This window comes from Streptomyces pactum (assembly GCF_002005225.1).
GTDB classification, from domain to species: domain Bacteria; phylum Actinomycetota; class Actinomycetes; order Streptomycetales; family Streptomycetaceae; genus Streptomyces; species Streptomyces pactum_A.
In genome coordinates this window covers 7,667,858-8,129,230 of sequence record NZ_CP019724.1, presented here as the reverse complement: position 1 = coordinate 8,129,230, position 461,373 = coordinate 7,667,858, and the positions used below count along the sequence as shown (strand labels likewise).

The 461,373-nt window shown below is 73.2% G+C and carries 313 protein-coding genes, 1 tRNA gene and 14 pseudogenes (1 of these 328 running past the window's edge); 183 read left to right on the top strand and 145 right to left on the bottom strand.

The genetic code is table 11. The features are described 5' to 3' along the window. The first annotated feature begins 84 nt into the window (after positions 1-84). From B1H29_RS35230 to B1H29_RS35205, 6 genes and pseudogenes are all read left to right on the top strand, one after another. Positions 85-942 carry a glycerophosphodiester phosphodiesterase gene (locus tag B1H29_RS35230; protein WP_244209058.1) on the top strand — a complete coding sequence of 286 codons (858 nt, stop codon included), beginning with the start codon at positions 85-87 and terminating at the stop codon, positions 940-942. Between the two features lie 131 nt (positions 943-1,073). Further along, positions 1,074-2,378, top strand: coding sequence for an ATP-grasp domain-containing protein (locus B1H29_RS35225; RefSeq protein ID WP_055422397.1), 1,305 nt, complete (start codon positions 1,074-1,076; stop codon positions 2,376-2,378). Between the two features lie 12 nt (positions 2,379-2,390). Continuing rightward, entirely contained in the window at positions 2,391-4,436 is a 2,046-nt protein-coding gene (locus B1H29_RS35220) for a CocE/NonD family hydrolase (protein ID WP_055422396.1), read from the top strand. A 162-nt stretch (positions 4,437-4,598) separates the two neighbouring features. Further along, positions 4,599-5,105 (top strand): nucleotide triphosphate diphosphatase NUDT15, encoded by a 507-nt coding sequence (locus B1H29_RS35215; RefSeq protein WP_055422395.1) that lies wholly within the window; start codon positions 4,599-4,601, stop codon positions 5,103-5,105. A gap of 223 nt (positions 5,106-5,328) precedes the next feature. Beyond that, positions 5,329-5,574: pseudogene (locus tag B1H29_RS39685) on the top strand (RNA polymerase subunit sigma-24); the annotation flags it as partial. 140 nt (positions 5,575-5,714) lie between these two features. Next, positions 5,715-6,911 carry a glycoside hydrolase family 64 protein gene (locus B1H29_RS35205; RefSeq protein ID WP_055422394.1) on the top strand — a complete coding sequence of 399 codons (1,197 nt, stop codon included), beginning with the start codon at positions 5,715-5,717 and terminating at the stop codon, positions 6,909-6,911. 98 nt (positions 6,912-7,009) lie between these two features. On the opposite strand, the gene B1H29_RS35200 is transcribed toward B1H29_RS35205, so the two are convergent. The 4 genes from B1H29_RS35200 to B1H29_RS35185 form a co-directional block, all read right to left on the bottom strand. After that, positions 7,010-8,449 (bottom strand): GH1 family beta-glucosidase, encoded by a 1,440-nt coding sequence (locus tag B1H29_RS35200; RefSeq protein ID WP_055422393.1) that lies wholly within the window; start codon positions 8,447-8,449, stop codon positions 7,010-7,012. 120 nt (positions 8,450-8,569) lie between these two features. Then, positions 8,570-9,493 (bottom strand): carbohydrate ABC transporter permease, encoded by a 924-nt coding sequence (locus B1H29_RS35195; protein ID WP_055422392.1) that lies wholly within the window; start codon positions 9,491-9,493, stop codon positions 8,570-8,572. A gap of 12 nt (positions 9,494-9,505) precedes the next feature. Then, on the bottom strand, positions 9,506-10,501 hold the full coding sequence (locus B1H29_RS35190) for a carbohydrate ABC transporter permease (protein WP_055422391.1): 996 nt from the start codon (positions 10,499-10,501) through the stop codon (positions 9,506-9,508). Positions 10,502-10,592: 91 nt separating this feature from the next. Further along, positions 10,593-11,900 carry an ABC transporter substrate-binding protein gene (locus B1H29_RS35185; RefSeq protein WP_055422390.1) on the bottom strand — a complete coding sequence of 436 codons (1,308 nt, stop codon included), beginning with the start codon at positions 11,898-11,900 and terminating at the stop codon, positions 10,593-10,595. Positions 11,901-12,215: 315 nt separating this feature from the next. On the opposite strand from B1H29_RS35185, the gene B1H29_RS35180 reads away from it, so the two are divergent. Continuing rightward, positions 12,216-13,229 carry a LacI family DNA-binding transcriptional regulator gene (locus B1H29_RS35180; protein WP_055422389.1) on the top strand — a complete coding sequence of 338 codons (1,014 nt, stop codon included), beginning with the start codon at positions 12,216-12,218 and terminating at the stop codon, positions 13,227-13,229. 285 nt (positions 13,230-13,514) lie between these two features. Here B1H29_RS35180 and B1H29_RS35175 read toward each other — a convergent pair whose 3' ends face one another. The 3 genes from B1H29_RS35175 to B1H29_RS35165 all read right to left on the bottom strand — a co-directional run bounded on the left by B1H29_RS35175 (position 13,515) and on the right by B1H29_RS35165 (position 17,310). Beyond that, positions 13,515-15,074 (bottom strand): GMC family oxidoreductase, encoded by a 1,560-nt coding sequence (locus B1H29_RS35175; RefSeq protein WP_055422388.1) that lies wholly within the window; start codon positions 15,072-15,074, stop codon positions 13,515-13,517. A 29-nt stretch (positions 15,075-15,103) separates the two neighbouring features. Then, complete coding sequence (locus B1H29_RS35170) at positions 15,104-16,570, bottom strand: aldehyde dehydrogenase family protein (RefSeq protein ID WP_055422387.1); 1,467 nt, start codon at positions 16,568-16,570, stop codon at positions 15,104-15,106. Positions 16,571-16,821: 251 nt separating this feature from the next. Then, positions 16,822-17,310, bottom strand: coding sequence for a DUF6083 domain-containing protein (locus B1H29_RS35165; protein ID WP_055422386.1), 489 nt, complete (start codon positions 17,308-17,310; stop codon positions 16,822-16,824). Positions 17,311-17,566: 256 nt separating this feature from the next. Between B1H29_RS35165 and B1H29_RS38305 the strand changes: the two genes are divergently transcribed. Continuing rightward, positions 17,567-17,716 (top strand): hypothetical protein, encoded by a 150-nt coding sequence (locus B1H29_RS38305; protein ID WP_159027876.1) that lies wholly within the window; start codon positions 17,567-17,569, stop codon positions 17,714-17,716. Positions 17,717-17,788: 72 nt separating this feature from the next. Next, positions 17,789-18,349: a GNAT family N-acetyltransferase gene (locus tag B1H29_RS35160; RefSeq protein WP_055422385.1), complete on the top strand. Its 561-nt coding sequence runs from the start codon at positions 17,789-17,791 to the stop codon at positions 18,347-18,349. Positions 18,350-18,361: 12 nt separating this feature from the next. Here the strand turns inward: B1H29_RS35160 and B1H29_RS35155 are convergent, their stop codons facing one another. From B1H29_RS35155 to B1H29_RS35135, 5 genes are all read right to left on the bottom strand, one after another. After that, positions 18,362-19,132: a class I SAM-dependent methyltransferase gene (locus tag B1H29_RS35155; protein ID WP_055422384.1), complete on the bottom strand. Its 771-nt coding sequence runs from the start codon at positions 19,130-19,132 to the stop codon at positions 18,362-18,364. 92 nt (positions 19,133-19,224) lie between these two features. Beyond that, on the bottom strand, positions 19,225-20,415 hold the full coding sequence (locus tag B1H29_RS35150; protein ID WP_055422383.1) for an aminotransferase class V-fold PLP-dependent enzyme: 1,191 nt from the start codon (positions 20,413-20,415) through the stop codon (positions 19,225-19,227). Then, positions 20,412-21,749, bottom strand: a complete 1,338-nt coding sequence (locus B1H29_RS35145; RefSeq protein WP_055422382.1) for a pyridoxal-phosphate dependent enzyme — start codon at positions 21,747-21,749, stop codon at positions 20,412-20,414. Before B1H29_RS35145 ends, B1H29_RS35150 begins: the two co-directional genes overlap by 4 nt. Beyond that, positions 21,746-23,239 carry a Y4yA family PLP-dependent enzyme gene (locus B1H29_RS35140; RefSeq protein WP_055422381.1) on the bottom strand — a complete coding sequence of 498 codons (1,494 nt, stop codon included), beginning with the start codon at positions 23,237-23,239 and terminating at the stop codon, positions 21,746-21,748. The genes B1H29_RS35145 and B1H29_RS35140 overlap by 4 nt, the downstream gene beginning before the upstream one ends. A 216-nt stretch (positions 23,240-23,455) precedes the next feature. Beyond that, positions 23,456-23,914: a nuclear transport factor 2 family protein gene (locus B1H29_RS35135; RefSeq protein WP_055422380.1), complete on the bottom strand. Its 459-nt coding sequence runs from the start codon at positions 23,912-23,914 to the stop codon at positions 23,456-23,458. 397 nt (positions 23,915-24,311) lie between these two features. Here B1H29_RS35135 and B1H29_RS35125 point away from each other — a divergent pair, with 397 nt between their 5' ends. The 3 genes from B1H29_RS35125 (at position 24,312) to B1H29_RS35115 (ending at position 26,084) form a co-directional block, all read left to right on the top strand. Continuing rightward, a complete protein-coding gene (locus B1H29_RS35125; protein ID WP_079160641.1) occupies positions 24,312-24,515 on the top strand; it encodes a hypothetical protein in 204 nt (67 codons plus the stop codon). A gap of 230 nt (positions 24,516-24,745) precedes the next feature. Beyond that, positions 24,746-25,612, top strand: coding sequence for a glycerophosphodiester phosphodiesterase (locus tag B1H29_RS35120; RefSeq protein ID WP_079160640.1), 867 nt, complete (start codon positions 24,746-24,748; stop codon positions 25,610-25,612). Between the two features lie 127 nt (positions 25,613-25,739). Further along, positions 25,740-26,084 carry a hypothetical protein gene (locus tag B1H29_RS35115; protein ID WP_079160927.1) on the top strand — a complete coding sequence of 115 codons (345 nt, stop codon included), beginning with the start codon at positions 25,740-25,742 and terminating at the stop codon, positions 26,082-26,084. Between the two features lie 37 nt (positions 26,085-26,121). Here B1H29_RS35115 and B1H29_RS35110 read toward each other — a convergent pair whose 3' ends face one another. The 6 genes from B1H29_RS35110 to B1H29_RS35085 are packed head-to-tail and all read right to left on the bottom strand — an operon-like array spanning position 26,122 to position 32,324. Then, positions 26,122-26,844, bottom strand: coding sequence for a sulfite exporter TauE/SafE family protein (locus B1H29_RS35110; protein WP_234393113.1), 723 nt, complete (start codon positions 26,842-26,844; stop codon positions 26,122-26,124). Next, positions 26,835-27,887, bottom strand: a complete 1,053-nt coding sequence (locus B1H29_RS35105; protein WP_079160639.1) for an ABC transporter ATP-binding protein — start codon at positions 27,885-27,887, stop codon at positions 26,835-26,837. Before B1H29_RS35105 ends, B1H29_RS35110 begins: the two co-directional genes overlap by 10 nt. Further along, complete coding sequence (locus B1H29_RS35100) at positions 27,880-28,887, bottom strand: ABC transporter ATP-binding protein (protein ID WP_055420121.1); 1,008 nt, start codon at positions 28,885-28,887, stop codon at positions 27,880-27,882. Before B1H29_RS35100 ends, B1H29_RS35105 begins: the two co-directional genes overlap by 8 nt. After that, complete coding sequence (locus tag B1H29_RS35095; RefSeq protein WP_055420122.1) at positions 28,884-29,849, bottom strand: ABC transporter permease; 966 nt, start codon at positions 29,847-29,849, stop codon at positions 28,884-28,886. The genes B1H29_RS35100 and B1H29_RS35095 overlap by 4 nt, the downstream gene beginning before the upstream one ends. A 14-nt stretch (positions 29,850-29,863) precedes the next feature. Continuing rightward, positions 29,864-30,793, bottom strand: coding sequence for an ABC transporter permease (locus tag B1H29_RS35090; RefSeq protein WP_055420123.1), 930 nt, complete (start codon positions 30,791-30,793; stop codon positions 29,864-29,866). A 1-nt stretch (position 30,794) separates the two neighbouring features. After that, positions 30,795-32,324, bottom strand: coding sequence for an ABC transporter substrate-binding protein (locus tag B1H29_RS35085; protein WP_055420124.1), 1,530 nt, complete (start codon positions 32,322-32,324; stop codon positions 30,795-30,797). 308 nt (positions 32,325-32,632) lie between these two features. Between B1H29_RS35085 and B1H29_RS35080 the strand changes: the two genes are divergently transcribed. The 4 genes from B1H29_RS35080 (at position 32,633) to B1H29_RS35065 (ending at position 36,919) form a co-directional block, all read left to right on the top strand. Beyond that, complete coding sequence (locus tag B1H29_RS35080) at positions 32,633-33,613, top strand: 2-hydroxyacid dehydrogenase (protein ID WP_055420125.1); 981 nt, start codon at positions 32,633-32,635, stop codon at positions 33,611-33,613. A gap of 64 nt (positions 33,614-33,677) precedes the next feature. Continuing rightward, complete coding sequence (locus B1H29_RS35075) at positions 33,678-34,961, top strand: glucarate dehydratase family protein (RefSeq protein ID WP_234393114.1); 1,284 nt, start codon at positions 33,678-33,680, stop codon at positions 34,959-34,961. Positions 34,962-34,977: 16 nt separating this feature from the next. Continuing rightward, positions 34,978-36,000 (top strand): 2-hydroxyacid dehydrogenase, encoded by a 1,023-nt coding sequence (locus B1H29_RS35070; RefSeq protein ID WP_234393144.1) that lies wholly within the window; start codon positions 34,978-34,980, stop codon positions 35,998-36,000. A gap of 10 nt (positions 36,001-36,010) precedes the next feature. After that, on the top strand, positions 36,011-36,919 hold the full coding sequence (locus B1H29_RS35065) for a 5-dehydro-4-deoxyglucarate dehydratase (protein WP_055420127.1): 909 nt from the start codon (positions 36,011-36,013) through the stop codon (positions 36,917-36,919). Here B1H29_RS35065 and B1H29_RS35060 read toward each other — a convergent pair. After that, positions 36,916-37,227 carry a formylglycine-generating enzyme family protein gene (locus tag B1H29_RS35060; RefSeq protein WP_409350929.1) on the bottom strand — a complete coding sequence of 104 codons (312 nt, stop codon included), beginning with the start codon at positions 37,225-37,227 and terminating at the stop codon, positions 36,916-36,918. The genes B1H29_RS35065 and B1H29_RS35060 overlap by 4 nt on opposite strands. 43 nt (positions 37,228-37,270) lie before the next feature. Between B1H29_RS35060 and B1H29_RS39680 the strand changes: the two are divergent. Next, positions 37,271-37,482, top strand: a pseudogene (locus B1H29_RS39680) (family 43 glycosylhydrolase); the annotation flags it as partial. A gap of 102 nt (positions 37,483-37,584) precedes the next feature. Here the strand turns inward: B1H29_RS39680 and B1H29_RS35055 are convergent. After that, complete coding sequence (locus B1H29_RS35055; RefSeq protein ID WP_055420128.1) at positions 37,585-38,709, bottom strand: Ku protein; 1,125 nt, start codon at positions 38,707-38,709, stop codon at positions 37,585-37,587. Positions 38,710-38,895: 186 nt separating this feature from the next. Between B1H29_RS35055 and B1H29_RS35050 the strand changes: the two genes are divergently transcribed. The 3 genes from B1H29_RS35050 to B1H29_RS35040 all read left to right on the top strand — a co-directional run bounded on the left by B1H29_RS35050 (position 38,896) and on the right by B1H29_RS35040 (position 42,249). Beyond that, entirely contained in the window at positions 38,896-41,031 is a 2,136-nt protein-coding gene (locus B1H29_RS35050; protein WP_055420129.1) for a SpoIIE family protein phosphatase, read from the top strand. 41 nt (positions 41,032-41,072) lie between these two features. Beyond that, positions 41,073-41,744, top strand: coding sequence for a CBS domain-containing protein (locus B1H29_RS35045; protein WP_055420130.1), 672 nt, complete (start codon positions 41,073-41,075; stop codon positions 41,742-41,744). 175 nt (positions 41,745-41,919) lie between these two features. Beyond that, complete coding sequence (locus B1H29_RS35040; protein WP_055420131.1) at positions 41,920-42,249, top strand: hypothetical protein; 330 nt, start codon at positions 41,920-41,922, stop codon at positions 42,247-42,249. Positions 42,250-42,291: 42 nt separating this feature from the next. Here B1H29_RS35040 and B1H29_RS35035 read toward each other — a convergent pair whose 3' ends face one another. Continuing rightward, complete coding sequence (locus B1H29_RS35035) at positions 42,292-43,239, bottom strand: LysR substrate-binding domain-containing protein (RefSeq protein ID WP_055420132.1); 948 nt, start codon at positions 43,237-43,239, stop codon at positions 42,292-42,294. Positions 43,240-43,334: 95 nt separating this feature from the next. Here B1H29_RS35035 and B1H29_RS35030 point away from each other — a divergent pair, with 95 nt between their 5' ends. Continuing rightward, entirely contained in the window at positions 43,335-44,648 is a 1,314-nt protein-coding gene (locus B1H29_RS35030; protein ID WP_055420133.1) for an aspartate aminotransferase family protein, read from the top strand. A 197-nt stretch (positions 44,649-44,845) separates the two neighbouring features. Here the strand turns inward: B1H29_RS35030 and B1H29_RS35025 are convergent, their stop codons facing one another. The 4 genes from B1H29_RS35025 to B1H29_RS35010 all read right to left on the bottom strand — a co-directional run bounded on the left by B1H29_RS35025 (position 44,846) and on the right by B1H29_RS35010 (position 50,379). After that, positions 44,846-45,691 (bottom strand): NAD(P)H-binding protein, encoded by an 846-nt coding sequence (locus B1H29_RS35025; protein WP_055420134.1) that lies wholly within the window; start codon positions 45,689-45,691, stop codon positions 44,846-44,848. Positions 45,692-45,928: 237 nt separating this feature from the next. After that, a complete protein-coding gene (locus tag B1H29_RS35020; protein WP_055420135.1) occupies positions 45,929-48,148 on the bottom strand; it encodes an MMPL family transporter in 2,220 nt (739 codons plus the stop codon). Between the two features lie 420 nt (positions 48,149-48,568). Beyond that, entirely contained in the window at positions 48,569-49,669 is a 1,101-nt protein-coding gene (locus tag B1H29_RS35015) for a winged helix DNA-binding domain-containing protein (RefSeq protein ID WP_055420136.1), read from the bottom strand. A gap of 296 nt (positions 49,670-49,965) precedes the next feature. After that, positions 49,966-50,379, bottom strand: a complete 414-nt coding sequence (locus B1H29_RS35010; RefSeq protein ID WP_055420137.1) for a VOC family protein — start codon at positions 50,377-50,379, stop codon at positions 49,966-49,968. A gap of 138 nt (positions 50,380-50,517) precedes the next feature. On the opposite strand from B1H29_RS35010, the gene B1H29_RS35005 reads away from it, so the two are divergent. Continuing rightward, complete coding sequence (locus B1H29_RS35005; RefSeq protein ID WP_055420867.1) at positions 50,518-51,546, top strand: helix-turn-helix transcriptional regulator; 1,029 nt, start codon at positions 50,518-50,520, stop codon at positions 51,544-51,546. A gap of 76 nt (positions 51,547-51,622) precedes the next feature. Here B1H29_RS35005 and B1H29_RS35000 read toward each other — a convergent pair. Continuing rightward, positions 51,623-51,697: transfer RNA gene (locus B1H29_RS35000), tRNA-Leu, on the bottom strand. A 43-nt stretch (positions 51,698-51,740) separates the two neighbouring features. Beyond that, a complete protein-coding gene (locus B1H29_RS34995; RefSeq protein ID WP_055420868.1) occupies positions 51,741-52,949 on the bottom strand; it encodes a Cmx/CmrA family chloramphenicol efflux MFS transporter in 1,209 nt (402 codons plus the stop codon). 149 nt (positions 52,950-53,098) lie between these two features. On the opposite strand from B1H29_RS34995, the gene ligA reads away from it, so the two are divergent. The 5 genes from ligA (at position 53,099) to B1H29_RS34970 (ending at position 59,462) form a co-directional block, all read left to right on the top strand. Beyond that, positions 53,099-55,255 (top strand): NAD-dependent DNA ligase LigA, encoded by a 2,157-nt coding sequence (gene ligA, locus B1H29_RS34990; protein WP_055420138.1) that lies wholly within the window; start codon positions 53,099-53,101, stop codon positions 55,253-55,255. A 206-nt stretch (positions 55,256-55,461) separates the two neighbouring features. Next, on the top strand, positions 55,462-56,814 hold the full coding sequence (locus B1H29_RS34985; protein ID WP_055420139.1) for an enolase C-terminal domain-like protein: 1,353 nt from the start codon (positions 55,462-55,464) through the stop codon (positions 56,812-56,814). Then, the gene (locus B1H29_RS34980) at positions 56,811-57,566 is read left to right on the top strand and encodes an SDR family NAD(P)-dependent oxidoreductase (protein WP_055420140.1); all 756 of its coding nucleotides are present in this window, start codon (positions 56,811-56,813) and stop codon (positions 57,564-57,566) included. Before B1H29_RS34985 ends, B1H29_RS34980 begins: the two co-directional genes overlap by 4 nt. A gap of 40 nt (positions 57,567-57,606) precedes the next feature. After that, positions 57,607-58,599, top strand: a complete 993-nt coding sequence (locus B1H29_RS34975) for an aldo/keto reductase (protein ID WP_055420869.1) — start codon at positions 57,607-57,609, stop codon at positions 58,597-58,599. Further along, the gene (locus B1H29_RS34970; protein WP_055420141.1) at positions 58,596-59,462 is read left to right on the top strand and encodes an amidohydrolase family protein; all 867 of its coding nucleotides are present in this window, start codon (positions 58,596-58,598) and stop codon (positions 59,460-59,462) included. Before B1H29_RS34975 ends, B1H29_RS34970 begins: the two co-directional genes overlap by 4 nt. Before the next feature lie 11 nt (positions 59,463-59,473). Here B1H29_RS34970 and B1H29_RS34965 read toward each other — a convergent pair whose 3' ends face one another. After that, complete coding sequence (locus B1H29_RS34965; RefSeq protein WP_055420142.1) at positions 59,474-60,184, bottom strand: GntR family transcriptional regulator; 711 nt, start codon at positions 60,182-60,184, stop codon at positions 59,474-59,476. Between the two features lie 41 nt (positions 60,185-60,225). Then, positions 60,226-60,867, bottom strand: a complete 642-nt coding sequence (locus B1H29_RS34960; protein ID WP_055420143.1) for a CatB-related O-acetyltransferase — start codon at positions 60,865-60,867, stop codon at positions 60,226-60,228. Between the two features lie 120 nt (positions 60,868-60,987). Between B1H29_RS34960 and B1H29_RS34955 the strand changes: the two genes are divergently transcribed. Genes B1H29_RS34955 through B1H29_RS34945 form a run of 3 tightly spaced genes read left to right on the top strand, consistent with a single transcriptional unit; the run spans position 60,988 to position 63,382 of the window. Continuing rightward, complete coding sequence (locus B1H29_RS34955; RefSeq protein ID WP_055420144.1) at positions 60,988-62,196, top strand: MFS transporter; 1,209 nt, start codon at positions 60,988-60,990, stop codon at positions 62,194-62,196. Positions 62,197-62,232: 36 nt separating this feature from the next. Beyond that, positions 62,233-62,814: a sugar O-acetyltransferase gene (locus B1H29_RS34950; protein ID WP_055420145.1), complete on the top strand. Its 582-nt coding sequence runs from the start codon at positions 62,233-62,235 to the stop codon at positions 62,812-62,814. Positions 62,815-62,824: 10 nt separating this feature from the next. Next, entirely contained in the window at positions 62,825-63,382 is a 558-nt protein-coding gene (locus B1H29_RS34945; RefSeq protein ID WP_055420146.1) for a TetR/AcrR family transcriptional regulator, read from the top strand. 51 nt (positions 63,383-63,433) lie between these two features. On the opposite strand, the gene B1H29_RS34940 is transcribed toward B1H29_RS34945, so the two are convergent. After that, the gene (locus tag B1H29_RS34940) at positions 63,434-63,652 is read right to left on the bottom strand and encodes a hypothetical protein (RefSeq protein WP_055420147.1); all 219 of its coding nucleotides are present in this window, start codon (positions 63,650-63,652) and stop codon (positions 63,434-63,436) included. 141 nt (positions 63,653-63,793) lie between these two features. Then, positions 63,794-65,695, bottom strand: coding sequence for a molecular chaperone HtpG (gene htpG, locus B1H29_RS34935; RefSeq protein WP_055420148.1), 1,902 nt, complete (start codon positions 65,693-65,695; stop codon positions 63,794-63,796). 522 nt (positions 65,696-66,217) lie between these two features. On the opposite strand from htpG, the pseudogene B1H29_RS34930 reads away from it, so the two are divergent. The 6 genes and pseudogenes from B1H29_RS34930 to B1H29_RS34905 form a co-directional block, all read left to right on the top strand. Further along, positions 66,218-66,382 (top strand): annotated as a pseudogene (locus tag B1H29_RS34930) (SGNH/GDSL hydrolase family protein); the annotation flags it as partial. A gap of 26 nt (positions 66,383-66,408) precedes the next feature. Further along, complete coding sequence (locus B1H29_RS34925; RefSeq protein WP_055420149.1) at positions 66,409-67,365, top strand: GlxA family transcriptional regulator; 957 nt, start codon at positions 66,409-66,411, stop codon at positions 67,363-67,365. A gap of 121 nt (positions 67,366-67,486) precedes the next feature. Beyond that, a complete protein-coding gene (gene gap / locus B1H29_RS34920) occupies positions 67,487-68,485 on the top strand; it encodes a type I glyceraldehyde-3-phosphate dehydrogenase (RefSeq protein WP_055420150.1) in 999 nt (332 codons plus the stop codon). A gap of 49 nt (positions 68,486-68,534) precedes the next feature. Further along, positions 68,535-69,032 (top strand): peptidylprolyl isomerase, encoded by a 498-nt coding sequence (locus tag B1H29_RS34915; protein ID WP_055420151.1) that lies wholly within the window; start codon positions 68,535-68,537, stop codon positions 69,030-69,032. A gap of 148 nt (positions 69,033-69,180) precedes the next feature. Further along, the gene (locus tag B1H29_RS34910; RefSeq protein ID WP_055420152.1) at positions 69,181-70,659 is read left to right on the top strand and encodes a glutamate-cysteine ligase family protein; all 1,479 of its coding nucleotides are present in this window, start codon (positions 69,181-69,183) and stop codon (positions 70,657-70,659) included. A gap of 52 nt (positions 70,660-70,711) precedes the next feature. Beyond that, positions 70,712-71,545, top strand: a complete 834-nt coding sequence (locus tag B1H29_RS34905) for a class II glutamine amidotransferase (protein ID WP_055420153.1) — start codon at positions 70,712-70,714, stop codon at positions 71,543-71,545. Here B1H29_RS34905 and B1H29_RS34900 read toward each other — a convergent pair. After that, positions 71,526-72,170 (bottom strand): hypothetical protein, encoded by a 645-nt coding sequence (locus tag B1H29_RS34900; protein WP_055420154.1) that lies wholly within the window; start codon positions 72,168-72,170, stop codon positions 71,526-71,528. The genes B1H29_RS34905 and B1H29_RS34900 overlap by 20 nt on opposite strands. A 131-nt stretch (positions 72,171-72,301) precedes the next feature. Between B1H29_RS34900 and B1H29_RS34895 the strand changes: the two genes are divergently transcribed. The 4 genes from B1H29_RS34895 (at position 72,302) to B1H29_RS34880 (ending at position 75,522) form a co-directional block, all read left to right on the top strand. Beyond that, positions 72,302-72,739, top strand: coding sequence for an Hsp20/alpha crystallin family protein (locus tag B1H29_RS34895; protein ID WP_055420155.1), 438 nt, complete (start codon positions 72,302-72,304; stop codon positions 72,737-72,739). A 133-nt stretch (positions 72,740-72,872) separates the two neighbouring features. After that, positions 72,873-73,301 carry a DUF2267 domain-containing protein gene (locus B1H29_RS34890; RefSeq protein ID WP_055420156.1) on the top strand — a complete coding sequence of 143 codons (429 nt, stop codon included), beginning with the start codon at positions 72,873-72,875 and terminating at the stop codon, positions 73,299-73,301. Positions 73,302-73,371: 70 nt separating this feature from the next. After that, a complete protein-coding gene (locus B1H29_RS34885; RefSeq protein WP_055420157.1) occupies positions 73,372-73,812 on the top strand; it encodes a DUF2267 domain-containing protein in 441 nt (146 codons plus the stop codon). A 771-nt stretch (positions 73,813-74,583) separates the two neighbouring features. Next, positions 74,584-75,522, top strand: coding sequence for a TauD/TfdA dioxygenase family protein (locus tag B1H29_RS34880; protein WP_055420158.1), 939 nt, complete (start codon positions 74,584-74,586; stop codon positions 75,520-75,522). A gap of 67 nt (positions 75,523-75,589) precedes the next feature. Here the strand turns inward: B1H29_RS34880 and B1H29_RS34875 are convergent, their stop codons facing one another. The 5 genes from B1H29_RS34875 to B1H29_RS34855 form a co-directional block, all read right to left on the bottom strand. After that, positions 75,590-76,369: an aminotransferase class IV gene (locus B1H29_RS34875; RefSeq protein WP_055420159.1), complete on the bottom strand. Its 780-nt coding sequence runs from the start codon at positions 76,367-76,369 to the stop codon at positions 75,590-75,592. Continuing rightward, positions 76,366-77,058, bottom strand: a complete 693-nt coding sequence (locus B1H29_RS34870; RefSeq protein WP_107095337.1) for a PAS and helix-turn-helix domain-containing protein — start codon at positions 77,056-77,058, stop codon at positions 76,366-76,368. Before B1H29_RS34870 ends, B1H29_RS34875 begins: the two co-directional genes overlap by 4 nt. A gap of 445 nt (positions 77,059-77,503) precedes the next feature. After that, positions 77,504-80,335 carry an ATP-binding protein gene (locus B1H29_RS34865; RefSeq protein ID WP_055420160.1) on the bottom strand — a complete coding sequence of 944 codons (2,832 nt, stop codon included), beginning with the start codon at positions 80,333-80,335 and terminating at the stop codon, positions 77,504-77,506. 4 nt (positions 80,336-80,339) lie between these two features. Further along, positions 80,340-83,120 (bottom strand): AAA family ATPase, encoded by a 2,781-nt coding sequence (locus B1H29_RS34860; protein ID WP_055420161.1) that lies wholly within the window; start codon positions 83,118-83,120, stop codon positions 80,340-80,342. A gap of 86 nt (positions 83,121-83,206) precedes the next feature. Continuing rightward, positions 83,207-86,113: an ATP-binding protein gene (locus tag B1H29_RS34855; protein ID WP_055420162.1), complete on the bottom strand. Its 2,907-nt coding sequence runs from the start codon at positions 86,111-86,113 to the stop codon at positions 83,207-83,209. Positions 86,114-86,434: 321 nt separating this feature from the next. On the opposite strand from B1H29_RS34855, the gene B1H29_RS34850 reads away from it, so the two are divergent. The 9 genes from B1H29_RS34850 (at position 86,435) to B1H29_RS34810 (ending at position 101,735) form a co-directional block, all read left to right on the top strand. Continuing rightward, entirely contained in the window at positions 86,435-87,811 is a 1,377-nt protein-coding gene (locus tag B1H29_RS34850; RefSeq protein ID WP_055420163.1) for a glycosyltransferase, read from the top strand. 69 nt (positions 87,812-87,880) lie between these two features. Next, entirely contained in the window at positions 87,881-89,023 is a 1,143-nt protein-coding gene (locus B1H29_RS34845) for a DegT/DnrJ/EryC1/StrS family aminotransferase (RefSeq protein ID WP_234393115.1), read from the top strand. Beyond that, positions 89,020-90,201 (top strand): cytochrome P450, encoded by a 1,182-nt coding sequence (locus tag B1H29_RS34840; protein ID WP_055420164.1) that lies wholly within the window; start codon positions 89,020-89,022, stop codon positions 90,199-90,201. Before B1H29_RS34845 ends, B1H29_RS34840 begins: the two co-directional genes overlap by 4 nt. Before the next feature lie 163 nt (positions 90,202-90,364). Then, positions 90,365-90,559 carry a ferredoxin gene (locus B1H29_RS34835; protein ID WP_055420165.1) on the top strand — a complete coding sequence of 65 codons (195 nt, stop codon included), beginning with the start codon at positions 90,365-90,367 and terminating at the stop codon, positions 90,557-90,559. Between the two features lie 251 nt (positions 90,560-90,810). Beyond that, entirely contained in the window at positions 90,811-91,581 is a 771-nt protein-coding gene (locus B1H29_RS34830) for a thioesterase II family protein (protein WP_055420871.1), read from the top strand. A 130-nt stretch (positions 91,582-91,711) separates the two neighbouring features. Further along, the gene (pabB, locus tag B1H29_RS34825) at positions 91,712-93,904 is read left to right on the top strand and encodes an aminodeoxychorismate synthase component I (RefSeq protein WP_055420166.1); all 2,193 of its coding nucleotides are present in this window, start codon (positions 91,712-91,714) and stop codon (positions 93,902-93,904) included. A 320-nt stretch (positions 93,905-94,224) separates the two neighbouring features. After that, on the top strand, positions 94,225-99,624 hold the full coding sequence (locus B1H29_RS34820; protein WP_055420167.1) for a type I polyketide synthase: 5,400 nt from the start codon (positions 94,225-94,227) through the stop codon (positions 99,622-99,624). A 133-nt stretch (positions 99,625-99,757) separates the two neighbouring features. Next, positions 99,758-100,867, top strand: a complete 1,110-nt coding sequence (locus B1H29_RS34815; RefSeq protein WP_079160632.1) for an ATP-binding cassette domain-containing protein — start codon at positions 99,758-99,760, stop codon at positions 100,865-100,867. A 31-nt stretch (positions 100,868-100,898) separates the two neighbouring features. Then, positions 100,899-101,735 carry an ABC transporter permease gene (locus B1H29_RS34810; RefSeq protein WP_055420168.1) on the top strand — a complete coding sequence of 279 codons (837 nt, stop codon included), beginning with the start codon at positions 100,899-100,901 and terminating at the stop codon, positions 101,733-101,735. 737 nt (positions 101,736-102,472) lie between these two features. On the opposite strand, the gene B1H29_RS34805 is transcribed toward B1H29_RS34810, so the two are convergent. From B1H29_RS34805 to B1H29_RS34730, 10 genes are all read right to left on the bottom strand, one after another. Continuing rightward, entirely contained in the window at positions 102,473-134,764 is a 32,292-nt protein-coding gene (locus B1H29_RS34805; RefSeq protein ID WP_079160631.1) for a type I polyketide synthase, read from the bottom strand. A 58-nt stretch (positions 134,765-134,822) separates the two neighbouring features. Beyond that, complete coding sequence (locus tag B1H29_RS39675) at positions 134,823-152,102, bottom strand: SDR family NAD(P)-dependent oxidoreductase (protein ID WP_432280071.1); 17,280 nt, start codon at positions 152,100-152,102, stop codon at positions 134,823-134,825. A gap of 337 nt (positions 152,103-152,439) precedes the next feature. Next, the gene (locus B1H29_RS34765) at positions 152,440-157,317 is read right to left on the bottom strand and encodes a type I polyketide synthase (protein WP_055420169.1); all 4,878 of its coding nucleotides are present in this window, start codon (positions 157,315-157,317) and stop codon (positions 152,440-152,442) included. A gap of 38 nt (positions 157,318-157,355) precedes the next feature. After that, positions 157,356-180,752 (bottom strand): type I polyketide synthase, encoded by a 23,397-nt coding sequence (locus B1H29_RS34760; RefSeq protein WP_079160630.1) that lies wholly within the window; start codon positions 180,750-180,752, stop codon positions 157,356-157,358. A 10-nt stretch (positions 180,753-180,762) separates the two neighbouring features. Further along, positions 180,763-210,393 carry a type I polyketide synthase gene (locus tag B1H29_RS38925; RefSeq protein WP_055420171.1) on the bottom strand — a complete coding sequence of 9,877 codons (29,631 nt, stop codon included), beginning with the start codon at positions 210,391-210,393 and terminating at the stop codon, positions 180,763-180,765. Positions 210,394-210,813: 420 nt separating this feature from the next. Continuing rightward, positions 210,814-211,851: a GDP-mannose 4,6-dehydratase gene (locus tag B1H29_RS34750; protein WP_055420172.1), complete on the bottom strand. Its 1,038-nt coding sequence runs from the start codon at positions 211,849-211,851 to the stop codon at positions 210,814-210,816. A gap of 328 nt (positions 211,852-212,179) precedes the next feature. After that, positions 212,180-214,012 carry a glycoside hydrolase family 2 protein gene (locus B1H29_RS34745; protein ID WP_055420173.1) on the bottom strand — a complete coding sequence of 611 codons (1,833 nt, stop codon included), beginning with the start codon at positions 214,010-214,012 and terminating at the stop codon, positions 212,180-212,182. Between the two features lie 70 nt (positions 214,013-214,082). Further along, positions 214,083-214,982 (bottom strand): carbohydrate ABC transporter permease, encoded by a 900-nt coding sequence (locus tag B1H29_RS34740; RefSeq protein WP_055420174.1) that lies wholly within the window; start codon positions 214,980-214,982, stop codon positions 214,083-214,085. 2 nt (positions 214,983-214,984) lie between these two features. Continuing rightward, positions 214,985-215,935, bottom strand: coding sequence for a carbohydrate ABC transporter permease (locus tag B1H29_RS34735; protein ID WP_055420175.1), 951 nt, complete (start codon positions 215,933-215,935; stop codon positions 214,985-214,987). Positions 215,936-215,958: 23 nt separating this feature from the next. Then, positions 215,959-217,332, bottom strand: a complete 1,374-nt coding sequence (locus tag B1H29_RS34730; RefSeq protein ID WP_055420176.1) for an extracellular solute-binding protein — start codon at positions 217,330-217,332, stop codon at positions 215,959-215,961. A gap of 144 nt (positions 217,333-217,476) precedes the next feature. On the opposite strand from B1H29_RS34730, the gene B1H29_RS34725 reads away from it, so the two are divergent. Further along, positions 217,477-218,532, top strand: a complete 1,056-nt coding sequence (locus tag B1H29_RS34725) for a LacI family DNA-binding transcriptional regulator (protein WP_055420177.1) — start codon at positions 217,477-217,479, stop codon at positions 218,530-218,532. Between the two features lie 20 nt (positions 218,533-218,552). Here the strand turns inward: B1H29_RS34725 and B1H29_RS37775 are convergent. Next, a pseudogene (locus tag B1H29_RS37775) lies at positions 218,553-218,723 on the bottom strand (hydrolase); the annotation flags it as partial. Between the two features lie 166 nt (positions 218,724-218,889). Between B1H29_RS37775 and B1H29_RS34720 the strand changes: the two are divergent. The 5 genes from B1H29_RS34720 (at position 218,890) to B1H29_RS34695 (ending at position 223,914) form a co-directional block, all read left to right on the top strand. Beyond that, on the top strand, positions 218,890-220,377 hold the full coding sequence (locus B1H29_RS34720; RefSeq protein WP_055420178.1) for an NCS1 family nucleobase:cation symporter-1: 1,488 nt from the start codon (positions 218,890-218,892) through the stop codon (positions 220,375-220,377). Between the two features lie 47 nt (positions 220,378-220,424). Further along, positions 220,425-221,150, top strand: coding sequence for an aspartate/glutamate racemase family protein (locus B1H29_RS34715; protein WP_055420179.1), 726 nt, complete (start codon positions 220,425-220,427; stop codon positions 221,148-221,150). Positions 221,151-221,315: 165 nt separating this feature from the next. Further along, entirely contained in the window at positions 221,316-221,978 is a 663-nt protein-coding gene (locus B1H29_RS34710) for a GntR family transcriptional regulator (protein ID WP_055420180.1), read from the top strand. 317 nt (positions 221,979-222,295) lie between these two features. Further along, positions 222,296-222,646 (top strand): YciI family protein, encoded by a 351-nt coding sequence (locus B1H29_RS34700; RefSeq protein WP_055420181.1) that lies wholly within the window; start codon positions 222,296-222,298, stop codon positions 222,644-222,646. A 5-nt stretch (positions 222,647-222,651) separates the two neighbouring features. After that, positions 222,652-223,914, top strand: coding sequence for an RNA polymerase sigma factor (locus B1H29_RS34695; RefSeq protein ID WP_055420182.1), 1,263 nt, complete (start codon positions 222,652-222,654; stop codon positions 223,912-223,914). A 74-nt stretch (positions 223,915-223,988) separates the two neighbouring features. Here B1H29_RS34695 and B1H29_RS34690 read toward each other — a convergent pair whose 3' ends face one another. Beyond that, positions 223,989-224,918: a GNAT family N-acetyltransferase gene (locus tag B1H29_RS34690; RefSeq protein ID WP_055420183.1), complete on the bottom strand. Its 930-nt coding sequence runs from the start codon at positions 224,916-224,918 to the stop codon at positions 223,989-223,991. Between the two features lie 173 nt (positions 224,919-225,091). Here B1H29_RS34690 and B1H29_RS34685 point away from each other — a divergent pair, with 173 nt between their 5' ends. Then, on the top strand, positions 225,092-225,532 hold the full coding sequence (locus tag B1H29_RS34685; protein WP_055420184.1) for a hypothetical protein: 441 nt from the start codon (positions 225,092-225,094) through the stop codon (positions 225,530-225,532). 75 nt (positions 225,533-225,607) lie between these two features. On the opposite strand, the gene B1H29_RS34680 is transcribed toward B1H29_RS34685, so the two are convergent. Further along, complete coding sequence (locus tag B1H29_RS34680) at positions 225,608-226,489, bottom strand: SDR family oxidoreductase (RefSeq protein WP_055420873.1); 882 nt, start codon at positions 226,487-226,489, stop codon at positions 225,608-225,610. A gap of 406 nt (positions 226,490-226,895) precedes the next feature. Further along, positions 226,896-227,303 (bottom strand): RidA family protein, encoded by a 408-nt coding sequence (locus tag B1H29_RS34675; protein WP_055420185.1) that lies wholly within the window; start codon positions 227,301-227,303, stop codon positions 226,896-226,898. Between the two features lie 103 nt (positions 227,304-227,406). On the opposite strand from B1H29_RS34675, the gene B1H29_RS34670 reads away from it, so the two are divergent. Beyond that, positions 227,407-227,787, top strand: a complete 381-nt coding sequence (locus tag B1H29_RS34670; RefSeq protein ID WP_055420186.1) for a winged helix-turn-helix transcriptional regulator — start codon at positions 227,407-227,409, stop codon at positions 227,785-227,787. A 15-nt stretch (positions 227,788-227,802) separates the two neighbouring features. On the opposite strand, the gene B1H29_RS34665 is transcribed toward B1H29_RS34670, so the two are convergent. Further along, entirely contained in the window at positions 227,803-228,279 is a 477-nt protein-coding gene (locus B1H29_RS34665; protein WP_234393120.1) for a GtrA family protein, read from the bottom strand. 199 nt (positions 228,280-228,478) lie between these two features. Here B1H29_RS34665 and B1H29_RS34660 point away from each other — a divergent pair, with 199 nt between their 5' ends. Then, complete coding sequence (locus B1H29_RS34660) at positions 228,479-229,054, top strand: tellurite resistance TerB family protein (RefSeq protein ID WP_055420187.1); 576 nt, start codon at positions 228,479-228,481, stop codon at positions 229,052-229,054. A gap of 152 nt (positions 229,055-229,206) precedes the next feature. Next, entirely contained in the window at positions 229,207-230,112 is a 906-nt protein-coding gene (locus tag B1H29_RS34655) for an aminoglycoside phosphotransferase family protein (protein ID WP_055420188.1), read from the top strand. Between the two features lie 19 nt (positions 230,113-230,131). On the opposite strand, the gene B1H29_RS34650 is transcribed toward B1H29_RS34655, so the two are convergent. The 6 genes from B1H29_RS34650 to paaA form a co-directional block, all read right to left on the bottom strand. Next, positions 230,132-231,592: an alpha/beta hydrolase family protein gene (locus tag B1H29_RS34650; protein ID WP_055420189.1), complete on the bottom strand. Its 1,461-nt coding sequence runs from the start codon at positions 231,590-231,592 to the stop codon at positions 230,132-230,134. A 137-nt stretch (positions 231,593-231,729) separates the two neighbouring features. Then, positions 231,730-232,854, bottom strand: coding sequence for a 1,2-phenylacetyl-CoA epoxidase subunit PaaE (gene paaE, locus B1H29_RS34640; RefSeq protein ID WP_055420190.1), 1,125 nt, complete (start codon positions 232,852-232,854; stop codon positions 231,730-231,732). Continuing rightward, a complete protein-coding gene (paaD, locus tag B1H29_RS34635; protein WP_055420191.1) occupies positions 232,854-233,360 on the bottom strand; it encodes a 1,2-phenylacetyl-CoA epoxidase subunit PaaD in 507 nt (168 codons plus the stop codon). Before paaD ends, paaE begins: the two co-directional genes overlap by 1 nt. Further along, entirely contained in the window at positions 233,354-234,181 is an 828-nt protein-coding gene (gene paaC, locus B1H29_RS34630) for a 1,2-phenylacetyl-CoA epoxidase subunit PaaC (RefSeq protein ID WP_055420192.1), read from the bottom strand. Before paaC ends, paaD begins: the two co-directional genes overlap by 7 nt. A gap of 9 nt (positions 234,182-234,190) precedes the next feature. Continuing rightward, positions 234,191-234,484 carry a 1,2-phenylacetyl-CoA epoxidase subunit PaaB gene (gene paaB, locus B1H29_RS34625; protein ID WP_055420193.1) on the bottom strand — a complete coding sequence of 98 codons (294 nt, stop codon included), beginning with the start codon at positions 234,482-234,484 and terminating at the stop codon, positions 234,191-234,193. Next, positions 234,481-235,458 carry a 1,2-phenylacetyl-CoA epoxidase subunit PaaA gene (gene paaA / locus B1H29_RS34620; RefSeq protein ID WP_055420194.1) on the bottom strand — a complete coding sequence of 326 codons (978 nt, stop codon included), beginning with the start codon at positions 235,456-235,458 and terminating at the stop codon, positions 234,481-234,483. The genes paaB and paaA overlap by 4 nt, the downstream gene beginning before the upstream one ends. A gap of 228 nt (positions 235,459-235,686) precedes the next feature. On the opposite strand from paaA, the gene paaI reads away from it, so the two are divergent. The 3 genes from paaI (at position 235,687) to B1H29_RS34605 (ending at position 238,875) form a co-directional block, all read left to right on the top strand. Continuing rightward, positions 235,687-236,100 (top strand): hydroxyphenylacetyl-CoA thioesterase PaaI, encoded by a 414-nt coding sequence (gene paaI / locus B1H29_RS34615; RefSeq protein ID WP_199832423.1) that lies wholly within the window; start codon positions 235,687-235,689, stop codon positions 236,098-236,100. Next, positions 236,097-237,443: a phenylacetate--CoA ligase PaaK gene (gene paaK / locus B1H29_RS34610; RefSeq protein WP_055420195.1), complete on the top strand. Its 1,347-nt coding sequence runs from the start codon at positions 236,097-236,099 to the stop codon at positions 237,441-237,443. The genes paaI and paaK overlap by 4 nt, the downstream gene beginning before the upstream one ends. A gap of 133 nt (positions 237,444-237,576) precedes the next feature. After that, on the top strand, positions 237,577-238,875 hold the full coding sequence (locus tag B1H29_RS34605) for a flavin-containing monooxygenase (protein WP_055420196.1): 1,299 nt from the start codon (positions 237,577-237,579) through the stop codon (positions 238,873-238,875). A gap of 99 nt (positions 238,876-238,974) precedes the next feature. On the opposite strand, the gene B1H29_RS34600 is transcribed toward B1H29_RS34605, so the two are convergent. The 6 genes from B1H29_RS34600 to B1H29_RS34575 form a co-directional block, all read right to left on the bottom strand. Then, positions 238,975-240,087 carry a tryptophan dimethylallyltransferase family protein gene (locus tag B1H29_RS34600; protein WP_055420876.1) on the bottom strand — a complete coding sequence of 371 codons (1,113 nt, stop codon included), beginning with the start codon at positions 240,085-240,087 and terminating at the stop codon, positions 238,975-238,977. Between the two features lie 222 nt (positions 240,088-240,309). Continuing rightward, positions 240,310-241,659: a cytochrome P450 gene (locus B1H29_RS34595; protein WP_055420197.1), complete on the bottom strand. Its 1,350-nt coding sequence runs from the start codon at positions 241,657-241,659 to the stop codon at positions 240,310-240,312. Positions 241,660-241,674: 15 nt separating this feature from the next. Beyond that, positions 241,675-242,268 carry a GTP-binding protein gene (locus B1H29_RS34590; RefSeq protein WP_055420198.1) on the bottom strand — a complete coding sequence of 198 codons (594 nt, stop codon included), beginning with the start codon at positions 242,266-242,268 and terminating at the stop codon, positions 241,675-241,677. Continuing rightward, the gene (locus B1H29_RS34585; protein WP_055420199.1) at positions 242,243-242,620 is read right to left on the bottom strand and encodes a DUF742 domain-containing protein; all 378 of its coding nucleotides are present in this window, start codon (positions 242,618-242,620) and stop codon (positions 242,243-242,245) included. The genes B1H29_RS34590 and B1H29_RS34585 overlap by 26 nt, the downstream gene beginning before the upstream one ends. Continuing rightward, positions 242,617-243,018, bottom strand: a complete 402-nt coding sequence (locus B1H29_RS34580; RefSeq protein WP_053126708.1) for a roadblock/LC7 domain-containing protein — start codon at positions 243,016-243,018, stop codon at positions 242,617-242,619. Before B1H29_RS34580 ends, B1H29_RS34585 begins: the two co-directional genes overlap by 4 nt. Beyond that, positions 243,015-244,187 carry an ATP-binding protein gene (locus B1H29_RS34575; RefSeq protein ID WP_055420200.1) on the bottom strand — a complete coding sequence of 391 codons (1,173 nt, stop codon included), beginning with the start codon at positions 244,185-244,187 and terminating at the stop codon, positions 243,015-243,017. The genes B1H29_RS34580 and B1H29_RS34575 overlap by 4 nt, the downstream gene beginning before the upstream one ends. A 337-nt stretch (positions 244,188-244,524) precedes the next feature. Here B1H29_RS34575 and B1H29_RS34570 point away from each other — a divergent pair, with 337 nt between their 5' ends. From B1H29_RS34570 to B1H29_RS34550, 5 genes are all read left to right on the top strand, one after another. Next, positions 244,525-245,277, top strand: a complete 753-nt coding sequence (locus B1H29_RS34570) for a sulfite exporter TauE/SafE family protein (RefSeq protein ID WP_199832424.1) — start codon at positions 244,525-244,527, stop codon at positions 245,275-245,277. Between the two features lie 144 nt (positions 245,278-245,421). After that, positions 245,422-246,147, top strand: a complete 726-nt coding sequence (locus B1H29_RS34565) for a S1 family peptidase (protein ID WP_055420202.1) — start codon at positions 245,422-245,424, stop codon at positions 246,145-246,147. 246 nt (positions 246,148-246,393) lie between these two features. After that, entirely contained in the window at positions 246,394-247,230 is an 837-nt protein-coding gene (locus tag B1H29_RS34560) for an ABC transporter ATP-binding protein (protein WP_055420203.1), read from the top strand. Positions 247,231-247,369: 139 nt separating this feature from the next. Continuing rightward, positions 247,370-247,777: a hypothetical protein gene (locus B1H29_RS34555; RefSeq protein ID WP_234393121.1), complete on the top strand. Its 408-nt coding sequence runs from the start codon at positions 247,370-247,372 to the stop codon at positions 247,775-247,777. Between the two features lie 295 nt (positions 247,778-248,072). Then, on the top strand, positions 248,073-249,038 hold the full coding sequence (locus B1H29_RS34550; protein WP_055420205.1) for a YihY/virulence factor BrkB family protein: 966 nt from the start codon (positions 248,073-248,075) through the stop codon (positions 249,036-249,038). Between the two features lie 50 nt (positions 249,039-249,088). On the opposite strand, the gene B1H29_RS34545 is transcribed toward B1H29_RS34550, so the two are convergent. Continuing rightward, complete coding sequence (locus B1H29_RS34545) at positions 249,089-249,964, bottom strand: oxygenase MpaB family protein (protein ID WP_055420206.1); 876 nt, start codon at positions 249,962-249,964, stop codon at positions 249,089-249,091. A gap of 79 nt (positions 249,965-250,043) precedes the next feature. Further along, positions 250,044-250,409 carry a transglycosylase family protein gene (locus tag B1H29_RS34540; RefSeq protein WP_055420207.1) on the bottom strand — a complete coding sequence of 122 codons (366 nt, stop codon included), beginning with the start codon at positions 250,407-250,409 and terminating at the stop codon, positions 250,044-250,046. Positions 250,410-250,823: 414 nt separating this feature from the next. On the opposite strand from B1H29_RS34540, the pseudogene B1H29_RS39665 reads away from it, so the two are divergent. After that, positions 250,824-250,997: pseudogene (locus B1H29_RS39665) on the top strand (DUF5949 family protein); the annotation flags it as partial. Positions 250,998-251,168: 171 nt separating this feature from the next. On the opposite strand, the gene B1H29_RS34530 reads toward B1H29_RS39665, so the two are convergent. Together B1H29_RS34530 and B1H29_RS34525 are read right to left on the bottom strand one after the other, a co-directional pair. Next, the gene (locus B1H29_RS34530; RefSeq protein WP_055420208.1) at positions 251,169-251,705 is read right to left on the bottom strand and encodes an isochorismatase family cysteine hydrolase; all 537 of its coding nucleotides are present in this window, start codon (positions 251,703-251,705) and stop codon (positions 251,169-251,171) included. A gap of 77 nt (positions 251,706-251,782) precedes the next feature. Then, positions 251,783-252,601 (bottom strand): restriction endonuclease, encoded by an 819-nt coding sequence (locus tag B1H29_RS34525; protein WP_055420877.1) that lies wholly within the window; start codon positions 252,599-252,601, stop codon positions 251,783-251,785. 142 nt (positions 252,602-252,743) lie between these two features. Here B1H29_RS34525 and B1H29_RS34520 point away from each other — a divergent pair, with 142 nt between their 5' ends. Both B1H29_RS34520 and B1H29_RS34515 read left to right on the top strand, forming a co-directional pair. Next, positions 252,744-253,814, top strand: a complete 1,071-nt coding sequence (locus B1H29_RS34520) for a right-handed parallel beta-helix repeat-containing protein (protein WP_055420209.1) — start codon at positions 252,744-252,746, stop codon at positions 253,812-253,814. Between the two features lie 49 nt (positions 253,815-253,863). Beyond that, entirely contained in the window at positions 253,864-254,892 is a 1,029-nt protein-coding gene (locus B1H29_RS34515) for a methyltransferase (protein WP_055420210.1), read from the top strand. A gap of 86 nt (positions 254,893-254,978) precedes the next feature. Here B1H29_RS34515 and B1H29_RS34510 read toward each other — a convergent pair whose 3' ends face one another. The 3 genes from B1H29_RS34510 to B1H29_RS34500 form a co-directional block, all read right to left on the bottom strand. Further along, on the bottom strand, positions 254,979-256,136 hold the full coding sequence (locus B1H29_RS34510) for a SchA/CurD-like domain-containing protein (protein WP_055420211.1): 1,158 nt from the start codon (positions 256,134-256,136) through the stop codon (positions 254,979-254,981). Between the two features lie 149 nt (positions 256,137-256,285). Continuing rightward, positions 256,286-257,002: a class F sortase gene (locus B1H29_RS34505; RefSeq protein ID WP_055420212.1), complete on the bottom strand. Its 717-nt coding sequence runs from the start codon at positions 257,000-257,002 to the stop codon at positions 256,286-256,288. 107 nt (positions 257,003-257,109) lie between these two features. Beyond that, entirely contained in the window at positions 257,110-257,538 is a 429-nt protein-coding gene (locus tag B1H29_RS34500; protein WP_055420213.1) for a hypothetical protein, read from the bottom strand. A gap of 288 nt (positions 257,539-257,826) precedes the next feature. On the opposite strand from B1H29_RS34500, the pseudogene B1H29_RS34495 reads away from it, so the two are divergent. Further along, positions 257,827-258,701: pseudogene (locus tag B1H29_RS34495) on the top strand (MMPL family transporter); the annotation flags it as partial. Positions 258,702-259,337: 636 nt separating this feature from the next. Here B1H29_RS34495 and B1H29_RS34485 read toward each other — a convergent pair. After that, positions 259,338-260,165: an alpha/beta fold hydrolase gene (locus B1H29_RS34485; RefSeq protein ID WP_055420214.1), complete on the bottom strand. Its 828-nt coding sequence runs from the start codon at positions 260,163-260,165 to the stop codon at positions 259,338-259,340. A gap of 181 nt (positions 260,166-260,346) precedes the next feature. Beyond that, positions 260,347-262,227, bottom strand: coding sequence for a SpoIIE family protein phosphatase (locus B1H29_RS34480; RefSeq protein ID WP_167392575.1), 1,881 nt, complete (start codon positions 262,225-262,227; stop codon positions 260,347-260,349). Positions 262,228-262,356: 129 nt separating this feature from the next. Here B1H29_RS34480 and B1H29_RS34475 point away from each other — a divergent pair, with 129 nt between their 5' ends. Beyond that, positions 262,357-263,055, top strand: a complete 699-nt coding sequence (locus tag B1H29_RS34475; protein ID WP_055420879.1) for a LolA family protein — start codon at positions 262,357-262,359, stop codon at positions 263,053-263,055. Positions 263,056-263,256: 201 nt separating this feature from the next. Here B1H29_RS34475 and B1H29_RS34470 read toward each other — a convergent pair whose 3' ends face one another. Continuing rightward, positions 263,257-263,697 (bottom strand): ATP-binding protein, encoded by a 441-nt coding sequence (locus B1H29_RS34470; RefSeq protein WP_055420215.1) that lies wholly within the window; start codon positions 263,695-263,697, stop codon positions 263,257-263,259. 418 nt (positions 263,698-264,115) lie between these two features. Between B1H29_RS34470 and B1H29_RS34460 the strand changes: the two genes are divergently transcribed. Next, positions 264,116-265,084, top strand: coding sequence for a LysR family transcriptional regulator (locus tag B1H29_RS34460; RefSeq protein WP_055420216.1), 969 nt, complete (start codon positions 264,116-264,118; stop codon positions 265,082-265,084). Positions 265,085-265,216: 132 nt separating this feature from the next. Here B1H29_RS34460 and pgm read toward each other — a convergent pair whose 3' ends face one another. From pgm to B1H29_RS34445, 3 genes are all read right to left on the bottom strand, one after another. Next, positions 265,217-266,857: a phosphoglucomutase (alpha-D-glucose-1,6-bisphosphate-dependent) gene (gene pgm, locus B1H29_RS34455; RefSeq protein WP_055420217.1), complete on the bottom strand. Its 1,641-nt coding sequence runs from the start codon at positions 266,855-266,857 to the stop codon at positions 265,217-265,219. A gap of 260 nt (positions 266,858-267,117) precedes the next feature. Further along, the gene (locus tag B1H29_RS34450) at positions 267,118-267,546 is read right to left on the bottom strand and encodes a hypothetical protein (RefSeq protein ID WP_199832405.1); all 429 of its coding nucleotides are present in this window, start codon (positions 267,544-267,546) and stop codon (positions 267,118-267,120) included. Between the two features lie 175 nt (positions 267,547-267,721). Next, positions 267,722-268,462 (bottom strand): peptidase E, encoded by a 741-nt coding sequence (locus tag B1H29_RS34445; RefSeq protein ID WP_055420219.1) that lies wholly within the window; start codon positions 268,460-268,462, stop codon positions 267,722-267,724. A 135-nt stretch (positions 268,463-268,597) separates the two neighbouring features. On the opposite strand from B1H29_RS34445, the gene B1H29_RS34440 reads away from it, so the two are divergent. Beyond that, a complete protein-coding gene (locus B1H29_RS34440; protein WP_107095340.1) occupies positions 268,598-269,413 on the top strand; it encodes an SAM-dependent methyltransferase in 816 nt (271 codons plus the stop codon). 3 nt (positions 269,414-269,416) lie between these two features. Here B1H29_RS34440 and B1H29_RS34435 read toward each other — a convergent pair whose 3' ends face one another. Beyond that, positions 269,417-270,355 carry a LysR family transcriptional regulator gene (locus B1H29_RS34435; protein ID WP_055420220.1) on the bottom strand — a complete coding sequence of 313 codons (939 nt, stop codon included), beginning with the start codon at positions 270,353-270,355 and terminating at the stop codon, positions 269,417-269,419. 94 nt (positions 270,356-270,449) lie between these two features. On the opposite strand from B1H29_RS34435, the gene mdlC reads away from it, so the two are divergent. The 3 genes from mdlC to B1H29_RS34420 all read left to right on the top strand — a co-directional run bounded on the left by mdlC (position 270,450) and on the right by B1H29_RS34420 (position 274,847). Further along, positions 270,450-272,075 carry a benzoylformate decarboxylase gene (gene mdlC, locus B1H29_RS34430; RefSeq protein ID WP_055420221.1) on the top strand — a complete coding sequence of 542 codons (1,626 nt, stop codon included), beginning with the start codon at positions 270,450-270,452 and terminating at the stop codon, positions 272,073-272,075. After that, entirely contained in the window at positions 272,072-273,526 is a 1,455-nt protein-coding gene (locus B1H29_RS34425; protein WP_055420222.1) for a benzaldehyde dehydrogenase, read from the top strand. Before mdlC ends, B1H29_RS34425 begins: the two co-directional genes overlap by 4 nt. Positions 273,527-273,593: 67 nt before the next feature. Then, complete coding sequence (locus B1H29_RS34420) at positions 273,594-274,847, top strand: MFS transporter (RefSeq protein WP_055420223.1); 1,254 nt, start codon at positions 273,594-273,596, stop codon at positions 274,845-274,847. Between the two features lie 97 nt (positions 274,848-274,944). Here the strand turns inward: B1H29_RS34420 and B1H29_RS34415 are convergent, their stop codons facing one another. Continuing rightward, positions 274,945-275,664 carry a PepSY domain-containing protein gene (locus B1H29_RS34415; protein ID WP_234393122.1) on the bottom strand — a complete coding sequence of 240 codons (720 nt, stop codon included), beginning with the start codon at positions 275,662-275,664 and terminating at the stop codon, positions 274,945-274,947. A gap of 109 nt (positions 275,665-275,773) precedes the next feature. Continuing rightward, the gene (locus tag B1H29_RS34410) at positions 275,774-276,712 is read right to left on the bottom strand and encodes a LysR family transcriptional regulator (RefSeq protein ID WP_055420225.1); all 939 of its coding nucleotides are present in this window, start codon (positions 276,710-276,712) and stop codon (positions 275,774-275,776) included. A 217-nt stretch (positions 276,713-276,929) separates the two neighbouring features. Here B1H29_RS34410 and snpA point away from each other — a divergent pair, with 217 nt between their 5' ends. Together snpA and B1H29_RS34400 are read left to right on the top strand one after the other, a co-directional pair. Next, positions 276,930-277,613, top strand: coding sequence for a snapalysin (gene snpA / locus B1H29_RS34405; RefSeq protein WP_055420226.1), 684 nt, complete (start codon positions 276,930-276,932; stop codon positions 277,611-277,613). Between the two features lie 137 nt (positions 277,614-277,750). After that, positions 277,751-278,011 carry a hypothetical protein gene (locus B1H29_RS34400; RefSeq protein WP_055420227.1) on the top strand — a complete coding sequence of 87 codons (261 nt, stop codon included), beginning with the start codon at positions 277,751-277,753 and terminating at the stop codon, positions 278,009-278,011. A gap of 11 nt (positions 278,012-278,022) precedes the next feature. Here the strand turns inward: B1H29_RS34400 and B1H29_RS34395 are convergent, their stop codons facing one another. After that, a complete protein-coding gene (locus B1H29_RS34395) occupies positions 278,023-278,706 on the bottom strand; it encodes an adenosylcobinamide amidohydrolase (RefSeq protein ID WP_055420228.1) in 684 nt (227 codons plus the stop codon). Positions 278,707-278,884: 178 nt separating this feature from the next. Between B1H29_RS34395 and B1H29_RS34390 the strand changes: the two genes are divergently transcribed. Continuing rightward, entirely contained in the window at positions 278,885-279,235 is a 351-nt protein-coding gene (locus tag B1H29_RS34390; protein ID WP_055420229.1) for a hypothetical protein, read from the top strand. A gap of 53 nt (positions 279,236-279,288) precedes the next feature. On the opposite strand, the gene B1H29_RS34385 is transcribed toward B1H29_RS34390, so the two are convergent. Continuing rightward, positions 279,289-280,485 (bottom strand): globin domain-containing protein, encoded by a 1,197-nt coding sequence (locus B1H29_RS34385; protein ID WP_055420230.1) that lies wholly within the window; start codon positions 280,483-280,485, stop codon positions 279,289-279,291. 147 nt (positions 280,486-280,632) lie between these two features. Then, positions 280,633-281,079, bottom strand: coding sequence for a nitric oxide-sensing transcriptional repressor NsrR (gene nsrR, locus B1H29_RS34380; protein ID WP_055420231.1), 447 nt, complete (start codon positions 281,077-281,079; stop codon positions 280,633-280,635). 102 nt (positions 281,080-281,181) lie between these two features. Here nsrR and B1H29_RS34375 point away from each other — a divergent pair, with 102 nt between their 5' ends. After that, positions 281,182-281,613 (top strand): hypothetical protein, encoded by a 432-nt coding sequence (locus B1H29_RS34375; protein WP_055420232.1) that lies wholly within the window; start codon positions 281,182-281,184, stop codon positions 281,611-281,613. Positions 281,614-281,629: 16 nt separating this feature from the next. Here the strand turns inward: B1H29_RS34375 and B1H29_RS34370 are convergent, their stop codons facing one another. Together B1H29_RS34370 and B1H29_RS34365 are read right to left on the bottom strand one after the other, a co-directional pair. Then, a complete protein-coding gene (locus tag B1H29_RS34370; protein ID WP_055420233.1) occupies positions 281,630-282,313 on the bottom strand; it encodes an ABC transporter ATP-binding protein in 684 nt (227 codons plus the stop codon). Further along, entirely contained in the window at positions 282,310-283,398 is a 1,089-nt protein-coding gene (locus tag B1H29_RS34365) for an ABC transporter permease (RefSeq protein ID WP_055420234.1), read from the bottom strand. The genes B1H29_RS34370 and B1H29_RS34365 overlap by 4 nt, the downstream gene beginning before the upstream one ends. Before the next feature lie 195 nt (positions 283,399-283,593). On the opposite strand from B1H29_RS34365, the pseudogene B1H29_RS34360 reads away from it, so the two are divergent. The 6 genes and pseudogenes from B1H29_RS34360 (at position 283,594) to B1H29_RS34335 (ending at position 288,556) form a co-directional block, all read left to right on the top strand. Then, positions 283,594-284,822 (top strand): annotated as a pseudogene (locus B1H29_RS34360) (sensor histidine kinase). Then, on the top strand, positions 284,819-285,463 hold the full coding sequence (locus B1H29_RS34355) for a response regulator (protein ID WP_055420235.1): 645 nt from the start codon (positions 284,819-284,821) through the stop codon (positions 285,461-285,463). The pseudogene B1H29_RS34360 and the gene B1H29_RS34355 overlap by 4 nt, the downstream one beginning before the upstream one ends. Positions 285,464-285,632: 169 nt before the next feature. Next, complete coding sequence (locus B1H29_RS34350; protein ID WP_055420236.1) at positions 285,633-286,325, top strand: GAF and ANTAR domain-containing protein; 693 nt, start codon at positions 285,633-285,635, stop codon at positions 286,323-286,325. 78 nt (positions 286,326-286,403) lie between these two features. Beyond that, the gene (locus B1H29_RS34345; RefSeq protein ID WP_055420237.1) at positions 286,404-287,717 is read left to right on the top strand and encodes a cation:proton antiporter; all 1,314 of its coding nucleotides are present in this window, start codon (positions 286,404-286,406) and stop codon (positions 287,715-287,717) included. Positions 287,718-287,800: 83 nt separating this feature from the next. Next, positions 287,801-288,109, top strand: a pseudogene (locus B1H29_RS39660) (hypothetical protein); the annotation flags it as partial. Between the two features lie 36 nt (positions 288,110-288,145). After that, a complete protein-coding gene (locus B1H29_RS34335) occupies positions 288,146-288,556 on the top strand; it encodes a hypothetical protein (RefSeq protein ID WP_055420238.1) in 411 nt (136 codons plus the stop codon). A gap of 54 nt (positions 288,557-288,610) precedes the next feature. Here B1H29_RS34335 and B1H29_RS34330 read toward each other — a convergent pair whose 3' ends face one another. Continuing rightward, positions 288,611-289,765 carry an enolase C-terminal domain-like protein gene (locus B1H29_RS34330; protein ID WP_055420239.1) on the bottom strand — a complete coding sequence of 385 codons (1,155 nt, stop codon included), beginning with the start codon at positions 289,763-289,765 and terminating at the stop codon, positions 288,611-288,613. A 31-nt stretch (positions 289,766-289,796) separates the two neighbouring features. Further along, positions 289,797-290,858 (bottom strand): glucose 1-dehydrogenase, encoded by a 1,062-nt coding sequence (locus tag B1H29_RS34325; RefSeq protein WP_055420881.1) that lies wholly within the window; start codon positions 290,856-290,858, stop codon positions 289,797-289,799. Between the two features lie 252 nt (positions 290,859-291,110). On the opposite strand from B1H29_RS34325, the gene B1H29_RS34315 reads away from it, so the two are divergent. Both B1H29_RS34315 and B1H29_RS34310 read left to right on the top strand, forming a co-directional pair. Further along, a complete protein-coding gene (locus B1H29_RS34315; RefSeq protein WP_055420240.1) occupies positions 291,111-291,908 on the top strand; it encodes a ribonuclease BN in 798 nt (265 codons plus the stop codon). A gap of 69 nt (positions 291,909-291,977) precedes the next feature. After that, positions 291,978-292,613 carry a PepSY domain-containing protein gene (locus B1H29_RS34310; protein WP_055420241.1) on the top strand — a complete coding sequence of 212 codons (636 nt, stop codon included), beginning with the start codon at positions 291,978-291,980 and terminating at the stop codon, positions 292,611-292,613. Between the two features lie 240 nt (positions 292,614-292,853). Here B1H29_RS34310 and B1H29_RS34300 read toward each other — a convergent pair whose 3' ends face one another. After that, positions 292,854-293,978: an SDR family oxidoreductase gene (locus tag B1H29_RS34300; protein WP_055420242.1), complete on the bottom strand. Its 1,125-nt coding sequence runs from the start codon at positions 293,976-293,978 to the stop codon at positions 292,854-292,856. Further along, complete coding sequence (locus tag B1H29_RS34295; protein WP_055420243.1) at positions 293,975-295,777, bottom strand: thiamine pyrophosphate-requiring protein; 1,803 nt, start codon at positions 295,775-295,777, stop codon at positions 293,975-293,977. The genes B1H29_RS34300 and B1H29_RS34295 overlap by 4 nt, the downstream gene beginning before the upstream one ends. Positions 295,778-296,020: 243 nt before the next feature. Here B1H29_RS34295 and B1H29_RS34290 point away from each other — a divergent pair, with 243 nt between their 5' ends. Then, positions 296,021-296,839: a sigma-70 family RNA polymerase sigma factor gene (locus tag B1H29_RS34290; protein ID WP_079160622.1), complete on the top strand. Its 819-nt coding sequence runs from the start codon at positions 296,021-296,023 to the stop codon at positions 296,837-296,839. Between the two features lie 305 nt (positions 296,840-297,144). Here B1H29_RS34290 and B1H29_RS34285 read toward each other — a convergent pair whose 3' ends face one another. Then, the gene (locus B1H29_RS34285; RefSeq protein WP_055420883.1) at positions 297,145-298,131 is read right to left on the bottom strand and encodes a LacI family DNA-binding transcriptional regulator; all 987 of its coding nucleotides are present in this window, start codon (positions 298,129-298,131) and stop codon (positions 297,145-297,147) included. 281 nt (positions 298,132-298,412) lie between these two features. On the opposite strand from B1H29_RS34285, the gene B1H29_RS34280 reads away from it, so the two are divergent. The 7 genes from B1H29_RS34280 to B1H29_RS34250 all read left to right on the top strand — a co-directional run bounded on the left by B1H29_RS34280 (position 298,413) and on the right by B1H29_RS34250 (position 307,696). After that, positions 298,413-299,339, top strand: coding sequence for a carbohydrate ABC transporter permease (locus B1H29_RS34280; RefSeq protein ID WP_055420244.1), 927 nt, complete (start codon positions 298,413-298,415; stop codon positions 299,337-299,339). Between the two features lie 7 nt (positions 299,340-299,346). After that, entirely contained in the window at positions 299,347-300,297 is a 951-nt protein-coding gene (locus B1H29_RS34275; protein WP_055420245.1) for a carbohydrate ABC transporter permease, read from the top strand. A gap of 75 nt (positions 300,298-300,372) precedes the next feature. Beyond that, positions 300,373-301,716, top strand: a complete 1,344-nt coding sequence (locus tag B1H29_RS34270) for an ABC transporter substrate-binding protein (RefSeq protein WP_055420246.1) — start codon at positions 300,373-300,375, stop codon at positions 301,714-301,716. Between the two features lie 94 nt (positions 301,717-301,810). After that, positions 301,811-303,856, top strand: a complete 2,046-nt coding sequence (locus B1H29_RS34265; protein WP_055420247.1) for a beta-galactosidase — start codon at positions 301,811-301,813, stop codon at positions 303,854-303,856. Positions 303,857-304,001: 145 nt separating this feature from the next. Then, entirely contained in the window at positions 304,002-306,050 is a 2,049-nt protein-coding gene (locus tag B1H29_RS34260; RefSeq protein ID WP_055420248.1) for an RICIN domain-containing protein, read from the top strand. A 97-nt stretch (positions 306,051-306,147) separates the two neighbouring features. Continuing rightward, complete coding sequence (locus B1H29_RS34255; RefSeq protein WP_055420249.1) at positions 306,148-306,789, top strand: sugar O-acetyltransferase; 642 nt, start codon at positions 306,148-306,150, stop codon at positions 306,787-306,789. Positions 306,790-306,904: 115 nt separating this feature from the next. Beyond that, positions 306,905-307,696 carry an SAM-dependent methyltransferase gene (locus tag B1H29_RS34250; protein ID WP_055420250.1) on the top strand — a complete coding sequence of 264 codons (792 nt, stop codon included), beginning with the start codon at positions 306,905-306,907 and terminating at the stop codon, positions 307,694-307,696. Between the two features lie 17 nt (positions 307,697-307,713). On the opposite strand, the gene B1H29_RS34245 is transcribed toward B1H29_RS34250, so the two are convergent. Further along, positions 307,714-307,899 (bottom strand): hypothetical protein, encoded by a 186-nt coding sequence (locus B1H29_RS34245; protein ID WP_055420251.1) that lies wholly within the window; start codon positions 307,897-307,899, stop codon positions 307,714-307,716. 163 nt (positions 307,900-308,062) lie between these two features. Between B1H29_RS34245 and B1H29_RS34240 the strand changes: the two genes are divergently transcribed. The 6 genes from B1H29_RS34240 to B1H29_RS34215 all read left to right on the top strand — a co-directional run bounded on the left by B1H29_RS34240 (position 308,063) and on the right by B1H29_RS34215 (position 315,812). Continuing rightward, complete coding sequence (locus tag B1H29_RS34240) at positions 308,063-309,244, top strand: spore photoproduct lyase family protein (protein ID WP_055420252.1); 1,182 nt, start codon at positions 308,063-308,065, stop codon at positions 309,242-309,244. Between the two features lie 133 nt (positions 309,245-309,377). Next, positions 309,378-309,941 (top strand): MSMEG_1061 family FMN-dependent PPOX-type flavoprotein, encoded by a 564-nt coding sequence (locus tag B1H29_RS34235; protein ID WP_055420253.1) that lies wholly within the window; start codon positions 309,378-309,380, stop codon positions 309,939-309,941. Between the two features lie 102 nt (positions 309,942-310,043). Next, positions 310,044-310,904, top strand: coding sequence for an ABC transporter ATP-binding protein (locus tag B1H29_RS34230; protein ID WP_055420254.1), 861 nt, complete (start codon positions 310,044-310,046; stop codon positions 310,902-310,904). After that, a complete protein-coding gene (locus B1H29_RS34225; protein ID WP_055420255.1) occupies positions 310,901-311,884 on the top strand; it encodes an ABC transporter substrate-binding protein in 984 nt (327 codons plus the stop codon). Before B1H29_RS34230 ends, B1H29_RS34225 begins: the two co-directional genes overlap by 4 nt. 7 nt (positions 311,885-311,891) lie before the next feature. Continuing rightward, positions 311,892-313,961, top strand: coding sequence for an iron ABC transporter permease (locus tag B1H29_RS34220; RefSeq protein WP_055420256.1), 2,070 nt, complete (start codon positions 311,892-311,894; stop codon positions 313,959-313,961). Positions 313,962-314,477: 516 nt separating this feature from the next. Continuing rightward, positions 314,478-315,812, top strand: a complete 1,335-nt coding sequence (locus B1H29_RS34215) for a lipase family protein (protein WP_055420257.1) — start codon at positions 314,478-314,480, stop codon at positions 315,810-315,812. A 175-nt stretch (positions 315,813-315,987) separates the two neighbouring features. On the opposite strand, the gene B1H29_RS34210 is transcribed toward B1H29_RS34215, so the two are convergent. Further along, positions 315,988-316,953, bottom strand: coding sequence for a DMT family transporter (locus B1H29_RS34210; RefSeq protein ID WP_055420884.1), 966 nt, complete (start codon positions 316,951-316,953; stop codon positions 315,988-315,990). 215 nt (positions 316,954-317,168) lie between these two features. Here B1H29_RS34210 and B1H29_RS34205 point away from each other — a divergent pair, with 215 nt between their 5' ends. After that, the gene (locus tag B1H29_RS34205; RefSeq protein ID WP_055420258.1) at positions 317,169-317,918 is read left to right on the top strand and encodes a hypothetical protein; all 750 of its coding nucleotides are present in this window, start codon (positions 317,169-317,171) and stop codon (positions 317,916-317,918) included. A gap of 2 nt (positions 317,919-317,920) precedes the next feature. Here B1H29_RS34205 and B1H29_RS34200 read toward each other — a convergent pair whose 3' ends face one another. Genes B1H29_RS34200 through crtI form a run of 4 tightly spaced genes read right to left on the bottom strand, consistent with a single transcriptional unit; the run spans position 317,921 to position 321,967 of the window. Then, complete coding sequence (locus B1H29_RS34200) at positions 317,921-318,412, bottom strand: MSMEG_6728 family protein (protein WP_055420259.1); 492 nt, start codon at positions 318,410-318,412, stop codon at positions 317,921-317,923. A gap of 14 nt (positions 318,413-318,426) precedes the next feature. Then, positions 318,427-319,449 carry a DUF5914 domain-containing protein gene (locus B1H29_RS34195; protein ID WP_055420260.1) on the bottom strand — a complete coding sequence of 341 codons (1,023 nt, stop codon included), beginning with the start codon at positions 319,447-319,449 and terminating at the stop codon, positions 318,427-318,429. Further along, positions 319,446-320,453, bottom strand: coding sequence for a phytoene/squalene synthase family protein (locus tag B1H29_RS34190; RefSeq protein ID WP_079160620.1), 1,008 nt, complete (start codon positions 320,451-320,453; stop codon positions 319,446-319,448). Before B1H29_RS34190 ends, B1H29_RS34195 begins: the two co-directional genes overlap by 4 nt. Beyond that, on the bottom strand, positions 320,450-321,967 hold the full coding sequence (gene crtI / locus B1H29_RS34185; protein WP_055420261.1) for a phytoene desaturase family protein: 1,518 nt from the start codon (positions 321,965-321,967) through the stop codon (positions 320,450-320,452). The genes B1H29_RS34190 and crtI overlap by 4 nt, the downstream gene beginning before the upstream one ends. Positions 321,968-322,366: 399 nt before the next feature. Between crtI and B1H29_RS34180 the strand changes: the two genes are divergently transcribed. The 3 genes and pseudogenes from B1H29_RS34180 to B1H29_RS34170 all read left to right on the top strand — a co-directional run bounded on the left by B1H29_RS34180 (position 322,367) and on the right by B1H29_RS34170 (position 326,160). Then, complete coding sequence (locus B1H29_RS34180) at positions 322,367-323,569, top strand: lycopene cyclase family protein (RefSeq protein WP_055420262.1); 1,203 nt, start codon at positions 322,367-322,369, stop codon at positions 323,567-323,569. Positions 323,570-323,710: 141 nt separating this feature from the next. Continuing rightward, positions 323,711-324,442: pseudogene (locus B1H29_RS34175) on the top strand (methyltransferase domain-containing protein); the annotation flags it as partial. A 164-nt stretch (positions 324,443-324,606) separates the two neighbouring features. After that, on the top strand, positions 324,607-326,160 hold the full coding sequence (locus tag B1H29_RS34170) for an NAD(P)/FAD-dependent oxidoreductase (protein ID WP_079160618.1): 1,554 nt from the start codon (positions 324,607-324,609) through the stop codon (positions 326,158-326,160). 227 nt (positions 326,161-326,387) lie between these two features. Here the strand turns inward: B1H29_RS34170 and B1H29_RS34165 are convergent, their stop codons facing one another. From B1H29_RS34165 to B1H29_RS34155, 3 genes are all read right to left on the bottom strand, one after another. Then, on the bottom strand, positions 326,388-327,278 hold the full coding sequence (locus tag B1H29_RS34165) for an SDR family oxidoreductase (RefSeq protein ID WP_055420263.1): 891 nt from the start codon (positions 327,276-327,278) through the stop codon (positions 326,388-326,390). Between the two features lie 61 nt (positions 327,279-327,339). Beyond that, positions 327,340-328,959: a phytoene desaturase family protein gene (locus B1H29_RS34160; protein ID WP_055420264.1), complete on the bottom strand. Its 1,620-nt coding sequence runs from the start codon at positions 328,957-328,959 to the stop codon at positions 327,340-327,342. Then, entirely contained in the window at positions 328,952-329,458 is a 507-nt protein-coding gene (locus tag B1H29_RS34155) for an SRPBCC family protein (protein ID WP_055420265.1), read from the bottom strand. The genes B1H29_RS34160 and B1H29_RS34155 overlap by 8 nt, the downstream gene beginning before the upstream one ends. A gap of 696 nt (positions 329,459-330,154) precedes the next feature. Here B1H29_RS34155 and B1H29_RS34150 point away from each other — a divergent pair. Next, a complete protein-coding gene (locus tag B1H29_RS34150; protein ID WP_055420266.1) occupies positions 330,155-331,324 on the top strand; it encodes a S1 family peptidase in 1,170 nt (389 codons plus the stop codon). Positions 331,325-331,514: 190 nt separating this feature from the next. Here the strand turns inward: B1H29_RS34150 and B1H29_RS34145 are convergent, their stop codons facing one another. From B1H29_RS34145 to B1H29_RS34120, 4 genes are all read right to left on the bottom strand, one after another. Beyond that, positions 331,515-331,958, bottom strand: a complete 444-nt coding sequence (locus B1H29_RS34145; RefSeq protein WP_055420267.1) for a hypothetical protein — start codon at positions 331,956-331,958, stop codon at positions 331,515-331,517. An 804-nt stretch (positions 331,959-332,762) separates the two neighbouring features. Beyond that, a complete protein-coding gene (locus tag B1H29_RS34135; protein WP_055420268.1) occupies positions 332,763-333,806 on the bottom strand; it encodes a polyprenyl synthetase family protein in 1,044 nt (347 codons plus the stop codon). 1,047 nt (positions 333,807-334,853) lie between these two features. Continuing rightward, positions 334,854-335,471, bottom strand: coding sequence for a hypothetical protein (locus B1H29_RS34125; protein WP_055420270.1), 618 nt, complete (start codon positions 335,469-335,471; stop codon positions 334,854-334,856). A 90-nt stretch (positions 335,472-335,561) separates the two neighbouring features. Beyond that, complete coding sequence (locus B1H29_RS34120; protein ID WP_055420271.1) at positions 335,562-335,975, bottom strand: SRPBCC family protein; 414 nt, start codon at positions 335,973-335,975, stop codon at positions 335,562-335,564. A gap of 169 nt (positions 335,976-336,144) precedes the next feature. On the opposite strand from B1H29_RS34120, the gene B1H29_RS34115 reads away from it, so the two are divergent. Next, positions 336,145-337,329, top strand: a complete 1,185-nt coding sequence (locus tag B1H29_RS34115; protein ID WP_055420272.1) for a PP2C family protein-serine/threonine phosphatase — start codon at positions 336,145-336,147, stop codon at positions 337,327-337,329. Between the two features lie 24 nt (positions 337,330-337,353). Here the strand turns inward: B1H29_RS34115 and B1H29_RS34110 are convergent, their stop codons facing one another. Next, complete coding sequence (locus tag B1H29_RS34110; RefSeq protein ID WP_055420273.1) at positions 337,354-337,671, bottom strand: hypothetical protein; 318 nt, start codon at positions 337,669-337,671, stop codon at positions 337,354-337,356. A 145-nt stretch (positions 337,672-337,816) separates the two neighbouring features. On the opposite strand from B1H29_RS34110, the gene B1H29_RS34105 reads away from it, so the two are divergent. Genes B1H29_RS34105 through B1H29_RS34095 form a run of 3 tightly spaced genes read left to right on the top strand, consistent with a single transcriptional unit; the run spans position 337,817 to position 339,539 of the window. Continuing rightward, the gene (locus tag B1H29_RS34105) at positions 337,817-338,527 is read left to right on the top strand and encodes a nucleotidyltransferase family protein (RefSeq protein WP_055420274.1); all 711 of its coding nucleotides are present in this window, start codon (positions 337,817-337,819) and stop codon (positions 338,525-338,527) included. Further along, on the top strand, positions 338,524-338,814 hold the full coding sequence (locus B1H29_RS34100) for a BON domain-containing protein (protein ID WP_055420275.1): 291 nt from the start codon (positions 338,524-338,526) through the stop codon (positions 338,812-338,814). Before B1H29_RS34105 ends, B1H29_RS34100 begins: the two co-directional genes overlap by 4 nt. Continuing rightward, positions 338,814-339,539, top strand: a complete 726-nt coding sequence (locus tag B1H29_RS34095; RefSeq protein WP_055420276.1) for a metallophosphoesterase family protein — start codon at positions 338,814-338,816, stop codon at positions 339,537-339,539. Before B1H29_RS34100 ends, B1H29_RS34095 begins: the two co-directional genes overlap by 1 nt. Before the next feature lie 13 nt (positions 339,540-339,552). Here B1H29_RS34095 and B1H29_RS34090 read toward each other — a convergent pair whose 3' ends face one another. Then, a complete protein-coding gene (locus B1H29_RS34090; RefSeq protein ID WP_055420277.1) occupies positions 339,553-340,191 on the bottom strand; it encodes a GNAT family N-acetyltransferase in 639 nt (212 codons plus the stop codon). 110 nt (positions 340,192-340,301) lie between these two features. On the opposite strand from B1H29_RS34090, the gene B1H29_RS34085 reads away from it, so the two are divergent. The 4 genes from B1H29_RS34085 (at position 340,302) to B1H29_RS34070 (ending at position 344,615) form a co-directional block, all read left to right on the top strand. After that, a complete protein-coding gene (locus B1H29_RS34085) occupies positions 340,302-342,791 on the top strand; it encodes a molybdopterin-dependent oxidoreductase (RefSeq protein ID WP_055420278.1) in 2,490 nt (829 codons plus the stop codon). Further along, entirely contained in the window at positions 342,788-343,279 is a 492-nt protein-coding gene (locus tag B1H29_RS34080) for a hypothetical protein (RefSeq protein WP_055420279.1), read from the top strand. The genes B1H29_RS34085 and B1H29_RS34080 overlap by 4 nt, the downstream gene beginning before the upstream one ends. A gap of 151 nt (positions 343,280-343,430) precedes the next feature. Beyond that, the gene (locus B1H29_RS34075; protein ID WP_055420280.1) at positions 343,431-343,964 is read left to right on the top strand and encodes a DoxX family membrane protein; all 534 of its coding nucleotides are present in this window, start codon (positions 343,431-343,433) and stop codon (positions 343,962-343,964) included. Positions 343,965-344,051: 87 nt separating this feature from the next. Next, positions 344,052-344,615 carry a hemerythrin domain-containing protein gene (locus B1H29_RS34070; RefSeq protein ID WP_055420281.1) on the top strand — a complete coding sequence of 188 codons (564 nt, stop codon included), beginning with the start codon at positions 344,052-344,054 and terminating at the stop codon, positions 344,613-344,615. Between the two features lie 217 nt (positions 344,616-344,832). Here the strand turns inward: B1H29_RS34070 and B1H29_RS34065 are convergent, their stop codons facing one another. Beyond that, on the bottom strand, positions 344,833-345,843 hold the full coding sequence (locus B1H29_RS34065; protein ID WP_055420282.1) for an NAD-dependent epimerase/dehydratase family protein: 1,011 nt from the start codon (positions 345,841-345,843) through the stop codon (positions 344,833-344,835). Positions 345,844-346,250: 407 nt separating this feature from the next. Between B1H29_RS34065 and B1H29_RS34060 the strand changes: the two genes are divergently transcribed. Then, positions 346,251-347,591 (top strand): MFS transporter, encoded by a 1,341-nt coding sequence (locus B1H29_RS34060; protein ID WP_055420283.1) that lies wholly within the window; start codon positions 346,251-346,253, stop codon positions 347,589-347,591. A 46-nt stretch (positions 347,592-347,637) separates the two neighbouring features. On the opposite strand, the gene B1H29_RS34055 is transcribed toward B1H29_RS34060, so the two are convergent. From B1H29_RS34055 to B1H29_RS34045, 3 genes are all read right to left on the bottom strand, one after another. Beyond that, on the bottom strand, positions 347,638-348,177 hold the full coding sequence (locus B1H29_RS34055) for a hypothetical protein (RefSeq protein ID WP_055420284.1): 540 nt from the start codon (positions 348,175-348,177) through the stop codon (positions 347,638-347,640). A gap of 483 nt (positions 348,178-348,660) precedes the next feature. Then, a complete protein-coding gene (locus B1H29_RS34050) occupies positions 348,661-349,425 on the bottom strand; it encodes a maleylpyruvate isomerase family mycothiol-dependent enzyme (protein WP_055420285.1) in 765 nt (254 codons plus the stop codon). A 70-nt stretch (positions 349,426-349,495) separates the two neighbouring features. Next, positions 349,496-349,819 carry a hypothetical protein gene (locus tag B1H29_RS34045; protein ID WP_055420286.1) on the bottom strand — a complete coding sequence of 108 codons (324 nt, stop codon included), beginning with the start codon at positions 349,817-349,819 and terminating at the stop codon, positions 349,496-349,498. Between the two features lie 92 nt (positions 349,820-349,911). On the opposite strand from B1H29_RS34045, the gene B1H29_RS34040 reads away from it, so the two are divergent. After that, the gene (locus B1H29_RS34040; RefSeq protein WP_409350923.1) at positions 349,912-350,781 is read left to right on the top strand and encodes a fructosamine kinase family protein; all 870 of its coding nucleotides are present in this window, start codon (positions 349,912-349,914) and stop codon (positions 350,779-350,781) included. Positions 350,782-350,784: 3 nt separating this feature from the next. Here B1H29_RS34040 and B1H29_RS34035 read toward each other — a convergent pair whose 3' ends face one another. Together B1H29_RS34035 and B1H29_RS34030 are read right to left on the bottom strand one after the other, a co-directional pair. After that, the gene (locus B1H29_RS34035) at positions 350,785-352,443 is read right to left on the bottom strand and encodes a catalase (protein WP_055420288.1); all 1,659 of its coding nucleotides are present in this window, start codon (positions 352,441-352,443) and stop codon (positions 350,785-350,787) included. A 212-nt stretch (positions 352,444-352,655) separates the two neighbouring features. After that, complete coding sequence (locus tag B1H29_RS34030; protein WP_055420289.1) at positions 352,656-352,892, bottom strand: hypothetical protein; 237 nt, start codon at positions 352,890-352,892, stop codon at positions 352,656-352,658. A gap of 160 nt (positions 352,893-353,052) precedes the next feature. On the opposite strand from B1H29_RS34030, the gene B1H29_RS34025 reads away from it, so the two are divergent. The 4 genes and pseudogenes from B1H29_RS34025 to B1H29_RS34010 form a co-directional block, all read left to right on the top strand. Continuing rightward, entirely contained in the window at positions 353,053-353,712 is a 660-nt protein-coding gene (locus B1H29_RS34025) for a TetR/AcrR family transcriptional regulator (RefSeq protein ID WP_055420886.1), read from the top strand. A 10-nt stretch (positions 353,713-353,722) separates the two neighbouring features. Then, the gene (locus B1H29_RS34020) at positions 353,723-353,887 is read left to right on the top strand and encodes a hypothetical protein (RefSeq protein WP_409350924.1); all 165 of its coding nucleotides are present in this window, start codon (positions 353,723-353,725) and stop codon (positions 353,885-353,887) included. Positions 353,888-353,941: 54 nt separating this feature from the next. Then, complete coding sequence (locus B1H29_RS34015) at positions 353,942-354,982, top strand: NAD(P)-dependent alcohol dehydrogenase (protein ID WP_055420290.1); 1,041 nt, start codon at positions 353,942-353,944, stop codon at positions 354,980-354,982. Positions 354,983-355,009: 27 nt separating this feature from the next. Then, positions 355,010-355,201, top strand: a pseudogene (locus B1H29_RS34010) (cytochrome P450); the annotation flags it as partial. A gap of 145 nt (positions 355,202-355,346) precedes the next feature. Here B1H29_RS34010 and B1H29_RS34005 read toward each other — a convergent pair. Beyond that, complete coding sequence (locus B1H29_RS34005) at positions 355,347-356,876, bottom strand: helix-turn-helix domain-containing protein (protein WP_055420292.1); 1,530 nt, start codon at positions 356,874-356,876, stop codon at positions 355,347-355,349. Between the two features lie 169 nt (positions 356,877-357,045). On the opposite strand from B1H29_RS34005, the gene B1H29_RS34000 reads away from it, so the two are divergent. The 3 genes from B1H29_RS34000 (at position 357,046) to B1H29_RS38695 (ending at position 358,829) form a co-directional block, all read left to right on the top strand. Then, positions 357,046-357,666, top strand: a complete 621-nt coding sequence (locus tag B1H29_RS34000) for an L-threonylcarbamoyladenylate synthase (protein ID WP_055420293.1) — start codon at positions 357,046-357,048, stop codon at positions 357,664-357,666. 117 nt (positions 357,667-357,783) lie between these two features. Then, a complete protein-coding gene (locus tag B1H29_RS33995) occupies positions 357,784-358,539 on the top strand; it encodes a dienelactone hydrolase family protein (RefSeq protein WP_055420294.1) in 756 nt (251 codons plus the stop codon). A 125-nt stretch (positions 358,540-358,664) separates the two neighbouring features. After that, on the top strand, positions 358,665-358,829 hold the full coding sequence (locus tag B1H29_RS38695) for a hypothetical protein (RefSeq protein WP_167392574.1): 165 nt from the start codon (positions 358,665-358,667) through the stop codon (positions 358,827-358,829). A gap of 4 nt (positions 358,830-358,833) precedes the next feature. Here the strand turns inward: B1H29_RS38695 and B1H29_RS33990 are convergent, their stop codons facing one another. Beyond that, positions 358,834-359,841, bottom strand: coding sequence for a TauD/TfdA dioxygenase family protein (locus B1H29_RS33990; RefSeq protein WP_234393124.1), 1,008 nt, complete (start codon positions 359,839-359,841; stop codon positions 358,834-358,836). 168 nt (positions 359,842-360,009) lie between these two features. Between B1H29_RS33990 and B1H29_RS33985 the strand changes: the two genes are divergently transcribed. The 5 genes from B1H29_RS33985 to B1H29_RS33965 all read left to right on the top strand — a co-directional run bounded on the left by B1H29_RS33985 (position 360,010) and on the right by B1H29_RS33965 (position 371,712). Then, positions 360,010-360,840, top strand: a complete 831-nt coding sequence (locus B1H29_RS33985; protein WP_055420295.1) for an aldo/keto reductase — start codon at positions 360,010-360,012, stop codon at positions 360,838-360,840. A 312-nt stretch (positions 360,841-361,152) separates the two neighbouring features. Continuing rightward, entirely contained in the window at positions 361,153-362,619 is a 1,467-nt protein-coding gene (locus tag B1H29_RS33980) for an effector-associated domain 2-containing protein (protein WP_159027875.1), read from the top strand. A 59-nt stretch (positions 362,620-362,678) separates the two neighbouring features. Then, complete coding sequence (locus tag B1H29_RS33975; protein WP_055420297.1) at positions 362,679-363,686, top strand: AAA family ATPase; 1,008 nt, start codon at positions 362,679-362,681, stop codon at positions 363,684-363,686. Next, positions 363,686-366,733, top strand: coding sequence for an SAV_2336 N-terminal domain-related protein (locus B1H29_RS33970; protein WP_055420298.1), 3,048 nt, complete (start codon positions 363,686-363,688; stop codon positions 366,731-366,733). Before B1H29_RS33975 ends, B1H29_RS33970 begins: the two co-directional genes overlap by 1 nt. Beyond that, positions 366,730-371,712, top strand: coding sequence for an AAA family ATPase (locus B1H29_RS33965; RefSeq protein ID WP_159027874.1), 4,983 nt, complete (start codon positions 366,730-366,732; stop codon positions 371,710-371,712). Before B1H29_RS33970 ends, B1H29_RS33965 begins: the two co-directional genes overlap by 4 nt. Before the next feature lie 91 nt (positions 371,713-371,803). Here the strand turns inward: B1H29_RS33965 and B1H29_RS33960 are convergent, their stop codons facing one another. Together B1H29_RS33960 and B1H29_RS38300 are read right to left on the bottom strand one after the other, a co-directional pair. Then, positions 371,804-372,619, bottom strand: a complete 816-nt coding sequence (locus B1H29_RS33960) for a hypothetical protein (RefSeq protein WP_055420300.1) — start codon at positions 372,617-372,619, stop codon at positions 371,804-371,806. A 216-nt stretch (positions 372,620-372,835) separates the two neighbouring features. Then, complete coding sequence (locus B1H29_RS38300; protein ID WP_159027873.1) at positions 372,836-373,321, bottom strand: hypothetical protein; 486 nt, start codon at positions 373,319-373,321, stop codon at positions 372,836-372,838. Between the two features lie 765 nt (positions 373,322-374,086). On the opposite strand from B1H29_RS38300, the gene B1H29_RS33955 reads away from it, so the two are divergent. Next, the gene (locus B1H29_RS33955) at positions 374,087-375,292 is read left to right on the top strand and encodes a DUF4241 domain-containing protein (RefSeq protein ID WP_055420301.1); all 1,206 of its coding nucleotides are present in this window, start codon (positions 374,087-374,089) and stop codon (positions 375,290-375,292) included. A gap of 188 nt (positions 375,293-375,480) precedes the next feature. Here B1H29_RS33955 and B1H29_RS33950 read toward each other — a convergent pair whose 3' ends face one another. The 4 genes and pseudogenes from B1H29_RS33950 to B1H29_RS33935 all read right to left on the bottom strand — a co-directional run. Then, complete coding sequence (locus B1H29_RS33950; protein WP_055420302.1) at positions 375,481-377,832, bottom strand: SpoIIE family protein phosphatase; 2,352 nt, start codon at positions 377,830-377,832, stop codon at positions 375,481-375,483. Between the two features lie 60 nt (positions 377,833-377,892). Then, the gene (locus B1H29_RS33945) at positions 377,893-378,360 is read right to left on the bottom strand and encodes a peroxiredoxin (protein WP_055420303.1); all 468 of its coding nucleotides are present in this window, start codon (positions 378,358-378,360) and stop codon (positions 377,893-377,895) included. Continuing rightward, positions 378,357-378,737, bottom strand: coding sequence for a DoxX family protein (locus B1H29_RS33940; protein ID WP_055420304.1), 381 nt, complete (start codon positions 378,735-378,737; stop codon positions 378,357-378,359). The genes B1H29_RS33945 and B1H29_RS33940 overlap by 4 nt, the downstream gene beginning before the upstream one ends. Positions 378,738-378,801: 64 nt before the next feature. Further along, positions 378,802-378,999: pseudogene (locus B1H29_RS33935) on the bottom strand (helix-turn-helix domain-containing protein); the annotation flags it as partial. 51 nt (positions 379,000-379,050) lie between these two features. On the opposite strand from B1H29_RS33935, the gene B1H29_RS33930 reads away from it, so the two are divergent. Next, the gene (locus B1H29_RS33930) at positions 379,051-380,331 is read left to right on the top strand and encodes a tyrosine-type recombinase/integrase (protein ID WP_055420305.1); all 1,281 of its coding nucleotides are present in this window, start codon (positions 379,051-379,053) and stop codon (positions 380,329-380,331) included. Positions 380,332-380,345: 14 nt separating this feature from the next. After that, positions 380,346-382,349 (top strand): annotated as a pseudogene (locus tag B1H29_RS40085) (tyrosine-type recombinase/integrase); the annotation flags it as partial. 519 nt (positions 382,350-382,868) lie between these two features. On the opposite strand, the gene B1H29_RS33920 reads toward B1H29_RS40085, so the two are convergent. Both B1H29_RS33920 and B1H29_RS33915 read right to left on the bottom strand, forming a co-directional pair. Then, complete coding sequence (locus B1H29_RS33920; protein ID WP_079160613.1) at positions 382,869-383,498, bottom strand: class I SAM-dependent methyltransferase; 630 nt, start codon at positions 383,496-383,498, stop codon at positions 382,869-382,871. A gap of 121 nt (positions 383,499-383,619) precedes the next feature. Next, positions 383,620-384,185: pseudogene (locus B1H29_RS33915) on the bottom strand (AraC family ligand binding domain-containing protein); the annotation flags it as partial. A 68-nt stretch (positions 384,186-384,253) separates the two neighbouring features. On the opposite strand from B1H29_RS33915, the gene B1H29_RS39960 reads away from it, so the two are divergent. The 4 genes from B1H29_RS39960 to hemC all read left to right on the top strand — a co-directional run bounded on the left by B1H29_RS39960 (position 384,254) and on the right by hemC (position 387,713). Next, positions 384,254-384,607 carry a hypothetical protein gene (locus B1H29_RS39960; RefSeq protein WP_267891963.1) on the top strand — a complete coding sequence of 118 codons (354 nt, stop codon included), beginning with the start codon at positions 384,254-384,256 and terminating at the stop codon, positions 384,605-384,607. Positions 384,608-384,805: 198 nt separating this feature from the next. Continuing rightward, positions 384,806-385,786, top strand: a complete 981-nt coding sequence (locus B1H29_RS33905) for an ATP-dependent DNA ligase (RefSeq protein WP_055420307.1) — start codon at positions 384,806-384,808, stop codon at positions 385,784-385,786. A 145-nt stretch (positions 385,787-385,931) separates the two neighbouring features. Then, positions 385,932-386,708, top strand: a complete 777-nt coding sequence (locus B1H29_RS33900; protein ID WP_055420308.1) for an NPP1 family protein — start codon at positions 385,932-385,934, stop codon at positions 386,706-386,708. A 69-nt stretch (positions 386,709-386,777) separates the two neighbouring features. After that, a complete protein-coding gene (gene hemC, locus B1H29_RS33895) occupies positions 386,778-387,713 on the top strand; it encodes a hydroxymethylbilane synthase (RefSeq protein WP_055420309.1) in 936 nt (311 codons plus the stop codon). 18 nt (positions 387,714-387,731) lie between these two features. Here the strand turns inward: hemC and B1H29_RS33890 are convergent, their stop codons facing one another. Then, on the bottom strand, positions 387,732-388,256 hold the full coding sequence (locus B1H29_RS33890; protein ID WP_055420310.1) for a hypothetical protein: 525 nt from the start codon (positions 388,254-388,256) through the stop codon (positions 387,732-387,734). A 301-nt stretch (positions 388,257-388,557) separates the two neighbouring features. On the opposite strand from B1H29_RS33890, the gene B1H29_RS33885 reads away from it, so the two are divergent. Next, complete coding sequence (locus B1H29_RS33885; protein WP_055420888.1) at positions 388,558-389,349, top strand: SigB/SigF/SigG family RNA polymerase sigma factor; 792 nt, start codon at positions 388,558-388,560, stop codon at positions 389,347-389,349. A gap of 20 nt (positions 389,350-389,369) precedes the next feature. Here B1H29_RS33885 and B1H29_RS33880 read toward each other — a convergent pair whose 3' ends face one another. Further along, positions 389,370-389,705: an ANTAR domain-containing protein gene (locus B1H29_RS33880; RefSeq protein ID WP_107095343.1), complete on the bottom strand. Its 336-nt coding sequence runs from the start codon at positions 389,703-389,705 to the stop codon at positions 389,370-389,372. 227 nt (positions 389,706-389,932) lie between these two features. On the opposite strand from B1H29_RS33880, the gene B1H29_RS33875 reads away from it, so the two are divergent. Continuing rightward, the gene (locus B1H29_RS33875) at positions 389,933-390,736 is read left to right on the top strand and encodes a VOC family protein (RefSeq protein ID WP_055420312.1); all 804 of its coding nucleotides are present in this window, start codon (positions 389,933-389,935) and stop codon (positions 390,734-390,736) included. Between the two features lie 13 nt (positions 390,737-390,749). Here the strand turns inward: B1H29_RS33875 and glgX are convergent, their stop codons facing one another. Continuing rightward, positions 390,750-392,897: a glycogen debranching protein GlgX gene (gene glgX, locus B1H29_RS33870; RefSeq protein WP_055420313.1), complete on the bottom strand. Its 2,148-nt coding sequence runs from the start codon at positions 392,895-392,897 to the stop codon at positions 390,750-390,752. Further along, on the bottom strand, positions 392,894-393,409 hold the full coding sequence (locus B1H29_RS33865) for a hypothetical protein (protein WP_055420314.1): 516 nt from the start codon (positions 393,407-393,409) through the stop codon (positions 392,894-392,896). The genes glgX and B1H29_RS33865 overlap by 4 nt, the downstream gene beginning before the upstream one ends. Positions 393,410-393,649: 240 nt before the next feature. On the opposite strand from B1H29_RS33865, the gene B1H29_RS33860 reads away from it, so the two are divergent. The 6 genes from B1H29_RS33860 to B1H29_RS33835 all read left to right on the top strand — a co-directional run bounded on the left by B1H29_RS33860 (position 393,650) and on the right by B1H29_RS33835 (position 402,528). Further along, positions 393,650-393,922, top strand: coding sequence for a DUF5133 domain-containing protein (locus tag B1H29_RS33860; RefSeq protein ID WP_055420315.1), 273 nt, complete (start codon positions 393,650-393,652; stop codon positions 393,920-393,922). 52 nt (positions 393,923-393,974) lie between these two features. Further along, positions 393,975-395,975, top strand: a complete 2,001-nt coding sequence (locus tag B1H29_RS33855; protein WP_079160612.1) for an alpha-1,4-glucan--maltose-1-phosphate maltosyltransferase — start codon at positions 393,975-393,977, stop codon at positions 395,973-395,975. Next, positions 395,972-397,708 carry a maltose alpha-D-glucosyltransferase gene (gene treS, locus B1H29_RS33850; RefSeq protein WP_055420316.1) on the top strand — a complete coding sequence of 579 codons (1,737 nt, stop codon included), beginning with the start codon at positions 395,972-395,974 and terminating at the stop codon, positions 397,706-397,708. The genes B1H29_RS33855 and treS overlap by 4 nt, the downstream gene beginning before the upstream one ends. Before the next feature lie 28 nt (positions 397,709-397,736). Then, positions 397,737-399,098: a maltokinase N-terminal cap-like domain-containing protein gene (locus B1H29_RS33845; protein ID WP_055420317.1), complete on the top strand. Its 1,362-nt coding sequence runs from the start codon at positions 397,737-397,739 to the stop codon at positions 399,096-399,098. A 3-nt stretch (positions 399,099-399,101) separates the two neighbouring features. Continuing rightward, positions 399,102-401,324, top strand: coding sequence for a 1,4-alpha-glucan branching enzyme (glgB, locus tag B1H29_RS33840; RefSeq protein ID WP_055420318.1), 2,223 nt, complete (start codon positions 399,102-399,104; stop codon positions 401,322-401,324). Positions 401,325-401,436: 112 nt separating this feature from the next. Then, positions 401,437-402,528, top strand: coding sequence for a glutamate--cysteine ligase 2 (locus tag B1H29_RS33835; protein ID WP_055420319.1), 1,092 nt, complete (start codon positions 401,437-401,439; stop codon positions 402,526-402,528). A gap of 33 nt (positions 402,529-402,561) precedes the next feature. Here B1H29_RS33835 and B1H29_RS33830 read toward each other — a convergent pair whose 3' ends face one another. Beyond that, a complete protein-coding gene (locus tag B1H29_RS33830) occupies positions 402,562-402,795 on the bottom strand; it encodes a DUF6480 family protein (RefSeq protein WP_055420891.1) in 234 nt (77 codons plus the stop codon). Between the two features lie 154 nt (positions 402,796-402,949). Between B1H29_RS33830 and B1H29_RS33825 the strand changes: the two genes are divergently transcribed. Continuing rightward, on the top strand, positions 402,950-404,857 hold the full coding sequence (locus B1H29_RS33825) for an AMP-dependent synthetase/ligase (protein ID WP_055420320.1): 1,908 nt from the start codon (positions 402,950-402,952) through the stop codon (positions 404,855-404,857). Positions 404,858-405,192: 335 nt separating this feature from the next. Further along, on the top strand, positions 405,193-405,627 hold the full coding sequence (locus B1H29_RS33820) for an ATP-binding protein (RefSeq protein ID WP_055420321.1): 435 nt from the start codon (positions 405,193-405,195) through the stop codon (positions 405,625-405,627). Between the two features lie 9 nt (positions 405,628-405,636). Here the strand turns inward: B1H29_RS33820 and B1H29_RS33815 are convergent, their stop codons facing one another. Further along, positions 405,637-406,089: an ATP-binding protein gene (locus B1H29_RS33815; RefSeq protein WP_055420892.1), complete on the bottom strand. Its 453-nt coding sequence runs from the start codon at positions 406,087-406,089 to the stop codon at positions 405,637-405,639. Positions 406,090-406,135: 46 nt separating this feature from the next. Continuing rightward, positions 406,136-406,501: a PRC-barrel domain-containing protein gene (locus B1H29_RS33810; RefSeq protein WP_079160611.1), complete on the bottom strand. Its 366-nt coding sequence runs from the start codon at positions 406,499-406,501 to the stop codon at positions 406,136-406,138. A gap of 401 nt (positions 406,502-406,902) precedes the next feature. On the opposite strand from B1H29_RS33810, the gene B1H29_RS33805 reads away from it, so the two are divergent. The 11 genes from B1H29_RS33805 to B1H29_RS33760 all read left to right on the top strand — a co-directional run bounded on the left by B1H29_RS33805 (position 406,903) and on the right by B1H29_RS33760 (position 422,864). After that, positions 406,903-410,898, top strand: a complete 3,996-nt coding sequence (locus B1H29_RS33805) for a HAMP domain-containing protein (RefSeq protein WP_079160610.1) — start codon at positions 406,903-406,905, stop codon at positions 410,896-410,898. Between the two features lie 97 nt (positions 410,899-410,995). Beyond that, positions 410,996-413,503 (top strand): SpoIIE family protein phosphatase, encoded by a 2,508-nt coding sequence (locus B1H29_RS33800; RefSeq protein ID WP_055420324.1) that lies wholly within the window; start codon positions 410,996-410,998, stop codon positions 413,501-413,503. Between the two features lie 118 nt (positions 413,504-413,621). Next, positions 413,622-414,014: an STAS domain-containing protein gene (locus tag B1H29_RS33795; protein ID WP_055420325.1), complete on the top strand. Its 393-nt coding sequence runs from the start codon at positions 413,622-413,624 to the stop codon at positions 414,012-414,014. Between the two features lie 157 nt (positions 414,015-414,171). After that, positions 414,172-415,068 carry an STAS domain-containing protein gene (locus B1H29_RS33790; protein WP_055420893.1) on the top strand — a complete coding sequence of 299 codons (897 nt, stop codon included), beginning with the start codon at positions 414,172-414,174 and terminating at the stop codon, positions 415,066-415,068. Further along, positions 415,065-415,508: an STAS domain-containing protein gene (locus B1H29_RS33785; RefSeq protein WP_055420326.1), complete on the top strand. Its 444-nt coding sequence runs from the start codon at positions 415,065-415,067 to the stop codon at positions 415,506-415,508. Before B1H29_RS33790 ends, B1H29_RS33785 begins: the two co-directional genes overlap by 4 nt. Continuing rightward, positions 415,508-415,948, top strand: coding sequence for an anti-sigma regulatory factor (locus B1H29_RS33780; RefSeq protein ID WP_055420327.1), 441 nt, complete (start codon positions 415,508-415,510; stop codon positions 415,946-415,948). The genes B1H29_RS33785 and B1H29_RS33780 overlap by 1 nt, the downstream gene beginning before the upstream one ends. Next, positions 415,948-417,012 carry an ATP-binding SpoIIE family protein phosphatase gene (locus tag B1H29_RS33775; protein WP_055420328.1) on the top strand — a complete coding sequence of 355 codons (1,065 nt, stop codon included), beginning with the start codon at positions 415,948-415,950 and terminating at the stop codon, positions 417,010-417,012. The genes B1H29_RS33780 and B1H29_RS33775 overlap by 1 nt, the downstream gene beginning before the upstream one ends. Beyond that, positions 417,009-417,158, top strand: a complete 150-nt coding sequence (locus B1H29_RS38295; RefSeq protein WP_159027872.1) for a hypothetical protein — start codon at positions 417,009-417,011, stop codon at positions 417,156-417,158. Before B1H29_RS33775 ends, B1H29_RS38295 begins: the two co-directional genes overlap by 4 nt. Further along, positions 417,155-418,888, top strand: coding sequence for a PP2C family protein-serine/threonine phosphatase (locus B1H29_RS33770; protein WP_055420329.1), 1,734 nt, complete (start codon positions 417,155-417,157; stop codon positions 418,886-418,888). The genes B1H29_RS38295 and B1H29_RS33770 overlap by 4 nt, the downstream gene beginning before the upstream one ends. A gap of 240 nt (positions 418,889-419,128) precedes the next feature. Further along, positions 419,129-420,505, top strand: coding sequence for an NAD(P)/FAD-dependent oxidoreductase (locus tag B1H29_RS33765; RefSeq protein WP_055420330.1), 1,377 nt, complete (start codon positions 419,129-419,131; stop codon positions 420,503-420,505). 109 nt (positions 420,506-420,614) lie between these two features. Further along, positions 420,615-422,864, top strand: a complete 2,250-nt coding sequence (locus tag B1H29_RS33760) for an FUSC family protein (protein WP_055420331.1) — start codon at positions 420,615-420,617, stop codon at positions 422,862-422,864. A gap of 19 nt (positions 422,865-422,883) precedes the next feature. Here the strand turns inward: B1H29_RS33760 and B1H29_RS33755 are convergent, their stop codons facing one another. The 5 genes from B1H29_RS33755 to B1H29_RS33735 form a co-directional block, all read right to left on the bottom strand. Beyond that, positions 422,884-423,318, bottom strand: a complete 435-nt coding sequence (locus tag B1H29_RS33755; protein WP_055420332.1) for a hypothetical protein — start codon at positions 423,316-423,318, stop codon at positions 422,884-422,886. A 28-nt stretch (positions 423,319-423,346) separates the two neighbouring features. Next, entirely contained in the window at positions 423,347-424,180 is an 834-nt protein-coding gene (locus tag B1H29_RS33750; RefSeq protein WP_055420333.1) for a DUF1206 domain-containing protein, read from the bottom strand. A gap of 183 nt (positions 424,181-424,363) precedes the next feature. Next, positions 424,364-424,621, bottom strand: a complete 258-nt coding sequence (locus tag B1H29_RS33745) for a DUF5133 domain-containing protein (protein WP_055420334.1) — start codon at positions 424,619-424,621, stop codon at positions 424,364-424,366. Between the two features lie 29 nt (positions 424,622-424,650). After that, a complete protein-coding gene (locus B1H29_RS33740; RefSeq protein WP_055420335.1) occupies positions 424,651-425,517 on the bottom strand; it encodes a SigB/SigF/SigG family RNA polymerase sigma factor in 867 nt (288 codons plus the stop codon). A gap of 177 nt (positions 425,518-425,694) precedes the next feature. Further along, positions 425,695-426,141, bottom strand: coding sequence for an ATP-binding protein (locus B1H29_RS33735; protein WP_055420336.1), 447 nt, complete (start codon positions 426,139-426,141; stop codon positions 425,695-425,697). Between the two features lie 167 nt (positions 426,142-426,308). Here B1H29_RS33735 and B1H29_RS33730 point away from each other — a divergent pair, with 167 nt between their 5' ends. After that, a complete protein-coding gene (locus tag B1H29_RS33730) occupies positions 426,309-426,524 on the top strand; it encodes a hypothetical protein (protein WP_055420337.1) in 216 nt (71 codons plus the stop codon). 592 nt (positions 426,525-427,116) lie between these two features. Then, positions 427,117-427,572, top strand: a complete 456-nt coding sequence (locus tag B1H29_RS33720; RefSeq protein ID WP_055420338.1) for a cyclic nucleotide-binding domain-containing protein — start codon at positions 427,117-427,119, stop codon at positions 427,570-427,572. 7 nt (positions 427,573-427,579) lie between these two features. Here B1H29_RS33720 and B1H29_RS39645 read toward each other — a convergent pair. Beyond that, positions 427,580-428,268, bottom strand: a pseudogene (locus B1H29_RS39645) (MFS transporter); the annotation flags it as partial. 110 nt (positions 428,269-428,378) lie between these two features. Beyond that, positions 428,379-428,993, bottom strand: coding sequence for a LysE/ArgO family amino acid transporter (locus B1H29_RS33710; protein ID WP_055420339.1), 615 nt, complete (start codon positions 428,991-428,993; stop codon positions 428,379-428,381). A gap of 159 nt (positions 428,994-429,152) precedes the next feature. Here B1H29_RS33710 and B1H29_RS33705 point away from each other — a divergent pair, with 159 nt between their 5' ends. The 3 genes from B1H29_RS33705 to B1H29_RS33695 all read left to right on the top strand — a co-directional run bounded on the left by B1H29_RS33705 (position 429,153) and on the right by B1H29_RS33695 (position 431,039). After that, complete coding sequence (locus B1H29_RS33705) at positions 429,153-430,058, top strand: LysR family transcriptional regulator ArgP (protein WP_055420340.1); 906 nt, start codon at positions 429,153-429,155, stop codon at positions 430,056-430,058. 115 nt (positions 430,059-430,173) lie between these two features. Then, positions 430,174-430,425 carry a WhiB family transcriptional regulator gene (locus tag B1H29_RS33700; RefSeq protein ID WP_055420341.1) on the top strand — a complete coding sequence of 84 codons (252 nt, stop codon included), beginning with the start codon at positions 430,174-430,176 and terminating at the stop codon, positions 430,423-430,425. 260 nt (positions 430,426-430,685) lie between these two features. Next, entirely contained in the window at positions 430,686-431,039 is a 354-nt protein-coding gene (locus B1H29_RS33695) for a DUF488 domain-containing protein (RefSeq protein WP_055420342.1), read from the top strand. A 43-nt stretch (positions 431,040-431,082) separates the two neighbouring features. Here B1H29_RS33695 and B1H29_RS33690 read toward each other — a convergent pair whose 3' ends face one another. Next, positions 431,083-432,756 (bottom strand): FAD-binding dehydrogenase, encoded by a 1,674-nt coding sequence (locus tag B1H29_RS33690; RefSeq protein WP_055420343.1) that lies wholly within the window; start codon positions 432,754-432,756, stop codon positions 431,083-431,085. 86 nt (positions 432,757-432,842) lie between these two features. Beyond that, positions 432,843-433,469: a TetR/AcrR family transcriptional regulator gene (locus B1H29_RS33685; RefSeq protein ID WP_055420344.1), complete on the bottom strand. Its 627-nt coding sequence runs from the start codon at positions 433,467-433,469 to the stop codon at positions 432,843-432,845. Between the two features lie 106 nt (positions 433,470-433,575). On the opposite strand from B1H29_RS33685, the gene B1H29_RS33680 reads away from it, so the two are divergent. Both B1H29_RS33680 and B1H29_RS33675 read left to right on the top strand, forming a co-directional pair. Further along, on the top strand, positions 433,576-434,205 hold the full coding sequence (locus B1H29_RS33680; protein ID WP_055420345.1) for an alpha-ketoglutarate-dependent dioxygenase AlkB: 630 nt from the start codon (positions 433,576-433,578) through the stop codon (positions 434,203-434,205). A 155-nt stretch (positions 434,206-434,360) separates the two neighbouring features. Next, positions 434,361-435,593 carry a DUF4032 domain-containing protein gene (locus tag B1H29_RS33675; RefSeq protein WP_055420346.1) on the top strand — a complete coding sequence of 411 codons (1,233 nt, stop codon included), beginning with the start codon at positions 434,361-434,363 and terminating at the stop codon, positions 435,591-435,593. 28 nt (positions 435,594-435,621) lie between these two features. Here B1H29_RS33675 and B1H29_RS33670 read toward each other — a convergent pair whose 3' ends face one another. Continuing rightward, positions 435,622-436,497, bottom strand: coding sequence for a universal stress protein (locus B1H29_RS33670; protein ID WP_055420347.1), 876 nt, complete (start codon positions 436,495-436,497; stop codon positions 435,622-435,624). A gap of 377 nt (positions 436,498-436,874) precedes the next feature. Here B1H29_RS33670 and B1H29_RS33665 point away from each other — a divergent pair, with 377 nt between their 5' ends. The 10 genes from B1H29_RS33665 to B1H29_RS33620 all read left to right on the top strand — a co-directional run bounded on the left by B1H29_RS33665 (position 436,875) and on the right by B1H29_RS33620 (position 450,697). Continuing rightward, positions 436,875-438,551, top strand: a complete 1,677-nt coding sequence (locus B1H29_RS33665) for an FAD-dependent oxidoreductase (RefSeq protein WP_055420348.1) — start codon at positions 436,875-436,877, stop codon at positions 438,549-438,551. Continuing rightward, positions 438,548-440,005 (top strand): ATP-binding protein, encoded by a 1,458-nt coding sequence (locus B1H29_RS33660; protein WP_055420349.1) that lies wholly within the window; start codon positions 438,548-438,550, stop codon positions 440,003-440,005. Before B1H29_RS33665 ends, B1H29_RS33660 begins: the two co-directional genes overlap by 4 nt. Then, complete coding sequence (locus tag B1H29_RS33655) at positions 440,002-440,373, top strand: UBP-type zinc finger domain-containing protein (RefSeq protein WP_055420350.1); 372 nt, start codon at positions 440,002-440,004, stop codon at positions 440,371-440,373. Before B1H29_RS33660 ends, B1H29_RS33655 begins: the two co-directional genes overlap by 4 nt. 507 nt (positions 440,374-440,880) lie before the next feature. Further along, a complete protein-coding gene (locus tag B1H29_RS33650; protein WP_079160607.1) occupies positions 440,881-443,853 on the top strand; it encodes a helix-turn-helix transcriptional regulator in 2,973 nt (990 codons plus the stop codon). Between the two features lie 172 nt (positions 443,854-444,025). After that, positions 444,026-445,363 carry a CAP domain-containing protein gene (locus B1H29_RS33645; protein WP_055420351.1) on the top strand — a complete coding sequence of 446 codons (1,338 nt, stop codon included), beginning with the start codon at positions 444,026-444,028 and terminating at the stop codon, positions 445,361-445,363. Between the two features lie 58 nt (positions 445,364-445,421). Then, a complete protein-coding gene (locus tag B1H29_RS33640; protein ID WP_055420352.1) occupies positions 445,422-446,099 on the top strand; it encodes an AIM24 family protein in 678 nt (225 codons plus the stop codon). A gap of 100 nt (positions 446,100-446,199) precedes the next feature. Next, positions 446,200-447,159 (top strand): threonine/serine dehydratase, encoded by a 960-nt coding sequence (locus B1H29_RS33635; RefSeq protein ID WP_055420353.1) that lies wholly within the window; start codon positions 446,200-446,202, stop codon positions 447,157-447,159. 300 nt (positions 447,160-447,459) lie between these two features. Next, positions 447,460-449,139 (top strand): serine/threonine protein kinase, encoded by a 1,680-nt coding sequence (locus tag B1H29_RS33630; protein ID WP_079160606.1) that lies wholly within the window; start codon positions 447,460-447,462, stop codon positions 449,137-449,139. Positions 449,140-449,186: 47 nt separating this feature from the next. After that, positions 449,187-450,164 carry an LLM class F420-dependent oxidoreductase gene (locus B1H29_RS33625; protein WP_055420355.1) on the top strand — a complete coding sequence of 326 codons (978 nt, stop codon included), beginning with the start codon at positions 449,187-449,189 and terminating at the stop codon, positions 450,162-450,164. A 107-nt stretch (positions 450,165-450,271) separates the two neighbouring features. Beyond that, positions 450,272-450,697 (top strand): SsgA family sporulation/cell division regulator, encoded by a 426-nt coding sequence (locus B1H29_RS33620; protein ID WP_055420356.1) that lies wholly within the window; start codon positions 450,272-450,274, stop codon positions 450,695-450,697. An 8-nt stretch (positions 450,698-450,705) separates the two neighbouring features. Here the strand turns inward: B1H29_RS33620 and B1H29_RS33615 are convergent, their stop codons facing one another. Beyond that, complete coding sequence (locus tag B1H29_RS33615; RefSeq protein ID WP_055420357.1) at positions 450,706-451,200, bottom strand: DUF6328 family protein; 495 nt, start codon at positions 451,198-451,200, stop codon at positions 450,706-450,708. Positions 451,201-451,361: 161 nt separating this feature from the next. On the opposite strand from B1H29_RS33615, the gene B1H29_RS33610 reads away from it, so the two are divergent. After that, a complete protein-coding gene (locus tag B1H29_RS33610) occupies positions 451,362-451,709 on the top strand; it encodes a hypothetical protein (protein ID WP_055420358.1) in 348 nt (115 codons plus the stop codon). A gap of 16 nt (positions 451,710-451,725) precedes the next feature. Here B1H29_RS33610 and B1H29_RS33605 read toward each other — a convergent pair whose 3' ends face one another. The 4 genes from B1H29_RS33605 to B1H29_RS33590 form a co-directional block, all read right to left on the bottom strand. Further along, on the bottom strand, positions 451,726-452,709 hold the full coding sequence (locus B1H29_RS33605) for an aldo/keto reductase (protein ID WP_055420359.1): 984 nt from the start codon (positions 452,707-452,709) through the stop codon (positions 451,726-451,728). A gap of 191 nt (positions 452,710-452,900) precedes the next feature. Further along, the gene (locus B1H29_RS33600; RefSeq protein ID WP_055420360.1) at positions 452,901-453,602 is read right to left on the bottom strand and encodes a ribonuclease H family protein; all 702 of its coding nucleotides are present in this window, start codon (positions 453,600-453,602) and stop codon (positions 452,901-452,903) included. Positions 453,603-453,633: 31 nt separating this feature from the next. Beyond that, positions 453,634-454,431, bottom strand: a complete 798-nt coding sequence (locus B1H29_RS33595) for a VOC family protein (protein ID WP_055420361.1) — start codon at positions 454,429-454,431, stop codon at positions 453,634-453,636. Positions 454,432-454,544: 113 nt separating this feature from the next. Then, positions 454,545-455,027, bottom strand: coding sequence for a VOC family protein (locus tag B1H29_RS33590; protein ID WP_055420895.1), 483 nt, complete (start codon positions 455,025-455,027; stop codon positions 454,545-454,547). Positions 455,028-455,148: 121 nt separating this feature from the next. Here B1H29_RS33590 and B1H29_RS33585 point away from each other — a divergent pair, with 121 nt between their 5' ends. From B1H29_RS33585 to B1H29_RS33575, 3 genes are all read left to right on the top strand, one after another. After that, on the top strand, positions 455,149-456,354 hold the full coding sequence (locus B1H29_RS33585; protein WP_055420362.1) for an epoxide hydrolase family protein: 1,206 nt from the start codon (positions 455,149-455,151) through the stop codon (positions 456,352-456,354). 130 nt (positions 456,355-456,484) lie between these two features. After that, a complete protein-coding gene (locus B1H29_RS33580) occupies positions 456,485-457,138 on the top strand; it encodes an ATP-dependent Clp protease proteolytic subunit (RefSeq protein ID WP_055420363.1) in 654 nt (217 codons plus the stop codon). A gap of 1 nt (position 457,139) precedes the next feature. Next, on the top strand, positions 457,140-457,742 hold the full coding sequence (locus tag B1H29_RS33575) for a ClpP family protease (protein ID WP_055420364.1): 603 nt from the start codon (positions 457,140-457,142) through the stop codon (positions 457,740-457,742). A 51-nt stretch (positions 457,743-457,793) separates the two neighbouring features. On the opposite strand, the gene B1H29_RS33570 is transcribed toward B1H29_RS33575, so the two are convergent. Further along, entirely contained in the window at positions 457,794-458,237 is a 444-nt protein-coding gene (locus B1H29_RS33570; RefSeq protein WP_055420365.1) for a helix-turn-helix domain-containing protein, read from the bottom strand. A 255-nt stretch (positions 458,238-458,492) separates the two neighbouring features. On the opposite strand from B1H29_RS33570, the gene B1H29_RS33565 reads away from it, so the two are divergent. Next, positions 458,493-459,380 carry an RNA polymerase sigma factor SigF gene (locus B1H29_RS33565; RefSeq protein ID WP_055420366.1) on the top strand — a complete coding sequence of 296 codons (888 nt, stop codon included), beginning with the start codon at positions 458,493-458,495 and terminating at the stop codon, positions 459,378-459,380. A gap of 61 nt (positions 459,381-459,441) precedes the next feature. Here B1H29_RS33565 and B1H29_RS33560 read toward each other — a convergent pair whose 3' ends face one another. Continuing rightward, complete coding sequence (locus B1H29_RS33560; protein ID WP_055420367.1) at positions 459,442-459,897, bottom strand: ATP-binding protein; 456 nt, start codon at positions 459,895-459,897, stop codon at positions 459,442-459,444. A gap of 145 nt (positions 459,898-460,042) precedes the next feature. On the opposite strand from B1H29_RS33560, the gene B1H29_RS33555 reads away from it, so the two are divergent. From B1H29_RS33555 to B1H29_RS33545, 3 genes are all read left to right on the top strand, one after another. Further along, complete coding sequence (locus B1H29_RS33555; protein WP_055420368.1) at positions 460,043-460,630, top strand: PRC-barrel domain-containing protein; 588 nt, start codon at positions 460,043-460,045, stop codon at positions 460,628-460,630. After that, the gene (locus B1H29_RS33550) at positions 460,627-461,046 is read left to right on the top strand and encodes a PRC-barrel domain-containing protein (RefSeq protein WP_055420369.1); all 420 of its coding nucleotides are present in this window, start codon (positions 460,627-460,629) and stop codon (positions 461,044-461,046) included. Before B1H29_RS33555 ends, B1H29_RS33550 begins: the two co-directional genes overlap by 4 nt. A 252-nt stretch (positions 461,047-461,298) precedes the next feature. Beyond that, a protein-coding gene (locus B1H29_RS33545; protein ID WP_199832407.1) for a streptophobe family protein crosses the window boundary here: on the top strand, positions 461,299-461,373 show its 5' end (the start). It continues 1,209 nt past the right edge of the window; only the first 75 of its 1,284 coding nucleotides appear in the window; it begins with the start codon at positions 461,299-461,301; its stop codon lies beyond the right edge, outside the window.

Genomic DNA, 461,373 nt, shown 5'->3' with positions numbered 1-461,373 from the left:
CACGGTCCTCGGGCAGCCGATTCACCGAACCACTCCGCCGGTTGATCGACCGACTCGAGAGGCTGGGATGCCGCAGTGAAACAGGTGGACAACAGACGCGTCGGTATCGTCGTGGCGGTGCTGAGCGGTCTGGCTCTGACGGCGGCGACGTCGACGGCCGCGCACGCCGACGACCACACCGACACCCGACCGGACGTCATCGCACACCGCGGCTCCTCCGGCATGGCACCCGAGAACACCGCGGCCGCCATCGACCTCGCCATCGACCAACACGCCGACTTCGTCGAGATCGACGTCCAACGCACCAAAGACGGCACACTCGTCAACTTCCACGACTGCACCATGGAACGCACCACCAACATCGAAGAGATCTACCCCGACCGCCCCCGCTACCGCGTCTCCGACTTCACCTGGACCGAACTACGCCGACTCGACGCCGGCTCCTGGTTCCACCCCGACCACACCGGCGAACGGCTCATCACCGTCGACCACGTCATCTCCCGCATCGACCACACCCGCACCGGACTCCTCGCCGAAATCAGCCCCTGCGGCCACTACACCGACATCGCCACCGACCTCGCCGAAAACCTCCGGAACAAACCCCGCTACCTCCGCCGCGCACTCGCCCGCGAACAACTCGCCGTCCAGTCCTTCCAGACCGACGACGCCCGCCAATTCCACACCCACCTCCCCCACATCCCCATCGGCCTCCTCGACGCCGACCGCCCCACCGACACCGAACTCACCGAACTCAGCACCTGGGCCGACCAGGTCAACCCCCAGCACACCGTCACCGACCAAGCCCTCGTCGACCGCATCCACCAACTCGGCATGGACACCAACGTCTGGACCGTCAACGAACCCGGCACCATGCGCGAGATGGCCGCCCTCGGCGTCGACGGCATCATCACCGACTACCCCCAGTCCCTCACCCAGCCCTGACACCGGCCAGGACCGTTCCGTCCCGTCTCCTCCCTCCTCGTCCCGAGATCGACTCCGCGCGTGACCCACGCCGGGGGTTGCCCCGGCCACTCAGGGGTACCCCGTCGATCTTGGAAGGAGAAAGGAGAGTCGTGTCTGACGAGAATGTCAAGAACGTCTTCGTGGTCGGTCTCGACGAGGCCAATCTTCCGACACTCAGGGCCGTGCCGGGCGCCGACTCGCTGCGCTTCCACGGTCTTCTGACGGTCGAGGAGCTCCAGGACGGGGAGGTCTCGCTGCCGTCGGTGATCGAGAAGGCGCAGCGGGTACTGGACGACTTCGACGGAAGCATCGACGCGATCGTCGGCTACTGGGACTTCCCGGTCAGCACGCTGGTGCCGATCCTGGGAGCACGCTACGGCACTCGTACCACGAGCCTGGAGTCGGTGGTCAAGTGCGAGCACAAGTACTGGAGCAGGCTCGAGCAGCAGAAGGTGACGGACCGGCACCCGCGCTTCGGCCGGGTCGACCTGGAGGCCGATCCACCGCGCCCTCCGGACGACGTACGGTTCCCGATGTGGCTCAAACCGGCGTTGTCCTACTCCTCGGAGCTCGCCTTCGGTGTCGATGACGAGGAGGAGTTCGGTGCCGCCGTCGCCGAGATACGCAAGGGCATCTCACGCATCGGCCGCCCGTTCGAGCACATCCTCGACCAGGTCGACCTGCCGCCGGACATGGACGGTGTCGGCGGCCGGGTGTGTCTGGCCGAGGAGTCGCTGTCGGGCGTCCAGGTCGCCGTGGAGGGCTACGTCCACAAGGGCGAAGTGACCGTCTACGGGACGCTGGACTCCATCGACTACCCCGGTTCACCGTGCTTCCTGCGCCACCAGTACCCGTCCATGCTGCCCCCGCAGGTCATCGACCGGCTGCACGCTGTCACCGAGCGGGTGATGCGCCGCATCGGCTTCGACTCCGCGACGTTCAGCGTCGAGTACTTCTACGATCCGGGAAGCCAGGACATCAGCCTGCTGGAGATCAACCCGCGCCACTCGCAGTCGCACGCCGAACTGTTCGAGTACGTGGACGGCGTGCCCAACCACCACTGCATGCTCGCCCTCGCCCTCGGTGAGGACCCGCGCATGCCGCACCGGCAGGGCCCGTACGCGATGGCGGCGAAGTGGTACTACCGGTGGTTCACGGACGGGGTCGTGCGCCACGTGCCGTCCCCCGAGGAGGTCGCCCGTATCGAGCGCGAGATCCCGGGCGTGCGGATCGAAGTCCTGCCCGAGCGGGGACAGCGGTTGTCCGACCTGTCCCAGCAGGACAGTTACAGCTACGAACTCGCACACATCTTCACCGGCGGCGACGACGAAGAGGACATGCGCAGGAAGTACGACCAGTGCGTCGCGGCCCTGGGCCTCACCTTCGACGAGCCCCCGGAAGAAACGCGAGGATAAGGAGCGCCGACCATGCGTCACGTGACCCATCTGCCCTGCACGACGAAGGAAGAGGAGCACGTAGTCATTCCCATGTCCGACGGCGTCCGCCTGTCGGCACGGGTCTGGCGCCCCGACTCTTCGGACCACGAGCCCGTGCCCGCGGTGCTGGAGTACATCCCCTACCGCAAGCGGGACCTCACCGCCGAACGGGACTCCGTCCACCACCCCTACATCGCCGGGCACGGTTACGCCTGTGTCCGCGTCGACCTGCGCGGCACCGGCGAGTCGGAGGGGGTGCTGCGGGACGAGTACCTGGAGGTGGAGCAGCGGGATGCCGAGGAGGTGCTGGCCTGGCTCGCCGAGCAGCCCTGGTGCGACGGCACCACGGGGATGATGGGCCTGTCCTGGGGGGCGTTCGCGGCGCTCCAGGTGGCGGCCAGGCGGCCGCCGAGCCTGAAGGCCGTCGTCATCGCGTCGTTCACCGACGACCGGCACGCGGACGACATGCACTACATGGGCGGAGCCATGCTCTCGGACAACCTGGCCGAGGCGGGCACCATGTTCGCCTACGCCACCTGTCCGCCCGATCCCGCCGTGGTCGGCGACCGCTGGCGCGACATGTGGCTCGAGCGCCTGGAGCACTCCCAGCCCTGGGTCCTGGAATGGCTGCGCCACCAGCGGCGGGACGACTACTGGCGGCACGCCTCGGTCGCCGAGAACTACCAGGACGTACAGTGCCCGGTCCTGGCGTCCAGCGGTTGGGCGGACGGCTACTCCAACGCCGTGACGCGGCTGCTCGCCCACCTGGACGTGCCCCGGAAGGGGCTCATCGGCCCCTGGTCGCACAAGTTCCCCCACCTCGGGGAGCCCGGTCCCGCCATCGGCTATCTCCAGGAGGTCGTGCGCTGGTGGGACCACTGGCTCAAGGGCGTCGACAACGGAGTCATGGACGGCCCGATGCTGCGGACGTGGATGCAGGACAGCGTGCCGCCGTCCACGTCGTACGAGGAACGGCCCGGGCGCTGGGTGGCGGAACCGTGCTGGCCCTCTCCTCACGTCCGTCCGACCACGCACGCGCTCACCCGGCACCGGATCGTCCCTCCCGGCGAGCCGCGGGAGAGGACGGCGGGGAGCGACGACGGCGACCCGCTGACCGTGCGGTCACCGCTGTCCGTCGGCCAGTTCGCGGGGAAGTGGGCCTCCTACAACGCGCCGCCCGACCTGCCCTACGACCAGCGTGAGGAGGACGGCGGCTCGCTCGTCTTCGAGACCGAACCGCTCACCGAGCGGCTGGAGATCCTCGGATCGCCGACCGTCGACCTCGACCTGTCGGCCGACGAGCCGGTCGCCATGGTGGCCGCGCGGCTGTCGGACGTCAGCCCCGACGGAGCCGCCACCCGGGTCACCTACGGCTTGCTCAACCTGACCCGCCGGGACAGTGCGGAGCGGCCCGAACCGCTGGAGCCCGGCCGTCGCTACCGCGCCACCGTCCAGCTCAACGGAGTGGCGCAGAGCTTTCCGCCCGGGCACCGTATCCGTCTCTCCCTGTCCACGTCGTACTGGCCGCTGGCCTGGCCACCGCCCGAACCGGCGACGCTCAGCGTCCACGGCGGTTCCAGCACGCTCACCCTTCCGGTCCGTCCCCCGGAGCAGGCCGACGACACGCAGGCCGCGCCGTTCGGCGAACCGGAGGGCACCCCGCCCATCGCCACGACCACGCTGACTCCTCCGGAGGAACGCTGGGACGTGAAACGCGACCTGGTCGGCTACCACGCCAAGCTGGACACCGTGAAGGACCGGGGCACGGTCCGCTTCGAGGCGATCGGCCTCGACGTCGGCCGCCGCGCCCACGAACGCTACGCCTCCGTCGCCGACGACTTCACCTCCGTCAGCGGTGAGTCCACCTGGACCATGACCTTCCGGCGCGACGACTGGGACGTACGCGTGGTCACCCACACGCGTCTCACCTGCGACGAGGACAGCTTCTTCGTCGACGCCACCCTGGACGGCTACGAGGGCGGCCGGCGAGTGTTCTCCCGCACCTGGAACGAGTCGGTGCCACGTGATCTGCTCTAGGCGGTCGACGCAGCGGGTGTGGCCTCGTCGTGCGTGAACTCCCGGCGGCGGGCGGCGGGTGACGGCGCGGAAGGGGCTTCGGCCGTGGCTGCGACCGTCTGAGGCCGGCCGGGCCCCGGCCCGCGTTGGCTTCCTCCGGCCTCTGCGGTGTGAAATGGGCGGGTGAACTCTCGCACGCCCGGCGCCGAGCGCCCCGAACGCGCCCGCCCCGCCTCCCACAGCCTCACCGGTGTCGGCCTCGCCGTCCTCGATCCCGCCGGACGGGTGCTGCTCGGCCTCGGCCATGACGGCCGCTGGGAACTTCCGGGTGGCAAAGTCGACGCCGGGGAGGATTTCGAGACGGCCGCCGCCCGTGAGCTCTCGGAGGAGACCGGGCTCTCGGTGCCCGCGGCGGACATCCGGGTACTGGCGGTTCTCGTCGACGGCCTCAACGGGCTGACCCGGGTGACGGCCGCGGCCGTCACCCGGGTCGCGACGGGCACGCCACGGGCCACCGAGCCGGACAAGATCGTGTGCTGGGAGTGGTTCACCCGCCAGGCGGTCCCCGTGCCGCTCTTCCCGCCGTCCGCCTCGGTCCTGGACTGTCTGTGGCCGGAAGCGGTACGGCGGGGATCCGCCGAGGTGCGTCACTACGGCGTCCTCGGCGACGCGTCCGCCCGGCACCCGTGAGCCGGCGTCCGGCCCCGACCGTCGTGAGCGGCCTCGGGAGCCGGGGCGGGTGCGCGGCGTCGCGGCAGATCTCGTACGTGACGGGACGGCGCCCATGAGCCAGTGCACCGACCCGGCAGCCCGGGGGCCGGCGGCCGGCGCACTCCGAGCCTCCGGACACCGCGGATCTCCCGGAAACCGGGCCGGGAAGTATTCGCCGGCGATGCCGAGAACCCGTGATCGGCGGCTCAACCGCGCGGTGGCCGTGGGAGGAGGCGAACGGGCCGCGCGCCGGCCTGGCGGCGCTCGCGGAGCTGGACGACTCGCTGCCCCGCCACACCGCGGCGGCGGCGTACTGCACGAGCGGGCCGGCGACCCGTCCACCGCGGCACGGCTCTGCGCCGAGGCGGCCCGCAAGGCGTCCAACCTCGCCGAAAGCGACCACCCGACGCGCCGGGCCGCACGGCTCAACTCCGAACCGAGCCGCTGACGGAGCGCGCACGCGCGGTCACCACCCGATTTCCCCGCTCCTGCCTTATTGACATGAACGCGTCCCGGCGCAACTCTGAGAGCGCTCTCAGAATCGGTACGGACCAATTCCCTCCCCCCACACCCGCACGGAGGTGGAGAGTGCTCTCAAGCCTCAAACACCGTCTGCTCGCCGTGGCCACGGCCGCGGGCCTGGCCGGCGCCCTGGTCACATTCGGCGCGTCACCCCCCGCGGACGCCGCCGTGCCCGCCACCATCCCACTGAAGATCACCAACAACTCCAGCCGCGGCGAACCGGTCCACATCTACAACCTGGGCACCTCGCTGACGACGGGTCAACAGGGCTGGGCCGACGCGAACGGCACCTTCCACGCCTGGCCCGCCGGTGGCAATCCCCCGACCCCCGCACCGGACGCGTCCATCCCCGGACCGGCCGCCGGACAGACCAAGACGATCCGCATCCCCAAGCTGTCGGGACGCATCTACTTCTCGTACGGCCCAAAGCTCGACTTCCGGCTGACCACGGGCGGCCTGGTGCAGCCGGCCGTGCAGAACCCGAGCGACCCCAACCGCGACATCCTGTTCAACTGGTCCGAGTACACGCTCAACGACTCCGGGCTGTGGCTGAACAGTACGCAGGTCGACATGTTCTCCGCGCCCTACACGGTCGGCGTGCAGCGCGCCGACGGCAGCGTGAGCAGCGCCGGGCGGCTCAAGGCGGGCGGCTACAAGGCGGTGTTCAGCGCGCTGCGGGCGCAGCCCGGCTGGGGCGGGCTGATCCAGACCCGGCCCGACGGCACCGTCCTGCGGGCGCTGTCGCCGCTGTACGGGCTGGAGACCGGGGCGCTGTCGGCTTCGGTCATGGACGGCTACATCAACCGGGTGTGGCAGAAGTACACGTCGGCCACCCTCACCGTCACCCCGTTCGCGGACCGGCCGGGTACCAAGTACTTCGGACGCGTCTCCGGCGGTGTCATGAACTTCACCGACGGCTCCGGTGCGGTCGTCACGAGTTTCCACAAGCCCGACGCCTCCAGCGTCTTCGGCTGCCACAAGCTCCTGGACGCCCCCAACGACCAGGTGCGCGGACCGATCTCGCGCACGCTGTGCGCCGGCTTCAACCGCTCGACGCTGCTGAGCAACCCCCACCAGCCCGACACCTCGGCGGCCGGCTTCTACCAGGACTCCGTGACCAACCACTACGCCCGGATCATCCACGACCGGATGGCCGACGGCAAGGCGTACGCCTTCGCCTTCGACGACGTCGGTCACCACGAGTCGCTGGTGCACGACGGCAACCCGGCGCAGGCACGGCTCACGCTCGACCCGCTGAACTGACCCGGTGACCGCGCCCGCCCCCGCCCCGCGTCGACGCGGGGCGGGGGCGGAACCACGGGTGCGGCGCCGCGCGGGGCGGCTGTGGCGCACCGGCCGGGTCAGGCGCCGGGCAGTACGCCGGTGCGGGCGACCTCGGAGTACCAGCGGGCGCTGGCCTTGGGGATGCGGGTGCCGGTCGGGTAGTCCACGTAGACGGCACCGAAGCGCCTGCCGTAGCCGTGGGCCCACTCGAAGTTGTCCAGCAACGACCACAGGAAGTAGCCGCGTACGTCCGCGCCGTCCACGATGGCCCGGTGCACGGCGGCCAGGTGGTCGCGTACGTAGGCGATGCGGGCGGGGTCGTTGACCTGTCCCTCGGGGTCGGCGTAGTCGTCGAACGCCGCCCCGTTCTCGGTGATGACCAGGGGCAGCCTCGGGAAGTCGGACGCCAGCCGGCTCAGCAGGTCGTACAGGCCGGTGGGGTCGACGGCCCAGCCCATGGCGGTGATGTCGCCGGGCGGCTGGTGGAAGGCGACCCGGTCGGCTCCCGGCCAGGGGCTGTGGGTGCTCCTGCCGTGTCCGTCGGAGGTGTGGGTGCCGCTGCCGTCGGCCTCGGAGACGAGGGTGGGCGTGTAGTAGTTGACGCCCAGGAAGTCCAAGGGCTGGTGGATCTGCCGCAGGTCGCCGTCCCGCACGAAGGACCAGTCGGTCAGCGCCGCGGTGTCCTTGAACAGGTCCTCGGGGTAGGCGCCTTGCAGCATCGGGCCGGTGAAGACCCGGTTGGCGAGCGCGTCGATCCGGCGGACCGCGTCGGCGTCGGCGTCGCTGCCGGTGAGCGGGCGGACGTGGTGGATGTTGAGGGTGACCGAGCACTGGGCGGCGGCGGGGAGGCGGTCGCGCAGCGCCTGGACGGCCAGGCCGTGGCCCAGGTTGAGGTGGTGGGCGGCGCGCAGCGCGGCGACCGGGTCGGTGCGGCCGGGGGCGTGCACGCCGGAGCCGTAGCCGAGGAAGGCGCTGCACCAGGGCTCGTTGAGCGTCGTCCAGGTCTTCACCCGGTCGCCGAGGGCGTCGGCGGCGAGGGCCGCGTACTCGGCGAACCGCTCGGCCGTGGCCCGCTCGGGCCAGCCCCCGGCGTCCTCCAGCTCCTGCGGCAGGTCCCAGTGGTAGAGGGTGGCGACGGGCTGGATGCCCTTGTCCAGCAGGTCGTCGACGAGGCGCCGGTAGAAGTCCAGGCCCTTCTGGACGGCGGGGCCGCGGCCGGTCGGCTGGACACGGGGCCAGGCGAGGGAGAAACGGTAGGCGTCCAGGCCGAGTTCGGCCATGAGCGCGACGTCCTCGCGCCAGCGGTGGTAGTGGTCGGTGGCGATGTCACCGGTGTCGCCGTTGCGGACCCGGCCGGGGGTACGGGCGTAGGTGTCCCAGATGGACGGCGTACGGCCGTCCTCCGCGGCGGCCCCCTCGATCTGGTACGAGGCGGTCGCGGAGCCCCAGAGGAAGCCCTTGGGGAAGGTACGGGCGGCGTCCGGGGCGGACGCGGTCTGCTGTGCTGCGGTGACCACGTAAGTCCTTTCGTGGAGGGGGTGTTCGCGAGCGCGCGGATGCCGGAAGGGTGCGCGCGTGCCGGCTGGGGAGGAGGTGGTGCTGCCCGGCGGCTCGGTGCCGGGCCGCCGTGTGGCGGGTCAGCCCTTCACGGCGCCCGCCATGATGCCGCTGACGATCTGCCGGCCGAAGACGATGAACATCAGCAGCAGCGGCAGCGTGCCGAGCAGCGCGCCCGCCATGATCAGCGACTGGTCGCGTACATAGCCGGCGCTGAGCTGGGTGAGCGCGACGGGGACCGTCGGGTTGGTCATGTCGAGCACCACGAAGGGCCAGAAGAAGTCGTTCCAGGCGTGCACGAAGGTGATCATGAACAGGACGGCCATCGCGGGCCGTGCGACGGGCAGCACGATGCTCCAGAAGATCCGCAGCGAGTGTGCCCCGTCCACGCGTCCGGCCTCGACGAGCTCGTCCGGCAGCGCCTCCGCCAGGTACTGCCGCATGAAGAAGACCCCGACCGCGCTCACCAGCGTGGGGAAGATGACGGCGGGCAACTGCTGTGACCAGCCCAGCTCGGACATCATCATGAACAGCGGGACGACGGCGAGCTGCGGCGGCACCATCATGGTGCCGATCACCAGCATGAGCAGGACGTTGCGCCCCTTGAACCGCAGCTTGGCGAAGGCGAATCCGGCGAGCGTCGCGAACATCACCGTGGACAGGGCGATCACCCCGGCCACGATGAGGCTGTTCATCATGGCCTTGCCCATCGCCGCCTCGTCCCAGGCCCGGGCGAGGTTGCTGAACAGGTTCGGGCCGGGCAGGAACGGCGGCGGGGTCTGGCTGACCCGGGTGTTGTCCGTGGAGGCGGCCACCATCGTCCAGTACAGCGGGAAGATCGACAGCACCGCCATGACGGCGAGCAGGACGTAGGCGAGCGGGCCGGCGTGGTGCTGTCGGCCGGCGCGCTGGCGCAGCAGCCGGCGGCCGCCGCGGCCGGCCGGCTTCTCGGCGGGGGTCCGGGCCGGGGCGTCCGTCCGGGCCGGGAGGCTTTGAGTGGTCATGGCGACTCCAGGTCAGGACGAACGGGAACGCAGGCGCTTGATCAGGCGCTGCGCCACGAAGACGAGGACGAGCAGCATGAACATCGCCCAGGCGACGGTCGCCGAGCGGCCCATCTGGTAGTTCTTCCAGCCCTCCTCGTACAGCAGCAGGCCCAGCGTCTGGTACTGGTTGTCCGCGCCGCCGGTGATGCCGTTGGGTCCCTGGCCGAAGATCAGCGGCTCACCGAAGAGCTGGGTGGCGCCGATCGTGGAGAGCACGATCGTGAAGACGATGGTGGAGCGGATGCCGGGGACGGTGACGTGGGTGAACTGCTTCCACCGGGAGGCGCCGTCGATCGCCGCCGCCTCGTACCGCTCGGCGGGGACGGCCTGCATGGCGGCGAGGTAGAGCAGCGCGTTGTAGCCGGTCCAGCGCCAGATGACGATGGTGGAGATCGCGACCTGGGCGGGCCACTTGTCGGCCTCCCAGTTCACCGGGTCGACGCCGACCGAGCCGAGCGCCCAGTTGATCATGCCGAAGTCGCGTTCGAAGATCATGGTGAACACGAGGGCGGCGGCGGCCACCGAGGTGGCGTAGGGGACCAGCGAGGCGACCCGGAAGAACAGCGAGGCACGCATCCGGTAGTTGAGCAGGTGGGCCAGCCCGAGCGCCATCATGAGCTGCGGCACCGTGGAGATGACGCCGATCGTGATCGTGTTCCGCAGCGCGTTCCAGAACCGGGAGTCGCCCCAGAGTTCGACGTAGTTGTCGAACGCCACCCATTCCATGACGTCGAGGGTGGCCAGTTCCACGTCGTGCAGGGAGATCCACGAGGTGTAGACGAGGGGGTAGAAACTGAAGGCGGCGAAGACGACGAAGAACGGCGCGACGAACGCGTAGGGGGCGCCCTTGACGTCCAGTCGGTGCAGCAGTGCGCCACGCCGCCGGGTGGTGCGCTCGCCGCCCGTCCGAGGGGACGGACCGGGAGGCTCGTCCCCGGCCAGGGCCTTGGTGGTGGAGGTGGCCACCGGACTTCCTTCCTGAAAGCGGATGTGTGAGCCGGGCCCCGGGCCCGCCGGCGGGGAGCCGGCGGGCCCGGTCGGCCGCAGGGGCGGTGGGTCAGCCGACCGCCTTCTCGATGCGCTCCGTGGTGGTCTTCCACGCCTCGTCCCGCGAGGTGCCCTGCTCGACCAGGGCCAGCCCCTGGGAGAAGGTGTCCTTGATCGTGCCGTCCTTGCGGCCCAGCACCTGCTTGTCCGGGATCTCCTGGGCGGCGGCACCGAAGATCCGGCCGATCGGCGCGTCGCTGAAGTACTCCGACTTGGCGTTCTTCACGTCGTCGCTCTCCAGCGCCTGGAGCGAGGACGGGATGTTGCCGATCTCCTTGAAGATGTGCGCCTGCTGCTCCGGCGCGGTCAGCCAGGCGACGAGCTTCTTCGCCTCCTCCTTCACCGGGCTCTGCTCGATCACACCGAGGAAGGACCCGCCCCAGTTGGCGCCCTTGGGCGCCTTGGCGACGTCCCACTTGCCCTTGTTCGCCTCACCGGCCTTCTCGCTGATGTGGCTGAGCATCCACGCCGGGCACACGGCGGTGGCGAACGTACCGTTGGCCAGACCGGGGTCCCAACCGGGCTGGAACTGGCGGAGCTTGGCCGACAGCCCCTCCTCCCCGGCGTCGGCGGCGAGGTTCCACGCCTCCTTGACGGCCGGGTTCTTGTCGTAGATCAGCTCGCCCTTTTCGTCGTAGTACTGCTCGGGGTAGCCGTAGACCATGGCGTTGAACAGGCCGCTGGCCGCGTCCATGTACGCCACGTCGTCGCCCTTGAAGCCCTTCTTGAAGGTGCGGCCGACCTCGACGTACTTCTTCCAGTCGCCCTCCCAGAGCTTGGCGACCTCCTCGCGGTCGCTGGGCAGGCCGGCCTTCTCGAAGTAGTCCTTGCGGTAGCAGACGGCCATCGGGCCGATGTCGGTGCCCAGACCCAGCACCTTGCCGTCCTCGGTGCTGATCTGGGACTCCTTCCACGGCAGGAAGTGGTCGGTGCCCGACATCCCGGAGAAGTCCGCGAACTTGTCCGCCTGGGTCTCGGTGATCTCCTTGGCCCGGCCGATCTCGATGCCCTGGATGTCCTTCAGGCCCTTGCCCGCGGCGAGCCTGGTCTGCAGCGCGGTGTAGTACGTCTGCTCGTCACCGGCTATCTCGGCCTTGATGTCGACATCGGGGTTCTCCTTCTCGTACTGCTCGAGAAGGCCGGTCTCCTTGATGCCCATGACGCCGTACAGGCCCATCGTGATGGTGGTCTTGCCGTCCTTCTTGCCACCACCGGTGACCGAGTCGTCGCTGCTGCCGCAGCCCACGACGAGTGCCAGCGCGCCGGCGGCCGCGACCGCCGCCACCGCTCTTGTGCGCAACGAACCGAGACTGCTCATGGATCTCCTCCTAGCGATGGCGCTGACAGATCGGCGTGACGAGCTCTGCGATGACCACAGCGACGACTACAGCGGCTCTTACGGGAAGTGGGAACGTGCCCACTTTTTGGTGGGCACGTTCCCACCGGCGCATCGAAGACTCGTTGGATCGGGCGGATCTGTCAATAACTTGAAAGCAACTTGTGGACCTCTTCCCCGGGGCCGGTGTCGGTTTCCCGGACCTCGGGGGTGCGCTGCCGACTGCGGCGTCTGCAAGAATTGCGCAGGTCACCTCCGCGGCAGGCACCGCCGCCGCGGCCGCCGAGGGGGGAGTGCATGACCGGCCACCGCCGTCCCACGATCAAAACGGTCGCCGCCCGCGCCGGCGTGGGCCGCACCACGGTCTCCCGCGTCGTCAACGGTTCGGAACTGGTCAGTGCCGACGCACGCGCCAGGGTCCTCGCCGCGATAAAGGAGCTCAACTACGTTCCCAACTCGGTCGCCCGCGGTCTGGTGACCAACCGCACCGACGCCGTGGCCCTGGTGATCCCGGAATCGGAGAGCCGGCTCGGTTCGGAACCCTTCTTCGCCGCGCTGATCCGGGGCGTCAGCGGGGCTCTCGCCGAGAACCGGACGCAGTTGCAGCTCATGCTCGTCCGCGACCAGGCCGAACGGGACCAGTTGACCGAGTCGGTGGCGACCCGCCGCGTGGACGGCGTCCTTCTGGTCTCCGTGCACGCCGAGGACCGGCTGCCGGGCATGCTGGAGGAGATGGGCCTGCCCACCGTGCTGGCCGGCCGCCGCGACGCCGGCGAGCGGCTGAGCTACGTCGACTCCGACAACGCCGGCGGGGCCAGTGCGGCGGTCCGGCACCTGCTGGACCGGGGCAGGAGGCGGATCGCCACGATCACCGGCCCCCTGGACATGGACGTCGGCCGCAGCCGGCTCGCCGGCTGGCGCGCCGCGCACGAGGAGGCGGGGGTGCTTGCGAGCGAACCGCTGGTCGAGGCGGGCGACTTCACCGAGGACGGCGGGCGCCGCGCCATGCGTTTGCTTCTTGAACGCGCCCCGGATCTGGATGCCGTCTTCGCCGCCTCCGACCTCATGGCGGTCGGCGCCCTGGCGGAACTGCGCCGGCAGGAACGACGGGTTCCCGGTGACGTCGCCGTCGTGGGATTCGAAGATTCCGTCCTGGCCCGCCACACCGACCCGCCGCTGACGACGGTGCGTCAGCCGGTGGAGGAACTGGGCCGGACCATGGCCCGCATCCTCACCGACATCACGCGGCACGGTGCGTCCCGGCAGCAAATGACCCTGCCGACCGAGCTGGTGGTGCGCGAATCGTCCTGACACACGACCAGGACCGGTGCTGCTGCTGTCCTCATCACCGCCGACCTGCCTGCAGCGATACATACGTGCTGTCACGCGACCGGGCAGGATGTGTTGACGATCGCGAAGATCCCGTAGGCGATTGCTCCGGCGTTCACCAGCGGGCCCCACAGGGCCAGCCGGAATCACCGCTCGGCTTCCCTCCATCGGGGCAGGCTCGCCAAGCGGCCAGGACGACCATCTGGACGCGGCGTGGACGCCCGGGGTCGCGAGAGACACCCTCTTGGTGAGGACGTCCGTCGCCGCCTACGCTTCCATGGCCGGTGGCCGCGGGGCAGGCCGGGCGGTGATGAGGTCCACCGCGCGTTCGGCGGCGAGCAGCACGGTGACCATCGGGTTGACGGTCGGCATGGTGGGGAAGACGGACGCGTCCACGATCCGCAGCCCGTCGTGTCCGCGCAGCCGCAACTGGGGATCGAGCACCGCCATCGGATCGTCCTCGGCGCCCATCCGGCAGGTTCCGGCCGGGTGGTAGACGGTGTGTGCGGCGCGGCGTCCGTACTCGGACAGGTCGGCGTCCGAGTGTACGTCCGGGCCCGGCGCCACCTCGCGCAGCAGCCAGTCGCTGAGCGGGGCGGTCGACGCCACCTCGCGGGCGATCCGCAGCCCGTCGACGATCGCGCGCTCGTCGTACCCGTCCGGGTCGGTGAAGTAGCGAAAGTCCAGGGCGGGTTTGACGTCCGGGTCGGCGCTGCGCAGCCACATGCGGCCGACGGAGCGGGCGCGCGGCACGTTCGGTGTCATGCAGACGCCGTGCTCGGGGACGGGGTAGCCCAGCCGTTCGGTGTTGGCGGTGAACGGCACCTGGTAGAAGTGGAACATCAGGTCCGGGCGCGGACCGCCCGCCGGATCGCGGCGCAGGAAGAGGCCGGCGTCGGAGTCCATGGCGGAGTTGGGCGGCAGCGGTTCACGGGTCTCCCACACCATCACCGACTCGGGGTGGTCCAGCAGGTTCTCCCCCACCCCGGGCAGGTCCGCGCGGACCTCGATGCCCAGGTCACGCAGCCGGTCGGCCGGGCCGATGCCGGAGAGCATGAGCAGCCGGGGGGTGTCGATCGCCCCGGCGCACAGGAGTACCTCGGCGTCCGCCTCCAGTGTCGAGAGGGAGCCGTCGGGGTTGCGGACCTGGGCGCGGGTGAAGCGGCCTTCGCCGTCGGGCAGCAGCCGGTACGCCCAGGTCTCCAGACGCAGCGTCAGGTTCGGGCGGTCCAGTACGGGGTGCAGATAGGCGACGGAGGCGGAGGAGCGGGTGTTGGTCTCCGGGTCGTAGGCGAGGGAGAAGAAGCCGGCGCCGTCGGTGAAGGGGCGGGCGTTGAAGTCCTCGACGCGCTGTACGCCGAGCCGGGTGGTGGCCGCCGTGACGAAGTCCTCGGCGATCGCGTTGCGGTCGGCGGCGCCGACGGGCACGATCGTGTTCTGCAGCCGTGTCCGGTACGGCAGGATCGTCTCCGGTTCCCAGCCTGCGCAGCCGCGTTCCACCCACTCGTCGAGATCCTGCGGGAACGGCAGGAAGCTGATCAGCGTGTTGTGCGAGGAGCAGCCGCCGAGCACGCGGGCGCGGGAGTGCAGGATGTGCGAGTTGCCGCGCGGCTGTTCCTCGGTGGTGTAGCCGTAGTCGAACTCGGAGCCGAGCAGATTGATCCAGTTGCGCAGTCGCAGGATCCGTTCGTCGCCGACATCGCTCGGCCCGCCCTCCACCACGCACACGCGGCAGGCCGGGTCCTCGCTCAGCCGCGCGGCCAGTACGCAGCCGGCCGTGCCGCCACCGATGATCACGTAGTCGTAGGTCGTCGTCTCGTCGTCCATGGCGTCGCCTTCTCTCTCGCCCTGCCCGCTCAGCCCTTGAACCAGCCGGACGGAGCCGGCCTGAGGTTCTGGTAGATGTGCTTTGCCTCCTGGTACTCGCGCAGGCCGGTGGGCCCGAGTTCGCGGCCGAAGCCGGAGCGGCCGAAGCCGCCCCACTCGGCCTGCGGCACGTAGGGGTGGAAGTCGTTGATCCAGACCGTGCCGTGCCGCAGCCGTCCCGCGACCCGCTGGGCGCGGCTCGCGTCGTTCGTCCACACGCCACCGGCCAGGCCGTAGCGGGTGTCGTTGGCCAGTTCGACGGCCTCCTCCTCGGTGCGGAAGCGTTCCACGGTGACGACCGGGCCGAAGACCTCCTCCTGCACGATGCGCATGGAACGGTCGCAGTCCGCGTAGACGGTGGGCAGCAGGAAGAAGCCGCGGGACAGGTCGGGGTCGTCCGGGCGGCGGCCGCCGCAGACCAGGCGGGCGCCCTCGTCGCGGGCGATGTCCAGATAGGCTTCGACCTTCGCCCGGTGTTCCGCCGAGCTGAGCGGCCCGCTCTCGGTGGTCGGTTCGAGCCCGCTGCCGAGCCGGACGGCCTGCGCACGGGTGGCCAGCCGCTCGACGAACCGGTCGTGCAGACCGTCCTCCACGAGCAGCCGCGAGCCGGCCGAGCAGACCTGCCCCGAGTGCAGGAACGAAGCCTCCAGGGCGTGGTCGACGGCGGCGTCGAAGTCGCAGTCGGCGAAGACCACGTTCGGGTTCTTGCCGCCCAGCTCGAGGGCGATGTTCTTCACGCCGGGCGCGCACGCCTCCATGATCCGGCGTCCGGTGGCCAGGCCCCCGGTGAAGGAGACCAGGTCCACCTCGGGGTGGGAGGACATCGCCGCTCCCACGGTGCCGCCGGGACCGAGGACCAGGTTGGCGACCCCGGGCGGCGCTCCCGCCTCGGCGATCAGCCGGATCATGTGGATCGTGGACAGCGGTGTCGTCTCACTGGGCTTGAGCACGAAGGTGTTGCCCGCCGCCAGGGCCGGGGCCACCTTCCAGGAGGCCTGCAGCAGGGGGTAGTTCCACGGTGCGATGAGGGCGCAGACGCCGATGGGGTGGTAGGTGACCCGGCTGAGCACGTCGGGGCCCACGTCCACCACCCGGCCGCCGTCCTTGTCGGCGATCTCGGCGAAGTAGCGGAACGCGTTGGAGACGTCCTCGACGTCGATGCGCGCCTCGGCGAGCGTCTTGCCGGTGTCGAGGGTTTCGACGCGGGCGATCTCCTCCTGGTCGCGCAGGAGGAACCGCGACACCCTGAGCAGCACGTCGGCCCGCTCGCGGGTGGGTGCCGACGACCAGTCGCCCCGGTCGAAGGCCCGCCGGGCGGCTCGTGCGGCCAGGTCGACATCTGCCTCACCGGCGTCGTCCACCTGTTGGACGACGGACGCGTCGAAGGGGTTGACCACGTCCCGCCGCGCGCCGCCCACGGCACCCGTCCACTCGCCGTCGATGAAGAGTTCCGGCATCGCAGGCTCCCTCGCTCGTACCTGTCCGGTGCCGACGCGGCCCACGGCGCGGCACACCTGGCACCAACATCGACCGAGGACCCCGCGCCGGTCATGCGGACGCACCGGCCGAGCGAGGGTTGGGCGGGGATGTGACCTGGTTGGGCTAGCTGGTGCGTCGGCGCAGAGGCTCATCGGCACGGGACGCCGGCGCGGCGAGGGTGGTGCGCCTCCTTTGGGTGTGGGTCCCCCGGCCGGTGACGATCCCGCTGTCAGCCCACGTCGGGCAGTGCCGCCGGGAAGCCGTCCTCGTCCGTCCGCCGTCGCGCCCGGCGCGCGTTCTCCTCGCGCACCGCGTCCAGCCACCGCCACGGCTTGATCTCGTCCAGAGTCAGGCCGGGGCAGGCGAGTTGGTGAGGGATGTGGCACGTGGTGCCGGGCGGCGGTTCGCTCAGACCGCTGTTCCAGGCGTGCCCGCCGGAGTCGACGTGCCAGCGGTGACCGCCCGGGACGAGGTGAGCGGGAACGGTGAGCAGTGGCTCGAGCAGGACGTGCTGACCGGTGTAGGTGGGCCGGCGTTCACCGGCCAGGCCACAGTGCGGGCAGATCGGCCGGGCCGGCGGTTCGGGGCCGGTGGCGCCGTCGCGGGCGGCTTGTCCCCGGTCGACGCTCTCCCAGGGCCGTGGGGCGTCGTCGGGCGGCTGCCGGTGGCTGTCGGGGCCGGGTACCGGGAACAGGTTCGGTTCATGTGTATCCCCCATGGATGCGAGCGTGCGGCGGAGAACGGGAGTGGGACAGGGCGCAGAACGGGTGCAACGGGAGCATGCGGGCGGATCGTACGGGCGCGAGCCTCGGCGCAGCCGTGGTCCGCCGGGCCGGCCCGGAATATTTCCCGCGTTTCACGTGAAACCGGCCAGTACGTCACCGGCCGTACGGTCTGCGGACGGCACACGGCGGCGCCGAGCCGGACAGGCGCCGGAACGCACGAGTGACGACCTGGTCGCAGAGGTGTTCTCGATGCCGTACTCCGCTCCGCACCTGTTCGGCGCGCGCCGCTGCGCCTTCGAGAGGTACCTGCGTCGGCTGCTCCTGGCGACCTCGCAGTGCGCCCGGTTCTCCGCACGTCAACCGGGCACCGGGATCTTCGTCCGGCCTTCCCCGCGCTGAGCGAAACGCCCGGCCGCGACGGCAGCCGATCGGCGCCCGGTGATCCTCCGCCGTACTGGCAGACTGACGGACGTGACTGCTCACGAGACAGCGCGCGCACCGGCGTTCGCACAGATCGCCCGCACCCAGGACGCCACTCCGGCCGTACGGCGGGATCTCAGGGACTGCTGGACGGCGGTCATCGAGGCCGGAGGCGCGGTCGTCCCCATGGGCTGCCCGCTGCCGCCCGAGTCCTCGCCCAACGTCGAACCGGCCCTGGACGAGATCATCCGGGGGCTCTCTCCGCAGCGCAGCCGGATCCTCCTGGCCGGCGTCGACGGCGCGCTCGCGGGCTGGGTACTCCTGCGCCGCGAGCCGCACCCTCTGGGCGTGCACTGCGGAACGGTGAACCACCTGCAGACCCACGTCCGTTTCCGCGGCACCGGCGTCGGTGCCGCGCTGATGCGCCGCCTGCCGGAGATCGCCCGCGGCGAGATGGGCCTGGAGAGACTGCGGCTCACCGCGCGGGCCGGTCTGGGTCTCGAGGACTTCTACCGCAGGGCCGGGTGGACCGAGATCGGCCGATGGCCGGGTGCGCTGCGCCTGGCGCCCGGTGACGACCGCGACGAGATCCTGATGAGCCTCACCCTGTGAACCGGTCCCGGATCAGCCGCCCTTGACCGCCACCAGCACGACGCTGTCGCCGAACTGCCAGACCGGCGCGACATGGCGGAAGCCCGCCCGGCGCAGCAACTCCGCGTGGCGGTCCGCCGCCAGGTCCTCGCCGGTCCCGCCCCCGCCATGGGCCGCGTGGCGCTGGGCCCGCTCGGCGAGCAGGTCGGCCAGCTCGGGGTCCCGGGCCGCGGCGGTCCACCACTCCCGCCAGTCCTCGTGGGCGTGGCCGCCCGTCCGCTCGGCGCGGCGGCGGCCCACGTACGCGGTGATGTCCGAGCAGGGCGCCTCGGCGGGCGGGAAGTGGTCGCCGTTGACGAGTACGCCCCCGGGGCGCAGCAGCGCGGCGAGGCGGCGGTAGGTGTCCAGCAGTACCGGCTCGGGCAGGTAGTGCAGAGCCGTCGTCGAGACGGCGGCGTCCAGGGGGCGTTCCAGCCCGAGGGCGTCGGTCCAGCCGTCGGCGCCGATCACGGTGTCGACGTAGCGGGCGGCGTCGGCGTGGTGGGTCCGTCCCAGTTCCAGCAGCAGGGGATCCATGTCGGCGGCGACGATCTCCGCGTGCGGCAGCCGGTCGGCGAGCCTGGCCGCCAGGGAGCCGGGGCCGCAGCCCAGGTCGAGCAGGAGCGGCCGGCCACGGCCGGCCGTGGCGTACTCGACGACATCCGTGACAACCGTGAACCGCTCCTCGCGGTCCACTGCGTAGCGCTGCTGCTGTCGCTCCCAGCGCTCCACCCACTCCCTGGCCACCGCCATGCTGATGCCCATCTGGTCGCGCCACCTCTTCCGTTCCTCACCCGTCGTGGACGCGTCCGAATCTACAGGTGGAAACGGTTATCACTTGCCATTTCTCTCGTCCTTCACGCCAATGACGTCAGTACGGTGAGCAGTCGGTCGATTTCCTCCACCGTGTTGTAGACGTGCAGGCTCACGCGCACCGATCCGTCCTTCGCGCCCACGCCGGCCTGGCACAGGCTGTCGCCCCGCACCATGAAGCCGTGGCTGTAGAGGATGAACCCGAGGTCGTCGGACGGGATGTCACAGTGGCGGAAGGTGACGATGCCGTGGCGGCGCTGGGCCGCGGGAAGCGCGGAGTCGGCGGCCAGACTGGTGGGGCAGCCGAGGATCTCGTACGCGTCGAGGTGCCTCAGCCGGTCGGTCAGCCGGGTCGTGAGGCCGGCCGTCCAGCCGGCGATCCGGTCGGGACCGGCCGCGTCGAGCCAGTCGAGTGCGGCGCGCAGCGACACGATGCCGACCGTGTTGGGGGTGCCCTGCCACCCGGCCGGCCGGAAGGCGGGGCCTCGCGCGTTGCGCGCCCAGACCGCTCCCGTACCCGGCAGGGCCATCGCCTTGTGCCCCGAGAAGACCACGAAGTCGACGTCGAGTGCGGGATCGTCCAGGGCTACGGGCAGATGACCGACGCTCTGGGCCGCGTCCAGGCAGATCGGCACGTCCGGGCCGACCGCCGCGCGGATGCGGTGCACGTTCATGTCGCCGCCGTAGACGTGGTGCACGTGCGTGGCGGCCACGAAGCGGGTCCGCGGGCCGACGAGGTCGCCCAGGGCGCGGTGGTCGTAGTCGCCGGAGACCGTCTGGTAGGGCAGGGCGCGCAGGTGTACGTGGACACCGCGGGCGGCCAGCAGTCGCTGCGCTTCGAGCCAGGGGTCCAGATTGGCCCGGTGGTCGGCGTACGGCACGAGGATCTCGTCGCCGTCGGTGAGGTGGGGCACGAGCCAGTCGCGGGCGACGGTGCGCAGGCCCTCGGTGGTGCCGCTGGTGAAGTGGACGACGGAGCGCTCCGGTTCCGGATCGCCGAGGAACTCCTTGACCCGCTCCCGGGTCGTCTCCACCAGCTCCGTGGTCAGGTTGGCCCAGGGGTAGGTGCCGCGGCCCGCGTTGGCGTTCGACGTCGTGAGGTAGGTCTGGACGGCCTCCAGTACGGCCCTCGGCTTCTGGGACGTCGCCGCGCTGTCGAGGTAGGCCGACTCCGGATGTGCGGTGACGATGGGGAACTGCTCCCTCAGTTCCCGCTGCCAGAGCGCCGCGCTCATTCGCGCACCAGCGGTGCGCCCGCGTCCCGCCACGCGACGATGCCGCCGGCCAGGCTGCGCACGTCGGGGTGTCCCCTGCGCGTCAGCAGGGCGGCGTAGCGCAGTGACCTCTCGCCGACGGGACAGGCCAGCAGCACGGGCGTCCGCTTGCTGAAGGGGAGACCGCCCCGGACGAGTTCCTCGAACAGCTCGTCGACGATGTTGACCGAGCCCTCGATGTGCAGGGCGGCATAGGCGTGCGGGCTGCGCAGGTCGACGACGAGCGGGCGGGGATCGCCCTCAGTGATCCAGTGGCGGGCCTCGTTCACGGCCGCGGACCGGCCCCCTGCCCGCACCTCGTCGTCGGTGAGTGTCGCGAGGGTGGGCCCGCGGCTCGCCCGGCCCAGCAGCTCGGGGCGGCGGTCGCGCACATAGCTCAGATAGCTCTCCGCCCGGTCGCACACGATGAACACCGCGCTCTCGCGACGCCCCGATCCCTCCAACGCCGCGTCGGCGTCCCGCAGATGCCGCACCGCTCCTTGGTAGGCGGCGCCTCCGGTCGGTCCCGTCAGCAGTCCGCAGCGGCGGATGAGGGTGAGCATCCCGTCGATGGCCTCGCCCGAGGTGACGGACTCGACGGTGTCGTACGTCGCCGGATCGAACAGGCCGACCTGATGGACCTCGTCGATGGTACGGATGCCGGGGATGAAGTCCGACTTGTGGGCGACCAGGCCGAGCACCCGCACCTCCGGGTCGTGTTCGCGCAGCACCCTGGCGACGCCGGTCGACGAACCGGCCGTGCCCACGCAGGCGACGAACCAGTCCGGTGCCCGCCCGTCGAGATCCTTCACTATCTCGGGTCCGGTGCCCTCCGCGTGCGCCTCGACGTTGCGCGGGTTGAAGTACTGGTCGGTGTGCAGGTACGTGCTTCCCGGCTCCGTGAGTGCCTGGTGGAAGTGGGTCAGCGGGTCGTCCGTGTCGGTCGGGTCGAGGCACTCGCTCCGTCCCGGCAGCTCCTCGATCTCGGCGCCGAGGAGCAGCAGCAGTTCCTTGATCTCCGGTACCCGCATCCGGTTGGTGACGCTCTTGAACCTCAGGCCGTGCAGGCCGGCCAGCAGGGCGAGGGCCTTGGCCGTGTTCCCGCTGGAGAGCTCCACGACCGTCCCGCCCCCCTCGGCGGCGCCCTCCAGGTGGGGGCGCGCCATGTGCCAGGCGGGCCGGTCCTTGACGGAGCCGAACGGGTTGAGCATCTCCAGCTTCGCGTAGAGGTCGATGTTGCGCAGCCCGTGCACGGCGGGGTCGATGCGCACCAGCGGTGTGTTGCCGATGGCCTCCGTGATGCTGTCGTACCTCATGCGGGCGTTCCCCCCGGGTGTGTGATCGGCCAGTAGTCCTCGTCCGGGCACCAGCGCCAGGAGCCGCCCTCCCTCTCCACCGCCACCGTCCGCGCGAGGGGCTGCCGTTGCGCGTGGTGGGCGTGGAAGTCCATCGCGTACCCGGCGGTGTTGACGAAGGCCAGCAGGTCGCCGGCGCGTGGCAGCCTGGGGAGGAACACCAGGCGGCGGGTGATCAGATCGGCCTCCAGGCACAGATTGCCGACGAGGTGGACTCCGACCGGCCCCTCGTCGTCCTTCCCGGGTTCGCCGCGCGGCAGCAGTACGGGGTCCATGAGGACTCCGTGCTCCTCCAGGCTCACGTCCCCGGCGTTCATCCCGAGGCGCACCAGGTAGGGGGTCGCGTCCTCGCCCGTGCCCCGCACCTCCAGCACCCGGGCCAGCGACAGTCCGCACTGGTCGACCAGGGAACGGCCGGGTTCGATGTGGAGGTCGTGGAGGTGCTCCAGGAGAAGGGTGCCCGGCCCCCTGCCCAGCACCGGCGCGGGCAGTGACAGGAGCTCGTCGAGGTAGCCGGGGCCGGCGTTGGGGCGGTGGCCGGGGTACAGCGCGACGGACCCGCGCACCGTGCCGCCCTCGTTGCGCAGCCCGTAGCCGTGACCGCGCCAGGTCAGGGGCGGGCGGCCGCCGAGCACCGCCTCGCTGAGCGCGGTCGTCCAGCGCTGCCACTCCTCGCCGTCGGCGATGTAGCCGACGCCGAATCCGCCGCCTATGTCGACGGCACGCGGCGCCAGCCCCCGGGCCCGGCACTTGTCCATGAGCAGCACGCACTGCTCCAGGGCCCGGCCCTTCTCCTCGAGGCCGGTGGTGTCCAAGTGGTAGGAGAGGCCGGTCAGTTCGACGGCGTCCGCGTGCCGTTCCACGGCAGCCAGGAGCTCCTCCACGTCCCGTACCGGGGTGCCGAAGCGGCTGCGGCGTGACAGCATCCGGGTGCCCGCTCCCCCGTGGTCGGCGCACTCGAACCCGGACAGTCGCAGCAGTACCCCGACCCGGCCGAGGCCGTACTCGCGCACCAGGCCGGCGAGTTGTTCCAGTTCCCGGAGCGAGTCCAGGTTCACCGTCGCGCCCACGCGTGCCGCCAGCCACAGGAACTCCGGGTCCTTGGGACCGGTGGCCATGACACGGTCCCCGGTGAAGCCGCAGCCCAGGGCGTGCCGCAGCTCTTCCAGTGAGGCGACGTCGACACCGACGGCGGCCGGTTCCGCGGCCGCCAGCCGCCGCACCAGGCTGCTGGACCGGTTCGCCTTGTGCGCGAAGTACACCCGCCCCGCGAGGTGGTGGCGGCGGTAGACGGCACGGAAGCGTTCGACGTTCGCGGCGACGGTCTCGGGGAGCAGCACGTTGAGCGGGGAGCCGAGCGCGTCGGCGAGCGAGTGCAGGAATGGCGCGGCCCCCAGCAGTGAGGCGAGCGGCTGGTCCACCCGCGGCCTCAGGTATAAGGGCACATCCACGAAAGACCCCTCCCGGTGTCGGCCGACCGTCGTTGCGACGACCGTTCGGGAGTAGTCGTTTCCAGGTACACACGCCGCTAAGCCTCGTGGCGCGGCCGGGGACCGTGGGGGCCGACTCCGCCGTCGCCGGCCGGCTCGGCGCCCGCCCGGTTCGGGTCGGCCCGCTTCAGGGGCGCGGTGCCCCCGTGATCGGTCCGGTGAGTGCCTCGTGCGCTCTCACGGGGTGCAGGCCTCGGCTATGGACAGGCTGTTCTCGTAGAGGTGGTGGCGGGTGATCCGGCCGTCCCCGACGGTGAGGCGGAGGGCGAACGGGCCCTCGAAGGACTTTCCCGTCGCCCGTACGGTCCCCGAAAGGTGTCCCATCAGGACGGCGTCGGTGCCGTCGACGAGGAAGGTGTCGAGGGAGGCACGCGCGTCCTCGGGCACGGTGTGCTCCATCAGCTCCGTGAACTGTGCGGCGCACTCCTCGGCCGTGGACCGCGACCGGATCCACGGAACGGCGGGGTTGTCGGCGAGCAGCCAGTCCACTTCGTCGGCGAAGAGGCCGACGAGCCGGCCGGTGTCCCCGGCGATGCGCGCGGCAAGGAACTCCTGCACCACGGCCCGGGTGTCCTCGGCGACCGAACTCGGTGTGCCGGCGGACCTCGTGGTGGTGACGGCGGTCTGGACGGACATGCTGTTCTCCTCACGGCTGCGGCCGGCTCCCGGCGGGGGTTCCCGTCGACGCACTCGATCCTGCCGGTGGAAGGGAGAGCGGTCGATTACCCCGGGGGTAAGTCCCGGGGGAAGGCGGAGCGTCATCGGCTCTCTCCCCTCCCGCAGAAGCGGTCCAGCACGTCGGTCGCGCCGAGCGGGAGCCCGATACCGCCGGCCGCGCGCAAGGGGCCGACTCGCGCGGAGCGCGGCCGGCTCGGGCGCCCGAACCGGGCCACCGCTTCGAAAGCCGCGAACGTCACCGCGTGGACGGCGGGCAGGTCCGCGGCGAGGGGTACGGGCCCGCCCCGGCAGCCCGACTGGGCCAGTCGGCTGACGGCGGGCGTTGCTCCGCGGGCCGTCATTCGTTAAGGCGGACATGATCAAGAAGCTTGCCTGTGCCTCCGTCATGGCCACCGCTCTCCTGGCGGCCGCTCCCGCCGCCGAGGCGGCTCCCGCGCCCGGCCCGTCCGCCGGTGTCCCCGGTGGGCCTCTCCTGAACGGTCTCCTCGCAACGCTGGAAGGCGGCCACCCGGCCACGTCCCCGCCGTCGCTGCTGCCTGCGGGCATCCTCGGAAGGTGACGGACGTCGCCGCTCCGGATCGCCGTCGGCGCTGATCGGCGCCTCCTCTCGCGTCCCCCCCGTCCGAGCGCAGGGACGGGCGCGATGCGCGTAATCGCCCCTTCGGCCTCGGATCATCCGGTTCACCGTTCCGGTCCACCGGCTGATCCCGGAGCCGCCAGGCCGCGGCAGGTTTCCCGTAACCACCGTCCGACAGCCTCCAGGGAGTCATTCGATCGCGGGAGGCTGTAGTGAAGCACACGAGCAACAGGCGCGTCGGTGTCGTCGTGGCGGTGCTGAGCGGTCTGGCTCTGACGGCGGCGACGTCGACGGCCGCGCACGCCGACGACCACACCGACACCCGACCGGACGTCATCGCACACCGCGGCTCCTCCGGCATGGCACCCGAGAACACCGCGGCCGCCATCGACCTCGCCATCGACCAACACGCCGACTTCGTCGAGATCGACGTCCAACGCACCAAAGACGGCACACTCGTCAACTTCCACGACTGCACCATGGAACGCACCACCAACATCGAAGAGATCTACCCCGGCCGCCCCCGCTACCGCGTCTCCGACTTCACCTGGACCGAACTACGCCGACTCGACGCCGGCTCCTGGTTCCACCCCGACCACACCGGCGAACGGCTCATCACCGTCGACCACGTCATCTCCCGCATCGACCACACCCGCACCGGACTCCTCGCCGAAATCAGCCCCTGCGGCCACTACACCGACATCGCCACCGACCTCGCCGAAAACCTCCGGAACAAACCCCGCTACCTCCGCCGCGCACTCGCCCGCGAACAACTCGCCGTCCAGTCCTTCCAGACCGACGACGCCCGCCAATTCCACACCCACCTCCCCCACATCCCCATCGGCCTCCTCGACGCCGACCGCCCCACCGACACCGAACTCACCGAACTCAGCACCTGGGCCGACCAGGTCAACCCCCAGCACACCGTCACCGACCAAGCCCTCGTCGACCGCATCCACCAACTCGGCATGGACACCAACGTCTGGACCGTCAACGAACCCGGCACCATGCGCGAGATGGCCGCCCTCGGCGTCGACGGCATCATCACCGACTACCCCCAGTCCCTCACCCAGCCCTGACCCGGGCGCCCGGCAGTCACCGCGTTGACACCCACCGCCATCGGGCGTTGACTACCAGTACGGCGCAGCGCCAGGCCGCTCCGGGGACCCCGGTGATCCACGCAACCCAGGAAAGCGGCATTCGATGATGTACGACCAGACGCGCGCGCAGCAGCCGTCGGACCAGCCCTCGCGCCGCCCCGAGCACCGCTCCGCGGCGCCGGACGCGCTCCTGTCCTCGGACGAGCGGGAGGCGGTCCTCCTGCGCCTCCGCCAGGCCATCAACACGTTCGCCGACACTCCGCGTCAAGCGCTGGAAGAGGCGGAGGGCGCCTTCGACGACGCGACCGCCCACCTCGTGAACGCCCTCGCGGAACGACGCCGGGCCCTGCACGAGAGCTGGCAGGACGGGGACCCCGGCCCGCAGGCCGAAGAACTCCGGATCGCGCTGCGGCAGTACCGGGAGCTCACCCAGCGGCTGCTGCGCACCTGAAGCCTGTCGTTCGGCTCAGGGTGGCTGAGGGGGACGGTCAGACGAACTGCCGCACCACCAGTGCCACGGCACCCGCGACCGCGAGTGCCGTGGCGGCCGTGCGTGTCCGTCGTACGTCCAGCCGGCGGGACAGCGGCCCGGCGAGCAGCACCCCGGCCACGGCGGCGGGCACGAGCGGTGCGGTGCCCCGCAGCGCGTATGCGCCGACCGTGCCGGTCACCGCCAGCGCGGCGAGGCTCATCAGCGACCCGGCGAGGAAGAACGCGCTCGTCGTGGCGCGCAGCTCCGGTCCGTCCAGCCGCTGCCACACCATCGCCATGGGCGGGCCTCCGATGGACGTCGCCGTGCCCATCAGGCCCGAGACCATCCCGGCCAGGACCACCGCGGAGCGCCGCTGCCGCGGTACGAAGCCGGCCGCGCTCACGGTGACGCCGGTCAGGACCACCCCGGCGATGAGGAGCGCGAGGTACCGGGCGGGGAGGGCCACCACCAGCAGGGCGCCCGCCGACACGCCCGGCACCCGGCCGGCGAGTGCCCATGCGCAGCCGCGCAGATCGGCCCGGCCGTGTTCGCGTGCCAGGACGGTCGCCGTCACCCCGGTGGCGAGCAGCAGGACCACCGCGGGGGCGAGGGCCGGGTCCACGAGGGAGAAGACCGGTGCGGCGAGCATGCCCAGGCCGAAGCCGATGGAGACCTGGAGCAGCGCGCCGACGGCGACCGTGCCCGAGAGCAGGACGAACTCCGGGCCGGTCACGTCCACGCCGTCGCCGCGTCCAGGGGAAAGTGGCACAGGGCGGTGTGCGGCTCGGCCCCGCCCGGCGTGTCCCGCCCGACGACCGGTGGCGCCTCGCTCGCGCACCGGTCCTCGGCATGCCGGCACCGGGTGCGGAAGCGGCACCCCGAGGGGATGTCGAAAGGAGAGGGGATCTCCCCCTGGAGCCGGATCTCCTCCCGGTGGTCGCCGCGGCCGGTGTCCAGAACGGGAGCGGCCGACATCAGCGCCGCCGTGTAGGGGTGCCGGGGGCGTTCGAAGACGTCCTCCGTGGCGCCGTGTTCGACGACCTTGCCCAGGTACATCACCGTCACCAGGTCGGAGATGTAGCGGACCACGGACAGGTCGTGGGAGATGAACACGTAGGTGACGCCGAGGCGCGTACGCAGGTCCGAGAGGACGTTGAGTACCTGCGCCTGGACCGACAGGTCGAGGGCGGACACGGGTTCGTCGCACACGATGAGGTCGGGGTCCAGGGCCAGCGCGCGGGCGATGCCGATGCGCTGGCGCTGCCCGCCGGAGAACTCGTTGGGGTAGCGGTGGGCGTCGCTCGCCCGCAGACCGACCAGGTCCAGCAGTTCGCGGATCCGCTTCTCCCGCGCCTTGGCGCCCGGCACCACGTCCCGGTGGGTGCGCCAGGGTTCGCCGATCAGGTCGGCGGCCGACATGCGCGCGTTGAGCGAGGCGAAGGGGTCCTGGAAGACCATCTGCACGCGTCGGCGCCAGGCCAGCAGTTCCCTGCCGCGCAGGGCGAAGGGGTCGGTTCCGTCGAACCGCACGGTGCCCGCGTCCGGACGCTCCAGGCCCAGTAGCACGCGGGCCAGGGTGGACTTGCCGCAGCCCGACTCGCCGACGAGCCCGAGGGTCTGGCCGCGGCCGACCCGTACGTCCACCCCGTCCAGTGCGGTGAGCCGGCGCCGGCCGCCGCCGAAGGTCTTGGTGACCCCCCGGACCTCCAGCAGCGGAGCGTGTTCCCGGGGGCCGTCCGCTCGGGGCCCGGGGGTGGCGGCGGTGGCGCGGGACTCAGACACGGGCGAGCTCCTCGGAGAAGTGGCAGGCGGCCGAACGGCCGTCGCCCGACGTACGCAGGGCCGGCCGTTCCCGGACGCAGCGCTCGCGCACCAGCGGGCAGCGGGCCTGGAAGACGCAGCCGGACGGCACCGCGCTCAGCTCGGGCGGGCTGCCGGGGACGGCCGGCAACGGGCGTCCGCGTACGCTGCCCTCCGGTACCGAGTCGAGCAGGCCCCGGGTGTAGGGGTGGCGGGGCGCGGAGAAGACGTCGTGCACCGGGCCGTTCTCGACGACCGTGCCGGCGTACATCACGACCACGTCGTCGGCGCGCTGGGCGACCACGGCCAGGTCGTGGGTGATCAGGACGACGGCCATGTCCCGTTCGTCCTGGAGGTCCCGCAGCAGCCGCATGATCTGCGCCTGGACGGTCACGTCGAGGGCGGTGGTGGGTTCGTCGGCGATGAGCACGTCGGGAGCGAGGGCGACGGCCATGGCGATGAGCAGCCTTTGCCGCATGCCGCCGGAGAACTGGTGGGGGTAGGACCGGGCCCGCTGCCTCGGCTCGGGGATGCCCACCCGTGTCATCAGCTCGACCGCCTTCTCCCGGGCCTGGCGCCGGGAGAGTCCGCGGTGGATGCGGAAGGGTTCGCCGATCTGTCGGCCCACCGGCTGCACGGGGTTGAGGGCGGTCAGGGCGTCCTGGAAGACGATCGACAGGACGGGGCCGGCCAGCTTGCGGCGTTCCGCCGGGCTCATGCGGAGGGTGTCGTCTCCTGCGACCCGGACGGCGCCGGCGGTCACCGCCGCCGCGGGGTCCAGCAGTCCGACCACGGACAGCGCGGTCATCGACTTGCCGCAGCCGGACTCGCCGAGGAGGGCCAGGGTGCGGCCGCGGTGGACGCTGAAGCTGACGCCGTCGACGGCGCGTACCGTGCCGGTGGGTGTGCTCAGGTCCACGCACAGACCCTCGACGTCGAGGGCCGGGGCGCCGGGCGGGGCGGGGCTGGTGGTGGTCGTCACGGGGTCGTCTCCGGGGGTACGGCGGCCTGGGCGGGGCGGCGCTTACTGGGCAGTGTCAGGCGCCAGCGCTGGGCGGGGTCGGTGGCGATGCGGGCCCAGGCGGCCAGCACCGTCGCGGACACCGTCGTGAGCACGATGGCGAGCCCCGGCAGCACGGTGATCCACCACGCGGTCTGGAGGTACTGCCGTCCCTGGGCGACCATCAGGCCCCAGCTCACGTCCGGGGGCTGGATTCCGATGCCGAGGAAGCTCAGTGAGGACTCGGTGAGCATCACGAAGCAGAAGTCGAGGGTGGCGACCGTCAGGAGCGTCGGCAGGGCGATCGGGAGGATGTGCCGGTAGATGATCATCCGGCTGGGTGTGCCGAAGGTCCGGGCCGCGTCGACGAACAGCCGGCTGCGCAGCTCGGCCGCCTCGGCCCGCGCGGTGCGCAGGTACACCGGGATGCGGGTCACGGCGAGGATCAGCACCAGGTTCAGCGCGCTGGGCTGGAAGACGTAGAGCACGACCACCGCGATCAGCAGCGAGGGGAAGCTGAGGATCACGTCGGCGATCCGCATGGCCACGCTCTCGCGGCGCCCTCCGTGGTAGCCCGCCCACAGACCGATGCCCGAGCCGATCGCGAGGGAGCACAGCACGGCCGGGACGGCCACGGAGAGCGTCGTGCCGGCCGCCTCGATCAGCCGGGCCACCATGCTGCGTCCCAGGACGTCGGTGCCGAGCAGTCCGTACACGCCGTCGCTCAGGGACGGTGCCCGGAGTGAGGCGTCCAGGTCCTGCCGCTGCGCCCGGTCATTGATGAACAGCGGGCCGAGGACGGCCACGAGGGCGACCGCGGTGAGGACGACGGCGCCGACGGCCGCGGCCCGGTCCCGGCGCAGCATCCGCCACCGGCTCGGCCGCGCGTTGCGGGCGGAGGAGGCCACGGCCTCGTCCTCGACGGGCGGTTCGTCTCGGGTCATCGTGCTTCCTTCGCTCACGCCGGCACCGCCTGACGTACTCGGGGGTCGGTCAGCGCGTGGCAGACGTCGACCAGGATGTTGAGGGCGAAGATCGTCACCGCGGTCAGGAGCACGGCCGCTTGGAGGACCGCGAAGTCGCGCTGGAGGATGGAGTCGATCATGAGCTTGCCGATGCCGGGCCAGCCGAAGATCGTCTCGACGATCACCGCACCGTTGACCAGACCCACCGTCAGGTCGCCCGCCACGGTCAGCACCGGGGTGACGGCGTTGCGCAGGGCGTGGCCGAAGACCACGCGCCGGGGCGTGGCGCCCTTGCTCCGGGCGATCTTGACGTAGGGCGCGGACAGGGCGGTGACCATGCTGCCGCGGACCACCTGGACCAGCACGCCGAAGGGGCGGATGAGCAGGGTCGCGACGGGCAGCACCCATATCTCGGGGCCGCCGAGGGTGCCCGAGGTCGGCAGCAGTCCCAGGCCCACGCCGAAGACCAGCACGCCCATGATGGCGAACCAGAAGTCGGGGATGCTGGCGGCCGTCATCGACAGCAGGCTGGCGACCCTGTCGATCAGGGAGTTGGGGCGGTAGGCGGCGAGGCTGCCGACCAGCACGGCACCGGTGATCGCCAGCAGCATGGTGACGCCGGCGAGTTGGAGGGTGACGGGAAAGGCGTCGATCACCATGGAGCCGGCCGACTGTCCGGTCCGCAGAGAGGTGCCGAAGTCCAGATGTGCGGCGTTGACGAGGTAGTTCCACAACTGCTCGGGGACCGACAGGTCGAAGCCCTGCGCGGCGGAGAACTCCGCGCGCTGTTCGGCGGTGGCGCTCAGCGGGAGGTAGAGGTCGACGGGGTCGCCGGTCATCCGGGCCAGGAAGAACACGCCCAGGACCACGCAGACCAGGGGGACGGCGCTGGAGATCACGCGCTTGCGCAGGAAGGGGATCATGTCAGTGCTTCGCCCCCTCGGCCGGGCGGACCTCGGTCAGCCGCAGTTCATCCCCGGTGGCGGAGTCGGGTTCGTAGCGGATCGACGGTGACAGGCCGAGCAGTCCGTTCATGTGGGCGAGGTGGGCGTACTGGACGACGGACTCGTTCTGCTCGGCGAGCAGCCCGGCGAAGGCCTGCTGCCGCTCGTGACCCGACAACGCGCCCGCCTCGGCGATGCGCCGGTCCAGGGTCTCGGTGCCGAACGTGGACTGGGGGCCGTCGCTCAGCAGGTACTGACTGGTGGTGAAGGCCGCGTCACCGGCCTGGTTGCCGTGCATGATCAGCAGGGCGACGGGGCCGACGTCCTCGGGCAGCGGGCGCAGTTGGTACTGGAGGTGGGTGGCGGTGTCGGCCATGCGGACGCGTACGTTCAGTCCGATCTGCCGCATCTGGTACTGGAGGGCCTCCGCCGTTTCCGACACCCCGGAGAACATGCCGTTGCGGGCGACGAGGGTGATCTGCCGGTCGGTGGGCACACCGTCGGCCTCGGCCTCCCGCACCAGGGCGCGGGCCTCGGCGACGTCCTGCCGGGGCGCTTCGATCCCGTCGCTGTGGCCCACCACTCCGGGCGGGACCAGTTGGCCGGCCGGTTCGGCGAGACCGCCGAGCAGGGCGTCGACGATGCCGTCGCGGTCCACGGCCGAGTCGATCGCGCGGCGCACCCGGATGTCGTCCAGCGGAGGCTCGCGGCCGTCCAGCCGCAGGGCGGTCGTCTCGTTGTTGGGGTAGGCGACCGTCGTGTCCTTCTCCGCCTCCATCGGGTCCAGCGCGACGGCGATCTCCGCCTCGCCCTTGTCGATCATGGCGGCGCGCACGCTCGCGTCGCTGCGCCAGACGTAGCGGGCCCGGGCGAAGGCGGGGGCCTCGCCCCAGTAGCCGTCGAAGCGGTCGAGGGAGATGGCCGCTCCGGCCTGCCAGGAGCGGACGGCGTAGGGACCGGTGCCGACCGGGACGCGGACCTTGGCCTCGGTGTCGGTCGTGCGGGGCACGATCTCCACGAAGCTCAGCCGCAGCGGCAGGATGGGGTCCGGTTTCTCGGTGGTGACGGTCAGCCGGCCGTCGTTCACCGCTTCGACCTCCAGGTCGTCGTTGCCGAAGACGTAGCCCTCGACGTTGCAGGCGAGGTCGGAGTTGACCGCCCGGTCGATGGAGAAGGCGGCGTCCTTCGCGGTGAAGGGCGCGCCGTTCTGGAAGGTCACGCCGGAGCGGATGTCGAAGGTCCAGGTGCGCGGCGCGGTCTGCTTCCAGGTGGTCGCCAGCAGGGGGTTCAGCTCACCGGACGTGGGGTCCCGTTCGACCAGTGGTTCGGTGATGTTGGACCGGACGACGACGCCGGTACCGGTCAGTGATGCCTCACAGGGTTCCAGGGTCGGTGGTTCCTGGGTGAGCACCACCCGCAGGGTGCGGCCGTCGGCGCGGCCGGTGTCGCCGCCGGCGCTGTTGGCCACGGCGCACCCGCTGGACATGAGCACGGCGCCCGCCAGCAGCATCGCGCTCGTCGTGCGGGGCCGCCCTGGTGCGGCTCGCTGGGTGGATGAAACGGAGGACTTCATCGTCGCGTGTCTCCGGGGAAGTGCTGATGTGGCGCGTTCCGAACACCGGGGGTATGGGGCCGGCCACCCCGGGCTGTCTACACTTGCGCACTCGGTCTGCATCTGTGAACGCCGAAGCTAAACCGGCTCAGTGGCAGCGTCAAGACGTGCGCAGGGTCGGACATGGTTCCGCGCCGGTTCTCGTGCGGACGCCGCCGAGCGCCGCACCCCCCGGCATCCCCCAACGAGACGACTGGAGCCTCACCTTGCCGAATTCCCCCGCCGCCGCCCGCGCCCAGGACACCGTGCTCCAGGTGTCGCCCCTGCTCCCGGCCCTGGAGAGCGCGCTGGCCGAGCGCTACCGCACGGTGCGCCTTCCGGAACTGCCCGACCCGGCCGCCTACTTGCGTGAGCACGGCCCCGAGGTGGTGGCGGCCGTGACGAGCGCGCGGATCGGGGTGGACGACGCCCTGATGGATTCGTTGCCGCGACTGCGGGCGATCGTGCACTTCGGTGTCGGGTACGAGACCACAAACGTGGCCCGCGCCCGGGCCCGGGGCATCGACGTCAGCAACACCCCCGACGTCCTCACCGACTGTGTGGCCGACCTCGCCGTCGGCGCCCTGATCGACGTCATGCGCCGGATGTCGGCCGCCGACCGGTATGTGCGCGGCGGAGGCTGGGACGCCGCCCCCTTCCCGCTCGCCGACCGGGTGAGCGGGAAACGGGTCGGCATCCTGGGCCTGGGCCGGATCGGCCGGGCCGTGGGGCGCCGGCTCGAGGGCTTCGGCGCGCACCTCTCGTACTGCACGCGCGTCCCGGTGCCCGGCACCGGCTACCGGCACCTGCCCACCGCCGAAGCCCTGGCCGAGGCCTGCGACGCGCTGGTCGTCACCGTCGCCGGGGGCCGGGGCACCCGCGGCCTGGTCTCGGGAGCGGTGCTGGACGCGCTCGGCCCGCGCGGCTACCTGGTCAACGTCGCACGGGGCAGCGTCGTCGACGAACCGGCCCTGGTCGCGGCGGTGCGGACGGGGCGCATCGCCGGGGCGGCGCTCGACGTCTTCGCCGACGAGCCGAACGTGCCCCGGGCGCTGCTGGAGTCTGACCGGGTGGTCCTGCTCCCGCACATCGCCAGCGCCACGCGGGAGACCCGTGCGGCCATGGGCGACCTGGCGCTGCGCAACGTCGAGCGGTTCATGTCCGAGGGCACCCTGCTCACCCCGGTGCCGAAACGGCCGGCCCATTGACACCGCCGCTCGCCCGCGCCTACAACTGGGTGTCCACAAATGAGAACGCCGATTACATATGAGGATGGCAGGTATGGCGGGCACCTCCGAACGCGTCGTCGACGTCACCGTGACCCCCGTGGCCTTCCGGGACCCTCCCCTGCGCAACTCGGTCGGCGTGCACGAGCCCTACGCGCTGCGCACCGTCGTGGAGATCACCACGGAGAGCGGCGTCAGCGGCATCGGTGAGACCTACGGCGGCACCCTGCACCTGGAACGGCTGCGCCGTACCGCCGCCGAGCTGGTCGGCATGGAGGTCTGGAGCCTCAACGACCTGATCGCCCGCACCACCCGGGCGCTGGGTGGCGACACCGCGGGCGGTGACGGCATGGCCGGGATGGTCACCGGCAGCAGCACCGCGGACCGGGTCATGGCGCCGTTCGACGTCGCGTGCCTGGACATCCAGGGCAAGCTCGTGGGCCGGCCGGTCTGCGATCTGCTCGGCGGAGCGGTGCGCCCCTCGGTGCCCTACAGCGCGTACCTCTTCTACAAGTGGGCCGGGCATCCGGGCCAGGAGGACGACGACTGGGGCGCGGCCCTGGATCCGGCCGGGCTGGTCGACCAGGCCCGCCGCATGATCGACGCGTACGGATTCTCCGCCATCAAACTCAAGGGCGGCGTCTTCCCGCCCGACGAGGAGATCGCGGCGGTCAGGGCGCTGCGGCGGGCCTTCCCGGACCACCCGTTGCGCCTCGACCCCAACGCCGTCTGGAGTACGGAGACTTCCCTGCGCGTCGCCCGCGAGCTGGACGGTGTCCTGCAGTACCTGGAGGACCCGACCGCGGGCATCGACGGCATGGCGTCCGTGGCCGGGCGGAGTCCGACCCCGCTGGCGACCAACATGTGCGTGGTCTCCTTCGACGACCTCGCCCCGGCCGTGGCCCGGGGCGCGGTGGACATCGTGCTGTCCGACCACCACTTCTGGGGCGGTCTGCGGCGCTGCGGTCAGCTCTCCGCGATCTGCGAGACCTTCGGGCTCGGCCTGTCGATGCACTCCAACTCGCACCTGGGCATCAGCCTCGCCGCGATGACCCACCTGGCCGCGGCGACGCCCCGGCTGACCTACGCCTGTGACACGCACTGGCCCTGGAAGCGCCCCGACGAGGACGTGGTGGACCCCGCGCCGCTGCGGTTCAGCGGGGGCGGTGTCACCGTACCCACCGCTCCCGGTCTGGGCGTGGAGCTGGACCGGGAGGCACTCGCCCGCCTGCACCGGCAGTACCTCGACTGCGGACTGCGTGACCGCGACGACACCGGTTACATGCGCCGTTTCGACCCTTCGTTCCCGACCGAGACCCCCCGGTGGTGACCTGCCCGTGCGCATCATGCTCGATCACCGCATCCTCAGCCGGTTCCACGAGCGGCTCAAGGCGGCTACGGAGGGCAGCCACGTCTGGCTGGACGCCTGCGACTGGGACGCGGGGCGGACGTCCGCGGCCCTCCCCGACGTCGAGGTCTACGTCGGGTCGAGACTGCGGGCCGAGGACGCCCGACGGGCCGTGAAGCTACGGCTCGTCCACGTCGTCGGCGCCGGCTACGACGGCATTGCGCTGGACGCGCTCGCCCCCGGGGTCACGGTCGCCACCACCCACCACCACGGCCGTTCCATCGCCGAGCACGTGCTCATGTCCGTCCTGATGCTCTCCCGGGACGTGCTGGGCGCCGACCGCGCACTGCGTGCCGGTCGGTGGCGCAACGTCGCCGTCGATCCCGGGCTGCCCCTCGGGACGACGCTGCCGGGCCGCCGGGTGGGGATCATCGGGTTCGGCGAGACCGGCACCGAGGTCGCCCGGTTGTGCCAGGCGGCCGGCCTGCGGGTGCGCGCCGTGCGGCGCGACCCCTCGGCTCCGGTCCCCGCCGGCCTGCGGCCCGACTGGGTGGGGGGCGGCGAACGGCTGCCCGAGCTCCTCGCCGAGTCCGACATCGTGGTGGTCACGGTTCCCCTGAGCCCGGCCACCCGAGGGCTGATCGGTCCGGCCGAACTGGCGGCCATGGGACCCGAGTCACTGCTGGTCAACGTGGCACGGGGGCCGGTGGTCCGGGAAGAGGCGCTCTACGAGGCGCTCCGCTCGGGAGCGATCGGCGGCGCCGCCCTGGACGTGTGGTGGGCCGGACCACCACAGGCGCCGAGCCGGCTGCCCTTCCACGAGCTGCCCAACGTGCTGATGACTCCGCACCACTGCGGCCACACCACCGACACCTTCGCCGCACGTGCGGCGGAGATCGCCGGCAACATCGGCCGGCTGCGACGCGGAGACCCGCTCGTCAACGTCGTCCACCCCGGTGATCACGGACCCGTCGGCCAGGGCGGCTCGGCACCCCGGGCCGCCACCTCCCCAACAGAGTAGGAAACCACTCGTGCTCCAAGGTGTTCTCTTCTTCCCCGTCACCCCCTTCACGGCCACCGGCGACCTCGACCTCGGCGCACTGCACCAGCACGTCAAGGCGGGCGTGGACGCCGGACCGGGCGGCGTGTTCGTCGCCTGCGGCACCGGCGAGTTCCACGCCCTGGACCACGAGGAGTACGCCGCGGTCGTGCGTACCGCCGTCGAGGCGGCGGCCGGAGGAGTCCCGGTGTACGCCGGGGTCGGCGGCGCGCTGGGCCTGGCCCGGCGGTTCGCCCGGACGGCGGCCGAGGCCGGCGCGGACGGCCTGCTGCTCATGCCGCCCTACCTGGTCGAGTCACCCGCCGAAGGGCTCGTCGCCTACGCCCGTGCGGTCGGCCGGGAGACCGAGCTGCCGCTGATCGTCTACAACCGGGCGAACGCCCGCTTCGACGAACGCTCGGCGGCGGAGGTGGCCGGACTGCCCACCGTCGCGGGCTTCAAGGACGGCATCGGCGACCTCGACCTCGTCGCACGCATCGTCCCCGCCGTACGCGAGGCACTGAGCGCGTCGGGCAAGAGCTTCCAGTTCTTCAACGGCATGCCCACGGCGGAGGCGAGCCAACCGGCGTACCGGGCCCTGGGCGTCGAGCTGTACTCCTCCGCCGCCTTCGCCTTCGCGCCGGACCTCTCCCTCGCCTTCCACCGCGCCGTCGAGGAGGGCGACCGGGCGACGGTCGACGCGCTGCAGCGGACCTTCTTCCACCCCCTGGTCCGGCTGCGCCGACGTGTGCCGGGATACGCGGTGTCGCTGGTGAAGGCGGGGGTGACCCTGGCGGGCGTCGAGGCCGGACCGGTCCGCCCGCCGCTGACGCCCCTCACCGAACAGGAGACCGGGGAACTGGCGGACATCATCGCGGCGGGGCGGGGCGTACTGGGTTAGTCCGTCGCCCCGGGCCGGCAGTAGGAGTCGTGGCACAGGCAGGGGCCGCCGCGCAAAACCCGCGCGGTCCCGGTCTCCGGGCCGCGCGGGTCCGTCGCGGGCGCCCGGGAGCGGCAGGAGGGCGAGGACCAGTCGGAGCACCGTTCCCACACGTTGCCGGCGGTGTTCCACAGTCCGAAGCCGTCGGGGCGGTAGGACTCGACCGGCGCGGTGGTCAGGTGGCCGTCCTCGGCCGTGTTGACGTGCGGGAAGCGTCCCTGCCAGATGTTGCGGCGCCACCGCCGTCGGGGGTGAGATCGTGGCCCCAGGCGTACGAGGCGGCCGGCCGGGCCGCCTCGTACGGCGTACTCCCACTCCGAGCGGTGGACCGCGGGTGTCGGCGCCGGTCACAGCAGCTTCTTCTCGATCGCGGCGGCCATCCGTGGGCGACGTTCTTCCGCAGTCCCGACTTCGGCCACTGGGCGGACCGGTCACGCGTCGCCGACGCCGCCGTGCCGGGTGTCGTGCGGCTGGAGTGGACCGGTCCCGAGGACAGCCGCCTGTACGTGAAGCGCAGGCCCGGGCGTACGTCCGCCCGCTCAAGGGCGGAGCCGGACGGCCGCCGGCACGGGGAGGTACATCCCGGCGCGTCGAGACCGTCGACAGCGCCTTGGCGCGCCGGGGACCTACGCGCTCCTCGGTTTGCGCGCCGCCGGTCTGCGGGCCGTCGCCTTCTTCGCGGTCGTGTCCTTCGCGGTCGTGTCCTTCGCCGTGGGCTTCTCCTTCGCCGTGGGCTTCTCCTTCGCCCCGGTCTTCCTCGTCGCGGTCTTCTCTGCCGCGGTCTTCTTCGTCGCGGTCTTCTCTGCCGCGGTCTTCTCTGCCGCGGTCTTCTCTGCCGGGGTCTTCTTTGTCGCGGTCTTCTTCGTCGCGGTCCTCTCCGCCGCGGTCTCCCCGGCGGGCGCCTTCCTCGGCGTGGCCCGCTTGTTCGGCCCGGGCAGCTCGTGCACCTCGGCCCGCCCGTCCTCTCCCCGGTGCTCCCTCGCCCGGGAGACGGACTCCTGCAGGGCGGCCATCAGGTCCAGCACCTGGCCCGGCCGCTCCTCCTGCTCGGGTGCCGCCGGCGGTGCCCTGTGCTCGCGCTTCGCCTCGATCAGGTCCGCGACGGCGTCCGTGTAGGCGTCCCGGAACTCGTCGCCCTCCAGGTCGTCGCGGGTCATCGTGTCCATCAGCGCGAGCGCCCCTTCGATCTCCTCCTCGGCCACCTCGACCGGCGGCGGTGTGAGCGAGGAGGGGTCGCGGACCTCGTCGGGCCAGCGCATGGCGTGCAGCACGATCGCCTCGTCCCGTACCCGCAGCAGGCCCAGCCGCTCCCTGCCCGACCACGCGTACTTCGCCACCGCCACCTTCGACGACCGGGCCAGCGCCCGACGCAGCAGCTCGTACGGCTTCGCCGCGACCTGTCCGTCCGGCTGCAGGTAGTAGCCGTCGCCGATCCTGATCGGATCCACGGACCCCAGCGGCACGAACGCCACGATCTCGATGGCCTTCGCGGTCGGCAGCGGCAACTCCCGCAGATCCTCGTCGGTGACCGGCACGATCTGCGTCCCGGTCAGCTCGTACCCCTTGCCGATCTCGTCGGAGCGGACCTCCCGGTCCTCGAGCTCGCAGACCTTCCGGGTCCGGATCCTTCCCTGGTCCGCCAGGTGGTACCGGTGGAACCGGATGCTGTGGTCCTCGGTGGCGCCGACCACATGGATCGGTACGGTCACCAAGCCGAACGAGATGGCGCCGCTCCAGATCGACCGGGGCATGGACAGACCTCTCCAAGGGTGGTCCCCGAGCAGCACCAGACTATGAGGGGGACGGCGGGCCCGCACGCGCGCCCGCGGCCGCCCGAGGCATCACATGCCATCGCGACGGGACGGGCGTAGTGTCCCCGATATGCGTGATGTTCGGTGTGGTCGGCGTCGAGCGGCCCTGCCGCAGCCGGACTCCTGATGGACACCGCGGTGGCCGCCGTGCTGCGGGAGAGCGGTGCGTTCGGAGGGCTGTTGTACGTGCTGCCGCCGGGCGACGACGCCCTGTGGCAGGTCCTGGTGGCGGGTGTTCCCCAGGAGATCGCCACCCCGTGGAGGCGGGTCGCGCTGACCGATCCGATGCCGGTGGCGGACGCCGTCCGGGAACGGCGCCTGGTCTGGGTCGGCGGCCGGGAGGAGATGGCGCGCCGGTATCCGCGGCCCGCGCTGGTACTGCCGTACGACTTCGCGCTGGCGGCCACCCCGCTCGCTTCGGGTACGACCGTCCGGGGCGGGCTGGTGCTCCTGTGGCCCGGCACCCATTCGGCGGAGCTGAGCCGGCAAGAGCGTGACGTGATCCGGGACGGCTGCCGTCACCTGGGCGGGCTCCTGCAGCAGGCCACGGACCGCGGGGAACCGTTGCTGCCCGAGGACCGCCCCCAGACCCTGCCGCCGCCGGCCGGGCGCGCCCCCTCCCCCGCCGAGGCGAACGCGGTGTCGGCCTTCCTCGACCGTCTGCCGGGCGGGTCCTGCGCGCTGGACATGGACGGCCGCATCACCTTCATCACCCCGGGCGCGGCCGAGCTGGTCGGCGCCGACCAGGCCGACCTGGTCGGTGCCCTGCCGTGGGAGGCGCTGCCGTGGATGGACGTCCCGCACGTCGAGGACCGCTACCGGGCCGCGCTGGTCAGCCGCCGGCCGCAGCACTTCACCGTCCTGCGTCCTCCACAGACGCGGCTGGCCTTCGAGCTGTACCCGGACGCCACCGGTATCAGCGTCCGCATCACGCGCGGCGGCCCGGCCGAGGACGTTCCTCCGTCGCCGGCCGGGCCGACCGCCGGCCCCAGCCGCGGCACCGTTCTGTACCACCTGATGCACCTGGCCTCCACCCTGACCGAGGCCGTCGGTGTGCAGGACGTGGTCGAGCAGACCGCCGACCAGTTGCTGCCCGCCCTGGGCGCGCAGGCCATGGTGCTGATGACCGCCGAGGGCGGACGTCTGAAGATCCACGGCTACCGCGGCTACCGCGCCGATCTCATGGACCGCTTCGACGCCCTTCCCCTGAGCTCGGACATCCCCGGCGCCAACGTCCTGGCCAGCGGGGTCCCCGACTTCTTCGCGTCCTTCGCGGAACTGCGGCGGGCCTACCCCCGCACGGTGCACGAGGACGGGATGGCCGCGTGGGCGGTGCTGCCGTTGATCGCGTCCGGCCGGCCCATCGGCTCCCTCCTCCTCGCCTACGCACGGCCCCACGCCTTCCCACCCGGCGAACGGGCCGCGCTCACCTCACTGGCGGGCCTGGTCGGGCAGGCCCTGGACCGCGCCCGGCTCTACGACGCCAAACACGACCTCGCCCACCGCCTGCAGTCCGCCCTGCTCCCGCACACCCTCCCCCACGTTCCCGGCCTGCGGGTCGCCGCCCGCTACCTTCCGGCGGCCCGGGGGCTGAGCATCGGCGGCGACTTCTACGACCTCATCCGCCTCGACGAGCACACGGCCTGCGCCACCATCGGCGACGTACAGGGGCACGACGTGGACGCCGCCGCGCTCATGGGGCAGGTCCGCACCGCCGTGCACGCCCACGCCACCGTGGGGGCGACCCCCGACGACGTCCTGTCCCGCACCAACCGCCTGCTCACCGACCTGGACCCCGACCTGTTCACCAGTTGCGTCTACGTCCACCTCGACCTGGCCACGCACCGCGCCTGCCTGGCCAGCGCCGGCCACCCGCCGCCGCTCCTGCGCCACGCCGACGGGCGTGTCGAACTCCTGCGGGTGCCACCCGGGCTGCTGCTCGGCATCGAGCCGGACGCCCGCTATTCGGCACTGGAATGCGACCTGCCGCCCGGCAGCGTGCTCGCCCTCTACACCGACGGACTCGTCGAAGCCCCGGGGGTCGACCTCGACGACGCCACCGCAACCCTCGCCGGGCTCCTCGAACACACCGATCCCGGCGACCTCGACGCGATGGCCGACGTCCTCATCCGGCACGCACCCAGCCCCGGCGACGACGTCGCGCTGCTCCTCCTCGGTGCCGGCGCATGGCACCCGGGGCACTCCCATGACCGGCGGATCGTTGACACGGACAAGATCGTTCACACGGACAGGCAGGACTGACGCCGGTCGGCACGCACCGGCAGCGGAGGAGAAGAAGCCCGATGAAGCACCAGAAGGTGAGCGATCTCATGAGCGACGCCGTGGTCCGCGTCCAGCGCGGCACACCGTTCAAGGAGATCGCCCACCTGCTGCAGGAGTACGACATCACAGCGGTGCCCGTCGTGGACGCGGAGGACCGCCCCGTGGGGGTGGTGTCCGAGGCGGACCTCCTGCAGAAGATGTGGGGCGGGGACCCCGGCCTCTCCCCGGAGTACGAGGACCGGTCCCGGCCCGGCGGAGGCAAGGCGTCCGCCACGGACGCGGCGGGGCTCATGACCTCGCCCGCGCTCTGCGCGCGGGAGAGCTGGAGCGTCGTCGACGCCGCCCGGGTGATGGCCCGGCACGGCATCAAACGGCTCCTGGTCGTCGACGAAGGAGGGCGGCTGATCGGAGTCGTCAGCAGAAGCGACCTGCTGCGGGTCTTCCTGCGCGCGGACCGGGCGATCCGCACCGAGATCGTCGAGGAGGCCCTGGTCGGGTCCCTCGGCCTGGCTCCCTCGTCGATGCAGGTGGACGTGGTCCACGGCCATGCCGTCCTCAGCGGCCGGCTCCCGGACGACGTGTCCGTCACCGTGCTGGAAGAACACTGCCGACGCGTCGACGGCGTCGTCGCCGTGGAGTTCAGGCCGGCGGGGGACACGGGCGCCGAGAGCTCGGCCTCCGTCGGCCCCTGACCGTTCGCGCGGCTCCCTCGGCCGGCCGCCGGCGCGCCCGCCCGCGTGCCCGCCTCCGAAGGGGGCGACGGCGGGTACGGGCGGGACCGATGGGGTCAGACTCCGCTCGAGTCCTTCACGTGGGGCGACTTCGCCGCGGGCTCCGCCACCACGGCGGGCGCGGGCGGTCCGCCGGATGGGCGCGGTCTTCCAGCGCGAGCTGTCTTGTGGGTTCACCGCGGCGCAGCTCACCGCGGCGCAGCTCACCGCGGCCGGCATACTCCCGCTCTCGCCGTCGTTCCGGGAGCATCTGGAGCGCCTGCCCGCGAACGCACAGGGAGACCTGCCGCCGCCCGCTGTCTGCCTCTTCATCAGCGCGTGGGGGCATTTGCGCGGCCTCGTCGTCCTCGAGGTGTTCGGGCACACCTCTTTCCTGGGCGGCCATCAGGCCGAGATCTTCGACGCGCCGGTCCGGACCATGTTCGAGGACATGCACGGCCCGATTCCCGGTCCTGCCGCCGGCTGACGAGGGGGCGGCGGCACCGGTCCGCCCGTGCCCGTCGGGTACTCACGGGTGACGGCCGTCGGCAGGAGCCGCACGGGCGGGGTCCGGGGCGGCCAGGGCCGGGATCTCCGGGTGCTCGCGCAGCGCGGCGATGACCGCGTTCACGGCGGCCCGCCGCGTGGTGCCGCGCCGCACCACGACGGCGACGTTGCGGTGCACGGGTGGGCTGAGTTCCCGGGTGACGACGGCGTGGTCCGGTGGGACGGCCAGGGCGGGCAGCAGGGCGATCGATCCGGTCGTCTCGACGTGCCGGAGCAGCATCAGGTAGTTGCTGAACCGGCATGCCACCCGGGGTTCGAACCCCGCCTCGCGGCACAGCCTCAGGGTCAGGTCCGCCATGTACGACTGCGGCCGGTCACACGCCCAGGTCTCCTCCTTGCACGCCGCGAGGCTCACCGCGGTGCGGGAGGCCAGCGGGTGGCCGCGCGGCAGCACCAGCACGACCGAGTCGGTCCCCAGGGACATCACCTCGAGGTCCGCGCCCCGGGACAAGCCGGCGTAGTCGGTGGTGGTGACGATGACGTCGGCCTCGCCCGAGCGCAGGGCGGGTCCGCTCTCGTGCGGCTCCATCTCGACCAGTTCGAGGCGCAGGTGCGGGTGGGTGGTGGCCAGGCGCGTCGCCGCGGGCACCGCGAGGGTGTAGATCGCGCTCTGGAACACGCCGAGCCGGACGGTGCCGATGGGCTCGTCGTTCAGGGCACGCAGTTCGGACTCGGCCTCGGCCATCCGGTCCAGGATCTCCCGGCCCCGTCGGGCCAGCAGAAGACCGGCCGGAGTCAGCCGCACGCGCCGGCCGGTCCGCTCGATCAGCCGGCACCGGGTCTCCGACTCGAGCACCGCCAGTTGCTGCGAGACCGTCGACGCGCTCAGATGCAGCGTCTCGGCGACCGCGCGGACCGTGCCGAGCGTGTCCAGCAGGCTGAGCAGGTGCAGCCGTCCCGAGTTGAGCACACTTCGATGATACGGAGTCTGTTCGGTTCTACCGCACAGTACCGTCGAAGCTGTGCGATGGACACGCGCAACGGCGCGTCCCTAACGTCGGTCGCATGCCTTCCGAGACAGCTTCCGCCGCCCCAGAGCGCCACCTGATCCGCTACTCCGGCCACGCCCCCTTCTCGCCGGAGCTCGTCGTCCGTGCCGCGGGCACGTCGGTGTTCACCGAGAGCGGCCGTGAGCTGCTCGACTTCACCTCCGGTCAGATGAGCGCGATCCTCGGGCACTCCCACCCGGCGATCGTCTCGACGGTGCGCGAGCAGGTCGCGCACCTCGATCACCTGCACAGCGGCATGCTGAGCCGCCCGGTCGTCGAACTCGCGCGCCGGCTGGCCGGCACCCTGCCCGATCCCCTGGACAAGGCGCTGCTCCTGACCACGGGGGCGGAGGCGAACGAGGCCGCGGTGCGGATGGCGAAGCTCGTCACCGGCCGCCACGAGATAGTCTCCTTCGCCCGGTCCTGGCACGGAATGACCCAGGCCGCCGCGAACGCCACCTACAGCGCGGGCCGCAAGGGTTACGGTCCCGCCGCGCCGGGCAACTTCGCCCTTCCGGTGCCGGACCGCTTCCACCCCGCCGTCGTCGACGCCGACGGCGAACTCGACTGGCGTCGCCAGCTCGACATGGGCTTCGAGCTGATCGACGCTCAGTCGGTCGGCAGTCTGGCCGCGTGCCTGGTCGAGCCGATCCTCAGCTCGGGCGGCGTCGTCGAGCTTCCGCCGGGCTACCTCGCGGCCCTGGCGCACAAGTGCCGGGAACGCGGCATGCTGCTGATCCTCGACGAGGCCCAGACGGGGCTGTGCCGCACCGGCGACTGGTACGCCTTCCAGCACGAGGGGGTCGTGCCCGACATCCTCACGCTGTCCAAGACGCTCGGCGCGGGGCTGCCGCTGGCCGCCGTAATGACCAGCGCGGAGATCGAGCAGCGGGCCCACGACCGGGGATTCCTCTTCTTCACCACCCACGTCAACGACCCGTTGCCGGCCGCCGTGGGCAACACCGTCCTCGACGTCCTGGTCCGCGACCGGCTCGACGAGCGTGCGCGCCGGCTCGGCACGGCCCTGCGCGCTCGTCTCGACGGGCTCGCCGCCCGTCACGACGTCGTCGGGGACGTCCGCGGCCGCGGGCTGCTCCTGGGCGTGGAGCTGGTCGGGGACCAGGTCCTGGGCGAGGGCGGCGCCGACCGGCTCGGCGCCGCCGTCACCCGGCGCTGCTTCGATCTCGGGCTGCACATGAACATCGTCCAACTGCCCGGGATGGGGGGCATCTTCCGCATCGCGCCCCCGCTGACCGCCAGCGACGACGAGATCGCCCGGGGCGTCGCCATCCTCGACGAGGCGCTCACCGACGCGGCCCGGGGCCTCTGAGGACCGCGTACCCGTCAGCCCGCCCACCGGCGGAGCGGTGCCGTCGCTCCGGCGCGCGGACGGTGGGCGGGGCATCCGCGACACCGACGCGCGGACAGTGCGCGAAACGTCCGCGACACCGACGCGGCGGCTGACGCGGGGGCGGGGCGACCGCCGGCACGGCAGCCGCCCCCCGGGGGACCGGGCCCGGCAGGCGCCTACGCCGGCGCCGCCGAGAAGGCGTCCGCGTGCTCCGCGGCCCACCGGGCGAAGGTACGGGCCGGGCGGCCGGTGACCTTCTCGACGGTGTCGACGACGGTACGGCCCACCTCGGGGGTGTTCCCGTACGCCTCGAGCAGGAAGCCGATGACGTCCTGCGGGTGTCCGGCCGCCCGCCACCGCGCGACGGCCTGCTCCTCGGTGAGCTCGACCAGTGCGATCTCCCGGCCCCGGACGGCGGCGACCGCCGCCACCTTGTCGCCGACGGTCAGCAGCTCGGGGCCGGTGATCACGTATTCCCGGCCCCCGTGGCCCTCCTCGGTGAGCGCGACCGCCGCGACCGCGCCGATGTCGCCCTCGTGGACCATGGCGCTCAGCCGGGAGACGAAGGGCTCGCGTACCTCGTCCGAGGCCGCGATCCGGTCCGCCCACTCCAGGGCGTTGGCCATGAACTCGACCGGCATGAGGACGGTCCAGTCGACCCCGTCGTCCGCACGCACCGCGTCCTCCAGCAGGGACGGCCCGCCGCCGTGCAGCACGGTGACCCGGCGTACGCCGGCCGCGCGGGCCAGTTCCAGGATCCTCGGGCCGGTCTCCAGCGGGGTGAAGTAGGGGCCGCCGAAGGTGATGAGGTGGAGGCCGGTCACCCCCTCCAGGGCCGGGGCGAGGGTGTCGGGTTCGGTCAGATCCCCCTGGACCACCTCGGCACCGTCCGGCACGGCGGCACCCGCCGCGTCCCGGGTGAGGGCGCGGACCGCGTGGCCGCGAGCGAGCAGTTCGGCGACGACCTCACGGCCGACGGTTCCGGTGGCGCCGGTGACAAGGAGCTTCTGCGTCTGAGTCATGGGACGACAGTAGGAAGCGTTGCGGTCGGCTTCTGTCCGCGGTGGCCCGGCGGCCACCTCGCGTTGTCGGTCTTCGCGCTGAACCTCGCTGTGCCGGCCGGAGGGGTGCCGCCGCGGCCGTGCCGGACGCGGGTGCGGGACCGGAGGCGGGTGCGCTCTCCGCGCGGCGCCCGTCCCGGGTCCGCGAAAGCCCCGGTGACCTGAGGATCCAGGTCACCGGGGCCGTACACGCGGGTGTCAGACTCCGGCCGTCTCCGGCTCGCGAGTCGGCTCCGTGGGCGCGGCGGTGTCGCCGAGTTCCTTGTGGAGCCTCTCGCCCTCGACGTCGACGTTCGGCAGCAGTCGGTCGAGCCACTTGGGCAACCACCACGCCTTGGTGCCGAGCAGGGCCAGCACCGCGGGCACGATGGCCATGCGGACCACGAAGGCGTCGAAGAGGACCGCGATCGCCAGGCCGAAGCCCATCATCTTGATCATGTCGTCGTTCTCCATGATGAAGCCGGAGAAGACGCTGATCATGATGATCGCGGCCGCGGCGACGACCCGTCCGCCGTGGGTGAAGCCCGTGGTGACGGAGTCGGCGGCGGACGATCCGTGGACGTAGGCCTCACGCATGCGGGTCACGAGGAAGACCTCGTAGTCCATGGCCAGGCCGAAGACCACGCCGATCATGAAGATGGGCATCATCGACATGATCGGGCCCGGCTGGTCCACACCGAAGAGGTCCGCGAGCCAGCCCCACTGGAACACCGCGACCACCGCGCCGAGCGCCGCGGCCACCGAGAGCAGGAAGCCCAGGGCCGCCTTCAGCGGGACGAGGATCGAGCGGAAGACCAGCATCAGGAGCAGGAAGGCCAGCCCGACGACCAGAGCCAGGTACGGGATGAGCGCGTCGTCGAGGGTCTGGGAGAAGTCGATGGTCATCGCGGTCGCGCCGGTGACCAGCATGGTCGCGCCCGTCTCGCCCTTGATGTCGTCGGACAGCGCGCGGATGTCCTTCACCAGCGACTCGGTGGCCGCCTCGCTCGGCCCCGTCTTGGGCACGACCGTGAGGACGGCGGTGTCGCCCGCCTCGTTGAAGTTCGCCGGGGTGACGGCCGCGGCCTCGCCCAGGCCCGTGATCTCCTTGCCGACGGTGTCGGCGGCGGCCTTCGCGTCGTCCGCGTCCCGCGTGTCGATGGTGACCATCAGCGGGCCGTTGAACCCGGCGCCGAACGACTCGGACAGCATGTCGTAGGCCTTGCGCTGCGTGGTGTCGGGTGCGGAGCTGCCCTCGTCGGGCAGGCCAAGCTCCATGCTCGCCGCCGGCACGGCGACGACGCCGAGACCGACCACCGCGGTCAGCAGCACGGTCACCGGGCGCCGCAGGACGAATCGGGCCCAGCGGGTGCCGAGCTTCGGCTTGGCGGACGCGTCCCGCTGTCCGGCGGGCGCCTTGCGGTCCTTGCGGCTGAGCGCCTTCCTGCCGGCGAAGCCGAGCAGCGCCGGGGTGAGGGTGAGCGCGATCAGCACGGCGACACCGACCGTGCCGGCGGCGGCCAGGCCCATCTTGGTGAGGATCGGGATGTTGACCACCGCGAGGCCCGCCAGGGCCACGATGACGGTGAGTCCCGCGAAGACGACCGCGGAGCCCGCGGTGCCGACGGCGCGTCCCGCGGCGTCCTCGGGGGTGCGCCCCTCGGCGATCTCCGCGCGGTAGCGGGAGACGATGAACAGGGCGTAGTCGATGGCGACCGCGAGGCCGATCATCATGGCCAGCGTCGAGGTCGTGGCGGAGAGTTCGAGCGTACTGCCCAGCGCCCCGATGGCGGAGATGCCGATGCCGACACCGATGATCGCCGAGAGCAGCGGCATGCCGGCCGCGACGAGCGAGCCGAAGGTCAACAGGAGCACGATCGCGGCGACGCCGATGCCGATCAGCTCGGCGGTGCCGCCCATCTCCTGCTCGGCCATGACCGCGTCGCCGCCGGTCTCGACGGTGAAGCCGTCGCTGCGGGCGCCGTCGGTGGCCGCGGTGAGCGAGTCACGGGCCTGGTCGGTCAGCTCCATGGCGTTGACCTTGTACGTCACGGAGGCGTACGCGGTGGTGCCGTCCTCGCTGACGGCGTCCGCCTTGAACGGGTCGGCCACCGAGGCGACCTGTGGGCCGTCGCCGAGGGCCGTGACCAGTTCCCCGACCTTGGCCTTCCCGGCCGGGTCGGAGATCTTCCCGCCGTCGGGGGCGCGGATCACGACGCGCGCGGTGGCACCCTCGGCGCTGGCGGCCGGGAAGCGCTCGTCGAGGAGGTCGAATGCCTTCTGGGACTCGGTGCCGGGCATGGAGAAGGAGTCTTCGGGCGGGGCGGGCGCCGTGGACGCGGCGACACCGGCGCCCACGAGTATGGCCACCCAGAGCAGGGCGACGAGGCCGCGGCGCCGGAACGCGCGTCGGCCGAGTCGGTAGAGGAACGTAGCCACCTGGGACCAATCCGTCGGATTACGAGCAGGACGAAGACCCGGCACATGGGGGGAAGGCGGAGGCGCTGACCGGGGTACCTTTCCATGCTCACCCGGGGTTTCCCGCATTTGATCCGACCCTGGGGCTGGACCGGCGTACTGCATCGGGTGTAGTGCGGCCCCCCGCTCCTCTCCCCCGGGTGTAGATCGCGGCGATGGGTGTACGCCGCACTTCGTTGCCGTGGGCAGCCGACGCGGGTCAGCCGGTCGCCGGCATCGCGTTGCCGCCCTGCCCCGCCCACGCGGACAGAGGAAGGAATCACCGAGAACGACCACGCCCCGGACGGATCTGTCGCTCCGTCAGCTCGGCACCGTCTGGGCCCTGTTCGGGCACCACGCCGACGGCGCCGTGCCGGGTACGTCCGCCACCGTGACCGCCGCTCAGCAGGGCGACGCGAGGACGCGGACCCGGTCGCTGTCCCGGTCGGAGAGGAAGGACGCCAGCGCCCGCCCCTCCTCGGCGACGGCGGTGCGGTCGGCCCGGGGCAGGCGACGCAGCGGGGTGACGGCCACCGTGCCGTCCTCCACGGTCCAGGTCGCGGCGACCCGGCCGTCGACCAAGACGACACGAGCGCCGGCGACCGACAGGCCCCGGTGGGCGTCGTCGATGATGCGGCTCCGGTCGTGATAGCCGAGGATCGCGTTGTCGAATGCCGGCAGGAACCGCACCGGGGCGGGGCTGCCGGGGTCGGGGCGTGGCGCGTCGGGGAGGTCCAGCAGTTCCCTGCCTCGTTCGTCGCGGAAGGCGACCAGTTCCCCGCGTACCGCGGCGACCGCGGCGGGCAGTCCGGCGAGGCCGCACCAGGCGCGCAGGTCCGCCGAGGCGGCGGGGCCGAAGGCGGCGAGATAGCGGCGTACCAGGTCTTCACCGACCGGATCGGAGCCGTGCGGGGCCGGCGGGTCGATCTCGCGGCCCAGCCAGGAGGAGAGCGGGGCGTTGCGCACGCCGGCCCTGGTGCGCCACAGCCCGCGCGGTGGCAACTGCACCATGGGGATCAGTGCGGCGACCAGCATCTCGCCCAGTGCCCGCGGCCCGGGTGCCGGCCAGCGGTCGGCGAGCGCCCGCGCCAGCTCGCTCATCGAGCGGGGCACGCCGTCGGCCATGACCGCGCGGCCCGCCGCGGCGAGTGCGTCGAGGTCCACTCCTTGCAGTTCGCGGCGGTAGGTGCCGAGGACCCGTTGGCGCAGCATCACGTCGTGACGGGCCCGCCAGGCCAGGACGTCATCGGCGGTGACGAGGTGGACGGTTCGGCGCATGAGGTGGGTACGCACCACGCGCCGTCCCGTCAACAGCCCCGAGAGGGTGGACGGAGTGAAGGCGCGCAGCCGTGACCAGAGCCCGGCGAACGGTTCCTGGGGTTCCTGCGCCTGGATGCCGCCGAGGTGCGCGACCGCGTCGAGGACCGGGATATTGGCACGGTCGAGCAGCAACTGCCGGGCCAGAGTGGCGCGGTTGAGTGCCCGGGCGTCGAGGACGCTCATCGGACCGAGGCCCCGGGACCGGTCCGCGGGGCGGGGTGACTGGTCCGGGACGGATGGGTGTGACGGCTCACTGTGGGTCCTGCCTTCGTTGGGATTGTGGCGATGCTCTGCGGACGGCGGTGTGCGGGCCGCGGCCCGCGGACGGCGGACGACGGCCTGCGGACGGCGGACGGCAGCCGATGGCCTGAGACGGCGGACACGGACGACGGCCTGCGGCCGGTCGTCGGGCATCCGCCGTCGGCGGGGTGGCGGGTGCCCGCCACCCGGCCGACGGCGCTCAGGACGGGCCTTCCGCGCTACTCGCCCACCACGTCCAGGACCCAGGTGACGCCGAAACGGTCCCGCAGCATCCCGTAGAGCGGCGCCCACTGCGCGGCCGCCAGCGGCTGCAGCACGGTCGCGCCGTCGGACAGCTTCTCCCAGTACGCGGTGATCTCCTCGGCCCCGTTCCCGCGGACCGAGACGAAGAACGCGTTCTCACCCGGGTTCCACGGCATGCGCGAGGGCACGTCGTAGGCCATCACGCACAGACCGCTGCCGGCGGACACCTGGCCCCACATCACCTGGTCGGCCTCGGAGGGGTCCTGGACGCTACCGGCGTCCTTGTACGTCACCACGGCCACGTCCCCGCCGAACACGGACTGGTAGAACGTGAGCGCCGCGCGGGCGTCTCCGCGGAAGTTCAGGTGGGTCACGGCTTTGACGGACACGATGGGCTCCTCGCCTCGGGTACGGCCGGACGGCCCGTGTGGGAACGGCCGGCCGCGGAGCCGGTCCGGCCCCGCGGTCCTCACGTTGCCCCAGGTAGCGGTCAGGTTGTGGCCGCTTCTTCGGGCAGCATGGGCAGCATGCAGAAGACCTCAGCACGACTGCTGTCGCTGCTCTCGCTGCTCCAGGCGCGCCGGAACTGGCCCGGGGCGCTGCTGGCCGGGCGGCTGGACGTCAGCCCACGCACCCTGCGCCGTGACGTCGACCGGCTGCGCGAACTCGGCTACCCCGTCGTGGCCGTCAAGGGGCCCGACGGGGGATACCGGCTCGACGCCGGCACCAGGTTGCCGCCGCTGCTGTTCGACGACGAACAGGCCGTGGCCCTGACCGTCGCGCTGCGGACCGCCACCAGCTCCGGCGCCGGTATCGAGGACGGCGCGGCACGCGCGCTGGCCACCCTCCGGCAGGTCATGCCGGCCCACCTGCGCCACCGGATCGACGCCCTGCGGGTGACCGCGGTCGAGCGGTCCCCGTCCCGGGCCGACAGCGGCGTCCTCATGACCCTCGGCGCCGCCGTCCGCGCGCACGAGGTCCTGCGTCTCGACTACACCCCGCCGACCCCGCCACGTCCGGCGGGCACGGGCGAAGACGCCCTGCCGCCGCCCCGCCGGGTGCAGCCCCATCACCTGGTCACCCGCGGCGGGCGCTGGTACCTCGTCGCCTGGGACCTCGAGCGGGACGACTGGCGCGTCTTCCGCGCCGACCGGATCACCCCGCGCACCCCCACCGGCCCCCGCTTCACGCCGCGGGAGCTGCCCGGAGGAGATGTGGCCGCCTTCGTGACCGGCAGGTTCCGCGGTCGCGACCACTCTCCCGAATGGCCCTGCCGCGGCGACGTCGTCCTCCACCTGCCCGCCGCCGCCGTGTCCGCCCACGCCCCCGACGGGACCGTCGAGGAACTCGGCCCGGACCGCTGCCGGCTCAGCCTCGGCTCCTGGTCGTGGCCGGCTCTCGCCGCCGCCATCGGAGTCTTCGACACCGAGATAGAGGTCATCGGCCCACCCGCGCTCAAGGAGGCCTTCGCCCTCCTCGCGCACCGTTGCGCCCGCGCCGCGAGGAGCGCGCCGACCGTCCCGGACCCGGCGGCGGACGTCTCCTGCGACGACTGAACGCCGCGGGTCCGGCCGGCCGAGGAGCCCTCGCGCGTCGAGCACACCCGGCCGCGGTGACCGGGTGCCGAGAAGGGGCGGGGCGGCCGGATTCGAACCGGCGTCCTTCGAGATGCTGTCGCGGCGCACTACCTCTGTGCGACGACCCCGCCCTGCTGACGATCACGAGTGAAGCTCCCGCACTCCGGCCGGTGTCACACCCGCTGGGTCCGCTCCGCGCCCACCGGCTCGGCGGCCGTACCCCCCATCACGATGCGCGACCGGCTGTGCAGCCGCAGCGAGACGGCGACGAAGGCGATGGCCACCAAGGTCATCGCCGCGCCCGCCCAGGCGGTGGCGGCGTAGCCGAGACCGGCGTCGATCACCGTACCGCCGAGCCAGGGGCCACCGGTGTTGCCCAGGTTGAACGCGGCGGTCGTCGTCGCACCCGCGAGGGTGGGCGCGACGCCGGCGACGTTGAACATACGGGCGTTGAGCGCGGGCGCGGTGTAGAAGGCCGAGACGCCGAGGAGCAGGGAAAGGGCGATCACTGCGGCGGGGCTCGACGCGAACAGCGCCAGCGCGGCCAGCAGCACGGTCGAGGCGGTGATCCCGGAGAGCAGCACACCGAACAGATGCGCGTCGGCGACCCTGCCGCCGATCGTCGTGCCGATCAGTGCGCCGATGCCGAACAGGGCCAGCACGGTCGGCACCCAGCCGTCCGCCAGTCCGGCCACGTCGGTGAGCAGCGGCGCGAGGTACGAGAAGGCGCAGAACACGCCGCCGGCGGCGAGTGCGGTCGCCACGATGGACAGCCACACCTGGCGGTCGCGGTAGATCGCCAGCTCGCCCTTCAGCCGGGATCGCCGCTCGGGCAGCGGGATGCGCGGGATCAGGGTCACCACACCCACGAGCGCGACGGCGGACGCGGCGCCCACGGCCCAGAACGCGGACCGCCATCCCAGGTGCTCGCCGAGGAAGGCGCCCACCGGGACGCCGAGGACGTTGGCGATCGACAGTCCGCCGATCATCACGGCCATCGCCCGGGCGCGTGAGGTCTTCGGCACCATGGCGATGGCGACGGCGGCGCCCACCGCCCAGAACCCGGCACACGCCAGGGCGCTCACGACGCGCGAGACGAACAGGATCTCGTACGTGGTCGCCAGCGCACCCGCGACCTGGCCGAGGCCGAACACCGAGATCAACGCGACCAGCGTGATCTTCCGTGGCAGCCGCAGGGTCGCGACGGCGAGCAGCGGCGCGCCGACCACCATGCCGATCGCGAAGGCCGATATCAGCAGCCCGGCTTGCGGAATCGACACGTCCATGTCGTCGGCGATGGGCGGCAGCAGCCCGGAGAGCATGAACTCGCTCGTGCCGAGGGCGAATACGGACAGGCCGAGGATGTATACGGCGAGCGGCATGCGGGGTGCCGCGGGCCGTGCGGAAGAGTCGGGCATGACAGGGTTCAACGACTGGCCTCTTCCCGCCATTCCCCCTCGGAGGTGTCGTCTCACGTGCGGCAGCTCCGTGACCGGGCGCGTTGTCAGTGGTGGGAGGCAGGATGCCACTCATGACGACTTCTGCAGCAGTGATCGTGGACGCCGCCGCCTACGCGCAGGCCGTGCAGGACGCCGCGCGCGCGGCCGCCGCCTATTACGCGGGCGGCTCCTCGACGCTGGACGACGACACGTACGACCGACTGGCGAGAGGCATAGCGGCGTGGGAGGCCGAGCACCCCGACGAGGTGCTGCCCGATTCGCCCACCGGGAAGGTCGCCGGCGGCGCGGCCGAGGGCGATGTGCCGCACACGGTGCCGATGCTCAGCCTCGACAACGTGTTCTCGCCGGAGGAGTTCACCGCCTGGACGGCGTCCCTGGCGCGTCGTCTGGGCCGGGATGTCACGCGGTTCTGTGTCGGTCCCAAGCTCGACGGGCTCGCGGTCGCGGCCCGCTACAGCGGTGGCCGCCTCACCCGGCTGATCACCCGCGGTGACGGCACCGCCGGGGAGGACGTCTCGCATGCCATCGGCACCGTGGAGGGGCTGCCCGAGACGCTGTCCGAGCCGGTCACCCTGGAGGTGCGCGGCGAGATCCTCATGACGACGGCCCAGTTCGAACATGCCAACGAGGTGCGCATGCGCCATGGCGGCCAGCCGTTCGCCAACCCGCGCAACGCGGCCGCGGGCACCCTGAGGGCCAAGGAGCGCGCCTACACGGTCCCCATGACCTTCTTCGGGTACGGCATGCTGCCCCTGCCCGGGTCCGACACCGCGCTCGCCGGGCGGCTGGCCGAGCTCGCCCACAGCGACCTGATGTCCATGGCGGCCGGGCTCGGCGTGCACACCAGCGCGGGGACGGCGGTTCCGGACTCCGTCGCCCGGACGCCGGAAGAGGTCGTGGCCAGGGTCCAGGAGATCGCCGCGCTGCGCGCCGGACTGCCGTTCGGCATCGACGGGATCGTCGTCAAGGCCGACCTGGCCGCCGACCGGCGGGCCGCCGGATCCGGGTCCCGGGCGCCGCGGTGGGCGATCGCCTACAAGCTGCCGGCCGTGGAGAAGATCACCCGGCTGCTGGAGGTCGAGTGGAACGTGGGCCGCACCGGCATCGTCGCCCCGCGCGGCGTCCTGGAGCCGGTCGTCATCGACGGCTCCACGATCACCTACGCCACCCTGCACAACCCGGCCGACATCACCCGCAGGGGCCTGCGCCTGGGCGACCACGTCATGGTCCACCGCGCCGGCGACGTCATTCCCCGCATCGAGGCCCCGGTCGCCCATCTGCGCACGGGAGACGAGCAGCCCATCGCGTTCCCAGAGCTGTGTCCGCGCTGCGGGTCGGACATCGACACGAGCGAGGAACGCTGGCGCTGCGCGCAGGGGCGCAACTGCCATCTGGTCGCCTCCCTGGCCTACGCCGCGGGCCGGGACCAACTGGACATCGAGGGACTCGGCACCACCCGTGTCGTCCAGCTCGTCGAGGCAGGTCTCGTCACCGACCTCGCCGGCCTCTTCGCTCTCCGGCGCGAGCAGTTGCTCGGCCTCGAGCGGATGGGCGAGACCAGCACCGACAACCTGCTCGCCGCGATCGCCAAGGCCAAGGAACAGCCACTGTCGCGGGTGCTGTGCGCGCTCGGCGTCCGGGGTACCGGCCGGTCCATGTCCCGGCGCATCGCCCGGTACTTCGCCACCATGGACCACATCCGCGCCGCCGACGCCGAGGCGATGCAGCGGGTCGAGGGGATCGGGACGGAGAAGGCGCCCTCGATCGTCGCGGAGATCGCCGAACTCGCCCCGCTGATCGACAAGCTCACCACCGCCGGCGTCAACATGACCGAGCCCGGCGCCACTGCGCCCCAGGCGGCCGGCACGGACGTCGAGAGCGAAAGCGGAGGCCAGAACGGAGGCGAAGGCGGCGGCGAAAGCGGAGCCGAAAGCGGAGGCGGAGGTGAGAAAGCGGCCGCGGCGCCGGCACAGGATGGTCCACTGGCGGGCATGCGGGTGGTGGTCACCGGTGCGATGACCGGAAGCCTGGAGAAGCTCTCGCGCAACGAGATGAACGAACTCATCGAGCGGGCCGGCGGTCGCTCGTCGTCCAGCGTCTCCAAGAAGACGACGCTCGTCGTCGCGGGCGAGGGGGCCGGCTCCAAGCGGGCCAAGGCCGAACAGCTCGGCGTCCGCCTGGTCACCCCGGACGAGTTCGCCACCCAGGTCGAGGGTCTCCTCGACTGAGCCGAACGAGACCGGCGGCCCGTGCCATCCGAGAAATCCTATGGAATCTGTCGACCTGACGCCACGACGGCTCCCTCGCCGCACATCTTGACGCAGTGATCGAACCTGCCACACCATCAGGGCGACAGGATCCTATCGGATTTCACTCATCCAGCACGCCGGTCACCCGGCACTCCAGGCGTCCGAATTCCAGTGGGGAAACGACCATGGCCGTGGCGCGCATCACCGACGTCGACGTGATCGACATCCGTTTCCCCACCTCGCGCGAGCTCGACGGCTCCGACGCCATGAACCCCGACCCCGACTACTCGGCCGCGTACGTGATCCTGCGGACCGACGCGGGTGACGGACTGGAGGGCCACGCCTTCACCTTCACCATCGGGCGCGGCAACGACGTGCAGGCGGCGGCGATCGCCGCGCTGCGCCACCACGTCCTGGGCCGGTCAGCCGAAGCGGTGTGCGCCGACCCGGGATCGGTGTTCCGGGCCCTCAACGGCGACAGCCAACTGCGCTGGCTGGGCCCGGAGAAGGGCGTGATGCACATGGCGATCGGCGCCGTCGTCAACGCGGTGTGGGACCTGGCGGCCAAGCGCGCGGGCAGACCGGTGTGGAAGCTCCTCGCCGACGCGGAACCGGAATGGCTCGCGGACCAGGTGGACTTCCGCTACATCGAGGACGCCCTCACCCGCGAGGAGGCCGTGGCCCTGCTCCGGAAGGGCAAGGACGGCGCCGCCGAGCGGGAGGCACGCCTTCTGACGCACGGCTATCCGGCGTACACCACCTCCCCGGGCTGGCTCGGCCACTCCGACGAGAAGCTGGTCCGGCTCGCCGCGCAGGCGGTCGCCGACGGCTTCACCCAGATCAAGCTGAAGGTCGGTGCCGACCTCGCCGACGACATCCGCAGGCTGCGCGCGGCGCGCGCGGCCGTCGGCCCCGGCGTACGGATCGCCGTCGACGCCAATCAGCGCTGGAACGTCGCGGAGGCCGTCGAGTGGACCAACGCGCTGGCCGACCTGGACCCGTACTGGGTCGAGGAGCCCACCAGCCCCGACGACATCCTGGGACACGCGGCCGTACGCAGGGGCGTCGCCCCGGTCCGGGTCGCCACCGGGGAACACGTCCAGAACCGCATCATGTTCAAGCAACTGCTGCAGGCCGAGGCGATCGACGTGCTGCAGATCGACGCGACCCGGGTGGGCGGCGTCAACGAGAACCTGGCGATCCTGCTGCTCGCCGCCAAGTACGGCGTCCCGGTCTGCCCGCACGCCGGCGGCGTCGGCCTGTGCGAACTGGTGCGCCACCTTTCGATGTTCGACTACGTGGCGCTGACCGGGACGACCGAGGACCGCGTGATCGAGTACGTGGACCATCTGCACGAGCACTTCAGGGATCCCGTCACCGTCGTGAACGGGCACTACCTGGCTCCCACGGCACCCGGCTTCTCCTCGGAGATGCACGCCGCCTCGATCGCCGCACACCGGTACCCGGACGGCTCCTTCTGGGCCGCCGACGCCGCCGACGCCGACCTCGCCGAGCGGCGGAAGGGGACGAACCGATGAGCGAACTGTCCGGACTCAAAGCCCTGGTGACCGGTGGCGCTTCCGGCATCGGCAGGGCCACCGCGGCTCTGCTGGCAGCCCGCGGCGCCGACGTCGCCGTGCTGGACCTCGACCCGTCGGCCGTCGGTGAGCCGCTGCGGGGTTACCTCGCGGACGTGTCCGACGACGCCTCCGTACGGTCCGCGGTCGCCGCCGCCGCCGAAGCCCTGGGCGGCGTCGACATCCTGGTCAACAACGCCGGTATCGGCGCGGTGGGAACGGTCGGGGACAACGACGACGCCGAGTGGCACCGGGTCCTCGACGTGAACGTCCTCGGCATGGTCCGCACCACCCGCGCGGCACTGCCCCGTCTGCGCGCCTCCGCGCACGCCGCCGTCGTCAACACCTGCTCGATCGCGGCCACGGCGGGACTGCCGCAGCGTGCCCTGTACAGCGCGAGCAAGGGCGCGGTGCTGTCCCTCACGCTGGCCATGGCGACGGACCACGTGCGGGAGGGCATCCGCGTCAACTGCGTCAACCCCGGTACGGCGGACACCCCCTGGATCGGCCGCCTCCTCGACCGGGCGGCGGACCCGGCCGAGGAGCGCAAGGCGCTCGACGCCCGGCAGCCCATGGGCCGGCTGGTCACCGCCGAGGAGGTCGCGGCGGCCATCGTGTACCTGGCGAGCCCGGCCGCCGCCTCGGTCACGGGCACCGCGCTCGCCGTGGACGGCGGCATGCAGGGCCTGCGGCCCCGGCCGCGGGCGCGGTGACCCGGTGACGCGACCTGACTCGAGCGGCGCGTGCCCGCCGCTGCCCAGCCGCCCCCTCGGCCGCAGCGGCGTCTGCGTCACCGCGCTCGGTTTCGGCGCCGCGGCCGTCGCCGGCCTCTACGAGGACGTGGGAGCGGAGGAGGCCGCGGCCGCCGTGGACGCCGCCTGGGCGGTGGGCGTCCGCTACTTCGACACCGCCCCGCACTACGGCCTCGGTCGGTCGGAACGCAGACTGGGCGAGGCCCTCAAGAACAGGCCCCGGGACGGCTTCACCCTGTCCACCAAGGTGGGCCGGATACTCGTGCCCCACGACGGCAAAGGAGACGACCTGGCCCACGCCTTCGCCGTACCGGCCACCCACCGGCGGCGGTGGGACTTCAGCGCCGACGGTGTGCGCCGCTCGCTGGAGGACAGCCTCACCCGCCTCGGGCTCGACCACGTCGACCTCGCCCTGCTGCACGATCCGGACGACCACGAGGAGCAGGCGTTCCGGGAGGCCTACCCGGCGCTGGAGGACCTGCGGTCGCAAGGAGTCGTACGGGCGATCGGCGCGGGAATGAACCAGACCCGGATGCTGACCCGCTTCCTGACCGACACGGACGTCGACGCCGTGTTGTGCGCGGGGCGCTACACCCTGCTGGAACAGGGCGCGCTGGAATCCCTGCTGCCCGCCGCGGCGGCGGCCGGCAAGAGCGTGATCGTCGGCGGTGTGTTCAACTCCGGGCTGCTGGCCGATCCGTCGCCGGGTGCCACGTACGACTACGCGGCGGCTCCCGCCGGCGTCCTGCGCCGGGCCGCGCGGATGCGCGACGTCACCGAGGCGCGGGGAGTGCCGTTGCGTGCGGCCGCGCTGCGCTTCCCCTTCGGCCATCCGGCGGTCGCCTCCGTCCTCGTCGGGGCGCGGTCGTCCGCCGAGGTCCGGGACGCGGCCGAGCACTTTGGGCGGCCCGTGCCCGACGCCGTGTGGGAGGGGCTGCGCACGCGGGGCCTGTTGCCCGGTGAGGTGCCGGTACCGGACGGGAGTCAGCCATGAGCGTCATCGACGCCCACCATCACGTCTGGGACCTCGGCGTACGCGACCAGGAGTGGATCACCGGTGCGGAACTCGCCCCGCTGCGGCGCTCGTTCTCGCTTACGGACTTCGACACCGAGATCCGCGGGGCCGCGGTGGTGTCCTCGGTGCTCGTGCAGACGGTCACCGTTGCGCAGGAGACGCCGGAGCTGCTGGCGCTGGCCGCGGACAGCGACGTGGTCGGCGCGGTCGTCGGATGGACCGATCTGGCCTCGCCCGGGATCGCCGGCGAACTGGCGCGGCTGCGCTCGCTGCACGGCGGCGGGTTCCTTCGCGGCATCCGGCACCAGGTCCAGGCGGAGCCCGACCCGGACTGGCTGAACCGTCCCGAGGTACTGCGCGGCCTGCGCGCCGTCGCGGCGGCCGGACTCGTCCACGACCTCGTGGTCCTCCCCCAGCAGCTACCGGCGGCGACGAGGGCGGCAGCCGCCGTACCCGGGCTCACCTTCGTCCTCGACCACCTGGGCAAGCCACCGATCGCTTCGGGGCGGCGGGAACCATGGGCCCGCCATGTGCGCGCGCTGGCCGCCCTGCCGAACACGGTCTGCAAGCTCTCCGGCATGGTCACCGAGGCCGACCGGCGGTCGTGGACGGTCGACGACCTCAGGCCGTACGCCGACACGGTGCTCGACGCCTTCGGCCCGCGTCGGCTCATGTTCGGCTCCGACTGGCCGGTGAGCACCCTCGCCGCCCGCTACGGCCAAGTCCTCGACGCCACGCGTGAGCTGACCGCCTCGCTCACCGCGTCCGAGCGCGACGAGGTGTGGTCGGGCACCGCCCGGCGTGTCTACCGGATGGGCGGCATGGGCGTCGACGGCCGGTGACCGGCGCGGCCTCAGCCGGGTCCGAGCCGGCTCAGGCGGCGCTCCAGGCTGCGGGTGAGGTGGTCGGCCATCGCCTCGGCGGCGCGTTCGGCGCTGCGGCGCAGGATCGCGCGGACGACGCGCTCGTGCTCCGCGAGGGTCGGGGCGCCCTCGCTCTGGAGGCTGCTGAGGCGGAAGATGTGCAGATGGGAGTGGAGCCGCTCCACCGCGTCCGCGAGCAGGGGCCGGTGGGCGGCCTCGGCGACCGCGTCGTGGAAACGCTGGTCCAGGGCGGCGAAGTCCCGGTAGGCCGCGTACGGTCCGGCGGGGCCGGGGTGGGCCTGCATGTCCTCGAGGATCGCCTCGACGGCGTCGAGCTGGGACTCGTCGGCGTTGCGGGCGGCCAGGGCGGCGGCGCGCGGTTCGAGAAGCAGCCGCATCTCGAACAGTTCCTCCACCCCCCGCCGGGTCAGCAACTCGGTGGCCCGGTACCCGGACAGGGAGCGCTTGACGACCAGGCCGTCCGACTCCAGCCGGGCCAGGGCCTCGCGCACGGGGGTCGGTGAGACGTCGAGCGTACGGGCCAGGGCCTCGATGCCGACGCGGGCACCGGGGGCGATCTCATGGTCCATGACCATGGCCTTGACGTTCTCGTAGACGCTGTCGGACAGCACCTGCCGGACCGGCGCCGAGGACGGTACCCCGGCCACGTCGTCGGAGACGGACGGGTCGTGTGCCGGCATCCGGTCTCCTCAGTGCGCTGTGCGTTGCGGCGGGCGCCAGTTTAACGAGGTGGGACCACCGCTTCGAGGTCGGCGACGCTGCCCGACATGATCGTCCGCACATGTTCGGTGATGAGCTCCGCCGGCCAGTCCCACCAGGCCACCGCGAGCAGCCGGGCGACGTCCTCGTCGCTGTGGCGGGTGCGGATGGGCCGGGCGGGGTTGCCGCCGACGATCCCGTAGTCGGGCACGTCCTGGGTGACCACGGAGCCCGCGCCGATGATCGCCCCATGTCCGATCCGCACGCCGGGCAGGACGGTCGCGCCGTGGCCGAACCAGACGTCGTTGCCGACGACCGTGTCGCCCCGGTTCGGCAGGCCGGTGAGCAGGTCGAAGTGGTCGGCCCAGGAGCCACCCATGGTGGGGAACGGGAAGGTCGAGGGGCCGTCCATACGGTGGTTGGCGCCGTTCATGATGAACCGCGTGCCCGTCCCCAGGGCGCAGAACCTGCCGATGACGAGCCGCTCCGGGCCGTAGTGGTAGAGCACGTTGCGCGTCTCGAACGCCGTCGCGTCGTCCGGGTCGTCGTAGTAGGAGAACTCCCCCACCTCGATCAGCGGGGAGGTGACCAGCGGCTTGAGGAGCACCACCCTCGGCTGTCCGGGCATCGGATGGAGCACCGTGGGGTCTGCGGGCACGGGCATGTCGGGCGGCTCCTCGGGGCGCGGGTGGTCACTCGCCCTTCATGATCGCCGCCACGGAGCCCGCGGTACACCGGTTATTGGAGTGTACGTTCGTACGCTCACGCCTGTAGGCTCCCGCGCATGACTGTCGACGTACTGCACCGGCCCGCCCTGGCCGAGCGGCGGGCTCGCGTGGCCGTTGCCGTGCTGTTCTTCACCAACGGAGCCCTGTTCGCCAACCTCCTGCCGAGGTATCCGCAGATCAAGGCGGACCTCGGTATCGGCAACGCCGCCTACGGGCTGGCCGTGGCGGCGTTCCCGGCCGGCGCCCTCGCGGCGGGGCTGGGCGCCGGGATACTCGTCCGCCGCTTCGGCTCGGCGCGGGTGGCGGTCGGGGGCACACTGCTGACCGGGGCGGGGATCCTCGCCGCGGGGCTGGCCGACTCGGTGGCGCTGTTCGCGGGCGCCCTGTTCCTGGCCGGAGCGGCGGACGCGTTCACGGATGTCGCGCAGAACGCCCACGGCCTGCGGGTGCAGCGCCGTTACGGGCGTTCCATCATCAACTCCTTCCACGCCATCTGGTCGATCGGCGCGGTCACCGGCGGGTCCATGGCCGCCGCCGCGATAGCGCTGGGCGTCTCGCGTGGCGGTCATCTGCTGTTCTCGGCGGTGGCGTTCGCGGTCGCGGCGTGCGTCGCCCTGCGGTTCTGCCTGCCCGGTCCCGAGACCGAGCCGGAGGGGGAACCGGAAGCCGAGGGCCGGGCGCCGCGGGAGACCGGGCCCACGGCACCGGGGCCGCGTACGAGCTACGTACTCGCCGCGCTGATCCTCATCGCCACGGCCGGGACCCTCGTCGAGGACGCGGGGAGTTCCTGGGCCACCCTCTACCTCTCCGACTCGCTGCACGCGTCGGTGGCGCTGGCCGCCTCGGGCTATGTCGCCCTGGTCGGGGCGCAGTTCGTCGGCCGGCTGATCGGTGACCGGCTCGTGGACCGGTTCGGCCAACGCGCGGTGGCCCGCTCCGGAGCTCTCCTCGCCGCGACCGGTATGGGGCTGGCGCTGGCCGTGCCGACGGTGCCCGGGACGGTCCTCGGGTTCGCCGCGGCCGGGTTCGGAGTGGCGACCCTGGTGCCGGCCGCCATGCACGAGGCCGACGAGCTGCCCGGCCTGAAGCCCGGGTCCGGGCTGACCATCGTCTCCTGGCTCATGCGGCTGGGTTTCCTGCTCTCCCCGCCGGTCGTGGGACTGGTCGCCGACGCGACGAGCCTGCGGGTGGGTCTGCTGGTGGTGCCGTTCGCCGGGCTTCTCGTGCTCCTGCTCGCCGGGGTACTGCGACCCCGGCGACGGTGAGTGTACGTTCGTACGCTTCGCGGTAGGATCGGCCGCATGCCGACGGACTACTTCGCGCAGGACCCCCGCACGAACCTCGAACGCATGGAGGCGGGCGACCTCTACATCGCCGACGACCCCGAGATCGCCCGCAGGCAGCAGCAGGCCGTGCGGCTGGCCGCCCGCTACCAGGCGGCGTACGCGGAGGACGCGGCGGCCGCGCAGGCGATCCTGGCCGAACTTCTCGGCTCCCTGGGCGCCGAGGCGCACGTGCGGCCACCGCTGTACGTCGACTACGGCAGCAACATAACGATCGGCGCGCGCACCTTCGTCAACTACAACCTGACCGCGCTGGACGTCGCGGCGATCACCATCGGCGAGGACTGCCAGATCGGACCGGGCGTCCAGTTGCTCACCCCCACACACCCCCTGGAGGCCGGGCCCCGGCGGGACAAGCTGGAGGCCGCCCGGCCCATCACCATCGGCGACAACGTCTGGCTTGGCGGGGGCACCGTCGTCCTGCCCGGCGTGACCATCGGCGACAACGCCGTCATCGGCGCCGGAGCGGTCGTGACGAAGGACGTGCCCGCCGACGTCGTCGCCGTCGGCAACCCCGCCCGACCGGTGCGGAAGGTGTAAGCCTGCTCCCATGGCAACCGGACACACGGATCCGCAGCGGCGGGAACGCATCATCGCCGCCACGCTCGACCTGATCGCCGAGGAGGGCATCGCGCGCGTCTCGCACCGCAAGATCGCGACACGTGCCGGTGTCCCCCTGGGATCGATGACGTACCACTTCAGCGGCATCGAGGAGCTGCTGCGAGAGGCGTTCGGCCGTTTCACCGACCACATCGTCGCCGTGTTCGACGCCCGCCTCGGAGCCGCGGCCGACCGCGACCAGGCCCGGGCGGCGGTGGCCGACCTCGTGCACGACCTGTCGGAGGGGAGCCAGCGGGACCTGGTGCTCACCCAGGAGCTGTACACCCTCGCCGCGCGGCAGCCCGCCTACCGGGAACTCACCCACGAGTGGATGCGCCGCAGCCGCGTCCACCTGGAGAAGCACTTCGACCCGGACACGGCCCGCCAGCTCGACGCCCTCATCGAGGGCCTGACCCTGCACCGCGCGCTGGCCCGTGAGCCCCACGGCCGTGACCTCACCCTGGAGGCCATCGCCCGCGTCACCACCACGGACCGGCGCGCCCGTTAGCCGCCCGTGCGGCACAGGCCTGACCCCTGTGCCGCACGGGCAACCCCTGTGTCAGCAGACGCCGTCGCCCGGCCTGGGGTTGATCAGGCCGAACAGCGGGCGCAGCTTGAGGCCCACCCACGTGCCGGCCAGCGCGAAGGCTTTCCACACCGCGAGTGGTGTCCGGCGCGCCGGAGGCAGGGGCGGCGCCTCGGGCCGTACCGAGGAGGTGGGAGAGGGGGCGAACAGGGCGACGGGCGCGCGCGGCGGCGCGGCCGGGGTCGCGTTCACGCGACGGGGCACGCGCCGCGGCCTCGGCGGCGGCGCGCACCCGGTTGCCGGCTCAGGACAGTGGGCCCCGGCCCCCGTTCCGTTGCGCGGACGCGACGGATTCGCGGCGGCTCACGGCGGGACCCACACCGGTCGGCGCGGCTACAGCGTGCGCTCCAGGCGGTCGGCCACCAGCTTCACGAACCGGGCAGGTTCCTTCGGCCGGCCGCCCTCACCGAGCACCGCCAGGGCGTACAGCAGCTCGGCGGCCTCGGTCAGCTCCGCCCGGTCCTGCTGCCCCGTGTGGGCCCGGTTCAGGGACTTCACGAGTTGGTGCTCCGGGTTGAGCTCGAGGATCCGCTTGGCGTGCGGGACCTCCTGGCCCATGGCCCGGTACATGTTCTCCAGCGCGGGCGTGAGCTCGTTCGCGTCGGAGACGACACAGGCCGGGGAGACCGTGAGGCGGGAGGAGAGGCGGACCTCCTTGACGTCCTCGCCCAGGTGCTCCGTCATCCAGCCGAGCAGGCCGGCGTACTCCTCGCTCTGCGCGTCCTTCTCGGCTTCGCTCTTCTCGTCCTCGGTTCCGCCGAGGTCGATCTCGCCCTTGGCCACCGAGCGCAGCGGCTTGCCCTCGTACTCCCCCACCGCGTCGACCCAGACCTCGTCCACGGCGTCGGTCAGCAGCAGCACCTCGACGCCCTTCGCCCGGAACGCCTCCATGTGCGGGGAGTCCTCGATGGCCTGCCGGGACTCGCCGGTCATGAAGTAGATGTCGTCCTGGCCGTCCTTCATCCGCTCCACGTAACTCTTCAGCGTGGTCGGCTCGTCGGCGTCGTGCGTGCTCGCGAACGAGCAGGCGGCGAGGATCGCGTCCCTGTTCTCGGAGTCGGTCACCAGCCCTTCCTTCAGGACGGCTCCGAACTCCCGCCAGAAGGTGGCGTAGCGGTCCGGCGCGGACGTCATCAGGTCCTTGACCGTGGCCAGGACCTTCTTCGTCAGGCGGCGCTGGATCATGCGGATGTGGCGGTCCTGCTGGAGGATCTCGCGGGAGACGTTGAGCGAGAGGTCCTGCGCGTCGACGACGCCCTTGACGAAACGGAGGTACGGCGACAGCAGTTCCTCGCAGTCGTCCATGATGAAGACGCGCTTCACATAGAGCTGCACGCCGCGCTGATACCCCTGGGTGAACAGGTCGTGCGGGGCGTGCGAGGGCACGAAGAGCAGGGCCTGGTACTCGAAGGTGCCCTCGGCCTGCAGCCGGATCGTCTCCAGCGGTTCGCGCCAGTCGTGGCTGATGTGCTTGTACAGCTCGTGGTACTCGTCGTCGGACACCTCGTCGCGCGGGCGGGCCCACAGCGCCTTCATCGAGTTGAGCGTCTCGGCCTCGCGCGCCTCGGCGCCGTCCTCGGCCGGTTCCGGCAGCAGGCGGATCGGCCAGGTGATGAAGTCCGAGTACCGCTTGACGATCTCCTTGATCTTCCACTCGGAGGTGTAGTCGTGGAGCTGGTTCTCGGCGTCCGCCGGCTTGAGGTGGAGGGTGACGGACGTCCCCTGCGGCGCGTCGTCGACCGTTTCAAGCGTGTACGTGCCCTCGCCGCGGGACGTCCAGCGGGTGCCCTGGGTCTCACCGGCGCGCCGGGTCACCAGGGTGACCTCGTCGGCCACCATGAAGCCCGAGTAGAAGCCGACGCCGAACTGTCCGATGAGCCCGTCGGCCCCGGCGGCGTCCTTGGCCTCGCGCAGCTCCTCGAGGAACTTGGCCGTGCCCGAGTTGGCGATGGTGCCGATGAGGTGCGTGACCTCGTCGTACGACATCCCGATGCCGTTGTCCCGCACGGTGAGGGTACGGGCCTCCTTGTCGACGTCCAGCTCGATGTGGAGGTCGGTCACGTCGACGTCGGGCGTGTCGTCCCGCAGCGCGGCCAGACGCAGCTTGTCCAGCGCGTCGGAGGCGTTGGAGACGAGCTCGCGCAGGAAGACATCCTTGTTCGAGTAGACGGAGTGAATCATCAACTGCAGGAGCTGACGCGCCTCTACCTGGAACTCAAACGTTTCGGTCGGCATAGCTGGTGAGTACCTCGCAGGTCCGCTGTCGTCTGAACTGGCGGTAGTCACTTTAGAACAGCCCGGGTTCCCGCCGCTGCCGCTCAGGTGTCCTCAACAGGTCCAGGAAGGCGCGGTCCGCGCGGTGGAGGGCGTCGGCCAGGTCGGTCTCGGCCGGGATCACGGCAGCGGAACCGGGTGCGGACGGGGCGGTCAGGGCGGGCGAGCACGGCGACGGGCGCCGGCAGCGCCCCGGGAGCCGGGGCGAGAAGCGGCCCCGGGGCGGGAGTCGTCGTCCCCGCCCGGCCGCCCGCCCGGGGCCGGCCTCGGCGAAGGCGGGCCCCCAGGTCCCGCTGCGGGGTCGTCCGGGCGGCGACGGCACGGCAGTCGTCGGGGACCCAGACGCGTCCGTACGCCGTCGCGACCCGCGCCAGGACCGGTCCATGGAAGCGGCGCACCCGTTCCCGGCACTCGCCGCCGCGGCGCCCAGCGCGCCGACGACGTCCATGCCGTCGTCGGGAGAGAGGATCTCGGCCAGGGGCGATCGACTTCTCCCGCGTGTCCGAGGGCCACGACGCCTGCGAGGCCCCCGGCACCCGGTGGGTCGAACCGCTCCTCTTCGGGCGCAGCCTCGTCCCCGTCCACCCCAACGCCCTCGGCGAGCGGCGCATGGCCGAGCACACCATGCGTGCCCTGGGGCTGAGCTGACCGGCCCTCCCTCGTAGGCTGACCCCGTGCCGTCCCCCCGCCTGCGTCGCGTCGCCGTCCTCGTGCTCGAGGGTGCGAAGCCGCTCGACGTCGGCATTCCGGCCCAGGTGTTCACCACGCGCGCGAGCATGCCCTACGAGGTGCGGGTGTGCGGCGCGGCGCCCGGTCTGGTGACCGGCGGTGACGGCCTGTCGTACCACGTCGCCCACGGCCTCGACGCGCTGGCGTGGGCCGACGTGGTCTTCCTGCCCGGTTACCGGTCCCCCGACCTGGACGCCCCGCCGCGGGCCGTCGTCGACGCGCTGACGGCGGCCCACGAACGGGGTGCGCGGCTCGCCGCCATCTCCACGGGCGCCTTCGCGCTCGCCGCCACGGGCCTGCTCGACGGCAGGCGCGCCACGACACACTGGCACTACACGCGGGCACTCGCGGTGAAGCACCCTCTCGTGCGGGTCGACGAGAACGTGCTCTTCGTCGACGAGGGCAGCGTCCTGACGTCCGCCGGCGCCGCCTCGGGCATCGACCTGTGCCTGCACATCCTGCGCGGCGACCTCGGGGTGGCCGCGTCCAACCACGCGGCCCGGCGCCTCGTCGCCGCCCCCTACCGCAGCGGCGGTCAGGCCCAGTACGTGCCACGCAGCGTGCCCGAGCCGCTGGGCGAGCGGTTCGCCGCCACCCGGGAGTGGGCGCTGCGCCGGCTCGGCGAACCGCTCACTCTCGAGGCGCTCGCCCGGCACGCGGCGGTGTCGGCGCGCACCTTCTCGCGGCGCTTCGCCGACGACACGGGGTACACACCGATGCAGTGGGTCATGCGCGCCCGCATCGACATGGCCCGTGAGCTGCTCGAACGCTCGGAGCGCGGTGTCGAGCAGATCGCCGCCGACGTCGGTCTCGGCACGGGGGCGAATCTGCGGCTGCACTTCCAGCGCATCCTGGGCACCACACCGAGCGAGTACCGGCGCGCCTTCTCCCGGGGCGAGTAGCCCCGCCGGCGCAGGGCTTGGCGCGATCCTTGCGAACCGTGGCACTCACGCCGCTGCCGCGGGCGGACACCGCGCGCGAGTCTGGTGGCGCACCGCACGCCGAACCGAAGGGACACCACTCATGACTCGCATCGGCATCAACGGCTTCGGCCGCATCGGACGCAATGTGCTGCGCGCTCTGCTCGAACGCGACAGCAAGCTCGAGGTCGTCGCCGTGAACGACCTCACGGAGCCCGCCGCCCTCGCACGGCTGCTGGCCTTCGACTCGACGTCCGGCCGGCTGGGCCGCCCGGTGACCGTCGAGGGGGACACCCTCGTCGTCGACGGACACCGCATCCGGGTGCTCGCCGAGCGCGAGCCCGCGCGGCTGCCCTGGGCCGAGCTCGGCGTCGACCTCGTGCTGGAGGCGACCGGCCGCTTCACCTCGGCCGGCGCCGCCCGTGCCCACCTCACCGCGGGCGCGAGGAAGGTCCTGGTCAGCGCGCCGTCGGACGGCGCCGACGTCACCCTCGCGTACGGCGTGAACACCGAGGCGTACGACCCCACCGCCCACACGGTCGTCTCGAACGCGTCCTGCACCACCAACGCGCTCGCGCCGCTGGCCGCGGTACTCGACGGGCTGGCCGGCATCGAGCACGGCTTCATGACGACGGTGCACGCCTACACGCAGGAGCAGAACCTGCAGGACGGTCCGCACCGCGACCCGCGCCGCGCCCGCGCCGCCGGGGTGAACATCGTGCCGACCACGACGGGCGCCGCCAAGGCGATCGGCCTCGTGCTGCCGAACCTCGACGGCAAGCTGTCGGGCGACTCGATCCGCGTGCCGGTCCCGGTGGGGTCGATCGTCGAACTCAACACGACCGTCGCCCGTGACGTGACACGTGAGGACGTGCTGGCGGCCTACCGCACCGCCGCCGAGGGGCCGCTCGCCGGCGTACTGGAGTACTCGGACGACCCGCTGGTCTCCTCCGACATCACCGGCAACCCGGCCTCGTCGATCTTCGACTCGGCGCTGACCCGCGTCGACGGCCGCCACGTCAAGGTGGTCGCCTGGTACGACAACGAGTGGGGCTTCTCGAACCGCGTGATCGACACCCTCGGGCTGCTCGCCACACGCTGAAGGGGCAGCCGGTTCGGCATCACCGGCACTCGCACGTCACAATGGTGCGATGAGCAATTCCAAGATTTACTTCGACATCGACATCGACGGCCAGGATGCGGGCCGCATCGTCTTCGAACTCTTCGAGGACGTCACCCCCAAGACCGCCAAGAACTTCATCGAGCTGTCCACCGGCGAGCACGGCTTCGGCTACGCGGGCTCCTCGTTCCACCGCGTGATCCCGCAGTTCATGCTCCAGGGCGGTGACTTCACCCGGGGCGACGGCACCGGCGGCAAGAGCATCTACGGCGAGAAGTTCGCGGACGAGAACTTCCAGCTCAAGCACACCGGCCCGTACCTGCTCTCCATGGCGAACGCGGGGCCGAACACCAATGGCTCGCAGTTCTTCGTCACCACCGTCCCCACCCCCTGGCTGGACGGCAAGCACGTCGTCTTCGGCAAGGTCGTCGAGGGCACGGACGTGGTCGACAAGATCGAGACCTACGGCTCGTCCCCGTCCGGCCGCACCTCCGCGAAGATCACGGTGCGGGAGTCCGGCAAGCTCTGAGGGCTTGACCGGCCGCACGACGACCTGAACCGACGGGGCCCGCCGCACACACCGCGATGGGCCCCGCCCCGTCCCGCCTGGTGAGGGTCGCCGGGTGGTGCGACGCTGGGGTGGAGAGGTGTCCGAGCGAGGCGACCCGGGAGGGCCGATGGGACGGGACGTCCCGGCGCTGGTCTTCACCCGCGAGGACCGCCGCCGGTACCGGATCAAGATGCAGGAGTGCCTCGAGGCCTTCGCGCAGATGCTGCGCGAGTCGCGGTTCGAGACCGAGCGGCCCCAGGTGGGCCTGGAGATCGAGCTGAACCTGGTCGACGACGAGGCCGAGCCGGCGATGTGCAACAGCGACGCGCTCGAGGCGATCGCGGACCCCGCCTGGTCCACCGAGCTGGGCCGGTTCAACCTGGAGATCAACATCCCGCCCCGCCGGCTGACGGCGGGCGGCCCCGACGCCTGGGAGACCGAGATCCGTGCCGCCCTGAACCACGCGGAGGACCGCGCCAAGTCGGTCGGCGCCCATCTGATCATGGTCGGCACCCTGCCCACACTGCGCCAGGCGGACGTGGGCGAGGCCGCCCTGTCGGAGAACCCGCGCTACCGGCTGCTCAACGACCAGGTGTTCGCGGCCCGGGGCGAGGACCTGCACATCGAGGTGGACGGCGTGGACCGCCTGCGGACCTACGCGGACACCATCACGCCGGAGGCCGCCTGCACCAGCACGCAGTTCCACCTCCAGGTCTCCCCCGACGAGTTCGCCGACTACTGGAACGCGGCCCAGGCGATCGCCGGGGTCCAGGTGGCCCTCGCGGCCAACTCACCCTTCCTGCTCGGCAAGGAACTCTGGCACGAGAGCCGCATCCCGCTGTTCGAGCAGGCCACCGACACCCGGCCGCAGGAGATCAAGGCGCAGGGAGTGCGGCCCCGGGTGTGGTTCGGAGAGCGGTGGATCAACAGCGTCTTCGATCTCTTCGAGGAGAACCTGCGCTACTTCCCCGCGCTGCTGCCCCTGTGCGACGAGCAGGACCCGGTGGAGACGCTGGACCGGGGCGACATCCCCGAACTGGGCGAGCTCACCCTCCACAACGGCACCATCTACCGCTGGAACCGGCCCGTCTACGCCGTGGCGAACGACGTCCCGCACGTCCGGGTGGAGAACCGCGTGCTGCCCGCCGGCCCGACCGTCGCCGACACCCTCGCCAACGGCGCCTTCTACTACGGGCTCACCCGGGCCCTGGTGGAGGAGGAGCGGCCGGTGTGGTCGCGGATGTCCTTCTCGGTCGCCGAGGACAACCTGCACACCGCGGCGCGGCACGGTATCGACGCGCGGCTGTACTGGCCGGGAATGGGCGAGGTGCCCGTGCCCGAACTCGTCCTGCGGCGGCTGCTGCCGCTGGCGCACCGGGGGCTGGAGCTCTCCGGCATGGACTCGGCGTGGCGGGAGCCGCTGCTCGGCATCATCGAGCAGCGGTGCGTCACCGGACGCAACGGCGCCATCTGGCAGAAGGAGATGTTCCACCACATCGACGCCTCCGCCCACCCGGGCCGCCACGAGGCGCTGCGCCGGATGACCAAGCAGTACATGGACTACATGCATCTCAACGCCCCGGTCCACACCTGGCCGGTCGACTGACGTTCGGCGCCCCGCGCCCCAGCTCGCGCGGGGACCAGGGAGGCGGCAGACGATGTGCCGATGGCTCGCCTACTCGGGGACGCCCGTGCCGCTGGAGACCATCCTCTACAAGCCCCAGCACTCGCTGATCGACCAGAGCCTGCACGCCCGGATGGGCGTCGAGACGACGAACGGGGACGGTTTCGGCGTCGGGTGGTTCGGCCCGGAGATGACGACCCCCGCGGTCGTGCGGGAGATCGGGCCGGCGTGGAGCAACCGCAATCTGCGGGAGATCGCGAGCCACGTCCGCTCACCGCTGTTCTTCGCGCACATCCGGGCCTCGACGGGCAGTGCGGTGCAGCAGACCAACTGCCACCCGTTCCGCCACGGCCGCTGGATGTGGATGCACAACGGCGCGATCGCCGAGTTCCACCGCGTCCGGCGCGACCTCGCCCTGGCCGTCGATCCGCGGCTCTTCCTGGACATCGAGGGTTCCACGGACTCGGAGATGATGTTCTTCCTGGCCCTCACGCTGGGACTGGAGGACGACCCGCCGACGGCCGTGGCGCGGATGGCGGGGCTGGTGGAGGAGGTCGGTCACGAGCACGGTGTGGCGTACCCGCTGCAGATGACGGTCGCCGTGACCGAGGGGCGACGGCTGTGGGCCTTCCGCTACTCCAGCCAGGGCGACTCCCGGTCGCTCTACTACAGCTCACGGGTGGAGAGCCTGCGGGCGCTCCACCCCGACCTGCCCTTCCTGCGCGAGGCGTCCGACGAGACCCGCCTCATCGTCTCCGAGCCCCTGGGCGATCTGCCCGGCGTCTGGAACAAGGTGCCCGAGAGCAGTTACGGCGTCGTCCAGCCCGAAGGAGACGCCATGCTGCCCTTCACCCCTCGGGCGGCCTGACCCGGCGGATCCGGTCCGTGTGGTGGGTGAGGGTGTCGATGCGGGCGGCCAGCTCGGGGTGGTGGGCGGCGAGGTGGTGACGGGCGCCGGCCAGCGGGCCGATGAGTCCGGCGGCGTCGTCCTGGCCCAGCGCCCGCACGAGCGGCGTGCGGGCCTCGGTCGGGAGGTTGGCCACAGCGGTGATCTGGCCCGCGAGCTGGCGCAGGTCGGCGGCGTTGCCGCGGGCCCAGGTGGTGACCGCGCGGTCGGCGGCGCGGCGGTCCCGAGTGGCCTGTACGCGCTGCTCGCCGGTGGTGCCGGGAGCACCGGGGCGCAGGCGCAGGTAACGGCGTTCGGCGGCCTGTCGGCTGGCGACACCGAGGGGGTGCGCGAGGTCGGACCAGCTCGCGCCCACCTCGCGGGCGGTTTCGATCAGCCCCGTCTCCCATCCCGCGAGCTGGTCGCGCACCTCGCGCAGAAGCAGCAGCGCGGCCAGCGCCTGGGTGGAGCTGACCTCCGAGCCGGGCTGTGCCGCGGACTGCGGCGCCTGGGCGGTTCGCACGGCCTCCTCGATCGCCGCCAGCGCCGCCTCGGCGGCGGGGAAGGACGCGGGCCGGGAACCGGGTTCCCGCGGGTCTGCGGTCATGGGTCACCTCCGCTCGAAACGTCACCCGGCGGGTGACACTCCTACTTGTCATCGTTTCGATGACATGCTACAAGAAGAGTAGGAACCAGCGCATGAGCGATTCTGCTCAGTCGACGTGGAGGTGTTTCCCGATGCTGATGCGCACCGACCCCTTCCGTGAGTTCGACCGGCTCACCCAGCAGTTGTTCGGCAACTCGTCCGGCACTTGGTCGCGGCCCTCGGCGATGCCCATGGACGCGTACCGGGAAGGCGACGAGTACGTGATCGCCCTCGACCTGCCCGGTGTCGACCCGAACGCGATCGACATCGACGTCGAGCGGAACATGCTGACGGTCCGGGCCGAACGCCGCCCGGTCACCAAGGCCGAAGACGTGCAGATGGAGCTGTCGGAACGGCCGCTGGGCGTCTTCTCCCGCCAGGTGGTGCTGGCGGACACCCTCGACACCGAGCACATCAGCGCCGACTACGACGCGGGCGTGCTCACGCTGCGGGTCCCGATCGCCGAACGGGCCAAGCCGCGCAAGATCTCCATCGGCGCCGGCGCGGACCGCAAGGAGATCTCCGGCTGAGGCGTCGCCGCACTCCCGGTGGCGGAGGGCGGACGACCTGTCCCCCGAATCCCGCCCTCCGCCCCGGGGCCGGCACTCCGACACTCCGGCACTCCGGCACTCCGGCACGGAACGCCAGGCAAGGAGGACCCCGATGACCATGCGTTGGGACGTGTTCCTCGCCCATGTGCAGGAACGCGGCGAGTACCCGACCCGCACCGAGGCGGAGCGCGCCGCGCGTACCGTGCTGGCACTCCTCGGCGCGCATCTGGTCGGTGAGGTACGGGCCGAGCTGGCCGCCCGGCTCCCGGAGACCTTCTCCCTGATCCTCCTCAACCCGCTCCAGGCGGCCGAACCCCTCTCCGCCGAGCGTTTCGTGCGGGCCACCGCGGCGTGGATCGAGGGGGCCACCGAACGGACCGCGGCCTGGGACGTCGGCGCCGTGCTCAGCGTGACCGCCGACGCCGCGGGCGAGGAGCTGACCCGCCGCATCCTGCTCCAGCTCCCGCCCGGATACGACCTGCTCTTCGGCCGGCCGCAGGACACCTCGGTCCCGGGCGCGGCCAACGCCTCCGGTGACTGACGCGTCCGTGCCACCGGTCACCGGCCCACCCCGTCAGACGATCCCATGAACGAGAAAGGCGTCTTCACCGATGCAGTCCAAGACGGCCGCGGCGGCCATCGCCATCGAGCCGGCCATGTCCTACGGCCAGATGCTGGAGCAGGTCCGCTACAACGGCGCGTACCCCACCCGCGAGCGGGCCGAGGAAGTCGTCTCCGCCGTCCTGGCCGCGCTCGGCCGCCGCGTCACCGGCGAGGAACGCGTCGAGCTGGCGGCCCGGCTCCCCCGCGAAGCCGCCCGGATCCTCGCCTCCCAGATCCCCGGCACCGACTCCCTGACCGGCTGGGCCTTCGTCAGGGACCTCGCCGCCCGGACCGGCGGCAGCCTCGCCACCACCCGCTGGGACGTCGGCTCCGTCCTCGGCGTCGTCGCCCGCCTCGCCGGACCCGACCTGCTGGACCGCGTCCTGGACCAGCTACCGCCCGGTTACGCCATCCTCTTCGGGCGCGCGGAACTCACGCAGGCGGCCTGACGTCCGTACCGCGGCCCGGGACGGCGTCCGGACGGGGCGACGTCCGCACGGGGCGACGGGAATCGGTCCGCGCCTCGTCGAGGAGGCGGCGCGGGCGGGGGCCGTCCGCGGTGACCGCGGTGACCAGCGCGCGTCCACCGCGTCGGACCGTCCGTGCGCGTGTCCACGCGGCCGGACGGTCCGCCCGTGCGCGAGGGTCCGTTACTCGCGCGGTACGAGCCGTGCGGTGGGCGCGAGTTCGACGGTCCGCGTCCGCCACAGGCGGCTGCCGACCGCACCGAAGGAGGGCTCGGGAAGCCGGAGCGGCGCTCGTGCGACCGATGACGCACACCCGTACCCCGCTCCGGCGCGGGCTGTTCTGCGTGGCCGCTGTCGGCCCGGTAGGTGCCCGGATCAGTGACCGTAGTGAGGCATGTCTCTAAGACGACGCGCCCGTTGACAGGACCCGGGGAAGATCACACAATCGGTGGCATGACCCCATACTGGTTCGACACGACGGCGGCGCCTGCGCGCGTGCCCGATCGAGCCGGATGTGAGCGCTCCGGCCGATAACCGGCCGTTTCCGAGCCGAAGGTTCGACACCCCGCCGCATTCGCAACGAATCGGCCTTCTCTCCGGCAGAGCACTCCGGAGCACGTCCATCACCCGGGCCGTCCGCCACGGCCGCGGCGCATCTCCGTCCACGACTGCCGAGACGTGACGTCTCGTCGTGTCGCGGTGCGCCGCCGAGCCGCCGGGGCCTGGTCAGATCGCCTTGAAGGGGATAACTCCATGACCGTCACGACCGCGGCCCCCACCGTCACCCTGCGCGAAGCGCGCATCCCGGGGGACGGTATGTACGAGGGACCGCGCACGCTGCGCCGGCTCCCCGAGGGCTGGGAGGAGCGGCCCTACGAACTGTTCGAGGTCGTTCCGCAGGCTCGCACCATCGGCGCCGAGATCAGGGGGGTCGACCTCTCGCGCCCGCTCGGTGCCGCCCTCCGCGAGGAGTTGAACCGCGCCCTGCTGGAGTGGAAGGTGCTCTTCTTCCGCGCCCAGCACCTCACCTCCGACCAGCAGCGCGACTTCGCCGGCCACTGGGGCGAGCTGGAGACCAACCCCCTGCTCGCCGTCGGTTCCCGTGAGGACGTCGTCCGCTTCGACAAGGGCGCGGGGGCCGCCCCGACGTACGAGAACGTCTGGCACACCGACGTCACCTTCCGCGAGCGGCCCGCGCTCGGCGCCGTCCTGCAACTGCGCGAGGTGCCGCCGTTCGGCGGGGACACCATGTGGGCCGACATGGCGGCCGCCTACGACAACCTCCCGCAGGAGGTGAAGGAGCGCATCGACGGTGCCCGCGCCGTGCACGACTTCATCCCCGGTTTCGCCAGGTTCTACGGTCCCGAGCGGCTGATCCCCCATCAGGACCTCTTCCCGCCCATGGAACACCCCGTCGTGCGCGTCCACCCCGAGACGGGGCGGCGCATGCTGTTCGTCAACGCCTCCTTCACCACCCACATCACCGGCATGGACCGGGACGAGAGCGACCGGCTGCTGCGCTTCCTGTTCCAGCAGGCACACGTACCCGAGTACCAGGTGCGCTTTAGCTGGCAGCCCGGCGACATCGCCTTCTGGGACAACCGCGCCACCCAGCACTACGCCGTGGGCGACTACGGCACCGACCGCCGGGTCGCGGAGCGCGTCGCGATCGCCGGTGACCGCCCGTTCTGACGCGAAACGGCCGGGGGCCGGGGGAACCGCGCCCCCCGGCCTCCGGGCCCTCCGGGTGCGCCCCGCCTCACAAGGGCTCGGCGGGCAGGGCCCGGTAGGTCTCGGCGAGCCCCGTGACCACCGGGTGGCCGGCAGGGAAGGCCAGGTCGCCCACGAGGGTGACCGGGCGGACCCCGGTGGCGGCGTTGGTGGCGAACACGGCGTCGCAGGAGGCCAGATCGGACAGCGTGACGCGCGCGGCCGTGCCGGCTCCGGTACGCCGGAGCAGTTCACGGGCGGTCCCCGCCAGAGCGGGGCCCGCCGGCCAGAGGACGCGCTCGCCGCGCACGACGCCGATGTTCCAGGTGCCTCCCTCCAGGACCGCACCGTCGCCGTCCGTGAACAGGACGTCCTCGTATCCGGCGCGCCGCGCGAGGCGGCGCAGCCGCAGGGCACCGAACAGGCCGACGCCCTTCACCTCGGGCAGGTCACGGAGGTGGACGGCGGGCCGTACCCGCAAGGGGCCCGGCGGGGAGACGGGAACCGGCCTGGTGGTCACCAGCACCCGCGGGCGCGCGTCCTCGCCGAGGTTGCCGAGGTGCAGGTGCGGATCGAAGACGGTGACCCGGACGACGCACCTGCCCTCCCCCGGCGCCGCCCGGCGCACCAGGGCGCGGACCCGGGCGACGTCGAGGGGGGCGTCGAAGAGGACGCGGCAGTCGCGTACCAGCCGCTCCAGGTGGAGGTCCAGGCCGCGCACCGCGCCGTCGGCGACCACCATGGTGGTGAAGTGCCCGTAGTTGGTCAGGGCCAGTGCGGACAGGGCGGCCGGTCCGGCGGGCGCACCGTCGAGTTCGGCCGGTCTCACTTGACGTAGTCCTCGACGACCTTCGGGGGCCAGGTGCCGACCTTCAGCACTCCCATGGAGTAGGCCCGGGAGACGAGGGCCGCGCGGTTGGGCACCTTCAGCTTCCGCAGGAGTCCGGACACGTGGTACTCCACGCCCTGACGGCTCAGGTAGAGCCGGGCGGCCAACGGGACGGTGGAGACGCCGGCGGCTATGCCCTCCAGGATCCGGGCGTCCACTTCGCTCAGGAGCTTCTTGCGGGGCACCACGCTCCCCGCCCCGTCCGGCTCGCCGTCCGCGGCGGGCATCATGACCAGGATCGCGGCGACGTCCGGAAGGTGACCGCCCCGCACCGCCATGGCGGTCAGGGGCAGGGTGCGCGCGGTGTCCTCGTCTCCGCCCGCGGTGATGACCTCCGTGGCGAACCGGTGGCGCTTGCCCTCCAGCATGCGGGAGAACTGCTGCATCAAGGGCTGCTGCACGCTGGGGTGCACAAGGTCGCAGAAGGGCCGGCCGCACAGGTCCGTCGCCGGACCGCCGAACCGGCGGTCGAACTCCTGGTTGACCTGCTGAATGGTCAGGGAGGGGTCCAGGCAGGCCACGGAGGTGGGAAGCCGGCCGCCATCGACGGCCCCGGCCTTCGCCGGCCCGTCGGCCGGGTCGGCGCCGTGCCGACGGTCCATGACGAGGTGGTGGGGGGTGAGCGTCAAGGAACTCAGGCCCTTCTTCGCTTGTGTGCATCACGGGGGAGGTTCACGACACGGGCGCTCGTTCGGCCGGAAATTGCCTCGTTCCGCCGAATGCCCGGGTAATCGCGAATGCTTTCGGAGATTACGAAGCGGGGTATCCACCGGTCAATCCGATCCACCCCCGGCCTGCCAATACTGTGGTACACCCTTCGGTAGGTACGGTCCCGTACCGAAGGGGTTCGGTGTCCGTGGTTCGGTGCGTCCCCCGCACAGTTCGGCGTACACAAGCGGAGAAAACCGCCTGAAACACCTCACCGTGCACACGCCGGGGGAACGTGTACGCGGGGCCCGTACCCGCGGACCCCACGGAAGAGGACCGCCGCCACCTTCCGCGGCGGGCAAACGGAAACGCCCGGACACGGTCCCGCATATTCAGGGAAACGTTTCCGGGCGTTCTCCCGATCGTCTATTCCACCGGACGGACCTGTCCCGCAGCGGAAATGAGGGCGATCAGTTCCCGTCGGCCCGGGATGCCGAGTTTCCGGTAGGAATGCGTGAGGTGCTTCTCCACGGCACGGGAGCTGACGCCCAGGGCGCCGGCGATCTCCTGGTTCGTCAGGCCCCGGCAGGCGAAGGCGGCCACCCGGCGTTCGGTGCGGGTGAGGACCCTCTCCGGGGCGGTGACCGCTGCGACGGACGGCCCGCCGCCGACGGTGGTGGCCCGTTCGGCCAGCCACGGCGCACCACACGCGGTGGCCAGTGTGGCGGCCTCCCGGGCCAGGGCCTGCGACTCCGCTCCCCCGCCCAGGCGTTCGGCCAGCGAGAGCAGGGCCCGGGCCAGTTCGAGCTGGTTGGCCGAGCCGCGCGTCACGGTGACCGCCTGACGCAGCAGCGCGGTCCCCCGGCCGCCTTCCTCCAGTCGTCCCAGCAGGCGCAGGGCGCGGCCCACACCGACCGGTGCGCCCCACGTCTCGGCCCGGGCGTACTCCTCCTCGGCCAGGGCGTGGGCCCGGCGCCGGTCGCCGAGGCGGTGGTGGACGCCGATGGCCCAGGGCCGCCACGGGAACAGCACCGGGTTCTGCCAGCCCGCCGCTTCCAGTTGCCGCCCGCAGGACTCCAGGGAGTCCAGTGCCCCGGTGAGATCTCCGGCGGCGACGTCACCCGCGGCGCCCAGCAGGCGCAGCGTGGCGGTGACGGTCAGTCCCTGGGGACGGGTGGTCTCGGCGCGGCGCAGCGCACGCTCGGCAGGGGCGGGGTCGCGGGTCTCCAGGGCCACCATGGCGTGCGCGATGGTCGCGACCGCGCCGAGCGGGTGCCGGTCGGACTCGGTCATGGCGAGAGCGGTCTCGGACTGCTCGCGGGCCTGGACGAGCCGGCCCCGCCCGAGGTGGACCAGGGCCCGCTCGATGTGCACCAGGGCGTCGGCCGGTGCCGTACGGCGTTCCTGGGCCCGGTACTCGACGGCGAGCCAGGAGTCCACGGCCTCCACGGAGTCCGCCGCGATCATGGTGATGACCACGAGGGGGAGTGTGGAGTGGATCCGGGCCGAGGTGGCCGGTTCGCGGTCCAGGACCCGTTCGGCGTGGTGGACGACCTCGGCGGCCGGAAGGGCGCAGCCGAAGGTGGCGGCGACGAGAAGGGCGATCGTCAGTTCCCGGTCGCCGCCCGTGTCCAGGGGTGGTTCGGCACCCAGCCCGCGCAACCGCTCGACCGCGGCGGCGAGTTCGTAGGGGTCCTCGTACGCGCAGTGGCGCAGCCGCGCCTCCAGCCGCAGGGCGAGATCGCGGTCGGCCCCGGTGAGCGTGGCGGCGGGGCCCAGTCCGTCGGCGGCCTGGCGCAGCAGGTCGACGGAGGTGAACGGGGCCGGTCCGAGCGGGGTGGGTGAGATGCGCAGCGCGGCCACGGCCCGGTCGCGGGCCTCGGGCAGCAGGGTGATCGCCTGGGCGATGTGCCGTTCGCAGGCGAGGGGGTCCAGGACGCGTTCCGCGGTGCCGAGCTCGACGAGCAGGCGGGCCCGGTCGGCTCCCTGGGCGGCGCTGTCGAGCAGGGCGCGGCGCAGGTAGCGGGCGGCGGCGTCGGGTGCGCCGCGGCGCAGCGCGGTGTCGGCGGCGGCCCGCAGCACGTCCACGCCCCAGGGCTGGTGGCGGGTGACGACGGCCATGAGCTGGGCCGCGACCTGTTCGGCGGGGCGGCCCGAGGCGTAGAGGAGGGCGGCCGCCTCGTGGTGGAACTGTTCGCGCTGGACCATCGTCAGGGTGCACTCGGCCGCGTCCCTGACCACCCGGTGGATGAAGGACGGCGCACGCTCGGCGGTGAGGAGTCCGAGGGCGCCCAGGGCCCGTAGCGCGCCGGTGTAGCCCACGGTGTCGAGCCCGGCCAGGCGGGCCACGCTGTCGGGGTCGGCGTGGTCGCCGAGTACGGCGATGGCGGCGGCGAGGTCGCGGACCGGAGGAGGCTGGGTGCGCAGGATGCTGGTGAGGCGTTCGCGGAGCTGGGAGGGGCGCAACGAGCGTGCCTGGTGGGCGTGTTCCGCGACCGGCCGGCGTCCGGCGTATTCCAGGCCGTGCAGGATGGACATGAGGAAGAGGGGGTTGCCGAGGGAGGTCTCGTGGCAGGCGCGGACGAACTCCTCCTCGCCCGCCTCCCGGAACCGCTCCTGAACCAGGGCGCGGGTGGCGGCCGGGCTGAGGGAGGCCGGCCGCAGGGTCTGGGTGGCCGCCTCCCTGACTTCGCGCACCAGGGTGTGGTGGCTGCGGGGATCGCCGTCGCGCAGTGCGCACACGACGACGGCACGCAGTCCGTGCAGCCGTTTGGCGAGGTAGGTGAGCCAGCGCAGGGAGGGCACGTCGGACCACTGGAGGTCGTCGACGAGCAGGAGCAGGCTGCCGTCGGCGCTGACGTTGGCGAGGAGCGACAGCAGTCCGTGCAGGACCGCCTCGGTGGCCGCGGCGGCCTGGTCGGCGCCCGGGGACGCGGTGTCGTCGGCGAAGACGTGCCGCGCGAAGGAGGCGTGGGCGTCCATCCACCGGGCCCGGGTGTCCTCGGAGGCCTCGGACACCAGGCTCTCGAAGAGCTGGCGTACGACGCCGAAGGCGAAGTCCTGTTCCATGGGTGCCGCGTTGGCCCGCAGCACCCGGACTCCGTCGTGGCCGTCGGCGACGGCCGGCAGGTGCTGGAGCAGGGCGGAGCGTCCCACGCCGAGCGGGCCGGTGACGAGTATGAGGGACGATCGGCCCTCGGCCGCGGCGGCGAGTGCCGCGTCGACCAGGGACATCTCGGTGTTGCGCTCCAAAAGCATGCGGTCAGTCGCCCTCCGTGCCGTGGATCGGTGCGCGCAGTTCGTCGCGTCCTCGAATGCGCAGCTTGCGGTAGACACCGCTGAGTCGCAGTTCGACGGCCCGGGCGGTCACCGAGAGCGCGACGGCTATCTCCCGGTTGGTCAGTCCGCCGGCGGCGAGCACGGCGGTTTCGCGCTCCGCCGGCGACAGGACGCGCCAGGCGGGCGGCACACTGCCGGCCGCGCGGTCGGCGGGAGCCGTCCTCGGTCCGGACTGCCCTTGGGCGTCCGGGGCGTGGAGGTCCGCGGGGCCGGTGGTGGCGCGGGCCGTACGGCCGGCCGCGCGTCCGGTGCCGGGCACGGGGGCGTGTCCCCGTGCACCGGCGGCGGCCGGAGCGAGGACGGTTGGGGCGTAGCCGGCGCGGGGGTGGGTCCCGGGGGCCGCGTCCGGGTGCCGCGGCGGGTCCTCGCCGGTCATCCCGGCCAGGCGGAGCCGGGCCCTGCCGAGCACGCCCGGGGCGCCCCAGCGTTCGGCGAGGGCGACCTCCTCGCGGGCCAGCCGCAGCGCCTCCTCGGTGTCGCCGAGGGTGTGGGCGGCCTCCGCCGCGTGGGAGCGCCAGGGCATGAGGGCCGGGTTGAGACAGTCGTGGCGCAGCAGCCAGCGCCCGCAGGCGCGGAAGAGCGCGCGTGCCCGGCGGGGGTCGCCCTCGGCCTCGGCCAGCAGTCCCCGGGCGAACAGTGACTGGGCCCAGGCGACCCCCTCCGCGGCGAGGACCGGCACCGGGCGGCGGGTCACCGCGTGGGCCCGGTCCGCACGGCCGCCGCAGAGCTCGGCGATGAGCGCGAGGGCGGTCCAGTAGGGGTAGGACAGCGGATGCCGGCTGCCGGGAGGGAGTTCGAGGTCGGCGGCGGCCAGGTCGTGGGCGGCCGCGTCGGGCCGGCCGTGACGCAGGTGGAGGTCGGCTCGGGTGGCGAGGGCGTGGGCGAGGGTCGTCGGGCAGCGTTCGCGGTGGCCCTCGGCGATGAGGGCGCAGAGATGGGCCGCGGCCTCGTCCCCGTCCTCGGTGAGGAGGAGTACCCGGCAGGCGAGCAGCCGGGGAACGGTGAGCGGGGGCCCCCAGGCGCGGTCGGGATCCAGCGCGGCGCGGGCCAGCCGGCGCGCCGTCGGCCGGTCGTCTCCGCGCATCGCGGCCACCCACGCCCGGACACCGGTGGCGGCGGGACCGTGCGGGGGCCCGGGGAGGTCCGCGACGCACGGGACGTCCAGCTCGAGGGGGTCGTCGCGGTAGGGCTGCGCCAGACGGAGCAGGGCGGTCAGTTCGTCCCGCCGGACGGCGTCCGCCCTCGCCGTGTCCGGGTCGGCGGGCGTGCTGCGCCGGCCTTCGTCGAGGACCGTGGCGAGGGCGCGGCGGGCCCCGTCGGCGGCACCGCCGAGCAGGCACAGGTCGGCCGCCCGGGTCCGGAAGGGGTCGTACGTCTCCTCGGATGCGCGGATGATGCCGGTCAGCCGGCGTTCGGCGGCGGACGGGGCGGTGACGAGTTCGACGGAGGCCAGCCGGAGGGTGACGCGGATGCGGTCCTCGGGGGACATCGGCAGGTCCAGGGCGCGGGTGAGGTAGGCGGCGGCGCGGTCGCGCCGTCCGGCGCGCAGGGCCGCGGCGGCCCCCCGGCGCAGCGTGTGCACGGCCCACGGTGCGTCGACCGGTCCGGCCGGCAGCAGCAGGTCGGCGATGCCCTGGTCGTCCGCGGCCACCCGCTGGGCGAGTTCGGCGGCCCGTGCGTACAGGTCGGCCCGCTCGTCCGCGGGCATCTCCTCCAGGATGCGGGCGCGGACGACGGGACCGCCGACCCGCGGCCGGCCGTCCCGGACGGTGACGAGACCGCTGTCCTCCAGGGCGGCGCGGAGCCGGATCTCGGGCACGGAGCGCGCCCCGGCCAGGGCCATCACCAGCGCGAAGTCGAGGAGGTCGCCGCAGACGGCCAGGGCGCGCAGGGCGCCGAGGGCCACGGGGTCGCGCAGTTCGCTGAGGATCTGGGCGGTGTGATCGCCGATCACCTCGGCCGCGACGGCCCGCAGGTGGTCCACGTGGTCCGCGTCGGGGCGGTGCCCGGCGCGGGCGAAGCGGCACAGGGCGTCGCGCAGGACGGCGGGGTTGCCCGCGGTCGCGTCGACGGCGGCGGCGGTGAAGGCGGGGTCGCCGGGGGTGCCGCAGACCGTCTCCACCGCGGTGGCCGTGCCGACCGCGGTCAGGGCGGGCAGCGCCAGCTCGACCGTGGTGGCCATGCCGGTGACCGGGCTGCTCGCGCACCATTCGGGACTGATGCCGGCGGTGCCGGTGGAGCTGGTCACCAAGGCCACGGGCACGCGCGGCAGCCGGCGCACCAGGGCTTCCAGCCAGCGCTGCGAGTCGGGGTCGAGCCGGTGGACGTTCTCCACCACGAGGAGCGTGGGGTGGTCGCGGGAGGTGGTGAGCAGCCGGGTCAGGCCGGGGTACCGGCCCGGCCGGTGCTGCTGGAGCAGGAGGCTGGGCTGCTGGGACGCGAACTGCTCGTCGTGGGCCAGCAGTTGTCCGACGACGCCGTAGCGCAGATCGTGCTCGGCCGGAGTGGCGCGGGCCGTGAGGACACGCACTCCTCTGCGGGCGGCGTGCCGGGCGGCCCAGCGCAGCAGGTCGTTCTGCCCCAGGCCGGGCTCACCCGTCACCATGACCACCGCGGGCCGGGCCGAACACAGCTCTCCGATCACGGCGGAGAGCACCGCCTGCTCCCGGTCGCGCTCCAGCAGGGACAGCTCGGCGAGCGGCATCTCATGATCGTATAGAGGCCCGGGCAGGTCGGGACACCCCGCTGACGTGTTGTTGACCGTCTCGTCTCGCTGCCGTCTCTCCCGCATCATCCCCGCCAGGGTGCGGTCGGCCGGGCGTACGCGTCGTGGGGCGCCTGAGCGGGCAGGACGTCGGTGTCCAGGACGGCGGCGAGGTCGGCGCGGCGGGTGACGCCGAGCTTGCGGTAGACGCTCGTGAGATGCAGCTCCACCGTGCGCACCGTGACGAACAGGGACTCGGCGGCCTCCCGGTTGCTCGCTCCGGAGGCGACCAGCGTGGCCACCGTGCGTTCGGTGCCGGTCAGCATGTCCAGGGGCGACACGGTGATCTCCCGCATCCGTCCGCCGGCCCCGACCAGGATCTCGCGGGCCTGCCGGGCGAGGGCGAGCGAGCCGCAGCGACGGGCGAGGGCGACGGCGTCGCGCAGGTGCTCACGGGCCTCGCGCCGCTCGCCCTCGGCCAGCAGCGCCCGGCCCAGGTGCACCAGCGCCCGGGCGTGGTCGGCGTGGGCCGGCGAGGCCGCCAGCCTCCCGGCGGCCTCCCGGAGCAGTGCCGTTCCGTCCGGTCCGGGGGTGGCGGCCCCGCGGGCGAGGGCGGCGTAGCCCAGGGCACGCCGGGTCCCCCAGCGTTCGGCGAGCGCGGCCCCGTGTCCGGCCGTCGCCCGCGCCTCGGCGTGCCGGCCGGCGTCGGCCAGCAGGCAGGCGGCGTCCAGCCACCAAGGGGCCAGCACCGGGTTGGCGAGTCCGCACTCGGCCAGGGAGTCCCCGCAGGTCCGCAGTAGGTCCAGGGCGCCCTGGGCGTCGCCCCGGGCCCGGCGCGCCCGGGCTCGGGCCATGAGGTACCAGTGGTACTCCCACACGAACCGGTCCAGGCGGGGGCGCTTGATCGTGTCGAGTACCTCTTCCGCCCGGGCGGGCTCCCCGCGCTCGGTGAGGGCGACCGCGTAGGCGGTCTGCGGCATGGCGGCACCCTCGCCCCACTCCTGGTCGCCGAGGAGTTCCATGGCGGTCTGGGCGTCGGCCATGGCGTGCGTGATGACACCGTTGTCGAGGTGGACGAAGGCGCGGGTGCCGAGCGCGAGGACGTACGTCCACACGGCGGCGGAGCGCCGGCTGTCGACGAGCACCGTCTCCAGCGCGGCGAGCGCCTCACCGGTCTCGTCGGCGAGGGACAGGACCAGGGAGGCCGGCAGCAGGGACCAGGCGCCGAGCGGCACGCCGGGAGAGTGCAGGGCGCGGCGGGCCTGCCGCACCGCTTGTGACGCGGACCGGCCGTCCATCGCGGTGAGCACGGTGAGCATGGCGAGTTGCTGGCGCTGGGCGGGGGTGTGACCCGGCGGCGGGGTGAGCCGCGCGGCACGCGCGCGCACCAGCGGCATGGTGGACTTCTCGTCGGCGCCGACGATCAGCAGGGCGGACTCGACGAAGGTACGCAGCTCCTGGTCTGCGGGCTCGGGGACGGGACCGAGTGCGGTGTCGAGGGCGTCCAGGGCTTCAGTCAGGACCCGGGCCCCCTCGGGCGATCGCTGGACGCTGAGGCAGGCCAGGCCGAACCGGACGGCGACCGTGGCCCGCGTCCGTACGTCGTCCGCCAGGTCCAGCGCCTCGCGCAGCAGGGTCACCGACCGGGCCGGGTCCGTCTCGGCCAGGCACTCGGCCAGCCGCATCCGCGCCTGGGGATCGTCCGGGGCCGCCCGCAGCACCAGTTCGAGATAGCGGGCGGCGGCCTCCGGCGCGCCCCGCTGTTCGGCCTGGGCGGCGGCGGCCGACAGCACGGACGTCATCCACGGCTCGTCCGCCTCGGGCAGCAGCAGCAGTTGCCCGGCGATCTGTTCGGGCGACCGTCCCACGTCGCTGAGCAGTTGGGCGGCGCGGGTGCGCAGCCGGGCGAGTGCCGCGGGACCGAGGGTGGAGAGGATGGCGGTACGCACCACGTCGTGCAGGAGTTCGAGCCGGTCGGGCTGGAGGAGCGCGGCGCGGCGCAGGATCTCCAGTGCCTCCTCGGCCTGGACGAGGGAGACGCCGGCCAGGGCCGCGAGGTGCTCGGGGTGTTCCGGGCCGAGCACGGCGAGGGCCCGGGCCACCTCTCGCACCCGGCCGGGCTGACCGTCGAGGACCTCCTGCACCGCGGGGGCGATGACGCGTCCACCGATCTCGGTGACGCGCTCGGCGCCCGCGTCGTCGGCGCGGACCCCGGCGGAGTGCAACCGGTGCAGCAGCCACTGGAGTTCCAGTGGGTTGCCGCCGGTCACGGAGGTGAGCGCGGCGACGAACGAGGCACTCGGCTCGGTGCCGGGCAGGGCGCTGCGGACGAGTTCCCCGACCTCCGGTGCCGACAGGGCGGTCAGGCGCAGCGGCAGGTGCTGGTGGTGGGCCACGAGGTCGGTGAGGGCGGGGCCGGCCGCGGGGCCGGACTCGGTGCGCAGGGCGAGCACGACGAGCAGGGGCATGTCGTCGGCGCGCCGCAGCAGGAAGTCCAGCCAGCGCAGGGACCGTTCGTCGCACCAGTGGACGTCGTCGAGAGCGAGCACCAGCGGCCGGTCCGCCATCAGGTTGGCGGACAGCCAGTACAGGCCGTTCATGACCGCGAAGCCGTTGCCGTGGGCGGTGTCGGAGAGGTCGGGCGCGAGCGCGGGCAGCGCGTGGCGGGCGGCGCCGTCGAGAAGGGTGGCGGCGCGGCCGCGCCGGGCGGTCGGGTTCAGCGGTCCGAACAGGGCACGGACGCCGCTGTAACCGTGGGCCGAGTCGACCGCGCGGCAGGCTCCGTACAGCACGGTCATGCCGTCGAAGGGGCCGCCGCCGTCGAGTGCGGCGCGCAGCAGGGACGTCTTGCCGGCTCCCGCCGGGCCGTCCAGGACGACGAGTTGCGGGCGGCCGGCGCGGGCGGTGGCGGCCCTGGCGGCGAGCGTCTCCAGGTGGGCCGCGCGGCCCACCAGTGGGAGGGACGGGCCACTGACCCGTGCCCGGTTCGTCACGTCGTCTCCCTTGCTTCGTGCTGAGGCCGGGGCCGGCGGTCCGGTGGGCGTCCGCATGATCGGCACATCCGGAACGCTCAGTTCGGAACACCGTACAGGGAGCGCCGGTCGCACCGGCCCGCGTCCGTCCCCGGATGCCCGACGGGCGGGGAAGTCTAAGGATTTCCCGGTACCCGCCGTGAGATCAAGTTGTGGTGCGGTCGGCGCCGCCCGCGCGCCCCGCCCCGGCCGGCGGCCGCGCACGCGCAGCACCCTCCTCGCCGTCGGACGTGCCCGAGCGGGCACCGGCGACCTCGGCACTCACCTCGTGAAAGGGCCCCCATGGACTCCGCCGCACGGCCGATCCTCTTCGTCAGCCTCCCCGAGAGCGGGCTGCTCAACCCGTTGCTGGTGCTGGCCGGGGAGCTGGCCCGGCGCGGTGTCCCCGACCTGTGGTTCGCCACCGACGAGCACCGGCGCGCGGACGTGGCGGGGCTGGCCTCCGCGTCCGCGGTGTCGTTCGCCTCGCTGGGCGAGGTGGTGTCCGAGCTGTCGGCGGTGACCTGGGACGACGCCGTCTACCGGGAAGTGACCCAGTCCTCCCGGTTCAAGGCGCACCGGGCCGTGGTCCGGCAGTCGTACAGGCCGGCGCTGCAGGCGCGCAAGTACCGGGCGCTGGAGAAGGCGGTCCGACAGGTGCGGCCGGCCCTGATGGTCATCGACTGCGTCAGCGGCTTCGGCGTGGACCTGGCGCTGGCGCACGGCATTCCGTACGTGCTGTCCGTTCCGTTCGTCGCCAGCAACGTGCTGACCTCCCACAATCCCTTCGGTTCCTCGTACACCCCCAAGAACTTCCCGGTGCCCAACTCCGGGCTGCCGCTGGAGATGACCCCCCGGCAGCGGCTGGCCAACACGATGTTCAAGTGGCGGACGCTGGGCATGTTCCTGAACCCGCGGATGGGCAGGGTCCTCAAGGAGGACGCCGCCCTGCGCAAGGAGCTGGGCATCGCGCCGCCCAACGCGCTGACGCGGGTGGACGGCGCCGCGATGGTGCTGTGCTCCTCCATCCCCGAGCTGGACTACCCCTTCGAGGTCCCGGACAAGGTGCGGCTGGTGGGCGCGCTGCTGCCGCCGCTGCCCGAGGCCCCGGACGCCGACGACGTCTCCGCCTGGCTGGACCGGCAGTCGTCCGTGGTCTACATGGGCTTCGGCACCATCACGCGGCTGACCCGCGCCGAGGTCGGGGCGCTGGTGGAGGTGGCCCGCCGGCTGTCGGACCGCCACCAGTTCCTGTGGAAACTGCCTCAGGAGCAGCAGCACCTGCTGCCGCCGGCGGGGTCCCTGCCGGACAACCTGCGGGTGGAGAGCTGGGTGCCGTCCCAACTGGATGTCCTGGCCCACCCGAACGTGTCGGTGTTCTTCTCCCACGGCGGCGGCAACGCCTACCACGAGGGCGTGTACTTCGGTAAGCCGCAGGTGGTCCGCCCGCTGTGGGTGGACTGCTTCGACCAGGCGGTGCGCGGCCGGGACTTCGGCATCAGCCTGACCCTGGACCGGCCGCAGACCGTCGACCCGGACGACGTCGTCGACAAGCTCACCCGGGTAACCGAGGACCCGGCCTACCGCGAGTGCGCGGAGCGGCTGGGCGCGCTCCAGAAGGCGGCCGGCGGACGCAAGGCGGCGGCCGACCTGGTCCTGGGCCTGCTGCCGACGCCGTGACACCGGTCCGTCCGGCGGCCGGTGCAGGACCGGCCGCCCCCCTCCTTCCAGTCACCGCAGCGAGGACGCATGTCTTTCACCCACCCCGTCTCCCGGCCCGCGCTCGACGGGCGTGAACTGGAGTACGTCACCGACGCCGTGTCCGACGGCTGGATCTCCTCCCAGGGCCCGTACGTGGGCCGTTTCGAGGAGGCGTTCGCCGAGTGGAACGGCGTGGCACACGGCGTCGCGTGCTCCTCGGGCACGGCCGCGCTGACCCTGGCGCTGCGCGCACTCGGCGTCGGTCCCGGCGACGAGGTGATCGTGCCGGAGTTCACCATGGTGGCGTCCGCGTGGGCGGTGACGTACACCGGGGCTACACCCGTCTTCGTGGACTGCGGGGACGACCTGAACATCGACGTCTCCCTGATCGAGGAGCGGATCACCCCGCGCACCAAGGCGCTGATGCCGGTGCACGTCTACGGGCGCCGCTGCGACATGGACGCGGTGATGGACCTCGCCCACCAGTACAACCTGCGGGTGGTGGAGGACTCCGCGGAGGCGCACGGCGTGCGGCCGGTCGGCGACATCGCCTGCTTCTCGCTCTTCGCCAACAAGATCATCACCTCGGGCGAGGGCGGGATCTGCCTCACCGACGACCCCCGGCTGGCCGGACAGCTCGCGCATCTGCGGGCCATGGCATTCACCCGCGACCACAGCTTCCTGCACAAGAAGCTGGCCTACAACTTCCGCATGACGGCCATGCAGGCGGCCGTCGCGCTGGCGCAGGTGGAGCGGCTGGACGAGATCCTGGCCGCCCGCCGCGAGATCGAGGCCCGCTACGACGCCGGGCTCGAGGACGTACCCGGGATCACGCTGATGCCGCCGCGGGACGTGCTGTGGATGTACGACCTGCGGGCCGAGCGCCGCGATGAGCTGCGCGCCCATCTCGCCGACCGGGGCATCGAGACCCGGCTGTTCTTCAAGCCCATGAGCCGGCAGCCCGGTTACCTGGACCCGGTGTGGCCGTCGCTCAACGCGCACCGCTTCAGCGAGGACGGGCTGTACCTGCCCACCCACACGGGCCTGACCGCCGCCGACCAGGAGTACGTCACCGCCGCCGTCCGGGAGTTCTACGCCGCGGGGCGAGCGGAGACGTCGCCCCTCAGGAAGCCGGACCCCCGGGAAGTCGAGCCTCAGAACCTCAGGAAGAGGAAGAAGGAACGGACATGACGACCAGCACAGACCCCACGGTGGTCGGCTTCCCCCTGCGCACGCCCGAGGAACCGCTGCCGCTGTCCCAGTACGCGAGCCACCGGGCGCGGCAGGGCCTGGTCCTGTCGCACCTGCCGAACGGCGTACCGATCTGGCTGGTGACCCGGCACGAGGACGTGCGCGCCGTGCTGACCCATCCGAAGATCAGCGCCAACCCGGACAACGAGGGCTTCCCCAACGTCGGCGAGACCATGGGGGTGCCCAAACAGGACCAGATCCCGGGATGGTTCGTCGGGCTGGACTCGCCGGAACACGACCGGTTCCGCAAGGTGCTCATCCCGGAGTTCACCGTGCGGCGCGTGCGCGAGCTGCGCCCGGCCATCGAGCGCACCGTGGACGAGCGCATCGACGCGATGCTGGCGGGCGGCGACTCGGCCGACCTCGTCAACGACTTCGCACTGCCGGTGCCGTCGCTGGTCATCTCCTCGCTGCTTGGAGTGCCGCCCGCGGACCGCGACTTCTTCGAGTCCCGCACCCGCACCCTGGTCGCCATCCGGACCTCCACCGACGAGCAGCGGGCCACGGCCACGCGCGAACTGCTGCGCTACATCAACCGGTTGATCGCGATCAAGGAGAAGTGGCCCGGGGACGACCTGATCAGCCGCCTGCTGGCCACCGGGCAGCTCACCGCCGAGGAGCTGTCGGGAGTCCTGCTGCTCCTGCTGATCGCGGGCCACGAGACCACCGCCAACAACATCGGTCTCGGCGTGGTCACGCTGCTGGCCAACCCGCAGTGGATCGGCGGCGAGCGGGTGGTGGAGGAGTTGCTGCGGCTGCACTCGGTGGCGGACATGGTGGCGCTGCGGGTCGCTGTGGACGACGTGGAGATCGCCGGGCAGCGGATCCGCAAGGGCGAGGGCATCGTGCCGTTGATCGCCGCCGCCAACCACGACACCGAGGTGTTCGGCTGCCCGCACGCCTTCGATCCGGAGCGCTCCGAGCGGCGGCACGTGGCGTTCGGCTACGGCGTCCACCAGTGTCTCGGTCAGAACCTGGTCCGGGTCGAGATGGAGATCGCCTACCGCAAGCTGTTCGAGCGCATTCCCACGCTGGAACTGGCCGTTCCCATGAACGAGTTGGCCTTCAAGTACGACGGGATCCTGTTCGGACTCCACGAGCTGCCGGTGCGCTGGTAGGCGGCCCCGCGCTGCCCCACCGTGCCGCGTCGTGCCGCGTGCCCGTGCGTGCCGCGTGCCCGGGTGTACCGCGTGCCCGCGCGCGTCCGTCCGTGTGCCGCGTCTTCAGTCCGCGACACCTGTCAGAACCCCGTAAGTCCCGTGAGCCCTAGGAGCAGAGATCATGCGCGTCACCGTCGACAGTGAGCGGTGCGTCGGAGCGGGCCAGTGCGCCCTGAACGCGCCGCGAGTCTTCGACCAGGACGACGACGGCATCGTCACCCTGCTGGTGAGTGAGCCCGGTGAGCCGGACCGCGACGCGGTCCTCGCCGCGGGCGACCTGTGCCCGTCCGGGTCGGTCACCGTCCATGAGGACTGAACGCACCGTGCCGGGGGCCGGGCCCGAAGGGACCCGCCGCACGACTCCGTGGCCGGACGGGCTCGGCGGTGCCGGTGCCCCGGCCACGGCCCCCGGTGGGGTGTCCGGGAACCAGAGGGCCCGGCCACCCCACCGGCGACACCCGGGTCCGCGGCGGTCCGCGGCGGGAGGTGCGCCCGTCCCGGGCCGCCCCGGACCCGGCCGGCCGGCGGAACCCCGCCGGCCACTGGACCACCGAAGGGACCGACACCGTGACGACCGCTGACGACACCGCAGCCCTGTGGCTGCGGCGCTACCACCCGACCGACGCCGACGCGGTACGGCTGGTCTGCTTCCCGCACGCGGGCGGCTCGGCCAGCTTCTACCACCCGGTCTCGGCGCGGTTCGCCCCGGTCGCCGACGTCATCTCGCTCCAGTACCCCGGACGCCAGGACCGCCGCAAGGAACCCTGTGTGGAGGACCTGGGCCGACTGGCGGACCTGGTGGCCGAGCGGCTGCTGGCACTGGACGACCGGCCCAGTGTGTTCTTCGGGCACAGCATGGGGGCGGCGCTGGCGTTCGAGACCGCGTGGCGGCTCGAGCAGAAGGGTGCCGGGCCGCGCACCGTCATCGCCTCCGGCCGCCGGGCTCCGTCGACCACGCGCGCCGAGGAGGTGCACCTGCGGGACGACGACGGCATCGTCGCCGAGATGAAACGGCTGAACGGCACCGCCGCGGGCGTCCTCGGGGACGAGGAGATCCTGCGGATGGCGCTGCCGGCGCTGCGCGGCGACTACCGTGCCATCGAGACGTACTCCTGCCCGCCGGACCGCCGGGTGCGCTGCGGCGTCACCGTGCTGACCGGCGACGGCGACCCGCTGACCACGGCCGAGGAGGCCGAGCGCTGGCGGGACCACACCGAGGGGCCGTTCCGGCTGCGGGTGTTCACCGGCGGCCACTTCTTCCTCACCCAGCACCTGACGGCGGTCAACGGCGAGATCGCCGCCGCCCTCGCCCCCCTGGGGGCCGCCCCGGTGTCCTGACGTCCGCCCGGGCAGGCGCAGGAGCTGTGGTCGACGCACCACCGGAGAGCCCGCACACGGCCGGACCGTCCCGAGTCCGTTACGTCCCCCGTCACTTTCCGCTCACGCGCCTCCTGGACAAGGAAACGCCATGCGCACATTGCTCGTCGACAACTACGACTCCTTCACCTTCAACCTCTTCCACTACCTGGCCCGGGTCAACGGACAGGAACCCGAGGTCATCCGCAACGACGACCCGGCGTGGCGGCCGGCCCTCCTCGACGCGTTCGACAACGTGGTGCTGTCACCGGGCCCGGGCACGCCGCACCGCCCCGAGGACTTCGGGGTGTGCCGCTCGATCGCCGAGGAGGGACGGCTGCCCGTGCTCGGGGTGTGCCTGGGCCACCAGGGCGTGGCCCTGGTCCACGGCGCCTCCGTCGGTCCCGCGCCCGAGCCCCGGCACGGGCGGACGTCGCGGGTGCGGCACGACGGCACCGGCCTCTTCGAGGGCCTGCCGCAGCCGCTCGAGGTGGTCCGCTACCACTCGCTGGCCGTGACCGGTCTGGCACCCGGGCTGGAGGCCACGGCGTGGTCCGAGGACGGAGTGCTGATGGCGCTGCGGCACCGGACGCTGCCGCTGTGGGGCGTGCAGTTCCACCCTGAGTCCATCGGCACCGAGGACGGTCACCGGCTGCTGGGGAACTTCCGTCGCCTGACGGAGGGGCACCACCGTTTCCGGTCCCGCTCATCGGTCCTTCCCCGGCCGGAGTCCGCGGACGGCGAGCCGGTCTCCGGGTCCGCCGGCCCGGGCGAGGACATGGGCCCGGTCGAAGGCACGCGGCCGGTCGAAGGCACGCGGCCGGTCCGACGGCTGCGGGTCCTGGCGGAGCGGCTGACGACCCGGTGGGACGGGGAGGTCGCCTTCGACTGGCTGTTCCGCACCGGCGACCACCCGTTCTGGCTGGACAGCAGCCGGCCGGACGGGCACCTGGGGCAGCTCTCCGTGATGGGTGACGCGTCGGGGCCGCTGGCCCGGGTCGCCAAGGCCGACGTGCAGGCCGGCACCGTGACGATCACCGGGGGAGGCCGTGGCACGCGCGTCGAGCGGAGCGCGTTTCTGGCCTGGCTTGAGCGGGACCTCGCCGGACTGCACACCGAAGTGCCCGAGCTGCCCTTCGATTTCGCCCTCGGATGGGTCGGCTGCCTCGGCTACGAGCTGAAGGCCGAATGCGAGGGCGAGGCGGCGCACCGCTCCCCCGACCCGGACGCGGTCCTCGTCTTCGCCGACCGCGCCCTGGTCCTGGACCACCGCACCGGCACGACGTACCTGCTGGCACTGGCGGAGGACGGGGCCGAGGAGGAGGCGAGGTGCTGGCTCGCGTCGGCGGCGGACGCCCTGGAGTCGATCGCGGGCCTGGAGCCGGAACCCTTCGCCCCGGCAGCGGCCGGTGAGGCCGGTCCGGTGGTGCTGCGTCACGACCGCGACGCCTACCTCAAGCTGATAGACGCCTGCCAGCAGGAGATCACGGCCGGCGAGACCTACGAGGTCTGCCTGACCAACATGGCCGAGGTCGAGACCGGCCTCGACCCGTGGCAGGCGTACCGCCGCCTGCGCCGGCTGAGCCGCGCGCCGTTCGCCGCGTTCCTCCACTTCGGCCCGATGGCGGTGCTCAGCACCTCGCCCGAGCGGTTCCTGCGCATCGACCGGCACGGCGTGATGGAGTCCAAGCCGATCAAGGGGACGAGGCCGCGCGGCGCCACGCCGCAGGAGGACGACCGGCTGGCCCGGGATCTGGCGGCCAGCGCGAAGGACCGCGCCGAGAACCTGATGATCGTGGACCTGGTGAGGCACGACCTCGGCCGCTGTGCCGAGGTGGGTTCGGTGGTCGCGGACCCGGTGTTCCAGGTGGAGAGCTATGCCACGGTGCATCAACTGGTCAGCACGGTACGGGCCCGCCTGCGGGCGGACAGCAGCCCGGTCGCCGCGGTCCGGGCCGCGTTCCCCGGCGGTTCGATGACCGGTGCGCCGAAGATCCGCACCATGCAGATCATCGACCGGCTGGAGGGCGGGCCGCGCGGGGTGTACTCGGGTGCCGTCGGCTACTTCTCCCTGACCGGGGCGGTGGACCTGAGCATCGTCATCCGCACCGTGGTGCTGAGCGGCGGCCGGCTGCGCTACGGCGTGGGCGGTGCCGTCATCGCGCTCTCCGACCCCGCGGCGGAGTTCGAGGAGACGGCGGTGAAGGCGGCGCCGCTGCTGCGCCTGCTGGGCGCGGAGTTCCCCGGCCGCGTGCTTCTGGAGGACGGCGTGCCCGAGGCGGGCGCCGCGCCCGGGTCGGACTGACCGGGACGGGGCGCTCTCCCGGCGGCTTCCGGTGGATCGCATGGCTCGCGGTGCCTCGCCCTGGACCCCCGTGCCATGCGGAGGCTGCCCGTGCCTTGCCCCGTGACTGCTACCCGTGCCTCGCCGTGGCTCCCGGTGCCTCGCCGAGGCTCAACGGGGCCCCTGGCGGACCGTGGCTGATCCTGCTGCTCCCTGCGCCGGGGTGCGTCCCGCCAAACCTCCGGGCCCGCCCCGTCCCCATGTCTAGGGAAAACCCGGGGCGCCCGGCAACAGCCTGGGAGCGTCCCCGTACGCCGGAAACGCTCGACTCCCCGGGAGTGATGGTGCCCGTCCACGCAGACGACTACGTGATCGACCCGCCCGGCGCCGCCGACGGGAGCCTGGACGGCCTGACCCTTCCGGAGGTGTTCGCCGCGGCCGTGCGCCACGGCGGTGACGCCGTGGCGCTGGTCGACGGCGAGCGCACCCGGACCTGGCAGGCGTGGCGGGCCGAGGTGGACGCGCTGGCCCGCGGCCTGCAGGAGGCCGGTGTCGTCCCGGGCGACGTGGTCGCCCTGCACCTGCCCAACTGCTGGGAGTACGTGACGCTGCACCTGGCGGCCGCGTCGGTGGGCGCCGTCACCCTGCCCGTCCACCAGGGCAACGCACCCGCCGACGTCCGGTCCCTGCTGGAGCGGGTCGGACCGGCGGTGGCCGCGCTGCCGGCGGGCTCCCAGGACGCCGGCCCCGGCGCACCGCTGGGCGCGACGGCGCTGCGGGCCGCGCTGCCGTCGCTGCGGGCCGTCCTGGTCACCGGCTCCACCGCGCCGGACGGGTCCGAGACGGTCCAGGGGCTGCTGGACCGGTGGGCCGGTGAACGGCCCCGGCCGGTGCAGGTGCGGCCCGCGTCGCCGTTCCTGCTCTTCCCGTCGTCCGGGACCACGTCCGCGCGGCCGAAGATCTGCCTGCACACGCACGACGCGCTGCTGACCAACTCCCGCGCCGCGACCGAGGACAGCGCCGAGGCGTACGCGGGCACCCTGATGACCGCCTGCCCGCTCACGCACTGCTTCGGGCTCCAGTCGGTGTACTCGGCGCTGTTCCGTTCGGGCCGCCAGGTGCTGCTGCGTTCGTGGGACGTGGACCGCTTCTGGGAGCTGGCACGGCGGGAGCGGCCGGACGTGGTGGTCGCCGTGCCCGCGCAACTGCACGACGTGGTGTCCCGGGTGCGGGAGTCCGGGTCGGCGGCCGGGTTCCGCCCGGGCCGGGTACTGACGGCGGGCGCCGCCCTGCCCGCCGCCCTGGTGCGCTCGGTGCGGGAGACCCTGGACACCGTCCTGGTCGTGGTGTGGGGGATGTCGGAGGCCGGCAACGGCACCAGCAGCCTGGCCGGCGACCCGCCGGAGGTCGCCGCGCGCAGCGTGGGCCGGCCGGTGCGGGGCGCGGAGCTGCGGATCCTCGACGAGGACGGCAGGCCGTGCGCCCCCGGTGCGGCCGGCGAGCTGTACTACCGCAGCCCGAGCATGTTCCGCGGGTACCACGGGGAGCCGGACCTGACCCGGTCGGTGGTGTCCGGGGACGGCTGGCTGCGCACCGGGGACATGGCCTCGGTCACCGAGGACGGGCTGGTGGTGTTCCACGGCCGCTCCGCGGAGCTGATCAACGTGGGCGGCCGCAAGTTCAACGCGGTGGAGATCCAGGGCCTGCTGGCGGACCTGCCCGGCATCGGTCCGCTGGCCGTGGTCGCCAAGCCGGACCCGCGGCTCGGTGAGTACCCCTGCCTGGTGGTGACCGCGAGCGCGACCGGGACGAGCGCCGTCGCGGGGTCCGCCGGCGCGGCCACGACTCCCCCGGACACGGACACGGACACGGACACGGGTACAGACGCGGGGTCGGCCTCGGCCTCGGACTCTGACTCGGACTCGGTCTCGACCTCGGGTGACACCTCGTCACATACGATCGGCCTCAGCGAGGTCACGGCCTTCCTGCGCGAGCGGGGTGTGGCCGAGTACAAGATCCCGCTGGAACTCGTCGCCCTGCCGGAGCTGCCGCGCACACCCGCCGGAAAGATCAACCGACGGGCGCTGGAACGGATCCTCGCCGACGCCGCCGAGAATCCCGAGCCGGTCCCCGACGACCTGCCCCGACCGGACGTGCGCGCCGCGCTGGACCTGGTGGTGGCCGCCGTCGCCCGCGTGCTCGGCACGGACGGGGACGAGGCGGCCGGGGCGGTGGCGCCGATCGGCCCCGACACGACGTTCCGCGCGCACGGCCTGGACTCGGTGGCCTCGGTGCGGCTGCGCAACGCGCTCGCCGACGCCACGGGGCTGCCGCTGCCCGCCGCGGTGGCCTTCGACTTCCCCACCCCGGCCGCCCTCGCCCGGGAACTGGCCGGCCTGGACCGCGCGGAGGAGGAGGCCGGTGTCACGGCGTACGACGGCGAACCGGTCGCCGTCGTCGGGATGGCCTGCCGGCTGCCCGGTGGCGCCGACTCCCCCGAGGCGCTGTGGGCGCTGCTCGACTCCGGCACCGACGCCGTGTCGGGCTTCCCGTCCGACCGCGGCTGGGACCTCGACGCCCTCTTCGACGACGACCCGGAGCACCCGGGCACCACTTACGCCCGCACGGGCGGCTTCCTGCGCGACGCGGCCCACTTCGACGCCGGCTTCTTCGGCATGTCGGATCGGGAGGCGCTGGCCACCGACCCGCAGCAGCGACTGCTGCTGGAGACCGCGTGGGAGGCCGTGGAGCGGGCCCGCATCGACCCGCTGACGCTGCGCGGCACCCGCACCGGCGTGTTCACCGGTGCGATGTACCACGACTACGCGGCCGGGGCGGTCGACCCGTCCGGCACGCTGGAGGGGCTGCTGCCGGTGGGCACGGCCGGCGGCGCGCTGTCCGGCCGGATCGCGTACGCGCTGGGCCTCAACGGGCCCGCGCTGACGGTGGACACCGCGTGCTCGTCGTCGCTGGTCGCCCTGCACCTGGCCTGCCGGTCGCTGCGGTCGGGCGAGTCGGATCTGGCGCTGGCCGGCGGGGTCGCCGTGATGGCGACGCCCGCTCCGTTCGTCGGCTTCTCGCGGCTGCGGGGCCTGTCCCCCGACGGCCGCTGCAAGTCCTTCGGGGAGGGCGCGGACGGCGCCGCCTGGTCGGAGGGCGCCGGCCTGCTGCTGCTGGAGCGCCTGTCCGACGCCCGGCGCCGCGGCCATCCCGTCCTCGCGGTGATCCGCGGCTCGGCCGTCAACCAGGACGGTGCCTCCAACGGCTTGACCGCCCCCAACGGCCCCGCCCAGCGCCGGGTCGTCCGGCAGGCGCTGGCCGATGCCGGCCTCACGGCGGCGGACGTGGACGTGGTCGAGGCCCACGGCACCGGCACCGCGCTGGGCGACCCCATCGAGGCGCAGGCGCTGCTGGACACGTACGGACGTGACCGGCCCGAAGGGCGCCCGCTGTGGCTGGGTTCCGTGAAGTCGAACCTGGGCCACACCCAGGCGGCCGCCGGGGTGACGGGAGTGATGAAGGCGGTGCTCGCCCTGGAGCACGGTGTGCTGCCCCGCACACTGCACGCGGACACCCCCAGTTCGCGGATCGACTGGTCCTCGGGCGCCCTGCGGCTGCTGGCCGGGCCGCGCCCCTGGCCGGGCGGGGACGGCAGGCCGCGGCGGGCCGCCGTGTCGTCGTTCGGCATCAGCGGCACCAACGCCCACCTCGTCCTGGAGGAGGCGCCGGCGGCCGCGCGGGCGACCGCCGGGAAGACGGAGACGGAGACGGAGACGGACCGGCCCGACGCCGCGGAGCCCCGGGAGTCTCCGGTGCCCTGCCCGCCGTGGCTGGTGTCGGCCCGGGACGGAGCCGCGCTGCGCGGCCAGGCGCGGCGGCTGGCCGGGTACGCCGAGGCGCACCCCGAGGTCTGCGCGCGCGACATCGCGTACTCCCTGCTCACCACCCGCACCCTGCACGGCCGTACGGCGGTGTTCACCGGCTCGGACCGCGACGAGCTCTCGGCCGCGGCGGCCGCGTTCGCCCGGGGCGAGACCCCGGGGGTGGCCGGCCGTGGTCCGGGCGGTGGCGTGGCCGAGTCCGCGTTCGTCTTCACCGGGCAGGGCAGTCAGCGTCCGGGGATGGGGCGCGCGCTCGCCGCCGCGTTCCCGGTGTTCGACGCCGCGCTGCGCGAGGTGTGCGCCGTCCTCGATCCGCTGCTGGACCGGCCGCTGACGTCGGTGATGTGGGCCGCGCCCGACAGTGCGGAGGCGCTCGCGCTGAACGGCACCGGCTTCGCCCAGCCCGCGCTGTTCGCCTTCGAGGTCGCCCTGTACCGGCTGCTGGAGTCGTGGGGCCTCACCCCGGCCCGGGTGGTGGGCCATTCCGTGGGCGAGATCGCCGCCGCCCACGTGGCGGGCGTGCTCGGTCTGCCGGACGCCTGCGCCCTGGTGGCCGCGCGCGGCCGGCTCATGCAGTCGTTGCCGCCGGGCGGCGCGATGACCGCCGTGCGCGGTTCCGAGGCGGAGGTGCTGCCGTGGCTGGCGGACCGCTTCGGGAACATCGCGGTCGCCGCGGTGAACGGCCCGCGCTCGGTGGTGCTGTCCGGGGCGGAGGGACCGCTGACCAAACTGGCGGGGGAGTTGACCGCCGCCGGGTTCAAGACGCGCCGCCTGGTGGTCAGCCACGCCTTCCACTCGCCGCTGATGGACCCGGTGCTGGACGAGTTCCGCCGGACCGTGGCGGCGCTGACGTTCGCCGCCCCCGCGCTGCCGCTGGTCTCCGGGGTGACGGGCCGTCCGCTCACGGCGGACGAGGCCCGCGACCCGGAGCACTGGGTACGGCACGCCCGCGACGCGGTCCGGTTCGCCGACGCCGTCTCCCACCTCGCCGACGCGCGCACCGCGGTCTACGTCGAGCTGGGCCCGGACGCGGCGCTCACGCCCATGGTCGAGGAGTGCCTCGGGGAACGCGAACCGGGCACCGGGCCGGTGGTGGAGCCGCTGCTGCGCGGCGGGGACGACGAGGAGCGGGCCGTGCTCACCGCCGCCGTCCGACTGCACGCCCACGGTCTGCCCGTCGACTGGCCGGCGGTGCTGCCCGGCGCGCGGGCGGTGGCACTGCCCACGTACGCCTTCCAGCACGAGGCGTACTGGCTGGCGTCGGTGCCGACCGCCGCGGTGGCCGCGGGAGCCGCGGTGGCGGGGCCTTCGGCGGACGGTTCGGGGCGGGCGCCGGCGGACCGTCTGGCGGCGCTGTCGGAGGAGGAGCGGGAGGCCGTGGTCACGGACCTGGTGCGCGGTGAACTCGCCGCGGTGGTCGGGGAGCTGCCGCCGGACGCCGGTCCGGGGCTGGCCTTCACGGAACTGGGTGTCACCTCCGTCACCGCCGTCGAACTGCGCAACCGGCTGACGGCCGTCACCGGGGTGCGGCTGCCGCCGACCCTGGTGTTCGACCATCCCTCCCCCGCCGCGGTGGCCCGGCTGGTCTGCGACACGCTCCGGCGGTCCACACCGCCCGGGCGCCGCGACGCGGGCGCCGTCGTCGACGAGCTGGAGGCGCTCCTCACCTCGGGCGCCGGCCTCGACTCCGGTACGGCGGCGCGGCTGCGGACGCTCGCCGCGCGCTGGACGCCCGCCCGGGCCGACGACACGGGCCCCTCGGGTGACGTGCTCGACCTGGCGGCGGCGTCGGACGAGGAGCTGTTCCGTCTCATGGACGCCGGGTCCGGCCCGGACGTCCCGGACGGCGGGCCCCGGTGAGCGGCCGGGGCGGGGGCCGGGGCAGGAGCCGGACACCGGTCCCGTCGGCCGGTGCGTACCCCTTGTCCTCGCGGGCCGGCCGTCGGCCGCCCGTCGTCCACCCTGTGTCCCACCATCAGCGGGAGAACACCTCATGAGCGGGCTCGTCACGCCCTCCGCGCCCCGGCCCGGTCCCGGCGGCAAGTCCGGTTCCGGTTCGATCACCGGTCCCGGTCCGATCACCAATCCTGGGTCGTTTTCCGGTCCTGGGTCGTTTTCCGGTTCCGGTTCCGGTTCCGGTTTCGGTCTCGGTTCCGGTGAGCTGGTGATCGAGGCGGACGCGGTGGGGAAGTCGTTCGGCTCGGTGCCCGCGCTGGAGTCGGTCAGCGTCAGCGCCCGCCGGGGTACGGTCCTGGCACTGCTGGGCCACAACGGGGCCGGCAAGACCACCCTGGTCAACATCCTCACCACGGCCCTGCCGCCGTCCTCGGGCCGGGCCCGGGTCGCGGGGTTCGACGTGGCCCGCGACCCCGCGGAGATCCGTCGCCGCATCGGTCTCACGGGGCAGTTCGCCTCCGTGGACGGGCAGCTCAGCGGGCGGGACAACATCGTCCTGATCGCCCGCCTCCTCGGGGCGGGGCGCCGGGCGGCCCGCTCCCGCGCCGACGAGTTGCTGGATCTGTTCCAGCTCACCGGCGTCGCCGACCGGCGGGCGAGCGGCTACTCGGGCGGTCTGCGGCGCCGGCTGGACCTGGCGGTGTCCCTGGTGGGCTCGCCCGAGGTGCTGTTCCTCGACGAACCGACCACGGGGCTCGACCCGTCGAGCCGGCTGAACCTCTGGGAGATCGTGGAGGGTCTGGTCGAGCAGGGCACGACGGTCCTGCTGACCACCCAGTACCTGGAGGAGGCGGACCGCCTCGCCGACACGATCGCCGTGCTCTCCGCCGGACGGGTCGTCGCCGCCGGCACCGCCGAGGAGCTCAAGGCCACCGTCGGCCACCGCACCGTGACCCTCACCCTCGGCACCGACGAAGCCCCGCCGCTGGCGGGCGCCGCGCTGCGTGCCGCCGGGTTCGCCCCGGTCAACGGCGAGGAGGGCACCCGCAGCCTGGCCGTCCCGATCGACGCCACCCGGGAGATCGCGGACATCGTCCGCGCCCTGGACCAGGTGGGCGTCGAGGCCACCGAGCTGACGTTCGGCGAGCCGACGCTCGACGACGTGTACCTGACCCTCGCCGAGCAGTCCGCCGGGAGCCCGGCGTGACCGCTCCTGGACGCCTTCTGTGGAGGACCCCTTGACCACCCAGCTCACCCCGGCCGCTCCCCCGGCCGCGGCCCTCGAGGGGCCGGCCTTCGGCGGGAGTTCGTTCGTCACCCAGGTACGGGTGCTGACCGGACGGTCGCTGCGGGCGATGGTGACCGACCCGGGCATCGTGCTCTTCGGCCTCATCCAGCCGGTGGTCATCCTGTTCGTGCTGACGCAGGTGTTCAGCAAGATGGGCATGCCCCCGCACTTCCCGGGCGGTGTCAGCTACCTCGACTACGTCCTGCCCGCCGTCCTGGTGGACAACGCCGCCCAGTCGGCGATGCAGTCCGGCGTGGGCCTGGTGGAGGACCTCAGGAACGGCGTGGTCGCCCGGTTGCGCTCGCTGCCGGTGCACCCCGGGGCGCTGCTCGCCGCGCGCAGCCTGGTGGGGCTGGTGCGCAGCGCCGTGCAGGTCCTCGTCATCATGGTGCTGGCGATGACGGTGCTGGGCTACTCCCCCAACGGCGGCCTCGCCGAACTGGCGCTGTCCGGCGGGCTGACGCTGTTCATCAGCTTCTCCCTGGGCTGGGCCTTCATCGCCGCGGGCGCCTGGCTGCGGCGGGCCGAGCCCCTGCAGAATCTCGCCCTCGTCGTGATCTTCCCGCTGATGTTCGCCTCCAGTGCGTACGTGCCGGTCGCCGACCTGCCCGGCTGGCTCGCCGCCGTGGCCCACGTCAATCCGCTGACGTACGCCATCGACGCGACCCGTGCGCTCGCGCTGGACGTGCCGGGCCTGGACCACGCGATACCCGCGCTGGTCATCGGCGCGGTGATCAGCGCGGCGGGCGCGCTCGCCGCCCTGGCCGGGTTCCGCCGGCCGCTCTGACCCCCGCACGGCTCCCCCGACGTGCGGGGGCCCGGCCCGTGGGCGCTGACCGGCGCCCACGGGCCTTTCGTGTGTCTACGGGCTCTCGTGCGTGCGCGTGCCTTCGTGCGTGCGCGTGCCTTCGTGCGCGCGCGTGCCTTCGTGCGCGCGCGTGCCTTCGCGCGCGGGCCTGCCGTCGTGCGCGCCTGCCTTCGTGCGCGCGCCGGCCATCTGGCCTACGCCTGCCTTCGCCGGTGCGCCTGCCTTCGTCCGTGCGTGACGCCCTCGTGCGTGGGTGGCTCGGGCTCACCGCGGTGGCCAGGACGAGGGCCGTGAGTCGTCCCACCGGGGAACGCCTTGGCGGGTTACGGTTCCGGGCGTTCAGGTCGGGGCGGGACGGGTCGGGGCGGAGAGCGGTGCCGGCGAGCCGCCGTACGGGGCGTCGAGGTGTCCTGCCCGTTCCGGTCACGCGCCGGGGCCAAACAGGCAGCGGGCCGATGCGCAGGCGGCGCGGAACCGCTGGCCGGGGCCGCGGGGCGGGTGCCCGCACCGTCGTGTGACGGGCAGGCTCCGAACGGCGAACGGACGCGGGGCGGGAACGGGCGGGACGCACGGCGGGAAGGGAACCGGAGCCCGCAGCGGGAACGGGGCCGAGGCTCGCGGGGCGGGGGAACGGGACCGGACGGGCGGCGGAACGGGAACGCCCGCCCGGCCGGTGGCCGGGCGGGCGGGGATGGGTGGGATGGTCCCCGTCGCCCCTACGACAGCCCGAGTTCGTTGTCCAGCAGGTCGAAGACCTCCTCGTCCGTCGCGGAGTCGAAGTCGAAGCCCTCCTCCTCCCCGGACGCGGACGCCTCGGCGCGCCGCGACTGCCACTTGCTGCGGAGCACCTCCAGCCGGCCCGCGACCTGTTCGAACAGCTCGGCACCCACCTCGAGCCCGGTGATGCTCCGCTCCAGCCGGTCCAGTTCGGCGAGGACCGCCTCCGGACCGTCCGCCGGGGCCGGGGCTACCTTGGCGTACAGGTGGGCGACGAGTTCGCTGGGCGTCGGGTAGTCGAACAGGAGGGTGGCGGGGAGCCGTACGCCGGTGAGTGCGCCGAGCCGGTTGCGGAGTTCGACCGAGGTCAGCGAGTCGAACCCGAGATCCTGGAAGGCCCGGGTCGGTTCGACGTCGTTCAGGCCGGCGTGGCCCAGGACGGCGGCGATCTGACAGCGCACCAGGTCCAGCAGCACTTCCTGCGCCTCCGCGGGGGTACGGCCGGACAGCCGCTGGGCGAGGTCCGCGGCGGTGGCCGCGGCGTCCTGCGCGGTGGCGGCGCGCCTGGCCGGCCCCCGGACCAGGGCCCGGAGCAGGGGCGGCACCTCGCCGCGGGCCCGCAGCGCCCCCGGGTCCAGCCGTACGGGCAGTACCGCCGTCGGTCCGGTCCGGCCTGCCGTCACCGCGTCGAAGAGGGCGAGGCCCTCTTCCGGCGTCAGCGGCGGCATGCCCGCCCGGTTCATGCGGGCGGTGTCCGCCTCGGACAGCGTGCCGGTCATGCCGCTGCCCCGGGTCCAGGGGCCCCAGCCGAGGGACAGCGCGGGGAGCCCGCGGTCCGTGCGGTACCGGGCGAGGGCGTCCAGGAAGGCGTTGCCCGCGGCGTAGTTGGCCTGGCCGGCGTTGCCGAGCGTGCCGGCCACGGAGGAGAACAGCACGAAGGCGTCGAGGGTAAGGCCCTCGGTGGCCTCGTGGAGGTGCCAGGCGGCGTCCGCCTTGGGCCGCAGTACGGCGGACAGGCGCTCGTCGGTGAGGGAGCCGATCGCCCCGTCGTCCAGGACGCCCGCCGTGTGGATCACGGCGCGCAGCGGTCGGTCGTCGGGTACGCCGGACAGCAGCCGGTCGACCGCGGCCCGGTCGGTGACGTCGCAGGCGGCGACGGTGACGCGGGCACCGGCCGCTTCCAGGTCGGCGGCGAGTCCGGCCGCGCCGTCGGCGTCCGGGCCGCGCCGGCTGACCAGCAGCAGGCTGCGGACGCCGTGTTCGGCCACGAGGTGGCGTGCGACGGTGGCGCCGAGGCCGCCCGTGCCGCCGGTGACCAGGACGGTTCCGTCGGGGTCCCAGCCGGCCGGCCCCCGGTCCGGGTCCTGGGCCGGGGCCGGCACGCGGACCAGCCTGGGAACCGTCAGCCGGCCCTCGCGGAGCGCGAGCTGCGGTTCGGCGGAGGTGAGCGCGGCGTCCGGGACCGGCGTACCGGCGGTGTCGTCCGGCTCGCCGGGCCGGGTGCCGATGTCCGGGTCGAGCAGGTCCAGCAGGGTGAACCGTCCGGGGTGCTCCGCCTGCGCGGCGCGGACGAGCCCCCATACGGCGGCGGCGGCCGGGTCGGTGCCGTCGGTCGCGCCGCGGGTGACGATGACCAGCCGGGAGTCGGCGAACCGCTCGTCGTCGAGCCAGGTCCGGATCGTGCCGAGGGTGCGGGCGGTCGCCGCGTGGGCGGTGCGCACAAGGTCCGGCGCTGCCGCTGGGGACGTTCCGCTCCCGGTGCCTGTGCACACCGGCAAGAGGACCACCGGCGGGAGCGGTCCGTCCGCCGCCGCGGCGGCGAGGGCGGCGGCGTCGGCGTGGCGGCCGCCGGGCACGGCACCGGCAGTGGCGGAGCCGTCGGTGGCGGGACCGTCAGTGGGGGCGGCGTGCCCGGTGGCGGCCACGCGCACGGTGGCGGCCACGTCCACGGTGTGGGCGTCCGGTCCGATCACGGCGACCGGTCCGGCCTGCGCCACCGGGTCCCGGGAGCCCTCCGGTTCGGTGACCCACTCCAGGGTGAACAGGGAGTTGCGCGTGGAGTCCGTACCGGCGCCGGACTGCTCGGCGGAGATCGGGCGGGTCGCCAGTGAGGCGACGGTGGCGACGGGGGCGCCGGTGCCGTCGGCGACGGCTATGGCGAGGGTGCCGTCGTCGGCCCGGGAGAGCCGGATGCGTACGGCGGAGGCGCCGACCGCGTGCAGGGTGACGCCGTTCCAGGAGAACGGGACCTCACCGCCGCCGGCCCGGTCCGCGGCCCCCGGGTCATCGGCGCCGGCGAGTGCGGTGGCGTGCAGGGCGGCGTCGAAGAGCGCCGGGTGCAGGCCGAAGGCGCCGCCGTCGGTGCCGTCGGGCAGGGCGGCCTCGGCGTACACCTCGCCGTCCCGAATCCAGGCGGCCCGAAGGCCCTGGAACACCGGGCCGTAGACGAAGCCGGCGTCCTCGAAGCGCTCGTAGAGGCCTGTGGTGTCCAGCGGCCGGGCGTCCGTGGGCGGCCAGACGGAGGCGTCGAAGGCCGGGGCGTCGCCGTCCCGGCCGGCCGCGTCGGCCGGGGCGGGTGCGAGGGTGCCCTCGGCGTGCGACGTCCAGGGGGCGTCGGGGTCGGCGGCGGGCCGGGAGTGGATGCCCACGGTGCGGCGGCCGGATGCGTCCGGGGCGGCGACGCCGACCTGGAGGTGGACCGTGCCCCGGGCGGGCAGTGCCAGCGGCGCGCCCAGGGTGAGTTCCTCCACGTGGTCGCAGCCGAGTTCGGCGCCGGCGTGCGCCGCGAGTTCGAGCAGGGCGGTGCCCGGCACGAGGACGTTGCCCATGACGACGTGGTCGGCGAGCCAGGCGTGGGTGCCCGCCGAGAGGCGGCCGGTGAACAGGTGCCCGTCCGATCCGGCGAGTTCCACGGCTCCGCCGAGGAGCGGGTGTCCGGCGGGCATCAGGCCGGCGGCCTCCGCCCCGGCGCCCAGGGTCATCTCCGTGGGCCAGTACCGCCGCCGCTGGAAGGCGTAGGTCGGCAGGTCCAGCCGGTGGGCGCCCAGTCCGTCGAAGAACGCCGTCCAGTCGACGGGGACGCCGTGCCCGTGCAGCCGGGCGAGGGCGTCCACGAACGCCGTCTCACCGGGCAGGGTGCGGCGCTGGGCGGCGACCGTCACGGCGGGGTCGGGCAGCGACTCGCGGGCCATGGCGGACGCCACCGCGTCCGGGCCCAGTTCGAGGAACCGGGTGACGCCCTCGGCGTGGAGGCTGCGGACGCCGTCGCCGAAGCGGACGGCGTCGCGCACGTGGCGCACCCAGTACTCGGGGGAGCACAGCTCGTCGGCGGTGGCGAGGGCACCGGTCAGGTTGGACACGACGGGCAGCCCGGGCGGCTGCGGCGACAGCCCCTCCACCACGGCACGGAAGGCGTCCAGCATCGGTTCCATCAGGGACGAGTGGAAGGCGTGCGACACGCGCAGGGCGGTCGTACGGCGTCCCTGCCCGCGGAGGGCGGCGGTGACCTTCTCGACGTCCGCCTCGGCACCCGACACGACGACGGAGGCGGGACCGTTGACCGCCGCGACGGAGACGCCGTCGGTCAGCAGCGGCAGCACCTCCGCCTCGGTGGCCTGCACCGCGGCCATCGCACCGCCGGCCGGCAGGGCCTGCATCAGCCGGCCGCGGGCGGCCACCAGGGCGCAGGCGTCCTCGAGGGTGAACACCCCGGCGGCATGGGCGGCCGCGACCTCGCCGATCGAGTGCCCGGCGACGTACTCGGGGGTGACGCCGAGGGACTCGGCCAGGCGGTACAGGGCGACGCCGAGGGCGAACAGTCCGGCCTGGGCGTACGCGGTGCCGTTCAGGACCTCCTCGTCGTCGCCCCACAGGACCTCCCGCAGGGGTGGGCCGTCCAGGTGCTCGTCCAGTGCGGCGCACACGGCGTCGAAGGCCCCGGCGAAGACCGGGAAGCGCCCGTGCAGGTCGCGTCCCATGCCGAGCCGCTGGGAGCCCTGGCCGGGGAAGAGGACGGCGAGCCGTCCCTCCCCGGCTGTCGTCGTGGGCTCCTCACCGCGTGCGACGGAGCGCAGGGCGGTCAGCAGGGCGCCCCGCTCCGCGCCGACGACCGCGACCCGGTGCTCGAACGCCGCGCGGGTCGTGGCCAGCGAGTAGGCCACGTCCCTGGGACGGAAGGTGTCGTCGTCGTCCGCGTCCTGAGCGTGGGTCAGCAGCCGTTCGGCCTGGGCGCGCAGGGCGTCCCGGTCGCGGGCGGACAGCAGCCACGGGACGACGGGCGCGGGCCCGTCCTCCGGGGAGCGGTCGGCCGGTGCGGGGGCCTGCGGGACAGCCGGCGCGGTGGCCGGCGGGGCGGCCGGTGCCTGTTCGACGATGACGTGGGCGTTGGTGCCGCTGATGCCGAAGGAGGAGACGCCCGCACGCCGCGGACGGCCGGTGTCCTCCCACTGCCGGGGCTCGGTCAGCAGCTCGACGGAACCGGTGCTCCAGTCGACCTGGTCGCTGGGCTCGTCCACGTTGAGGGTGGCGGGCAGTACGCCGTGCCGCATGGCCATCACCATCTTGATGACGCCTGCCACGCCCGCGGCGGCCTGCGTGTGGCCGATGTTCGACTTGACCGAGCCGAGCCACAGCGGCCGTCCCTCGGGCCGGTTCTGCCCGTAGGTGGCGAGCAGCGCCTGGGCCTCGATCGGGTCGCCGAGGGTGGTTCCGGTGCCGTGGGCCTCCACGGCGTCGACCTGGTCGGCGCCGAGCCGCGCGTTGGCGAGTGCCTGGCGCACCACACGGCGCTGGGAGGGGCCGTTGGGCGCCGTGAGCCCGTTGCTCGCGCCGTCCTGGTTGACGGCGGAGCCGCGGACCACGGCCAGCACCTCGTGGCCGTTGCGCCGGGCGTCGGAGAGCCGCTCGACGACGAGGAATCCGGCGCCCTCGGAGAACCCGGTGCCGTCGGCCGACGCGGCGAACGACTTGCAGCGGCCGTCGGGTGACAGGCCGCCCTGACGTCCGAACTCGACGAACACGCCGGGTGTGGAGAGCACGGTGACACCGCCGGTCACGGCGAGCGAGCAGTCGCCCTGGCGCAGCGCCTGCACCGCGAGGTGCAGCGCGACCAGGGAGGAGGAGCAGGCCGTGTCGACGGACACCGCCGGCCCTTCCAGTCCGAGCCGGTAGGCGACGCGTCCGGTGACGACGCTGCCGTTGCCGTCGCTGCCCGGGTAGTCGTGGTACATCACGCCGGCGAAGACTCCGGTACGGCTGCCCTTGAGCGAGGTGGGGTCGATGCCCGCGCGCTCCAGCGCCTCCCAGGTGGTCTCCAGGGCGAGTCGCTGCTGCGGGTCCATGCCGAGGGCCTCGCGCGGTGAGACGCCGAAGAAACCGGCGTCGAAGTCGGCCGCCCCGTCGAGGAAGCCGCCCTCCCGGGCGTAGTAGCCGTCGGGGTGCCTGGCCTCGGGGTCGCGCAGGACGGACAGGTCCCAGCCCCGGTCCTCCGGGAACGGCGCGATCGCGTCCCCGCCGGACGTCACCAGCCGCCACAGGTCCTCGGGCGAGGAGACCCCGCCCGGGTAGCGGCAGGCCATGCCGACGATGGCGATCGGCTCGTGCTGCGCGGCGGTGAGCCTGCGGTTGTCCCGGCGCAGCCGGGCGGTCTCGGCTCGGGCGGCGCGCAGCGCGTCGGGTGTCTCGGAGCCTTCGGCGTGCCCGGGACGGTCCGGGGCCGCTGCCGCCGCCCCGTCTTCTACGGGTGCGGGCGTACCGGGCGTCCCGGTGCGGCCGGTGATCATGTCGGGGTCGGTGTCGGTATGCGGGTGAGCGTACGGATCCGCTTCCGGGCCGGTGTACGGATCCGCTTCCGGGCCGGTGTACGGATCCGCTTCCGGGCCGGTGTACGGATCCGTGTCCGGCTCCTCCCAGCCGGCGATCGCTTCCGCCGTCGCGGCGCCGTCGTCCTCGGCCAGGCCGAGGAGGACGTCCACGAGGCCGGCGTCCCGCAGTCGCCTGGTCGGGATCGACCGCAGCGCGCGGCGGATGCCGTCCTCACCGTCGGAGCCGTCCGTGTCCGCTTCCGGCTCCGGGTAGGCGGCGGCGAGTTCGGCCACCACGTAGTCGGTGACGGCGAGGGCGTTGGGGTGGTCGAAGACGAGGGTGGCGGGGAGCCGGAGCCCGGTGAGGGTGTTGAGCTGGTTGCGCAGTTCGGTCGCGGCCAGCGAGTCGAAACCCAGCTCCTGGAAGGCCCGGTCCGGTGCGATGGCCTCGGCCGAACCGTGCCCCAGCACCGACGCCACCTGCGCCCGCACCGACCTCAGTACCGTGCGGTGCCGCTCGGCCGGCGCGAGGGCGGCCAGCCGCTGCGCCGGAGCCTCCTGCGGGTTTGGCTCGGCGCCCGCGGCCGCCCGGCGGACGGAAGGCGCGAGGGCGCGGAGGAGGGCGGGGACGTCGTCGGTCCGGGTGCGCAGGGCCCCGGTGTCGACCCGCAGCGGCACGACCGTCGCCTCCGCACGGTCCAGACCGGCCGCGAACAACGCCAGCCCCGCCTCACCGGAGAGCACCGGCAGACCCTGCGACGCCATCCGCCGCCGGTCCACCTCACCTAGGAACCGCCCCAGCCCCGCACCCACATCCCAGAAACCGAACGCCATCGACGTCGCCGGCAGACCCTCCGCCCGCCGACGCACCGCCAACGCGTCCAGGAACACATTCGCCGCCGCGTAATTGCCCTGCCCCGCCGTCAGCACCAGACCACCCGCCGACGAGAACAACACGAACGCCGCCAGATCCAGCCCCCGCGTCGCCTCGTGCAGCCACCACGCACCATCCGCCTTCGGCCCCAGCACACCATCCACCCGCTCCGGCGACAACGCACCCACCAGACCGTTGTCCCCCACACCAGCCGCATGCACCACCGCCAGCAGACCACGCCCCGCCACCAACGACGTCACGAGCGAGCCGACGGCGTCACGGTCCGACACGTCACACGCCAGGATGTCCACCCGGGCACCGAGCGCGGCGAGTTCGTCGGCGAGTTCGGCAGCGCCGGGGGCGTCGGGGCCCCGCCGGGAGGTCAGGACCAGGTCCCGCACCCCACGCTCGGCCACCAGATACCGGGCGACCACCGCACCCAGACCACCGGTGCCGCCCGTGATCAGCACCGCACCCGGACCATCCAGCGCGGGCACCGCCCCTTCGACACCATCCGCGGTCTCCGGGCCGAAAGACGGCAACCGGACCAGACGGGGCACGAGAACCGCACCCTCCCGCACCGCGACCTCCGACTCCCCCGCGACCACGGCCGCCACCGCAGCGTCCAGCTCCGCAGCGTCCGTCCCACCCTCCACGTCGACCAGGGCGAAACGGCCCGGGTTCTCCGCCAGCGCGGCACGCACCAGACCCCACACCGGAGCCTGCACCACATCACCCGCGGCATCACCCACCGCGACCGCACCCCGCGTCACCACCACCAGACGCGAACCGGCAAACCGCTCCCCCGCCAGCCACGCCTGCACCACACCCAACACCCGATGCAGCACCGACCGCACACCCACCGGCACATCACCACCAGCCACACCAGCCACATCGGATGCACCAGCCACACCAGATGCACCACAGTCCAGCACCACCGTCGACGGCACCTCACCGCCCCCGGCCACGTCCTCCCACGACACCCAAGCGGCAGGGGAAGTGTCGCCGGCGGTTCCCGGGACCCACTCAATGCCGTACAGCGCACCGGAATCCCCCGGTGCGGCGCCGAGCTGGCCGGCCGCCACCGGACGTCCCATCATGGACGCGACGGACATCACCGGCGCACCCGTCACGTCGGCCACCGCCAGGCGCATGCCGCCGTCGGGTGCGGTGTCGACGCGGACGCGGATGGCGGCGGCACCGGCCGCGTGCAGCCGCACACCGTTCCAGGCGAACGGAATCACCGTCTCGCCCCCACCGTCGTTCAGGATCGCCGCATGCATCGACGCGTCCAGCAACGCCGGGTGCAGACCGAACCCACCGGCCTCACCCACCGACTCCCGCTCCAACGCCACCTCGGCGAACAGTTCCTCACCCCGCCGCCACGCAGCCCGAAGCCCCCGGAACACCGGCCCGTACCCGTACCCACGCTCACGGAAGACCTCGTACGCACCCTCCACCGGCACCACCTCGGCACCCACCGGAGGCCACTGCACCAGATCGAACTCCGCCGGCACCACACCCTCCACCAGGAACCCCGAAGCATGCATGGTCCAGTCCTGTCCGGTGTCCTCCGGACGGGAGTAGACGGCGACCGTGCGGCGGCCGGCGGTCGCCGGGCCGGCCACCACGCGGACCTGGACGCCGCCTCGCCCGGGCAGGACCAGTGGTCCGGCCAGGGTCAGTTCCTCCAGCGTCGCGCAGCCGACCGACTCTCCTGCGGACAGGGCCAGTTCGACCAGCACTGCGCCCGGCAGCAGGGTGCGGCCGAGGACCACGTGGTCGGCCAGCCACGGCTGCGCCTCCACCGACAACCGGCCCGTCAGCACCACACCACCCGAGTCCGGCAGTGCCACCACCGCACTGAGCAACGGATGGTCGGACGCGTCCAGTCCGGCCCCGGCCGGGACGGTGCCGGCGCCGTCCGTGGCGTGCAGCCAGTAGCGCTGCCGCTGGAAGGCGTACGTCGGCAGGTCCACCGTCCGGGCACCGGTGCCGGCGAAGTACGCGGCCCAGTCGACGGTCGTGCCCTCACTGTGCAGCCGTCCGAGGGCGGCGAGGAGGGCGTCGGCCTCGGCCCGGCCCTTGCGGGCGACCGCCACCAGCAGGAGGTCGCTGTCGTCGCCGTCGTCCAGGCAGGCGCGTGCCATGCCGGTCAGGACCGCCTCGGGACCGAGCTCGACGCAGCGGCCGACTCCGGCGGTGCGCAGGGCAAGGATCCCGTCGGCGAAGCGCACGGCCTCACGGACATGGGTCACCCAGTAGTCGGGCGTGGTGAGTTCGCCGGGGGCGGCGATGCGGCCGGTCACGTTGGAAACGAGGGGCAGTCGAGGTTCGGCGTAGGACAGGTTCCGCAGGGTCTTTTGGAACTCGTCGAGCATGGGTTCCATCAGCGGCGAGTGGAAGGCATGGGACACCCGCAGCCGGGACGTGCGACGCCCCCGCCCGCGGAACACCTCCGCCACCGCCTCCACCACGGCCTCGACACCCGACACCACCACCGACGACGGCCCGTTCACGGCCGCCACCGACACCTCGTCGGTCAGATGCGGGAGGACCTCCGCCTCCGTCGCCTCGACCGCCACCATCGCACCACCGGCCGGCAACGCCTGCATCAGGCGGCCACGCGCGGCCACCAACACACACGCGTCCGCGAGCGAGAACACCCCCGCCACATGCGCCGCCGCCACCTCACCGATCGAATGACCGGCCACGTAGTCCGGCCGCACACCCCAGGCGTCGAGAAGCCGGTACAGCGCGACCTCCAGGGCGAACAAGGCCGCCTGGGCATACACCGTCCCGTTCAGCACGTCCTCGTCGTCACCCCACACGACCGCACGCAACGGCCGCTCCAGGTGCTCGTCCAAGCCCGCACACACCGCGTCGAACGCCTCCGCGAACACCGGGAAACGAGCGTGCAGTTCACGACCCATACCGAGCCGCTGCGACCCCTGGCCGGAGAACAGGAGGGCGAGTGAGCCGTCGTCGCGGGCGGTGCCCTCCAGGACCGAGGGTGCGGACGTGCCGCGGGACAGGGCGGTCAGCCCGGCGAGCAGCTCGTCGCGGCCGGTGCCGAGTACGACCGCGCGGGACTGCAGCGCGGTGCGGGACGTGGCCAGTGCGTAGGCGGTGTCGAGGGGGTGCTGCTCCGGGCGGTCGGTCAGATGGTCGAGGAGCCGCCCCGCCTGGGCGCGCAGCGCCTCGGGGGTCGCGGCGGACAGCATCCACGGCAGTGCGGCTGCCCGGGGCGTGCCCTCGCCCTCACCTTCGCCTGCGTCGTGCGCCGGGCGCGGCTCGGAGGCGCCCGGTACGGGAGTGGGGCCCTGTTCCAGGACGACGTGCGCGTTGGTGCCGCTGAGCCCGAACGCCGAGACGCTCGCGCGGCGCGGGTGGGCGCCGGTCGGCCAGGGGCGTTCCTCGACGACCAGTTCCGCGTTGCCCTCGGACCAGTCGACGTGGGGCGAGGGCCGGTCGACGTGCAGGGTGCGCGGCACGGTGCCGTGCTCCATGGCCATCACCATCTTGATGACACCGGCGACACCGGCTGCGGCCTGTGCGTGGCCGATGTTCGATTTGATGGAACCGAGGAGCAGCGGCCGGTCGGCGGGCCGGTCCTGACCGTAGGTGGCCAGCAGGGCCTGTGCCTCGATGGGGTCGCCCAGGGTCGTGCCGGTGCCGTGTGCCTCGACGACGTCGACCTCGGCGGCGGCGACCCCGGCGGTCTCCAGCGCCTGACGGATGACACGCTGCTGCGAGGGTCCGTTGGGGGCCGTGAAGCCGTTGGACGCGCCGTCCTGGTTGACGGCGGTGCCCCGGACGACGGCGAGGACGCGGTGCCCATTGCGTACGGCGTCGGAGAGCCGCTCGACGAGGAGGACGCCGACGCCCTCGGACCAGCCGACGCCGTCGGCCGCGCCCGCGAACGCCTTGCACCGGCCGTCCGCGGAGAGACCGCGCTGCCGGCTGAACTCGACGAACATGCCGGGAGTCGACATGACCGTCGCGCCGCCGGCCACGGCGAGTGAGCACTCGCCCGACCGCAGGGCCTGGACCGCGAGGTGCAGCGCCACGAGGGAGGAGGAGCAGGCCGTGTCGACGGTGACGGCCGGGCCCTCCCAGCCGTAGGTGTACGACAGCCGGCCGGACACCACGCTGCCGCCCGCGGTGCCGGAGGGCGACACGTTGAGGGCGTAGTCGTGGTACATCACGCCGGCGAAGACGCCCGTGCGGCTGCCCTTGAGCGAGGTGGGGTCGATGCCCGCGCGCTCCAGCGCCTCCCAGGAGGTCTCCAGGAGCAGTCGCTGCTGCGGGTCCATGTACAGGGCCTCGCGCGGCGAGATGCCGAAGAACCCGGGGTCGAACTGGGCCGCGTCGTGGAGGAAGCTGCCCCTGCGGGTGTAGCTCTTGCCCTCCTTGCCCGGCTCGGGGTCGTAGAGTCCCTCGATGTCCCAGCCGCGATCACCGGGCAGGTCGGAGACGGTGTCGACGCCGTCGGCGACCAGCCGCCACAGGTCCTCGGGGGAGGTGACCCCGCCCGGGTACCGGCAGGCCATGCCGACGATCGCGATCGGCTCGTCGTCCACGGGCTTGGTGCCGGTGGCCGTTCGCGCCGCGTCCGTGGCCCGGAGCGACGGGCCCGCGAGCCTCGCCTCGATGTGTTCGGTGACGGCGAGGGCGTTGGGGTGGTCGAAGACGAGGGTGGCGGGGAGCCGGAGGCCGGTGAGGGTGTTGAGCTGGTTGCGCAGTTCGGTCGCGGCCAGCGAGTCGAAGCCCAGCTCCTGGAAGGCCCGGTCCGGTGCGATGGCCTCGGCCGAACCGTGCCCCAGCACCGACGCCACCTGCGCCCGGACCAGTTGGAGGACCGTACGGTGCCGTTCACCGGCGGTCAGGCCGGCCAGCCGGTCCGCGAGACCGCCCACCGCGCCGACGTCGGTGGCGGACGCCGCCTGACGTCGTGTCTCGGGTACGAGGGCGCGGAGGAGGGCGGGGACGTCGTCGGTCCGGGTGCGCAGGGCCCCGGTGTCGACCCGCAGCGGCACGACCGTCGCCTCCGCACGGTCCAGACCGGCCGCGAACAACGCCAGCCCCGCCTCACCGGAGAGCACCGGCAGACCCTGCGACGCCATCCGCCGCCGGTCCACCTCACCCAGGAACCGCCCCAGCCCCGCACCCACATCCCAGAAACCGAACGCCATCGACGTCGCCGGCAGACCCTCCGCCCGCCGACGCACCGCCAACGCGTCCAGGAACACATTCGCCGCCGCGTAATTGCCCTGCCCCGCCGTCAGCACCAGACCACCCGCCGACGAGAACAACACGAACGCCGCCAGATCCAGCCCCCGCGTCGCCTCGTGCAGCCACCACGCACCATCCGCCTTCGGCCCCAGCACACCATCCACCCGCTCCGGCGACAACGCACCCACCAGACCGTTGTCCCCCACACCAGCCGCATGCACCACCGCCAGCAGACCACGCCCCGCCACCAACGACGTCACGAGCGAGCCGACGGCGTCACGGTCCGACACGTCACACGCCAGGATGTCCACCCGGGCACCGAGCGCGGCGAGTTCGTCGGCGAGTTCGGCAGCGCCGTGGGCGTCGGGGCCCCGCCGGGAGGTCAGGACCAGGTCCCGCACCCCACGCTCCGCCACCAGATACCGGGCGACCACCGCACCCAGACCACCGGTGCCGCCCGTGATCAGCACCGCACCCGGACCATCCAGCGCGGGCACCGCCCCTTCGACACCATCCGCGGTCTCCGGGCCGAAAGACGGCAACCGGACCAGACGGGGCACGAGAACCGCACCCTCCCGCACCGCGACCTCCGACTCCCCCGCGACAACGGCCGCCACCGCAGCGTCCAGCTCCGCAGCCTCCGTCCCACCCCCCACGTCGACCAGGGCGAAACGGCCCGGGTTCTCCGCCAGCGCGGCACGCACCAGACCCCACACCGGAGCCTGCACCACATCACCCGCGGCATCACCCACCGCGACCGCACCCCGCGTCACCACCACCAGACGCGAACCGGCAAACCGCTCCCCCGCCAACCACGCCTGCACCACACCCAACACCCGATGCAGCACCGACCGCACACCCACCGGCACATCACCACCAGCCACACCAGCCACATCGGATGCACCAGCCACACCGGATGCACCACAGTCCAGCACCACCGTCGACGGCACCTCACCGCCCCCGGCCACGTCCTCCCACGACACCCACGCCTCGGAGGAAGCAGCGGACAGCGCGGGCATCCATTCGATCCCGTACAGCGCGCCGGACTCCTGGGCGGACGCGCCCAGTTGGCCGACCGACACCGGCCGCCCGGCCATGGACGCGACGGACATCACGGGAGCGCCGGTCGTGTCGGCCACCGACAGGGACACGGCACGGCCGTCCAACTTGCCGATGCGGACGCGGATGGCGGCGGCACCGGCCGCGTGCAGCCGCACACCGTTCCAGGCGAACGGAATCACCGTCTCGCCCCCACCGTCGTTCAGGATCGCCGCATGCATCGACGCGTCCAGCAACGCCGGGTGCAGACCGAACCCACCGGCCTCACCCACCGACTCCCGCTCCAACGCCACCTCGGCGAACAGTTCCTCACCCCGCCGCCACGCAGCCCGAAGCCCCCGGAACACCGGCCCGTACCCGTACCCACGCTCACGGAAGACCTCGTACGCACCCTCCACCGGCACCACCTCGGCACCCACCGGAGGCCACTGCACCAGATCGAACTCCGCCGGCACCACACCCTCCACCAGGAACCCCGAAGCATGCATGGTCCACGGGGCGTCGTCGGCACCCTCGGGGCGCGAGTAGACGGCGACCGTGCGATGGAGGTCATCCTGGGGGCCGGCCACCACGCGGACCTGGACGCCACCCTGCTCGGGCAGCACCAACGGCGCGGCCAGCGTCAGTTCCTCGAGTGTCGCGCAGCCCGCGGCCTCGCCCGCCGACAGGGCGAGTTCCACCAGGCCCGTACCAGGCAGCAGGGTGCGGCCGAGGACCACGTGGTCGGCCAGCCACGGCTGCGCCTCCACCGACAACCGGCCCGTCAGCACCACACCACCCGAGTCCGGCAGTCTCACCACCGCACCCAGCAGCGGGTGCCGGGACGCGTCGACACCGGCGGCACGGGCATCCAGCGCGGTGGCGGCGGCGCTGGTCTCCGGCCAGTAGCGCTGCCGCTGGAAGGCGTACGTCGGCAGGTCCACCGTCCGGGCACCGGTGCCGGCGAAGCATGCGGCCCAGTTCACCCGGACACCGGTGACATGCAGGCGGGCCAGCGCGGTCAGTGCCGCCGACTCCTCCTGGCGGTCCTTGCGCAGCACGGGTACCAGGAGCGCGTCGTCTCCGGCGCTCTCACGCGCCACAGCGCTCAGCACACCGTCGGGGCCCAGCTCCAGGAACCTGGTCACTCCCTGGTCCACCAGAGCCCGGACACCGTCGTCGAAACGCACGGCCTCACGCACATGGCTCACCCAGTAGGCGGGCGAAGCCAACTGCTCGTCATCGGCCACCGCGCCCGACACGTTCGACACCACAGGCATCCAAGGCGCCGCGTACGACAGCCCCTCGACGACCGCCCGGAACTCATCCAGCATGGGTTCCATCAGCGGCGAGTGGAAGGCATGGGACACCCGCAGCCGGGACGTGCGACGCCCCAGCCCACGGAACACCTCCGCCACCGCCTCCACCGCGGCCTCGACACCCGACACCACCACCGACGACGGCCCGTTCACCGCCGCGACCGACACCTCGTCGGTCAGATGCGGCAGGACCTCCGCCTCCGTCGCCTCGACCGCCACCATCGCACCACCGGCCGGCAACGCCTGCATCAGGCGGCCACGCGCAGCCACCAACACACACGCGTCCGCGAGCGAGAAGACACCGGCGACATGCGCGGCCGCCACCTCACCGATCGAATGACCGGCCACGAACTCCGGCCGCAGACCCCAGGCGTCGAGAAGCCGGTACAGCGCAACCTCCAGGGCGAACAAGGCCGCCTGGGCATACACCGTCCCGTTCAGCACGGCCTCGTCGTCACCCCACACGACCTCACGCAACGGCCGCTCCAGGTGCTCGTCCAAGCCCGCACACACCGCGTCGAACGCCTCCGCGAACACCGGGAAACGAGCGTGCAGTTCACGACCCATACCAAGCCGCTGCGAACCCTGGCCGGAGAACAGGAAGGCCGTACGGCCCGTGCCGGCCAGTCCTTCCACGACGCCCGCGTCCGGGACGCCCGCCGCGAGCGCCTCCAGGGCAGCCGACTTGTCCTTCGCCAGCACCACCGCACGGTGATCGAACACCGAGCGCCGCGTGGCCAGCGAGAACCCGAGGTCCACCGCACTGCCCCGCGCACCGCTTTCTTCCGTGTACTCCCGCAGTCGCTCGGCCTGCGCCCGCAGCGCGGCCCCGGTCCTGCCGGAGAGCACCCACGGCACGACGGCATCCGGTCCGACGGCATCCGGTCCGACGGCTTCGGCACCGTCTCCTGTCGGCGTGACTTCGGCTTCCGGCTGTTCGAGGATGACGTGGGCGTTGGTGCCGCTGATGCCGAAGGAGGACACACCCGCCCGACGCGGACCTTCCTCGTCCGACCACGGCACCGGCTCGGTCAGCAGCTCCACCGCACCCGCCGACCAGTCCACATGCGAGGACGGGGCGTCCACGTGCAGCGTCCGCGGCAGCACACCATGCCGCATCGCCATCACCATCTTGATCACACCGGCCACACCCGCAGCCGCCTGCGTATGCCCCAGGTTCGACTTCACCGAACCCAGCCACAACGGCCTCTCCTCCGGCCGGTCCTGCCCATAAGCGGCGATCAACGCCTGCGCCTCGATCGGGTCACCCAGCGTCGTACCCGTACCGTGCGCCTCCACCACATCCACATCACCGGCCGACAGACCACCACTGGCCAACGCCTGCCGGATCACCCGCTGCTGCGAAGGACCATTCGGCGCCGTCAGACCATTCGACGCACCATCCTGGTTCACCGCACTGCCCCGCACCACCGCCAGCACCCGATGACCGTTGCGCCGCGCATCCGACAACCGCTCCAGCACCAGCACACCGACACCCTCGGACCAACCCACCCCATCGGTCGAGTCGGAGAACGCCTTGCAGCGGCCGTCGGCGGAGAGGGCTCCCTGGCGGGAGAACTCGACGAACGCGGTGGGAGTGGCCATGACGGTGACACCACCGGCCACGGCGAGAGAGCACTCCCCGGAGCGCAGCGCCTGGGCCGCCCAGTGCAGGGCGACGAGGGACGACGAGCACGCCGTGTCCACCGTCACCGCCGGACCCTCGAATCCGAACGTGTAGGACACCCGGCCCGAGGCGATGCTGCCGGCGCTGCCGTTGCCGCGGTATCCCTCGTACTGCTCGTCGGCGAGGATGCTGCCGTAGTCGTTGTACATGACGCCGGCGAAGACGCCGGTCTGGCTGCCCCGCAGGGAGACCGGGTCCATCCCGGTCCGCTCGATCGCCTCCCACGTCGCCTCCAGCAGCAACCGCTGCTGCGCGTCCGTCGCCACCGCCTCCCGCGGACTCATCCCGAAGAAGTCCGGATCGAAGTCACCCGCATCGTGCAGGAAACCACCCGACCGCGTGTACGACGTCCCCGGCACCCCCCGGTCCGCGCTGTACAAGGACTCCACGTCCCACCCACGGTCCGACGGGAACTCCGACACCGCGTCCGCACCCTCGGACACCAGCCGCCACAGATCCTCCGGCGACGACACCCCACCCGGATAACGGCACGCCATCCCCACGATCACCACCGGATCGTCCGCCACCGACGGCAACGAGGCCACCGGCACGACGACATCGGGGACGGTGCCGAGCACGGTGTCCAGGAGGTGGGCGGCGAGCAGTTCGGCGGTCGGGTAGTCGAAGACCACCGTGGCGGGCAGCCGCAGTCCGGTCGCCTTGCCGAGCCGGTTGCGCAGTTCGACTGCTGTCAGTGAGTCGAAGCCCAGGTCCTGGAAGGCGCGGTCCGGGCGTACCGTCTGCGCGCCCGAGTGGCCGAGGACGAGTGCGATGTGGCCGCGCACGAGGTCCAGCATCGTCTCGCGGCGCTCGGTCTCGCCGAGCACGGACAACCGCTGGGCCAGTCCGGAGGTCTCGGCTGAGCCGGTGGCCGCCGTACGGCGCGCGTGGGTGCGGATCAGTCCGCTGAACAGCGGCGGGAGCTCTCCTTGGGCTCGCAACGCCGGGAAGTCGAGGCGCACGGGCAGCACGACCGGCGCGTCCGTGGCCATCGCCGCGTCGAAGAGAGCGACGCCCTGCTCAGCCGTCACCGGGGGCAGGCCCGAACGGGCGATGCGCCGGCGGTCGGTCTCCGACAGGGCCTGCGTCATGCCCGCGTCCTGCGACCACGGACCCCACACCAGCGAGACCCCCGGCAGACCGAGCCCACGACGATGCCGCACCAGAGCGTCGAGGAACGAGTTGCCGGCCGCGTAACCCGCCTGCCCCGCACTGCCGAACGTACCCGCCACCGACGAGAACACCACGAACGCCGCGAGATCCAACTCCCTGGTCGCCTCGTGCAGGTGCCACGCCCCGTCCACCTTCGGACGCAGCACACCCGCAAGCCGCTCAACCGTCAGCGACTCCACCACACCGTCGTCCAGGACACCCGCCGCATGCACCACGGCCCGCACCGGATACCGGCCCACCAGATCCGCCACCGCGGCAGCGTCAGCCACATCACAGGCCTCCACCACCACCCGGGCACCCAGCCCGGACAGCTCGGCCACCAAAGCATCCGCACCCTCGCCGGCCGCACCACGACGACTCACCAACAACAGGTCCCGCACACCGTGCTCGGCCACCAGATGACGGGCCACCACACGACCCAGACCACCCGTACCACCCGTCACCAAAACCGTGCCCTCAGCCCCGGCCACACCCCAGCCGGAATCATCCGCGCCGGACCCGGACACCACCCGCGCCAGACGAGGCACCAACACCTCACCACCACGCACCGCCACCTCGGCCTCGGCCTCACCCACGGCCAACGCCACCTTCAGCAACTCGGCCGACAGCACCACACCCGGCTCGACATCCAACAGACCGAACCGCCCCGGATGCTCCGAGACCGCCGACCTCACCAGACCCCACACCGCAGACCCGGCCAGGTCCTCACCCGCTACGACACCACGCGTGACGAACACCAGACGCGAGCCCGCACACCGCTCCTCCGCCACCCACGACCGCACCGACTCCAACGCCCAGGCGGCTGCTTCGTGCACGGAGTCGACGACACCGTCCGCGGTGCCGAGGACGTTGACGATCACCGTGCTCGGCACCTCAGCGGCCGTCAGTTCCTCCAGTGTGGGCACGGCGACCATGCCGTCCGCTTCGGTGAGCGGGTCGGCGGGGTCCTCGCCCAGTACCGTCGCCGGGGCCGAGGAGAGGGTCGGGTCCGTTGTTCCCCGGGCCGGCACCCAGTCCACTTGGTACAGGGCATCTCGAGCGGGTGAAACGAGCTGTCCGGCCGCGAGGGGACGCACGATCAGGGATGTCACCGACGCGACAGGAGCGCCGGCCGGGTCGGCCAGTTCGACGGACATGGTGCCGTCGGCGTCCCGGAGCAGCCGTGCCCGCAGAGCGGAGGCACCGGAGGCGTGCAGCGAAACGCCGCTCCAGGAGAACGGCACTCCGCCGTGGCCGTCGTCGTCGAGCGCGAAGGCGTGCAGGACGGCGTCGAACAGTGCCGGGTGCAGACCGAAGCCGCTGCCGTCCGTCCCTTCGTCGAGGACCAGCTCGGCATACAGTTCTTCGCCCCGGCGCCAGGCGGCGCGCAAGCCGCGGAAGGCCGGTCCGTAGGAGAACCCCGCGTCGGCCAGCCGCTCGTAGCAGTCGCTCACATCGACGGGGCGGGCGTCCTTCGGGGGCCACACGGACGGGTCGAAGCCGGACGGCGTCGCGTTCGCGGCTGGGGCAGGGGCAGGGGTCAGGATGCCGGTGGCGTGGACGGTCCAGGGGGCCTGGGCGTCGTCCTCGGCCCGCGCGTGCACGCTCACCGCGCAGCGGCCGTCCGCGTCCGGCATCCCGACGCGCACCTGGATGTGGGTGCCACCGTGGTCGGGTACGACCAGCGGAGCCGACAGGGTCAGTTCCTCGACCGTGTCGCAGCCGACCTCGTCGCCGGCCCGGATCGCCAGCTCCAGCAGGGCCGTCCCCGGCACCAGGACCGAGCCCCGCACCACGTGGTCGGCCAGCCACGGATGGGTCCGCAGCGACAGCCGGCCCGTGAACACCACCCCGTCGGGGCCCTCGTCGCCGGCCAGTTGGACGGCGGCGCCGAGCATCGGGTGCCCGGCCGCGCCCAGCCCCGCGAACCGCACGTCTCCGGCCGTGGTCGGCGCACCCGCCGGCCAGTAGCGCTGCCGCTGGAAGGCATAGGTCGGCAGGTCCACCGTGCGGGCACCGGTGCCGGCGAAGTACGCGGCCCAGTCCACCCCGGCCCCGGCGACGTGCAGATGGCCCAGGGCGGTCAGTGCCGCCGACTCCTCCTGGCGGTCCTTGCGCAGCAGGGGTACCAGGAGCGCGTCGTCTCCGGCGCTCTCGCGCGCCATGCCGCTCAGCACACCGTCGGGGCCCACTTCCACGAAGCGCGTCACACCCTGCTCCACCAGCGCGCGGATGCCGTCGTCGAACCGTACGGCCGCACGGACATGCGTGACCCAGTAGGCCGGCGTGGTGAGGTCACCGGGCTCGGCGATCCGGCCGGTCACATTGGAGACGACGGGCAGGGTCGGGTCGCCGTAGGAGAGGTCGTCCACCACCGCGAGGAACTCGTCGAGCATGGGTTCCATCAGCGGCGAGTGGAAGGCGTGCGACACCCGCAGCCGGGACGTGCGACGCCCCAGCCCACGGAACGCCTCCGCCACCGCCTCCACCGCGGCCTCGACACCCGACACCACCACCGACGACGGCCCGTTCACCGCCGCGACCGACACCTCGTCGGTCAGATGCGGCAGGACCTCCGCCTCAGTCGCCTCGACCGCCACCATCGCACCACCGGCCGGCAACGCCTGCATCAGGCGGCCACGCGCGGCCACCAACACACACGCGTCCGCGAGCGAGAACACCCCCGCCACATGCGCCGCCGCCACCTCACCGATCGAATGACCGGCCACGAACTCCGGCCGCACCCGCCACGACTCCACCAACCGGAACAACGCCACCTCGACCGCGAACAACCCGGCCTGGGCATACGCCGTCCCGTTCAGCAGGTCCTCGTCGTCACCCCACACGACCTCACGCAACGGCCGCTCCAGATGCCCGTCCAGACCGGCACACACCGCGTCGAACGCCTCCGCGAACACCGGGAAACGCCCGTACAACTCCCGGCCCATACCAAGCCGCTGCGAACCCTGGCCGGAGAACAGGAAGGCCGTACGGCCCGTGCCGGCCAGTCCTTCCACGACGCCCGCGTCCGGGACGCCCGCCGCGAGCGCCTCCAGGGCAGCCGACTTGTCCTTCGCCAGCACCACCGCACGGTGATCGAACACCGAGCGCCGCGTGGCCAGCGAGAACCCGAGGTCCACCGCACTGCCCCGCGCACCGCTTTCTTCCGTGTACTCCCGCAGTCGCTCGGCCTGCGCCCGCAGCGCGGCCCCGGTCCTGCCGGAGAGCACCCACGGCACGACGGCATCCGGTCCGACGGCATCCGGTCCGACGGCTTCGGCACCGTCTCCTGTCGGCGTGACTTCGGCTTCCGGCTGTTCGAGGATGACGTGGGCGTTGGTGCCGCTGATGCCGAAGGAGGACACACCCGCCCGACGCGGACCTTCCTCCTGCGACCACGGCACCGGCTCGGTCAGCAGCTCCACCGCACCCGCCGACCAGTCCACATGCGAGGACGGGGCGTCCACGTGCAGCGTCCGCGGCAGCACACCATGCCGCATCGCCATCACCATCTTGATCACACCGGCCACACCCGCAGCCGCCTGCGTATGCCCCAGGTTCGACTTCACCGAACCCAGCCACAACGGCCTCTCCTCCGGCCGGTCCTGCCCATAAGCGGCGATCAACGCCTGCGCCTCGATCGGGTCACCCAGCGTCGTACCCGTACCGTGCGCCTCCACCACATCCACATCACCGGCCGACAGACCACCACTGGCCAACGCCTGCCGGATCACCCGCTGCTGCGAAGGACCATTCGGCGCCGTCAGACCATTCGACGCACCATCCTGGTTCACCGCACTGCCCCGCACCACCGCCAGCACCCGATGACCGTTGCGCCGCGCATCCGACAACCGCTCCAGCACCAGCACACCGACACCCTCGGACCAACCCACCCCATCGGCCGCATCCGCGAACGAACGGCACCGGCCGTCCGCCGACAAACCCCCCTGCCGCGAGAACTCCACGAACGTCGTCGGCGTCGACATCACCGTCACACCACCGGCAACCGCCAACGAGCACTCACCGGAACGCAACGCCTGCGCCGCCCAGTGCAACGCCACCAACGACGACGAACACGCCGTGTCCACCGTCACCGCCGGACCCTCGAACCCGAACGTGTAGGACACCCGGCCCGAAGCCACGCTGCCGGCGCTGCCGCTTCCCTGGTAGCCCTCGAACTCGGGACCGGTCAGCAGGTTGGCGTAGTCGTGGTACATGACGCCGGCGAAGACGCCGGTCTGGCTGCCCCGCAGGGAGACCGGGTCCATCCCGGTCCGCTCGATCGCCTCCCACGTCGCCTCCAGCAGCAACCGCTGCTGCGCGTCCGTCGCCACCGCCTCCCGCGGACTCATCCCGAAGAAGTCCGGATCGAAGTCACCCGCGTCGTGCAGGAAACCACCCGACCGCGTGTACGACGTCCCCGGCACCCCCCGGTCCGCGCTGTACAAGGACTCCACGTCCCACCCACGGTCCGACGGGAACTCCGACACCGCGTCCGCACCCTCGGACACCAGCCGCCACAGATCCTCCGGCGACGACACCCCACCCGGATAACGGCACGCCATCCCCACGATCACCACCGGATCGTCCGCCACCGACGGCAACGAGCCCACCGGCACCACCGAGGCCGGCTCCACCACACCGAACAGCTCGTCCAGCAGACAACCCACCAGCGCGTTCGCCGTCGGGTAGTCGAACACCACCGTCGCCGGCAACCGCAGCCCCGTCACCTTGCCCAGCTTGTTCCGCAGCTCCACCGCCGTCAGCGAATCGAAGCCCAAGTCCTGGAAGGCACGCCCCGGATCCACCGTCCGCGCACCCGCGTGCCCCAGCACCAGAGCAATCTGCGCCCGCACCAGATCCAGCAGCACCTCACGCCGCTCGTCCCGGCCCAGCCCCTCCAACCGCTGCACCAGACCGACCGCCGCCACCGAACCACCCGCAACCGACCGCCGCGCCCGCACCCGGACCAGGCCCCGCAGGAGAGCCGGCACCTCTTCCTCGCCACGAAGGGCGGCGAGGTCGAGGCGCACGGGCAGGACGACGCTCTCTTCACCGGCCAGGGCGGCGTCCATGAGCCGGGTGCCGAGTTCGGGGCTCATGGGCGGCATGCCGGCGCGGGCGATGCGCCGGTGGTCGGTCTCCGACAACGCTTCCGTCATGCCGGCGTCCTGCGACCACGGACCCCACACCAGCGAGACCCCCGGCAGACCGAGCCCACGACGATGCCGCACCAGAGCGTCGAGGAACGAGTTGCCGGCCGCGTAACCCGCCTGACCCGCACTGCCGAACGTACCCGCCACCGACGAGAACACCACGAACGCCGCGAGATCCAACTCCCTGGTCGCCTCGTGCAGGTGCCAGGCCGCGTCGACCTTGGGACGCAGCACACCCGCAAGCCGCTCACCCGACAGCGACTCCACCACACCGTCGTCCAGCACACCCGCCGCATGCACCACGGCCCGCAGCGGACGCTCCGGCGCGATCCCGGCCAACAACCCGTCGACCGCCCCGGGCTCGGCAAGGTCGCAAGCCTCTACCGCCACCCGCGCACCCAACCCGGTCAACTCCGCGACCAGACCGTCCACGCCCTCGGCAGCCGCACCACGACGACTCACCAACAGCAAATCGCGCACGCCACGCTCGGCCACCAGATGACGGGCCACCACACGACCCAGGCCACCCGTACCACCCGTCACCAAAACCGTGCCGTCAACCCCGGCCACATCCCAGGCAGGCGCCCCATCGCCGCCCGGCTCCGAAGGCACCCGCGCCAGACGAGGCACCGACACCTCACCACCACGCACCGCCACCTCGGCCTCGGCCTCACCCACGGCCAACGCCACCTTCAGCGACTCGGCCGACAGCACCACACCCGGCTCGACATCCAACAGACCGAACCGCCCCGGATGCTCCAGCCGTGCGGAACGCACCAGGCCCCGGACGGGCCCGGCCGCCAGGTGCTCGGCGCTGTCGGAGGCGGCGACCACGAACACCAGACGGCCCGCCGCGAAGCGGTCGTCCGCCAGCCACTTCTTGACCAGCTCGAGGGCCCACGCGGTCGTCGCCTGCGCGGCTTCGACGACCTCGGGCGAGTCCGGCACGGAGACGAACACCGTCCCGGGCACTTCGTGCTCGGCCAGTGCTTCCAGGTCGGCAACGGTGATCAGCCCGTCCGAACCGGTGGGGAACACGCTGAGGCGGTCGCCGCCCAGCAGTGCGCACGGGGCCGGGGAGGGAGCAGTACCGCGAGCCCTGGCCGGGACCCAGTCCACGAAGTAGAGGGGTTGCGTACCGCTCCCCGCCCCACCGGCCTCGGTGACGGGCCGTACGACAAGGGATTCCACCGAGGCGACCGGTTCGCCGGCCGGGTCGGCCAACTCGACGGCCAGGGCGTCCCCGCCCACCCGGGTGAGCCGGGCGCGCAGTGCCGACGCACCGGCCGCGTGCAGACGCACCCCTTCCCAGGCGAAGGGCACGCCCTCCGGCCCGTCGCCCTCACCGAAGGCGAAGGAGGCGTGCAGGGCGGCGTCGAAGAGCGCCGGGTGCAGGCCGAAGGTGCCACCGTCGACGTCGTCGTTCAGGGTGACCTCGGCGAAGACCTCGTCGCCCCGGCGCCAGGCGGCCCGTAGGCCCTGGAACACCGGGCCGTAGCGGAGGCCGGCTTCGGCCAGCGACTCGTAGCAGTCGGTGACGTCGACCGGCTGGGCGTTCTTCGGGGGCCACACGGTCGCGTCGAAGCCGGGGCGCCCGACGGTCGCGTCGTCGGACAGCGTGCCTTCCGCGTGCAGGGTCCAGGGGCCGTGGTCGTCGTCCTCACCCTGCCCGTCGTGCCCGTCGTGCCGCGAGTGGACGGCGACGCTGCGGCGTCCGGTCTCGTCGGGTTCTCCGACGGTGACCTGGATGTGGGTACCGCCCTGGTCGGGTACGAGCAGCGGAGCCGACAGGGTCAGTTCCTCGACCGTGTCGCAGCCGACCTCGTCGCCGGCCCGGATCGCCAGCTCCAGCAGGGCCGTCCCCGGCACCAGGACCGAACCCCGCACCGCGTGGTCGGCCAGCCACGGATGGGACCGCAGCGACAGCCGGCCGGTGAGGACCCTGCCGTCCGTGCCGGCCAGTTCGACGGCCGCGCCCAACAGCGGGTGCCCAGGGGCGCCGAGGCCGGCCAGGCGGATGTCACCGGCTCCGGTGACCGACGCGACGGGCCAGAAGTACTCGTGCTGGAAGGCGTATGTCGGCAGGTCCACCGTGCGGGCACCGGTGCCGTCGAGCACGGCGGCCCAGTCGGCGTGCTGGCCACGGACGTACAACCGGGCCAGTGCCGCGAGGGCGACGGCCACTTCGTCGCGGTCCTCGCGCAACAGGGGTACCAGGAGCGCGTCGTCTCCGGCGCTCTCACGCGCCACAGCGCTCAGCACACCGTCGGGGCCCAGCTCCAGGAACCTGGTCACTCCCTGGTCCACCAGAGCCCGGACACCGTCGTCGAAACGCACGGCCTCACGCACATGGCTCACCCAGTAGGCGGGCGAAGCCAACTGCTCGTCATCGGCCACCGCGCCCGACACGTTCGACACCACAGGCATCCGAGGCGCCGCGTACGACAGCCCCTCGACGACCGCCCGGAACTCGTCCAGCATGGGTTCCATCAGCGGCGAGTGGAAGGCGTGCGACACCCGCAGCCGGGACGTGCGACGCCCCAGCCCACGGAACACCTCCGCCACCGCCTCCACCGCGGCCTCGACACCCGACACCACCACCGACGACGGCCCGTTCACCGCCGCGACCGACACCTCGTCGGTCAGATGCGGCAGGACCTCCGCCTCCGTCGCCTCGACCGCCACCATCGCACCACCGGCCGGCAACGCCTGCATCAGGCGGCCACGCGCAGCCACCAACACACACGCGTCCGCGAGCGAGAACACCCCCGCCACATGAGCCGCCGCCACCTCACCGATCGAATGACCGGCCACGAACTCCGGCCGCACTCCCCACGACTCCACCAACCGGAACAACGCCACCTCGACCGCGAACAACCCGGCCTGGGCATACGCCGTCCGATCCAGAACCTCCTTATCCTCACCCCACACGACCTCACGCAACGGCCGCTCCAGGTGCCCGTTCAGACCGGCACACACCGCGTCGAACGCCTCCGCGAACACCGGGAAACGCCCGTACAACTCCCGGCCCATACCGAGCCGCTGCGAACCCTGACCCGAGAACAGGAAGGCGGTGGAGCCCGGTTCGGTCGCGCCGACGATCGCAGCAGGGTCGCTCTCCCCCACGCACACCGCGGCCAGGCCGCGCACGGCGGAGTCACGGTCGTTCGCGAGTACCACGGCGCGGTGGTCGAAGACGGAGCGCTGCGTGGCCAGGGAGCAGCCGAGGTCCACGGCACGCAGGTCCGGGGCCGCTTCGACGCGGGCCAGGAGGCGTGCGGCCTGGGCGTGCAGGGCGGCCTCGGTCTTGCCGGAGAGGATCCACGGCACCGCTCCGGGCGCGAGGGAGGCGAGTCCTCCGGTCTCAGCGCCCTCGTCCGTCACGGGCTCGGATTCGGGTTGTTCGAGAACGACGTGGGCGTTGGTGCCGCTGATACCGAAGGAGGACACACCCGCCCGACGCGGACCTTCCTCGTCCGACCACGGCACCGGCTCGGTCAGCAGCTCCACCGCACCCGCCGACCAGTCCACATGCGAGGACGGGGCGTCCACGTGCAGCGTCCGCGGCAGCACACCATGCCGCATCGCCATCACCATCTTGATCACACCGGCCACACCCGCAGCCGCCTGCGTATGCCCCAGGTTCGACTTGATGGAGCCGAGCCACAACGGCCGGTCCCCCGGCCGGTCCTGCCCATAAGCGGCGATCAACGCCTGCGCCTCGATCGGGTCACCCAGCGTCGTACCCGTACCGTGCGCCTCCACCACATCCACATCACCGGCCGACAGACCACCACTGGCCAACGCCTGCCGGATCACCCGCTGCTGCGAAGGACCATTCGGCGCCGTCAGACCATTCGACGCACCATCCTGGTTCACCGCACTGCCCCGCACCACCGCCAGCACCCGATGACCGTTGCGCCGCGCATCCGACAACCGCTCCAGCACCAGCACACCGACACCCTCGGACCAACCCACCCCATCGGCCGCATCCGCGAACGAACGGCACCGGCCGTCCGCCGACAAACCCCCCTGCCGCGAGAACTCCACGAACGTCGTCGGCGTCGACATCACCGTCACACCACCGGCAACCGCCAACGAGCACTCACCGGAACGCAACGCCTGCGCCGCCCAGTGCAACGCCACCAACGACGACGAACACGCCGTGTCCACCGTCACCGCCGGACCCTCGAACCCGAACGTGTAGGACACCCGGCCGGAGGCGATGCTCGGGGCGCTGCCGTTGCTGCGGAAGCCTTCGTACTGCTCGTCGGCGAGCATGTTGCCGTAGTCGTTGTACATGACGCCGGCGAAGACGCCGGTCTGGCTGCCCCGCAGCGACACCGGGTCCATCCCGGCCCGCTCGATCGCCTCCCACGTCGCCTCCAGCAGCAACCGCTGCTGCGCGTCCGTCGCCACCGCCTCCCGCGGACTCATCCCGAAGAAGTCGGCGTCGAACGCGCCCGCGTCGTGCAGGAAGCCACCGGACTTGGTGTAGCTGGTGCCCGAGGCCTCGCGGTCGGGGTTGTAGAGGACGTCGGCGTCCCAGCCACGGTTGACGGGGAAGTCGGACACCGCGTCCGCGCCCTCGGACACCAGCCGCCACAGATCCTCCGGCGACGACACCCCACCCGGATAACGGCACGCCATCCCCACGATCACCACCGGATCGTCCGCCACCGACGGCAACGAGCCCACCGGCACCACCGAGGCCGGCTCCACCACACCGAACAGCTCGTCCAGCAGACAACCCACCAGCGCGTTCGCCGTCGGGTAGTCGAACACCACCGTCGCCGGCAACCGCAGCCCCGTCACCTTGCCCAGCTTGTTCCGCAGCTCCACCGCCGTCAGCGAATCGAAGCCCAAGTCCTGGAAGGCACGCCCCGGATCCACCGTCCGCGCACCCGCGTGCCCCAGCACCAGAGCAATCTGCGCCCGCACCAGATCCAGCAGCACCTCACGCCGCTCGTCCCGGCCCAGCCCCTCCAACCGCTGCACCAGACCGACCGCCGCCACCGAACCACCCGCAACCGACCGCCGCGCCCGCACCCGGACCAGGCCACGGAGCATGGGGTGGATGTCGCCCTGTTCACGCAGGGCGGGCAGGTCGAGGCGCACGGGCATGACGACGGGTTCGCCGGTGGCGAGTGCGGCGTCGAAGAGGGCGGCGCCCTGCTCGGGGGTGAGTTCCGGCATGCCGGCGCGTGCGATGCGCCGTACGTCGGTGTCGGAGAGGGTGCCGATCATGCCGGTGTCCTGGGTCCACGGGCCCCAGGGCAGGGACGCGGCCGGCAGGCCGAGCGAGCGGCGGTGCCGGGCCAGGGCGTCCAGGAACGTGTTGCCCGCCGCGTAGTTGGCCTGTCCCGGGCCGCCGAGGATGCCCGACATGGAGGAGAAGAGCACGAAGGCGGTGAGGTCGAGGTGCTTGGTCGCCTCGTGCAGGTGCCAGGCCGCGTCGACCTTGGGACGCAGCACACCCGCAAGCCGCTCACCCGTCAGCGACTCCACCACACCGTCGTCCAGGACACCCGCCGCATGCACCACGGCCCGCACCGGATACCGGCCCACCAGATCCGCCACCGCGGCAGCGTCAGCCACATCACAGGCCTCCACCACCACCCGGGCACCCAGCCCGGACAGCTCGGCCACCAAAGCATCCGCACCCTCGCCGGCCGCACCACGACGACTCACCAACAACAGGTCCCGCACACCATGCTCGGCCACCAGATGACGGGCCACCACACGCCCCAGACCACCCGTACCACCCGTCACCAAAACCGTGCCCTCAACCCCGGCCACACCCCAGCCGGAATCATCCGCGCCGGACCCGGACACCACCCGCGCCAGACGAGGCACCAACACCTCACCACCACGCACCGCCACCTCGGCCTCGGCCTCACCCACGGCCAACGCCACCTTCAGCGACTCGGCCGACAGCACCGCACCCGGCTCGACATCCAACAGACCGAACCGCCCCGGATGCTCCGAGACCGCCGACCTCACCAGACCCCACACCGCAGACCCGGCCAGGTCCTCACCCGCTACGACACCACGCGTGACGAACACCAGACGCGAGCCCGCACACCGCTCCTCCGCCACCCACGACCGCACCGACTCCAACGCCCAGGCGGCTGCTTCGTGCACGGAGTCGACGACACCGGTCCCCTGTTCAGCGGTCGGCGCTACGACGGCGAACACCGTCGCCGGCAGCGCACCGTGGTGCACCAGCGCGTCGATGTCGGCATGACGAGGGCCGGGCAGGGCGGCAAGGTGGTCGTCGGTGGTCCCGAGGACGGCCGTGGAAGGGGCGTCCTCGGCACCACCGTCCGGCGCTGGGGCGGCGACGGGCGTCCAGGCGAGGTGGAACAGGGCGTCCCGCGTCGTGGTGTCGACGGCGCCGTCGGAGGCGACGGCGCGCAGCAGCAGGTTCTCGACGGTGGCGACCGGTGCGCCGGCGGGGTCGGCCACGGCTACGGTGGCGGACTCGTCGCCGGTACGGGTCAGGCGGACGCGGAGGGCCCGGGCGCCGGTGGCGTGCAGCGTCACGCCTTCCCAGGAGAACGGGACGACGCCCCGCGCGAGTCCACCGAGGGCGGAGATCTGCACGGACGCGTCGAGCAGCGCCGGGTGCAGTCCGAAGCCTGCGGCGTCGCGCGCCGCGGATTCGGGGAGCGCGACCTCGGCGTACACGTCGTCGCCCTGCCGCCAGGCGGCGCGCAGCCCCTGGAAGAGGGGGCCGTACTCGTATCCGCCCTCGGCCATGCGCTCGTAGATGCCCGTCAGGTCGATGGGCTCGGCGTCGGCGGGCGGCCAGGCGGCGGTGTCGAAGACCGTGGCGTCGGAGGTGGTGGTGTCGGAGGCGGGAGCCGTCCCCGGGGCGAGGATGCCCGTGGCGTGCTCGGTCCACGGCAGGTCGTCCGCGCCCTCGGGCCGGGAACGGGCGGTGAGGCTCCGGCGGCCGGCGGAGTCGGCCGGGCCGACCTGGAGGTGCAGTTGGACGCCGCCCCGCTCGGGGAGGACGAGGGGGGCGGCCAGGGTGAGTTCCTCGACGCGGTCGCAGTCCACCTCGTCGCCGGCCCGTACGGCGAGTTCGACGAACGCGGTGCCGGGCAGCAGTACGTTGCCCATCACGACGTGTTCGCCCAGCCAGGGGTGGGTGTGCAGGGAGAGCCGCGTGGTGAGGAGGAGACCGTCGGAGTCGGAGAGTTCGACGGCCGCGCCGATCAGGGGGTGGTCCGCGGTGCGCAGGCCGGCGGACTCGACGTCCCCGGAGGACGCGTCGGGCGTGGGCCAGTAGCGCTGATGCTGGAAGGCGTATGTCGGCAGGTCGGTGAGGCGGGCTCCGGTTCCGGCGAGGTACGCGGTCCAGTCCACCGTCAGGCCGTGTGCCGCCAGCCGGGCGAGAGCGGTGAGGGCCGTGGTCTCCTCGTCGCGGTCCTTGCGCAGCATCGCGACGAGCACAGCGTCGTCGCCGGCGCTCGCGCGCGCCATGCCGCTGAGCACACCGTCCGGACCCAGCTCCAGGAAGCGGGTGACGCCCTGCCCGGCCAGCGCGCGGATCCCGTCGTCGAAGCGCACGGCCGCACGGACATGGGTCACCCAGTACGCGGCCGAGGCCATCTGGCCGGGCTCCGCCAGGGCGCCGCTCACGTTGGAGACGACGGGCAACCCCGGCTCGGCGTAGGTGAGTCCCTCGGCGACCGCCCGGAACTCGTCCAGCATGGGTTCCATCAGCGGCGAGTGGAAGGCGTGCGACACCCGCAACCGGGACGTGCGACGCCCCAGCCCGCGGAACACCTCCGCCACCGCCTCCACCGCGGCCTCGACACCCGACACCACCACCGACGACGGCCCGTTCACGGCCGCCACCGACACCTCGTCGGTCAGGTACGGGAGGACCTCCGCCTCCGTCGCCTCGACCGCCACCATCGCACCACCGGCCGGCAACGCCTGCATCAGGCGGCCACGCGCGGCCACCAACGCACACGCATCCGCGAGCGAGAAGACACCGGCGACATGCGCGGCCGCCACCTCACCGATCGAATGACCGGCCACGAACTCCGGCCGCACCCCCCACGACTCCACCAACCGGAACAACGCCACCTCGACCGCGAACAACCCGGCCTGGGCATACGCCGTCCCGTTCAGCGGGTCCTCGTCGTCACCCCACACGACCTCACGCAACGGCCGCTCCAGATGCCCGTCCAGACCGGCACACACCGCGTCGAACGCCTCCGCGAACACCGGGAAACGCCCGTACAACTCCCGGCCCGTACCGAGCCGCTGCGAACCCTGACCCGAGAACAGGAAGGCGGTGGAGCCGCCCTGGGCGGTGCCCTCCTCGACGGCGGGGTGGGGTTCGGCGGCGGCGAGGGCGGTGAGGGCCTGGGCGGTGGCCCGGGGGTCGGTGGCGAGGACCACCGCGCGGTGCGGGAGCGGGGCGCGGCCGACCGCGAGGGACAGGGCGATGTCAGCGTGCCGGGGGCGGGCGGCCGAAGCCTCGACGTGGGCGACGAGGCGTTCGGCCTGGGCGCGCAGTGCGGCCTCGGAGCGGGCGGACAGCAGCCAGGGGGTCACGGCGGGGTCGACGGCCGGGGCCTGCGTACCCGTGCCATCGGGGGTCTCCGCTTCCTCTTCCTCGGGGAGGGGTGCCTGTTCCAGCAGGACGTGGGCGTTGGTACCGCTGATGCCGAAGGAGGAGACGCCGGCGCGGCGAGGGTGGTCGGCGGCGGGCCAGTCGGTGGCCTCGGTGAGGAGTTCGACGGCGCCGGTGGTCCAGTCGACGTGGGGAGTGGGCGTGTCGACGTGCAGGATCGCGGGCAGCACACCGTGGCGCATGGCCATGACCATCTTGATGACGCCCGCGACACCGGCTGCGGCCTGTGCGTGGCCGATGTTCGACTTGACGGCGCCGAGGTGCAGCGGCCGGTCGGCGGGCCGGTTTCGGCCGTAGGTGGCGAGGAGGGCCTGCGCCTCGATGGGGTCACCGAGGGTGGTGCCGGTGCCGTGCGCCTCGACGGCGTCGATCTGGTCGGGGGTGAGGCGGGCGTCGGCGAGGGCCGCCTCGATGACGCGGCGCTGGGAGGGACCGTTGGGGGCGGTGAGTCGGCTGCTGGCGCCGTCCTGGTTGACGGCCGTGCCGCGGATGACGGCGAGGACCCGGTGGCCGTTGCGGCGGGCGTCGGAGAGGCGCTCGACGAGGAGGACGCCGACGCCCTCGCCCCAGGCGGTGCCGTCGGCGGCTTCGGCGAAGGGCTTGCAGCGGCCGTCGGGGGCGAGGCCCCGCTGCCGGGAGAACTCGGTGAAGAGTTCGGTGGTCGGCATCATGGCGACGCCGCCGGTGAGGGCGAGGGAGCACTCGCCGGCACGCAGGGCGCGGGTGGCGAGGTGGAGGGCGACGAGGGAGGAGGAGCAGGCGGTGTCGACGGTGACGGCCGGGCCCTCCAGGCCGAGGGTGTAGGAGATGCGGCCGGACAGCACGCTCATCGCGCCGCCGGTGAGGTTGTGGCCCTCGGTCTCCTCGGTGGTGCGGGCGAGGGAGCCGTAGTTGGTGTCGGCGCCGCCGACGAAGACGCCGGTGTCGGTGGCGCGGAGGGAGGCGGGGCTGATCCGGGCGCGTTCCACGGCCTCCCAGGCGGTTTCCAGCAGGAGCCGCTGCTGGGGGTCCATGGCGAGGGCTTCGCGGGGGGCGATGCCGAAGAGGTCGGCGTCGAAGTCGGCGGCGCCGTCGAGGAAGCCGCCCTCGCGGACGTAGCTCTTGCCGGGGGTGCCGGGGTCGGGGTCGTAGAGGGAGGCGAGGTCCCAGCCGCGGTCCTCGGGCAGCGGGCCGACGGCGTCGGTTCCGTCGGCCACCAGCCGCCAGAGGTCTTCCGGGGAGCGGACGCCGCCGGGGAAGCGGCAGGCCATGCCGATGACGGCGATCGGCTCGCTCTGGCCGGCCTCGACAGACTCCAGCCGCTGACGGGTGCGACGCAGGTCTGCGGTGACCTTCTTGAGGTAGTCGCGGAGCTTGTCTTCGGAGCTTGCCATGGGGGTGGGATCCTCTGGTTCTGGAAGGACGCGGTGGCCGGGCCGGGCGGGATGGGTGTCAGGCGAGGCCGAGTTCGTTGTCGATCAGGTCGAACATCTCGTCGTCCGTGGTGGTGTCGAGGTCGGAGTCGTCACGTCGGCCGGTGGTCTCCGCGGCGGCGTCGAGCTGCCACTGGAGGGCCTGGAGTCGTTTGGCCAGGCGGGCCCGGTCCTGTTCGTCGAGTTCGGTGCCGCTCACGGCGGCCTCGAGCCCGGCGAGTTCGTCGAAGACGGGCTGGTCCGCGTCGCCGGTCGCGGTGCCGAGTTCGTCCATCAGGTGGTGGACGAGGGCGGCCGGGTCCGGGTGGTCGAAGGTGAGGGTGGTGGGCAGGGCCAGGCCCGTCTCCGCGTTGAGGCGGTTGCGGAGTTCCACCGCGGTCAGCGAGGACATGCCGAGGTCGAGGAAGCCGCGTCCGGAGTCCAGGGCCTCGGCGGAGGCGTGGCCGAGGACGGCGGCGACGTGGCCGAGGACGGTGCGGTGCAGCAGCGCCCGCTGCTGGGGGGCGGTGAGCGCGGTGAGCCTGCGGCGGAAGTCCCGCGGTCCCTGCGGTCCGCCCGTGGTCCCGGCGTCCGCGGTGCGGCGGGCGGCCGGCCGGGCGAGGGCGCGCAGCAGCGGGGGCACCTGGCCGGTGCGCAGGGCGCGCGGGTCGAGCCGTACGGGGACCAGGTGGGCCGTGTCCAGGGTGGTGGCCGTGTCGAGCAGGCCGAGGCCCTGGCCGGAGGTGAGGGGGCGGATGCCGGCCCGGTCGAGCCGGGCGAGGTCGGCCCCGTCGAGGGTGCCGGTGAGGTCGCTGCGGTCCTCCCAGAGGCCCCAGGCGAGGGAGACGGCGGAGAGGCCGCGGGCGCGCCGGTGCTGGGCAAGGGCGTCGAGGAAGGCGTTGGCGGCGGCGTAGTTGGCCTGTCCGGGGCCGCCGGCGAGACCCGCGTAGGAGGAGAACAGCACGAACGCGGTGAGTTTGGTGGCGCGGGTGAGTTCGTGCAGGTTCCACGCGGCGTCGGCCTTGGGTCGCAGGACGCGGTCGAGGCGTTCGGGGGTGAGGGTGTCGAGGAGGCCGTCGTCGAGGACGCCGGCCGCGTGCACCACGGCGGTCAGGGGGTGTGCGGCGGGGACGGCGGCGAGGGTCGTGGCGAGCTGGTCGGCGTCGGCGGCATCGCAGGCGGCGACGGTGACGTGGGCGCCGAGGGCGGTGAGTTCGTCGCGTAGGGCGGTGGCGCCGGGGGCGTCGGGACCGCGGCGGCCGGTGAGTAGCAGGTGGCGTACGCCGTGGCGGGTGACGAGGTGGCGGGCGACAAGACGGCCGAGGACGCCGGTGCCGCCGGTGACGAGGACGGTTCCGGCCGCGGTGTCGTCGCCCCACGGGGTGGGGGCCGCGGGGACGGTGCCTTCCCGGTCGGCACGGACCAGGCGGGGCACGGTGACGGTGCCGGAGCGTACGGCGAACTGGTGCTCGTCGGTGCGGCCGGCCACGGCTGTGGCCACGGCGGTGATCAGGGCGGCGGCCGAGAGGTCCGCGTCCGTGAGCTCACCGGCCGCGTGGTCGGTCATCGCCGCGGAGGCGGTCATGGCCGCGGGGTCAGTCTCGGTCCCGTCGTCCGTCGTGGTCCCGCCATCCGTCGTGGTCGCGGGGCCGGTCGTCGCCGCAAGGTCGGTCGTCGCCAGGTCGGTCGTCGCCGCGGAGGCGGTCATGGCCGCGGGGTCAGTCTCGGTCCCGTCGTCCGTCGTGGTCCCGTCGTCCGTCGTGGTCGCGAGGTCGGTCGCCGTCGCGGGGTCGAGGTCGGCGAGGAGGAAGCGGCCGGGGTGTTCGGTCTGGGCCGAGCGCAGCAGGCCCCAGACGGTGGCGTCGGCGAGGGCGGGGACGCTGTCGTCCGGACCGGTGGCGAGGGCTCCTTCGGTCACCACGAGGAGCCGGGTGCCCGTGTGGCGCGGGTCGCCGAGCCAGGTGGTGGCCAGGCGCAGGGCCCGCTGGGCGGAGGTGTGGGCGGCGCCCGGCATCTCCTGGCCGGTGGCCGTGGTGGTGCCGTTGTCATGGGTGTGGGGGACGACGACCACGGCCGGCTGTGCGGCGTCGCCACTGTCCAGCGCGGCGTCGAGGTCGGCGAGGGTGGCGTGGACGCCGACGGTGGCTCCGGCGCGCTCGAGTGCGGTGGTGAGCCGTCCGTGGCCGCCGATGACGGCCCAGCCGCCGGTGAGGTCGGCGGGCTCGGTGTCGCCGGCCCACGGGGTCCATTCGACGCGGTGCAGTGCGTCGGGGGCCGTCGTGGCCGGGAGCCGGTCGGGGGTGGCCGGGCGGGTGACGGCCGTCGCGGTGAGGACGGGGGCGCCGGTGCCGTCGTGGGCGTGGACCGTCCAGGTGCCGGCGTCACCGGTCAGCCGCAGACGCAGCCGGGTGGCGCCGGTGGCGTGGGTGGTGACGTCCCGCCAGCCGTACGGCAGGTGGGGCGCGTCGGCGTGTTCCGGGGTGGCGGCCAGGGCCAGGGCCGTCTGGAGCAGTGCCGGGTGGAGGCGGAAGGCGGTGGCGTCGGCGCGGGCGTCCTCGGGGAGGTCCACGTCGGCGAGGAGGCCGGTGCCGTGCCGCCACAGTGCGCGCACGGTGCGGAAGGGGTTGCCGGTGTCGAGTCCGCTGCCGTCGAGGCGGTCCTGCGCCTGGCCCGGGTCGGCCGGGCGGGCGCCGGCGGGCGGCCGGGTGCCGGGACCGGACGGTGCGGGCTCGGGGTCGGGATCGCGGTCGGAGTCGGCGGTGGTGAGAGTGCCGTCGGCGTTGAGGGTCCAGGGGGTGTCGGCGCCGTCCGGGTCGGGGACGCGCGAGTGGATGGTGAGGGTCCGCCGGGGCGGGGCCCCGTCGGTGGCGGCGGATGCGGGGGCGGCGGGCGGGGAGACGGTGAGCTGGATGTCGACGCGGCCGTGTCCGGGGACGGCGACCGGGGTGTGTTCGTCGAGGGTGGTGACGACCGGGCAGCCGGTCTCGTCGCCGGCCCGTACCGCCCAGTCCAGCAGGGCGGTCGCGGGGACGACGGCGGTGCCGTGCACGCGGTGGGCGTCCAGCCAGGGCTGGCCGGCGAGGGAGAGGCCGCCGGTGAGAACGGCGCCGCCGTCGGCGAGGCGGACGACGGTGTCGAGGCCGGCCGGTTCGGCCTGGGCGCCGGTCGCCTCCAGCCAGTACCGCTCGCGCTGGAAGGCGTAGGTGGGCAGGTCCACGGGGCGGCCGTGGGCGACGGCGGGCCGCCAGTCGACGGGGACACCGGCGACGTGGGCGGCGGCGAGTGCGGTGAGCATCCGGTCGGTGCCGCCGTCGTCGCGGCGCAGTGAGCCGAGGGCGACCGCGTCGGCTCCGGCCGCGGTGACGGTGTCCTCGATGCCGACGGTGAGGACCGGGTGGGGGCTGCACTCCACGAAGACGTCGTGGCCCTGGTCGAGGAGCGCGCGCAGGGACTCCTCCAGGCGGACGGTGCCGCGCAGGTTGCGGTGCCAGTAGGGGGCGTCCAGGGCGGTGCCGGGCTGCCAGTCGGCGTTGACGGTGGAGAAGAACGGGATGTCGCCGGCGCGGGGCTCGATGCCGGCCAGTGCGGCGGGCAGGCTCTCGGCGAGCCGGTCGACGTCCGCGGAGTGGGAGGCGTAGTCGACGGGGATGCGGCGGGCGCGTACGCCCTGTTCCTCGCAGGTGGCGAGGAGCGTTTCGAGGCCGTCGGTGTCGCCGGAGACGACCACGGAGGAGGGGCCGTTGACGGCGGCGACCGAGACTCCGGGCAGGTCGGCGACGAGGGCGGTGACGTCGTCGTGGGGTGCGGTGACGGCGGCCATGCCGCCGTGGCCGGAGAGTTCGCGGGCGATGGCGAGGCTGCGTACGGCGACTACGCGGGCGGCGTCGGCGAGGGAGAGGGCGCCGCTGACGGCGGCGGCGGCGATCTCGCCCTGGGAGTGGCCGAGGACCGCGGCGGGCCTGAGGCCGTGGGCACGCCACACCTCGGCGAGCGCGACCATCACCGCCCACAGGGCGGGCTGGGCGACGTCGACCCGGTCGAGGCCGGGGGCGTCGTCGGTGCCGCGCAGTACGTCGGTCAGGGACCAGTCGACGTGCGGGGCGAGGGCGTCGGCGCAGGCGGCGATCCGCTCGGCGAACACCGGGCTGGAGTCCAGGAGTCCGGCGCCCATGCCGGCCCACTGGGAGCCCTGGCCGGGGAAGACCAGGACGGCTCTGCGGTCGCGTCCGGCGCCCCGGCCGCCGCTGGTCACGGCGAGTGAGGGGGTGCCCTCGGCGAGGGCGGCCAGGCCGGCGCGGAAGTCGTCCGGGGTGCCGGCGACGACGACGGCGCGCTTGTCCAGGGTGGCCCGGCGGGTGGCGAGGGTCAGGGCGATGTCGGCGGGTGCGGTTCCGGGATGCGCGTCGAGGTGGGCGAGGAGGGCGCGGGCCTGGCCGCGCAGGGCGGCGTCGCTGCGGGCGGACAGGAGCCAGGGCAGCGGGCGGTCGGCGCGGGTCCCCGGCGTGTGGTCGGCGTCGTCGGCCGCCTCGTCGGCGTGCGCCGGGGCGGCCGGGGCCTGGTGTGCGTGGTCGGTGCCGTGGGCCGCGGGGTGCTCGGTGCCGGCCGGCAGAGACGGGGCGCCGGTGCCGTGGAGCGTGGTGTCCGCCGGCGCCTGCTCGAGGATGACGTGGGCGTTGGTGCCGCTGATGCCGAAGGAGGAGACGGCGGCCCGGCGGGGCCGGGGCGTGGCCGGTGCGGGCCACTCGGCGGGGTCGGCGAGGAGGGCGACGGCACCGGCGGACCAGTCGACGTGCGGGGTGGGCGCGTCGATGTGCAGGCTGCGGGGCAGCAGTCCGTGGCGCAGGGCGAGGACCATCTTCATGACGCCGGCGACACCGGCGGCGGCCTGGGTGTGACCCAGGTTGGACTTGACGGAGCCGAGCAGCAGGGGACGTTCGGGGTCGCGGTCCTGGCCGTAGGTGGCGAGGAGGGCCTGGGCCTCGATGGGGTCGCCGAGGCGGGTGCCGGTGCCGTGCGCCTCCACGGCGTCCACCTCGGTGGCGGCGACACCGGCGTCGGCGAGGGCCTGGCGGATGACGCGCTGCTGGGCGGGCCCGTTGGGCGCGGTGAGGCCGTTTGAGGCGCCGTCCTGGTTGACGGCGGAGCCTCGGACGAGGGCGAGGACCTGGTGGCCGTTGCGGCGGGCGTCGGACAGCCGCTCGACGAGGACGAGGCCGACGCCCTCGGAGAAGCCGGTGCCGTCGGCGGCGGCGGCGAACGGCTTGCAGCGGCCGTCGGCGGCCAGACCGCGCTGGCGGGAGAAGTCGACGATGATCTCGGGTGAGCACATGACGGTGACGCCGCCGGCCAGGGCCATGGTGCACTCGCCGCGACGCAGGGACTGGACCGCCATGTGCAGGGCGACCAGGGAGGAGGAGCAGGCGGTGTCGACGGTGACGGCCGGGCCCTCCAGGCCGAGGGTGTAGGCGACGCGGCCGGAGAGCACGCTGTTGGCGTTGCCGTTGTTGACGTACCCGGCGATGTCGTCGGGGACGCGGGTGACGCGCTTGAGGTAGTCGCTGGAGGACAGTCCGGCGAAGACGCCGGTGCGGGTGCCGCGGACCGAGCGGGGATCAATGCCGGCGCGTTCGAAGGTCTCCCAGGCGGTCTCCAGGAGCAGCCGCTGCTGCGGGTCCATGGCGAGCGCTTCGCGCGGGGAGATGCCGAAGAAGTCGGCGTCGAAGTGGGCGGCGTCGTGCAGGAAGCCGCCTTCTCGGGTGCGGGAGGTGACCTGGTCGCCGGGCAGGGCGTCGTAGAGGCCGTCGAGGTCCCAGCCGCGGTCGCCGGGCACCTCGGCGATGGCGTCGGTGCCGTCGGTGAGGAGCCGCCACAGGTCCTCCGGGGAGCGCACCGCGCCGGGGAGGTGGCAGGCCATGCCGACGATGGCGAAGGTCTCGTCCGTGCCGGGGGCGGTGGCCGGCCGCGCGGGGAAGGCGGCCGCGGGTGCGGGGGCGCCGCCGCCCAGTCGGCCGTCGAGGTGGGCGGCGAGTTCGGCGAGGGTCGGGTGGTCGAAGACCAGGGTGGCGGGCAGCCGCAGGGAGGTGGCGGCGTTGAGCCGGTTGCGCAGTTCCACGGCGGTCAGCGAGTCGAAGCCGAGGTCGCGGAAGGCGCGCCCGCCGTGCAGCCGGCCGGGGTCGGTGTGGCCGAGGACGGCGGCGGCGTGGGTGGCGACGAGGTCGCGCAGGACGGTGAGCCGGTCGTCGGCGGGCAGGCCGGCCAGGCGCAGCCGCAGGGCGTCGGTGCCGCCTGCGGACCGAGCCTCGGCGGTGCGGCGGACCGGGCCCCGGTGCAGGGCGCGCAGCAGGTGCGGGACCTCGCCGTCGCCGGCGCGCAGGCGGCCGGTGTCGAGGCGTACGGGGACCAGGTGCGGGCGCTGCGCGGTGAGCGCGGCGTCGAACAGGGCCATGCCGTCGGCGGCGGACAGCGGCAGGACGCCGGAGCGGCGGACGCGCGCGAGGTCGGTGTCGTCGAGGTGGCCGGTCATGGCGCTGGCGTCGGCCCACAGGCCCCAGGACAGGGAGGTGGTGGGCAGGCCGTCGGCGCGGCGGCGGTGGGCGAGGGCGTCGAGGTAGGTGTTGGCGGCGGCGTAGTTGGCCTGTCCGGCGTTGCCGAAGACGCCCGCGCCGGCGGAGAAGAGCACCAGGTCGGCGAGGTCGAGGTCGCGGGTGAGGCGGTGCAGGTGGCGGGCGGCGTCGGCCTTGGGGGCCAGGACGGTGCGCAGCCGCTCGGCGGTGAGGTGTTCGAGGGTTCCGTCGTCCAGGACACCGGCCGCGTGCACCACGGCGGTCAGGGGGTGTGCGGCGGGGACGGCGGCGAGGGCCGCGGCGAGCTGGTCGGCGTCGGCGACGTCGCAGGCGGTGACGGTCACCTCGGCGCCGAGGGCGGTGAGTTCGTCGCGCAGGGCGGTGGCGCCGGGGGCGTCGGGGCCGCGGCGGCCGGTGAGCAGCAGGTGCCGCATGCCGTGGCGGGTGACGAGGTGGCGGGCGAGGATGCCGCCGATGGTGCCGGTGCCGCCGGTGATCAGGACGGTGCCCCCGGGGTCCCAGGCGCGCGGCACGGTGAGGACGATCTTGCCGTAGTGCTTGGCCTGCGCCATGTGGCGGAAGGCGTCGCGGGCCTGGTGGACGTCCCAGGTGACGGTGGGCAGCGGACGCAGGGCGCCGGTCGCGAACAGGCGGGTGAGGTCGGCGAACATCTCCCGGATGCGGTCCTCGCCGGCCTCGCGCAGCTCGTACGCCTGGTAGCGGGCGACGCCGGGGTGTGCGCGGGAGACCTCGTCGGGGTCGCGGACGTCCGTCTTGCCCATTTCGACGAGCCGTCCGCCGGGGGCGAGGAGGCGCAGGGAGGCGTCGACGAAGTCGCCGGCCAGCGAGTTCAGTACGACGTCCACGCCGCGTCCGCCGCTGGTGGCCCGGAACCGGTCCTCGAAGTCGAGGGTGCGGGAGGAGGCCAGGTGGTCGTCGGCCCAGCCTTCGGCGCGCAGCAGCCGGCGCTTGTGGTCACCGGCGGTGCCGTAGACCTCGGCGCCCCAGTGGCGGGCGAGCTGGGCCGCGGCCATGCCGACACCGCCCGCGGCGGCGTGGACGAGGACGGACTCGCCCGCGGTGAGGCCGGCGAGGTCGCGCAGGCCGTAGTAGGCGGTGAGGAAGGCGACGGGCACGGACGCGGCCTGGGTGAAGGTCCAGCCGTCGGGCATGGGCGCGAGCATGCGGGCGTCGGCGACGGCGTGGGTGGCGAAACCGCCGGTGACCAGGCCCATGACGCGGTCGCCGGGCGCGAAGCCGGTGACGCCGGGCCCGGTGGCGGTGACGACGCCGGCGGCCTCGGCGCCGAGGAGCACGGCGGGTCCGGGGTACATGCCGAGGGTGTTGAGGACGTCGCGGAAGTTGAGTCCGGCGGCACGCACCTCGACGAGGACGTGTCCGGGCGCGGACTCGTCGGTGGTCTCGGGGCAGGGCACCAGTTCCAACTGGTCCACGGAGCCCTTCACCGGGATGTCGAGGCGCCATGCGGTGGCGCCGTCGGGTGCGGTGAGGGTGTCGGCGGTGCGGGCGCGGGTCAGCCGGGGCGCGTGGGCGGTGCCCTGGCGCAGGGCGAGCTGCGGTTCGCCGGTGGCGAGCGCGGCGGGCAGGGCCCGCCAGGAGTCCTCGTGGACGTCGAGGTCGGCGAGGACGAGCCGGCCGGGGTGCTGGGACTGGGCGGAGCGCACCAGGCCCCAGACCGCGGCACCGGGCAGATCGTGGGCGGGGTCGCCGGGTCCGGTGGCGACGGCGCCCCGGGTGACGACGACGAGGGGGATGCCGGCGGTGCGGTCGTCGGCGAGCCAGTCGTTGACGGTGGTCAGGACGTCACCGAGGACAGCGTCCGGGACGGCCGGGGTGTCGCGGTCGAGGACAGCGTCCGGTGCAGCCGGGGTGCCGTCGCCGAGGACTGCGCCCGGGGCGGCCGGGGTGCCGTCGCCGAGGACTGCGCCCGGGGCGGCCGGGGTGTCGCCGCCGAGGACGGCGTCCGGGACGGCCGGGGTGTCGCCGCCGCGACGTGCGGCGGCCTGCGCGTCCTCACCGGGGCGCGCGGCGGCCGACGCGTCGTCAGCGTGTGCGGCCGTGGGGCCCTGCCCGGCGAACAGCAGTACCGCGGTGGGAAGTCGGCCGGCGGATCCGTCGAGCACCGAGAGGTCGGCGAGGGCGGGCAGCGGGGCGCCGGTGCCGTCCGGGGCGGTGACGGGGCTGTCCGGGGTGCCTCGGAGCACGGCCCAGCCGGATGCGTCGAAGGGCGTGTCGGCGGGCGTGAGGGAGGTCCAGTCGAGGTGGAACAGCCAGTCGCGGGCGGCCCGTGCGGACGGGTCGAGGGTCTCGGCGGCCACCTCGCGCACGGCCAGCGCGTCGATGACGGCGACGGGCGCGCCGCTGGGGTCGGTGAGGTGGACGGTGACGGTGTCCTCGCCCGCCGGGGAGATCCGTACGCGCAGTGCGGTGGCACCGGTGGCGTACAGGGAGACGCCGGACCAGGCGAAGGGCACGACGGTGCGGTCGTCGCCGCCGGGGGCGAGACCGGCGGCGTGCAGGGCGGCGTCGAGCAGGGCGGGGTGGATGCCGAACCGGGCGGCGTCGCCGCGCACCTGGTCGGGCAGGACGACCTCCGCGAACACGTCGTCGCCGCGCCGCCAGGTGGCGCGGACGCCCTGGAAGACGGGGCCGTACTCGTAGCCGCGGCCGGCGAGCAGGTCGTAGAAGCCGTCGGCGGCCAGGGCGGTGGCGCCGGGCGGCGGCCAGGCGGTGAAGTCCTCGGGCCGGGCCACGGCGGGGGCGCCCGGTTCGACGAGGGTGCCCTGGGCGCGCGGGGTCCACTGGTCCTCGGTGTCGCCGTCGGGGCCGGTGGACCGGGTGTGGACGGTGACCGGGCGGCGGCCGGTGTCGTCGGCGTCACCGATGCCGATCTGGACCTGGACCTCGCCGCGTTCCTGGAGGACGACGGGTGCCTGGAGGGTCAGTTCGTCGATGCCGCCGACGCCGAGGACGTCGCCGGCGCGGATGACGGACTCGACGAGTGCGGTGCCGGGCACGATGACGGTGCCGGACACGGCGTGGTCGGCGAGCCAGGGCTGGCCGCGCAGGGACCAGCGGGCGGTGGCGACGAGTCCGTCACCGCCGGCGAGTTCGACCGAGGCGCCGAGCAGCGGGTGGTCGGGTGACTCCAGTCCGGCGGAGGTGACGTCGCCGGCGGAGTCGGCGAAACGGGGCCAGTAGGGCTGCCGTTGGAAGGGGTAGGTGGGGAGGTCGACGCGCCGGGGGCGGGTGCCCGCGTAGAAGGCGGCCCAGTCGACGTCCGCCCCGTACGCCCATGCCTCACCGAGCGACAGCGTGAACCGCTCCCAGCCCCCCTCGTCACGACGCAGCGTCCCCACCACACCGGCCGGCACACCCGCGTCCTCGACCGTCTCGCGCACACTCGTCGCCACGACCGGATGCGCACTCACCTCCACCAGCACCCGGAAACCGTCCGCCAGCAGCGCACGCGTCGCCGCCTCGAACTCCACCGTCCCCCGCAGATTCCGATACCAGTACCCCGCATCCAGCCCGGCGGTGTCGTACACACCACCGGAGACCGTCGAGTAGAACGGCACCTCGCACGAGCGCGGCACCACCGGAGCCAGCAGCTCCGCCAACTCGTCCTCGATACGCTCCACATGAGCCGAGTGCGACGCGTAGTCCACCGCCACCCGACGGGCCCGCACCCCCTCCGCCTCACACACCACCAGCAGCTCGTCCAACGCGTCCGCGTCACCCGAGACCACCACCGACGACGGCCCGTTCACCGCAGCCACCGACACCCGGCCCTCCCACCGGCCGACCAGCTCACGCACCACCGACACACCACGGGACACCGACACCATGCCACCCGCACCCGACAACGCACGCAACGCACGCGACCGCAACGCCACCACCAGCGCCGCATCCTCCAACGACAACGCACCCGCCACACACGCGGCCGCGATCTCACCCTGCGAATGACCCACCACCGCACCCGGCCGCACACCGCACGACCGCCACACCTCCGCCAACGACACCATCACCGCCCACAACACCGGCTGCACCACATCCACCCGCTCCAACGAAGGAGCACCCTCCACACCCCGCACCACGTCCAGCAACGACCACTCCACGTGCGGTGACAGGGCGGCCGCGCACTCCGCCATGCGAGCGGCGAACACCGGGGACGTGTCCAGGAGTTCAACGGCCATGCCGGCCCACTGGGAGCCCTGGCCCGGGAAGACGAACACGGCGCCGGGTCCGGTCTCGGCGACGCCGTCCACGACGCGGGCGGACGGCTCGGCGGCGGCGAGCGCGTCGAGGCCGGAGAGGAGGCCGTCGAGGTCGCTGCCGACGACGACCGCGCGGTGGTCCATGGCGACGCGGGTCGAGACCAGCGAGTGCGCCACGTCCAGCGCACCCGCACCGCTGTCGCGCACGGACGCGGCCAGCCGCGCGGCCTGCTCCCGCACCGCCTCACGCGACTTCGCCGACACCGCCCACGGCAGCCACGCCGGGGCCTGGCCCGCTTCGGTGAGGACGCCGTCCGTCTCCGCGGCCGGGCCGCCGGTCCCGTCGGCGGGCTCGGGTTCCGGGGCCTGTTCGAGGATGAGGTGGCCGTTGGTGCCGCTGATGCCGAAAGAGGAGATGCCGGCGCGGCGGGGATGGCCGGCGTCCGGCCAGGGGGTGGCCTCCGTGACCAGGCGGACGGCACCGCCGGACCAGTCGACGACCGAAGTGGGTGCGGTGATGTGCAGGCTTCTGGGCACCGTGCCGTGCCGCATCGCGAGCACCATCTTCATCATGCCGCCGACTCCCGCGGCGGCCTGGGTGTGGCCGATGTTCGACTTCAGCGAGCCCAGCAGCAGCGGCCGGTCGGCCGGACGGTCCTGGCCGTAGGTGGCGAGGATGGCCTGGGCCTCGATGGGGTCGCCGAGCGGGGTGCCGGTACCGTGCGCCTCGACCACGTCGACCTCGGTGGGGACGAGCCCGGCGTTGGCGAGGGCCTGGCGGATGACGCGCTGCTGGGACGGGCCGTTGGGGGCGGTGAGGCCGTTGGAGGCGCCGTCCTGGTTGAGGGCGGAGCCCCGGACCACGGCGAGCACGGGGTGGCCGTTGCGGCGGGCGTCGGACAGCCGCTCCAGCAGGACCAGGCCGACGCCCTCGGCGAAGCCCATGCCGTCGGCGCCCTCGGCGAACGCCTTGCAGCGGCCGTCGGGGGCGAGGCCCCGCTGCCGGGAGAACTCCACGTAGGGCTCGGGGGTGGACATGATGGTGACGCCGCCGGCCAGGGCCATGGTGCACTCGCCGGTGCGCAGCGACTGCAGGGCCAGGTGCAGGGCGACCATGGAGGAGGAGCAGCCGGTGTCCATGGTGACGGCGGGGCCCTCGAAGCCGTACGTGTAGGACAGGCGGCCCGACGCGATGCTGGAGGCGTTGCCCGTCATGAGGTGGCCGGCGAGCTGCTCCTGGGCGGCGGCACCGCCGAGGCGGACCTGGTAGTCGGTGTTGATGGTGCCGACGAAGACGCCGGTGGCCGTGGCGCGCAGGCTCTCCGGGTCGATGCCGGCGCGTTCGAACGTCTCCCAGGAGGTCTCCAGCAGCAGGCGCTGCTGCGGGTCCATGGCGAGGGCCTCGCGCGGGGAGATACCGAAGAACGCCGGGTCGAATCCGGCGACGTCCTGGATGAAGCCGCCCTCACGGCTGTAGGTGGTGCCTTGGCGTTCGGAGTCGGGGTCGTACATCGAGTCGAGGTCCCAGCCCCGGTCGGCGGGCGGCGTGGACACCGCGTCGACCTCGGCGGCCATCAGGTCCCACAGTTCCTCGGGGGTGGTGACCCCGCCGGGGAAGCGGCAGGCCATGGCGACCACGGCCATCGGCTCGTCCGTGACACCGGCCGCGACGGCCACGGGTGCGGCGGCGGGCCGCTCTCCGCCGAGCAGCCGGTCCCTCAGGTGGTCGACGACGGCGGCGGTGTTGGGGTGGTCGAACAGGAGCGTCGTGGGCAGCTTGACGTCGGTGGCGGCGGTGATGCGGTTGCGCACCTCGACGGCGGTGAGCGAGTCGAAGCCGAGGTCCTTGAAGGCGCGGTGCACGTCGACCGCCTCGGGCGAGGCGTACCGCAGGGCGGTGGCGACCTCGGCGCGGACCAGGTCGGTGAGCAGACGGTCCTGTTCGGTGGGAGCGAGGCCGCGCAGCCGGTCGCGCAGGGCGTGGGTGTCAGGTGCGGTGGCCTTCGCCGCCTCCAGGGCACGGCGGACCTCGGGCAGGTCCGCGAGGAGGGGACTGGGCCGGGCCGCGGTCAGGGCGGTGGCGTACGAGGGCCAGTCGACGTCGAGGACGGTGGCGTGCGGGACGCCCTCGCCGACGGCGGCGCGCAGGGCGGCGACGGCGGTGTCGGGCGGCATCGGGGTGAGTCCGTCGTGGCGCATCCGGTCGGCGAGGACGTCGGCGGTGGCCATGCCGGCGTCGGCCCAGGGGCCCCAGGCGACGGAGGTGACGGGCAGGCCGGCGGCGCGGCGCTGCTCGGCGACGGCGTCGAGGTGGGCGTTGGCGGCGGCGTAGTTGGCCTGTCCGGCGTTGCCGAGGACGCCGACGACGGAGGAGAACAGCACGAACATCGACAGGTCGTGGTCGCGGGTGAGTTCGTGCAGGTTGGCGGTGCCGAGGGTCTTCGGGCGCAGGACGGCGTCGAAGCGGTCCAGGGTGAGGGCGTCGAGGACGCCGTCGTCGAGGACGCCCGCGGCGTGGACGACGCCGGTGAGCGGCAGGTCGGCGGGGAGGGAGCCGAGGAGCGCGGCGAGCTGGTCGCGGTCGGCGACGTCGCAGTCGGCGACGGTGACGCGGGCACCGTGGGCGGTGAGTTCGGCGGTGAGGTCGGCGACTTTGGGGGCGTCGGGGCCGCGGCGGCTGGTGAGGACCAGGTGCCGGGTGCCGGCGGCGGCCAGGGAGCGGGCGACGTGCGCGCCGAGGGCGCCGGTGCCGCCGGTGATCAGGACGGTGTCGTGCGTGCCCCAGGTGTCGGCGGGGTCGGTGCCGGTGATGCCGGTACCGGTGGCGTCGGTGCCGGTACCGGCCGGGTCGGTGCCGGTGGTGCCGGGGTCCGTGCCGGTGGTGTTGGTACCGGCCGGGTCGGTGCCGCGCGTGGGCTCGGGCAGCGGCATCCGGGCGAGCCGGCGGGCGTAGGAGCCGGAGGCGCGTACGGCGAGCTGGTCCTCGGGGCCGCCGAGCAGTGCGGGCAGGCGGTCGAGGGCGCGCGGGTCGGAGACTGGCGGCAGGTCGACGAGTCCGCCCCAGGTGTCGGGGAGTTCGAAGGCGACGGCGCGGCCGAAGCCCCAGGTCTGCGCCTGGACGGGTGCGGTCAGCGGGTCCCTGCCGTCCACGGAGACGGCGCCCCTGGTGAGCGCCCACAGGCGGGCGCCCGTGCCGGCGAGGGCGTGCGTCAGCTCCTTGGTGGCGGCGAGGCCGCGGGGTACGGCGGGGTGGTCGGGGTGGGGCCGCTCGTCGAGGGCGAGCAGCGACAGCACTCCGGCGGGTTCCGGGCCGTCGGGGGTGGTGAGCAGGGCGGTGAGGGCGGCGGTGTCCTCGTCGCCGGTCAGGTCGTGGCGGTCGACCCGCAGTCCGCGGGCGGAGAGGGCGGCCAGGACGTCGGTGACCCAGGCGTCGTCGGCGTGCCCGGCCGGGACGAGCGCGGCCCAGCGGCCGTCGGGGACGGGTCCGGCGGCGCCGGTCAGCGGGGTCCAGTGGACGCGGTGGCGCCAGGCGTCGAGGGTGGTGCGCAGGGTGCGGCGTCGCCGCCAGGAGGCGAGGGCGGGCAGCAGGCTGCTGAAGGCCTCGGTGTCGTCGCCGGTGATGTCGAGGACGGTGGACAGCCGGGTGACGTCCTCGCTCTCGACGGCCGCCCAGAACTCGCCGTCGGCGGGGTCGGTTCCGGCGCCCGCCGGCCGGTCGTTCTCGCCGGGGGTGAGCCAGTACCACTCGTGCTGGAAGGGGTAGGTGGGGAGGTCGACGCGCCGGGGGCGGGTGCCCGCGTAGAAGGCGGCCCAGTCGACGTCCGCCCCGTACGCCCACGCCTCACCCAACGACAACGTGAACCGCTCCCAGCCCCCCTCGTCCCGCCGCAACGTGCCCACCACACCCGCCGGCACACCCGCGTCCTCGACGGTCTCCCGCACCCCCGTCGCCACCACCGGATGCGCACTCACCTCCACCAGCACCCGGAAACCATCCGCCAGCAGCGCACGCGTCGCCGCCTCGAACTCCACCGTCCCCCGCAGATTCCGATACCAGTACCCCGCATCCAGCCCGGCGGTGTCGATCACACCACCCGACACCGTCGAATAGAACGGCACCTCACACGAACGCGGCACCACCGGAGCCAGCAACTCCGCCAACTCACCCTCGATACGCTCCACATGAGCCGAATGCGACGCGTAGTCCACCGCCACCCGACGGGCCCGCACCCCCTCCGCCTCACACACCACCAGCAGCTCGTCCAACGCGTCCGCGTCACCCGAGACCACCACCGACGACGGCCCGTTCACCGCAGCCACCGACACCCGGCCCTCCCACCGGCCGACCAGCTCACGCACCACCGACACACCACGGGACACCGACACCATGCCACCCGCACCCGACAACGCACGCAACGCACGCGACCGCAACGCCACCACCAGCGCCGCATCCTCCAACGACAACGCACCCGCCACACACGCCGCCGCGATCTCACCCTGCGAATGACCCACCACAGCAGCCGGCCGCACACCACACGACCGCCACACCTCCGCCAACGACACCATCACAGCCCACAACACCGGCTGCACCACATCCACCCGCTCCAACGAAGGAGCACCCTCCACCCCCCGCACCACATCCAGCAACGACCACTCCACGTGGGGAGCGAGCGCATCGGCGCAGGCGGCCATGCGGGCCGCGAAGACGGGTGAGGTGTCGAGGAGCTCGACGGCCATACCGGCCCACTGCGATCCCTGGCCCGGGAACACGAACACGGCGCCGCCGTCGGCGGACGCGCCCTCGACGACGTTCGGGCGGGACCGTCCGGCGGTGAGCGCGTCGAGGCCGGCCAGGAGGTCGTCGGCGCCCTGGCCGACGACCACCGCACGGTGGTCCATGGCGACCCGGGTCGACGCCAGCGCATGTGCCACGTCCAGCGCTTCGGCGCCGGTCCCGCGCACGGACGCCGCCAGCCGCGCCGCCTGCTCCCGCACCGCCTCACGCGACTTGCCCGACACCACCCACGGCAGCCACACGGGGGCCTGGGCGGCCCCCGTCCCAGCCCCAGCCCCGGCCTCGGCCTCGGTGTCGGCCTCGGTGTCGGTGTCGGTGTCGGCCCCGGTTTCCTCGGCCGGCGCCTGCTCCAGTACGAGGTGGGCGTTGGTGCCGCTGACGCCGAAGGAGGAGACGGCGGCGCGGCGCGGGCGGCCGGTCTCGGGCCAGGCGGTGTGCTCGGTGAGCAGGTCGACGGCACCGTCGGCCCAGTCGGCGTGGGGGGTGGGTGCGTCGATGTGGAGGCTCTTGGGCAGGGTGCCGTGCCGCATGGCCTGCACCATCTTGATGACGCCACCGACTCCCGAGGCGGCCTGGGTGTGGCCGATGTTGGACTTCAGTGAGCCCAGCAGCAGCGGCCGGTCGGCCGGACGGTCCTGGCCGTAGGTGGCGAGCAGGGCCTGCGCCTCGATCGGGTCACCCAGGGTGGTGCCGGTGCCGTGCGCCTCGACCACGTCGATGTCGGCGGCGCCGATCCCGGCGTCGATGAGGGCCTGGCGGATCAGACGCTGCTGGGAGGGGCCGTTGGGGGCGGTGAGTCCGTTGGATGCGCCGTCCTGGTTGATGGCGGAGCCGCGGACCACCGCGAGCACGGGATGCCCGTTGCGGCGGGCGTCCGACAGGCGCTCCAGCACGATCAGGCCGACGCCCTCGGACCAGGCGGTGCCGTCGGCGCCGGCGGCGAACGCCTTGCAGCGGCCGTCGGCGGCCAGACCCCGCTGGCGGGCGAACTCGGTGAACATCTTCGGCGTCGACATGACCGTGGCGCCGCCGGCCAGGGCGAGGGAGCACTCCCCCTGGCGCAGGGAGCGCACGGCCAGGTGGAGGGCGACCAGGGAGGAGGAGCAGGCGGTGTCGACGGTGACCGCCGGGCCCTCGAAGCCGTACGTGTAGGAGAGGCGGCCGGAGGCGACGGCGACGGTGTTGCCGGTGAGGAGGTGTCCGGCGACCTCTTCGTGCCGGCCGCGGGCGGCACCGTCGTAGTCTCCGTGGCCGGTGCCGACGAAGATGCCGGTGGGGCTGCCGGTGAGGGTGTCGGGGACGATGCCGGCGCGTTCCAGGGCCTCCCAGGAGGTCTCCAGCAGCAGGCGCTGCTGCGGGTCCATGGCGAGGGCCTCGCGCGGGGAGATCCCGAAGAACGCCGGGTCGAACTCGCCGGCCTCGTGCAGGAATCCGCCCTCGCGGGCGTAGGTGGTGCCGTGGTGTTCGGGGTCGGGGTGGAAGAGCCGGTCGAGGTCCCAGCCCCGGTTGCCGGGGAACGCCGATATGGCGTCCACTCCGTCCCGGGCCAGCTCCCACAGTTCCTCGGGTGAGCGGACGCCACCGGGGTAGCGGCAGGCCATGGCGACGACGGCGACGGGCTCGCGGTCCCGGTTCTCCGCCTCGCTGAGCTGCTGCCGGGCCTCCTGCAGGTCGGCGATCGCCCGCTTGAGGTACACGCGGAGCTTGTCCTCGTTCGACATCAGGTGCCCACCTCTCACTGAGATTCCGGGAACGCGGAGAGCGGCGATTCCCGGAATCCACGCCACGACCCTGTTCGCAGGCCGGCCGGGGCCGAATGGACTCGGCCCGGCCGGTGCTCCGGACCGGGCGGCAGGGGCGCGACCCGGTCCGTGGCCAGTCTGGCCGTCATGGACTGCGGGTTTCCCTAAAGCCTGGAGAGCCTGGCGGGACGAGCAGGCCGGGCGTGGGTGGCGGGCACCACTCGGGACGAGCGGGCCGGGGGCGGGTGGCGGGCACCACTCGCCCCCGGCCCGGGGGCGAGGACGGCAGAGGTCTGGGGGTTTCCCCGATGAGGTCCGGTCAGAGCGCTCCGGCCGTCTCGTCGACATCACTGGTGGCGTCGGCGGTTGCGGTGGTGACCGGTTCGCCGGTTTCCCGCGCGGTCAGCCATTCCTCCATCAGGTTCGCGGCCTCCCCCGAGTCCTCACGGATGAGGGAGAGGTGGTCGGCGTCCACCGGCCGGACGGCCGCCGACGGCACCACCGGCTCGTGCAGACGCTCCGGGTCGGGTGCGGGCACCCCCTCGATCAGGGCGCGCGTGCACTTGATCTCCAGCACGGGAGCGGTCGTGGGCTGTACGTCGAGGGCGTTCAGCAGCACCATCCAGCGGCCCATGGCGGACAGGCGCGAGTTGGTGAGCCGCACCGGGGAGTCGTCGACCTGCGTGAAGTTGAACTTCATCATGCCGGAGTAGTCGACGCCCTCGTCGCTCTCGTGCCGAATGCTCAAGGTGTCCAGCAGGACCACGGCTTGCGGGCGGATGCCCCAGGTGCTTTCCAGCACGCCGGCCGCGGCGTAGGCGAGGGAACCGCCGGACGAGTGTCCGACCAGGACGAACGGGTGGCCGTCCGCCGCCTGGAGCGCGCTTTCGGCGATCACCCGGGCCGCCTGCTCGGGGCCGGCGGGCAGGGATTCCCCGGTGGCGAACCCGACCAGGGGCAGCGCGGCGACGTGCCGCCGGCCCCGGAAGTGGCCGGCCAGTGTCGCGTACTGGTGGACGCCGCCGTTGGCGGTGGGCGCGCTGACGCAGACGAGTCGCGACGGCGCCGGTCCCTCGGCGAGCGTCACCGGCCAGGGCAAGTCCTCCAGTTCGGCCGTCGCCTCGAAGGTGGGCCGCAGCGCGGCGACGGTGGCCAGCATGCGCTGGGCCTCCCGGATCCTGCCGCGGGCGAGGCCGTCGAGGAACAGCCGCTCCAGTGAGTCGTTCTCGGCCGGGCTGCCTGCCGCGGCACCGCCACGGGCGGCCGGGCCGCCGCCCTGCGCGGACAGTTCGGTGGCCAGCCAGGTGGTGAGTCCCCCGGGCGAACCGCTGTCGTAGACGATGCTGGCCGGCAGCGGGATTCCGGTGGCTTCACCGAGCTTGCGGCGCAGTTCGATACCGATGAGCGAATCGAAGCCGAGCTCGAGGAAGTCCCGCTCCGGGTCGACCTCGGACGGGTCGGCGTGGCCGAGGAGTTCCGCGGTGTGGGCGACGACGAGGTCGCGCAGCGCCTGCTCGCGTTCGCCGGCGCCAAGGGTGTCCAGGCGCTCCCGGAAGGAGGCCGGGGCGGTGAGGGGGGCAGCGGTGGAAGCAGCCGCGGCCCGCGGCGCGCGGCCCGCCTGCCCCGTCCCGGGCGACACGTCTGCGGTCTGCGCGCTCGCCGCGGCTGCGGGGGCGGGGGCCGGACCGAGCAGCCGGGCGGCGGACGAGGGGCGCAGGGCCAGCGACTCGACCGAGAGGACGGGCCGGCCCGTGGGGTCGGCGGCGGCGATGGACACGGAGTCCTCGCCGACCTTGGTGAGCCGGACGCGCAGCCGCGCGGCGCCGGAGGCGTGCAGGCAGACCCCGGACCAGGAGAAGGGCAGGAGTCCCTGGTCCGCGTCCTTCAGCCGGACGAACTCCACGGCGTGCAGCGCGGCGGTCAGCAGCGCCGGGTGCAGGGCGAAGAGCGCCGCGTCGTCGCCTCGGCCGGGCAGTTCCAGTTCGGCGAGGACCGCGTCGTCCCTCGTCCAGGCGGCGCGCAGCCCTTGGAACAGGGGGCCGTACTCGGTGCGCTCGTAGAAGCCCGTGAGATCGACGGGCTCGGCGTCGCGCGGCGGCCATGCGGCCGCGTCGAAGTCGATGCCGCGTTCGCCGGGGACCAGGGCGCCGACGGCGTGCCGGGTCCAGGGCGCGTCGTCGGCGTCGGCGGGGCGGGAGTGGATGCCCAGCTCCCGGACGCCGGATTCGTCGGGGGCGCCGACGCGCACCTGTACGACGACGGCACCGCGCTCGTCGAGGACCAGCGGGGTGGTGAGGGCGAGGTCCTGTACGCGTCCGCAACCGACCTGGTCCCCGGCGCGGACGGCCAGTTCCAGGAATCCGGTCGCGGGGAAGAGGACCATGCCGCCCATGATGTGGTCGGCCAGCCAGGGGTGGGTGCGCAGCGACAGGCGCCCGGTGAGCAGGACGCCCTCCGAGCCGGCCAGCGACACGGCCGCGCCCAGCAGCGGGTGTTCGGCCGGGACGAGTCCGGCCCCGGCCAGGTCCGCGGCGTGGGCGAGCGGGCGCGGCCAGTAGGCCCGGTGCTGCCACGGGTACGTGGGAACGTCGGTGCGGCGGGCTCCGGTGCCGTCGAACCAGGCCGACCAGTCGACGGTCACGCCGGACACGTGGAGCCGCGCGATTGCGGTGAGCAGCGCGCTCTCCTCGCCCTGCCGGGCACGCTGGGCGGCCTCGGCCACCAGACCGGCGTCCGCCTCGTGGATCCGCCGGGTCAGCGCGGTGAGGACGCCGTCGGGGCCGAGCTCCAGGAAGGCGTTCACCCCGGCCCCGGTCAGGGTACGGACCCCGTCCGCGAAACGCACGGTCTCCCGGACGTGCCGCACCCAGTACTCCGCCGAGCACAGCAGGCCGGCGTCGGCGAGGGCGCCCGTCACGTTCGAGACGACGGGAAGGGACGGCTCGTGGTAGGTCAGCCCCTCGGCGACCTCACGGAACGCGTCGAGCATCGGCTCCATCAACGGCGAATGGAACGCATGGCTCACCGACAGCCGCCGGGTCTTACGACCGTCGAACGCCTCCGCCAGGGCCAGGACCTCACCCTCCACACCGGCGACGACCACCGCGTCGGGACCGTTGACCGCGGCCAGGGACACACCCTCCGTCAGCAGCGGACGGACCTCCTCCTCGGCGGCCTGGACGGCGACCATCGCACCGCCCGCGGGCAGCTCCCCCATCAGCCGGGCACGGGCCGCCACCAGCGTGCACGCGTCCTCCAGCGACAGCACACCCGCCACATGCGCGGCCGTGACCTCACCGATGGAATGACCGGCCACGAACTCCGGCCGCACACCCCACGACTCCACCAGCCGATACAGGGCCACCTCCAGCGCGAACAACGCCGGCTGCGTGTAACCCGTGTCATCGAGGAGGTCGGACTCCCCGAACATCACCTCCCGCAGCGACGACTCCCGGTCCAAGTGCGCCAGTACGGCGTCCAGCGCCTCCGCGAACACCGGGAACCGGGCATACAACTCCCGCCCCATCCCCGCACGCTGCGAACCCTGACCCGAGAACAGCACCGTGAGCGACCGCTCCCCCGCACGCCCCCGCGCCACCTCCGACAACCCGCCGTCCACACCCGCCAGCAACACCGCCCGATGCTCGAACACCGAACGACCCGAAGCCAGCGAATACCCCACATCCAGCGCGGAGGCACCGGTCGTCAGGGCCTGCACGTGGTCGATCCGGGCGGCGAGAGCGGCCTTCGTCCGGGCGGCGACCGGCCATGGGACGAGCGTCGGCCGTGCCGCCGGCTCGGCGGGCGCGTCGGGCTCCTCCGGTTCGGGTGCCTGCTCGACGACGAGGTGGGCGTTGGTGCCGCTGATGCCGAAGGAGGACACGCCCACGCGGCGGGGCCGACCGGTCTCGGGCCAGGGGGTCGGTTCGGTGAGGAGGCGGACGTGTCCGGCGGTCCAGTCCACGTGGCTGGACGGCGCGTCGACGTGGAGGGTCTTCGGCAGCAGGCCGTGGCGCAGGGCCAGGACGGTCTTGATGACGCCCGCGACACCGGCGGCGGCCTGGGAGTGGCCGATGTTCGACTTCACGGAGCCGAGGAGCAGCGGCCGGTCGGCGGGCCGGTCCTGGCCGTAGGTGGCGAGGAGGGCCTGCGCCTCGATGGGGTCGCCGAGCGGGGTGCCGGTGCCGTGTGCCTCGACGGCGTCCACGTCGGCCGGGGAGAGACCGGCGCCCGCCAGGGCCTGGCGGATGACCCGCTGCTGGGAGGGACCGTTCGGAGCGGTGAGGCCGTTCGAGGCGCCGTCCTGGTTGACGGCGGAGCCGCGGATGACGGCGAGGACCTGGTGGCCGTTGCGGCGGGCGTCGGAGAGGCGTTCCAGGACGAGGACGCCGCTGCCCTCGGACCAGCCGGTGCCGTCGGCCGCGTCGGCGAAGGCCTTGCAGCGGCCGCTGGTGGAGATGCCGCCCTGGCGCGTGAAGCCGGAGAAGCCCATGGGGGTGGACATGACGGTGACGCCGCCGGCCAGAGCGAGGCCGCACTCCCCGTTGCGCAGGGACTGCGCGGCGAGGTGGAGGGCGACCAGGGAGGAGGAGCAGGCGGTGTCCACGGTGACGGCCGGGCCGGCGAGGTCGAAGGCGTAGGCGATGCGCCCGGAGACGACGCTCGCGGTGAGGCCGGTGGTGGCGTGGCCCTCGGCGTCCTCGCGGGAGTTCATCACCACGCCGACGTAGTCGACGCCGGCGGTGCCGACGAAGACACCGGTGCGTGAGCCGCGCAGGGACCGCGGGTCGATGCCGGCCCGTTCGACGGCCTCCCAGGTGGTCTCCAGCAGGAGCCGCTGCTGGGGGTCCATGGCGACGGCCTCGCGGGGGGAGATCCCGAAGAACCCGGCGTCGAAGGCGGCGGCGTCCACGAAGCCGCCCTCCGCGGCGGCGCTGCTGCCGGCGCCGTCACCGCCGAGGGCTTCGAGGTCCCATCCCCGGTCGGTGGGGAACGGCGTGATGCCGTCGCGGCCCTCGTCCAGCAGACGCCAGAAGTCCTCCGGGGACGCGACGCCGCCGGGCAGCCGGCAGGCCATGCCGACGACCGCGATCGGCTCGTGGCGGCTCGCCTCGGCCTCCTCCAGCCGCCGGCGCGTCTTGTGGAGATCGGCCGTGACCCACTTGAGGTAGTCGACGAGCTTTTTGTCATCGGGCATGACGGGGGAAACCTTCCTGTGGTGGATCCTGGCTCGTCTCAGTGGTCGCCCAGGCGGCCGAGCTCGTTGTCGATGAAGGCGAGCACTTCGTCCGCGCTGGCCGATTCGAAGCCGTCGTCCGCGGTGTCGGCGGCCGCTGCCGGGGCGGAGCCGCGCACCGTGTCGAGCATCTGGCTGAGCCGGAGGGCGAGTCCCGCGCGGGTGATCTCGTCGGGGTCGCCGGCCGCGAGCAGCGCTTCGAGCCGGTCGAGTTCGGTGAGGAGCGAGGGACCCTGCGGTGCCTCGTCGTCGCCGACGAGTTCGGTGACGAAGTGTTCGGCGAGTGCGGTGGGGGTGGGGTAGTCGAAGACGAGGGTGGCCGGGAGGCGCAGTCCGGTCGCCGTGGAAAGGTGGTTGCGCAGTTCCAGGGCGGTCAGGGAGTCGAGGCCGAGTTCGCGGAACTCCTGGGTGACGTCGACGGCCTTCGGCGTGGCGTGGCCCAGGACGCGGGCGGCCTGTTCGCGTACCAGGTCGGTGAGGTGGCGGACGCGTTCGTCCGCGCCGAGCCCGGCGAGCTTGGCGCCGAGGGCGGCCGAGGCCCCGGCGGCGTCGGTGGCCGCGGCCGTGCGGCGGGCGTTTTTGACCAGGCCGCGGAAGAGCGGCGGCAGGTCCTCCGGGGCCGCCCCGCGCATGGCGCCGGGGGCGAGTCCGACCAGGAAGAGGAAGGACTCGTCGGAGCCGCGGGCGATGTCGAAGAGCCCGAGCCCCTGTTCCACGGCGAGGGGCGGCAGCCCGCCCGACTGCATGCGGCGCATGTCCGTGTCGGACAGGGTGCTGGTCATGCCGCCGTCGTGGGCCCAGGGGCCCCAGGCCAGCGAGGTGCCGGCCAGTCCCAGTGAGGCGCGGTGAGCGGTGAGCGCGTCGAGGAAGGAGTTGGCGGCGGCGTAGTTGCCCTGGCCGGGGCTGCCCATGACGCCCGCGATGGACGAGAAGGGCAGGAACGCGGCGAGGTCCAGGTCGCGGGTGAGTTCGTGCAGGTGCCAGGCGGCGTCGACCTTGGGCCGCAGGACGGCCGCGAGCCGCTCGGGGGTGAGGGAGGCGGTGACGCCGTCGTCGAGGATGCCGGCGGTGTGCACGACGGCCGTCAGCGGGTGTGCCGGGTCGATGTCCGCCAGCAGCTCGGCGACCGCGTCGCGGTCGGTGGTGTCGCAGGCGGCGACGGTGACGGCGGCGCCCAGGGCGCGCAGTTCGTCGGCGAGTTCGGTGGCGCCGGGGGCGTCGGGGCCCCGCCGGGAGGTGAGCAGCAGGTGGCGCATGCCCTCGCCGGCGAGGCGGCGGGCGAGGTGTCCGCCGAGGGCGCCGGTGCCGCCGGTGATGAGGACGGTGCCGTCCGGGTTCCAGCGCCGCGGCAGGGTCAGCACGATCTTGCCGGTGTGCTTGGCCTGGCTCATGTACCGGAAGGCATCGCGTGCCCGCCGCACGTCCCAGGTCTTCGTGGGCAGGGGCTTCAGGGCGCCCGTGTCGAAGAGTTCGAGGAGTTCGGTGAGGAGTTGCCGGTTGCGTTCGGGGCCGGCCTCGCCGAGGTCGAAGGCGCGGTAGGTGACGTCCCCGCCGACCGCTCCCGGGTCACGGACGTCGGTCTTGCCCATCTCCAGGAAGCGACCGCCCGCGGCCGTCAGCCGCAGCGACGCGTCCACGAACTCACCCGCCAGAGCGTTCAGCACCACGTCGACACCCCGGCCGCCCGTCACCTCCCGGAACTTCTCCTCGAATCCGAGATCACGCGACGACGCGATGTGATCGTCGTCCAGACCCATCGACCGCAGGACATCCCACTTGCCCTCACTGGCAGTGGCGAACACCTCCGCCCCCAGATGACGCGCCAGCCCCACCGCCGCCATGCCGACGCCACCGGCACCGGCATGCACCAGCACCGACTCACCCTTACGCAAACCCGCCAGATCACGGAACGCGTACAGAGCCGTCAGGAACACCAGCGGCACCGATGCCGCCTCCACGTCCGACCACCCCTCCGGCGCCCGGGCCAGGTAGTGCTGGTCTGCGACGACGACGGGGCCGAAGCCGCCCGGGACGGTGCCGAAGACGCGGTCGCCCGGCCGCAGAGCGGTGACGCCGGGTCCGGTCTCGGTGACGATGCCGACGGCCTCGGTGCCCATCGGGCCGGACTCGCCCGGGTACATGCCGAGGGCGTTGAGCACGTCGCGGAAGTTGAGTCCGGCGGCGGTCACGCTCATCCGGACCTGGTGCCGGCCGAGCGGTTCCAGTACCTCCGGGCAGGGGGCGAGGACCAGGTTGTCCAGGGTGCCCTTGCCCGCGGTGTCGAGCCGCCACGGCACCCCGGCGGGCGGCAGCAGGCCCGCGCCGGTGGCCGGCCGGTCCAGCCGGCCGACCCGGACGGTGCCCTCGCGGACGGCGAACCGGTCGTCCCCCGCGGCGAGCAGCCCCGGCAGGTACGGCAGGAGGGTCGCGGCGCCGTCCGGCGTGTCGAGGTCGGCCAGGACGAACCGGTCGGGGTTCTCCGACTGGGCCGAGCGCAGCAGGCCCAGGGCGGCGGCGGCCGCCAGATCCCGCACGCCGTCGCCGTCGCCGACGGCGAGCGCGCCGCGGGTGACGAAGACGAGACGGGTGTGGTCGAGCCGGTCGTGCGCCAGCCATTCCTGTACCAGCGCGAGGGTGCGGGTGGTGAGGGCGTGGACCGCGGCGGGCACGTCCGGGCCGGCGCCGTCCGGTCCGCCGTCGGCCGGTCCGCCGTCGGCCGGTCCGCCTTCGGCCTCGCCGCCGTACTCGCCCTGGAGCGGGACGAGGACGAAGTCGGGTGCGCCGGCGGGGTCCTCGGTGAGGTCGGCGAGGGAGTCCAGGGCGGTGCCGGTGCCGAAGACGTCGGCGCCGAGCGTGGCGGCCCGCAGTCCTTCGAGGGGCTTGGTCTCGGGCGCGGTCACCCAGTCGAGGCGGAACACCGGTTCCTGGCCGCCGCCGGTGACCGGGGCGCGCGGCACGCTGGGGGCGCGCAGGACCAGGGAGCGGGCGGAGAGCACCGGGGTGCCCTCGGGGTCGACCGCCGTGAGCGAGACGGACTCGTCGTCGAGCCGGACGGTGCGCACCCGCAGTGTGGTGGCGCCCGCCGCGTGGAGCGAGACGCCGTTCCAGGCGAAGGGCAGCAGCGGGTTGTCCTCGCTGCCGACGCCGAGGTACCCGTTGGCGTGCTGGACGGCGTCGAGCAGCGCCGGGTGCATCCCGAAGTACTGGGCGTCACCGGCGACGTCGTCCGGCAGGGCGACCTCGACGTACGCCTCGTCGCCGCGGAGCCACACCTGGCGCAGGCCCTGGAAGGCGGGTCCGTACTCGGTGCGTTCGTAGCTGCCGTCGAAGCCCGCGGACACGGCGCCGGCGGGCGGCCACTCGGGCACGTCGAACTCCGTGGTGTGTTCCTCGGCGGCGAGCAGGCCGGTGGCGTGCAGGGTCCACGGGCCGTCGGTGGCGTCGCCGGGGCGGGAGTGGAAGGCGATGCTGCGGGAGCCGTCCTCGCCGGGGGCGCCGAGCACGACCTGCAGCGCGGTGGGCACCTTCTCGTCGAGGATCATCGCAGTGGCGAGGACGAGTTCCTCGACGCGGGCGCAGCCGACCTGGTCGGCGGCGCGGACGGCCATCTCCAGATAGCCGGTGCCGGGCATGACGACCGTGCCGCCGACCTTGTGGTCCAGCAGCCAGGGGTGGACCTGCATCGAGATCTGGCTGGTGAACAGGGCGCCCTCGGAGTCGGCGAGCGGGACGGCGGCGCCGAGCAGCGGGTGGTCGGCCGGGATCAGGCCGGCCGAGGTGACGTCGCCGGTGAGGGCGGCGGGGCGCGGCCAGTACCGCTCGCGCTGGAAGGGGTAGGTGGGCAGTTCGGTGCGGCGGGCTCCGGTGCCGTCGAACCAGGCGGCCCAGTCGACCCGGACGCCGGAGACGTGCAGCCGCGCGAGCGCGGTGAGCAGCGCGCTCTGCTCGTCGCGGTCCTTGCGCAGGGCCGGTACGGCGACGGCGTCCAGGTCGGTGTCGAGGCCGCGCTGTGCCAGGGCGGTGAGCACCCCGCCCGGGCCGACTTCGAGGAAGGCGTTGGCTCCGGCGCCGGTCAGGGCGTCGATGCCGTCCGCGAACCGGACGGTGCCGCGCACGTGCCGCACCCAGTACTCGGCCGAGCGGAGCAGCCCCGGTTCGGCGAGCGCGCCGGTCACGTTGGAGACGACCGGGATGCGCGGCTCGGCGTACGTCAGTCCCTCGGCGACCTCGCGGAACGCGTCGAGCATGGGCTCCATGAGCGGTGAGTGGAAGGCGTGGCTGACGGACAGGCGCCGGGTCCTGCGGCCGTCGGCCTCGAAGCGGGCGGCGACCGCCAGGACCTCGTCCTCGGTGCCGGCCACGACGACGGAGTCGGCGGCGTTGACGGCGGCGAGGCAGACGCCCTCCGTCAGCAACGGGCGGAGCTCGTCCTCGGTGGCCTGTACGGCGACCATCGCACCGCCGGCGGGCAGTTCCCGCATCAGCCGGGCACGGGCCGCGACCAGCGTGCACGCGTCCTCGAGCGACAGCACACCCGCCACGTGCGCGGCCGTGATCTCGCCCACCGAGTGACCGGCCACGAACTCCGGCCGGACACCCAGCGACTCCACGAGCCGGTAGAGGGCGACCTCCAGGGCGAACAGCGCCGGCTGCGTGTATCCGGTGTCGTCGAGGAGCTCGGACTGCCCGAACATCACCTCCCGCAGCGGCTGTTCCAGCCCCCCGTCCAGCCGCGCCAGTACGGCGTCCAGCGCCTCCGCGAACACCGGGAACCGGGCATACAGCTCCCGCCCCGTCCCCGCACGCTGCGAACCCTGCCCCGAGAAGAGGACGGCGCAGCCACGGTGGGCGGCCCGGCCACGGGCGACCTCGACCGGTGCGGCGCCGGGCGCGGTGAGGAGCACGGCACGGTGGTCGAGGAGCGAGCGGCCGGTGGCCAGGGAGTAACCGACGTCCAGCGGGGAGGAGTCGGCCAGGCCGAGGACGTCGGCGACCTGGGCGTCGAGGGCCGTTTCCGACTTGGCGGAGACGGGCCACGGGACCGCGTTCGCGCGGACGGCGGGTCCGGTCGCGGGTGCCGCGGTCCCGGTCGCACGTGCGGCGGGTGCGGTCGGCCGCGAGGTGTCCTCCTCGGGCTCGGGTGCCTGCTCGATGATGGTGTGCGCGTTGGTTCCGCTGATGCCGAAGGACGAGATGCCCGCGCGCCACGGGCGGTCCGTCTCCGGCCACGGGGCCGGCTCGGTGAGCAGGCGCACCGAGCCCGCCGCCCAGTCGACGTGCGTGGTCGGACGGTCCACGTGCAGGGTGCGGGGCAGTTCGCGGTGGCGCATCGCCATGACGGTCTTGATGATGCCGGCGACGCCTGCGGCGGCCTGGGTGTGGCCGATGTTCGACTTGATGGAGCCCAGCAGCAGCGGACGCTCCGCATCCCGGTCGCGTCCGTACGTGGCGAGCAGCGCCTGCGCCTCGATCGGGTCGCCGAGCGGGGTACCGGTGCCGTGCCCCTCCACGGCGTCCACGTCGGCCGGGGTGAGGCCCGCACTGGCCAGCGCCTGGCGGATGACCCGCTGCTGGGACGGGCCGTTGGGCGCGGTGAGGCCGTTGGACGCGCCGTCCTGGTTGATCGCCGAGCCGCGGACCACGGCCAGCACCTCGTGCCCGTGGCGACGCGCGTCGGACAGCCGCTCGACGACGATCAGACCGACGCCCTCGGACCAGCCGGTGCCGTCGGCGGCGTCCGCGTAGGCCTTGCAGCGGCCGTCGGTGGACAGGCCGTTCTGGAGCGTGAATCCCGAGAAGCTGGAAGGCGTGCTCATCAGGGTGACGCCGCCCGCGACGGCGAGGTCGCACTCCCCGGCGCGCAGGGCCTGCATGGCCCAGTGCAGGGCGACCAGGGACGAGGAGCAGGCGGTGTCGACGGTGACCGCCGGGCCCTCCAGGCCGAAGGTGTAGGCGAGGCGGCCGGAGACGACGCTGGCGGCGAGGCCGGTGCCGGCGTGGCCCTCCAGGTCCTCCCGGGAGTTCATGACGAGGGTGGAGTAGTCCTGCCCGTTGGTACCGACGAAGACGCCGGTACGACTGCCGCGCAGACCTTCGGCGTCGATACCGGCGCGTTCGAAGGCCTCCCAGGTGGTCTCCAGCAGGAGCCGCTGCTGCGGGTCCATGGCCAGCGCCTCGCGCGGCGAGATCCCGAAGAACGCGGCGTCGAAGTCGGCGGCTCCGTCGAGGAAGCCGCCCTTGAGGGTGGCGCTGCGGCCCCGGCCGTCCGCTCCCCCGGTGGTGAGGGTGGCGAGGTCCCAGCCGCGGTCCTCGGGGAAGGGCTCGATGCCGTCCCGTCCCTCGCTGAGCATCCGCCACAGGTCCTGCGGGGAACGGACGCCGCCGGGCAGGCGGCAGGCCATGCCGACGATCACGACCGGGTCGTCGGTGAGTCCGGCGGCGGTCACCGCGTCCGCACCGGTGGTGTCCTGCTCGCCGAGCAGTTCGGCGACCAGGTGTTCGGCGAGTGCCTGGGCGGTCGGGTAGTCGTAGACGGTGGTGGCCGGCAGGCGCAGGCCGGTGGCGAGGGCGAGCCGGTTGGGCAGTTCGATCGCGGTCAGCGAGTCGAAGCCGAGGTCGCGGAAGTTGCGGTCGGGTGCCACCGCCTGCGGGCCGGGGTGGCCGAGGACGGCCGCCGCGTGGGTGCGGACCAGGTCGGTGACGAGGCCGGTGCGCTCGGCGGCGGGCAGCCCCCGCAGGCGCTGCGCGAGGCCCGACGCGGCCGTCTCGGTCTCCTGGCGGGCGGCCTCGGCGTCCGCGAGGGCCTGCCGGGCGTCCGGCAGGTCGCGCAGCAGGGCGCTGCCGCGGATGCCGATGAGGGTGTCGAGGACCTGCGGCTGACGCGGGTCGAACACGACGGGCGCCGGCTCCGGCCGGGTGACGGCCTGCCGCAGGGCGGCGAGGGCCAGGTCCGGGTGGACGGCGGGGTGGCCGACGGCACGGTGGGGGCGGGCGGCGGCGGTTCCGTCGTCCGCCGGGCGGGCTTCCCTCGTGCCGGGGACGGCGACGGTGGTGGCCGCGGTGGCGTCGTCCGGGCCCTCCTCGCTCCACGCTCCCCAGGCGACGGAGGTCGCGGGCAGCCCCTCGCCTCGGCGGCGGCGGGCCAGCGCGTCGAGGACGGCCGTGGCGGCGGCGAGGCCGGCCCGGCCGGCGGTGCCGACCGTGCCGGCGATCGAGGAGCAGAGCACGAACGCCGTCAGGTCCAGGTCGCGGGTCAGTTCGTCCAGGTGGACGGCGGGTGCGGTCCTGGCCCGGTGCAGCGCGGCGAACCGCTCGGGGGTCAGGTCGTCCAGGACTCCGTCGTCGACGATACCCGCGGCGTGCACGACGGCGGTGAGCGGAGTGTCGCCGGGGATGTCCGCCAGGACGGCGGCGAGCGCGTCCCGGTCGGCGGCGTCGCAGGCGTGGAGGGTGACTTCGGCGCCGAGAGCGCGCAGTTCGGCGGCGAGCTCCGCGGCGCCGGGCGCGTCGGGGCCTCGTCGGCCGACGAGGACGAGGCGGGCGGCACCGGCGGCGGCCAGCCAGCGCGCCACGTGGGCGCCCCGGCCTCCCGTTCCGCCGGTGATCAGGACGGTGCCGCCGGGCTGCCAGCCCGCGTCGGGCGCGGCCTGCGCGGCGGGGACCAGACGGCGGCCGAAGACCGCGGTGTCCCGTACGGCGACCTGGTCCTCGCCGTCGTGCCCGGCGAGGACGGCGGCGAAGCGCCGCGCGACCCGGTCGTCGAGGGTCCCGGGCAGGTCGATCAGCCCTCCCCATCGAGTGGGGTGTTCGAGGGCGGCGACCCGTCCGAGGCCCCACACGGCCGCCTGGGCGGGGTCGGTGAGCGGTTCGGAGGCGGCCACGGCGACCGCTCCCCGGGTCACGCACCACAGGGGTGCGGTGACTTCGGCGTCGAGCAGCGCCTGGAACAGTACGGCGGTCGCCACGGCCGGCACGCCGTGGTCGCCGGGCGTCACCGGTGCGGGCTCGGTGGGCGCCGTCAGGGACAGCACACCGGAGAGGGTGGTGCCGTCGGCCTTCAGGTCACGCAGCCGGACGGCCAGCGTCTCCCGGCTGTCGGTGCCGACGAGGAACGGTACGACGCCGGTTCCGACGGCCTCCAGCACCGAGGCCGCCCACGGGTCGTCCGCGAGGCCTTCGGGTACGACGGCCAGCCAGGTGCCGGCCGGGGCCGGGGACGAGGCCGGCGGCGACAGCGGCTTCCACGCCTCGTGGTGGCGGATCGCGTCGACCATCGCCTGGTCGCGCTGCCTGCGCCGCCAGGAGGACAGCGCGGGAAGCACGGCACCCAGGGTGTCGGTGTCCACGGAGAGGTCGGCGGCGAGAGCGCCCAGGTCCTCGCCCTCGACCGCCGTCCAGAACGCGGCGTCCAGCGGGTCCGCTCCCGTCGCGGGCGTGGTGGAGCGCTGGGCGTCGGGCCAGTAGCGGGACCGCTGGAACGCGTAGGTGGGCAGCTCCGTGCGGCGGGCTCCGGTGCCGTCGAACCAGGCCGACCAGTCGACGGTCACGCCGGACACGTGGAGCCGCGCGATTGCGGTGAGCAGCGCGCTCTCCTCGCCCTGCCGGGCACGCTGGGCGGCCTCGGCCACCAGACCGGCGTCCGCCTCGTGGATCCGCCGGGTCAGCGCGGTGAGGACGCCGTCGGGGCCGAGCTCCAGGAAGGCATCGGCTCCGGCCTCGGTGAGGACGCCGACCCCGTCCGCGAAACGCACGGTCTCCCGGACGTGCCGCACCCAGTACTCCGCCGAGCACAGCAGGCCGGCGTCGGCGAGGGCGCCCGTCACGTTCGAGACGACGGGAAGGGACGGCTCGTGGTAGGTCAGCCCCTCGGCGACCTCACGGAACGCGTCGAGCATCGGCTCCATCAACGGCGAATGGAACGCATGGCTCACCGACAGCCGCCGGGTCTTACGACCGTCGAACGCCTCCGCCAGGCCCAGGACCTCACCCTCCACACCGGCGACGACCACCGCGTCGGGACCGTTGACCGCGGCCAGGGACACACCCTCCGTCAGCAGCGGACGGACCTCCTCCTCGGCGGCCTGGACGGCGACCATCGCACCGCCCGCGGGCAGCTCCCCCATCAGCCGGGCACGGGCCGCCACCAGCGTGCACGCGTCCTCCAGCGACAGCACACCCGCCACATGCGCGGCCGTGACCTCACCGATGGAATGACCGGCCACGAACTCCGGCCGCACACCCCACGACTCCACCAGCCGATACAGGGCCACCTCCAGCGCGAACAACGCCGGCTGCGTGTAACCCGTGTCATCGAGAAGGTCGGACTCCCCGAACATCACCTCCCGCAGCGACGACTCCCGGTCCAAGTGCGCCAGTACGGCGTCCAGCGCCTCCGCGAACACCGGGAACCGGGCATACAACTCCCGCCCCATCCCCGCACGCTGCGAACCCTGACCCGAGAACAGCACCGCGAGCGACCGCTCCCCCGCACGCCCCCGCGCCACCTCCGACAACCCGCCGTCCACACCCGCCAGCAACACCGCCCGATGCTCGAACACCGAACGACCCGAAGCCAGCGAATACCCCACATCCAGCGCGGACACGGCCTCCAGCGACCGCACCCGCTCCACCTGACCCGGCAGCGCCTCCTCCGTCCGCGCCGACACCACCCACGGCACCACCGCGGGCACGACGGCGGGAGCCTCGGAGTGTTTGGCGTCGTCCGGGGCGTCGGGCGCCTGCTCGACGATGGTGTGCGCGTTGGTGCCGCTGATGCCGAACGAGGACACACCCGCGCGACGCGGGCGGCCGGTCTCCGGCCAGGCGGCCGTCTCGGTGAGGAGGCGCACCTCGCCCTCGGTCCAGTCCACGTGCGTCGAGGGCTCGTCGATGTGCAGGGACTTGGGAAGCATTCCGTGCCGGATCGCCATGACCGTCTTGATGACGCCCGCGACGCCGGCGGCGGCCTGCGCGTGGCCGATGTTCGACTTGATGGAGCCGAGGAGCAGCGGCCGGTCGGCGGGCCGGTCCTGGCCGTAGGTGGCGAGGAGGGCCTGCGCCTCGATCGGGTCGCCCAGGGTCGTGCCCGTGCCGTGCGCCTCCACCGCGTCCACGTCGGCCGGGGAGAGACCGGCGCCCGCCAGGGCCTGGCGGATGACCCGCTGCTGGGAGGGACCGTTCGGAGCGGTGAGACCGTTCGAGGCGCCGTCCTGGTTGACGGCCGACCCTCGGATCACGGCGAGCACCGGATGCCCGTTGCGGCGGGCGTCGGAGAGGCGCTCCACGACCAGCATGCCGACGCCCTCGGACCAGCCGGTGCCGTCGGCCGCGTCGGCGAACGCCTTGCAGCGGCCGTCGGGAGCGAGGCCGCCCTGCCGGGTGAAGCCGGCGTAGCCCATGGCGGTCGACATCACGGTGACGCCGCCGGCCAGGGCGAGGCCGCACTCGCCGGAGCGCAGGGCGTGGGCCGCCCAGTGGAGGGCGACCAGGGAGGAGGAACAGGCCGTGTCGATGGTGACGGCCGGGCCCTCGAGCCCGAAGGTGTAGGACAGGCGGCCGGAGATGACACTCGTGGCGAGACCGGTGGGGGCGTGGCCCTCGGCGTCCTCACTGGAGTTCATGACGAGGGTGGTGTAGTCCTGGCCGCTGGTGCCGACGAAGACGCCGGTCTGGCTGCCGCGCACGGTGGCCGGGTCGATCCCGGCGCGTTCGAACGCCTCCCAGGAGGTCTCCAGCAGCAGCCGCTGCTGCGGGTCCATGGCCAGCGCCTCGCGCGGCGAGATCCCGAAGAACCCGGCGTCGAAGTCGGCCACGTCGTAGAGGAAGCCGCCCTCGGCGGTGGCACTGCGGCCGTGGCCGCCCCGTCCGCCGCGCATGAGGGTGTCGAGGTCCCAGCCGCGGTCGGTCGGGAAGGCGGAGATGCCTTCGCGTCCGTCCAGGACGAGTTGCCAGAGTTCTTCCGGGGAGCTGACGCCGCCGGGCATGCGGCAGGCCATGCCGACGATGACCACCGGGTCGTCCGCCGTGGCCGGGGCGGTGGGGACCGCTTCGGCGCCGGCGGTCCGCTCCTCGTCCAGCAGGGCGGCGACCAGGTGTTCGGCGAGCACGGTGGGCGTCGGATGGTCGAAGACGAGGGTGGCCGGGAGCCGCAGGCCGGTGACGGTGGTCAGGCGGTTGCGGAGTTCGACGGCGGTGAGGGAGTCGAAACCGGCGTCGTGGAAGTCGCGTTGGGCGTCGATGGCCTTCGGCGAGGTGTGACCGAGGACGGGGGCGGCTTCGGCACGGATCAGGTTGACGACGTGGCGCACCCGCTCCTCCTCCCGCAGGCCCAGGAGGCGCTGGGTGAGGTCGGCGGCGGTGTGCGCGCCTCCGGCGGCGGTGGCGGCGGAGCGCCGGGTGCCGCGGACCAGGTTGCGCAGCAGCGGCGGCACTTCGCCGGGCATCCGGCTGTTTCCGGAGGAGGCGCCGATGGGCACGAGGTACGGCTCGTCGGACACCGTGGCGGCGTCCCACAGGGCGAGGCCCTGGTCGACGGTGAGAGGCGGCGCGGCCGAGGCCGCCATTCTGCGCTTCTCGGCTTCGGTGAGGGTGCCGGTCATGCCGCTGTCCTGGGCCCAGGCACCCCACGCCAGCGACAACGCCGGCAGCCCCGACGCCGCACGCGACTGCGCCAGCGCGTCCAGGAAGACATTCGCCGCCGCGTAATTGCCCTGCCCCGCACTGCCCATCACACCCGACACCGACGAGAACAACACGAACGCCGCCAGATCGGCGTCCCGCGTCAACTCGTGCAGATGCCACGCCCCGTCCACCTTCGGACGCAGCACCCCCGACACCCGCTCCGCCGACAACGACGACACCACACCGTCGTCCAGCACACCCGCCGTATGCACCACCGCCGTCAACGGACGCGCAGGATCGACCCCCGCCAACACCCCCGCCAACGCCTCACGGTCAGCCACATCACACGCCACCACCGACACCGACGCACCAGCAGCCGCCAACTCCTCACGCAGATCCTCAGCACCAGGAGCGTCCAGACCCCGACGCGAGGTCAGCAGCAGATGCCGAACACCCCGCTCCCCCACCAGATGCCGCGCCAGCTCCCGCGCCAGACCACCCGTCCCACCCGTGACCAGCACCGTGCCCTCGGGATCCCACCGCCGCGGCATCGTCAGCACGATCTTCCCCACGTGCTCAGCACGGCTCATGAACCGGAACGCCTCACGCGCCCGCCGCACATCCCACGTCCGCACCGGCAACGACTCCAACGCACCCGCGTCGAAGAGGGCGAGCAGTTCCTCCAGCATGTCGTGCGTCCGGTCGGGGCCGGCTTCGCCGAGGTCGAAGGCGCGGTAGGTGACGTCCCCGCCGACCGCTCCCGGGTCACGGACATCGGTCTTGCCCATCTCCAGGAACCGGCCGCCCGCGGCCGTCAGCCGCAACGACGCGTCCACGAACTCACCCGCCAGAGCGTTCAGCACCACATCGACACCCCGGCCACCCGTCACCCCCCCGAACTTCTCCTCGAAGCCCGTGTCACGCGACGACGCGATGTGATCGTCGTCCAGACCCATCGACCGCAGGACATCCCACTTGCCCTCACTCGCGGTCGCGAACACCTCCGCCCCCAGATGACGCGCCAACCCCACCGCCGCCATCCCCACACCACCGGCGCCCGCATGCACCAGCACCGACTCACCCGCACACAACCCCGCGAGGTCGACGAGTCCGTAGTAGGCGGTCAGGAACACCAGTGGCACCGACGCCGCCTGATCATCGGTCCAGCCGTCGGGGACCCGGACCAGGAACCGTTCGTCGATCAACGCCTCGGTGGCGAGTCCGCCGGGGACCATGCCCATGACGCGGTCGCCGGTCCGCAGACCGGTGACGCCGGGCCCGGTCGCGGTGACCACACCGGCGGCCTCGGCACCGAGCAGCCCCGCCTCGCCGGGGTACATGTCCAGCGCGTTCAGCACGTCGCGGAAGTTCAGGCCCGCGGCCCGCACCTCCACCCGCACCTGACGCCCCTGCGGGCTCTCCAGCAGGTCGGGGCAGGGCACGAGGGTGAGGGCGTCGAGGTTGCCCTTGGCCGTGCTGTCCACCCGCCACGGACCCTGGTTCGGGGGCAGCAGGCCGGGACCGGCCACGACCCGGTCCAGCCGGCCCAGCAGCACGGTGTCCTCCCGCACGGCGAACTGTGCGTCCCCGGCCGCGAGGAGCGGGGAAAGGCGTGGAAGGACCGCCTCGATCCGGGCGCGCTCGTCCAGGTCGACCAAGGCGAAGCGGGTGGGGTTCTCGGAGTGCGCCGCACGCACCAGGCCCCACACGGCCGCCCCGGCGAGGTCTTCGACCCCCTCGCCCCCGGCGGCCCCGACCGCGCGGCGGGTGACGAACACCAGCCGCGCCGACGCGAACCGGTCCTGGGCCAGCCACGTCTGCACGAGGGCGAGCGCACTTGCGGTCAGCGTGTGCGTGGCCTGCGGCACGTCGTCGCCGTGGTCGCCGCCGGACAGCGGTACGACGACGATGCTCTCGTCGCCCGTGAGGCCGGACAGGGCCTCGGCGGAGCCGTCCGCTCCGCCGAGGGTCACGACGGCGTGACGGGGTCCGGGGCCCGTCTCGGTCGTCTCGGTCGTCTCGGGGGCGGGCGTCCAGTCCAGGCGGAGCAGGGAGTCCAGTTCCGGCCGGCGGCTCGTGGGCGCCTGGATTGCGGCGGGGACCCGCAGCACCAGGGAGTCCGCCGACAGGACAGGGGCTCCCTCGAGGTCGACGGCTTCGATGGAGACGGAGTCGTCGCCCGTGCGGGCCACGCGGAAGCGCACGACGGCGGCGCCGCCCGCGTGGAGGGACACGCCCGCCCACAGGAAGGGCAGCAGTTGGTGTTCGTCGTCGAGCCCGGCGAAGCCGACGGACTGGACGGCCGCGTCCAGGAGCGCCGGGTGCATGCCGTAGTAGCCGGCGTCGTCCACCTGGGCGGGGAGGGCGGCCTCGACGAACGCCTCGTCGCCGCGCTTCCACACGGCCCGGATGGTCCGGAAGACGGGGCCGTACTCGGTGCGGTCGTAGAAGCCGTCGAGGTCCACGGCGACGGCGCTGCGGGGCGGCCAGACGCTCGCGTCGAAGCCGACGGCGCGCGCACCGGTGCCGAGCAGACCCGACGCGTGCTCCGTCCAGGTCTCCTCCGGCGCACCGGCCGGCCGGGAGTAGAGACTGACCTTGCGGCCGCCGGACTCGTCGGGCGCGCCGACCCACACCTGTACGACGGCCGCGGCGTCCGCGGGCAGCAGCAGCGGGGTGGCGAGGGTGAACTCCTCCACGCGGTCGCAGCCGACCTCGTCACCGGCGCGGACGGCCAGTTCGAGGAAGCCGGTGGCCGGGAACAGCACCATGCCGCCGCCCACGGTGTGGTCCGCGAGCCACGGGTGCGTGGTGAGTGACAGGCGTCCGGTGAACAGGACGCCCTCGGAATGGGCGAGCGCGGTGGCGGCGCCGAGCAGCGGATGCTCGGCGGGCCGCAGACCGGCGCCCGTGACGTCCCCGGTGTGGGCGGCGGGGCGCGGCCAGTACCGCTCGTGGTGGAAGGCGTACGTGGGCAGCGCGACCCCGTGCGCACCGGTCCCCTCGAAGCACGGCGTCCAGTCGACGGTCACGCCGGACACGTGGAGCCGCGCGAGCGCGGTGAGCAGCGCGGTCTCCTCGTCGCGGTCCTTGCGCAGCGCCGGAACGGCCACCGTGGCGTCGTCGGCCGTGTCCAGGGTGCCGGCCGCCATGGAGGTGAGGACGCCGTCGGGGCCGAGCTCCAGGAAGGCGTTCACCCCGGCCCCGGTCAGGGTACGGACCCCGTCCGCGAAACGCACGGTCTCCCGGACGTGCCGCACCCAGTACTCCGCCGAGCACAGCAGGCCGGCGTCGGCGAGGGCGCCCGTCACGTTCGAGACGACGGGAAGGGACGGCTCGTGGTAGGTCAGCCCCTCGGCGACCTCACGGAACGCGTCGAGCATCGGCTCCATCAACGGCGAATGGAACGCATGGCTCACCGACAGCCGCCGGGTCTTACGACCGTCGAACGCCTCCGCCAGGCCCAGGACCTCACCCTCCACACCGGCGACGACCACCGCGTCGGGACCGTTGACCGCGGCCAGGGACACACCCTCCGTCAGCAGCGGACGGACCTCCACCTCGGCGGCCTGGACGGCGACCATCGCACCGCCCGCGGGCAGCTCCCCCATCAGCCGGGCACGGGCCGCCACCAGCGTGCACGCGTCCTCCAGCGACAGCACACCCGCCACATGCGCGGCCGTGACCTCACCGATGGAATGACCGGCCACGAACTCCGGCCGCACACCCCACGACTCCACCAGCCGATACAGGGCCACCTCCAGCGCGAACAACGCCGGCTGCGTGTAACCCGTGTCATCGAGAAGGTCGGACTCCCCGAACATCACCTCCCGCAGCGACGACTCCCGGTCCAAGTGCGCCAGTACGGCGTCCAGCGCCTCCGCGAACACCGGGAACCGGGCATACAACTCCCGCCCCATCCCCGCACGCTGCGAACCCTGACCCGAGAACAGCACCGCGAGCGACCGCTCCCCCGCACGCCCCCGCGCCACCTCCGACAACCCGCCGTCCACACCCGCCAGCAACACCGCCCGATGCTCGAACACCGAACGACCCGAAGCCAGCGAATACCCCACATCCAGCGCGGACACGGCCTCCAGCGACCGCACCCGCTCCACCTGACCCGGCAGCGCCTCCTCCGTCCGCGCCGACACCACCCACGGCACCACCGCGGGCACGACGGCGGGCTTCGCCGCCAAGGCGGCTTCCGGAGCGTCGGCGGGTGCCGCCGTGTCCGGTGCGCCGATCGGCTCGGGGCATTCCAGGATGACGTGGGCGTTGGTCCCGCTGAGGCCGAAGGACGAGACACCCGCGCGCCACGGACGGTCCGTGTCCGGCCACGGAGCCGGCTCGGTCAGCAGGCGCACCGCGCCCGCCGCCCAGTCGACGTGCGTGGAGGGCCGGTCCACGTGCAGGGTGCGGGGCAGCTCGCGGTGCCGCATCGCCAGGACCATCTTCATGACGCCCGCGACACCGGCGGCGGCCTGCGTGTGCCCGATGTTCGACTTGACGGAGCCCAGCAGCAGCGGACGCTCCGCGTCCCGGTCACGCCCGTAGGTGGCGAGGAGGGCCTGCGCCTCGATCGGGTCACCGAGCGTCGTGCCCGTGCCGTGCGCCTCCACGGCGTCCACGTCGGCCGGGGTGAGGCCCGCGCTCGCCAGGGCCTGGCGGATGACCCGCTGCTGGGAGGGGCCGTTGGGCGCGGTGAGGCCGTTGGACGCGCCGTCCTGGTTGATCGCCGAGCCGCGGACCACGGCCAGCACCTCGTGCCCGTTGCGCCGCGCGTCGGACAGCCGCTCCAGGACCAGCATGCCGACGCCCTCGGACCAGCCGGTGCCGTCGGCCGCGTCGGCGAACGCCTTGCACAGGCCGTCGCCGGCCAGCCCGCCCTGCCGGGTGAAGCCGGAGAAGTTCATCGGGGTCGACAGCACGGTGACGCCGCCCGCGAGGGCGAGGGAGCTCTCCCCGCTCCGCAGGGACTGGGCGGCGAGGTGGAGGGCGACCAGGGAGGAGGAGCAGGCGGTGTCGACGGTGACCGCCGGGCCCTCCAGGCCGAAGGTGTACGAGACTCGTCCGGAGATGACACTGGTGGCGAGGCCGGTGCTGGCGTGGCCCTCGACGTCCTCGCGGGAGTTCATGACCAGCGTGGCGTAGTCCTGGCCGGTGGTGCCGACGAAGATGCCGGTGGCGCTGCCGCGCAGGTCGGCGGGGTCGATGCCGGCGCGTTCGAACGCCTCCCAGGAGGTCTCCAGCAGGAGCCGCTGCTGCGGGTCCATGGCCAGTGCCTCGCGCGGCGAGATCCCGAAGAAGGCGGCGTCGAATCCGCCGACGTCGTGCAGGAAGCCGCCGCGGCGGGTGGCGCTGACGCCCCGGGCGTCGTGGCCGCCGCCGAAGAGGGTGTCGAGGTCCCAGCCTCGGTCGGTCGGGAAGGCGGTGATGCCGTCTTCGCCGTCGGCGAGCATGCGCCACAGGTCGTCGGGGGTGGTGACGCCGCCCGGCATCCGGCATGCCATGCCGACGATGGCCACGGGGTCGTCGGCCACGTCGGCGGTGACGACGGGGAGGGGCTGGTCGCCGTGTTCGTCGAGGAGTTCGGCGACGAGGTGGGTGGCGAGGCCGTCGGGGGTCGGGTAGTCGAAGACGAGGGTGGCCGGGAGCCGCAGGCCGGTGACGGTGGTCAGACGGTTGCGGAGTTCGACGGCGGTGAGGGAGTCGAAGCCCAGCTCGCGGAACTCCCGGCCGGAGTCGACGGACTTGGGTGAGGCGTGGCCCAGTACCGCGGCGGCCTCGACGCGCACCAGCTCGACCGCGAAGCGGACGCGCTCGTCCGCGGGGAGGTCGAGGAGCCGGCGGGTGAGGTCGGCGGCGGTGCTCGCGCCGCCCACGGCGGTGGCGGCGGAGCGCCGGGTGCCGCGGACCAGGTCGCGCAGCAGCGGCGGCACCTCGCCGGGGATGCGCATGTCTCCGGTGGATGCGCCGATGGGCACGACCAGGGGCTCGTCGCAGAGGGTGGCGGCGTCGAAGAGGGCGAGGCCGCGTTCGACGGGGATGGGTGCGGCGCCGGAGGCGGCGATGCGCTGCATGTCGGCTTCGGTGAGGGTGCCGGTCATGCCGCTGTCCTGGGCCCAGGCACCCCACGCCAGCGACAACGCCGGCAGCCCCGACGCCGCACGCGACTGCGCCAGCGCGTCCAGGAAGACATTCGCCGCCGCGTAATTGCCCTGCCCCGCACTGCCCATCACACCCGACACCGACGAGAACAACACGAACGCCGCCAGATCGGCGTCCCGCGTCAACTCGTGCAGATGCCACGCCCCGTCCACCTTCGGACGCAGCACCCCCGACACCCGCTCCGCCGACAACGACGACACCACACCGTCGTCCAGCACACCCGCCGTATGCACCACCGCCGTCAACGGACGCGCAGGATCGACCCCCGCCAACACCCCCGCCAACGCCTCACGGTCAGCCACATCACACGCCACCACCGACACCGACGCACCAGCAGCCGCCAACTCCTCACGCAGATCCTCAGCACCAGGAGCGTCCAGACCCCGACGCGAGGTCAGCAGCAGATGCCGAACACCCCGCTCCCCCACCAGATGCCGCGCCAGCTCCCGCGCCAGACCACCGGTCCCACCCGTGACCAGCACCGTGCCCTCGGGATCCCACCGCCGCGGCATCGTCAGCACGATCTTCCCCACGTGCTCAGCACGGCTCATGAACCGGAACGCCTCACGCGCCCGCCGCACATCCCACGTCCGCACCGGCAACGACTCCAACGCACCCGCGTCGAAGAGTTCCAGGAGCTCGCGCAGCATCGCCTGGATGCGTTCCGGTGCCGCTTCGCCGAGGTCGAAGGCGCGGTAGGTGACGTCCCCGCCGACCGTCCCCGGGTCACGGACGTCGGTCTTGCCCATCTCCAGGAACCGGCCGCCCGCGGCCGTCAGCCGCAGCGACGCGTCCACGAACTCACCCGCCAGAGCGTTCAGCACCACATCGACACCCCGGCCACCCGTCACCCCCCGGAACTTCTCCTCGAATCCGAGATCACGCGACGACGCGATGTGATCGTCGTCCAACCCCATCGACCGCAGGACATCCCACTTGCCCTCACTCGCGGTCGCGAACACCTCCGCCCCCAGATGACGCGCCAGCCCCACCGCCGCCATGCCGACGCCACCGGCACCGGCATGCACCAGCACCGACTCACCCTTACGCAAACCCGCCAGATCACGGAACGCGTACAGAGCCGTCAGGAACACCAGCGGCACCGACGCCGCCTCCACGTCCGACCACCCCTCCGGCACCCGGACGAGGTAGCGCTCGTCGATGAGGGCGGTGTCGGCGAGTCCGCCGGGGACCATGCCCATGACGCGGTCGCCGGTCCGCAGGCCGGTGACGCCGGGCCCGGTCGCGGTGACCACACCGGCGGCCTCGGAGCCGAGGAGCCCGGCCTCGCCGGGATACATGTCCAGTGCGTTGAGCACGTCGCGGAAGTTCAGGCCCGCGGCCCGCACCTCCACCCGCACCTGACGCCCCTGCGGGCTCTCCAGCAGGTCCGGGGACGGTACGAGGGCGAGGCCGTCGAGGTTGCCCCGGTCCTCGCTGTCGAGGCGCCAGGGCAGGCCGGCGACGGGGAGGAGACCCGCTCCGCCGGTCAGACGGGCGAGCCGGGCGACGCGGACGGTGTCGTCGCGGACGACGAACTGGGCGTCCCCGCCGGCCAGCAGGCCGGGCAACTGCGCGGTCGCCGCCGCGAGGTCCGTGTCCTGATCGAGGTCGAGCAGGGCGAAGCGGCCGGGGTTCTCGGCGTCCGCGCTGCGCACCAGGCCCCAGACGGCGGCGGCGGCGAGGTCGCGCACCGGCTCCCCGAAGTCGGCGGCGACGGCTCGGCGGGTGACGAACACCAGGCGGGACGGGGCGGCGGGGTTCAGCTCCAGCCACTGCTGCACGAGGTCCAGGGCGCGTGCGGCGAGCGCGTGGACGGCGGACGGCGGGCAGGCCTCCGCGCCGTCGCCGCCCGCCGTGCCGTCCAGCGGTACGAGGACCAGTTCGGGCGCCGGTGAGGCGCTCACGCACGCGGCGAGCGTGGGGTGGTGGGCCGCGCCGGGGGCGGAGGGGCCGCCGTCGAGGGTGGTGCAGCGGACGGCGGGGGTGGTGGCGGTTTCGGGCGCGGGTGTCCACCGGAGCCGCAGGAGGCCGTCCTGTTCGCCGGTGCGCGGGGCGGGCGCCTGGATGGCGGAGGGGACGCGGAGGATCAGGGACTCGGCGGAGAGCACGGGCGCGCCCTCGACGTCGACGGCGGCGATGGCGACGGAGTCCTCGCCGGTGCGGGTGACGCGGACGCGGACCACGGAGGCGCCGCCGGCGTGCAGCGACACCCCGGACCAGGAGAACGGCACGAGTTGCTTGCCGTCGCCCAGTCCCGCGAAGCCGACCGCCTGGACGGCCGCGTCCAGCAGGGCCGGGTGCATGCCGTAGTACTCGGCGTCGTCGACCTGGGCGGGCAGGGCGACCTCGACGTACGCCTCGTCGCCGCGGCGCCAGACGGAGCGCAGGCCCTGGAAGACGGGGCCGTACTCGGTGCGCTCGTAGAAGCCCTCCAGGTCGGCGGCGACGGCGTTGCGGGGCGGCCAGACGCTCGCGTCGAAGGCGGCGACGCGCTCGCCCCCGGTGAGGACGCCGCCCGCGTGCTCGGTCCAGCGCTGCTCGGGGTCGTCCACACTCTGCGAGTAGACGGTGACCTTGCGGGCGCCGTTCTCGTCGGGTGCGCCGACCCACACCTGGACGAGGGCTGCGGAGTTCTCGCTGAGGACGAGGGGCTTGGCGAGGGTGAGTTCGTCGACGCGGTCGCAGCCGACCTGGTCGCCGGCGCGTACGGCGAGTTCGAGGAAGCCGGTGGCGGGGAAGGCCACCATGCCGCCCACCGTGTGGTCCAGGAGCCAGGGGTGGGTCTGGGCGGAGAGCCGTCCGGTGAACAGGACGCCGTCGAGTCCGGCCAGGGAGACGGCGGCGCCGAGCAGCGGGTGTTCGGCGGAGACGAGTCCGGCGGCACTCACGTCGCCGGCGGCGGCCATCAGCACCGGCCAGTAGCGCTCGTGCTGCCAGGCGTAGGTGGGCAGGTCGGTGCGGCGGGCGCCGGTGCCGTCGAAGAGCGGCGTCCAGTCGACGGTGGCGCCGGCCACGTGGAGGCGGGCGAGCGCGGTGAGCAGGGCGCGTTCCTCGGCGCGGTCCTTGCGCAGCGCCGGTACGGCGACGAAGCCGGCGGTGCCGTCCAGGGTGCGGGCCGCCAGGGCGGTCAGGGTGCCGTCGGGGCCGAGCTCCAGGAAGGCGTCGGCTCCGGCGTCGGCGAGGGCGTGCACGCCGTCGGCGAAGCGGACGGTCTCGCGCACGTGCCGTACCCAGTACTCGGCCGAGCACAGCAGCTCCGGCTCGGCGACGGCGCCGGTCACGTTGGAGACCACGGGGACGACGGGCTCGTGGTAGGTCAGCGCTTCGGCGACGCGGCGGAACTCCGCGAGCATGGGGTCCATCAGCGGTGAGTGGAAGGCGTGGCTGACGGCCAGGCGCTGGGTCTTGCGGCCGGTGTCGCCGAAACGACGGGCGAGGGCGAGCACTTCGGTCTCGGGGCCGGCGAGGACGACCGCGTCCGGGCCGTTGACGGCGGCGAGGGACACGCCCTCCGTCAGCAGCGGGGTGACCTCGTCCTCCGTCGCCCGCACGGCGACCATCGCGCCGCCGGCGGGCAGTTCGCGCATCAGCCGGGCGCGGGCCGCGACCAGCGTGCAGGCGTCGTCGAGGGAGAGGACGCCCGCCACGTGCGCGGCCGTGATCTCGCCGACCGAGTGACCGGCCACGAACTCCGGGTGCACGCCCCACGACTCGACGAGCCGGTACAGGGCGACCTCCAGCGCGAACAGGGCGGGCTGGGTGTAGCCGGTGGTGTCGAGGAGTTCGGCCTCGGGCGTGCGGCGGCCGGCGAAGACGACGTCCCGCAGCGGGTGTTCGAGCTCGCCGTCGAGCCGTTCCAGTACGGCGTCCAGGGCCCGGGCGAAAACGGGGAACCGGGCGTAGAGCTCCCGGCCCATGCCGGGGCGCTGCGAGCCCTGGCCCGAGAACAGCACGGCGAGCGTGCGCTCGACGGCACGGCCGCGTGCGACCTCGGACGGCACCCCGTCCACACCCGCCAGGAGCACCGCCCGGTGCTCGAACACGGAGCGGCCCGACGCGAGGGAGAAGCCCACGTCCAGGGCCGGGGCGTCCGTCAGCCGGGTGATCCGGGAGAGCTGTTCCGCCAGCGCCTCCTCGGACCTGCCCGCGACCGGCCACGGCACGACGGCCGGGGCGGCTTCGGGGGCGCCGGGTCCGGTGGTGTCCTCGGGCACCGGGCGGGCCTCCTCCAGCACGACGTGGGCGTTGGTGCCGCTGATCCCGAAGGAGGAGACGCCGGCGCGGCGCGGGCGGCCGGTCTCCGGCCACAGGGTGGGCTCGGTGAGGAGGCGGACGGCCCCGGAGGTCCAGTCGACGTGGCGCGAGGGCCGGTCGGCGTGCAGGGTGCGGGGCAGCTCGCCGTGGCGCATGGCCATGACCGTCTTGATGACGCCCGCGACTCCGGCGGCGGCCTGCGCGTGCCCGATGTTCGACTTGACGGAGCCGAGCATCAGCGGCTGTCCGGGGTCGCGGTCCCGGCCGTAGGTGGCGAGGATGGCCTGGGCCTCGATGGGGTCGCCGAGGGGGGTGCCGGTGCCGTGGGCCTCGACGGTGTCGACGTCGGCGGGGGTCAGCCCGGCGGTGTCCAGGGCGCGCTGGATGACGCGCCGCTGGGAGGGGCCGTTGGGGGCGGTGAAGCCGTTGGAGGCGCCGTCCTGGTTGACGGCGGAGCCGCGGATGACGGCGAGGACGGGGTGGCCGTTGCGGCGGGCGTCGGACAGGCGCTCCAGCAGCAGCATGCCGACGCCCTCGGACCAGCCGGTGCCGTCGGCGTCGTCGGAGAAGGCCTTGCAGCGGCCGTCGCCGGCCAGGCCGCCCTGCCGGCTGAACTCCATGAGGGAGCCGGGTGCGGACATCACGTTGACGCCGCCGGCCAGGGCGAGGGTGCACTCCCCGGCGCGCAGGGCGTGGGCGGCCGTGTGCAGGGCGACGAGGGAGGAGGAGCAGGCGGTGTCGACGGTGACCGCGGGCCCCTCCAGGCCGAGGGTGTAGGACAGGCGGCCGGAGGTGGCGCTGGCCGCGATGCCGGTGCCGATGTCGCCGGTGGCGTCGGACAGGGAACGCACCAGCAGGTAGGCGTAGTCCTGGCCGTTGGTGCCGACGTAGACGCCGGTGGAGCTGCCGCGCAGGCTGCGCGGGTCGATGCCGGCGCGTTCCAGGGTCTCCCAGGAGGTTTCCAGGAGCAGTCGCTGCTGGGGGTCCATCGACACGGCCTCACGGGGCGAGATGCCGAAGAAGGCGGCGTCGAAGTCGGCGGCCCCGTCGAGGAATCCGCCCTGCTGGCTGACGGCGTGGCCGCGGGCGTCGACGCCGGCGTCGCGCAGGGCGTCCAGGTCCCAGCCGCGGTCGGTGGGGAAGCCGCCGATGGCGTCGGTGCCGGAGGCGACGAGCTGCCACAGGTCTTCCGGGGAGCCGACGCCGCCGGGGTAGCGGCAGCCCATGGCGACGATGGCGACGGGTTCGGTGGCAGCCTCGGTCAGTTCCCGGTTCTGCCTGCGCAGGCGCTCGGTCTCCTTGAGGGAGGCCCGGAGAGCTTCGACGACTTTTTCGCTGGGCGTGGTCATGATCTCTCCGTCAGTCCCGCTGTTCGTCAAGGTTGCCGTTGAGTGCCGCCTGCACCAGGTCGTCGACCTCCATGGCGTCGATGGACGCGTCGGACGCGCCCTCGGCGCCGGTGCCCCGCGGTGGTGCTCCGCTGTCGGCCGGGGTGGTCCCGGCGAGTTTCAGCAGCGGTTCCAGGACGCCGATCTCCCGCAGTCGGGCGACGGACACCGAGGCGAGGAGGGCGCGCAGGGCGTTCTCGTCGGTGTCCTGGCCGTCGTGGCCGTTTCGGCCGTCCTCGGGGAGGAGTTGGCCGAGGATGTGGCCGGCGAGGTCGGCGGGTGTGGGGTGGTCGAAGACGAGGGTGGCGGACAGGGTGAGTCCGGTGGCGGCGCCGAGCTGGTTGCGCAGTTCGACGGCGCCGAGGGAGTCGAATCCGAGGTCGCGGAAGGCCCGGTCGGGTCCGACGAGGTCGGTTCCGGTGTGGCCGAGGACTTCGGCGGCGCGTTCCCGCACCAGGGTGAGCACGGTCTGGGCGCGCCGGTTGCCGGGGAGCCGGGACAGCCGCTCGCGCAGGGCGGACCCGGTGCGTTCGGCGTCGTGTCCGGCGGTGGTGGCCGCGGCGGCCTGGGCGGCGTACGCGGGCATCTCGGCCAGCAGGCTGCTGGGCCGGACGGTGGTGAAGGCCCGTACGAACCGCTCGGCGTCCACGTCGGCGACGACCGCGACCGGATCGCCGCCGGTGACGGCCTGGCGTAGGGCCAGGACCGCCAGGTCGGGGTCGAGCGGCCGGATGCCGGTGCGCCGGGCGAGGGCGGCGGCCCGGTCGTCGCCGGCCATGCCGTCGCCGCCCCAGGCGCCGTAGGCGATCGAGGTGGCGGGCAGTCCTTCGGCGCGGCGCCGTTCGGCGAGGGCGTCCAGGACCGCGTTGGCGGCGGCGTAGTTGCCCTGGCCGGGGTTGCCGACGGCGGCGGACGCGGAGGAGAAGAGCGCGAACGCCTCCAGGTCCGGGCCGCGGGTCAGCTCGTCCAGGAGCAGCGCGGAGGTGACCTTGGCGCGGAACACGGCCGCGAACCGCTCGGGGGTCAGGCTGTCGATGACGCCGTCGTCGAGGACACCCGCGGTGTGGACGACGCCGGTGAGCGGCGCGTCGTCGGGGACGGCGGCCAGGGCGGCGGTGAGGGCGGCGCGGTCGGCGACGTCGCAGGCGGTGATGGTGACATCGGCGCCGAGTTCGGCGAGTTCGGCGCGGAGCTTGCCCGCGCCGGGCGCTTCTGGGCCGCTGCGGCTGAGCAGCAGCAGGTGGCGGGCGCCGGCGCCGGCCAGCCGCCGGGCGACGTGGGAACCGAGGGCGCCGGTGCCGCCGGTGACGAGCACGGTGCCGGTGGGCCGCCAGTCGCCCGGGGTGCCCGGCGTCACCGCGGCGAGGCGGCGGCCGAAGACGGCGCCCGGCCGGACGGCGAGCTGGTCCTCGCCCTCGGGGTCGGCGAGGACGGCCGCGAGGCGTTCGGCGGACCGGTCGTCGAGGGGGGCGGGCAGGTCGACGGTGCCGCCCCAGCGCTGCGGGTACTCAAGGGCGGCGACCCGGCCGAGCCCGTGCACGGCGGCCCGGTGCGGGGCGGGCACGCTCTCGCCCGGCGCGACGGCCACCGCGCCGTGGGTGAGGCACCACAGCGGGGCGTCGATGCCCGCGTCGCCGAGCGCCTGGAGCAGGGTGGCCGTCAGGACGGTGCCCTCGGGGGCCGCGGTGGCCTTCGCGTCGACCGGCACGGTGACCGCGGCAGCGGGTGCGCCCGCGGCGGTCGGCATGTGCACGGCCGCCAGTGCGTCGCCAACGACCGGTGCGTCCTCGACGACCGGTGCGTCCGCCGCAGTCGGCATGTCCGCGGTTGCCGGAGCGCCTGCGGCCGACGACACGTCCGCGGCGGCCGGAGCGGGGCCGGCAGCCGATATGACGCCCTCACCCGGCGCAACGCCGACGCCCGACGCGACGTTGGCAGCCGGTGCGAGGCCGGCAGCCGGTGCGGACTGGTCGGCCAGGGCGAGCAGGGAAACCACCCCGGCGAACGGGCCGTCGGCGGCGAGGCGTTCCCGCAGCCGGGCGGCGAGGTCGGCGCGATCCGCGCTCGCCACGTCCAGGCGGACGGCGTCTTGGCCGAGGACGTCCAGGACGCGGCCGGCCCACGGGTCGTCGGCGTGTCCGGCGGGCACCACGGCGAGCCAGGTGCCGGACGGCGTCCCGGTGGTGGCGCGCTTGAGGGGCCGCCAGGCGATGCGCCGGCGCCAGCCGTCCACGGTGGCCTGGTCGCCCTGCTTGCGGCGCCAGTCCCGCAGGGCGGGCAGGACGCGGGAGAGGGAGTCGCCGTCGACGCCGAGGTCACCGGCGAGCGCGTCGAAGTCCCCGTCCCGCACGGCGGCCCAGAAGGCACCGTCACCGGCTTCGGTGCCCGGCGCGTCCGGGGCGGTGGAGCCCGTCGGTGCCGCGTCCGGCCAGAACCGGCGGCGGCGGAAGGCGTACGTCGGCAGGTCGACGCGGGTGGCGCCGGTGCCGTCGAGGAGGGCGGGCCAGTCCAGGGGCTGGCCCGCCGCGTGCAGCCGGGCGACCGCGCCGGTCAGGGACCGCTCCTCGTCGCGCCCGGTGCGCAGCGCGGGGACGGCGACCGGGGCGGGCCGGTTGGCGTCGGTGACGGTGTCGAGGGTGTCCTGCGCGAGGGAGCACAGCACGCCGTCGGCGCCGAGTTCCAGGTAGCGGGTGGCGCCGCGGGCGGCGAGGGTGCGTACGCCGTCGCCGAACCGCACCGCGCGGCGGACGTGTTCGACCCAGTAGGCCGGGTCGCACACCTGCGCTTCGGTGGCCGGTTCGCCGGTGACGTTCGACACCAGGGGCAGCGTCGGCGCGGCGTACGACACGCTCCGGGTGACCCGGGCGAAGTCGTGCAGCATGGCGTCCATGTGCAGGGAGTGAAACGCATGGCTCACCCGCAAACGCCTAGTCTTCCGCCCGAGTGCCTCGAACTCGGCGGCCAGCGCGGTGACCGCGTCCTCGTCCCCGGAGACGACGACCGCCTCGGGCCCGTTGACGGCGGCGACGGACACCCGGTCGCCGAGGCGCGCGGTGACCTCCTCCTCGGTGGCGCGTACGGCGGTCATGGCGCCCCCGGCCGGCAGGTCCTGCATGAGGCGGGCGCGGGCGGCGACGACGGCGCAGGCGTCCTCCAGGGTGAACACCCCGGCGACGTGGGCCGCGGCGATCTCGCCGACGGAGTGCCCGGCGACGAGGTCCGGGCGGACGCCCCAGGACTCGACGAGCCGGTACAGGGCGACGCCGAGCGCGAACAGCGCGGGCTGGGTGTAGCCGGTGGTGTCCAGCAGGGCGGCCTCGGGGCTGCCCTCCGCGGCGAACATCACCTCGCGCAGCGGACGGTCCAGCTCCGGGTCGAAGCAGGCGAGTACGGCGTCCAGGGCCTCGGCGAACACCGGGTACCGGGCGTACAGGGCACGTCCCGCTCCGGGGCGCTGGGAGCCCTGGCCGGGGAAGAGGAACGCGGTGCGCCCGCCGGGGGCCGCGCGGCCGCGCAGCACGCCGGGCAGGGTGCGGTCCCCGGCGAGGGCGGCGAGCCCGGTGAGGAGTTCGGCCCGGTCGGCGGCGACGAGGACGGCGCGGTGCTCGAACGGCGAGCGGGTGGTGCCCAGGGAGAGCGCCAGGTCGGCGACGGACGGACCGGTGTGCGCGGGGTCCGTGCCGTCCCCCGCGGTGAGGTGGGCGTGCAGCCGGGCGGCCTGGCCGGCCAGGGCGTCGGAGGTGACGGCGGAGAGCATCACGGGCAGCGGGCCCGTCGCGCCGGCCGTCTCCTCCGTGCCGGTGCCGGGAGCGGTGTCCCGGTCGCCGTCGCAGGTGCGCGTGGTGTCGGCGGAGGAGGGCGTGGCGTCGGCCGGGGGCTGTTCCAGGACCACGTGGGCGTTGGTGCCGCTGGCACCGAAGGAGGACACGGCCGCCCGGCGGGCACGGCCGGTCTCCGGCCAGTCGGTCGTCCCGGTCAGCAGGCGCACCGCGTCCGGGTCCCAGGCGACGTGCGAGGAGGGAGTGTCGACGTGCAGGGTCCTCGGCAGCGTGCCGTGGTGCATGGCCTGCACCATCTTGATGACACCCGCGACGCCGGAGGCGGCCTGCGCGTGCCCGATGTTGGACTTCACGGAGCCGAGCAGCAGCGGGCGTCCGGGCTCGCGGTCCCGCCCGTAGGTGGCGAGCAGGGCCTGCGCCTCGATCGGGTCGCCCAGGGTCGTGCCCGTGCCGTGCGCCTCGACGGCGTCCACGTCGCGGGCGGCGAGACCGGCCGCGGCGAGCGCCTTGCGGATGACACGCTGCTGGGCGGGGCCGTTGGGGGCGGTGAGCCCGTTGGAGGCGCCGTCCTGGTTGACGGCGGAGCCGCGCAGGACGGCCAGGACGCGGTGTCCGCGCCGGCGGGCGTCGGAGAGCCGTTCCACGACGAGCATGCCCACGCCCTCGGACCAGGCGGTGCCGTCGGCGGATTCGGAGAACGCCTTGCAGCGGCCGTCCGGGGACAGGGCGCCCATCTCGCCGAACTCGACGAAGCCGACCGGGGTGGACATCACGGTGACGCCGCCGGCCAGGGCGATGGAGCACTCGCCGGAGCGCAGGGCCTGCGCGGCGAGGTGCAGGGCGACCAGGGAGGACGAGCAGGCGGTGTCGACGCTGACCGACGGGCCCTCCAGGCCGAGGGTGTAGGAGAGGCGGCCGGAGAGGAGGCTCGCCGACTGGGCGGTCTCCACGTGGCCCGACTGGCCGATCGCGGGGCGGTAGTCGCCGCTGCCGCCGCCGACGAAGACGCCGGTGTCGCCGCCGCGCAGGCCGGCCGGGTCGATGCCGGCCCGTTCCAGGGCCTCCCAGGCGGTCTCCAGCACGATGCGCTGCTGGGGGTCGATGACCAGGGCCTCGCGGGGCGAGATGCCGAAGAAGTCGGGGTCGAAGTCGGCGACGTCGTAGAGGAATCCGCCGTTGCGGGTGACGCTGCGGCCCCGGCCGTCCCGGTCCCCGGTCAGGAGCCGGTCCAGGTCCCAGCCGCGGTCGGTGGGGAAGCCGCCGATCGCGTCGGTCTCCGCGAGGGTGAGCCGCCACAGGTCCTCGGGCGAGCGTACGTCGCCGGGGTAGCGGCAGCTCATGCCGACGATGACGATCGGGTCGTCGGCCGTGGCGGAACCGGCGGCGGGCGCGGCCGCCGCCGGGCCGGTCTCCTCGCCGACCAGTTCGGTCAGCAGGTGCCGGGCGAGCGCGGTGGGCGTCGGGTAGTCGAAGACCAGGGTCGCGGGCAGGGTGAGTCCGGTGGCGGCGGCGAGCTGGTTGCGCAGGTCGACGGCGGTCAGGGAGTCGAATCCGAGGTCCTTGAAGGCCTGTTCGGCCGCGACCGCGTCGGCGCCCGGGTGGCCGAGGACGAGGGCTGCGCCCGTACGGACGACGTCGAGGACCTCCCGCAGGCGGTCGTGCTCCTCCAGGGGCAGTAGCCGGGCCCGCAGGGTCGCGGCCGTGCCCGTGCCGGCGCGGTCACCGTCGTCGGCCGTGCCGGGTACGCGCCGCACCTCGGGCAGCTCGGTGAACAGGCGGCCGGGACGGGTGCGGCTGAACGCGGGCGCGAACCGGTCCCACGCCACGTCGGCGACGGTCACCGAGGCGGGTGCGGACGGGTCGGCGGCGGCCTCGCCGACGATGGCGGCGAGCACGGTCAGGGCCCGGTCGGGGTCCATGGGCGGCAGGCCGTTGGCGCGCAGGTGGGCGGTGAGTCCGTCCGGTCCGGTGCCGGCCCAGGCACCCCAGGAGACGCTGACGGTGTTGGTGCCCTGGGCCCGGTGCTCCAGGGCGGCGGCCTCCAGGCAGGCGCTCGCGGCGGCGCCGTCGCCCTGGCCGCTGACGCCCCAGACGCCGGAGATGGAGCCGAAGACGACGAACGCGTCCAGCGTCCGGTCCCCGGCCGCGGCGACGAGCGCCGCGAACCGCGCGCGGGCGGCGTCCGGTCCGGCGGGCGCGCCGTCGTCACCGGTGTGGACGACGGCCCTGAGGGGACGGTCCTCGGGCAGGGCGTCGACGGCCCGGCGGAGGGCGTCGGCCACGTCCGGGCCGTGGATGTCGTCCGCGTCCGGACCAACGACACCGACCGCCTCGGGCCCGGGCGGAACGCCGGCGCCCGAGCCGGGAGCACCGGCCACGTCGGAGCCACGGAACTCACCCCCGCCCGAGCCGACGACACCGACCGCCTCGGGCCCGCGGGAGTCGCCCGCGTCCGGGCCCTGGACGACGGTGTCGAGCACCGTGCCCGCTGCCGCGAGGTCGGCGCGCAGGGCGTCGAGCGTCCCGGCGTCGGGTGCGGTGCGCATGGCCAGCAGGATGCCCGCGGCGCCGTCGGCGGCGAGCCGGCGGGCGACGTGGCCGCCGAAGCCGTCCGGTCCGCCGGTGACCAGCACGGTTCCGGTGGGCCGCCAGACGGCGTCCGGGCGCTGCGCGGCGGCGCGTACCAGCCGTCGGCCGAAGAGGCCGGAGGGGCGCAGGGCGAGCTGGTCCTCGGCGTCCGGTCCGGTGGCGCTCAGGGCGGCGCGGAGCCGGCCGGCGGAGCGGTCGTCCAGGACGTCGCCGACGTCCACGAGCCCGCCCCAGCGCTCCGGGTGTTCCAGGGCGAGTACCCGGCCCCGGCCCCAGACGGCGGCCTGGGCCGGGTCCGCGACGGCGTCGGAGCGGCCGACGCGGACCGCGCCCCGGGTGACGGTCCACAGGCGGCCGGTGACGCCGGCGGCGTCCAGGGCGCGCAGCAGCGCGTCGGGACGGAGCGCGGCGGAAGGCGCCCCGTCGCCGCCGGTGGCCGCCGCGAGGCAGAGCACGCCGGCGTACTCCGTGCCGTCGGCGGACTCGGCGAGGCGCGCGTCCAGGCCCGCGCGGCCGTCGCCGTCGTGTACCACCCGTACCGTGCCGGTTCCGAGCGCGGCGGCGAGGGCGTCGGCCCACGGGTCGCCGTCGAGGGCGGCGGGGAGCACGACCAGCCAGGGGCCGGACGGCTCGGGCGCGGTCGCGGCGGTGCGCAGGGGGCGCCATGTCACCCGGTACCGGTAGCCGTCCGCGAGGGACCGCTCGGAGATCTGGCGGCGCCAGGACGACAGGGCGGGCAGCACGTCCGACAGGACGTCGTCGTCGAGATCGAGCGTGGCGGCGAGGGACTCCAGGTCACCGCGTTCGACGGCCGACCAGAAGGCGGCGTCCGCCGGGTCCTGCGCGCCCGCCGCGGTACGGCCGGCGGGCTCGGGCCAGTAGTGCTCGCGCTGGAAGGCGTAGGTGGGCAGTTCGGTGCGGCGGGCTCCGGTGCCGTCGAACCACGGCGTCCAGTCCACGGTGGTGCCGGACACGTGGAGCCGGGCGAGCGCGGTGAGTAGCGCGGTCTCCTCGTCGCGGTCCTTGCGCAGCGCCGGTACGGACACCACCGTCGTGGCGCCGTCGGCGGCGGTGTCGGCGGCCGTGTCGGCGGTGGCGGCGTCGAGCACCTGGGCCGCCATGCCGGTCAGGATCCCGTCCGGGCCCAGCTCCAGGAACGCGTCGGCTCCGGCGCCGGCGAGGGCGCGCACACCGTCGCCGAAACGGACGGTCTCGCGGACGTGCCGTACCCAGTACTCCGCCGAACACAGCAGGTCCGGTCCGGCGACGGCGCCGGTCAGGTTCGAGACGACCGGCACGGAAGGCTCGTGATAGGTCAGTCCCTCGGCGACGCGGCGGAACCCGGCGAGCATCGGCTCCATCAGCGGCGAGTGGAAGGCGTGACTGACCGACAGGCGCCGGGTCTTGCGCCCCTCCCCCGCGAACCGCTCCGCCAGAGCCTGGACTTCGTCCTCCGCACCGGCGATCACCACGGCGTCGGGACCGTTCACGGCGGCGAGGGACACGCCCTGCGTCAGCAGCGGGCTGATCTCCGCCTCCGCGGCCTGTACGGCGACCATCGCGCCGCCGGCGGGCAGCTCCCCCATCAGCCGGGCTCGAGCCGCCACCAGCGTGCAGGCGTCCTCGAGAGACAGCACACCCGCCACATGCGCGGCCGTGATCTCACCGAGGGAGTGACCGGCCACGAACCGGGGGGTCACGCCCCACGACTCGACCAGCCGGTAGAGCGCGACCTCCAGCGCGAACAACGCGGGCTGCGTGTACGCGGTGTCATCGAGGAGGTAGGACGCGTCCTCGAACATCACCTCCCGCAGTGGCTGTTCCAGCTCCCCGTCCAGTCGCGCCAGTACGGCGTCCAGCGCCCGCGCGAACTCAGGGAACCGGGCGTACAACTCCCGCCCCGTCCCCGCACGCTGCGAACCCTGCCCCGAGAACAGCACCGCGAGGGTGCGCTCGACGGCAATCCCCCGCGCCACCTCGGACAGCCGGCCGTCCGCGTCCGCCAGCAGCACCGCCCGGTGCTCGAACACCGACCGGCCCGAGGCGAGGCTGTACCCGGTGTCGAGGGCGGGCACGTGCGGGCGTGCCGCGGTGAACGCGGTCAGCCGCTCGGTCTGGGCGGCCAGTGACCGGGAGGTGCGGCCGGAGAGGGGCCAGGGCGCCACGGTCGCGGTGACCTCCGGGGAGCCGTCCGACATGGACTCCGCGGCCGCCGGGTCGGGCTGTTCCAGGATGACGTGGGCGTTGGTGCCGCTGACGCCGAAGGCGGAGACACCGGCGCGGCGCGGCCGTCCGCGATCCGGCCAGGCGCGGGGCTCGCGGAGCAGGGAGACCGTGCCGGCGGACCAGTCCACGTGCGTGGACGGTGCGTCCACGTGCAGGGTCCGGGGCAGTTCCCCGTGCCGCAGCGCGAGGACCGTCTTGATGACGCCGGCCGCGCCCGCGGCGGCCTGGGTGTGGCCGAGGTTGGACTTGACCGTGCCGAGCAGCAGCGGCCGCCCGGGGTCGCGGCCCTCACCGTAGGCGGCGATCAGGGCCTGCGCCTCGATCGGGTCGCCGAGGGCCGTTCCGGTGCCGTGGGCCTCCACCGCGTCCACGTCGGCCGGGGCGAGCCGGGCGTCGGCGAGGGCGGCGCGGATGACGCGCTGCTGGGCGCGGCCGTTGGGGGCGGTGAGGCCGTTGGAGGCGCCGTCCTGGTTGACGGCGGCGCCGCGTACCACCGCGAGGACCGGGTGGCCGTTGCGGCGGGCGTCGGACAGGCGCTCCAGGACGAGGACGCCGGCGCCCTCGGACCAGGCGGTGCCGTCGGCGGACTCGGAGAACGCCTTGCAGCGGCCGTCCGTCGCGAGGCCGCCCTGGGCGGTGAACTCGACGAAGGCGTCGGGGCTGGACATGACGGACACGCCGCCGGCGAGGACGAGGGAGCACTCGCCGGAGCGCAGCGCGCCCGCGGCCATGTGCAGGGCGACCAGGGCCGAGGAGCAGGCGGTGTCGACGGTGACCGCCGGGCCCTGAAGGCCCAGGGTGTAGGACAGGCGGCCGGACATCACGCTGGCGGTGGTGCCGGTGGCGGCGTGGCCCTGGACGTCGGTGGTGCCGCGGCGCAGCATCGTGGCGTAGTCCTGGCCGTTGGTGCCGACGTAGACGCCGGTGGCGCTGCCGCGCAGGCGCCGGGGGTCGATCCCGGCGCGTTCGAGGGCCTCCCAGGAGGTTTCCAGCAGGAGCCGCTGCTGCGGGTCCATGGCGAGGGCCTCGCGCGGCGAGATGCCGAAGAAGGGTGCGTCGAAGAGGCCCGCGCCGTCGAGGAAGCCCCCCTCCAGGGTGGCGGAGCCGCCGCGGGCGAGGGTGTCCAGGTCCCAGCCGCGGTCGGTGGGGAAGCCGGAGACGGCGTCGCGTCCGTCGTGCAGCAGTGTCCACAGGTCGTCCGGGGACTCGACGCCGCCCGGGAAGCGGCAGCCCATGCCGACGATGACGACCGGGTCGTCGTCGGCGGGGCGGGTGTGGCCGCTCCCGGTGGCGCGGCCGTCGGCCGGTTCGGGCAGGGTGCCGGGGATCTCGGTGAGGAGGTGGGCGGCCAGGTCGCGGGTGGTCGGGTGGTCGTAGACGAGGGTGGCGGGCAGGCGCAGCCCGGTGGTGGCGTTGAGGGTGTTGCGCAGTTCGACGGTGGTCAGCGAGTCGAAGCCGATGTCGGTGAAGGCCTGGTCGGGTTCGACGGCTTCGGGGCCGGGGTGGCCGAGGACGGCGGCGACCTGGGCGCGGACGAAGTCGAGGACGTACCGCTCGCGGGCCGCGCCGGTGAGGGCGGCGACGTGCCGGGCGAGCACGGGCTCGGTGTCGGGGCTGCCGCCGGGGCCGCCGGTGGCGCGCAGGGCGGGCAGGTCGCGCAGGAGGGGCCGCTGGGCCGGGAGGACGGCGGCGTACCGCTCCCAGTCGATGTCGGCGACGGTGAGGGTGGTGTCGCCGTGTCCGACGGCGGTGTCGAGGGCGGCGAGCGCGTCGTCGGGGGTCATCGGCGTGAAGCCGCCGCGGCGGACACGGTCCTCGACGCCGGTGCCGGCGCCGGCCATGCCGGTGCCGGCCCAGGGGCCCCAGGCGATCGAGGTGGCGGGCAGGCCCCGCGCGCGGCGGTGCTCGGCGAGGGCGTCCAGGTAGGCGTTGGCGGCGGCGTAGTTGGCCTGTCCGGCCGAGCCCAGGCTGCCCGCGGTGGAGGAGAACAGGACGAAGTCGGTGAGCGGGAGGTCGCGGGTGAGCGCGTGCAGGTGGGCGGCGGATGCGGCCTTGGACCGCAGGACGGCGTCGAAGCGTTCGGGGGTGAGGGTGTCGAGGACGCCGTCTTCGAGGACGCCCGCCGCGTGCACGACGGCCGTCAGCGGGTGTCGCGGGTCGATGCCCGCCAGGAGCCCGGCGAGGGCGCCCCGGTCGGCGGTGTCGCAGGCGGCGACGGTCACGGCCGCGCCCAGGGCGCGCAGCTCGTCGGCGAGTTCGGTGGCGCCGGGGGCGTCGGGGCCCCGGCGGGAGGTGAGGAGCAGGTGGGGGGTGCCGCGTTCGGCGAGGCGGCGGGCGACGTGGGCGCCGAGTGCGCCGGTGCCGCCCGTGATCAGGACGGTGCCCTCGGGCGCGAAGGCCCGGGGAGCGGGTCCCTCCGGTGCGGGGTGGGGGGCGATGCGCCGGGCGTGGACGGCGGAGGGGCGGACGGCGAGCTGGGTGTCGTCGCCGGGGGTGGCGAGGACGTGGGCGAGCCGTCGTGCGGTCCGTTCGTCGAGGTGGGCGGGCAGGTCCACGAGGCCGATGCGGCGTTCGGGGTGTTCGAGGGCGGCGACGCGGCCCAGGCCCCACAGGGCGGCCTGCCCCGGGTGGGCGAGGTGGTCGGCGCGGCCGGTGGCGACGGCCTGGCGGGTGAGGAGCCACAGCGGTGCCGTGATGCCGGCGTCCCCGAGAGCCTGGAGGGCGGTGAGGCCGGCCCGGGTGCCGGCGACGCCGGCGGGGTCCGCCGGGTCGTCGGCGTCCTCGGGGGTGGTCGCGGTGAGGGCGAGCAGGGACAGGACGCCCGCGAAGCCGCCCTCCGCGGGCCGCAGTTCCCGCAGGGCGTCGGCCAGCGCGGTCCGGTCCCGGCCGTCGGTGGCCAGGTGGACGGCGTCCGGTCCGAGGACGTCCGGGAGCATGTCCGCCACCGGGTCCACCGGGTTCACCGGATCCACCGGATCCACCGGATCCACCGGGTCCACCGGGTCCACCGGGTCCACCGGGTCCGTGGGCCGCAGGACGAGCCAGGTGCCGGTGGGACGGGCGGTGGCGGCGCCGTCGAGCGGCTTCCACACGGCGCGGTGCCGGCGGGCGTCGGCGGCGGCCCGCTCGCCGCGGCGCCGGCGCCAGGCGGAGAGGGCGGGCACCAGGGTGGCGAGGGTGTCGTCGTCCAGCCCCAGGTCGGCGCCGAGGGCGGGCAGGTCGGCCCGTTCCACGGCGGCCCAGAAGGCGGTGTCCTGGCCGTCGCCGGCGGTCGTGGCGGACGGCGGCGCCTGGGTGGTGTCTGGCCAGTAGCGGCTGCGCTGGAAGGCGTAGGTGGGCAGGTCGACGCGGCGGGCGCCGGTGCCCTTCAGCGGCGCGGACCAGTCGACGGCGGTGCCGTGGACGTGGAGGCGGGCGAGGGCGGCGGTGAGGGCGGGGACCTCGTCGCGGTCCCGGCGCAGGGCCGCCGCCACGGCCTTCGGTGCGGCGCCGTCGGTGTCCCGCTCGTCGAGGGTGTCGCGGGCCGCGGCGGCGAGCGTCCCGTCCGGGCCGATCTCCAGGAAGGCGGTGACGCCCTGCCGGTCCAGGGTGCGGACGGCGTCGGCGAACCGGACGGTGGCGCGGACCTGGTTCACCCAGTGGCCGGGGTCGGTCAGTTCGTCCGCGGTGGCCAGTTCGCCGGTCACGGTGGACACCAGCGGGATGGCCGGCGGGTGGTAGGTGAGGCCGCGGGCGGTGCGGGCGAACGCGTCGAGCATGGCGTCCATGCGCGGTGAGTGGAAGGCGTGGCTGACCTTGAGGGCGCGGGTCCTGCGGCCCTGCTCGGCGAGGCGTGCGGCGACCCGGGCGACGGCGTCCTCGTCACCGGAGACCACCACCGAGCGGGGTCCGTTGACGGCGGCGAGGGCGACGCGGCCGGCCGTGTCGTCCAGCAGGGGCAGGACCTCGTCCTCGCCTGCCTCCACGGCGGCCATGGCGCCGCCGGCCGGGAGGGCGGCCATCAGGCGGCCCCGGGCGGCGACCAGGGTGCAGGCGTCGTCCAGGGAGAGGACACCCGCCACGTGGGCGGCGGCGAGTTCGCCGACGGAGTGGCCGGCGACGGTGTCGGGGACGGCGCCCCAGGACTCCACCAGCCGGTACAGGGCGACTTCGAGCGCGAACAGGGCGGGCTGGGTGCAGGCGGTGTCGTCCAGGCGGGCCGCGGCGTCGGTGCCCTCGTCGGCGAACAGCACCTCGCGCAACGGCTGGTCGAGTTCCCGGTCGAAGCGGGCCAGTACGGCGTCCAGCGCGTCGGCGAACACCGGGTAACGGGCGTACAGGGCGCGGCCCATGGCGGCGCGCTGGCTGCCCTGGCCGGTGAAGAGGAACGCGAGCCGGCCGCGGGCGGCGGCGCCGGTGACCAGGGCACCGTCGGGGGTGCCGTCGCGCAGGGCGGTCAGGGCGCGGAGCACGCCGTCGCGGTCCGCGGCCAGGAGGACCGCCCGGTGCTCCAGGGTGGCCCGGGTGGTGGCCAGCGAGTGGGCCAGGTCGGGCAGCGGCTGCTCAGGGTGCGCCCCGGTGTGTTCGAGGAGGCGTCCGGCCTGGGCGCGCAGGGCGGGCGCGGTACGGGCGGACAGGACGAGGGGGGCGCCGGCCGGGAGCGTGTCGGGGCCGGCGGCGGCCTGCGGCGCGTCGACGGCGGGGGCCGGGGGCTGGGCGTCGGTGGCGGAAGTCGGCGCGGTCCGCGGTACGTCGGCGACGGGCGCCGGAGTTCCGTGAGCCGGGGCCTGCTCGACGACGGTGTGCACGTTGGTGCCGCTGAGGCCGAAGGAGGAGACGGCGGCGCGGCGGGGGCGGCCCGTGTCGGGCCAGGGCACGGTGTCGGTGGCCAGGTCGATGGCGCCGGACGCCCAGTCGACGTGGGTGGACGGGGTGTCCACGTGCAGGGTGCGCGGGACGGTGCCGTGGCGCATGGCCAGGACCATCTTCATGACGCCCGCGATGCCCGAGGCCATCTGGGTGTGGCCGATGTTGGACTTCACCGAGCCGAGCAGCAGCGGCCGTTCGGCGGGGCGGTCCTGTCCGTAGGTGGCGAGCAGGGCCTGGGCCTCGAGGGGGTCGCCGAGCGCGGTGCCGGTGCCGTGTCCCTCGACCACGTCGACCTCGCCCGGCGTCAGACCGGCGTTGGCGAGGGCCTGGCGGATGACGCGGGCCTGGGAGGGGCCGTTGGGGGCGGTGAGGCCGTTGGAGGCGCCGTCCTGGTTGACGGCGGAGCCGCGGATGACGGCGAGGACGGGGTGGCCGTTGCGGCGGGCGTCGGAGAGCCGCTCGACGAGGACCAGTCCGACGCCTTCGGCCAGGCTCATGCCGTCGGCGCCCTCCGCGTACGCCTTGCAGCGGCCGTCGGGGGCCATGGCGCGCTGCCGGCTGAAGCCGGTGAAGGCGCTGGGGGTGGCCATGACGCTGACGCCGCCGGCCAGGGCGAGGCTGCTCTCGCCGTTGCGCAGCGACTGGCAGGCCAGGTGCAGCGCGACCAGCGAGGAGGAGCAGGCGGTGTCCAGGGTGACGGCCGGGCCCTCCAGGCCGAAGGTGTAGGCGAGGCGGCCGGACATCACGCTGGAGATGGTGCCGGTGATGAGGTGGCCCTCGGCGCCCTCGGTGGCGGCTCCGCCCGCCGTGTAGTCCTGGTAGCTGGCGCCGATGAAGGTGCCGGTGGAGCTGCCGCGCAGGGTGGCCGGGTCGATGCCGGCGCGTTCCAGGACCTCCCAGCCGGTCTCCAGCAGGAGCCGCTGCTGCGGGTCCATGGCGAGCGCCTCGCGCGGCGAGATGCCGAAGAAGGCGGCGTCGAAGTCGGCGACGTCGTGGAGGAAGCCGCCCTGGGTGGAGTAGGTGGTGCCGGGGCGGTCGGGGTCCGGGTCGTACAGGGCCTCGGCGTCCCAGCCGCGGTCGGCGGGGAAGCCGGTGATGGCGTCGCCGCCGGAGGCGACGAGGTCCCACAGGTCCTCGGGCGAGCCGATGCCGCCGGGGTAGCGGCAGCTCATGGCGACGACGGCGATCGGCTCGTCGTCGGCCGCGACGGTGGCGCGGAAGGCGGCACCGTCCTCGGTGCCGGGGCCGCCGACGAGGCCGCGCAGGTGGGCCACGAGGGAGAGCGGGTCCGGGTAGTCGAAGACCAGGGTGCTGGGCAGGCTGAGGCCGGTGACGGCGGCCAGCCGGTTGCGCAGGTCGACGGCGGTGAGGGAGTCGAAGCCGACATCGCGGAAGGCGCGCCGTTCGGAGAGCACGTCCGGGGAGGCGTGGCCGAGGACGGTGGCGGCCTCGGAGCGGACCAGGTCGAGCAGGAGCCGGTCCTGTTCGCCGCCGGGCAGCGACCGCAGCCGGGCGGTGAACTCGCCGCCCTCGGCGGCGAGGCCGGCGGACTCCTCGGTGAGCCGCCGTACGTCGGGCACGTCCTCGAACAGGGCGGTCGGCCGGGCGGAGGTGAACACCGGGTGGTAGCGGTCCCAGTCGACGTCGGCGACGGCGAGGACGCCCTCGTCGCCGTCGAGGGCCTGGCGCAGTCCCGCCAGGGCCAGTTCCGGGTTCATGAAGACGAGGCCGCTGCGGCGGATCTGGGTGGGGTCGACGCGGCCGAGTTTCATGTCGTCGGCCCAGATGCCCCACGAGAGGGAGGTGGCGCGGGCGCCGCGGGCGCGACGGTGTTCGGCGAGGGCGTTGAGGTGGGCGTTGGCGGCGACGTAGGCGGCGTGCCGGCCGCTGCCCCACATGCCGGCCGTGGAGGAGTACAGGACGAACGCGTCGAGCTGGTCGTCGTCGAGGAGTGCGTCGAGGTGGGCGGCGCCGGCGGTCTTGGCGTGCACGACCTTGGCGAAGGCGTCGAGGCCGGTCTCCTCGATCGACTGGAGTTCGATGACGGCGGCGGTGTGGAAGACGGAGCGTACGGTGCGGCCCTCGGCGGTGAGCCGGTCCAGCAGGGCGGCGACCGCGTCCCGGTCGGTGACGTCGCAGGCGGCGACGGTGGCGGTGCAGCCGCGGTCGGCGAGTTCGGCGACGAGTCCGGCCGCGCCGGGGGCGCTGTCGCCGCGTCGGCTGGTGAGCACCAGGTCGCGGGCGCCCTGGTCGGCGAGCCAGCGGGCCAGGTGGGGGCCGAGGGTGCCGGTGCCGCCGGTGACCAGGACGGTGCCGCGCGGCGTCCAGTCGGTGCCGCCCGAGGGGGCGGGGGCCGGGGTGACGCGGCGGGCGAGGACGCCGGAGGCGCGGACGGCGACCTGGTCCTCGCCGGTGGTGCCGGACAGGACGGCGGCGAGCCGTTGGGCGGCGCGATGGTCCAGGGTCTCGGGCAGGTCGACGGTGCCGCCCCAGCGCTGCGGGTGTTCGAGGGCGGCGGTCCAGCCGAGGCCCTGCACGAGGGCCTGGGCGGGGCGGGTGAGCCGGTCGGCTCGGCCGGTGGAGACGGCGCCGCGGGTCAGGGCCCACAGCGGGGCGTCGAGACCGGCGTCGCCGAGGGCCTGGATCAGGACGACGCTGAGGGCGAGGCCGGTGGGGAGCACCGGGTGGGCGGTGCCGGTGTCCTCGGCGGCGGCCAGCAGGGAGACGACGCCGGACGGTGCGGCCGTCGCGGGCAGCTCGCGCAGGCGGGCCGCTAGGGCGTCGCGGTCGGTGTCGGCGGCGTTCAGCGTCAGCGTGCGCACGTCGGCGCCGTGGGCGGTGAGCGCGTCGTGGACGGCGGTGGCGCCGTCGGGGTCGGCGCCGTCGGCGGTGACCAGCAGCCAGGTGCCTTCGAGGGTGGCGGAGGGCAGGGTGCCCAGTGGCTTCCAGGTGGCGCGGTACCGCCAGGAGCCGAGGGTGGAGCGGTCGCGGCGCTGCTTGCGCCAGGTGGACAGGGCGGGCAGGACGGGGGCGAGACGGTCGCGGTCCAGGTGGAGCCGGGAGGCGAGGGAGTCCACGTCCTCCTGCTCGACCTCGGCCCAGAACTCCTGGTCGGCGGGGTCGCCGTCACCGGCGCCCGGCGGGCGGGCGGCGACGGTCCACAGGTGCTCGCGCTGGAAGGCGTAGGTGGGCAGGGGTGTCCTGCGGGCGCCGGTGTCCGCGTAGACGGTGTGCCAGCCGGCGCGTCCGCCGCGCACCCACTGCTCGGCGAGGGAGGCCAGGAAGCGGTCGGTGCCGCCCTGATCGCGGCGCAGGGTGCCGGCGACGGCGACCGGGGCGCCGCTCTCCTCGGCGCTCGCCTGCACCGCCATGGTGAGCACGGGGTGCGGGCTGATCTCGACGAACACCGAGTGGCCGGTGCCGATCAGGGACTGTACGGCGTCGTCGAAGCGGACGGTCTGCCGCAGGTTGCGGTACCAGTAGGCGGCGTCGAGGCCGGTGGTGTCGAGGGTTTCGCCGGTGACGGTGGAGCGGAAGGGGACGCGGGACTCGCGGGGCGTGACGGGGGCGAGGAGGTCGAGGAGTTCGTCGCGCAGCCGCTCGACCTGCGGGGAGTGGGAGGCGTAGTCCACGGCGACGCGCCGGGCCCGCACGTCGCGGGCGGTGAACTCGGCGTGCAGCGCGTCGAGGGCCTCGGGGGTGCCGGCGAGGACCACGGACCGGGGTCCGTTGACGGCGGCGACGCACACGTCACCGGCGTGGGCGGTGAGGAACTCCTCGGTCTCGTCCGCGGGCAGTTGCACGGACATCATGCCGCCGGAGCCGGCCAGGACGCGGCCGATGGCCCGGCTGCGCAGGGCGACGACGCGGGCGCCGTCCTCCAGGGTGAGGGCGCCGGAGACGACGGCGGCGGCGATCTCGCCCTGGGAGTGGCCGACGACGGCGTCGGGGGTGACGCCGTGGGCGCGCCACAGCTCGACCAGGGACACCATGACGGCCCAGGTGGCGGGCTGGACGACGTCGACGCGGTCGAAGCCGGGCGCGCCGTCGGCGCCGCGGACGACGTCCACCAGGGACCAGTCGGTGAACGGGGCGAGGGCGGCGGCGCACTCGTGCAGCCGCTCGGCGAACACCGGCGAGGTGTCGAGGAGTTCGGCGCCCATGCCGGCCCACTGGGAGCCTTGGCCGGGAAAGACGAAGACGGTGCGGCCGTCGGTGTCGGCGGTGCCGTGGACGACGCGCGAGGTGGACTGCCCCTCGGCGAACGCGGTGAGGGCGGCGGTCAGTTCGTCCGTTCCGGTGCCGAGGGCGACGGCGCGGTGTTCGAGGACGGAGCGGGCGGTGATCAGGGTGTGGCCGACGTCGGCCGGGTGGGGTGCGGCGGCGGTGACGTGGGCGGCGAGGTTTCCGGCCTGGTCGCGCAGGGCGGCGGGGGCGGCGGCGGACAGGATCCAGGGCAGGGTGGCGCCGGCCGGGAGGGCGGGCTCGGGGCGCGGGTCGTGCGCGGTCTCGGTGGGCGGCTGTTCGAGGATGGCGTGCGCGTTGGTGCCGCTGATGCCGAAGGAGGACACGGCGCAGCGCAGGGGGGCGTCCTCGCGGTGCCAGTCGGTGGTCTCGGTGACCAGGCGGACCGCGCCGCCGGACCAGTCGACGTGGGTGGAGGGCCGGTCGGCGTGCAGGGTGCGCGGCAGGACGCCGTGGCGCATCGCCATGACCATCTTGATGACCCCGGCGACGCCGGCGGCGGACTGGGTGTGGCCGATGTTGGACTTCACCGAGCCCAGCAGCAGCGGCCGTTCGGCCTCGCGGCCCTGGCCGTAGGTGCTGAGCAGGGCCTGCGCCTCGATGGGGTCGCCGAGCGCGGTGCCGGTGCCGTGCGCCTCGACGGCGTCGATGTCGGCGGTGGTGAGGCCGGCCGCGGTCAGCGCCTGGCGGATGACGCGGACCTGGGAGGGCCCGTTGGGGGCGGTGAGGCCGTTGCTGGCGCCGTCCTGGTTGACGGCGGAGCCGCGGACGACGGCGAGGACCTCGTGGCCGTTGCGCCGCGCGTCGGAGAGGCGTTCGAGGACGAGGACGCCGATGCCCTCGGCGAGGGTCATGCCGTCGGCGTCGTCGGAGAAGGCCTTGCAGCGGCCGTCCTTGGCCAGCGCCCGCTGGCGGCTGAACGCGATGAACGGCATGGGGTTGGTCATGACGGTGGCGCCGCCGGCCAGGGCGAGGCCGCTCTCGCCGTTGCGCAGCGACTGGCAGGCCAGGTGCAGCGCGACCAGCGAGGAGGAGCAGGCGGTGTCGACGGTGACGGCCGGGCCCTCCAGGCCGAAGGTGTAGGCGAGCCGGCCGGACAGGACGCTGGGGCTGGAGCCGGTGACGGCGTGGCCCGCGGAGCCGTCGTCCATGGCGACGCCGTAGTCCTGGTAGGTGGAGCCGATGAAGGTGCCGGTGGGGGTGGAGTGGACGGACGCGGGGTCGATGCCGGCGTGCTCGAACGCCTCCCAGGTGGTCTCCAGGAGCAGCCGCTGCTGGGGGTCCATGGAGACGGCCTCGCGGGGCGAGATGCCGAAGAAGCCGGGGTCGAACTCGCCCGCGTCGTGGAGGAAGCCGCCCTGGGTGGAGTAGGTGGTGCCGGGCCGGTCGGGGTCCGGGTCGTAGAGCGCGTCGGCGTCCCAGCCGCGGCCGGTGGGGAAGTCGGAGATGGTGTCGGTGCCCTCGGCCACCAGGCGCCAGAACGCGTCGGCGGAGCGGGCGCCGCCGGGGAAGCGGCAGCTCATGCCGATGATGGCGATGGGTTCGTCGGTGGCCGCGGACCCGGTGGGCGCGGCGGCGGATTCCTCGCCCGTGCCCAGCAGTTCGTCCTGGAGGTGGCGGGCGAGCGCGGTGGGGCTGGGGTAGTCGAAGACGAGGGTGGTGGGCAGGGCGAGGCCGGTGAGCGCGGCGAGGCGCTTGCGCAGTTCGACGGCGGTCAGCGAGTCGAACCCGGCGTCGCGGAAGGCCCGCTTGGCGGGGACGCCGTCGGCGGAGGTGTGGCCGAGGACGACCGCGGCCTCGGAGCGCACCAGGTCCAGCAGCAGCCGCTCCCGCTCGTCGCCGGTCAGTCCGCGCAGCCGCCCGGCCAGTTCGGAGACCGTCGCCGCGGTGTCCGCCGGGGCGGTGAGGGCCCGTACGGTGTCGATCTCGTCGAACAGGCGGCTGGCGCGTACGGCGGTGAAGACCGGGTGGTACCGGTCCCAGTCGACGTCGGCGACGACGACCGCGGTGTCCCGCTGGACGAGGGCCCGGCGCAGTTCCGCCACGGCGGTGTCGGGGGCCAGCAGGCGCAGTCCGCCGCGTTCCAGGGTGTCGGAGACGAAGTGGTGGGCGTGGGCCATGCCGACCTCGGCCCAGGGGCCCCAGGCGACGGAGGTGGCGGCCAGGCCCCGGGCGCGGCGGTGTGCGGCCAGGGCGTCGAGGTAGGCGTTGGCGGCGGCGTAGGCGCTCTGGCCCGCGCTGCCCCACACGCCGGCGACGGACGAGAACAGCAGGAAGAAGTCGAGGTCGTGGCCGTCGAGCAGGGCGTCGAGGTGGGCGGCGCCCAGCGTCTTGGCGGCCATGGTGGCGGCGGCGTCGGCCGGCGGGGTGTCGGTCAGCGCGGTGGCCTGGCCGACGCCCGCGGCGTGCACCACACCGGTGAGCGGGGCGTCGTCGGGAACGGCGGCGAGCACGGCGGCCAGGGCCTCCCGGTCGGCGCTGTCGCAGGCGGCGAGGGTGACGCGGGCCCCGGACCCCTCCAGTTCGGCGGCGAGTTCGGCGGCGCCGGGGGCGTCGGGGCCACGGCGGCCGGTGAGGATCAGGTGCCGGGCGCCGGCCCGGGCGAGCAGCCGGGCGGTCTCGGCGCCGAGTCCGCCGGTGCCGCCGGTGATCAGCACGGTGCCGGACGCGGTGAGGCCGTCCTCGCGGGGCAGGTCGGCACCGGGATGGCGGACGACGCGGCGCGCGAGGACTCCGGAGGGGCGCACGGCGACCTGGTCGTCGCCGTCGGGGGCGGCGAGGACGCCGACCAGGCGCTGTGCGGCGGGCGCGTCCAGCAGGGGCGGCAGGTCGACGAGGCCGCCGCGCTGCTCGGGGCGTTCCAGGGCGGCGACCCGGCCCAGGCCCCAGTGGGCGGCGCGGGCGGGGTGGGTGACCGGGTCGTCGGCGCCGGTGGAGACGGCGCCGCGGGTGACGGTCCACAGGGGTGCGGTGACACCGGCGTCCGCGCACGCCTGGGCGAGGACGACGCCGAGCGCGAAGCCGGCCGGCAGGCCGCCGGCGGCGTCGGGCCGGGGCCCGTCGGTGGGCTGGACGCCGTCCGTCAGGGGCAGCAGGGAGAGCAGGCCGGTGGCCTCCGCGGCACCGGCGGCGCGCAGGGTCTCGGTGAGCCGGGCCCGGTCGAGGTGGGCGGCGTCCAGGTCGAGGCGTTCGACGACCGCGCCGTGTCCGCGCAGCGCCTCCAGGAGGTCGGCGGATTCGCCGTCGCCGGCGGTGACGACGAGCCAGGTGCCGTCCAGGACCGGGGCGCCGGTGGTGGCGGCGGGGCGCCAGGCGATCTGGTAGCGGGCACCGTCCAGGAGCGTCTTGCGCTGCCGGTCGCGCCGCCAGGACGACAGGGAGGGCAGCAGCGAGTAGAGGGAGGCGTGTTCCTCGTCGCGCAGGCCGAGTAGTGCGGCCAGCGAGCCGGCGTCCTCGCGTTCCACGGCGGACCACAGGGCGGTGTCGGCGGGGTCGGTGGCGGCGGTGCGCGGGCCGGGGGCCTGGGTGTCGGGCCAGTACGTCTCGTGCTGGAAGGCGTAGGTGGGCAGTTCGACCGTTCTCGCGCCGGTACGGGCGTGCAGGGCCCGCCAGTCGACGGGTACGCCGCGCACGTGCAGCCGGGCGAGGGCGGTCAGCGCGCTGTCGGGCTCGGGGTGGTCGGTACGCAGCAGGGGCACCGCGTCGGCGCCGGAGGTGTCGCCGAGGGTGTCCAGGGCGAGGGCGGCCAGGGCGCCGCCGGGGCCGAGTTCGAGGCAGGTGGCGGCGCCGGCGTCGTGGGCGGCGCGCACGGCGTCGGCGAAGCGGACGGTGCCGCGGACGTGCCGGACCCAGTAGTCGGCGGTGCGCAGGTCGTCGCCGGTGGCGAGGGCGCCGGTGAGGTCGGACACGACGGGCACGGACGGCTCGTGGTAGGTCAGGCCCTCGGCGACGCGGCGGAACGCGTCGAGCATGGCGTCCATGCGCGGCGAGTGGAAGGCGTGGCTGACCCTGAGGCGCCGGGTGGTGCGGCCCTGGGCGGCGAAGTGCGCGGCGACGCGTTCGGCGGCGTCCGCGTCACCGGAGACCACGACGGCCCGCGGCGCGTTGACGGCGGCCAGAGCGACCTGGTCCTCCTGCCCGCGCAGCAGCGGCAGCACCTCGTCCTCGGCGGCTTCGACGGAGTACATGGCGCCGCCCTCGGACAGGTCCCGCATCAGCCGGGCCCGTGCGGCGACGAGCGTGCACGCGTCGTCGAGGGAGAGGACGCCGGCGACGTGGGCGGCGGTGATGCCGCCGACGGAGTGGCCGAGCAGCACGCCGGGGCGCACGCCCCAGGAGCGGACCAGGTGGTACAGGGCGGTCTCGAGGGCGAACAGGGCGGGCTGGGTCCAGCCGGTGTCGTACAGCGCGGCGGCCTGGGGGGTGCCGTCCTCGGCGAACAGGACGTCCTTGAGGGAGCCGGGCGCGGTGTCGCTTCCGGCGTCGCGCAGGAGCGGGTCCAGTCGCGCCACGATCTCGTCGAGGGCGTCGGCGAACCGGGGGAAGCCGTCGTACAGTTCGCGGCCGGTGCCGGGGCGCTGGCTGCCCTGGCCGGTGAAGAGCAGGGCGGTCCGGCCGGCGCCGCCGCTCTCGCCGAGCACCAGGGCGGGGTCGGGGCGGTCGTCGGCGAGGGCGGCCAGCGCGCGGCGGACGTCGTCGGGGCGGCCGACCGCGACGGCGCGCTGCTCGAAGGCGGGCCGGGTGGTGGCCAGGGAGAGGGTGACGTCGGCCGGTTCGAGGGCCGGGCGCTCCTCCAGGTGCGCCAGCAGGCGGGCGGCCTGGGCACGCAGGGCGGGCCGGGTGCGGGCGGACAGGGCCCAGGGCAGTACGGCGGGCGCGGGGCGGGCGGCGTCGGCGGGGCGCGGGGCGGGACGGTCGGCGGGCTGTTCGAGGACGACGTGGGCGTTGGTGCCGCTGATGCCGAAGGAGGACACGGCGGCGCGGCGGGGCCGGCCGGTCTCGGGCCAGGCGGTGGGCTCCCGCAGAAGGGTGACCGCGCCGTCCTCCCAGTCGACGTGGCGGGAGGGGCGTTCGGCGTGCAGGGTGCGCGGGAGCGCGCCGTGCCGCATCGCCATGACCATCTTGATGACGCCGGCGACACCGGCGGCGGCCTGGGTGTGGCCCAGGTTGGACTTGACGGAGCCGAGCAGCAGCGGCCGGTCCTCGGGCCGGTCCTGGCCGTAGGTGGCCAGGAGTGCCTGGGCCTCGATCGGGTCGCCCAGGGTCGTCCCCGTGCCGTGCGCCTCGACGGCGTCCACGTCACCCGGGGTGAGGCCGGCGCTCGACAGCGCCTGGCGGATGACGCGCTGCTGGGAGGGGCCGTTGGGCGCGGTGAGGCCGTTGGAGGCGCCGTCCTGGTTGACGGCGGAGCCGCGCACCACGGCGAGGACGCGGTGGCCGTTGCGCCGCGCGTCGGACAGCCGCTCCAGGACGACGACGCCGACGCCCTCCGACCAGCCGACGCCGTCGGCGTCGTCGGAGAACGCCTTGCAGCGGCCGTCGGGTGACAGGCCGCGCTGCCGGGAGAACTCGATGAGGGAGGTGGGCGTCGACATCACGGTGACGCCGCCGGCGAGGGCGAGCGAGCACTCCCCGGACCGCAGCGCCTGCATCGCCCAGTGCATGGCGACCAGCGAGGAGGAGCAGGCCGTGTCGACGGTGACCGCCGGGCCTTCCAGGCCGAGGGCGTAGGAGACCCGGCCGGAGGCGATGCTGGGGGCGGTTCCGCTGCCCTGGTGGCCCTCGAACCGCTCGTCGGCGAGCGTGGCCGAGTAGTCGCTGTACATGACGCCGGCGAAGACGCCGGTCTGGCTGCCGCGCAGGGCCACGGGGTCGATGCCCGCGTGTTCCACGGCCGTCCAGGACGTTTCGAGCAGCAGGCGCTGCTGGGAGTCGGTGGCCAGGGCCTCGCGGGGGCTCATGCCGAAGAAGCCGGGATCGAAGTCGCCCGCGTCGTGCAGGAATCCGCCGTGGCGGGTGTACGAGGTGCCGGGGTGGTCCGGGTCGGGGTGGTAGAGGGCGTCGAGGTCCCAGCCGCGGTTGACGGGCAGGCCGCCGACGGCGTCGGTGCCCTCGCTGACCAGCCGCCACAGGTCGTCGGGCGAGGTGACGCCGCCGGGGTAGCGGCAGCTCATGCCGACGATGACGATCGGGTCGTCGGCGGTCGCGGCGGACGTCACGGCGGTGGTGGGGGCGGTCGTCGCCGGATCGTCGGCCAGTTCCGCCAGGAGGTGGCCGGCGAGGGCGGCGACGGTCGGGTAGTCGAAGACGACGGTGGCCGAGGTGCGCAGGCCGGTGGCGGCGGCGAGCCGGTTGCGCAGTTCCACGGCGGTCAGCGAGTCGAAGCCGAGGTCCTGGAAGGCGCGCTCGGGGTCGATGTCGGCGGCCGAGGCGTGGCCGAGGACGGTGGCGACCTGGGTGCGCACCAGGTCGGTGACGGTTTCGGTGCGCGTCTCGGCGTCCATGCCGGCCAGGCGCTGGGCGAGGCCCAGGGCGGTCGCGGAGCCGGTGCGCACGGTACGGCGCCGGGTGCGGACCAGGCCGCGCAGCAGCGGCGGCACCTCCGGCTGGGCGCGCAGCGCGGCGAGGTCCAGGCGGACCGGGAGGACGGTCGCGCGGGGCAGGCCGAGCGCGGTGTCGAAGAGGGCGAGGCCGTCCTGCGGGGCGAGCGGGGGCGTGCCGGTGCGGGACATGCGCCGCAGGTCGCGTTCCGACAGTTCGCCGGTCATGCCGGCGCCGGGTGCCCAGGGGCCCCAGCCGAGCGAGATCGCGGGCAGTCCGGCGTCGCGGCGGACGTGGGCGAGGGCGTCGAGGAAGGCGTTGGCGGCGGCGTAGCCGGCCTGGGCCGGGGCGCCGGTGGTGCCGGCCAGCGAGGAGAAGACGACGAACGCGGCGAGGGGGAGGTCCCGGGTCGCGCGGTGGAGGTTCCAGACGGCGTCGGCCTTGGGCCGCAGGACGGCGGCGAGCCGGTCCTCGGTGAAGGACTCCACGAGCCCGTCGTCGAGGACGCCCGCGGTGTGCACCACGGCGGTGACGGGGTGTTCGGCGGGGATTGCGGCGAAGATCCGGGTGACGGCTTCGGGGTCGGCGACGTCGCACGCCTCGACCCTCACCCGGGCGCCCGACTCGCCCAGCTCGGCGGCGAGTTCGGCGGCGCCGGGCGCGTCGGGGCCGCGGCGGCCGGCGAGCAGCAGGTGGCGCACGCCGTGGGCGGCGACGAGGTGGCGGGCGACGAGGGCGCCCAGACCGCCGGTGCCGCCGGTGACCACGACGGTGCCGTCCGGGTCCCAGGCGGTGGCGTCCGGTTCGGCCGGCGGGCGGACGCGGGCCAGACGGGCGCCGAGCACCGCCCCGTCGCGGACGGCGGTCTGCGGCTCGTCGCAGGTGAGGGCGTCCGCCAGGGCCGCGTCTGCCGGGTGGCCGGGGTCGAGGTCGAGGAGTCCGAAGCGGCCGGGGTGTTCGGCCTGGGCCGAGCGGACCAGGCCCCAGACGGCGGCCGCGGCGGGGTCGGCCACGCCGTGCGGGCCGGCGGCGACGGCGCCCCGGGTGACGAACACCAGACGTGCCCCGGTGCGAGCGGGGTCGGCGAGCCAGGCGCGCAGAAGGGCGAGGGCACGGGCGGTGACCTCGTGCACGGAGGTGAGCACGGCGTCGGCGCCGGCACCGGCGACGGGGGCGAGGACCAGCGCGGGGATTTCCTCCCCGGCCCCGGCGAGCGGGGGTCGAACCGCGTCGCAGGCGAGGGCGCTCCCGGCGGACCCGGGGATGTACTGAGCCTCCGTCGGGGCGAGGGCATGCCCGGAGGGCCGGGGGGCGTCCTCGGGTCCCGCCGGGGCGAGGGCATGCCCGGAGGGTTCCGCGACGCCCTCATCCGGCGCGGCGGCGGCGCCGTCCGCCGGTGGTGCGGATGTGCCCGGCGCGGCGTGCGCCGTGCGGTCCCGCTCCCCCGCCCGGTCCCGCGGGCCCGGCTCGGGCAGCGTCACCACGTTCGCGCCCGCGTCGGACAGCGCACCGGTCAGCCCGAAGGGGTCGTCGCCGAGAAGGCCGACCGCGGTGGGCAGCGCACCGGCGTCCGGGCCGGCGGGCAGCCGGGTCCAGTCGAGGGCGAACAGCGCGTCGCGCCCGGCCGTGGCCCCCGGGGCGTCGGGGGCGCCGCGCAGGACGAGAGAGGACACCGAGGCGACGGGGGCCCCGGTGGGATCGGCGACGGCGAGGCAGACGGCGTCGTCCCCGGCCGGGGTGAGCCGCACCCGGACCTCGGTGGCGCCGCTCGCGTGCAGGGTGACGTCCTGCCACGCGAACGGCAGGCCGCCGCCCGGCTCCGCGCCCGGCGGGGCGAGGGCGACGGCGTGCAGGGCCGCGTCGAGCAGCGCGGGGTGGATGCCGAAGGCGGGGGCGTCGCCGGCCGGTCCGGAGTCGAGGGCGACCTCGGCGAACGTCTCCTCGCCGCGCCGCCACACGCCCCGCAGGGCGCGGAAGGCGGGGCCGTAGGAGAAGCCGGCGGCGCCGAGCCCGTCGTAGAAGCCGTCGAGGGCGACCGGCTCGGCCCCGGCCGGGGGCCACACGGTCGCGTCGAAGCCGTCGCCCGGGTGGCCGCCGGGGGCGAGGGTGCCGGTGGCGTGCCGGGTCCACGGCCGGTCGTCGTCGCCGTCGGGCCGGGCGTACAGGCTGAGGACGCGGCGGCCGGTGTCGTCCGGGTTCCCGACCCACACCTGCACCTGGACGCCGCCGTCCTCGGGCAGGGGCAGCGGGGCCGCCAGGGTCAGGTCCTCGACCCGATCGCAGCCCACCTCGTCGCCGGCGCGGACGGCCAGCTCGAGGAAGGCGGTGCCGGGGAGCAGGACGGTGCCGCGGACCGCGTGGTCGGCGAGCCAGGGGTGGGTGCGCAGCGAGAGACGGCCGGTGAGGAGCAGTCCGTCGGAGTTGGCGAGGGTGACCGCGGCGGACAGCAGCGGGTGGTGGGCGGCGCCGAGCCCGGCGGCCCGCAGGTCGCCGCTCGTGCCGGTGACGCCCTTCGGCCAGTACCGGTGGTGCTGGAAGGCGTAGGTGGGCAGGTCGGTGCGGCGGGCGCCGGTGCCCTCGAACCAGCCCTCCCAGCGCAGCGGCACGCCGTGCAGGTACAGGCCGGTGGCGGCCTCGGTGAGTGCGGTGGCCTCGGGGCGGCCCTTGCGCAGCGCGGGCAGGACGGCCGCCTCCTCGTGGCCCTGCGCGTCGAGGCAGGCGCGGGTGGGCGCGGAGAGGGTGCCGTCGGGGCCGACTTCGAGGAAGACGCCGGTGCCGTGGGCGGCGAGCCAGGAGACGCCGTCGGCGTGGCGCACGGTGTGGCGGACGTGGTCGGCCCAGTAGTCGGCGGAGGTGAGCTGCTCGACCGTGGCGGGCTCGCCGGTCAGGTTGGAGACGACGGGCAGAACGGGGGCCTGCGGGGAGAGTCCGGCGACGACGGACCGGAAGGCGTCGAGCATCGGCTCCATCAGCGGCGAGTGGAAGGCGTGCGACACCCGCAGCCGCCGGGTGCGGCGGCCGAGGCCGGCGAAGTGCGCGGCGACGGCCTCCACGTCCTCGGCGACACCGGCGACGACGACGGAGGCGGGGCCGTTGACGGCGGCGACGGACAGCCGGGCGGACCGCTCGGCGACCAGCACAGCGACCTCGTCCTCGGTGGCCTCGACGGAGGCCATGGCGCCGCCCTCGGGCAGCGCCTCCATGAGGCGGCCGCGGGCGAGGACCAGGGCGCAGGCGTCCTGGAGGGTGAAGACGCCGGCGACGTGGGCGGCGGCGATCTCGCCGACCGAGTGGCCGGCGAGGTGGTCCGGGGTGACGCCCCAGGACTCGATCAGCCGGTAGAGGGCGACCTCGACGGCGAAGAGGGCGGGCTGTGCGTGGCCGGTTCGGTCGAGGAGTCCGGCGTCCGCGGCGCCCTCCTCGTCGCCGTCGAGGAGCAGGGAACGCAGCGGTCCGTCGGGGCCGCCGTCGAGGTGCCCGAGGATCTCGTCCAGGGCGCGGGCGAAGACGGGGAAGCGCGCGTACAGTTCGCGGCCCATGCCGGGGCGCTGGGAGCCCTGGCCGGAGAAGAGCACGGCGAGCTTGGCGCGGCCCTGCACCTGGCGGGTGGTCAGTCCCGGTGCGGTGCCTGCCTCGGCGAGCGCGGTGAGCGCGGTGAGCGCGCCGTCGTGGTCGGCGGCCGTGAAGGCGGCGCGGTGCTCGAAGGCGGAGCGGGTGGTGGCCAGCGCGTGGGTGACGTCGAGGTCGGCCGGTCCGGGCCGGGTGTCGAGCCGGTCGAGGAGGCGGGCGGCCTGGGCGCGCAGCGCCCCGGCGGTGCGGGCGGACAGCAGCCAGGGCAGGGCGCCGTGCGGGACGGACGGGGTGCCCGGTCCGGCCGGGAGGGCGGGGGCCCCGCTCGGCGCGGGAGCGTCCTCGCCGACGGCCCGGCCTTCCGGCACCGGCCCGGCCGCTGTTCCGCCGTCCGCGGCAGTCCCTGGGTCGGACCCGGCGGAGACCGCCGCGGCGCCGGCCGGTGCCTCGGCCGGTGCCTCTTCGATGATGGTGTGCGCGTTGGTGCCGGACAGGCCGAACGACGAGACGCCGGCGCGGCGCGGCGCGTCCGTCCGCCGCGGCCACGGGGCGGGCTCGGTGAGGAGGCGTACCGCCCCCGACTCCCAGTCGACGTGGGTGGTGGGCCGGTCCACGTGCAGGGTGCGGGGCAGCAGTTCGTGCCGCAGCGCCATGACCGTCTTGATGACGCCGGCGACACCGGCCGCGGCCTGGGTGTGGCTGATGTTGGACTTCACCGAGCCGAGCAGCAGGGGCCGTTCGGGGTCGCGGCCCTGTCCGTAGGTGGCGAGCAGGGCCTGTGCCTCGACCGGGTCGCCGAGGACGGTGCCGGTGCCGTGCGCCTCGACGGCGTCCACCTCGGCGGCGGACAGGCGCGCGTTGACCAGGGCAGCCTCGATGACGCGCTGCTGGGAGGGGCCGTTGGGGGCGGTCAGGCCGTTGGAGGCGCCGTCCTGGTTGACGGCGGAGCCGCGCACCACGGCGAGCACGTGGTGGCCGTTGCGGCGGGCCTCGGAGAGCCGTTCCAGGACGAGGACGCCGACGCCCTCGGCCCAGCCGGTGCCGTCGGCGGCGTCGGCGAACGACTTGCAGTGGCCGTCGCCCGCCAGGCCGCCCTGGCGGGCGAACTCGACGAAGGTGGTGGGACTCGCCATCACGGTGACGCCGGCCGCCAGCGCGAGCGAGCACTCCCCGGCGCGCAGGGACTGCGCGGCCAGGTGCAGGGCGACCAGGGACGAGGAGCACGCGGTGTCGACGGTCACGGCGGGGCCGACGGCGCCGTAGAAGTAGGAGAGCCGGCCGGACAGGATGCTGGTGGCGTTGCCGGTGAGCTGGAACCCCTGGACGTCGTCGTCGGGGCCGACCCGGTAGTCCTGCGGCATGGCGCCGACGAACATGCCGGTACGGCTGCCGCGGACGGCGGCCGGGTCGATGCCGGCGCGCTCGAACGCCTCCCAGGAGGTTTCCAGGAGCAGCCGCTGCTGCGGGTCCATGGACAGTGCCTCGCGCGGCGAGATACCGAAGAAGTCCGCGTCGAAGGCGGGTGCGTCGTGCAGGAAGCCGCCCGCGAAGTCGGCGGGCGCGTCCCCGGTCGCCGCCTCCCAGCCGCGGTCCCGGGGCATGGGGCTGATGCCGTCCTCGCCGGCCACCAGCATCCGCCACAGGTCTTCGGGGCTGCTCACGCCGCCCGGGTAGCGGCAGCCCATGCCGACGATCGCGATGGGCTCGGTGGCCGCCGCCTCCAGCTCGCCCACCCGCTGCCGGGAACGCTTCAGGTCCGCGCTGGCCCGCTTGAGGTAGTCCCGGAGCTTCTGTTCCTTGTCCATTTCAACGCAACCCATCTGGAAAAGACCGGCGGACGGCTGGTGGTCCGGCGTGGGCACCGGATGTTCGGGACGGCCGTTCGACACCGGGACGACCGGGATCCTGGTAGGAGGGGGGCGGTGGCGGGAGGCACCGGGGCGGCGGCGGGACCGGCGCGGAAGGTCACACGCGGGGGCGGCCGGGCCGCGGCTCCCGCCGGGGGCCGCGGGTCCGGGCCGGTTCCCCGGCCCGGCACCGCGCGGGCACCGCACGGGGCTCCGCTCCTCGGGAGCGGGCGCCCGGTGCGGGTGGCGTACACACGGTTTCGCGGACCATGCGCCCAGTGTCGGCGGGAACGCCTGCGGAATTCCCTAGTGTGTGCGGGGGCCCGGGCCCGGCCGGGCCTACCGGTTACCGGCGCGGGCCCGGTGGGGCCGTCGGGCCTACCAGTTCCCGGCGGCGGCGACCAGTCGGCTGTAGTCCCGGTCGCGGGAGGCCTGGCGCAGGTCGGACTCGACCATCATGCGCATGAGCTGCTCGAAGTCGGCCTCGGGTTCCCAGCCCAGCTCCCGGCGGGCGTTGCCGGAGTCGGCGCACAGGGTCTCGACCTCGGCGGGCCGCACGAGGTTCGGGTCGACGACGACGTGGTCCCGCCAGTCCAGCCCCACGTGTTCGAAGGCGATCCGGGCCGCGTCCCGGACCGTGTGCATCCGGCCGGTGCCGACGACGTAGTCCCCGGGCTCCTCCTGCTGGAGCATCAGGTGCATGGCGCGCACGTAGTCGCCGGCGAAGCCCCAGTCACGCTCAGCGTCCAGGTTGCCGAGGCTGAGTTTGTCGGCCATGCCCAGTTTGATCTGGGCCACGGCCAGAGTGATCTTGCGGGTCACGAACTCGGCGCCGCGGCGCGGTGACTCGTGGTTGAAGAGGATGCCGGACACGCCGTACATCCCGAAGGACTCGCGGTAGTTTCGGGTGATGTAGTGCCCGAAGGTCTTGGCCACGCCGTACGGGCTGCGCGGGTGGAACCGGGTCGTCTCGCTCTGCGGGCTCTCGGCGACCTGCCCGAACATCTCGGAGGAGGACGCTTGGTAGAAGCGGATCTGGCCGCGGGCGGCGCCGCCGGAGGACTTGCTGAGTCCGCTGACCATGCGGATGGCCTCCAGCATGCGCAGCACGCCGGTGCCGTTGACCTCGGTGACGAGTTCGGGTTGCTGCCAGGACATGGGGACGAAGGAGATGGCCCCCAGGTTGTAGACCTCGTCGGGCTGGACCAGGTCGACCGCCGAGACCAGGCTGCCCTGGTCCATCAGGTCGCCGTCCACGAAGGACAGGCCGGGGATGAGTTCCGCCGTCCGGTCCTTTCGCGGGTTGGCCTGGCCCCGGCAGAGCCCCCACACCTGGTAGCCGAGGCCCAGCAGGTGCTCGGCCAGGTAGGAGCCGTCCTGCCCGGTGATTCCGGTGATCAGTGCGCGCTTGGACATCTTTCCTCTTTCCACCGCCACGGAGAGGACCGGTCGGGTGGGGGTCCGCATCCGCGGGCCGGACGCGGCGGCACCCGAGGCGAGATGCGCACGCTCCGGCGGAGGGACCGGACCGTCGGCCCCTCCGCCGGACCACGAGACGCACGGCCTGCTCTCACGAGCCGTCCTCGTGGAAGCCATGCAAGCACTGCGGGGGCTAAGGAATTTGCGAGTCTTCCGGAGAGGTGCCGACGGCGGGCCGGCGGCACACCGTCGCAAGTCGGCGCGAATCGCTCAGGGGGTGCGGTGCCGGAGCGGGCGGTCCGTGGCGGGCCCGGACCGCCGGCCGTCACGCCCGGTGCTCCGGCTCCTCCTCCTCGATCGCGGCCGGGCGTAGCTGGGCGGCACGGATGCGCGCGATGTCCAGTTTGCGACCCCGGTCGAAGCGGTAGAGGCCGTTCTGTTCCTGGAAGACGTCGGTCAGTTGCGTGTAGCAGTAGCCGAACATGCCGCGGTCCGACAGCAGTACTTCGGTCAGACCGGCGAACCGCTCGTGGAACTCCGCCTCGTCGCGGACGCGTTCGCCGTAGCCCCAGGACTCGGTGCGGTCCTCGCCGGAGCGGTCGGCGGCCGCCTCGGGGTCCCACCAGATGCCGCCGAACTCGCTGACGAAGTACGGCTGACCCCGGTAGGGCCGGGAGTACGGGGTGCCGTTCTCGTACGCGTTGACGAAGGGGGCGTCCTTGGCGAGGCCGGACATCAGCTCCCGGAAGGCGGCCGGGTCCTGTTCGTAGTTGTGGGAGTCGTAGACGTCGGTCTCGGCGACCCGGTGGGCGTAGCCGGAGGCGTCGATGACCGGCCGCGTGGTGTCCATGGCCTTGGTGGCCAGGAACATCGCGCGGGTCACGTCGTCGAGTACCGTGATGCGGTCGTGGAGCTTTTGGTAGGTCTCGTTGAGCGGGCACCAGCCGATGATCGAGGGGTGCGAGTAGTCGCGTTCGAGCGCCTCCAGCCACTGGCCGACGTAGGAGGCGTCGGGCCGCTGGTTGTCGCCGGAGGAGCCGCCCGTCTCGCAGCCCCAGTCGCCGAACTCGCCCCAGACCAGGTAGCCGAGGCGGTCGGCGTGGTAGAGGAAGCGCTCCTCGAAGACCTTCTGGTGCAGTCGGGCCCCGTTGAAGCCGGCTTCCATGGCCAGCTCGATGTCGCGCACCAGGGCCTCGTCGGTCGGAGCGGTCATCAGCCCGTCCGGGTACCAGCCCTGGTCGAGGACGAGGCGCTGGAAGACCGGGCGTCCGTTGAGGAGGACGGCCTTGCCGCGCAGGCCGACGGCGCGCAGGCCGGCGTAGCTCTGGGCGCTGTCGACGATCCGCCCGGCGGCGTCGAGGAGCTCGAGACGCAGGTCGTACAGGTGCGGGTCGCCGGGGCCCCACTCCCGTCGCCGGTCGTCCGGCACCGGCAGGTGCAGGCGCGGGGCGAGGTCCAGGTCGGCGCGGGCCTCGGCGCGGCTCACCTCGCCCCCGGCGTCGGCCAGGACGGCGCGTACCCGGTGTCCGGGCCGGTTGCCGGACAGCGGCAGTTCGAGGTGGAAGGCGGAGCCGGCCAGGTCGGGGGTGATCCGGGGGCGGCGCAGGTGCAGGTCGGGGACGGGCTCCAGCCAGACGGTCTGCCAGATGCCTGTCACCCGGGTGTAGTTGCAGTCGTGGTTGGCGTACTCGACGGCCTGCTTGCCGCGGGCCTGCGGGCCTGACTTCGGGTCGCGGGCGCGGACGGTGATGACGACCTCCTCCCCCGCCCCGGCGATGTCGCCGAGGTCGGCGGTGAAGGGGGTGAAGCCGCCGCGGTGCCGGGCGACCTCCTTGCCGTCGGCCCACACGGTGGTGTCGTGGTCGACGGCGCCGAAGTGCAGCAGTACGCGGCGTCCGGCCCAGGCCGCCGGAAGGGTGAGGGCGCGCCGGTACCAGACGGCCTCCAGGAAGTCGGTGTCCCCGATGCCGGACAGTTCGGACTCGGGCGGGAAGGGTACGAGGATCTCGCCGTGCAGCTCGCGGTCGAGCAGGCCGCGCTCGAGTCCGCTGTCGCCCCGGTCGGTCTCGAACTGCCAGGCGCCGTTCAGGTTGAGCCAGTCGCGGCGCACGAACTGCGGTCGCGGGTACTCCGGGCGCGGTGCGGAGTGAGTGGGCACACATGCTCCAGTCGATCGGTGGGCCGGCGCGGGAGCGCCGGACCCGTGTCTACAGCGGGTGGAACGAGGGTCAGGAACCGCCGAGGCCGGTGGTGGCGACGGAGTTGACGATGCGGCGCTGGAAGAGGAGGAAGAACACGATCAGCGGCAGGGCCGCCAGCAGGGCGGACGCCATGGACTGCGCGTACTGGATGCCGTAGGCGTCCTTCACGGTGGCCAGGCCCACCGGGAGGGTCATCAGGTCCGGGTCGTTGGTCACGATGAACGGCCACATGAAGTTGTTCCACGCCCCGATGAAGACGAAGATCGCCACGGCGGCCACGATCGGCCGGGAGAGCGGCAGCACGATCGACCGGAAGACGCGGAATTCGCGGGCGCCGTCGATCCGGGCCGCCTCCTCCAGTTCCTTGGGGATGCCGTCGAAGAACCGCTTGAGGATGAACACCATCATCGGGGCGACGACCTGGGGCAGGATGACCGCCGCATAGGTGTCGACCAGGTTGAACAGGAGCATCTGCTCGAACAGCGGCACGACGAGCAGTTGCGGCGGGATCATGATGGCGGCGACGGTGACGGCGAGCAGCGCCCGACGGCCGCGGAAGGTGCCGCGCGAGAAGCCGTACGCCGCGAGGGTGGAGACCACCACCGTGATCAGCGTGACCAGTGCGGCGATCAGGAAGCTGTTGAAGGCCCAGACGGACACGTTGCCGCGCTCGAGTATCCGCTGGTAGGCGTCGAGGGTGAAGGCGCCCTTGAACGGTGACAGACCGGGGGTGGAGACGTCCTTCTCGCTCTGCGCCGACGTCACGATCGCCCACAGGAACGGCACCAGCCACAGGGCCGCCAGGACGGCGAGCGCCGCCCCGGCCAGGACGCGGGGCAGCCGGCCGTGGCCGAGGAGCAGGGGGGCGCCGGCCGTTTCGCGGGGTGGACGGCGCCGTGTGCGGACGGTGGTGGCGGTTGCGGACACGGTCAGTCCTCCTGACGGAAGAGGCGGAGCTGCACGAGCGAGACGACGATGACGAGTGCGAAGAAGAGGTAGGAGATGGCGGAGGCGTAACCGAGCCGGTAGCCGGTGAAGCCGACGTCGTAGACGTACTCCAGGACGGGCCGGGTCGAGCCGTTGGGGCCGCCCTTGGTGAGGATGTAGATCTGGTCGAACACCTTGAGCGACGCGAGGACCTGGAGCATGGCCACCAGGACGGTCGTCCTGCGCAGTTGCGGCAGGGTGACGGACCACAGGCGGCGCCAGGCGCCGGCCCCGTCGAGCGCCGCCGCCTCGTCGAAGGTCGGGGGCAGGGACTGGAGGGCGGCGAGGTAGAGCAGGAAGTTGAAGCCGATCGTCCACCAGACGGTGAGGGCGGCGACCGACCACATGGCGACGGACTCGTCGGACAGCCAGCCGACCGGCTCCAGTCCGAACGTGGTGAGCAACTGGTTGCCGAGGCCCAGGTCGGGCTGGTAGAGCCAGGTCCAGATGAGGGTCACCACGGTCACCGGCAGCAGGTAGGGGGCGAAGAACGCCAGCCGCCACGCCCACTGCCCGGCGAGCCCGCTGTGCACCAGCAGCGCCATCGCCAGCGCGATCAGCACCAGCGGCACGCTGGAGATGACGGTGAACACGACGGTGTTGCCGAGGCTGCTCCACACGTCCGGATCGCCGAGGGCCTCGGCGTAGTTGTCGAAGCCGACGAAGCTCGTGTCGCGCAGGGCCAGTGAGCTGTCGGTGAAGCTCATCCACAGCCCCTGCACGATCGGCCACACCATGAAGAGGCCGAAGACGAGCAGGAACGGCAGGACGAAGAGGAACCCGGCTCCCGGGGTGGTGCGCGTCCGGCGCGGGGTGCCGCGACGGCGGCCCGCGGCGCCGGCGGCGGGTGGGCCGGTCTGCGCCTCGGTGCCGAGGGGTGCGGTGGTGGTCACGTCTCTCACTCCTTCGGCTCTTCTCAGGCCACCGGGTTGGGCTGCCGCAGCAGCGCGTCCGCCTCGCGGACCATCTGACGCACCGCCTTGTCGGCGGAGGTGTTGCCCAGCAGCGCCGACTGGAGCGGCTGGCACATGCGGTTCTGAAAGTTCGAGCCGGCGCCGACGAACCAGTTGGGCGGGTCGAGCACCGCCACTTCCGCGGCGTCGGCGTAGGAGGACTGCGGGGTGAGGGCGGCGTACTCGGGCTCGGCGAGCACGGGCTGGTAGGCGGGGATGTGTCCGGCGCTCGCCCAGGTGAGGCTCTGCTTGAGTATCTCGGCGACGTACCGGTGGGCCTCGCGGCGCCGGGCGGGGTCGGGGTTCTCCTGGTGGGGCAGGACGAAGCTGTGGCTGTCGGTGTAGACGGCCGGTTCGTCGAAGACCTGGGGGAAGGAGGCGGCGCCCAGCGGGATACCGGTCTTCTTCAGCGTCGGCAGCTCCCACTCCCCCAGCATGGCCATGCCGCCGCGACCGCTGGTGAAGGCGGCCAGCGCGCTGTTGTAGTCCAGGTTGTTGGGGTTGGTACGGCCGTCGAAGAGCTGCATCATGAAGGTCACGACGCGTACGGCGGCGTCGGTGTCGATCCGCGGGGGCCCGCCGTCGGGCAGGGTGAACTCGGCGCCGGTCTGCGCGTAGAGGGCGGCGAACAGGCGCCAGTTCTGCGCGGTGTCGGTGACGTGGCCGAACAGGATGCCGGCCTCCCCCGTCGCCTCGGCGAGGGCCTTGCCCGCGTCCAGCAGGGCCTCGGGCGAGCCCATCGGGGCGAGCTCGCCCGAGGAGTCCAGGAGGCCGGCGGCGTCCGCGGCCTCCTGGTCGTAGAAGACGATGAAGGGGTGGACGTCGAGCGGGATCGCGTAGACCGTGCCGTCGAGCTGGGTCCGCCCCCAGACGGCGGGCGTGAAGTCCCCGCTCGTGACGCCGAACTCGGCGAGCAGGTCCAGGTCGAAGGGGTCCACCAGGCCGCCGGGCGCGTAGCCCGCCAGCCGGGACAGGTGCATGGCGGCCACGTCGGAGGCCCGGCCGCCGGCCGCGGACATGGCGAGCTTGGTGTAGTACGACGGCCCCCAGTCGAGGATCGTGCGGTCCACCTCGAAGCCCCTGGCGTCCCCGGCACCCTGGGAGACGGCCTCGATCATCTCGTCCATCAGCATGCCGTCGCCGCCCTGGAACAGGTCCCAGACGCTCAGCGAGGAGGTGCCGGAGGCGGAGGCCGGTGAGGCGCAGCCGGACAGCGGGCCCGCGGCGAGCAGGGCTCCCGCTCCGGCCATGGTGTGACGCAGTAGCCGGCGGCGGCTGAGGCGGCGTACCGGGTCGGAGGCGGTCGGCACCCCCTGGGCAGGCAAACGGGAACTCATCGCGGACCTTTCGACGGCCGGACGCTGATGCGGTGGCTAGTTTTTACATCGATGTACATTGGCTGTAAAGAGCTGGGACCTGGGTTGGAGGTGATCGTGCGCCGGGACATAGACTCGGGCAGCGCAAGAGGCAGGGAGGTCTCGGTGGCACGGCCCAGGATCAAGGACGTCGCACGTCACGCGGGTGTGTCGGAGAAGACGGTGTCCAATGTCATCAACGACTACGCCCACGTCTCCGACCGGACCAGGCAGGTGGTGCGCGAGGCCATCGAGCAGCTCGGCTACCGGGTGAACCTGGCCGGCCGCCACCTGCGCAGGGGCCGCACCGGCATCATCGCGCTCGTCGTCCCCGAACTGGACATCCCGTACTTCGCCGAGCTGGCCCGGCATGTGATCCGCGAGGCCGAGCAGTGCTCCCTGACCGTGCTGATCCATCAGTCCGGGGCGGACCGCGCCCATGAACTGGCGGCACTGGCCGGCTTCGGCTCCGCGTTCGTGGACGGGATCATCCTGAGCCCGCTCGCCCTGACCGCCGACGACCTGCGCGACCGGGCGGGCGCCCCGCCCACCGTGCTGCTCGGCGAGCTGCTGGAGGAGGGCGCCGACCACGTGGCCATAGACAACGAGAGGGCCGCGCGCGAGGCGACGACCCACCTGATCGGTCTCGGGCGGCGCCGCATCCTCGCCGTCGGCGGGCGTGACGACTCGGGTCTGGGGACGGCCGAGGCTCGCACCCGCGGCTACCGTGCCGCCCTGTCGGAAGCGGGTATCGCCTACGACCCGGCCGCCCTGCTGCCGGTCGGTTCCTTCAGGATGCCCGACGGCGCGCGGGCCGTGGCGCGGGCGCTGCGGGACGGCGTGCGGCCCGACGCACTGCTCTGCCTCAACGACCAGTTGGCGCTGGGCGCGTTGCGCGCCCTGCACGAGCACGGCGTCAGCGTGCCCGGGGACGTCGCCGTCATCGGCTTCGACGACGTGGAGGGCGGGCGGTTCAGCGTACCGACGCTGAGTACGGTGGCCCCCGACAAGGCGGCGGTGGCCAAGGTCGCCGTGCAACTGCTCCAGCGCCGCATCGAGGAGGCGACGGGACCGGACGGCGCGAGCGACGGGGCCGGTTTCGCCGTGCTGTCGCCCCAGGACCGCATCGTGGCCCACCGGCTCGTCCTGAGGGAGAGCACGGAGGGCCACGAGCGGCACTGAGGGGCCGCCGGCCGGGTGCGTCAGTTCACGTGGACCTCGGCACGGTCGACGCTCACGAAGGACGCCCCGGACCGGGAGTCGTGCTCTCCCGCCACCCGGATCCGCAGGGTGTGGTCGCCGTGCGCGAGGCACGGACTGACGTACTGCACCGCCCCGCCGACGCGGACGGGGTCGTGGAAGTCCACCCGCTGCCGTCAACAGCGGCCCACCCCGCTCCGGTGGTCCAGAAATGGTATTCCATTTTCCGGCGAACCTCTTGACGGTGCTGTTTGGCGAAAACTACGTTCTGTTCATCGGAACGCCGCTTCCGCTTTGTGGAACTCTCCAACTCCCCGCACCTGATCCCAGGAGTCCCGTATGACTGCCCTGGAAGACCGCCGCTCTCCCGCGAAGGCCGGCGACGCCGCTCCCGGCTCCGGTCTCTACACGTACGACCTGGCCCCGACGAAGCGGGAAGGCCGGCGCTGGGGCGCCTACAACGTCTTCACGCTCTGGGCCAACGACGTCCACAGCCTCGGGAACTACGCGTTCGCCATCGGGCTGTTCGCCCTCGGACTGAACGTGTGGGGCATCCTCGCCGCCTTCGCACTCGCGTCGGTCCTGCTCTTCCTGCTCCTCACGCTGTCCGGATTCATGGGGCACAAGACCGGCGTCCCCTTCCCGGTGATGAGCCGCATCGCGTTCGGCGTCAAAGGGGCCAAGCTCCCGGCCGCCGTCCGGGGCGCCGTCGCCATCGCCTGGTTCGGTATCCAGACCTACCTGGCCTCCGCGGTACTGAGCACCCTGCTGGTGGCGATGTTCCCCGGCCTGGCCCGCCTGGACACGAACAGCCTGCTCGGTCAGTCGACGCTCGGCTGGATCACCTTCCTGGTCCTGTGGGCCCTGCAAGTGCTCATCGTGAGCTACGGGATGCAGATGATCCGCCGCTACATGGCCTTCGCGGCGCCCACGACGCTGCTCACCATGTGCGCCCTCGCGGTGTGGATGTTCGTCCGGGCGGACGGATCGATCTCCCTGTCCACCGGTGAACCGCTCACCGGCGGCGCGATGTGGCTCCAGGTCCTGCAGGCCGCCGCCCTGTGGGTGGTGATCTACGGGACGTTCGTCCTGAACTTCTGCGACTTCACCCGGTCCGCGAAGAGCCGCGGCTCCATCGTCCGCGGCAACGTCGTCGGCATCCCGGTGAACATGCTCTTCTTCGCCGGCATCGTGGCGGTCCTCAGCGGGGCCCAGTTCTCTCTCGACGGACACGTCATCACCAGCCCGACGGACATCGTCAGGACCATTCCCCACATGTTCCTGCTGGCCGTCGCCTCGCTCGCCCTGATCGCCCTGACGGTGGCGGTGAACCTGCTGGCCAACTTCGTGGCGCCGATCTACGCCCTGATCGACCTCTTCCCGCACCGGCTGGACTTTCGCAGCGCCGGCCTGGTGAGCGCGGTCCTGGGGCTGGTGATCACACCCTGGAACCTCTACAACAGCCCCGTCGTCGTCAACTACTTCCTCGGTGGACTCGGCGCCCTGCTCGGCCCCCTCTTCGGCGTGATCATGGCGGACTACTGGCTGCTGAGGAAGTCCCGGGTGAACGTGCCGGCCCTCTACACCGAGGAAGCGGGCGCCGAGTACCACTACCGCCGCGGCTACAACCCGCGGGCGGTCGCCGCCTTCGTCCCGAGCGCCGCCATTGCCGTCGTCGTCGCCCTGGTGCCCTTCTTCCACGCCGCGGCCGGGTTCTCCTGGTTCGTCGGCGCGCTCATCGCCGCCGCGCTCTACGCGCTCATCGCCGACCGCGCCTCGCCGATCCGCGACGTGGACGGCGAAGCCATCGCCGTCGCCGCCGAGTAGGTCCGCCGTCGCCGCGTCACACCCCACCCGAGCGGAAGGGCCCGCCCATGCGCATCCTCGTGGTCAACGTCAACACCACGCAGTCCATCACCGACGCGATCGGCAAGCAGGCGGCCGGCGCGGCCTCTCCCGGCACCGAGATCGTTGCCCTGACGCCCGCCTTCGGCGCGGAGTCCGTCGAGGGCAACTACGAGAGCTACCTCGCCGCGATCGCCGTCATGGAGACCGTCCGGGCCCACCCGGAACCGTTCGACGCGGTGATCCAGGCCGGGTACGGCGAACACGGCCGGGAAGGGCTGCAGGAACTCCTCGACGTCCCCGTCGTCGACATCACCGAGGCCGCGGCGAGCACCGCCCAGTTCCTGGGCCGCCGCTACTCCGTCGTCACCACCCTCGACCGCACGGTGCCACTCATCGAGGAGCGGCTGCAGGTGGCCGGACTGGGCGCCAGGTGCGCCTCCGTACGCGCCAGCGGACTCGCCGTGCTGGAACTCGAACGGGACGAACAGGCCGCCGTGGACGCCATCACCGAGCAGGCCGCCCGTGCGGTCGAGGAGGACCGGGCGGAGGTGATCTGCCTGGGCTGCGGAGGCATGGCCGGTCTCGCCGAACGCGTGGCGGAAAGAACCGGTGCGCCCGTGGTGGACGGGATCGCCGCCGCCGTCACGATCGCCGAGTCACTGGTGCGGCTCGGTCTGTCCACGTCCAAGGTGCGCACCTACGCGCGACCGCGTCCCAAGCAGATCGTCAACTGGCCCCCGAAGGCCGGCTGAGACCGCCGTATCCCGTCCCTCCTCCCTCGTCCCGAGCCCGGCGGCTGCCACCCACCGGCCCCACCGGCCCCACCGGCGGCGGGGTATTCTGACGGGCCGCCCGACCGACGCTCCGCACCGGCGCGGTCGGCGAGCCCGGTACGGGAAGACAGACGAAGGACGGCGATGGCTGCGTCAGAGGGCTTCACGCCCGAGTCCGAGCGGGTCACGCGGCGACTGCGTGACGAGATCGTCGACGGTGCGCGGAGGCCGGGCAGCCGCCTGGTGGAACGGGAACTGGCCGAGGCGCTCGGCGTGAGCCGGCTGCCCGTCCGGGAGGCCCTCAAGACCCTGGTGTCCGAAGGCCTGGTGACACCGCGGCCCCGGTCCTGGGCGGTGGTACGGGAGTTCACCACCAGCGACATCGCCGATCTCGACGAGGTGCGGTCGGGCCTGGAGACCCTGGCGTTCCGTCTCGCCGCCCAGCGGCACACCCGGGCCGGGCTGGAGAAGCTCCGCGCCACGGTGGACACCGAACTGGAGGCGGCCCGCGCGGACGACGCGGTGCGGGCCCGGCGGGCCGCCGCCGACTTCCACCAGACGGTCATCTCCCTGGCGGCCAACGAACTGCTCAACGAACTCGAGCGCGTCCTGCGCAGCCGGCTGCGGTGGCTCATGGGCCAGCACGACGACCTGCTGGGCGTGGCGCTGGAACACGAGGCCCTCTACCAGGCCATCGCGGAGCGCGACGTCGAGCGCGTACAGGAGCTCGTCCTGCACCACCTGGCGACCAGCCGCAGCGCCGCCCTGGGCCACCACGCGCGGGAACAGGAACGGGAACAGCCTTAGCGCGGTCGGCGGTGGCTCGCCGTGAAGCGGGACGGCGGCGTGCCGAAGGCGCGCGTGAAGACGCGAGTGAGGGCCGCGGTGAACGCGGCGGGAGACGGGTAGCCGAGGCGGCCGGAGACCTCCCCGGGCGACACGGTGCGCGACAGTGGGACGGCCGCCGGCAGGCGAGCTCGGCCTGGCCCGCCGGCCGGACGGCCGGTGCGAAGAAACGCGCGGAGAACAACTCGGGGCGCGTGTCGATCCGGCGGCCCCCCGTTCGTCGTCATGGTGTGCGGCACCCGCCGCACGACGGGACAGGACCTGACGGGAGTACCACCATGAAGTACATGTTGCTGATCAACGCCGGAGCGATCGACGCCGAGGGCGGCGCCGCCGAGTGCGACGAGCAGGACTGGGCGGCCTACGACAAGGCCGTGCGGGAGGCCGGCATCCTCGTCAGTGGCGAGTCGCTGGCGGACCTGGTCACGGCGACCGTCGTCAAGGTCGGCGCGGACGGTGCGCGGACCGTGGTCGACGGTCCGTTCGCGGAGAGCCGGGAGGTTCTCGGCGGCTTCTACGTCATCGACGTCCCGGACCTGGACGCGGCGCTGGAGTGGGCGGCGCGCTGCCCCGGAGCGCGCGGCAGCGGCTCGGTCGTCGTGCGGCCGGTGGCCGACTTCGGGGCCTGACGGCGATGCGGGAGCGGGCGAGCGGGGCCGGCCGGGCGGTCGAGGCGGTCTTCCGCGAGGAGCACGGGCTGCTGCTGGCGTCCCTCGTACGGCGTTTCGGTGACCTCGACCTCGCCGAGGAGGTCGCCTCGGAGGCGATCGAGGCGGCTCTGGTGCACTGGCCGGTTCAGGGGGTGCCGGCCAGGCCCGGCGCCTGGCTGCTGACGACGGCCCGGCGCCGGGCCGTCGACCGGCTGCGCCGGGACCGGGCCTACGCGGCCCGGCTCGCCGCCCTGCAGGTGGAGATGGACCGGACCGGACCGGTGCCTCCCGCGGACACCGCCGCCGACCTGCCCGACGAGCGGCTCCAGTTGTTCTTCACCTGCGCCCATCCCGCCCTCCCGGCCGAGGCACGCGGTGCGCTGATGCTGCGCTGCCTCGCCGGGCTGTCGACACCCGAGGTGGCACGGGCCCATCTCGTGCCGCCGACGACGATGGCCCAGCGGATCGTGCGGGCCAAGAAGAAGATCCGTGAGGCGCGGATCCCGTTCCGCGTCCCCGGTGCGGACGAGCTGCCCGAGCGGCTGCCGGGCGTACTCCAGGTGCTGTACTCGATGTTCACCGAGGGGTACGCGGCCAGCTCCGGCCCCGACCTGCAACGTCCCGACCTCACCGGGGAGGCCGTACGGCTGGTGCGGATCCTGTACCGGCTGCTGCCCGCCGAGCGTGAGGTGGCCGGGCTGCTGGCCCTGATACTGCTGGTCCACGCACGGCACGAGGCCCGCACCGACGCCGACGGCGCGCTGGTGCTGCTCGGGGACCAGGACCGTGACCGCTGGGACCGCGCGATGATCGAGGAGGGCGCCACCCTGGTGACCATCGCGCTGACCGGCGGCCCGCCCGGGCCGTACGGGGTGCAGGCCGCGATCGCCGCCCTGCACGACGAGGCGCCGGACCTGGCGGCCACCGACTGGCCGCAGATCGCGGCGCTCTACGACGTGCTGCTCGTCCTCACCCCCTCCCCCGTCGTCGCGCTGAACCGGGCCGTGGCCGTCGCCATGCGCGACGGGGACGAGGCGGGTCTCGCCCTGCTGGACCAACTCTCCGGCGAGGAGCGGCTGCGCGGCCACCACCCCTATCACGCGGCTCGGGGCGATCTGCTGCGCCGGCTCGGGCGGCACTCCGAGGCCGCTGCCGCCTACCGCCGGGCACTCGATCTGGCGGGCAGCGAACCGGAGCGGGCCCACCTGCGGCGCATGCTGGACGCGACGACCCGGCCGCCGGTCTGACCCCGGGCGACGACGACGGGGCATCACCCCGGGCCGGCAGCCTGGGCGGGCCCGGGCAGGCAGCCTGGGCCGCGTCAGCCGAGCACGGCCTCCCAGGTGTCGACGGCGTAATGGACCGTCATCCCGTTGCGCTCGTACAGCCGCGGGGCGCCCGTCGCGTTCTCGGTGTCGACACCGAGACCCACGGTGTCCCGGCCCCGCGCGGCGAACCGGGCGAAGGCGTCGCGGAGCAGGAACGCGCCCAGGCCGCGGCCGCGGGCCTCGCGCAGCACGCCGAGGCCGCGGATCCAGCCCATGGCCTCCCGGTCGTCCCGCGCCAGCAGGAACCCGGCGTCTCCCAGTTCGTCGGTGGCTGCGATCGACACCAGTGACCAGTCCAGCCGCTCGCCCTGGATGTCACTCAGCCAGAGCCGGTAGTCGCGCGGCTGGAAGTCGAAGTGGTCCGCGAACGCCCGCTGGTACAGCTCGTACACGCGGACCCGGTCCGCCTCCGTGGCACAGGCCCGCAGCCGCACGCCCGCCGGGGCCTCGGGCGGCAGGTCGCTCGCCGGGTCCACGGCACGGCGCAGCACGTGGTGGCGCCGCACGACGCTCCAGCCCCGCGCCACGAGGAGGGCGGTGTCGGTCGTGGGCCGGGAGTGGAGGTGCAGGTGGACGACGGCGCGCGCGGCTTGGTTGGCCCGGGCCTTGGCCAGGGCACGGGCCTCCATGGCCGCCAGCAGGTGCAGTCCGGTCTCCTGGTGGTCGGGCAGCACGTAGTGGTCGATGTCGACGCGCTCCCCGCCGGACTCGTCCCACAGCAACCCGTACGCCACCAGCCGGCCGTCGTCGAAGGCCAGCCACGAGTCGTGCGCGACCTCCGTCCGCGGACGCTTCAGGTCGGCCTCGACGGTGTGCTGGTCGGTCTCGGGCCGGCCGATCTCGATCCGGTCGATCTCGTTGAGGAGTTCGGTGATGACGGGGGCGTCGGCGAGCACGGCCGGCCGCAAAACAGCAGAGGACATGAGTGAAGGTTCACGGGCACCGGTGGGTGACCGCAACGCAATTCCGGCCCGCCGCCGTCCCCTCGGGCCACTGCCTCCGGGCCGCCGGCGGCGATCGGGACACGTAGGGCGGCGGACAGCGGGCATACGGAGGTCCCGAGGCCCTCTCCGCCGCCGACCCACGGGGGTTCCCTGTGACACCGAGCCTGCGCACCGCCCGCGCGTGCCGTGCCGCCGCCGCGCTCCTTCTCGCCGCCGCCGGTTACGCGGCCTCCCACCATCCCTGGCTGGCCCTGCCGGGCCTGTACGGCGCCGCCGTGTTCGCCTGGTGTGCCGCCCGCGCCCGGACGGAGCACCGGCTGCGGCTGGCGCGGGCCCAGCGCGCCGAGCGGCTGGCACGCCCCCGCCGGCAGCAGCCGCTCAGCACCGCGCTCCCACCGTGCTGCGCGTTCTGGCGGCTCTCCGACGGCGCCCCGCACGGGCCGGAGTGCACCCGCCCCGCCGCCGCGCGCGGCCCTCTCCGCGACGGCTGCTGCGAGCGGTGGTGGACCTCTCTGGGCGCACGGCACGACGCGGACTGCCCGCACCACGCCGGTACTTCGGGGCAGGCCCGGACCCGCACGAGTCCGCGGTAGGTACGGGCACCCGTCCGTCGGCCGGGCGTCGCGGGCTCCTGCCCGGCCGGCCCGACGGGCGCGACGACCGCGCGTTCAGCGGGTGTCCGTGAGGCCGCCCGTGACGGCGATGACCTCGCCGACGGTGAAGCTGGAGTCCGCGTCGGAGGCCAGGTACACGTACGCGGGAGCGACCTCCTCCGGCTGGGCGACCCGCCCCATGGGGGACGAACCGCCGAGGTTGGTCAGATACTCGTCGGGAAACCGCTGCCCCGCCAGGTTGAGCACCGTCCAGGTGGGCCCCGGGGAGACGACGTTCGCCCGGACGCCGCGCTCGGCCAGGTGGGAGGCGATGGACTTGGTGAAGACGACCAGGGCGGCCTTGGAGGCGGCGTAGTCCATCATGATCTCGCTGCCCTTGAGGGCCTCCTCGGACGCGGTGGCGATGACCGCGTCACCGTGGGAGAGGTGCGGCAGCGCCGCCATCACCAGATGGAAATAGGCGTAGACGTTCGTCTTGAAGACACGGTCGAAGTCCTCGGCGGACAGGTCGGACAGGCTGTTCTGGCTGTTGAGGTAGGCGGCGTTGCTGACCAGGACGTTCAGGCCGCCCAGTTCGGCGACGGTGCGTTCGACGACGTCCGCGCAGAAGGCCGGGTCGCACAGGTCTCCCGGCAGCAGCAGGCAGGTACGGCCCTCCTTCTCGACCGCCTCGCGGGTCTCGTCGGCGTCGCTCTGCTCCTCGGGCAGGTGGACGATGGCGACGTCGGCCCCCTCACGCGCGTAGAGGACGGCCACCGAACGGCCGATTCCGGAGTCGCCGCCGGTGATCAGCGCGACCTTCCCGGCGAGTTTTCCGGATCCCCGGTAATGGGGAGCGAGGTAGCGCGGGCGCGGGTCCATCCGCTCTTCCAAACCGGGGCGCTGCTGACGCCGGAATCGGTACGGCGGAGAAAGCTCCGCCTCCTCCTGGGGCATCGCCGGACGGTCGAGCGGTCCGCCGCCCGTTCCGTTCCTCTCCACCATTACTGGCCTCCACACGATCACGTAGGCGGGTCCGCGCCGCCGGCCGGCGGCGCACAGCACTCGCGTGTCCCGAGCTCAGGCGCTCAAACGGCTCATCAGTGCTTCCCACACCGGTGCCCGCGAGGTCAGACCTCCGCTGGACGGTCCGGTGAGTGAGGTGCCACGGGGCGTGGCACGCCGCTGGACGGTGCTCTGGCGCCCACCGCCTGGCTGCTGCCGACGGGGCTGAGTCCGATCGGCGCGGTGGTCTCGGACCACTCGCGGCATCGCCAACTCGACCGGCTCGACCGCCAGTCGCGCTCGCCCGCCGCGCTCGTCCCCCGTGCACCGGCCGCCGGGCCGTCCGCGGCAGGGCCGTTCAGTCGACGACCGCGGTGGCCTCGACCTCGATCAGGTGCTCGGGCACGTCCAGCGCCGCGACGCCCAGCAGCGTGGCCGGCGGTCCCGCGGTGAACCCCAGCTTCGCGGCCGCCCGGTCGATGCCCTCCAGCAGCAGGGGCATCTTGTCGGGGGTCCAGTCGACGACATGCACGTTCAGTTTCGCCACGTCGTCGAAGGAGGCGCCGGCCGCGGCCAGGGCGGTGGCGACGTTGAGGTAGCACTGCTCGGCCTGCGCGGCGAGGTCGTCCGCGCCGACCGTGACGCCGTCGGCGTCCCACGCGACCTGCCCGGCGACGAAGACCAGCTTCGAACCGGACGCGATCGAAACCTGCCGGTAGACGTCGATCTCCGGCAGTCCGGCGGGGTTCACCAGGGTGATGGCCATGACGTGTCTCTCCTTGCCCTACGGTTTCTTGCGGTTACTCGGGAACCGTAGGAGAGTGACCGCTGACATGGAAGAACGCACTTTTCAGTGACTGGGGAACCGAATGGTGACCAAGCAGTTCACGGGCTCGCCCGACGACGCGGACCTGACGCGCGCGGACTCCCTGGCGCGGGAGATCTTCTCGGACATCGCCAACAAGTGGGCGCTGCTGCTCATCGAGGCGCTGGGCGACCGCACCCTGCGCTTCGGCGAGCTGCGCGACGAGATCGAGGGCATCAGCCACAAGATGCTCACGCAGAACCTACGCATGCTGGAACGCAACGGGCTGGTGGAGCGCCGCGTGCACCCCACCGTGCCGCCGCGGGTCGAGTACACCCTCACGGAGCCGGGACGGGGACTGCTGAAGACGACCCACCACATGTGCGACTGGACCCACGAGTACCTGGGCCACATCGAGGCCTCCCGTCGCCGCTTCGGCTCCTGACGGGCGGCGCGCGGTTCAGCGTCGCCGGCCGGCGGGGCCGCGGAAGACGGCCAGCCGCAGAACCACGAAGCGCACCACGGTGACGGCGACCGACGCGGCGGCGAGCACTCCGGTCTCGGCGGCGGGCGAGGCGCCGGGCTCCGCGTGCCTGAACCACAGCACGGCGCCGGACGTGACCAGGTAGCCGAGCAGGAAGAGGCCACCGGCTCCCAGGTGGGCACGGACCGCCCCCGCGGCGGTGTGCCGGAACGTCAGCCGCCGGTTCGCCTCGGTGTTCAGCACGGTCAGCACCAGCAGGGAGACCAGGTTGGCCGCGGCCGGGGGCCACCACAGGCGCAGCACCCAGTACAGCAGTGCCTGGCCGACGGTCGACACGATGCCGATCGCGACGAACCAGCCGACCTCCCGCGACCGCACCGTGCGCCGGATGAAGGAGGCACGGAGCGGCTCGCGGGTCCCGGCAGCGGCCGGTGACGCCTTCAGCCGAGCCACCCGTCACGCACCCCAACCCTGCCGACCGACCGTCAACTCCTGGTCGTGCAGCCTACTACGGGACCATGAGACACTTTGCCCGGTCTTTGCCTTTCGGGAACCCCGCGGCCCCCGGCCTCGTTCATCCTGATGGCCGCGAGGAATCGCGACCGAGGACCAAGACGGACACGCAGCAGCAACAGAAGCCGAGGTGGCACGAGTGGCGATGTGGGACAAGATCAAGGACCAGGCCAAGACCTTCCAGCAGTCCCAGGGCGCCCGGGGAGCGAGCGGCCCCGGGCAGGGCCCCCAGGGGCACCAGGGAACCGGCCGGCCGGGCTCGTCCTCCGGCGGCTCCAAGGCCCAGTTGATCGGCATGTTCAAGACCCAGCTCGCATCGGTCAAGACCGAACTCAAGAGCGGCGCCTACCGCGACGCCAGCATGGCCATGTGCGCGCTGGTCGCCGCGGCCGACGGGCAGGTGGAGCCGGCCGAGCGGCAGCGCGTGGAGGAGCTGATCGTCTCCAACGAGGTCTTGCAGAACTTCCCGGCGGACCAGCTCCGCCAGCGGTTCAACCAGCACGTGGACCGGCTCGTCGCCAACTTCGAGCTGGGCAAGAGCGAGGCCCTGCAGGTGATCGCCAAGGCCGCCAAGAAGCCCGCGGAGGCCCGGGCGGTCATCCAGACCGGTATGGTCATCGCCGGCGCCGACGGGGTCTTCGAGCCGTCCGAGCAGTACGCGATCCGCGAGGCCTGCACCGCCCTCGGGGTGTCGCCCTCGGAGTTCGGCGTCTGACCGGGCGAACCCCCGAGCCTCGGCGGCGGATCCCGCCGGGTCGGCGTTGGCGGTCCCGGACCGGGCCCGGACGGCCGGCGCCGAGCACGTCGCCGTCCGGCGGACGGGAAAGCGTTTGACGGCCCTCGGCGTCGGGGGGTCGGATGAGGCCCATGAGTTCAGGGCAGCTTCGGCAGGGTCTCCTTCAGCCGCTCGACGACCGTCTCGTACGGCGCCTGGTCGCCGGGCAGTTCCCGCAGTGGGCGGGACTGCCGGTCGAGCGCTTCCCGTCCGGTGGGACGGTCAACGCGATGTACCGGCTCGGCGACGGCCTGGTCGTACGGCTGCCGCTGATCGAGGGCGGTGCCGGTGACGTGCTGGCGGAGCGGGAGTGGTTGCCCCGCCTCTCGCCCCTGCTGCCCGCCGCCGTCCCCGAAGTACTCGGGGCCGGTGAGCCGGACGAAGGCTATCCGTGGCCCTGGTCGGTGTACCGGTGGCTGCCCGGGGAGATCCCCGAGGCCGGAGCGCTGCGCGAGCCCGCGCTGCTGGCCGGGGACCTGGCCGGGTTCGTGGCGGCGATGCGGAGCGTCACCCTGCCGGACGCGCCGCCGGCCCATCGCGGCGGCCCGCTCGCCACGCTCGACGAGCCGACCCGGTCCGCGATCGAGGAACTGCGCGGCCTGCCCGGGGAAGGTTTCGACTGCGACGCCCTGACCGCCGTGTGGGAGGACGCGCTGCGTGCCCCGGCCTGGGAGGGACCGCCGGTCTGGCTGCACGCCGACCTGATGCCCGGCAACCTGCTGGTGGACGGCGGCAGGCTGTCCTCGGTGATCGACTTCGGCTGCATGGGAGTGGGCGACCCGGCCTGCGACCTCTTCCCGGCGTGGAATCTGCTGCCGGCCGGCGCCAGGGAGGTCTTCCGCGAGGCGCTCGGCGTGGACGACGCGGCCTGGAGGCGCGGCCGGGGACGGACGCTGTCCCAGGCGTTGATCGCGCTGCCGTACTACCGCGAGACCAACGCGGCGATGGCGGGCAACGCCCGCCACGTCATCCAGGCGGTACTGGCCGAACGCTGCTGAACGGGCGCCCGTCCCGCCTCTAGGGCGCGATGCCCACACCGTCGATCCGGCTCCACGCCCGCTCCTGCGCGGCGGTCATCGCGGGCCAGCCGAGTCCGCCCGGCCGGGGCCGCACCTTCGAGGCGTACGACGCCGGACGGAATCCGGGGTCGTAGAAGCAACCGCTGCCGTACGTGGCGTCGAAGGTGCCGCAGGAGGCCGCGATCGAACGCGGGGTCGGCCTGTGTCCGGAGCGCGCCCAGGTGTCCAGCGCGACGATGGAGTTGGCGTACTCGGAGTCGCTCAGCGCGCTGTGCTCGGTCTCCTTCGTGAACGTCTGGACGAGGTTGCCGCCCCGGCCCGCCCCCTGGACGGTGGCGCGGTAGGCCGCCTCGTGCTCCACGAAGGCCGTCGGGTCGTCGATCGCGTGCAGGGTGAGGACCGGGAGGGACACCTTGCCGGTGAGGTCGCTGTCGTAGGAGAGGTCACGGCGTGCGGTGGGGTCGGCCGAGAAGCGCTCGACGCCCGCGTTGAGCGCCGCGTCGTCGTGTGAACCCGAGTACCGCACACCCCTGTTGCTCCACGGGTTCCGGCCGCCGAGCCGGTTCGTCACGATGTCCCGGAACGTGAAGGTCGCGAACCTCAGGTGCGACTCCAGCGTGCGCTCGGGGACGCGGGTGACCGCGAGGATGTCGTCGAGGTTGCGCTGCTGCAGCGCGGTCCGGTCCGCGGGCGCCGAGGCGTACCCGGTGCACTCCTGCAGACGGGCGCGGAGCCCGGCCGTCGTCATGGTGGAGCCCGGGCGCAGCCCCTGCCACAGCGGGTACTGGGGCTCGGTCGGGCGGGGGTGGTTGTGGCAGTAGTACTGGTAGACCACCCGCAGGTCCACCCGGTAGTCGTAGCCGCGCGAGCCGCCGCCGAGGACGCCGTTGGTCAGCAGCACTCCGTCGTAGGTGCCGGGTCGCCCGCCGTAAATCTCCGCGGCCTTGGCGGCGACGTTGCCGCCCCAGGACTGGCCGTGCAGATAGGTGCGCTCCGGCCGGCCGAACCACTCGGTGAACAGGCGCCGTACGCTCTCGGTGTCGGCGGCCGCCATCCTGGCCCCGTAGCCGCCGCGACGGTAGGCGGAGCCGGCCCACGCGTAGCCCTGGTCGACCATCACCGCCCAGCGCTCCAGGTCGTCGGTGCTACGGGACGGATCGGAGGAGTCGCCGAGGCCGGGGCCGCCGTGGGCGTGCACCACGAGGGACCCGTTCCAGTCGGCCGGCACGGCCATCGCGTAGTGGGCACCGTTGGCGTCCTGGCCGGTGTAGCACCGCGCCTCGCCGGCCAGGCCGGGCGGGCAGGTGGCGGGCGCGGGCCGGGCGGGCCGCGCGTGGGCGGCCGGCACGTTGCCGAGCGTGCCGAGGAAGACGGCGGCGAGGACGGCGGCCACCACCGCCGGACGTCGCCGGCGGTGGGAGGCCCAGGGGATACGGGTGGACGCGGCGGGTGGGGTCACGAAGCGGCTCCTGTACGTGCTCTGCGCGAAGTTGCGCTGCGAGCCGGGATGTTAGGAACCCGCCGGGGCCGGGGCCACCCCTTTGATCGTTGCGTTCATAGTGTTCGTCCGGCCCGTCCGGCCCGGGTGACGTCTGCTCAGCCGTCGTAGTCCACGGTCAGCTTCTCGGAGACCGGGTACGACTGGCAGGTCAGGACGTAGCCGGCGTCGACCTCGGCCGCCTCGAGCGCGTAGTTGCGGCGCATGTCGACGCTGCCGTCCGTGACCAGGGCGCGGCAAGTGCCGCAGACGCCGCCCTTGCAGGCGAAGGGCAGGTCGGGGCGGGTCTGCTGGGCGCCGTCGAGGACGGTGCGCTCGCGGGAGAGGGCGGACGTCGTGGAGCGGCCGTCCAGGGTGATGGTGACCTCGCTGACGGGTCCCTGCGGGCCGGCCTCCTCGTGGCGGACCTCCCGCACGGGCTCGTCGTCGGCGTAGAACAGCTCCCGGTGGACGCGGTCCGCCGGGACGCCGAGGCCGGTCAGGACCTGCTGGGCGTCGGCGACCAGGCCCTGCGGTCCGCACAGCCACCAGTGGTCGGCGCTCTCCACGTCCACCAGGGAGTCGACGAGCGCCGAGAGCCGCTCGGCGTCCAGGCGGCCGGAGAGCACCTCGGCCTCGCGGGGTTCGCGGGAGAGCACGTGGGCCAGGTGGAAGCGGGCCGGGTGGAGGTCCTTCAGGTCGGCCAGTTCGTCGGCGAACATCACCGTGTCGGTGCGGCGGTTGCCGTAGAGGAGGGTGACGGCCGAGCGGTCGTCGGCGGCCAGCACCGACTCGGCGATGGACACCATGGGCGTGATGCCCGAGCCGGCCGCGATCAGTACGTGGTGGCCCGGGGTGGTCAGGTCGGGTGTGAAGAAGCCGGTGGGGGCCATCACCTCGACCGTGTCGCCCGCACGCACCTCGTTCACCAGCCACGAGGAGAACAGTCCGCCCGGCACCACCCGCACCCCGATGCGCGGCACCGAACCGGCCGGTGCGCAGATCGAGTACGAGCGGCGCTCGTCCCGGCCGTCGATCTCGCGCCGCAGGGTGAGCGACTGCCCCGGCGCGAAGGCGAACTCCTCGGCCAGCTCGCCGGGGACCTCGAAGCTCACGGCCGCCGCGTCCGCGCACAGCCGCTCGACGGCGGCGACACGCAGGCGGTGGAAGGCGGGACGGCGGCGGGTGCGTGCCGGTGGTGCCGAGGCGGACGCGGTCGCCGAGGCGGGGGCGGTCGGGGCCATCAGATCTCCTTGACGTACTCGAACGGCTCACGGCAGGCCCCGCAGCGCCACAGCGCCTTGCAGGACGTGGCGGCGAAACGGGAGGTCTCCTCGGTGTCCGCCGAGCCGCACCGGGGGCAGGGCACCGCCGGCCGGGTCGGCGACAGGACGAGGGAGACCGGGCCGCGGGGTGCGGCGCCGGGCGGGGCGATGCCGTGCTCGGCGAGCTTGCGGCGGCCGGCCTCGGTGATCCAGTCGCTGGTCCAGGGCGGGTCGAGGACCGTGCGGATCTCCACGCGCGCGTAACCCGCGTCCCGCAGCCGGGCGGCGACGTCCGCCCGCATCTCGGCCATCGCCGGGCATCCCGAGTAGGTGGGGGTCAGACTCGCGACCACGGTGCCCTCCCCGGTCACCTCGACGCCGCGCAGCACGCCGAGGTCGGCGAGGGTCAGCATGGGCAGCTCGGGGTCGGGCACCTGCTCGGCGACGCGCCGCGCGCGGCGGGCGTCCAGGAGTGCGGTCACCATGTCGCCTCCGGGTGGGCGCGGGCGACGCCCTGCAACTCCGCGAGGAGCGGCGCCAGATGTTCGGTGTGCTCGCCGGCGCGGCCGGAGCCGGGCAGCGGGCGGTACACCGGCAGGGGCAGTCCGGCCGCCTCGGTGACCTGGCGCAGGTCGTCGGCGACCTCGTCCCGTACGTCGTAAGCGCTGTGCAGTTCACCGAGGTACGGGGCGATCTGCTCCAGCGCCGCCCGCATCCGGCGGTGCGACTCGTCCGTGCCGTCGCCCAGGCGCACGGCCCACTCGGCGGCGTACTGCCGGTGGTAGGCCAGCTCCTTGGCGCCCTTCGCCGCGACCGCCGCGAGGACCGGGTCGGGGTGGGACACCAGCCGCCGGAAGTGGGCCAGGCGCCAACTGGAGAGCACCAGCAGCCGCACGACGGCGAACGCGAAGTCGCCGCCGGGCAGTTCGGCCAGGGTCACGTTGCGGAAGTCGCCGGCGTCCCGGAAGTAGGCGTAGGCGTCCTCGTCGCGGCCGGTGCCGTCGACCTGGCCGGCGCGCGAGTAGAGCAGGCGGGCCTGGCCGAGGAGGTCGAGGCCGATGTTGGCCAGCGCCACCTCCTCCTCGAGTTCGGGCGCGCGGGTGACCCATTCGGCGAGCCGCTGGGCGCTGACCAGGGCGTCGTCGGCGAGCGCCACGCAGTCCGCGGCCAGTTCACCGGCGTCGACGCCCTCGGGCACGGTGGTGTCGACGCCGTGCAGCGGGTCCTCGAAGCCGGTGCCGTAGGCCCAGCGGGTGTCGTCCTCGTGTCCCTCGGCCAGGGTCAGGTAGACGTGGTCGTCACTCATGCCCTGCTCCTAGATGTGGGGGACGTCGTCGGGGATGTCGTAGAAGGTCGGGTGGCGGTAGACCTTGTCGGCGCTGGGGGCGAAGAAGGGGTCCTTCTCGTCGCGGGTGGACGCGGTGATGTGCTCGGAGCGCACGACCCAGATGCTCACGCCTTCGTTGCGCCGGGTGTAGAGGTCCCGGGCGTGGGTGAGGGCCATGCGGTCGTCGGCGGCGTGCAGCGAACCGACGTGGACGTGGTTGAGGCCGCGCTTGCCGCGCACGAACACCTCGTACAGCGGCCAGCCCTGCTTGTCGGAGGTCATGCCGCCGCTCCCTTCTCCGTACGGGCCGCCCGCTTGGCCGCGTGGGCGGTGGCCGCCTCGCGCACCCAGGCGCCCTCCTCGTGTGCGCTCCGCCGCCGCTGGATCCGCTGCTCGTTGCACGGTCCGTCGCCCTTGATGACGCGCATCAGCTCGTCCCAGTCGGGGGTGCCGAAGTCGTGGTGCCCGGTCTCCTCGTTCCAGCGCAGCTCCGGGTCGGGCAGGGTGACGCCGAGCTTCTCGGCCTGCGGGACGGTCATGTCCACGAAGCGCCGGCGCAGTTCGTCGTTGCTGTGCCGCTTGATCTTCCAGGCCATGGACTGCGCGGAGTTGGGCGAGGCGTCGTCGGGCGGGCCGAACATCATCAGGGACGGCCACCACCAGCGGTTCACCGCGTCCTGGACCATCTCCCGCTGGGCGCCGGTGCCGCGCATCATCGTCATCAGCAGTTCGTAGCCCTGCCGCTGGTGGAAGGACTCCTCCTTGCAGATGCGCACCATCGCGCGTGCGTACGGGCCGTAGGAGCTGCGGCACAGCGGGACCTGGTTGCAGATCGCCGCGCCGTCCACGAACCAGCCGATCACACCTACGTCGGCGAAACTCAGGGTCGGGTAGTTGAAGATCGACGAGTACTTCTGGCGCCCCTCGATCAGCCGCTGGTTGAGGTCGTCGCGGTCCGCGCCGAGCGTCTCTGCCGCCGAGTACAGGTACAGCCCGTGGCCGGCCTCGTCCTGGACCTTGGCGAACAGGATCGCCTTGCGGCGCAGCGACGGCGCCCGGGTGATCCACTCGCCCTCCGGCTGCATGCCGATGATCTCCGAGTGGGCGTGCTGGGCGATCTGCCGGATCAGCGTCTTGCGGTATCCCTCCGGCATCCAGTCGCGCGGTTCGATGCGCTGGTCGTGCGCGATCGTCGCGTCGAAGTGCTCCTGCAGTCCGTCCGGGGGCGGCGCCTCGGCGGCGTGTGTCGTGGTCATCGTCACCAGCTTCCCAACCGACCATTCGTTCGGTATCAGTGTGACGCGTTTCTTGGTGCCGGGCAAGACCCGGGGGGACCCCACCGGCACACTCTTGACAGGGCCACCACGCTCCTGGATTACTGGGCCCTGCCGTGCACTAACCGAATGGTCGGTCGGGAGACAAGGTGGTGGGACCACGTGGCGGGAAAGCTGTCGCAGGCCATTGAGCCGACGCCCACGGAGGTGATGTTCCGCGCGGACGAGGCGTCGCGGCGGCTGGGCATCGAGCTGGTCGAGCACGACGAGGGAACCGCCGTGCTCCGTATGACCGTGACCCCGACGATGGTGAACGGACACGGGATCGCCCACGGCGGCTACCTGTTCCTGCTCGCCGACACGGCCTTCGCCTGCGCCTGCAACAGCCACGGTCCGGTGACCGTGGCGGCGGGTGCCGACATCGTGTTCGTCGCGCCGGCCCGCGAGGGCGACACGCTCGTGGCGCGTGCCGAGGAGCGGGCCCGGTTCGGCCGCAGCGGCGTCTACGACGTGACCGTGCGGCGCGGCGCGGAAGTGATCGCGGAGTTCCGCGGACGCAGCCGCAGCGTGCGGGACACCACGGCGCGCGAGACACCGGGCACGACGACGAAGGAGTCGCGATGAGCAGCGAGCCGACGACCGGGACGGCCCCCGCGCCCCGCCGGGGAGAGCCCCTCCCCCACGACCTGCTGGACGACGCCGAGCGGCTCTCCCGGGAGCAGCTCGAGGAGCTCCAGCTCGGTCGTCTGCGCGACACTCTGCGGCACGCCTACGAGAACGTGGAGCCGTACCGGAAGAAGTTCGACGCCGCCGGGGTGACGCCCGACGACTGCCGCAGTCTGGCGGACCTGTCCCGGTTCCCCTTCACCACCAAGGCCGACCTGCGGGACACCTACCCCTTCGGCATGTTCGCCGTCCCGATGGCCGACGTGCGGCGCGTGCACGCCTCCAGCGGCACCACCGGCCGTGCCACCGTCGTCGGTTACACGGAGCGCGACCTGTCGATGTGGGCGGACGTCATCGCCCGCTCGATCCGGGCCGCGGGCGGCCGCCCCGGCCACAAGGTGCACATCTCCTACGGCTACGGGCTGTTCACCGGCGGCCTGGGCGCGCACTACGGCGCCGAACGCGCCGGGTGCACGGTGATCCCGGCCTCCGGCGGCATGACGGCCCGGCAGGTACAGATCATCCAGGACTTCCGGCCCGAGATCATCATGGTCACCCCGTCCTACATGCTCACCCTGCTCGACGAGTTCGAACGGCAGGGCGTCGATCCGCGCACCAGCTCCCTCAAGGTCGGCATCTTCGGCGCCGAGCCGTGGACCGAGGAGATGCGCCGTGAGATCGAGGAGCGCATGGACATCCACGCCGTGGACATATACGGGCTGTCCGAGGTGATCGGCCCCGGTGTGGCGCAGGAGTGCGTGGAGACCAAGGACGGTCTGCACGTGTGGGAGGACCACTTCTACCCGGAGGTGGTCGACCCGCTCACGGACGCCGTGCTCGCCGAGGGCGAGGAGGGTGAGGTCGTCTTCACCTCCCTCACCAAGGAGGCGCTCCCGGTGATCCGCTACCGCACGCGCGACCTGTCCCGGTTGCTGCCGGGCACCGCCCGGCCCGCCTTCCGCCGCATGCAGAAGGTCACCGGCCGCTGCGACGACATGATCATCCTGCGCGGGGTGAACGTCTTCCCCACCCAGATCGAGGAGATCGTGCTGCGCACGCCCGGCGTCGCCCCGCACTTCCAGATCCAGCTCACCGAGCGCGGCCGCATGGACCACATGCTCGTACGTGTCGAGGCGCGGCCCGACGCCGGCCCCGACCAGCGCGCGGCGGCCGCCCGGGCGATCGGCCAGGGTGTCAAGGACGGCGTGGGCGTCACCGTCGAGGTGGAGGTCGTCGACCCCGAGACCCTGGAGCGCTCACTGGGCAAGCTCCGCCGGGTCCGGGATCTCCGCCGGGCATGACCGTCGGCAGACAGAGGGGCGAAACGTGAGCACCGACACGTCTGTTCGCTCCTCGTGCCGGTGTGCGCAGGGGTGCGGATGGGCAGTGAATGCGTGATCGGGGGAGATTGAGTACGTCCTGGGGGTAAATGCCGTGCGCGTGTGTGTGATCGGTGCAGGTCTGTCGGGACTGGCGGTGGCCCACGCCCTCAAGGAGCGTGGCATCGGGTTCGTCTGTCTGGAGAAGGCGCCCGACGTCGGCGGGATCTGGCGTCAGCCGGAGGCCGGCGAGCGGGGCCCCGGGTACCTGTCGCTGCACCTCAACACCGCCAAGCAACTGACCGGTTACGCCGGCTTCCCGATGCCGGACTCGTATCCGCTCTACCCCCGGCACAGCCAGGTCGCCGCCTATCTGCGCACCTTCGCCGAGTGGGCCGGCCTGCGCGACCACGTCGAACTGCGGACCGAGGTGGTGTCCGTCGACCAGGGCGCGGACGGGATGTGGACGGTCGTCAGCCGGGACGCGGACGGCGCGGTGGCGTCGCGGCGGTTCGAGCAGGTGATCGTCGCCTCGGGGCACCACACCGACCCCGCGCTGCCGGACCCCCTCCCGGCGGGTTCCGAATCCTTCGCCGGAACGATTCTCCACTCTCTCGACTACCGCGACGGCGGCGACTTCACCGGCCGGCGCGTCGTCGTGGTGGGCCTAGGGGCGTCGGCGGTGGACATCGCGGCGGACCTCTCCCGGCATGCGGCACAGACCGTGCTCTCGGTGCGCCGGGGACTGCACATCGTGCCCAAGCAGCTCTTCGGGTTGTCGCTCGACGAGATCGCCGAGGCGCCGTGGTGGAACGAGATGTCCTTCGCCGAGCGACGCCGGTGGGCCGAGCAGGCCCTGCTCGTCGCGCGCGGCAGGCTGGCCGACTACGGACTGCCCGAGCCCGACCACCCGCTCTTCTCCTCGGCCGTGACCCTCTCGGACGAGATCCTCAGCCGGATCCGGCACGGTGCCATCACCCCGAAGCCCGCGATCGCCTCCTTCGACGGCGGCCGGGTCGTCTTCACCGACGGCACCTCCGTGCCGGCGGACGCGGTCGTGTACTGCACCGGCTTCCACCTGACCTTCCCGTTCCTGCCCGCCGGTTGCCCGGTGGCGGCGGACGGCTCGGTCGAGCTGTACAGACGGGTGGTCGCGCCCGGCCGGCCGGGACTGTACTTCGTCGGGCTCGTCCGTCCGGTGGGCGCGATCACCCGCTTGGTGGAGGCCCAGGCCCAGTGGGTGGCGCGGATCGTCGGCGGCGAGACGGACCTGCCCTCGGCGGACGGGATGCGCGAGGAGATCGGCACGTACCTCGCCGGCATCGTGCAGCGGTACGGCCGGGCGCAGGGCGCCTCGATCCAGGTGGACGTGGGCCCGTACCTGGCGGAGTTCCGCGAGTCGCTGCCCGTGTAGCCGTCCCGCCGGGCGCCGTCGCCGGCGCCGGGCCACCACCTCCGTGACCAGGCTCCCGGTGCGTTCCACCGGGAGCCCTGTGGTGTCCGGACGGTCCGCTCAGCGCACCGCCACCGGCCGGCGGTCATCCGCCACGGCCGGCGGCCTGACCGCGTACGCCTCCGAGGAGAGGTAGGCCGTCACCCGGGGCGGGCGGTCCTGCTGGTGGGCCAGCGCCAGGTAGGCGATCAGCCCCACGCCGTCCTCGGGCCGTCGGTCGGTGACGGCGGCGAGAGCCCGGACCAGCACCGAGGCGTCCATGCCGTGGTGGCGCAGCACGCCCGCCGCCCGGGTCAGGGCCTCCCCGTCGTGCCGTGCGTAGTCCCTGACCGGGATGTGCAGGGTGAAGCCGCTCGGCCGGGCGGTGGTGGTGTCGGTGAAGGAGTGGCAGGACAGGCCGGGCCGTCCGCTGAGCCGGGTCAGGCCGGGGCCGAGGCCCGCGGCCGATCGGTGGAATCCCTCGATCGCCGCCGGACCGGGACCCGGGGTCATGCGGCACAGCCGCCCGGCCTGGCCGGCCGTGAGGCCGTCGTGGCGCACGTAGACCTTCGCCCGGGGCTCCTCCCAGTCCCCCAGGTCCAGAGCGAGGAAGGGATAGCCGCTCCCCTGGGGCAGGCCGTCGAAGGCGTGCCGGTGGCCCAGCCGGTGCAGAGCCTCGCGCACCGTCCCGGCGGAACGTTCCGCCCCGTTCGCGGCCGGGTTCAGATAGACCTTGACCTTGGGCACACCGCCGGGTCTCAGCTCCAGGGCGCACCACAGGGCCAGGGGGCCTTGCGGATCGGGCGGCAGGAACAGGTCCCGGAGTTCGTCGAGCGGGCCGGTGGTGAAGTTCCAGCGCCGGGCCATCGCCCGGATCACCTCGAGTCCGACGCGGCCGCCCTGGGCCAGGCTGTCTGCGCCGCAGCCTGGTTCCAGGAGCACCCGCAGGACGGGAGCCTCGTCCATCTGGAAGGAGAGCGAGAACTCCACGGGGGTGTGGTCGTCGGACAGGAACGTGCGGCTGGGCGGCGGCTGGTTCAGCGGCCGCCCGGCCACCGGTCCCAGCGCGTCGGCCAGGACGTGGGCGTAGGTCTCGGCGTCGGCCGCACACAGGCCGGCGACCGCGCCGAGTCTTCGCAACTGGCCGCTCGTGAAGGCACCGAGCGTCGCTGTGCCCCGCGGGCCCGCGTCCATCGGTGCGGCGGTCACCGGCCCGTCCCCGGCCGGGGCCGCACAGCGAGATACCCGCCTGGGGAGGCGGGTATCGGGGGGATCGGCGGCGGGTAAGCGGCGTTCGTGGATATGTGGTCCACGAAACCTCCTTTTACTCGTAAGCAACTTGAATGCCGCGTTGCTCACTACCCGTGCCGTTACACCTTCATGCGGAAGGGGCAGTCCGGGCGTATGTTGCGCATGTCACCGTGTGAGCCAGTTGAGGAACTGGCTCCACATGCCGCTGCGTTCGCCCGGCCGGGCCGGACCCGCCGGCTGCTCCCGCTCGGCCGTCCCGGTACCCGGCTGCGGGTCACCACGGCGCCCGGACCGCACCGGGGTGAAGCGGGCCGGGAGCGTGGCCAGGGCCCGGTTGAAGGGACCCGGACGCCACGTCAGGCTGTCCTCGGGTACGGCGAGTTCGACGTCGGGCAGTTCGTTGAAGAGGTGCTCGATGGCGGTGACCGTGATGTGCCGGGCCGGTTCCTTGGACGGGCAGGCGTGCGGTCCCGCGCTCCAGGCCAGGTGCGCGCGGTTGCTGCCGGCCTGGCGCGAGGCCTTCAGGGCCGGGCCGGTGTTGGCCGCGGCGAAGCTGACCAGGACCAGGTCGCCCGCGTGCAGTCGCTGTCCGGCGAGTTCCGTGTCCGCGGCCGGGTAGTGCGGCGCGTAGTTCGCCATGGGAGGGTTCTCCCACAGCGTGTCGTCGAGGGCCTCGTCGATCAGGCCGCCCTCGCGGGCGTACCGCTCGTGGGTGAGGAGCCGGTGCAGGGTGTTGCCGATGAGGTTGCGCAGCGGCTCGGCGCCCGCCCCGAGCAGCAGGGCGAGCTGGTGGACCATCTCCTCGTCGGTCAGCCGGGCCTCGTGCCGCATCAGCCAGGAGGTGACGTCCTCACCGGGCTTGCTCCGCTTGAGCGCGACCAGCTCCTCCACCGCCTGGAACAGCACCGCGGTGGCCTTGTCGGCGTTGACGCCGTCGAACATGCCGGAGATGCCGAACAGCACCCGGTCGCCGATGTCGGCGGGACAGCCGAAGAGTTCGTTGAACACGAACAGCGGCAACTGCCGGGCGTAGTCGCCGAGCAGGTCGGCCGAGCCGCGGCCGCCGAACTGGGAGATGAGGTAGCCGGAGATCTGCTCGGTGCTCCGGCTCAGCCGGCGGGTGTCGACCCGCGCCATGCTGTCGGTGACCGCCTGGCGCAGGCGCAGGTGGTCGGCGCCGTCGGCGAACATGCAGTTGGGCCGGTAGGCGAGCAGCGGCGCGACCGGGCTGTCCGGACCCACCTTGCCCTCGTTGAAGGCCCGCCAGCGACGCGCGTCCTTGCGGAAGGAACCGGAGTCCTGCAGCAGTTGGAGCGCCGCCGTGTAGTCCGTGACCAGCGTCGCCTCGACCCCGGGGGACAGTTCGACGGGCGCGGCGGCCCCGTAGTGCCGCAGGTACTCGTAGTACGCCTGCGGGTCGGCGGCGAACTCCGGCCCGTGCAGCGGCACGCGGGCCCCGGAGCCGTGGGCCGGGCACCCCGGCGGCGGCACCGGGGCGGTGTCGTGGGCGTTCATGTCTGCTCCCAGCTCCTAGCGGGTGCGGTCCAGCAAGTAGCGGACGAGAGTGGTCAGTGCGGCGGCCGAGGACTTCTCGTCGCGGGCGTCGCAGGTGACGACGGGGGTGTCGTCGAGCAGGTCGAGCGCCTCGCGCAGCGCCCGCTCGTCGCGCAGCGGTGCCCCGTCGAAGTGGTTGACGGCGATGGCGTAGTCGAGCCCGTAGTGCTCGATGAGGTCGATCACGGGGAAGGAGTCGGCCAGCCGCTCGGGGTCGACCAGCACCAGGGCGCCGAGCGCGCCGCGGGCCATGTCCTCCCACATCTGCACGAAGCGCTGCTGACCGGGCGTGCCGAACAGGTAGAGCACGACGCGGTCGCTGATGGTGAGGCGGCCGAAGTCCATGGCGACCGTGGTGGTGGTCTTGCCCTGGACCCCCTTGAGGTCGTCGACCGACTCGGCGGCCTGCGTCATCGTCTCCTCGGTGGAGAGCGGCTCGATCTCGGAGATGGACCCGATGAGAGTGGTCTTGCCCACCGCGAAGTGCCCGACGACGAGGATCTTCACCGCGGTCTGGGTCGCTCCGCCGCGTACGTAGTCCTGCTCACCCAAACTTGGCGCGGAGGCCATTGAGCACCTCCTCCAGGATCTCCTTGTCGGCCAGGCGCGCGCGGGCCACCGGCGGGCGGGTCGTGACGTAGCCGCCTTCCATGAGGGATGCCAGCAGGATCCGCACCACGCCCAGCGGGAAATGCGTGTGTCCGGCGATCTCGGCGACCGAGAGGTAGCCGGCGGAGCAGAGGTCCAGCAGGCTCTGCTCCTCGGGGGACAGCCGGGTCGGCCGCCGCGCGTCGTCGGCGGAGGCGGTGACCAGGGTGATGAGGGAGAGGTCGTCCTCGTCGGGCAGGCCGCGCCCCTTGGTGATGACGTACGGCCGTACTAATTCGGCCGCCTCGGGCTCCCAGTTGTCGTGGCCGGTCATGAGCGGGTGCCGAGGTTCTCGCGCGGCGGTGTCGTCAGCCGCTTGCCGAGCTGGGCGACGAGTTGCTGCATCCGGAAGGTGATGTCCGCCATGTCGACCTCCGGGGAGGCGGAGACGCCGAGGTAGGCGCCCTCACCGGCGGAGATCAGGAACACCCAGCCCCCGTCGAACTCGACCAGCGTCTGCCGCCACGCCTGGTGCGGGTCCTCACAGAAGAAGGCGAGGGTCCGGCTGAGCGACTGCACACCGCTCATCGCGGCGGCGACCCGGTCCGCGTCGTCCTTGTCGAAGTCCTGCGTCCGGGCCATCAGCAGGCCGTCGGCGGATATCAGGACCGCGTGCAGGGCCCCGGGAATCTCCAGGGCGCTGTCGAGCATCCATGACAGATCGTCGTTCACGAGTCCTCATGTCCTTCTCTGCTTGCACCAGGTGTTCTGCTCGTCCGGTCCGTTTCCTCGGGCCGGGTGACGCGGCCGGTCTGCGTGCCCCGTTGGAAGGCACCCATGACCTGTGCCTGCTCGGAGTCGGAGCGGCCCGCTTGGCGCGGGGCGGAGGAACTGCCGGGCACGATGGCCATCGGGCGCTTGCGACGCCGCCGGGGCAGACCGTCACCGGTCTCGGCGGAGGTGAGCGAGGCCTCCGGTCCGCCGTCCGGGCCCGGCCGGGCCGTGCCGCGGGCGGCGGGGGCGGGAGCCTTCCTCTCCGGCATGGCGGTGAGCAGTTCATGCGGCAACAGGACCACCGCGCGTACACCTCCGTAGGGGGAGGAGGAGTCCACCGACGCCTCGAAGCCGAAACGCTCGCACAGCAGACCGATGACCGCGAAGCCAAACTGCGGTGGGTTGCCGAGACCCGCCACGCCCGAGGCCCGCTCGGTGGCGAGCAGCTTGTCGGCGCGGGCGCGTTCCTCGTCGCTCATGCCGACACCGGCGTCGTCGACGACGACGCAGATACCCTTGGGCACCGTCCGGATGTTGATCTCGACGACGGTGTCCGGGCTGGAGTAGCTGGTCGCGTTGTCGAGCAGCTCCGCGAGGGCCAGGGCGACGGGTTCGACGGCCCGGCTGGTGATGCCGAAGTCGACCTGGGAGAGGATCTCCACCCGGCGGAAGTGCCGGATCCGGCCCTGGGCGCTGCGCACCACGTCGTACACCGAGGCGGTGTCGCGCCGGCCGCCCAGCCAGCCGTCGCACAGGACCGCGATGGACTGGGCGCGCCGGCCGAACTGCGAGTTGGTGTGGTCGATCTCCAGCAGGTCCTGCAGGAGCGCCGAGTCACCGTACTTGGTCTGCAGCCGGGAGAGCACCAGTTGCTGCTCGGCGGCGAGGCCCTGCAGGGTCCGCATGGCCGATTTCAGGACGGTCTTCGTCTCGTCCTCGGCCCGCTCCTGGGCCGCCTGCACGGACTTGCCGTAATTGTTCTCCAGCTCTGTGTAGTGATCCCTGAGACCCTGGACCTGCTGCCGCAGACTTCGCGCCGCCCTGCGCTGGCGGCCGATGAGCGCGGCGGCGGCTACGAGGGCGACGAGAAGGACCCAGAGCAATGGGTTCCCCATGTATTCCGTCATAAGACTCTCTTCAGGCGACTGAAGGCCGGCTTGCTGGATTCCCGTCCAGGCGGGCGGCCCGGTGGACTGCCCGCACCGAGGTTGCCGTACGGGCTGTCCCTGAAGCCGGGTATGCCGTCTTTCACCCACCCGCCCGCTCCGCAAACGCGGTGATCGTATCACCGCGTGATCAGGTGAATTTACGTCAAGAAGCGTCCAGACAGGACCGGTTGGGACCGGCACCTGCCTCGACTCCGGCGGTGGGTACAGTCGGCCCCGTGAAAGATGCACAAGACACCTTCCGGCCGGGCCCGGGGGCGGGGGCGGCGCGGGACGGCACGGCGTGACGCCGGAGGCCATGGCCGCGGTGTTCGCGGCGGGCGTCGGGGCCGGGGCGATCAACAGCGTCGTCGGCTCCGGGACCCTCATCACCTTTCCCGTACTGCTGGCCACGGGACTGTCCCCCGTCACCGCCACGGTCTCCAACGCGCTCGGCCTCATCCCCGGATCCGTCAGCGGCGCCATCGGCTACCGCAAGGAGCTGAGCGGCCAGCGTCGCCGCATCCTCAAGCTGGGCGTCGGGGCGCTGATCGGCGGCCTCACGGGCGCCACGCTGCTGCTGTCCCTGCCGGCCGACGCGTTCGAGACGATCGTGCCGGCCCTGGTGGGTCTGGCCCTGGTGCTGGTGGCGCTCCAGCCCCGGCTCGGCCGAACGGTGCAGCGCCGCCGCGAACGCACCGGCGCCTCCCCCCGCCGTGACGGCGGTCCGCTGCTGTTCGCCGGCCTGACGCTCGCCAGCGTCTACGGCGGCTACTTCGCGGCCGCGCAGGGGATCATCTACCTGTCCCTGATGGGCATGCTCCTCGACGAGTCCCTGCAACGCCTCAACGCCGTCAAGAACGTCCTGTCCGCCGTCGTCAACACCGTCGCCGCGCTCTTCTTCCTCTTCGCCGCGGACTTCGACTGGACGGCGGTCGCGCTCATCGCGGTCGGCTCGGCCCTCGGCGGTTACCTCGGCGCCAAGGTGGGCCGCCGCTTCAGCCCGCTCGTCCTGCGGATCCTGGTCGTGACGGTGGGCACCGTCGCCCTCGTACAGCTCCTGCTCCGCTGACAGGCTCCGCCGGTCCCGGCCCCCGCCATAACGGCGCGTTATGAGAAGTCGGGATTGGTGGCCCCGGGTCCGCGCCGGACATGCTGAGCGGCGCCCCCACACATCAACACGCGCCCCCACGCGTGTCGTCGGAATCGAGGAGCCTTGCGAATAACCCGACTCGTCCCCACCTTGACGGCCGCTGTCACGGCAGCGCTGCTGTCCCTCGCGCTCGTGCCGAGCGCCGCCGCCGCGGAGCCCGGGCCCGGTGACGGCGGCCCCCAGCCGATCATCGGCGGCGGCTACGCGCAGAACGCCCCCTGGGCGGCCCGGCTGTTCTCCAACGGAACCCAGACCTGCTCCTCGACCATCATCTCCCCCACCTGGATCCTCACCGCCAAGCACTGCGTGAGCGGCGGAAACCTCTCCTTCCGCATCGGCAGCCTCGACCAGAGCTCCGGCGGCACCGTGGCCAACGGCGTCCAGACCGTCACCCACTCCTCGTCGGACCTCGCGCTGGTCCGGCTCGACCGCTCCGTCTCCGCCTCCTACGCACAGCTCGGGCAGCCGGGCACGGTGCGGGTCGGCCAGAGCGTGCAGGTCTACGGCTGGGGCGCCACCTCCCGGTGCGGCTCGGAGATCAACTGCCAGTCCCGGTACCTGAAGGTCGCCAACCTGACCGTCACCCGCGGGTGTTACGACGCCTACTACGGTCAGGCGATCTGCGCCCGCGCCGGTGACGGCATCACCGCGGGCGGCGACTCCGGCGGCCCGATGACGGCCGGCGGCGTCCAGGTGGGCGTCGCCTCCACCAGCGACCGGCAGACCACTACGGCGTACACGAACCTGACCGCCTACCGCTCGTGGATCCAGTCCGTGGCGGGCGTCTGACCGTCGCCCCTCGGGGGGAACCCGGCCCCGGACCCGGCCTGCCTCCGTCACGGCGTCACGGCGAAGGCAGGCGCGGGACCCGCGCCCGTTCGGAGCACCCCGGCTCCCGGCACCAGCGGTACGGCCTGCGCAACCCCGGAGTGCCGGTGCCCGCCGTCCAGGAACCGGACGGCCCGGCAAGCGCGTGGTGAGTGCACCTATCGTGCGCCGTGAACGGTCGGCGTCCCCGCGCGAAGGAGCTCCGGTATGGCCGGACAGACGGACAGGTCCCTGGTGAACGAGTATGAGACGGCCGTACTCCGGCTCCTGGACGTGGGCGTCCGCCGCTACACGACGGACCAGCTCATCCTCGACGGGATCGACTGGACGGTCCGGCCGGGAGAGCACTGGGCCCTGCTGGGGGCCAACGGCGCCGGGAAGACCACCCTTCTGCGGCTGCTCGGCGCGCTCATGCACCCCACGGCCGGCACCGTCGACGTCCTCGGCAGCCGGCTCGGCCGGGTGGACGTGCGCGAACTCCGGGCGCGCATCGGCCACGTCACCTCCGCCCAGCGGGTGCCACAGGGCCTGACCGCCCACGCGGTCGTGCTCACCGGCCACAGCGGCACCGTGCAGCCCCTGTGGCGAACGTACGGCGACGAGGTCCGGCTCCGCGCCCACGAGCTCCTGACCGAACTCGGCGTCAAGGAGCTGGCGGACCGGCCGTACGGGGTCTGCTCGGGTGGGCAGCGGGCGCGCGTCCTCATCGCCCGGGCGCTGATGCCCGACCCCGCGCTGCTGCTCCTGGACGAGCCGTTCAACGCCCTGGACCTGCCGTCCCGCGAGGACCTCGTCGAGGCCATGCACCAACTGGCCGAGGGGCGCCCGCGACTGGCGACGGTGACGGTCACCCACCACCTGGAGGAGTTGTTCCCGGCCGTCAGCCACGCCCTGCTGCTGCGTGAGGGCCGGACCCTGTCCCGGGGGCCGGTGGACGAGGTCCTGACCGACTCCCTCCTGACCGCCTGCTTCGGCCGTGACATCACGGTGGCCAGGCGCGACGGCCGCTGGTCCGCCTACTCCGGCAGGAGCACCCGGGGTTAGGGACAGTCACACCGGAAGACCGACCGCATGCGGGAGGCGAACCCGCTCGAGGTGACTGTCTCCGTACCGGCCCCGGCACGCCGCCCCGGCCGGCCGGCGGGATCGGCGCGCCGTCTCGCGGCTGCTAGGTTCGACCCCCGTGCATCCACAAGTCTTCGACATGCGGTTCCGTGAACGCAGCCGCCGGACGACGGGCCTCGGCTTCGGCCTGCTCGCCGTCGCGACCCTGCTGTGGGTGTGGTGCGGCGTACTGCTCACCACCCCTTACGAGATCGACCGCGCCTACTCGACCGACCCGGTGGAGTGCGAGGCCCGCCTCTTCACCGACGACGGGACCGCGAACGAGGGGGCGTCCCAGGACCCGTGCGGTGACGAACGGGACTGGCCCGAGGCACTGGCCCTGCTCGGCCTCTCCGTCCCGGTGTCCGTCGCGGGCGGGGTGCTCCTCACCACCGGGCTCCTCGGTGCGCGGGTGAGCGAGCACGCCGCCGAACTCGCCCGCCTGCGCGAACTCGCCGCCCGGGACAAGGGAGAGACGGGCGCGTAAGCCCCTGCCCGCACGGCGGAGCGGACGGCGGGAGGGCGGCCCCGGACGTATCGGCGTACGGAACGTCCGGGACCGCCCCTCGGCTCCCCCGCCGGGGGACTGCCCACCTGACGGCGCGGGAAAACGGGACGCGAGGCGAACCGGTCCGAGTGCACCCCCACGGGTTACCCGGGTCAACACGGCGACCCCGTCGAGTTACGAGGTCGTCCCGCCCGCGCTGCCGGCTCGTTCACGGGGCATGCGCACGGGTGGAGGACCTCCGCCACACCCGCCCGACCCGAGGAGCAGCCGCACCGTGGGAACCGCCGTCCACGTCCCGCAGACCCGGGACATGCTCGGAGACGAACTCTCCGGCGACGAAGCCCTGACCGCCCTGCGCCGGTACGGCGGCCTGCGGCTGCTGACCGACTCCTTCACCCGGTTCCGCTACGCGGACGGCTTCACCAACGCGCGGGCCCTCGCCTTCCAGGTGGTGCTGGGCCTGGTCCCGTTCACCATCGTGCTCGTCGGCCTCGCCACGTCGGTGCACACCGAAGGTGTGGGACGGGTCATCGAGCTCACCCTCGGCCGGATCGTGCCGGGCGCCAGTGCCGACGTCGTGGAGAAGGCCTTCGAGGGCACCCGGCGCAGCGCCGGCAGCGACGCGTGGAGCACGCTCGCGCTGTGGCTGGGCCTGGCGTTCGCCGTACTGAACCTCGCCTCGGCCATGGGCCAGATCGAGCGCGGCGCCAACCGCATCTACGGCATCGAGCGCGACCGGCCCCTCCCCCGCAAGTACGCGCGGGCCCTGGTGCTCGCGCTCACCGCCGGCCTGCCCATGGTGCTGGGGTTCCTCGTGCTCGTCGCCGGCGAGGCCGTCGGGGACGCGGTGGCCCGCACCTTCGGCGACCGGGACGGCGGCACCGGGTGGTGGGGCGTGCTGGAGGTACCGGCGGGACTGCTGCTGGCCTGGGTCGCCTCGGCGGTGATCCTGCGCTGGTCGCCCCGCCGCGACCAGCCCGGCTACACCTGGCTGGCCTTCGGCTCGGCGGTCCACCTCGTGCTGTGGGTCTCGGCGACCTGGCTGCTCGCGCTGTACGTCGGGCACAGCGGCGCCTTCGGCGCCGTCTACGGCCCGCTCACCGCTTTCATCGCACTGCTGCTGTGGGCGAACCTCACCGCCGTGGCGCTCTTCCTCGGCATCGCGTTCGCCGCCCAGTTGGAAGCGGCCCGGGCCGGCATCCACACGGCGGCGCGGCCGGATCCGGGGCCGGGTGCCTGACGACCCCGGCCGTCGACGACCCGGCCGACCGGCGAAGAGCGGGCCCGGGACTACGCCGCGTCGCGGGGCGGGCGCAGCGCCCAGCGGATCCCCGCGGTCACGGCCACGCCGAGCGGGCGTACGCACACACCCTCCGCCGGAGGAACGCGCGGCAGCCACAGGGCGCGCGAGGCCCAACCCGGCAGGAGCGAGACCGCGTTGGCGGCGACGACCGCGTACGGAAGACGTGCGAGCAGCGGAACGGGCGGATTCAGGAGCAGGAACCGGGCGGTGCTCCGCGCCTCGCCGGTCGCGCGCAGTTCCCCGCGATAGGCCGCCAGCCGCTCCGCGAGTCCGGCGCGGTCCACGGGCGGGTCCGGGACGCCGAGCGCGGTGGCGATGCGTGCCGTGTCGGCCACGTACCCGTCGCACGCATCGTCGTCGAGGGGCCGGGCGCCGTAGCGCTGGTGGGCGCGCAGGAAGCTGTCGACCTCGGCGACGTGCACCCAGCAGAGCAGGTGCGGATCCGCGGCGGCGTACGCCTGCCCCTCCGCGGTGGTGCCGCGCACGCTGTCGTGCACGGCCCGGACCCGCTCGCACGCCTCCCGCGCGCTGTCGGCCGGTCCGTAGGTGGTGACGGCCAGGAAGGTACTGGTCCGCTGCAGCCGGCCCCAGGGGTCCCCGCGGAATCCGGAGTGCGCGGCGACGGCGGCCATGGCCAGGGGATGGAGGGACTGGAGCAGCAGGGCGGTCAGGCCCCCGATGAACATCGAGGCGTCCCCGTGCACCCGCCTGATCGGCCGCTCCGGGCCGAACCAGCGTGGGCCCGGTGTGCCGTGGATGCGGGCGTGGTTGTCCGGCCCCTCCGGCCCCGCGACCTTGGAGAAGATCATGTCGCCGAGCCGTGCGCGCGGGTCCAGACGGCTGCTTGCGGGAAGAGGTCTCATGGCTGCCGGGCCCTCCTTCGCCTGGTGCGGCCGGGCGGCTCACATGACTACTTCTGCCCGGCCCCGCCGGGCGGGAACATCAGGCGCAGCCCCAGGCCGACATTCCCTGCATGCGGGCCAGGCGCCTGGCCACGGCGATCTGCTCCCCGCGGGTGGCGAGGTCGGCGCGCGGGGCGTACTTGAGACCGCCGGCCGCGATCCAGCTCGACTGGGCGAACTGCAGGCCGCCGTAGTAGCCGTTGCCGGTGTTCGCCTTCCAGTTGCCGCCGGATTCGCACGCGGCGATGGCGTCCCAGTCGGTGCGTGAAGGGGCCGACTGCGCGGCCGCGGCTTCGGTGGTCGTACCCAGTGCGGTCGCGGCGAACAGGACCACCGCGGCGGTCCGGATCCTGCGGCCCCGCGAACTGCGCACGTCGCTCTTATGAGCTTTTCGTCTACAGATCATACTGAGACTGTTACCCCACGTGACGGGGATGTGCCGCGGCGACCACCGCCCGTTGCGCCAGTCGGAGCATTCGAACCACCGCTTGCCGGCGGAGGGAGAGAGCCTGGTGCGCGGGCGCACCGCCCGGGTCGGGTCGCCGACCGTACGTGGCGCGGGCTGTCCACGGCCGTCTCGGAGGCCAGGCGGTCCGGGACGGCCGCAGGGTCGACGCGCGGGGCCTCGGCACGGCGGCCTGCGTTGCGGAGTCGGCCCGGAGGCCCGCCAGGATGGTCGACGCCGTCCGGGCGGGTGACGCGGAAGCCGCGGGGGCGGCCGGGCACCGGCACTTCGACGACATCCGCGGCCGGTTGTCGCGGTACCGAGCGCGCACGCCCCTTGTTCGTGTGAAGAACCGCGCGGACGTCCGCCGGTCGGGTGAGAGGCGGGCGGGGGTTCCCCGACGGCGACGTCCCCTTCCTCCTCGCCTGCTCCCTCGGCGACGGCGAGGGCGGTCCGGAGGCGTCCCCGGTCGCCGCCGAGCGGCTGCTGCGTCATTCCGGGCTCGCCGTGGGAGACGGCGTCCTCGACGCCACGCGCCTGCCGAACCCGCCGGTCAGCCTGCCGGCGGTGTCGGGCGCGGCGGCCCCCACCATGCCGGGGTTGCGTACACCGTTCGGGTCGGTCTCCCGCTTGGCGGGTGCCAGGCCGCGCTCGGCGATCGCGGCCGCGCGGCCGGCACAGGCCGGGTGCCCGGGTCCGCGTGCCGTGTCGCGGAGGGCCTCAGGTCCACAACTCGCCGCTGTCGCACACCCGGGCGCCCATGTTCCGCTGCATCATGCGCAGCGCGGCGTCCGCGAGGTCGGCGTGGATGTGGGCGACCGCGTCGCGCGGAACGATGACCTGCAGGTGGCGGATGTGGGCGTCGAGCGCCGAGTAGAGCACACACTGTTCGGTCACCTGCCCGCACAGCACGAGCCGGTCGATGCCCTGCTCGTGGAGCAGATACGTCAACGGGGTCTCGTAGAAGATCGAGTGGCGTGCCTTGACGACGAAGAGAGAGGCTTCGTCGGGTCGCAGCGGCTCGACGAGGCGGGCGTGCGGTCCCGAGAGGGCCTTGTCGAGGATCTCACCGTGGTGCGAACGCCACTCGCCGAAATTGTCGTTGACGTAGATCACGGGGACGCCCTGCCGCCGTGCCCGCTCCAGCAGGCCGGTCTGCGCCGCCAGCACGGACTCCACGGCGGGGATCAGCGAGTCGGCGTCCTCGTGATCGTAGGTGTTGATCATGTCGATGACGATCAGCGCGGTCTTGCCCATGCTCTTCAGGTTGCCACCGGACGGCGGGAAATCCGCTCTGCCCCGTCGGACGGCGGGGCGCGGAGGCCCCGGGCAGCTCACTGGGAGGCCCGGTCCGAGGGCCCGGTCCGCTCCCCCGCGGGGTGACTCGCAGTCCAGGGCGCCGGCCCCGAGCCCTCGCTCCAGGCACGCAGTCGGCCCTCGTCCACGCAGACTATCCCGCACTGCTCGGCGTACTCGACGGCCGGTGCGGTGAAGTCGCTGCTGGTGACGACGACCGCGACGTCGGCCTCGTGGACGGTGAAACAGGTACCGCCGAACCGCTGCAGGTCCTGGGAGCCGACCTTGTTGCCGTCGCCGTAGCACTTGCACTGGATGACGACGCGCCGGCCGTCGGGAGCCACCGCCACCACGTCCGCGCCCAGGTCGCCCGCGCCACCCACGACCTCCACCCCGGCGCAGCCGTCCCGCACGCAGAGATCGGCTATCGCCTGCTCGAACTCGTCGGCATCGAGCGCCTCGTAACCGGCGACCGCTACCGCGGCCGAGGCGGGGACGGGGACGGGGACGTCGAGGCCGCGCGCCTCGTCCGCCTCCGGCATGGCGGCCGGCTCCTCCTCCAGTGCGTCCAGGGCCGTCGCCGTGGCCTCCTCCAGGGCACCCGTGGTGCGGCGCGCCAGCCTCGACGCCGAGAACCCGGCTCTCCCGCGCCGGCGGACGACGACTGCCACCGCCGCCCCGAGCACCAGGACCACGGCCCAGGCGGGACGCCGTTCCGCGACGTCGAACGCCATCCGCACCGTCCATCCCACGATGCACAGGCCGACGGCGGCGAGTCCGAAGTACAGGGCCGTGGTGCGGAGGTCGAAGCGGCGCCCGGCGCGTCCGGGGCGCGGGCGGCGTTCAGGCATGGGCACGACGGTCATTCCTCCCTGCGGCCGACATGAAGATCACTTACGTCGTCTGCCCGAGAACCACCGGTTCAGCGTCCGTTCATGACACGCCGTCGGATGGCTTATCCATCCCGTGCGCGAATCTTCCGGGCATAACGTTCCGAATATGAAGAAATGCCATGTCGTATACCTGGTGTGTACCGCAGCGATGATCGGAACGGGGCTCGGTGCGGCTCCGGCCTCCGCCGGCCACATGACCTACGTCGTCCGTCCCGGCCAGTCGATCCAGAACGCGGTGGACGCTGCCGCCCCCGGCGACACCGTGCTCGTCACCCCCGGCACCTACCGCGAAAGCGTCGAGGTGAGCACGCCCGGACTCACCCTGCGCGGCATGGGCCGCGGCACGGTCATCAAGCCGAGCATGGAGAAGGCCACCGACAACACCTGTGCCGAGGACGGCAACGGCATCTGCGTGGTCGGGACGAAGGGCAAGAACGTCAAGGGCATCACCGTCGCCAACCTGACGGTGACCGGCTTCAAGCGCACCGGTCTGTTCGCCGTGGCCACCGACGGGCTCACCGTGCGCAAGGTGACGGCGGTGAAGAACGGCGTCTGGGGCATCGCCCAGGAGCGGTCGGTCCACGGCACCTTCCGGGACAACACCGCCCTTGACAACGGCGACGCCGGCATCTTCCTCGCCAACACCATCCAGGCCGAGGAAGGCGCCGCGGACACCCAGGGCACGGTCGTCGAACACAACCGGGTCGAGGGCAACCGGATCGGCGTCACCGTCCGCCGCCTGCGCAACCTCGCCGTGGCGGAGAACTACATCGGCGGCAACTGCGCCGGCGTGTTCGTCGTCGGTGACGAGAACAAGCCCAAGGCCGGTGACCTGGTCGTGCGCGACAACTACGTCGTGCGCAACAACAAGTCCTGCCCGAAGACCGACCGGCTGCCCGCGCTCCAGGGCTCCGGCATCGTGCTGACCGGCACCGAGAAGGTCCTGGTCGCGAACAACACGGTCGAGGGCAACTCCGGCAAGTCCCCGCTGTCGGGCGGCATCGTCCTGTTCAAGAGCATGGTGGGCATCGCCGGCGAGAAGAACGAGATCAACGGCAACAGGCTGCGCGACAACGCCCCCGCCGACCTCGTCAACACCGAGACCGGCGACACGGCCAAGAGCAACACCTTCGAAGGCAACACCTGCGGCGCCTCCAAGCCCGCGGGGCTGTGCTGACCGGCCGGCCGCAACCGACCGTGGACCGAAGCAGGAGGGAAAGCGGCACATGACCACCGCACAGACCGCCCCGCCACCGCCCATGCGGCTGAGGGAGCTCGTGTTCGGGGCGGCATGTGCCGCCGCCCTCCGCGCGGCCGCCCGGCTCGGTGTCGCCGACGCGCTCGGCGACACGCCCATGGCCGTGGAGGACCTGGCGGCCGCCGTGAAGACCGAACCCAGGCCGCTGCGCCGGCTGCTGCGCGCCCTGACCTGCTACGGCGTCTTCGCCGAGCGGAAGGACGGGACCTTCACGCACACCGACATGTCCCTGCTGCTGCGGGAGGACGACCCGCACAGCCTGCGCTACATCACCCTGTGGTGCACCGAGCCGTGGACCTGGGACGCGTGGCCCCGGCTCGACGAGGCGGTGCGCACCGGCCACAACGTCGTCGAAGGCCTGTACGGCAAGGAGTTCTTCACCTACCTCAACGAGGACGCTCCCGAATCGGCCGAGGTCTTCAACCGCGCCATGACCACCTCCAGCCGGCAGTCGGCCCGAGACGTCGCGGCCCTCCTCGACCTGTCGGGGAGCACGTCGGTGGCGGACATCGGCGGCGGCCAGGGGCACGTGGTGGCGAGCCTGCTGGAGAAGTACCCGTCGATGCGCGGCACCCTGCTGGACCTGCCACGGGTGGTGGAGAACGCCGACCCGCGGCTGCGCGAGGGCGGGTCGCTCGCGGACCGGGTGCGGATCGTGCCGGGCGACTGCCGGGTGGCCGTCCCCGTCCGGGCCGATGTCTACATCATCAAGAACATCCTGGAGTGGGACGACGACAGCACCGCCCGTGCCCTGCGCAACGTCATGGCGGCGGGCGGCCCCGGGGCCCGGGTCGTCGTCATCGAGAACCTCGTCGACGACACACCCTCGATGCGGTTCAGCACCGCCATGGACCTGCTGCTCCTCCTCAACGTCGGCGGCGCGAAGCACACCACCGGCAGCATGGTCGGACGGCTGACCGACGCGGGCTTCGTCATCGACGACATCCGCCCGGTCAACCCCTACCTGCACGCGTTCGACTGCACCGTGCCCGGATGAGCTGACCGGGAGACGGCACACGTCGGCCGCCGGACCGCGCACCCAGCGGTCCGGCGGCCGACGTGTGCGCGCCGTGGAGGGGCGGATCAGGCGCCGGGCGAGCGGCGGTCGGTGACGAGCTCCATGCGGGCGCCCCCGAGCGCCCGGGTGAGGTCGCCGCCCGCCGGAGCGGGTCCGGCCGTACCGGCCGGGCCGTCCAGGAGGGTCGTCAGCTCGGCCACCTGTGCGGGGTCCGTGAGGCCGAGGGACACCGACGGGTCACCGGCGTCGAGACGGCCTCGTACGTCGACCATCCGCACCACGACGTCGTCGCGCTGGAAGATCGTGCTGCACAGGACCGGGCTGTGCGGGTCGTCCGCCGCCGCCTCGTCGCGGTCGGCGAGCAGCCGGGCCAGCCGCATGCCGCAGCCCGGCCGGGCCGGGTACGACAACGCCTGCCGCCGCGCCGCCGGGTCCTCCTCGCCCGCGGTCACGTGGTGGACGGCGGGCAGTGCCGCCCGCGTGTAGAACACCCGGGCGGACTCCGGGTCGCCCAGGTCCCGGACCTGCTCCAGGTACGGGTTGATGGCCTCCTCGACGGCCCGCACCTCGGGCTGCTCCGCCACGTGCCGCAGGGCCGCGAGCAGGTCCCCGCGCACCTCGATGGCCCGCACCACCCGGTTGCCGTGCAGGAACAGGGAGGTGCGGCACAGCCGTGTGGTGTCGTCGACGCGCGGCTCGGGCGAGGCGTAGTCGGCGAGGATCTTGCCGACCGCGTCCTCGCTGCCCGGCTTCACCGTGAAGGTGAGCGCGTGCCGGATCACACCGTCACCGATCCGGGGCGACGTCTGGAGCCCGCCCCGGGCGGTCCCGGCGCCCGCCCCCGGGTGCCCCGTCTCGCGGACGACGTGGAAGCGCAGTGACCTGGTGTCCCGGACACAACTGTGCAGCGGCTTCACCATCCGCACGTGTTCTTCGCTGCTCACCCAGTTCAGAAAGGGCGGGGCGCTCTCCCACTCGCTGGTGATGAGCCACTGGGAGGGGTTCTCGATGGACTGGCACAGTTGCTCGCCGAGGTGTCCGGGAACGGACTCCACGTGGCTGCGCAGTTGCTCGTACGTCTCGAGGAACTGCTGCTGGGCTCCGTCGTAGACCTCCACCAGCAGGACGACCCGGAGCCTGGAGCCGTCGAACACGGACTGGGAGACATGGTGCGACGCCTGCCGCGTCAGCGGTTCGGAAGCAGGTGGGGACGTGATGGTCATCCTGCGCACATCTCCTTCGCGGGAGCGGAACTGAACGTCGGCCGCGGTGCTGGGACGCCGGCGTCCCTCGATCCTGTGCCCGGCCCGGCGGGCGCGCGACTCGTATGCACTGCGTGGGTGACCGCGCGGTCCGGGACGCTGCGCGGGACTCAGGTGAGGTGCGCGAAGACCACCAGGTTGTCCGTGTAGTCCTTGGCCTTCCGGTCGTAGTCGCCCGCGCAGGTGATCAGCCGTACCTCGGCCCGGTCCGCGTCGCCGTACACGCGTTTGCTGGGGAAGTCGTCCTTGTCGAAGGTCTCCAGGCTGTCGACCTCGAACGACACCTTGCGTCCGTCGGCCCTCTCCACGTGGAAGACGTCGCCCTCCTCCAACTGGCCGAGGCGCGCGAAGACGGCGGCGGACGTCTTCGTGTCCACGTGCCCGGCGATGATCGAGGTGCCCTCCTCCCCGGGGGACGCGCCCTTGGCGTACCAGCCGACGAGGTTGGTGTCGTCGGGCGGCGGGGCCTGGAGCTGTCCGTTCGCACCGATGGCGAGGTCGGTGAAGGGGGCGTCGACGGAAATCTCCGGGATGAGCAGGCGCACCGGCTTCGACCGCGGCAGGTCCGCCGCGGGCCGGCCGGCGGCCGACGGGGCCGACAGGGCTGACGGGGCCGACGAGGCCGACGGGGCGGACGGGGCGGACGGGGCCGACGCGCCAGGCTGGGCGGCGAGCGGTGGCCGGGCGGAGTCGGCCGAGGTGTCGTTGCCGCCGATCAGGCTCATCGCCAGGATCAGGAGGGCCACGGCCAGCAGCACCGTCATGCCCGAGCGGGACCCGGTCGGCGCCGGCTCGCCGTCCGCGGGGGGAGAAGGGGGAACTGCCATCTGAGGACCACCTCACTGCGACACGGGCGGACGGGGTGGGCGGGAGCGAGCCGGGCCGCCACGCGGTGCGTGGGTGGCGGCCCGACTGCTATCGCGCCCGGCACGGCTCACGCCACTCCGTGAGCCGACTTCCTGCGTCGGACGGCGTACAGACCGGTCGCGGCGACGCCCAGGACGGCCAGGCCGGCCGCGGTCGTGGCCGGCTCGTCCAGCCCGCCGCCTCCGGTGTGCATGCCACCGCGCGGCTTCTCGTGCTCGCCGCCCCAGGACTTCTCACCCTCGTCCTGCTTGCGGGTCTCCGAGCCCTGCTTCGAGCCCCCCTCCCAGTCACCCTCGCTCACCGCGGTCAGGGCGCCACCACCCGTGTGCATCCCGCCGCGCGGCTCCTCGTGCTTGCCTCCGTTGTCGTGCTCCTTGCTGTAGGAAGAGTCGTCGTGGTCCCAGTCGCCCCCGGTCGCCGCGTAGGCGCCGGGAGCACCGAGGACGAGGACGGCCGAGGCCGCCGCTGTGGTCAGGAGCATGCGAGCAGAACGCATCTGAGATTCCTTCCGTCACGACCGGGTAGCTGGTGCTTCGTCAGCTAAGGGGACCCGGCCCCGACGTGAATTACCGTCAGCCAGCCTTCCGTCTCGCACCACTCAAGGCGCTCAGCCGGGTGAACGTCCGCCCGGCCCGGGGAGCCCGCGGACGTGCTGACCGTACGAGGGCTCGCCCCTCCCCGAGCCGGGGGTTGTCCCCCGCCCCCGGGTCCACCGAGCGGTGGACGGCAGGTTCAACCGGACGCCTCTGTCCGCCAACTGCCCTGGTCGGCGGAGGTTTCGGGCATGAAATCGATGACTGTGCGCATGGCGCGCTGGAGCGCCCGGCACCCCTGGCGGGCGATCGCCGGCCGGCTCGTGTGCGTCGTGCTGTGCCTGCGGCCGGTGCGGCCGTCGGCACCAACAGCGCCGATACGGCGGACTACCGTGTCGGTGAGGCCTGGCGGGCCGAGGCCTTGGCGGCCGAGGGCGGTCTGGAACGCGGATCCACCGAGCAGGTGCTGATATCCGCCCGTTCGGGTGTCACGGACGGGCGTGCCGCCGAAGCGGCGGCACGCGATCTGACGGTCCGGATGGAGGCGCTGCCCGAGGTCGCGGACGTGGCGGCCCCGCTGTGGTCGGGTGACCGCCGGATCCTGATGGTCGAGGTGGCGCTGAAGGGTGAGGAGCGGGCCGCGAAGGACAAGGCGGACGCGCTGCTCGCGCAGACGGCGGTCGTCCAGAAGGCCCATCCCCGGCTGCTGCTGGAGGAGACCGGGAGCCCGTCCGTCTGCAAGGGGGTCGACCGGCAGCGCGCCGACGACCTGGCGCTCTCCGAGAACATCACGCTTCCGGTCACGCTGGTCACCCTCCTGATCGTCTTCGGTTCGGCCGTGATGGCCGTGATGCCGCTGCTGCCGCTGCTGCCGCTGCCGTTGTCGTCGATCGCGGCGGCGATCGGCCTGTCGACGGTGGTCTCGCACGTCTCCCCGGACGCCGGGGTCGGCACCAACGTGATCCGGATGATCGGCCTCGCCGTCGGCCTCGACCACACGCTCTTCCACCTCATACGGGAACGTGAGGAACGGTCCCGGGCCGGCGGCAGGCCGAGCAGCGAGGCACTGATGGAGCCGGCGGCGGCCACCTCCGGCCACGCGGTCGTGGTGTCGGGGCCGGCGGTCGCGGGGACGGCGCCCGCTACGCGGACCGTTCGGCCCCCAGAGCAGCGAACTCTCCCCGGCCCTCGGGGCGTTGCCGCTGACCATCCTTGCCGGGTGCCGCCAGACAGCCCGAGCGGATGTGGGCGGGATCGAATAGCGGCTGGAGGTAGTCGAGGAACCCGCCGGCGCAGGCGAGCAACTGCCAGGGAGGGGATAGGATTTGGTGTACAGGCTGACGTCAAGTCGGCGTTCACGACGGTTGGTGGCCCTACCCCGTCCACGACCACTACGTCGGCAAGCCGACCCCGAACGGCACGCAGCAGAACCCCATCACCTACTTCGGCTCCCCTGGGCAACCGCGAGTGCAACCGCGGATGCGGCAAACCCAGCAGCCGAGGCGACTTCCTCCCCGGCCACCACCAGCGCGCCATTCAGAGAGAATCGCCCGCATCGGAACCGTGAAGGACTTCATCACCTGGTTCGACCAGACCTGGAGTCCCGACGAAGCCCGGCAGGGCGAAGCCGCGTGAGGAAATGCCACCGAAGTGAGACGGAAACCGCGGGACATCCGGTGAGACAGCAGCACAAGCAGCAGGTCACCGCGGTCCGCAATGACACCGGCGGCGCGAACCTACAGGCCGCTTCTTCGGACCGGGGTTACTTCTCCAGGAACGCCAGGAGGTCCGCGTTGAACCTCTCCTTGTCGCCGGGCACCATGGCGATGCCGTGGGAGGCCCCCTCGTAGACCTTCAGCTCCGCGCCCGCCACGAGCCGGGCGACCTTGCGGCCCGTGGCGTCGATGGGGACGATCCGGTCGTCGTCGCCGTGGACGACGAGGGTGGGGACGTCGAACTTCTCGAGGTCCTCGTGGAAGTCCGTGGTGCCGAACGCGTCCACGCAGTCGACGCCGCCCTGGACGGTCTGGGCCATCGCCATGTACCAGAAGGCGTCCTTGTTTCCCTGCGTGACCTTGTCGCCGCCGTCGTCGGCGGAGAAGAAGCCGACCGCGGTGTCCTGCCAGAACTGTGAGCGCTCCTCGAGGATGCCGGCCTTGAGGCCGTCGAACACCGACTGGGGAACGCCCTCGGGGTTGTCCGGCCCCCGCAGCATCAGCGGCGTGATCGCGGACAGGAGCACCGCGGAACGGACCCGCTCGGTGCCGTGCCGGCCGATGTAGCGGGCTAGTTCACCGCCGCCCATGGAGTGCGCGACGAGAGTGACGTCGCGCAGGTCGAGGCCGGTGATCAGATCGTTCAGGTCGTCGGCGAAGGTGTCGAAGTCGTAGCCGTCGTAGACCGGCGTGGAACGGCCGTGGCCGCGGCGGTCGTGGGCGATGCCGCGGTAACCCGCGTCGGCCACCGCCTTGAGCTGGTCCTGCCAGGCGTCGCCGTTCAGCGGCCAGCCGTGGATGAACACGACCGGACGGCCCCGGCCCCAGTCCTTGTAGAAGATGTCCACGCCGTCGCGGGTGGTGCAGATGGGCATGCGCCCTCCGTGGGTCGGGGCCCGGCCGTGCGGCGGGCCGGTGGGTGGGTGACGCCGCGGCATCCCCCCAGTAGTCGAACGCACGCCCGTCTCTTCCGCACCCAGCAGGCGGCCGGACGGGTACGGAAGGCGCGGGGCGGGACACGTGGCCACGTGGACGGTGTCGCCCCCGCCCTCCGCGCTACTCGTCCGCATCGACGTGCGCCGGGTCGGCAACCTCGGGCTGCTGGCGACGCGAGCCGGGGGCGGCCCGGTCGGGCGTGGCCTCGCTGCGCGGGGACTGGGCAGGTGGGGGCGGCGCGGTGTCCCCGGGGGCGCCGACGCCGGCGGCGGGCAGGCGCAGGGCGAGCAGGGCGACGTCGTCGCCGCGGGGCGTGATGCGGTCGAGCAGCTCGTCGCAGTACTCGTCGATGGTCCGCTCCCCCAGCCGACGGGCCAGGACGCCGGCGTGGTGGCGGAGCTTGGCCATGCCGAGGTCGATCGGGCGGTCGCGGCTCTCCACCAGGCCGTCGGTGTAGAGCAGGAGGATGCTCTCCGGCGGGAGCTCCTCACGCGCGTCGGGCCAGCTCAGTCCGAGGCGCAGGGTGGCGCTCATGCCGATGAGCGGGCCGTGGCCGCCTTCCAGGAAGCGGGTTTCCCCCTCCCGGGTGATCAGCAGGGGCGGTGGGTGGCCGGCGTTGACCCAGTGGAACCGCCAGGGACCGCCTTCGGGGCCTTCCACGCGGGCGAAGACGAGCGTGGCCATGGGGGCGTCGCTGGTGTTGGTCACGGCCTCGTCGAGACGCCGCATGATCACGCTGGGCGGCTCCCGGTGGTCCCAGGCGAGGGCGCGCAGCATGTTGCGCACCTCGGCCATGTGGGCGGCGGCCTGGAGGTCGTGTCCGACCACGTCCCCGATGACCAGGGCCGTGACACCGTCGGCGAGCAGAAAGGCGTCGTACCAGTCGCCGCCCACCTCCATGGCGCTTTCGGCGGGCCAGTACCGGGCGGCCATACGGATGTGGTCGACCTGCGGAAGGGGGGTCAGCAACTGGCGTTGCATGGTCTCGGCGACGTTCTGCTGCTCGTGGTAGAGCCGGGCGTTGTCCAGGACCAGTCCGACGCGACGGCCGATGTCGGCCAGCAGGGCGACCTCGGCCTCGCTGTGGGCGGGGTGGTCCCCCGCGCGTGCCACGGTCAGCGTCCCGTACGACCGTTGCCGGGTGCGGAGCGGGACGACGACGGCCGAATGTCCGCCGAGCCGTTCGAAGAGCACCCGGTGGGTGGCGGCGAGGGGGTTGTGCTGGTGCCGCAACAGGTCCTCGGCGCTCAGCGGGACGGGGCGGTCGCTGTTGATCAGCCGGGTCAGCGCGGCGCGGGCCGCGTCCGGCAGCGAGGTCACCGGCCCTCTCAGCCGTCCCGCCCGGTGCGGGTGTGCGCTGCTGCGCACCGCGACCCGCTCCAGGACGTCCGACCGGCCCTGGTAGACGTCGACCGCGGCCCACTGACCCAGCTCCGGCACCAGCAGCCGCAGGAGACGGCGGAGGGTGGCGGAGGTGTGCTCGGTGGGGATCAGTACGGTGGAGATCTCGGCCACCAGGTGCAGTTGGGCGGTGAGTGCCTCCAGGGCGGCGGTGCGCGCCTCGGTCTCCTCGGCGGCGGTGCGGTGCAGGCTGAAGTCGTGGAAGACCAGCACCAGCCCTTCCGGCCGGCCGTCCCTGACCAGCGGCGTGGCGGCCCAGATGATCGGTACCGTGGTGCCGTCCGCCCGCTGGAAGTACTCCTCGCTGCCCTCCTCGGAGAGCGCTCCGTACAGCGGGCTGCGCAGGGCGCATCGTTCGCGCGGCACGGGGCTGCCGTCGGCGTGCCGGTGCAGGAGGTCGTGCGCGTCGTGTCCGATCATGTCCCGCGCCGGCCTGCCAAGCAGGTGCTCGGCCCAGGGGTTCACCGAGGTGATGCGCGCGGAGGGGTCGAGGGTGAGGACACCGGCGCCGAGAGCGTGCAGGACGGCCCGGGCGAAGTCGGGTGCCGGGGCACCGCCCGACCCGTCTCCCTCCCGGTGGCCCGCCCAGCGTGATGTCACGACGCTCACAGCCTTCCGATGCCGTCCATCCCGCCAGGTTCCCTCAGCGGGCGGGGACGAACCGCTTCTCAGGGCCGAAGGAGGGAGGTCGGGTAGGCTCGGGTGCCGATCTTGTACCTGGAGGGTTGCGTGCGGACGAAGACCACCACCACGGCGTCGGCCGTGCTGACCTGCCTGCTGGCCGGGGCTCTCGTGGCGGGGTGCGGCGGCGGTGACTCCGGCGGGCACGAGTCCGCCGACGACATGCTCGAGGACGCCAACGCCGCGATGCGGGCGCTGAAGTCCGTGCGGGTCGACTCCACCAGCACCGCGGCGAAGGGCGGCACGGTCACCGTCCGGCTCGTGACCGACCTCGACAGCCGGTGCACCGCGAAGACCACGTTCTCCCGGGGCGGCACCCTCGAGCAGATCCGGATAGGCGAGACCGACTACGTCCGTCCCGACCGCGCCTATCTGGAGAACCGGAAACCCGGCGACGTCACCGGCGAGCAGCGGCTGTGGATCAAGAAGCCCGCCGACGCGGCACAGCCCGGTGACGGGCTCTCGTCCTGCACGCGTCCCTTCGAGTCCTTCGGGACGGCGAAGAAGGGGAAGAACACCCGCGTCGGTGACCGGGAGGCGGTCGAACTGACCGTGACCGACGAGGGGGACAAGGGCGGGACGTACACCTTCTACGTCGCCACGGAGGGCAAGCCGTACCTGCTCAAGGCGGTGTACAAGGACGCCGAGTACGACACGGCCACGTCCTTCGCCGACTTCGACGCTCCGCTGGACATCCGGCCGCCGAAGCCGGCCGAGGTGATCGACGCGGAAGCGGTGCGGCCCTGAGCGCGGCTCCGGGCCGCGAACCGGTCGCGTCCTGCTCCGCGCGTGGCGGGCGTCCGGCCCGGCCCGAGGCCGCGCGCGGTGGTGGTCCGCCCGCGAGGAGCTGAGGCCGGCGGAGTGCCCCGGCGCCGGCCGCCGCCGACCCGGCTCCGGACCCGGGACCGGGGCCCGCCGTACGTGAGCGGCGTTCGGCCGCCGAGCCGTTCACGCGTCGACGAGCCTCACCGCGGCCCTCATGCGCTTGCCGACCGGCTCCCGGCGCACCTCGAAGCTCTGGCAGACGGCCCTGACTATCTCCAGCCCGTGCCGGCCGACCCGGCCCGGGTCCGCCGTCTCGGCCACCGGCAGCACCGGATCGCTGTCCCACACCGTGACCTCCACCCGGTCGTCTGCCAGCTCGAGATCGACCAATGAGGGGCCGGGCGCGTATTTGCAGGCGTTCGTCAGCAGTTCGCTGACCACCAGTTGCACCACATCCGTCGCGCGGTCGGACACCGGGAGGCCCTGCGCCGCCCGCACCCGCGCCAGGAACCCCCGAGCCAGCTCACGGCCCCGGGCGATGTCACCGGGCCTGCCCTCGTACTGCGCCGAAACCCTGACCAGCTCGTTTCTCAGCCGGTCCCCACTGTGGGCAGCCCCGTCCATCCGATCCGCCCTCTTCCTGAGCCTTGACCGTTACGCCAGCCCGTCTACCCCCAAAATCCGGGAAACATCAGAGAACGCCCGTCCGATCACCAGAACTCCGTGCTCGTGCCACCCAGCCGCCCGTCGGACGCAGGACGAGGCAGAGGAAGCCCATCGTGTCGCGGTGGACCCGCAGCCACTCGTCGCGGTGGGTGGTGGCCGCCTCGAGCGCCCGCGCGCCGTCCGGCTCGGTGGGGTGGTGGCGAGTCCGGAGATCCTCTGTCGGTCCACCGGCGGAGCCTGACACGGCCGCCCGGACGGCGCACCTGATTTCGGCTCCCGCGTCTGCCGGATCCCGGTGCCGTGGCCGCCCGCGGTCGCACAAGAGCTTCCGCCCCCCTCTCCCACAACCAACGGTTGTACTCGTAGGGTGGCCGCCGTGGACCTCATCGCCGTACGCACCTTCGTGGCCGCCGCGGAGGCGGGGCAGTTCCAGGTCGCCGCCGACGAGCTGGCGATCACCCAGCAGGCCGTCTCCAAACGCATCGCCGCACTGGAGAAGGACCTCGGTGTGCCGTTGTTCACCCGCACCGCGCGCGGGGCCCGGCTCACCGTCGACGGGCAGGCCTTCCTCCCGCACGCGCGCGCCCTCCTCGACGCCGCGGAGCGGGCCGCGGCCTCGGTACGGCCCGGGCGGCGTCCACTGCGGGTCGACGTGATCGGCAGGCGGTCCGCCATGGCCGGGGTGCTGCGCGACTTCCACCGCGCCCGTCCCGAGGTCGACCTCGACGTCGTCATCCTCTTCGAAGCGAACGCGGACGCGGCCGCCACCGCCATCCGCTCCGGGGCCATCGACGCGTCCTTCCGCTGCGTCACCATGCCGGGAAGCACCCTCCCCGACGGCGTCGAGGCCACGCCCGTCTTCGACGAGCCGCTCCAGCTCTTCGTCGGGCCCGCCCACGAGTTCGCGAAGTCCCCGGCGGTGACCCCGGCCCAGGTCAGCGGTCATCGCATCTGGATGCCCGGGAACGTCCCCGGCACCGAGTGGTCGGCCTACTACGACGCGCTCGCCGTTGAGTTCGGGCTCACCATCGACGCGATCGGCCCCAACTTCGGTGTCGAGGGGCTCCTCGACACGATCGCCGAGTCCTCGACCATCGCGACCTTCCTCAGCGAGCGGACCCCTCTGGTCTGGCCCGCCGTCCACGATCTGCGGCGCATCCCGCTGCGCGACCCGACGCCCGTCTACCCGCACTCCCTGCTCTGGCACGCCGACAACCCGCACCCCGCGCTGGCCACCCTGCGTGCCTATCTCGCCTCCCGGCCGTCCGCTCACCTCGGCACCGAGGTCTGGACACCGGCGTGGGCCCGGCGCTCCCACCCGAGGGACGATCGCGCCCGGTCGTGACCCCCGCAAGCCCGACTCGGCGGATTCGGGCGGTGGTCACGGGACGGCCCCGAGCACCGGGAGCACCGCCGGCTGGCCGCGGCGCTCCCCCGGGCCGGTCGTCGCCGACCGGCCGGGGGCCCGGTACGGCCGTCAGCCGCCCAGGGCGCCGAGGACGACGAGCTTGGCCTCGTCCTGCACCTGCCGGAGGTGGTCCGGGCCGAGGAACGACTCCCCGTAGATCTTGTAGACGTCCTCGGTGCCGGAGGGGCGGGCCGCGAACCAGGCGTTCGCGGTGGTCACCTTGATGCCGCCGATGGGCGCGCCGTTGCCCGGCGCCTCGGTGAGCACGCCGGTGACCGGCTCCCCGGCGAGGGTGTCGGCGGCGACCTGGGCCGGGGACAGCTTGGCCAGGCGGGCCTTCTCCTCGCGGGTCGCGGGGGCGTCGATGCGGGCGTAGGCGGGTTCGCCGAAGCGGGCGGTGAGGGCGGCGTAGTGCTCGGAGGGCGTCTTGCCGGTGACGGCGGTGATCTCGGAGGCGAGCAGCGCCAGGATGATGCCGTCCTTGTCCGTCGTCCACGCCGAACCGTCCCGGCGCAGGAAGGACGCCCCGGCGGACTCCTCGCCACCGAAGCCGAGTGTGCCGCCGGCCAGTCCGTCCACGAACCACTTGAAGCCGACGGGTACTTCGACCAGCCGCCGGCCGAGGTCCGCGGCGACGCGGTCGATCATGCCGGAGGACACCAGTGTCTTGCCCACGCCGGCGTCGGCGGGCCAGTCGGTGCGGTGGGCGTAGAGGTAGGCGATGGCGGTGGCGAGGTAGTGGTTCGGGTTCATCAGCCCGGCGTCCGGGGTGACGATGCCGTGCCGGTCGGCGTCCGCGTCGTTGCCGGTGGCGATGGTGAAGCGGTCACGCCGCTCGATGAGCGAGGCCATCGCGTGCGGCGACGAGCAGTCCATGCGGATCTTCCCGTCCCAGTCCAGCGTCATGAACCGCCAGGTGGGGTCGGCGAGCGGGTTGACCACCGTCAGGTCGAGGCGGTGCTGTTCGGCGATGCGGCCCCAGTACGCGACGGAGGCGCCGCCCAGCGGGTCGGCACCGATCCGCACGCCCGCCGACCGGATCGCGTCCAGGTCCAGGACGCTCGGCAGGTCGCCGACGTACGCGGAGAGGAAGTCGTGGCGGCCGGTGCCGGGCGCGGCGAGCGCGCGGGCGTAGGGGACGCGTCGTACGTCCTTCAGTCCGGCCGCGATGATCTCGTTGGCCCGGTCCTGGATCCAGGAGGTGGCGTCCGAGCCGGCGGGGCCGCCGTGCGGCGGGTTGTACTTGAAGCCGCCGTCGGCGGGCGGGTTGTGCGACGGGGTGACGACCACTCCGTCGGCCAGGCCCGAGGCGCGGGCGCGGTTGTGGGTGAGGATGGCGTGGGAAACCGCCGGGGTGGGGGTGTAGCCGTCCGCGGTGTCGATCAGGACGGTCACGTCGTTGGCGGCGAACACCTCCAGTGCGGTGATCCTCGCCGGCTCGGACAGGGCGTGCGTGTCGGCGCCCAGGAAGAGCGGGCCGTCGGTGCCCTGTCCGGAGCGGTACTCGCAGATGGCCTGGCTGGTGGCGGCGATGTGGTCGTCGTTGAACGCCGCCGCCAGGGACGATCCGCGGTGCCCGGACGTGCCGAAGGCCACGCGCTGCCCCGGCTCGGCCGGGTCCGGGTGCAGGGCGTAGTACGCCGTCACCAGCCGGGCGACGTCGATCAGGTCCTCGGGGCCGGCCGGCTTTCCGGCTCGGTCGTGCTGCATGCGCCCACTCCTCCGCATCGGTCGGCATTCACTCGCGGTCCCATCTTCCCCTGTCCGGGGACCGATACCGGCGGTACCGGGCCTTCCGGCCGGGGCGGGAGGAGAGGAAACGCCATGCCCGAGGTGAAGGCACCGCGGCTGCCGGCCCCGCCCGCGCACCGGCCGGCCGGGCCGTGAGGCCGTCGTCCGGGGCGGGGCGGCCGGGACGCGTCGGATCCGGCCGCCCCGTCGGCGTCCGGGACGGAGCCGACCGGGAGGCGTCAGATCCGGCCGCCGGTGAGCCGGGTGAGGGGGCCGTGCGTGTGGCGTCCCGCGCGGCGCCCCACCGCGTACGACGCGGCGCTCAGCGCGGTGATGCCGGCTCCCACACCCGCGGCGACCAGCTTGCGCTGGGCGATGACCGTCCACGCCGTCCTGGCCGTGGCCGCGACCTGTCCCGAGGTGTCGACGACCACCTGACGGCCGGCTGCCACGCCCTTGGCCGCCGACTGCACGGCGCCGTTCGCGGCCTGGGCCGAACGCTGGGCGCCGGCCTTGGCCGCTGACACCGTGTCACCGGCCTTGCCGGCGGCGGTCTGTCCGGCCCGCGAGGCGGGGGCGGTCGCCTTGTCCGCGGCGTCGCGGGCCTTGGACTCGGCGGTCCGTGTGGTGTTGGGCTTCTGGTTCGTGTCCTTGTTCGGATCGCTCATGGACACCGCCTTGCCCCGGACCGCGTCGGCAAACACGTACGGTCCCCTGGGGCGTTCGTGGTCGCGCTCGACGGCGAGGTGGTGCGCGCCGCGGGTGCGCAGGCGTTCGAGGTGCCTCTTCCCCGCCGTCGCGGCAGCGCCTCCCGTCGGTCCGGCCCGTCTGCACGGGCCCGCACTACGGCGTCACGCCGGGCAGCTTCCGCGGCTCGATACGCTCCTCCACCGCCGTGTCGCCCTCGCGTACGACCACGTAGGCGCCCTTGCCCGCGGTCTCCGTCACCGCCTCGACCAGCTCGGTGCCGCGGTAGACGAGGCCGACGCCGTCGTCCGTGCAGTGGGCGGCGGGCAGGGTGCCGTCGGCGACGAGTCGATGGGTCAGCGGGCGGCGGCCCTCGTCCACGTCGTAGTGCACGCCGTTGCCGTAGGGCAGGAATCCCAACGCGTCGGTGAACGGGCGCAGTTCGGGACCGAAGGAGTCGGTGGCGCCGCCCCGGAACCAGCACAGGGATCCCGCGCTCACTCCGCTGAGTACGACCCCGGCCTCCCAGGCCCGGCGCATGACGCGGTCGAGTCCGTGGACGCGCCAGACGGCCAGCAGGTTGGCCACCGAACCGCCCATGACCCAGACGACGTCCTGGGCGAGCACGGTCTCCTCGACGTCCGCCACGTTGGGCATGGGGAACAGGTGCAGCGGCGTCAGGTCGAAGCCGGCGACGCGGGCGGCCTCGGTCATGCGGGCGGTGAAGTGTTCGGCGTCCCCGATGGCGGTGCCGACGTACAGGACGCGGGGGCGCCGGCCGTGCGCGCCCGAGAGCTCCACCGCGTGGTGCACCAGGGCGTCGAACGCCACCATGGTCCGGCCGCCCGTGCGGTGCCCGCCCGAGGTGGCGAGGATGGTGGGTTCGGGTGCCGTCACGCCGCTGATCCTAACGACCCGGCGGTCGCTCGCCGCCACCGGTGCCGACGCACCTCGCCGGAGCCTTCGCTTCCCCCAACTCCGGGGGCTACGTTTGTCCTTGAGTGATCACCGCCCGGACCGGAGGACTCCACCATGGCCGAGTCGCCCGCCATGAAGGAACCACGTCACAGGATCAGGACGGACCAGCCGCACACGGCCCGGATCTGGAACTACTGGCTGGGAGGCAAGGACAACTACGCGGTCGACCAGCAGGCCGGCGACCAGATACGCCGGCTGCACCCCGGCATAGGGGACTACGCCCTGGCCGACCGCCGGTTCCTGGGCCGCGCGGTGCGACGACTCGTCGGTGAGCACGGCATACGGCAGTTCCTCGACATCGGCACCGGCCTGCCCTCGGCGGACAACACCCACGAGGTCGCCCAGCGCATCGCGCCGGAGTCCCGCATCGTCTACGTCGACAACGACCCGATCGTCCTGGCCCACGCCGAGGCGCTGCTCACCAGCACGCCTCAGGGCCGCACCGACTACCTCGACGAGGACCTGCGCAACGTCGACGCCATCCTGGAGCACGCCTCGCGCACGCTGGACCTGACCGAGCCGGTGGCGCTGGTGCTGCTCGGCGTGGTCATCTTCGTCGAGGACGACGAGGAGGCGTACGGGATCGTGCGGCGGCTCGTCGACGCCCTGCCCCGGGGCAGCCACCTCGTCCTGTCGCACACCATCACCCGGCCGGACATGCCCGACGTCGACGCGGCGGTGGCCTTCTGGAACGAGCACGGTACGCCGAAGCTGACCCAGCGCACCCCGGGCGCGGTCGCCCGGTTCTTCGACGGACTGGAGCTGCTGCCGCCCGGCGTGGTCTCCTGCAACCACTGGTGTCCCGACGCCGGTGACGGTGAACCGTCCGCCGAGGTCGCCATGTTCGGCGGGGTCGGCCGCAAGGGGTGACGCCTACGTCACCGCCGCGGTCGGCGGTAGCTGGGCCGGGCTCACCTGTTCGCCCAGCACCTGGGCCAGGAACTGGACCAGCCACCGCTGCGCCGGGCTGCGCGAGGACTCGTGGCGTGCGTACAGGGCGATCTCGATCGGCTCGGTCTCGAAGGGCAGCCGCACCAGGCGCACCCGGTGGGAGGCGGTGAAGACCTCCCCCACGTACTCGGGGACGATGGCGATCAGATCGGTCTGCTCCAGCAGGTAGGGCAGCATCGAGAAGCGGGTGGCGTCCACGGCCACCCGCTCCAGGAGCCCGTGCGCGGCCAGCACGGCCCGGGGCGCGACGTGCCCGCTCGGCCCGAAGACCGTCGCGTGGTGCTCGGCCGCGAGGTCCCCCAGCGTGACCTCGTCACCCCGGACGCGCGGATGGTCCGCGGCGACCATGAGGACGTACCGCTCCCGGAAGAGCGGGACCCGCACGGTCAGGTGCGAGGTGATCACCGGGGTGGCGACGAACGCGTCGAGGTCGCCGCGGCGCAACTGGCTCTCGGCGTCCTCCACGTCGAACGGACGGACGGTGAACGACACCCCCGGCGCACGCTCGCGCGCCGCGGCGACGAGCCTCGGCAGCAGGGTCGCCTCGCCGAGGTCGGAGAGGGCGATCGTGAAGCGGCCCGACATGGTTTCGGGGTCGAAGGCGTCGCCCTGCCGGACCGTCCCGTCGATCTCCGCCAGGGCGCGCTGCAGCGGCTCGTACAGCCGCCGGGCGCCGGCCGTGGGGGTCAGCCCGCGCCCGTTGCGGCGGAACAGCTCGTCGTCGAAGTGGCGCCGGAGCTTGCCGAGGCTGTAGCTGACGGTGGGCTGCGTGACGTGGAGCGTCTCGGCCGTGGCGGTGACGCTGCCGGTCTCGTACAGCAGGACGAAGACGCGGGCCAGGTTGAGATCGAAGGTGCCCATATCGAGGGACTCTATATCGGCCCGCCGAAACATCTATTGGTGCCCATGTCGCGGGGTGCCTAGCGTGTCGGGCGTCACTTCGAAAGGAACGTCCGTGCCATCCGTGCGCCGTGTCTCCCACGATTTCCTGGAGCGCCAGGGGCTCACCACCGTCTTCGGCAATCCGGGCTCCAACGAGCTGCCTTTCCTGGCCGAGCTGCCCGACGGTTTCCGCTACGTCCTCGGTCTGCACGAGGGCGCCGTCGTCGGTATGGCCGACGGCTACGCCCAGGCGACCGGCCGTCCGGTCCTGGTCAATCTGCACGCGGCCTCGGGTTCGGGCAACGCGATGGGCGCGCTGACCAACGCGGTGGCCTCCCGCACCCCGCTCGTGGTGGTGGCCGGCCAGCAGGTGAGGCCCGCGATCGGTCCGGAGGCCAACCTGGCCAGCGTCGACGCCCCGGCGCTGATGAAGCCGCTGGTGGGCTGGGCGGCGGAACCGGCGTGCGCCGGGGACGTGCCGCGCGCGCTCGCGCAGGCCGTCTTCGAGGCGCGGCTCCAGCGGCGGCCGGCCTATCTCTCCGTGCCGTACGACGACTGGTCGGCCGAGGCCGACGACAACGCCCCGGCCGTGCTCGACCGGCGGGTGCTGCGGGCTTCCGTGCCCGGCGGCGCGCAGGGCGACTGGCTCGTGGAGCGGGTCGCCGCCGCCCGGCGCCCCGCGCTCGTGCTGGGCGGTGACATCGACTCGGCGGACCGGTTCGACGACGCCGTCCGGCTGGCCGAGCGCCTGGGCGGTCCGGTGTGGGCGGCGCCCTCCCTGTTCCGGCTGCCCTTCCCCAACCGGCACCCGCAGTTCCGGGGTGTGCTGCCCGCCGGGATCGCGCCGGTCTCCCAGGCCTTCGAGGGACACGACCTCGTGCTGGTGCTGGGCGCGCCGGTCTTCCGCTACCACGAGCACCTCCCCGGCCGGTATCTGCCCGACGGCACCCGGCTGATCCAGGTGACCGAGGACGCGTCGGCCGCCGCGCGGGCGCCGATGGGCGAGGCGCTGGTCGCCGACCCCGGGGCCGTCATCGACCTGCTGCTGAAGTCGCTCGACGGGCCCGGAACACCCGCCGGCGCCTACCGGCCCGTGCCCGGGCCGCTGTCCGCCGAAGGACCCGGCCTCCATCCCGAACAGGTCTTCGCCGCGCTGCGCGACGAACAGCCCGGGGACACGGCGTACGTCGTCGAGTCGACGTCGACCAACTCCGCGTGGTGGCGCCAGATGGACCTGCGCCGCCAGGGCTCGTACTACTTCCCGGCGGCCGGCGGGCTCGGCTTCGGACTGCCCGGCGCGGTCGGCGTCGCGATGGCCCAGCCCGGCCGCCCGGTCGTCGGCGTGATCGGGGACGGTTCGGCCAACTACGGCATCACCGCCCTGTGGACGGCGGCCCAGCACCGGGTCCCGCTGACCGTCGTGCTGCTGCGCAACGGCACGTACGGGGCGCTGCGCTGGTTCGGTGGTCTGCTCGGCGTGCCGGACGCACCCGGGCTGGACATCCCCGGGCTGGACTTCACCCGGATCGCGGAGGGCTACGGCGTCCGCGCCCAGCACGTCGGCGGGGCCGAGGAACTGCGCGCCGTCCTGGCCGAGCGGCCGGACCACCCCCGTCTGGTGCAGGTGGACACGGCACTCACCACGCCCTCCTGGCCCGGCAAGCACTCCGAAGACTCCCGAGGAAAGGGCAAGCGATGACATTCCTGGACAGCGACGTCTGGGGCCGGAGGTTCTTCAGCGACGGCTGGCAGGACTCCCCCACCGAGTACCCGGTGACCGAGCCGGCGACCGGCGGCCGGCTCGGTGCGGTCGGACTGGCCTCGGCCGCGGATGTGGGGCGTGCCGCCGCACGGGCCGCCGAGGCCCAGCGCGAGTGGGCGGCGACCGCCCCGCAGCAGCGGGCGGCCGTGCTGCGCCGCGCGGGCGAGCTCTTCACCGAGCACGCCGCCGAGGTCGAGGACTGGCTGGTGCGCGAGGCGGGCTCGGTGCGGGCCAAGGCGCGCTTCGAGGTGCGGCTCGCCGTGGGCGAGTGCTTCGAGTGCGCGGGCCTGCCGACGCATCCCCAGGGCGAGGTGCTCACCTCCGAGGAGGCCCGCTGGTCACTCGCCCGCCGCCGCCCCGCCGGTGTCGTGAGCGTGATCGCGCCCTTCAACTTCCCGCTCATCCTCGGTCTGCGTTCGGTGGCCCCCGCGCTCGCCCTCGGCAACGCGGTGCTGCTCAAGCCGGACCCGCGCACCGCGGTGAGCGGCGGTGTCGTCATCGCCCGCGTTCTCGAGGAGGCCGGCCTCCCCGCCGGCGTCCTGCACCTGCTGCCGGGCGACGGCTCGGTCGGCCGGGCGGTCGTCGAGGCTCCCGAGGTCCGGGTCGTCTCCTTCACCGGCTCGACGCCGGTCGGGCGGGCCATCGGCGAGCAGGCCGGACGGCTGCTGAAGCGGGCCCACCTCGAACTGGGCGGGAACAACGCGCTGGTCGTGCTGCCCGGCGCGGACGTGGCGAAGGCCGCCTCGGCGGGGGCGTTCGGCTCCTACCTGCATCAGGGGCAGATCTGCATGACGACCGGCCGGCACATCGTGCACGAGTCGCTGGTGGAGGAGTACACCGCCGCGCTCGCCGCGAAGGCCGAGGCGCTGCCGGTCGGTGACCCGGCACGCGAGGACGTGGCGCTGGGCCCGATCATCGACCGCCGTCAACTGGAGCGCGTGCACGGCATCGTCACCGACAGCGTGGCGGCGGGTGCGAAGGTCGCCGCGGGCGGCGAGATCGACGGCGCCGGCTACCGCGCCACCGTGCTGACCGGTCTGACGACCGACATGCCGGCGTGGCGCGAGGAGATCTTCGGCCCCGTCGCCCCCGTCGTCTCCTTCGCCACGCTCGAGGAGGCCGCGCGGATCGTCGACGACTGCGAGTACGGGCTGTCGGTCGGCATCCTCGGCGACGTCGGTACGGCCATGAAGCTCGCCGACCGGATCGAGTCCGGCAAGGTCCACATCAACGAGCAGACCGTGAACGACGAGCCCAACGCGCCCTTCGGCGGGGTCAAGGCCTCCGGTACCGGATCCCGATTCGGCGGCGCCGCGGCCAATGTCGAGGCGTTCACCGAGACCCAGTGGGTCACGGTACGTCCGGACATCGCCGACTACCCCTTCTGATCCTTCCGGCCCACCCCGGCCGTTCCGGCTCCGCTCACTCACACCCGTCCCCGGGGGGAGAGTCACCATGGCTTCCGCCACCACGTCCGACGCGCCCGCGCAGACAGGCCGCGCCGGCAACAGCACGTGGACGGTGGTCCTTTGCTGGATCACCGTCCTGCTGGAGGGCTACGACCTCGTCGTCCTCGGCGCCATCATTCCCACGCTGCTCAAGACCCACCACCTCGGCATGACCGCGGGCGACGCGACCACCATCGCCACGCTCTCGCTCGTGGGCGTCGCCATCGGCGCGGTCTGCGTCGGTCCACTGGCCGACCGGCTGGGGCGCCGCCGCCTGCTCATCGGCTCGGTGGTGCTGTTCTCGCTGTTCACCATCGTGGTGCCACTGGCGAACTCCGTCGCGATGTTCGCCGCGCTGCGCCTGATCGCCGGTCTGGGCCTGGGCGCCTGCATGCCCGTCTCGCTCACGATGATGGCCGAGCACATGCCGGCCGACCGCCGGGCGCGGGCCAGCACACTGACGATGACCGGCTACCACACCGGTGCGGTGATCACCTCGCTGCTCGCGCTGCAGGTGACCGACGACTGGCAGATCCTCTTCTACCTGCTCGGCGTCGTCGGCCTCGTGGTCGCCGTCATCCAGTGGTTCAAGCTGCCCGAGTCGGAGGCCTTCATCCGGGCCAAGCGGGACGGGGACCGGCGGGTGCCGTTCACCGAGCTGCTGGGGCCGGCGTACCTGCGTGCGGGCATCGGCATCTGGGTCGCCTCGTTCATGGGGCTGCTGCTGGTCTACGGCCTCAACACCTGGCTGCCGAAGCTGATGAACGACGCCGGATACCCGGTGCCCACGGCCGTCACCCAGCTCCTCGTGCTCAACATCGGCGGCGTCGTCGGCCTGGTCCTGGGCGGGTTCGTCGCCGACCGGCGGGGCATCAAGGGCACCACGATGGGCTGGTTCGCCGTCTCGGTGGTCATGCTGGCGTGCCTGAGCGTCAGGATGGAGAGCGATCTGCTGCTCAACGCCGTCGTCTTCTTCACCGGCGTGTTCGTCTTCTCCGCGCAGGTGCTCGTCTACGCCTACGTGACGAACTTCTACCCGGCCTCCGTGCGGAGCACGGCGCTGGGCTCGGCGTCCGGGATCGGCCGGATCGGCTCGATCGTCGGGCCGTCGATCACCGGCGCCCTGGTCGCCTCGGGGATCGGTCACCCGTGGGGGTTCTACTTCTTCGCCGCGGTGGCGGTCTTCGGTTTCCTGGCCGTGCTGACGCTGCCCCGCACGATGGCGAGCGGGCGGACGGAGATCTCCGAACCGGCGGCCTGACGCCCTTCGGACACGCACGACGGGAGCAGCCGGGTGACTCCACCCGGCTGCTCCCGTCGTGCTGATCCGGTTCTTCCCGCAGGGCTGGGGCCGGTGCTCAGTCGCGGTCCACGTGCTCGCGCAGGACATTGCCGTTCGATGCGTCGACGTCCACGGTCGTCTTGTTCCAGTTGTCGGTCGACACCACGTCGACGGCCCACAGGAGCTGCTGGTCGTCGTTCTCGTCCAGCTCGACGCCCGTGACGGTGCCCTTGGCCTTGTCGGTGGCCGCCTTCACGGCCTGCTCCGGCGTCTGGGACGCCTGCTCCAGCCAGTCGGCGATCTGCTGCTTGTCGTCGGCGTCCTGGTCCTCGGCCTGGGTGCGGAAGACCTCGCCGGAGACCGCGTCGATGTCGATCCGGTGCACGGTGCCGTCGGGGGCGGCGACCTTGGCCTCCCATTCCGGGGCGCCCTGGCTGGGTGCCGGGTTCGGCATGCTCGGGCTGGGCGAACCGGTCGACGCGGTGGCCTCGGCGGAGGTGGGCTTCAGCTCGAGTTCGACGAGCTTGCCCTCGGGGACCTCCTTGACGGCCGTGTCGGCCGCCTTGTCCCAGGTGACCTCCGCCTTCGGGACCAGGGCCTGGCGCTCGGACCGGTCGTCGGTCAGGGACTCCGAAGGAGAGGGGGAAGCGGTGGCGGTGGTAGTAGCCGTGTTGGTGGGGGACGTGGTGGGAGGAGTGGTCTGAGCCGCCTCGGCGACACTGGAGCGTGTCGTGTCGGCGTTCGTGCAGCCGGTCATCAGCAGGACGGAACTGCCCAGGGCACAGATGACGGCCATCGAACGAAGAGGCGGAAGACGTCGCACAGAGCTCATACACCTCTCCGTAACCATATGACCCTCTTGCCATACCGGTTCGGGTGGAGAACCACCGCAATGGCCGATACGGCTAGCGGGTCGGTACGAGGCGGGGCCCGGCGTGTTCGAGCCACTCGCGGTAGGCGGTGGACTGGCGGGCCGCCTCCCAGTACGCCTCCTCCAGCGCCGGGTAGACGGCGTCCAGCTCGGCCCGGGTGCGCGCGGCCAGCAGCAGGCGTACACCGAGCGGGTCGCCGGACAGGCGCCGTACGGCCATGTCGGGGCGGGACTGGGAGCTGGGCTGGCAGACGGTGACGACCTCGCCGGTGGCGACGAGGGACGCGGCGGTGTGGTAGTCACCGTGCAGGACGCGTGGGTTGAGGCCGACGGCGCGCAGCACGCGGTGCACGCCGTCCCACTCGCCGTCGACGGTGGGGTCGACCATCCAGCGGTCGTCGGCCAGGTCGGCGAGGCGGACCACGGACCGGGTGGCCGCGGGGTGGTCCGCGGGCAGCATGACGAACTGCGGCTCGCGTTCGACGAGGACCCGCAGCCGCAGCCCCTCGGGCACGCGCAGCGGGCAGCCCTCGACCTCGTGCACGAAGGCGACGTCCAACTGGCCCTCGGACACCCGGCGCAACAGGGCGTTGGCGGAGACGTCCATCTGGAGGGTCGGTTCCAGGCCCGGCTGTCTGAGCCGGCGCAGCCACCCGGCCAGGGCGCGGCTGGCCGTGGAGCCGACGCGCAGCCGGCTGTCGCCGCCGGCCGCGGCGGCGCGGGCCTCGCGGACCAGGGTGCGCATGTCGGCCAGTAGCGGACGGGCCCGGCCGAGGACCGTCCGGCCGAGTGGGGTGGGGCGGCAGCCGGTGCGTTCGCGGGTGAACAGGGGCCCGCCCAGGGCCTGTTCGATGCGGGCGAGCTGAGTGCTCAAGGTGGGCTGGGCGACGCCCAGTTGGCGTGCCGCCCGGTGCAGGCTGCCGGCGTCGGCGATGGCGCACAATGCGCGTAGGTGCCTCACCTCGAGCTCCATGCAGGGAGCGTAAAGCGGAACAGTTGGTTGCGCCAGGTGAACAAAACGCGGCGGAACAGGGCGAGTTCTGCACTCCGGTAGAAGCTGGTCCGGGGTGGCCGCACGGCGGGTGATAGCCCCGCCCTATCACCTGTTGCCATCATCACGCGGGCTCACAGGGGCTCCACACTCACCGGTGACGACTTCTCTCCCCACTCCCCCACACAAGGAGTCATCGATGCGTATCAGCCTGCCCCTGCTGTCCACGGCGGTCGGCCTCGGCCTGACGGCGGCCGTGCTCGGCGCCGGTCCCGCCGCGACGGCCACCGCTCCCCAGGCACCGGCCCAGGGCGCTCACCTCGGCTACCAGCCCTCCGCCGGCTCGGGCGAGGACGCCGCCGCCAACCGGGCGTTCTTCGAGGCGGTCATCAAGTCCGTCGCCGAGAAGCGCGCCGCGAACCCGACCTCGACGGCGGCCGTCACCGTCTACTACAGCGCCGCCAACGCGCCCAGCTTCCGCTCGCAGATATCCCGCTCCACTCAGATCTGGAACAGCTCGGTGTCCAACGTACGGCTCGCGGAGAGAAGCTCGGGCGCGGACTTCGCGTACTACGAGGGCAACGACTCGCGCGGCTCGTACGCGTCCACGGACGGACACGGCAACGGTTACATCTTCCTCGACTACCGGCAGAACCAGCAGTACGACTCGACCCGCGTGACCGCCCACGAGACCGGGCACGTGCTCGGTCTGCCCGACCACTACTCCGGCCCGTGCAGCGAGCTGATGTCGGGCGGCGGCCCCGGCCCGTCCTGCACCAACGCCTACCCGAACGCCAACGAGCGCAGCCGGGTGAACCAGTTGTGGGCCTACGGCTTCAAGGCCGCGCTCGACAAGGCGCTGCAGAAGACCTCCCAGCGCTGATCGCCCGAGGCTGACGCGTGTGTGGGGGCGGCCCGGTCCGGGTCACCCCCACACACGTGTTCCCCCCTCGCCGCTTGCGCAACCTCCCTGCGGGTACCAGGAGTTCACTCTTCAGCGTTCCCACCAAGGAGGCCGACGTGAACGAGCGGCAGGGACCCACCGGCAGCGGTCTCGGCGATCTGGAACCGGGCACCCGGCAGCGCGCGCAGTTGCGCACCCGCCTCGCCGACATCGCGTGGACGGCGTTGTGTGTCGTTCTCGCGCTGTGGGCCGTGTGGAGCGCCGTGGATCTCGCGCGGGGCGCGACGGCGTGGGCGTACTGCGCCGTGGCCTGGGTGCTGCTCACCGTGGCGCTGGCCCTGCGGATGGTCGCGGTGCGGCGCAGGACCTCGTTGTGACCGATCCCGGCTCACGGGCCGGTGGGCAGCGCGGAAAGCACGGCCCCGTGGACCGCCCGGGCCAGCTTGGCCCCCCACTCGGAGCGCGGGCCGGCGAAGGCGTGGGCCCCGGCTCCGGACCGCTCGGCGCGGGCGGCGACGCACACCGCGTCCGTGGGCGTGCCGGAGCAGTCGAGGCCGGCGTCCACCAGCGCCTGCACCTTGGCCTCGGTCGCCGTCATCACGGCGTTGACCAGGGCGGCGTCGCTCAGCGCGACCGGCAGCGCGGCGACGATGTTGATCGTCCCCGGTGCGGCGGGCTCGACGGCACCCTGTTCGGGTGAGGCCGCCCATCCGCGTACCGAGATCCCCGCGGTCACCACGGCTTCCGCACCGCCGTCCCTAGCCTGTGCGGAAGCGGACACGTCGGCGGCGGTCATCAGACCCACCCCCGGCCCCCGGGCGCCGGCGGCGTGGGCCAGGCCGGCCAGGTGCCGCGCCGGGTCGGTTCGCCGGTAGCCGTGGGCGACCTGGGCGTTGAGCACCCATGCGCGGTCGGCGATGCCCCCGCCCAGCACGGCGCTGCTGGCCATCCGCCAGCCCGGTCCCGGGCGCCACAGCAGGGCGTGCAGCCGTTCGCCGTCCTCGACCCGTGTCAGCCGCTCCGGGTTCAGCAGGCGGGGCCCGGTACGGGGCGGGGGCAGCAGGGCGGGCAACGGTGGGGGCTCCTTGCGTCGATCAGGGTGGGGAGGCCGGCGGACGGGACGATCGTACTCAGTGCCCCTTGCACGGCACCGGGCGGCCGCCGGTCCGGACGCGGGCGCGTTGCGAACGCGGAACCGGGCACCTTCACTGAACACAACTTCGCCACCAGGCGTCGGATCGGAGGCCACGATGCTGTCCCACACCCTGGAGCATGGGGTCCTGGTCATCACGGTGGACCAGGACCCGGGAATCGACGGGCGGGCCACGCTGACCACGCACATCACCAACCTGGTCGACGCTCATCAGCCGACCCCGGTCGTCATCGTCCTCACCGAGCGGGCCGCCGGTCACGCCGCGGTGAGTGCCGTGCTCCGGGCCCATCAGTGGTGCGGTCGGCTCGGCGTCCTGATGTGCGTGGTCACCCACAGCGCCCCCGCCCGTCGGCTCTTGGAGAACAACGCCGACGCCTCGGGCCCGCGGCTGGTCGTGCACGCCCGCGTCGACACCGCCATCACCACCGCGTTCACCGCGGCGGCCTAACGCCCGCCACGAATCCCCGCGGCGGGCCGGTGACGTCCGGCCACCGCCTCCCGCTACTGCTCGCCGAGCCAGAGGTCGGGGCCGAAGACCTCGTAGTGGATGGCCTGCGCGGGCACCCCGCGGCGCAGCAGGTCGCCGCGGACGGCGCGCATGAAGGGCACCGGGCCGCACAGGTAGGCCGTGAGCCCCTCGGGCAGTTCGAGGCCGGAGATGTCGGCGCGGCCGGCCGATACCTCCGGCGCCCGGTCGCCGGGCTCCTCGTACCACAGGTGGAGCCGGGCGTCGGGCAGCGCGCGTATCAGGTCGAGCTGTTCCTGCCGGTGGGCGTGCGAGACGGGGGTGCGGTCGGCGTGGACGACGGTCACCGGCCGGGTGGCGCCGGCGGCGGCCAAGTGGTGCAGCACGGCCAGCATGGGGGTGACGCCGATTCCGGCGGAGGCCAGCAGCAGCGGGCCGTCGTGCTCGGCCGGCGACAGGTCGCCGAACGGAGCCGACACGGTGAGCACGTCACCCACGCGCACGTGCGCGTGGAGCCAGGACGAGACCTCGCCGTCCGGCCGCCCGTCGCCCTGGACGCGTTTGACGGTGATGCGCCGGTCGGTCCGGCCGGGCCCGGCGGACAGGCTGTACTGGCGGATCTGCCGGGAGCCGTCGGGCAGTGAGGAGCGCACGCTGACGTACTGACCCGGGCAAAACGGCCGTGCGGGCAGGCCGTCGGCCGGCCGCAGGACGAAGGAGACCGCGTCGGGGCTCTCCTCGCGCCGCTCGACGACCTCCACGCGGCGCCAGACCTCTCCCTCGGCGACCCCTGCCTCCCGGTAGAGGCGGGCCTCGACGGCCACGAGGGCGTTGGCCATCAGCCAGTAGACCTCGTCCCAGGCGGCGGCGACCTCGGGGGTGACGGCGTCGCCGAGCACCTCCGCGATCGCGGCGAACAGATGGCGATGGACGATCTTGTACTGGTCGGAGGTGACGCCGAGCGAGGCGTGCTTGTGCGCGATCCTGGAGAGCATCACGTCCGGGCGGGCGTCGGGGTGTTCCACGAGCATGCCGGCGAACGCGGCGATGGAGCCCGCCAGGGCCCGCTGCTGCTCCCCGTTGGCCTGGTTCCCGCGGTTGAACAGGTCCCGCAGCAGCTCGGGGTGGGCGTCGAACAGCTTCCGGTAGAACAGCGTGGTGATGTCACCGATGGCCGCTCCCACCGCGGGAAGGGTGGCCCGGACCACGGGTAGGGACTGTTCGGAGAGCACGGCGGCTCCTTAATTGGTAGATGATATTCGTGTTTTCGGTCACGGCTCGGCGACTCGGATACCGACGGCTCGGCTGTCGACTGCCGGGCTGTCCGCCGCTCGACATCCGACCGCGGGCGTCCGACCGCCCGGCGGCCGGGCCGCCCGTCACCCGGGCGGACGCTCCGTCAGGCCGATCAGGACCGGGCCGGTCGGCGAGGCCACCAGGTCGGCCACGGTCAGCGGGTCGAGCGCGGTGTAGAAGGCCTCCTGCGCGTTCCGCAGCGCACCCCGCAGCCGGCACGCGCCCCGCAGCGGGCACGGCGGGTCGTCCTCGCAGGCGACCACCTCACCGTCGCCTTCGAGTTCACGAACGAGCCAGCCCACCGAGGCGTGCCGCCCCAGACCGGTCAGCGTCAGCCCACCGCCGCGGCCCCGCCGCGCCTCCACGACACCGAGGTGCCGCAGGCGGGTGATGGCCTTCGCCGCGTGCGTGTACGGCACACCGACGACCTCGGCCACCTCGCGTGTGGTCAGGGGGTCGTCACCGTCTCTCACGACCGCCAGGCGCATGACGGAACGCAGCGCCAGGTCGGTGAACTTCGTCAGCCGCACGGCCAGGACGCTATCAAATGCGCATAATGGATTCGTGTTTACTTACGGCAAAGGCTTTGTGGAGTGCGTCACCGGGCGCCGTGCGACGGACGGTGACGCCTGATGGCACCGGAAGACGGCGGTTCCCCCGCACCGGCGGCCGATCCTCCCCTCCCCCGAATCCTGTGCGACACCGCGGATCTCGTGTCCGGCGGCGGTGACGCGCCGGCCGGCGCGCTGTGGAAGCTCGCCGAACCGGGGCGGCAGCTCGACGCCAACGTCGTCCGACTCCCCCCGGCGGGACGGGTCGACACGCACACCGAACCGGACCTGGACGTCCTGCTGCTCGTCCTCCACGGCGAGGCCGCCCTCGTCCGTACCGACGGGGAGCGGCCCCTGCACGCGGGCGTCCTGACCTGGCTGCCGCACGGTTCGACCCGTGGCGTCGTCGCCGGCCCGGACGGGGTGACGTACCTGACCGTGCACCGGCGGCGGCCCGGCATGCGGATCCAGCCGCCGGACGCCGCCGACCGGCTCCGGCCCGGCGGCGCCTGACCCCGCGGTCGTACGGTCAGCCCGCCGGTGCGGGCGGCGTCAGCCGTCCGTCGTGCACCTCGGTGACGCGGTCGGCCACCGCCAGATGGGCGTGGTCGTGGGTGACCAGCACGGTGGCGGTGCCCCGCTCCCGGGTGAGGCGGGTGATCAGGCCGATGACGGCGGCGCCCCGCTCGTGGTCGAGGGCGCTGGTGGGTTCGTCGACGAGCAGCACACCGGGGTCGTTCATCAGGGCGCGGGCGATGTTGACGCGCTGGCGCTGACCGCCGGAGAGCTGGTGGGGCCGGCGGTCGGCCCGGTCCGCCATCCCGACCGCGCCGAGAAGGTCCAGCGCCCGGCCGCGGGCGGCGCGCGGGCGGCGCCCGTCGATGTGGGCCATCACCTGGAGCTGCTCGGCCGCGGTCAGCGCCGGCAGCAGGTTGGGCTGCTGGAAGACGACGCCGATCCGGTGCCGGCGCAGGCCGGCCAGGTCTCCGCGGCTCATCCCGGTGGTGTCGGCGCCGTCGACGGTGACGGTGCCGGAGTCGGGCGTGATGAGGGTGGCGGCGACGGCCAGCAGGCTGGACTTGCCCGAGCCGGAGGGGCCGATGACGGCGGTCACGGTGCCCCGCGGGACGTCCAGGGTGACGCGGTCGAGGGCGGTCAGGCGGCCGTCGCCGTCGGGGTAGGTGAGGGTGATGTCGGTCAGACGCAGGCTCATCGGGCGCTCCCCAGGGCGGTCAGCGGGTCCACGGAGGTGATACGGCGAACGGCGAGGCCGGCCCCGAGCCCGCCGAGCAGGACCATCACCGCGGCCGGGACGAGGACGGTGGCGGGAGTGAGCACGAAGGGGACGGCCGAGCCGGACACCGCGGCGCCGATCGCGGCGGCGGCCGCGGTGCCGGCGAGGGTGCCGCCGGCCAGCAGGACGACGGCCTGGCCGAGCGCGTCGCGCAGCAGTGCGGCGGTGGTGGCGCCCAGGGCCTTCAGTACGGCGATGTCGCCGCTGCGCTGGATCGTCCACACGGTGAAGAAGGCGCCGACGACCAGGGCGGAGATGGCGAACAGGAAGCCGCGCATCAGTTGCAGCGAGCCGTTCTCGGAGGTGTAGGAGCCGATCGCGGAGAGCGACTCCTGCTTCGTCACGGTCTCGGTGCCCGCCGCCCGGTCCGTAGCCGGGATGTCGGCGCCGGATCCGGTGTCCAGCGCGATCACCGTCGCGGCGGGCCGGTCGGCGCCCGCGGTGGGCGGGGCGACGGCCTGCCAGGTGCGCAGGCTGGTCCACACCACGGGGGTGTGGCTGAAGGAGACGTCACGATCGGTGGCGGCGACGGTCAGCCGCCGGCCGGCGAGGGCGACGGTGTCCCCCTCACGGACGCCGAGTTCCCCGGCCGCGGCGGGCGGCACCAGGACCGTGCGGTCGTCGAGGCGGTCCCCGCCGGGTGCCAGGTCCGAGCCGGGCTCCACGCCGAAGACGGACACACCGGTGCTCCGGCCGTCCGCGGTCGCGCGGGTGGTGGTGATGCCGAGCGGCTCGGCGCCTCGGACGCCGGGCGCCTTGGCCCACTGGCGCCACTGGTCCTCGGTGACGGTGGAGTCCGCGTACGACAGGTCCTGACCGCCGCTCGGCGCGGCGAAGGCGATCCGGTCGGCGCGCAGGGACGTGACGGCGGAGACGTTCTCCCGGGCGAGGCCGGCGGTCAGCCCGGACAGCAGCCCGACCAGCAGGGTGATCAGTACGACGACGGTTGCCATCAGGGCGAACCGCCCCTTGGCGAACGTCAGGTCTCTCAAGGCGACAAACACGTCTTCGCCCGGCCTTTCGACAACGGTTGGGAGGAGAACTTCGCCGACGGATGTCGGCGAGGTGTCCACCGTCGCCGCTCCAGTCCCTCGCGGGCATCGCTCCTGGGCGGGGACTTCGCGGGCCGAAGGGTGCGGCCCGACTTGCAACTTTCGGCAGATGCCCGGCCCCGGCACGGTCCGTAGGCTGGGACGATCGTGAACGCACTGACTCCCATCACCCGGGCCCTGGCCCGGAGCCTGCACCTGCTCGTGGCCGGCCTGCTCGTCCTGGCGGCGGTGCGGGCGGTGGCGGGCGACCGACCGCACGCGCCGGCCGTGGTGGCCGCGGCCGCGGTGGTGGGCGCGGTGTACGCCGTGGGTCCCGCGCTCCCCGCCGTCCGCGCCTCCCGCCGGGCCGCCGCGCTGTGGCTGGGCGCGGTCGGTGCGGTGTGGCTCGTACTGCTGGCCCTGTCGGCCGAGGGTGTGTGGCTGGCGTTCCCGCTGTACTTCGTCCAGCTCCATCTGCTGTCCCGCCGGGCCGGACTGACCGCGGTGGTCGCCACGGCGGTCGCGGCGATCGCCGCGTTCTCCGCCCACCAGGGCGTTTTCACGGCGGCGACCGCCATCGGGCCGGCGCTCGGGCCGCCGTCGCCGTGGCGGTGGTGTGGGGCTACCAGGCGCTCTACCGCGAGAGCGAACAGCGGCGCCGGCTCATCGAGGAGCTCACCGTCACCCGTGCCGACCTGGCCGACGTCCAGCGGGCCGCGGGGGTGCTGGAGGAGCGCCAGCGCCTCGCCCGGGAGATCCACGACACGCTCGCCCAGGGTCTGTCCAGCATCCAGTTGCTGCTGCGTGCCGCCGAGCGGGCCCTGCCCGACCGGCCGGGGCCCGCGACCACCTACGTCGGGCAGGCCCGGCAGGCCGCGCTGGACAACCTCGCCGAGGCCCGTCGGTTCGTCTCCGCGCTCTCGCCACCGGCCCTGGACGACACGACCCTCGCCGACGCGCTGGACAGGCTCTGTGCCACCACCGGCGACCGGCACCGACTCGACGTCCGGTTCCGCGTCGCCGGCCGGACCCGCCCGCTGTCCACCGCACAGGAGGTCGCCCTGCTGCGCGTCGCCCAGTCCGCGCTGGCCAACACCGTCGGACACGCCCACGCCACGAGCGCCGAGGTGACCCTGGCCTACCTCGACGACGCCGTCACCCTCGGTGTCACGGACGACGGGGCGGGTTTCGATCCCGGCTCCGTTCCCGCCCCCGGGCCGGAGGGCGGTGGCTTCGGACTGGCCGCCATGCGGGCCCGTACGCACGCCCTGGGCGGCACGCTCACCGTCGAGTCCGCCCCCGGACGCGGTACCGCGCTGGTCGCTCGGCTCCCACTCGCCCCCGCTCCCCCGTGCGCGCCCCCGCGCGACACCGACGATCGCGACGCCCAGCCGTGACCGGGGCCGCCCCGGCGCCGATCCGTCTGCTGCTCGCCGACGACCACCCCGTCGTCCGTGCGGGACTGCGCGCGGTGCTGGAGACCGAGGAGGGCATCACGGTGGCCGCCGAGGCCGCGACCGCCGAGGAGGCCGTCGAGCGGGCCGGGCGGGGCGACATCGACGTCGTCCTGATGGACCTGCAGTTCGGCAGGGGCATGAACGGCGCGGAGGCCACGGCCGCTATCACCGCACGGCCGGGGGCGCCGCGCGTACTGATCGTCACGACCTACGACACCGACGCCGACACGCTGCCCGCCATCGAGGCCGGTGCCACCGGTTACCTCCTCAAGGACGCGCCGCCCGAGGACCTCGCCGCCGCGGTGCGCACCGCGGCGGCCGGCCGGACCGCGCTCGCGCCCACGGTCGCGGACCGGCTGATGACCCGCCTGCGTGAGCCGCGCACCTCGCTGACCCGGCGCGAGACCGAGGTCCTCGCCCTGGTCGCCGAGGGCCTGTCCAACCAGCACATCGCCGAACGGCTGCACCTGACCGAGGGCACGGTCAAGTCCCACCTGGCCCGCGTCTACACCAAGCTGGGCGTGGACTCCCGCACCGCCGCGGTCGCCACCGCCGCCGCCCTCGGTCTCATCCGGCGCTGAGGTGTGCGCGGCGGCGTGGGTGAGGGCACCGGTGAGGCCGCCACCGGTGCCCTCACCGGCGGACCGGGCTTTCGGACGGAGCGCGGGGCAGGACGCGGTACGTTTCCGATCCCCCTGTTGTGTCCGATCACTCCCGGGGCACCCGTGCGGCGAGCGAGGAGGAATCGGCATGGAGGACTGGCGTGGGTTCGCACAGCAGATGGCGTCGCTGGCACGCGATCTGCTGGCCCAGGAATCGGTGAACGACACGCTCGAGCGGATCACCGGTTCGGCCAAGGAACTGGTCGAGGGCTGCGACGCCGCCGGCATCCTCATCCTGCGCGGCGAACGGGTGACGTCCCTGGCCCCCACCGACCAGGTGGTCGTCGACAGCGACGCGTTGCAGGGACGCGTCGGGGAAGGGCCTTGTTTCGACGCCGCTCGCACCTCCGAGGGGCAGCGGCAGTTCCGGATCGCCGACTTCACGGACGAGGCACGGCGCTGGCCGAGGTACGTGCCCGAGGCACGCAAGCTGGGCCTGGGCAGCATGATGGGCTTCCTGCTGTTCACCGAGGAAGAGGACCTCGGGGCGCTGAACCTCTACTCGTACCGGCCCGGCGCGTTCAGGGAGGCCGACGAGACGGCCGGCTGGCTGCTGGCCTCCCACGCCGCGGTCGCCTTCTCCAGTGCCCGTACGCACGCCCAGTTGCAGGAGGCCATCGGCACCCGGCACACCATCGGCGAGGCCATGGGCATCCTCATGGGCAGCCACCGGCTCACCGAGGACCAGGCCTTCGCGACGCTGCGCCGGTACTCGCAGGACCACAACGTCAAACTGCGCGACCTCGCCCGCCGGGTCTGCGAGCAGGGTGGTCTGCCGTGAGCGCCGCGGGCGCAGCCCCGTCCGGAATTCGACCGAGCGGCTGGCGTACAGTTCCGCGTCGGCGGGCACATGTCAGCGATGACCTTGGCTGACTTCCTCTTCACCGTGCTCGGGGCGGGTGCGCTCGCGGCCGCCGTCCTCCCCCGGCTGGTGGCCGGACGGCCACTGTCCATGCCCCTGGTCTTCCTGGCCTGCGGTGCCGTGCTGCAACTGCTGCCCACGCCGCTTCCGGAGATCGACCTGGTGCGCGACCGGGTGTGGGTGGAGCATCTCACCGAGATCTGCGTCATCGTCTCCCTGATGGGTGCCGGGCTCGCGTTGAACCGTCCCCTCGGGCTGCGCCGCTGGCGTGCTCCGTGGCGCCTGATCGGCATCACCATGCCGCTGACCATCGCGGCGACGGGGCTCCTCACCTGGTGGCTGCTGGACTGGCCGCCGGCCGCCGCGCTGCTGCTCGCGGCCGTGCTCGCGCCCACCGATCCGGTGCTCGCCTCCGAGGTGCGGGTGGGCGCGCCCACCGACTCCGAGCACGACGAGGACGAGGTGCGCTTCGCGCTCACCAGCGAGGCCGGCCTCAACGACGGCCTCGCCTTCCCCGTCGTCATGGCGGCGATCGCGCTGACCGCGGCGGCGGGCACGGGCCTGTCCGGCGGGTGGGTCGGGCACTGGCTGCTGGTCGACGTGCTGTACAGGTGCGGGATCGGCGTACTGGCCGGCCTGGCCGTCGGCAAGCTGCTCGGCTGGCTCTTCTTCCGCGCCGGCCGGGCGTCGGTGCGCCTGTCCGAGCACCGGGAGGGCTTCGTCGCCCTGGGCGCCACGTTCCTCTCCTACGGCATCACCGAACTCGCGCACGGCTACGGCTTCCTGGCTGTCTTCGTCACCGCCTGCCGCATCCGCGCCGCCGAACGCGACCACGGCTACCACACCGTGCTCCACGACTTCGTCGAGCAGGTCGAACGGCTGCTGACCGCCGGGCTCCTGTTTCTACTGGGCGTCTGTGTCGCGCAGGGTGCCCTGGCCGACCTGACCTGGCAGGGCGCGGCCGTCGGTCTGCTCCTGCTGCTCGTCGCCCGGCCGCTGGCCGGCTGGGTCGCGCAGTTCGGCACGGCCGCCGGCCGCCGGGAGCGTCTGGTGACCGCCTTCTTCGGCATCCGCGGCATCGGCTCGCTGTTCTACCTCGCCCACGCGCTCGGCTCGGAGGGATTCCACGTCCCGGCCGGGGAACTGTGGGCCGTGGTGGCCTTCACCGTCCTCGGCTCGGTCGTGCTGCACGGGGTGACGGCCTCACCCGTGATCTCCCACCTCGACCGACTGCGGCTGCTCCAGGCCCACCGCCGTCGGCGGACCGGGAGCACTCCCAATGAGGACGATGTGGCCAACGAGCGCCTGTGACGCCCTGCCGGGCGGGGTTCAGGGGCAGCGCACTGTTCCTGAACGAGCAGTGACGGAACGACCGAGGCCCCCGCGGCCGTCGTGACCCGCGCGTACGCACCGACGGCTCCGGGCTCACCGGCGTCGACAACGCGCACTTCTCCTTCGGCCACGGCGAGCACCGCTGCCCCTTCCCCGCGCAGGAGGTCGCCGAGGTCATCGCGCGCACGGGCGTCGAGGCCGTCGTCGACCGGCTGCCGGACATCGACCCGGCCGTGCCCGCCGGGTCCCCCACCCGTCGCCCCTCGCCCTGGCTGCGAGGGCTGACCGAGTTGCCCGTGCGGGTCACCCCGACCACGGGACCACGACGATCCCCTCACCCGCGGGGCGTTTGCTCCCCGCCCTGCGGGTAACTCCGGCATTCCGGACACCGATCCCCGGGAGTCGCCATGTGGAAGCGCAAGGGCAGGAAGGACCGCCGGACCGCGAAGCCGGTCCCCATGGAACTGTGCGACCTGTGCGACCTGTGCGCCAGGGTCTTCCCCGAGGACGAGGCCGTGAGCGGTTACGTGCCGGACTCCTCCGCGGCCCACACCACCAACGAGTGGTTCGACGGGCTGCGGCTCATCACCGCGTGCTGCGACGACCACTTCGACGTGATCAAGGACGGTTACGCGCACCGGCCGTTCGTGGACGAGGAGCTGTGGGCGGCGAAACTCACCCGCGCCCTGACCACGGGCCCGCCGGCGCTCTCCATGGACCAGCTCGGCTGCCGGACCGGCCTCCAGGAGCCGCAGATACGCGCCGCCATCGCCTGGCACAACGAGCGCATGCGCGAGCAGCAGCGCATGGACCCCTGAGCCCCTCGCGGGCGGACCCCGTGAGCCCGTCGCGGGCCCGTTTCCCGGTCGTGGTCAGGCCGGGCGGGTGCCGTACACGCGGTACGGCTCCGCGTCGGCCCACCTGACGTCCAGGCCGAGTCCCGGCCGGCCGGTGTCGGGGCGCAGGGCTCCGTCGTCGGGCGACAGGGTGCCGTCGAACAGCAGCCGTTCGACGCGCACGTGGTCGTGGAAGTACTCCAGGTGGCGCAGCCGGCGCACGGCGCAGAAGGCGTGGGCGGACACCGCTGGGGCGCAGTGCGCCGACAGGTCCAGGTGCCGGACGCCGGACAGACCGGCGACCTCCAGCACGCCGGTGATGCCGCCGCACCGGGTGACGTCGGCCTGCAGGCAGTCCACGGCCGGTCCGTCGACGAGGTTGGCGAAGTCCTGGGCGGTGAAGGCGTACTCCCCCGCCGCGATCTCCAGTCGGGCCGGTCCCCGATCGCGCAGCATGCGCAGTCCCTCCAGGTCCGCGGAGCTCACGGGCTCCTCGAACCAGCGCACGTCCCACTCGTCGTGGAACCTGTGCGCCCAGTACAGGGCCTCCTTGCGGCCCAGCGCCCCGTTGGCGTCGGTGAACAGCTCCACCCCGTCGCCGACGGCCCGGCGTACGGCGGTCAGGCGCCGCGCGTCGGCGTCCGGATCCCGCGAGGTCTTCAGTTTCACGCGCGGGACGCCCTGCTCGACCCATCCGGTGAGCTGCCCGGTGAGGCGGTCCAGGGAGTAGTTGGTGAAGCCGCCGCTGCCGTAGACCGGCACCCGGTCGTGGTGGGCCGGCAGGAGGTGGACCAGGGGAAGGCCGAGCAGTCTCGCCTTGAGGTCCCACAGCGCCACGTCGACGGCGGACAGGGCCATCGCCCCGGCGCCGGGGCGGCCGGCATTGCGCATCCGCGCCCCCATCCGCTCCCACCGCGACGGCGGCGAGGAGACCGGCCCGCCCTCGATCACGGGCGCCAGCACGGAGTGCGCGAAGGACGCCACGGACACGTCGCCGTAGGTGTAGCCGAGGCCGGTTTCGCCGCCGGCGTGCACCCGCACCAGGACCACGGTCGTGGAGTCCCACTCCAGGGTGCCGTCCTGTTCCCGGCCGCCCGGGCCGTCGGTGGGGACCTCGAAGGCGTGGACGTCGACCGCGTCGACCGTGCACTCGTCCAGCGCCCTCGCGTCGGATCCGGCTGCCGGCGTCATCGTGTACTCCCTCGGCTCGTCCGGCGAGCGGTCAGTGCGCGCCGTCCTCCAGCATGATCACGGTCTTGATGTCGTCGGCGCTCCGCTCGAACGCCCGTGTCGCGTCTTCCAGCGGCACGCGGCGGGTGAGGAGCCGGTGCAGCCAGTCCCGGTCGGCCCTGGCCAGGGCGTCGGCGGCCTGCCGGAAGTGTCGGAGGTTGGCGTTGACGGAGCCCACCACGACGTCGTTCTCCAGCACGATGTCGCGGTTCACCGTGCCCGCGTCGACGGTCAGGCTCCGCCCGGCGGGCGAGACGCCGGTCAGGCAGACGATGCCGTACGCCGCCGTCCCGCGCATCGCGTCGAACACCAGCCGGCCGGCCCCGGTGGCCTCGACCACCACGTCCGGGCGTACGGCGGCGAACACGTCGTCGGCCGTGCCGCTGTGGTAGGTGGCTCCGAGGGCGCGTACGAGGTCCGGCTTGGGCCCGTCCGTGACCCGGTCCAGGACGTGGACGTCGAGGCCGCGCTGCCGGCCGAGCAGCGCGGCGAGGAGACCGATGGGGCCGGCCCCGGTCACCAGTACGCGGCGGGGCTCGAACCAGGCTCTGGCCCCCACCCTCTCGATCTGTTCCCAGGCCTTGGCCACCACGCTGGCCGGTTCCATGAGCACACCCGCGAGGCCCAGCCCCGCGTCGACGCGCACGGCGTAGTCGGTCTCGAGGCACCAGAGCTCGGCGCCGTACCCGTCGAGTTCCTTGATGCCGCGTTCGCGGTAGCGGCCGTTGCGGCACATGTCGAACTCGCCGTGCGCGCAGGCACCGCAGGGCTCCGGGTCGGGGCGCCGCACCACACCGGCCACCAGGTCGCCGACGGAGAATCCGCTGCCGGGCGGCGCCTCGGCGACGCGCCCGAGGGACTCGTGGCCGAGGATCAGCCGGGCGTGGCCCGGCGGGGCCTGGCCGTACGCGCCGGAGGCGATCTCCCGGTCGGTGCCGCAGACCCCCAGGGCCACTCCGCGGACCAGGAGCTCACCGGTGGCCGGTTTCGGCTCCCCGGCCTCCTCCACCCCGAGCGAGCCGTCCCGGCCGGGGTGGACGGTCAGTGCGCGCATGATGCTCATCCTCTCGGCTCGCCTTCCCGGAGCCGGTTCCCCGCATCCTCCGGGCCATGCGAACGCCGTCCGGGGCAGGCCGGCGTCCGGGTGGCGGGCGTCCGGGTGGCGGGCGTCCGGGTGGGGCGGGCGTTCGAGTGGCGGGCGTTCGCGTGGCAGGCGTCCGGGTGGCGCCACGTTTGTCCGGTCCGCCCACGGGTCACTCAGTTCCGCATCCGCGAGCCATCGAGGGGACCGCCCGAGGAGCATCCCGTGAACCGCTTCCGGCAGCCGTTCCACCGTGTGTGGGACCGGCTGGCCGCGTCCGCCCTCGTGCGGCGCGGCCGGGACCTGGAGCTGATGCACCGGGCCATGGGGTTCGCCACGCTCGCCCTGGTCACGCTGGCGCCGCTGCTGATCGTGGTGGCCGCCTTCGACCCCCTGGGGCGCGGCGGGTTCGCCTCCTGGCTGGCCGACGGCATGGGGCTGTCCGGCCGGTCCGCCCGCGTGCTGACCGACATCATCAGTCCGCCGCCCAAGATCGTCGGCACCACGAGCGTGTGGGGCGGTATCGCGCTCGCCGTGTTCGGCGTGTCCTTCGCGGCGAGCGTGCAGAACGGCTACGAACGCATCTGGGAACTGCCCTCCGGACCGTGGCACCGCGTGTGGCGCCAGATGACCTGGGTGCTCATGCTGACCGCCTACCTCTACCAGGAGGTGCAGACGCGGACCGCACTGCACGGATCGGTGCGGATCGTGCTGTCCACGGCCACGGGGATGCTGTTCTTCTGGTGGGGGCAGCACTTCCTGCTGGGCAGCCAGGTCCGCTGGCGTGACCTGCTGCCGGGGGCGATCGCGACGATGGTGGGCCTGATCGGCCTGCGCGGCTTCTCGTACCTCGTGTTCACGCCGCTCATCCTCGACAACGCGATCAGTTACGGCACGGTCGGCATCGTGCTGGTGGTGGAGTCCTGGCTGATCGGGGTCGGGTTCGTCGTCTTCGGCGGCGCGATGGTCGGCCACTGGTTCTGCGAGCACCACTGGTGGACACGCAACATCGACCGCGAGTGACCCGCTTCGCCGCCGTCGGCCGTCGTCCCCCTCCCCCACCACCTCCCCTTTCAGGAAGGCGGACAACCCATGACAGGCCCGCTCACCAGCACCACGGACCGGCGCCGTGCCCGCAGTACCCGCCGTGCCCGCGGTACCCGCCCGGTCCGCGGTACCGGTGTGTCCGCGCTCGCCGTGGCGGGCGCGCTGCTCGCCACGGGGGCCGCGTGCGAGGGCCCGCCGCCCTCGCCCCACCCGGAGGTACTGCCGCAGGTCGAGGCGCCCTACGAGCGGGCCGTCCGCATGGCGCTGGACGAGGTCCCCGGCAGCCGCCTGGTCTCGGTGACGCTGCGCCGGGTGTCCGACCCGCGGCCCGTCTGGTACACCCGGGTCGCCGCCCGGGACGGGACCCTGCACGCGGTCCGTGTCGAGGCCGTGCACGGGCGGCTCCTGGGCACCGCCGTACCGGACGGGCAGTCGGCCGCGGACAAGGAGCGGGTCGCCACCCTGGTCGCCTCGGCGAAGGTGCTGCCCGAGGCGGCGGTCGAGCAGGTGAAGGGCCCGGAGTTCGGCAAGGTGAGCGGCATCCGGCTGGAGTGGGACCGGCGGCACGAGGCCGTGTGGCGGGTGGAGGTCACCACCGTGCGGCGGGACGACACGCAGACGTACCTGGTCGACGCCGTGACGAAGGACGTGCTCGACCGACGGACGGGATCACCGGCCTGAACTTCTGGAGACCCCGGTGGCCCAGGCGCCCGGGAGGACCGGGGAGACCCGGGCGGCCCAAGCGCCCCGGGAGGACCGGGGAGACCCGGGCGCCCCGGGACGACCCGCGGAACCTGAGGGCGGACGGAGTCGGCCGACGGGAGGACGCCACGGGCAGACGGAGGGCCGTCGAGCGGAGGGACAGACGGACGCGGCGGGCCGGAAGGGGACGGGCCGCGGACGGGCGGGGATACAGGCGGCCTACGCCCACGGCCCCCGCACGGCGTGCGCGGCCCGTCGCAACGACGCCTCCGTCCCGCCGGCCCGCAAGCGTCGGCGCATGCCGTCGGCCAGTGCCACGGCGGCCGTTGCGGTCACGGCGGCGGCCATCGCGAGCGGCCGGCGATTACGGGAGAGCCAGAACTGGAGGCTGCGCGGGTGGGCCTCGTCGTCGAAGATCCCGTGCGCTCCGTAGTCGGCCGGTGCGGTGTCGTCCGGCGGCTTCCAGAGGTTGACCGGGCGGGACGGGTCGACGGGCTGGTCGGTCTGCTGCCCGTCGTAGCCGGTCCGGGCCAGGTAGCGGTCGAGCAGTCCCGGGGCGAGCTTCTGGCCGAGCAGGGTGGCGACGGTGGAGCCGCCGACCCAGTACTCCCGCCGCTCGGGGTGGTCGGCGGCGTACAGGACCGCCTCGGCGGCGACCTCGGGCTGGTACACGGGAGCCACCGGGCGCGGGTGCCTGGGCAGCCGGGTGAGGACCCAGTCGAACTGGGGTGTGTTGAGGCCGGGCATCTGGACCATGGTCACCCGCACCCCGCTGCGGTCGTGCAGCAGCTCGCAGCGCAGGGACTCGGTGAAGCCCTGGATCGCGTGCTTGGCCCCGCAGTACACGGCCTGGAGCGGGACACTGCGCTGGGCCAGGGCCGACCCGACCTGGACGATGGTGCCGCGATCGCGCGGCGTCATGTGCCGCAGGGCGGCCTGGGTGCCGTGGACGAATCCGAAGTAGGTCACCTCGGTGGCGCGTTTCAGCTCCTCCGGACTGACCTCCGGCACGGGCGCGAAGACGGTCGTGAACGCCGCGTTCACCCAGATGTCGATCGGGCCGAGTTCCTCCTCGATCCGGGCGGCCGCCGCGTCCACGGCCGCCGCGTCGGAGACGTCCACCACCAGGGGCAGCGCGCGTCCGCCGCCCTCCCGGACCTCCGCCGCCGCCCGCTCCAGGGCGTGCTCGCCGCGCGCGAGCAGGGCCACGGAGCTCCCGCGGGCGCCGAAGGCCCGGGCGGTGGCCCGGCCGACGCCGCCGGTCGCCCCGGTGACGACCACGACTTCGCTGCCGTCCGCCCGGCGGTGCCGTCCGGCTCGCCGGGCCCGCCGTCCGCCGCTCACTTCTTCCCCCGGCCGGGGAGGTGCTCGGCGTACTCGGTGAGCTTCTGGCGTACGCCCTTGGTGGCGATGCCGGTGGCTTCCGGGTCGTGCAGCGCGGCCTTGACGGCCTTCTTGCCCTGCTCCTTCATGATGTGCGGCGGGATCGGCGCGATCTCCGCGTCCACCTTGAACTCCAGGACCACCGGCCGGTCGGCGGCGAGTGCCTCGTCCCAGGCCGAACCGACCTTCTTGGGGTCGGCGCAGACGATGCCCTTGAGGCCGAGGAGTTCGGCGTAGGCGGCGTAGGGGACGTCGGGGATGTCCTGCGAACCGGGGTACTTGGGATCGCCGGCCATGGCGCGCTGCTCCCAGGTGACCTGGTTGAGGTCCTGGTTGTTGAACACGCAGAAGATGAGCGGGGCCGTACCGGTCAGGCGGTCCAGATACCGCTTGACGGTGATCATCTCGTTCATGCCGTTCATCTGGAACGCGCCGTCACCGATGAAGGCGATCACCGGCCGGTCGGGATACGCGAACCGGGCCGCGATGGCGTACGGCGTGCCCGGGCCCATCGTCGCCAGCGTGCCGGACAGCGAGGCCCGCATGCCCTCGCGCAGCTTGAGGTGCCGGGCCCACCAGTTGGTGCCCGAGCCGGAGTCCGCCGTGAGGATGGCGCCGTCGGGCAGGCGCGGCGACAGTTCGGCGGCCACGGCCTGGGGGTTGATCGTCTTGCCGAAGTGCTCGCCCGCCCAGCGGTCGCACAGGTCGTGCCACTCCCGGACGTCCTTCTCGATCTTCTCCCGCCAGCCGCGGTCCTTCTTGCGCTGGAGCATCGGGATCAGGGCGCGCAGGGTCTCCCTGGAGTCGCCGACGAGATGCGCGTCCATGGGGTAGCGGATGCCGATCATGCGGCCGTCGATGTCGATCTCGACGCCCCGGGCCTGCCCCTCCTCGGGCAGCCACTCCGAGTACGGGAAGCTGCTGCCGACCATCAGCAGGGTGTCGCAGCCCTGGATCATCTTGTCGCTGGCCTTGCTGCCCAGCAGGCCGATGGGCCCGGTGACGTACGGCAGGTCGTCGGGCAGGACCTCGCGGCCGAGCAGCGCCTTGGCGACACCGGCGCCGAGCAGTTCGGCCACCTCCATCACCTCGGCCTCCGCCTTCGCGGCGCCCTGGCCGACCAGCATGGCGACCTTGTCGCCCGCGTTGAGGACGTCGGCGGCCTTGCGCAGCTCGTCGAGGTCGGGCAGGACCCGGGGCCGGCTCCAGCCCACGCTGGAGAAGACGGAGCCGTGCTCCCTGGGCGGGGAGGGCTGGGCCTCCTCCTCCTGCACGTCGTTGGGGATGATGATCGTGGCGACGCCCCGGGTGGTCAGCGCGGTCTTGAAGGCCCGGTCGATCACGTGCCGGGCCTGGCCCGGGTGCACGACCATCTGGCAGTAGTCGGACACGTCCGCGAAGAGCTGGTCGAGGGCGATCTCCTGCTGGTAGTGGGTACCGAGCGACAGCCGCTTCTGCTGGCCCACCACCGCCACCACGGGCTGGTGGTCGAGCTTGGCGTCGTAGAGGCCGTTGAGCAGGTGCACGGCGCCCGGACCCGAGGTGGCGATGCAGCAGCCCACCTCACCGGTGAACTTCGCGTGCGCGCAGGCCATGAAGGCGGCCATCTCCTCGTGCCGCGCCTGGATGAACTCCGGGTCGCCGTCGGCCCGGTCGAAGGCGCCGAGCAAGCCGTTGATGCCGTCACCCGGATAGCCGTACACACGCTGGACGCCCCACTCGGACAGACGCTGGAGCACATAGTCGGCGACTTGGTTCATGGAGTTCTCCCGGGCGGGTGGGGGGACGACGGTCGGCTTGTGGAGTTGCCTTCCCCGGCAGCCCGTAAACCGGGCGGTACTCACCCGTTCGGCCAGGAACCGGCCGACCCTTGCATAGGGCAAAGGAAGAAGGGCACCCGTTCGACGTCCGCAGGCGCGGGCTCCAGCCGGTCCGCGGGCGCGGACTCCGGGAGCGCACGGACTCCCGCGCGCCGCACACCATGGACCGGAAAGTGGACGCGCATGTCTGTCACCAGCACTTCCCCCGCGCCGCAGTTTTCCGCCGGGGCGGCGCGGGAGCCGGCCGGGGCGGGAGGCCGGACGCCCGAGGAGGAACTCGTGCACCGGATGGCCGCCTGTCCCGCGGGTGCCGACCGGGAGGCCCTGCGGGAGGCGGCCATCACGGCGTACCTGCCGGTCGCCCGGCGGATCGCCCGGCGCTACGGCTCCCCCGACCGGAGCCGTGAGGACCTCCAGCAGGTGGCCTGCCTCGGGCTCGTCAAGGCGGTGGACCGCTACGACCCCGGGCTGGGACACGCCTTTCTCTCCTATGCCGTGCCCACCATCGACGGCGAGCTGAAGCGGTATCTGCGGGACTTCAGTTGGCAGGTCCATGTGCCGCGGCGGCTGCAGGACAAGCACCGCCTGGTGCGGCTCGCGCAGGAGGAGCTGAACAGGTCCGGGCACACCGACGGCGGGACCGTCCGGGACATCCAGCGGCTCACCGGCATCGACGAACAGGACGTGCGTCTCGCCCTGCGGGCGGACCAGGCACGCAACCCCCTGTCCGTGGACGAGCAGCGCGGCACCGGGAAGGGCTTCACCCTCGCGGAGACCGTCGGCGGGGACGACCCGAGACTCGAACTGGTCACCGACCTGGTGGCGCTCAAAACCCTCGTCGCGGAACTGCCGGCCCGGGAGCGCGCCATCCTGAAGCTGTACTTCGTCGACTCCCTGACCCAGCGGCAGGTGGCGGACATCGTCGGCATCTCTCAGATGCACGTCTCCCGCCTGCTGGACCGGTCACGCGCCTTTCTGCGGCGCGGGCTCCTCGGGGGCTGACGGCCGCCGGCCGCGGAACCGAGGGCACGCGGCACGCGGCAGAAGGCGTGCGGCACGCGACAGAAGAAGGCACGCGACACGCTGCGGCCCCTGAAAGCCACCCCCACGGAAGCGGAACCCGGCGGCCGGTCCTTGGGCCGGTAGCCGTCATACGGCCGGAGTCTCCGCGGACCCGCTGCCCGCAGCCCCCAGCCGCCGCCCCATCACGGCGTCATCGCACTGCGACGGCGCACGGCGCCGCTCCGGCCCCTCGCCTCCCGGCCGCCGCCGGAGCCCGGCCCGGCCCGCCCCACGGACACGCGCCCCTACGTCGGCGGCGCCGCCGTGCTCGCCCGGGTCACCAGCCGGGTCGGCACGAGCGTCGTGCCCCGCTCCGGGCCGTCCTGGCGCATCTTGCGCAGCACGGCCTCGACACACAGCCGGCCCACCTCGGCGAAGTCCTGGTGGACGGTGGTCAGCGGCGGCAGGAAGGAGCCGGCCTCGGCGATGTCGTCGAACCCGATGACGCTGACGTCCTCGGGCACCCGCCGCCCGCGTTCGTGCAGGGCGCGCATCAGACCGAGGGCCATCTGGTCGTTGGCCGCGAAGACGGCCGTGCACTCCTGGCGGGCGGCGAGTTCCAGGCCGGCCCGGTAACCGGACTCCGCCGACCAGTCGCCCCGGGTCAGGGGCGGCGGGGTACGGCCGGCCTCGGCGAGCGTGTACCGCCAGGCGTCGGCTCGCCGCTGGGCGGCGAAGGAGCCCTCGGGGCCGCCCAGGTGCCACACCGTGTCGTGCCCGAGGTCCAGCAGATGGCGCACCGCGGTGCGGCTGCCGCCGGCCTGGTCGGTGTCGACGACCGTGTAGTGGTCGCCTGCGTCGGAGTCGACCACCACGACCTGCACGTGGGGCGGCAGTTTGAGGGTCGCCGCGTCCAGGAGGTGGACCTCCATGATGACGATCACCGCGTCGACGGCGAGCTCCTCCAGCCGCGAGAACGCGCCTCGCACCTCGTCCTGGGTGGGGACGGCGACCGGCAGCAGCGTCACCGCGTACCCCTCGCTCGCCGCCGAGGTGGCGATGGCCTCCAGCGTGCGCACGTTGCCCGTGGTGGCCAGCGAGAAGGTGATGACGCCGATGGTGCGGAACTCACCGCGCTTGAGCGCCCGGGCCGCGCTGTTGGGCCGGTAACCCAGCTCCTTCATGGCCGCCAGCACCTGCCGCCGGGTCTCCTCGGTCACTCCGGCGTAGCCGTTGGAGACGCGGGAGACGGTCTGCGAGGAGACCCCCGCGAGCCGGGCCACGTCCGCCATGGACGCCGTCGGCACCCGGCCGCCGCGGCGGCGCCGTGGACCCGCGTCCCGCGCGTCCACGGCTTCCTCAGCGGTGTCCACTGCCGTTCGCCACCTCTCCGCGACTGTCCGAGTCCGGCTCCCGAAGGACCCTTGACCATCGTCCTCGGGGCAGTGTAGACATGCCGCCATTAAATGTTTACGTAAACATAACAGCTCATCGATCAACAGAATCGCACTTCCGCGGCTGCTTGATGTTTACGCAAACATGCTGCTCCAGGACGTGGACGACGAGGAACGACATGACGACACTGCAACCGCCGGCCGCCGCCGAACCGCGGCCCGCCCCGCCCCCGGCGAGGCGGGAGGGCCGCTCCTGGACGGGGTGGGGGTTCCTCGGCCCCTTCGTGGCCGTGTTCGCCCTGGTGTTCCTCGCACCGATCGCGTACTCCGTCTACCTCAGCCTCTTCCGCGACCAGCTCATCGGCGGCACCACCTTCGTCGGCCTGGACAACTACGGTGAGGCGCTCAAGGACGACCGGTTCTGGGCCTCGCTCGGCCGGGTCTCGCTCTTCCTCGCCGTACAGGTGCCGATCATGCTCGGCATCGCCCTGCTGGTGGCCCTGGCACTGGACAGCGGACGCCTCTACGGCCGGGACTTCTTCCGCATCTCGATCTTCCTGCCGTACGCCGTGCCCGCCGTGGTGGCCACCCTGATGTGGGGCTTCATGTACGGCACCCGCTTCGGCCTGGTCGGCGACGTCAACAGCGCGCTGGGCGTCTCGCTGCCCGACCCGCTCTCCCCGGACCTGGTGCTGGCCTCCATCGGCAACATCGTGACCTGGGAATTCGTCGGCTACAACATGCTGATCTTCTACTCGGCGCTGCGGGTCATCCCGCACTCGCTGTACGAGGCGGCCCAGATCGACGGCGCCGGGCAGATACGCGTGATCACCGCCATCAAGCTCCCGGCCATCCGCGGCGCCCTGGTGATCGCGACGATCTTCTCGATCATCGGCAGCTTCCAGCTCTTCAACGAGCCCAGCATCCTGCAGCCGCTGGCGCCCAACGCCATCACGACCGACTACACGCCGAACTACTACACGTACTCGCTCTCCTTCAACGGCCAGCAGCACAACTACTCCGCGACGGTCGCCATCGTCATGGGGCTGATCACCATGGTCATCGCCTACGTCGTCCAGCTACGCGGCATGCGCAAGGGAGTGTGAAGCAGCGATGACCAGTCCCGTCGTCACCGTCTCCGAACGTTCCGCGACCGCCCCGTCCGGCACCCCGGGCTCCGTGCCCCGGCTGCGTACGTCCCGGCGCCGCCACTCCACCGACAAGCCGCGGCGCAGTGTCCTGCTGACCGTGCTCACCTCACTGGTGCTGCTGTACAGCCTGGTGCCGCTGATCTGGCTGGCCATCAGCGCCACCAAGACGCAGGAGGGACTGTCCCGTTCCTTCGGCCTGTGGTTCGACGGCGACTTCGCACTGTGGGACAACATCAGCCAGACGTTCACGTACGACGACGGCGTCTTCGCCCGCTGGCTGCTCAACACCCTGCTGTACGTGGGTCTGGGCGCGGGCGGCGCCACCTTCCTCGCCGTGCTCGGCGGCTACGCGCTCGCCAAGTTCGACTTCCCCGGGCGGCGTGCCGTCTTCGCCGTCGTCATCGGCGCGGTGGCCGTGCCGGGTACCGCGCTGGCGGTGCCCACCTTCCTGATGTTCAGCAACATGGGACTCACCAACACCCCCTGGGCGGTGGTCATCCCGTCCCTGATCTCGCCGTTCGGCCTGTATCTGATGTGGGTGTTCGCCACCGAGGCCGTCCCGACCGAGCTGATGGAGGCCGCCCGCATCGACGGCGCCGGCGAGGTGCGCACCTTCTTCCAGGTCGCCCTGCCGCTGCTGGCACCCGGCATCGTCACCGTCCTGCTGTTCACCATGGTCGCCACCTGGAACAACTACTTCCTGCCGCTGGTCATGCTCAAGGACCCCGACTGGTATCCGCTGACCCTGGGGCTGAACAGTTGGAACGCCCAGGCCGCGACCGCGGGCGGCGAGGCCGTCTTCAACCTGGTCGTCACCGGCTCGCTCATCACCATCCTGCCGCTGATCGCCGCTTTCCTGCTGCTCCAGAGGTACTGGCAGTCCGGACTCGCCGCCGGAAGCGTCAAGGAATAGCCCCCGCCCCTTCCCTCAACCCCCTCCAACCCTCAACGGTGCCGGTTCCGGCCACGAAGAAGTGGAAGCAATCCCATGCCCAAGCACTCGCGCCGCCTCCTGCGCGGCATAGGCCTCGTCTGCGCCCTCGCCCTGGGGGCGACCGCCTGCGGCGGCTCCGACGACGGGGGATCGAGCCAGAAGTCGGTCTCCGAGGCGGACATCCAGGCGGCTCTCGAGGAGGGCGGCACCCTCACGGTCTGGGCATGGGAGCCCACGCTCAAGCAGGTGGCCGCCGACTTCGAGAAGAAGCACCCCGGCGTCAAGGTCGACCTCGTCAACGCGGGCACCAACGCCGACCAGTACACCGCGCTGCAGAACGCCATATCGGCGAAGAAGGGCGTCCCGGACATCGCGCAGATCGAGTACTACGCGATGGGCCAGTACGCGCTGACCGAGCAGCTCACCGACCTCAAGGGCTTCGGCGCGGAGAAGCTCTCCGCCAAGTTCTCCCCCGGGCCGTGGAACGGTGTGAAGGCCGGCGGCGACGGCGTCTACGCCCTGCCGATGGACTCGGGCCCGATGGCGCTGTTCTACAACAAGAAGGTCTTCGACAAGTACGACATCAAGGTGCCCACCACCTGGGCCGAATACCTGGACGCCGCCCGGGACCTGCACGAGGCCGACCCGAAGGCGTACATCACCGCCGACACCGGCGACGCCGGGTTCGCCACCAGCATGCTCTGGCAGGCCGGTTCGCGCCCCTACACGGTCGACGGCACCAAGGTGAGGATCGACTTCTCGGACCAGGGCGCCAAGAGGTTCACCGACACCTGGCAGAAGCTCATCGACGAGAAGCTGCTCGCCCCCGTCACGAGCTGGACCGACGACTGGTACAAGGGCCTGGGCGACGGCACCATCGCGACCCTGGCCACCGGCGCCTGGATGCCCGCCAACCTCGCCTCCGGCGTCAAGGACGCCGCCGGTGACTGGCGCGTCGCCCCGCTGCCGCAGTGGACCGCGGGAGGCGGCGCCAGTGCCGAGAACGGCGGCAGCGCGCTCGCCCTGCCCGAGCTCGGCAAGAACGAGGCGCTGGCGTACGCCTTCGTCGAGTACGCGAACGCGGGCGAGGGCGTGCAGACCCGCCTGGACAACGGCGCCTTCCCGGCGACCACCGCGGACCTGCAGTCCACGAAGTTCCAGGACACCGCCTTCCCCTACTTCGGCGGCCAGAAGGCCAACAAGATCTTCGCCGAGTCGGCCGCGAACGTCGCCGACGACTGGTCGTACCTGCCCTACCAGGTGTACGCGAACTCGATCTTCAACGACACCGTCGGCAAGGCGTACGTCTCGGACACCACGCTGACCGAGGGCCTGAAGTCCTGGCAGGAGGCCTCCGTCAAGTACGGCGCCGAACAGGGCTTCACCGTCGAGAAGTAGTACCGGCAGCACACGATGCGGCGGCCCGCGGGGCGGCGGCGCGACTCACGCACCGCCGCTCCCGCACCGTACGCACCACACCGGAAGGACCGCCATGATCTCCACCCTCCTGTCCCGCCAGCAGCGCGGGCCGGACGGTGCTCCCGCCCCCCGTCTCCTCTTCGGCGCCGACTACAACCCCGAGCAGTGGCCCCGGGAGGTGTGGGAGGAGGACGTACGGCTGATGCGCGAGGCCGGCGTCAACGTCGTGTCGCTGGCCATCTTCTCCTGGGCCCGCATCCAGCCGGGCCCCGACGCCTGGGACTTCGCCTGGCTCGACGAGGTCATGGACCTGCTGCACGAGAACGGCGTGGGCGTCGACCTGGCCACCGCCACCGCCTCCCCACCGCCCTGGCTGACCACCGCGCACCCGGAGATCCTCCCGGTCACCGACCGGGGCGAGACGCTGTGGCCGGGCGCGCGTCAGCACTGGCGCCCCACCTCGCCCGTCTTCCGTGAGCACGCCCTGCGCCTGGTCCGGGAGATGGCGACCCGCTATGCGGGGCACCCGGCCCTGGTGGCCTGGCACGTCAACAACGAGCTGGGCTGTCACAACGTCTACGACTACTCGGACGACGCGGCCCGCGCCTTCCGCGACTGGCTCCGTGCGCGGTACGGCACGCTGGACGCCCTCAACCACGCCTGGGGCACGGCGTTCTGGTCGCAGCGCTACAGCGACTGGGAGCAGCTCCTGCCGCCGCGGCTGGCCGCCTCGCATCCGAACCCGACCCAGCAACTGGACTTCAAGCGGTTCTCGTCGGACGCGCTCAAGGACCACCTGCGGGCCGAGCGGGCGGTCCTGCGGGAGGTCACGCCCGGCGTCCCCGTCACCACCAACTTCATGGTGATGCCCGGGACCAAGGGCATGAACTACGCGGACTGGGCCGGCGAGGTGGACTTCGTCGCCAACGACCACTACGTGGTGCCGAGTCCCCAGGACCGTGACGAGCTGTCGTTCTCCGCGAACCTCACCAGCGGCATCGCGGGCGGCCGGCCCTGGTTCCTGATGGAGCACTCCACCAGTGCCGTGAACTGGCAGCCCGTCAACCTGGCCAAGCGGCCGGGCGAGCTGGCCCGGGACTCGCTGACGCACGTGGCGCACGGCGCCGACGCGGTCTGCTTCTTCCAGTGGCGCCAGTCGGCGGCCGGTGCCGAGAAGTACCACTCGGCGATGGTGCCGCACGCCGGCGCGGACAGCGACCTGTTCCGCGCGGTCACCGCGCTCGGCGACACGCTGAAAACACTGGCGCCGGTCGCCGGGAGCGAGCGGGAGCCCGCCGGCGTCGGCATCCTCTTCGACTGGGAGTCGTGGTGGGCGAGCGAGCAGGACTCGCACCCGACCTCGCTGCTCGACTACCACCAGGAGGCGCTCGACTGGTACTCCGCGCTCCTCGCCCTCGGCATCCGCGCCGACGTCGTCACCACCGGCACCGACCTGAGCCGCCACCGGGTGCTGATCGCGCCCGTGCTGCACCTGGTCCCGGCCGAGCTCGCCAAGGATCTCACCCGGTACGCGGAGCAGGGCGGGCACCTGGTCACCACGTACTTCTCCGGTGTCGTCGACGAGAACGACCACGTCTGGCTCGGCGGCTACCCGGGCGCACTGCGAGACCTGCTCGGCATCCGTGTGGAGGAGTTCGGCCCGCTGCCCGCCGGGCGGACCGTGGCACTGGACGACGCGGGCACGGGCGGGCTGTGGACCGACCACATCACCGTCACCGCACCGGAGACGGAGGTGCTGGCCCGCTACCGCACTGGCACGTACGCGGGTCACCCCGCGGTCACCCGGCGCCCCACGGGCAGCGGTTCGGCCGCCTACGTCTCCACCCGGCTCGGCGCCGACGGGCTCGCCTCGCTGCTGCCGCGGCTGCTGGAACCGGCGGGCGTGGTGAGCGAACTGCCCGCCGAGGTACGCGGATCGGTCGAGGCCACCGTGCGCCGCGGACCCGGCGGCCGCTTCCTGTTCCTGGTCAACCGGACCGACGAGGCGGTGACCGTCCCGGGCCTTGCCGGAGAGGTCCTGGTCGGCGGCACCGACGCGGACGGCGCCGTCGCCCTCGCGCCCCGGGACGTCGCCGTCCTGCGCACGCCCACCGGCTGAGTCCGCACCGGCGCCGTCCGGCACCACCGCACCACACCCCCGACTCCCCGGAGCGGCACGCGCCCGCTCCGGGGCCGTCCCCTCCTGCCCGGACCGGGGCGGAGGGGCCACCGCAGCGACCACACCTTTCAGTTGGGAGCACACGATGGCACGCCGTATCCGCAGCAGACGCCTTTTGGGGGCCGCGGTCCTGACCGCCCTGGCCACGGGGGCCGCCCTGATCAGCGTTCCCGCCCAGGCCGAACCGGCCACGGCCGCCGCCTCCGTCACCGTGCGGCCCGACCCGTCGTACCAGCAGGAGAAGTTCGAGGGCTGGGGCACCAGCCTGGTCTGGTTCGCCAACGCCACCGGCGACTACCCGCCCGAGATCCGCGAGAAGCTGGCCCGGCTCCTGTTCGGTGACGACGGGCTGGGGCTGAACATCGCCCGCTACAACATCGGTGGCGGCAACGCACCGGACGTGCGGGACTACCTGCGCGCCGGTGGCGCGGTCGAGGGCTGGTGGAAGGCGCCCGCGGGCACCACCCGCGAGGACACCGGCTGGTGGAGCGCCGACGACCCGGCCGACTGGAACGAGGACGCCGACGCCACCCAGCGCTGGTGGGTCGAGCGCATCAAGGACGACATCGACCACTGGGAGACGTTCAGCAACTCCCCGCCCTGGTTCATGACCGTCAGCGGCTATGTCTCCGGCGGCTTCGACTCCTCCGCCGACCAGCTCAAGTCCGAGTCGGTCGACGACTTCGCGGCCTACGTGGCCGGTGCGACCAGGCGGCTGGAGAAGGCCGAGGGCATCGAGGTCGACACCGTCGACCCGTTCAACGAGCCCAACACCCCCTACTGGGGCACGCGACTGGGCGCGGACGGCGAACCCGTCGGCGGCCGGCAGGAGGGGGCCCACATGGGCCCGGAGCTCCAGCGCCAGGTCCTGCGGGCCCTGGCCCCCGCGCTGAAGAAGGCCAAGGTCAAGGCGGACATCTCGGCGATGGACGAGACCAACCCCGGCACCTTCGCGACGAACTGGAACGCCTACTCCCAGGCCGACCGCGACCTCGTCGGCCAGATGAACGTCCACACCTACGGCACCGGTCAGCGCACCACCGTCCGGGACCTGTCCAAGGCCGCGGACAAGCCGCTGTGGATGAGCGAGGTCGGTGGCGACTGGGGCGACGGCCAGGACTTCGAGGACATGCGGCCCGGCCTCGGCCTCGCCCAGCAGATCGTCGACGACCTGCGCGAGCTGGAGCCCCGCGCCTGGGTGTTCTGGCAGCCCGTCGAGGACTACGACAACATGAAGCCCGGCGGCGAGTCCGCCAAGGGCGGCAACTGGGGCAGCATCCAGATCCCGTTCGGCTGCACCGCCGAGGACACCCTCGAGACCTGCCCGATCCGGACCAACACCAAGTTCGACACCGCCCGCAACTTCACCCACTTCATCCAGCCCGGCGACCGGCTGGTCAAGACGGACGACACCTCCAGCGCCGCCGCCGTCACCCGCGACGGCAAGGGCGCCTCGCTCGTCCACGTCAACCGGACCACGGCCCCCCGCGCGGTCACCATCGACCTGTCGAAGTTCCGCGACGTGCGCCGCGGGGCCACCGTCACGCCGGTCGTGACCAGCGCCGACGGCAAACTCGAGCAGCAGGCACCGATCAGGGTGAGCGACCGCACGGCCACCTTCACCGTGCCCGCTCAGTCCGTGACCTCCTTCGCGATCAAGGGCGTCTCGGGCGTCGCGAAGGACGCCGCCGAGCTGCGCGAGGGCCACACGTACACGCTGACCGGCGTACAGAGCGGCAAGGCCGTCACCGTGGCCGGGGACGGCACGAACCTGGTCCTGGGCACCGGGGCCGGCACGAGCGCCCAGCGGTGGCGGCTGAGCGCGGTGCGCCATGACAGCGGCGTCCGCGACCGCTACGTCTTCACCCGGCCCGAGGACGGCACGCGTCTCGCCGTACGGGACGACGTCCCGGTGGCCGAGCCCGACACGGGCAGGCGCGACCGGGCCGCCGAGTGGATCGTGTCGACCACCGGTGACGGCACCTGGACCCTGATCAACGCGGCCACCGGGCGCCTGCTCGAAGTCGGGGGCCAGGCGACGCACGAGGGCGCTGCCGTCACGACCTGGCCGCCCAACTCCGGCGCCAACCAGCGCTGGACGGTGACGGACGTGTCCGCCGCGAGCACCGGCTGACATCCAGCTCGGCACACACGGCTCCGTCCGTACCGCCCCGGCCGGCCGGTGCGGTACGGACGGGGCCCCACACCCGCGATGTCCAAGGAGCCCCCGCATGACGACCGACCCGCGCGAGACCGAGGTCCGCCGCAGAATGGCTGCCCAGGAGCTCTACTCCGACGGCGCCCCGGGCCTGGAGGGGCTGGCTGAGGAGCGGCTGCGCGGCAAGGAGCTGGCGGACGCCTACAACCGGACCGGCGCGCGCGACGTGGAGGGCCGCCGGGCGATCCTGGAGGACCTGCTCGCCTCCGTCGGCACGGGGGTGTGGATCGAGCCACCACTGCACGTGGCCTACGGCAACCGTGTGCACCTGGGCGACGACGTGTACGTCAACTTCGGCCTCACGCTCGTCGACGACGTCGAGGTCTTCGTCGGGGACCGGGTGATGTTCGCCCCGCACGTGACCATCAGCACCACCGGTCACCCGGTCCATCCCGGCCTGCGCGGGGACGGTACGCAGTTCTCGGCGCCGGTGCGCGTCGAGGACGACGTGTGGATCGGGGCCGGCGCGCTGATCATGCCGGGGGTCACCATCGGCCGGGGCTCGGTGGTGGGCGCGGGCAGCGTGGTGACGGCACACGTGCCGCCCATGGTGGTCGTCGCCGGGACTCCGGCGCGGGTCGTACGGGAGATCACCGACGCCGACCGGGAATGGGCCTACCGCCCGCCCCGCACCCTGCGCCGGGGTGCCGAGTGATCCCCGGGGGCGCCCGCAACTGACGCCGCCCGCCCCGGACATGGCACGGGACGCGGAGCAGTACGATGATCGGAAACTGCGGCGCAGCGTCACCTCCCGGACCACGGAGCCTGCCATGACGACGGACCATTCCCAGCCTCCCCACATCGACACCGGCCGGGCCCATCCCGCACGTGTCTACGACTGGCTGCTGGGCGGCAAGGACAACTACCCCGTCGACGAGGCGGTGGGCGAGACCCTGCCGCCCGAGGCGCGGGACGCCGCGCGGCAGAACCGCGCGTTCATGAACCGTGCGGTGGCGTCGCTCGCCGCGCGGGGCATCGACCAGTTCCTGGACATCGGCACGGGCATCCCGACCGAGCCCAACCTCCACCAGATCGTCCAGCGGACGGTGCCGACGGCCAGGATCGTCTACGCCGACAACGACCCGATCGTCCTGCGGCACGCGGAGGCGCTGCTGGTCAGCAGCCCCGAGGGGGCCACGGACTACATCCAGGCCGACGTGCGCGAGCCGGAGGAGATCGTGCGGCACGCCCGCGAGATCCTGGACTTCGACCGGCCGATCGCGCTGTCACTGATCGCCCTGATGCACTTCGTCCCGGACGACCAGGACGCCCACGGCATCGTCCGCGGACTGGTCGAGACCCTGCCGTCGGGCAGCCACCTGGTCCTCTCGCACGCCGCGATCGACCTCTTCCCGGAGCTGGCGGAGCAGGTGATCGCCCAGTACGCCAAGGGCGGCATCCGGCTCGGCTTCCGTACCCGGGCGGAGGTGGCGCGCTTCTTCGACGGACTGGAGCTGCTGCCGCCCGGCCTGGTCACGGCCACCGAGTGGTACGGCGCGGACCAGGAGCCGCCCGCCGCGCAGGAGAGCGGCATCTACGCGGGAGTGGCACGCATCCCCTGACGGGAGGCGGGCGGGGGTCAGCGGCGGCGCCCGCGTGCCGCCCAGTTGCCGCCGATGCCGGCGACGTGCAGGGCCAGCAGCGCGAGGCCGATGAGCATGACGTTGGTCGAGGTGAAGACGTCGTTGGTCGAGACCTCCGCCGCGTTGATCAGCCAGGCGATGAGGAACAGGACCGCCGCGATGATGGCGAGCACGGTGTACATCCCTTCGGATCGGGGGCACCGGACCGGTGCCGTGTCACGCGTATGCCCCCGACGGGGCGCGTGACACGGCGCAAGGCACCGCGCGCTTCGTACAGTGGAGGGACCGGGACCGTCCGCGACGCGCCACGGCCGGTCCGTCCCGCACCCTCGCACCGGAGCACCCATGCACGACCCGCCCACGGCACCGGACGAAGGCTCCGGCACCCTGTTCGGCCTGGACGCCCTCACGCCCGGCCCGCCGGCTGCCGCACCCGCCGCCGGGCCGCTCTACAGGGACTCCGCCGCCGCCCGCCGTCTGCTGCCCGTACGGGAGATCCACGCCGAGCCGGCGGCGGCCGCCTCGCCGCGCGGCCGGCAGGTGATCTCCCGGTTCCCCGAAGCCCGTGTGATCGAGGTCGACTCCCACTGGGGTATCCCCGGCCTGCACGGCAACGAGGGCAACGTCGAGCGCTGGGTTCGGGTCAAGGGCGAGACGCTCGTCCTGGGCGAGCGCAAGACGCTGACCACCCGCCCCAACGGCCGCTCCGCGGACTGGATCGCGCCGGGCGCCTCCAACGGCTGCGCGATGGCCTGCGCCTACTGCTACGTGCCCCGCCGCAAGGGATACGCCAACCCGGTCACCGTCTTCACCAACATCGACCGGATCATCGCCCACCTCGGCCGGCACATCGCCCGGCAGGGGCCCAAGCCCGAGCCGAACCAGTGCGACCCCGAGGCCTGGGTCTACGACGTCGGCGAGAACGGCGACTGCTCGGTGGACGCCCTGATCTGCGACAACACCGCCGATCTGGTGCACGCCTTCCGGCAGTGGCCGACGGCCAAGGCGTCCTTCGCCACCAAGTTCGTCAACCCCGACCTGCTCGCCCTCGAGCCGCGCGGCCGGACCCGGATCCGCTTCTCCGTGATGCCGCCGGACGACTCCCGGCTGCTGGACGTGCGCACCTCACCGGTCGCGGAGCGCATCGCCGCGGCCGGCGACTTCCTGGACGCCGGTTACGAGGTGCACTTCAACCTCTCCCCCGTGGTGGTACGGCCGGGCTGGGAGGAGGCCTGGGCGGAGTTGCTGCGCCACCTCGACGACGTCCTGCCGGACCGGGTCAAGCGACAGGCCGCCGCCGAAGTGATCATGCTGACCCACAACCGGGAGCTGCACGAGGTCAACCTGGGCTGGCATCCGCGCGCCGAGGAGGTGCTCTGGCGGCCGGAGCTCCAGCAGGGCAAGCGCTCCGAGAACGGCGCGCTCAACGTGCGCTACCGCACCGGCGTCAAGGCCGGGGCGGTGGCGCGGCTCCGCGAGCTCGTCGCCGCCCATGCGCCCTGGCTCCGTGTCCGGTACGCCTTCTGAGGGGCGCGGCGCCGTCCGTCGTCCGCGTCGCACGGGCGCCAGGTAAGGCGTACCTAACGTCAGCTAATGTGCCGGGTACGAACACCCGTCGGAAGCACACGCTTGCGAAGCGCACACACCTGGGGAGCCCGCCTTGCCGTACACGATCGACGCGACCGGGGACCGGCCGGACGCCGTCACGGACGAGGGCTGGGTCGAGCTCGGCTCTCGCGCGGAACTGCGCGAGCTGCTGGGCGAGCCCTGGCCCATCGTCATCGACAAGGTCCACGACCGGCTCACGGACGAGGACCGGGACATCCTGGCCCGCTCCCCCTTCTGCCTGCTGGCCACCTCCGACGGCGAGGGCAACTGCGACGTCTCGCCGCGCGGTGACACCGCGGGCTTCACGCACGTCCTCGGACCCGGCACTCTCGCCCTGCCGGACCGGCCGGGAAACCGGCGGGGGGACAGCTTCCACAACATCCTCGACAATCCGCGCGCCGGGCTGCTCTACCTGATTCCCGGCGGCAAGGAGGTGCTGCGCGTCAACGGCCGGGCCCGCCTCCTCACCGACGCGCCCTTCTTCGACGCGATGTCACGGGACGGCCGGCGTCCGGACCTTGCCCTGGTGCTGGAGATCGACGAGATCTATCTGCACTGCCCGCAGTCCCTGAACCGGTCGGGTCTGTGGAAACCCCGGTCGTGGCAGTCGAGTTGAGAACACCGCCCGGCCGGGGAGAGCGGGGCGGCGGCGCCGTCGCCCGCACCGTGTGACCCCCGTCTCTACCAGCGGTTTTTAGGTTAGGCTAACCTTCGCCGTGTGAGATCTGGTGAGAACGCAGCCGGTACCCCGCGCCTGCGCGGTCATGAACTGTCGGCGACCGGTGTGACCGTGTCGTACGACGGTGTCGACGTCGTGCACGACGCGGCGGTCGGGCTCCGGCCCGGTGAAGTGACCGTCCTGGTCGGTCCGAACGGCAGCGGGAAGTCGACGCTGCTGCGGACCATCGCCCGGCTGCAACGTGCCCGCACCGCCACGCTGAGGATCGACGACGGCACCGACGGACTGGCGCTGACGTCCCGTGAGTTCTCGCGGTACGTCGCCCTGCTGACGCAGGGGCGCCCCACGCCCGGCGGGCTGACCGTGCGGGACGTCGTCGAGTTCGGCCGCTATCCGTACCGGGGCCGCTGGGGGCGGCCGGATCCGGACGGCCCGGCCGCCGTCGACCGGGCGCTGGCGCTCACCGGCGTCGACGACCTCGCCGACCGCGGCGCCGACCACCTGTCCGGCGGGCAGTTGCAGCGGGTCTGGCTCGCGAGCTGCCTCGCCCAGGAGACCGGCGTACTGCTCCTGGACGAACCGACGACGTACCTCGACCTCCGCTACCAGGTGGAACTCCTCGACCTCATCCGCGACCTGGCGGACGTCCACGGCATCGCCGTCGGTGTCGTCCTGCACGACCTCGACCAGGCGGCGGCCGTCGCCGACCGGATCACGCTCCTCGAAGCGGGCCGGATCGTCGCCGACGGCCCGCCCGAGGACGTGCTGACGCCGGAACGCCTCACCGCCGTCTACCGCATCCGGATCGACGTCGACACCGACCCCCTCACCGGCCGGCTGCGCACCCGCCCGATCGGCCGTCACCACATACGAACCGAAAGGCTCGGCACCACCTCATGAGACGCCTCCTGCTCACCGCGGCCGCCACCACCGCCGCGGCGCTCACCCTCGCCGCCTGCGGCACCACCGAGCCCGCCGCCGACAAGTCCGAGAAGAAGGCCTCCGAGGCCCTCACGCTCAAGGACGGCAAGGGCACCGAGGTGAAGCTCGACGGCCCGGCCAAGAAGGTCGTCGCCACCGAGTGGAACGTCGTCGAGAGCCTCGTCTCCCTGGGCGTCGACCCGGTCGGCGTCGCGGACGTCAAGGGCTACACGACGTGGGACACGTCCGCCCCGCTGAAGAACGAACCCAAGGACATCGGCACGCGCGGCGAGCCGAGCATGGACACGGTCGCCTCCCTCGCCCCCGACCTCATCGTCGCCACCACGGACCTGCCGCCCGCCGCCGTGAAGCAGATGCGCGAGGTCGCCCCCGTGCTGGAGGTGAAGTCCGCCGACGGCACCGACCAGATCGGGCAGATGCTCGACAACGTCGACCTCATCGCCAAGGCGACCGGCACCACGGACAAGGCGAAGACGATCCGCACCGACTTCGAGGCGAAGGTCGCCGAGGGCAAGAAGGCCCTGACCGAGGCCAAGATGGCCGGCCGGGAGATCGCATTCGCCGACGGCTACGTGACCTCCAACCAGGTCTCGATCCGCCCCTACACCGCGACCTCCCTCATCGGTGAGGTCAACGAGGCGATCGGCCTGAAGAACGCCTGGAAGATGAAGGGCGACGAGGCCTACGGCCTCGCCTCCACCGACGTCGAGGGCCTCACCGCCCTCCCGAAGGACGTCCAGTTCGCCTACATCGCCAGCGACGAGGACAAGAACAGCACCCCGTTCACCGGCGCGCTGACCAAGAACTCGGTGTGGAAGTCCCTGCCGTTCGTGAAGGCCGGCGACGTGCACCGGCTGAACGACGGCATCTGGATGTTCGGCGGTCCCCGGTCGATGGAGGCGTACATCGACTCCGTCGTCGGCGCACTGACGAAGTAGCGGGGTCATGGCCGTCACCGCAACCAAGCCCGCCGCCCGCCCGTCGACGGCACCCGCGTCCCGGCCGGGCGCGGCCGCGGTGACGGCCGGGCTCGTCCTCCTGGTCGCCGTCCTGGCCGTCGTCGACATCACCCAGGGCACCGCCGCCGTCGGACCGGCCGAGGTGTTCAAGGCCCTGACCGGGCAGGCCCGACCGGACGACGCGTCCGTCGTGATCGCGTCCCGGCTGCCCCGCATGACCGCGGGCCTCCTGGTCGGCGCCGTCCTCGGCACGGCCGGTGCCGTGCTCCAGGCGGTCAGCCGCAACGTGCTGGCCTCACCCGACACCCTGGCCGTGAACGCGGGCTCCTACCTGGCCCTCGGACTGGTCGGCGCCACCGGCGTCTCGCTCCCGATGATCGCCTCCTCCGGTGTCGCCTTCGCCGGCGGCCTGGCCGCGGCGGCCGTCGTGCTCGGTCTGTCCGGGCTCGGCACCGGCACCGTCCGGCTCGTGCTCGCCGGCACCGCGCTGATGCTGGGCCTGAACTCCATGACGGAGGGACTGCTGCTGCTCTTCCCCGAGCAGACGGACGGCCTCTACCAGTGGAACCAGGGCAGCATCGCCCAGAACGGCTTCGACGGCGTCCTGCAGATGCTGCCCATCGCCCTGATCGGGCTCGTCGGGCTGCTGCTGACGGCCCGTCGGGTGGACGCGCTCGCGCTCGGCGACGACGCCGCGCGCGGGCTGGGCGTCCCGGTCCGGGCCACCCGGGTCACGGTCGTCGTCCTGGCCGCGCTGCTGTCCGCCGCCGCGGTCACGCTCGCCGGGCCGATCGGGTTCGTCGGCCTGTGCGCGCCCGCCCTCGTCCGCCCGCTGGCCCGCCGGTTCCGCGGCTTCGCACGGTCCCGTACGGCCATGCCCGCGGCCGCGCTCACCGGCGCGGCCCTGGTCCTCGGCTCGGACGTGCTGCTGCGGACCTTCGTCGCGGACGACCTCTCGGTGGCCGTTCCCACCGGTGTCGTCACCAGCCTGGTGGGGGCCGTCTTCCTGGTCGTCATGGCGCTGCGCCTGAAGGACACGGCCGGAGCCGGCGCGCCGGACCGGCTGCGCATCCCGAGCCGGGCGGTGTTCCTGACCACGCTGGCCGTCCTGGTCGCCGTCCTGGTCGGCCTCGTCATCGCCGCCGTACTGGTCGGCGACAGCAAGCTGCTGCTCGGTGACGTCGTCAACTGGGCACAGGGCCGGGCCGGGCGGACCGTCTCCTTCGTCCTGGACACCCGGGTGCCCCGGGTGCTCGCCGCGCTCTGCGCGGGCGCGGCGCTCGCGCTCGCCGGCACGCTGGTCCAGGCGGTGACCCGTAATCCGCTCGCGGAGCCCAGCGTCCTGGGCGTCTCGGGCGGCGGCGCCCTGGGCGCCGTGGTCCTGGTGACCACCGCGCCGGTCGCCGGGACGTGGGGGATCGCCGGTGCCGCTTTCGCGGGGTCCGCCGTCACCGCGGTCCTCGTCTTCGGGCTCGCCGCCCGGGGCGGTTTCCGGCAGAACCGGCTGGTCCTCGTCGGCATCGGTGTCGCCGCCGCGACGACCGCGCTGATCAGCCTGCTGATCGTGCTCACCGACCCGTTCAACGCGACGAAGGCACTGACCTGGCTGTCGGGTTCCACCTACGGACGGACCATGCCGGACATCGTGCCGGTCGCGCTGGCCCTGGTCGTCGGCATCGGTGTCGCTCTCGCCCGGCGCACCGAGCTGGACCTGATCTCACTGGACGAGGACACGCCGCGGCTGCTCGGCCTGCCACTGGGTCCGGGGCGGCTCGGGTTCCTCGTGCTGAGCGTCGTACTCAGTTCGACGGCCGTGGCCTGCGCGGGCACCATCGGGTTCGTCGGGCTCGTGGCCCCGCACGCCGCCCGGGCGCTCGTGGGCCGGCGGCACGTACGGGTCGTGCCGGTCGCCCTCCTCCTGGGCGCCACGCTCGTGTGCACGGCCGACCTGATCGGCCGCACGGTGATCGCCCCGGCTCAGCTCGGCGCGGGGCTGATGACGGCGGTCATCGGTACGCCGTACTTCCTGTACCTGCTGGTGCGCAGTCGCCGGTAGGCGGGACGGGCAGCCGCCGGCCGGCCCGGTGGGCGAGGTCATCGGGGCCGGGCCGTGACCTCCGTTCAGGTCCGCGGTCCGCTGGTGCCAGAGCGCGAGGCGGGCGTCCGACGCCGGGTGAGCCGGGGCCCCCGGCGACCGGCACCGGTTCCGTCCGCCAGTGCGCCGCGGGCGGGGTTCCGGCGCCCCTACGCCGAAGCGGCGTCACCACCGGGGCGTGGACGCCGCCCGAACAGCGCGGCGCCGGTGCGCCGGCCGGCCGGGGCTCGTGACCCGCTGTCCGACGGAACGACGGGCCCCGCCGGCCCCCCTGTCGGTGAGCCGGGTACGTCCCGGTTCGCGGCGTCACCGTTGTTAGACAGACCGTCAAGTTACTGAACCGTAATAAGCATGGCGCTACCCGCGGTAACTCCTGGCCGGTTACGGTCCCGTCACCCCACAGGAGCAGCGCGACCACGGCCCTGACCCCACTGGACCGCGGACAACCGGTTCCGGCCCTTCCCCAGGAGGTTCGCCATGCCCCCACGCCCACGCACGCTCGCCGCGGCCGTCACGGTCGCGCTCGCCCTCGGCGCGCAGGCCGCCCCGGCCGCCGCCACCGGATCGGCGACCGGTTCCACCACGGAGGTCTCCCGCGGCGTCGAGATACCCGCGTTCTACACCCCGCCGTCCACGCTGCCCGACGCCGACGGGGCGCTGATCCGCAGCGAACCGCTGCGCCTCGCCCTGAGCCTGCCCAGCCTCGGCGGCCCCCTCCCGGGACGGGCGACCCGGCTGATGTACAAGTCCACCGACGCGAACGGCGAACCGGTCGCCGTCACCGGCGCCTACATCGAGCCGGCCGCCGAGTGGCGCGGCGACGGACCACGGCCCCTGGTCGCCGTCGCCCCCGGCACCATGGGCCAGGGCGACCAGTGCGCCGCCTCGATGGCCCTGGAACACCCGCTGCTGCTCAACGGCGAGACGGTCTCGGTGGGTTACGAGGACCTGTCGGTCTACCGGCTGCTGCTGCGCGGCGTCGCGGTCGTCGTCACCGACTACGTGGGCCTCGGCACCACCGACCGGCTGCACACCTACGTCAACCGCGTCGACGGGGCCCACGCCGTACTGGACGCCGTACGCGCCGCACGTTCCCTCGACTCGTCGTCGGTCACCCCGGAGTCCCGGGTCGGCCTGTTCGGGTACAGCCAGGGCGGCGGGGCGACGGCCGCCGCGGCCGAACTCCAGCCCTCCTACGCCCCGGACGTCGAGCTGGCGGGCACCTACGCGGGCGCTCCGCCCGCCGACCTGACCGAGGTCACCGAGGCCATCGACGGCGGCGACCTCGCCGGGGCGCTGGGCTGGTCGCTCAACGGCTTCCTGCAGACCGAGCCGGCCCTGCGGCCCATCGCCGACCGGTACGTCAACACGGCGGGCGAGGAGGCGCTGAAGGACCTGTCGACCATGTGCGTGGGCGACGCGCTCTTCGCGTACGGAGGCGACAGCAGCACCGACTGGACGGAGACCGGGCAGTCGCTCAGCGACATCATCCGGGCCGAGCCCGCGCTGCAGGCCTTCCTGGCCGAGCAGCGGATCGGCTCGCTGAAGCCGGACAGCCCGGTCCGCGTCGCCACGGGCGTCAGCGACGACCTGGTCCCCCACGAGCAGTCCCGGCGACTGGCCGTCGACTGGTGCCGCAAGGGAGCGAAGGTCACCTACGACCCGGTCCTGCTGCCGGGGGTCGGCAGCGGCCTGCTCAACCACTTCGCCCCGCTGCTCGCCGATCAGGGCAAGGCCATCACCTGGCTCACCGACCGGCTCTCCGGCAAGCCGGCCGGCTCCAACTGCCGCAGCATGCCCGTACAGCCCTGAGCCGTACCGGCCACAGGCGCCGGGCCCCCGGCGGTCGTCCGCCGGGGGCCCGCGTGTCACCCACCCGAACAGCCCGATCCGCGTGTACCGGCCGACCGCCGTGCGCCACACCGCCGTGGGCATCGGCTCCGCCGGCGGCGGCATCACACCGCTGCCCACCGAGGCTCGGTGGGCGTCACCGGCCACGACTCGCCGCCCGCCCGCCACCTGACGACGGCCCGAGCGGGGTACGCCGACGCGTCCCCGGGACACGGCCCCGGCGCGCGAACCGCAGCGACGCGGCGCCCGACCCCACGGCGACCCCGGCACAGACCAGGGCGCTGCCCGCGGCCTGCGCGGCACCGTAGGAGCCGGTGCCGACGAGCGGTGCGGTACAGGCGGCGGCGACGGGGATCAGGCCGGAGAACAGGGTGGCGCGCTCGGCCCCGATCCGCTGCATCCCCATGTACCAGCACACGAATCCGACGACCGTGACCACCACCGCCTGCCACAGCAGCGCGCCGGTCTCGACCGCGTCCGGCCGCGGCAGCCACCCGGCGCCGTCGGCCACCGCACCGGCCACCGCCGACTCGGCCGCCGCGATGCCGCACACCACCGTCGACAGCAGCCGGGGGCCGAGCGGGCGCAGCACGGGCACGGCGAGGACGGCGAAACCGACCTCGCCGACCAGGGCGCACACGGAGAAGGCGATGCCCGCGCCGTCCGTGCGCCCCCAGCCCTGGACCGTGAAGGCCCCCACGGCCACGAACAACGCCCCGTACAGCACGGTGCGCTGTGGCGGGCGTCCGTCCAGGAGGGGGACGACGACGGCCACCACCACGGGCGCGCAGCCCACGAAGACGCCGGGGACCGCCGGTTCCGCCGTGCGTTCCGCGGCGAGGACGGCCAGGTTGAAGCCGACCATGCCGACCGCGGCGAGCAGCGACAGCCGCAGCCAGCGACCGGGCCCGAGCGCGCGCAGCCGAGCCGCGGCACCGGGGCCGGCCAGCGGGACGAGCAGCAGGAAGGCCAGGCCGTAACGCAGGAACTGGCCGCCCGCGTAGGGGTAGTCACCGAGCAGGCTGTTGGCGGTGAAGGACCCTCCGACGAGGACACAGGCGAGCGCGGCGAGCAGGGCTCCGCGCGTGGTGGTGGCGTTCATGGCCACGACGCTAGAAAGCACGGCGGCCTGTCACAGGGTCCACTTGACGGGCGTCATCGGGGACCAATCGACGACGACGGCCCTCACAAGGGCACCACGGATCCTCCATCACGTGCATGTCGCGGGAATCCGGGGTATTCGGAACGTCCCGGTGTCAACACATCGGCAGAACAAGGGATTTGACGGACATACTCAGAGATTGGAGGGCGTTACCAGTGCGCACCCTCAAGGTGGCGACCGCTGTGGCGACCGCGAGCGTCTCCCTCGCCTTGCTGACCGGCTGCGGCGGTGACTCCGGCGGTGGGGACAAGCCGTTCGACGGACAGAGCGCCGACGACATCGCCGCCAAGGCGGTCGAGGCCACACGGCAGGCCAAGTCCATGCACGTGACGGGGGACAACCGTCTGGAGAACGGCAGCACCGTGACCATCGACGTCTCCGTCGACCAGGAGAAGAACTGCCAGGGCACCATCCGCACCGGCGGGTCCCAGGCCGACGTGCGGCACACCGACGCGACGCTCTACCTGCGCGGGGACGAGCAGTACTGGCGCAACGCGCTGAAGCAGCAGCCCGACGCGGCGCGGAAGATGGCGCCGAAGCTGCAGGACAAGTGGGTGAAGATGCCGGCGAACGACGCCGCCACCGCCGGTGTCTGCGACAAGCAGGGCCTCATCGCCGCCATGGACGAGGACAAGTCCGAGCGCCGGGGCATGAAGCGCGGTGACACCACGGAGGTGGACGGCAAGGAGGCCTTGAAGCTCACGAAGAAGGGCTCGGCCGGGGAGACCCTCGCCCTGTACGTCGCCACGGAGGGCGAGCCGTACATCCTGAAGACCACGACCGAGGGCGGCAAGAACCCGGGCAGCGTCACCTTCAGCGACTACGGCAAGCCGGTGAACCCCGAACAGCCCCCGGCCGACCAGACCGTCGACATGAAGGAACTGGCCGGCAAGCAGCGGGCCTGACCCTACGGCGCGCCGCTCCCCGCCTCCCCGCGCTCCCGGTCCGAGGCCGGCCACACATAGGGCAGGTCGTCCGGCACCCCGGGGAACAACTCGGCGTACACCTCCGGTTCCTTGCGCACCAGCGCCGACCGGTGGCTGCGGTGGAAGGCGTCGTCCCCGAGCCAGGGCGGCAGTTCCCCGGCGTCCGCCAGCTCGGGCTGGCCCCGCACCGGCTCGTGGGGGCGGCTCGCGGCGAGCCCGGCGACGAGTGAGGCGGCGCAACTGTCCTGGTGGCCCTGCTCGCGCCAGACCCGGCAGACCTCCAGGCCGTACCGGACGAGGGCCTCCTCGTACCCCGTCCACATCCGCACCGCCGGATGCCGGCGCCAGCCGTAGCCGGGCACCGTCAGGCCGCGCAGCACCTGGAGCGCCTCGACCCGCTGCTTGCCCAGCCGGCGGCGGTCCAGGGCCAGCGCCGACTCCCGGAAGCCGGGGTGGGGAAGGAAGGTCTGCATGCTGTCCTCTCCGGTCAGCCGGGGAACCGGCCGTGGTCGCGCAGGTGTCTGCGGCGTTCGGCGTAGGCGAGGTCGTCGCGCCACAGGCGGCCCGCGGCGGCGCGCATCAGCGGTCGCAGGGCCGGGGCCAGGCGCCGGGCCACGGGGAAGCCCGGCCGGTCGGAGGTGGCCAGCACCGCCTCGGTGACCGCGGTACGCGGCCGGCCCGCCTCGTCCGGGCCGAGCGGCGTGGCGTGGGTCTCCACTACGGATCCGGTGCCCTCGCCGTCGGTGATGCGCATGACGACGGTGCGGGGCTCCGGCGCGGTGAACTCGGCCCGTACCGGCACGACGAGCCGGCCGGTGAGCCGGAAGGACACGTCCACGACGAAGCGGTCGTCGTCCTCCGCGGCGTCCGGGTTCTCGTCGGGCGTCTCGACGACGGTGAGGTCCACGAAGGAATACGGGTGGAACCAGGCGCCGTGCCACGGGTCGAGCCGGTTGGCGACGACGTCCTCGGGCTCGCACACCCCCACCCCGCGCCAGACGGACGTCAGAGCCGTCGCCCGCGGCGGCCTGGCGGGTACGACGGGGGCGGCCGTCGGCGTCTGACGCCCCACCGCGTCCAGCCGCACCCACACCAGGACGCCGTCGTCGTGCACCGGCAGCGGCTCCCAGCCGGCGAACGCGCCACCGTCCAGGGCCAGTCCGTGCCAGTGGCACACCAGCGTGCCGCACCGCACCGTGCTGTCGGCCAGCGGGGCCCCGAGGTGGGGGCAGGCCCCGGGCCCGCCCACCAGACGCCCGTGCGCATCGCGCCAGACGACGGCCTCGACGCCGTCGACCGTGCCGGCCAGCGGCCGGGTGGCCGCCACGTCCGCACTCGCGCCGAGGACGTACCAGTTGCCCGAGGGGCGTGCCCGGGCCCGTTGGAGGGCTCCGGCGATGAGGGCGGGACGTGCCTCGCGCCAGGTCGGGCGCTGGTTCCGCCAGGGGACGGGCCGGCGGCGCAACCGCACGGGGTAGCGGCCCCGGCGGGGGCTGGGGTGCTGACTCATCCGGCCTCCTTCGCGGAGTGGGCGTCGTTCCGGCACGGCACCGGCGGCATCCGGTGTGCGGAGGCGGCACGGGCTCCCAGCCGGGCGGCCAGCACCCGTACGAGTCCGTCGGCGGCGACGGCCGCGCGTCGGCGGCGGGGCACCACCGCGCGCCGGTGCAGTACCGCGTATCCGTCGTCGGCGATGGCGTCGAGGATGCCGCGGTAGAGGACGTAGGCGGTACGGATGCAGGGGCGCGCGACCGGGTCCAGCATGGCGAGTCCCGGGGCGGCCTCGCGGTAGACGGCGCGGGTGAGGCCCTCGGCGGCCCGCAGCGCGGCGGTGACGCGGGGGTCTGGGCGGCCGGTGCGCCTGCTCCACAGCAGCAGGTCCCGGTGGACGCCGTGCGCGGCGAGCAGGTCCGCCGGGAGGTAGATCCGGCCCCGGTCGAGGTCCTCGCCGACGTCCCGCAGGAAGTTGGTGAGCTGGAAGGCGACGCCCAGCGCGGCGGCGTGCGGCGCGGCCTCGGTGCGGGCGGTCACGGTGCCGAGCACCGGCAGCATCTGCAGGCCGATGACGGCGGCCGAGCCGTGCATGTAGGCGCGCAGGTCGTCGTAGGTGGCGTAGTCGGTGACCGTGAGGTCGCTGCGCATGGAGGCCATGAAGTCGGTGAAGTGCGCCGGGTCGATGGCGTACCGGGCGGCGGTGTCGGCGAGGGCGGCCACCACGGGTTCGCCGGCCGGCCGGGCCCCGGTCAGCGCCTGCCGCAACTGCTCCTCGAGCCGGGTGAGGGTGGCCGCGCGTTCGGCGGTCGTCGCCTCGGCACCCATGTCGTCGACGATGTCGTCCGCCCACCGCGCGAACCCGTACAGGGCGTGCACGGCCGGTCTGCGGTCGGCGGGCAGGAGGCGGGTGGCCAGGAAGTAGGTGCGGCCGTGGCGGGCGTTGAGGTGCCGGCACCGGGTGTAGGCGGCGCGCAGGGCCGGGTCGGTGACGCCCGCGGCGTCCAGTTCGCGCCGGGTCATCGGCGCCCGCCCCTCGTCGCCGTACGGCGTGCCGTCGGTCCGGCGATGCGGGCGGCGGCCAGCTTCCCGGAGATCAGCACGGTCGGCACGCCCACTCCCGGGGTGGTCCCGCAGCCCGCGAGGACCGCGTTGTCCGTGCCGCGCACCAGGTTGCGGGGGCGGAAGGGTCCCGTCTGGGCGAAGGTGTGGGCGACGGAGAACGGTGTGCCCGCGGCGTGCCCCTGTGCGGTCCAGTCGGCGGGTGTCACCAGGCACTCCTCCTCGATGGCGGCGGCGATGCCGGTCAGTCCCCGGCGATCCAGGGTGGTGAGCAGGCGGTCGCGGTAGCGCGGGGCGAGGTCGGCCCAGTCCCGGGCGCCGGGGCCGACGTCGGTGTTGGGGCAGGGGGCGAGGACGTAGTGGAGGTGCCGTCCCTCGGGCGCCAGGGCGGGGTCACCGGCGGTGGGCCGGGTGATCAGCAGGGACGGGTCGGTCATCAGGTCGCCCGTCCTGGTCAGTTCGTCGAAGGTCCGGTGCCACGCGGACCCGAAGGAGAGCGTGTGGTGTGCCAGGTGGGGCCAGGTACGAGTGGTGCCCGCGTGCAGGACGACGGCGGAGGGCGCGTGCCGCAGCCCGACCGGACGGCGCGGACGGCGGCCCAGCAGCCGGTGGACGACGGGCAGGTCGGGGGTGAGGACGACGGCATCGCAGGGGATGCGTTCGTGAGCGGTGACGACCGCCGTGACGCGGTTGCCGCGACGTTCCAGCCGGGTGACGTCCCGGCCGAGGCGCAGGTCGGCTCCGGCGTCGGCGGCGGCGTCCGCCATGGCACGGGGCAGGGCGTGCATGCCGCCGCGCGGGAAGTACACGCCGGCCACGGTGTCCATGTAGGCGATGACGGCGTAGGCGGCCAGCGCCCGGGCCGGTGCCACACCGGCGTACAGGGCCTGGAAGGAGAAGACGCGCTTGAGCCGCTCGTCCGTCAGGAACCGCCCGATGCGTGCGTCCAGCCGGCCGAAGCCGCCGAGGGCGGCGAGCCGGGCCAGATCGGGGGTGAGAAGGCCGAGCGGCGAGTCGAAGTTGGTGTCGATGAACCGGCGCATCTGCACGGCGTACAACTGCCTCAGCCAGGCGCGCAGCCGCCGGTACCCGGCCGCTTCCCGGGCCCCGGCGAACCGTTCCACCTCCGCCTCCATCGCCTCCGCCCCGGTGTGGACGTCGAGCGTGCCGCCGTCGGCGAAGCAGGCCCGGTAGGCGGGGTGCAGGGGCAGGAGTTCGACGCGGTCGGCCAGCCGGTCGCCGACGGCGGCGAACGCCTCGTCGGCCAGATGGGGCATCGTCAGTACGGTCGGTCCCGTGTCGAGGCGGTAGCCGCCCAGCTCGCGCCGTCCGGCACGGCCGCCGGGCAGCGGGTCGCGTTCCACCACCGTCACCCGCCGTCCGGAGCCCAGCAGGTGCAGGGCGGCCGACAGGCCCGCGAGTCCCGCCCCGACGACCACGACGTGGTCGGTGCGACCGGTCACCGTGCGCGTCATCGCGGGCCTCCCGCCGCGTGCGGCAGGTCCCGCGGCTGTTTCCGCCCGTCCTCGGCCGTGCTGGGGCGCATCCCGGGTCCTCTCGTCGTCGGCCGCGGCGCCGAGCCGTGTCGGATGCCTCGGCCGCTGCGGCTGCTTCCGCCGGACCGCGCACGGGGGACGCGCTGATGCGCCGTCCGGCGCGGGCCACGGTCCGACGGGGTGACTCGGCGTCATGCTTTCCCCTTTCGCCCGCTTCACGACGCCGCCCGGGCCCGTTCACGCCCGCCTGTCACCCGCCCGGCGGGCACCCGCCCCGGGCGGTCCAGCGCGCCGTGCGTCCGCCGACGGCTCGCGGGCGGGATACTCCGCCGGAACCGAGCCGTCGCACGCTCGTCCCACAGGCGGAAGGAGGTGGCCGTGGTCGAGGCCGACATCGTCGTCGTCGGTGCCGGGGCGGCAGGTCTGTCCCTGGCGCACCGGCTCCCGGCGGAGGTGCCGCGCGGCGCGGCGCCCTCCGTCGTACTGATCGATCCGCCGCCCGGTCCGCTGCGGGCACCGCGGCGCACCTGGTGTTTCTGGGAGTCGGGCCCCGGCCGCTTCGACGCTGCGACGACGGCGTCGTGGGAGTGGCTGCGGGTGCGGAGCCGGGACGGTGCGGCCGTCCTGCGGCACATCGCGCCCGCCCGCTACAAGATGATCCGCTCGGACGACTTCGAGGCGCTGGTGGACCGCGATCTGAAGGACCGGCCCGGACTGCGGCGTCTGGCGGCCACCGTCGGCACGGTGACCCCCCTGCCGGACGGAACCGCGTGCGTGCCGGCCACGGACGCGACGGGGGCCCGCGTCGACCTGCGCGCCCGCTGGGTCTTCGACTCCCGCCCGCCGGACCGCCCGCCGCCGGCCCGCACCCGCCTCCTCCAGCACTTCCGCGGCTGGTTCGTCCGCACCGAGCGGCCGGTCTTCGACCCGGAGGTGGTCGACCTGATGGACTTCCGCACCGGGCAGCCGGAGCGCGGCCTGTCCTTCGGCTACGTGCTCCCGACCGGGCGGCACACCGCGCTGGTCGAGTACACCGAGTTCGGCCCCACGCCGCTGACCTCCGCCGCGTACGACGGCGCCCTGGACGACTACACGCGCCGCGTGCTGCGCACCGGTGCCACGGAGGTCCTCTCGACGGAGCAGGGGGTGATCCCGATGACCGACGCCGTGTTCGAACGGCGGGCCGAGGGCTCCGGTGCCGTCTTCCGGATCGGGATGGCGGGCGGGGCGACGCGCGCCTCCACCGGCTACACGTTCGCCGCCGTGCAGCGGCAGTCCGAGGCCGTCGCCCGCGCCGTCCGCGCGGGACGCCGCCCGGTGCCGCCGCCCCCGCACCCGGCGCGGGCCCGGCTGATGGACGCGGTGCTGCTGCGCGCGCTGGACACCGGCCGGGTGGACGGCCCCGACCTCTTCTTCCGGCTGTTCGACCGCGTACCCGCCGGGCGGCTGCTGCGCTTCCTCGACGGGCGGTCCCCACTGTACGAGGACCTCGCGGTCGGGGTGCGCACCCCCGTCCTTCCGATGCTGCGCACGGCGGCCGAACTGCCGTGGCTGCCGCGCCGCCACATCTCCGCCCGCTGAGCGAGAACCGCCCGCCGGCCATGTCCGCCCGTGAGCCACACCCGTCCGTGAGCGAAGTCCGCCCGTGAGCAACACCCGTCCGTGAGCCACATCCATCCGTGAGCCACATCCATCCGTGAGCCGCCTGCCCCAGGAGACCCGATGCCGCCCTTGCTGCGCGACACCGCGCTGACCGCCGCCTTCGACCACGGTGCCGGCCGCTACGACCGCCTGGTCGCCCTCAACCCGGGCTATCACGCCCAGTTGCGCCGCTCGGCCCGCCGGCTCGGCCTCGCGGACGGCGGCGCCGGACGCCGGGTGCTGGACCTGGGCTGCGGCACGGGCGCGTCGACGGCGGCGCTGGCCGCGGCCTTCCCCGCCGCGGAGATCGTCGGGGTGGACGCCTCGGCGGGCATGCTGGAGCGGGCCCGGGACAAGCGATGGCCGTCGCGGGTGCGCTTCGTGCACGCCCCGGCGGAGGAACTGCGCCAGGCCGAGGTGCACGGCCCCTTCGACGCGGTCTTCGCCGCCTACCTCTTCCGCAACCTGACCGACGCCGACGCCGTCCTGCGCACGGTGCACCGGCTGCTGGCCCCCGGCGGCAGGCTGGCGGCGCACGAGTACGCGCTCGGCGGGCGGCACGTGGACCGACTGGTGTGGACCGCGGTGTGCCGGGGCATCGTCCTGCCGCTGGGCACGGCCACCGGCGACCGGGACCTCTACCGGCACCTGTGGCGCAGCGTCGTGGCGTTCGACACCGCGCCGGCCTTCGGTGCGCGGCTGGCGCGGGCCGGGTTCGCCCACGTCCGCGTCCTGCCGCTGCCGGGCTGGCAGACGGGCATCACCCACACCTTCCTCGGTCACCGCGCCGATGCGGAGACGGGCGGCGCGCGGGCGGGCCGGGCAGAAGCCGGCCGGGCGCAGAAAGTCGACGCGGAGAGGGACGACACGGAGACCGGCCGCGCCGAAGCAGGCGGTACTGACCTGAGCGACGCGCGGGCGGGCCGGGCAGGCGCGGGCCGGGCACAGGCGGGCGGTACGGGGAGCGGTGGTGCCTCGTGAGCCCGCGGGGCGGGGTGCGGGCTCCGGGGCGCGACCGGCGGGCGCGGGCCGTCACTCCGCGGGCGGGGCGGGAGCGGGTGACCGGTGATCCGCCGTCCGTGGCGGTGATCGGCGGCGGCATCGCGGGGCTGGCGGCGGCGACCGTCCTGGCCGAGCGGGGGGTACGCGTGGTGCTCCACGAGCGCGAGCCCATGCTCGGCGGCCGGGTCGCCGGCTGGCCGGTCGGCCTGCCCGACGGCACGTCCGCCACGATGAGCCGGGGCTTCCACGCCTTCTTCCGGCAGTACTACAACCTCCGGAGTCTGCTGCGCCGTTCCGACCCCGGGCTGGGCATGCTCACGGGTCTGCCGGACTACCCGCTGCGGCACCGCGACGGGCTGCGCGACGGCTTCCGCCGGGTACCGCGCACACCTCCGCTCAGCGCCCTCGGCTTCGTCGCCCTGAGCCCCAGTTTCGGTCTGCGGGACCTGCTGGCCATGCGGCCCGCCGCGGCCCTGCCGCTGCTCGACGTCCGTACCCGCCGCGTCCACGAACAACTGGACGACGTCAGCGCCCAGGACTTCCTCGACACCCTGCGCTTTCCCGCCGCGGCGCGGCATCTGGCCTTCGAGGTGTTCTCCCGCAGCTTCTTCGCCGACCCGCGGGAACTGTCGGCCGCGGAGATGGCGCTGATGTTCCACGTCTACTTCCTCGGTTCCAGCGAGGGACTGCTGTTCGACGTCCCCCGCGAGCCCTTTCCGCAGGCGCTGTGGGACCCGCTCACGGAGCGGCTGGCACGGCTCGGAACCGAGGTGCGGACGAGTACGCCCGTCGAGGCCGTCCGGCCCGGTCCGTCCGGCGGCCACCTCGTGGTCGACGCCGACGGTGCCCGGCCGTACGACGCCGTCGTGCTCGCCCTGGACACCGGCGGCCTGAAGGCAGTGGTCAGCCGCTCACCGCACCTGGGTGACGCCGGGTGGCGCGAGCGGGTGACACGGCTGCGGACCGCTCCGCCGTTCCTGGTCTCCCGGCTGTGGCTGGACCGTCCCGTCGCCTCCGGCCGGCCCGGTTTCCTCGGCACCGGCGGCTACGGCTCGCTGGACAACGTCAGCGTGCTGTCCCACTGGGAGGGCGAGGCGGCGCGGTGGGCGGCGCGCACCGGAGGGGCGGTCGTCGAACTCCACGCCTACGCCCTGCCGTCGACGGCCGTCCGGGAGGTCGAGGAGAAGCGCCTCGTCGACCAACTGCACCAGGTGTACCCGGAGACGGGCGAGGCCCGCGTCATCGCCGCGCGGCACGAGTGGCGGGCGGACTGCCCGCTGTTCACCGTCGGCGGCTACCGCGAGCGCCCGACGGTCCGCACCCCCGACCCGGCCGTCGTGGTCGCCGGGGACCTGGTCCGTACGGATCTGCCCGTGGCCCTGATGGAACGCGCCGCGACCTCCGGGTTCCTCGCGGCCAACGCCCTGCTGGAACGGTGGGGCGTGCGGGGCGAGACGCTGTGGACGGTGCCGGACCAGGGCCGGTCGGCACTGCTGCGTGCCGTGGCACGACGGTTCGGGGGGCGCTGACACCCACGCCCGTACCCGCGCCATGCCCCGCGTGAGCGGGGGCCTCGGTGCCGCTCGGGACGGACACCGCGTCTGCGGTGGCCGCGGCCGGGGCGGCGGCCACCGCAGGCGCGGCAGCACGGGGTCGCCACACACTCCGGGCCGGGGCCGTTCACCGAAGCCCCGGGGCGCGTGGTCCCATCGGGGCCCGCGCCACGTGCCGGGCCCGGGGGCGGCGCCGAGCGGGCCTACGGTTCCACGGCCCCCGTTTCCTCCGCCACCCGGTCGGCCCGCCCGCCCGCGCCGAGCGGGCCGGTGGGGTCCATGGCGCCCTCGGCCTCCAGCCGGGGCAGTTCGCGGCGGGACATCCGCAGGACCACGGGCGGCAGGGTCGTACGCCCCACCTGTGCCAGACGCAGCCAGCGGGGCACGTACACCGAAGTACGGCGGCGCTCCACGGCGCGCACCACCCGGGCGGCGACGTGGTCCGCCGGGAAGGTGCGGCGGGCCGGGGCCGGCATGTGCGCGCGCAACTCGCGCAGGACCGCGTACCGGTCGGCGTCGCGGATCATGTCGGTGTCGATCCAGTTCAGATAGGCGATGCCCACGGCCACCCCGTGGTGGGCCACCTCGGCGCGCAGCGAGTGGCTGAAGGCCTCCACTCCCGCCTTGGAGGCGCAGTAGGCGCTCATCATGGGGGCGGCGCCGAGCGAGGCCAGCGAGGCGATCTGCAGGTGGTACCCGGCGGTGCGGAACAGGTCCGGCAGGAAGGCCCGGGCCGTGTGGGCGCTGCCGGTCAGGTTCACGTCGACGACACGGCGCCACTCGTCCGGGTCCGACGTGGCGAACGGACCGCCCTCCGCGATGCCGGCGTTCGCCACCACGACCGACGGCGGCCCCAGGCGCCCGCGGACCTCACCGGCCGCGTCGGCCAGTGCGGCGGGGTCGGTGACGTCGGTCTCGACGACCAGCGCGTCCGTCGGCAGGCCTGCCGCCAAGGCGTCCAGCCGCGACTTCTCGTGGCCGAGCAGCGCGAGCCGGGCGCCGCGTCGGGCACACGCGCGGGCCAGGGCGGCGCCCAGCCCGCGCGCGGCGCCGGTCACCACGACGGTGCGGTTCTGCAGGGGGCTGTCTGTCACCGGTCTGCCCCTTTCTCGGGAACTTGCGGACGCCGTACACGGACGGCCGCGGCACGGACGGTCACCGTTTGTCGCCGGTGCGGTCGCGGCGGGTGAGAGCGCGCTGCACCCGCGCGAAGCCGGCGAACCGGTGCTGGCGCAGGGCGGCGCGTGCGGCGTTGGCGCCCGGCGCCCCGTGCACCCCGCCTCCCGGGTGGGCGCCCGCGGAGGCGAGGAAGAGGCCGGTCACCGGCGTCTCCGGCCGGCCGGTGCCGGGCACGGGCCGGAAGACGAGTTGCTGGTGCATGGCCGTGGTGCCCCCGTTGATGGCGCCGCCCTCCAGGTTGGCGTTCATGGCCTGGAGCGTCGGCGGGGCCAGCACGCGGCGGGCCCGGATCAGTGACCGGAAGCCGGGTGCGAAGCGTTCCACCTGGCGCTCGACGCGGTCGGCCATGAGCTCCTGTTCCTTGGTGTCCCAGCTACCGGAGATGCCCTCGTCGCCCGCGTCGGCCCGGATGTCGTGCGGGACGTGGGTGTAGGCCCAGGCGGACTCCGTACCGCGCGGTGAGCGGGACGGGTCCGTGGTCGTCATCTGCCCGAACAGCGTGAAGGGACGGTCGGGGACCTGCCGCATGGAGATCTGGGAGGCGAACCGGGTCAGTTCGTCGAGACCGTCGGCCAGATGCACGGTCCCGGCCCGGGCCGCGTCCTCGCACCGCCAGGGCACGGGGCCGTCCAGCGCCCAGTCCACCTTGAACGTCGCGAAGTCCCACTGGAAGCGGCGCAGGTCGGCGAGGACCTGGTCCGGCAGGTCACCGGGGGCGACGAGATCGCCGTAGAGGGCGGGCACGGACACGTCGGCGAGGACGGCGCGCCGGGCGGCGACCGTCTCCCCGCCGGCCGTGCGGACGCCCACCGCGTGCCGGTCCCGGACCACGACGTGCTCGACGCGCTGCCCGCAGCGCAGGGTGCCGCCGCGGGCCCGCAACCGGTGGACCAGGGCCGCGGTGAGGGCGCCGGAGCCGCCGACCGGCACGGGGAAGCCGTAGGTCTGCCCGAGCATCGACATCAGCCAGCCGAAGCCGCCGCTGCCGGCCGCCTCGGGCGCGAGGTCGGCGTGCAGGGCGTTGCCGGCCAGGAGCAGCTTGCCGCCCTCCCCGCGGAACTCCTCCTCCCCCATGCGGCGCACCGGCAGCACCAGGGTGCGCGCCAGCCGCAGCCCGCCCCCGCCGCGCAGCCGCAGGGCCAGCCGGGCGCCGGCCCGGACCGGCGGGAAGGGCGTAAAGAGGGCGTCCAGGATGTCGGCCCGGTAGCGGTCCCACACCTCGTGCAGGCGGTCCCAGGCGGCACCGTCACCGGGGGCGAAGACGTCGAGGGAGGCGGCGGTGGTGCCGACGTCGCGGTCGAGGACGGCGCACGTGCCGTCGGTCAGGGGATGGGCGAGCACGTGGGGCGCGTGGGCCCAGCGCAGCCCGTGGTCCTGCAGCCGCAGTCCGGCGAGGACCGGGGAGGCGGCGGCGAGCGGGTAGAAGGAACTGAACAGGTCGCTGACGAAGCCGGGGGCGACCTCGCTGTCGTGGCGCACCGCCCCGCCCGGTTCGGGCTGCTCCTCCAGGACCTCCACGCTCCAACCGGCGTCCGCCAGCAGGTTCGCCGCCACCAGGCCGTTGGGGCCGGCCCCGATCACCACCGCGTCAGGCACGGCCGGCTCCCGGCCCGAGCTCCACGCTTCCGGGCGGCTCCGCCGGATCCGGCCGGCACCGGTCCCCGGCCTGGGCCTCGCACAGCTTGGCGAGCCGGGCGAGCATCGCGCGGTGCCGTACCTGGATCAGCGCCTCGACGCCCACGTTGTGCAGCAGGCCGCCGGGACCGCGCAGCGGGTGCTCGTCCACGATCACCAGGCACTGCTCGCCCCAGGGGCGCAGCTCGATGGCGATCCGGGCCGTGCCGAGCCGCCCCGCCTTCGCCTCCAGCTCGAGCACGGAGCCTTCCACACAGTGTCTGACCACCGACTCGTTGTTCAGCCGCACCGGCCCGAGCTGCACCTCGTAGGCGATCGTCGCGCCGACCTGCGGCCACTGTCCGGCCTTGGGCGTGACCTCCGACGGGCCGACCACCCACTCCACGTACTGGTTGCCGTCCGCCAGGACGTCCCACACCGCCCGCGGACTCGCCTGTATCAACCGGTGCCGAACCGCCACGACTGCCTCCCACGTCCAGAAACCGTCACTGCACGGACGCAGCACTGAGTGCCCCGTCCGCGACCGGCCAACCGAGGTGGCCGGGGCACTCCCACGACGGCACGACCGCGGCCGTTCAGCTCAGCGTCGCCGCAACGTCCCGATCGCCTCTTCCGTCCCTCCGCTCCGTCCCTCCGCTCCGTCTCCCCGCCTTGCCCCGCCTTGCCCCGCCCGAAGACCGTCCCGCGCCGGCACGCCCCGCCGGCCCGGGGCGGGACCGGGCAGCGCGGCACCGACGTCACGGTCACGGCACCGGACTCCGACGCCAGGCACCGGTACGTGACTCCGCACGGCCGAACGGGACGTGACTCCGCACGGCCGAACGGGCGTGCGCACGACGCATCGTGGGCAGGGTCCCGGCTGACCCCGCGCGGTGGGACGCTCGCCTCCGGGCCGGCGGAACAGCCGAACACGCGGCGGGCCACCGGTCCGGCGGACCAGCCCGGGCGATCCCCGCCGGCCGGTCGGCACCGCGCGCAGGCCCGGGGTGCCGGCCGGCCGGCGACGAGGCTCCCCGGAAATGCCCTGCATTGGCATGGACCTGACGACGCACCCTGGCTAAGCTCGGACCAACCTCGATGAGAGCGCTCTCAGACTGCGGTTGTTCCACCCATCTGTTCCACCCCCACCTTGCTGGAACGACGAAGGGCAACTCCTGTGAGACGCAGCAGACTCAGGCACCTCGGCGTGGCCACCCTCCTCGTGCTGGGCAGCCTCTCCGCGGTCGGCACGCTGCCGGCCTCGGCGGCCGACTCCCCCGCCTCCTCCGCCGCCTCCGCCGAGGAACCGGCCTCCGCCGGTCTTCTGGACGCCATGCAGCGGGACTTCGGCCTCACCCGGGCCGAGGCCGAGGACCGGCTCGCGGCAGAACGCCGCGCCACCGCCCTCGCCCCCACGGCGCGCGAGGCCGCCGGGGACGCCTTCGGCGGCTCCTGGTACGACGCCGACCGCGGACGGCTGACCGTGGCCGTCACCTCGGACGCGTCACCCGCGACGGTCCGGGCCGTCGGCGCCACCGGCGCGCAGGTCCGCACCGTCGAGCACAGCGCACGGCAGCTCGACGCCGCCAAGACACGCATCGACGGCCTGGACGCACCCGCCGGCGTCAGCGGCTGGCACGTCGACCCGGCCGCCGGCGCGGTGGTCGTCGACGTGGTCGAGGGCGAGCGCGCTGACAACGATGTCCGGCGGTTCGTGGACCGGGCCCGCGCGGCCGGTCCCGTCACGGTGCGCACGGTGCCGTCGGCTCCGCGGACCTTCGCGGCGGGCACCGTCGGAGGCGACCCGTACTACACCGGCAACGTCCGCTGTTCCATCGGCTTCTCGGTGCACGGCGGGTTCGTCACCGCCGGGCACTGCGGTGGCGTGGGCGGGGCGGTCCGCGGCTGGGACGGTTCGCACATCGGGACGTTCCAGGGCTCGTCGTTCCCGGGCAACGACTACGCCTGGGTCAGCGTCGGCAGCGGCTGGTGGACGGTTCCGGTCGTGCTCGGCTGGGGCACGGTCTCCGACCAGTTGGTGCGCGGCTCCAACGAGGCACCCGTCGGCGCCTCGATCTGCCGCTCCGGCTCCACCACGCACTGGCACTGCGGCACCGTGCTGGCCAAGAACGAGACGGTCAACTACAGCCAGGGCGCGGTGCACCAGATGACCAAGACCAGCGTCTGCGCCGAGGGCGGCGACTCGGGCGGCTCCTTCATCAGCGGTGACCAGGCGCAGGGCGTCACCTCGGGCGGCTGGGGCAACTGCTCCAGCGGCGGGGAGACCTGGTTCCAGCCCGTCAACGAGATCCTGAACCGCTACGGGCTGACCCTGCACACGGCCTGATTTCGCAACGTCGGGGCGGACTTCTCCGGGTGACCGGTGAGGTCCTCCTCCGACCGCAGGCCGGGAACCTTCCTCCCACCGACGGCCGGGGTCCTCCTCGGCCCTCGGCCGGGAACCTTCCTCCGACCGGCGGCCGGGGTCCCCCTCGACCGTCGGCAGGAGGCCCACTGCGGCCTTCGGTCGCGCGCGGTCAGAAGTCGCCGTCCACGGCGCCCGGCTCCGGTGTCTCGGGGCCGGTCGCCGCGGTCAGCCGGCGGTAGGCGGCCCGGGCATGGACCAGGCGGGCCAGTGCCGTGCCGACCAGGGCCGCGCCGAGCAGACAGGCCAGCCAGAGCGCGTCCCGCCGCCCGGCCCACGTAAGCGTGCCGGCGGGCGGAATCGCGAAGCCGTTGAGAGACAGCCAGCACAGGACGGCCGTTCCGGGAGCGGCCGTGAACCGGGCGCAGAGTCCGAGCAGCGCCGCCAGCAGGGAGAGCATGCCCAGCGCCAGTCCCGGGCGGCCGTACCCCACAGTGCCGTTGACGAGCGCCACCAGGGCCAGGGCGCCGCCGAAGGCCCCCGCCCACACCAGCGGAGCCGCGACCGGCCGGGGAACGGGTCTGGCACCGCCGCCCAGGGGCACCCACTCGATCATGCTGACGGCTCCTTCCGGTCCCGGACGGCTCCGACCACGCCGTCGGACACCGCCCTGCGGGCAGATTGTCCCACCGGAGACTGCCCGGTCATGCCGCTCCCCGGCCCCGCCGGCCGGTTTCCGCGTGCCCCGAGAGGAGGCCGAAACCGATGCCGGCACCAGCTCTTCGCCCGCCTTGGCGGCCCCGCCGGACCGGCCGTCCGGCGCCGTGGCGGGCCGCCCGGCCCCGGGGAGCGTCCGGCCCCGGGGAGCGTCCGGCCGGCGGCGCGCAGCGCGCCGGCGAGCACGTACGCCCGGCCCGCGACGATGGGACCGGGGACGGCGAGGACGAGGACGGCGAGGACGAGGACGTATCCGGCGATGAAGGGGGCGAGCCGCCCGTCGAGTCCGGCGCCCGCGGCCATGGCGGCGAGGATCGGCGCCAACTCCCCGCGGGCGACCAGGGTGGGTGGCGAGCTCGGCGGCGGGTTGGGAGCCGTAGGGGTGGGTCACACGCCGGGCCGGGGCCGTGCCGTCGGGGGCGGCACCCGATGACTTCCGGGCGCCGACACCCGTCATGGGCCCGGGACGCGGGCCGCTCGGCGGCCGAGAAGGTTACCGCCGTGCGTGCGAGATGAGGGGTGCCACGGCCGACTCGGGGATCCCGGCCGCGGCACACCCTGCCGCCCCGGTGCGGGAGGACTGCGCAGCGGGGCACGCCCTGCGACTTCCCCGGGCCGGCACCGCGACACTGCACCAGGCGAGTGGTGGTCGCGGCCGGCGACCGCCCCGCCGCCTCTGGTATCGCCGGTTACCGGCGCGGGGTCAGGATTCGCGGCGGGTCATCGCCCAGGCGATGTCGTGCAGTTGGCGGTAGGCGTCGGCGGTCGGCCGGGCCAGCGACAGGGACCGCAGCGCCGCCGCCATCTGACGGCGTGCCTCCTCCTCGGCCGCCTGCCGTCCGCCGGCCTGTTCCACGAGGTGGCGCGCCAGCCCGATGGCGTCCTCGTCCAGTGGGTGCGGTGCGCGGTACAGCTCGCGCAGCCGCTCGGCCTGCGCGCCCGGAGCCGCGAGGGCCGCCACCACCGGCAGTGACTTCTTGCGCGCGGCGAGGTCCGCGCCGACCGGCTTGCCGCTGCGCGCGGTACGGCCCCAGATGCCGAGGATGTCGTCCGCGCACTGGAACGCCACGCCGAGTCGCCGGCCGAACTCCCGCAGGCCGCCGACCCGGACGTCGTCCGCGCCGGCCAGCACGCCGCCCAGCGCGCAGGCGCAGCCGATCAGGGCACCCGTCTTGCCCGTGGCCATGGCCAGGTAGTCCGCGACCGAGACCTCGTGGGACTTCTCGAAGGCGACGTCCTCGCTCTGCCCCTCCACCAGTTCCATGAGGGCGCCCACGAGTTCCTGCACGGCCGCCTCGGCCCGCCCCGGCGGGGCCTGTGTCAGTGCGCGCAGCGCCGCGACCAGCAGCGCGTCTCCGGTCAGTACGGCCGCCGGGGTCCCGAACAGCGACCAGGCGGCGGGCCGGTGGCGGCGCAGCGCGTCGCCGTCGATGACGTCGTCGTGCAGCAGGGTGAAGTCGTGCACCAGCTCGACCGCCACGGCGCCGGGCACCGCGGCCGACGGGCTCCCTCCGACGGCCACCGCCGACAGCAGGGTGAGTGCGGGGCGCACCGCCTTGCCGCCGCCGGACGCGGTCGCGCACGGTGCGCCGTCGGCGTCGCACCAGCCGCGGTGGTACCGGGCCACCAGGCTCTCCGCGGCCGGCAGCGACTCGACCGCGGCCCGCAGGGCGGGCGAGAGCACGTCGTCGACCCAGTCCAGACGCGGAAAGGCAGCTACCGGGGGCGAGTCGGTGATCTGCGACACGTACTACTCCTCACGATGGCAGGAAATGACGGCGGGAAACGACGGCCGGACACCACGGCCGGACACGATGACGGGTACGGGAACGGACGGCGCTCGCGCCGCGCCCGCCGCACCGCCAGTCAATCGGCTGCCGCACCGCGCGGTGACGCCGCGGCGCACCACCCGGCGAAAGATCACCGAAGCAGCCCAGCTCCGTGCGCACCCACCCGGCCGACGATCGCGCCGACCGCGCGTCACGGCCGCCACCGACCGTGGTACGCCGTCCGCCCCGCCGCGGGATGCGGCGGGGCGGACGGCTGCGGACGGTCCGTCAGCACGGCGTGGCTGCCATCAACTTCTCGAACGAAGCCATGCAGTCCGGGCAGTGACGTGCCCGTTCGCCGTCGGATGCCTCGATACGTTCGCGGAGTCGCTGTCCGCACAGGGTGGCCGCGGCCTGTTTGGCCATCACGTGCCACACCAACGCTCCGCCCACCTTCTCCGGGCCCACGCACATTTCGTACATGATCGGCCTCCCAGCCTGGACGCCGCTGACACTCTCCAGGAGACACCGGATCGGTCGTCACCAGTACTGTGCAGGGGCCATTCGGGTGACGGCCGGTTCGGCCCTCCGAGGTGGTGACGCACCCGGACGGATAGAAACGATCAGCCAATCGGCCCTACCCGACTGGGCGCGTGACGTGGCGTCGACGCAGGCTGCCGGGGTGGGCTGTCGGCTGCTCCGGGCGGATGGCACGCGGACCGGACCGAGCGCGCCGGTCCCGGCGGCGGAACGCCGCGCCAGGGGTCGGGGGGTCGCCTCCTGGCTCACCACGACCGATCACAAAACGGATCGGCCACCTCTGCCTCATCACGCCGTTCGGCCGGCGTGTCGGCGGCTGGAGTCAGCCACGTCCTGTCCCCCGCCGCCGCACAACTTCCGCGAACTGCCGGGGGTGTGCTTCGCCGCGGGCGGTGGTGTGCGTGCATGGCCGGTGAGTGCCCCGGGCCGCCGCGCGGTCACCTGCGCCTGTGCGGCGGCCGGGCATGCCCGGCCGCCGCGGCCGTTCAGTACAGCTTGCCGACGGCCGTGACCGTGGTGGCCTTGAAGTCGGCCACCTGCGCGTGCGCGAAGGTGCCCATCTGCCCCCACTGCACGACCGTCACGGCCCTGCCGTCCCTGCCCACGGAGAACAGGCCGATGTCGGAGGCGCCCCACTCCGCGACCGTGTGGACGCCGTAGACGTGGGCGCCCTCCTCCACGTCGAGACGGCCGTAGTACTTCTGCGTGGCCGTGATGTCGGGGTACTGCTCCATCACCTTCCGCGCGCAGTCGGCGAGGTTCTCGCGCAGCAGGGCGGCGAACTGCCTGGCGCGCTGGGTGCTGCGCTCGACGACCGTGACCTGGAGGGCGCCGGTGTCGTACTCGGTCCAGTACCGGCGGTGGGACGCGGTGGACGGCAGGGCCTCGCCCGCGCACATCGGCAGCGGGTCCGGCTGGCCGGCGGTGACCGCTGCGGCGTACCAGTCGGAGGTGGGGTGCGGCGGCAGTTCGGCCGGCTCCAGGAAGGCGGGCGGGCCGGACTCGGGCGGCGTCGCGGTCGCCGGGACGGCGGCCACGGTGACCGCGGCACCGGCCGCCAGCGCGGTCACGGCGGCGCGGAAACCTCGGGATCGTACGTACATCTTTCCCCCATGGCGGTCGGTCGGTGTCGGTGTCGGTTTCGGTCAGGCTTTTCCTGTACGACACGACACGACCGCCATGGGTTGCCCTCGTCAGCCGGCCGCGTTGTCGGTGCGCATCCTCACCTGCTCCTCCAGACGCCGCAGGCTGCTGTCGAGGGCGTCGGCCACCGCGGACTGCCCGGGGTCGTGGCCCTCGTCGAAGAACGACAGGTGCACCGTCACCTCACTGGCCCCGCTGTCGAGTCCGGCGACCTGCAGCCAGCCGGCGTAGCTGCCCTGGTCGCGGGTTCCCCATTCGAGGCGCATCTGCTCGGGCCGGGCGCTCAGCAGTGCGGAGGTGTCCTGGTCGGTGCGGTCCTCGTGCACGGTGACGGCGGGCGGGTCCTCGGGCTCCACGTGCAGGTCCCGGGGCAGCCAGGTGTCGAGCTGCCCGACGTTCGCGGCCTGGTCGAAGACCTGCTCGGGGTGGGCGGGCATGGTGCGGGAACGCTCGTACTCGGTCATGTGGCACCACTCCTGTGCACTCGGTGGCGTACGACCTGACGCGTGCCCTGTCTGCCCGGACCGAAGCGCTTCGCGGGTGATCCGCTCGACGGGCGGGGCGGGACACGCGGTGCCAGACTGCTGCGCAGTGCGCCCCGTCACGACGGGTTTCTCGACGAGGGGAGACGAGGTGTCGACGTCGCAGGCGAGCGGAGCGCTGCTGCTGGAGTTCCTCGCCGATCCGGCCCATCTGACGCTGGACCTGGCCACCGCCGTGGTCCGGTGCAGCAAGGCGCTGGATCTCCAGCACGCGGTGGTCTACCTCGTCGACCTGCAGCAACGGCATCTCGTACCGCAGACCGACGTGGGATCGGCCATTGCCGTGGACGGTTCCCTCGCGGGCTGGTCCTACCGGACGCAGGCGCTGCGCGTGGAGGAGTCCGACACCGGCGGCGTCACGGCGTGGCTGCCCCTGCTGGACGGTGCCGAGCGGCTCGGGGTACTGGCGGTGCACTCGTCGGCACTCACCTCGGCCACGCTGACCCGGGGGCGGGCGCTGGCGTCGCTGCTGGCCATGATGATCACCTCGAAGCGGGCCTTCGAGGACTCCTTCGTCCGGCACACCCGTACCGAGCCGATGCGCCTGCCCTCCGAGATGCTGCGCGCGCTGCTGCCGCCGCGCACCATCGGCAACTCCCACGTGGTGTCGACGGCCGTGCTGGAGCCGGCCTACGAGCTGGGCGGCGACGCCTTCGACCACTCGCTCACCCGGACGACGTTGCACGTCTCGGTCATCGACTCCATGGGCCATGACCTCGCCTCCGGGCTGACCAGCGCGGTGGCGCTGGCCGCCTGCCGCAACGCCCGGCGCAACGGGGCCGACCTGCCCGCGCTCGTGGCGTGCGTGGACGACGCGCTGGCCCGCTGGCTGCCGGAGCAGTACTGCACCGCCGTCCTGGCCCAGCTCGAGTTCGAGACCGGTCTGCTGCGCTGGAGCAACTGCGGCCACCCCGCGCCGCTGCTCATCCGGGGTGAGCAGTTGATCGTCGACGCCCTGGAGCGGGACGCCGACCCTCCGATGGGCGTGCCGACCCGCCTCTCCCCCGACCCGCGCCGCACGCACGAGATGAGACTGGAGCCCGGTGACCGGGTGCTGATGTACACCGACGGGGTCACCGAGGCGCGCACCCGCGAGGAGAAGCTGTTCGGGCTCGAACGGTTCGCGGACTACGTCATCCGGGCCACGGCCGGCGGCGAGCTGGCCCCGGAGACGCTGCGGCGCCTGATCCACTCGATTCTGGACTCGCAGGCCGGCGGGCAGCTCCGGGACGACGCGACCATCCTGATGTTCGAATGGCGGCCGCCGGTCTGCTGACGCCGCGGCGCCGCGCCGGCCGCGTCAGATCCGGTGTCCCCGCGCACGCAGCCACTCGTGCACGGTGTCCTTGTCGGACGGGGTGATGCGCACGGGTCCCTCCACGTAGGGACCCTCGTCCTCGGTGAAACCGGTGTCCGTGACCCTCGCGGTGACCCAGGTGGCCAGGTCCTGGGCGTCCGGTTCGGACAGGGCGCCCCGTTGCCAGCCGGTGCGGGCCTGCCGGGCGGCGGCGCGGTCGTGCTGTTCGGTCTCCGCCAGCCAGGCCGCCACAAGCCGTGCCACGGTCTCGGTCCGGTGGTCCTCGGGCCCGGTGCTCCGCCGCGCCTGCTTGTCGTTCATACCGCCCGGGTGCCCGCGATCCCCGGGAAGCCTCACCTCCGAGACGGCCTCGTCGTGTCGGCGGTACCGCGCCGGGTACCCGGAAAGCGAGGGGAGGGCCGGCCGGGTCCGCCCCGGCAGGCGACGGTCCGGAAAGGGGACAGCAATGACGCAGCCCGCCGACGACCACGCTCTCGACCAGCGCGCCGGCGTTTCCGAGCTCCGTCCGGCAGCGGGGGACTCCCGACTCGTGCCCCGGAACGACGCACGCCACGAGGATCTCCCGCTCGACCGCAACCAGGCGATCCTGCAGGCGGCCAAGCAGGTGGGCTCGATCCTGAAGAAGAAGGAGCACCCGTTCGCGCTGGCCGGCAGCGTGGCCGTGTACGCGCACGGCGGCACCCAGAACCTCCAGCACGACGTCGACTTCTGCATCCGGCCCGGCGACGCGGAGGCCGTCGCCGCGACGCTGCGGGAAGCGGGCCTGGCGGTGTACACACCGCCCGAGGACTGGCTGCTGAAGGCGAACTGCCTGGGGCAGCAGGTCGACCTCATCTTCGAGCTGGCGCACGAGCCGGTGACGGCCGAGTTGCTGGCGCGGGCCCAGGAACTCTCGGTGGACTCGGTACTCATGCCGGTCCTGTCGCCGACCGATCTGCTGCGCGGTCTGCTGACGGCCTTCTCGGAGCACCACTGCGACTTCGGTGCGGTGCTGCCGATCGCCCGCACGCTGCGCGAGAAGATCGACTGGGACGAGCTGCGCCGCGACTGCGGGCAGGCCCCGATGCCCGCCGCCTTCTTCTTCATCCTCGAACGGCTGGAGATCATCTCCCCGGCCGGTTCCCCGGCCGGTACCCCGAAGGAGGAGCAGCGATGAGCGACCCCGTCGCACACCAGGGCCCCGCGGCGAGCGACACCGCGGCCGGGAACGTCGAGTACCGCGTGGCCCACCTGCACGACCGGCTCGCCGCGGAAGAGCTCGGCGAGCTGGGTGTACGGGCCGAGATCCGGGCCGGCGCGATCGTGATCACCGGGACGGTGCCCTCCGCGCAGTGCCGCGAGACGCTGCTGCGGGTCGCCCACGAGGAGCTGGCCGGGCTCACCGTGCACACCGACGTCGTGGTGGCGGAGACGACCGGCCCCGACCACGCGGAGGAGCTGTGATGATCCGCGTCGCCGCCGTCGGAGACATCCACATGGGGCCGGAGAGCCAGGGACTGCTGCGCCCCGCCTTCGAGACCCTGCCCGACTGTGCCGACCTGCTGCTGCTCGCCGGGGACCTCACCCGGCACGGCACACCGGAGGAGGCGCGCGTGGTGGCACAGGAGGTACGCGACCTGCCGGTGCCGGTGGTGGCCGTCCTCGGCAACCACGACCACCACGACGAACAGCCCGAGAAGGTCACCGCCCTGCTCCAGGACGCCGGCGTGCGAGTCCTGGAGGGCGAGGGGACGGTCGTGGACTGCGCCGGGACCCGGGTGGGGATCGCCGGGACCAAGGGGTTCGGCGGCGGGTTCGTCGGGCGCAGCGCGGGAGAGTTCGGCGAGCCGGTCATGAAGGAGTTCGTCCGCACCACCCGCCGCTCGGCGGACAGCCTGCACGCCGCGCTGAAGGAACTGGACGAGGAGGGCTGCGCGGCCCGGGTGGCCCTGACCCACTTCTCCCCCGTCGCCGACACGCTCGCCGGTGAGCCGCTGGAGATCCACCCGTTCCTCGGCAGCTATCTGCTGGCCGAGGCGATCGACACGGCCGGCGCGGACCTCGCCGTCCACGGCCACGCCCACCTGGGCTCGGAACACGGGATGACGGCGGGCGGGGTGCGGGTGCGCAACGTGGCCCAGCCCGTCATCCGCCGGGCCTTCAACGTCTACCGGCTGGGCACCTCCTGACCCGCCCGGTGCGTCAGGTCCGGTCGCCGTCCTCCGTCGTACGGCCGAGGCAGGTGACGTCCGCGGGATCGAGGCCCGCCGCCTCGATCTCGTGGAAGCCCATACGGTCGTAGAAGGCCCTGGCCGGCGTGTTGGCCGTGGCCATGACCAGGTGGACGGCCGGTACGCCGCGCTCCCGCAGTGCCCGCCAGAACGTGCGCATCAGCGTGCGGCCGTGCCCTCGGCCCTGCCAGTCGGGCAGCAGGTCGATGTGCAGATGGGCCGGATACGCGGCCAGTTCGGGGACGATCATCCGTTCCGGGTCGTGCAGCAGCCCGGCCATGACCTCGTCCGGGGTGCCCGGCGGCCCCTCGGGTGCGGGGTAGCGGTCCGCGACCCGCGGCAGCCACTTGGCACGGAACTCCTCCGCGAAACGCCGCGTGTCCGCCGTGCCGAGGATGTAGCCGACCGCCCGGCCCTGACCGTCGTCCAGCACGAAGGCCAGGCCGGGGTCCAGGTGGACGTAAGGGGCGGCGAAGATGGCCGGCAGGACGGCGGGGTCGGCGTACACGGGCCGGCTGTCCCGGCCGTTGTGCGCGGTGCGGACGCAGATGTCGTCGAGGGCCGGAGCGTCGGCGGAGCGGTACGGGCGTACGGCGGCAGTCGAGGTCACCGCAGCATCCTGCCTGTCTGGGAGCGCTCCCACAAGTAGTTCGCTTCGACCGGAGGCACTCGGGTACCCGGCGGCCCGGCAGTGTGCAGGAAGTTGGCGGGAGGCCGGCGATGGAGGATGCTACGGACCGGATCGCGCAGCCGTGGGGCGGCAGAGTGCCCTACGGACGGCACGAGACCTGGCCGGCCCGGGTGGACACGTTCCTCGCGGACGGGGTGGAGCCCGAGGCGGTGCAGCGGTGGGTGCAGTCGGCGTCGATCCTGCACTCCGACGGCGACGCCATGGACATCGCGGTGACCGACGGCCGGATGGTGGGCGTACGCGGCCGGGACGTGGACCGGGTCAACCGGGGCCGGCTCGGCCCCAAGGACCTGTTCGGGTGGCAGGCGAACGCCTCCCGGGACCGGCTGACCCGGCCGCTGGTGCGGCGCGACGGGCGGCTGGTGGAGACGGACTGGGACACCGCGATGGATGTGGTGGCCGCCCGCTCGCGCGAGCTGCTGGACCGGCGGGGCCCGGGCTCGATCGGCTTCTACACCTCCGGCCAGCTCTTCCTCGAGGAGTACTACACCCTCGCGGTCCTCGCCCGGGCCGGTATCGGCACCAACCACCTCGACGGCAACACCCGGCTGTGCACGGCCACGGCCGCGGAGGCGCTGAAGGAGACGTTCGGCTGCGACGGTCAGCCCGGCAGCTACGACGACTTCGACCACGCCGACGTGATCGCGCTGTTCGGCCACAACATCGCCGAGACCCAGCCCGTGCAGTGGATGCGGCTGCTGGACCGGATGGAGGGGGCCGATCCGCCGCGCCTGCTGTGCGTCGACCCCCGTCCCACCCGGGTGGCCCAGCACGCCGCCGTGCACCTCGCGCCCCGCGGCGGTACCAACGTGGCCCTGCTCAACGCGCTGCTGCACGAGACGATCCGGCACGACCGGATCGACCGCGACTTCGTCGACGCGCACACCGTCGGCTTCGAGGAGCTGGCCGAGCGCGTCGCCGACTGCACGCCCAAGTGGGCCGCGGACATCTGCGACGTCCCCGCCGCCCGCATCGAGGAGGCGGCCGAACTCGTCGGCACCACCGACGCGTTGGTCTCCACGGTCCTCCAGGGCGTATACCAGTCCCACCAGGCCACGGCCGCCGCGGTGCAGATCAACAACCTGCACCTGATCCGGGGCATGCTGGGCCGCCCGGGTGCCGGCCTGCTCCAGATGAACGGCCAGCCCACCGCGCAGAACACCCGCGAGTGCGGCGCCAACGGCGACCTCCCGGGCTTTCGCAACTGGCAGAACGACACCCATGTCGCCGACCTCGCCAAAGTGTGGAACGTCGAGCCGGAGACCATCCCGCACTTCGCGCCCCCGACGCACGCGATGCAGATGTACCGGTACGCCGAGCAGGGCTCCATCCGGATGCTGTGGATCAGCGGCACCAACCCGGCCGTCTCGCTGCCGGAGCTCTCCCGGATCCGCTCGATCCTGACGCAGGAGCGGTTGTTCACGGTCGTGCAGGACCTGTTCCTCACCGAGACGGCGCAACTGGCGGACGTGGTGCTGCCCGCCGCGACCTGGGGCGAGAAGACCGGCGCGCTCACCAACGCGGACCGCACGGTGCACCTTTCGGAGAAGGCGGTCGAACCGCCCGGCGAGGCCAGGCCCGACCTGGACATCTTCCTGGACTACGCGCGGCGCATGGACTTCCGGGACAAGGACGGCGGCCCGCTGATCACCTGGGACGACCCCGAGTCCGCGTTCGAGGCGTGGAAGCGGTGCAGCGCGGGCCGCCCCTGCGACTACACCGGCCTGTCCTACGCCAAACTGCGCGACACCAGCGGTATCCAGTGGCCCTGCGACGAGGAGTCGCCCGAGGGCACGGCGCGCCTCTACACCGACGGCATCGACTGGGCCCACCCGGACCTGTGCGAGAGCTACGGCAAGGACCTGGAGACCGGGGCGTCGCAAGAGGTCGTGGAGTACCGCTCCCTCAACCCGGACGGCAAGGCGGTGCTGAAGGCCGCCGCCTACCGGCCGCCGCACGAGGAGCCGGACGAGGAGTACCCGTTCCAGCTCACCACGGGCCGGACGATCTACCAGTTCCACACCCGCACGAAGACCGGGCGGGCGCCCCAGCTCGACGCCGCCGCCCCGGACGTGTGGGTGGAGATCTCCACCGCCGACGCGGACCGGCTCGGCCTCGGTGAGGGCGACCTCGTCGACGTGACCAGCAGGCGCGGTGCACTGCGGGGGCGGCTGCGGCCGACCGGCATCCGGCCGGGGCTGCTGTTCGTACCGTTCCACTACGGCTACTGGGACACCGACGACGGGTCGGGTCCGGGCCCGGACACGCCCGGGCGGGCGGCGAACGAGGCGACCATCACCGACTGGGACCCGGCCTCCAAGCAGCCGCTGTTCAAGACGGCCACGGCCGCCCTCACCCTCGTAGAGCGCGGCGACGGCCGGCCGTCCCCGGCACCGACCACCACCGCCTCGGCCCCCGCCACCGCAGGCGTCGCGCGGCCCACCGCGGGCGGACCGGCGGCGCACACGGCACAGACGCCGGCGGAGTTCCCGCACGGCCGCGAGGAGGGCGCCCAGTGAACGGCATCACCCTGACCCTGCGCACGCTGCACCGCGGCGAACGGCACCTGGCGCACGACCTGGTGACCGTCGCCGAGCGGCACCGCACCGAGCACGAGGTCCACCACGTCGCCACGGACCTCGCCGTCTGGTCCCGCGAACACGTCCGGCGGCTGGCGGAGGCCGCCGCGGGCCACGACGTGAAGCTGGGCGACCCGCCGGACCACTCCCCGGACGGCGTCTTCGCGACGCTGCGGAAGAAGGCGTCGGAGGCGGTGGTGCACCGTCCCGAGCCGGGTCTGCTGCTCCTGCGCGACCTTCGGGAGCTGCACGTCGCCGCCGCGGAGAACTCGCTGCACTGGGAGATGCTCGCCCAGGCCGCCCAGGCGTCGAGGGACAGCGGACTGCTGGAGCTCGCCTCCTCCTGTCACCCGCAGACGCTGCGCCAGATGCGCTGGACCAACACCATGATCAAGAACCTGTCTCCACAGCTCCTGAACAGCCTGTGACCTGCGCACCGTCCGCACGGCGCGGTGCCGATGAGCGCCGCTACCACGCCGGCCGCCGAATGGCGCCGCCCGGTCCGGGCACCTGATGATCGCAGTAGGCACCACACGCTTGGCAGTCACCGGTACCCATGGAAAGAAGCGAGAGAGCGTCATGAGTCTTTTGCGTATGGTCGGCCGCCCCATGCTCGCCTCGATGTTCGTCGCGGGCGGTATCCACTCCATGCGCCGGCCCGCGGACGTGGCCCCGGCGGCGGAACCGATCGTCCGACCGGTGGCCGACCGCGTGGCGGCGCTGCCGGACGACACCGAACAACTCGTACGGCTCAACGGCGCCGTCCACGTGGTGGGCGGGGTCCTGCTCGGGCTGGGCCGCTGCCCCCGGCTGGCCGCGCTGGCCCTCGCGGCGGCGCTGGTCCCCACCACCCTGGCGGCGCACCGCTACTGGGAGGCGGAGGACCCCTCCGACCGCGCCCAGCAGCGCATCCACTTCCTGAAGAACCTGTCCATGATGGGCGGCCTGCTCATCGCGGCCGACGACACCGGCAGTGCTCCCTCGCTGCTGTGGCGCGGCCGCCATACGGCCCGAGGCCTGCGGCACGACGCCCACTTGGTGCACCGCTCGGTGCGGGCCACGGCACGTCCCGCGGCGACGGCGGGCGGCATCCGGGCCAAGCTGGGCAACTGAACGGGGCATTGGCCCACGGAGTGTGGGGGACCCGACGCTCGTGGCGGGGAGGTCCCGTAACCGCCACGACATCGCTGGAGGTGAAACATGGGACACGGAGGAAACGTCATCGACGAGCTGACGACCGATCACCGTGAGGTCGAGGAGCTCTTCGGCAAGATCGAGGCACTGCCGTCCGGTCACAAGGACCGCAAGCTGTACGCCGATCAGGCCACCATCGAGCTGATCCGGCATTCGGTGGCGGAGGAGGCGTATCTCTACCCGGCCGTCCGTGAGCACGTGGCGAACGGGGACGCCCTCGCGGACAAGGAGCTCGAGGACCACGCCGAGGCCGAGCAGATCATGAAGGACCTGGAGGGCTGCGCGTCGGACGACGCCGAGTTCGACCGGTTGATCGGCAAGCTGATGAGCGAGATCCGTGAGCACGTCGCCGACGAGGAGGGCAACCTCTTCCCGAGGCTCCGCGAGGCGTGCCCCGCGGACGCCCTGGACCAGTTGGGCGACAAGGTCCGGCAGGCGAAGAAGACGGCGCCGACGCGTCCGCACCCGTCCGCGCCGGACAAGCCGCCGATGAACAAGCTCCTCGCGCCCGGTGCCGGAATGGTCGACCGGGTGCGGGACGCGATGTCGGGGCGGGGCAAGGCCGGCTGAGCCCGCCCGTTCCGCGCCGCGTGCGTGGGGCCCGTCCGTCGTGAGGGCGACGGGCCCCGCGCACGGACAGGTGGTGCAGCGCGTGCCTTCACGTGCGCCAGGTGAGGACCGGGTACGGAGTGTCCTCACTCACCCGCACCAGGTGCGGAGGGTCCTCACCCGCACCAGGTGCGGAGGGTCCTCACGTGCGTACGCCGGGTGCGATGCGGGGGTGTTCTCACACCCGCCACTCCCCCGCCCGCCCGGTCGTCGCCGTCGGGATCGGATCGGGTCGGTCACGGAGGGAGGCGACGGTGCGTTCCAGGCCGTCCTGCCAGGTCACGCTCGGCAGCCAGCCGAAGATCTCACGGGCGAAGCCGGTGACCGGCCGGGGCTCGGCGGGCCGGTCCTGCGCACCGTCGACGAAGGCCAGCGGCGAGTCGGAGCCGGTCAGGTCGATCACCCGGCGGGCGATCTGCGCGGCGGTGGGCTCCTCGTCGCCGCCGATGTCCACGGGCCGCACCGAGCGGCCGGCCGCGACCAGCAGCACGCCGTCGACCATGTCGTCGACGTAGCACAGGGAGTGCGTCCGGCTGCCGTCCCCGGTGACGGTGACCGGCCGGCCGGCGAGTGCCTGCTCGAGGAAGCGGGCCGGGGCTTGTCCGGTGTCCGTGCGCATACCGGGTCCGTAGGCGGTGAACAGCCGGACGATGCCGGCGTTCGAGCCGTGGGTGCCCGCGTGTGCGGCGACCAGGGCCTCCGAGAACCGGACGGCCTCGGCGCAGGCACCGTGCGGACCGACCGGGTCCGTGTCGGACGGCACGTCGGGAAGGGCCGGCGGCGAGGAGGCGAGCAGGAACCGGGCGCCGTCCCGGTCGGCGACGGCCAGCGCGGCGCGGGTGCCGAGGCTGCCGGCCTCCAGGATCTCCACGGGCCGGTCCGGCCAGGCGGCCGGAAACGCGGCGCCCGCCAGGTGCAGGACCAGGTCGTAGGGGCCGGTGAGCGCGTCCGGACAGCCGGGTTCGGAGATGTCCCGTTCCAGGAAGCGGAAACCCGGCCGGCCGGCCAGGTGGGCCACCTTCTCCGCCCGCCCCGTGGAGAGGTTGTCCAGGCAGTCGACTTCGACTCCTGAATCGAGCAGGCGGGTGCACAGATGGGAACCGAGGAACCCCGCACCGCCGGTCACCAGGGCACGGCCCCAGGGCGGGCGGGCCTCCGCCCGCGGGCCGAACGCCGCCATCGGCATCATGAGGACGACCTCTCTTCCTCCGCGAAGCGCTGACGAGCGTGCCCCGGGTGCCCCGCCGAGTCGCTTTCATACCCTGACCTCTGCCGCGGCCCTCCCGTGCCGGTGCGCGTCACCAGGTGGGCGCCCGGGCCCCTGTGGTCGCCGTCACGGCCGCCGGCCCGGCACGCGTGGCACCGGCCGGCGCTGTGATCAAGCCCACTCGACTCGCCAAGTCCAGCGCGACCGCAGGGGTTTGGCCCAGGAGGCCCGGCTCGCCGAGGGGCGTCGGCGATGACTCGCCGGTCCCTTCTGCCACGATGGTCGGCGCCGTCATCCGGCTCAGTGGAGTGGCCGCGCAACGCAGCCGGCCTTCTCGCTCCCGTCCCCTTCCCTTCCGGGTCTCACGACTCGTCTTCGAGTGGCGCACTGTGTCTTCTTCCCCTGCCCCCGCCCCGCCGTCCCCCGCCTCGGCACCCGCCGAGTCCGCGTCCCGTTCGCCGTGGCGGTCGCTGAGATACCGCAGCATGCGCTGGTGGTCGGTCGCAAACTTCGTGTCGAACGCCGGCACGTGGATGCAGCTCACGGTGCAGAACCTGCTGGTCCTGCAGATCACCGGGTCCGCCGCCGCGACAGGTCTGTCGATGTCCGTCCAGGCCGCGCCCGCGCTGCTGATCAGCGTGTTCGGCGGTGCGGCCGTCGACCGCTGGCCGCGGAAGCTGACCGCCGCGGTCAGCCAGGCCCTCCTCGGCGCGGTCGCCTTCGTGACGGCGCTGATGGTGGCGCTGGACCGGCTCGACGTGACCTCCCTGATGGTGCTGGCCGCCGTCACCGGTGTCATCGCCACCGTCGACGGCCCGGCGTGTTCGCTGCTGGGCAACGACCTCGTACCGCCTCAGGACGTGCCCTCCGCGATCGGAGTGGGCGCGCTGGTCCACCAGGCGGGGCGGCTCACGGGCGCCGCCCTGGCCGGGGTGACGGTCGGCTTCCTGGGCACGGCCGCCGCCTACACCGCCAACGGGCTGTCGTTCCTGTTCGTGGCCTCGGTCATCCCCTTCCTGCGTCCGGCGCGCGGGGCGGTCGCGTACGTCCCGACCGCGAAGCGCCACGGTGCGGCGGACGCCATGACGGTGCGGGAGGGACTGGCCTTCTTCGCGCGCCGTCCCCGGCTGCTGGCGCTGGCCGGTGTCACCGGGGTCAGCGCGGTCTTCGGGCGCAACTACCAGCTCACGCTGGCCGTGCTCGTCACCGGACCGCTCGCGGGCGGCGCCGGGTCGTTCGGCACGGTCTCCACGGTGCTGGCGGCCGGCGGCATCGTCGGCGCGGTCCTGGGCGCCCGGCTGCGCCGCCCCTCCGTACGGATCGTGGGTGCGCTGGCGGCGGCGGGCGGACTGCTGCAGGTGGTGGCCGGACTGTCGCCGTCGCTGGCCGTGCTGCTGGTGATGGTGCTGCCGATGGCCGTGGTGGAGTCCGTCTCCGACACCGCGGGCACGGCGGTGCTCCAGACCGACCCGCCCGCGCACCTGCGGGGCCGGGTGCTCGGGGTGTGGGGCAGCATCGGCACGGTGTGGAGCCTCGGCGGTCCGCCGGCGCTCGGCCTGCTGATGGAGCTGGCCGGGGCGCGGGGCGCGCTCGTCGCGGGCGGCCTGATCATCGCGGGCAGTATCGGTGCGGGGCATCTCCTGCGGCAGCGCCGGGTCACGGCGCCGGTGGCGGTACGGGCCGGGGACGTGGATGTGCCCGGGCAGGCGGCGCTGGGGACGGCCGCCTGATCGGGGTCACAGGCCGCCGCGGGCGCCCCACCCGGGCCGGCGCGGATCAGGCGACGAGCGCCTGGCCGGGGTTCATGCGGTCGACGAGCTGGGCGTGGTGCAGTGCGGCGACGGGCGCGGCGAGGTCGGGGTGGCGCAGGAGGGCCGCTGCCCGCCGGTCCTGCTCGTCGGGCGCCAGCAGGCGGCGGAACTCGACCGGCGTTCCCTCCGACGTACCCGCCGCGGCATCGCCGTCGGCCAGCGCTGCCACGGCCAGGGCGGCGAGTTCCGGGTCGGTCAGCAGACAGGCCGCCCAACTGGCGACGACCTCGTCCACCCAGGTCCGCCAGGCGTCCCCGTCCGGATCGGCGGGCGCCGTACCGTCCGCGCCGGTGATCCAGTCGAGCCGGGCGGAGCCTCCCGGGCCCGCCACGCCCAGCAGCGCGACGTCCATCGGGGTCGGATACCGCAGCCGGGCCGCGACCGTCACGGCCTGCCGCGCCTGCACCTCGCACAGGGCGCAGGCCAGCGCACCGCCGGACGCCGGATAGGCGCCGGTCAGCCACTGGGTGGTCGCCGCGATGACGGGAGAGAGATCTGCCTGCACTGCCGGGCCGTCCGAACTGCTCGTCGTGGGACTGTGCGTCTGGTCGTCGTGGAGGACACGGGGTCCGCGAAGACCGTAGCCCGGGACCCCCGGCGCGGAACATGGCCCGGCTCTCGCCGGCGACGTGGCCTCGGACACATCTCCGGTCGGCCGAAGGGCCCGAACGCGGACGGCCGCACCCGACGGCACACACCGTCACACGACGTGGAACCCGCCCCTACCCGGGGGCGACGGGCGGCCTTCGTCGGTCACCGGTGGCCGCCCGGTTCACCGGCGCGGAGAAGAAATCCTCGGTAGGACCGTCGTCCCCCAGGCCGTCCCCTCGTCCTGCTGCCGGAAATCCGGGCTCCCGCGTCCGGGGCTCCTACCTCCGGGCTCCTACGTTCTGGCCCGCACTATCGGGGCTCCCCGTCCTGGCCCCCGCCGCCTGCCCCCCCGGCCTGCCCCCGCGCCCGGCGACGGCGTCCGGTCCCGGGCGTGCGCTCACTCGGCCGCCACGACGATGCAGCGCCGCAGCTCCTCGACCGCCTCCGGGTCGCCCTCGATGGTGACCCCGGTGTCCCCGTCGGCGCTCTCCCGGTTCCACAGCCGGCGCAGCACGGCCTCCGGTGTGCCGCTGAACGTCACGTCGGCCGTGCCGTCGCCTGCGCCGTCCGTCACGGCGAACCGCCCCGGGCCGGTCCGCACCCGCCACGCGGCGTCACCGGCCCGTACCAGGTACGTGTGTCCCGGCGTACCGGCCAGGATGTCGGTGAAGTACTCGCCCCATTCGGCGACGGAGTGGGCGGCGAAGACCTTGAGCAGTTCGTCGATCCCGTCCACCGCGAGATCCGCCGGGACGGGGGCGACAGGCTGCCCGGTCGCGAGTTCGGCGTCGATGCGGTGGACGACGGTCTCCTGGGCCATCCGCCGGATCCAGAAGCCGACGCTCTGGTCGGGGCCGTACCAGGTGGCGGCCGGGTCCTCGGGGCCGCGGGTGGCGAACTCGGCGCGCAGCGCGGTGTACCCGCGGTCCAGCAGTGCCGTCGGCTCCTCCGCCGCGAATTCCTTCGGCGGCCACGGCTCGGGCTCGGCGCCGTCGCGCATGGCGGCGGTCTTGTGCAGGTAGACCTCGCCGACGTGGCGGGTCAGGTCGGCGACGGTCCAGCCGGGGCAGGAGGGGACCGGGGCGCCGGCGTCGGTCCCGACGACGGCCCGCAGCCGGTCGTAGTCGGCCGCGAGGCAGTCGAGGAAACGGGAGAACTCCATGCCGCAGAGCCAAGCACACGCTCAGGTACGGGGCACGGCGTTTTACCGGCCGGTGGGGGCGGACCCGTGCTCACCAGGCCCCGCTGGGGAGCACGGGCCGCCGGACGGCCTCGGCGGCGTCCCGCAGATGGAGGGCGACGGTGATCAGGGCGCGCAGGGCGGAGGGGCGCAGGCTCTGGGCGCTCTCGGCGGCGAGCACCAGCAGGCAGCCCGCGGCCTGCTCGACGACCGGGACCGAGAAGGCGCGGTCGCCGCCGCCGGCCCCGCGGAACGCGCGCCAGGGGGTCGCGGCGCCGTCGATGGCCTTCTGGACCGCCTGCTCGAGATGCCGGGCGGCCTGTTCGCACACGGGGGCGGGCAGGGTGATGGTGCGATGGAACGCTGAACTGGTCATAGTCCCACTGCTCCCCCGCGCCCGGGATGTTCGATCGGCCTGCCGGGCGTTTTTCACCGGGTCGGCCGCAGTCCGGTCCTAACCTGGTGGTCGTGTCCGCCCTCTCCTCGCCCTCGGCCGCCGCGGCCCGGTTCACCGGCCGGCCGGTGACCGGTGCGCGTCCGCTGACCGGGTCGCTCACCGAGGTCACCCTCGACGACGGACGCGCGGTGGTGGTCAAACGCGGCGACGGCGCCGGGGCGGCGCGGGCCGAGGCCGCCGGGCTGCGCTGGCTGGCGGAGTCCGGCACGGTAGGGATCCCGGCGGTGCACGGCGACGACGAGCACTGGCTGGTGACCGACCGCGTGGCACAGGGAAGGGCGAGTGCCCGGGCGGCGGTCCGGTTCGGCCGGGACCTGGCCGCGCTGCACGCCGCCGGGGCGCCGGCGTTCGGTGCCGCGCCGCCCGGCGGGCCCGGGAACGCCTGGATCGGGCTCGCCCCCATGCGCAACGTCACCGGAACCGACTGGCCGAGCTGGTACGCCGAGCACCGGGTGCTGCCGTATCTGCGCCGCGCGGTCGACGCGGGCACCGTCGGGCCGGCGGAGGCGGCCGACGTCGAGCGGGTCTGCGAACGGCTGCCCGATCTGGCGGGGCCCGCACAACCGCCCGCGCGGCTGCACGGCGACCTGTGGAGCGGCAACGTGCTGTGGGGCGCCGACGGGCGTGTCCACCTGATCGACCCGGCCGCGCACGGCGGGCACCGGGAGACCGACCTGGCGATGCTCCGTCTCTTCGGCTGCCCGCACCTGGACCGGATCCTGGACGGCTACCGGGACACCGCGCCGCTCGCCGACGACTGGGCCGACCGCGTCGGCGTGCACCAGCTCTTCCCGCTGCTGGTGCACGCCGTGCTGTTCGGGCGCGGCTACGCCGAGCAGGCCCTCACGGCGGCCCGGGCGGCGCTGCGGCGCGCGGGGTGAGCGTCAGCGCGTCACGACGTGCCGCTCGTTCGGGACGCAGTGGGTCATCGTCAGGCCCGCCACGTCGCGCGGCGGGTTCTTGCCGAGGTTGGCCAGCCGCTCGCGGTCCTCGTCGGTGAGGGTCTGACTGGCCAGCGGCTCCAGGTGCGAGACGTCCTGCGGGCTGATGCCGATGCCCTCGCCGACCCGCAGGCCGAGGTCGTTCTCGACCAGCAGGAAGTGCCACACCATGCGCTCCTGCACCGGCCGGTCGCACTGGGAGAGCAGGTTGACGAAGTTCGCCACCAGGTCGTCGCGCTCCCACTCCTCCAGCAGCAGATAGCGCTGTCCGGCCTGCATGTAGTCGTTGGTGCGCGGGATCCGCTTGCGGGTGAGCCGCCCCTGGATCTCCGGTCCCTGATCGTCGTGCGTGGGGTACTCGGCCTCGCGCAGGCCGCCGGTGATCGACGGCTCGTAGTTGACGATCGGGTTCTCGCCGCCGCCGTCCTGGTGGTAGGCCATCAGGCCGTCGCGCTGGTTGGTGCGCACGTCGGCGTTCTTGGCCTGGTTGACGGGTAGCTGGAGGTAGTTCGGGCCGACCCGGTAGCGCTGGGTGTCGCTGTAGGAGAAGGTGCGGCCGACCAGCATCTTGTCGTCGGAGAAGTCCAGCCCGTCGACGAGGACGCCGGTGCCGAAGGAGATCTGCTCGTTCTCGGCGAAGTAGTTCTCGGGCATCCGGTCGAGCACCATCCGGCCGACCGGCTTCGCCGGGAACTCCTGCTCGGGCCAGGTCTTGGTGTCGTCGAGCGGGTCGAAGTCGAGCTCCGGGTGGTCGTGGTCGTCCATCATCTGGACGAGCAGTTCCCACTCGGGGTACTCGCCGCGCGTGACCGCGTCGTAGAGGTCCTTGGTGGCGTGGCCGAGGTCCTGTGCCTGGACGTTCGCGGCGTCCTCCTCGGTCATGCTGCGGACGCCCTGCCTGGGCATCCAGTGGTACTTGACGAGCTTGGTCTCGCCGGCCGCGTTGACCCACTTGTAGGTGTTGACGCCGAAGCCCTGCTGGTGGCGGTAGTCCGCCGGGATGCCGCGCGGGCTGAACAGGTTGACCAGCATGTGCATGCACTCCGGCGTCTGCGACATGAAGTCGAAGATGCGCCGGGGCTGCTGCTGGAAGGTGACCGGGTCCGGCTTGAGGGCGTGGATGACGTCCGGGAACTTGATCGCGTCGCGGATGAAGAAGACGGCCAGGTTGTTGCCGACGAGGTCCCAGTTGCCGTCCTCGGTGTAGAACTTCACCGCGAAGCCGCGGGGGTCGCGGGCCGTCTCGGCGGAGTCGCGTCCGCCGATGACGGTGGAGAACCGGACGGCCAGGTCGGTGCGCTTGCCCCGTTCCTGGAACAGCTTGGCCCGGGTGTAGCGGTCGATCGGCTCGTCGCCCCAGGCGCCGTACGCCTCGAAGTGGCCGTACGCGGTGACCCCGCGGGCGTGCACGACACGCTCGGGGATGCGCTCGCGGTCGAAGTGGCTGATCTTCTCCAGGAACTGGTAGTTCTCCAGCGTGGCGGGGCCGCGGGCGCCGACCGTGCGCTGGTTCTGGTTGTCGTAGACGGGGTGCCCCTGCCGGTTGGTGAGCACCTTGCGGTCGTCGCCCGGGGCGGGCCCCTGGCTCGATACGTCCGTCATGTTCGTGGGCTCCTTCGACTCGTGGCCGGCCTCGGACGCGGCCCTGAGCTGCGAGGCGGCCGTCGGCCGCGCACCTGGGCGCCCCGGGTACCCCACGGTGGAGTATCCGACACATACCGGTTTGCGGGTGTCTGGACGTGCCTGTCCGGACGTGCCTCACGCCGAGGGCCCGGACACCCCGGTCAGGGGTCCGGACCCTCGCGGACGGGTGTTCAGCCTCCGTCGAGCCTCGCGCGCAGCAGCCCCTTGCCCAGCTCGGCGCCCTTGCGGCTGTCCGCCTGGGCCTTGCGGAACAGCTCCGCGACCTCGGTGTCCTTGTTGCGCTCCGCGTCCTGGATGTACGTCTCCAGACGCAGCGCGTTGTTCAGGCACGACTCGACGTACCAGATCAGGTTGTAGTCCTTGTCCTGCGTGCCGGTCACGCCGCCGGCCTCCGTACCGCTGGCCATACGGACCTCCTCCTCGAAGTGGGGTTCGTTCCGGAGCGCGGGCCGGGTACCCGGGGTGTCAGGCCGCACACGGCCTCGCCGGAGCGGAGCCGCGTGCCGCAGAAGTGTCCCACCGGGTCATATGTCCCACTGGGACATTTCCGAGTGTAACCTCGGCAGCATGACGGCGACGAAGCCCACCACCGAGGACCGGCGGCAGCGCAAGGCGCGGCAGACCCGCGACGCACTCGCCACCGCCGCCTGCGACCTGATCCTGGAGCGCGGGACGGCGGCGACCACGGTGGAGGCCATCGCCGAGCGGGCGGACGTCACGCGCCGCACGTTCAGCCGGCACTTCGCCGGCAAGGAGGACGCCGCCCTCGACTTCGTCCGCCGGGACGGGGACCGCATCAACGCGCTGCTGCTCGCCCGCCCCGCCGACGAGCCGCCCCTGCTCGCCTATCGCCGGGCCGTGCGCGACTGGCTGGCCGACCACCAGGATCCGGCCTGGCACGTGCGTCCCCGGATGCGCCGGCTACTGGCCCTGGCCGACACCGAGCCCGACCTGTTCGCCGCCTACCAGCGCATCCGGGTCGACGCCCAGGAGGAGTCGATCCGGATCGTCGCCGACCGGCTCGGCACCGACGACGCCCGGGACGTGCGCCCCGCCGCCCTCGTCGACGCCGCCGCCGGAGTCCTGATCGCCGCCCTGCGCCTGTGGGCACGCGGCGACGACCCGGACGCGGGAGCCGCAGACCTCGCCGCCCTCGTGGAGCGGGCCTACGACGCCCTGACCTCGGAGGCCGCGGCCGCGACCCCCGACAGCACCACCGAAGAGTGAGAACCGCACCATGCGTACCACCGGCACCACCCCCACCACCGACCACGCCGCCGAGTTCACCGGCCGCACCGCCCTCGTCACCGGCGCCGCCTCCGGCATCGGCCTGGCCGCCGCCCGCCGCCTCGGCGCCGGCGCCACCGACGTCGTCGCCGACCACAACGCCACCGCGGTCTGAGACCGGTTACGCGACCAGGGGGGACGAACCGGGGGAAAACAAAGGAGTTCAGCCATGAAGGCACTGCAGTACCGCACGATCGGGGCGCCGCCCGAGGTCGTCACGGTCCCCGACCCCGAGCCCGGCCCCGGCCAGGTGCTGTTGGAGGTCACCGCCGCCGGCGTCTGCCACTCCGACATCGCGGTGATGAGCTGGCCCGCCGAGGGCTTCCCCTACGAGCTGCCCCTCACCCTCGGTCACGAGGGCGTCGGCACGGTGGCGGCGCTGGGCGCCGAGGCGACCGGCCTCGCCGAGGGCGACGCGGTCGCCGTGTACGGCCCCTGGGGCTGCGGCACCTGCGCCAAGTGCGCCCAGGGCAAGGAGAACTACTGCCTGCGCGCCGACGAGCTGGGCATCCACCCGCCGGGGCTCGGGCGTCCGGGCTCGATGGCCGAGTACCTGCTCGTCGACGACCCCCGGCACCTGGTCCCGCTGAACGGGCTCGACCCCGTCGCGGCCGTACCGCTGACGGACGCGGGCCTGACGCCGTACCACGCCGTCAAGCGCTCGCTGCCCAAGCTGGTCCCCGGGACGACCGCGGTGGTGATCGGCGCCGGCGGCCTCGGTCACGTCGCCATCCAGTTGCTGCGCGCGTTGACGTCCGCCCGGGTCGTCGCCCTCGACGTCAGCGAGGACAAGCTGCGCCTGGCCCGCGAGGTGGGCGCGCACGAGGCGGTGCTGTCGGACGCCAAGGCGGCGGACGCGGTGCGCGAGCTCACCGGCGGGCTCGGCGCCGAGGCCGTGTTCGACTTCGTCGGTGTGGCACCGACCGTGCGGACCGCGGGCGCCGTCGCGGCCGTCGAGGGCGACGTCACGCTGGTCGGCATCGGCGGCGGGTCGCTCCCCGTCGGGTTCGGCCTGCTGCCCTTCGAGGTGTCGGTCAACGCGCCCTACTGGGGCAGCCGCGGCGAGCTCATCGAGGTCCTGGACCTGGCCCGCGCGGGCGCGGTGTCCGTGCACACCGAGACGTACTCCCTGGACGACGCCCCGCCCGCCTACGAGCGGCTCCACGAGGGAAAGGTCAACGGCCGTGCGGTGATCCTGCCCCACGGCTGACCGCCCGCCCCCGGCCCCGTCGGCCGGGTGGCGTTCGGCATCGGAGTGCACCGGTGCGTCGGCGCTCCGCTCGCCCGCGAGGAGGCCCTGACCGCCCTGCCCGCCCTGTTCGAGAGGTTCCCCGAGTCGCGCCTGGCGGTGGACCCCCGGCAGTTGCGGCAGGTGCCGTCGTTCATCGCCTTCGGCTGGCGGGAGATCCCGGTACGGCCGCGCGGCTGAGCCGGTCCGCCGCCCGGGTGGCGAAAAGGGCGAAGGGGGCGCGACCGGTCCCCCGTTCCGGTCGTGCCCCCTCGGCCCGTCGAACCTACGTGGACGGCTCGGCCGTTGTGAATCGCGTCCGTGCCCACTGCCGGGCCACGGGGACTCACCCGTGCACAGGCGGGTCCGGATGGTCCGGTTTCGACCCGCGCAGGCGTGGCAGGCCGAGGTCGCCCGCCGCCAGATGGGCGAGCACGACCTCGTACAGGTCGCTGCCCGCGGCGAGGAGCTGGCGTTCGAGGACGGGCTCGGCGCTGCGGACGTGCTCGCGCACGGTCTGGGCGTGTACGCCGAGCGTCTGCGCGGCCCGTTCGGCGTTGCCGCCGACGGCGATCCAGGTGCGGAGCGTGCGCCGCAGGTCCCGGGTGTCCGGTTCCAGGCGGCCGAGCAGGTCGCCGGCCCAGGTGCGCAGCGCGGGCCCGGCCAGCAGGTCGGTGAGCTCGGCGGGGCCGGACCGTTCGGCACCGTCGGCGGGGTGCTGGGCGTGGCCGGCCTGGGCGTTCAGGGCGAGGTGGACGGTGGCGCGGACGGTCAGGTCGGCGAAGTCGGTGCGCAGCAGTGACTCCACCCGGTCCATGCGGGCGCGGACCGTGTTGCGGCTGACGCCGAGGACCTTCGCCGTGTTGACGGCGGTGAACTCCAGTCCGAGCCGGGTGGTGGCGAGCAGTTCGGCGCGGGTGTGGTGCGGCAGGGCGTCGAGCGGGCGCAGCAGGCGGACCGTCCAGCCGTACAGCGCCGCCGGGTCCATCAGGCGCTCGGGATGGGTGCGCTCGGCGTACACGGCCGCCTTGTCCGGGCGGAAGCGTGCGACGGCCAGGGCGCTGACGGCCTGCCCGTACGCGGTGGCGGTGCGGGCTAGGCTCTGCCGGGCGCTGCCGCCGAGGAAGACGCCGGGGAGACGGCCGACGAGCGAGCGCAGCTCCGCTCCGGCGGTCTCGCGGGGCGTGAGGACGATCACGTGCCCGTCCATGGCCGGGCACCGTACGACGAGCGCCCGTTCACCCGTCGCCGACAGGCACTCCTCGGCGAGGTCGTCGCGCTCGTCGGGGCTGCTCTCCACGACGTAGACGCACGCCTCGTCGGTGTCGAGGAGGCCCGGCCAGAGCCCGGCGGCCACGCGGCGGGCCGAGACGGTGTCCTCCACCATCAGCAGTTGCAGGATGGCCAGGCGCAGGTCGGAGGCCGCCCGTCGCAACCGGTGTCCGGCCGCGGTCGACTCGTGGCCGGCCAGCAGCAGCTCCACGACCTGGGCGGTGTGGGTGACGATGTCGGACGCCCGCCGGTCGAAGGGGGTGTCGCGCGCCACCGCGAGGACGGCGGCCGGCGTCGGATGGACTCGCTCCACGCGGACGAGCCGCAGATGGCGGCCCCGGTCCTCCAGGGCCGCGGAGGCGATCCGGCCGGAGGTGATGTCGGCGACCAGGTCCTCGTCCAGCGGGATACGGGTGCCGGCCAGCAGAAGGCCGGCACCGTCCCGCAGCGCCACGGTCGCGTGCGCGGCCCGGGCCAGCCAGGTCACGACCCTGCGCACGTCGCGTCCGGCCGGCCGCAGGTGGTCGAGCAGTTCCGCCGCCCAGTCCGCGTGCTCACCGGCCCCGGCCTCCCACCGCCGTGCCCCGTCCTGTCGGCCCGCCACGTCGGCCTTCTCCTCGTCGTCGCCCTGACCTCGGCCCAGGCCGGGGACGTTACCCCATGGCTGAGCCCGCCCGGCATTCGCGCGGGCGCGAGGATCCGGGCACGGGCGGCGACGGAGCCGCCGACCGGGCCTGTCGGTCCGCACGCTCCGTCGGGCATAAGCTCGGTGAATGGCGAAGTACTTCGACGTGCACCCCGACAACCCCCAGCCGCGCAGCATCGCCCAGGTCGCGGACAGCGTCCGCTCCGGGGCGCTGATCGCGTATCCGACGGACTCCTGCTACGCGCTGGGCTGCCGACTGGGCAGCCGCGACGGCACCGACCGCATCCGGTCGATCCGGCAACTGGACAACAGGCACCACTTCACCCTGGTGTGCCAGGACTTCGCGCAGCTCGGTCAGTTCGTACAGATCGACAACGACGTGTTCCGGGCGATCAAGGCGTCGACGCCCGGCAGCTACACCTTCATCCTGCCGGCGACGAGGGAGGTGCCGCGCATGCTCCAGCATCCGAAGAAGAAGACCGTGGGCGTGCGCATCCCCGACCACGTCGTCACCCAGGCGCTGCTCGCCGAGCTCGGTGAGCCCCTGCTGTCCAGCACTCTGCTGCTGCCCGGCGAGGAGGAGCCGATGACCCAGGGCTGGGAGATCAAGGACCGGCTCGACCATGTGCTCGACGCGGTGATCGACTCCGGGGACTGCGGCACCGAGCCGACCACCGTCGTCGACTTCTCCGGCGGTGAGGCGGAGATCGTGCGGCGGGGCGCGGGCGACACCACCAGGTTCGAGTAGCGGAAGCCCGCCCCCGGGGCGGCGGCACGCCCACGGTCCGGCGTGCCAGGATGGCCGTGATCCGCCGGTGGGGCCGGCGGGCCGGGCACCGGGACACGACAGAGAGGCAGCCCCGCCATGACCGCCGTACAGGGAACCGCCGTCGACGTCCCCACCGACGACGGCACCGCCGACGCCTATCTCACGCACCCCGCCGACGGGGGCGCGCGCCCCGCGGTCCTGCTCTACATGGACGCCTTCGGGCTGCGCCCGCAACTGCGGAACATGGCCGACCGGCTGGCCGGCGCCGGGTACACGGTCCTGGTGCCCAACGTGTTCTACCGGCACGGGCGGGCGCCGGTCGTGGAGCTGCCCGAGTTCATCGACCCGGGGGCGCGTCCGGACATCTTCCAGCGCCTCGGCCCGGTCATGCGGTCGCTGACGCCGAACCGGGCCATGCGGGACGCCGACGCCTACCTGCGGTGGCTGGCCGAGGCGCCGGCGGCGGCCGACGGCCCGGTCGCACTGACCGGCTACTGCATGGGCGCCGCGCTCGCCCTGCGCACGGCCGGCGCCTATCCGGACCGGGTCGCCGCGGCGGCCGGCTTCCACGGCGGGAACCTGGCGACCGAAGGGCCGCAGAGCCCGCACCTGGTGGCCGCAGACATCACCGCCGAGCTGTACTTCGGCCACGCGGACCACGACGGCTCCATGCCTGCCCAGCAGCAGGAACGCCTGGCGGCGGCACTGACCGCGGCCGGCGTCCGGCACCGCTGCGAGGTGTACGACGGCGCCCCCCACGGCTACACGCAGGCCGACACCGCGGCGTACGACCCGGAGGCGACGGAGCGCCACTGGGCGGCACTGCTGGACCTGCTGAAGCGGACGTTCTGACCCACCGCGCCGCGAAACGGCGTCACCGGGGAGGGAGTTGGCGGGCTCTCCTCGGTCGGGCCCCCGCCCCGGCCGTTGTTGCCGTGCCCGGGTATCCGACTCCGCACGCGACATCGCCGAAGGCCATGGCGGTGTCCCGGGGGCCCACGGCGGAAGGTGACGGTGACCGGCTCGCCCCTGAACGTCATTCCGGCTGCCCGGTCCGGCCGCGCTGCTGCGCCGCCACCGGCAACCGGGCGCAGGAGCTGGACCCGCCCGTCGAGGACGAGGTGGCGGTCCCGCTCGGCTGACGGCTCACCAGCGTCCCGGTTCGCTGCCGACGATCGCTTCCGAGTGGGTGCCGTCGACCCCGGCCGGCACGTCGCCGGCGAGCATGACGCGGTGCATGATCCGGGGGTGGCCCAGGTGGGCGTTGTCGCTCGGGGCGAGGTGGATGGCGGCCCGGTTGTCCCAGAAGGCGACGCTGCCCGGCTCCCAGCGGAAGCGGACGGTGTACTCGGGGCGGGTCGCCTGCTCCAGCAGCAGTTCCAGGACCGCCGCGCTCTCCGGGCGGGAGAGGCCGGCGATCTGCTCGACGTAGTAGCCGTTGACGAACAGCACCCGCTCCCCCGTCTCCGGGTGGACGCGGACCAGCGGGTGCACGGTCGCGGTCTGGTGGTCGAGCAGGTGCCGGACGTAGGCGTCGTCGCCCGGCCGGGGCTGGTAGCCGACGCCGAGGCGGTGTTCGGCGCGCAGCCCGTCGACGAACGCGCGCATCGGGGCGGACAGTCCGGCGTAGGCGGCGGCCAGGTTCGACCAGGTGGTGTCGCCGCCGTAGGGCGGGACCGTCTCGGCGCGCAGGATGGTGGCGGCCGGCGGGTCGACGCGGGCGCCGTGGTCGCAGTGCCAGCCGCGCAGCAGCGTGTGGCGGCGGCGGCGCAGCCACTCGTCGTGCTCCATCCCGAACCGCCCGCCCAGTTCCAGCCGGTCGGCGGTCGTCTCGACCTCCGGGAAGTCCGCCGGTGACGCCTTGCCGCGCCGGGGCAGGACGACCGGCTCGCCGAAGAGGCGCGCGAAGGCCACGTGTCCGGCGTGGTCGAGGCCCTGGTCGCGGAAGAACACGACCTTCCAGCGCAGCATCAGCGCCCGGACCGCCGCGACCTGCGCCGCGTCGAGGCCGCCGGCCAGGTCGACGCCGTGGATCTCGGCGCCGATGTGCCCGGCGGCGGGTCTCACCCGGATCCCGGCGGCCTCGATCACCGCGGGATCGATCCCCGTGGGCCCTGGCGCCGTACGGTTCGCCGCTGCCCTGTCCGTCGTCATGCGTGCTCCGTTGGTCGGTCGGTCACTGGCCGGTCGGTCGTGCGTGCCGGCTCCCTCGGAGATCGTGGCAGAACCCCTCCCGCGCCGTCCCGGTTGATCACCACTCGCTCCGTGGGCGACGCTGGACGGGCGGCACACCGCCGTACACAGTCGAGGGAAGGTCCCACGGTGATCGGCATTCCGACGCACACGCTCAACGACGGCACCTCGCTCCCCGCCCTGGGGCTGGGCACCTGGCCGATGAAGGACGACGAAGCGGAGCGGGCGGTCCGCGAAGCCCTGCAGGCGGGCTACCGGCTGATCGACACGGCGACGAACTACCGCAACGAGACCGGCGTCGGCCGGGGCGTGGCCGGCAGCGGGGTACCCCGCGAGGAGGTCGTGGTGACGACCAAGCTGCCCGGTCGGCACCACGGCTACGAGGAGACGCTCGCCTCGTTCGAGGAGTCCCGCGCCCGGCTCGGCGTGGACTACGTCGACCTGTACCTGATCCACTGGCCGCTGCCCCGTGTGGACAGGTACGCCGACTCGTGGAAGGCCATGGTGAAACTGCGCGACGACGGCCTCGTGCGCTCGGTGGGCGTCTCGAACTTCACGGCCGCACACATCGAACGGCTGGAGAAGGAGACCGGCGTCCTGCCGTCCGTCAACCAGATCGAGCTGCATCCGCTCTTCCCGCAGGACGAACTGCGCGCCTTCCACGAGCGCAAGGGCATCCGCACCGAGAGCTGGAGCCCGCTGGGCCGCGGCAGCGACCTGCTGGACGATCCGGCCCTCGTCGCGGTCGCGGAGGCGCACGGGGTGACGCCCGCCCAGGCGGTGCTGCGCTGGCACACCCAGCTCGGCGCGGTGCCGATCCCGAAGTCCTCCGACCCCGCGCGGCAGCGGGCGAACCTCGACGTCTTCGGCTTCGAGCTGGACGCCGGCCAGATGCGTGCGGTCGCCGACCGCGCGCACCGGCGGATCGGCGGCGACCCTGAGGTGCACGAGGAGTTCTGACGGGGCACCCGGTCCCGGTCGGCACACATCCCCGTCCGGGGAGTCGCCGGCGGGCGGCCACGCCGGCGCTGCTTCTTGCTGTTATCCATGCTGGATTCGAATTCCGTACCCTGGCGGCATACCGGCCGCGCGCTCAGCAGGGTCGACCGTGTGGTGGATGACGCGGATACTGAGCGCCGGATTCGCAGGTCCGGCTCACAGCAGGGGGCACCACCCGTACCATGTGGTGCCATCCGGGTGTACGGGAGCGGGGGTGTCGATGACGGGGAGGCCTTCTGTGCGAACATCCGGTTCGATCCCGGCCCGCGCGTCTTGAGGACGGAGCCGGAGGAGGAGGTCACTGTCTCGGAACTGGTGGATCTGCTCTGCGATCTGCCGGGATTCGCCGACGTGCACACCCGGGCCGTGATTCTGGACGAGATGCGGCCGGCCTTGGTCGCGGGACTCAGGCAAGGCGCTTCGACCCGGACGACGGCCCACCTGATGATCCGGCATCTGCTGCACTGGGACGGCGCCCTCCTGGAACTCGCCGACCTGCTCGCCCTCTTCCACGGCGAAACGCCCGCGATCACCCGGCTCCGCCTCCTGGTCGCACGCCTGACCGAACCCGTCGGCCCCCTCAGCGGTCAGGGAGCCGAGCTCGTCCGAATTCTGCTCACCGACGAACGCCAGCCCTGGCTGCCGTCCTTCCTGGAGATCGCGGGCTCGGCTGCCGAGAGACCTCCCCGGTCGCCCGCGGAGGCCGTCGCCTTCCTCGAGGAACTGGCTGCCCCTCCCCACCAGCCACCCCCGTTACTGCGGTTCGCCGTCACTCTCGCCGCACGCCCCGGGTGGTCCCCGCTCCAGCAGGATGACCTGCGGGAGTGGATCCACCGGCTCGCCCGGCGGCTTGGTGTCGCCGTACCGACGGCTGCGGGATCCCGCCCCGACGGCCCCTCCGGCGACCAGGGCGATGGCGTACGGCTGGTCGTGAGTCTCCAGCGCTACCAGCCCGGCTCTTCGGAATGCCTGTTGTCCATGTGGCTGGGCTACGGCGCGGAACGCTGGATCGTCCTGGTCGTCGACGACGAACCCCAACCCCTCGGACGGATCGTCGCCCGCTTCGACACGTTCTTCGAGAAGGCGCAGGACCTCTCGGGCGGACTGCCCTCGCGCGTCGAGTTCATGCTGCCGCGCTCCCTGCTCGGTCTCCCCGTCGACCGCTGGTCCGTCAGCAGCCGCAGCAACGGTTCGCCCGGTACGGGTCTGCCCCTGGGCGTGTTGTGCCCCGTCGTCGTACGCGACCTGGAGCGACCCACCGACCCCCGCGCGCGGGAACGATGGGCGCACCGGTGGCGGGAGTACGAGAGGTCCCTCGACCTCTCGGCCGAACGGGCCGTCTGGCTGCCGTGCGGACGCGAGCAGGACCCTTCGAGGAGCATGCGGAAATTCGCCCTCGCCCTCGCCGTCGTCGTGGAGCCGCCGTCCCGGCACGACCGCGCCCCGGCCGGAGCGGTGGCCCGCGCCGTGGGGATGGCGCTGGACGCCGGCGTTCCCGTCGTGCTGTGGGGACGGGACGAGGGTGACACCGACGGGTATGTGGAGTCCGGGGCTCTGCACTCGACGACCAGACGGCTGATCTCCGGAGGCAGTCCCGCCCGGCTCCCCGAACGCATAACGTCGTTGCGACGAAGGGCACTCGACTCCGGGACACCGTCCCCGGCCGAACAGCTCGCACTCGTCTGGGACGACCCCGGTGGACGGCCCGATGTCGGAGGAGGCGCGCTGCGGTGCCCCTGAGGCCACAGCTCCGGCCGGTGCGGGGGACGATCCGGACAGCGGTAGGGAAGGCAGGGACAGTGCACGAGGGATACATCTACCGGGGACACGGCGAGCCGCACGACGGGATCGATCGGCTGCCCGAACCGCCCCCCTGGCGGGACATGCGGCGGCAGGGCGGGTCCGAGGGGGGCGAGCACGTCCGTCCCGTCGGGGCCCGGGCGCACACCTATCGGGCCACCGAGGCGACTGTGCAGTCCGTGAACGCCGCCCTGATGCTGCGCCGCCCGCTACTGGTGACCGGGCCCCCCGGGTCCGGCAAGTCGTCCCTGGCCTACCACATCGCGCACGAACTGCGCCTCGGGCGAGTGCTGCAATGGCCCATCACGAGCCGTTCCACGCTCAAGGACGGTCTCTACTCCTACGATGCCATCGGGCGGTTGCAGGAGGCGGGCCTCGCCGCGAGCGGACAGTCCTCCCGCTTGGAGGGTCCCGAGCAGCCGGACATCGGAGCCTTCATCCGCCTCGGGCCGCTCGGCACCGCGCTCCTCCCGGTCGAGCGACCCCGCGTGCTGCTGATCGACGAGATCGACAAAAGCGATCTCGACCTGCCCAACGACCTTCTGCACGTGTTCGAGAACGGCGAGTTCGTGATCCCCGAACTCGCCCGGGTGTCCCGGACGACCCCGACCGCCTGGGTCCACACCGGTGACAGCCAGGCCGGGTCCGCCGGCGGTACGGCCGCGATCACCGGCGGGTGGGTCGGCTGCACGACCTTCCCCGTCGTCATTCTGACCAGCAACGGCGAACGGGACTTTCCCCCGGCCTTCCTGCGCCGGTGCATCCGCCTCGACCTCCCGAGCCCGGACACGCAGCGACTGGCCGAGATCGTCCGTGCGCACCTCGGGAACGAGGGCGTCCACCGAGGTGCGGGCCTGGTCGAAGAGTTCGTCAGACGGCGAGCCAACGGCACCCTGTCCACCGACCAACTCCTCAACGCCGTATATCTGTTGCTCGGCGATGGGACCCGCGAGACCCAGGCGGAGCTGCTGGAGCAGGTACTGAGACCACTGGGGCCGGGTGACTGATGCTGCCCCTGGAACACCTGCTGCGGGTACTGGGCGGCCTCTCGGTCGAGGCCGAGGCCGAGGACCTCGCGGACGCCCTCTGGCTCGCCGCGCGCCTGCCGCCACCGGCGGAGCCGTCCGGCGACGGTTCCAAGATGCTCGACGACGGCGATCCGGCGCACCTACCGCCGCCTCGGCCAGAGAACGACCCGGCCCCCGACCCGGGAGAGCTCCGGCTGTCCGGCCGGCCTCCCGACGGGCCGTCGGAGCCGCGGCTCGACCTGTACCTGCCCGGTGCCGGTGACCGCGCCGACGGCACGGGTAGGGCGTCGCAGCTACGGCTGCCGGCCCCCCGTGCACTGCCGTACCCGCACCGGCTCGTACGGTCGCTGCGCCCACTGACCCGCCGGGCCCCGTCCCCGGACCGGACCCAACTGGACGAGGAGGCCACGGTGCAGAACATCGTCGACACCGCTCTGTGGCTGCCAGTCCTCAGCCCGGCGCCGAGCCGTTGGCTCGACCTGGCACTCGTGGTGGACGACAGCACCTCCATGGCCGTCTGGCGGGAAACCGTGCAGGAGTTCCTCTCCGTGCTCGTCAACGTGGGGGCGTTCCGCTCCGTGCAGCACTGGACCCTGCCCACGGAGGAGGTCGCCACCCGCGGGCTTGTCCTGCGGTCCCCCGCTGGACCAGGTCGCGACCACAGTCCCATGGAGATCGTCGACACCACGGGGCGGCGCGTCGTGCTCGTGGTGTCCGACTGCATCAGCCCCGCCTGGTCGGACGGCACTCTGCTGCGGCTCCTGCGCACCTGGGGCGGGACCGGCCCGGTGGCGCTGGTCCAGTCCCTGCCCCGACGGATGTGGGAACGCAGCGCCCTCGACCTGCGGGCCGTACGCCTGCGCACTCCTGCGCCCGGCACACCCAACGTCCGGCAGACGCACACGCCACTGCTCGAGCAGGGAGACCCTGCCCACGGCATGGCCGTCCCCGTGCTGGAGATGGATCCGCGCTGGCTCGGCCCGTGGGCCTCCCTGGTCAGCGGCGAATCGCCCACCTGGGACACGGTGGTGGCGATCGTGCCCGAACGGCCGGACACACCGTCCGCGGACACCGCCCGGCTGCGCCAGGACGATCCCGCCGACGAGGAAATCCCGGCGCAGGAGCGGCTCGAACGCACCAAGGCCCGCCTCAGCCCGGCGGCGCTGCGCCTGGCACGTCACCTGGCGGTGGTCCCCCTGAGCCTGCCCGTGATGCGGCTCGTCCAGCAGGCGGTGTGCCAGGACAGCCGACCCTCCGTACTGACCGAGGTGCTGTTCACCGGACTTGTCACCCGGGTGCCGTGGGCCGAGCCATCCGGTCTCCCCCACCAGGACCGTGACACCGTCCACGGCGTGCTGTTCGACTTCCGGCCGGGCATCCGCGAACTGCTGCTGAGCGAGATCCGCCGCACGGAGGCCTTACGGACCCTCACCCTCGTCGCGGACCACGTTCTCGGCGAACTCTCCTCGGGACAGTCTCCGGTGACCTTCACGGCGCTGTTCGCCGAGGAGGACGAGGCCGTCGCCGTCGCCCGCTCCGAGCAGCACTTCGCCACCGTGACGGCCCAGGTGCTCCGCCATCTGAGCAACCGGTACGAGACACTCGCCCAGCGCCTCGACCCGCGGGCCACGCCCGAGGAGGGCATTGCCGGCACGTCCCCGGACGGCGGGACCGAACCTCACGACGCCACCGGCGCGATGCCCGTACCGGCGCCGCTTCTGGACCGCGACGCCGTCCTCGCCGAACTGAGCCGGGCCACACAGCCGGTTACCGGCACCATCGGCGAAGGTAGTGAGACTGCCCGCATCGTGCTCGTCGCCCGCGAAGGCAGCGGCACCACCGCGGTCGCCGCCCGCTACGTCGCCGAACACGCGGACTCCTACGGTCACATCCGGTGGACAGCGGCCGCCGACGGCACGCCCTCGTTCTGCGCACCGGGGGAACTGGAGGAGGCCGTCGGACGGGCGCACGCGGCGGGGCGGCCCGCGACCTGGCTCCTCGTCGTGGACGGTGCCCGGCCTGAGGACGTGCCTGCGGTACTCCCGAACCTACCGGGAACCCTCCTGATCACGTCCACCGTCGACGCGTGGCCGGAGCCTTTCGCCGTCCATCGGCTGCCCCCGCTCAGGCCCTCCACGTCCATGGGCCTGTTGCGCGGCCTCGTGCCGCGACTGTCCCCGCCCGTGGCCCTGCGCGTCGCGACGCGGCTCGGCCACCTGCCGCTCGCGCTCACCATGGCCGCCGGTCTCCTCTCCGACGGCCTCCTCTCCGACAGCGGCGCCACCGACGAGGCCGGAGCCGCGCTGCTGGCCGCGCTCGGCGCCGACCCCACCCCCGGCGCGCCACCGACCGGGCCGCTGCCCGACCCGCTGCCGGCGGTGTGCGACCTGGTCCTGGAACGGGTCGGCCTGCGGCATCCGGAGGCGGTGCCGCTGCTGGACCTGCTCGCCGTGCTCGGTCCCGGCCCGGTGCCGCTGGCGCTGCTGCGGCACGTCCTGCCCGGCGACACGGAGACGACCGAGGCGGCCATCGGGACCCTCGCCCGGTCCGCTCTGGTGCAGCCGTCGCCGGACGGTGCCCTGCTCTCCGTCCGCCCCGCCGTAGGGCGCGCACGCCGACGGCACATGGACACCTTCCGCGCCGACGCGGCACGACGGCTCGCACGCGCCGCTCTGGTCAGCTGCGTATCCGCCCTCGCCCCCTCCTCGGGCATCGGCGTCACGGACCTGGCGGACGCGGGCAGGCGACGCGACAGGGTCGCCCTCACCCGCCATCTCGCGTCCATCGGAGCCCTGACGGACCGCGACCCCTCCGTACGGGCGGCCGTGGAAGGCCAGGTGCACTTCCTCGTCGCATGCGGTTATCCGGCCGCCGCGCGGAGCCTCGCCGAGGATGCGCTCGCCCACTGGGGCGCGGACGACCCGCTCGGCGCCGAACTCGCAGCCGTGGTGGGTGCGGAGGAGGAGCCGGACGCAGCGGGTCCCGCCGGGCCTTCCCTCGACGACACGGGACGGGGCGGGCCGTGACGAGCACTGCGCCCGTGGAGCCAGGTGCCGACGAGCCCCCGCCCGTGCCGGGGCCGCTCAGCGGCCCGCACCCCGCGGACTCCCCCGCTGTGGGACGGCATGCCCTGAGCGTCGGTGTGTCCTGGTTCGCGCCCAGTCCCGAGCACGGTCTGGACGACGAGGGGCCCGACCCGCTGACCTTCGCGCCGGACCGGGTGGCCGCTCTGGCCGAGGCGCTGGAGCGGGAGCCCTACTGCTACCGGTGCATACGGCTCACGGGCCCGGACACCGCGCCCGGAGAGAATCTCCCGCCCGGCGTGCCCCGAGCGAAGTCCCCGGCGCCTGACGGGCACACCCCGGACACCGGGCCGGCCGCCGCGCATCCTGGATGGCAGCCGTCCGCCGCCCACCTCGGCGTCGCCGTACACCAGGCCCTGACGTCCGCCGGGCCCGAGGACGTGTGTGTCGTCCACGTGCTCAGCCACGGTGTCGTCCGGCCCACCGGCCTGTACGCCTTGGGCGCGGACAGCGTGCACACCGAGTGGACGTCGGTCCGGAACTGGCTGTCGGCGGTGGAGGACTTCCCCGGGCGTCCGCTGGTGCTGTTCCTGCTGGACCTGTGCCACTCCGGCGCCGCGGCGCGGTTCGACCACCAGTTGCGAGGCCTGACCGACGGACACCATCGGGCGTGGGTCATCGCGGCCTCGGGCCCGTCGGAACTGGCGGTGGAGGGCCGGTTCACACGTGCCGTCGCCGACGTCCTGAACGCCGTCGCCGAACGGCGCATCCAGTACGACCACAGCCGTCGCCACCTCGGCTTCCACTGGTTCGTCGACCGGGTCCGCGACCGGCTCCGCGAACTGGTCGAGGAGCGGGGCGGCATGGCCCACCGGGTCACCGCCGACGTCCTCGACACCGTCGCTCCCGAGCTGCCGTTCTTCCCGAACCCCTGCTTCACCCACGGCCCGGCCGACGTGCCACGGGCGCGCCCGGTGCCCGGCCCGGCTGCCGCCGTACGCTTCGACGACGTGGCCGACCCCGACCACTTTCTCCGGCACGCCCGGGGCGGTGCCGGGTTCACGGCACGCTCCGGCGCCACCGGTGAGCAGGACGGCGGCCTGTTCACCGGTCGGCATGCTGAACTCGTGCGCCTCGCCGAGTGGCTGGGCGCAGGGCCCGCGGCAGCCCGGCTGCAGGTCGTCACCGGAAGCCCCGGAGCGGGCAAGTCGGCCCTGCTGGGGGTGGTGCTGCGGGCGGTACATCCCGGCATGGGGAGCACGACGGAGTCCGTGCCGGAGCTGGCCGCGCTCAGCCGTGCGGCGATCGCACCTCCCCTGACCGTCCACGCGCGGCAGCGCACCCTCGCCGAAATCGTCGATTCGCTGACCCGGCAGGCGGGCGCACATGCCGGCGGCTGGACGGACCGGGCGGACGGGCCCGAGGGCGACCCTCGCCGCCTCGTGGACATCCTCAGCCGTGGCTCGGGCTCGCCGCCCGTGCTGGTGGTCGACGCGCTCGACGAGGCCCGCGACGCCGCCGCACTCGTCCACGACCTGCTGATCCCGCTGACGACCCTGACCCGCCCGGACGGCAGGCCCCTGTGCCGCCTCCTGCTCGCGGCACGCGACGAGGAGCCCTGCTCGGACCTCATCGCCACGGCCCGCGCCGACGGCTCTCTCATCGACCTGGACGAAACCGGTCGGCAGACCCTCTCGACCGACCTCGCCAAGTACGTGACGAAACTCCTCGACCGGGAGATGCGAGAGGCGACGGCGGGAGGGCGGGGTGAGGCCGGGGAGGGCGAAAAGGGGCAGGGGCACAGCGGGGACGGACACGACGCGGGCGAGTCGACGGACGAGGACAGGGCGAATACAGGCGCACCCGCCCAAGCCGCGCATGCCGAACACGGGCACGAGGAAAGCGCGGACCACCGGAACGACGCGGCGGGCGACGAAGAAGGCGGCGCCCATGAGCACGGCGCTGTCACCGACGAGCGGCGCGGTGCCGAGGGTGGCGTGGCCGCCTTCGCCGAAGCGACCGCCGACGCACTGACCGACCCGGAGCGCGCGACCACCACGGGCCCGTATCTGATGGCGGCCCTGTACGCCTCGTACGCCTCCCAAAAGGACGTCCGGCACCTGCTGAACGACCCGGTGTCCGCCGCGGAACTCGGCGCCGAGGTGCCCCGCGATCTGCCGGCACTGCTCGACCTGGGCTTCGCACACGGGCACGCGCACCGGCTGCTGAGACCGGTACTCACCGCCCTGGCCTTCGCGCAGGGGGACGGCATGCCGGTCTCCCTGGTGGCCGCCGTGGCCCACGCCTTCCTCACGCACGAGGACGGCGCGGCAGGGAAGGACCGAACGGCGGTGGAGGGCGCGGTGGTGACCGACGCCGCCGGATCCCGGCCGCCCGTGACGCCGCCCGGCGTCGTGGACGCCTCCGAGGTCGCCCGGCTGCTCGACGATCTGCGGGCCTTCTTGCGGACCGTACCCGACCGGACCGGTACCGTGCTGTACCGGCTGCTGCACCAGAGCGTCGCGGACGAGTTGCGCGGACTGACCGCGGGGACGGCGGCCGAGGGAAAGGACGAACGGCCCGGCGCTGAGGACCGTCGGGCGGCGGGCGCAGTGTACGGCGCCCTCATCGACTCGCTGAGAGGCCCGGGGCCCGGCGATTCACCCCGCTGGGCCGGGCTCGACGACTACCTGCGCCGCCATCTCGCGCAGCACGCCTTCGACGCGGGCCACTTCGACGAGTTGTGCGCCGAACCACAGTTCCTGGTCCATGCCGACCCCGACTGGCTCGACCCGGAGCTGGGCCGGACGACCTCGGAGGCCGCCCGCGGCGCCTCCGCCGTCTATCGCACCAGTGCGCACGTGCACCGGCGCACGTCCGACGAACAGCGGCGGCACATCCTGGCAGTGGACGCGGTCCGGCACCAGGCACACACCCTCGCCGACCGCCTCGCCGCCCCCGGTCCGGGCTGCGGGGAGACGATGCCGTGGCGTCCGCAGTGGGCCACCGGGAGCAGGATCAGTGCCGCGCACGCCTTCACCCTCCATCTCCCCGAGGACCGGACGACCGCCCTGGCCGGCGCGCTGGTCGACGTCCCGATCGTGGTGACCGGCGGACGAAGCGGCCGACTGAGGGTGTGGGACGCGAACAACGGGCGCCTCCTGCACACCGCGGACCCGGGTCTCGGGGAGATCAGGGCGCTGGCGTGCGCACGCATCGACGACGCGCCCGTGGTCGTGGTCGCCGGGTCGGACGACTCGCTCGCCGTGCGCGCCCTGCCGACACTCGCCCCCGTGGCCGCGCCCGGCCTGCGCGGCCGGGGAGCAGGTGGTGTCAGGGCCGTGACCGTGGTGGAGCTGGCCCATCGGCCCATGGCCCTGACCGCGGACTCCTCGGGACGTCTGGTGCTCTGGGACCTCGTGGGCGACCTGCCTCGAGAGGAACTGCGCACCGGCCTCGGTCGCACCACGGCCCTGGTGTGCGTCCCGGGCGACGACGCCCCGTCCGTCGTGGTCGCCGACGAGGAGGGCACCGTCCGATTCTGCTCGCTGCTCGGTGACTCCCGACAGGACGGGGCGTTCTACCACCCGGGCCGTGTGAACGCCCTCGCGTGCGCGGTGGTCGACGGCACACCGTACGTCGTGACCGGGGGCGAGGACGGAGCGGTGCGCGCCTGGGACTTCGCGGGCCGCGTGCTGCGGACGGAGTCCGTCCCTCGCCACGACGGCCCGGTCTACGCGCTGGCCTGGCTGGAGGACGAAGGCGGCGATTCACGGGTGCTGAGCGCCGGCAGCGACGGCACGATCCGCCTGTGGGAGCCCCGCGACGGCACCGAACACAGCCGGTTCGTGGGTCACATGGGGGCGGTCACGGCTCTCGCCCATCCGCCGTCGCTCCCTCCGGTCGTCGTATCCGCGGGCATGGACGCCGCGTTGCGCGTGTGGCACGTGCCGACGGGCCGACAGCGCGTCTCACCCGCCGTCGGACACACGTCCTGGGTCAACGCGCTCGCGCGAGCCGTCGTCGGGGGGCGCGAGATGCTGATCTCGGCGGGCGCGGACGGACTCCTGCACCGCTGGGACCTCGACTCGGGCACGGCGTACGAGAACCCGCCGCCCCTTGCCCGCGCTCCAGCCGGCGACGTCACCCCGCCCGGGGGCACGGGCCCCCTCCTCGGCACCGTGCGGGCCGACGGTGACCGGCCGGTGCGCGTGCACGCGCTGGCCGTCACTCTCCACGAGGGGCGGCCGCTGGTGGTGTCGGCCGGGCCGGACGGGCTGCTGCGGTGTTGGGACGCGGAACGGGGCACCCCGTACGGTGACTCCTTCGCCCCCGCCACCGCCCCCGTACACGCGGTGAGCGCGACCGTGCTGGCCGGTCGGCCGCTGGTCGTGGCCGGCGGCGCGGACGGACGCCTGCACTGCTGGGACGTGGCCACTGGACGCCGCCGCGGACTTCCGCTCGCCGGGCATACGGGCGGTGTCAACGCCCTGACGTGCGTGGAACTCGACACGGGCCCCACGGTTTTGTCCTGCGGCGACGACGGCACCCTGCGGCTGTGGGACCTCACGACCGGCCTGCCGGTCTGCCCACCCGTGGACGCGCACAGCGGCTGGGCGACGGCGCTCGCCGGTCTCCTCATAGACGGCAGACCACTCGCCGTGACGGGCGGTCAGGACGGCAGGGTCCGGCTGTGGGACCTCTCGCGTCCGGAGCCCGGCAGCGGGCTCGGCCGGGTGCGACCGTACGGAGAACCACTGTCGGTGTCGGGCGGCGTCAACGCGGTCGCCTGCACGCTCGTCGATGGGGCGCTCCTCGTCGCCGCCTCGGACGACTGCGGCGTACGGCTGTGGGACTTCGCGTCGGACGCGCGGCGTACCGACATCGGCGTACCGGGGACGGTGCCCTCGATCCTCCTGCACGGCGACCGACTGGCTCTGGGATGCGAGTGGGAGGTGATCGTCCTGCGGCGCTCCGGCTGACCCGGCCGGCCTTCCGCGGCTGCGGGCGCTCCCGTCGGCGGGGTCCGCCCTGCCCGCCCCAGCCGCACGGGCCTCCCCCGGTGAGCGGCTGTCAGACGCAGGCGGCCACCTCAGCGGCCACCTCGGGCACACCGAGGTAGCGGGTCGCCTTGTGCGAGGCGACCAGGCCGAGAGAGACCTCATGGTGAGCGTCGATACCGGGGAAGAGGGTGGGGAGGTCACGGGGGATCGCCACGATGTCGCCGATGTCGGCGACGTTGACCCAGCGCCGGACGCCCGGCGGACGCTCTCCCTTGCGAGCGGCGTTACCCTCGCCCAGCGACAGCCGGTCGTAGACGGCCCCTGGCAGGCCTAGCGGCGAACCCAGCGTGATGAGGAGCTCCAACTCGGTCGGCCGGTGCCACAGCGCCTCGTAAGCCACCACGGACCCCAGGGAGTGGGCGAGGAGGACGCGCGGGCGGTGCAGTTCCAGCACGCGGTTCAACTCGGCACGCGCCTGCCGCCGACGCGCCGAGGCGGGGTCGGCGACGTAGGTGTCCGCCTCCCGGCAGAACAGCACCACGAACCGCCGGGCCATGTCGCCGTGGCGCCGGGCGAGCCACTCGGCCGCCTGGCGCACCGGCAGCGTGGTCCGCCCCATCGTCACCTCCGCAGGCGCGCCGAGTGCCGAGACCCAGTCCATCAGCATCTCCTGACCCGGTCGGCTCAGCAGCTCGGGATCGTCCTCGCCCTGAGAGGTTCCCAGGTCCAGCAGGTGTGCGTAGTAGGCGGCCTTGAAACCCCCCGCCGAATGCGGCGCGCCGAGCGCCGACGCCCACTCGTCGGCCAGCGCCCGCGCGGCCAGCTCCGGACTCCCGGCCCGGGCCAGATAACGGAGACAGCGAATGCCGTGAACTCCGACGATCATGAGACGCCCCCCTCGCCGACTCCCCGGTGCCGCAAGAGTAAGGGAGCCGTGTCGTGTTGTGGACGGGAACGCGTGAGGCCGCCGCCCGCCCCGCTTCCTCACCGGCCGGTTCGAGAAGCTGCCCGGCCGAGTCGAAGGCGCTGGACGCGGCGAGCGCCGGGAGCGGGAACAACCGCGACGTGTTCGCCTCGCCGTCGCACCTCATACGGACTAGGACTAGGAAACGAGGTTCACCGTATAATTTACGTTGATTTTTGCTACCTGGGATCCGTGGAGGGCGTTGTAGTTGCATGTGACGGTTTGAGATCCTTCGATCTCAGCAAAGCGCACCTTGCGGTTGAAGCTACCTTGATATGGGACGTCGCGTTGGAGCTGGCCGCTGATCACGAAGTCTTGCGTCAAATCCCTGCTGAATATAAGCATTTGGCTAAGACGCCCCTCGCTCTCCGGTTCGAAATGGGAAATCCGAAGTCGCTTCGTGGCGTTGTTGTACGTGAGGCTCTGCCCCGGCCGAATGCCTGTTGCCCCGCTTGGGTGCATGGGCTGTCCGGCCATTCTCCGGTAGAGAACCTCGATCTGAAACAGTTGTTCATCGTCTACGGCGCGGGCTGAGCAGGCACGTATAATGCCCTTCGGCGATACACCAACACTGCCTATGTTGTCTATACTTGCCAGCGTAACGTCAACTATTTTGGTGGCCATTACGTTCCCTTCGTATGGTCATGCCGCCTGCCCGGAACTCGGTTGAGTGTTCGCAGAGCCCTTGCCGGCAGTGGGGGAGGGAGGTTCTTTCGATTCTTTGCGCAGTTTGGCAACCAGCCAGCAGCTCCACCGTGCCGCCGGCTGGCCGCCGGCTGGCAGCGGAGCCTGCCGCCCCAGGCGGAGGGGGGCGGTAATTTCCTGGTTGCCTTCTTTCATGCTCCGCCCGGCGTTCTGCGCCTGCAACAGGAGATGCATGCATGCGGCACGAATCTGGGAGGCCCATCTCGCCCTGGGCGACATCGACGCAGCCACGGTGACCGCCCGGTGCCGCGTGCGGAGGTGACGCCTCCCATGCGTGTGACGGCGTCGCGAGTGTCGGCAAACGAACGTTTTACCGACAGGCGGTGGCGGCTGCGGTAGACCATGGGGTTCAGGATTTCATCGCGGATGATTTGTAGACGGTGGGACGCGGAAGCCTGCGAGCCAGGCGGTCAGTCGCTCCGCCTCTGTGGGCAACCGACGGACTTCGCGACCAGTCGTAACGTCGCTGCCACCGGGATGGATTCCCGCGCCGGAGTGCCCACGTTCCCGCCCCGTGTCGTCGGTGACATGAGGTTGCGGGCCTCCCACAATCCTGTGTGTCACACCTCAGTGGCAGACTGCGGCACAACGAAGCTTCGGAAGGGGCAGGGCGTTGCGGCAGGGGCCACCCGTCGAGCGCCACTGCTCGGGGGTGGCTGGTGCCACGGGGGGAGATGCGCGGCTGTGATCTTCGACAGTCTTGATGTGTCGTACGGCGAATTGTGGGGTCCCCATCGGGGAATGACCCATCCGGACCCGATGTCGCGCGCGGTCGCGGCACGCAGGCATGCTGCCGGGATGGACTACGCGGTTCTGCTGTCCGCGCGGGAGCGACCGCTGGCACTGGTCGAATACTGGCCGCGCCGGATGTGGCGTATGTATCTGTTCGACGACAGGTCCTGGCGCATGCAGATGATCGACCTCAAGCCGCACGGCACCGGGTCGTTGTTGGCTCACCGGAACACCCGATGGCAGTTCTCCAACGAGCAGGAGCACTCGTCCGGGAAGTGGGAGGTTCAGGAGACCACGACCGTCTCGGCCGACGGGCAGGTCGAGGTGAGGTCCGAGTTCGCCGGGCCGCGGGGAGCGTCGACGGAGCCACTGCACGCTCGAACATCCGGCCCGTCGAGCGTCCCCGTGCGGCGGTTTTCGGCGCCCGTCGAAAGCTTCCTCTGCCCCGTACCGGAATTCGGCGACTGGCAGGTGTTCGCGCCGTTCCTCGCCCAGCAGGGCCACGAGCCCGCCACGACCGTAGCCCTGAGAGACGTGTCGGTGGACGAAGGGTCGGGACCGCTGCGCGCCACCGGAATCGAGCTACTGTTCAGCCCGGGCGGGTGTGAAACTTCCGACGGGCCGGCCGTCGTCGAGCCCGTTGACGCCGGCCTGCTGCGGATCACGTCAGGGCAGTTGGCGGTCTCGGACCCCGGCTGGATCGGAGAGACCCCGCGGACCGTCGCTGTGCCACCGGGCGAGTTCCCGGTCACGCTGTCGCTTTTGCGCACGGCACGCGGGGCCGGTGTCGCCGCGGCCAGGGTGACGTTCCTGGACATCCCGCCCCGCGAGTGGGAAATGGCCCTCCGGCCCGACGAGGACCTCGGGCTGCTCGGCGAGGGCCAGTTCTACGGGGTTGGCGTGGATACCGGCACAGCGGCTTTCATGGACGCGACTCGGACGGTGATCGAAGACCATCTGGACGAGGACCTGTTCATACCCCTCGACAGCCATTTCAGCGTCGAACTGCCCGGCACGGAGCCCGAGCCGAACCTCATCGCCTTCCGTGCCGGCCAGGGCGACGGGGCCTACCCCGTCTGGATCGGCCGCACCGATGACGGACAGGTTGGTTGCGTCGTCGTCGACTTCCAGCTCCATTCCGCCGCCAAGGGAGAGTAAGGAGCCGCCGGCCACCGGCGCGAGACCGCCAGGTCCAGATCCAGGCGGCGGCTCATATCCAGCTCGAAGCGGCCGTAGGGACCCACATGCGTCCGCAACAGCGGAGAAGTGCGCACCGGTCCGCCCTCGGCGTGCCCGCGTTGCGCACGCACCGGCCGCACGCTCGCGCGGGTCGCCGCGCAGGACGGTCAGGGCGGCCAGAGGTCCGCCGGCAGGGGCTGCTCGGCCCAGATGGTCTTGCCGGTGCCCGTCTGCCGGCTGCCCCAGCGCTGGGTGAGCTGGGCGACCAGCAGCAGGCCCCGGCCGCCCTCGTCGTAGGCGTGGGCCCGGCGCAGATGCGGTGAGGTGGGGCTGCCGTCGGAGACCTCGCAGATGAGGGCGCTGTCGCGGATGAGACGCAACTGGATGGGCGGCTCGCCGTACCGGATCGCGTTGGTGACGAGCTCGCTGACGACCAGTTCGGTGACGAACGCCGTCTCGTCCAGTCCCCATGCCGTCAGTTGCTCGGTGACCGACCGCCGGATGGCGGCCACGTGCGCGGGGTCCGGGTGGACGTCCCAGGTGCGGATCTGGTCCGTACCCAGCGCGCGGGTGCGGGCCAGCAGCAGCGCCACGTCGTCACCGGGCTCTTCCGGCATGACTGCCTTGAGCACGGTGTCGCACAGGGCGTCGAGGGAGTGGGCGGGCGCCGTCAGCGCGCGGCACAGTTCCGCGAGGGCGTGGTCGACGTCGCGGTCGCGGTCCTCGACGAGGCCGTCGGTGTACAGGGCGACGACGGACCCCTCGGGCAGTTCCAGCTCGGTCGCCTCGAACGGCAGTCCGCCGACCCCCAGCGGCGGCCCGGCGGTCATGTCGACGAGCCGCGTGGTGCCGTCGGGCAGCACCACGGCCGGCGCGGGGTGCCCGGCCGCGGCCAGGGCGAGGGAGCGGGAGACGGGGTCGTACACGGCGTAGAGGCAGGTGGCACCCAGCTCCGCGACCTCGTCGCCCGAGTCGCCGGCCACGAGGTGGATGACGAGGTCGTCGAGGTGGGTGAGGAGTTCGTCGGGGGGCAGGTCGACGTCGGCGAGGGTGCGGACGGCGGTGCACAGGCGGCCCATGGTCGCCGTGGACGGGATGCCGTGTCCGACGACGTCGCCGACGACGAGCGCGACACGGCTGCCGGCCAGCGGTATCACGTCGAACCAGTCGCCGCCGATGCCGGCCGCCGACACGGAGGGCAGATATCGGTGGGCCACCTCGACCGCCGCCTGTCCGGGCATGTCCTTGGGCAGCAGACTGTGCTGGAGGGTCAGGGCGGTGGAACGCTCGCGGGCGAAGCGGCGGGCGTTGTCGATGCAGACCGCGGCCCTGCTGGCGAGCTCCTCGGCGAACACGACGTCCTCGGTGCCGTAGGCGTCCGGCTTCTCCATGCGCACGGCCACCGCGACGCCCAGGGTGACACCACGGGCCCGCAGGGGTACCGCCATCATCGAGTGGGCTCCCGTGCGGTAGGGGCGTCCCGCCGGACCGCGCCGGTCGCGCTCGGCGACCCAGCGCACGAACGACGGCTCGCCCGCCTGGCTGACCAGGACCCGGCCTTCCCGCATCGCGCGCGCGGGCGGCGACAGGGCGGGGTGGACGTCCACCTGCCCCAGACGCACGGCCGCCTCCGGAGTGCCCTCGGTGACGGAGCCGTGGGCGACCCGGCGCAGCGCGACCTCCTCGTTGAAGGGCTCCGGCGACTCCTCCGCGCCCAGGACCCATTCGAGCAGGTCGACACTGGCGAAGTCGGCGAACCGCGGCACCACCACCTCGACCAGCTCCTCTGCGGTCCGCACCAGGTCCAGCGTGGTGCCGATGGCGGCCGCCGCCTTGTTCAGCAGGGCCAGCCGCTCCCGCGCCCAGTACTGCTCGGTGCTGTCGAAAGCCGCCAGGCCGGTCCCCAGCAACGCGCCGGAGGCGTCCCGCACGGGCCACATCTCAGTGGTCCAGGCGTGGTCGCGGTTGAGGGCCGGTGCTCCCGTGAAGCTCTCGTAGCGCTCGGGTCTGCCCGTCTCGGCGACCTGGCGCAGATGGCGCAGGAAGCCCTGGCTGTGCTCGGCGTCCTCGACGGAGTCCGAGAAACAGCGGCCGATCAACGCCTCTTCCGGCACGCCCATCACCTGACAGGCCACGTCGTTGACCCTCAGGTAGCGCTGGCGGGTGTCGAAGACGGACATCGACATGGCCGCCTGCTCGAAGGCCAGTTCCGCCAGCGAGCTCCGCTCGGGGCCGGGCGGTTCGGCGGTGACGGCGTATCCGGCCGGCCCGCCGTCGGGGCCCGTCAGGGCGCAGGCCCGCAGGCGGAGGGCGACGGGGGTTCCGTCCCGGTGCCGCATCCGCACGGTGCCGGACAGGGCGGTCAGGGCGTCGGCCTCCACATCCTCGGCCAGCAGCTCCCGGGCGGCCCGTCCGACGGCTTCCCCGGCCGGATAACCGGTCAGCCGCCGGGCGCCCTCGCTCCACCCCGTCACCGTGCCGTGGGGGTCCAGGGTCGCCACCGCGGAGGGATGCTCCATAGCGTCCAGGATTGACCCTTTACAGCCCGCTTTCAACCGCGACGGAGCGAGAACGGGTCGCTACCCCTGGTGTGCGCGCAGGGCGGACAGGGCGCGGTCGGCGTGCGTGTTCATTCTCAGCTCGCTGCGGACGACCTCGAGCAGGGTGCGGTCCTGCCCGACGACGAAGGTGACCCGCTTGGTCGGGGCCAGGCCGAACCCCCGCTTCACCCCGAGCAGCTCGCGGACCGCGCCGTCGGCGTCCGACAGCAGCGGCATGCCGAGGGTGTGGCGCCCGGTGAACTCCCGCTGCCGTTCGACGGGGTCCCCGCTGACGCCGACGGGGCGGGCGCCCACCGCGGCGAACTCGGCGGCGAGGTCTCGGAAGTGGCACGCCTGGGCGGTGCAGCCGGGGGTCAGCGCGGCGGGGTAGAAGAAGAGCACGACCGGGCCGTCGGCGAGCAGACCGGACAGGCGGCGCGGGGTGCCGGTCTCGTCCGGGAGTGTGAAGTCGTCGACCGTGTCACCCACGGCCGGGATCCGGCTCACGACCGGCCCTCGCTGCCCTTGGCGACGCCGCGGGCCCACAGCACGAGCGGCACCTGTACCGGCAGCCGGCCGTAGGCGGCGGCCTTCTGCGGTGTGGGGCGGTGCCGCCAGTCCACGGCCATCTTGACGTTCGCGGGGAACACGCCGACGAAGAAGGCGGCCGTGGTCAGCGCGGCGGCCTTGCGGGTGCGCGGCAGCGCGATGCCCGCGGCGAGCGCCAGTTCGGCGACGCCGCTGGCGTACGTCCATGCCCGGGGCGTGCCCGGCAGACCACGCGGCACGATCGCGTCGAAGGTGCGAGGGCGGGCGAAGTGGGCGACGCCCGCGGCGGCCAGCAGGCCGGCGAGCAGCAGGGGTGAGCGTTCGGACCGGGACACGGTTCCTCCTCTTGGGGCCTGCCGCGCGATATTACTCGACGGTAAGGAGTGGGAGGCGCCGGGTTCACCCACGGCGGTGGTGAGTGCCGGGGGTGTATCCGAACGAACGGCGGAAGACCTCGATGAACGCGCTGGCGGAGGACCAGCCGCAGCGGTGCGCGACGGTGGTGACGGGCAGGTCGTCGGCGAACATGCGCAGGGCGTGGTAGAGGCGGGACTGCGTGCGCCACTGGGGGAAGGTCATGCCGAACCGTTGACTGAACTAACTCGAACATTTTCGCAGGTCAGACGGCCTTTCTGCTAGCTTCCCTGGATGCTTGAACGTGATCCCGAGAGGGAGTTAGCGAGCTTCGTGCTGCCCGAGGCCGGACAACTGGCGGAGACGAGAGATCAATGGAAGCCCTTTGTCCTCCTGGACGCGGACAGCGTCGAGATCGAACCCGTGGCCGCCTTCTTCGCGGAGCTGCTGGCTTGTGACAGGTCAGCAGCCACGATCCGGTCGTACGGAATGGATCTGCTGCGCTGGTGGCGCTTCCTGTGGGGCTGGGGTGTCGCTTGGGACCGTGCAGACCGGTCGGACGCTCGGGACTTCGCCCGCTGGATGAAGATCGCGAACAAGCCCGCACCGCTGCACTGGCGCCACCGACGGGACATCAAGACAGAGACAGCACCAAAGCCAGTACCGGAGCAGTTGCCTCCCGGAGCCCCCAATCCGATCACGGGAAAGTCGTCACCAGGGCTGAGATACGCGCCGACAACGCGAGCGCACTGCGAGACCGTCCTGCGGGCCTTCTACGACTTCCACCTCGCCGAAGGAACCGGGCCGATCCTGAACCCGTTTCCACTGGATCGCTCCCGACGCCATGGCCGGGCACATGCTCACCACAACCCTGACGAGCGGTTTCGCCACGAACGGCAGGTCCGCTACCGGCCGGCCATCCCCAAGAGAGCCCCTCGGCGGATCCCCGACACGATGTTCAACGCACTGTTCGCCGCGCTGAAGCACGACCGTGATCGAGCTCTGCTGGCGTTCTGGGTTTCCAACGGTGCTCGCGCTGAGGAACTGCTCACCAGCCGGCAACGCGACGCGCTGCCCGGCCAACAGATCCTGGGGGTGGTCCGCAAGGGGAGCCGGGCCTATCAACAACTCCCCTGCTCAGCGGACGCTTTCGTCTGGCTACGGCTCTATCAGGAGAGCGCCTGGCGGGCTGGGGTGCCCCGCGGGCAGAACGAGGGGTTGTGGTGGACGTTGCGCCGCCCGTGGCGTCCCCTGAACTATCCGGCGGCCCGTGCGATGTTCAACCGGGCCAACAGTTTGGTCGGTTCGAACTGGACTCTCCACGATCTTCGACACACCGCCGCCTATCGGCTGGCGAGGGATCCGAAGATGCCGCTGACCGACGTGCAGTGGGTGCTCGGTCATGCACACCTGTCGACAACACAGCTCTATCTTCCGGCCGACCGGGACGAGGTGATCGAACATGTTCGGGCACACCATGCCCGACGGGCCAAGTCCGCCGAGCGGACTCCCGCGCCTCCGGCCGCCGGCTACAACCCTGAATCCCTCAACAACCTCTTCGGGACTGCCTGGTGACACCTACGGAGACCATGTCCGTCACGACGCATGTCGCACCTCCCGCGTCCCTGAGCCTGGCCGGCGAGGCATTGAAAGCCGTCGCCTTGCGCTTCCCGCCCAGACCTGCCGAGGATCACTGGGCGGCCACTGCACGCGCGCGAGCCGACATCCTGGCTCGTCTGGAGCAAACTCCTTTGCGGCCGACGAACGTGAAGCAGCACAGAGCCAGGATCCGCGGAGCTCGCCAGACCTTGCAGTGGCTGGAGACCTTTCCGGGGGCCACCTGGCAGCAGCGCTGGAATGCCAGTCCCGCGAGCACGCGTCCTGGCAATGACTGGGTCCGGTTTGCACCCGGTTGGATCGGAACGGCTGCTGGGCCCTCGCAGCGGCAGGCGCTGTCGGGAGAGTTGCTCAGTCTGATCTGCGCCGATGTTGTCAGGCCCGCCCTCCCCTGGCTGCTGTCACGGACCTCGGCCAACATGACGAGCCTGCGGATCGGGCTGATCCCTGCCCGCGACCCGGAAGGATTCGCCCAGCTTGAAGCGGGGATCGAATCTGCCACGTGGTCCTCCAAGGTTGGGCGTGATGCCCTGCATTCCTTGGTCAAGATCGTGGCCGCCAAGGGCGGAGCCTTGGCGGACATCACCGTTGGCGACGCCGTGGAGTATCTCGCCGCACTCAAAGCGGCGAACAAAGCCGCGAGCGTCAAAGCGCGCGGCAACACCCTCTTCTACGCCTGGCTCCGCGAGTTGGGCACCCTGCCTGCAGAAGCTCCCAGTTCCTTGCGCTACCTGGCCAACACGAGTGGGCAGGTGTCGATGGAGCAGCTCGTCGACCGGTTCGGTGTCCGCTGCCGCCCTGTCCGAGATCTCTTGGTGGACTATCTCAAAGAGCGACAGCCGGGTCTCGACTACACGTCCCTGAACAATCTGTCCCGGCACCTGGCCAGTAACTTCTGGGGGGATCTGGAACAACATCATCCAGGGATCGACTCACTCCGCCTGGCGCCCGAGGTGAGCGCGGCCTGGAAGCAGAGATGCCAGACCCGCATCGAACGGCGCCGCCAGACAGACGGCAACGTGCGTGAAGTAGTGACCGGGCGCGCCAACGTCGCCAGCATCATGCTCTCCGTCCGGGCGTTCTATCTCGACATCGCCCAGTGGGCCATCGACGAGCCGGCGCGCTGGGGGCCTTGGGCGGTACCGAGTCCGATCAAGGACGCGGATGTCGCTGTCGTGAAAGACAACAAGCGGCGCAAAGCCCGAATGGACCACCGGACGCGGGAACGACTTCCGGCTCTGCCCGCTGTCGCCCGAGCGGCTTCAACATGCCTGAACGAGGCCAAATCCCGACTACAGGCTCTGATGGACACCCCGCCAGGTGATCAGTTCGCTTTCGCGGGCGACACCTTCAGACGGGCAGCGAAGGACGGCACGACCTGGGCGGTGAACATCGCCACCGGCCGGCGCGTCGACCTCGCCCTCGCCGAGAGCCGCGCGTTCTGGGCCTGGGCGATGGTCGAGTTTCTTCAGCACACTGGTGTCCGCATCGAGGAGATGCTGGAGGCCAGCCATCACAGCCTGATCCAGTACAGACTGCCTACAACTGGCGAGATCGTCCCCCTCCTGCAGATCGCGCCGTCCAAGACCGATGAGGAGCGGGTAATCCTGGTCAGCCCGGAGCTCGCCGATGTGCTCAGTGCGATCATCGCCCGCATCCGCGACCCGCGCAGCGGTGCCGTTCCCTACGTCTCCAGCTATGACATGGCCGAGAAGACCTGGAATCCGCAGATGCCACTGCTTTTCCAGTGGTGCCGCAGCGGCGAGAGTTCCCGCCTCTCCCCGAAGCTCCTGCGCCAAGCACTTCAAGAGGTGCTGGCCTCCACGAATCTGACCGACTCAGCCGGGCAGCCGTTGGACTTCTCGCCCCATGACTTTCGGCGGATCTTCATCACCGATGCCATCCGCAGCGGCCTTCCCCCGCACATCGCGCAGGTCATCGCCGGGCACACCAGCATCAACACGACCATGGGATACAACGCCATCTATCCCGGCGAGGCCATCGAAGCCCATCGCGCGTTCATCGCCCGGCGCCGAGCACTCCGCCCCAGTGAGGAATACCGAACCCCCACCAACGAGGAATGGGATGCCTTCCTCGGACACTTCGAGCGACGCAAACTGTCCATCGGGATCTGCGGTCGCGCATTCGAAACTCCCTGCATCCACGAACACGCGTGTATTCGATGCTCCATGCTCCGACCGGATCCGGCTCAGAGACACCGCCTCGTCGAGATCCGCGACAACCTGATCGCCCGAATCACCGAAGCAGAACAGGAGGGATGGCTTGGTGAGATCGAAGGACTCCAAGTCAGCCTCGCCAGCGCAGAGGAGAAGCTCATGCAGCTCGATGCAGAGCAAGTCCGTCAACGCCAAGTGATCGATCTCGGCATGCCCAGATCGCGACACAAATCAGTACGGCAAGAGGACCTTCAAGTTAGCCGAGCCTCATCCACGCGGATGATCTACACCACCTCGCCCCAGGCCACGACCCACGCTCTACGGGCGCCGGGCCAGCAAATGGGTGTCGAGGAAGCCCCGCTCGGACGCTGGGTCGTGGAGCAACCGAGCAACCGTGACGAGTCCGGCCCCGGCCAGCAACTCGGCAAACTGCTCCGCCGGCCAGCTATAGGCGGGTGCCACCTTGTGGTCGAAGCGGACCGGCTCCGGTCCCTCAGTCCCGAAGAAGGACACCAGGAGCAGGCCCCCTGGTGCCAGGACACGCACCTGCTCGGCGAGTAGCGCGGGCAATTCCCCAGGTGGGGTATGGATCATCGAGTAGTGGGCCAGCACTCCGCCGAGCGCGCCGTCCTCGACCGGCAGGGCCTCCATCCGCGCTTCGTCGAACCGCAGCGCTGGATGGGCCCGCCGAGCGTGGGCGACCATGGCTGGGGAGAGGTCGAGTCCGAAGGCGTCCAGCCCTAAGTCGTGCAGCATGGCCGTCAGATGACCGGGTCCGCACCCGACGTCGGCTGCCCGCAGGTTCCCCGTGCCACGCACGAGCTCGGCGAAGGTGCCGATCATGTTCCGCGCGAAGGGCTGCGTCTCCAGCCGATTAGCGAACATCGACGCGTACAGCTCGACGACCCCGTCGTAGGCCGCCCTGGTCTCGTCCTGGTGTTTTAACACGGGAAGGAAACTAACACCCGCGCCGTTCGCAGCCGTTCTCCGGCCCCATTCCGGCCCTTCCTCTCAGGGCTGACCGTCCCGTCACCTGATCACGGGACGATCTCGTTAGTTCAGAGAAGAACTCGCGGCGGAAGAGACGGCTGAGCGTGCGTTCCCCGGTCCCGGTGGCGGCGCCGAGCGCGGCGAGGGTGCGGGTGTCGGCCGGGGCTGCGTGGACGAGCGCGCACACCGCCGCCAGCCGGGGGTCGGTGGGGGTGGGCAGACGCAGCGGCTGCCGCGGCGAGGCCCGCAACTGATCGCACAGGACGGTGAGGAGGCGCCGGCGTTCGGGGCCCGCGTCGCCCGGGTCACGGGTGTAGGCGCCGATCAGTTCGCGCAGCAGCGGCCGACGGCGAGGACGACCGGGGTTTCCAGGCCGAGCGGGTTCTCACCGGCGGGCAGGCCGACCAGATGCAGATCGAGGCGGCCGTGGGCGCGGTGGGCGTGCACGGTGCCGGCCGGGATCCAGATGGCCCGGGTGCCGGGCTGCGAACCAGGTCCCGGCGCCGGTGGTCACGGCCATGATTCCGGAGACCGCGTACACGATCTGGTGATCGTCGTGCCGGTGCGCGTCGATGCGCTGCCGGGCGGTCAGCCGCTGGGCGCGGGTGGGGGCCGTGAGAGTGTGACGGACGGAGACGTCGGCATCGGAGGCCGCCGCCGGGTGGCCGCGGCTGCCCGCCGCGTCGTGGCGAGTGACCGCCGAGGGCTGGCGGGTGACCGACGGATCCTGGCAGGCGCCCGCCCGGTGCTGGCAGGTGCCCGCCGCGCCCTGGCAGATGACCGCCGAGGGCTGGCGGGTGACCGACGGATCCTGGCAGGCGCCCGCCCGGTGCTGGCAGGTGCCCGTGCGGGGTCACGCTGGGGCTGACGGTGAGCGTCGGCGGGCTCGCCGTTCCGCAGCGGTCGGCGCGCTCGCGGACGCGACGTCTGTGCGGGCCGCGCTGCTGCCGCTGGTGGTCCTGCCCGCCGTGGGCCGGCTCTTCCTGTGCGGCCTGCGGGAACCCGCCCCGCTCCCGACGAAGCCCGCCGTCGGTACGCCTGCGGCGGGCGACGCCGATGTGCGGTGAGCACCCTTCCGACACCTTCGCCGCGCCGTCCGGGCGCGGGGTCCCGCACCCGGGCGGCGCGGCGAAGGCGCGTACGCGGGCGCGGCGGCTCGGGGTCGGCAACCTGAACGGCGCCGCCCCGCCCCGGGACCGACGCCGTTCAGGCGAACCTGGCGGGCAACGCGCGTGACGGCGCACGGCTGCGTCGAGAACTGACCCGTGGAGCTGCCGCTGATCCCTCCCATGCTCGCCACACCCGGTGCCCTGCCGTCCGCCGCGCAGGACGCGCGCTGGGCCTACGAGACCAAGCAGGACGGCCAGCGCGTGGTGGTCTACCTGCCCGGCGACGGCAGCGTGCTGCTCCGCGCCCGCTCCGGCCACGACATCACGGCCGCCTACCCCGAACTGGCACCACTCGGCACCGCGCTCGGCTCCACCGCCGCCGTGCTGGACGGGGAGGTGCTGGCCCTGGACGAAGAGGGCCGCGCCGACTTCCAGTTGCTGCAGTCCCGCATGGGCCTGGCGCACGCCCCGGGCCGGGCGGCGCACCGGGCGGCGCGGGTCCCCGTCCATCTGGTGCTGTTCGACGCCCTGCACCTGGCGGGCCGGTCCCTCCTCCGTCTCCCCTACACCCGCCGCCGCGAGCGGTTGACGGGTCTCGGCCTCGGCGGGCCGTCCTGGTCCACCCCGGCCGCGCTGGTGGGCCACGGCGAGCAGGCGCTGCGGGCCACCCGCGAGCACGGCCTGGAGGGCCTGGTGTGCAAGCGGCTGGACTCGGTGTACGAGCCGGGGGTCCGCTCCCGGGCCTGGATCAAGATCCGCAACATGCGCAGCGAGGACGTCGTGGTCGGCGGCTGGCTGTCCGGCAAGGGACGGCTCACGGGCCTGCCCGGCGCCGTCCTGGTCGGCCAGCGCGCCGCGGGCCGGCTGCGCTACGTGGGCGGGGTCGGCACCGGCTGGAGCGCGGCCGAGCGCACCGAACTGGCGGCGCTGCTGCGGGCCGCCGCGAGCGACGTGTGCCCCTTCGACCCCGTACCGCCGGTGCCGGGGGCGCGCTGGGCCGTCCCCCGGCTGGTCGGCGAGGTCCGGTACAGCACCCGCACCCGGGAGGGCATGCTGCGCCAGCCGTCCTGGCTCAGGCTCCGCCCGGACCTCGCACCCGAGGAGTCGGCCGCCGACATTCCGGACGACCTGGTGTGACCACGTGATGCGGCGTCAAGTATTGGGCTGCCCTTCACCACCGGGACGCCCGTGCCCCCTTGGCGCGGAAGTGAAAAGACGGGACCCTGAACTCCCTTCCCCCCCCACAGCCGTTGGGCTGCGCCCGGAATCAGAGGAGGACGCGGTGTCGTCGCGTACCACCCCCACCCGCCACAAGAGATGGCTCGCCGCACCGCTCGGTGCGCTCGCCCTCGTCGTCGCCTTCCCCGCCACCGCCTTCGCCGCCCCGCCCCCGGGGCTGCCCGGCAACGCCGACGGCCTGGAGCGGGCGTACCAGCCCGCCTACGACTACGACACCGACGGCTGCTATCCCACACCGGCCATCGGCGCCGACGGCGCGGTCAACGGCGGACTCAAACCGACCGGTGCCCTGAACGGCAACTGCCGGGACGCCTCCGACCTGGACAACACCAACGGCTACGCGCGCGCCAAGTGCGACGGCGGCTGGTGCGCCTACATGTACGGCCTCTACTTCGAGAAGGACCAGGCGCTGCCCGGCAGCAGCCTCGGCGGCCACAGGCACGACTGGGAGCACGTCGTGGTGTGGGTACGGGACGGCACCGTGGAGTACGTCTCGACCTCCAACCACGGCTCGTTCAGCGTGCACGCGAGGTCGGCGGTCCGCTTCGACGGCACGCATCCGAAGATCGTCTACCACAAGGACGGCATCAGCACCCACTGCTTCCGCCTGGCGACCTCGGGCGACGAGCCGCCGGAGAACCACCGGGGCGATTGGCGGTATCCGACGCTGGTCGGCTGGAACGGCTATCCGGCCGGCCTGCGCGAGAAGCTGAGCTCCCACGACTTCGGCAGCGCCAACTTCGGCCTCAAGGACGGCAGCTTCGCCTCCCACCTGGCGGCCGCCAAGCCCTCCGGCATCCCCTTCGACCCGCACGCCTGAGGCGACCGGCCGGGGCCGGTCGAGCGAACCACGCAACCGACGCGCCCCGGTGAGCACTATGGTGTCGGCATGTCCGCCCCCGAACTGATCCGCATCGTCTCCCGCGACTCCCCCATGGCCCTGGCGCAGGTCGAGCGCGTCCGGGCCGAGTTGGCGGCCCTCCACCCCGACGTGCGCACCGAGGTCGTGCCGGTGAAGACCACCGGCGACAAGTGGCTCGGCGACCTGTCGCAGGTGGAGGGCAAGGGCGCGTTCACGAAGGAGGTGGACGCCGCGCTGCTGTCGGGTGAGGCCGACCTGGCGGTGCACTGCGTCAAGGACGTGCCCGCCGACCGGCCGCTGCCGGCCGGCACGGTGTTCGCCGCGTTCCTGGAGCGGGACGACATCAGGGACGCGCTGATCCACCCGGAGGGGCTCACCCTGGACGAGCTGCCGGCCGGGACCCGCGTCGGCACCTCCTCGGTCCGCCGCGTCGCCCAACTGGCCGCCACCCACCCGGACCTCCGGTGCGTGCCGTTCCGGGGCAACGCCAACCGGCGGCTGGCGAAGCTGGCCGCCGGTGACGCGGGCGCCCTGCTGCTGGCGGTCTCCGGCCTGGAGCGCATCGGCCGCCGTGACGTGATCAGCGAGGTCCTCTCCCCCGAGACGATGATGCCGCCGATCGGCGCGGGCATCCTCGCGCTGCAGTGCCGTGAGGGCGACACCGCCCTCATCGACGCGGTCAGCGGTCTCGGTCACCCGCCCACCCATCGGGAGGCGACGGCGGAACGCATGTTCCTGCACGTCCTGCAGGGGCACTGCAACAGCCCGATCGCCGGATACGCCCGCGTGGACCGGAGCGGGGAACTCTCCCTGCGGGCCTGCGTCTTCACCCCGGACGGCAAGACACGGCTGAACGCCCACGAGTGGGCCGGCCGCCTCGACCCGGCGACGCTGGGCACGTCGGTCGCCGTGACCCTGCTGCGCCAGGGGGCCCGCGAGATCATCGACGGCATCGCGCACTGAGGCGCCGCCGCCCGGGGGTCAGGCGGAGCCGTCCTCCGCCTGGCCCCGCAGGAAGGCGCTCACCTGGTGCGCCACCCCGTCGTCCCGCACCGTGCCGGACAGGGTCCCGGCGCTCCCGTCGGGCAGCCCGAGGCCGCCCGTCCACAGCCGGCGGTCGGCCCACTCCTCGTCCACCCGCACCTGCACCTGGACGTCCACCTGGCCGAGGCTCGCCTCCGGGCCGGCGGCGTAGAGCACGGCGGTGGCCCGGCGCAGCGGGTAGACGTCGAAACCCTCGATGAACTGGGAGTTGCGCCAGTCGAGGAACGCGCTCTCCCCGTCGGGACCGATCCGCACGTCGATCTGCCCGTCCTCCAGGTGGATGCCGAGCTGCCGGCCGCCCCGGTTCTCGACGGTCACCCGGACGCAGAAGTACGTCAGCCCCTCGGCGGCGTCGTCGCGTCCACGCGGCGGCTCGGCGGCCTCGAGCCGGTGGACGCGGACCCGCAGACCGGCGTGCTCGTCGTACTCCTGCCAGTCCCCGACGACGTTCGGCTCGTACACGGTGCCCCTCTCGACCTCTCGACGCTGCTTCCTATCTGTGTGCTCAGTGCACTGTCAAATGAGCGGAATGCGCTGTGGCCAGGGGCTTCACCCCTTTTGATCAGTGATCAAGCGTTGCGCAGGAAGTATCCGCCGGCGCCCCCGCCGGGCGATCACCCAGAGCGTGCCGCACATCACGTTCGGCGGCGCCGCCGTCTCGCTCACCGGTCCGCAGCCGTTCGGGTGGCCGTCCGGGAGAATCGCGCTCAGTATCCATATATATGAGGACTTGCCCGCACCCCTGCTGAGGGAGGTGCGCATGATGCGTATCGCCGGCAGAACCAAGCCCCATCCGCACGACGACGCTCCCGACACGGCCGCGGCCTTCGACCGGCTCGCCGGGCTGCCCGAGGGCCCGGAGCGCAAGGCGCTGCGGGACGAACTGATCCAGGTGTGGCTGCCCATGGCCGAGCGGATCGCGGTCCGCTTCCGGGGTCGCGGGGAGAACCTGGAGGACCTCTACCAGGTGGCGGCCCTGGGACTGGTCAAGGCCGTCGACCACTACGACCCGGAACGCGGCCACGCCTTCGAGGCGTACGCCGTGCCGACCGTGACCGGCGAGATCAAGCGGCACTTCCGCGACCACATGTGGACCCTGCACGTTCCGCGGCGGATCCAGGACCTGCGCAACCGGGTACGCAAATCCGCGAAGGAGCTGGCCCAGACCACGCCGGGCCGCGCCCCCACGATCGAGGAGATCGCCGACCACGCGCAGCTCACCACGGTCGAGGTCCGTACCGGCATGGAGGCGCTGGAGTGCTTCTCCGCCCTCTCGCTGGAGGCGGAGATGCCGGGGACCGACGGGTACGCGCTCGGGGACGCGCTCGGCGGGCCGGATCCGGCCTTCGACGCGGTCGTGGACCGGGTGGCCGTCCGGCCCTGTCTGGAGGCGCTGCCCGAACGCGAGCGCACCATCCTCTACCTGCGCTTCTTCGGCGGGATGACGCAGAGCCGCATCGCGCAGCAGCTCGGCATCTCCCAGATGCACGTCTCCCGGCTGCTCAGCGGCTGCTTCGACCGGATCCGCGACGAGATCCTCGCGGAGATCCGCTGAGACGGTTCCGGCGCGCGGTCTCAGCGCTCGGGCGGCTCGCCGGGGATCTGTACGGGGCCGTGGCGGTCCAGGGAGTCCTCGAGGGCGGCCCGGATTCCCGGCGGCATCACTCCGGTGCGCCCCCAGATGAGTATCATTTCCGCCACATTGCGGAGTTTGATGTTCGTATGCTGGGAAACTTCCTTCAGTACGATCCACCCCTCGTCCGGCGTCACCCTGCCGAGGACGACGACCATCCCGATCGCCTGGTCGACGACGGCGTGCGAGACGACCGCCTCCTTGAGCTGCCGGACCTGCTCCTGCAACTGGAAGATCTGGTCCGAGCCGATCTGGTCCGAGCCCGAGTCCGTGGGCATGGTCACCTCCGGATCCGGCGGGTCCCCGCCACCTGTGCCGTGCGGTACCGTTCCGACGCATCCATCGTCGCCACCCGCGCATCCTCGCGCCACTGGGCCGGCCGGGCCTGGTCCGCCACCGTTTCGGCGTGGCGGCCGGGGTACTCGGCAGGCGCCCGCCGCACTCCCGGCCGGACACTGGTGTGGAGCCGGTGACTGCCGGTGGACGAGACCAGGACGCGACTGCCATGAACCACGACATGACCTCCCCCGCCGGCCAGGAGAGCCTTCTTTCCACCCACTCCGTGTACGGGGCCCCCTGCTGGGTGAGCCTGACCAGCCGTGACCTGAAGGCCACCGAGGAGTTCTACTCCGCCGTACTGGGCTGGCAGTGGCGCCCCGCCAAGCTGGGCGAACCCTTCCGGATCGCCCTGGTCGACGGGGCACCGGTCGCGGGTATCGCCGCGGTCGCCGCGATGTGGCAGATGGCGGTGGCGTGGACGCCGTACTTCGCCGTGCGCAGCGCGGACGAGGCCGTGTCGCGGGCGCAGGAGCGCGGGGGCACCGCAGCGGTCGGGCCGATCTCCCTCCCGCCCGGACGGGCGGCCCTGCTGGCCGACCGGGACGGCGCGACCTTCGGGATCTGGGAGGGCGAGCTGTTCTCGGACTGGGAGACCTGGCGCACCTCGCGCCCCGCGTTCATCCGGCTGCACACGCGGGACGCCTTCGACTCCGCCATCTTCTACGGCGAGATCTTCGACTGGGCGTCGGGGCCCAACGGCTGCTGCGAGGTCCGGTACGAGGGCGACGAGGTGGTGCTGCGCAACCAGGGGGACGTGGTGGCGCGCATCGAGTCGGGCGCGCTGGGAGCCGCGCCCGACCCGGCCATCCGGCCGCACTGGCAGGTCCACTTCGCGGTCCAGGACGTCGCGGCCTGCGCCCGCGCCGCCGAGCGCCACGGTGGCAGTGTGCTGTCGCTGGGCGGTGACGAGGCCGTGCTCCGGGACGCCGACGGCGCGCAGTTCACGGTGACCGCGCGCCGCCTGGGCTGACCTCACGGGCCGTTCACCGGCCGGTGCGGGAGGGCCGGGAGAGCAGCAACAGACTGCGCTGTTCGACGGTCACCACGGTGCCCGCCTTGTGCTCCGCCTCGTCGGGGACGCCCTCGGGATCGGCCGTGTCGATCAGGGTCGCCCAGCGCTCCCCGTAGGTGGCGTCGGGCAGCCGGAAGTCGGCCGGCTCCCAGTGGCTGTTGAACAGCAGCAGGAAGGAGTCGTCCTGGACCGGCCGGCCGCACGGGTCGGGTTCGGCGATGGCGTCTCCGTTGAGGAAGACGCCGACGGCGTGCGCGTCGGAGCGCTGCCAGTCGTCGTCGGTCATCTCCCGCGCGTCCGGGAGCAGCCACACCAGGTCGGGCAGCGGCTGGTCCGCGCGGGTGGGGGTGTCGCCCCGGAAGTAGCGGCGCCGGCGCAGGACGGGGTGGCCGGCCCGCAGCGCGATGACGCGCCGGGTGAAGTCCAGCAGCGCGCGCTGTTCGCCGTTCAGCCGCCAGTCGACCCAGGAGATGTCGTTGTCCTGGCAGTAGGCGTTGTTGTTGCCCCGCTGGGTGCGGCCCAGTTCGTCGCCGTGGCAGAGCATCGGGATGCCCTGCGAGAGCAGGAGCGTGGCGAGGAAGTTGCGCTGCTGGCGGCCGCGCAGCTCCCGTACGGCCGGGTCCTTCGTCTCGCCCTCCGCGCCGCAGTTCCAGGACCGGTTGTGGCTCTCGCCGTCCCGGTTGCCCTCGCCGTTGGCCTCGTTGTGCTTGTCGTTGTAGGAGACGAGGTCGCGCAGGGTGAACCCGTCGTGCGCGGTCACGAAGTTGACGCTGGCGCGGGGGCGGCGCCGGCTGTGCTGGTACAGGTCGGAGGAGCCGGTCAGCCTGGAGGCGAACTCGCCGAGCGTGTGCTCCTCGCCGCGCCAGAAGTCCCGTACCGCGTCGCGGTACATGCCGTTCCACTCGGACCACAGTTGCGGGAAGTTGCCGACCTGGTAGCCGCCCTCGCCCACGTCCCAGGGCTCGGCGATCAGCTTGACGCGGCTGATCACCGGGTCCTGCTGGATGAGGTCGAAGAACGCCGACAGCCGGTCCACCTCGTGGAACTGCCGGGCCAGGGTGGCGGCGAGGTCGAAGCGGAAGCCGTCGACGTGCATCTCGGTGACCCAGTAGCGCAGCGAGTCCATGATGAGCTGGAGCACGTAGGGGTGCCGCATCAGCAGGCTGTTGCCGGTGCCGGTGGTGTCGTAGTAGTGCTGCCAGTCGCCGTCCACCAGGCGGTAGTACGAGGCGTTGTCGATGCCGCGGAAGGAGAGGGTGGGGCCCTTCTCGTTGCCCTCGGCGGTGTGGTTGTAGACCACGTCGAGGATCACTTCGAGGCCGGCCTCGTGCAGGGTCTTGACCATCGACTTGAACTCGGTGACCTGCTGGCCGCGGGTGCCGAGGGCGGCGTAGCCGTTGTGGGGCGCGAAGAAGCCGATGGTGTTGTAGCCCCAGTAGTTGGAAAGGCCCCGGTCCTGGAGGACGCCGTCGTGCACGAACTGGTGCACCGGCATCAGCTCCACGGCGGTCACGCCGAGGGACGTCAGGTGCTCCACGACGGCGGGGTGCGCCAGTCCGGCGTAGGTGCCGCGCAGCTCCTCGGGCACGTCCGGGTGGGTGCGGGTCAGGCCGCGCACGTGGGCCTCGTAGATCACGCTCTCCGAGTACGGGCGCCTGGGCGGGCGGTCGTCGCCCCAGTCGAAGAACGGGTCGGTGACCACGCCGAGCATGGTGTGCCCGGCGCTGTCCCCCGGGTCGGCCCTGCTCTTGGCCCGTTCGAAGAGGGAGGCGTGGTTGTCCACCAGCCCGTCCACGGCCCGGGTGTACGGGTCGAGGAGCAGCTTCGCCGGATTGCACCGGTGGCCCACGGCCGGGGCCCACGGACCGTGGACCCGGTAGCCGTAGCGCTGCCCCGGGCCGACGCCGGGCAGGTAGCAGTGCCAGACGAAGCCGTCGACCTCGGGCAGCGGGACGGTGCCGTGGGTGCCGTCGTCGTCGACGAGGACGAGGTCGACCCGTTCGGCGACCTCGCTGAACAGTGCGAAATTGGTGCCCTGTCCGTCGTACACGGCCCCCAGCGGGTAGGGGTGCCCGCTCCACACGGGCGACCCCTTCCAGTTCGGCCGGGCGCGGGTCACCGGGCCTCCTCCAGAACGCCGTTCGACCTACTGGCCGGTCCGGCCAGTCGGGCCACCGGCGTGATCTCGCGTGGCACCTCCAGCCCCTCCTGGGTGATCGGCTCCGGCGCCGTCGCCACCAGCGGGACGCGTGCGCCGGCCCGGGCACGCTGCGAGAACCAGATGACCTTGGCCCCGGTGTCGGCGGCGCAGCAGCCCCAGCCGTCGCTGGTGGCGGCGAGGTGCTGGAGGCAGGTGCGCAGGTCCTGGTCGGGACGGAGCGCGTGGTCGTTGCCCCCCACGGCCGTGATGAGGTGCTGGTGGTTCCACCACATCTCGATCGACGTGTTCTTGTCGCTCGCGTGCTCGTCGATCGCCCGAAGCAGCATTTCGGCGCCCGAGCAGACGGGTTCGACGAGGTTCTCCAGGTTCCAGAACCGGAGGTGAGCGGCCAGGATGCGCCTGACCTGTCCGACCCGTTCCGGGCTCACTTCCACATCGAGGTGGTAGTAGCAGGGCACTGCGGTCTTCATCGTCGTGGCTCCTCACCGCGAAAGCTCTCGCTCCTCCTCGCCCCTTGGGGGGCGAGCTCCCCGAATCACGAAGCGTGAGCACTGATCGCTCCTGAGTCACTCCAGAGTGGGAGCGGTAGCCCATTCGTGCAACACGAGAAAGCGGTTGAAGATCCAACAAGACGGCGCGTCACCGCCCGTGCACCATGTGTGAAGAACTCCATCGTCCGTACCCCCGGACCGTCCGGAAGGTGAAGGGCCATGCTGCTTCCCGCGAAGAGCGAAGTCGCCCGGCAGCTTAGGCGTTACCGCGCCTGGGAACGCTCGATGCTCGCGTCGCCGGCGGACGTGGGCGTCCGGTCCACCTTCGAGGACTCCGGCTACACCCTGTGCGTACTGATGGGAAAGCGGTGCGCACGCGAGGCCGCGGATGCCGCCGAACGGTATCTGCGAACGAACCTGGTCACCCATCCGCAGGAACAGGTGGACCGGCTCTCCCCGGCGGGGCGGAAGACCCCCTCCGGCGCGGCTTGACCCGAACGGCCGGGCTGCGGCCCGGCCCCGAGCACGGCGGAGGTGAGAACGGATGAGTGCGACCGTGGGCATCGGACGTATCCCGGTACGGGACGTCCACCCGGTGGTGGAGTACGGCAGGCGCCCGGCGAAGGCGGTGGCGGGAGAGACGTTCCAGGTCACCGCCACCGTGTTCCGCGAGGGGCACGACGCGGTCGCCGCCAACGTCGTGCTGAAGGACCCCGAGGGCCGGCCGGGCCCGTGGACCCCGATGCGGGAGCTGGCCCCGGGCAGCGACCGCTGGGGCGCCGAGGTCACCCCGGCCGCCCCGGGCGAGTGGACCTACCGGGTGGAGGCGTGGAGCGACCCCGTCGCCACCTGGAAGCACCACGCGCGCATCAAGGTGCCGGCCGGTATCGACACCGGCCTCGTCCTGGAGGAGGGCGCCGAGCTGTACCGGCGGGCCGCCGCGGGCGTTCCGAAGGACGCCGGACGTGCCGTGGTGCTGGCCGCCGCGGCCGCCCTGCTCGACGACACGCTGCCCGTGGCCACCCGGCTGGCGGCGGCGTTGACGCCCCGGGTGGACGCGGTACTGGCCCGGCATCCGCTGCGGGAACTGGTCACCACCTCCGACCCGCTGCCCCTGCTCGTGGAACGCGAACGCGCCCTGTACGGCGCCTGGTACGAGTTCTTCCCCCGCTCCGAAGGCACCCCCGACCGGCCCCACGGCACCTTCCGCACCGCCGAACGCCGGCTGCCCGCCATCGCCGCCATGGGCTTCGACGTCGTCTACCTCCCACCCGTCCACCCCATCGGCACCACCCACCGCAAGGGCCGCAACAACACCCTCTCCGCCACCCCCGACGACGTCGGCGTCCCCTGGGCCATCGGCTCCCCCGAAGGCGGCCACGACACCGTCCACCCCGCCCTCGGCACCATCGACGACTTCGACCACTTCGTCACCCGGGCCGCCCACCACGGCCTGGAAGTCGCCCTCGACTTCGCCCTCCAGTGCTCCCCCGACCACCCCTGGGTCCACAAACACCCCGACTGGTTCCACCACCGCCCCGACGGCACCATCGCCCACGCCGAGAACCCGCCCAAGAAGTACCAGGACATCTACCCCATCGCCTTCGACGCCGACCTCGACGGACTCGTCGCCGAAACCGTCCGCGTCCTGCGCTTCTGGATGGACCACGGGGTGCGCATCTTCCGCGTCGACAACCCCCACACCAAACCCGTCGTCTTCTGGGAGAGGGTCCTCGGCGAGATCAACCGCCGCGACCCCGACGTCATCTTCCTGGCGGAGGCCTTCACCCGCCCCGCGATGATGCACACCCTGGCCCAGATCGGCTTCCAGCAGTCCTACACCTACTTCACCTGGCGCAACACCAAACAGGAACTGACGGAGTACCTCACCGAACTGACGGGGGACGCCGCCTCCTACATGCGGCCCAACCTCTTCACCAACACCCCCGACATCCTGCACGCCTACCTCCAGCACGGCGGCCGCCCCGCCTTCGAGGTCCGCGCCGTCCTGGCCGCCACCCTCTCCCCCACCTGGGGCATCTACAGCGGCTACGAACTCTGCGAGAACACCCCCCTGCGCGAAGGCGGCGAGGAATACCTCGACAGCGAGAAGTACCAGCTCAAACCCCGCGACTGGGCCACCGCCGCCCGCGAGGGCACCACCATCGCCCCCCTCATCACCCAGCTCAACACCATCCGGCGCGACCATCCCGCGCTGCACCGGCTCAGGAACCTGCGCTTCCACCGGACCGACAACGACGCGCTGATCGCGTACAGCAAGCGCGTGGGATCCGACGTGGTGCTGGTGGTAGCCAACCTCGATCCCCACCGCACCCAGGAGGCGACGATCTCGCTCGACATGCCGCAACTCGGACTCGACCGGCACGAGTCGGTACCGGTCCACGACGAGCTCACGGGCGAGACCTACCACTGGGGCCGCACGAACTACGTGCGGCTGGAGCCCGGCCGGGCCCCCGCGCACGTCTTCCACGTCCGCCTGCCGTCGGCCGCCACGCCCCAGAACGGAGGGTCAGGAGCCTCATGACCGTGAACGAGCCCGTGCCGGACAAATTCGAGGACACCCCGGTCAAGGACCGTGACCCGGACTGGTTCAAGCGAGCCGTCTTCTACGAGGTCCTCGTCCGCTCCTTCCAGGACAGCAACGGCGACGGCGTAGGTGACCTCAAGGGCCTCACCGCCAAGCTGGACTACCTGCAGTGGCTGGGCGTGGACTGCCTCTGGCTCCCGCCCTTCTTCAAGTCACCGCTGCGCGACGGCGGCTACGACGTCTCCGACTACACGGCCGTGCTGCCCGAGTTCGGCGACCTGGCCGACTTCGTCGAGTTCGTGGACGCCGCCCACCAGCGCGGCATGCGCGTGATCATCGACTTCGTCATGAACCACACCAGCGACCAGCACCCGTGGTTCCAGGAGTCCCGCAGGGACCCCGAGGGCCCCTACGGCGACTACTACGTCTGGGCGGACGACGACACCCGGTACTCCGACGCCCGCATCATCTTCGTCGACACCGAGGCGTCCAACTGGACCTACGACCCGGTCCGCGGGCAGTACTACTGGCACCGCTTCTTCTCCCACCAGCCCGACCTCAACTACGAGAACCCGGCCGTGCGGGAGGAGATGCTGGCCGCCCTGAAGTTCTGGCTGGACCTGGGCGTGGACGGTTACCGCCTCGACGCCGTGCCCTATCTGTACGCCGAAGAGGGCACCAACTGCGAGAACCTGCCCGCCAGCCACGAGTTCCTCAAGCGCGTCCGCCGCGAGATCGACCTGCACTACCCCGACACCGTGCTGCTGGCGGAGGCCAACCAGTGGCCGGAGGACGTCGTCGACTACTTCGGCGACTACGCGGCGGGCGGCGACGAGTGCCACATGGCGTTCCACTTCCCGGTCATGCCGCGCATCTTCATGGCCGTACGCCGCGAGTCCCGCTACCCGGTCTCCGAAATCCTCGCCAAGACCCCGGCCATCCCGTCCGGCTGCCAGTGGGGCATCTTCCTGCGCAACCACGACGAGCTGACCCTGGAGATGGTCACCGACGAGGAACGCGACTACATGTACGCGGAGTACGCCAAGGACCCGCGCATGCGCGCCAACATCGGCATCCGGCGCCGGCTCGCCACCCTGCTCGACAACGACCGCGACCAGATCGAGCTGTTCACGGCCCTGCTGCTCTCCCTGCCCGGCTCGCCGATCCTCTACTACGGCGACGAGATCGGGATGGGCGACAACATCTGGCTCGGCGACCGCGACGCGGTGCGCACCCCGATGCAGTGGACCCCGGACCGCAACGCCGGCTTCTCGACCTGCGATCCGGGGCGGCTGTACCTGCCGACGATCATGGACCCGGTCTACGGCTACCAGGTGACGAACGTCGAGGCGTCCATGGCCTCGCCCTCGTCCCTGCTGCACTGGACCCGCCGCATGATCGAGATCCGCAAGCAGAATCGCGCCTTCGGCCTGGGCACCTACACCGAGCTGCCCTCCTCCAACCCCGCGGTCCTCGCCTTCCTGCGGGAGGCCCCCGCGACCGGGCAAGAGGGGGACGACCTGGTGCTGTGCGTGAACAACTTCGCGCGGTTCGCCCAGCCCACCGAACTCGACCTGCGGGAGTTCGCCGGACGCCATCCGGTGGAGCTGTTCGGCGGAGTCCGCTTCCCCGCCATCGGCGAACTGCCGTACCTGCTGACCCTCGGGGGCCACGGCTTCTACTGGTTCCGGCTCACCCGAGTCGCATCCCGCATCGGCCGCCGCCTTTGAGCGTGGGCCGAGGAAAGGACGCGCCACCATGCCGAAGACCGCACCCCTGCGCCCGAGACGCGGGCATCTCGCCGAGCCCATGTCGTCGCTCGGCGAGCTGCTGCGTCAGTGGCTGCCGCGCCAGCGCTGGTTCGCGGGCAAGGACCGGCCCGTGGCCGAGCTCGGCCTGCTGTCGATGACCGAGCTCTTCCCGGGCTGTCTGCACCTCCTGGTGCACGCGGGGCAGGGTTCCGTGCCCGCCCCGGGCGGCACTCCCCCGGCCGGCGACTGCTACCAACTGCTGCTGGGCGTGCGCGAGCAGCCGTCGCCGCGTCTGGGCCGGGCGCTCATCGGGCAGGTGCAGGACGGCCCGCTGGCCGGCCGGACGGTCTACGACGCGCTGCACGACCCCCGGTCGGCCCAGTTGCTCCTGGAACGTCTCAGGCACCCCGGCAAGGCGGGCCCGCTGCGTTTCGAGTCCGACCCCTCGCGGCCGGTGCCCGGCGGACTCGTACCGCGGCTGCTGGACGCCGAGCAGTCCAACTCCTCGCTGATCTACGGCGACGAGTTCATCCTGAAGCTCTTCCGGCGCGTCCAGCCCGGGGTCAACCCCGACCTGGAGGTACCGGACGCACTGGCCCGGCAGGGCTGCGGACGGGTCCCGGCACCGGTGGCGTGGATGCGGACGACCCATCCCTACGAGGCGACCCTCGGCGTGCTCCAGCCGTTCCTGCACGACGCCTCCGACGGCTGGACCCTGTCCCTGAACGCTTTGGCGGCCGGGGACGACTTCACCCTCCAGGCCCACGAACTGGGGCGGGCGATGGCCGACGTGCACCTCGCGCTGGCCTCGGCCTTCCCGGCCGGTCCCCCCGGGGAGAACGACCGGACGGCGGCGGCGATGACCGAGCGGCTGACCGCCGCCGCGCACTGCGTACCGGCGCTGCAGCCCTTCGTACCCGGGCTGCGGGCGGCCTTCGCGGCGCTGTCCACCTGCGACTCCGGGCCGCCCGCCCAGCGCATCCACGGCGACCTGCACCTCGGCCAGGTGCTGCGGGCCGGACGGGACTGGTTCGTCATCGACTTCGAGGGCGAGCCGTCCCGGCCCCTGTCCGAACGGCGCAGCGCCCACTCCCCCGTGCGGGACATCGCGGGCATGCTGCGCTCCTTCGACTACGCCGCCCGGCAGCGCCGCCCGTGGCGCCCCGAGTGGGCGCGCCGCTGCCGGGAGGCGTTCTGCGCCGGATACGCCGCCCGCGCCGGGTGGGACCCCCGTAAGAAGCACGGCCTGCTGCGCGCCTACGAGACGGACCGCGCCGTGTATGAGGTGCTGTACGAGGCCCGGCACCGCCCCGACTGGCTTCCCGTACCCATGGCGGCGATCGAACGACTCGCCGTGAGAGGAGACTGACCCGTGGCCCTCCGCGACACCTCGCTCCCCGAGCCGTCCGGTCCCGTCCCGTCCGCCCCCGGTGCGTGCGCAACCGCCCCGCCCCTCGACCCGACCGACCGGGGGCGCCTCCTGGCGGGCGCCCACCACGATCCGCACGCCCTGCTCGGTGCCCACCTCGTCCCGGGCGGTGTCGCCTTCCGGGCGCTGCGCCCGTTCGCCCGCGAGGTGAGCGTGGTCGTCGACGGCGAGCGCCACGGCCTCGTGTCGGAGGAGGACGGTCTCTTCTCCGGGGTCCTGCCGCTGGCGAAGATCCCGGCGTACACCCTCGTCGTGGCGTACGAGGAGGGCGAGCGGGAGACGCACGACCCGTACCGCTTCCTGCCCGCCCTCGGCGAGCTCGACCTGCACCTGATCGCCGAGGGCCGGCACGAGCAGCTCTGGCAGGCCCTCGGCGCGGAGCCGATGACCCACGAGGGCGTCGCCGGCACCCGGTTCACGGTGTGGGCGCCGAACGCCCAGGGGGTGCGGGTCGCCACGGACTTCACCCACTGGGACGGCACGGCGTTCCCGATGCGCTCGCTGGGCTCGTCCGGGGTGTGGGAGCTGTTCCTGCCGGGCGTCGGCGAGGGCACCCGGTACAAGTTCGAGATCCACTCCCGGTACGGTCACCGGTTCCTCAAGGCCGACCCGATGGCCCGCGCGGCCGAGGAGCCCCCGAACACCGCGTCCGTGGTGACCGCCTCGGCGTACGACTGGGGCGACGGGGAGTGGATGCGGACCCGGGCCGAGACGCCCGTGCACGAGGCGCCGTTCTCCGTGTACGAGGTGCACCTGCCGTCCTGGCGGCCGGGGCTGACCTACCGCCAACTGGCCGAGGCGCTGCCCGCGTACGTCAAGGACCTGGGCTTCACCCATGTCGAGCTGATGCCGGTCGCCGAGCACCCCTACGGGCCGTCCTGGGGCTACCAGGTCACCGGCTTCTACGCGCCGACCGCGCGCCTCGGCTCGCCCGACGACTTCCGGTACCTGGTCGACGCCCTGCACCGGGCGGGGATCGGCGTGATCATGGACTGGGTGCCGGCGCACTTCCCGAAGGACGACTGGGCGCTGGCCCGCTTCGACGGGGACCCGCTGTACGAGCCCGGGGACTCCCGGCGTGCGGAGCACCCGGACTGGGGGACGTACACGTTCGACTTCGCGCGGACCGAGGTGCGCAACTTCCTGGTGGCGAACGCGGTGTACTGGTGCGAGGAGTTCCACATCGACGGGCTGCGCGTCGACGCGGTCGCCTCGATGCTCTACCTCGACTACTCGCGTGACTCCGGTCAGTGGGAGCCCAACCAGTACGGCGGCCGGGAGGACCTGGCGGCGATGGCGTTCCTCCAGGAGATGAACGCGACCGTCTACCGGCGCTGCCCCGGCGTGGTGACCATCGCCGAGGAGTCGACCGCGTGGGGCGGGGTGACCCGGCCCACCGACACCGGCGGGCTCGGCTTCGGGCTGAAGTGGAACATGGGCTGGATGCACGACTCGCTGGAGTACGTCGCGCACGAGCCGGTGCACCGCAAGTACCACCACCACGAGATGACCTTCTCGATGGTGTACGCCTACAGCGAGAACTACTGCCTGCCGATCTCCCACGACGAGGTGGTGCACGGCAAGCAGGCGCTCGTGTCGAAGATGCCCGGTGACTGGTGGCAGCGGCGGGCGAACGTCCGCGCCTACCTCGGGTTCATGTGGGCGCACCCCGGCAAGCAGCTCCTCTTCATGGGACAGGAGTTCGCGCAGGGCGCCGAGTGGTCGGAGAAGCAGGGACCGGAGTGGTGGCTGCTCGACGAGGGGTACCACTCGGCGGGCGACCACCGGGGGATCCAGGACCTGGTCCGCGACCTCAACACCCGCTACGGGCGGACCCCGGCCCTGTGGCAGCGCGACACCGATCCGGCCGGTTTCCGGTGGGTCGCCGTGGACGCGGCCGAGGACAACGTCTTCGCGTTCCTGCGGTTCGCGGCGGACGGCACCGCGCTGCTGTCGGTGTCGAACTTCTCCCCGGTCGTCCGGCACGATTACGGGCTCGCCGTCGGCGACGAGGCCGTCGCCTGGCAGGAGGTGCTCAACACCGACGCCGAGCGGTACGGCGGCTCGGGCGTGACCGGCCCCGACCCGGTCAAGCCCGAGGACGGGAGCATCCGGGTCACGCTGCCTCCGCTGGCCACGGTGTGGCTGATGCCGTACGCCCTGTGAGGCGCGGCGGCGCGACCAGGTGTCCGGCCGCCCTCCCGGGGCAGACGGTGGGCCTGCGACACGAGAACCCCTCGTCGTCGCCGCGACCGGGCCCACAGAAAGGCGGCACCACGTGCGCACCGTCGGAGTGGAGGAGGAACTCCTCCTGGTCGACCCCGAGACCGGCGAGCCGCGGGCCCTGTCCGCCGCCGTGCTCGCCCGGGTCTCGCTGGGCGACGCCGGGCAGGACGTGTTCGAGAAGGAACTGCACGAGCAGATGCTCGAGTTCGCCACGCATCCGCAGGCCGACATGGAGCGGCTGCACGCGGAGATCGTCCGCTGCCGTGAGGAGGCCGGGCGGCACGCCGGGGAGATCGGCTGTGCCGTGGCCGCGCTCGCCACGTCGCCGCTGCCGGTCACCCCCTCCATCGGCGTGAACCGCCGCTACGAGTGGATGGCCGACCAGTACGGCGTCGTGGTCCAGGAGCAGCTCGTCCTGGGCTGCCACGTGCACGTCTCGGTGGAGTCCGACGAGGAGGGCGTCGCGGTGATCGACCGGGTGCGGCCCTGGTTGCCGGTGCTGACCGCGCTGAGCGCGAACTCCCCGTTCTGGCAGGGCAGGGACTCCTCCTACAGCAGCTATCGCAGCCGGGTCTGGCAGCGCTGGCCGTCGGCCGGGCCGACGGAGCTGTTCGGTTCGGCGGAGACCTATCACCGCCGGGTCGCGGACATGCTGGCCACCGGCACGATCCTCGACGACGGGATGATCTACTTCGACGTCCGGCTGTCCCAGCGGTACCCGACGGTCGAGTTCCGGGTCGCGGACGTCTGCCTGGACGCCGGGACGGCCGTCGTCGTCGCCGCCCTGGCCCGCGCGCTGGTCGACACGGCCGCACGCGAGTGGCGGGAGGGCGGGGAGCCGGCCGCGCACAGTGTGAGCCTGCTGCGCCTCGCGGCCTGGCGGGCGGCCCGGTCCGGGCTGACGGAGGAACTGCTGCATCCCGCCACGATGCGGCGGATGCCGGCCGAGACGGTCGTACGGGCGCTGCTGGACCACGTCGGGGAGGCGCTGGCCGCCGACGGCGACCTCGACCGGGTACGGGAGGGCGTCGCCGCCCTGCTGCGGCACGGCAACGGTGCCCGGGTGCAGCGCGAGCTGCTGGAGCGCACCGGCAGCCTGCGGGACGTCGTCACCGAGTGCGTACGCCGTACTCAGGCGGCCTGAGACGCCCCGGGGGCCGTCGTTCCTCGAGCGTCCTCAGAGGATCAGGACCAGGGCGTACCCCAGGAAGCCCGCCGCGACGAGGAGCACCAGGACGAGGATCACGGCCAGGGGCGCCTTGGCCCAGCCCTTGGGCGGGTTGTTGCCCTCCCACGGGCCCGCCTCGGACGTGCTGCTCTCTCCCGGCGGGGTCTCGCCGGGCGGCACACCGCCTCCCTGTTCCAGTCCGGTGGTGCGTTCGGGTTCCGGGTCGGGGTTCGTATAGCTCATACCGTCCGAGTCCCCCGATCCGGCCGAGATCACCAGGCGGGCACACTTCCGCCGTCCCGGCCCCCCGCCGCCTGCGGCTCCGCTAGATTCCGAGCACGGCCGATGACGGTGCTCGTCGGCGTTGTCACCGTCCGTACACGTCAGGAGCCAGCGCATGCGCGACCTCGCTCTCGCTCCCCCGCCCCTTTCGCCCCTGACCGGCGGGCTCGCCGACAGCCTCTTCGAGACCGCCGCCCGAAATCCGACGCTGCCGATGCTCGCCCGCCGTTCCGACGCCGACCCGGCCGTCTGGCGGGAGGTGACCGCCGTGGAGTTCCGTGACGAGGTGGTCGACCTGGCCAAGGGGCTGATCGCGTGCGGGATCTCGCCGGGCGACCGGGTGGCGATCCTGGCCCGCACCCGCTACGAGTGGACGGTCTTCAGCTATGCGCTGTGGGCGGTGGGCGCCGAGGTCGTACCGATCTATCCGACCTCCTCGCGCGACCAGGTCGAGTGGATCCTGCGGGACGCCGGCTGTGTGGCCGTGGTGGTCGAGGACGAGCAGAGTGTGATGACCGTCGGCTCCGTGTGCGCGTCGCTGCCGTCCCTGCGCCACGTCTGGCAGTTGGACGCGGGCGTGATGGACACGCTCGTGGCGCGCGGCGAGTTCCTCCCCTTCGCCACCGTCGACTCCATGCGCCGCATCGTGCTGCCGGACTCCACGGCGGTCGTCGCCTACACCTCCGGCACGTCCGGCCGCGCCATGGGCTGCGCGCTGAGCCACCGGGGCCTGGCCAGTCCGTGCGACACGCTGATCGCGGGCTGGGGCCACACGGTGGCGCCGCCCGGGGAGCAGGGCGTCGTCCTGGCCTTCCTGCCGTTCTCGCACGTGTACGGACTGATGATCCAGAGCCTGTGCGTCCGGGGCGGACTGCTCATGGGGCACGAGCCGGCGATGACCGCGGAAGCGCTGTCCTCGGCGCTGCGCTCCTTGCGCCCGACGTACCTCTACGCCGTCCCGTCGGTTCTCGAGAAGCTCTACAAGAACTTCCTGCGCACGGCCCAGAAGGCGGGCCGCGGGGCGCTGTTCGAGCGGGCCGCCGAGACGGCGCGGGACTTCGCCGCCGCGCTGGAACGCCAGCGGCTGGGCAGGGGCGCGGGGCCCGGCCTCGACCTGCGCCTCCAGCACGCCTTGTACGAGCGGACGGTGTACCGCCGGCTGCGGAGCGCGCTGGGCGGACGGGTGCGCCGCGCGACGTCCGGTGGTTCACCCCTCAGCCGCGAACTGTCCCTCTTCTTCGAGGGCATCGGCGTCTACGTCCACGACGGCTACGGCCTGACGGAGACCAGCGGCGGGCTGACGATGCAGCCGCTGGGCCGGGAGAAGTCCGGCACGGTGGGCCAGCCGCTGCCCGGGATGGAGATCAGGGTGGCCGACGACGGGGAGATCCTGGTGCGCGGGCCGTCCCTGTTCCAGGGGTACATCGGTGACGAGGCCGCCACCCTCGAGGTGCTGCGCGGCGGCTGGCTGGCCACCGGGGACCTCGGGCACCTGGACGACGAGAACTATCTGGCGATCACGGGCCGCAAGAAGGACATCATCATCACCAGCGGCGGCAAGAGCGTGGCCCCGGCCGCCCTGGAGCAGCGGCTGCGCATGCATCCGCTCGTCCACCAGGCGGTGGTCGTGGGCGACAACCGGCCCTGTGTCGGCGCCCTGATCACGCTCGACCCGGAGTTCTTGACGCACTGGCGGGCGGGCCTGGCCCTGCAGGGGGACGCCCCGGTCCGGGAGGCACGCGAGGAGAACGCGCTGCGGGAGGAGGTCGCGCGGGCCGTCGCCGCGGCCAACAGTGCCGTGTCGCGCTCGGAGTCCATCCGGGTCTTCCGCGTCCTGCCCGATCCGTTCGACGTGGCCAACGGAATGCTCACCCCGTCGATGAAGCTGCGGCGGGACGAGATCGTACGGACCTACGCCTTCGAGATCGACGCGATGTACGAGGCGCGGTCGCACGGCCGTCCGCCGGCACCGCCCCAGGAGCCGGCCGGCTGGGAGGACTCGGACAACGTGTTCTTCCGGTGACCGGGCACTTCGGCACACATGCGCGGGCGCGCCGGTGAGGTACCGGCGCGCCCGCGCTGTCGTCGTGCGGTGTGCCCGCCGTGTGTGACCCGGACGGCGTGGCAGGCAGCCGCCGTAACCGGTCATCGGGACCCGGTGTGTCCGGCCTTCCGGGTTCCCTCGCGCTCTCCTGTGCTCCCGGGGAAACGGGCCGTGGGTGACGGAGCTGTCACCGCGGGCCACCGGGCCCCGGCCCGGCACAACGAGGCGCGTAGGGTCGGTCGGCACGGGAACTAACAAACGAAGGGAATGCGAAGAAGGACGACGCCCGGCCGATGCCGGGCCGGGAAGGCGAAATGGCAGCCGAGTCGCGTTGGGACAGGACACTGGCTTCCGAGGAGATCACGAATCGCACCGCCAGCTTCACCGGGGAGCTGCACAATGTGACCGGTGCGCGCCTGGTCGCGGAGGAATTCCTCTACGACCTGGCCCGTGCGTCACCCCCCTCGCAGCCCGAGCACTGGGACGACATCCTTCTGGTCGTCACGGAGCTGGCGGCGAACGCGGTGCAGTACGCGCCGGGACCGTTCACGCTTCGGCTGCGCCGGACCTTCGACGGCGTGCACGTGGTGATGCACGACACGAGTACGACCGAACCGGCGCCGCGTCCCTTCCATCCGGGCAACGGCGGCGGGGGCATCGGCTGGCATCTGATCCACACCCTGTCCGACCAGGTGAGCGTCGTCACCGGCGAGCGGGGCAAGGACATCCACGTCTTCCTGCCCTGGTGACCGCTCCGGTCAGCGGACGTCCGCGTCGCGCAGGGGCACCAGCACGCTGATCGACTTGCCGCCGCCGGGATGCGGGTCGACGACGATGTCGCGGGCCAGCCGGGCGACGAGCGGCCAGCCGTAGCCGCTCCCGTGGTGTGTGGTGGGGAACGCCGAAGCGGCCCGGGGTACCACCGCGCTGTTGTCGTGGACCACGACCCACACGCCCTCGGCCGTGGGCCGGACCTCGAAGCCGGCCAGTCCGCCGCCGTGCAGGATCGCGTTGGTGACCAGCTCGGAGACCACGAGCAGCAGGTCGACGACGTCCTCCTGCCGAACCCCGCGGCCCGGGCCCCCTCGCGCGCGCGCCACGGACTCCGCGTACGCGCGTGCCGTCGCCGCACTGGTCACGGCGCCCGGTGCCGGTGCGCCGGACGGCGCGAAGCCGGGCGAGGCCGTGGTGATCCCGTCGGATGGTTTCATGTCAGTGGTGTCCCTGGTGTTCGCCGTGCTGTCGTTCGGCACCGGGTCAGCCCGCGGCGGTGTCCTGCGGCGGCAGCCGGTGGTAGTAGTCGCCGACGGACGCCAGGTACTCCCGGTCCATCGTCTCGCTGTCGGTCCGGAACCGGGGCGCGGCCTTGACCTCCGCCCTGCTGCAGGCGACGGTGACCGTGCGGGCCTTCGGGTCGATGCCCCTGATCATGCCGACCGGCACGAGCACGCTCCGGCCGAAGACCCAGACGCCGGTGTCGACGACCAGGTGCCGCATGCCGAAGTGGTCGGCCTGGCGGTCCACGTGACCGATGGTGCCGTCGTTCGCGACGACGGTGCAGCCCGTCAGGTCCTGGCCCTCCGTGTGGCCACTGCCCGCCGCGTACGACCAGATGCTCTCCATCGGCACGCTGTCCCTTCCCTCCCGCGTCGGTGACGACTGCCGGGCCGGGCCGACGCCCCGGGCCGGACCGGCTCCACAGCAGCAGATACCCGGCCCGGGCCGCCGCATTCGGGCCCGGTGGGCCAATCGGCGGCGGCGGGGTCCGGCCGGGTACCCCGCGGCCGGTCCCGCGGGCGCGGGGTACCCGGCCGGGACCGCACTCCGCCGGGTGACGTCCCGCTTTGTTCGGACCCGCGACCTGGGTTAGCCTCTGGCGTATTTTTCTCATGGGGCAGTTCCGCACGGGACGGATCCGTGAACTGCGGGAACGCACGCACGAAAGACCGGGCCGGGCAATCCGTCCCAAGGGGGTTGTCGAGTCCTCGGTCCGAGGACTCCTGGGGAGCGGAACGAGGGTGCGCATGACCAGCGACAGCACCGGAACCGTCGACACGGTTCCGGGCGATCAGGAGTTGCGGCGCCTCCTGGCGGGCCTGACGGCCGTGCGGGACGGCGACTTCGGCACCCGTCTGCCGGACGAGGCGGACGGCCTGATGGGCGACATCGCCAAGGTCTTCAACGGCATGGTGGACCAGTTGTCCGTGTTCACCTCCGAGGTCACCCGGGTGTCGCGCGAGGTGGGCACGGAGGGGACCCTCGGCGGTCAGGCGAAGGTGCCGGGCGTCTCGGGCACCTGGGCGGACCTGACGGACTCGGTCAACGCCATGGCGGGGAACCTGACCACCCAGGTCCGTGACATCGCCCAGGTCGCCACGGCCGTGGCCGAGGGCGACCTCTCCCAGAAGATCGACGTGGACGCCCGCGGCGAGATCCTCGAGCTGAAGAACACCATCAACACGATGGTCGACCAGCTCTCCGCCTTCGCCGACGAGGTCACCCGCGTCGCCCGCGAGGTCGGCACCGACGGACGCCTCGGCGGCCAGGCCGACGTCCAGGGCGTCAGGGGCACGTGGCGCGACCTCACCGACTCGGTGAACTTCATGGCGGGCAACCTGACCAGCCAGGTCCGCAACGTCGCGCAGGTGGCGACCGCCGTGGCCGAGGGCGACCTCTCCCAGAAGATCACCGTCGACGCCCGCGGCGAGATCCTCGAGCTGAAGAACACCATCAACACGATGGTCGACCAGCTCTCCGCCTTCGCCGACGAGGTCACCCGCGTCGCCCGCGAGGTCGGCACCGAGGGCAACCTGGGCGGGCGCGCGCAGGTGCGCGGTGTGTCGGGTACCTGGAAGGACCTGACCGACAACGTCAACTCCATGGCCAACAACCTCACCGGCCAGGTCCGCTCCATCGCCCAGGTGGCCACCGCCGTGGCGCGCGGCGACCTGTCGCAGCGGATCACCGTCGAGGCCAAGGGCGAGGTCGCGGCGCTGGCCGACGTCATCAACACGATGGTCGACACGCTGTCGGCGTTCGCCGACGAGGTCACCCGCGTCGCCCGCGAGGTCGGCACCGAGGGCCGGCTCGGCGGCCAGGCGCACGTGCCGAACGTCGCCGGGACCTGGAAGGACCTCACCGACAACGTCAACTCCATGGCCAACAACCTCACCGGCCAGGTCCGCAACATCGCGCTGGTGACGACCGCGGTGGCCCGGGGCGACCTCTCGAAGAAGATCGACGTCGACGCGCGCGGCGAGATCCTGGAGCTGAAGACGACCATCAACACGATGGTCGACCAGCTCTCCGCCTTCGCCGACGAGGTCACCCGCGTCGCCCGCGAGGTCGGCACCGAGGGCCGGCTCGGCGGCCAGGCCGAGGTGGAGGGCGTCTCCGGCACCTGGAAGCGCCTCACGGAGAACGTCAACGAGCTGGCCGGCAACCTCACCCGCCAGGTCCGCGCGATCGCCGGGGTCACCTCCGCCGTCGCCGAGGGCGACCTGACCCGCTCCATCGACGTGGAGGCTTCGGGCGAGGTCGCCGAGCTGAAGGACAACATCAACTCCATGGTGGAGTCCCTGCGCGAGACCACGCGGGCCAACCAGGAGCAGGACTGGCTCAAGACCAACCTCGCCCGGATCTCCGGCCTGATGCAGGGGCACCGGGACCTGCCCGTGGTCGCCGAGCTGATCATGGACGAGCTGGTCCCGCTGGTGTCGGCCCAGTACGGCGCGTTCTATCTGGCCGAGGACGGCGACGACGGGCCCGAGCTGCGGCTCGTCGGCTCCTACGGATACCCCGGGGAGGCGAGCAGGCCCATCCGCATCGCCTTCGGCCGCACTCTGGTCGGCCAGGCCGCGCGCAGCCGGCGCACCATCATGGTGGACGAGCTTCCGCCGGGCTACGTGACCATCTCCTCGGGACTCGGCGAGGTCGTGCCGGCCGCTCTGGTGCTGGTGCCCATCGTGGTCGAGGGGCAGGTTCTCGGCGTGATCGAGCTGGCGTCGGTCACCTCGTTCACGCAGATCCACCGGGACTTCCTGGAAATGCTGATGGAGACCATCGGCGTGAACGTCAACACGATCGTGGCCAACGCCCGTACCGACGAGCTCCTCGCCGAGTCGCAGCGGCTGACCGCCGAACTCCAGGCCCGCTCCGCGGAGCTCCAGGTGCAGCAGGAGGAGCTCCAGCGCTCCAACGCCGAGCTGGAGGACAAGGCGTCCCTGCTGGTGACGCAGAACCGGGACATCGAGGCGAAGAACCTGCAGATCGAGCAGGCCCGGCAGGAGCTGGAGGCCCGGGCCCAGCAGTTGTCGCTGGCCTCGAAGTACAAGTCGGAGTTCCTGGCCAACATGAGCCACGAGCTGCGCACCCCGCTCAACAGCCTGCTCATCCTCGCCCAGCTCCTCGCCCAGAACCCGTCGCGCAACCTCACCCCGAAGCAGGTCGAGTACGCGGGCATCATCCACTCCGCGGGCTCGGACCTGCTCCAGCTCATCAACGACATCCTGGACCTGTCGAAGGTCGAGGCGGGGAAGATGGACGTCGCCCCCGAACGCGTGACGCTGCGGCAGCTCATCGAGTACGTCGAGGCCACCTTCCGGCCGATGACGTCGCAGAAGGGTCTGGAGTTCAAGGTGACGACGGCCGCCGGAGCGCCGGCGGACCTGCTGACCGACGACTCCCGGCTGCGCCAGGTGCTGCGCAACCTGCTGTCCAACGCGGTGAAGTTCACCGAGCGGGGCGGGGTGGAGCTGGCCGTCGAGCCGGCGCCGGACGACGAGGTGCCCGCGGGCGTGCTGCGGGGCGGTGCCGTGGTGGCCTTCCGGGTGAAGGACACGGGCATCGGCATCCCCGAGCAGAACCTGGAGTCGATCTTCGGCGCCTTCCAGCAGGCGGACGGCACGACCAGCCGCAAGTACGGGGGCACCGGACTCGGACTGTCCATCACCCGGGAGATCGCCCAGTTGCTCGGCGGCGCCGTCACGGTGGACAGCACGCCCGACCGGGGCAGCACCTTCACGCTGTTCCTGCCCGTGGCCCGGCCCGACTTCGAGGAGCTGCTGGCCCGCGGCCCGGAACACGCCCAGGTCGCCCCTGCCGCCGACGCGCTCGCCCGCACGGCGCCGGTGCCCGAGATCACCGGCGGCCACCGGCAGCGACCGCGGCGGCTGCTCGTCGTGGAGGAGCGTCCGCGCGGTCTGCTGACCCTCGTCGCGGAGAGCGTGATCGCGGACCTGACGCACGGACGGGACGACACGGGCGACCGGCCGCCGCTCGACGTCATCACGGCCGTGGGGGCGCAGGAGGCCGTCGGCGCGCTGGCGGCCGAGCCGTGCCACTGCGTCGTCCTGGAGCTGGGCATGCCGGACTCGGAGGCGTCCCGCTTCCTGGAGGCGTTGCGCGACGACTCGGCGCCGCCGAGCGTGCCGGTGCTCGTGCACAGCGGTCACCGCGCGGACGCGGCGCTGGAGGAGAGCCTGCGCGCCGGGGCGGAGGGTGGGGCACTGGAGTTCCTGTCCAGCCTCGACGAACTGCGGGAGCGCATCGCGCTGCACCTGGCCGCCGAGGAGCCCGGGGACGTGCTCTCCCTGGTCCGGCCCGAGGAGCCGCGGAGCCCGGTCCCCGAGGCCGTGGGCGACTCGCCGGCCGGGCGGACCGTCCTCGTCGTCGACGACGACGCCCGGAACCTCTTCGCGCTCAGCGGCATCCTGGAGCTCCACGGTTTCCGGGTCCTGCACGCGGAGAACGGGCGCCGGGGCATCGAGACGCTGCTGGCCCACCCGGACGTCGCGCTGGTCCTGATGGACGTGATGATGCCGGAGATGGACGGGTACACGGCGACGGCCGAGATCCGCCGGATGCCCCGGTACGCCGAGCTGCCGATCATCGCGGTGACGGCGAAGGCGATGCCCGGCGACCGGGAGAAGAGCCTCGCCTCGGGCGCCAGCGACTACGTCACCAAGCCCGTCGACACCCACGACCTCATGGCCTGCGTGAGGCGGTGGCTGCCCGCATGAGCGCGCCGGCCCCCGTCCCGTACACCGGTGGGCCGGGCGGTGCGCGGCGCGTCCCGTCGTGCTCCGTGGCGGAACCCAGCCGAGGAGCGTCCCCATCGTGAACACCTCCGAGCAGCCACGTGAACCGGCCGGCGGCGCGCCGCGCGAGGCGTCCGCCGCGCCGCCCCCGGCACCCGGGCCGCCGCGGTCCCGCGCGGTCGACGGGCCGGCCGCGGACCCGCGCGGAATGACCCCGCAGTCGCCGGTGGGGAGGCTGGCGGCCACGGTGGACCGGCTCAGCCGCGAGGTGCGGGCCGCCCAGGCGGAGGCCGAGGGCCGGGCCCTGATCGAGCTCGCCAAGGGCATCCTGGTGGCCCGGCTCGGATGCGGCCCGGCGCAGGCCGCCCGGCAGCTCGCCGAGCTGGCCGAGCAGTCCCAGGTGACGCCTCTGGAGTTCGCGGTCGACGTCATCAACCAGGCGGCCCGGGACCGGATGTCGGAGGTGACGGACGCGTTCTTGACGGCCACCGCCGCCGTGCAGGCCGCGTCCGCCGAGGACGGCGCGGTGGACACGGAGGCCGGGGAGGCGGTGGCCGAGTCTGCCGCCGTGCGCCTGCGGGCGGCCGAGAGCGGCGCGCTGGCCGCGAACGACACGCAGGCCGTGGCCGACGCCCTGCTGGAGCAGGCGCTGCGCCCGCTCGGCGCGGTCGCCGTGGCCATCTGGGCGGCCGGCTACGACGGGTCGCTCACGCTGGCCGGCAGCGCGGGATTCTCGCCGGCCGAGGCCACCCGCTGGCGTTACGTGCCGCCGGACGTGGCGACGGTGGCCCGGTGCGGGCTGACCGAGCGCGCGGGCCAGTGGATCACTTCCCTGTCCGGGACCGGGCTGCCCAGCGTGGGCCGGCACCAGTACCCGCACGGCGGCAGGGTGGCCGTGCCGGCCGGTACCGGGGGGCGCCTGCACGGCGTGCTGGAGATCGCCTGGCCGGTGCCGCTGGCCCCGCAGCCGCCCCAGGTGGTCCGTCAGGTGGAGGCCCTGGCGGAGCTGTGCGCGCACACGCTGGAGTCGTACACGCCGCCGCGCGGCGCCGGGCAGGAGCCGCGGGTCATGCCGGACGCGGTGGAGCTGATGGACCTGGCGGACGGGCTGTACGACCCCGCGCTTGTCCTGGTGCCGCATCTGGACGCCGACGGTCACCTGGCGGACTTCCGCATCCAGCACGTGAACAAGCGCTTCCTGGACCCCGCCGGGCGGCCGCGTGCGGTCGTGGGCGGCGCGCTCCTGCTGGAGGCCTATCCGATGGCCGCCGGGGACAGCGAGCTGTTCCAGAACGTGGAGCGGGTGTACGCCACCGGCGAGCCGTTCCGGGCCCGGCGGATGAACCTGACCGCCCTGGTGGACCAGGTGCCGCTGTCGGCGGTCGCGGACATCAGCGTCAGCCGGCACGGCAACGCCGTGCTGCTCATCTGGCGCATCGAGGACGAGGCCGCCCGGCTGGCCAGCCTGCTCCAGCACGCCCAGCGCCTCGGCCGGATCGGCGGCTTCGAGGAGAACCTGCTGACCGGCGAGATCACCTGGAACGGGCAGCTCTACGACCTGTACGGGCGTCCGCAAACGAGTACGCCGGTACCGCTGGAGGAGCTGACCGCGCACGCCCACCCGGACGACGCCGTCACCATCGGCCGGTTCCTGCGCACGCTGCTGCACCACCGGCGGCCGGCGTCGGCGGGGTTCCGGCTGCAGCGGCCGGACGGGGTGACCCGGCACGTCCGGGCGGTGGCCGAACCGGTCCTGGACACCGACGACCGCCTGCTCGCGGTACGGGGCGCCTATCAGGACATCTCGGCACAGCACTGGACCGAGGTGGCGCTCGCCGCGACGCGCGACCAGCTCGCCCACAGTGAGCAGCAGGCCATCGAACGCAACCGGCTGACCCTGCAGTTGCAGCACGCCATCATGCCGCCGGCCCAGACCCCGCTCAGGGTGCCGGACCTCCAGGTGGCCGTCCGGTACCGGCCCGCCGAGACGGAGCAGTTGGTGGGCGGCGACTGGTACGACGCGGTGATGCTGCCGAGCGGACGGGTGCTGCTGTGCGTGGGGGACGTGGCCGGCCACGGCATAGAGGCCGCGACCAGCATGGTCGTCCTGCGCAACGCGCTGCGCGGTCTCGCGGTGACCGGTGCGGGGCCGGGACAGTTGCTGTCGTGGCTCAACATCGTGGCACACCATCTGACGGGCGGGGTCACGGCCACGGCGGTGTGCGGTCTCTACGACCCGGCCCGGCGCACGCTGCGCTGGGCCAGGGCGGGCCATCTGCCGCCGGTGCTGGTCCGGGGCCCGGAGGCCAAGCCGCTGCCGCTGCTCAGGGGCATGCTGCTGGGCGCGGTGGCCGAGGCGGCGTACGAGGAGGACGAGGTGCGGCTGGCCGGCGAGGACACCCTGCTCATGTACACCGACGGTCTGATCGAACGCCGCGACCGCTCGGTGGAGGAGGCGCTGGACCAGTTGCTGAGCACCGTCCGCCCGACACCGAACACCCTCGATCAGCACCTGGACCGGCTGCTCACCTACAGCAGGTCGGACACGGACGACGACACGTGTCTCGTGGGCATCCGGGTCGGGTGACGCGGGGCACTGGATTCCGGTCCCGGCCGGGCGGGTGTGACGTACGGATTCGGGGGTAACCGCCGGGCGCGGCGGTACATGACACCCCACCGCACGGCCGTTTTTGTTGGAGGTACACGTGCCCATAGCCCAGAACCCGCTGTCCGTCGAGGTGACCCTGCCCCGTGAGGAGGTCGCGCTGCTCAAGGTGGAGGGCTACCTGGACGTCGACACCGCGACCGAGTTCCAGCACCATCTGGCCAACCAACTGCACCACGGCCGGCGGCACTTCCTGCTGGACCTTTCCGAGGTGCCGTTCATGGACTCGTCCGGCATGAACATCATCCTGCGGGTCTACCAGGAGGCACGCGAGCTGCCGGGCAGCGTGCACATCATCTCGCCCACCGCCGCGGTGCGGCGCGTTCTGGATCTGACGGGGGTGAGCATCACGGTGCCGGTCTCCGAGAGCATCGACGAGGCGCTCGCCCGCGTCGACGCCCGGCCGGAGGGGCCGCGGGTACCGGAGGTGTGAGTTCCGCCTCCTAACCGGCGCTCATCCGGACCGTTCGCGCGGGAGCAGGTGTCGTACGAGGTCGGCGGGTGGTTACAGTTGTCGCCCGGCAGAGTCACGTCGCCGTCACGTCGCCTCCCGGGGCTGTGCGGCGCAACGCGGATGAGGAGTGGAACAGGTGCCGGAGCAGGCGGAGGGAACAGCGGTATCGCCGACGACCGAGGTCAGGGACTTCTTGCGGCGCCGTCGTGAGCAGATCGCCCAGCGGTGGGCGGACGAGCCCTTGTTCCGGGCGGTGTTCACCGTCTCGCGCGACGAGGCGGTCGAGGCGGGCAAGGCCGTGGTGGACGCGCTGGCCCAAGTGGCCGACGCGGCACGGGTGGAGGACCCGGACGCCGCCGGATTCACGACGGTGCGCGAGCAGTTGGCGCGGATGGGGGCGGCCCGCTCGCGGGCGGGTCTGAGCACCGCCCAGGTGTCGAGCGAGCTGGCCACCCTGCGTCCGCCGGTCGAGAACCTGCTCCTGGCGGATCTGCCGGACGCCTCGGCCGACGACGCGCGAGCCTGCGTGACCACGCTGAGTGTGCTGATGGGCACCCTGCGGGTCGTGGTCATGCAGACGGCGCTCAGCGAGGGGCAGGCGCTCATCGACCGCCAGCGGCTGCAGTTGATGGAGGTGGCCACGCCCGTCATAAAACTGTGGGACGGCATCGTGGCCGTCCCGCTGATCGGAACACTCGACAGTGCCCGCAGCCAGGTCGTCATGGAGACCCTGCTGGAGTCCATCGTGGAGCAGCAGGCGCGCTACGCGATCCTGGACATCACCGGGGTGCCGACCGTGGACTCGCTGGTGGCCCAGCACCTGATGAAGACGGTCGCGGCGGCCCGGCTGATGGGCGCCGAGTGCATCGTCTCCGGCATCCGGCCGGCGATCGCGCAGACCATGGTCCACCTCGGCCTGGACCTGGGCACCGTGGTCACCCGGGCGAGCCTCGCCGACGCGCTGGGGCACGTGCTGCACCAGCTCGGGGTCGGCATCGTGAACCCCGTGGCGAACGGGCCGGTCGCGCGGTGAACGAATCATTCCCGGGGCCCCAGGCGGGTCCCGTGACGGGTCATGTCCCGGTCCTCCGGCTCGGCGAGGTGCTGCTGGTCACGCTGCAGGGAGACCTGCACGACAGCACGGCGCAGCAGCTCCAGCAGGACCTCGCCGAGACCATCTCCCGCACCGGGACCACCGGTGTGATCACCGGTGTGATCATCGACATCTCCGGTGTGGAGATCGTCGACTCCTTCCTCGGCCGGGTCCTGGCGGAGATCGCCGGTCAGACCGAGCTGCTGGCCGCGCGCAGCGTGGTGGTCGGCATGCGGCCGGCGGTCGCGATCACCCTGGTGGAGCTGGGTCTGACACTGCCGGGCGTGCACACCGCGCTCAGTACCGAGGTGGCCATGGACCTGCTGACGCGGCACGCTCCGTCGTCCCGCTTCGGCGGCCTGCGCCAGGAGAGTCCGTGATGCACACTGCCGCGGGCGCCCAGGCCCGCCTGCCGATCCGTTCGGACATGGATCTGGTGTGGGTACGTCAGCACGTGCGGCAGGCGGCCGCCCAGCTCGGCTTCGGCCTGGTCGACCAGACGAAGCTGGTCACGGCTGCCAGCGAACTGGCCCGCAACACGCTCGTGTACGGCGGCGGTGGATCGATGGAGACGGAACCGGTCTCCGAGGCAGGCGTACAGGGGCTGCGACTGACCTTCAGCGACGAGGGGCCGGGCATCGCGGACCTGGAGCAGGCGCTCAGCGACGGCTTCACCTCGGGGGGCGGACTGGGCATGGGGCTGGGCGGGGCGCGGCGCCTGGTGCACGACTTCGCGATCGAGAGCAGCCCGGGCGCGGGCACCACCGTCCGCGTGACCTCCTGGGTGGGCCGGGCGCCCCGCCCGCGTGAGGAGTCCTGATGCCGCGCGTGTGGGACGTCCCGGTGCACGACTCGACCCGGGTGCGTGACGCCCGGGTGGCCGCGGAGCACGCGGCGGCCCTGGCCGGGCTGGACGAGCAGCGCACCGCCACCGCGGCGCTGGTGGCGACCGAGCTGGCCACCAATCTGCTCAAGCACGCCGGGGGCGGCCAGGTCCTCATCGACGTCGTCGCTCCGCCCGTCCTCGCGGTGGACCGTGACGAGAGCCGACTCGTGCAGATCGCCACGGTCGACCACGGTCCCGGGATCCCCGACGTGTCCGCCGCCCTGCGCGACGGTTTCACCACCACGAGCTCCCTCGGTGCCGGTCTCGGCACCTGCGCGCGCCTCGCCGACGACTTCGACCTGCACAGCGTTCCCGGGCGGGGCACGGTGGTGATCGCCCGGGTCGGCTCCCCGTCCGGCGGCGGTGCCGCCGAGCCCGGTCCAGCGGGGAGGGTACGGGCCGGCGCGGTGAACGTCCCCTTCGGCGGGGACGACTACTCGGGCGACGCCTGGGCCTGGGTCCGGTCCGGGGACCGGGTCACGCTGATGCTGGCCGACGGGCTCGGCCACGGCCCGGATGCGGCCCGCGCCTCGACCGCCGCCGTCGAGGCGCTGCGCGGTTCGGCACACCTCGCGCCCGCCGAGGCCCTGCGGCGGCTCGACACGGCGCTGAGCGGCACCCGCGGCGCGGCCGTCGCGGTGGCCCAGGTGGACACGCGTGCCGCGGTGCTCAGGTTCGCCGGCATCGGCAACATCGGGGCGCGGCTGTGCGCGGGCGGCACCTGGCGGCACCTGGTGTCCCGGCCCGGCATCGTCGGCACCCACCGGCCCACCACCCTGCGCGAGGAGGAGGCGGCCTGGGCGGACGACCGGGTGCTGGTCCTGCACAGCGACGGTCTGCCGAGCCGCTGGGCCCCGACGCCCGACACCTGCCGCACGGCGGCCGACCCGGCGGTGACGGCGGCCGTGACGGTCCGTGACGCCAGCAGTTCGGCCCGCCCGGTGCGGGACGACACCGCCGTGGCCGTACTGGCCCCGACCCCACCGGATGCCCGATGACCGGTCCCCGCCACCTCACCGACGCGGCGGGGGCGCGCACCGCCACCGCCCACGCGACCCACGGCGTACCACCCCTCGAACACCGGCGGCTCGCGGCCGACACCACCGCGACCGGTCCGGCCCCGACCCCGCTGGACCACCCATGACCCGAGCCTGGCACATCACCGACATCACCGACGCGGCCCAGGCACGCATCACCACCGCACGCCTGGCCGCGGCCTACGGTGTGCCGCCTCTGGAGCGGGCGCGGCTGGCGGCCTCGCTCGGGGCGCAGTTGCGGTTGTGCCTGGCCAAGGGCGGTACCTGGCGGCTCACGGTGGAGGCGGGCACGGCTTCGCGCGCCACGCCGGAGGCCGGGGAGGGTGTGCTGCACGCCGTGCTGACGCCCTCGCGCGACGCCGCTGCCGCCGGGGAACCCCCGTGGCGGGTCACCGTGCCCTGCCCCGAGGCCGTGCCGGTCGCCGATGCCGACGTCGCGGCGGACGACCCGGCCGCGCTCGCCGAGGCCCTGCTGGGGGCCGACGAGGACACCGCGCTGGTGCTGGACAGGCTCACCGAGCAGGAGAACCTGGTCGAGTTCCACCGGGAGGAGCTGCACCAGACGAACCAGGGCGTCGTGGCACTGCACGCCGAACTGGACGCCGCCGGACGGGCCCAGCGGGAGGCGTTCGCCGCCGAGCGCAAGGCGCGTACGGAGGCGGAGAACGCCCGTCGCAGACTGACGTTCCTGGCGGACGCGAGCGCGGTGCTGACGGCGTCGCTCGACCACCACGAGATCGTGCGCCGCCTGCCGGAACTGCTGGTGCCCGAGTACGCCGCGAGCGTCGACGTCTGGCTGTTCGACCAGGAAGGCGACCGTCCGGGTCCCGCCCACGCGGCGGCCGCCGTGGTCGCCGCCCGCACGGGGCGGCCCCAGTACGCCGCCGCGCACCCCGGCGGCCTGCCCGGCGTCGACGACCAGCCTCCCTCGGCGCTGGCCCCGGAACGCCCCCTGCTGTGCATCCCGCTGCCGACACGGCAGGCGCCCCTGGGCGTGGTGACCCTGTCCCCGCCCGGGGAGCGCTGGAACCCGGACGACGCCGTCATGCTGATCGAGCTGACCCGCCGGGCCAGTACCGCGATCGACCACGCCCAGCGCTACCAGCACAACCGCGACATCGCGGAAACCCTCCAGCGGGCCCTGCTGACGGAACTGCCCGCCCCGCCGGGACTCGGCCTGGCCGCGCGTTATCTGCCCGCCACGCACGGGCTGAACGTGGGCGGCGACTGGTACGACGCGTTCCGTCAGCCCGACGGCGCTGTCATCGCCGTGGTCGGCGACGTGACCGGGCACGGGCTGCGCGCGGCCGTGATGATGAGCCAACTGCGCACCGCGCTGCGTGCCTACGCCGTCGACGGCGGCAGCCCGGGCCGGCTCCTGACCCGGCTGCACACGTTCCTGCACCACCTCCAGCCCGACCTGTTCGCCACCGCCGTCATCGCGCGTTTCCACCCCGACGACCCCACCCTGACGTGGGCCGCCGCGGGCCATCCGCCGCCGGTGCTGCGTACCCCGGACGGCCGGGTCCGGACCCTGGACGCCAAACCGGGTGCGATGCTCGGCATCCCGCTGAAGCAGGAGATCGCCGACCACACCGTGCCGCTGGCGCCTGGTTCGACGCTCGCGCTGTACACGGACGGCCTGATCGAGCGGCGAGCCCTGGGCATCGACCCGGGCATCGCGCGGCTGGCGGAGGCGCTCGGCTCGTTCGGCTCGGCGGAGCTGGAGTCGGACCTGGAGGGTTCGGCGGACGGCATCCTGCGTCCCCTGCTCAGCGACTCCGAGCGGGACGACGACGTGTGCCTGCTGCTCTGCCACACGCGCGGGTCCGGCTGACCACCCCGCCCGGCACCGGCCGGGTCACGACCGGCCCGCGGAGAAGTCCCGGCCCGTTCACTCCCGCCCGGTGCGCTCCGGTCCCGGGCGGGGCATGGTGGTGATCAGGACGTGTCGCCTGCCTGCCGCGCCCGGCTGGCCGAAGCCGCGTGGGCGCGATGGGATCGACGAGGTGCGAAGCAGCGATCCAGGGGCAGGCGAATGGCGTTCGCGGCAGACCGCCTGGAGCCGCAGAAAGGGATGAACACCGTGACACGACCCAGGATCCTGGTGGTCGGCGCAGGTTTCGCCGGCGTGGAGTGCGTCCGTCGCCTGGAGCGGAGGCTCGCCCCCCACGAGGCAGACGTCACCCTGGTGACGCCGTTCTCCTATCAGCTTTATCTTCCACTGCTGCCCCAGGTCGCCTCCGGGGTGCTGACGCCCCAGTCGATCGCGCTCTCCCTGCGCCGCAGCAGCAGGTACCGGACGCGGATCATTCCGGGCGGTGCCATCGGCGTGGACCTCAAGGCGAAGGTCTGCGTGGTGCGCACCATCACCGACCAGATCGTCAACGAGCCGTACGACTACATCGTGCTGGCCCCCGGCAGCATCACCCGCACCTTCGACATCCCGGGGCTCACCGACAACGCGTTCGGCATGAAGACCCTGGCGGAGGCCGCGTACATCCGCGACCACGTCATCTCGCAACTCGACCTGGCCGACGCCAGCCAGGACCCCGTGGAGCGCGCCTCCCGGCTGCAGTTCGTGGTGGTCGGCGGCGGTTACGCCGGCACCGAGACCGCGGCCTGTCTGCAGCGGCTGACGCACGCGGCCGTCAAGCGCTACAACCGGCTCGACCCGAGTCTGATCAAGTGGCATCTGATCGACATCGCGCCGAAGCTGATGCCCGAACTGGGCGAGAAGCTCGGGCGGGACGCGCAGGAGGTCCTCACGCGGCGCGGTATCGAGATCTCCCTGGGCGTGTCCATCGAGAAGGCCGGCCCCGAGGAGGTCACCTTCACCAACGGCCGGGTGGTGCCCACCCGCACACTGATCTGGACCGCCGGAGTGGTGGCGAGCCCGCTCATCGCCACGCTCGGCGCACAGACGGTCAAGGGCCGGCTCGCGGTCACCGCCGAGATGTGCCTGCCCGATCACGACGGGGTGTTCGCGCTCGGCGACTCCGCCGCCGTCCCCGACCTCGCCAAGGGCCAGGACGGCGCCGTCTGCCCGCCCACCGCCCAGCACGCCATGCGGCAGGGCCGGCACGTCGCCGAGAACCTCATCGCCACCCTGCGCAACCAGCCGATGCGGCCGTACGTCCACAAGGACCTGGGTCTCGTCGTCGACCTCGGCGGCACCGACGCGGTCTCCAAGCCGTTCGGCGTCGAGCTGAAGGGCCTGCCCGCCCAGGCGGTGGCCCGCGGCTACCACTGGTCGGCGCTGCGCACGGGCGTGGCCAAGGCCCGGGTGGCGACCAACTGGGCGCTCAACGCGGTCGCCGGCGACGACTTCGTGCGTACCGGATTCCAGGCCCGCAGGCCGGCCAAGCTGAAGGACTTCGAGTACACCGACGCCTACCTGACGCCGGAGCAGGTGCGGGAACGGGTCGAGGGGACGGGCCGCGCGGAGCTGTGACCCCGTGGCCGGGGCCGGCCCGCGGCATGGCATGCTGAGAAGTGGATCTCGGCGTGAACCGGCCGGGAATCGGGCTTGAATCGGGCTTGAATCGGGAGAGTACGGCGGCGTGAAGGCAGCGGGGCGCTCGGTGCGGACACGGCTTCGGGACCGCGTCGCCGCGTCCGACCCCGGGCTGCTGCGGTTGACGGCGGGGCTGCGGACGGTGGGCGCCATCGCTCTGGCGCTCGCGGTACTGGCCGTGTCCGGTGCGGACGACACCCATCTGGTGGCCGGCGCCATGACGGCGATGGTCGCCACCTTCGCCATCCGCGAGAAGGAGTCCCGGGCGCAGGCCGTCACCGTGGCGCTGGGCCTGCCCGTCGCACTGGCGTCGGTGTCGGTCAGCGCGCTGCTCAGCTCGCGGGTCGTCATCGGTGACGCCTTCTTCGTCGTGCTGATCTTCTGCGCCGTCTTCGTCCGCAGGTTCGGCGACCGCGGCACCGCGCTCGGGCTGATCGGCTTCCAGGTCTACTTCGTGTCCCTGTTCGTGGGCGCCGAGGTGTCGGCGCTGCCGGGGCTGTGGGGTGCCATCGCGGTGGCGTTCGTGTCCAGCGCGGTGGTGCGTTTCGCTGTGGTCCCGGCGACACCGGCGGGCGTCCTGCAGCGGCTGCGGCAGGCCTTCCGTGCCCGGCTGGCCCAGCTCATCGCCACGCAGACCGAACTGCTGGACACCGGCCCGGACGGCATCGAGAAGACGCTCGAGCACCTGCGCGACGGCACCGCGCGCCTGCACGAGACCGCCCTGATGATCCAGTCCCGGCTGGAGGAGGGCACTCCCGACGAGTCCACGGCACGTCTGGTGCAGCGGCGCATCGCGGACGCCGAGATCGCCGCCGAGCGCCTCGGCCTGCTGCTGCTGACCGCGCGCAGCGCCGAGCGGGCGGACACCCTGACCCTGCATCTGCCGGGCGCGCCGGCCCCCTCGGTGGGCCGCTCCCCGGCCCCCGGTGAGGCCACGGAGATCCTGCGCCGCGACCTCGGGGCGCTGCGCACCCTGGTGCTGCGGCCGCCCGCCGAGGCACGCGGCACCGCGCTGTCGCACCTGCGCAACCGGCTCCTCGGCTACCGGGACGAGGAGAACCTGCCCGAGGCGACCGCGGCCGTCCAGGACGTGTTCCGGGGCATCGGCGAGACCGCGCGTGCGGTCATGGGCCTGAGGATCGCCCTGGACGGGCCGCAGGACGAGTCGGACGACACGCCCGCGACCACCCGTTCCCGGGAGGAGCTGGACGCCGAGGACGCCGCCATCGACGCCGGTGAGGAAGCCGCGCCGAAGGAGGAGGAGCCGACCGGGCTGCGGCGGCCCACCACGCGCGCCGCGGTGCAGGTGTCGGTGGGATCGTCGCTGGCGATCCTGGGCGGGGAGTTCCTGTCCGCCGAGCGCTGGTACTGGGCGGTGCTCGCGTGCTGGATCGTCTTCCTGAACACGGCCTCCACCGGCGAGATCCTCGTCAAGGGCTACCGCCGCGTGCTGGGCACGATGCTCGGGGTGGTGGCCGGCATCGGGCTGGCGGGTCTGGTGGGCGGCCACACCTGGATCGCGTTCGGGCTGGTGCTGCTGCTCATCTTCGCGATGTTCTACACGGCACCGCTGTCCTACACGCTGATGTCGTTCTTCGTCACGGCGATGCTGGGGCTGCTGTACACCCTGCTGCACACCTACAGCCTGTCGGTGCTGCTGCTGCGCGTGGAGGAGACGGCGCTCGGCGCGGCCTGCGGGATCGTGGCGGCGGCGCTGGTGCTGCCGATACGCACGGACCGGCGTACGAACGAACTGCTCGGGACCGTGCTGGAGCGGCTCACCGACGTCACCGAGGGGGCCGTCGACCAGCTCAGCGGCGGGCCCGCGGCGGATCTGCTGGACACGGCGCGGGAGCTGGACCAGGCGCTGGGTGATCTGCGGGCCGCCACGCAGCCGCTCACCCATCCGATCACGCCGCTGCGGGCCCGGCGCGACACCGCCCGGTATGTGGTCGCGCTGCTGGAGACGTGCGCCTATCACGCGCGGTCCCTGGCCGCGACGGCCGAGCTGCTGCCCGCCCACCCCTCCATCGCCGCCGACCCGCGGCTGCGCGGGGCGGTGCGGCGTACGGTGCGCAACATCGAGGCGATCGCCGCCCGCGTCGCCGACGAGGACGCCGGGACCGAGGTGGAGACCGGGCCGAGCATCGCCTCGCTGCTGGCACCGGACGCGGCCGGGGTGCCGCGGTACGGCCGCATCACCGGCCGGGTACTGCGGCACCTGGAGCGCCTGGACGAGGCGGTCATGGGCCTCGCCCGGCCGCTGGGCGTGCCGGTCAGGACGCCGACGCGGTGACGGTCCGCGGCGCCGGCGCTCAGAAGTCGCTGGGCAGGCCGCTCGCCTCGGCTATGCCGCGCAGTTCCTCGTTCTGCACGTGGCGTTCCTTGAGGTAGTCCGCAATCTCCCCGAGGCGTTCGGGGTCGGAGGCGGTGGCCGCGTCGGTGACGACCCGCACCGGGCCGGTCTCGTCGGTGCTGATCTCGACGACCTCGTTGTCCAGTCGGCCCGTGACCGCGGTGGCGATGACCAGGGCGGCCTCGTCCCGGATCTCCTGGGGCAGCGCCTCGGCGTTGTCCCCGTCCAGGGAGAAGTCGATGGTGGGCATCTGGTGCTCGTCGATCGCCTGGAGGACGGGTTCCACCACGCTGAGCAGCAACTGGTAGTCGTGGGTCTCCATGCGTATGCGCAGGAGGTCGAGGTAGACGTCCACGGGACGTCCGTCCGGCGGAGGAATCTCGTGTTCGTTCATTCGCCCCGTGTTCCCCGTGCGGCGCGCCTCAGACGCGGCGCCATCGCGCGAGCGCGAAGGAGAACCCGCCGAACAGCATCAGACCTGCGGCGACGCAGATCAGGAGCCAGGGCCCGAGCGGGGTTTCGGCGAAGGAGCGCAGGGTGTCGTCGAGTCCCTTCGCCTTGTCGGCCTCGTAGTCGACGGCGGCCCGCACGGCGAAGGCGCCCGCCGCGGCGAAGACGAGCCCGCGTGCCGCGCCGCCCCCGACACCGCAGACGTCGACCAGCCGCCGGGTCCGGGGGCTCAGCGCGCCGAGCTTCAGCTTCTTGTGGTAGCTCCGGCGCAGCGCCTGTACGCCGATCACCACTCCGGCGACGACGACGGCGACACCGGCCGCGCCCACGAGCCACCGCCCGGCGGGCATCTCCAGCACCCTGGCCGTGACGTCCCTGGACTGCCGGTCGCTGGAGCCGCCGCCGCCGGTGCCGGCCGCGAAGGCCAGTACGGAGTAGGCGACGAAGGCGTAGAACACACAGCGGGCGGCGGCGGGCAGCCGCTTCTTCGCGGTGTGCCCGTCCTTGCCCGTGGCGCCGAACAGCGCCTCCGACAGCCGCCACAGCGCCATGCCGACGAGCCCGACGCCGAGCGCCCAGAGCAGCATCGCGCCGAACGGCTTGTCCGACAGCTCTGCCAGGGCGCCTCCCCGGTCCGCCTGCCGGCTTCCGGTGCCGAAGCCGATCTGCAGGGCCAGGATGCCGACCAGCAGGTAGATCACGCCGCGCGCGGTGAGTCCCGCCCGGGCGGCCCCCTCGGCGGCCGAACCGTTGGCCGCCCGCCTGGCGCGGCTGCGGCCGGTACGTGCCATGACACGTGCGTTCATGTGGTTCCTCCCCTCCCGAGACTCCGCATGCCCCGGTATCCTCCGCACACACCGGGCGGCGGGGCCCCGACCCGGGCGACGCGCGCCGCCCGTCGGCCGCCGCGGTCACCGTGACGCACGACTGCCCGCACGCCGCCTCGCGGCATACGGGCAGTCACGCCACCACACGTTCCCCGCCGTGGATCAGTCCGCCACGCCCGCGGGTTCGGCGACGGGTACGGGTACGGGCGTCGGGGTCAGGGCCGGGGCGGCCGCGAGCCAGCGGCGGGCGGCCTCCAGGGCCCGTGCCACGTCACGCGTGCCGGTCGACACGCACAGCGTGTACGCCAGGTCCCGGGTCCGGGGGCCCGGTGCGCCCGTGTCGTCGGCCCTCTCGCCCAGCACGGCCGCCTCGTACTCGTCGACGAGCCCGCGCAGCACCACGGGGTGAGGCATCAGCATCCGTTTCGTTCCTCCCTCGGTCCCGGTGGTCAGGTGCGCACCGGCCGGCCGGACCCGCGGCAGCCCGGCCGTCGGCCCATCGCCTCGTCGCGCACGCGGGCGCAGCTACGGCTGATGAGCCGCGAGACGTGCATCTGGGAGATGCCGAGGTGGTCGGCTATACGGCTCTGCGTCATGTCCTCGAAGAAGCGCATGTAGAGGATGGCGCGCTCCCGTTCGGGCAGCCTGCGCAGCCCCTCCTTGGCGGACTCGCGGTCGATCACGGTGTCGTACGAGGTGTCCGCCGCGCCGAGGGTGTCCGCGAGGCTGTAGCCGTCGTCGCCGGCCGACAGTTCGGCGTCCAGCGACAGCGTGCTGAAGCTCTCCAGCGCCTCCATTCCGGCGCTGACCTCGTCCTCGGTCAGTCCGGTGTGGGCGGCGACGGCGGCGACGGACGGTTCGGGGCTCCCCGGGCTCTGGGTGAGCTCGCGCCGTGCCACCCGCACCTTGTTGCGCAGTTCCTGGACCCGGCGGGGCACCCGCAGGGCCCACATCCGGTCCCGGAAGTGTCGCTTGACCTCTCCGGTGATGGTGGGCACGGCGTAGCTCTCGAAGGCTCCCCGCTCCGGGTCGAAGCGGTCGATGGCCTTCACCAGGCCGAGCGCCGCGACCTGGCGCAGGTCCTCGATGGACTCGCCGCGGTCCCGGAAGCGCCCGGCGATCCGGTGGGCCATGGGCAGCCAGGCCGTGACGAGTTCGTCGCGGACGGCGTCGCGTTCGGGCCCGTCCTCCAGGCCGGCCAGCCGGCCGAAGAGCGCCATGGTGTCGGGGGCGTCGTCGTGCCGGCGACGGTCGGGAGCCGCGGTGTGGGCGGGCTCGGCGGTCGCGGGACGGGTGGTGGGTGTTTCGATGAGCATGCGGCTTCGCTCCTGAACGGTGGTCTCAGGGGACATTCCGCGGGAACGGGGCTCTCCGGGCACTCGCCCGGAGGGCCGAAGCAGCCATACCGCTCCCGCTGCTGCGCCTCCGGTCCGAAGCACGAACTTGCGACTGCCCCCACCCCGGGGGAACAAACTCCGCTTTTCGAAAAGTACTCAGGACAGCGGAACGACCACGGTGATGCACTTGCCTCCCGAGGGAAGGTCTGCCACCCGCACGTCACGAGCGAGCCTGCAGACGATCGGCCAGCCCCGGCCGCCGACCCGGCGGCGCCCCTGGGGGTCGGTCCGGGGCACGGCCACCGGAAGGTCGTGGCTGCGGTCGCACACCGAGAGCCGGACGCCGGGTCCGACGACGTCGACCTGGAAGTCGGTGATGCCGCCGCCGTGCAGGATCGCGTTGGTGGTCAGTTCGGAGGCGACGAGCACGGCGTCCGAGAGGGCGCCCGCGTCGCACCCCGCACGGCCGTCGGTGCCGCAGCACTCGGTGACGACGCGTTCGACGGTCCGGCGTGCTTCGGCGGGTTTGCACGGCCGGTACCGCCGGCGCCGGTCCGCGCCGTACTGTTCGGCGACGGGTTCGGTCGTGTGCCTGTCACACATCCGTCAGCTCCCTGGTCGGTGGACGGGCCGGATCCGGTCGGCCCCACGCCGTGAATCCGCCGCAAGGCCTCGTTACTTCCGGCTGACCTCTGCCGGTAGCCCCAAACCTGCGGCCCTCCGTACGGCCCAGCGGCCATTCCGGCGCCCTGCGGGGGTAGGCGGAGTGCATGACGGATGTTGTGGACTCGGACGAACTGCTGCGCCGCATGCATCGCGCGAGGGCCTGTGCGGTGGAACAGGAGCGGGCCTGGCGCTCGCGGCGGGAGGAACTGCGGCCGACCGACCCGGAGGGTTCCCGGGAGGCCGCCGTACGGACGATCGCGTACGAGGCCGTCCTGCGGGTGCTGGACGAGGTGCTGACCCCGGGCCGGAACGCGCCGTGAGGAGCCGCGGCGCGGATTGACGGTGTTCCGGCCGGGAAACCGGGTCGGCTTGACAGCCGACTACACCCGAGCACCGGTCCCGGACGCCCTCGTCGCCCACCGCCGCGAGGGACGGCCGGCGTACACGCCGCCGGGACACAGGCAGGCGCGTGGAGCCGGCCCCGCGGTACGTGAGGTGCTCGGTGACGCCGTGCCGTGCCGCCCGGCGAGCGGCTGGGCGAGCCGGTCCTGCGCTGTCCGCGCAGCGGGCTGGACGGCGGGCCGTCCCGGCGTTAGGGGCGGCGGTCCGGTGAGTGAAATGGATCACGTGTCCCGGTACCGGTTTCACGGTGCACGCAGAGATGGTTTAGCGTTCACCCATACGTGGCGACGAAGTCGACCGGAACGTCCTTCGTACGTCACCGCTTACGGCCCTGGCTGGCTTCCCCCGTCCAGCCAGGGCTTTTTCACGCCCGCACGCCGCCGTCCCCGTCTCCGGCACGAAATCCGTACGGGATCCGACGTCCCGCCGAGGTGCTCGGGGCGCCGAGAGCGACTGAAATGGGCATAGGGAAAGCCCCGGAACCGAATCGCCGGCGAGGAGCCCCGTGCCATGACCAAAGCGATCAAACTCCTGACCGCCCTCCCCCGGCCCCAGCGCGAGCGGCTGATGGCGCTCGCCCGGGAGGTCTCCTTCCCGGAGGACGCCCGGATCTTCGAGGCCGGAGACAGGGCCGACCGCTTCTGGGTCATCCGCTCCGGCGCGGTCTCCCTGACCCAGCGGGTGACGTCCCTGCAGCGGGTCACGGTCGCCAGCCTGGGCGCGGGCGACCTGCTCGGCTGGTCCTGGCTGTTTCCGCCCTACGAGTGGGACTTCGGCGCCGAGGCCTTCAGCCCGGTGCGGGCCTACGAGTTCGACGCGGCCTCGGTGCTCGCCCTGTGCGAGGAGGACCCGCGCCTGGGCATCGTGCTGGTGCGGTCGGTCGCCGAGATCCTCGCGCACCGGCTGGAGACAACCAGGGGCCGGCTCATGGAGCACTACGCGCTGCACGGACGCGGCTCCCTGTGAGGCGCCGTCAGACGCGGTAGCGGCGCAACGCCGGCACCGCGGCCGCCGAGGCCGGCATCCCGACCACGACGAGCAGCCCGCCGCCGGCCACCGCCTCCCGCGGGCCCAGGGCGGAGCCCGCGCCGCCGTGCGGGACGTCGGCCGGGCGCGCCGCCCGCGACCACGACGGTGAAGACGCCCTGCATGCGCCCGCGCATCTCGTCGGTCGCGGCGGACAGCAGAATCGCGCCGCGGAACGCCATGGCGACCATGTCGGCGATGCCGGCCACGGTCAGGAACGCCACCGCGAGGCCACAGGCTGCCGCTCAGTCCGAAGCCGGTGATGGCGGCACCCCGGACGACGACCGCGCCGATCACCATCCAGCCGTGCCGGCGCGCCCGGGAGAAGGTGCCGGAGAACGGTCCGCCGGCCACCGCGTCGACGGGGATCGCCGCGAAGAGCAGGCCGAGGGCGAGTCCCTCGCCGTAGGGGGCGTAGGTGTCGGCGGCGAGTTGCGGGAACAGGGCGCGGGCCATGCCCCGGGACCATGGCGACGATGTCGGCCAGGAAGGACAGCGGCAGCACCTTGTGCCCGGCGATGTACGGCGATGTGGCGGAAGCCCGCCACGACCTCGCGCACGCCCGCGCGGCGCACCGCCGGGCCGCCGGACAGCGGTGGCAGGGGCGGGCAGCTTGTGGACCGCCCACACCGTGACGCGCGTGGCGGGCCCCACCCGGTGACTCCGCTAGGCTCCGGTGACCGCGCTCAGGCCCCGGCGGCCCCGCTCGGGCACCCGCGCCCCCGATCCGTCCCCCGTGGCCCCGCTCAGGCCCCGGCGACGAGCGTGACGCCGAGGACGATCATCGTGACGGCCACCAGTCCGTCGAGGACCCGCCAGGCGGCGGGCCGGGCCAGGAAGCGGCCGAGGTAGCGGGCGCCGAAACCGAGCGCGGCGAACCAGCACAGGCTGGCGACCACGGCACCCAGGCCGAACGTCCAGCGCAGCGAGCCGCGGTCGGCGGCGACCGAGCCGAGCAGGAACACCGTGTCCAGGTAGACGTGCGGGTTGAGCCAGGTCAGGGCCAGGCAGGTGAGGACCGCCCGCCGACGCGAGCCCGCAACGTCGCCGTCCGCCCGCAGCGCACCGGCGGGCCGGAACACCCGCCGGGCGGCCAGGGCGCCGTAGCAGAGCAGGAAGGCGCCGCCGATCCAGCCGACCGCGGTCAGCGCGCCCGGCCAGGCCACGACCACGGCGCCCACCCCGCCGACGCCCAGGGTGATGAGCAGGGCGTCGGACAGGGCGCAGATGCCCACGACGGCGAGGACCGCGTCACGGCGGATCCCCTGGCGCAGGACGAAGGCGTTCTGGGCACCGATGGCGACGATGAGCGAGAGGCCGGTGCCGAAGCCGGCGGCCGCGGCGGTGAGGGCGTTGGTCATGCCCTCGACGCTAAGCGGACGATCACAGTCGGTACAGCTAAAGATTCTTACGTATCCTTAGCTCTCGTGAAGACGAGCACGACGAGCACGACGAGCACGACGAGCACGACGGGCACGACGAGCACGACGGGCGCGACGGGCACCACGAGCACGACGGGAATGGCCACGGCCGCGTTCGCGGAACTGCCGCTCGACCAGGTGCGCACCCTGCTGGCCGTGGTGGACGAGGGCACGTTCGACGCGGCCGCCGCCGCACTGCACGTGACGCCGTCCGCGGTCAGCCAGCGCGTGAAGGCACTGGAGCAGCGCACCGGCCGGGTGCTGCTGCTGCGCACCAAGCCGGTACGGCCGACGGACTCCGGCGCGGTGCTCGTGCGCCTCGCCCGCCAGGTGGCCCGGCTGGAACGGGACGCGTACGCCGAGCTGGGGTTGAGCGGCGCCGGGGAGCCCACCCGGGTCTCGGTCGCCGTCAACGCCGACTCGCTCGCGACCTGGTTCCTCGGCGCGCTCACGCGGGTGTCGCAGGAGCCGCGACTCTGCTTCGAGCTGCGCCGCGAGGACGAGGACCACACGGCGGCCCTGCTGCGGGAGGGCGTGGTGATGGCCGCGGTGACCTCGTCGCCCGACCCCGTCCCGGGCTGCACCGTGCAGTACCTCGGCCGCATGCGGTACCTCGCCTGCGCCGGCCCCGGTTTCGCCGAGCGGCATCTGGACGGGCCGCTGCGGGAGTCGCTCGCCGAGGCCCCGGTGGTGGTCTTCGACCGGCGGGACGACTTCCAGGACGGCTTCGCGCGGCGCCTCGGTCATGACGGCGCGAGTTCCGCGCGGCACTACGTGCCGACGTCGGAGGGCTTCGCCGAGGCGGTCGCCGCCGGCCTGGGCTGGGGCATGGTGCCCGAACCGCAGGCGGATCCGATGCTGCGCGCCGGACGGCTCGTCGAGTTCGCCCCGGATCTGGCGGTGGACGTCCCGTTGTACTGGCAGCAGTGGAAGCTGGACTCCCCCGCGCTGGCGACGGTGGCCGGGGCGGTGGTGGGGGCCGCCCGGGAGGCACTGCGGCGATAGCCACGACGGCGCGGCCGAGGGCACAATGCCGGTTTCACTCCGCAGTCGACAGGTCACCCGCAACGGAGTAAGGCATTCCCGAAGGCGCGAACGATACCGATCGCAGGTGACTTTGATGGACAACTGGCGAGAGCACGCCGCGTGCCGCACGGAGGACCCCGACCTGTTCTTCCCGATCGGCACCACCGGCCCGGCCGCTTTGCAGACCGAGCAGGCGAAGGCGGTCTGCCGGAGCTGCCCGGTCCGGGAGCAGTGCCTGCGATGGGCGCTGGACACGGGACAGTCCATCGGCGTCTGGGGCGGGACCAGCGAACTGGAGCGCCGTGCGCTCAAGCGGCGCGAGTCCGTGCGCAGGAGGTCCGGCTGACCCCGGACGCGGCGCGGAGGGACCCTCGGCGGCCGCTGCGGCGCAGTGGTCCCCAGGGCCGCTCCTGGCGTCCACCTCGGCCCGGGCCTCGTCGATGACGTCCGGGTCGACCCGGCACGGCGGCCGGGCCGTCGGAGCGACGGAGTACCCGGCCGGCGCGGCGGACGATCGGCCGCGTTCCCGAACGGCTCACACGCCACCGGCATCCCGCGGGCACCGGACGTAGGCTCACGACGGCACCGCCTCGGAAGGAACCAGCCATGAGCGTCCGTGTGCACCGCGTCTACGACCCGCCCGAACCGGACGACGGCGTGCGCGTCCTGGTCGACCGGCTGTGGCCGCGGGGTCTGGCGAAGGACGCGGCGCACGTGGACGAGTGGCCCAAGGGGCTCACCCCGTCGACCGAACTGCGCCGTTGGTACCACGCGGGCGAGGGCTCCTACGAGGAGTTCGCCGAGCGGTACGAGGCCGAGCTGGCCGCCCCGGAGGCGGCGGAGCTCCTCGGCCACGTACGGGAGTTGGCACGCGAGCGGGACGTGACGCTGCTGACCGCGTCCAAGTCGCCCGAGGAGAGCCACGCCGCCGTACTGCTCCGCCTCCTGGACGAGGCGTGAGGAGGCGGAGGAACCGAAGGAGCCGGCGGGGCGGCTCGGTCGCTCAGCCGGTCTGCCGTGCCGCGGCCCGCCCCGCCGCCCGCCCGGAGAACAGGCAGCCGCCGAGGAAGCTGCCCTCGAGCGCGTTGTAGCCGTGCACCCCGCCGCCGCCGAAGCCGGCCACCTCACCGGCCGCGTACAGGCCCTCGACGGGCGTGCCGTCGGCGCCCAGGGCACGGGAGTCCAGGTCGGTCTGGATGCCGCCGAGGGTCTTGCGGGTGAGGACGTGCAGCTTGACCCCGATCAGCGGGCCCGCCGCCGGGTCGAGGATGCGGTGCGGGGCGGCCACCCGGCCGAGCCGGTCGCCGATGTAGCGGCGGGCGTTGCGGATGCCCTGGATCTGGGCGTCCTTGGCGTAGGGGTTGGCCAGTTGGAGGTCGCGGGCCGCTATCTGGTGCCGGATCGCGGCGGCGTCCAGGAGCGGCCTGTCGGTCAGGCGGTTCATCCCGTCGACGAGTTGCTCCAGGTTCGGCGCGGTCACGAAGTCGGCGCCCTCGCGCAGGAAGGCGTCCACCGGGCCCGGCGCGCCCTTGCCGAGGACGCGTTCGCGCAGGAACCCGGCCCGGTCCTTCGCGGTGATGTCGGGATTCTGCTCGGAGCCGGAGAGCGCGAACTCCTTCTCGACGATCCTCTGCGTGAGGATGAACCAGGAGTGGTCGTGGCCCGCGAGGTCCGGGGCCGTGCGCAGGTGCCGGAGAGTACCGAGGGTGTCGTAGCCGGGCAGGCATGGCTCGGGCAGGCGGCGGCCGAGGGCGTCGAACCACATCGAGGACGGTCCGGGCAGGATGCGGATGCCGTGGCCGGGCCAGATGGGGTCCCAGTTGCGCACGCCCTCGGTGTAGTGCCACATCCGGTCGCGGTTGACCAGGCGTGCGCCCGCCTCGGCGCTGATGTCGAGCATCCGCCCGTCGACATAGGCGGGGACGCCGGTGACCATCTCGGCGGGCGGGGTGCCGAGGCGCTCGGGCCAGTGGCGGCGGACGGTGTCGTGGTCGGCGCCGATGCCACCGGAGGTGACGATCACGGCCTGGGCGGTGAGTTCGAACTCGCCGACCGCGTCGCGGTTGGAGGCGACGCCGCGGGGCGAGTCGTCCTCGGCCAGTACCGTGCCGCGCACGCCGCGCGCGGTGCCGTCCTCGACGACCAGGTGGTCGACGCGATGGCGGTGGTGGAAGGTGAGCAGTCCGTCCCGCACGGCCTGCCTGGCGTACCGCACGAACGGTTCGACGACGCCCGTGCCGGTGCCCCAGGCGATGTGGAAGCGGGGCACGGAGTTGCCGTGTCCGCCGGCCCGGAGGTCGCCGCGCTCGGCCCAGCCGACGGTGGGCAGGAAGGTGATGCCGTGCCCGGCCAGCCAGGACCGCTTCTCCCCCGCCGCCCACTCGACGTACGCCCGTGCCCAGCGCACCGCCCAGGAGTCCTCGTCCTCGGTCCGGTCGAAGCCCGCGCTGCCCTGCCAGTCGCTCCAGGCCAGGGCCAGGGAGTCCTTGACGCCGAGGCGGCGCTGCTCGGGGGAGTCGACGAGGAAGAGGCCGCCGAAGGACCAGAAGGCCTGTCCGCCGAGGTTGGCCGCGTTCTCCTGGTCGACGAGGGCGACCCGCCGGCCCCGGCTGGTCAGCTCGTGGGCCGCGACCAGGCCCGCCAGTCCCGCTCCGACCACGATGACGTCGGCATCCATGGCGACCGTCCCTTCCTGTTCCGTGCGATGGGGAATCCGAGGAGATGCAAGGAGATGCGAGCGGATTCAAAGAGATTCAAGGGGATTCAACGGGCTTCGCCGCCGTCGGTGAGCAGCGCGGTGAGCAGTTGTCCCAGCCAGGCGCGGGCGTGCTCGACGTCCCGGTCCAGGAGGAGTTGGGTGGTGACTCCGTCGTACGCGGCGACCACGGCGTGCGCGGCGCCCTCGGCGTCGCGCAGCACGGCGGGCAGGGCGGTGCGCCCGCGCGCCCGGGCGAGCCGGTCGGCGATCGCGCGCCGCAGGCGCGCCCGGTGCTCCAGCAGGGTCCGCGCCACGGCCGGGTCGCGGGCGGCGTGCACCAGGAAGTCCGTCTTGACCACAAGCCAGTCCCGGTCCAGGAGCAGGACCTCGGTGACGCGGTCCACGGCGGCGGTCACGTCGAGGTCGGGCCCGTCGAGCGCGAGGGCGGCGGACACCTGCTCGGCGATCAGTCCGGCCCGTTCCCGGTAGAGGGCGAAGAACAGCTCGTCGAGGCTGCCGAAGTTCGAGTAGAAGGCACCCCGGCTGTACCCGGCGGCCTCGCAGACCTCCTCGATCGACGCCCGGCCGAACCCTTTGGCGGCGAACACCGCGAACGCCGCGTCCAGGAGGTTCGCGCGGGTCCGCACCCGACGCCTGGTCACCCGCCCGGTCGTCGCCTTCACCGCCGTCATCGGGCCTCCCGCCGTTCGATACGCGAATGTATCCGATACACCGGCGTGATCGAAGGGCCGCGGGCAAATCTAGAACACAGTTTCGAATCAGGAGTACGCTGATGCCATGACCACGCACCTCCAGGGCTCGCTCTTCGACCAGACGGACGAGGTCCGGCTCGGCTCGCTCGACGGGCTGCGCCGCACCGGCCTGGGCTCCGGGGCCTGGATCGACCTGCTCCCCGGGTGGCTGAGCGGCGCGGACGTGCTGTTCGAGCGGCTGGCCGCCGAGGTCCCCTGGCGCGCGGAGCGGCGCGCCATGTACGACCAGGTGGTCGACGTGCCCCGCCTCCTCGCGTTCTACGGCGCGGGCGACCCGCTGCCGGACCCCCTGCTGACCGAGGCGCGCGAGGCGCTGTCCGCGCATTACGCCGAGGAGCTGGGCGAGCCGTTCACCACGGCCGGGCTGTGCCGTTACCGCGACGGCCGGGACAGCGTCGCGTGGCACGGCGACCGGATCGGGCGGGGCGCGCGCCAGGACACGATGGTCGCCATCCTCTCGGTCGGCGCGCCCCGGGACCTGCTGCTCCGTCCGGCGGGCGGGGGCGGCGACACGGTGCGCCGCCCACTGGGGCACGGGGACCTGATCGTGATGGGCGGTTCCTGCCAGCGCACCTGGGAACACTGCGTGCCCAAGAGCACCCGCGCCGCGGGCCCCCGCATCAGCGTCCAGTTCCGCCCGCACGGCGTGCGCTGAGACCAGGGCGGTGCGCGCGCCGGGGGCGTGCGCTGAGACCAGGGTGGTGGGCGCGAAGGCCCGACGTCCTGCTCCCCGGGCACGGACCCGTCCACCACGGCCCGGTGAGGCGGCCGCGCGACCGGCCCGGGAACGGGCGTTCTAAAGTTCAGGGCATGGCCTTGCAGATCAGCGCCACCAATCCGGAGCACCCCGCGCTCCTGCTCGAACTGCCGTGGCAGACGCCGCTGGAGGAGTGGCCCGAGGAGTACCTCGTGCCACTGCCGCGCGGCATCTCCCGCCACATCGTCCGCTACGCCCGGGCCGGGGACGAGGTGATCGCCGTCAAGGAGCTGGCCGAACGGCCCGCGCTGCGCGAGTACCAGTTGCTGCGCGACCTGGACCGGCTCGCCATCCCCGCGGTGGACGCGCTGGCCGTGGTCACCGGCCGCACCGGCACGGCCGGCGAGGCACTGGAACCGGTGCTGGTCACACGGCACCTCGGCGGCTCGCTGCCGTACCGGTCGATGTTCGAGACGACGCTGCGCCCGGCGACCATGCACCGTCTGATGGACGCCCTGGCCGTGCTGCTGGTCCGGCTGCACCTGGCCGGGTTCGCCTGGGGCGACTGCTCGCTGTCCAACACGCTCTTCCGGCGGGACGCGGGCGCCTACGCCGCGTACCTGGTGGACGCCGAGACCGGCGAGCTGCATCCGCGGCTGAGCGAGGGGCAGCGCGACTACGACCTCGACCTCGCCCGGGTGAACATCAGCGGCGAGCTGCTCGACCTGGAGGCGTCGGGGGCGCTGCACCCGTCCGTCGACCCGATCGACTTCGGCACGGAGATCTGCGCCCGCTACCGGAGCCTGTGGGAGGAGCTGACCCGCACCTCCGTCTACCCGGCGGGCAAGTACCACTACATCGAACGCCGGATCCGGCGGCTCAACGACCTCGGCTTCGACGTGGCCGAGATGCAGATCGAGCACGCCTCCAACGGCGACACGGTCACCTTCGTGCCCAAGGTCGTCGACGCCGGCCACCACCAGCGCCAACTGCTGCGCCTGACGGGCCTGGACGCCGAGGAGAACCAGGCCAGGCGGCTGCTGAACGACCTGGAGAGCTGGATGGCCACCCAGGACGACTACGCCCCGGGCGACCCCCTGGGCGCCCGCCCGGAGGTCCTCGCCCACCGCTGGGTGCGCGAGGTCTTCCGGCCCACCGTGCGCGCGGTGCCGGTGGAACTGCGCGGCGCGATGGACCCGGCCGAGATCTACCACGAGCTGCTGGAGCACCGCTGGTACCTGTCCGAGCGGGCCCAGCACGACATCGGCCTCGACACGGCCGTCGCCGACTACGTCGAGCACGTCCTGCCCAAGGCCCGACAGACCCTGCAGCCGACGGCGGACTGAGCGCCGTACCGGCCCGTGTACCGGTCCGTCACGTGTGCGGAACCACCGCCACCGGGCAGTCCGCGTGGTGCAGCACGCCGTGCGCCACCGAGCCGATCCGGGCGCCGACGGCCGTACGGCGGGCCCGGCGGCCGACGACCGTCAACTGGGCCGCGCCGGCCACCGACAGCAGCACCTGCCCGGCGCTGCCCATCTCCACGTGCTCGATCACCGGAACCTCCGGGAAGCGCTCGCGCCACGGCGCGAGCGCCTCGCCGAGCGCCTTCCTCTCGTACGCCTCGAGCCCCCCGGCCTCGTCGGCGAGCGCCATCGAACCCGGGCTGTAGGTGAACACCGTGGGCAGGGCCCAGGCCCGCACGGCCCGCACGGTGGCGCCGCGCGCGGCCGCCGTCTCGAAGGCGAACCCGATCACGTCGGTGCTGTCCTCCGGTTCCCCCTGCTGGCCCACGACGACCTCGCGGCCGGCGGCCTCGCCCGCCCCGTCGTCCCCCGCCCGCACGAGGACGACGGGGCGGGGCGCCTCGGCGATCACCTGCTGTCCGACGGAGCCGAGCAGGAAGCCGACGACCGCCCCGTGGCCGCGCGAGCCGAGCACCAGCGTCCCGGCCTCGGCCGCGGCGGCCAGCAGCACGGCGACGGCGTCGTCGGCCTCGCGGACCTCCGAGGACACCGGGAGGTCCGGGTGCCGGCCGGTGACGGTCCGGACCGACTCGGCGACCGAGTCCCGTACCCACTGCTCCTGCGCGTCCCGGTCCCCCGCGCCGGCCGTGTCCCGCGCCTGCGGCCGCCAGGCGTGCACGACGTGCAGCGGCGCTTCCCGGCGGACCGCCTCCCGGGCCGCCCAGGCCAGTGCGGCCAGGCTCTCCTCCGAACCGTCGACCCCTGCCGTGATCGGGCGCGTCATGCGGGTCCCTCCCTGTGTCGCGGGCACGTCCATGGGGCCCAGTCTTCCCCACGCCGTCGCCCTGACTCCGCGGTGGGCGCGGGTGACCGCCGACACCGGCCGGGCCGGTCACGCTGGGACGCCGGTGGGCCGAGGTGCCCGGCCGGGCCGTGGTGAACCGCACCTGCGAGGCGTACACGGTCCGCCCCGAGGCTAACCGCCGCCGGGCTCTTCCGCGTGCCCGTGCCGGAGAGCGGCGAGTGCCGCGTGCCGGGCGCCCGTGGCGGCCCCGCTGTCCGCCCGAGCGGGGCCCGGCGACCGAACATACGATGGACCGCAGGCCGGTGCGGTGACGGGGACGCCGTGCCGTGAATCCGGCCGTTCGACGTGGGGGACGTATGGCACACGCCGACGGGGCGACGCGGACCGTCATCATGACCGTGGACGACGATCCGGGGGTCTCCCGCGCCGTCGCCCGTGACCTGCGGCGGCGCTACGGCGCCACCTACCGGATCGTGCGCGCGGAGTCCGGCGGGTCGGCGCTGGAGGCACTGCGCGAACTGAAGCTGCGCGGCGACCTGGTGGCCGTGATCCTCGCCGACTACCGGATGCCGCAGATGAACGGCATCGAGTTCCTGGAACGGGCCCTGGACGTGTATCCCGGCGCCCGCCGGGTGCTGCTGACCGCCTACGCGGACACCAACGCGGCGATCGACGCGATCAACGTCGTCGACCTGGACCACTACCTGCTCAAACCGTGGGACCCGCCGGAGGAGAAGCTCTACCCGGTCCTGGACGACCTGCTCCGGGCCTGGCGCGCCGGCGACCACCGGCCCGTGCCCAGCACCAAGGTCGTCGGGCACCGCTGGTCGGCGCGCTCGTCGGAGGTCCGGGAGTTCCTGGCCCGCAACCAGGTGCCGTACCGGTGGTACTCCTCCGACGAGCCGGAGGGGCGCCGGCTGCTGTCGGCGGCCGGGCAGGACGGGCTGCGGCTGCCGGTGGTGATCACGCCGGACGGGACACCACTGGTGGAGCCGGAGGCTCCGGACCTCGCCGCGCGGGTGGGTCTGGCGACGACCCCGACGGCCGACTTCTACGACCTGGTGGTGATCGGCGGCGGCCCGGCCGGGCTGGGCGCGGCCGTGTACGGGGCCTCGGAGGGGCTGCGGACGGTGCTGGTGGAACGGTCGGCGACCGGCGGGCAGGCCGGGCAGAGCTCCCGCATCGAGAACTACCTCGGCTTCCCGGACGGCGTCTCGGGCGGGCAGCTCACCGAGCGGGCCCGGCGGCAGGCGGCGAAGTTCGGCGCCGAGATACTCACCGCGCGCGAGGTGACCGGGCTGGAGGCGAGCGGCGCGGCCCGCATCGTACGGTTCTCGGACGGCTCGGAGATCGCCGCGCACAGCGTGATCCTGGCGACCGGCGTCTCCTACCGGCAGCTCACCGCTCCCGGCACCGACGACCTGACCGGCTGCGGCGTCTTCTACGGCTCGGCGCTGACCGAGGCCGCCTCCTGCCAGGGGCACGACGTGTACATCGTCGGCGGCGCCAACTCGGCCGGGCAGGCCGCGATGTACCTGTCCCGGGGCGCCAAGTCGGTGACGCTGCTGGTCCGCGGCGGCTCCCTCGCGGCGTCCATGTCGCACTACCTGATCCGGCAGATCGAGGAGACGCCCAACATCCACGTACGCTGCGGCACGGTCGTCGAGAGCGCGCACGGCGACGGGCACCTGGAGCGGCTGACCCTGCGCGACGCGGAGGGCGGCGGCACCGAACTCGTGGACGCCCAGTGGCTGTTCGTGTTCATCGGCGCGGCCCCGCTGACCGGCTGGCTGGACGGCACGGTACTGCGGGACGAGCGCGGGTTCATCCTCGCCGGACCCGACCTCACCCCCGACGGGCGGCCACCGGCCGACTGGGAGCTGGAGCGCCCGCCCTACCACCTGGAGACCAGCGTCCCGGGCGTGTTCGTGGCGGGCGACGCCCGCGCGGAGTCCGCCAAACGGGTCGCGTCCGCCGTCGGAGAGGGAGCCATGGCCGTCATGCTCGTCCACCGGTACCTGGAGCAGTCGTGAGCGGGCGGCCGATGCCGTGCAGCCCCGAGGAGATCGGGGAACTGTTCCTGTTCGAGAAGCTGACGCCCGAGCAGCTCGGTCGGCTGTGCGCCGCGGGCCGGGTGGAGCTGTTCGAGCCCGGGCCCGTGTACGCCGAGGGCGAGGACGCGACGTGCCTCTACGTGATGCTGGAGGGGTCGGTCGTGCTCTCCCGCAGGGTCGGCGGGGACGACGTGGAGACCAACCGCACCTCTCAGCGCGGCGTGTACGCGGGCGCGATGCAGGCATACGTCGGCGACCGGCTGCCGCAGGTCTACAACAACTCGATGCGCGTCACGGAGCCGACGCGGTTCTTCGTCCTGCCGGCGGCGACGTTCGCGGCCGTCATGCGGGAGTGGTTCCCGATGGCGGTGCATCTGCTGGAGGGGCTGTTCTTCGGGTCCAAGAACACCCAGCGGACCATCGGGCAGCGCGAACGGCTGCTGGCGCTCGGCTCGCTGTCGGCCGGCCTCACGCACGAGCTGAACAATCCGGCGGCGGCCGCCGTCCGGGCCACCTCGACCCTGCGGGAGCGGGTGGCGAAGATGCGGCACAAGCTCGCCGTCATCGCCGAGGGGCCGTTCTCCCGGGACGCGCTCGCGGGTCTCATCGAGATACAGGAGCGCACGGCCGAGCGGATCGCCAAGGCGCCCTCGCTCACCCCGCTGGAGGCCGCCGACCGGGAGGACGCCCTCACCGACTGGCTGGAGGACCACGGCATCGAGGGGGGCTGGCAGCTCGCGCCGACCTTCGTGCAGGCCGGCCTGGACACCGAGTGGCTGGACCAGGTGGCGGCGGCCGTGGACGAGGAGATGCTGCCGGGGGCGGTCGGCTGGCTCAACTACACGGTCGAGACCGAGCTGCTGATGGACGAGATCGCGGACTCCACCGCCCGGATCTCGCACCTGGTGGACGCGGCCAAGCAGTACGCGCAGCTCGACCGGGCGCCCTATCGGACCGTCGACGTCCATGAGCTCCTCGACAGCACCCTGCTGATGCTGTCGGGCAAGATCGGCTCCCGGATCGAGGTCGTCAAGCAGTACGACCGCACGGTGCCGCGGGTCCCGGCGTACCCGGCGGAACTCAACCAGGTATGGACCAACCTCATCGACAACGCGGTCTCCGCCATGCACGGCACGGGCGGTGACGGCACACTGACCGTGCGGACGGCTCTCCATCACGACCGGCTGCTGGTGGAGTTCCGTGACACCGGTACCGGGATCGCTCCGGAGATCCGCGAGCGCATCTTCGACCCGTTCTTCACCACCAAGCCGGTGGGCGAGGGCACCGGGCTCGGTCTGGACATCTCCTGGCGGATCGTGGTCGACAAGCACCATGGCACGATCCAGGTGGAGTCCGTGCCGGGTGACACCCGCTTCCAGGTGCTCCTGCCGCTCACCGCCGCCGAATCCGGACCGACCGAGGAGCCGGCATGACCCGTGACACCAGTGACACCAGTGACTCCGGAATCGACCCCACCGCCCGGCCCAGCGGCACCGGCTGCGCCGAATGTGACGCGGCGGGAGGCTGGTGGTTCCATCTGCGGCGCTGCGCGAGCTGCGGCCACGTCGGCTGCTGCGACAGCTCGCCGGGGCAGCACGCGACCGGCCACTACCGGTCCACCGGGCACCCGGTGGTGCAGAGCTTCGAGCCGGGCGAGGACTGGTTCTGGGACTACGCGACCAACGAGGTGCGGGAGTCCGGGCCGGAGCTCGCCCCGCCGGACAGCCACCCCGAGGACCAGCCGTCCCCCGGGCCGGCGGGGCGGGTACCGGCGGACTGGGCGCGGACGCTGAGCCGCTGAGCCGCGAAGCCGGTGCGCAGCGCGGCTCGGTCCGACGGCGTGGTCGGGCGGCCTCGGCCGGCGCCCTCGGCCCGGTTCCGGCCGGCTCCCTCATCCGGCCCCCGCTGTCCGGCTCCCTCGCCCGGCCCCCGCTGCCCGGCCCCCTCGTCCAGCGCCCTCGTCCAGCGCCCTCGGCCGGCTCCCTCGTCCAGCGCCCTCGTCCAGCGCCTTCGGCCGGCTCCCGCCGTCCGGCGGCCTCGTCCGGCGGCGCGGCCCGGCTGCGCGACCTCCGGAGCCCCGGCCCCCGAGCAGCGACCCGGTCGAACGGGCCGTCCGGTGGCGTGGCGGTGACGCGACGCCGCGGTGTGACCCGGTGCTTCCGGCCAGTGCCCCGGTCGCGCGGTGCTTCCGGCCGGTGCCCCCGTCACGCGGTGCTTCCGGCCGGTGTCCCGCTCGCGCGGTGCTTCCGGCCGGTGGCTCGATCCGGGACGCTCGTGCGCGGAGGGGCTGTCGGTCCCGCGTGCCAGGATGGGCGTCGTGCAGCAGACCTCTTTCACCAGCCCGCTCGTCGGCCGCGAGGACGAACTCGCGCGTCTCACCGGCGTACTGGAGCGCGCCCGCTCGGGGGAGGCCCGCGCGGTGCTGATCGCCGGGGACGCCGGGGTCGGCAAGACTCGTACCCTGGACGAGGTCGCCGGGCGGGCCGCCGCGGCCGGGACGGTCGTCCTCACGGGGCACTGCGTCGACCTGGGTGACGTGGGCCTGCCGTACCTGCCGTTCACCGAGATCCTCGGGGTGCTGGCCGCCGACGACCGGTTCGCCGCCGTGCTGGCCGCTCATCCGGTGGCCGGCCGGCTGCTCGGCGGCGGACCGGACGACGGGAGTGCCACCACGCGGTCGCGGCTGTGGCTGTTCGAAGGCGTGGTGGCCCTGCTGACCGAGCTGGCGGACATCGCCCCGCTGCTGCTGGTCCTGGAGGATCTGCACTGGGCCGACCAGTCCTCCCGGGACCTGCTGCGGTTCCTGCTCAGCCGGGGAGCCCTGCAGCGGTCGGCGGGCGGTGGGCCCGGGGGACGGCTCGCGGTGTTCGCCTCGTACCGGGCGGACGACCTGCACCGCCGCCACCCGCTGCGGCCCCTGCTGGCCGAGTTGGTACGGCTGCCCGCCGTGGAGCGGCTGGAACTGCGGCCCCTGCCCGACGCCGACGTGGCGCGACTGGTGCGCTCCCTGCGCGACCGGCCGCTGCCGGACACCACCGTGCACCGGATCGTCGAACGCGCCGAGGGCAACGCCTTCTACGCCGAGGAACTGGTCGCGGCCACGGACGCGCCCGCCGGGGGTGTGCCCAGCGGACTGGCCGACGTCCTGCTCATCCGGTTCGAGCAGCTTTCCGAGACCGCCCAGCAGGTGCTGCGCACCGCCGCGGTCGCCGGGCGCCGCGTGGGGCACGACCTGCTGCGGGACGCCGTCGGGCTGCCCGAGGACGAGCTGGAGTCGGCACTGCGCGAGGCCGTGGAGCGGCAGTTGCTCGTCTCCGGCGAAGGAGGCGCCTACTCCTTCCGGCACGCCCTCGCGCGGGAGGCGGTCTACGCCGACCTGCTCCCGGGGGAACGGGCCCGGCTGCACGGCGGGTTCGCCCGGCTGCTCGCCGCGCGGGACCGCCGCTCCGACAGCGCGGCCGAGCGTGCCCACCACTACCGCGAGAGCCACGACCTGCCCGAGGCGCTCGCCGCTTCCCTGGAGGCCGCCGACCACGCGCAGCGCGTCGGCGCGCCCGCCGAGGAGTTGCGGCACGTCGAGACGGCCCTCGACCTGTGGTCGGCGGTCGACGCCGGGGCACGGCCCGCCGGGCCCGACACCGTGACGCTGACGCTGCGCGCCTCGGCGGCCGCCGCCCACGCCGGGGAGCTGCACCGCGCGGTGTCCCTCACCCGGTCCGCGCTGGCCGGTCTCGGCCAGGACGCCGACCTGGAGCTCGCCGCGCGCGTCCGCTACACGCTCGCCGGGAACCTGCTGAGCGTAGACAATCTGTCGGCCGCGTTCGCTTACAGCAGCGAGGCGCTCGGACTGATCCCCGCCGAGCCTCCGTCGTCCACGTGGGTGTGGGCCGCGTCGACGCACGTCATGGCCGCCCGCCAGGTCGGGGAGAACGAGACCGCGCTGCGAGTGGCGCGGCGGGCCCTGCGGGTGGCGGAGGACCTGGGGGTCACCGATGCCCGCGCCGACCTCCTGATCTCCCTGGCCGGTCTCGAAGGCGGCAACCGGAGCACTCCGCAGGGCCGCGAGCGGCTCCTGGAGGCGAGGGAGCTGGCACGGCAGGCGGGCAACGCGCCGGTGGAGATGCGCGCGCTCTTCAACCTCGCCATCGGCTGCTTCGAGTCCGGTGACCTGGAGGAGTGCTCGTCCTGGGCGGCGGAGGGACTGGACCGGGCCCGCCGCTCCGGGCTGCTGTCCTCGCCGTACCCGCGGGAGATGCGGTATCTGCGGCTGCTGGTGCAGTACACGCTGGGCCACTGGGACGAGTGCGCGCGGGGGGCCGCGGACAATACCGGCGTGCTGCCCGCCGCGGGCGGTCACGCCGTCGGGCCCGGCCTATACGTGGCGCTGGCGCGCGGCGACTCGGTGGCGGCGGAACGTGCCCGCGCGATGCTGGAGGGGCCGTTCGACTGGATGGGCACCATGGTCGCGGGGATCGTGCTGACCGACGCCGCCGCGCTGCGCGGGGACGCGGAGGAGGCGGTCCGGTGGGCGCGCTCCACCGTCGAGACGCTCACCGACGACGCCGGCATACTGCCGGCCGTGACCGTCAGGCTCACCACCCTGGCCCTGTCCGCGGTGGCGGACACGGTCGTCGAACTGCGCGGAGCCGGTGACGAGGCGGTGGTCCGCCGCTGGACGGACTCCGCGGCGGACCTGCTGGAGCGGGCCCGGTCCTCCGCGGGGCACGGGATGGACGGCACGCCCCAGGGCCCGGAGGGTCAGGCGTGGCTGGCACGCGCGGAGGCGGAGTGGGCCCGGATCGCCGGGTCCGGACCGGACCCGGCGTCCTGGGAGAGGGCGGTGTCCGGGTTCGCGTACGGCGACGCCTACGAACGCGCGCGCTGTCGGCTGCGGCTCGCGGAGGCCCTGCTGGCGGCCGGCCGCCGCACCGAGGCGGCCGCCGAGGCCGACACCGTACGCCGGGAGGCCGACCGGCTCGGCGCGACGCTGCTGCGCGAGCGACTGAACGACCTGGTCCGCCGCGTCCGGCCGGCGACGGACACGGCGCCCGCCGGCGACCGTGCGGCGGTGCTCACCGCACGTGAGCAGGACGTGCTGCGGCTCCTCGCCCTCGGCCGCAGCAACCGCCAGATCGGCGAGGAACTGTTCATCAGCGCCAAGACGGCGAGCGTCCACGTCTCCAACATCCTGGCCAAGCTGGAGGCGGCGAGCCGCACGGAGGCGGTGGCGGTCGCCTACCGGCAGGGCCTGATCACTCCGGAAGCGACGACCTCGACCTGACCCCGGACTCGGGACCGACCGCGGCTCGGACCGGCCCGGGTGACGGGCGGTCACGACGCGTCGGCCGCGCTCCTGAAACCCCCGGTGCGCGCCGGGAACCCCGAGTGTCCGGCGGACGTTGACCCGGCACCGACACCCTGCCGGAGCGCGAACCACGACCCAGGGCGGCACGATGAGTGAGCTGGTTCCCGGGGGCAACGTCCCCCTGCCGGACGGGCCCGTGAGCGTGCGGGTGCCCGGCGGCTTCGACGTGTCGGCGCTCGTCACCGATGACGGCGGCAAGGTGGGCGGTGACGGCGACTTCGTCTTCTACAACCAGCCGGAGGCCCCCGGCGCCCGGTTGCGGGACGACACACTCACCGTCGATCCCTCCCGGCTGCGCCCCGGTGCGACCCGGGTGACGGTGGCGGTGAGCCCCTCGGACCCCGGGACCGCCCTGGGCGCACTCCCCTCCCCCACCCTCCACGTCACCGACGCGCGCGGCCGGGCGCTGACCCGGTTCACGCCGCCGCGCCCCCGCCAGGAGACCGTGCTGCTGCTCGCGGAGTTCTACCGGCGTGGCGAGGGCTGGAAGTTGCGTGCTCTGGGGCAGGGGTACGCCGACGGGCTCGCCGGACTCGCCCGGGACTTCGGGGTGGAGGTCGTCGACGACTCCCCGGCGCCCGACGACCGGGCGCCGACCGCACCGACCACACCGACCACACCCCTCGCCACCTCCGCGCCGCCCCCGGCGGCCTCCGACGGCTTCCTGGACCTGGTGAACTCCACCCGGGCCGCCGCCGGTTCCCGTCCCGTGTCGGCCGACGCACGCCTGGCCTCCGCGGCCCGTGCCCACGCCGCCGCCATGGCCGCCGCGGGCGCGCTGAGCCTCGAGACCCGGGACGGCGTCTTCGTCCACCAGCGCGTCGTCTCGGCCGGGTACGCGTATCTCACCGTCGGCGAGCACCTGGTGTCGGGCCCGCGCACACCCGCCGAGTTCATCGCGTACTGCCTGCGCACCGAGCGGACCCGGCGCACGCTGCACGGCTCCGCCTTCACGCACGCCGGCTGGGCGTACGTCACCGGCGGGCCCTCGGGCGACACGTACTGGACCGTGCTGTGGGCCGTACCGTTCACCCCGGACGGTCTGGCCCGCACGACGGCCGAGGTCGTCGGCCTCACCAACCGGGAGCGGACCCGGGCCGGTCTGCCCGCACTGGCCGTCGACACCCGCCTGGCCCGCGCCGCGCAGGCGCACAGCGCCGACATGGTGGCCCGCGACTTCTACTCGCACACCGACCCGGACGGCGGCGAGCCCTGGGACCGCGCGGCCGCCGCGGGCGCCACCCGGCGCACGGTCGGCGAGAACATAGCCTGCGGTCCGCGTTGCCCCGCCGACGTGGTGGAGGGCTGGATGAACAGCCCCGGACACCGCGCCAACATCCTCAAGGCCGACTTCACCCACATCGGCGTCGGCCTCGCCGGCGGGGGCCGGGCGGGTACGTACTGGACCCAGCTCTTCGGCGGCTGAACACGGTTTCCGGCACACGATCTTGGCGGAACGGGACGCTCCGGGCCAGGATGCCCGTATGAAGGGTGATCTCTTTTCCAGCGAGCACATGGTTCAGCCCGCCACGGCGCCGGGCATGACCGTCGAGAACTCCAAATGCGTCCGTTACACGGTGAACGGCGAGATGCTGGCCCGGCAGGGTGCGATGGTCGCCTACCGCGGCAATCTCCAGTTCGAGCGCAAGGGCCAGGGCGTGGGCGGCATGCTCAAGCGCGCGGTCACCGGTGAGGGGCTGCCCCTGATGGCGGTGCGCGGACAGGGCGAGGCCTGGTTCGCGCACGAGGCGCAGAACTGCTTCATCGTCGAGGTGGAGCCCGGCGACGAGTTCACGGTCAACGGCCGCAACGTCCTGTGTTTCGACTCCTCGTTGTCGTACCGCATCGCCACGGTCAAGGGCGCCGGCATCACCGGCGGCGGGCTGTTCAACAGCGTCTTCACGGGGCACGGCAGGCTGGGGCTGGTGTGCGACGGCAGTCCGCTGGTCATCCCGGTCTCGCCCCAGTACCCGGTCTACGTCGACACCGACGCGATCGTCGGCTGGTCGGCCGGGCTTTCGACCTCCCTGCACCGTTCGCAGTCCATCGGCTCGATGCTGCGCGGCGGTTCCGGTGAGGCCGTGCAACTGCTGCTTCAGGGCCAGGGCTACGTCGTGGTCCGGCCGAGTGAGGTGACGCCGCCGAAGGCGCAGCAGCACTGAGGCGGCCCGCGTCCTCGGGAACCGTGTTGACCTTGGGCGCGTCGCGCGAAAGGGTGCGAAGGGGCGCGGATCACCGCCCCGCGCCGGAAGGATGACTGCCTTGATCGGGATCACGGAGATCGAAGCCGCGGCCGAGCGGATCGCCGGACATGTCGTACGCACCCCGACCGTGCCCAGCCCCGGGCTGTCCGCGCTGCTCGGGGTCCCGGTCACCACGAAACTGGAACTGCTTCAGCGCACGGGGTCGTTCAAGGCACGCGGCGCGACGGCGAAGCTGCTGTCGCTGACCGAGGCCGAGCGGGCCGCCGGTGTCGTCGCGGTCAGCGGCGGCAACCACGGCATCGCCGTGGCGGTCATGGCCGCCGCCCTCGACGTGAAGGCCACGGTGGTCATGCCGCGCACGGCACCGGCCCGTTCGGTGGAGACCGCCGAGGAGGCGGGCGCGCTGGTGCGGCTCACCGACGGCATGGACAGTGCCTTCGCGCTGGTGACCCGACTGCGGGAGGAGGGCCTGACGCTGGTCCACCCCTTCGACGACCCCGTGGTGATCGCGGGGCAGGGCACCGTCGGGCTGGAGTTCGCCGAGGACGCCGGGGAGCTCACGGACGTGGTCGTGAGCATCGGGGGCGGCGGGCTGATCGCGGGCGTGGCGGCGGCGCTGCGGGCGCTGCGGCCGGACGTGCGGGTGTGGGGCGTGGAGACCGAGGGCGCCGAGGCGATGTCGCGGGCGCTGGCGGCGGGCGGGCCGCTCCCCGTGGCCCTGTCCTCGATCGTCACCACGCTCAGCGCCCCGTCCGTCTCACAGCTCACGTACGACCATGTGTCGGCGCTGGTCGGCGAGGTGTTGGTGGTACCGGACCGGGAGGCCGTGGAGGGTTCGCTCGCCCTCGCCGAGCACGGGAAGGTGTGGACCGAGCCGGCCGCCGGCTGCCTGCTGCCGGCGGCCCGGCGCGTGGTGGAACGGGTCGGTGACGGCGCCCGGATCGGGCTGGTTGTGTGCGGAGGCAACGCCACGACGGCCGACGTGACGGCCTGGGCGGACCGTTTCGGGCTGCGCTGACGCGGGTTTCCCGCGCGCGACAGATAATTACCGCGGGTTACCAGCAGGTCGGCACCGTAATTCCGGTGCCGCGTCAGCCACCGGCGGAATTGCGGTCGCGCGGTCGCGCGGTGGTGCCCAGTTCAGGAGCGGTGCGGGCCCGCACGGCCGCCTTTCCCGCATTCGCCGTCGTACGGGCGTTCGCCGCTTTTGAAGAAGGGTCAGAAATGACCCCGGATCGCACATTCGTTGAACGCGTCGCGCCCCGCCGGCCGTACCTCTGGGCAAGCTGAGAGCCAGTGGTGCGAACGAGGGATGGCCATGGGCAGGGCGCACGTCACCGCACACGAGTTGGTCGCCGGTCGGTACCGCCTTCTCGAGGTCGTCCACCGTGAAACGAACCGCGTCTGCTGGTCCGGTGAGGACACCGGTACGGGCCGCCCGTGCCTGGTGACGCAGGTCGGGCTCCCGCAGGAGCACGATGAGACCGGTGAGACCGCTCGCCGGGCCCCCGGCCGGGTGGTCCGCACCTGCGAGACGATGCTGTCGCTGTGCCCCGGGCGGATCCCCGCGGTGGTCGACGTGGTCGTGGCGGACGGCGTCCTGTGGACGGTGACCGAATGGGTCGGCGGCGTACCGCTCGCCGAGCTCCTGGACCGGCAGGGCACGTTCAACTACGTGCGGGCGGCACGCATCGGCCTGCAACTGCTGGACGTGCTGGAGGCGGCGCACGACCTCGGTGTCACCCACGGCGAGCTGAGCCCGGGGCAGGTGTTCGTGGGCGAGGAGGGATCCGTCGTCGTCACCGGCTTCGGGCTGGCCGGCGCCACCCTCGCGCCGCGGCTCACCGCACCCTCGTACGCCTCGCCCGAGCAGGCCCGGGACGAGCGGATCGGGCCCGCGGCCGATCTGTGGACGCTGGGCGCGATCCTCTACACGATGGTCGAGGGCCGTCCGCCGTTCCGCGACCGGGGCCGGCCCGAGACCACGCTGAAGGGCGTGGACCGGCTGCCGCTGCGCACGCCGGTGCGCGCCGGTCCGCTCACCCGGGTCGTGCAGGGCCTGCTGCGCAAGAACTCGCGGGAGCGGCTGACCCGGCCGGTGGTCCGCGAGGCTCTGGTCCGGGTGCTGACGGAGGATCCCGAAGCCGCCGTGCGCCAGGTGCCCCGCCCCCGGCTGCGGGGCGCGTACGCCGCGGCCCGGCAGGTGAGCCGGCGATGGCACCGGCGGACGATGCTCGCGGGCACCACCCTGGCCGTCGTCACGGTCACCGTCGCCGTGCTCGCCGTCACCCGCGGTCTGCCCGGCCCGGACGGCGGCTCCACCACCGGCGCCGAGCAGCGCCCCTCGGCCCCCGCCTCGCCGCCCGCCGACGGCACCGCCCCTCCTCCCTCCGGCCCCTCGCCGAGCGCGACACCCTCACCGTCGAAGCCGGACGAGTCTGACGAGCCTGACGGGTCTGACGGGCCTGACGGGTCTGACGGGCCTGACGGAGGGGACAGACCTGGCGAGCCGGACGAGCCGGGCGGCGCCGTACCGGCCGGGTTCCGCCGCTACGACGCGCCGGAAGGGTTCTCCGTCGCCCTCCCCGAGGGCTGGCGGCGGCTGGACACCTCGCGGGTGCCGAACGCGGCGTACCGGGTCGTCTTCGGCTCGTCCGGCGACCCCCGCACCCTCGCGGTCACCTACAGCGAGCGCGCGGGCGCGGATCCCGTCGCGGTCTGGCGCGACGACGTCGAGCCCGGTCTGTCGGGGTCGGGCGACTACCGCAGGATCGGCGAGATCCGCGCGACGACGTACCGGGGACGGGAGGCCGCCGACATGGAGTGGGTCGCCCGGGACGGCGGCACCCGGCTGCGCACCTTCGGCCGCGGCTACCTCCTCGGCGGCGGACGCAGTTTCTCGCTGCGCTGGACGACACCGGCCGACGACTGGGACGACACGGCGAACGAGCGAGCGCTCGCCGCCTTCCTCAAGACGTTCCGGGAGGACTCGGCCTGACCGTCATCGTCCCGTTTTCGCTCCGCCCGTGCGGGGACTCGCACGTTATGGTGCAAATCGGATACACGATGATGACCGAGCAGGCCGGCCCCCGCGAACTCGTCGGCCATCTTGTGCGGGCCGAAGAAGTGGGGTTCGACTTCTCGGTGACCTCGGACCACTACTTCCCGTGGCTGCGCTCCCAGGGACACGCGCCGTACGCGTGGAGCGTGCTGGGCGCCGCGGCGCAGGCGACCTCCCGCATCCCGCTGATGACGTACGTGACGTGTCCGACGTTCCGCTATCACCCGGCGGTGGTGGCGCAGAAGGCGGCGACACTGCAGTTGCTGTCCGAGGGCCGGTTCCGGCTGGGGCTCGGCTCGGGCGAGAACCTCAACGAGCACGTGGTCGGCGGTGGCTGGCCGTCCGTGGACGTGCGGCACGAGATGCTCCGGGAGGCCGTGGAAATCATCCGGGCGCTGTTCGAGGGCGGCCATGTGAACCATCGCGGCGCGCACTTCGACGTGGAGTCGGCCCGGCTGTGGGATCTGCCGGACAGCGCGCCGCCCATCGGGATCGCCGTCTCCGGCGAGCGCTCCTGCGCGCTCGCGGGTGAGCACGCCGACCTGGTGATCGCCACCGAGCCCAAGCCGGGGCTGCTGGAGGCATTCGACCGGCACGGCGGCACGGGCAAGCCGCGCGTCGGCCAGCTTCCGGTGTCCTACGACCCGGACCGGGACACGGCGATCAAGCGCGCCCACGCGCAGTTCCGCTGGTTCGGCAGCGGCTGGAAGGTCAACGCCGAACTGCCGCACCCGGATTCCTTCGAGGCCGCCACCCAGTTCGTGACTCCGGACGATGTCGCCGAGTCGATCCCCTGCGGCGACGACCCGGACGCCTTCGTGGCGGCCGTACGCCCGTACGCCGAGGCCGGGTTCACCGAGGTCGCCCTGGTGCAGATCGGCGGCGAGACGCAACCCGCCTTCCTCGACTGGTCGGAGAAGACCCTGCTGCCCGCGCTGCGCGAGGCACTGGGCCGGTCCTGAACGCCGTTCGGAAACCCGGCGCGGGCGAATCACCCGTCCGCCTGAGCATCTTGCGGGCGGGCGGGGTACTAGAGGGCTCTACGTCCATTCCCCTGGAGGCCTCCGTCGTGAATTCCCTCGTGCACAAGACCCTGGTGGTGCAGCTCCAGGCGGGCGACGCCGACCGCTTCCCCGTGCTGGCCCACCTGAGCTACGAGGCCGCGGACCCCTTCGCGCTCACCGTGGTCTTCAGCCACGACGGCCGCGTCCTCGCCCGCTGGACGCTGGACCGGGAGATGGTGGGCGAGGGGCTCACCCGCCCGGTCGGCGTGGGCGACGTCCGGCTGCGCCCCGAGTCGCGCGGCCTGTGGGACGAACTGCGCATCGAACTGCTGGGCGACGCCCGGCCGGACGGGGAACGCCACCGCGCCGTGGTGTTCGTGTGGGCCGCGGCCGTGGAGGCCTTCCTGCGCCAGACCCACGCCGTGGTCCGGCCGGGCGGAGAGCGGTTCCATGTCGACGACTTCCTCGCGGAGCTCATGGCCGAGGGCTGACCGGGACATCAGCGCGAGGTGTGACGGTGCCGGGTCCACAGGGGGATCCCGAACCAGCACACGAGGTACCAGATCACCACGCCGGTGACGAGGTACGGCACGAAGCCGTCGTCGGTCGCGACGCGCAGGATCAGCAGGAGCGACGCCGTCATCGTGGCGAGCAGCAGCACCAGGCCGAGCAGGGTGAGCCGGGACGCCCACCGCACGGCCTGGGGTTTCACGCGCCGTCCGGAGACGATGCGGTGCAGGGACACCGGTCCGATCAGGGCGCCGGTCGTCACGGCCCCCAGGACCACCGTCACCAGATAGATCGTCTGGTTCGTGTCCGAGAGGTCGTCGTACTTCGGGGTGAACACGACGGTCAACAGGAAGGCGAACAGGATCTGCACGCCCATCTGCGCGACGCGGACCTCCTGGATCAGGTCCGTCCACATCCGGTCCGCCCGCTCCTCCTCGGTCTCGTCGCGCCCCCTGCGCCGGTCCGAGTGCGCCGTCCGGTCCATTTCCGTCACTGATCCTCCCGGTTACCGCGGCCTGTGTTCCCTTCCCTCTTCCCGGGTTCCCCGCACGCAGGCGCCGTGACGGGGCGGCGGCGTCCGGTTTGAGCGATCAGCGGACGGTTACACGGGCCGGGACCGAGGCAGGCCCGGGAGGAAGGCGAAGGATGTCCGACACTCAGCTCACCGTGACACTCAGCGGTGGCGGCATCGACGACGCGCGGGCGATCGTCCGCGCGCTGGAGGGCGTCTTCGGCGCACCCGACGGCATGCCGGCCGACGAGCGGGCGACCGTGCGCACCGCGACCTTCGACTCCCCGGCCACGCCGGAGGCGTCGTCGGCACCGCGAGCGGCGGGCACCCCGCTGTCCGCGCCGGTGGCGGTCACCGTCCAGGGCACGCCGCAGGCCGTCGAGGCGGCCAGTGAGACGCTGTCCCGCGCGTTCACCACGCGGGACGAGGGGGCGGCCGCCGGCGACCAGGAGCGGGAACGGCAACTGCTCCTGGTGCCGTGAGGACCGTGGGCGGCGCCTACCAGCGGCCCTCGACCTGCTCCTTGACGCGACGGTCGTAGAGGTCGCGGATCGCCGCGAGCGTGTCCTCGGACAGCTCCGGCAGCCGGGCGGCGTCCGTGTTGGCGCGGGCCTGCTCGGGCGAACGGGCGCCGGGGATGACGGTGGTCACACCGGGCTGCTGGATGATCCAGCGCAGTGCCAACTGGGCCGGGGTGTATCCCTCGGGGGCGAGTGCGGCGAACTCGGCCGCGGCCTCCACGCCCGTGGCGAAGTCGACGCCGGAGAAGGTCTCGCCCTGGTCGAAGGCCTCGCCGTGCCGGTTGAAGCTGCGGTGGTCGTTGGCGGCGAAGACCGTGTCCCGGGTGTACTTGCCGGACAGCAGACCGGAGGCCAGCGGCACTCGGGCGATGATGCCGACGCCCGCCTCCCGTGCGGCGGGCAGGACCTCGCGCAGGGGCTTCATGCGGAACGGATTGAGGATGATCTGCACGCTGGTCACGTTCGGCCGGGCGATCGCGGTCAGGGCCTCCTCGCACGTCTCCACGCTGACGCCGTACGCGGCGATGCGCTCCTCCGCCACCAGGGTGTCCAGGGCGTCGAACACCTCGTCACTGGAGTAGACGGGGGTCGGCGGGCAGTGCAACTGCACCAGGTCGACGACGTCGACGCCGAGGTTGCGGCGGGAGCGGTCGTTCCACTCCCGGAAGTTGTCGAGTACGTAGTTCTGCGGGATCTGCTCGACCCGGCGGCCCATCTTCGTGGCGACCAGCACGTGCAGGTCGGGCCTGCCGCGCAGGAACGCGGCGATGGTCTCCTCGCTGCGTCCGTCGCCGTAGACGTCGGCGGTGTCGAAGAAGGTCACCCCCGACTCGGCCGCCGCCTCCAGCACCGTGAGGGCTTCCTTGTCGTCGACGTCTCCCCAGTCGGCACCCAGTTGCCAGGTGCCGAGGCCGACCACCGAGGCGTGCTGGTTCGACCTGTCGAATGTGCGCTCGTCCATGCCGCCAGTCTGTCATCCGGCGGGATCCCGCACCGCGTCGGGACGGTTCCGCCGGGTCACCTCCCCGGCCGCGCGCGGCCGGGTTCCGTGCCCGCACCGTCCGCGCGACCCTGGGTCCCAGCCCGCGCCGGAGCCGGCGCAGTCCCTCCAGTGCGGCGGCGTGCGGCCCGCCCGGCGCGCACCGCCGGGTGCTATCCGGCCGCCGCCGTGCGGCACTCCGGGTGGCCCCAGCCCTGGTCGTTCTTGGCGATGGGCTCCCCGGCCGCGTACGAACGGCCGCACAGGCAGCGCCCGGGGAACTTCGCCTTGATGGTCCGCGCCGAGCCACCGCCGCCCTTCCGGGCCGTGCCGGCCCCCCGGCGCGGTGCCTTCCCGGCCGCCGGGACGTCCGGTGCGGGCGGCGGCTGAGGCGAGCCGAGTCCGCTGCCGGCGGGCTCCTGGACGACGGCCGCCTGGCTGGCGGCACGGTCGGCGAAGTCGTTGAGCCGGTCACCGTCGACCTGGTGTGCGGGCACGTAGCGGAACTCGACCGAGCGGCCGTCGAGCAGCTCGTCGATGCGCACGACCAGCTCCCGGTTGGCGACCGGCTTGCCGGCGGCCGTCTTCCACCCGTTGCGCTTCCAGTTGGGCAGCCAGGTGGTGACGGCCTTCATGGCGTACTGCGAGTCCATGCGGACCTCGAGCGGTACGTCCGGTTCGGTCGAGGCCAGCAGGCGCTCCAGTGCCGTGAGTTCGGCGATGTTGTTGGTGGCCTTGCCGAGCGGCCCCGCTTCCCAGCGGACCGGGCTCTCCGAGGCGTCGGCCACCACCCAGGCCCAGCCGGCCGGACCCGGGTTTCCCTTCGAAGCCCCGTCGCACGCGGCCACAACACGTTCACGCATGCGCCCGATCATGCCATGGCCCGGCCGGGTGCCAGGACGGGGTTCAGGAGACGTCCGTGACCTTCGGCATCTCCCCCCGGGTCCGCGTGATGTCGATCACCGAGAAGCTCGCGCCCTGCGGGTCGCTCAGCGCCGCGAACCGGCCGAAGGGGGTGTCCATCGGCCCGGACCGGAGGACGCCGCCGAGGCCGGTGGCCCGGGTCACGGCCTCGTCGCAGTCGGTGACGGTGAAGTAGACGTTGATGTGGGGCGGCACCTCGGGCGGGAAGTCGTCCGTCATGGCCATGCGGCCCAGCACGGTGTCGTCGCCCAGGTCGAAGAGGCGGAAGTCCGCCCCGTCGTCCTCCATCTGCTTCGCCGTGTAGGAGAAGACCGCGGGGAAGAAGGCGTCCGACTTCGCGGGTTCACGGGTGAAGACCTCGGCCCAGCAGTACGCGCCGGGCTCGGCCACCGCCTCGAACCCCTCGTGGGTACCGCCCTGCCAGAGGCCGAACACGACGCCGCCCGGGTCCCGGGCCAGGCACATGGTCCCGAAGTCGCCGACCCGCATCGGCTCCATCAGCACCTCACCGCCCGCCGCGCGGATCCGCGCGGCGGTCGCCGCGGCATCGGGGGACGCGAAGTAGAGGCACCACTGCGAGTGGCCCGCCTGGCCGGACATGGGCGGGACCACGGCGGCGACCGCATTGCCGTTCGCGTAGCACTGGGTGTAGTTGCCGTGCTCCGACGACGACTCGCCGAAGGTCCAGCCGAGGACGTCGCCGTAGAAGCTCTTGGCTCCCTCGATGTCACCGAACATGGCATCGGCCCAGCAGGGGGTTCCTTCAGGTTGCACGGCCATGGCTGCCGCCTCCCGTACGGATCGGCGGTCCGGTCGGTGGTCCGGATCGGGATGGGGATGGTGCGGTCCTCACGCTAGTCACCCCCTCCCCACCCCGCGCGCCGACCGGCCGATCACTCGCCGGCGTACGCCTTCTCCAGCGCGGCGATGTCGAGCTTGTGCATCGACATCATGGCCTGGTTGGCGCGCCCCGCCTTCGCGGGATCCGGGTCGCGGAACATCTCCTCGAGCCTGCTCGGGACGACCTGCCAGGACACCCCGAACCTGTCCTTGAGCCAGCCGCAGGGACCCTCCTGGCCGCCGCCCTCGGTGAGCCTGGCCCAGTAGTGGTCGACCTCTTCCTGGTTCTCACAGGTGATCTGGAAGGAGACCGCCTCGTTGAACGTGAACTCCGGGCCGCCGTTGAGGGCGACGAACTTCTGGCCGTTGGCCGTGAAGTCGACGGTGAGCACGGTGCCGGCGGGCTTGTGCGCTTCCTCGGGGTAGCGGGTGACGGCGCCGATGCCGGAGTTCTTGAAGAGGGAGACGTAGAAGTGGGCGGCCTCCTCCGCCTGGCCGTCGAACCAGAGACACGTGGTGAATCCGTCGCTGCTCATGAGTACCTCCAGGGCGTGGAACACGGTCACCACTGTCGACCGGTACAGGCCGCGGAACTCATCGGTCGAGGGGAATTGAATGCGCACGGCTCGGCGGCGGGCCCCGTCTAGCATCACGGCCATGACCTCATTTCCCGCCGAGACCGTCGTCCCCTTCCGCCTCGCCGTCCCGCAGGAGGACCTCGACGAACTGCACGAACGCCTGGACCGCACCCGCTGGCCGGACGAGCCGGCCGGGGCCGGCTGGGCGTACGGGGTGCCGGGCGGGTACCTGCGGGAGCTGGTGCGGTACTGGCGGCACAACTACGACTGGCGGGGCGCCGAGGCCCGGCTGAACGAGTGGCCGCAGTTCACGACCACGATCGACGGCGCCAACGTCCACTTCGCCCATGTCCGCTCCCCCGAGCCGGACGCCACCGCGCTGATCCTCACGCACGGCTGGCCCGGCTCGGTCGTCGAGTTCCTGGACGTCGTCGGTCCCCTGACCGACCCGGCGGCCCACGGGGGCGACCCCGCCGACGCCTTCCACGTGGTCCTGCCGTCCATCCCGGGGTTCGGGCTGTCCGGACCGACGCCGGACACCGGCTGGGAGGGGAGCAGGATCGCCGGCGCCTGGGCCGAGCTCATGCGGCGCCTGGGCTACGAGCGGTTCGGCGTGCAGGGCGGCGACTGGGGCGCGGTGATCTCCCGCGAGCTCGGCCGTGCCCACCCCGACCGGGTGATCGGCGTGCACCTCAACCTGCTGCCGGGCGGACAGCAGGTCACCGAGCCGACCCCGCAGGAGCTGGCCGCGCTGGACCCCGAGGAGCGGGAACGGACCCTGACGTCGTGGCGCCGCTGGGACGCCTGGTCGCGCGAGGGGACCGGATACGCCGTCCTGCAGTCCACCCGTCCGCAGACCCTGGCGTACGCGCTGACCGACTCGCCCGTCGGGCAGCTCGCCTGGATCGTGGAGAAGTTCGCCGAGTGGACGGACTCCGACGAGCTTCCGGAAGAGGCGGTGGACCGGGACCTGCTGCTCACCAACGTGATGCTGTACTGGCTGACCGGCACGGCGGGCTCCTCCGGCCGCATCTACTACGAGCGGGCGCACCATGCCGGCGGGGCCGCCGCACCCCGGGAGCCGTCGACGGCGCCGACCGCGCTCGCCCTCTTCCCCGGCGACCCCCAGATACCGCTGCGGCACAAGGCGCGGCGCACGGAGAACCTGGTGCGGTGGACGGAGTTCGACCGGGGCGGGCACTTCGCGGCGATGGAGGAACCCGACCTGTTCACCGGCGATGTCCGGGCCTTCTTCCGCCAGTTGCGGGAGGCGGCGGACCGCTGAGCGCTCTGCCCGTGGCGAATCTGCCACCGGCAGAGAAGGCCCCGCCGGGGGCCGGGACGAGCCGAGAGTGGAGGAACCGCGGCGCCACCGGCCGCGTACGGCTCACCCGACGACTCGACAAGGAGCGCCGATGTCTCCACTCATCGCCGGCCCGGCCCCGGCCGCGCCGCCCCGGGCCCAGGAGGGCGACACCCCTGCGACCCGGTTCGACGACCACCTCGCCGCGCAGTTGCTCGCGCAGCGGATCGTGCTGCTGGGCACGCAGGTCGACGAGGTCTCCGCCAACCGGGTCTGCGCCCAGTTGCTGATCCTGTCCGCGGAGGACCCGCGCACCGACATCAGCCTGTACATCAACAGCCCCGGGGGCTCCGTGCACGCGGGGCTCGCCATCTACGACACGATGCGGCTGATCCCCAACGACGTCTCGACGCTCGCCATGGGGTTCGCCGCCAGCATGGGGCAGTTCCTGCTGAGCGTCGGCGCGGCGGGCAAGCGCTTCGCCCTGCCGAACGCGCGGGTCATGATGCACCAGCCGTCGGCGGGCATCGGCGGCACCACCGCCGACATCGAGATCCAGGCCGACAACCTGGAGTTCACCAAGCGGACCGTCGAGCGGATCACCGCCGAGCACACCGGTCAGAGCCCGGAGACCATCTCCCGGGACGGCGACCGCGACCGCTGGTTCACGGCCGAGGAGGCCAGGGAGTACGGAATGGTGGACCAGGTCGTCCAGTCCCTCGCGGACGTGCGCCCGGCCGCCACCAGGCGACGGATGGGGCTGTGACATGGGGAGCTACACGATTCCGAACGTCGTCGAGCGGACCCCGCAGGGTGAGCGGTCCTACGACGTGTTCAGCCGGCTGCTGTCGGAGCGGATCATCTTCCTGGGCACCGAGATCGACGACGGCGTGGCCAACGTCGTCATCGCGCAACTCCTCCATCTGGAGTCGTCGGCTCCGGAGAGCGAGATCGCGGTCTACATCAACTCCCCCGGCGGCTCGTTCACGTCGCTGATGGCGATCTACGACACGATGACGTTCGTACAGGCGCCGATCTCGACCTTCTGTGTCGGGCAGGCCGCCTCCACGGCGGCCGTGCTGCTCGCCGGCGGGGACCCGGGGCGGCGGTTCGTGCTGGAGCACGCGCGGGTGCTGCTCGGGCAGCCGGCCAGCGGCGGGCGGCAGGGCACGGTCTCCGATCTGGCACTGCAGGCCAAGGAGATGGTGCGGATCCGCTCCCAGGTCGAGGAAGTGCTGGCCCGCCACACGCACCACGACATCGCGACGCTGCGCGCGGACATGGACCGCGACAAGGTGTTCACCGCCCAGGAGGCGGTGGCCTACGGGCTGGCCGACGAGGTGCTCGGCCGGCGCCTGGCGCGGGTGTGAGGAGCCGGGCCGGCGTCTCGCCGTCCGCGAGGCGCCGGCCCGTGCGAGCGGTCAGGCGGCCAGGCACATCCCGTCGTACCGCGCACCGGACGTGCCGCGGCCCCGGCCCGCGCCGGTGTGCCGGGAGGTGAGGCGGGCCAGTTCTCCCTGGGCCCGCGCCAGCAGGTCGCCCAGTCCCAGTCCGAGGGCGCCCGCGGCGGCGGCCAGCACCTCCGACGACGCCTCCTTGCGGCCGCGCTCCACCTCCGACAGGTACGGCATGGAGATCCGGGCGGTCTCCGCCACCTCCTTCAGCGTGCGTTCCTGGGCGAGGCGTTCGCGCCGCAGGACGTCGCCGACGAGATCTCGCCACAGGGGTTCTCTGACGGTGGGCGACCTGCGCTCCGGCGGTACGGCGGGGCGGTCTACCGGGCGCGCGGTCTGCGGTCGGCTCTGCGGGCGCGTCTGCGGGCGCAGGGCGATGACGCGGGCTTCGTTCGGTACGTGGCTGGTCACCTGCTCAGCCTAGGAGTCCTGCCGCGCGACGGAAGGGGCCGGCGTTCCGCCCAGAGGGAAACCGGACGGGACCACCGCGTGCCTGTCACCGCGCACGGGACTACCCTGAGGAGGTACGCATCACCCCGCGATGACGCAGCGGCACCAGTTTCTCGCCACCCGTGAAACCGGGGGGCATGTGCCGTCGCGGCCCGGGTACCCGCAAGCGGGAAGAACCTAGGGAGACGTCGAACCGTGACTTTCGTGGGAGAGGTAATGGAGACCGCCGTGGTCCGGCCGGAAGCGCAGGTCGTCGAAAAGGGCACCGGGAGCAGGACGGGTGACGGATCACTGCCGGGTGTCGTGGACCCCCGCGCCGTGGCGCCGCGTGACGCGCGGCAGTTGTCCCGCCAGTTCTTCCAGCGCCTGACGGAACTCGAAGAGGGCACGCACGAGTACCAGTACGCGCGCAACACGCTGATCGAGATGAACATGTCGCTCGTCAGGTTCGCGGCCGGCCGCTTCCGCGGTCGCGGGGACGACATGGAGGACGTGGTCCAGACCGGCATGATCGGCCTGATCAAGGCCATCGACCGGTTCGAGCTGTCGCGCGAGGTCGAGTTCACCTCCTTCGCGCTGCCGTACATCGTCGGCGAGATCAAGCGCTTCTTCCGTGACACCACCTGGGCGGTGCACGTGCCGCGGCGCCTCCAGGAGCTGCGGGTGGAGCTGGCCAAGGCCCGCGAGGAGCTCTCCTCCCGCCTGGACCGCGAGCCCACCGTCGCCGAACTCGCCACGCTGATGAACATCAGCGAGAACGAGGTGGTCGAGGGCCAGATCGCGTCCAACGGCTACAACTCCTCGTCGCTGGACGCCGCGCTGACCGGGGACGGGTCCGACAACGGCGAGTCGGTGCTGGCCGACTTCATCGGGGTGGAGGAGGACGGGCTGCGGCTCGTCGAGGACTTCCATTCGCTCGCCCCGCTGATGGCCGAGCTCAGTGAGCGCGACCGGCAGATCATCCACATGCGGTTCGTGGAGGAGGCCACCCAGGCGGAGATCGGCGAACAGCTCGGCTGCTCGCAGATGCACGTGTCCCGGCTGATCAAGCGGATCATCACCCGGCTGCGCGAGGGCATGCTGGGCGAGCTGGGCTGCGCCTGAGGGACGAGGACGCGGACGACGCCGGTGTCGCCCCACGCTCAGGAGTGGGGCGGCACGTTCTTCACGCCTCGGTGAGCGGCACCACGGCGCGTACCCGCTTGCCGACCGGAACGCGTTCGACGACGACCGCGTTGGCCAGGGCGTGGACGATCTCCAGGCCGTGCCGGCCGACGCGCTCTGGGTCGCGGGGGAAACGCTGCGGAACCGCGCCGCTGCTGTCGTAGACGGTGACCGCCACCGAGGTGCCCGTGCCCTCCAGCTCCAGGATGTACGGCCCCTTGCTGTGGCGGTCGGCGTTGGTGATCAGCTCGCTCACCACGAGGAGCACGGCCCCGTCGGCGCGCGGGCCGACCGTGGCGCACCACTCGGTCCTCAACTGGTCGAGGAAGAGCGAGGCGAAGGAACGGGCCTCCGCTATGCATCCCGGCTCACCGGAGTAGTGTGCCGCCCGCCTCAGCGGTTCAACGGGTACGTCGAAACCGGTCGGTATCACTGCCCCGTCCAGGTACTCGGTCATGCGTTTCTCTCTCGGAAGCCGGACTGGCCGGACGCTGCTGCACCTGTCCTCGTACCCCGAGCCCGGCCTCGCAGTCCCCGTCTTTTCGGACTGCGGGCATCGTCACAGTGGCGCGGGGAACCCGAGGGTGCGGGAAGGGTGTGCGATGAAGGAACTGATGACCGTGCGAAGCCTCACCACCCGGCCGGTGGTGACCCTCGGCGGCGACGCCGTCGCGCACGTCAAGGACACCGTATGCGACGCCGCCGCGAGCCGGATCACCGGTTTCACCCTGACCGGGCGGGGGCTGCTGTCCGGCCCGATGAAGGAGGGTCTGCCGTGGTCGGCCGTACACGCGCTGGGCCACGACGCGGTGATGATCCTCGACCGGCGGGGACTGGTGAGCGCCGCGGTCATGATGGTGGAGCAGCAGACCACCCTGCGGTCCCGGGTGCTGGGGGCGAGGGTGCTGACGGAGTCGGGCACCGAGGTGGGCACGGTGCTCGACGTCGTGGTGGAGGGCGGCACCGGCGGGCGGGTCGTCGGCTTCCGGGTGACCGCGAGCCGGGGTTTCGCCCCCGGTCCGTCCCGGCACCGGCGCCGGGTGTACGTGCCGCGCGGTGAGACGCTCACGGTCAGCGGCCGGGCCCTCGTCCTGCCCGCGGACGCGGTCCGGCACGTCGCGGACGACCTGCCGGGCTTCACTGCCCTGGTCGGCGGTGTACCCGGGCACTGGAGGGGCTCGCCGCCGTGATGCTGTTCACCGAGGTACGGGGCCTCCCGGTGGTGCCGCCGGGCGGGGACGGGCCGCTCGGCACCGTGACGTCGCTGACCGTCGACATCGCATCCGGCGCGGTGAGCCACGTCCGGCTCCGCGGCGGCCGCTTCCGCAGGGAGACCGTGCTGCCCTGGGACGCGGTGCACACGATAGACCCGACCGTCGTCCGGGTCCGTCCGCCCACCTCGGCCCCGAACGCGGTTGCGCCCCACCACGACCTGCTGGGCCACCGGATCCTCACGGAGGCGGGCACCGAGCACGGGACGGTGCTCGACGCGGCGTTCGATCCGGAGACCGGCCGCGTCCTCGCGGTCTTCACCACCCGGGGCGAAGTACCGCCCGGCCACCTGCTCGGGCTGGGCGACCACGCCCTCGTCATCCGCACGCCCTGAGCCACTCCCCCGCCGGACACCGGACGCCCCGCACCGACCGCCCACGGCCGCGCGGCGGACCTGGCCGGCCCGACCGGGCTCGGCCGCAGTCCGAACAACCCCGGCCGAGCACGCGCGCACGTCTGGCCGTACCGGCCGTCGCGGCCGTCGCGGCCGGATCACCGGGACCGCTCGAGTCCGTTCGCACGCGCCGGCCGGCGCGGACGGCCCTGTCGGCGGGCGCGCCCGGGGCGGGCTGCTTAGCGTGGCGGCGTGAGCTCGCGAACATCCTCCGGCCCGTCCGGCCGGGCAGCCGCCCGGCACGGCTGGGTCCAGGCCCTCGGCACG

What these genes read in the sequence shown, in the direction of transcription:
- B1H29_RS34500 (WP_055420213.1), bottom strand. Translation starts at nt 257,538, where the DNA reads ATGCGTTCTGCTCGCATGCTCCTGACCACAGCGGCGGCCTCGGCCGTC.
- B1H29_RS34265 (WP_055420247.1), top strand. Translation starts at nt 301,811, where the DNA reads ATGATCTCCACCCTCCTGTCCCGCCAGCAGCGCGGGCCGGACGGTGCT.
- B1H29_RS34850 (WP_055420163.1), top strand. Translation starts at nt 86,435, where the DNA reads ATGGACTCCGCCGCACGGCCGATCCTCTTCGTCAGCCTCCCCGAGAGC.
- B1H29_RS33595 (WP_055420361.1), bottom strand. Translation starts at nt 454,431, where the DNA reads ATGGCCGTGCAACCTGAAGGAACCCCCTGCTGGGCCGATGCCATGTTC.
- B1H29_RS35045 (WP_055420130.1), top strand. Translation starts at nt 41,073, where the DNA reads ATGAAGCACCAGAAGGTGAGCGATCTCATGAGCGACGCCGTGGTCCGC.
- B1H29_RS34680 (WP_055420873.1), bottom strand. Translation starts at nt 226,489, where the DNA reads ATGCCCCAGGAGGAGGCGGAGCTTTCTCCGCCGTACCGATTCCGGCGT.
- B1H29_RS34245 (WP_055420251.1), bottom strand. Translation starts at nt 307,899, where the DNA reads ATGTACACCGTGCTCGCCATCATCGCGGCGGTCCTGTTCCTCATCGCC.
- B1H29_RS34950 (WP_055420145.1), top strand. Translation starts at nt 62,233, where the DNA reads ATGCCGACGGACTACTTCGCGCAGGACCCCCGCACGAACCTCGAACGC.
- B1H29_RS38925 (WP_055420171.1), bottom strand. Translation starts at nt 210,393, where the DNA reads ATGGACAAGGAACAGAAGCTCCGGGACTACCTCAAGCGGGCCAGCGCG.
- B1H29_RS34270 (WP_055420246.1), top strand. Translation starts at nt 300,373, where the DNA reads ATGCCCAAGCACTCGCGCCGCCTCCTGCGCGGCATAGGCCTCGTCTGC.
- B1H29_RS34600 (WP_055420876.1), bottom strand. Translation starts at nt 240,087, where the DNA reads ATGGACGCGGGCCCGCGGGGCACAGCGACGCTCGGTGCCTTCACGAGC.
- B1H29_RS34700 (WP_055420181.1), top strand. Translation starts at nt 222,296, where the DNA reads ATGAAGTACATGTTGCTGATCAACGCCGGAGCGATCGACGCCGAGGGC.
- B1H29_RS34710 (WP_055420180.1), top strand. Translation starts at nt 221,316, where the DNA reads ATGGCTGCGTCAGAGGGCTTCACGCCCGAGTCCGAGCGGGTCACGCGG.
- B1H29_RS34050 (WP_055420285.1), bottom strand. Translation starts at nt 349,425, where the DNA reads ATGGAGTTCTCCCGTTTCCTCGACTGCCTCGCGGCCGACTACGACCGG.
- B1H29_RS33805 (WP_079160610.1), top strand. Translation starts at nt 406,903, where the DNA reads ATGACCAGCGACAGCACCGGAACCGTCGACACGGTTCCGGGCGATCAG.
- B1H29_RS33565 (WP_055420366.1), top strand. Translation starts at nt 458,493, where the DNA reads ATGGAGACCGCCGTGGTCCGGCCGGAAGCGCAGGTCGTCGAAAAGGGC.
- B1H29_RS34860 (WP_055420161.1), bottom strand. Translation starts at nt 83,120, where the DNA reads ATGCCGCTCGCCGAGCTGTCCCTGCTGGAGCGCGACCGGGAGCAGGCG.
- B1H29_RS34025 (WP_055420886.1), top strand. Translation starts at nt 353,053, where the DNA reads ATGACGGCGACGAAGCCCACCACCGAGGACCGGCGGCAGCGCAAGGCG.
- B1H29_RS34255 (WP_055420249.1), top strand. Translation starts at nt 306,148, where the DNA reads ATGACGACCGACCCGCGCGAGACCGAGGTCCGCCGCAGAATGGCTGCC.
- B1H29_RS34995 (WP_055420868.1), bottom strand. Translation starts at nt 52,949, where the DNA reads ATGCCGCTCGCCGTATACATCCTCGGCCTGTCCGTATTCGCCCTCGGC.
- B1H29_RS34045 (WP_055420286.1), bottom strand. Translation starts at nt 349,819, where the DNA reads ATGACCAGTTCAGCGTTCCATCGCACCATCACCCTGCCCGCCCCCGTG.
- B1H29_RS34260 (WP_055420248.1), top strand. Translation starts at nt 304,002, where the DNA reads ATGGCACGCCGTATCCGCAGCAGACGCCTTTTGGGGGCCGCGGTCCTG.
- B1H29_RS34815 (WP_079160632.1), top strand. Translation starts at nt 99,758, where the DNA reads ATGAGCGGGCTCGTCACGCCCTCCGCGCCCCGGCCCGGTCCCGGCGGC.
- B1H29_RS33880 (WP_107095343.1), bottom strand. Translation starts at nt 389,705, where the DNA reads ATGCCCACGGACTCGGGCTCGGACCAGATCGGCTCGGACCAGATCTTC.
- B1H29_RS34520 (WP_055420209.1), top strand. Translation starts at nt 252,744, where the DNA reads ATGAAGAAATGCCATGTCGTATACCTGGTGTGTACCGCAGCGATGATC.
- B1H29_RS34280 (WP_055420244.1), top strand. Translation starts at nt 298,413, where the DNA reads ATGACGACACTGCAACCGCCGGCCGCCGCCGAACCGCGGCCCGCCCCG.
- B1H29_RS35125 (WP_079160641.1), top strand. Translation starts at nt 24,312, where the DNA reads ATGATCAAGAAGCTTGCCTGTGCCTCCGTCATGGCCACCGCTCTCCTG.
- B1H29_RS34670 (WP_055420186.1), top strand. Translation starts at nt 227,407, where the DNA reads ATGGTGACCAAGCAGTTCACGGGCTCGCCCGACGACGCGGACCTGACG.
- B1H29_RS35040 (WP_055420131.1), top strand. Translation starts at nt 41,920, where the DNA reads ATGGGCGCGGTCTTCCAGCGCGAGCTGTCTTGTGGGTTCACCGCGGCG.
- B1H29_RS34840 (WP_055420164.1), top strand. Translation starts at nt 89,020, where the DNA reads ATGACGACCAGCACAGACCCCACGGTGGTCGGCTTCCCCCTGCGCACG.
- paaB (WP_055420193.1), bottom strand. Translation starts at nt 234,484, where the DNA reads ATGACCTCCGACAAGCAGGGCTGGCCGCTGTACGAGGTGTTCGTGCGC.
- B1H29_RS34310 (WP_055420241.1), top strand. Translation starts at nt 291,978, where the DNA reads ATGACAGGCCCGCTCACCAGCACCACGGACCGGCGCCGTGCCCGCAGT.
- B1H29_RS34200 (WP_055420259.1), bottom strand. Translation starts at nt 318,412, where the DNA reads ATGCAGACCTTCCTTCCCCACCCCGGCTTCCGGGAGTCGGCGCTGGCC.
- B1H29_RS34890 (WP_055420156.1), top strand. Translation starts at nt 72,873, where the DNA reads ATGACCATGCGTTGGGACGTGTTCCTCGCCCATGTGCAGGAACGCGGC.
- B1H29_RS34510 (WP_055420211.1), bottom strand. Translation starts at nt 256,136, where the DNA reads ATGACCATCACGTCCCCACCTGCTTCCGAACCGCTGACGCGGCAGGCG.
- B1H29_RS35170 (WP_055422387.1), bottom strand. Translation starts at nt 16,570, where the DNA reads ATGCCGGAACTCTTCATCGACGGCGAGTGGACGGGTGCCGTGGGCGGC.
- treS (WP_055420316.1), top strand. Translation starts at nt 395,972, where the DNA reads ATGACCGTGAACGAGCCCGTGCCGGACAAATTCGAGGACACCCCGGTC.
- B1H29_RS34190 (WP_079160620.1), bottom strand. Translation starts at nt 320,453, where the DNA reads ATGACCCGGCGCGAACTGGACGCCGCGGGCGTCACCGACCCGGCCCTG.
- B1H29_RS38300 (WP_159027873.1), bottom strand. Translation starts at nt 373,321, where the DNA reads ATGGCCACCAAAATAGTTGACGTTACGCTGGCAAGTATAGACAACATA.
- B1H29_RS33555 (WP_055420368.1), top strand. Translation starts at nt 460,043, where the DNA reads ATGAAGGAACTGATGACCGTGCGAAGCCTCACCACCCGGCCGGTGGTG.
- pabB (WP_055420166.1), top strand. Translation starts at nt 91,712, where the DNA reads ATGCGCACATTGCTCGTCGACAACTACGACTCCTTCACCTTCAACCTC.
- B1H29_RS34410 (WP_055420225.1), bottom strand. Translation starts at nt 276,712, where the DNA reads ATGGAGCTCGAGGTGAGGCACCTACGCGCATTGTGCGCCATCGCCGAC.
- B1H29_RS38695 (WP_167392574.1), top strand. Translation starts at nt 358,665, where the DNA reads ATGGCGGTGTCCCGGGGGCCCACGGCGGAAGGTGACGGTGACCGGCTC.
- B1H29_RS34450 (WP_199832405.1), bottom strand. Translation starts at nt 267,546, where the DNA reads ATGAGCGATCCGAACAAGGACACGAACCAGAAGCCCAACACCACACGG.
- B1H29_RS34370 (WP_055420233.1), bottom strand. Translation starts at nt 282,313, where the DNA reads ATGAGCCTGCGTCTGACCGACATCACCCTCACCTACCCCGACGGCGAC.
- B1H29_RS33810 (WP_079160611.1), bottom strand. Translation starts at nt 406,501, where the DNA reads ATGGAGAGCATCTGGTCGTACGCGGCGGGCAGTGGCCACACGGAGGGC.
- B1H29_RS34985 (WP_055420139.1), top strand. Translation starts at nt 55,462, where the DNA reads ATGGCCGTGGCGCGCATCACCGACGTCGACGTGATCGACATCCGTTTC.
- B1H29_RS33775 (WP_055420328.1), top strand. Translation starts at nt 415,948, where the DNA reads ATGCCGCGCGTGTGGGACGTCCCGGTGCACGACTCGACCCGGGTGCGT.
- B1H29_RS34415 (WP_234393122.1), bottom strand. Translation starts at nt 275,664, where the DNA reads ATGGCCGTCATCTGTGCCCTGGGCAGTTCCGTCCTGCTGATGACCGGC.
- B1H29_RS34655 (WP_055420188.1), top strand. Translation starts at nt 229,207, where the DNA reads ATGAGTTCAGGGCAGCTTCGGCAGGGTCTCCTTCAGCCGCTCGACGAC.
- B1H29_RS34290 (WP_079160622.1), top strand. Translation starts at nt 296,021, where the DNA reads ATGTCTGTCACCAGCACTTCCCCCGCGCCGCAGTTTTCCGCCGGGGCG.
- B1H29_RS33575 (WP_055420364.1), top strand. Translation starts at nt 457,140, where the DNA reads ATGGGGAGCTACACGATTCCGAACGTCGTCGAGCGGACCCCGCAGGGT.
- B1H29_RS35135 (WP_055422380.1), bottom strand. Translation starts at nt 23,914, where the DNA reads ATGTCCGTCCAGACCGCCGTCACCACCACGAGGTCCGCCGGCACACCG.
- B1H29_RS33690 (WP_055420343.1), bottom strand. Translation starts at nt 432,756, where the DNA reads ATGGATGCCGACGTCATCGTGGTCGGAGCGGGACTGGCGGGCCTGGTC.
- B1H29_RS34145 (WP_055420267.1), bottom strand. Translation starts at nt 331,958, where the DNA reads ATGATCGAGTGGGTGCCCCTGGGCGGCGGTGCCAGACCCGTTCCCCGG.
- B1H29_RS33610 (WP_055420358.1), top strand. Translation starts at nt 451,362, where the DNA reads ATGTCCGACACTCAGCTCACCGTGACACTCAGCGGTGGCGGCATCGAC.
- B1H29_RS33645 (WP_055420351.1), top strand. Translation starts at nt 444,026, where the DNA reads ATGAGTGAGCTGGTTCCCGGGGGCAACGTCCCCCTGCCGGACGGGCCC.
- B1H29_RS33585 (WP_055420362.1), top strand. Translation starts at nt 455,149, where the DNA reads ATGACCTCATTTCCCGCCGAGACCGTCGTCCCCTTCCGCCTCGCCGTC.
- B1H29_RS33625 (WP_055420355.1), top strand. Translation starts at nt 449,187, where the DNA reads ATGGTGCAAATCGGATACACGATGATGACCGAGCAGGCCGGCCCCCGC.
- B1H29_RS34240 (WP_055420252.1), top strand. Translation starts at nt 308,063, where the DNA reads ATGCACGACCCGCCCACGGCACCGGACGAAGGCTCCGGCACCCTGTTC.
- B1H29_RS34065 (WP_055420282.1), bottom strand. Translation starts at nt 345,843, where the DNA reads ATGATGCCGATGGCGGCGTTCGGCCCGCGGGCGGAGGCCCGCCCGCCC.
- B1H29_RS35070 (WP_234393144.1), top strand. Translation starts at nt 34,978, where the DNA reads ATGCTCGATCACCGCATCCTCAGCCGGTTCCACGAGCGGCTCAAGGCG.
- B1H29_RS34275 (WP_055420245.1), top strand. Translation starts at nt 299,347, where the DNA reads ATGACCAGTCCCGTCGTCACCGTCTCCGAACGTTCCGCGACCGCCCCG.
- B1H29_RS34560 (WP_055420203.1), top strand. Translation starts at nt 246,394, where the DNA reads ATGGCCGGACAGACGGACAGGTCCCTGGTGAACGAGTATGAGACGGCC.
- B1H29_RS35085 (WP_055420124.1), bottom strand. Translation starts at nt 32,324, where the DNA reads ATGCTGCTGGCGGGCGCCGTGCTCATGTCCAGCGGGTGCGCCGTGGCC.
- B1H29_RS33875 (WP_055420312.1), top strand. Translation starts at nt 389,933, where the DNA reads ATGAACCACGACATGACCTCCCCCGCCGGCCAGGAGAGCCTTCTTTCC.
- B1H29_RS35025 (WP_055420134.1), bottom strand. Translation starts at nt 45,691, where the DNA reads ATGACTCAGACGCAGAAGCTCCTTGTCACCGGCGCCACCGGAACCGTC.
- B1H29_RS33695 (WP_055420342.1), top strand. Translation starts at nt 430,686, where the DNA reads ATGAGCGTCCGTGTGCACCGCGTCTACGACCCGCCCGAACCGGACGAC.
- B1H29_RS35150 (WP_055422383.1), bottom strand. Translation starts at nt 20,415, where the DNA reads ATGAGCGCGGCGCTCTGGCAGCGGGAACTGAGGGAGCAGTTCCCCATC.
- B1H29_RS33930 (WP_055420305.1), top strand. Translation starts at nt 379,051, where the DNA reads ATGCTTGAACGTGATCCCGAGAGGGAGTTAGCGAGCTTCGTGCTGCCC.
- B1H29_RS34015 (WP_055420290.1), top strand. Translation starts at nt 353,942, where the DNA reads ATGAAGGCACTGCAGTACCGCACGATCGGGGCGCCGCCCGAGGTCGTC.
- B1H29_RS34195 (WP_055420260.1), bottom strand. Translation starts at nt 319,449, where the DNA reads ATGAGTCAGCACCCCAGCCCCCGCCGGGGCCGCTACCCCGTGCGGTTG.
- B1H29_RS33650 (WP_079160607.1), top strand. Translation starts at nt 440,881, where the DNA reads ATGGGCGTCGTGCAGCAGACCTCTTTCACCAGCCCGCTCGTCGGCCGC.
- paaD (WP_055420191.1), bottom strand. Translation starts at nt 233,360, where the DNA reads ATGGTGACCGCACTCCTGGACGCCCGCCGCGCGCGGCGCGTCGCCGAG.
- B1H29_RS33600 (WP_055420360.1), bottom strand. Translation starts at nt 453,602, where the DNA reads ATGATCGGGCGCATGCGTGAACGTGTTGTGGCCGCGTGCGACGGGGCT.
- gap (WP_055420150.1), top strand. Translation starts at nt 67,487, where the DNA reads ATGACTCGCATCGGCATCAACGGCTTCGGCCGCATCGGACGCAATGTG.
- paaA (WP_055420194.1), bottom strand. Translation starts at nt 235,458, where the DNA reads ATGACCACGACACACGCCGCCGAGGCGCCGCCCCCGGACGGACTGCAG.
- B1H29_RS34420 (WP_055420223.1), top strand. Translation starts at nt 273,594, where the DNA reads ATGGCTTCCGCCACCACGTCCGACGCGCCCGCGCAGACAGGCCGCGCC.
- B1H29_RS35155 (WP_055422384.1), bottom strand. Translation starts at nt 19,132, where the DNA reads ATGGGCATCAGCATGGCGGTGGCCAGGGAGTGGGTGGAGCGCTGGGAG.
- B1H29_RS34425 (WP_055420222.1), top strand. Translation starts at nt 272,072, where the DNA reads ATGACATTCCTGGACAGCGACGTCTGGGGCCGGAGGTTCTTCAGCGAC.
- B1H29_RS33640 (WP_055420352.1), top strand. Translation starts at nt 445,422, where the DNA reads ATGAAGGGTGATCTCTTTTCCAGCGAGCACATGGTTCAGCCCGCCACG.
- B1H29_RS33630 (WP_079160606.1), top strand. Translation starts at nt 447,460, where the DNA reads ATGGGCAGGGCGCACGTCACCGCACACGAGTTGGTCGCCGGTCGGTAC.
- B1H29_RS33825 (WP_055420320.1), top strand. Translation starts at nt 402,950, where the DNA reads ATGCGCGACCTCGCTCTCGCTCCCCCGCCCCTTTCGCCCCTGACCGGC.
- B1H29_RS33750 (WP_055420333.1), bottom strand. Translation starts at nt 424,180, where the DNA reads ATGAACGCACGTGTCATGGCACGTACCGGCCGCAGCCGCGCCAGGCGG.
- B1H29_RS33820 (WP_055420321.1), top strand. Translation starts at nt 405,193, where the DNA reads ATGGCAGCCGAGTCGCGTTGGGACAGGACACTGGCTTCCGAGGAGATC.
- B1H29_RS33735 (WP_055420336.1), bottom strand. Translation starts at nt 426,141, where the DNA reads ATGTGTGACAGGCACACGACCGAACCCGTCGCCGAACAGTACGGCGCG.
- B1H29_RS33970 (WP_055420298.1), top strand. Translation starts at nt 363,686, where the DNA reads ATGCTGCCCCTGGAACACCTGCTGCGGGTACTGGGCGGCCTCTCGGTC.
- B1H29_RS35030 (WP_055420133.1), top strand. Translation starts at nt 43,335, where the DNA reads ATGCCTTCCGAGACAGCTTCCGCCGCCCCAGAGCGCCACCTGATCCGC.
- B1H29_RS34715 (WP_055420179.1), top strand. Translation starts at nt 220,425, where the DNA reads ATGCGCATCCTCGTGGTCAACGTCAACACCACGCAGTCCATCACCGAC.
- B1H29_RS33700 (WP_055420341.1), top strand. Translation starts at nt 430,174, where the DNA reads ATGGACAACTGGCGAGAGCACGCCGCGTGCCGCACGGAGGACCCCGAC.
- B1H29_RS35115 (WP_079160927.1), top strand. Translation starts at nt 25,740, where the DNA reads ATGTACGACCAGACGCGCGCGCAGCAGCCGTCGGACCAGCCCTCGCGC.
- B1H29_RS34865 (WP_055420160.1), bottom strand. Translation starts at nt 80,335, where the DNA reads ATGCTTTTGGAGCGCAACACCGAGATGTCCCTGGTCGACGCGGCACTC.
- B1H29_RS34070 (WP_055420281.1), top strand. Translation starts at nt 344,052, where the DNA reads ATGGGACACGGAGGAAACGTCATCGACGAGCTGACGACCGATCACCGT.
- B1H29_RS34955 (WP_055420144.1), top strand. Translation starts at nt 60,988, where the DNA reads ATGACTGTCGACGTACTGCACCGGCCCGCCCTGGCCGAGCGGCGGGCT.
- B1H29_RS33670 (WP_055420347.1), bottom strand. Translation starts at nt 436,497, where the DNA reads ATGACGCGCCCGATCACGGCAGGGGTCGACGGTTCGGAGGAGAGCCTG.
- B1H29_RS33960 (WP_055420300.1), bottom strand. Translation starts at nt 372,619, where the DNA reads ATGATCGTCGGAGTTCACGGCATTCGCTGTCTCCGTTATCTGGCCCGG.
- ligA (WP_055420138.1), top strand. Translation starts at nt 53,099, where the DNA reads ATGACGACTTCTGCAGCAGTGATCGTGGACGCCGCCGCCTACGCGCAG.
- B1H29_RS34970 (WP_055420141.1), top strand. Translation starts at nt 58,596, where the DNA reads ATGAGCGTCATCGACGCCCACCATCACGTCTGGGACCTCGGCGTACGC.
- B1H29_RS34690 (WP_055420183.1), bottom strand. Translation starts at nt 224,918, where the DNA reads ATGTCCTCTGCTGTTTTGCGGCCGGCCGTGCTCGCCGACGCCCCCGTC.
- B1H29_RS34760 (WP_079160630.1), bottom strand. Translation starts at nt 180,752, where the DNA reads ATGACCACGCCCAGCGAAAAAGTCGTCGAAGCTCTCCGGGCCTCCCTC.
- B1H29_RS34485 (WP_055420214.1), bottom strand. Translation starts at nt 260,165, where the DNA reads ATGCCCATCTGCACCACCCGCGACGGCGTGGACATCTTCTACAAGGAC.
- B1H29_RS34220 (WP_055420256.1), top strand. Translation starts at nt 311,892, where the DNA reads ATGGCCGTCACCGCAACCAAGCCCGCCGCCCGCCCGTCGACGGCACCC.
- B1H29_RS34095 (WP_055420276.1), top strand. Translation starts at nt 338,814, where the DNA reads ATGATCCGCGTCGCCGCCGTCGGAGACATCCACATGGGGCCGGAGAGC.
- paaE (WP_055420190.1), bottom strand. Translation starts at nt 232,854, where the DNA reads ATGGCCCCGACCGCCCCCGCCTCGGCGACCGCGTCCGCCTCGGCACCA.
- B1H29_RS33685 (WP_055420344.1), bottom strand. Translation starts at nt 433,469, where the DNA reads ATGACGGCGGTGAAGGCGACGACCGGGCGGGTGACCAGGCGTCGGGTG.
- B1H29_RS34210 (WP_055420884.1), bottom strand. Translation starts at nt 316,953, where the DNA reads ATGAACGCCACCACCACGCGCGGAGCCCTGCTCGCCGCGCTCGCCTGT.
- B1H29_RS34345 (WP_055420237.1), top strand. Translation starts at nt 286,404, where the DNA reads ATGACCTTGGCTGACTTCCTCTTCACCGTGCTCGGGGCGGGTGCGCTC.
- B1H29_RS33590 (WP_055420895.1), bottom strand. Translation starts at nt 455,027, where the DNA reads ATGAGCAGCGACGGATTCACCACGTGTCTCTGGTTCGACGGCCAGGCG.
- B1H29_RS34695 (WP_055420182.1), top strand. Translation starts at nt 222,652, where the DNA reads ATGCGGGAGCGGGCGAGCGGGGCCGGCCGGGCGGTCGAGGCGGTCTTC.
- B1H29_RS35050 (WP_055420129.1), top strand. Translation starts at nt 38,896, where the DNA reads ATGGACACCGCGGTGGCCGCCGTGCTGCGGGAGAGCGGTGCGTTCGGA.
- B1H29_RS34675 (WP_055420185.1), bottom strand. Translation starts at nt 227,303, where the DNA reads ATGGCCATCACCCTGGTGAACCCCGCCGGACTGCCGGAGATCGACGTC.
- B1H29_RS34805 (WP_079160631.1), bottom strand. Translation starts at nt 134,764, where the DNA reads ATGGCAAGCTCCGAAGACAAGCTCCGCGACTACCTCAAGAAGGTCACC.
- B1H29_RS33605 (WP_055420359.1), bottom strand. Translation starts at nt 452,709, where the DNA reads ATGGACGAGCGCACATTCGACAGGTCGAACCAGCACGCCTCGGTGGTC.
- B1H29_RS33770 (WP_055420329.1), top strand. Translation starts at nt 417,155, where the DNA reads ATGACCCGAGCCTGGCACATCACCGACATCACCGACGCGGCCCAGGCA.
- B1H29_RS34980 (WP_055420140.1), top strand. Translation starts at nt 56,811, where the DNA reads ATGAGCGAACTGTCCGGACTCAAAGCCCTGGTGACCGGTGGCGCTTCC.
- B1H29_RS35075 (WP_234393114.1), top strand. Translation starts at nt 33,678, where the DNA reads ATGGCAGGTATGGCGGGCACCTCCGAACGCGTCGTCGACGTCACCGTG.
- B1H29_RS34945 (WP_055420146.1), top strand. Translation starts at nt 62,825, where the DNA reads ATGGCAACCGGACACACGGATCCGCAGCGGCGGGAACGCATCATCGCC.
- B1H29_RS34125 (WP_055420270.1), bottom strand. Translation starts at nt 335,471, where the DNA reads ATGTACGTACGATCCCGAGGTTTCCGCGCCGCCGTGACCGCGCTGGCG.
- B1H29_RS34225 (WP_055420255.1), top strand. Translation starts at nt 310,901, where the DNA reads ATGAGACGCCTCCTGCTCACCGCGGCCGCCACCACCGCCGCGGCGCTC.
- B1H29_RS35180 (WP_055422389.1), top strand. Translation starts at nt 12,216, where the DNA reads ATGACCGGCCACCGCCGTCCCACGATCAAAACGGTCGCCGCCCGCGCC.
- B1H29_RS34845 (WP_234393115.1), top strand. Translation starts at nt 87,881, where the DNA reads ATGTCTTTCACCCACCCCGTCTCCCGGCCCGCGCTCGACGGGCGTGAA.
- snpA (WP_055420226.1), top strand. Translation starts at nt 276,930, where the DNA reads ATGCGTATCAGCCTGCCCCTGCTGTCCACGGCGGTCGGCCTCGGCCTG.
- crtI (WP_055420261.1), bottom strand. Translation starts at nt 321,967, where the DNA reads ATGACGCGCACGGTGACCGGTCGCACCGACCACGTCGTGGTCGTCGGG.
- B1H29_RS33830 (WP_055420891.1), bottom strand. Translation starts at nt 402,795, where the DNA reads ATGAGCTATACGAACCCCGACCCGGAACCCGAACGCACCACCGGACTG.
- B1H29_RS34960 (WP_055420143.1), bottom strand. Translation starts at nt 60,867, where the DNA reads ATGCCCGTGCCCGCAGACCCCACGGTGCTCCATCCGATGCCCGGACAG.
- B1H29_RS34375 (WP_055420232.1), top strand. Translation starts at nt 281,182, where the DNA reads ATGGCACCGGAAGACGGCGGTTCCCCCGCACCGGCGGCCGATCCTCCC.
- B1H29_RS33740 (WP_055420335.1), bottom strand. Translation starts at nt 425,517, where the DNA reads ATGCTCATCGAAACACCCACCACCCGTCCCGCGACCGCCGAGCCCGCC.
- B1H29_RS34765 (WP_055420169.1), bottom strand. Translation starts at nt 157,317, where the DNA reads ATGCCCGATGACAAAAAGCTCGTCGACTACCTCAAGTGGGTCACGGCC.
- B1H29_RS34035 (WP_055420288.1), bottom strand. Translation starts at nt 352,443, where the DNA reads ATGACGGACGTATCGAGCCAGGGGCCCGCCCCGGGCGACGACCGCAAG.
- B1H29_RS33885 (WP_055420888.1), top strand. Translation starts at nt 388,558, where the DNA reads ATGCGTATCGCCGGCAGAACCAAGCCCCATCCGCACGACGACGCTCCC.
- B1H29_RS34440 (WP_107095340.1), top strand. Translation starts at nt 268,598, where the DNA reads ATGGCCGAGTCGCCCGCCATGAAGGAACCACGTCACAGGATCAGGACG.
- B1H29_RS33655 (WP_055420350.1), top strand. Translation starts at nt 440,002, where the DNA reads ATGACCCGTGACACCAGTGACACCAGTGACTCCGGAATCGACCCCACC.
- B1H29_RS35005 (WP_055420867.1), top strand. Translation starts at nt 50,518, where the DNA reads ATGCAGAAGACCTCAGCACGACTGCTGTCGCTGCTCTCGCTGCTCCAG.
- B1H29_RS34590 (WP_055420198.1), bottom strand. Translation starts at nt 242,268, where the DNA reads ATGGCCTCCGCGCCAAGTTTGGGTGAGCAGGACTACGTACGCGGCGGA.
- B1H29_RS35220 (WP_055422396.1), top strand. Translation starts at nt 2,391, where the DNA reads ATGCGTCACGTGACCCATCTGCCCTGCACGACGAAGGAAGAGGAGCAC.
- B1H29_RS33860 (WP_055420315.1), top strand. Translation starts at nt 393,650, where the DNA reads ATGCTGCTTCCCGCGAAGAGCGAAGTCGCCCGGCAGCTTAGGCGTTAC.
- B1H29_RS34335 (WP_055420238.1), top strand. Translation starts at nt 288,146, where the DNA reads ATGTGGAAGCGCAAGGGCAGGAAGGACCGCCGGACCGCGAAGCCGGTC.
- paaC (WP_055420192.1), bottom strand. Translation starts at nt 234,181, where the DNA reads ATGAGTGACGACCACGTCTACCTGACCCTGGCCGAGGGACACGAGGAC.
- B1H29_RS34085 (WP_055420278.1), top strand. Translation starts at nt 340,302, where the DNA reads ATGGAGGATGCTACGGACCGGATCGCGCAGCCGTGGGGCGGCAGAGTG.
- htpG (WP_055420148.1), bottom strand. Translation starts at nt 65,695, where the DNA reads ATGCCGACCGAAACGTTTGAGTTCCAGGTAGAGGCGCGTCAGCTCCTG.
- B1H29_RS33560 (WP_055420367.1), bottom strand. Translation starts at nt 459,897, where the DNA reads ATGACCGAGTACCTGGACGGGGCAGTGATACCGACCGGTTTCGACGTA.
- B1H29_RS34880 (WP_055420158.1), top strand. Translation starts at nt 74,584, where the DNA reads ATGACCGTCACGACCGCGGCCCCCACCGTCACCCTGCGCGAAGCGCGC.
- B1H29_RS34965 (WP_055420142.1), bottom strand. Translation starts at nt 60,184, where the DNA reads ATGCCGGCACACGACCCGTCCGTCTCCGACGACGTGGCCGGGGTACCG.
- B1H29_RS34100 (WP_055420275.1), top strand. Translation starts at nt 338,524, where the DNA reads ATGAGCGACCCCGTCGCACACCAGGGCCCCGCGGCGAGCGACACCGCG.
- B1H29_RS34350 (WP_055420236.1), top strand. Translation starts at nt 285,633, where the DNA reads ATGGAGGACTGGCGTGGGTTCGCACAGCAGATGGCGTCGCTGGCACGC.
- B1H29_RS33865 (WP_055420314.1), bottom strand. Translation starts at nt 393,409, where the DNA reads ATGAAGACCGCAGTGCCCTGCTACTACCACCTCGATGTGGAAGTGAGC.
- B1H29_RS34250 (WP_055420250.1), top strand. Translation starts at nt 306,905, where the DNA reads ATGACGACGGACCATTCCCAGCCTCCCCACATCGACACCGGCCGGGCC.
- B1H29_RS34515 (WP_055420210.1), top strand. Translation starts at nt 253,864, where the DNA reads ATGACCACCGCACAGACCGCCCCGCCACCGCCCATGCGGCTGAGGGAG.
- B1H29_RS34595 (WP_055420197.1), bottom strand. Translation starts at nt 241,659, where the DNA reads ATGAACGCCCACGACACCGCCCCGGTGCCGCCGCCGGGGTGCCCGGCC.
- B1H29_RS33845 (WP_055420317.1), top strand. Translation starts at nt 397,737, where the DNA reads ATGCCGAAGACCGCACCCCTGCGCCCGAGACGCGGGCATCTCGCCGAG.
- B1H29_RS34585 (WP_055420199.1), bottom strand. Translation starts at nt 242,620, where the DNA reads ATGACCGGCCACGACAACTGGGAGCCCGAGGCGGCCGAATTAGTACGG.
- B1H29_RS34435 (WP_055420220.1), bottom strand. Translation starts at nt 270,355, where the DNA reads ATGGGCACCTTCGATCTCAACCTGGCCCGCGTCTTCGTCCTGCTGTAC.
- B1H29_RS35015 (WP_055420136.1), bottom strand. Translation starts at nt 49,669, where the DNA reads ATGAGCGTCCTCGACGCCCGGGCACTCAACCGCGCCACTCTGGCCCGG.
- B1H29_RS34905 (WP_055420153.1), top strand. Translation starts at nt 70,712, where the DNA reads ATGTGCCGATGGCTCGCCTACTCGGGGACGCCCGTGCCGCTGGAGACC.
- B1H29_RS34110 (WP_055420273.1), bottom strand. Translation starts at nt 337,671, where the DNA reads ATGAACGACAAGCAGGCGCGGCGGAGCACCGGGCCCGAGGACCACCGG.
- B1H29_RS34820 (WP_055420167.1), top strand. Translation starts at nt 94,225, where the DNA reads ATGGTGCCCGTCCACGCAGACGACTACGTGATCGACCCGCCCGGCGCC.
- B1H29_RS35195 (WP_055422392.1), bottom strand. Translation starts at nt 9,493, where the DNA reads ATGACCACTCAAAGCCTCCCGGCCCGGACGGACGCCCCGGCCCGGACC.
- B1H29_RS34215 (WP_055420257.1), top strand. Translation starts at nt 314,478, where the DNA reads ATGCCCCCACGCCCACGCACGCTCGCCGCGGCCGTCACGGTCGCGCTC.
- B1H29_RS34910 (WP_055420152.1), top strand. Translation starts at nt 69,181, where the DNA reads ATGGGACGGGACGTCCCGGCGCTGGTCTTCACCCGCGAGGACCGCCGC.
- B1H29_RS35165 (WP_055422386.1), bottom strand. Translation starts at nt 17,310, where the DNA reads ATGGGGGATACACATGAACCGAACCTGTTCCCGGTACCCGGCCCCGAC.
- B1H29_RS34075 (WP_055420280.1), top strand. Translation starts at nt 343,431, where the DNA reads ATGAGTCTTTTGCGTATGGTCGGCCGCCCCATGCTCGCCTCGATGTTC.
- B1H29_RS34390 (WP_055420229.1), top strand. Translation starts at nt 278,885, where the DNA reads ATGCTGTCCCACACCCTGGAGCATGGGGTCCTGGTCATCACGGTGGAC.
- B1H29_RS33705 (WP_055420340.1), top strand. Translation starts at nt 429,153, where the DNA reads ATGGCCACGGCCGCGTTCGCGGAACTGCCGCTCGACCAGGTGCGCACC.
- B1H29_RS33950 (WP_055420302.1), bottom strand. Translation starts at nt 377,832, where the DNA reads ATGGAGCATCCCTCCGCGGTGGCGACCCTGGACCCCCACGGCACGGTG.
- B1H29_RS34575 (WP_055420200.1), bottom strand. Translation starts at nt 244,187, where the DNA reads ATGACGGAATACATGGGGAACCCATTGCTCTGGGTCCTTCTCGTCGCC.
- paaI (WP_199832423.1), top strand. Translation starts at nt 235,687, where the DNA reads ATGTTCCGCGCGGACGAGGCGTCGCGGCGGCTGGGCATCGAGCTGGTC.
- B1H29_RS33675 (WP_055420346.1), top strand. Translation starts at nt 434,361, where the DNA reads ATGGCCTTGCAGATCAGCGCCACCAATCCGGAGCACCCCGCGCTCCTG.
- B1H29_RS35090 (WP_055420123.1), bottom strand. Translation starts at nt 30,793, where the DNA reads ATGATCCCCTTCCTGCGCAAGCGCGTGATCTCCAGCGCCGTCCCCCTG.
- B1H29_RS34030 (WP_055420289.1), bottom strand. Translation starts at nt 352,892, where the DNA reads ATGGCCAGCGGTACGGAGGCCGGCGGCGTGACCGGCACGCAGGACAAG.
- B1H29_RS35175 (WP_055422388.1), bottom strand. Translation starts at nt 15,074, where the DNA reads ATGGACGACGAGACGACGACCTACGACTACGTGATCATCGGTGGCGGC.
- B1H29_RS34105 (WP_055420274.1), top strand. Translation starts at nt 337,817, where the DNA reads ATGACGCAGCCCGCCGACGACCACGCTCTCGACCAGCGCGCCGGCGTT.
- B1H29_RS33780 (WP_055420327.1), top strand. Translation starts at nt 415,508, where the DNA reads ATGCACACTGCCGCGGGCGCCCAGGCCCGCCTGCCGATCCGTTCGGAC.
- B1H29_RS35185 (WP_055422390.1), bottom strand. Translation starts at nt 11,900, where the DNA reads ATGAGCAGTCTCGGTTCGTTGCGCACAAGAGCGGTGGCGGCGGTCGCG.
- B1H29_RS34295 (WP_055420243.1), bottom strand. Translation starts at nt 295,777, where the DNA reads ATGAACCAAGTCGCCGACTATGTGCTCCAGCGTCTGTCCGAGTGGGGC.
- B1H29_RS38295 (WP_159027872.1), top strand. Translation starts at nt 417,009, where the DNA reads ATGACCGGTCCCCGCCACCTCACCGACGCGGCGGGGGCGCGCACCGCC.
- B1H29_RS33745 (WP_055420334.1), bottom strand. Translation starts at nt 424,621, where the DNA reads ATGCTGATGCCTCACCCCGTGGTGCTGCGCGGGCTCGTCGACGAGTAC.
- B1H29_RS34720 (WP_055420178.1), top strand. Translation starts at nt 218,890, where the DNA reads ATGACTGCCCTGGAAGACCGCCGCTCTCCCGCGAAGGCCGGCGACGCC.
- B1H29_RS33730 (WP_055420337.1), top strand. Translation starts at nt 426,309, where the DNA reads ATGACGGATGTTGTGGACTCGGACGAACTGCTGCGCCGCATGCATCGC.
- B1H29_RS34540 (WP_055420207.1), bottom strand. Translation starts at nt 250,409, where the DNA reads ATGATCTGTAGACGAAAAGCTCATAAGAGCGACGTGCGCAGTTCGCGG.
- B1H29_RS35145 (WP_055422382.1), bottom strand. Translation starts at nt 21,749, where the DNA reads ATGAGGTACGACAGCATCACGGAGGCCATCGGCAACACACCGCTGGTG.
- B1H29_RS34285 (WP_055420883.1), bottom strand. Translation starts at nt 298,131, where the DNA reads ATGGCGGACGTGGCCCGGCTCGCGGGGGTCTCCTCGCAGACCGTCTCC.
- B1H29_RS33995 (WP_055420294.1), top strand. Translation starts at nt 357,784, where the DNA reads ATGACCGCCGTACAGGGAACCGCCGTCGACGTCCCCACCGACGACGGC.
- B1H29_RS34885 (WP_055420157.1), top strand. Translation starts at nt 73,372, where the DNA reads ATGCAGTCCAAGACGGCCGCGGCGGCCATCGCCATCGAGCCGGCCATG.
- B1H29_RS34120 (WP_055420271.1), bottom strand. Translation starts at nt 335,975, where the DNA reads ATGACCGAGTACGAGCGTTCCCGCACCATGCCCGCCCACCCCGAGCAG.
- B1H29_RS34900 (WP_055420154.1), bottom strand. Translation starts at nt 72,170, where the DNA reads ATGACCGCAGACCCGCGGGAACCCGGTTCCCGGCCCGCGTCCTTCCCC.
- B1H29_RS38305 (WP_159027876.1), top strand. Translation starts at nt 17,567, where the DNA reads ATGCCGTACTCCGCTCCGCACCTGTTCGGCGCGCGCCGCTGCGCCTTC.
- B1H29_RS34545 (WP_055420206.1), bottom strand. Translation starts at nt 249,964, where the DNA reads ATGAGACCTCTTCCCGCAAGCAGCCGTCTGGACCCGCGCGCACGGCTC.
- B1H29_RS34730 (WP_055420176.1), bottom strand. Translation starts at nt 217,332, where the DNA reads ATGAGTTCCCGTTTGCCTGCCCAGGGGGTGCCGACCGCCTCCGACCCG.
- B1H29_RS33855 (WP_079160612.1), top strand. Translation starts at nt 393,975, where the DNA reads ATGAGTGCGACCGTGGGCATCGGACGTATCCCGGTACGGGACGTCCAC.
- B1H29_RS33665 (WP_055420348.1), top strand. Translation starts at nt 436,875, where the DNA reads ATGGCACACGCCGACGGGGCGACGCGGACCGTCATCATGACCGTGGAC.
- B1H29_RS34530 (WP_055420208.1), bottom strand. Translation starts at nt 251,705, where the DNA reads ATGGGCAAGACCGCGCTGATCGTCATCGACATGATCAACACCTACGAT.
- B1H29_RS35095 (WP_055420122.1), bottom strand. Translation starts at nt 29,849, where the DNA reads ATGACCCGAGACGAACCGCCCGTCGAGGACGAGGCCGTGGCCTCCTCC.
- B1H29_RS33765 (WP_055420330.1), top strand. Translation starts at nt 419,129, where the DNA reads ATGAACACCGTGACACGACCCAGGATCCTGGTGGTCGGCGCAGGTTTC.
- B1H29_RS33755 (WP_055420332.1), bottom strand. Translation starts at nt 423,318, where the DNA reads ATGAACGAACACGAGATTCCTCCGCCGGACGGACGTCCCGTGGACGTC.
- B1H29_RS33720 (WP_055420338.1), top strand. Translation starts at nt 427,117, where the DNA reads ATGACCAAAGCGATCAAACTCCTGACCGCCCTCCCCCGGCCCCAGCGC.
- paaK (WP_055420195.1), top strand. Translation starts at nt 236,097, where the DNA reads ATGAGCAGCGAGCCGACGACCGGGACGGCCCCCGCGCCCCGCCGGGGA.
- B1H29_RS33990 (WP_234393124.1), bottom strand. Translation starts at nt 359,841, where the DNA reads ATGACGACGGACAGGGCAGCGGCGAACCGTACGGCGCCAGGGCCCACG.
- B1H29_RS34020 (WP_409350924.1), top strand. Translation starts at nt 353,723, where the DNA reads ATGCGTACCACCGGCACCACCCCCACCACCGACCACGCCGCCGAGTTC.
- B1H29_RS35055 (WP_055420128.1), bottom strand. Translation starts at nt 38,709, where the DNA reads ATGCCCCGGTCGATCTGGAGCGGCGCCATCTCGTTCGGCTTGGTGACC.
- B1H29_RS33580 (WP_055420363.1), top strand. Translation starts at nt 456,485, where the DNA reads ATGTCTCCACTCATCGCCGGCCCGGCCCCGGCCGCGCCGCCCCGGGCC.
- B1H29_RS34835 (WP_055420165.1), top strand. Translation starts at nt 90,365, where the DNA reads ATGCGCGTCACCGTCGACAGTGAGCGGTGCGTCGGAGCGGGCCAGTGC.
- B1H29_RS34470 (WP_055420215.1), bottom strand. Translation starts at nt 263,697, where the DNA reads ATGGACGGGGCTGCCCACAGTGGGGACCGGCTGAGAAACGAGCTGGTC.
- B1H29_RS34330 (WP_055420239.1), bottom strand. Translation starts at nt 289,765, where the DNA reads ATGACGCCGGCAGCCGGATCCGACGCGAGGGCGCTGGACGAGTGCACG.
- B1H29_RS34895 (WP_055420155.1), top strand. Translation starts at nt 72,302, where the DNA reads ATGCTGATGCGCACCGACCCCTTCCGTGAGTTCGACCGGCTCACCCAG.
- pgm (WP_055420217.1), bottom strand. Translation starts at nt 266,857, where the DNA reads ATGCAGCACGACCGAGCCGGAAAGCCGGCCGGCCCCGAGGACCTGATC.
- B1H29_RS34000 (WP_055420293.1), top strand. Translation starts at nt 357,046, where the DNA reads ATGGCGAAGTACTTCGACGTGCACCCCGACAACCCCCAGCCGCGCAGC.
- B1H29_RS33815 (WP_055420892.1), bottom strand. Translation starts at nt 406,089, where the DNA reads ATGAAACCATCCGACGGGATCACCACGGCCTCGCCCGGCTTCGCGCCG.
- B1H29_RS34325 (WP_055420881.1), bottom strand. Translation starts at nt 290,858, where the DNA reads ATGCGCGCACTGACCGTCCACCCCGGCCGGGACGGCTCGCTCGGGGTG.
- B1H29_RS34570 (WP_199832424.1), top strand. Translation starts at nt 244,525, where the DNA reads ATGGCCGCGGTGTTCGCGGCGGGCGTCGGGGCCGGGGCGATCAACAGC.
- B1H29_RS33615 (WP_055420357.1), bottom strand. Translation starts at nt 451,200, where the DNA reads ATGGACCGGACGGCGCACTCGGACCGGCGCAGGGGGCGCGACGAGACC.
- B1H29_RS34505 (WP_055420212.1), bottom strand. Translation starts at nt 257,002, where the DNA reads ATGGCAGTTCCCCCTTCTCCCCCCGCGGACGGCGAGCCGGCGCCGACC.
- hemC (WP_055420309.1), top strand. Translation starts at nt 386,778, where the DNA reads ATGTCCGCCCCCGAACTGATCCGCATCGTCTCCCGCGACTCCCCCATG.
- B1H29_RS33710 (WP_055420339.1), bottom strand. Translation starts at nt 428,993, where the DNA reads ATGACCAACGCCCTCACCGCCGCGGCCGCCGGCTTCGGCACCGGCCTC.
- B1H29_RS33680 (WP_055420345.1), top strand. Translation starts at nt 433,576, where the DNA reads ATGACCACGCACCTCCAGGGCTCGCTCTTCGACCAGACGGACGAGGTC.
- B1H29_RS34915 (WP_055420151.1), top strand. Translation starts at nt 68,535, where the DNA reads ATGAGCAATTCCAAGATTTACTTCGACATCGACATCGACGGCCAGGAT.
- B1H29_RS34750 (WP_055420172.1), bottom strand. Translation starts at nt 211,851, where the DNA reads ATGTCCAAGCGCGCACTGATCACCGGAATCACCGGGCAGGACGGCTCC.